This window comes from Variovorax stachyos, assembly GCF_051400855.1.
Taxonomy (GTDB): domain Bacteria; phylum Pseudomonadota; class Gammaproteobacteria; order Burkholderiales; family Burkholderiaceae_C; genus Variovorax.
Window position 1 is genome coordinate 164,450 of record NZ_JBLFFN010000001.1, and the last position, 440,973, is coordinate 605,422.

The following is a 440,973-nucleotide window of genomic DNA, read 5'->3' on the forward strand; positions in this document are numbered from 1 at the left end:
CTGTCGCTTGCGTGACGGTCTCCGCCCAAGCCCAGAAGGTCACGGGCAATGCCGAAAACGGCTCGAAGAAGGTGGCGATGTGCATCGGCTGCCACGGCATCATCGGCTACCAGGCCAGCTTTCCTGAAGTGCACAAGGTCCCGATGATCTCGGGCCAGAGCGAGACCTACCTCGCCGCGGCCCTCGCAGCCTACAAGAGCGGCGACCGCAAGCATCCCACCATGCGCGCCATTGCCGATTCGCTGAGCGAGCAGGACATCGCCGACATCGCGGCCTACTACAGCCGGCTCGGCCTGGAGGAAGGCGATGCACCGCCGGCCGCCGTTGCCAAGCAACCCAGCGAGCGCGTGCAGGGCCTCATCTCGCGCGACAAGGACAACGCCTGCACCAAGTGCCATGGTGCCAACTTCAACACCCCGAACGACGGCACCGTTGCCAAGCTGGCCGGCCAGCATGCCGACTACCTCTACGTCGCTCTCAAGTCGTACAAGACCGAGAAGAACCTGCAGATCGGCCGCTCCAACGGCGTGATGAGCCAGCAGGCCAAGAAGTTCAGCAACGCGGAACTGAAGGAGCTGGCGAACTACATCAGCTCGCTGCCCGGCGAACTCAAGACGGTGCCGGAGTCGCGCATCCACCACGCGAAATAGGAAGCGCACCCACACAAGGACAAAGCCCGCTTTCAGCGGGCTTTGTTTTGTCCCGTCGCCCGGCTTTGTTTTTTGCGGGTCTATACGTCAAAGAACACCGTCTCGTTCGGCCCCTGCATGTGGATGTCGAGGCGGTACGTGACCTGCCCGCCCATCTCGCTGCGCTGCGCCACCAGCGTCTGCCGCCGCTCTGCCGGCACGCTGGCCAGCACCTTGTCGTCGGCGTTGGCCTTCGCCTCGTCGCTGAAGTAGATGCGCGTGAAGGCGTGCAGCAGCATGCCGCGCATCAGCACGATCACGTTGACATGCGGCGCTTCGCCGGGCGATTCGGCGCCGGGCTTGACGGTATGGAACACGAAGCGCTTCTGCGCATCGGTGCCGGTGCCCACGCGGCCGAAGGCGCGGAAGCCGATGGCCTGCGCGTCCTCCACCGACTGCGGATAGGCACCGGTGCCGTCGGGCTGGCTGATCTCGACCAGCGCGTCGTCGATCGGCTTGCCGTCGCCGTCGATCACCCGGCCCTCGATGCGGATGCGCTCGCCGCGCGCGTTGTCGAGTGCGAGCACGGCGTCGAAAGGCTGGTCGAAGTCGTAGCCGTACTGTGTGGCAGTCAAGCCGTAGGCGAAGTAGGGGCCGACCGTCTGCGAAGGGGTCTGGCCGAAGTTGGTTTCGAGTGCGCTCATCATGGTGCGTGTCTCCTGGGCTTCAGCGGTTTTCGAAAGGCGTCTCGTCGGCGCCGCGCAGCACCATGTCGAACACGTAGCCGAGCGCGTAGCCCTCTTCGGTGACGTCGAGGCTGAAATCGGCGATCAGCCGGTTGCGCACCTTCTCCGGCGTGCCGGTGATCATCGGGTCGTACTGCAGCAGCGGGTCGCCCGGGAAGTACATCTGCGTCACCAGCCGGCTGGCGAAGTGCTCGCCGAACAGCGACAGGTGAATGTGCTGCGGCCGCCAGGCGTTGGGATGGTTGCCCCACGGATAGGCACCCGGCTTGATGGTGAGGAAGCGGTAGCGGCCCTCGTTGTCCGTCAGGCAACGCCCGGCGCCGAGGAAGTTGGGGTCGAGCGGCGCATCGTGCCGGTCCACCTTGTGCACGTAGCGGCCGGAGGCATTGGCCTGCCACAGCTCCACAAGCGTGTTGCGCACGGGGCGGCGGCGCTCGTCGAGCACCTGGCCGGTGAGGATCATGCGTTCGCCCAGCGGCTCGCCGTTCTGGCGCGCATTGCGGGTGAGGTCGTTGTCGAACTCGCCGATGCTGCTGTGCCCGTAGACCGGTTGGCGCAGCTCGCTCAGCGAAGCCTTGAGCGGGATCAGCGGCTGCTGCGGCCCCCGCTTGGCGGTCGACTTGTAGCCGGAATAGACGTAGGAGGGATGGCTGGCCCAGTCGCGCGGCGTGAGCGTGGGCAAGGCGCCGGTCGGGGGAGCGGAAGAGCTCATGAACTTGTCTCCGGGTTCGTGGGAATGGCATCCACTCTATTCATGCGTGTTGCTGATGTAAATTGACGTTCTTGCGATTTTTCATAAGCATTGGTAATTGAATGGCCGCCAAGCCGGACACCTTCCTGCGCAATGTGCAGCTGCGGCACCTGCGCTGCCTGGTGGCAGTGGCCCAGGAGCGCCATCTGGCGCGCGCGGCCGAGCGGCTGGCGTTGAGCCAGCCGGCGGTGTCCAAGACCCTGGCCGAGCTAGAGGCCTTGGCCGGGGCCCGGCTCGTGGAGCGCGGCAGCGCGGGGCGGCGTGGGATCCAGGGCTTCACCGCCGCCGGCGACCAGCTGCTGGCGCACGCGCTGCGTGTGCTGGAGGCGCTCGACGCCGGCGCGCAAGCCCTGATGCCGTCTTCGGGCGAGCGCCTGCAGCGCCTGCGCATCGGCGCGCTGCCCAGCGTGGCGCCCTCGCTGCTGCCGGCGGCCTTGGCCGCGCTGCGCGAACGCCTGCCCCTGGTGCAAGTGCAGGTGCAGACCGGCGCCAACGGACCCTTGCTCGATGCGCTGCGCGCCGGCGAGCTGGACCTCGTGGCCGGCCGCATGAGCGACCCGCAGCTGATGGCCGGCCTCACCTTCGAGCTGCTCTACACCGAGCCCCTTGCCCTGGTCGCGCGCGCGGGCCATCCCTTGTCCGGGGCTGCGCCTTCGGTGCAGGACGTGCTGCGCTACCCGCTGGTGATCTACGGCGAGGGCACGATCCCGCGCCACCATACCGAGAGCTTTCTGTCGGGCCTGGGCCTGCGCCTGCCTGCGCATGGGACGCAGACGCTGGATCTCTCGGTCGCTCGCGCGCTGCTGTTGCGTTCGGATGCCGTGTGGTTCACGCCCATCGGCGCTGCCCGCGACGATCTCGCCAGCGGCCAGCTGGTGCGGCTGGCGGTGGACACCGCGGGCACCGAGGAGCCGGTAGGCCTGCTGCTGCGCACCGATGCCGAGCCTTCCGCGGCGCGCCAGGCGCTGATCGCGCTGTTGCGCGAGAGCGGAAAGGATCAGACGCGCGTGGCGCGCCGCTGAACGCAGGCCACGTAGGCCTCGCCGTCCGGCGGCCGGCCGGCGCGCTGGCTCTCCCACATCATCTGCCCCAGGCACTCCATCGCCTCGTGGTGCGCCTCCAGCAGCGAGTCCCGGCGCGCGGCCAGCAGCTCGACCGCCTGGCGGATGCCGCGCGGCTGGTCGATGGAGCACTGCTCGCTGATCGTCAGGTGCATCGAGAGATGCAGGAAGGGGTTCTCGCGCCCGTCGGCGCCGTCGTAGACACGCGCCACCGCGGCCTCGGCGTCGGCCAGCTCGGCGTGGTACTCGGGGTGCTCGTCGATCCAGCGGCTGGCGATGATTTCCAGCGCCTCCATCGGCAAGCCCTGCCGGCTCTTCGCGTAGACATCGCAGAAGAAGCGCCGCACTTCCTCTTGGGTGGGATTGAACATGGGCCGAGGTTAGCACCGGCCCTAGGAGCCGCGCCGCATCAGGCCGCTACATTGCGGGCCATGGACCGACTTGAAAACATCGAGACATTCGTCCGGGTTGCGCAGACGCAGAGCTTCGCCGAGGCGGCCCGGCAGATGCGCGTGGCCAAGTCGGTGGTCACCGCGCGGGTCAAGCAGCTCGAGGAGCACGTTGGTGCGCCGCTGTTCCACCGCAGCACGCGCGTGGTGCGGCTCAGCGATGTCGGGCAGGCCTTCCTGCGGGACTGCACCGAGCTCGTGGGCCGGGCCCACGACGTCATGGACCAGATGCGCGGCGCGCGCGCCGGCCCGACCGGTGTCCTGCGCGTCCATGCGCTCACCGGCTTCGTGCTGGGCCACCTGGCCTCGGTGCTGCGTGCCTTCCAGGCCAGCTACCCCGACATCCACCTCGAGCTGATCGTGAGCGACGCGGTGGTCGATCCGGTCAAGGCCGGCGTGGACTGCGCATTGCAGATCTTTCCGGCTGCCTCCACCGAGCTGATCGCCCGCCCGCTGTTCCCCGTGCGCCGCGTGTTCTGCGCCACGCCCGAGTACCTGCGCGCCAACGGCGTGCCGCAGACGCCGCGCGAGCTGCACAAGCACCGCCTGGGCCTCTACTCGGGCTATCCGAGCCGCGACCGGTGGACCTTCCACCACGAGGGCGAGCAGGTGACGATCTACATGACCGCGGCCCTGCTGACGAACAGCGTGCACCTGCTGCGCGAATATGCGCTGGAGCATGCCGGCATCGTGTGCCTGCCCACGCTCGTGGCCGGCGATCCGATCCTGCGCGGGCAGCTGCAGGTGGTGCTGCCGGAGCACCAGCTGTCCTCGTTCTCCCTCAATGCGGTCTACGCGGAGACATCGCGCAACGCCTTCAAGCTCAAGCTCTTCATCGAGCACATCACGGCGGCGTTCACGCGGGTTGCGCCCTGGGATGCGGCCATGGTCGAGAAGGGGCTGCTGCCTGCCGACCTGATCGCCGACGCCTAGCTTGTTCGCCCCTTCTGCGATGCAGGCCGATCCAGGGAAAACCCTGCCGATTGACCGCATCCACCGAACAATGCGGCCCGCATCCGAGGCCTACCGCATGGGTAACCGGCTTCCTACAGTTCAGCCATCGCAGCACGGCGCTGCCCGATGACCGAAGGAGACAAGCCCATGACCGCCCCCGCCTACCAGACCCGCTTCGGCTCGCTCAAGAGCTACGACAAGGGCCACGTCGAGCCCATCGATGACGACGTCAAGCACTACGCGATGTCCAACTGCTTCGACATCGCGAGCAAGAGCAAGCCCTACGAGAAGGTCGTGTTCGGCCAGAACCAGATCTACGTGCTCGAGACGCTGCGCGCAGAAGGCAGCTCGCCCTGGTACACCTGCGCGCACGACGAGTTCGCGCTCGTCATGGACGGCGAGGTCGAGGTGCACCTGGTCAAGCTCGATGCTTCTCAGGCCATCGCGGACGAGAACAAGAACGGGGCGGTGCTCGTCCAGGGCGAACCGAAGGGCCCGAAGATGGGCTGGATGAAGCTCACGCGCGGCCACCAGGGCCTGCTGCCCAAGAACACGGCCTACCAGTTCCGCAGCGTCGGCGAGCCCGGCGTGATCGTGCTGCAGACCTGCAAGGGCGATCTCTCCGTCGAGAAATGGGCGGACATCTGCCAGACCCACTGAACCGAACCCGAGGAGTCCCGCCATGAACGCACCCGCAGAGCTCGCCAACGTCATCGCGTCCCAACCGGACGCCACGCTCGGCTACAAGGCATTCACGCTCGGCAGCTTCGGCTTCCGCCGCGACGAGTACTTTGCCCATATCACCTGGAAGACCAGGGACGGCCGGCCGATGAGCCACACGATGGACATCGGCAACTACCTGCGCGCCCTGATGCGCGACGTCGCATGGGGCTTCTTCTACGGCTGGGTCAACTTCGACGACGTGGTCGGCACCGTCAACCACTACCAGTCGGTCGACCTCTACGCGGGCAGCTACAACGGCACCATGAAGGAAGCCGGCATCGACCTGCTGGAGAACTTCCCCACGGCCCAGATCCGCGCCACCTTCGAGGCCATGCTCGACGACTGGACCAACGAGAGCTTCGACCCCTTCTCCGCGCCGCAGGAGACCGGATCGCCCTACGGCCGCAAGAAGGGCAACAACACCGCCAAGATCACCCGCGCCCGCGAGCTCGCCAAGCGCTGCGTGGGCCTGAAGGACGACCTCCGGCTGCGCAGCGACGACACCGGCGCGCCGGTGAACCGCGCCTTCGCTGACGTGCCGCAAGGCCAGCCCGAGCTGCATCCCGAGCCCGGCTTCGAGAACGAAGTCCACGCCTTCAACCTGTTCGGCTTCCTGAGCCGCTCGCAGGTCACCTGGAACCCGAGCTTCACCTCGGTCGTCAAGCACAGCTTCATGTGCCCGACCACCGAGGAGCACATCCTGCCGATCATCCACGGCAACGACCGCGTCGAGTGGTTCTTCCAGATGACGGACGAGATTCACTGGGACTGCGGCGACAAGAACACCGGCCGCCCGATGGCCCGCGTGATCATGAAGGCCGGCGACATGGCCGCCATGCCCGCCTACTGCCGCCATCAGGGCTTCAGCCCCAAGCGCTCGATGCTGCTGGTGTGGGAGAACGGCTCGCCGAGCCTGGTCTATGAGATCCAGAAGGGCGAGAGCCCGGAGATCCCCGTCAGCTTCTGACAGGCGATAACGCGCCGCACTTGCGGCGCGTCCTTCTGACTGAGCTTCGCTTCCTTACTGAGGAGACAACAAATGGCAGACCGTATCCGGTCCGATGCCGGGGCGAACTCGCGCCGGCGATTCATGCAGCAAGCCGGCGCGGGCTCGGCAGCCGTCGCGGCCGCAACCCTGGGGCTCTCGACGCAGGAAGCCGATGCAGCGACCGCACCCGCCTTCGACGCCACCTACGACATCGTCGTTGCCGGCAGCGGCGCCGGCGGCCTGGCCTCGGCGCTGTTCGCGCGCTGGCAGGGCAACAGCGCAGTGATCCTGGAGAAGGCCGGCAGCATCGGCGGCACCACGGCCAAGGCCGCCTTCTGGTACTGGGTGCCGAACAACGAGGCCATGAAGAAGGCCGGCATCGCCGACCCCAAGCCCGACTTCCTGAAGTATGTGGCACGCCTGTCCAACCCGCAGGGCTATGACCCGGACCATCCGCGCTACGGCTTCACGCCGTGGGAATACGACATGTGCGCCGCCTTCTACGACAGCGCCTCGCCCGCGGCCGAGCTGCTGGCCTCCAAGGGCGCGCTGCCCTATCGCCACGTGGCCGACGTTCCCGACTACTTCGCCGAGCTGCCCGAAAACAAGGCGCCCAAGGGACGCGTGCTGGTGCCCAAGGACGCGATCCCCAGCATGTCCGACGGCGGCCTGGTGGCGGTGCGCACCATGTCGACCAAGGCCAGGCAGGACGGCATCCCGATCCGCACCGGCATGCGCGTCACGAAGATCCTGCAGGACAAGAGTGGCCGCGTGATCGGCGTCGAGGCGAAGGACGAACTCGACGCGACCGTGCGCCTGCGTGCCCGCAAGGCCGTGATCTTCGCCACCGGCGGGTTCACCCACAACGCGGAGTTGCGCAGGAACTTCCTCAATGGCCCCATCTTCGGCGGCTGCGCGGCCCCAACCAACGAAGGCGATTTCGTGCCGATCGCCGGCGCATTGGGTGCGCAGCTGCGCAACATGAACTACGCCTGGACCTGCCCGATCCCGCTGGAGAAGGCGATCGCGAAGGACGGCTCTATCTCCGGCATGTTCTCCGTGGCCGGCGACTCCATGCTCTTCGTCAACAAGTACGGCCAGCGCAACGTCAACGAGAAGCTGCAGTACAACGAACTGGCGCAGACCTTCTTCGAGTGGGACGGCACCAAGGCCGAGTACCCCAACCTCGTGCGCATCGCGATCTGGGACCAGCGCGCGCAGCAGCATTCGGCCAGCGCGGAGTACGGCCGGCTGATCGTGCCGCCAGGCACCGACGACCGCCACGTAATAAAGGGCGCGACCCTGGCCGAGCTGGCGCGCGGCATCGACGAGCGCTTCGCCAGGTACGCGAGCGCCATCGGCGGCGCGCGGCTCGCGCCCGAGTTCCTGCCCAACCTGCAGGCCGCCATCGCGCGCTTCAACCAGTTCGCCAGGACCGGCAAGGACCTGGACTTCCACCGCGGCGATCGCATCGTGGAGCAGCTGTTCAACGGCGATGTGAAGTCGGAGCCTGGTCGCAGCAACCCCACGATGTGGCCCCTGGCCGATGCCGGCCCGTACTACGCGGCACTCGTCGTGGCCGGCACGCTGGACACCAAGGGCGGCCCCAAGACCGACACGAACGGCCGCGTGCTCGACGCCCGCGACCAGCCGATCCCCGGCCTCTACGGCGTGGGCAACTGCGTGGCCTCGGCCTCGGGCCGCGCCTACTGGGCCGGTGGCGCGACCTTGGGCCCGATCATCGCCTTCGCCTACCGCGCGGCGAACGCGGCCCATGCCGAGGGCAGGAGTGCCGCATGAAGCGTTTGCTCCTGTTCCCGCTCGCGGCCGTCCTCACGCTGGCCGCGAGCCTCGCGCAAGCGCAGTCTCCCGGCCAGCGCCTCGCGCAGTCGGCGTGCACGCAATGCCACAGCTTCGGCAAGGGCGAGCCGAACGGCGTCGGCCCGAACCTCTACGGCCTGCTCGGCAAGCCCGCCGCGGCGAGCCCCGGCTTCACCTACTCGAAGCAGTACCTCGACGCGATGAAGGGCAAGACCTGGGACCGCGCGCTGCTCGACAAGTGGCTTGCCGACACCCAGGCCGTCGCGCCCGGCAGCACGATGGCCTATTTCCAGGACGACCCGAAGAAGCGCGCCGCGCTCATCGAGTACATGCAGTCACTCAAGTGAAGAAAAGGAGATCCACCATGGCCCTCACCCGTCAAACCATGACCGACGAGCAACGCAAGTCGGTGGCGCTCGAATACCTCAAGGCCTACGACAACGGCGGCGTCACTTCCACCGGCGGCTCCATCCTCGACCTGTTCGCGAGCGATGCGCAGGTCTACTTTCCGAAGTGGGGCCTGGCCAACGGCAAGGACGAGATCGGCAAGCTCTTCGGCGAGGTCGGCAGCCGCGGCAAGTCGATCCGCCACGACTATGCCGGCTTCAACTGGATCTTCACCGGCACCGACCTGTTCGCCTGCGAAGGCACAAGCTACGGCGAGCATGCGGACGGCGCTTGGCGTGCCGGCGTGCCCGAGTGGGGTGCGGGCCGCTGGTGCGATGTGTTCGAGGTACGCGACTTCCTGATCCAGCGCTGCTTCATCTACCTCGACCCCGACTACGCCGGCAAGGACACCGCGCGTTACCCCTGGCTGGCCGGCAAGGCCGCCAACAGCTGAACCTTGCACAGGGAGCGCTTCTCATCATGAATCTTGCAGATATCCAGCAGGCCGCCGGCCTCAAGACGCCGATCCGCCACCAGCTCTTCATCGATGGCCGCTTCGTCGATGCCGAGTCCGGCGAGACACTCGCCACGCTCAACCCGCACGACAACTCGACGATTGCCGAGGTGGCGCTGGCCGGCAAGGCCGACGTCGACAAGGCGGTCGCCGCGGCGAAGCGCGCCTTCCCGGCCTGGAGCCGCATGGCCGCGGCCGATCGCGGCCGCATCCTGCTGAAGCTCGCCGACTTGATCGAGGCCAGCACCGAAGAGCTGGCGCGGCTCGAGTCGCTGGACACCGGCCATCCCGTGCGCGACTCGCGCCGCCTCGACGTGCCGCGCACCGCGGCCTGCTTCCGCTACTTCGGCGGCATGGCCGACAAGTTCCAGGGCGAGACCATTCCGGTGGAAGCGGGCTTCCTCAACTACACCTTGCGCGAGCCGGTCGGCATCGTCGGCCAGGTGGTGCCGTGGAACTTCCCGCTGATGTTCACCAGCTGGAAGATGGCGCCCGCGCTCGCGGCCGGCAATTGCATCGTGATGAAGCCGGCGGAGATCACGCCACTCTCCTCGCTCAAGATCGTCGAGCTGATGGCCGAAGCGGGCATGCCCGAAGGCGTGGTCAACATGCTGCCGGGGCTGGGCAGCGTCGCCGGCCAGTACATTGCCGAGCATCCGGAGATCGCCAAGATCGCCTTCACCGGCAGCACTGCGACCGGGAGGCGCATCGTCCAGGCCAGTGCCGGCAACCTCAAGAAGGTGCAGCTGGAGCTCGGCGGCAAGGGCCCCAACATCGTCTTCGAGGACGCCAACCTGCAAGCCGCCATCAACGGCAGCGCGTGGGCCATCTTCCACAACCAGGGGCAGGCCTGCATCGCGGGCTCGCGCCTGATGCTGCACGAGCGGATTGCGGACGCCTTTCTCGACAAGTTCATCCCGCTGGCGCAATCGATACGCCTGGGCAACCCGCTCGATGACGCCACCGAGATGGGCCCGCTCACAAGCGCCCAGCATCGCGAGCGCGTGCTGAGCTATGTCGAGGTCGCGAAAGGCGAGGGCGGCGAGGTGTTGGCCGGCGGCAGGTCGCCCGGCGGCGAGCTGGCCGGTGGCTGCTATGTCGAGCCGACGGTGGTGCGTGCCAGGTCCTTTCGCGACCGCGTGGCACAGGAAGAGGTCTTCGGCCCCTTCGTCACCGTGCTCACCTTCAAGGACGACGAGGAGGCGCTTCGGATCGCCAACGGCACCGACTACGGCCTCGGCAGTGGCTTGTGGACCACCGATCTCCAGCGCGCCCACAAGCTTGCACGCGACCTGCACGCGGGCATGGTCTGGATCAACAGCTACAAACGCGTGAACCCGGGCTCGCCCTTCGGCGGCGTGGGCCAGAGCGGCTACGGCCGCGAGATGGGCTTCGATGCGATGCGCGAGTACACCCAGGTCAAGAGCGTCTGGGTCAATGTCGATGCGCAGATTCCTCCGCACTTCGTGCGCTGAACAACCAACCTTGAGAAGAGAAGAAGAATGAACGTGACTTCACTTGCAGTTCGACTGCTTGCCGCGTGCAGCCTGGCCCTTGCAGCCGCCGGCGCGGCCCATGCCCAGCAGCCCTGGCCCAGCAAGCCGGTGCGCGTGGTCGTGGCCTTCCCGCCGGGCGGCATCGTAGACACGGTGGCACGGCAGCTGCAGCCGCGGCTGCAGGCCGCATTGGGGCAGCCGGTCATTATCGACAACCGCGGCGGCGCCGGCGGAACCGTGGGCTCGGCGGAGGTCGCCAAGGCCACGCCCGACGGCCACACGCTGCTGATGGTGTTCGACAGCTATGCGACCTATCCGCTGGTCTACCCGAAGCTCAGCTTCGACATCGCGAAGGACTTGCAGCCGGTGACGCAGATCGCGAGCAATCCGCTGGTGCTGGTGGTCAATCCCAAGGTGCCGGCCAGCGACTTCAAGAGCTTCGTCGGCCTGCTCAAGAACAAGCCGGGCCAGCTCAACTACGCAAGCGTCGGGCCCGGCTCGAGCAACCACCTCACTGCCGAGCTCTTCAAGGCGCAGACCGGCACCTTCGTCACCCACATTCCTTATCGCGGCGGCGGCCCCGCGCAGCAGGACCTGCTGGGCGGGCAGGTCGAGATGATGTTCCTCTCCGCGGTTCTGGCGCAGCCGCATGTCAAGGCCGGCAAGCTGCGGGCATTGGCGCAGACCGGCGCCCAGCGCGTGCCCGCGTATGCCGACACGCCGACCGTGGCCGAGAGCGGCTATCGCGACTTCCAGGTCAACTCGTGGGTCGGCCTGCTGGCTCCGGCGGGCACACCGCGCCCTGTGGTCGACAGGCTGCAGGCCGAAGTTCGCAAGATAGTGACCGATCCTGCCTTCGATCAGCGACTGCGCGAGCAGGGCCTCACCGGGATCGCCAGCACGCCCGAGCAGTTCGCCTCGGCGCTGCGGACGGAGCAGGACAAGTGGACACGGCTGGTGCGCGAGCGCAACCTGAGCCTGGAATAGCAGACAGCAAGCAAACAGAGGCAACGACGATGCGCGACTTCATCTACACCAGCCAGCCGCAACGCGTGGTCTTCGGCGCCGGCAGCCTCGCACACCTGGGCCGCGAGATCGAGGCGCTGGGCGCGCGTCGTGCGCTGGTGCTGTCCACGCCCGAGCAGCGCGGGCAGGCCGAGCGCGTGGCGGAGCTGCTCGGCCCGCAGGCTGCGGGCGTCTTCGATCGCGCCGTCATGCACGTGCCGATCGAGACCGCGCGCGAGGCCCGCGAGGTCGCGCGCAAGCTCGGCGCCGACTGCGCCGTGGCCATCGGCGGCGGCTCCACCACCGGCCTGGGCAAGGCGATCGCGCTCGACTCGGGCCTGCCGATCCTGGCCATTCCCACCACCTATGCCGGCAGCGAGATGACGCCCATCTACGGCCTGACCGAGGCCGGCCTGAAGAAGACCGGCAAGGACCCGCGGGTGCTGCCGCGCACCGTGATCTACGACCCCGAACTCTCGCGCAGCCTGCCCGTGGGGCTCTCCGTGACCAGCGGCATCAACGCCATCGCGCACGCCGCCGAGGGCTTGTATGCGCAGGACAGCAACCCGGTGATGGATCTGATGGCCGAAGAGGGCATCGCCGCGATCGCGCGCGCGCTGCCGGCGATCCGCCGCAGCCCCGAGGACCTCGAGGCGAGGTCCGATGCGCTGTACGGCGCCTGGCTGTGCGGCACCGTGCTGGGCAACGTGGGCATGGCGCTGCACCACAAGCTGTGCCACACGCTGGGTGGCAGCTTCAACCTGCCGCATGCAGAGGTGCACACGGTGGTGCTGCCGCATGCGATTGCCTTCAATGCCGAAGCGGCGCCGCGGGCGATGCAGCGCATTGCACGAGCGCTCGGCACCGCGAACGCAGCCGAAGGCCTGCAGGCCCTGGCACGCGACAACGGCGCGGCCATCGCGCTGAAGGACATCGGCATGAAGGAAGCCGACCTGGACCGCGCCGCCGAGCTCGCGGTGAGCAACCCTTACTGCAACCCGCGCCCCTTCGGCCCGGCCGAGCGCGATGCGATCCGTGCGCTGCTGCAGCGCGCCTACGTGGGCGCGCCGCCCGGCTGAGAACCGGTTCTGTGCAGGTAGACAACGAAGAAGGAGACAACCATGACCCTCAATCGCAGGCAGTTCACCCAGGCCGCCGCCGCCCTGGCCGCCGGCGGCGCGGCGCCGCTGGTGTTCGCCGCCGACACGCTCAAGATCGGCTATGTCTCGCCACAGACCGGCCCGCTCGCGCCCTTCGGCGAAGCCGACAGGTGGGTCATCGACCAGATGAAGACCGCCTTCAAGGACGGCATCAACGTCGGCGGCAAGAAGTACGCGGTGCAGATCGTGCTCAAGGACAGCCAGTCCAATCCCAACCGCGCCGGCGAGGTGGCCAACGACCTGATCCTCAAGGACAAGGTGGCGCTGGTGCTGACCGCCGGCACGCCCGAGACCGCCAACCCGGTGAGCGACGCCTGCGAACTCAACGAGGTGCCCTGCGTCTCCAGCGTGGTGCCGTGGCAGCCCTGGTTCTTCGGCCGCAAGGGCGACCCGGCCAAGGGCTTCGCCTGGACCTACCACCTGTTCTGGGGGCTGGAGGACGTCATCGCCAACTTCACCAACGGCTGGAAGACCGTCAGCACCAACAAGAAGGTGGGCGGGCTCTTTCCCAACGACGGCGACGGCAACGCCTGGGGCGACAAGGAGCTCGGCTTCCCCAAGCCCCTGGCGCAGATGGGCTTCACGCTCACCGACCCGGGCCGCTTCCAGAACGGCACGCAGGACTTCAGCGCGCAGATTGCGGCCTTCAAGCGCGACAACGTCGAGATCGTGACCGGCGTGGTGATCCCGCCCGATGCCAAGACCTTCCTCACGCAGGCGCGGCAACAGGGCTTCAGGCCGAAGGTCATCACGCTGGGCAAGGCGCTGCTGTTCCCCGGAGCGATCGAGGCACTGGGCGAGCTGGGCCACGGCCTCTCTACCGAGGTGTGGTGGAGCCCTTCGCATCCCTTCACGTCCAGCCTGACGAAGCAGAGCGCCAAGGCGCTGGCCGAGGCCTACGAGGCCGGCGCGAAGAAGCAGTGGACGCAGCCCATCGGCTTCGCGCATGCGCTGTTCGAGGTGGCGGCGAATGCGCTCTCGCGGGCCAAGTCGACGAAGGCCGGCGACGTGCGCGACGCGGTCGCGGCGACTTCGCTCGACACGGCGGTCGGCCCGGTGAAGTGGGGTGGCCAGGGCCCGTTCAAGAACGTCAGCAAGACGCCGCTGGTGCTGGGCCAGTGGAACAAGGGCCAGAAGTACAAGGTCGAGCTGACCATCGTCAACAACGAGGCCGCGAAGAACATCCCGGCCCCCGGCAAGCTGCAGCTGCTGTCATGAGCCTTCTCGCGCTGCATGGCGTGCGCAAGTCCTACGGCGCGCTCAAGGTCACCGACGACATCACGCTCGCGGTGGCCGAGGGCGAGACGCTGGGCATCCTCGGGCCGAACGGCGCGGGCAAGACCACGCTGTTCAACCTGATCTCGGGCGACGTGCGCGTCGATGCCGGGCGGGTGGAATACGAAGGGCGCGACGTCACCAGCCTCAAGCCGCACCAGCGCTGCCATGCCGGCATCGGCCGCAGCTACCAGGTGCCGCAGCCTTTCGGGAACATGAGCGTGTTCGAGAACCTGGTCACGGCCGCCTGCTTCGGCGGCGGCCAGCGCGAGCGCGAAGCGTGGCAGACCGCGCACGAGGTCCTGGCCGAGACGGGACTGATGGCGCATGCCAACAAGCCGGCCGGCGGGCTGACGCTGCTGGACCGCAAGCGCCTCGAGCTGGCGCGCGCGCTCGCGACGCGGCCCAAGCTGCTGCTGCTGGACGAGATCGCAGGCGGCCTGACCGAGCCCGAGGCAAGGCAGCTGGTGGATGAGCTGAAGCGCATCAAGGCGCGGGGCGTGACCATGATCTGGATCGAGCACGTGGTGCATGCGCTGCTGTCGCTGGCAGATCGGCTGTTCGTCATCAACTTCGGGCAGAAGCTGGCGGAGGGAGAGCCGCGGGCGGTGATGGGCGATGCGGAGGTGCGCCGTGTCTATATGGGGGTGGAAGCATGAGCGCGTTGCTCGAGGCCCACGCCCTCCAGGCCTTCTACGGCGACGCGCAGGCCTTGTTCGGCGTCGACGTCTCGCTGGCCCAGGGCGAGCTGGTCGCGATCATCGGTGCGAACGGCGCGGGCAAATCCACGCTGCTCAAGTGCCTGACGGGCCTGGTGCGCGCGCCGCGCGAGGCGGTGCGCTTTAAGGGAGAGTCCATCGGCAGCCTGCCGCCCGGCGAGATCGTCAAGCGCGGGCTCGCGATGGTGCCGGAGGGCCGCCGCCTCTTCCCCAGTCTCAGCGTCGAGGAGAACCTGCTGATCGGCGGCCTTGCCGGCCGCAAGGGCCCGTGGAACCTGCAGCGGCTCTACGGCTTGTTCCCCATCCTCGCCGAGAAGCGCCACGACCCCGGCACTGCGTTGTCGGGCGGCCAGCAGCAGATGGTCGCGCTCGGCCGCGCGCTGATGAGCAACCCCGAGCTGCTGCTGTGCGACGAGCTCTCGCTGGGCCTGGCGCCGATCGTGATCCGCGAGATCTACGCCGCCATGCCCGCGATCACCGGCGAGGGCATGACGGTGGCGATCGTCGAGCAGGACGTGACCATGGCCCAGCGCGTGTCGCAGCGCATCTATTGCCTGCAGGAGGGGCGCGTCTCGCTCACCGGCCGCTCCGACGCGCTCACCCGCGAGCAGATCTCGCAGGCGTACTTCGGCGTCTAGCGGCAAGGAGCGGCACCATGATCGAAACCGTCCTCCAGGGCATCCTCCTCGGCGGCCTCTACACGCTCTTCGCCCTGGGCCAGTCGCTGATGTTCGGCGTCATGCGCCTGACCAACACCGCGCAAGGCGACTTCATCATCCTCGGCGCCTTTGCCGTGGTCGCCGGCACCACGCTGGCGGGCGGGGCGCCCTTTGCGGTGGCGCTGGCGGTGCTGCCGCTGGCCTTCGGCTTCGGCTACGCGCTGCAGCGCTACGTGCTCAACGGCACGCTGGGCAAGGATCCGCTGCCCTCGCTGGTAGTGACCTTCGGGCTCTCGATCGTGATCCAGAACCTGCTGCTGGAACTGTTCTCGGCCGACCCGCGATCGATCGAGACCGGCGGGCTCAACACACGCGGGCTGGCGATCGGCGACGCGCTGTCTGTGGGCGTGCTGCCGCTGGTCATCCTCGCCATCGCGGTCGCGGCCACCGCGAGCCTGCAATGGCTGTTCGCGCGCACTGCGCTCGGGCGCTCGTTCCGCGCCGTGTCGGACGACCGCGAGATCGCCGAGCTGATGGGGCTGGACGCGAAAAAGGTCTATGCCTTGGCCACGGCCATCGCCTTCGTGCTGATCGCCGTGGCCGGCGCGCTGCAGGGCATGCGCACCACGGTCTCGCCTTCGGATGGGCCGCTGCTGCTGCTGTTCGCCTTCGAGGCCGTGATCATCGGCGGCATGGGCTCCTTCTGGGGCACGCTGGCCGGCGCGATGATTCTTGGCATCACGCAGCAGATCGGCTTCAGGCTCGACCCCGGTTGGGGCATCTGGGTCGGGCACATCGTGTTCCTGATCGTGCTGGTGCTCCGGCCGCAGGGGCTGTTTCCCAAGACACGAGGCTGATGTCATGACCCGGAACCCGCCCCTGGCTGCAACCTCCAGAACTACGCCTGCGGCTTTCGACGTGGAGCGCAGCACGGCCGCCAGCCGTGCCGCGCTCGGCTTCGCTGTCGCGCTCGCCTTGCTCGCCGCAAGCCTGCCCTTCTGGGGCGAATCGAGCTGGATGCGCGAGTTCGTCGAGATCGCCTGCTATCTCATCTTCGCGATCATGTGGAACCTGCTCGCCGGCTACGGCGGCATGGTCAGCATCGGGCAGCAGGCCTTCTTCGGCGTCGGCGGCTACGTGATGCTCATGCTGGGCAACTTCGCGGGCGTGAATCCCTTCATCGCCATTCCCCTGGGCGCGCTGGCCGCGGCGCTGGTCGCGGTGCCGGTGTCCTTCGTCGCCTTCCGGCTCTCGGGCGGCTACTTCGCCATCGGCACCTGGGTCATTGCGGAGGTGTTTCGGCTCAGCTTCGCCAACGTGTCGGCCGTGGGTGGCGGATCGGGGACCACGCTCACCGCGCTGCGCGGCATCGAGAAGGCGACGCGCGAGAGCGTCACCTACTGGATGGCGCTGGCCTGCGTGGTGGCGGCCGTCGCGCTGGTCTACCTGTTCCTGCGCAGCAAGCGCGGCCTGGCCCTGCTTGCCATCCGCGACAACGAGGTGGCCGCCGAGTCGCAGGGCATCCCGGTGATGCGCATGAAGCTCGCGGTGTACGTGGTCGCGGCGTTCGGCGCGGGCCTGGCGGGCGCGCTCTACTTCGTCGGCAACCTGCGCATCAGCCCCGATGCGGCCTTCAGCGTGAACTGGACCGCCTTCGCCATCTTCATGGTGGTGATCGGCGGCATCGGCCGCATCGAGGGGCCGCTCGTGGGGGCGCTGATTTTCTGGGCGCTCAACAAGTTCCTGAGCGACTACGGGACCTGGTACCTGCTGGGCCTGGGGCTGCTGGCGATCGTGGTGACGATCTTCTTCAAGCAAGGGCTGTGGGGTTATGCGCAGCAGCGCTGGGGGTGGTCGCTGTTTCCGACGCAGCGGGTGTTGGCGGGCGCGGTGGCGGAGAAGCGTCCAGAGCCCTGAGGCAGGCCTCGTTCACCTTCGCCTCTGGGCCCCGGCTGCTGGGGGCGCCTCTACGTACGACCGAGGCGCGTGGTGGACATGTCGCAGGCAGGCCACTGAATGCCGTGCTTTTTTGCACGCTTTGCCGGCTTCCATGCGTTCCGCGGGCGCGGCGTGACTTCCGGCACTTCCGCGCGCCGGCTCGCGGGCGTTCAATGTCCTGACTGCCCTCACCGAGGCCCGCCATGATCACCACCCTGTTGAGCTCCTGCTTCCGCATCTGGCGCCGGCCCGCAAGACGGCGCCAGCGCCTCGACGTCTTCGCGCAGGCGCACGGCCAGACCATGCTGCTGGATTGCGAACGGCACCAGCGGGGCTGGTCGGGCGTGGTGAAGATCCGCGAGGCCTCGCAGGAACGCGTCGTCCACGTCTGCGCCGAGCTGCGCAGCACCGCCGACGACGCGCTGGGCGATGCAGAGCATGCCGCGCAGCGGCTGGCCCTGATGTTCGTGCAATGAGGTGGCACCCCGAGTCCTGATCCTGATGTTCGTGCAATGAGGTGGCACCCCGAGTCCTGATTGGGCGCGCGTTGCGCATCAGCCCAGCAGGCCCAGCATTGCCGCCCGCACAGTGGCGGCGGTCTTGTTGGCCGACCGCAGCTTGGAAATGGCGTTCTTCACGTGATAGTTCACCGTGTCGATCGAGATCCGGAGGATGCGCGAGGTCTCCTGGGTGGTCTTTCCGTCGGCCGTCCACCTGAGGATCTCGATCTCGCGTTCCGTCAGCGGCGTCTCGGGCGACTGGTTCATTCGCGGGACGAGCACACGGGAGAACGCCAGGTGGGAGGCATGGGCCAGCCATCGCATGCGCACCTCTTTCGCGTGCAGTTCATTCGCGGTGAGCGGCGGCGTCGATCGCGACAGCGTGAGCATCCCGCCGACGCCGTGACTGTCCAGGCTCGATTGGGCCCATCCATGGCACAGACCGAATGAGCGCGCTTCTGCCCACATGGTGGGGACCTCGGCGAACAGCGCGTCGCTCCAGATGATTGGCGTGCGGCTGTGTCGCGCGTGCCGCACCACGGGGTCGAGGGCCAGGTAGCCGGCTTGCTCGTAGCGGCGGCGCCATGCTGGCGGATAGTTGTTCAGCATGACGACCTTGGGATTGGTGAGCGGCAGTGGCGCGCGCAAGCCGTATGCGCAATGCTCGAAGCCCAACTGGTTGGCCTCGGCGAGCACCAGCGCGAATATCTGTTCTTCGTCGCAGGAGCGATCGAATGCCGCCATGAGGTCATCGGCCCATGTCTGCACAACGAGCCTCATGCATTTGCTGATCGATGGAAGGAAGCGGGACAGTTCGACCGGCTGATGGTGCGCCCGTCGAGGGCGATGTGTCACGTCTTCGTGGCCTGTGCGTGCAAGCGATTCGCATGACAAGGAACGACCGCGGGCCAGAGCCAGCCGTCGTTCAGGTTCTCCCTGTTTTTTGGTGGCGCGAAGATACCGAGGCGGGGGCGTCCATGCAATTCAGACGGAAGTTGTATCGGGATCAAGTGCCGATCTGGTAGTTCGTCCCCGGGTGATTGCGCATGAAGATTGCGCGACAAAAAGCGAGTTTTGCTTGCTCTCTGCTCGACTACAGTCCGCGGCACCAAAAACAGAGAGCTTCCCAAATGAACAAGAAGACCGCTGCGTTGCCAGCGTGTGCATCCCGGATCCTGTGCCGCGCAGTTCTCGCCGCTTGCCTGTGCACCGTCGCTCTCGCGGCCTCTGCCGGTTCGGTGAGCTACAGCTATGACGCGCTGGGCCGCCTGGCCAGTGCGGTCTACAGCGACGGCAGCAGCACCACCACCATCACCTACAGCTACGACGCCGCTGGCAATCGCACCTCTGTCGCGGCCACCTCGTCGTAGCGCGCCGGTTCCCGCTGCACGCCCGATGCGTGCAGCCAGTTCTCCAATAAAAACCTCAGGGAGTTCTCATGTCCAAGCTCGCGCGCGCGTGCGCCGTTGCCGTGGCCGTTGCCACATCGCTTGCAGGCGGTAGCGCTGCTGCACAGATCCAGGGAGGCGTTGCGCGAGGCTGCACCGCCTGCCGTTGCCCTCGGCGTTCCTGTTGCCAAGGCCAACGTCAGTCAGCGCTCCTCCGAGTCCGGGGGCTCGGGCAGTCCATTGAGCTTCGCCAGCGGCCAGCGCAAGTACCCGAGCCGGCTCGACGATCTGCTGAAGGACCCGCGCCACCTGGTGGTGCACCGATACCTGCGGCGGCTCGATCCCGATCCGCTGACTTCGCAGCCGTTCACGCTGTTGATCGCGCCGCAGGGCGGCATCCGCGGCGTGGCGAGCCGATCGGTGAAGGCACCCCTGCGGCTGCGCAGCCCCGACGGCGTAATCGCGAACGGGGCTGCATCGCGAAGCTATCGCGACTGGCACTTCGTCTACGACGGGAGCGACTGACCGCAAGCGTGCGGGCAACATACCCTTGACGTGACGAACGTCGGTCGCGTGAGAGTGGGTCAGGCTGCGATCGTAGTCATCCCCGCTCAGATCGTCCTGCGTTGCTCGGCACAGGCGTGTTGAGCAGCTGCTGCTCCCACAGGTACGCGATGCCGCTGCCGCTGAAGTGCTGGATGAGAATCTCGGTCAGCTCCTCGACATGCTCGGTGCGCGCCCAATCGCGTTGCCATTCGCCAGCGAGCGCCATCACGGTCATCACGTTTGCGCCGGCCGCGATCATTCGCTGGATGGCAACTTCGTGAGACTCCTTCGAAATCCCGCCAGACGCGTCGGTGATCACGGTCACGTCCCAGCCTTCGCCGGCGGCCTGGATGACAGGCATCGCGACGCAGACCTCGGTCCACAAGCCGGCGATGATCAGCTGCTTGCGGCCGGTCGCCTTGACGACGTTCACCACATTCTCGTCCTGCCAGGTGTTCACCCAGGTGCGATCGATGACTTCCTGGTCCGGAAATACGTCGGTGATCTGCTTGAAGAGAAATCCACCGCGCGCCGCGATCACGCTGGTGAGAATGGTCGGAACGTTGAAGGCTTTTGCCAGCTTCGCCAGCGCGGTCGTGGAGTTGACCACAGCTTGCGGATCGTGGCTGTTCAAGTTCGCGAGCTGATAGGGCTGGTGATCAATCAGAACGAGGACCGAGTCTTCGGGGCGAAGAAGCGAAGCAAGGCCGTTACGAAAAGTCATTGGCACATCCTTGGTTGCGTTGGAGGGGGATTGGTTTTCGGGAACATGCGCCGGCGGCGACGTTGCCCGAAAGCAGGATTGTGTTGTTCCCTTATTTGATCCGGTAGTACCATCCTGCGGCGAGCTGTGTCGCCAAATGGGGAACACTGAGTTGGACATCGAAGAGCTGCAGACATTCGTGGAAGTTGCCGATGCCGGGGGGGTTTCGTCTGCTGCACTCCGGCTCGGCGTGTCCAAGTCGATCGTCAGTCGTCGTCTCTTTCGGCTTGAAGCGGAACTTGGTGTCCAGTTGCTTGCGCGATCCACCCGCGGGGCTGCTCTCACTGAAGCCGGGGCCACGTTTCGGGACTATGCCGCCAGGGTCTGCGCCGAGATCGACGTGGCCAGGGAAACGATCCTGCCCGCCGGTGACCTTCGCGGCCGCTTGCGGGTTGCTGCGCCGTTTTCTTTGGGCCCGACTCACTTCGCTCCCATACTTGCGGAAATGGCACGACGCCACCCTCGGCTTCACATCCAGACCTGCTACAGCGACCGCTTCGTTGATCTCATCGCGGAGGGTTACGACTGTGCGATACGGGTTGGTTATCTTCAGGACTCCAACTTGATTGCAAGACGCATCGGCCCGATCCATGGGAAGCTCGTCGCGAGTCCGGGCTATATCAAGGCGCATGGGTCGCCCGAGACACCGGAGGAGCTCGTCGCCCATCAGGCCCTCATGCAGGGAACCGAGACCTGGCAACTCATGGATGGCGACAAGATCATCACGGTTCGTCCGCAGGGGCGCTTCAAGGCCGACAACGGCACTGCTTTAGTCTCCGCTGCCACTGCAGGACTCGGGATTGCTTACCTGCCCGATTGGCTCACCCATGAATATGTGGCCTCCGGGGCACTCGTGCCGGTCATGACACGTCATCCACCACCCCCGGCAGGTGCCTATGTCATCCGACCGCCAGGTCAGCATCCCACACGGAAGATACGGGTCCTCACCGACCTCCTGATCGAATATTGCGATCGGTCTCCGCACCCTGCCGGAGCTGCACCTGTCTGAGTGGTGAATCGACTGCGAGAGTTGGCGAGCGCCAGGGTGAAGCGCAACCGCCGCCATCGCCACCACCGGCGGCGTCAGCGCAGCATCGCCGACATCGCCGAGCAGCAGTTGAGCATGCGCACCGCCGCTTCCACCGAAGGCGCGTCGAAGCGAAGCTCGGTCGGCGCGCTGCGCTCGAAGGCCGGCCACTGGCAGAACAGGTCGGCCAGGGCGGGCGTCTGGGTGCGCAGGGTGACGGCCAGCGGCTTGGCGAGCAGCAGCGGGCGCGCCTGCGCGCGCCCGGCCAGGGCCGCCGCCACGCCTTCGCGGATCGCGGCGCAAGACTTGGCCGGAGACAGCGAAACGCCACTGGTCTGCCCGGTGGCGCGCTTGGTCTGCACGAAGGTCGCGTGCGGGAAGAGCGCCCGGTTCTCCGCAATGAAGACGTCGTCGCCGCTGGCCATCAGCACCGGCACGCCGTACTCGCCCGCCAGCGCGCCGTAGAGTCCGGCTTCGCCCAGTGCCTGGCCGCCGATCTCGATGCCCGCGAAGGCGAAGCTGTTGATGGTGTGCGCCAGGATGCCCGCGCCGCCGGCGCGCGAGTGATAGCCGATCATGCAGACACCATCTACGCCGAGCTCGACGCCCGCCACCATGCTCAGATAGCGCGGCTTGCCCTGGATCACCTGCGCGCGCGCATCGAGCAGGTCCGGCGGCATGTTGTGGAAGTCGCCGTGCGAGTCGTTCACCCATACCTCGCCGGCGCCGCCGTCGAATGCACCCGCGATGGCGGCGTTCGCCTCATCGGTCATCAACCGCCGCGCACGCTCGTATTCGGGATTGCCGGCGCGAACCTGCTGGGAATGGAAGACGCCGGCCACGCCTTCGATGTCGACGGAGATCAGGATTTTCATGGGTGGGGATCGTCGGGTGGGGCGAAGGCGTCGGAAGGCTAGTCGCGCAGCAGTTCGGTGAGGGCCGGGCGCACATGGCCGTCGCGCCCGGTGATGGACTCCGCGTGCCACAGCGCATGCAGGATGGCTTGCTCCACGCTGTCGGCGGTGGCCTGGAACAGGCCGTCGAGCAGGGCGTCGTGCAGCATCGCGACGGCTGGCATCGGCTGCTCGGGCCGCTGCGGCAGCGTGTAGGCGGTGGAAAACGCCAGCGCGATGTCTCCGCTGCCGTGGCCGAAGACCGAGCCGGTGCGCGCCAGGCCCGCGCCGGCGCGCAGCGCCAGGCGGCGCAACTGGCGGGCATCGAGCGGCGCGTCGGTGGCGATCAGCATGATGATCGAGCCCTTCTCGGGCTCGGCTGCCGGCATCGCGGCGGCCAGTTGCTTCGCCAGACGCGTACCGACCGCACGCCCGGCGATCACCAGGTTGGGCAGCAGGCCGTAGTTGGCTAGCACCAGCGCGCCCACGGTGTACAGCCCGGCCCCGGGTGCCGGCACGCGGCGCGAAGCCGTCCCGATGCCGCCCTTGAGCGCGAAGCTGGACATGCCCCGGCCCGCGCCGACCGAACCCTGCACGACCTCCTCGCCGGCCGCGGCCCTGGCCTGCAGGTAATGGTGCCCGCGCACGGCCATGCGCTGCATGTCGTTGAGGAAGCCGTCGTTGCACTCGAAGACCAGCGGATTGACGCTGGGCAGACTGCGCCCGCATTCGGGGTTCGCAGCGATGCAGTCGCGGATCTGCGCTTCGGCCACGGCCGGCACCGAGAAGGTGTTGGTCAGCGCGATCGGCGTCTCGAGCACGCCCAGTTCCTCCACCTGCAGCAGCCCCACGCTCTTGCCGAAGCCGTTGAGCACCGCGACGCCAGCCGGCACGCGCTGCAGGTATGGGTCGCCCGCATGCGGGCACACCACCGTCACCCCGGTCTGCACCTCCCCCTCGTCGAGCGTGCAATGCCCGACCGTGACGCCGGCCACGTCGGTGATGGCATCCCGGCGCCCGGAGGGCAGGGCGCCGATGCGTGGAACGGCAGGCGCCATGGCTACAGCCGGTCGATCTTGGGATCGAGTGCGTCGCGCAGGCCGTCGCCCAGCAGGTTGAAGGCCAGCACCGTGAAGAAGATCGCCAGCGACGGAAACAGCGCCACGTGCGGCGCGTTGACCATGTCCGCGCGCGCCTCGTTCAGCATCGCGCCCCATTCCGGCATCGGCGGCTGCGCGCCCATGCCGAGGAAGCTGAGGCTGGCCGCCGTGATGATCGAAGTGCCCAGCCGCATCGTGAAGTACACGACGATGGAGGAGATGGTGCCCGGCAGGATGTGGCGCAGCAGGATGGTGCGGTCGCTCGCGCCGATGCTGCGCGTGGCCTCGATGTAGGTGAGGTTCTTCAGCGCCAGCGTGTTGCCGCGCACCAGCCGCGCGAAGGCCGGCACGCTGAACACCGAGACGGCCACCACCACGTTGGTCATGCTGCTTCCGAGAATGGCGACGACGCCCAGCGCCAGCAGGATGCCGGGGAAGGCGAAGAGCACGTCGGAGATGCGCATCACGATGCGATCCCACCAGCCACCGTAGTAGCCGGCCAGCAGGCCCAGCAGGGTGCCGGCGATGGCGCCCAGCACCACCGACAGGAAGCCCGTCGCCAGCGAGATGCGCGCGCCCATCAGGATGCGGCTGAAGATGTCGCGGCCGAGTGGGTCGACGCCGAACCAGTGGGCCGCCGAGGGGCCGGTGTTGAGCTTGTCGTAGTCGAAGAAGTTCTCGGCGTCGTAAGGCACGATCCAGGGCGCGAGGATGGCCACGGCCACCAGCAGCAGCACGAAGATGCCGGCGCCCATCGCGACATGCTGCATGCGGAACTTGCGCCAGAACTCCGTCCACGGCGTGCGCACGCGCGCGGATGCGGCGATCTCGGCCATGGGCTGCTCGGCCACGGCGGGAACGGGTTCAGCGGGAGGTGTGCTCATCGCCTGTCACTTGTAGCGGATGGTGGGGTTGATGAAGCCGTACAGCACATCCACCACCAGGTTGATCAGGATGAACTCGAGCGAGAACAGCAGCACCAACGTCTGGATGACCGGGTAGTCGCGCATGTCGACCGCGTCAACCAGCAGGCGCCCGAGGCCCGGCCAGTTGAATACCGCCTCGACCACGATCGAGCCGCCCAGCAGAAAGCCGAACTGCAGCCCCATCATCGTGACCACCGGGATCAGCGCGTTGCGCAGGCAGTGCTTGAGCACCACCCACTTCTCCGACACGCCCTTGGCCCGCGCGGTGCGCACGAAATCTTCCTGGATCACCTCCACGAAGGAGGCGCGGGTGAAGCGCGCCATCACCGCCGCTACCGCGGCGCCCAGCGTGATCGAGGGCAGGATGTAGTGGCGCCAGGAATCGGCGCCCACCGTCGGCAGCCAGCCGAGCTGCACCGAGAAGATCTGCATCAGCAGCATGCCGAGCGCGAAGGCCGGAAAGGAAATGCCCGAGACCGCCAGCGTCATGCCGAGCCGGTCGGGCCACTCGTTGCGGTAGACGGCGGAGGTGATGCCGATCGCCATGCCGAAGACCACCGCCCAGGCCATGCTGGTGACGGTGAGCAGCAGCGTGGGCATGAAGCGCTCGGCGATCTCGGTGGACACCGGCCGCTTCGAACGCAGCGAGCGGCCGAAGTCGCCCTGCAGCATGTTCGTGAAGAAGTTGAGGAACTGCTGCGGCATCGGCTTGTCGAGGCCGAGGTCCGCGCGCACCAGCGCCACCGTCTCGGGGCTGGCGTCCGGCCCGGCCGCCAGCCGCGCCGGGTCGCCGGGCAGCATGTGGACGAACAGGAACACCAGCACCGCCACGATCAGCAGCGTGGGCAGCAAACCCAGCAGGCGCTTCAGGACGTACTGGGTCATGGATTTGCCGCTTGCAGGATCACTTCAGCTCGACTTCGTCGAAGTTGAAGCTGCCGTCCGGGATCACGTAGAAGCCGCTCAGGTTGCGCGCCCGCACCGACAGCAGTTGCTCGGTGACGAGGAAGGCCCAGGGCGCGTCGTCCCAGATGCGCTTTTGCGCGTCGGCGTAGATCTTGGCCTTCGCGGCCGGGTCGGTGGTCACCAGCGCCTTCTTGATGTCGGCATCGACCTGCTCGTTCTTGTAGTACGCGGTGTTGAAGAGGCGCGGCGGGAACGACTCGGACGCCAGCAGCGGGCGCATTGCCCAGTCGGCCTCGCCGGTGGAGGAGGACCAGCCCACGTAGTACATGCGCACCGGCGCGGTGGCCGGGTCTTGCGCGCTCTCGACGCGCTCGACACGCTGGCCCGCCTCCAGCGCCTGCACCTGCACCTTGATGCCGACCTGCGCCAGCTGCTGCTGCACGAACTGGATCACCTTCTGCGCGGTCGTGTAGTTGTAGGCCGACCAGAGCGTGCTCTCGAAGCCGTTCGGGTAGCCGGCTTCCTTCAGCAGCTCGCGCGCCTTTGCCGGGTTGTAGGGCCAGGGGCCGAGCTTGGCGGCGCCTTCGATGCCCTTGGGCAGCACGCCTTCTGCCGGAATGGCATAGCCGGAGAAGGCCACCTTGGCCAGCGCCTCCTTGTTGATCGCGTAGTTGATGGCCTGTCGCACCTTCGGGTTGTCGAAGGGCTTGTGCTGCACGTTCATCGAGATGTAGCGCTGGATGATCGACGGCGCGCTGATCACTTCGAGGCTGGGCTTGGCCTTCAGGGTCTCGGCCGCTTCGTACGGCATCGGGAAGGCGAAGTGCGCCTCGTTGGTCTGCATCATCGCGGCGCGCGTGTTGTTGTCGACCACCGGGCGGAAGGTGATGGTGTCGACCTTCGGGTAGCCCTTCTTCCAGTAGCCGTCGAACTTGGCCACCTTCATGTAGTCGGTGGCCTTCCACTCGACGAACTTGAAGGGGCCGGTGCCCACCGGGTTCTGCGCGATGCCCTTGCTGCCGAACTTGGCGAGCGCCGCCGGCGAGATGATCACGGCCGAAGGGTGCGCCAGGTTGTTGATGAAGGGCGAGAAAGGCTCGCTGAGCGTGAAGCGCACCGTGCTCGCATCGACCACCTCGGTCTTGGCGATGTTCTTGTAGAGGTTGTAGCGCTTGAGCTTGTTCTCGGGGTTGGTCACGCGGTCGAAGGTCGCCTTCACGGCTTCGGCGTTGAAGGGCGTGCCGTCATGGAACTGGATGCCGGTGCGCAGCTTGACGGTGTAGACCAGCCCGTCGTTGCTCACGGTGTGGCCGGTGGCCAGCACCGGCACCATCTTCATGTCCTTGTCGAAGCCGTAGAGGCCCTGGTAGAAGGACTTGGCCACCGCCTGCGAGAGCGTGTCGTTGGCATCGTAGGGGTCGGTGGTCGTGAAGTTGGACTGCACGGCCACGACCACGTCCTTGGCCGCCTGCGCCGACATGGCGAGACCGGCCAGCGCGAGGGCGGCTGCGATTCGGGTAAGACGCTTGTTCATGCGAAGACTCCTTTGACGTCGCTGGGTAGGAAAAAAACTGGATCAGAAAGCGCCGGCGATCGCATGCCGCGCCACGAAGTGCCCCGGGCCGACTTCGACCAGCGGTGCCACCGTGGGCTCGTAGCCCACCGGGTGCACCGGGCTCGGCACCTCGCCCTGCAGCAGCGGGCGCTTCTGCGTGCGCCGGGCCGGGTCGGCCACCGGCACCGCGGCCATCAGCCGCTTCGTGTAGTCGTGCTGCGGGTTCTCGAAGATGGCGCGCCGGGGGCCGATCTCGACGATCTGGCCAAGGTACATCACGGCCACGCGGTGGCTGATGCGCTCCACCACCGCCATGTCGTGCGAGATGAAGAGGAAGGCCACGCCCAGCTCGCGCTGGAGGTCGAGCATGAGGTTGACGATCTGCGCCTGGATCGACACATCCAGCGCCGACACCGACTCGTCCGCCACCACCACCTTGGGGTCGAGCGCGAGGGCGCGGGCGATGGCGATGCGCTGGCGCTGGCCGCCGGAGAACTCGTGCGGGTAGCGCTGCGCGTAGTCAGCCGGCAGGCCCACCTTCTCCAGCAGCCAGCGCACGCGCGCGTGTGCCTCGGCGCCCTTGGCGACGCGGTGCACCAGCAGCGGCTCCATGATCGAGAAGCCCACCGTGAGGCGCGGGTCCAGCGAGGCGAAAGGGTCCTGGAAGATGAACTGGATGTCGCGCCGCAGCGCCTGCAGCTCGCCCTGCGGCAGCGCCAGCACGTTGCGGCCCTTGAACTCGATCTCGCCGCCCTGGCTGTCGACCAGGCGCAGCAGCGAGCGGCCGGTGGTCGACTTGCCGCAGCCCGACTCGCCCACCAGCGCGAGCGTCTCGCCGGCATGCAGGTCGAAGCTGATGCCTTCCACCGCATGCACCCGCCGCGTGACGCGGCCGAACAGCCCGCTCTTCAGGTCGAAGCGCGTCACCAGGTTCTTCACGTGCAGGATCGGCGGCAGGTCGCGGCGTACCGTGTCCTGCGGGCTGCGGTCGCTCACGCTCACGCCGGCCGCATCGACCTGCAGCAGCTCGAAGCGCGCCGGCAGCTCGGTGCCGCGCATCGCGCCCAGCTGCGGCACGGCGGAGAGCAGCGCGCGCGTGTACGGGTGCTTCGGGGCCGCGAAGATCTGCTCCGACGGGCCGGCCTCGGCCTTGTCGCCGCGGTACATCACGAGCACCCGGTCGGCCACCTCGGCCACCACGCCCATGTCGTGGGTGATGAAGACCACGCCCATTTGCATCTCGGCCTGCAGCTCGCGGATGAGCTGCAGGATCTGCGCCTGGATGGTGACGTCGAGCGCCGTGGTGGGCTCGTCGGCGATCAGCAGCGAGGGCCGGCACGACAGCGCCATCGCGATCATCACGCGCTGGCGCATGCCGCCGGAGAGCTGGTGCGGGTAGCGCTGCAGCACGCTGCGCGCCTCGGGGATGCGCACCAGCTCCAGCATGCGCAGCGCCTCCGCGCGCGATGCAGCGCGGTCCTTGCCCTGGTGGATGGCGATGGCTTCGGCGATCTGGTCGCCGGCGGTGAACACCGGGTTCAGCGAAGTCATCGGCTCCTGGAAGATCATCGCGATGTCGGCGCCGCGGATGCCGCGCATGGTGGCGTCGGTGGCCTTGGCCAGGTCGAGCACGCGGCCGTCGCGGCGCCGGAAGGCCATGCGGCCCTCGGGGATGCGGCCGCCGCCGTATTCGACGAGCCGCATCAGCGCGAGCGAGGTGACGGACTTGCCCGAGCCCGACTCGCCGACGATGGCGAGCGTCTCGCCGCGGTCGACGTGGAAGCTCAGCTTGCGCACCGCGTCGACCGTGCGCTCCGAGGTCGAGAAGCGCACGGTGAGGCCGTCCACCTCGAGCACGCGCTGCTCAGGTATTGGCAGCATGGCAGTGCCGGCCGCGGAAGAGGGCAGGGTGACCGAGCTCATCGATGAATGGCCGTCTGCGGCGCCTCGTTGCCGCGGGCGTGGCCGCGGTACATGCCATCGGTGTTGAAGGGCATGCAGACGTTGCCGTTGCGATCGACCGCGATCAGTCCGCCGCTGCCGCCGATCGACGGCAGCGACTGCATCACCACCGCCTGCGCGGCCTGCGCCAGCGACTGGCCCGCATAGCGCATGCGCGCGCAGACATCGTAGGCGGCCGCAGCGCGGATGAACATCTCGCCGCTGCCGGTGCAGGACACGGCGGCGCGCTTGTCGTCGGCATAGGTGCCGGCGCCGATCAGCGGCGAATCGCCGACGCGGCCGACCCGCTTGTTCGTCATGCCGCCGGTGGAGGTGGCGGCCGCGAGGTGGCCCTGCAGGTCGAGCGCGACCGCGCCGACCGTGCCGAACTTGCGGCCCTCGTCCAGCGGCGCGGTGGCGTTCGCGGTGCCATCGTGGTCGAGCGCGACCCGGCCGGCGGCCTGAGCCCGCTCCAGCTGCGCGCGACGCGCCTCGGTGGAGAACCAGGAGGGGTCCACCATCTCCAGTCCGCGTTCGCGCGCGAACGCCTCGGCACCGGCGCCGGCCAGCAGCACATGGGCGCCGTCTTCCATCACCGCGCGGGCGGCGCGTACCGGGCGCCGGATGCGGCTCACGCAGGCCACTGCACCGGCGCGCAGATCGGCGCCGTTCATCACTGCCGCGTCGAGCTCGTGCGTGCCGGCGTGCGTGAAGACCGCGCCATGGCCGGCATTGAAGAGGGGACAGTCCTCCAGCATCTCGACGGCGAGGCAGACCGCGTCGAGCGCGGAGGCGCCGCCCAGCAGCAGCGCCTGGCCGGCTTGCACGATGGAGCGCAACGCGTCGTGGTAGGCCTGCGCCGCGCCGGCGTCCAGCGCCGCGGCGCTGATCGTGCCGGCGCCGCCATGGATGGCAATGACGGGGGTCGTTTTCATCGGGTCTTCTTCTTTCCGGCGAGCGCACTCGGCGCGGGCCTTTGCTTGATCTTCGGCGGGCTCGCATGCAGGTCCTGCGCGCCGTGCAGCCAGGGCATTACGGCATGGACCACCTTGCTCGCGGCCTGGTATGCCTGCGGGGCGCGCAGGGCCACCGCACTGGTCAGGGCCTCGATCAGCGCCAGCACGCTGGTCTCGCAATTGGGACGATAGCGGGTTTCGGTCTGCGCGTAGAGGGCGACGTCGGCCAGCGGCGCGATGGGCGAGCTGGGCCGGTCGGTGAGGGCCAGCACGCCGACGCCCTGGCTGCGCGCGAGGCCGGTCAGGGCCACGGTGTCGGTCAGGTAGCGCGGGAAGGTCAGCGCCACCAGCAGGTCCTGCGGCCCGCCGCGCGTCAGGGCGCGCGCGCCGTGCGTGACACCGCTGACCGACGACAGCAGGCGTACGTCGGCGCAGTAGGCGTCCAGCCCATGGTGCAACAGCCCGGCGAGCCAGGCGCTCGCGCCGAAGCCGGCGATGAAGACCGTGCGGGCGCCGAGCACGCGCGCGACCGCCGCCTCGCAGGAGGCCGGGTCCAGGGCCTGGCGCGTCGCGCCGATATTGCCCTGGCTCTCTTCCAGCGCCATCGCGAACACTTCGGCGACCGTCGTGGGGCGGGCGAGGTTGCCGCGCAGGCGCTCGACAGGGGCGACCAGCGGCTCGAAGCCGCGAACCAGCTCAGCGCGGAAGCTGGCATAGCCGTCGAAGCCCAGCGCCCGGGCGAAGCGGTTGGCGGTGGCGACCGACACCCCGGCCGCGGTGGCCAGCTCGTCGATGGGCAAGGTGGCGACCTGCAGCGGGCGCTCGAGCACGTAGTCGGCCACCTGGCGGTGCGAGGGGGTCAGCTGCGGCAAGGCCTGGGCGATGCGCTGGGCGACGGTGGTGGCTGCGGGGGGAGCCGGCATGCGGTGGGGCTGTGGGGTACTTGCCCGATCAGGGTGCGGGCCATGTAAAGAAAATTACATTGTGGTGCAAGGGAAGAAAATTTTCGATCATTGGCTCGGGTTTAGCAAGGTGTGGGCCATGCCTGATCGGCGGCGCTGACTACGCGCGTTGCGAGTTGGCGCCCGAACTCGGCGCAACTGCATCTCGCTTTAGCGACCCGGTGTCAGTTCCGTTCAGCATGTCGCTGGCGACTAGGGCGGATTGCCTGCGCTATGGAGCTCGAACGACTCTGAAGGTAGGCACTCAGCTGCTCGGCGGCTTCGGACAGCAGTGCAGACGGACGAAGCAGCCCCAGCGGTGCCAGCGGCCGTGCTGGCCCAACCGCGATTTCGTGCAGCTCGCCGGCTTCGAGCATGGGCCGCGCGAAGTTGACTGGCATGAATGCCAGCAGCTCTTCGTGCCGAAGCAGCCAAGAAACCATCGTTGGCGAGCGCGTGATCACCGAGTGCGTGCGTGGCGGACTGGGGAACGAGCGCGTCAGCTCGTCGAAGCGTTCTCGCGCTGGCGTGCCTGAAGGGAACAGTAGCCACGTCTGTTCTGCGAGCACCTCAGCGCCAGCCCGCCGCCTACCTTCAAGCCGATGACCTGCACTACACAGCACTGCGAACCGGTCTTCGAGCAAAGGGACGAACAACCAGCCCTCGGGAATCACGGCCGGCCGTCGACAAGCAACCAAATCAGCCTCGCCGCGTGCAACCGCCAGCAGCTGATCGTCTCCCTCTGCCTCCGACAGATGCACGGCGATCTCGGGGTGGGCCTTCCCGAACTCCGATAGGGTACCAACGAGCAGGCCATGGCTCGCCGAAACAGACGCGACGAGTCGAACCAGGCGCAGACCCCGACGCTGTCGGGCCGCAATGACTTCAGCGGTCTCGGACAGCGCGAGCAGCACGTTGCGCGCCACGGGCAAGAGACCCTCGCAGGCCGGCGTCGGCCGCACGCCCCGCGCATGCCTGTCGAAAAGATGCGTGTCGATCAAGCGTTCCAGGTATGCAAGGGTTTGAGTGACCGACGACTGGGTCAGCCCTATCGCATCGGCAGCTCGCTGGACGCTTCCCAGCTCCGCCACCTTCAGCAGCACTTGAAGATGTCGGAACTTCCCGCGCGCCATCAGGTGGTTGAGCAGGAGAGAGGCTGAGTGGTCCAAGATATCGGGCAGTCTAATACATCAGTCTAATACATCACCCCAAAATTTAATTGGCGGCCGATAGCTCTTCGAAGCAAGATTCTTCCTACACGAGGTGCCACCGCGCCTTCGCGAACCGGAGACAACGTGCCATGAAGACCCTGTTGCGTCATATCGCAGCGGCTGCTTTTGCCAGCTTGGCTGGAGCAAGCGCCGTTCACGCGCAGTCGCATGACTGGCCAACGCGACCGGTGCGCATCATCGTTCCCGCACCTCCCGGCGCGGGTTACGACAACACCATCCGCCCGCTGGCCCAGGATCTGGCGCTGCAGCTCAAGCAGCCGGTCGTGATCGAGAACAAGCCGGGTGCGGGCAACATCATCGGCACCCAGGCCGGGGCCACCGCACTGCCCGACGGCTACACGCTGACGATGACCGGCATGCTCAACACGATCGCGCAAGGCATCTACGAGCGCGTCCCCTTCGACATCGTGAGCGACTTTGCTCACATCGCCTCCATAGGCGCCGGCGAGCAATGGCTCGTGGTCAACAGTCAAGCCGGGATTTCCTCGTTCACGGATCTGATCGCGCAAGCCAATCGCGAGCCCGGCAAGATCAGCTACGCGACCTCCGGGCAGGGCTCGACCGGGCACCTGCTCATGGAGTTGCTGCAGCGCTCCACCGAAACGACGCTGACCCACATCCCCTACAAGGGCGGTGCGCCTGCCTTGCAAGACGTGCTCGGGGGGATCGTCCCCGTAACGGTCATCCCGCAGAGCGGTGCCTTGCAGCACGTCCAGTCCGGCAAACTGAAGGTTCTAGCCGTGTCAAGTGCACACCGCAGCAAGGACCTTCCGCTGGTGCCGACGTTCGAGGAGCTGGGGCACAAGCAGCTCACCGTCACTTCGTGGGTCGGCCTGTCGGCACCGAAAGGCACGCCGCCGGAGATCGTCAGCAAACTCAGCGCCGCCGTCCGGGCCAGCCTGGCCAAGCCCGAGGTGGTGGCAAAGATAGAGGCGCAGGGCCTGACGCCCATGGTCTCGACGCCGGACCAATACAGCCAGCTCGTAAAAGGCGATACCGAACGCTGGGGCCAGCTCACGCGCAGCTTGAAACTCAAGGCCAACTAATTACCCAAGGTCGGCAGACACCGAACGACGACCATGCCTTTCCTGACGTCCGCAGGTCGGCGGATCTACTACGAGCGCCACGGCGCCGGCCCAGCGATCCTTTTCCTGCACGGTGGCGGATCCAACGCGGCCACGTGGTGGCAGCAGCTGCCGGTCTTCTCGAGCCGCTACAGCTGCCTGACGATGGACATCCGGTGCTTCGGGCGGTCGGTTGCACCGACTAGTGAGTTCGACCTGGGCTTGATGGCCGACGACGTCCTGGCCCTGTTCGACGCAGAACAAGTCCATCAAGCAGTCGTTATCGGCCAGTCTCTCGGCGGAATGATCGGCCTTCGGGTCGCCTTGCGACACCCGACGCGCGTCGCCGGCTTCGTCGCCTGCGACAGTTCGATGGCCATCGACCATCCGGCCCTGCTGGAGCTTGTCTCGAAGCGGCTGCATTCGGCGCGCGCCGTCAGCATCGAGCAGCGGTCGCTCGGCAAGTGGTTTGTCGAACAGCATCCGCCGCTCGCCGCGCTCTATGCCCAGATAAATCACTTCAATCCGAGCGCACAAGCGATTTCCGCCGAGCAGTGGCAGGATGCGCTGGCATCACTTCTCGCGCCAGCTGCTTTAACGCCGGTCGAGGCCTTGCGCGAGCTTGCTTGCCCGACCTTGTTCTTGGTGGGCAGCGAAGATCCCCTCGTGCCCGCAAGCGTCATGCACGAATGCTCGGGCCTTGTGCCTGACAGCGCTGTTGCTGTTATCGAACAGGCCGGGCACTCCGCGTATTTCGAGAAGCCGGAGGAGTTCAATCGCCTCGTCATCGAGTTCATCGCTGGACGCATCGCAATCCCCAGCGACCGCGCGTCGACCTCGTTTCAACCCGGATCGACGGCGGCGGCGTAGGTGGTCGTCCGTCACAGCCTTGCATTCCACAGCAGGAGACATCATGACCCGGAGCCACCGACAGCTGTCACTGCTGGCCCTTGCTGCAGCATGTGCGGCAATCAAGCCTGCGGAGTCTGGAGCTGCCGTACGTTTGCCTAGACTTCTGGATTCGGCCAGAGCGGTCGCTCGGCGCTGGGCGACCAACACGTCAGCGGTGACGAACTCGGACCCCGATCTGCGTGGCCCTATCCGGCGCATGACCCGTGATGCGCGCGCAGGGTGTCGCCGCTCGCTCTGCCAGCGATGCATTTCACTCCAAGTTTCTGCCGCTTCATCGCACGGCTCTCGCGGCGGGTCGCAGGCAGTCACAGAATCCGGGCACCCATACAAGAGTGACGAACATGCTGACACCCGTACTGATGATCTTGATCCTGGTCCTGCCGTACCTTGGCTATCGCTTCGTGTCGCGGCATCGACCATCGCAGGATCTGCGTCCCGCGGCCGCCGCAGGCTTGGGGCTGCTTTTCCTTTTCACCGCCAGCGGCCATTTCCTCCAGACCGAGCCCATGGTGCAAATGCTGCCGCCCTGGGTTCCGGCGAGAGAAGCGCTGGTCTATCTCACAGGCGTGGTCGAGATCGCGATCGCCGTGGCACTCTTCTTCCGCCGCTCGCGCCTGGCAGGCGCGTGGGCAGCCGCGATAGTCCTGGTGGCCTTCTTTCCGGCGAACGTCTACGCGGCGCTCCAGCACGTCCCCATGGGCGGTCACGCCTGGGGGCCCAGTTATCTCCTCGTGCGGGCACCCTTGCAGCTCTTCATCCTGTGGTGGATCTGGGCCATGGTCCTGCAGGCCGCTCGGTGGCCGGTCAGCCAGGCTGCGAGACGATGACCCCTTCGAGCGGCTCGAGGACCAGCTCGCCTGCCACGGTGCCGCTGCGATCGGCATGGGTCGACGCCAGCACCACCGCGCCGGCACGCACGAGGTCTGCGGAGACCGGCTTGTCGGACGTGCTGAAGTTCAGCAGCACGACCAAGCGCCGCGTGCCGGCGCTTCTCGCGTAGGCCATCACGTCGGCTCCCGCCTCGAGCGGCTCGTGGCTGCCCTGGTGCAGGGCGGGTTCACGCCGCCTGAGCGCGATCAGGCGGCGGTACAGCTCCAGCATCGACGCGGGGTCGCCCGCCTGCGATTCGACATTGCGATGCTCCCAGTCACCGCCCAGCCGCAGCCAGGGCGTGCCGGTCGTGAAGCCTGCGTTGGGGGCGCTGCCGCTCCACTGCATCGGCGTGCGCTGCGGATCGCGGCCCATGCCCTTGCCGGGGTCGTTCTTCTCGAAAGGGTCCTGCACCTCCTCCGGCGGAATGGGCACGTCCGTCATGCCGATCTCGTCGCCGTAGTAGAGCGTCGGCGTGCCGCGCAAGCTCAGCAGCAGCATCGCGGCCAGCCTGGCTCTCTCCTGTCCGACGCGGCTGGCGATGCGCGGCTTGTCATGATTGCCGAGCACCCAGTTGGGCGCTGCGCCCTGTGGCAGCGCCGCCTCGTAGTTGCGCACGATGTGGTCGATCTCGGCAGCCTGCCACCTGGCGGCCAGCAGCTGAAAGTTGAAGGGCAGCTGCACGCCTTGCAGCAGGCCGTCGTCCGTGCGCACGTAGTAGGCCATCAGCCGCGCGAGCGGCAGGTAGAGCTCGCCGATCAGCACGCGCGACGACTCGGCATCGCTGAACTCGTCCACCACGCGCCGCATGTCGACGACGATGTCCTGCATCTCGGGCCGGTCGGTCGTGTACACCCGAAGCAGCCGGTGCGCAGAATCGCCGCCGGGCACGTAGTCGGGGTTCGGCGGGTTGTCGCGGAACTGATCGTCCTTGATGAGGTGGTACAGCACGTCGATGCGAAAGCCGTCGACCCCCCGGCGCAGCCAGAAGCGAAGCACGTCGTACATCGCAGCGCGCACCTCCGGATTGCGCCAGTTGAGATCGGGCTGCTCCTTCAGGAACGAGTGGCAGTAGTACTGCCCGGTGTGCGCATCGAAGGTCCACGCCGGTCCGCCGAAATTGCTGAGCCAGTTGTTCGGCGGCCCGCCGCCGGGGGCCGGGTCCCGCCACAGGTACCAGTCGCGCTTCGGGCTGTTGCGCGAGGCGCGACTTTCCAGGAACCAGGGATGCTGGTCGGAGGTGTGGTTGGGCACGGAAATGTCGTACCCGAAGTCCGCCATCGGGGAGGGATAGATGGGCGATATCCAGACCGCATCGACGCCGAGCTCGATCAGGTAATCGAGCCGATTCCGAATACCGCGCAGGTCGCCAATGCCATCCCCGTCGCTGTCCTGGAAAGACCGGGGATAGATCTGATAGACGATTCCATTCTTCCACCAGGCGTCGGCTGACATGGCGCTCCTTTCCTGCTCGTCCCCTGGAACCTTCAGGCGCGGATCGCGTCGAGGGCTTGCCAGTCGAAGGTGATGCCGTGTCCGGGCCGGTCCGGCGCAATCGCCATGCCTTCGTCGATCTTCAAGGGCTCGGCAACGTACTTGTCCACGCCGAAGCCGTGCGCCTCCAGGAAGATGCGATTGGGGCAGGCGGCCAGCAGGTGAACGGTGACGTCGTGCGCCCCGTGCGAGGTCACCGGCATGTTGAAGGCTTCCGCCAGCCGCGCAATCTTCATGAAGGGCGTGACGCCGCCGCAGTTGGTGACGTCGGGCTCCGGGTGCGTCACGGCACCGGCCGCAATGTATTGCTTGAACTCCCACAGGCTGCGCAGGTTCTCGCCGGCCGCGACCGGCAGGCCGCCTTCGCGGATGATGCGCACGTGCCCCGCGGGGTCGTCCGGGATCGTCGGCTCCTCGAGCCAGACGAGATCGAAGGGCTGCAAGGCGCGCGCCGCGCGAATCGCCTCGTCGACGCCCCACTTCATGTTGGCATCCACCATCAAGGGAAAGCCGTCCCCCAGGTGCTCGCGCATTGCGCGGACGCGCTCGACATCCTCGGCCAGGCGCGCGCGGCCGACCTTCATCTTGATCGCCCGGAAGCCCTTGCCCAGGTTGGCATCGGTCTGGCGCAGCAGGTCGTCGAGCGACAGCTGCAGGTCGATGCCGCCCGCATAGCAGGGCACGCGCGGATCGTGTCCGCCGAGCAGGTTCCATAGCGGCAGGCCGACCCGTCTGGCCTTCAGGTCCCACAGCGCCATGTCGAAGGCCGACAGCGCCAGCACCGTGGGGCCGCCGCGGCCGCCGTAGTGCAGCGCCCACCAGGCCTTCTGCCAGAGCCGCTCGATGTGATCGGCTTCCTCGCCGGCCATGATGTCGGGAAACTCGTGCCGCAGGATCGCTTCGATCGCGCCGCCGTTGCGCCCGACGGTGAAGGTGTAGCCCACGCCTTCGGCGCCATCCGCGTCGCGCACGCGCACGGTGTTCAGCTCGAAGGCGCGGATTTCTCCGTGCGTGGAGTCCGTCAGCACCACGGGCTGCGGAACGCGGTAGAAGCCGCTTTCGATCGAGGCAATGCGGGCCATGGTTGCGTCGGATGTAAGTCGGGACGGCAAAGGATAGCGCGGCAGGCCGGTCACCGACACCGGTACACTCCGCCCGCCCGGGCATCGGCCGGGGTCGCCGCAGGCAACGCGGCGTGTCTCTAAATCCAAGGAATCTGAATGAATCGCATCGAACTGGTCGAGAAGATCGCCACCGGCCACAACCTGAGCAAGGCCGAAGCCGCGCGCGTCCTCGAAACAGTCACCAGCTCCATCGTCAATGCCGTGAAGAAGGACGACCCTGTCCAGCTCGTCGGCTTCGGCACTTTCAAGCAGGTGGCACGCGCGGCGCGCTCCGGCTTCAACCCCCAGGCAGGCACGAAGATCAAGATCGCGGCCACCAAGGTGCCGAAGTTCGTGGCCGGCGCCGCCTTCAAGGCAGCCATCGACCCGAAGGCCGCCAAGCGCAAGGCCGAGAAGGCCGCGGCGAAGCCGGCGGTGAAGAAGACTGCACCGAAGAAGGTCGCTGCCAAGAAGAAGTAAGCAAAGCCGCCCCCGGGCGGCTTTCTTTTGGGCTGCGAATTTGCGTTTACGCAAATTTGTTTCTACACTTTCAGCCGATGGCGACTACCACTCCGATCAAGCTCGCCCAACCGGACTCAAGGTCGGCGCGCAATGGCCATTGATGTCTTGGTTCTGGGTGCCGGCATGGTCGGCGCGAGCACGGCCCTGCAATTGGCCCTGCGCGGGCATTCCGTCGCGATGGTGGACCGGCGAGCGCCTGGCCACGAGACGTCCTACGGCAACGCGGGGATCATCCAGCGAGAGGCCGTCGAACCCTACGCATTTCCTCGCAATTGGTCGGCGGTGCTCAACGTCGCCTTCAAGCGCGGCATGGATGTCAACTACCACCTTGGTGCCCTGCCATCCGTCATGTCGCCATTGGCGCGGTACTGGCATGCCTCGGCGTCATCGCGCTACGCGGCGATCGCCCGCGACTACAGTCGCCTCATCGAACACTGCCTGACCGAGCACCAGGCGCTCATTGCCGAGTCCGGCGCGGGTGCCCTGGTGCGCAAGGAAGGCTATCGGATGGCCTTCCACAGCCAGGCCGCGATGGACGTCGCTGCGTCGCGTGCCGTCCAGCTTCAACAGCGCTACGGTGTGCGGCATGCACTACTGGGCGGTGAAGCGTTGGCGCGAGCCGAACCCGGTCTTCGCGCGCGGCTGGCTGGCGCGCTGCACTGGCTGGACCCGTGGTCGGTGAGCGATCCCGGCGCGCTGGTGGAACACTACGTACAGCGCTTCATCGCGCTCGGTGGCCACCTGGCCGAAGGCGACGCCGCGAGCCTGACGCGCGTTGCAGAAGGATGGCAAGTGCAGTCCGCGGCCGGCCCACTGATTGCGCGTCATGCCGTCATCGCGCTGGGCCCCTGGGCTGCCGAATTGACTTCCACGCTCGGGTACAAGCTGCCGCTTTTCGTCAAGCGCGGCTACCACCGCCACTACCGGGGCGGGCCGGGCTTGCGGCTCCCGCTGCTGGACGCCGAGCGCGGTTTCGTGATCGTGCCGATGGCGCGCGGCATGCGCGTCACGACGGGGGCGGAGTTTGCCCGCATCGGGGCGCCTGCGACACCGGTGCAGCTTGAAAAGGCCGAGCGGGCCGCGCGCGAGCTGATCGACTTGCCGGAGCCGGTAGAGGCCGAGCCATGGCTGGGCAACCGCCCCTGCACCGTGGACATGAAACCGGTGATCGGGCCGGCGCCGAGGCATCCGGGGCTGTGGTTCAACTTTGGCCATGGGCACCAAGGCTTCACCTTGGGTCCGGTCAGCGGTCGCTTGATTGCCGAAATGATCGAGGGGACGACTCCTCTCGTCGATCCGAGCCCGTTCCTGCCTTCGCGATTCTGATCCCGGGTCGAGTTGCGTGGGCTTCACGCACCCGAGCGCATGAGTGTTGCGGCTCTGGCCCTCTCCTCGTCGAGCAGGCGCCGCATGCGGTGGACGGCCGTTTGCACCGCAGCGTCGTGCCGTGATGCTGGAGGCGCGTCGGCTGCATACAGACGCAGCACGCGATCCAGCAAGGGCCTTGCGTTGCCGGGCACGGGGACCGGGTCGCCTCGATGCGCTTCGATATCCCCGCACACCGCGGCGAATGCTGCGAACTCCGCATCGAGTTCTGCTTCCTTGATCTTCTGCCGGGTCTGCGCCACGAATTCAGGAGGCATTCCGGCGAAGCCGGGCTTCAGGGTCGTGCGCAGCGCCCGCAGTGGTGCGGTGACCTCGCGCCGCCACGATCCGACGCGCGCTTCGGCGCTGGCAAGCGCTTGTTCATCGAGGGCGATGCCCTTGGTGGCAAAGAGGTAGATCGCGTGCAGCAGTACCACGACGTCGACCCCCGCACGATCCTGCAGCAGGAGGCAGGCTTCGGCCACTCCGGGCTTTGCATAGACCTCCAAGGCGTAGTTCCACTCGAGCGAGAAGGCGTCGGATGCGGTGTGGGTCATGGGCGAAGAGCAGGGGGCAGGAGAGCGGCGTTCGGGGTGGGGGTGGCCGGCGGCTCCCGCCGAATCCGCATGCCACGCGACTCCTGCTGGTCCAGGCTGAGCCTGTCTGCAAGAAAGTCGAGGAAAGCGCGAATCTTGCTCGGCATGCCCTTTCGGCTGAGCACCAGCGCCGTGGCATGCATCGACGGGCTCTCCCAATCCTTCAGCACGCGCTGCAGGCGCCCGCTGCGCAAATCATTGGCGCACATCACGTTGGGCAGCATGCTCATGCCGACGTGGCCGATGGCCATCTCGCGCGCGATGGAGATGTTGTTCACTACCACCTTTCCCTCGATGGTGGCGAAGCGATGCGTTGCCTGGTTGCGCAGGGTCCAGATGCCATCCAGGCGCTGCTGCGTGGTGATGATGCAGTCGTGCCGGTGCAGGTCGTCCACCGATAGCGGTACGCCGCGGCGCGCCAGGTACTCCGGGCTGGCGTAGACGCCGCGCGTGATGGTCGCGATGCGCCGGTAGGTGAGGTCCGTGTCCTTCAGCGGCCCGAGCTGGATGGTCAGATCGTAGGGGTCTTCCCTTGGATTGACCGGGCGGCTGTTCACGTCGACCTCCAGTTCGAGCTCGGGGTAGGCCAGCACGAACTCGGCGATCGCCTTGCCGATCCACGACACACCGAAGTCGATGGGGATGCTGACGCGCAGCGCGCCCCGCATGGCGGTCTGCAGTTGCAGGGTGTCCAGCCCAGCCTGTTCGACCTCGTCCACCACGCGCCGGCAGTGGTCGTAGAAGCGCGTGCCGATCTCGGTGGTCGTGAGCCGCCGCTGGCCCTTCTTCAGGAGGACGGTGCCGACTTGCTGCTCGAGCTGCGTGAGCTTGCGGCTGATGGTCGACTTGGGCATGTTCAGCTCGCTCGCCGCCCGCGTGATGCTCTGCGCATTGACGACGTCGTAGAACAGTCGAAGCGAATTCAGATCGAGTTTGTCGGCCATGCAGATCGGTGTGTTCGGAACAGGTGCCGAGGGTAGTCGACATGACAGGCGAAGCGGTATCCGTGAGTTCCATGAATGGAACGGCCGGTCCATCGCTGCAGCTATTCGGAACGCTGCCCTGTTCCTACGATGACCCCCGACACAGACACAGAGCGCAGGCCGCCGAGGGCACCGCCCCCGTGATTCACCAAAGACGGAGACAAGCCAATGAAGAGACACGCACTCACGCGCCGAACGCTGCTCAGGGCCGCTTCGGCCTTCGCACCTGCCTCGCTCGTCGGGCCCGGCACGCTGGCCTGGGGCACTGCGAGGGCCCAGCCTGCGCTCAAGTGGGCCAACCTGACGCCCGGCTTCACGACGCTGCTGACCGACTACATGGTCGCCAAGGAGCTCGACAAGGCCAACGGGCTCCAGCTGGGCAAGCCGACCGCGTACACCGCGGTGACCACCTACTACAACGACTTCGTCGCCGGCAACTACGACGTGTGCATCGGCAGCTGGGACACCTTCGCCTCGCGCCACCTCTCCGGGGTGCCGCTGCAGTACGTGTGCTCGGTCACCACCGGCAACATGATCAACATCATCACGCAGGCCAAGGGGCCGGAGACGATCCAGGCACTCAAGGGCAAGACGCTGGCGGCCCCGCAGTCCACGGGCACCTACCGGATGATGCGGGCCGTGGTCAAGGAACTCGCCGGGGTCGACCTGGAGACCCATGCGGTGGTTCAGAACGTGGACAACCCGGCCGCGTCGGTCACGCTGGTGATGGCCAATCGCGCGGACGCCGGCCTGACGTGGGAGCCCAACGTGTCGGTCGGGCTGGCTCGCGTGCCCGACATGCGGGTGCTCTACAACGCCGGCGAGGAATACCGACGCCGCGTCAACCTCGACCTGCCGTACTTCGGCGTGGCGGTGCGCAAGGAGGCCATTGCCCGCGATCCCGGCCTGGTGGCCCGCTTGAACAAGGCTTTCAGCGAGTGCATCGAGGGCATCAACGGCAAGACGGAAGAGGCGGTGAAGATCGCCGGCGCCAACTCCGGCATTCCGACGGATGTGCTGAAGACGGCCATCGCGTCGAAGCGCCTGGAGTTCAAGCACGTCTCGATGCAGTCCGCGGAGGGCCGCCGCAGCATCGTGACCGCCAGCGAGTTCCTGGTGCGCAATGCCGCGCTGACCAAGGTGGTCGACAACGGGTTCTTTGCAGCATGAAGCAGGCGGAACTCAGGGCCGGCGACGTGGCCAAGCCCTCCTCGGGCTCTTCTTCCTCCCCCGCGGCCGGCCGGAAGCCGCTGACCACCGCCGCCATGGCGGTGCCCAAGGTGCGCGACCGCAGCGAACTGAAGGCGCTGCTGGTCGTCGTCGTGCTGATCTTCGGCGCGATGGAGGTCGGAAGCTGGTACGTGCCCGAATACGTGATGCCGTCGCCGACGGTGATCGCGAAGGCGCTGGCACAGTTGCTCACCACCGACCTGATGCACGTGGCGATCACGCTCGGGCGCTTGTGCGTGGCCATCGTCTTCTCGGCGGTGGCCGGCGTGGCCATCGGACTGCTGATGGGCACCTCCAAGAAGGTGGGTCCCTATCTGAAGGCGCTGGTGGTGGTGGACACCGGCATCCCCGCGCTGTCGTGGATGCTGCTGGCCGTGTTCTGGTTCAAGGATCCGGAGGCACGCATCTTCTTCATCCTGACGGTGATCCTGCTGCCCTTCTATGCGCTCAACGTGTACGAAGGCGTGCGGGCACTGTCGACCGATTGGGTGGACATGCTGGAGAGCTTTCGCCCGAGCCGCTGGAAGATGCTGCGCTACCTGGTCGCGCCGCACATCGTGCCGTACATCTTTCTCACGACGAAATCGGTGATCGGCTACGCGATCCGCATGGTGATCTTCGCGGAGCTGGTGGCTTCGGCCTTCGGCATCGGCTCGCGCATGAGCTTCGCGCAGTCGACCTTCCGCATCGACCAGGTGCTGGCATGGACGGTCCTGCTGGTGGTGATCAACCTGCTGATCCAGTGGCTCGCGACGCTGGCCGAGGCACGCTTCCTCGGCTGGCGCAAGGAAGCAAAGGTGCGCTGACATGACGACGACCTCCACATCCCTGATCGAGTTGCGCGACGTCAGCAAGCGCTTCGGCGACCATACGGCGATCGACCACCTGTCGATGGAAGTCCGCGAGGGCGAAACCGTGGCGTTGCTGGGCCAGACGGGCGCAGGCAAGAGCACCGTGATGTCGCTGCTCATGGGCACCACGTGCGCCGACGAGGGCACGGTGCGCGTCGCCGGCGCCGATCCTGCGCGTGATTTCGTCGCGCTGCGCGGCAAGCTGGCCGTCAGCTTCCAGACCGATCGACTGCTGCCCTGGCGCACGGCGCAGGAGAACGTCGAGCTCGGCCTGCTGCTGCTCGACCGGCCGAAGGCCGAGGCGCGCGAGCGGGCGGCCGAATGGCTGCGCCGCGTGAAGCTGGGCGACGCTGCCCACAAGTACCCCTCGGAGCTCTCGGGCGGCATGCGCCAGCGCGTGTCGCTGGCACGCGCCCTGGCGGTCGACCCGGCGCTGGTCCTGCTCGACGAATCCTTCAGCCAGCTCGACCATGTGACCTCGCAGACCCTGCGCCGCGACTTTGCCGAGATCGTGCGCGAGCAGCGAAAGACCTGTGTCTTTGTCACTCACCGCATCGAGGACGCGCTCGAAATCGCAGACCGCATCCTGGTGCTCGCCGCGCCGGCACGCGTCTGCCTCGAGCTGCCGGTGAGCGCCGCGCAGCGGCGGGACGCCAGCTGCATGGCGCAAATGCACCAGCAGATCGAGCGCGCCATCGGCGGCGAGGAACCCGATGCGCCGGCCGCGCAAGCGAACGGCGCATCGGCCCACCCCTTCACCACAACGACAGAGCACTAAGAGAAAGCGGAACTTCCCATGAGCTATCAGGACATCATCGCCGAGCAGGTGGAGGGCTGGCTGGAGATCACCATCCACCGGCCCGAGAAGCTGAACTCGCTGCGCGAGACCACCGCCGAGGAGATCCTCGACGCGATGGGTGAAGCGGAGTCGAAGCGAGAGATTGCCGCCGTCATCCTGAAGGGCAGCGACAAGGCCTTCTGCACCGGCATCGACACCAGCGAATTCAGCGTCGGCGACAACGAGTACTTCGACTTCTATCGCAAGCGCAAGCGCTCGCGCAAGGTCAACGAGCTGTTCCGAACGCTGCCGGGCTACACCAAGCCTGTCATCAGCGCCATCGAGGGCTTCGCGCTCGGCGGCGGCCTGGAGCTGGCGCTGGTCGGCGACATGATCGTCGCGGGCGCCAATGCCAGGTTCGGCCTGCCCGAAATCCGGCTGGGGCTGATGCCCGGCGGCGGTGGCACGCAGACGCTGCCGCGGCTCATCGGCCCGGCCCTGGCCAAGGAGCTGATGTGGACCGGGCGCCGCATCACTGCCGCCGAGGCGCGCGAGTACCGGCTGGTCAACCACGTGACCGAGGCCGGCCAGGCGGTCGACAAGGCCCGCGAGCTGGCCCGCACCATCGCCGGCAATGCGCCGCTGTCGGTCATGTTCACCAAGGCGGTCATCGACCGCGGCATGGACCTTCCGCTGGCCGAGGGCATGGCGGCGGAGGGCGACGTGTCCTTCATGCTGTACTTCACGAAGGACCGCCAGGAGGGCCTGGGCGCCTTCCGCGAGAAGCGCACACCCGCATTCCGAGGAGAGTAGGACATGAAGAAGAGAGACATCGTGATCGCCGGCTACGCCGAGACACCCATCGATTTCAAGACCGGGCGCAGTGCCTACGACCTGGCGGGCGAAGCGCTCGACCAGCTGCTGGAGCGCACCGGGATCGACAAGGCCGAGATCGACGGCCTCTCGGTGACGACGGCGCTGTCGGAGGCGCAGAACCCCTTCTTCGCTGTCTACATGACCGAGGCGCTGGGCATCACCCCGACCTGGCTCAACTACGGCGGCATCGGCGGCTGCTCGGCCACCGGCGGCGTGGCGCGCGCCATGTCGGCCATCCGCGACGGCATGTGCAAGCTGGCGGTGGTGATGTCGTCCGATGCGCCCAGCTCCGACTGGCGCTCCAGCTACGGCGCCTACCGCGGCGAGTTCCAGGATCCGCCCGGCGTGCAGGGCCCGCCCGCCACCTTCGGCCTGCTGATGAGCCGCTACGCGCACCAGTACGGACTCGACCCCGAGGCGCTCGGCAAGATCGCCATCACCCAGCGCGCCCATGCGCTGCACAACCCGAACGGCTACAAGAAGTTCCAGAAGGAGCTCACGATGGAGGAGTACCTCAAGTCGCGCGTCATCTCCGACCCGCTGCGGGTGCTCGACAGCGTGATGTTCTGCGACGGCGCCAACGCCTTCATCGTGACGACCGAGGAGAACGCGAAGCGCCTGGGCTTGGCGAAGATGGTGTACCCGGTCGCATACGGCGAGGTCACCAACTTCAACGGTGCCGACCCACTGGCCGACATCACGCGCTCGGGTTTCACGAAGATCGGCCCCGAGGTGCTGCGCAAGGCGGGACTGGCGCCCAGGGATGTGCGCATGTTCCAGCCCTACGACGATTTCACGATCGCCGTGATGATGCAGTTCGAGGCCTTCGGCTTCTGCGAACCCGGCGAAGGGTCCGCCTACACGCTGCGCACCGACCTGTCCTTCGACGGCGAGCTGCCGCTCAACACCGGCGGCGGGCAGATCTCGGCCGGACAGCCGGGGCTGGCCAGCGGCGGGCTCAACCTCGCCGAGGCCGTGCGCCAGATGTTCGGCGAAGGCGGCAGCCGCCAGGTGAAGGACCCGCGCAACGCGCTGGTCACGGGCATCGGCGTGATTCCTTACGGCCGCAACTGGGGGACCAGCTCGGCCATGGTCCTGGAGGTATGAAGAGCATGAACGACATCACGAACATCACCGGCACCGCGCCGGTACGCCCGATCCCGAAGCAGGGCGTCTACGTCGACAGCAAGCCTTTCTGGGACGGCATCGCGCAGGGCAAGCTGGTGCTGCAGTACTGCACCGTCGCCAGGCGCTTCCAGCACTACCCGAAGCCGGTCAGCGGCTTCACCGGGCGCCGCACGCTCGAGTGGCGCGAGGTCGCGGGCACCGGCACGATCTACGCATGCACCGTGGTGCGCATCCCGGGGCCCGGCGTCGAGGGGCGCATCCCGCTGTGCGTGGCAACCGTCGAGCTCGATGAGGGCGTGCGCATCATCGCCAACGTGCTGCGCTGCGCACCGGGCGATCTGGCGATCGGCCGGCGCGTGAAGCTGGCGGTGGACCAGCTCGCGCCCGGGCATCCGTACCCGGCCTTCGAGCTCGTCTAGGGGTCGCCATGCGTCTCGAACATTTCATGGCGGCGCACGCCCTGCGCAGGCCCGCCAAGCCGGCAGTGGTCGTCGGTGCGCAGACGTTGAGCTACGGCGAGCTGCTGTCGAGCTCGCGCTCGCTGGCCGCCGGCCTGCGCCGCGCGGGCGTGGTGCAGGGCGACCGCATCGTGGTCTATCTCCCCAACTGCGTGGAGTTCGTCCAGCTCATGTACGCCGCCTTTTCGCTCGGCGCCGTCGTGATCCCGGTGAACACCCGCAACACGCCGCGCGAACTGGTCTATTTCGCGCAGGACAGCCAGGCCCGCGTGCTGGTGTTCCATGCCGAAAGCGCGGTGGCCATCGACGCGCTCTCCGGGGACCTGCGCGGCATCCGCCGCGTGGCGGTCGGCGGCGAGGTGGCGGGCGCCGAATCGTTCGAGGCGCTGCGCACGCGCTCCGACGAGCGCCTGCCCGAGCTGGCGCTGTCGCCGGACGACGCCATGATCCTCTACACCTCGGGCACCACCGGCAAGCCCAAGGGAGCAATCCTGACGCATGCCAACTTCGTGATCGGCAATGCCTTCGTGAACGCGGTGGAGTGGGGCGTGACGGCGCACGACGTATTCCTGGTCACCACCCCGCTCGCGCACCGCACCGGGCTGGCGAGGCTGATGAACGCCATGTGCCTGGGCGCCAAGCTGGTGGTGTTGGAGCGCTTCGACGCGCAGACTGCCGTCGACACGATCGAGCGCGAGCAGGTGAGCGCCGCCGGCATGGTGCCGACGGTCGCCCGCATGCTGATGCCGGTGCTCGAGCAGCAGGCCGCGCGCTGCGCGAGCCTGCGCCACATCATCGTGACGGGCGAGGCCTTCCCGGTCGAGCTCAAGCGCCGCATGATCGGCTACCTGCCGAACGCGCGGCTGCATTCCTTCTTCGCGATGACCGAGGTCGGCTCGGTCACGGTGCTCGATCACGAAGAGCAGTTCACCCATCCGTCATCGGTCGGCCGCGTGACGCCCGGCGTGCAGGTGAAGCTGGTCGACGACACGGGGCAGCAGGTCTCGGTCGACGACGTGGGCGAGATCCTGGTGCGCTCGGGCGAGGCCGGGCGCTTCACGACCATGAGGGGCTACTTCGGCCGCCCGGAAGAGACGGGCGCAACCATCGTCGACGGTTGGGTCCACACCGGCGACATGGGGCGCTTCGATGCCGACGGCTACCTCTACATCGTCGACCGGAAGAAGGACATGGTGCTCAGCGGCGGCTTCAACATCTACACCAAGGAAGTGGAGCAGGTGCTGGTCGAGCATGCCGACGTGGCCGACGCGGCGGTGGTCGGCGTGCCTGACGAGATCTTCGGCGAGGCGGTGGCGGCCTTCATCGAGCGCCGGCCGGGCCGTGCGGTGGACGTGGAGGCGATCCAGGAACACGCCAAGTCGCGCATCGCGAGCTACAAGAAGCCCAAGCACGTGTTCTTCGTCGATGCACTGCCGCGAAACGGCGTTGGCAAGGTACTGAAGGGCGAACTGCGCGAGATGGCGCTGGTGCGCCTGCTGCAGCCGGTGAGCTGAGCGGGACCGATGCCATGCTGAGACCCGAATCGGCCGCGGACGCGGCCTTCCGCGCCGAAGTGCGTGGCTGGCTGGAAGCGCACACGCCCCCCGCGCTGCGTCACAGCACCTTCCGCCCGCTGCCGGCCGATGGCATGCCGTGGTACCGAGCCCTGTCAGAGCGCGGCTGGATCGCGCCGCACTGGCCGCGCTCGCACGGCGGCATGGGCGCCAGCCCGATCCGGCAGGTCATCCTGATGGAAGAAATGGCGCGTGCCGGCACGCCCGACTTTCCCACGCAGGGGTTGAACCACATCGGTCCGCTGCTCATCGCGCGCGGCACGCCGGCGCAACAGCAGCGCCATCTGCCGCCCATCCTCGCGGGCGCTGCGATCTGGTGTCAGGGTTACTCGGAGCCCGGCGCCGGGTCCGACCTCGCGAGCCTGCGCACCCGTGCTGAAGTGCGCGGCGACACGCTGGTCATCAACGGCCACAAGATCTGGACCACCTGGGGTCACCATGCCGACTGGATGTTCGCGCTGGTGCGCACCTCCGGCGCCGGCAAGCCGCAGCACGGCATCACCTTCGTGCTGATCGAGATGACCACGCCGGGCATACGCCGGCGGCCGATTCGCACCATCGCCGGCGACGAGGAATTCGCCGAGATCTTCTTCGACGACGTGCACGTGCCGTTGGACAACGTCGTGGGGGAGATCGACAAAGGCTGGGAGGTCGCCACCGCCGTGCTCCACGAGGAGCGTCTGCGCATCGGCTCGCCCGCGCAAGCATTGCGTGCTGCCGAGCGGCTGCGCATGATGCTGCGTCATGCGCCGGCCGGGAGCGTTCGCGAGAGCGTACGGGAGGCAGCCGCGCTGGCCGAGGTCGAGGTGGAGACGCTCGTGGCCGCCTACCTCGAGGCGGCCGAGGCCGCCGAGAATCCGCAGGCCGGCGGCGCCGTCGACAGCTCCTACCTGAAGCTGCTGGCGACCGACACGGTGCAGCATCTGCTCGATCTGGTGCGCGAGGTGGCGGGTCCGGCCGCCGCGCTGCGCGAGCCGGTGCGTGCAGGCGACGACCTGCTGGACGCGAGCGAGATGTTCCTGCAGGCGCGCCGACTGGGCATCTACGGCGGCAGCAGCGAGGTGCAGCGCAACATCATCGCCACGCGGGTGCTCGGACTCCCGGCCGCGGGAAGCAAGCCATGAGCGCGGAGCACATCGCGCAGCTGCGCATGATCGGCGAGAGCGCCGCCGCCTTCGCGGCCGCCCACGGCGGCAGCGCCCGTGCGCGCCGCGTGCATGAGGGCGCTTCGGCGTGGGACGCGGCGACGTGGAAGGCCATCGCCGGACTGGGCTGGACCGGCATCGCCGTGCCCGAGCACAAGGACGGCCTGGGCCTCGGCGCGCCAGCGCTGGCGGTGGTGTCGGAGCAGGCGGGGCGCGCCTTGATGACGGCTCCGCTCACCATGGGCATCGCGGCCGCCTGTGTGCTCGCGCACGGCGCGTCCCCGGCCGGCGAGGCGCTGGGCGCGCTGCTGGCCGGCGACGCGCACGTCGTGCTGGCCGAGGGCATTGCCGCCGATGGCGATGGCACCGTCCATGCATCGCTGGTGCCCGAAGGCGAGGCCGCGTCGGCATGGCTGGTGGCGACCGGTGAGGGCGAGGCCTTTGGCGCACGGGTCGTCCATGTCGACGCCCCGGGCGCCGTGCGCAGCGATCGCGCGGCGGTCGACGGCAGCCGGCTCGCCGGTGCCGCCATCGAGCATTCGGTGTGGGTCGACGCGCCGCGCGTGCTGTAGGGCCTGGCGGGAGAGGCGGCCTGGAAGCAGGGGCGCAACCTTCAGCGCCTCGGCGACGCGGCCTACCTGTGCGGGCTGATGGACGCGGCGCTGCAGCTCGCGCTCGACTACATGCGGCTGCGCCGGCAGTTCGGCGTGCCCATCGGCAGCTTCCAGGCGCTGCAGCATCGCGCGAGCGCCGCTCATGTCGACGCGTCCGCCACCCGCGCGCTGGTGCACGAGGCGGCGCGCGCCTTCGGCAGCGTGCGTGAAACCTGGGCCGCGGCCGCCAGCGTACATCGTGCCGCCGCGGCGGCGCTGCGCGTCGCGAAGGAAGTCGTCCAGTTCCATGGCGCCGTCGGCTTTGCCGACGAGCATGATGCGGGGCTCTACCTGCGGCGGGCGATGACGGTCGGCGCGCGGCATGCCGGCGTGCTCACGAAGCCGGTCTAGTCCGAAGCATCGACACCGTCAGCGTCGGCGACAAGGCCTCCGGACTCACCTGCAGCTCGATCAAGGCCGGCTTGCCGGCCTCACGGGCGCGCTCCAGCGCGGCGGGGAAGTCGCGCGTGTGCCTGACCGTCTCGCCGTGCGCGCCGTAGGAGCGCGCCAGCATGGCGAAGTCGGGGTTGCCCAGCGCGGTGCCCCACACGTTGCCGGGATAGTGCCGCTCCTGGTGCATCCGGATGCTGCCGTACATGCCGTTGTTGACGACGATGACGATCACGTTCAGGCCGTACTGCACGGCGGTGGCAAGTTCCTGGCCGTTCATCAGGAAGCAGCCGTCGCCTGCGAAGCACAGCGCCGTGCGCTGCGGATGCACGAGCTTCGCCGCGAGGGCTGCGGGCAGGCCATAGCCCATGGTGCCGCTGGTGGGCGCGAGCTGCGTACGCATCCCGCGGTAGCGCCAGAAGCGCTGCACCCACAGCGTGTAGTTGCCCGCGCCGTTGCTGACGATGGTGTCGGGCGGCAGCGTCTCGCGCAGGTGGACCATGACCGCGCCCAGGTCGACATCGCCGGACATGGCGGCTGGCGGCCGGATGTGATCGAGCTGGTCGGCGCGCGCGGCGCGGGTCCAGGCGCTCCAGCGCGCAGGACCCACAGGCTTCAGCGCGCGTGCGGCGCGTGCGAAGGCCGGCATCGAGGCATTCACCGGCACCTCGGCGCGGTAGACATGCCCGAGCTCTTCCGGATCGGCGTGCACGTGCACCAGCCGCTGCGCCGGGTGCGGCACGCCGAGCAACGTGTAGCCCTGTGTCGTGGTCTCGCCGAGGCGTGCGCCGACCGCGATGACCAGGTCGGCGTCCCGCACGCGCTGCGCGATGCGCGGATCCATGCCCAGGCCGGCCTCGCCGATGTAGTGGTCGTCGTGGTTGTCGATCAGGTCCTGTCGGCGGAAGGCGCAGGCGACCGGCAGGTCGAAGTTCGCTGCGAAGGCGGTGATGTCGGCACTGGCCTCGCGCGTCCATCCGCCGCCGCCCAGCACGAGCAGCGGTCGTTCGGCGCGCTGCAGTTCGGCGGCCAGGCCGTCCATGGCCTCCTGTGTCGGCGCCGAGGCGCTGCGCCGGTAGCGCGGCGCGTCCGCCACGGAAACCAGGTCCGTCAGCATGTCCTCGGGCAGCGCGAGCACCACGGGCCCGGGCCGGCCCGAGGTCGCGACGTGGAACGCGCGGCTGATGAACTCGGGCAGGCGCCGCGCGTCATCGATCTGGTCGACCCACTTCGCGATGTGGCCGAACATGTGGCGGTAGTCGATCTCCTGCCACGCCTCCCGGCCCATCGCGTCGCGGCCGACCTGGCCGATGAAGACGATCAGCGGCGTGGAATCCTGCCGCGCCGTGTGGACGGCGATGCTCGCATTGGTCGAGCCCGGACCGCGCGTGACGAAGCAGATGCCGGGCTCGCCGGTCAGCTTGCCGTGCGCCTCCGCCATGTGGGCTGCGCCGCCTTCCTGCCGGCAGACGATCAAGCGGATCGCCTCGCGCGCGTGGTACAGCGCATCGAGCACCGCCAGGAAGCTCTCGCCGGGCACGCAATAGGCGGTGTCGGTGCCGTGGAGACGCAGCGCGTCGACCAGGATCTGGCCCCCGGTGCGTGCGGGAATGGGTGGGGATGTCATGGCGAGGTGGCGGGCAGGAAGGATGGAACAGGAGAGGGGCAGGGCACGCCGTGGCGCGGCAGGTGGCCGTCGCGCAGCAACCAGTCGGGGCCGAGCTGCCGCACGTCGGGGCAGCCGAGCAATGCCTGGTCGACGTCGATCTCGCGCCGCAGCAGCGCCAGCGCATGCGCCGCGCCGGCCTCGCCGCCGAACGCGAGGCCGTACATCGCGGGCCGGCCGATGAACACGGCATGCGCGCCCAGCGCCAGGGCCTTGAGCACGTCGGTGCCGCGGCGTACGCCGCCGTCGAGCAGCAGCGTCAGCGCCGGCGCAGCGGCGGCAATCGCCGGCAGCACGTCGAGCGGTGCGACGGCGCCGTCGAGCTGGCGTCCGCCGTGGTTCGACACGAAGATGCCGTCGGCGCCGATCTGCTGTGCGGAACGCGCGTCCTCGGGCCGCAGGATGCCCTTGATGACCAGCCGGCCCGGCCAGCGGTCGCGGATGCGGGCTACCTCGTCCCAGGTCATGGCGGCGCGGCCCGCGCGGTGATCGCCCTTGGCAGCCGTGATGATGCGGCCGCCGCGCGCCGCGGTGAAGTTCTCGAAGTGCGGAATGCCCTGCTTCAAGACCGTGCGCGCGAAGGTCTCGACCATCCAGCGCGGCCGCATCAGGCCGCCGGCCATGAGGCGTGGCGTGAAGCGCAGCGGAATGCTGAAGCCGTTGCGCAGCTCGTTCTCGCGCACCGACGCGATCTGCACGTCGACGGTGATCACCAGCACGCCGACCTCGGCTGCCTTCAGCCGCTCGAGCAGCGGGTCGATCACCGCATGCTGCGCCGGCAGGTAGGCCTGGTACCAGGTGCCCGGGGCCTCGCGCATCACGCGCTCCAGCGGGGTGGTCGACGCGGCGCTCAGCACCGAAGGCACCTGGGCCCGTGCCGCGGCGCGCGCCAGCGCCACGTCGCCATCGAAGCAGCACAGGCCCGACACGCCCATCGGCGCGATGCCGACCGGCGATGCGTAGGTCGTGCCGAACAGCGCGATGGCCTGCGAGCGCTTCGACACGTCGACCAGCGGCCGCGTGAGAAAGCGCCAGCGCCCGAAGGCCGCGCGATTGCCGTCGAGCGAAGCGTGGTCCTCGGAGCCGCCGCTGACGTAGCCGTGGATGCTCGGCGGCAGCCGGCGCCGCGCACCCTTCGCCAGGTCGTCGATGGAGAGTGCGCGTTCGGGCCGCATCCGCCGCTCAGCTTCCCGTGAAGCTGGGGTTGCGCTTGCCGTGGAAGGCTTCGACGCCCTCGCGGAAATCATCGGAGCTGCGCAGGCGGCTGTAGCAGTGGCCCTCCAGCTCGATGGCCACGGCGAGGGTCGAGTCCTCCGTGTCGTTGAGCAGCTTCTTGGCGGTGCGCTGCGCAAGCGGCGAGAAGCTGCGCAGCTCGTCGACCAGGCGGTCGGTTGCCGCCTCGAGCTCGGCGTCGGCCACGCACTCGGTGGCCACGCCCCATTCGCAGGCCTGCGGGCCGGGAATGCGGCGCGAGCGCATCACGATGTCCTTGGTGCGCGTGATGCCGACCATCTTCTGCAGTCGGGCGGAGCCGCCCGAGCCGGGAATCTGTCCCAGCTTCTGTTCGGGCAGCGCGTAGCGCGTGGTTTCGGTAGCGATGCGGAAGTCGCAGGCCAGCGAGAGCTCGAAGCCCACGCCGAAGCAGTAGCCGCGATTGGCCGCGATCACCGGCTTGCTGCAGCGCGCCGGCGCCGCGATGTTCCAGGCCAGCTTCGACACATGCTCGGGCGAGGCTTCGAGAAAGCCCTTGATGTCGCCGCCGCTCGAGAAGTGTTCGCCCTCGGCGCGCAGCACGATCACGCGCACGGCGGGGTTCTCGTCGAGGGACTCGAACACCAGGCGCAGCTGGTCGCGCTGGGCCATGGAGATGATGTTGTAGGGCGGGCGCTGCAGCACGATGTCGGCGCGCTCGCGCAACGGGTCGATCTCGACGCGGAATCCGTCGAGTTTTTCGAGCAGGGTATGGGCGGGGTGGGCGAGTACGGTCATGGGGATCCTCGGGGGATGAAGATGAAGAAAAAGAAGGGCTCAGGCGACAAAGGTCGGGCGCTGCAGCCCTTCCCAGCGGCGCACGAGGTCGTGGTGCTCGATGTCGAACAGGTCGAGCACGCGGCCCACGGTGTGGTCGACCATGTCCTCGATGGAGTTCGGCCGTGCATAGAAGGCGGGCACCGGCGGGAACACGATGCCGCCCATCTCGGTCACGGCCGTCATGTTGCGCAGGTGGGCCAGGTTGAAGGGTGTCTCGCGCGCCATCAGCACGAGGCGGCGGCGCTCCTTGAGCACCACGTCGGCGGCGCGGCTGATCAGGTTGTCGGCCAGGCCGTGGGCCACGCCGGCCAGGGTCTTCATCGAACAGGGCGCGATCACCATGCCGGCGGTGCGGAACGAGCCGCTGGAGACGGCTGCGCCGATGTCCTTGACGTTGTGCACGACGTCGGCCAGGGCCTCGATGTCCGCGCGCTTCAGGTCGATCTCCTGCGATGCAGTGAGCGCCCCGGAAGCCGACATGACCAGGTGGGTCTCCCAGTCGGGCATGGCCCGCAGCAGCTGCAGCAGGCGCACGCCGTAGATGGTGCCGCTCGCGCCGGTGATGGCGACGATGAGCCGTTGCCTGCTCACTGCGCGGCTCCCGCCAGGAAGTCGATGCGCGTGCGCGTGTCGATCTCCGTGGCCAGGTCGATGTCGCTCTCGCCCGGCACGCGCACCTTGGTGAACACGTGCTCGTGATAGACGACCGGCCGGGTCGCGTCCAGGCCCATCTTGGCGCTCAGGCCCTGCAGGTGCGGCGCAGGAGGCGTGCCGTCGGTGAAGTGCTGGCCGACGGTCGTCGACGGGTCGAGCACCGAGCCCTGGGCACCGGGGATCACGATCAGGTCGCGGTCGGCCTGGAAGCGCGTGGCCACCGCCCATTCGACCTGCTGCGGATCGTGCACCTGCACGTCGTCGTCGACCACGATGACCTGCTTGATGTCGTAGTGCGCGCCGAAGGCCGCGCAGATCACGTTCTTGGGCTGGCCCTCGTGCGTCTTGCTGATCTTGACGTAGAGGTGGTAGCGTCCGACGCCGCCGATGGCGAGGTGGACGTCCAGCACGTTGGGAAAGCTGCGCTGCAGGTGCGCCAGCAGCGTGGCCTCGCGCGGTATCGATCCGAGCAGCAGGTGCTCCATCTCGGCCGGCACGATGGTGTGATAGATCGGGTCGCGCCGGTGCGTGACGGCGTCGACCTGGATCACCTCGCGGTGCTCGCGCGCGCTGTAGTACTTGGGGAATTCGCCGAAGGGACCTTCGGGCTCCTTGACGCCGGGCAGGATGCGGCCCTCGATCACGATCTCGCTGTCGGCCGGCACGCGCACCTCGTTGGTCAGGCACTTCGCGACCTTCAGCGGCGCGCCGTGCAGCGCTCCGGCGATCTCGAGCTCGTCGCAATCGATCGGCGCGATGGCCTGCGAGGCCAGCAGCGTCAGCGGGTCGATGCCGATCACCACCGCCACCTCGAGCGCCTCGTCGCGCGCCTCGGCCGCCTTGTAGAAGGCCCACAGGTGGCGCGGCAGCATCAGGATCGCCATGCGATCCTTCGAATGCACCTGGATGCGGTTTATCGACACGTTCTGCACGCCGGTCTCCGGATTGCGCGCGATGACCAGACCGGCCGTGATGTACGGGCCGTTGTCGTGCTCGCTGTGCGTGGGCACCGGCAGCACCTCGCGCACGTCGCGCTCGCGGTGCACGACCTGCTGGCAGCGTGCTTCGCCTTTCGGCACCTCCCGCCAGGCGATCGGATGCTCCGCGGCATCGCGGAAACGCTGCAGCAGCTCGGACTCGGGCACGCCCATGGCCTCGGCGATCCAGGCGCGGCGCGACATGAAGCCCGACACCACCGCAACGGCGTGGCCGCCGGGTTTGGGGAAGTACGCGGCCTGCCGACCGTCGAGCCGCTTGGCGATGGCCGCCAGTGTGTGTTCGAGCGGCGTGCCTTCGCGGATGACGGCGACGCGATCGCTGTCGCTCAGGTGGGCGAGCCAGCGTCGCAGGTCGGTGAAGGGGCCGGTGGCCGAGGCCGTGGCGAGGGTCATTGCAGGACTCCGTTTGAACTGGTGTCAGGTCGGCCGCGAATCCGGCTTGCCCGGGCCGCTGGCCGTGGCCGTTGGAAGGGGACCGGCAGCCAGGGGGCGAGCCTGCGGGTCTGCTTCGTATTCGCCCGCGACGAGCTTGCGGCGCAGGATCTTGCCGACGGGCGATTTGGGGATCTCCGCGACGAACACGTACTCGCGTGGACGCTTGAAATTGGGCAGGTCGGAGCTGCGGCAGTGGGCGTCGAGAGCCTGCGCGTCGAGGCCGGCCTCGGCGCCGTTGCGCGTGACGAAGGCCACCACGCGCTGGCCCCAGCGCTCGTCCGAGAGGCCGGCCACCGCGACCTCGCCGACGCCGGGGCACAGCGAGATCACCGACTCGATGTCCACCGGCGAGATGTTCTCGCCGCCGCTAATGATCATGTCGTCGACCCGGCCGGTGACGTAGAGGTCGCCGTCCTCGTCGAAATACCCGATGTCGCCCGTGTAGTACCAGCCGTCGCGCAATGCCTTGGCGTCGGCGTCCGGCCGGTTCCAGTAGCCCTCGAAGGCTTCGTCGCCGCGCAGGTCCGCGATGATCTGGCCCTCCTCGCCAGGCGCCACGCGGTCTTCGGCGTGCGCCGCATCGAGCCGGACGATGCGCAGCCGTGTGTTGAGGCCCGCGCGGCCTGCGCTGCCCGGCTTCTTCGTCGCGTCCTGGTCGATCGAGACGGTGTAGACCTCCGACGAGCCATAGTGGTTGACGAACAGTTCGGGTGCGAAGGCGCGCCTCAGGCGCTGCAGCAGCGCGTCATGCATCGGCGCGCCGGCGAAGCCGAGCTTGGTCACCGATGCGATGTCGGCGCCCGGCCCATCGCCGCCGTCGCTGCGCTCGCGCTGCGCCAGCATGTCGTGATAGAGCGTCGGCACCAGGTACAGGCAGCTGATGCGTTCGCGCGCAATCAGCGCCAGCGCGCCCTGCGTGTCGAAGCGCGGCATGCAGACGAAGGTGCCGTCGACGAGCGCCATCGCAAGCAGCGAACGCACCCCCATCGTGTGATAGAGCGGCATGACGCCGAGCGTGCGCTCGCCGCGGCGATACAGGTTCTGCGCGACATGCGCCAGGGCGGCGGCGCGCTCCTGGCGGTGGCGGCGTGGCACCCCCTTGGGTTTGCCGGTGGTGCCCGAGGTGTAGAGCATCAGCGACACGTCTTGCGCCTCGGCGCTGCTCTCGAGGGCTGCGGGCTCGCCGGCCAGAAGGTCGTTCCAGGTCGTCGTCGCATCGCGGCCCTCGAGCGTGCCTACGCCGATGCGCGGCAGGCTGCGCGCGCCGATGCTGTACTGCGTGGCCGCTTCGCTGGCCGCCTCGAAGAACAGCGCCTTTGCGCCGGCGTCCGCCAGGCAGTAGTCGATCTCCTCCGGCTTGGCGCGCCAGTTGAGCGGCACGATCACCACGCCGACGAACTGGCAGGCCCAGTGCAGCGTGGCCGCCTCATGGCGGTTCTGCAGCACCGACAGCAGCCGGTCGCCGCGTGCGAGGCCCAGCCGGGTCAGGCCCGCAGCGGCGCGCGCCACCTGGCCGTGCCATTGCGCGTAGGTGAGGCGGACGCCGTCGTCCACCAGCGCCAGCGCGTGCGGACTGCGCTCCACGCTTTGAAGGAATGTGGTTCCAAGATCGAGCATGTCAGTTTTCCGTGGAGGAGAGGGCAGTGGCCGGTGCGCGGCGCAGCGCCGCCGTTTCCATCACCGCCTGGACGATCGGCGTGTAGCCGGTGCAGCGGCAGAGATGACCGGAGAGCATGTCGCGCACCTCGGCTTCGCTGGGATCGGGGCGGCGGCGCAGGTAGTCGTCGCAGGACATCAGGATGCCGGCGGTGCAGAAGCCGCACTGCAGTGCGTGGTGCCGACGGAACGCTTCCTGCAGGTCCGACATCGGGCCGTCGGCGTCGCACAGCCCCTCGACCGTCGCGACATGCCGCCCGTCGGCCTGCACTGCGAGCGTCATGCAGGAGCGCCCGGCCACGCCGTCGATCTGCACCGTGCAGGCGCCGCAGACGCCGTGTTCGCAGCCCACATGCGTGCCGGTGGCGCCGAGGCCTTCGCGCAGGAAGTCCGACAGCAGCATGCGAGGCGTGCAGGGCGCGCTGCGCGGCGTGCCGTTGAGTTGCAGCCGCACCGTGTGCAGGCTGTCGCGGCCGATCTGTTTCATGCAGTTTTCTCCATGACACGGGCGAGCACCTGCGCGCCGAGGCGGCGCACCAGGTGGCGGCGGAAGGTGGCGCTCGCGTGCGCGTCGTCCTGCGCTTCCAGCTCCCAGGCGAAATCGTTGAGAGCAAGCTCGAGCTCGGCGCCGCGCAGGTCCGCGGGCCATTGCGCGAGGCGTGGCCGATCGGCCACGCCGCCGACTGCGAGCCGCAGGCCGCGTGCATCGGCCACCGCGGCCGCCGAGACGATGGCGAAGTCGCCATGCCGCGCCGAGAACTCGGTGAACGCGCTGCGCTGGCCAGCGGCGGCGAGCGGAAAACGCACTTCCTCGAGCAGTTCGTCGGGTGCGCGTGCCGTCATCAGCATGCCCTGGAAGAAGTCGGCCGCCGGCAGCGTGCGGCGCTTCGATGCGCTGCGCAGCACCACCTCGCCGCCGAGCGCCAGCAGCACCAGCGGAATCTCCGCGCTCGGGTCGGCATGCGCGACCGAGCCGCAGACGGTGCCGCGGTTGCGAACCTGGAAGTGCGAGATGAACGGGAAGGCCTGCGCGAGCAGCGGCACTTCCTGCGCCAGCGTCTTGCGCCATTCGACGCTGCCCTGCGTGGCGGCAGCACCGACGGCCAGCATGCCGCCTCCGGTGCGCACGTAGCCGAGGTCGCCGGTGCGCGAGATGTCGATCAGCGCGCTGGGCTGCGCGAGCCGCATGTTGAGCACTGCCATCAGCGATTGCCCGCCGGCGAGGATGCGTGCATCGGCGCCCAGTGCGCGCAGCTGCTGCACGGCTTCTTCGGACGTCTCGGCGCGCACGTAATCGAAAGCGGCCGGCTTCACCTGGCACCCCCGAGGCGCCGCAGCAGGCGACGCCACCACGAGCTCGACGCCCCCGCGTCTGCCGTGCCGCCCGGGCTGCCGGCCTGCCGGCCGAGCTGCTCGAACAGCTGCTTGAGCACGATCTTGGCCGCGCCTTCGAGCATGCGTCCGCCGACCGCCGCGACCTTGCCCGAGACCTCGGCCTCGTAGTCGTAGCGCAGCAGCGTGCCGCCGCCCCTGGATTCCAGCGACACCAGGCCGCTGCCGCTGGCCGCGCCGACGCTCGACAGACCCGAGCCTGCGAGCCGCAGGCGGTGCGGTGCCTCGATCTCGCTGAGCGCGACCTCGGCCGCATAGCGCGCCTTGATCATGCCGATGCCTACCGTGACGTCGGCGCGGTAACGGTTCGGGTCGATCGACTCCAGCGCATTGCAGCCGGGAATGACGCGGGCCAGCGCGACCGGATCGAGCAGCACCGTGAAGACCGCCTCGGGCGTGGCGGGCAGCCATATTTCGCCCCGCGCCGACAGCGCCTTGCCCTTGCCGCCCTTCGCGGCAGCAGCGCGCGGGTCCGATGCCGGCAGCGCCGCGGCCTTGCTGCCGCGCGACGGTGCCGGGTCGTCCATGCCGATCAGCGCCATCACGCGCGAGGGCGTGAGCGGCAGTGCGATGTCGGCACGTCCCAGGGCGTCGGCCACCGCGTTGGCGATGCAAGGCGGTGTGCTCATGTTGTTGCCTTCGCCGAGGCCCTTGGCGCCCAGCGGTGTAAAGGGGCTGGGGGTTTCGAGATGGAGGATGACCGGGTCCGGCACCTCGCAGGTGGTCGGCACCAGGTAGTCGGCGAAGGTGCCCGACTGGAAGCTGCCATCGGCGCCGTAGCGGAACTCTTCCATCAGCGCCGCGCCGAGACCCTGCGCGAAGGCGCCGCGGATCTGGCCGTCGGCCAGCGCGGGATTGAGCAGGGTGCCGGCATCGTGGGTCGTGACATAGCGGTCGATGCGCACGCGGCCGGTGTCGCGGTCGATCTCCACCGCGCAGATGTCGAAGGCGAAGCCGTAGGCAGCCGAGGTGTTGACGCGGTCCTGGTCGTCCGGCGCGGTGAGTTGCGGCGGCGTCCAGAACACCGTCTCGCGCAGGCCGGGGTCGGTGCCGGCAGGCAGCAGGCCCGGTGCCCAGTGCGGACTGGCGGCGAAGCGGGCGAAAGGCAGGCTGCGCTCCGGTGCATGGGCGGCGTACACCAGGCCGTCGGTGAACACGACATCCGCCGTGGCGCAGCCGAGCGCAGGCGCCGCGATGCCGGCCAGCTTGTCGCGCAGCCGCATGCAGGCCAAATGCAGGGTGCCGGCCACGGCGCCGGCGAAGCGGCTCGAGTAGTTGCCCGCCGCCACCGACCAGGCATCCTTCTGCGTGTCGAACTCGACGTTGACCGAGACGTCCGACGGCTCGACGCCGAACACGTCGGCCACGATCTGCGCGCACACCGTTCGATGGCCCTGGCCGGCCGGCGACGAGGCGATGACCACGCCGAGCCCGCCGAGCGGGTCGATGCCCACGGTGGCGGCAGCGATGGCGCCGTTCTTCGGACCGGTCCTGACGCGCTGCTCGTGGGGCATCACCGTGGTGATGTAGCCCATGTTCGACACCGAGGGCTCGACGATCGCGGAGAAGCCGATGCCGTAGAGCCGGCCCTCGGCGCGCGCCGCTTTCTGGCGCCGGCGCAGCTCGGCCAGGCCGCCGTCGCGCACCGCCAGCGCCAGCGCCGCGTGGTAGTCGCCGGAGTCGATCAGCGCGCCGGCCGCGGCGCGGTACGGGAAGGCATCGCGCGCGATGAAGTTGCGGCGGTACACGTCGAGCGGATCGAGGCCCAGCTCGACCGCGATGCGCTGCACCAGCCGCTCGAGCGCGAAGTACACCTGCGGTCCGCCGAAGCCGCGCACCAGGCCGCTCGGCGTCTTGTTGGTCAGCACCACGCGGTTGCGCACGCGCAGGTTCTCGATGGCGTAGGCGCCGGTCAGGCAGCCGTGCATGCGATAGAAGGTGGCCGGCTCGGGTGCGCGCAGGTAGCCGCCGCAATCGTCGAACTGGTCGAGCGACAGCGCCGTGATGCGGCCGTCGGCTTCGACCGCGGCCTCGGCATGGCACAGCCGGCCGGTGGCGGAGGTGGCGGCGCTCAGGTGCTCGAGCCGGTCCTCCACCCACTTCACCGGCGCGCCGGCCTTGCGCGCGGCCAGGCACATCAGCACGGCCGGCGCCATCACCGCCTGCTTGACGCCGAAGCTGCCGCCCGAGTCCGCGAAGGTGCGATGCCGCAGCCGGTTGCCGGGCACCTTGAGCGCCATCGCCATGACCGTGTGCAGCGAGAACGGGCCCATGAAGTTGGACTGGATGTCGTAGCCGTCCTGCTCCGACAGGAATTCGGCGATGACCACGGCGGTCTCGATCGGGGTGCAGGAGTTGCGCGGATAGCGCACGGTGAGCGTCACGCGGCGCGGCGCGGCGGCGAATGCCGCGTCCGGATCGCCATAGCAGAAGCGGCGGTCGCTCACCACGTTGCTGCCGACGCGCTCGTGCAGCACGGGCGCGCCCTCGGCCGCGGCCGCTTCGATGTCGACCACCGCCGGCAGTTGCTCGTAGTCGGCTTCGAGCAGTTCGACCGCGTCCTCGGCGAGATAGCGGCTCTCGGCCACGACCACCGCGACCGGCTCGCCGGCATAGCGGACCTTGTCCACAGCCAGCGCCCACAGTTCCATCGGCTGCTTGACGCCGACGATGAAGGGCTTGGACCAGCGCCGAACGTCGGCACCCGTCAATACCGCGCGCACCCCTGGCAAGGCTTCGGCACGCGACGTGCGCACCGCCAGCAGCCGGGCATGTGCATGCGGCGAGCGCAGCACCGCGGCATGCAGCGTGTCGCTGCGCACGGGCGCATCGTCGCCATAGCGGCCGCGGCCGGTGAGCAGCGCGCGGTCTTCGACGCGCTGAGCCGGTCGGCCGAGATGGGGACGCGCGGGCGCGTCGACGAGGGGAGGCACAGGCATCAGCATCGGATCACTCGGCCTTGATGCCGGCTTTCTGGATCACGGGCGCCCATTTGGCGTCCTGCGCGGCGAAGAACCTGTCGAAGTCCGACATCGAACCGCCCAGCACCTCCACGCCCTGCGCCGCGAAGATCGCCTTCACATCGTCGGACCTGAGCGCCTTCTGCAGTTCGGCGTTGAGCTTCTCGAGGATCGGCCTGGGCGTGCCCTTGGGCGCGGCGAGGCCGTACCACACCGCCACGTCGAAGCCGGGGTAGCCCTGCTCCGCCACTGTCGGCACGTCGGGTACGGCAGCCAGGCGCTTCGGCGTGGTCACGGCCAGCGCGCGCATCTTGCCGGCCTTCACGTGGGGCAGGGCGTTGGGCAGGTTGTCGAACATCACGTCGACCTGCCCGCCGAGCAGGTCGGTCACCATCGGCGCGCTGCCCTTGTAGGGAATCTGGTTCATGTCCGTGCCGGTCACGCTCTTGAAATACTCCATCGCGAGATGCAGCGACGTGCCGTTGCCGGCGGAGGCGTAGTTGAGCTTCCCGGGGTTGGCCTTGGCCGTGGCGATGAGGTCTGCCATCGACTTGATGGGCGACTCGGCGCGCACCAGCAGCAGGTTGGGTGTCTGCCCGCCGAGGATGACCGGCGCGAAGTCCTTCTTCGTGTCGTAGGGCAGCTTGGGATAGATGTATTGGTTCACCACCAGCGGGAAGCCGACCACCACCAGGGTATGGCCGTCGGGCGCCGCCTTGGCGCCGGCGTCCGTGCCGAGCACGGTGCCGGCACCGGGTCGGTTGTCGACCACCGCCGGCTGGCCCCAGGCCTCCTGCAGCTTGCGCGCGAACACGCGCGCCATCGTGTCGTTGAAGCCCCCCGGCGTGTACGGAACGACGATGCGGATCGGCTTGTCGGGATAGCTGCCGGGCTGGGCCTGCACCGCAGGCAGCGCGAGCGCCAGCGCGGTGGCAGCGAGGCAGTGGAGGAAGGTCTTCCTGTGCATGGTGTCTCCGTTCGTTGTAGGGATGCGGCGTGCGGATCGCGCGACTCAGACCGTGCCGACCTGCTGGTAGATGTGCTTGATCTCCTGGAAGTCGATCAGCGCGTCGTAGCCGTGCAGGCGCCCCAGGCCGCTGCGGCGGTAGCCGCCGGTCTCCGCCTCGGCGAAGAGCTTGTTGTGGTCGTTGATCCAGACCGTGCCGTTGCGCAGTGCGCGCGCCACCCGCATGGCGCGCGCGCCGTCGCGTGTCCACACGCTGGCCGACAGGCCGAACTCCGAATGGTTGGCGCGCGCCACGGCCTCGGCTTCTTCCTCGAAGCGCTCGATGACCAGCAGCGGCCCGAAGATCTCTTCCTGCACGAAGAAGGCGCTGGTGTCGCGGTGCACGACCAGCGTGGGCGTGAGGAAGGCGCCGCCCGCGAGCGCGCCGCTGCCGCGGCCGCCGCGCAGCAGCACCTCGTCGGCGGCTGCCATGGCCTCGTCGATGCGCTGGCCGACGCTGCGCGCGGCATCGTCGTCGATCATCGGGCCGATGTGCGCGCCCTCGGCCATGCCAGGGGCGACCTTGAGCGACTGCAGCGCGGCTGTCAGCGCCAGCTTCATCGCGTCGTAGTGCTTCGCGTGCACCAGCACCCGGCGCGCGGCGGTGCACTGCTGGCCGCTGATGATGGTGGCCGCTGCCGCGAGTGCCGGCGCTACGGCCTGCACGTCGGCATCCTCGAAGACCAGGCAGGCCGACTTGCCGCCGAGCTCGAGCGACAGCTTCTTCATCGTCGGCGCGGCCGCGGCCATGATGCGCTGTCCGGTCGCGTTGGAGCCGGTGAAGCTGATGACATCGACCTCGTCCGACTCGACGAGCCGCGCGGCGACCTCGTGGCCGTCTTCGCTCACCAGGTTCACCACCCCGGGCGGCAAGCCGTCTACGGCATGCAGCTCGGCGACCAGTGCCGAGGTGATGAGCGCAGTCTGCGGCGCCGGCTTGACGACGACGGTGCAGCCGGCGGCGAGCGCGGGCGTGAGCGAGCGGATCAGCAGCACCGCAGGCGCGTTCCACGGCACGATGATGCCGGCGACGCCAGCCGGCTCCTTCAGCAGCGTGGAAAAGGCGCCGGGCTCGACCTCGAAGACGTGGCCAGGCATGTAGCGCGCGAGGCCTGCGTAGTAGCGGATCTCCGACACGGCGGCACCGATCTCTCCGCGCGCCTGTGCAATGACCTTGCCGTTCTCCAGCGTGAGCAGGCGTGCCAGTTCTTCCGCACGGGCTTCGAGGCGGTCGGCCCAGCGCAGCATCACCATCTGGCGCAGGCGCGGGTTCTGTGCCCAGCCGGGCTGCTCGAAGGCGCGGCGTGCGGCGGCGATGGCGGCGTCGGCATCGCCGCGGCCGGAGGCCGCATAGCGGCCCAGCGCGACGTTGTCGGCGGGGTTGCGGCGGGTGCCCCACGCGCCGGCCTGCGCGGGCTGCCACTCGCCGTCGATGAGGTTCTTGGCTTGGAGTTCGTTCATGGCTTTGTGGTGTGGGAAACCCGCGTCATTCGGCGGTGATGCGGCCGTCCTGCACGACCTTCTTCCACAGCGCCATCTGCGAATCGATGAAGGCCTGGAACTGCGCGGGCGTGCCGCCGTCGGGCACCACGCCTTGCTGCGCGAACACCTTCTTCACGTCGTCCATCGCAAGGATGGTGTTGAGTTCGAGGTTGAGCTTGTCGATGATCGGCCGCGGCGTGCCGGCCGGCACCACGAAGCCGTGCCATGAGGTCACTTCGTAGCCCGGAACGCCAGCCTCGGCCGCGGTGGGCAGTTCGGGCATCAGCGGCGAGCGCCTGGTGCTCGCGATGGCCAGCGGGCGCACCTTGCCGGACTGGATGAAAGGCAGCGCATGCGGCAGGAGGTCGACCGCGAGGTCGACCTGCCCCCCGGCGAGGTCCGTCAGCAGCGGCGTGCTGCCCTTGTACGGTACCTGCGTCATGCGCGTGCCCGAGACGCTCTCGAACAATGCCATCGCCAGATGGTTGGACGAGCCGGCACCCGACGAGCCGTAGTTGAGTGCGCCGGGCCTGGCCTTGGCCGCGCCGAGCACGTCGGCCAGCGTTCGCAGCGGGCCGGCCGCATGCGCCACGATGAGCATCGGCGAGCGGCCTGCCAGCACCACCGGCGCGAAGGCCTTGGCGCTGTCGTAGGGCAGCGACTTGTAGAGCCACGGGTTGGCCGCGAACGGGAACTGCACCACCAGCAGCGTGTAGCCGTCGGCCGCCGCAGCGGCGGCTGCCTGCGTGCCGATCACCGTGCCGCCACCGGGTTTGTTCTCGACGACCACCGGCTGCTTCCAGGCCGTCGACAGCTTGCTCGCGGCAAGCCGGCCCAGCGTGTCGTTGAAGCCGCCGGCCGGGTAGGGCACGACGATGCGAATCGGCCTGGACGGGTAGCTGTCCTGGGCCTGGGCGAAGCCGCCGCCGCAAACGAGGGCGCCGCCGAAGGCAGCCGCCAGGAGCGCACGGCGGCGCTGGAATGTCTGCATGTCTTGTCTCCTGAAGTTCTTGTGCGCGAACGGTGGCGTGGGGTCGGGCCTCATGCGTAGGCCGGGCCTTCGATGGCCGGATGGGCGCGCACGAAGTCTTCGTCGACTTCGACGCCGATGCCCGGCCGGTCCGACGGCCGCACGCAGCCGTTTGCATCGATCGCGAACGGCGCGGCGACCAGTTCGTCGCGAAACAGGTTGCCGCGCGACACGTCGGCCTCGAAGTAGCCGTTGCCTTCGATGGCGGCCAGCACGTGCAGCGTCGCGGCCATGTTGATGCCCGTCATCGAGGAGTGCGGATGGATCGGCAGCTTGTGGGCCGACGCGAGTGCCGCGATGCGCATCGTCTCGGTGATGCCGCCGGTCTTCGAAAGGTCCGGCTGCAGGATCGACACCACGCGGTCGTCGACCAGCCGGTTGAACTCGAATCGCGTGTAGTGGTTCTCGCCGGCCGCGAAGGGCACGCGGCCGTAGACGCGCGCCTGTTCGTAGCTGCGCCAGTCGTGGGCGGGAAACGGCTCCTCGAGCCAGCCGATGTTCAGCGCGTCGAGCTGCGGCATGGCGCGCCGCGCGTCGCCCAGCGTGTAGGCGGCATTGACGTCGGTCAGGATCTCGATGCCTTCGCCGAAGGCCCTGCGCACCGCGGCGACGCGCGCGACGTCGCGCTCGACCGTGTCGCCCAGACGCAGCTTCAGCGCCTTGTAGCCGGCTTCCACGTGGGCGGCAGCTTCGTCCACCAGCGCCGACGGGTCCTGCCAGCCGAGCGCCACGCCGCCCGCGTAGGCGGGAATCGGCTTGGACGCACCACCCAGCAGCTTGTAGAGCGGCCAGCCGGTGGCCTTGCCCCGGATGTCCCACAACGCCATGTCGATGCCGCTCATCGCGATGGCGCAACCCGCCCCGATTCCGTGGCTCGCCAGCTGGCGTGCGTAGATGCGCTGCCACACACCGCTGACATCGGTGGCGTCCAGGCCCAGCACCATCGGCCTCAGCGCATGGGTGATGAAGTGCGCGATGCTCGAATGCGCGCGGCCGTGGTGCGACTCGCCCCAGCCGACCAGGCCGTCCTCCGTCGTCACCTTGACGACCACGGCGTCGCGCTTGAGCGTGCGGCCGACGCCCAGCTGCACGCTGTGCGCAGAGGGGACCGGAAACGATGTGGCCCAGGCCTCGATCTCGGCAATGGCGAAGCCGGATGTGGCGGACGGCGCGTCCGACGCAAGCGATGGGAGCATGTGGACTTGTCTCCAGGAAGCGGCGCGAAGTGGCTGCCTTGCGAGAAAGTCTAGAAACCGCTCTTCATCAGGTCAATTAATATTAAATGATGCGGGCAATCATTCAAAATGATGCGAAGCACACTGAAGGAGGCTCATGGAATTTCGCCAGATCCAGTATTTCGTCTGCCTGTACGAGGAAGGCTCGGTGACACGCGCGGCCCGCCGCCTCAACATCGTGCAACCCGCGCTCAGCATGCAGATCGCCAAGCTCGAGGAGGAGGTCGGACAGAAGCTTTTCGTGCGCACGCCGCAGGGCATGCAGCCGACCAGCGAAGGCCGCCGCATGTACCGCCTGTTCCTGCCGGTGCTGGGTGATTTCGCTCGCGCGCGCGAGCAGGTCATGCAAACCAGCACCGAACTGACTGGCCAGGTCCGCGTAGGCATGATCGCCACCATCGCCCAGGGTGTGCTGGTCGACGCGCTGCTGGAGTTCTCGGCCCAGCATCCGAAGGTGGAGCTTTCGCTCACCGACGGCTTCAGCGGCACGTTGACGGATGCGGTGTCCGTCGGCCAGCTAGACGCAGCGATCATCAACAAGCCGCGGCGCACATTGGCGCTCAACTCCGAGCCGATCGCCGAAGAGGAACTGCTGCTGGTCACCGGTCCTCGACATGCGCCGTTGTCGGACACCGTGCCGTTTCGCCAACTTGCGCATCTCAAGCTCGTGCTGCCTACACGCCAGCATGGCTTGCGCGGCATCATCGAGAGCTTTGGCCAGGCCGAAGACGTGTTGCTCACCCCGGGTGTCGAGATCGACTCGATCAGCGCCATCCTGAAGCTGGTCCTCGAAAGCGAATTCTGTACCGTGCTGCCTCGCATCGCGGTGCGCAAGCAGCTCGAGCACGCTGCACTGCGCGGGCATGCGGTGGTATCGCCGCGCCTGACCCGCCAGCTCGTGTGCGTGACGCACCCGCGACGGCCTTTGACGCCCGCAGCGGCCGCGTTCATCGTGACCATGGTGCGGCATGTGCAGGGACTCGAGAATGATCCGGCGCCGTCTCCTTTGCCAGACCTGCCGCAGCACGGATGAACGCAGACGTTGCTGCCCGGCATGCTCGGCGCGCCGCACAGCGTTTTGGAGCGCGCGCGCCTTGGTCGGCTGGGCCGGCTGGCAGCCGGGTGGTGATGCTTCGCCTCGCCCAACGCCCTAGAGCAGCCGCGAGATCTCCTGCGCCGCGCTCATCAGTGCCGGCAGCATCGTCTCCTGCATCACCTTCGGGCTCGTGCGGTTGGCCTGCCCGCTGATGTTGAGTGCCGCCACCATGCGTCCGCCGCGGTCGACGATGGGCGCGGCGATCGAGACCAGGCCTTCCTCCAGCTCCTGGTTCACCAGGCACCAGCGCTGGCGCCGCGCCTGCTGCACCTTGGCGACGAGCGCGTCGATGTCGGTCACGGTGTGGCGCGTGAGCGGGGCAATGCTCGAGGCCTCGAGGCGCGCGCGCAGCGCCTCGTCGTCCAGGTCGGCCAGCAGCAGCCGGCCCATGGAGGTGCACCACGCCGGCAGGCGCGAGCCGATGCCCAGGCTGATGCGCATGATCTTGTGCGTGGGCACGCGCAGCACGTAGACGATGTCGGTGTCGTCGAGCACCGCCGCGGAGCACGACTCCTGCACCTGTTGCACGAGCGTCTCCATCACCGGCTCTGCGCGGTTCCAGATCGGCATGGACGACAGGTAGGCGAAGCCGAGGTCGAGGATGCGCGGCGTCAGCGCGAACAGCTTGCCGTCGGATTGCACATAGCCCAGGGTCTGCAGCGTGAGCAGGATGCGCCGCGCGCCCGCGCGGGTGAGGCCGGTGGCGGCCGCGACCTCGCTGAGCGTCTGGCGCGGCGCACGCTCGCTGAAGGAACGGATGACCTGCAGCCCGCGCGCGAAGGACTGCACGTAGCTGTCTCCGGGCGCGGGAGCAGCGGGCTTCTTCTGGGTTGCCGTGTGGGTTGCAGTGCGGGTTGCCATGTGGAGTGATCTTCTCTAGAATTCATTATACGAACACATGTTCGGTATGCGAACAACTGCAACATTGTGCTCCACGCCTGAAGCCGAGGCCTTCGGCTTTTCCCCTACCCCGGAGACAGATTCAATGATCAACAAGATCGCTCGCTCGATCGCCGATGCCATGGCGGGCATCCCCGATGGCGCCACGGTCCTCATCGGTGGCTTCGGCACCGCCGGCATCCCCAACGAGCTCATCGACGGCCTGATCGAGCAGGGCGCCAAGGAACTCACCGTCGTCAACAACAACGCCGGCAACGGCGACACCGGCCTGGCCGCGCTGCTCAAGGCCGGGCGGGTGCGCAAGATCATCTGCAGCTTCCCGCGCCAGGCCGACAGCTACGTGTTCGACGAGCTCTACCGCTGCGGCAAGCTGGAGCTGGAACTGGTGCCGCAAGGCAACCTGGCCGAGCGCATCCGCGCCGCCGGAGCCGGCGTCGGTGCCTTCTTCTGCCCCACGGGCTATGGCACCGAGCTGGCCGGCGAGCGCGAGACACGCATGATCGACGGCAAGCAGTACGTGCTGGAGTACCCGATCCGCGGCGACGTGGCGCTGATCAAGGCCGAACGAGGCGACCGCTGGGGCAACCTGGTCTACCGCAAGGCGGCGCGCAACTTCGGTCCGGTGATGGCGATGGCGTCGGAGCGCACCATTGCCACCGTGCACGAGATCGTGGAGCTCGGAGAGATGGATCCCGAGGCCATCGTCACCCCGGGCATCTTCGTCAGCAGCATCGTCAAGATCGACCGCGTCGCCACCCAGGCGGGCGGCTTCAAGAAGGCAGCATGAGCATGAGCACCAGCAACTACCAGCGCCGCACCAAGGACCAGCTCGCCGCGCGGGTCGCGCAGGACATCTTCGACGGCGCCGTCGTCAACCTCGGCATCGGCCAGCCCACGCTGGTGGCCAACCACCTGCCGGCCGGCCGCGAGGTCATCCTGCACAGCGAGAACGGCATCCTGGGTATGGGCCCCGCGCCGTTGCCGGGCGAGGAGGACTACGACCTCATCAACGCCGGCAAGCAGCCCGTCACGCTGCTTCCGGGCGGCGCGTACTTCCACCATGCCGACAGCTTCGCGATGATGCGCGGCGGCCACCTGGACATCTGCGTGCTGGGCGCCTTCCAGGTCTCCGCCACCGGCGACCTGGCCAACTGGAGCACCGGCGAGGCGGGCGCGATCCCTGCCGTCGGCGGGGCCATGGACCTGGCCATCGGCGCCAGGCAGACCTGGGTCATGATGGACTTGCTCACCAAGAAGGGCGAGAGCAAGATCGTCGCGCAGTGCACCTATCCGCTGACCGGCATCGGCTGCGTGAAGCGCGTGTATTCCGACCTCGCCACCCTCGAATGCACGCCCGCGGGCCTGAAGCTCATCGACAAGGTCGAGGGCCTCGAACATGCCGAGCTCGAGAAGCTGGTCGGCCTGCCGATCGCCGCCTGACAACCCGTTCAACCAGAGACACACCATGACGAACCAAGCCTTCATCTGCGACGCCGTTCGCACCCCCTTCGGCCGCTACGGCGGCTCCCTGTCCAGCGTGCGCACCGACGATTTGGGCGCCGTGCCGCTCAAGGCACTGATGGAACGCAACAAGGAAGTCGACTGGCAGGCCGTGACCGACGTGCTGTACGGCTGCGCCAACCAGGCCGGCGAGGACAACCGCAACGTGGCGCGCATGTCGGCGCTGCTGGCGGGCCTGCCGCTGGAGCTGGGCGGCGCCACCATCAACCGGCTGTGCGGCTCGGGCCTCGATGCCGTGGGCAGCGCGGCGCGCGCCATCAAGGCCGGCGAGGCCGGGCTGATGATCGCGGGCGGCGTCGAGAGCATGAGCCGCGCGCCCTTCGTGATGCCCAAGGCCGAGAGCGCCTTCAGCCGCAGCAATGCGGTGTACGACACCACCATCGGCTGGCGCTTCGTCAACAAGCTGATGAAGGCGCAGTACGGCGTCGACTCCATGCCCGAGACGGCGGAGAACGTGGCGACCGACCACAAGATCGAGCGCGAGGCCCAGGACCGCATGGCGCTGGCCTCGCAGCAGCGCGCGGTGGCGGCGCAGAAGTCGGGCTTCTTCGACGCCGAGATCGTGCCGGTGCTCGTGCCGCAGAAGAAGGGCGACCCGGTCGCCGTGGACAAGGACGAGCATCCGCGCGACACCAGCATGGAAGCGCTCGCCAAGCTCAAGGGCGTGGTGCGCCCCGACGGCACCGTGACGGCCGGCAATGCCAGCGGCGTGAACGACGGCGCCTGCGCGCTGCTGCTGGCCGACGAGGCGAGCGCGGCCAGGTACGGCCTGACGCCTCGCGCCCGCGTGGTGGGCATGGCCACTGCCGGCGTGCCGCCGCGCGTGATGGGCATCGGCCCGGCGCCCGCCACCGAGAAGGTGCTGAAGCTCACCGGCCTGAAGCTCGACCAGATCGACGTGATCGAACTCAACGAGGCCTTCGCCGCGCAGGGCCTGGCGGTGCTGCGCCTGCTCGGCCTCAAGGACGACGACGCGCGCGTCAACATCAACGGCGGCGCGATCGCGCTGGGCCATCCGCTGGGCGCCAGCGGCGCGCGGCTGGCGACCACCGCGGTCAACCAGCTGCACAAGGGCGGCGGCCGCTATGCGCTGTGCACCATGTGCATCGGCGTCGGCCAGGGCATCGCGGTCATCCTCGAGCGGGTCTGATGACGCTCGCTCGACGCGCACTGCTGCTGGGGGCGCTGGCGGCATCGGGGTTGCCTGCGCGCGCGCAGTCCTCCGACGCCCGGCCGATCCGGATCGTGGTGCCCTTCGCGGCGGGTGGAGGCAACGACGTGTTCGCGCGCCAGATGGCCAAGAGCCTCGGCGAGCTGCGCAAGCAGGCCGTGATCGTCGAGAACAAGCCCGGCGCGGGCGGCAATCTCGGCAGCGAACAGGTGGTGCGCAGTGCGCCGGACGGCAGCACGCTGCTGCTGGGCCATACGGGCACCGTGGCCATCAACCCGGCGCTCTACAAGGGGCTGCGCTTCGACGCCCGCAAGGACCTGGTGCCGGTGGCGATGTTCGCCTCCTCGGCGCTGGTGCTGGTGGTACCCGCCGGCTCGAAGATCCGGACCGTGGCCGAGCTGGTGGCGGAAGCCCGGTCGAACCCCGGCAAGCTGGACTACGCGTCGAGCGGCAGCGGCACCGGCGGCCACCTGACCGGGGAGCTCTTCGAGCAGCGCACCGGCACGAAGCTCAACCACATCCCCTACAAGGGAACCAACCCGGCGCTCACCGACCTGGCGGGTGGCCAGGTGCAGCTGATGTTCAGCGTGATCCCGCCGGCGCTGGCGCTGGTCAAGGGCGGCCGCTTGCGCGCGATCGCCGTGACCGGCGAGAAGCGCCTGCCTTCGCTCCCCGAGGTGCCCACGATCGCCGAATCGGGTGTTCGCGCCCTCGCGGACTTCGAGAGCACGCTGACCTACGGCGTCCTCGCGCCGCGAGGCACGCCCGACGCCTTCGTGAAGGAGCTCGCGGCACAGATGCTGCAGGTCGCGGCCAGCGCGGAGTTCCAGTCGCGGCTCGACGTCGAGGGCGCAGTGCCGCTCCTGGGCGGGCCGGCCGAGTACGCGGCGCTGATCGCTAAGGAAGGCGCCAAGTGGGCCGAAATCGTCAAGGTCTCGGGCGCCACGGTCGAATGAGCCCTGGCGTTCCCGATTCGCGAGACGCGAGACCCCCTCGACCGAGCGCTAGCGCAGCGGCTCCCACACCAGGGTGGCGGCCGCGAGGTCTTCCAGCGCGCTGCCGACGGCCTTGAAGACCGTCCGCTCGGCGTCGTTCGCACGCCCGGGGTGCCTGGCCTTGCACAGGTCGGCCAGCGTGGCCTGCACCGCGTCGCGCGACAGTGTGCCGGCCGCGATCGCATCGAGCAGGTCGCCGGCCTTGAGCATGGCCTCCTCGGTATCGATGAAAGTCCGCGCACCGGCAAAGCAGGCCGGGTCGGCCTCGCGCATCTGCGGTGTGAAGCTGCCGATCAGGTCCAGGTGCGAACCCGGTGCGAGCCATTCGCCCTTGACCAGGGGCGAGGTCGCCAGGGTCGCGCAGCTCACGATGTCCGCGCTGCGCACGGCGGCTTCCAGGTCGGTCGCGGCCTGCGCATTCCAGCCTTCGCTGCGCCATTGGGCTGCCAAGGCCTGTGCGCCCTCGGGGCGGTGATTCCACACGTGGATCTCGTCGATGGCGCGCACGGCCGAATGCGCGGCCGGCAGCAGGCGTGCGACGCGGCCGGTGCCCAGCACCAGCAGCCGCCGCGCATCCGTGCGCGCGAGAAAGGAGGCGCCCAGCGCAGAGGCCGCTGCCGTCCGGTGAGCGGTGATCTCGTTGCCGTCCATCATCGCCAGCGGCACGCCGGTGTGTGCGTCGTAGAGCACGTAGGTGGCGTGCAGCCCGGGCAGCCCGCGGGCGCCGTTGCCGGGAAAGATGTTGATGGTCTTGATGCCGAGGTAGCCCGCCTCGCTCCAGGCCGGCATGATCAGCACCGTGCCGCGGTCGGCGCCGGCCTCGACGGCATGCACGTGGCGCGGCGGGACCGTGGCCTCGCCCGCGAAGGCCGCGCGCAGTGCGGGAATCAGGCGAGCGAAATCCAGGGCGGACCGGGTGCTGTCGGCGTTGAAATGCTTCATGGCGGGCGTCAAGGGGGTGACAACTGGCTCCATTGGAGCCCGTACTTGGCCAGGTACTTGCGCAGGCGGTCGGCGTCGTTGACCACCGAGCGCTGCGCGCGCGAGGCCTGGAACAGCTGGCGGCCGGCGTCCGAGAGCGTGCGCGCGCCGCGGCAAACGCGCAGCACCGCCTCGAGCTGCAGGCGTTCGAAGAGGTCCAGCTCGGCCTCGCGTTCGGGGCCGAGCAGCGCGCCGAGGTCGGCCGTCTGCGGCCCGCCGGCGGGCGTGCCGCGCTTCCAGAGCCAGCGCAGCCGCGCGATCTCGGCATCGACCAGCGCGGTCGTGATGCGGCCGCCGTCGGCCAGCGTCGCCAACCGCGTCACGCTGGCCGAGAGGTCGCGGAAGTTGCCGCTCCAGTGCGCCTCGGGGCTGCGCGCGAAGCGCAGGTAGGCGGCGCGCGCCTCGGCGTTGAAGCGCGCCACGCGGTGGTTCTCGGCCGCGTGCAGGGCCAGCAGGTGGTCGATGTTGGGCTCGATGTCCTCGGGGCGCTGGGCGAGGCCGGGCAGGTCGTAGGTCCAGAGGTTGATGCGCGCGAAGAGGTCGTCGCGAAAGCGCCCCTCGGCCACGTCGCTGCGCAGGTCGCGGTTGGTGCCGGCGATGAGCTGGAAGTCGCTGGCCACCTCCTTGTCGGCGCCCACTGGGAAGAAGCGCTTCTCCTCGATGGCCTTGAGCAGCATGGCCTGTTCGTCGAGGCCGAGTTCGCCGATTTCGTCGAGGAACAGCACGCCCTGGTGGGCGGTGCGCAGCAGGCCCGCGCGGTCGCCGGCGGCGCCGGTGAACGCGCCCTTCTTGTGGCCGAAGAGCGTGGATGCCGCGCCGTCGCCGCGCAGCGTGGCGCAGTTGACCTCGACGAAGGGGCCCGTGGCCTGGTGGCGCGACTGCTTGAGCTCGAACATGCGACGCGCCAGGAAGGACTTGCCCGCGCCCGTGGGGCCGGCGAGCAGGATCGGCGCGCGCGAGCGCACGGCCACGCGCTCGATCTCGTCGATGAGCGCATTGAAGCGCGCATTGCGCGTGGCGATGCCGCTCTTCAGGAAGGCGACGGCGTCGCGCTGCTCGGCGTCGAAGCGGCGCGCCATCGCGTCATAGCGAGAGAGGTCGAGGTCGATCAGCACGTACTTGCCGGGGTCGCCCTCGCGCTGCCGCTTGGGCGGCGAAGTCTGGACCAGCACGCCGGGGATCACGCGCGACTCCGCCAGCAGGAACAAGCAGATCTGCGCGACGTGGGTACCGGTGGTGATGTGCGCCCAGTACTGCTCGCGCTCGGTGTCGAAGGGGTAGGCGCGGGCCCAGTCGTACAGGCCGGTGTAGACCTCGCCGAAATCCCACGGGTCCTCGATCTCGAGCGGCACGAGCCGGACCGTGGTCTCGGGCGAGACGGCGGTGATGTCGGCCTGGACCCGCTCGGCCAGCGCCTGGTGCCGCGGCGTGTAGAGCAGCTCCATGCGCGCGACCGCCATCTCCTCGTGCTGCGCGAGCGAGACGGTGGGGCGCCACTTCTCCCAGCGGCCAGCGCCCAGGCCGGCGTCGAGCTGCGTGCCGAGGAAGCCGATGACGACGATGGATTTCATCTGGATAAATAGCTAGCCAATATTCTAGTGAACGAGGACCGGTGCGCAGAGCGCCTCGGTCCGGCCAGCCAAAAAGACCTTTGCCATCAAGGACTTGATCGGGTCTGAACCCTGTCGTGCCGACTTGGCACACTCTTCGCAAACAGGACGGCAAGCGCCGTTGTGGCGTGAGTCGGGGAGGGTGCAATCGGCACCCTCCCGAACGCAGGAAAAGTCATGCAAGAAAAGAACTACGAAGTGCATCCCGTCGCGAACGGCGTGCCCGTGAAGATGTGGACCCGCGGCGTGCCGGTCGAGGACGAGGCACAGCGACAGCTCGAGAACGCCGCGCGCCTGCCCATCGTTTTCAAGCACATCGCAGCCATGCCGGACGTGCACTACGGCATCGGCGCAACCGTGGGTTCGGTGATCCCGACCTTCAAGGCCATCATCCCGGCCGCGGTGGGCGTGGACATCGGCTGCGGAATGATGGCGTGCAAGACCACGCTGCACGCCAACGACCTGCCCGACAACCTGGGCCCGCTGCGCTCGGCGATCGAGAAGGCCGTGCCGCACGGCAGCAACCCGAAGCGCAAGGGCCGCGACAAGGGTTCTTGGGAAACCCCACCCGACGAGACCGATGCCGCCTGGGCCCAGCTGGTCGATGAGTTCGAGGCGATCTGCGAGGACTACCCGCGCCTGAAGAACACCAACAACCACAAGCACCTGGGAACGCTGGGCACGGGCAACCATTTCATCGAGGTCTGCCTCGACGAAGCGGGTTCGGTGTGGTTCATGCTGCATTCGGGCTCGCGCGGCGTGGGCAATGCGATCGGCACCCACTTCATCGAGCTAGCGAAAAAGGATGCCGAGCAGCACCAGCGCAATCTGCCCGACCAGGACCTGGCCTACTTCGAGGAAGGGGCCCGGTACTTCGGCGACTACGTGCGCGCCGTGGGCTGGGCGCAGAAGTTCGCGCGTGCCAACCGCGAGGTGATGATGCAGCGCGTGGTCGCGGCCGCACGCAAGGTGATCGGCAAGGCCTTCGAGGCACACGTGGAAGCGGTGAACTGCCACCACAACTACGTGCAGCGCGAGACGCACTTCGGCCAGGAGGTGCTCGTGACCCGCAAGGGCGCGGTGAGCGCGAAAGCCGGCGAGCTGGGGATCATCCCCGGGAGCATGGGCGCCAAGAGCTACATCGTGCGCGGCAAGGGCAACCCCGAGAGCTTCATGAGCTGCAGCCACGGCGCTGGCCGCAAGATGAGCCGCACCAAGGCGAAGAAGCTCTACACCGTGGCCGACCAGATCGCCGCTACGCAGGGCGTCGAATGCCGCAAGGACGCGGAAGTGATCGACGAGATCCCGATGGCCTACAAGGACATCGACGCGGTGATGGAGGCGCAGAAGGACCTGGTGGAGGTGGTGTACACGCTCAAGCAGGTGGTGTGTGTGAAGGGATAGGACAGGGCCAGGAGCCCACGGCCATATCGACAGCACGGCGGTGCGCTGCCGGGCCTGCCGTCATGCGCTTCGCGAACAGCGGGAACGTGCCGCGGCCTATGCTGCCGCCAAGGCCCTGGGCAGGCAGGCGACCTGATCTGCATTCGAACGACAAGAAGATGAAGACAGAAGAATGAAGACAGAAGAAAAGATGATCGAACTCGACGGCTCGCAAGGCGAAGGCGGCGGCCAGATCCTGCGCACAGGTCTGGCGCTGGCCATGGCGACCGGCCAGGCCCTGGCCATCGACAACATCCGTGCGCGCCGGCCCAAGCCGGGCCTGATGCGCCAGCATCTGGCCTGCGTGCATGCGGCGGCCGAGGTCAGCGGCGCACGGGTGCAAGGCGCGGAGCTGGGCTCGCAGTCCCTGCGCTTCCTGCCCGGCCCGGTGCGCGCAGGCGACTACCGCTTCGCCGTGGCCAGCGCGGGCAGCTGCATGCTGGTGCTGCAGACAGTGCTGCCCGCGCTGTTGCTGGCCGATGGGCCGAGCCGCATCGCGCTCGCCGGCGGCACGCACAACCCCATGGCGCCGCCCTTTCACTTCCTGGAGCGCGCCTATGCGCCGCTGGTGCGCCGCATGGGAGCCGATCTGCGGCTGACGCTGCATCGCTGCGGCTTCTACCCGGCCGGTGGCGGCGCGGTAGACGCGATGCTGGTGCCGGCGGCCGGCGGGCCGAAGCCCTTCGACCTGCGGGCACGCGGCGCGCTGCAGCACGCGTATGCCGAGTGCCTCGCGCCCGGCCTGCCGCGGCATGTCGCAGCGCGCGAACTCGACGCGCTCGGCAGCGCGATGGGCTGGTCCGGCGAGCAACTGCGCAGCGGCGGCACGCGGCAGAACGAGGGACCGGGCAATGCGCTCATGGCGACGCTCGCCTACGAGCATGTGACGGAGGTCTTCACGAGTTTCGGCGAGAAGGCGCTGTCGGCCGAGCAGGTGGCGCACCGGCTCGTGAAGGAAGTGCGCGCCTTCCAGAAGAGCGAAGCGGCGCTCGGGCCGCACCTGGCGGACCAGCTGGCGCTGCTGCTGGCGCTGGCGACGTGGCAGAGTGGGCAGGCCGCCGTGTTCAGCTGCAGCGAGCTGACGGAACACACGCGCACCAACTGCGCGGTCATCGAGCGCTCCCTGCCGGTGCGCTTCGTGATCGAAGCGGGCGCCCGCGCGGCGACGGTTCAGGTGGCGCCGGCCTGAACGCTGCGCCGGCGGCTCCGCGTTTCGCACACCTCGCCGCGGCTCCGGAGCGGGCAACACGACGTCGCTTCCTGCTACGCTCGGTTGCCCGCTGCTGGCAGCGGGCGTGTCTTTTCCGCATCCCCATGGCTCTCCCCATCATCAGCGACTGGCATTTCTATGCAGTCGCGGTCCCCGCCGTGCTCATGCTCGGCGTCAGCAAGAGCGGCTTCGGCGCCGGCTTCGGTTCGCTGGCAGTGCCCGTGCTGGCCCTGGCGGTCACCGTGCCGCAGGCGGCGGCAATCCTGATGCCGGTGCTGCTCCTGATGGACTTGCTGGGCATCGCCGCTTTCCGGCGCGACTTCGATCGCTCGCTGCTGTATTTCCTGATCCCCTTCGGCCTGGTGGGTACGCTGGTCGGCACGGCGCTGTTCCGGGTGCTGCCCGCGCACACGGTGGCGGGCATCGTCGGCGTCTTCACCTTGCTGTTCCTGGCGCAGCGGCTGCTCTTTCCGCCTCGCCCGGATGCACCGCCGCCGTCGAAAGCCGCCGGCGCCGTCCTGACCGCCATCGGCGGCTTCACCAGCTTCATTGCGCATGCGGGCGGCCCGCCGGTGAATGCCTACGTGATTCCACTGCGCCTCACGCCGGTGGCCTACACCGCGACGCTGGCCTACTTCTTCTTCGTGGTGAACCTGAGCAAGTGGATTCCCTACGCATGGCTCGGCCTGCTCGACTGGCGCAACATGGCGACCTCGCTGGTGCTGCTGCCGATCGCGCCGTTGGGCGTGTGGCTCGGGATCAGGATTGCGCGCCGCATCGACGCGGTCTGGTTCTATCGCTTTGTGTACCTTGGTATGCTTTTGACCGGAATCAAGCTGAGCTGGGATGGATTTCTGGCAGCGTGACAGGCATCTGACATAAGCCTGATCGGCCATGTAATGCAAAGCTCTACGATTGCCGCGCCATCGTCGTGTGTGCAAAATTTCACGCATGTCCGATTCGATGACGACGCCCGCAAAGCTCGAGGATTCCGAGCTGCAGAGCCTGGCTGCCGAGTGGCGCATCCGCGCCATGCAGGGAGACCAGCTGGCGCACCGCATGGCGCAGGCCCTCGAGGCCGAGCAGCGCCGCCGAATTCGCGACTCCGGCCTGCAGCCGCTGCCTCCGGCGCGTTCCTCCGCGTCGGCGCCCTGGTGGAAGTTCTGGTGAGACAGCCGCACGATTTTTCCTGACCGCCGATGGACTTCGCGATTCCGCTCGCCCTCGTCAGCCTTTTCCTGGCAACCCTGCTTTCCAACATGCTCGACCGCCGGCGCGAGAAGGCGCTGGCGGTCGACCCGATCACCCGCGAGGCGCGCGAGCTGCTGCTGCGCGAACGCGCAGCGCCGGTGCCGCTGTGCCCGACGCTCGGCCCCGAGCACTGGGCCCGCCTGGAGGCGACGCAGCCCTCATGGCGGCGGGAGGGGTTCGAGGCCGCTCGCACGCGCTACTTCGAGGCGCGCAGGGCCTTTTCCCGCCACGAGATCGACGGCGAGCTCTACTACCCGAACCCAAGCCTGGTGGCCGGTGCGGCGCACCAGGTGCTGATGCTGACCGAGCGCTTCTGAGGCTCCCGTGGCTGGCTCGCGGCGGGGCCCGTTCATTGATAGATCTTCTGCAGCAGTCGTATCAGCGTCTCGCGCTCGCGCGTGGTGAGCTTGGCGCTGGCTTCTGCTTCCAGCTCGACCACCGTGCGTTCGGCCTCGCGCACCAGGGAATCGCCGGCCGGGGTCAGGTACAGGCCGATGGCGCGGCCGTCGTAGGGATGCGGCCGGCGTTCGATGAGGCCACGGCTGTCCATGGCGGAGATCAGGCTCACCAGGTTGGGCGGCAGGATGTCGAGCGTGGCGCAGAGCTGCCGCGAGGTGGCGCCGGGGTTGTGCGCAAGCAGCGAGAGCACGGAGAAGTCCACCTGCTTCAGCCCGAAGACGGCCATGCGTTCCGCGAACACCGTGCTCACTGCCAGCCAGGCGCGTCGCGCGTTGTAGCCCACCAGGGCTTCGAGCACGCGGGTGTCGAGCCGGTCCGGGCGCGACGGCTGGGTGGACACTGCGGGGATGGCGGCTTTCTTGCGCGTGACAGGCATGGGCCGAGGGTAACTGCCTTTGCGCAGCAGGCGTAGGGGCTCGCCCCCTAGGTGGCGCCCGGCGACATGACGGCTTCGCAGGCGCGCTTGACCATGCCGAGCCGCATCTCGAACTCCGGCAGCACGAAGCGGCGGAAGGCGAGCGCGGGCGCCGTCCAGCGCGGTGCCTCCGGCGCGGCATGCGCGATGCGCGCCCAGGCCCAGGCCAGCAGGGACAGCGCCACCACCCGCAGGTAGTCGTCGGCCACCTGATGAGGCAGGGCCGGGTCGCGCTGGGCTGCCAGGGCGATGGTGGTGCCGAGGTAGCGCAGCTGCGCGAAGCGGCGCTGCACCTCGGCGTCGACCTCGCGCGCGGCATCGAGCTCGTCGCGCAGCTCGATCAGCAGGCTCGCCATGCCGGCGCCGCCGTCGGGCAGGAGCTTGCGCACCACCAGGTCGATGGCCTGGATCTCGTTGGTGCCCTCGTAGATCATGGTGACGCGGGCGTCGCGCAGCACCTGTTCGATGCCCCATTCGCGCACATAGCCGTGGCCGCCGAAGACCTGCAGGCAGGCGCTCGCGCCTTCGAAGGCCTGTTGCGTGCAGGCCGCCTTCAGCACCGGCGTGATCAGCGCGCACCAGCGCTCGGCGCGCTCTCGGGGCGCGGGGTCGGCGTCGTGGCGCGCGATGTCCAGCTGCAGCGCGCTGCGGTAGGCCAGCAGGCGCGCGCCGTCGATCCAGGCACGCTGGGTGTCGAGGATGCGGCGGACGGCCGGATGCTCGACGATCAGGTCGGCGGCCTCGGCGCCGCGGCTGGCCGGCGCCGGGCCGGGCGCGCGCATCTGGCGCCGCTCCCGGGCATAGGCGTCGGCCTTCTGCCAGGCGGCATCGAGCAGGCCGATGCCCTGCAGCGCCACGTGCAGGCGTGCCGCATTCATCATCACGAACATCGCTGCGAGGCCGCGGTTCGGCTCGCCGACCAGCCAGCCGGTGGCCTCGTCGAAGCGCATCGCGCAGGTGGGGCTGCCGTGCAGGCCCATCTTCTCCTCGATGCGCTCGCAGTGCACCGGATTGCGCCCGCCATCCGGCAGCAGCTTGGGCACCAGGGCCAGCGACAGGCCCTTGGGCCCCGCCGGCGCATCGGGCAGCCGGCACAGCACCAGGTGCACGATGTTCGGCGTCAGGTCGTGGTCGCCGCCGGAGATGAAGATCTTGCTGCCGTTCAGCCGCAGGCTGCCGTCGGGCTGCGGCTGCGCCCGAGTGCGCACCTGGCCCAGGTCGCTGCCGGCATGGGCTTCGGTCAGGCACATGGTGGCCAGCCATTCGCCGCTGGCAATCTTCGGCAGGTAGGCGTGCTGCAGCTCGGCGCTGCCGTGATGCCGGATGCATTCGTAGGCGCCATGCAGCAGGCCGGGCGCCATCGTGAGGCCATGGTTGGCCGCGCTCAGCCATTCGAAGAGGATGGCCTCGAGCACGGCCGGCAGTCCTTGCCCGCCGTCCTCGGATGCCGCGGACAGCGCGAGCCAGCCGCCGTCGACCAGGCCCCGGTAGGCCTCGCGGAAGCCGGGGGGCGTGAGCACCTGGCCCTCGACCAGGCGGCAGCCCGTTTCGTCGCCGATCCGGTTCAGCGGCGCGACCACCTCGGCCACGAACTTGCCGGCCTCCTCGAGCACCTGCGCCTGGAGGGCGTCATCGAACTCGGCGAAAGGCTCGAGCGCGCGCAGGCGCGGCGTGGCGCCGAGCACGGCGTCGAGCAGGAAGCGCTGATCGTCGGGACGGGGCTGGTAGTTCATCGGCAGGCGAAGCTGGAAGCGCTTTCAGGATCGCCGCCGGTGTAGACCGCGACACGGGGATAGGGGCACAGCGGACGGGTACGGCGGGGCGACCAGTCGGCCGGCACCTCGGCGTTGGGCACACCGGCGCCCGGGCCGCGCGCGCTGGCGGTTACGGACTGTGGCGCCCGGCCCTGCTCGACCCAGTCCACCAGCGTGCTCAGCATGTCGAACTGGTCGGTGGCCGGTCCCCCTGCGCAATGGTTCATGCCGGGCACCGGGAAGTAGCGCGCAAAGGATGAAGCATCGCCGCCGTGGTTCGCCTGCAGCCCTTCATACCAGTTGGCCGTGTCGTCGGAGGAGAAGACCGGATCGCTGGTGCCGTGATAGACGATCATCCTGGCGCCGCGCGCACGCAGTGTGTCCAGCTTCGTGGCGAGCGGCGGGGCCATGAAGGCCATGGACGACTCGCGATAGATGCCCGACGTCGCTTCGATCAGCGGCGCATCGCGATCCATCTCGAAGCCCAGCGCGAAGGGTAGGCCGCCCGGCCGCTCGGTCAGCGGCGGCGTTGCGAAGATGAAGGCCACCGCGCCGGCGTCGCGTGTCGCCGGGCTGGCGAATTTCCAGTCGCGCCAGTTGGCCCCCGCGATGCCGGTGTCGAAGGGAAAGCTGCTGTAGATGGCCCGGCCTGCGCTGTTGCGCGCACCGGCGAAGACGTTGGCGAGCGCAGTCTTCTGCGCCGATGCAAGGCAACTGCCGTCGCGCGCGCCACTGCAGGTGGGCACGTCGGTGTCGAGCCGGAATCGCGCCTGGCAGGCCTTCACGTCGGAGACGATCCCGTCCGCCAGCCCATCGATCGCATCGCAGCGCGCAAGCACGCGGCGCGCCACCAGCTGCAGCTCCGCCGACGTGAAGGCGCTCTGGAGATCCGGCTGGCCCGTGGGCGTGGTGGCGCTCGCGACCCTGGCGTACTGCTGCGCGCCGTAGAGCTGTGCGACCGCTGCCTTCGGCAACTGGAAGCCGGGGTTGCCGGCCAGGATGCCGTCGTACTGCGCCGCCGAACGGGCAGCCGCCACCATCGCATGCCGGCCGCCGTTGGAGCAGCCGCCGATGTAGGAGCGGTCCGGGCCGCGGCCGTAGGCCTGCGCGATCAGGTGCTTGGCCATGGGCGTGAGCTGGGCGACCGCGTTGTAGCCGTAGTCCTGCCGCGCCTGCGGGTCGAGGCCGAAGCGCGGCCCCATCGAGCCCGCGTGGCCGGCATCCGAGCTGATGACGGCAAAGCCCATCTGCAGGGCGGTGCTCGCAGGGCCGCCACCACCGATGCCGCCCATCGCCGGTACCACCACGCCGTCCAGCCCGCCATTTGCCTGGTAGAAGAAGCGCCCGTTCCACGCCCGCGGCAGACGCATCTCGAAGCCGATGGCGTACCGCTGGCCATCGACGGTACTGACGCGCTCGTTCATGCGGCCCTGCACCAGGCAATGTGCCGGCGCGGGGACGCTGGCATTGCCGACGGGGACGGGACCGGCGGCGACTTCGACCGCGCTGGTGTAGACCGTGCCCGGCCGCGCGGCCTTGGATGCGAGGTCGGCGCAGGACAGCAGTGGACCGGGCTGTGCCGCCGAGAGCTGCGGCGTCGGCGCGCCGGGGCCTGCGGCAGTGCAGGCCGCCAGCGCCGAGGCCAGGCTCAGAATGCCCAGGCGCAGCCCGCCCTTGCGCGGCCCCGCGCTCATGATTCCGCCGTGAAGCCGATCTGCTTGACGAGTGGTCCCCAGCGCTCGTACTCCGCCTTCTGGTCGGCCGCCATCTCCTGCGGGGTGCTGCCGTTCGCCACCAGGCCGACCAGGGCGAGGGCATCGATCACCGACTTGTCCTTCAGCGCCGCGGTGATCGCGGCATTGGCAGCGGCGATGACGGCGGGCGGCGTCCTGGCGGGGGCGTAGAAGCCGAACCACTCTTCGGAGGTCACGTCCGGGTAGCCCAGTTCGGTGAAGGTGGGCACATCGGGCAGGTAGGGCGAGCGCTTGCGGCCGGAGGTGGCCAGCACGCGCACGCGGCCCGCCTTCATGTACTGCAGGTAGTCGCCGCTCGGGTTCATGGCGGCAGCGATCTGGCCGCCCACCAGGTCGGTGATGCTGGGCACGGTGCCGCGGTAGGGCACGTGCTTGAGTTCCACGCCCGCGCGCAGGCCGAGCAGCGCGCCCAGCAGGTGCGGCATCGAGCCTGCCCCCGGCGAGCCGTAGCTGGCCTGCGCGGGGTTGGCCTTGGCCCAGGCGAGGAAGTCCTTCAGCGTCTTCACCTCGGCCGGGACAGAAGGCCCCACCGCCAGGCCGTGGAACATGATGGCGCCGATCGACACCTGGGTGACATCCTCGGGCTTGTAGGCGAGCTTGGGATAGATGTAGGGATAGACCGCGAGCGCTGAGACGGGGGCCAGCGCGAGGACCGAGCCATCGGCCGGCGAGTTCTTCAGCGTCTCCACGGCGATGCGGCCGCCCGCGCCGGGCTTGTTCTCCACGAAGCCCGGGTTCTTGCTGTAGGCAGTGCCGCCCAGCTTCTCGGCCACTCGGCGGGCCACGCTGTCGCCGGCGCTGCCGGGCGGGAACCCGTACATGATCTTGACCTGGTCCAGCGCCTGGGCCAGTGCCGAGAGGGGCGACAGGCTGCCGAGCACGGCAGCGCTGCCCAGGGCGTGCAGGAAATGGCGACGGTGTTGCATGGCGATGTCTCCTTGATGAATTCGGATGTCCGGTCTTTCAGCGCGGCGCCATCCGCAACGCCCCGTCGAGCCGGATCACCTCGCCGTTGAGATGCCCGTTGGTGACGAAGTGGCAGGCCAGCTCGGCAAACTCCGACGGCTTGCCCAGGCGCGGCGGGAACGGGATCGAAGCAGCCAGCGATTGCTGCACGGGCTCCGGCAGTTCCTTCAGCAGCGGCGTCGCGAACAGGCCCGGCGCGATGGTGCAGACGCGGATGCCGTGCTGCGCGAGATCGCGCGCCATCGGCAGCGTCATGCCGACCAGCCCGCCCTTGGAGGCGCTGTAGGCCTGCTGGCCGACCTGGCCGTCGAAGGCCGCGACCGAGGCGGTGAACAGCATCACGCCGCGCTCGCCGCCTTCCAGCGGGTCGAGCTTGGCGCACTTCGCCGCATAGAGCCGGCTGATGTTGTAGGCACCGACCAGGTTGATGTTGACGACGCGCACGAAGTCTTCCAGCGGCGCGGGATTGCCGTCCTTGCCGACGATGCGCTTGGCGCTGCCGATGCCGGCCACGTTCATCAGGATGCGGGCCGGGCCGTGCGCGGCGGCGGCCTTGTCGAGCGCGGCGTTCACGCTGTCGGTGTCGGTGATGTCGCACGCGCAGGCGATGCCACCGATCTCGGCGGCGACCTTTTCGGCCAGGCCGGCGTTGAGATCCAGTACCGCCACCTTGGCACCCAGGCGCGCGAGCTCGCGCGCGGTCGCCTCGCCCAGACCCGATGCGCCGCCGGTGACCAGCGCGGCCTGTCCTTCGATCTTCATGCCTTGTCTCCTTGGGGTTTGAGCGTGAAGGGCAGGGTGTCGGCGTGCAGCGCCTCGACGGTCTCTGCCCGGTGCTTGAGCACGGCGCGTTGGTTGATGGAGCCCTTGTCGGTGACCTCGCCCCGGTCGATCGAGGGCGGCTCGTGCTCCAGGTGCAGCCGCGCGATGCGGTTGGCGCTGCCGGTGGCGCTCCGGGCGAGTTCGTCGAGCACGCGCTGGAAATGCGCCTGCACCGGCGCGCTCTCGACGACCTCGCGCATGCCGGCGTCGGCGGCCAGGCCCGCGAGCTCGCGGACCTTCTGCGTCGGGAAGACCAGCGCGCCGACTTCCTTGAGGTTGATGCCGGTCAGCACCGCGTCCTGCACGTAGGGCGCGCCGGCAGCGATGATCCTGGCGCGCATCGGGCCGACGCTCACGAAGGTGCCGGTGGCGAGCTTGAAGTCTTCCGCGATACGGCCGTCGAAGCGCAGGCCGCGGTGGATGTTGTTCTCGTCGATCCACTTCACCGCGTCGCCGGTGCAGAAGAAGCCTTCCTCGTCGAAGGCCTCGGCCGTGGCCTCGGGCGCGCGCCAGTAGCCCGGCGTGATGTTGGGCCCGCGGTAGCGCACCTCGGTCTTGCCGTCGGTGTCGACCAGCTTGATCTCGATGCCCGGCGCGGGCAGGCCCAGGTCGCCCGACTTGACCTCGGGTCCGGTGACGTAGAGCGCGAAGGGCCCCGATTCGGTCATGCCCAGGCCGGTGCCCATCACGATGCGCTCGCCGACCTCGGCCTCCTGCGTGCGATGCAGGCTGTCCCACACCGGCTGCGCCAGGGCGGCGCCGGAATAGAAGAACATCTTCACGCGCGACAGCAGGTTGCGGCGCAGCACCGGGTCGCTTTCCATGGCATGGGCAATGGCCTCGAAGCCGGTCGGCACGTTGAAGTAGATGGTGGGCGCGATCTCGCGCAGGTTGCGCAGGGTTTCGGCCATGCCGGCGGGCGTGGGCTTGCCGTCGTCGATGTAGAGCGTGCCGCCGTTGTCCAGCACGATGCCGACGTTGTGATTGCCGCCGAAGGTGTGGTTCCAGGGCAGCCAGTCGACCAGCACCGGCGGCTCCTCGCCCAGTGCCGGGATCGACTGGCGCAGCTGCTGCTGGTTGGCGCACCACATGCGGTGCGTGTTGATCACCGCCTTGGGCAGCTTCGTCGAGCCCGAGGTGAAGAGGAACTTGGCGATGGTGTCGGGGCCGGTGGCCCGCAGGGCCGCATCGATGGCGGGCGTGGGCGGGGTGGCGGCGAGCTCCTCGAAGGCGGTGGCGAGGCGGCCCGCGACCTGGCCTTCGGCGAGCACGAGCTCGACGTCGGCCGGCACGGCTGCGGTGATGGCGCGCTCGAAGCGCTGCGCGTCGGCGGCGAACACCAGGCCGGGCGTCAGCGTCCGCAGCACATGGCGCAGCTTGTCGAAGTCCTGGCTCACCAGCGAGTAGGGCGGGGAGACCGGGCAATACGGCACGCCGGCATAGAGGCAACCCAGGGCCATGAGGGCGTGCTCGATGCCGTTCTCGCTGAGGATGGCAACCGGGCGCTCGGGATTCAGGCCGCGCTCGAGCAGGGCCTGGCCGATGCTGCGGGCCTTCTGGTGCGCCTCGGCGTAGCTCACGCGAATCCAGTCGCCCGTGCCGCCGCCAGGCAGGCGCTCGCGGCGGGCGATGAAGGTGCGATCGGGCGCGGCCTCGGCCCAGTGGCGCAGGCGGTCGGTCATGCGCTCGGCATAGGGCGCGAGCTCGGCCTCGGCGCGCAGGTAGCGGATGCCGGGGGCGCCTTCGCGCAGCACGGCGCGCGTCACGCCGAAAGCGAGTGGCCGGTAACGGACCATGGTGCTCATTGGAATACCTCGCCTAGGAATGCGGTGCCATTCGCCTTCGGAGCGGCCGTGCGGCTCATTCCTTCGTCACCTTGCCGGCACGGCCTTCGAGGAAGTCGCGCACGCGCTGCTTGGCCTCGGGGGCGCTCTGGACAATGCCGGAGATCAGGGCCTCGGTGAAGAAACCATGATCGGCCGGCTGTTCGCTGATGCGCGGCAGGGCATGCATCAGGGCGTAGTTGGTGAGCGGCGCGTTGCCCGCGATCTTCTTCGCGAGCTCCAGCGCCTTCTCGAAGGATCGGCCTTCGGTGACCAGGTATTGGGCGAAGCCGGCGCGCTCGCCCGATTCTGCGTCGTAGACGCGGCCGGTCATCATCATGTCCATCATGCGCGCGGTGCCGATCAGCTTGGGAATGCGCACCGAGCCGCCGCCGCCGACGAAGATGCCGCGCGAGCCCTCGGGCAGGGCATAGAAGGTGGTGGTGTCGGCCACGCGGATGTGGCAGGCGCTTGCCAGTTCCAGGCCGCCGCCGACCACCGCGCCGTGCAGCGCCGCGACCACCGGCACCGGGCCGCCTTGCACGAGCTCGAGGGCCGCGTGCCACAGGCGCGAATGCTGCATGCCCTGGCCGGCGTCGCGCTCCTTCAGCTCCGACAGGTCGAGGCCGGCACAGAAATGCGGGCCGTCGCCATCGATCACAGCCGCGCGCACGGTGGAAGGCAGGTTCTGGAAGGTGTCGCGCAGGGCGAGGATGAGGGAATCGGACAGCGCATTGCGCTTGGCAGCCCGCGTCAGGCGGATGATGGCGATCTCGTCGCGCAGCTCGAGTTGAAGGTCGGTGGTGGTGGTCATGGTTGCGCTCCCTTTCATGATCGATTATGGTTATCGAAGATAACTAATTCAAGCCGAGTTACAAGGCTCGGCACCCGGATTTACCCTTGGTTTTCGCACAGCCTGGAGACAAGCCCATGGACCACCGCAACCTGATCGCGATCGACACCCACACGCACGCCGAGGTGAGCTGCTGGAACCCCTTCGACAACTACGGCAACGAGTACGACCGCGCGGCCGACAAGTATTTCCGGTCGAGCCGGCGCCCGACCATCCAGGAGAGCATCGACTACTACCGCGAGCGGAAGATCGGCCTGGTGATGTTCATGGTCGACGCCGAGTCGAACCTGGGCCGGCGCCGCATCCCGAACGAGGAGATCGCCGAGGCAGCGCAGAAGAACAGCGACATCATGATCGCCTTCGCCAGCATCGATCCCCACAAGGGAAAGATGGGCGCGCGCGAGGCAAGGCGCCTGATCGAGGAACACGGCGTCAAGGGCTTCAAGTTCCATCCGACGGTGCAGGGCTACCACCCTTACGACCGCATGGCCTGGCCGATCTACGAGGTGATCGCCGAGCACGGCCTGCCGGCCGTGTTCCACACCGGCCACAGCGGCATCGGCTCGGGCATGCGCTGCGGCGGCGGCCTCCGGCTGGAGTACAGCAATCCGATGCACCTGGACGACGTGGCCATCGATTTCCCGGACATGCAGATCATCATGGCGCACCCCAGCTTCCCCTGGCAGGACGAGGCGCTCAGCGTGGCGACGCACAAGCCCAACGTCTGGATCGATCTCTCGGGCTGGAGTCCGAAGTACTTCCCGAAGCAGCTGGTGCAGTACGCCAACACGCTGCTGAAGGACCGCATCCTGTTCGGCAGCGACTACCCGCTGATCACGCCCGACCGCTGGATGAAGGACTTCGAGGACGCCGGGTTCAAGCCGGAGGTGATGCCGGGCATCCTGAAGGGCAATGCGGTGCGGCTGCTGAAGCTGGACGCTTGAGTTGGCGCCGACCGCTTCGATCGAGGCTTTTCAAGGAACGGGTTCCTGCTCTTCGGTCGCCAGGTTCCAGTCCTGACCCGAGCGCTGCTTGCGCTCCTCGCGCTCGCGCGCGATCTGCTCCTGGAACTGCTGGCGCCCTTCCTTCGAGACCGCGATCAGCTTGGCGCGGTCCTTGTAGTGCGGGTAGAGCTCGTGCATGAGCTCGATGTTGCGCCGGCGGAAGCGCATCGCCGCCTCGCGCGCCTCGTAGGGCGGCCAGCCCAGCCCCTCCAGCACTGAGCGGGCGCTGCGCAGCGAGGACTCGAAAAGCTCGCGCTCGATGAATTCGACCTTGCGGTCCAGCAACTGGTAGAGATGGCCCACGTTGCGTGCGCGGGCGATGATGCGCGCGTTCGGGAAGTGCTCGCGCGCCATGTCGACGATGGCGAGCGACTGCTCCACGCCGTCCACCGCCACCACCAGCACCTTGGCGGTGCCGGCGCCGGCGGTGCGCAGCAGGTCCAGCCGGGTGGCATCGCCATAGAACACGCGGAAGCCGAACTCGCGCAGGCTTTCGATGGTGTCGGGGTCGTGGTCCAGCACGGTGAGCTTCAGGCCCTGGGCACTGAGCATGCGGCCCAGGATCTGGCCGTAGCGGCCGAAGCCGCAGATCAGCACCTTGGCGTCCTGCTGCTCGGAGATCTCTTCCATCATGACCGGCGCCCCGTCGCTGTAGCGTGGCAGCACCCACTTGTCGAGTGCCACCAGCAGCAGCGGCGACAGCAGCATCGACAAGGCCACGGCGCCGACCAGGAACGATGCGGTGCCGGCCGGCAGCACCTGCGGCCCGGCTGCCTGGAAGACGACGAAGGCGAACTCGCCGCCCTGCGCCAGCAGCAGCGTGAACACCGGCCGCTGCTGGTAGGGCAGTCCCATCAGCTTCGCCAGCGTGAAGATAACGATGCACTTCAGCAGCATGAAGCCGACCACGACCAGCGCCATCAGCCCCGGCCGGGCCAGCAGCACGCCGAAGTCGATGCTCATGCCGACTGCGATGAAGAAGAGGCCCAGCAGCAGGCCCTTGAAGGGCTCGATGTCGGTTTCCAGCTCGCGCCGGTACTCGCTCTCGGCGAGCAGGACGCCGGCGAGGAAGGCGCCCAGCGCCATCGACAGGCCGACGAACTGCATCAGCGCGGCGATCGCCACCACCAGCAGCAGCGAGGCGGCGGTGAAGATCTCGGGCGTGTCGCTGCGCGCGATCCAGCGCAGCAGCGGGCGCAGCACCAGCCGGCCGCCCAGCACGATGCCGCCGACCACCGCGACGATCTTCAGCGCCTCGAGCGCTCGGTCGGCGCCGGTGAGGGCCGGCCCAGTCTCGGAGCCCACCGCCAGCAGGGGCAGGAGCGCGAGGATCGGGATCGCCGCCACGTCCTGGAACAGCAGGATCGAGAAGCCGGCCTGCCCGCTCGGCGTCGGCAGCAGGTTGCGTTCGCCCAGCACCTGCAGCGCGATGGCGGTCGAGGACAGCGCCAGGCCGAGCGCCGCGACCAGGGCCACGCGCCAGCCCGCGCCGCCCGCCCAGCCGGCGAGGAAGAGCACGGCCGCGCAGGCGACGACCTGTGCCGTGCCCCAGCCGAAGATCGGCCGGCGCAGGCTCCACAGGCGCTTGGGCTCCAGTTCGAGGCCGACCAGGAACAGCATCAGCACCACGCCGAACTCGGCGAAATGCAGGATGTCCGTCACGTTGGTCACCAGGCCCAGGCCCCAGGGGCCGATGACGATGCCGGCCGCGAGGTAGCCGATGATCGAGCCGAGGCCGAGCGCCTTCGACAACGGCACCACCAGCACGGCGGCGCCCAGGTAGATCAGCGAGTTGACGAGCCAGCCCGGTGCGTGTTCCATCAGGCCTCCTCGTGTTCCAGCGGCCGGTCGGTGGCCGGGACTTCGCAGGCGGCGCATTCGGGGATGTCCTCCATCTCCGGCCAATCGGGGTAGCTCGAGAGGCGCTCGCTGAAGACCTCGATGTGCGCGGCCAGCATCTCGGGGCTGGCACTGCGCGCGCCGTGAAAGAGCAGCGGCGGCAGGAAGCGCATGCCGCAGAGGGCGGCGGTCTGCTCGTAGGGCGGCAGGAAGGCGTCGAAGAAATAGCGGTTGTAGCTCTGCGGGTGGTAGCTGCGCTCGGGCCCGCCGGTGGTGGCCACCAGCCAGCAGTCCTTGCCCTGCAGCGCCGTGCCGCCGCCGCCGTAGGCCCAGCCGTAGCTCAACACCTCGTCGAGCCAGAGCTTCTGCAGCGCCGGCATCGAATACCACTGGATCGGGTGCAGCAGCACCAGCAGCCGGGCGCGCGCCAGGCGGGCCTGCTCGGCCTGAACGTCGATCGCGTAGTCGGGATAGCTGGAATAGAGGTCGTTGACCTCGACACCGGGCACGCTGCGGGCCGCCTGTAGAAGCTGCCAGTTGACGCGCGAATCGCGCCAATGAGGATGGGCAGCGAGCAGGTAGATGCCGCCTGCGGAGCGGCCCGGGCTTGGTGTTGTCGTGGTCATGGCCCGCGAACATAGCGCAACTCGGGACGGCCGGCGGGCGCGGCTACCATGGCGCCTGTCTCTTCAGCCTGGAAGGAGCCTGTCATGCCGGTCGTCCTGGTCGCCAATCCCAAGGGTGGGGTCGGCAAGTCCACGCTCGCAACCAACATTGCGGGGTATTTCGCGAGCCGCGGCCATGCCGTGATGCTGGGCGACATCGACCGGCAGCAGTCCTCCCGGCTGTGGCTCGGCCTGCGCACGCCGGCCGCGCGCGAGATCAGGAGCTGGGAGGCTTCGGACGACGGCACCGTGGTGCGGCCGCCGCGCGGCACCACGCACGCGGTGATCGACACGCCGGCTGGCCTGCACGGCTCGCGCCTCAAGGAGGTGGTCCCGATGGCCGACAAGGTGCTGGTGCCGCTGCAGCCCAGCATCTTCGACATCTACGCCACGCGCGACTTCCTGGACAAGCTGCTGGCCAATCGCCATGCCGGGAAGACGAAGGTCGGTGTTGTCGGCATGCGTGTCGACGGGCGCACGCTGGCGGCCGAGCGACTGCGCGAGTTCGTCGCCGGGCTGGGCGTGCCGGTGCTCGGCGAGCTGCGCGACACGCAGAACTACGTGCAGCTGGCAGCGCGCGGGCTCACGCTCTTCGATATCGCGCCGGGCCGGGTGCAGCGCGACCTGGAGCAGTGGGAGCCGATCCGCCAATGGCTGGAGGCTTAGCTCTCCCCCAGGTTGGCTCACTTCGTGTAGCCGCCCACCCCCTCACCGGGGGCAACACCAGCGGCCCGGCAAAGCCGGTTCCGCGGTGTTCCCTGAACTGTCACGGCGGCTACAGCGGCTAAGGCCCTGGCCAGCTAGAGTGAAAGCATGAAGAAGACATTCCAGACCCTTCAGGATCTCGCCGCCTGCGTCGGCCAGGAAGTCGCGGTGAGCGACTGGATCACGGTCACGCAGGAGCAGGTCAACCAGTTCGCCGAGGCCACCGGCGACCACCAGTGGATCCACGTCGACGTGGAACGCGCCAAGGCCGGGCCCTTCGGCGGGCCGATCGCGCACGGGTTCCTGACGCTGTCGCTGCTGCCGCGCTTCTACGAGTCGGCCTTCGAAGTGGTCGAGTCGCGCATGGGTGTGAATTACGGGCTCAACCGTGTGCGCTTCATGACGCCGGTGCCGGTCGGCGGCCGGCTGCGCGGGCGCATGAAGCTGCTGAGCTGCGAACCGATCGCGGGCGAGGGCGTCCAGATGGTCTGGGAGACCACCATCGAGCTCGAGGGTGCGCCCAAGCCGGCCTGCGTCGCCGAATCGGTGGTGCGCCGCTTCCGCTGAGGGTCGCGCGCCAGCCGGCTCTCAGGCGAAGCCGTTCTGGCGCCATGCCTCGAACACCGTCACCGCCACTGCGTTCGACAGGTTCAGGCTGCGCTGGCCTTCGCGCATCGGCAGGCGCAGGCGCTGCGGCGGCGGGAAGCGCTCGCGCAGTTCCGGCGCGAGGCCGCGCGTCTCCGACCCGAAGACCAGCCAATCGCCGGGGCGGAAGCCGACCTCGTGGACCGTGCGCGTGCCCCGCGTCGTGAGCGCGAACAGGCGCTCGGGCGCGGGCCGCTCGGCCGCCAGCAGCGCCTCCCAGCCGGCATGGCGCCGGACCTCGGCGTACTCGTGGTAGTCGAGGCCAGCGCGCCGCAGCAGGCGGTCGTCCATCGAGAAACCCAATGGCTCGACCAGGTGCAGGGTGCAGCCGGTGTTGGCGGCCAGCCGGATCACATTGCCGGTGTTGGGCGGGATTTCGGGCTCGACCAGGACGATGTGGAACATGGGCCGATTCTCTTCAAGACGGCGGATCGGTCCTTGCCAGCACCATCGCAGTCACATGTGCGGCCCCGCCGGTGCGAAGCACCTGAGCCGCCGAGAACAGCGAGGCGCCGCTGGTCATCACATCGTCCACCAGCACGATGCACCGCCCGCGTACGGCTTCCGCGCGCAGCGGCTCGAGCGCGAAGGCGCCGCGCAGGTTGCGCAGCCGCTCGGCACGCGCGAGGCCGCTTTGCGGCGGCGTCTCTCGTGTGCGCAACAACAGCCCTGGATCGGTCTTCTGCGGCGCCAGCCGGCGCGCCAGCTCGTGCGCCTGGTTGAAGCCGCGCTCGCGCAGCCGGTTTTTCGCCAGCGGCATCGGCAGCACCAAGTCGGCCTGCTCCAGGGCCGGCTCGACCCAGGGGGCGCTTCGCAGCAGGGTCGCCAGCGGTGCGGCCCAGCCCGCGCGGCCCTGGAACTTGAACTGCGCGATGCAGTCGGGCCAGGGCCAGACGTAGGCGCAGGCCGCGAGGCAGGCGTCCAGCGGGGGCGGATGGGCCAGGCACTCGCCGCACCGGGCCACACCCGGCGGCACCGGCAGCGCGCAGCTGATGCAGCGCGAGGCGGGCGGGGCGAAGCGGGTGACGCAGGCGTCGCACACCGGGCGCGAGGGCCAGGCGCGGCACACCGCGCACTGGCTCGGCACGCGCTCGAGCAGGAAAGAGAGCAGAGAAGCGCGCTCGCGCCAAGGGTTGGACATGGCTCAATATACTGAGCGCCCGATGGAAATTACCTCCCCCCAGCGACCGCCGACCATCGATGCCGCGGCCGCCGCACGCTGGGGCCGCCTCGCGCCTGCCGCCGGTTCGCCCTGGCTGCACGAGGAGATCGGCCGGCGCATGGAGGACCGCCTCCAGTGGATCAAGACGCAGCCGCGCCACTGGGCCGACTGGTCTCCGCTGCGCGGCGGGCTGGAGTCGCATGCACTGCTCGCGCGCCGCTACCGGGATGCCGCCGCCTTCGTGATCGAGCCGGAGTCGGCGCTGCTCGCGCCTACCCGCGCGGCGCTCGCGACGCCCTGGTGGAGCACGCGGCGCTGGCAGGGCGCCCGGCCGAGCTTCGACGCGCCGCCCGAGGAGGGCGTGGACCTGCTCTGGGCGAACATGGCGCTGCACATGGCGGCCGATCCGCAGGCGCTGATCGCCCGGTGGCACCGCCTGGTGGCGACGGATGGCTTCCTGATGTTCTCCTGCTTCGGCCCCGACACCGTGCGCGAGCTGCGCGTGCTGCACGAACGCCACGGCTGGCCGCCTGCCAGCCACGAATTCACCGACATGCACGACTGGGGCGACATGCTGGTCCATGCCGGCTTCGCGGAGCCGGTGATGGACATGGAGCGCATCGTGCTCACCTGGCCGAGCGCCGAAGCGGCGCTGGCCGAGCTCCGCACGCTGGGGCGCAATCTCCATCGGGCGCGCTTTCCCGGGCTGCGAGGGCGGGGCTGGCATCGCGCCCTGCGCCGCGCGCTGCCCGAAGTCGCCCTGTCCGCGGAAGGGGCGGGGCGGATCGCCCTGACCTTCGAGATCATCTATGGGCATGCCTTCAAGCCGGCACCGCGGGTGGCCCTGGCGGCCGAAAGCGCGGTCTCGCTGCGCGAAATGCGTTCGATGCTCCAGCGCGGCCGTCCGGGTGCATGAGCCGCACGGCCGCTCCGAAGGCGAATAGCACCGCAGCCGCAGGCGAAGGTGTTCCGATGAGCCGCACGGCCGCTCCGAAGGCGAATAGCACCGCAGCCGTAGGCGAAGGTACTCCACTGAGCCGCACGGCCCATCGAGAATGAACCCCTTTGTTCACCCGCTACAATCCGCCGTTGCGTGAACTCCGGGTATTGTCCCGTGATCGAGGCCTGTCGGACATGGGTTTGACGGCGATCGACGCACCGATTTGCTGAACTCGCCCGTGTCGAATTCCGTGTTTCGTTTTGCCACCGTCTCAGGCCAGAACATCCACTGGTTCCTGAAGCGCAACTGCTCGGTTACGCCGAGCCAGCTCGGCTGGCTCTACGCATCGCTGTGCGTGATTTCGCTGGGCATCGGAACCATCTTCTGGGTGCATGGGGCGCCTCTGGTGCTGCCCTTCGCCTGGCTCGAGCTGGGCGCGGTCGGCTTCGCTTTTCTGGTCTATGCGCGCCACGCCGCGGACGGCGAGCGCATCGCGCTGCAGGGCGGCCGGCTGGTGGTCGAGCTCGAGAATGGCGGGCACTACGAGCGCACTGAATTCTTGCCGCACCAGGTGCGGGTCGAGCCTCAGATCAGCGACCGCTCGCTGATCGAGGTCTCGGGACAGGGTCGTTCGGTCAAGGTGGGGCGCTATGTGCGTCCGGAGTTGCGCGCGGCGCTGGCACGCGAGATTCGCATGGCATTGCGTGGCGCCTGAGAGGGGTGCGCGGTGCAGCACCGTGGAGACCGGTGGGTTACTTGAAAATTGAAGAAGTGAACACGATGAAGAGCAATTGGTGCAACAACAAGTGGCCGGCGAATCTGCTGCTGGCGGCCGGTGCAATGTGGGGCGGCGCGGCGCATGCAGTCAACGATCTTGCCGGCGGCCCGTCGGTGCGCCAGCTGAACCTGCCGGTGGGTGTCACCAAGATCGCGGAAGAGCAGCACTTCCTGCACACCGTGATGCTGGTGCTGTGCACGGTGATCTTCATCGCCGTCTTCGCGGTCATGTTCTATTCGATCTGGAAGCACCGCAAGTCGGTGGGGCACAAGGCTGCCAACTTCCATGAATCCGTGGTGGTCGAAGTCCTCTGGACCATCGTGCCGTTCATCATCGTGATCCTGATGGCGCTGCCGGCTACCAAGGTGCTGGTGGCACAGAAGGACACCACCAACGCCGACCTCACGATCAAGACCACCGGCTACCAGTGGAAGTGGGGCTACGACTACATCAAGGGCGAGGGCGAGGGCCTGGCCTTCATCTCGACGCTGGACAGCTCGCACCGGGCCATGTCGGACGCCGGCGCCAAGGGCGATGTGCCGGACGACTACCTGCTGAAGGTCGACAACCCGATGGTGGTGCCGGTCGACACCAAGGTGCGCATCATCACCACCGCCAACGACGTGATCCATGCCTTCGCCGTGCCGCAACTGGGCGTCAAGCAGGATGCCATTCCGGGCTTCGTGCGCGACACGTGGTTCCGCGCCGAGAAGGTGGGCGACTATTACGGCCAATGCCAGGAGCTCTGCGGCAAGGAGCACGCCTACATGCCGATCCACGTGAAGGTGGTCTCCAAGGGCGACTACACGGCGTGGGTCGATGGCAAGCGCAAGGAGGCGGCGGCCAAGCAGGACGACCCGACCAAGGTCTGGACCCTGCCTGATCTCCTGGCGCGCGGCGAGAAGGTCTATGCGGCCAACTGCGCGGCTTGCCACCAGGCCAACGGCAAGGGCGCCGGCCCGATCAAGCCGCTGGACGGCTCGGCGGTCGTGGTCGACCCCGACCACAACAAGCAGATCCACATCGTCCTCAACGGTGCGAACAACGGCGCCATGCCGGCCTGGAAGCAGCTGAGCGACACCGACATCGCGGCCGTGGCGACCTTCACCAAGAACAGCTGGTCGAACAAGACGGGCCAGCTGGTGCAGCCGGCCGAGGTGCTGGCGCAGCGCGGCAAGTAAGCCGGCGCTGCCTCACGACGCCACGACGAAGAGTTTGCAAGGAATATCACAATGAGCGCAGTCATCGATCCCCACGGCCACGCACACGGCCACGGCGACCATGCCCACGACGAACATCACGCCGCGCCGACCGGCTGGCGCCGCTGGGTGTTCGCCACCAACCACAAGGACATCGGCACGCTGTATCTGCTGTTCTCCTTCACCATGCTGATGGTGGGCGGCGTGCTCGCGCTGCTGATCCGCGCCGAGCTGTTCCAGCCCGGCCTGCAGGTCGTGAACCCCGAACTGTTCAACCAGTTCACCACCATGCACGGCCTGATCATGGTGTTCGGCGCGATCATGCCGGCCTTCGTGGGCTTCGCGAACTGGATGGTCCCGCTGCAGATCGGCGCCTCCGACATGGCCTTCGCGCGGATGAACAACTTCAGCTTCTGGCTGCTCATTCCTGCGGCCATCATGCTGGTGGGCTCTTTCTTCATGCCCGGCGGCGCACCTGCCGCGGGCTGGACGCTCTACGCGCCGCTCACGCTGCAGATGGGCCCCTCGATGGACGCCGGCATCTTCGCGATGCACATCATGGGCGCCTCGTCGATCATGGGCTCGATCAACATCATCGTGACCATCCTCAACATGCGCGCCCCCGGCATGACGCTGATGAAGATGCCAATGTTCTGCTGGACCTGGCTCATCACCGCCTACCTGCTGATCGCCGTGATGCCCGTGCTCGCCGGCGCCATCACCATGACGCTGACCGACCGCCACTTCGGCACCAGCTTCTTCAGCCCCGCCGGCGGCGGCGATCCGGTGATGTACCAGCACATCTTCTGGTTCTTCGGCCACCCCGAGGTCTACATCATGATCCTGCCGGCCTTCGGCATCATCAGCCAGATCGTGCCGGCCTTCTCGCGCAAGCGCCTGTTCGGCTATGCATCGATGGTGTATGCGACTTCCTCAATCGCGATCCTGTCCTTCATCGTGTGGGCGCACCACATGTTCACCACCGGCATGCCGGTGACCGGCCAGCTGTTCTTCATGTACGCGACCATGCTGATCGCGGTGCCGACGGCGGTGAAGATCTTCAACTGGATCGCCACCATGTGGCAGGGCTCGATGACCTTCGAGACGCCGATGCTTTTCGCCGTGGGCTTCATCTTCGTGTTCACCATGGGCGGCTTCACGGGCCTGATCCTGGCGATCGCCCCCATCGACACGCAGCTGCAGGACACTTATTACGTCGTCGCCCACTTCCACTACGTGCTGGTGGCCGGCTCGCTGTACGCCATGTTCGCGGGCTTCTACTACTGGGTGCCCAAGTGGACCGGCGTGATGTACGACGAGACGCGCGGCAAGATCCACTTCTGGTGGTCGCTCATCTCCTTCAACATCACCTTCTTCCCCATGCACTTCCTGGGGCTGGCCGGCATGCCGCGCCGCTATGCCGACTACCCGATGCAGTTCGCCGACTTCAACGCGGTCGCCTCGGTCGGCGCATTTGCCTTCGGACTGGCGCAGGTCTACTTCTTCCTGTTCATCGTGCTGCCCACGATGATGGGCAAGGGCGAGAAGGCCTCGCAGAAGCCCTGGGAGGGTGCCGAGGGCCTGGAATGGGAAGTTCCCTCGCCCGCCCCGTTCCACACCTTCGAGAATCCGCCCAAGCTGGACGCCACCGCCAGCAAGGTGATCGGCTGAGAGGATGCGCGCCATGACGACGCCTGAGCAGAAGAGGAACAACCGGCGCATGGGGCTCACGCTGGCCTCCATCGCGGTGCTGTTCTTCATCGGTTTCGTCGTCCGCATGGTCTGGATCGGCCACTGAGTCGCACATGAGCATCGGTCAACGCATCCGTCGCGAGAACGTCCGCATGGTCGGCAAGCTGGCCGTCGTCGCCGCCGGCATGTTCGCGTTCGGCTATGCGCTGGTGCCGCTGTACCGCGCCATCTGCGAGATGACCGGCATCAACATCCTCGCGCTCTCCGAGCTCGAGGTGCCGGGCGGCGCCAGCGGCGGCAAGAACGTGCGCCTGCCCGACAACACGCAGGTCGACACCAGCCGCACCATCACCGTCGAGTTCGACGCCAACGTGCGCGGCCTCTGGGACTTCAAGCCGGCGCAGCGCTCCATGCAAGTCCATCCGGGCCAGCTCAACACGGTGATGTACGAATTCCAGAACGTGCAGAACCGGCGCATGGCCGCGCAGGCCATCCCCAGCTACGCACCGCAGCAGGCCGCGCCTTATTTCAACAAGCTCGAGTGCTTCTGCTTCAATCAGTACACGCTCGAAGCGGGCGAGAAGAAGCAGTGGCCGGTCGCCTTCGTGATCGACCCGAAGATCTCCAAGGACGTCAAGACGATCACGCTGTCGTACACCTTCTTCGAGGTCGGCGGCAAGACACCGCCCGCGCCCGTGGCAGCCAATGCCGCCACGCCTGCGCCGGCCGCGGAGCCGCGTTCATGATCATGGCCGAGACACCGCCGCCCAAGAAGGGCTCCCTGTTGCGCACCGTCAAGGCGGTGGCCTGGGGCTTCTTCGGTGTGCGCAAGAACAGCGACTACGAGGAAGACATCGCCAAGCTCACGCCGCTGCACATCGTGGCCGTGGGGCTGGTGGCGGCGGTGCTCTTCGTGGTCGGCCTGATCCTGCTGGTGAAGTTCGTCGTCGCGCCCTGACAGGGACAAGTGCCCCACAGATTTGAATCGAGAGAGAAGAGACCAGGACCTGATATGAGTTCAAGCACCCACGGCACCACGCCCTACTACTTCGTGCCTTCGCCATCGCCTTATCCGGTCATGGCGTCGATCGGCCTGCTCTTCGTGATCTTCGGCGCCGCCCAATGGATAAACGGCCACCAGTGGGGCGCCTGGTCGCTGCTGGTGGGCATGGTGTGGTGGCTGGCCACGCTCTTCGTCTGGTTCCGCCGCGCCATCAGCGAGAGCGAGAGCGGCCAGTACGGCCACAAGGTGGATCTCTCGTTCCGCTGGAGCATGAGCTGGTTCATCTTCTCGGAGGTGATGTTCTTCGGCGCCTTCTTCACCGCGCTGTGGTGGGCACGCACCCATGCACTGCCTTCGCTCGGCAGCCTGGACAACGCCCTCCTGTGGCCCGATTTCAAGGCCGTATGGCCGACCCTTGCCGCAGGCGCCACGGGTTCACCGGCGGACATCGTCGAGCCCTTCCAGACGGTCGGGCCGTTCTGGCTGCCGACCATCAACACCGCGCTGCTGCTGAGCTCGGGCGTCACGCTGACCATCGCGCACCACGCGCTGCGCGCCGACCATCGCGCGCAGGCGATCCGCTTCATGTGGCTGACCGTGCTGCTGGGCGCCATCTTCCTCGGCGTGCAGGGCTACGAGTACTACCACCTCTACACCGACCTGAACCTCAAGCTCAGCTCCGGCGCCTACGGCTCCACCTTCTTCATGCTGACGGGCTTCCACGGCCTGCACGTGTTCATCGGCATGCTGATGCTGCTGTTCATCACCCTGCGTCTGCGCGCGGGGCATTTCACGGCGGAGCGCCACTTCGGCTTCGAGGGCGCCGCCTGGTACTGGCACTTCGTCGACGTGGTGTGGCTCGGCCTGTACTTCCTGGTTTACTGGCTTTGAGCTTGCAGGACGGCACAAAAAGAAAGCGCCGCAAGGCGCTTTTTTCATGGGGGTTGTGGAACGAGCACGACCTACTTGCTGACGGGCAGCCCGCCGGGCTGGATGTAGCCGAACTTCCAGGCCAGCAGCAGGCACAGGAACAAAACCACCGAAAGCCCGATCCGAACGGTGAGCGCGCGCACCATTCCGCCGCTCTTGGCGCGGCCCTCGCGCCCATCCCTCAGCATGAAGAACAGCGCGACACCGAGGCTCGCCAGGATGCCGATGAAGGCCAGCGCGACAAGGTATTTCATGATTCCGATTATCGGCCGCACCGGCCGGCCCGCGGTGTGGACGATGGAATGACGCCCCCTGCGGGGCGATCGCGCGCCGGGCGTTTTTGGCTGGTCACGCTGGCGGCCCTGATCATGCTCGCGGCCACGGTATCGCTGGGCCGCTGGCAGCTGTCACGCGCCGCGCAGAAGGAGGCGCTGCAGGCTGAAATCGAGGCGCGCAAGACCCTGCCGCCGCTCGAGCAGGAAGGTTTCCTCGCACTCGATCCGGCGACTTCCGCCATGCACCGGCCGGTGCGCCTGCGCGGCCTGTGGCTCGCGCCGCACACCGTCTACCTGGACAACCGCCAGATGCATGGCCTGCCCGGTTTCTACGTGCTGACACCATTTGCCATCGAAGACAGCAACCAGACCGTGCTGGTGCAGCGCGGCTGGGTGCAGCGCAACTTTACCGACCGCACGCAGCTCGCCCCTGTCGAGACGCCGAGCGGCCTGGTCGAGCTGGTGGCCCGTGTCGCGCCGCCGCCTGCCCACCTCTTCGAACTGGGCAAGGAAGCCCCGCCGCCCGCCGCAGCACCGGGGTCTTCGCCCATCCGGCAGAATCTCGATCTCGAAGCGTTCCGCGAGCAGACCGGGCTGCCCCTGCGGACCGATGTCTCGCTGTTGCAGACCGGCCCGACCTCCGAGGGCTTGCAGCGCGACTGGCCGGTCCCCGCGCTGGGCATCGAAAAGCACTACGGCTATGCGTTCCAGTGGTTCGGGCTCGCCGCCCTCGTCGTCATCCTCTATGTCTGGTTTCAATTCATCGCCCCCTACCGCAGCGCGCGCCGCCTCCGCCATGGCCGATGAGCCGCTCGGGCTGACGGTGCATTCGATGCCCTCGCCACGCCAGGCGCTCGATGGCGCCGAGGGTCGGCGCACGGTCCACGGCCGCTGGAAGATGATCCTGGTCATGCTGTGCTGCGCGGCGCCGGTGATCGCCTCCTACTTCACCTACTACGTGATCCGGCCCGAGGGGCGGCGTGTCTACGGCGAGCTGATCGACCCGCAGCGCACCATGCCCGAGCTGACCGCCACGAGCCGCGAGGGCGCGCCCGTGCGTCTCTCCACCTTGAAGGGCCAGTGGCTGCTGGTCACGGTGGCCGATGCGGGCTGCGACGCGCTATGCGAACAGCAGCTCTATCTTCAGCGCCAGTTGCGCGAGAGCCTGGGCCGTGAAAAGGACCGGCTCGATCGCATCTGGCTGGTGAGCGACGCAGCCCCGATACCCGCACGCCTGGAGAACGGCCTCCATGGGGCGACCGTGCTGCGGGTGCCGGCGGCGCAGCTGGCGCAATGGCTGGCGCCCGCGCCAGGGCATGCACTGCAGGAGCACTTCTTTGTCGTCGATCCCATGGGCAACTGGATGATGCGCTTCCCCGCCCGCATGGACACCGCCGGCGCGGGCCGCGCCAAGCGCGACCTCGAGCGGCTCCTGCGCGCCTCGGCCTCCTGGGACGAGCCGGGCCGTTAGGCGCGACGGCCCGCACAGCATGGACACGAACTCGCTCTACGACCTCAAGCCCATTGCCTGGCTCCTGGCGGTCGGCGTGTTGCTCGCGCTCGGGCCGCTGATCTGGGTCTGGCGCCGCGGCGCCGGCCATGGCGCTGCCCGGCGCCTGCACGTGCTGACGGTGCTCACGCTGTTCCTGACCTTCGACCTCACCCTGTTCGGCGCCTTCACGCGCTTGACCGATTCCGGCCTGGGCTGCCCCGACTGGCCCGGCTGCTACGGCAACGCCAGCCCCTTCGGCGCGCGCCACGACATCGCTATGGCAGAGGCGGCACAGCCCGCCGGCCCGGTGACGCACGGCAAGGCCTGGGTAGAGATGGTGCATCGCTACCTGGCCACCGGCGTCGGCTTCCTGATCCTCGTGCTGGCCGTGGCCACCTGGGTGGCGCGGCGGAACCAACGGAATCCGGAACATGCACGCGAACGCCCGCTCAGCGCCTGGTGGCCGGCGGCCACGCTGGTGTGGGTCTGCCTGCAGGGGGCGTTCGGCGCGCTGACCGTGACCTGGAAGCTGTATCCGGCCATCGTCACGCTGCACCTCCTCGGCGCCATCGTGCTGCTGGCGCTGCTGTGCATCCAGGCCGTGCGCTACCGGCAGGCAGCCGCCGAGCGACAGCCCACGCCCATTCCCTCCGCATTGCACACATTGCTGATGGTGGTGAGCGCCTTGCTGCTGCTGCAGATCGCGCTCGGCGGCTGGGTCAGCACCAACTACGCGGTCCTGGCGTGCACCCAGTTCCCGACCTGCCAGGGCAGCTGGTGGCCGCCGATGAACTTCGCGCAGGGCTTCCACATCTGGCGCTCGCTGGGGGAGGGCGCCGACGGCGCGCCCATTGACTTCGCGGCGCTGACGGCCATCCATTACGTGCACCGCCTCATGGCCTACGTTGTTTTCATCGCGATCGGCCTGCTCGTCTGGCGGTTGCGGGGCGTCGCGCCGCTGCGCCCGCAGGCACGATGGCTGGCCGGGCTGGCGCTGTTGCAGCTTGCCACCGGCCTCGGCAATGTGCTCCTGGGCTGGCCGTTGGTCGCCGCCGTGCTGCATACCGGCGGCGCCGCCGCGCTGGCGGTGGTGCTGACCTGGGCCCTGTGCGAAAGCCGACGCGCGCAAGGCGCCGTGACTGCCGCTACGACGGCTCGTGGCACCGCAGTCCGCAGGGCGGAGGTCATCCAATGAGTACGCCGGCCTCGATTCCCAGCCATAGCGCGGCCAGCGTGCTGCGCCAGTTCTACGCGCTGACCAAGCCGCGGGTGGTGCAGCTCATCGTGTTCTGCGCCCTCATCGGCATGGTGCTGGCAGTGCCGGGCCTGCCCGACATGGCAGAGCTGCAACGCATCGTGGTGGCCTGCATCGGCATCTGGCTGGTTGCCGGCGCTGCGGCGGCCTTCAATTGCCTGGTCGAGAAGGGCATCGACGCCAAGATGAAGCGCACCGCCTGGCGGCCGACGGCGCGTGGCGAGCTGAGCGACCGGCAGGCGCTGCTGTTCTCGGGCGCGCTGTGCGCGGCCGGCTCGGCGGTGCTGTGGTTCGCGGTGAATCCGCTCACCATGTGGCTCACCTTCGCGACCTTCGTCGGCTATGCGGTGATCTACACCGTGGTCCTCAAGCCCTTGACCCCGCAGAACATCGTGATTGGCGGTGCCTCCGGCGCGATGCCGCCGGTGCTGGGCTGGGCGGCGATGACGGGCGAGGTGAGCCCCGAGGCGCTGATCCTCTTCCTCATCATCTTCCTGTGGACGCCGCCGCATTTCTGGGCGCTGGCCCTGTACCGCGTGGAGGACTACCGCAAGGCCGGCCTGCCGATGCTTCCGGTGACGCACGGCAACGAGTTCACGCGGCTGCAGGTGCTGCTCTACACCTTCATCCTGTTTGCCGCCTGCCTCATGCCCTTCATCTACGGCATGAGCGGCTGGCTCTACCTGGCGGTCGCGGTGGCCGTGAGCGTCGGTTTCACGGGCTATGCCTTCGCGCTGTGGCGCCGCTACTCGGACACGCTGGCGCGCAAGACCTTCCGCTTCTCGCTGATCCACCTGAGCGTGCTCTTTGCCGCGCTGCTGATCGACCATTACCTGCGATGAATGAATCCATGAACAAGCGCCATGCACTTCGACTGATGGCCTGGACCGGGCTGGCGGCGCTCGCGGGCACGGGCCTGGCGGCCTGCTCGGAAAAGAAACCCAGCTTCAATGCCGTGGACGTCACCGGCGCCGACTACGCCAAGGGCTTCACGCTCAGCGACGCCGACGGCAAGCAACGCACGCTGGCCGACTTCAAGGGCAAGGTCGTCGTGATGTTCTTCGGCTACGCGCAGTGCCCGGATGTCTGCCCGACCACCATGAGCGAGATGGCGCAAGTCAAGCAGCAGCTGGGCAGCGACGGCGACAAGCTGCAGGTCCTGTTCGTCACGGTGGATCCCGAGCGCGATACGCCTCCCGTGATGAAGGCCTACATGGGCGCCTTCGATCCGAGCTTCGTCGCGCTGATTCCCACGCCGGAGCAACTGCCCGCGCTGGCGAAGGACTACAAGGTCTACTACAAGAAGGTCGAGGGCAAGACGCCGACCAGCTATTCGATGGACCACTCTGCCGCCAGCTTCGTCTACGACACCGAGGGGCGGCTGCGGCTCTACTCGCGCTACGGCGCGGGCGTACCGGCGATGGTGTCGGACCTCAAGGCCCTGCTGAAATCCGCCTGAGGCGCAGGCGCGCCACACATCGGCCAGGCGTAGGTCGACCAGCCACAAAAAAGCCCGGTCAGTGCCGGGCTTCGATGGATGCGATGGAGGCTCAGGCGAATTCCGCCAGCGCCTTCTTCATCTTCTTCATGGCCGCCGATTCGATCTGGCGGATGCGCTCGGCGCTCACCCCATACACCGCGGCCAGCTCATGCAGCGTCATTCCGCCCGAGCCATCGTCGTTGACCTTGAGCCAGCGCTCTTCCACGATGCGGCGGCTGCGATCGTCCAGCGTCGCCAGGGCCGTCGAGATGCCGTCGGTCGACAACCGGTCGCGCTGGCGCGATTCGATCTGCGCGGTGGGCTCCTGCGAGGCATCGGCCAGGTAGGCGATCGGACCGAAGGCGTCATCGCCGTCCTCCGAGGGGCTGGGATCGAGCAGCACGTCGCCGCCCGACATGCGCGTTTCCATCTCGAGCACTTCCTCGGGCTTGACGTTCAGGCGCGTCGCCATCCGGGAGACCTCGTCCGCACTCAGCGTGTCGCGGTGGGTGTCGCCGTCGGCCGAGCCGGCCTTGAAGCCCTGCTTCATCGAGCGCAGGTTGAAGAACAGCTTGCGCTGCGCCTTGGTGGTCGCGACCTTGACCATGCGCCAGTTCTTCAGGATGTACTCGTGGATCTCGGCCTTGATCCAGTGCATGGCATAGCTGACCAGGCGCACGCCCTGGTCGGGATCGAAGCGCTTGACCGCCTTCATCAGGCCGACATTGCCTTCCTGGATCAGGTCGCCGTGCGGCAGCCCATAGCCCAGGTACTGGCGGGAAATCGAGATCACGAGGCGCAGGTGCGAAAGCACCAGCGCGCCGGCGGCTTCCAGGTCATTGTGGTCCCGCAACCGGCGCGCATAGCGCTGCTCTTCCTCCTGCGTCAGCAGGGGGAGGCGGTTGGCGGCGGAAATGTAGGCGTCCAGGTTACCCAGCGAGGGCACCATCGTCCACGGATTGGCGACGGCGAGCTGGTTGGCGGGGGCTCCGGACATTGCTGTCATTGGGCAAACTCCTTCGTTCGAGGGCATATTAGCACTCGATTGGACAGAGTGCTAAGGCAAGGGTTCCCTCGGGGTTGCAATGGGACGAATAGGCTCAGCCTATCCTGGCGCCGGTCCCCAACAGTAGGACGGCGCCGAGTCCCGGGCCCGGAAGCCTGCTACCAGCGAATGTTCAGGCGCAGGAAGAGTCTGGACAGTACGAACAGCGGTCCGACCCACAGGTACTGGACATCTTCGAAGAAGGAGGGCTTCTTGCCCTCGATCTTGTGCCCGACGAACTGGAAGATCCAGGCCACGACGAAGATGGTGGCGGAAATCGGGAGCACAAGATCCCCCATCGCATGCACCGCGGCCAGCGCCAGGGCGATGCAGATGCCCATGGCGATCACGAAGGTCGCGGAGCGCAGCGTCAGGTAGTAGACCGCGCTGGCGGCCACGAAGGCATAGGCCACCCACGGATGCAGGGCGTAGAGCAGGCCGACGATGCTCAGCATGATCGCCGGAATGGCGATCAGGTGGATCGTCTCGTTCGTCGGGTTCTGGTGGCTCTCGCCGTAGTGGGCGAGCAGCCGGTCGACCTTGCGGTCGGTGCCCGGCAGGGGCGTGGCGGCGCTGTGCATGGCGGTCTCCTGGCGGGCTCTGCGGCCCCTCGGCATGATGCCAGAAGCGCCACCGCCGGGGCTACCCCATCAGGGCCTGGGCAAACTCCCGGGCCTTGAAGGTCTCCAGGTCTTCCAGCTTCTCGCCAACGCCGATGAAATACACCGGGATCGGCCGCTCGCGCGCGATCGCGCACAGCACGCCGCCCTTGGCAGTGCCGTCCAGCTTGGTGATGACCAGTCCCGTCAGGCCCAGTGCCTCGTCGAAGGCCCGGACCTGGGCCAGGGCGTTCTGACCGGTGTTGCCATCGATCACGAGCAGCACCTCGTGCGGCGCCGTGGCGTCGGCCCGGGCCACCACGCGCTTGATCTTCTTGAGCTCATCCATCAGGTGCAGCTGGGTCGGCAGGCGGCCGGCGGTATCGACCAGCACCACGTCCTTGCCGCGCGCCTTGCCGGCATTGACCGCGTCGAAGCTCACGGCGGCCGGATCCCCGCCCTCCTGGCTCACGATCTCGACCGTGTTGCGGTCGGCCCAGACCAGCAGTTGCTCGCGCGCGGCGGCGCGGAAAGTGTCAGCCGCCGCCAGCAGCACCGAGGCGCCCTCGCTCAACAGGTGCTTCGTGAGCTTGCCGATCGAGGTGGTCTTGCCGGCGCCGTTGACGCCCGCCACCATGATCACCGTGGGCGTGTGCTCGCCGATCACCAAATCCTTCTCGAGCGGGCGCAGCAGGTCCGCGATGGCCTCGGCCAGCAGCAGCTTGACCTGCGAGGCCTCGGTCGCCATGTTGCTGCGCACGCGCCGGCGCAGGTCGTCCAGCAGGTATTCCGTGGCCTTCACGCCCGTGTCGGCCATCAGCAGGGCCTCTTCGAGCTCCTCGTAGAGGTTCTCGTCGATCTGGGCGTTGACGAAGGCGGCGGTGATGCTGTTGCCGGTTTTGCGCAAGCCCGTCTTGAGCTTGCTGAGCCAGCCGCTGCGCTCGGGCGGCGCGACTTCCGGAGGCGCCACCGCGGGCACCCTCACCGGCGCGGGCGTCTCGGCGGCAGGGGCAGGGACCGGCGCCTCGGGGGCCGCTGCAGGCGAGACCTGGGAGGGGGCTTCCGCGGGTGGCGGCTCGACCGGCTTGGCGCCGAACCACCTGGACGGCGAGAACACCGACCTGGCGGGCGCCGGCGGCTCGGCGGGCGTCTCGGCAGGCGTCTCGGCAGGCGCAGGCGCCGGCGTGGAGCTGTCGGGGACCTGCTTTTTCTTGAAGAAACTGAACATCGGGGGGTTTTTACAATCCGACCCATTCTATGAAACACCCCTCGCCACGCCGTGCTGCGTCTGGTGCGGTGCTGGCCTCGGTGCTGATGGCGTCGTGGGCCGGAGCCGTCCTGGCGCAGACACCTCCACCGGACGCCCCCGCCCCTGCCGCGATCATCCAGCCCGTCCAGGCCCGCCAGTTCACCCTTGCCAACGGCATGACCCTGATCGTCAAGCCCGACCGGCGGGCGCCGACCGCGGTCCAGATGCTCTGGGTGCGCGTCGGCTCCTTCGACGAGGTCGACGGCACCTCGGGCGTGGCGCACGTGCTCGAGCACATGATGTTCAAGGGCACCCGGGCGCTCAAGCCCGGCGAGTTCTCGCGCCGGGTCGCCGCGCTGGGCGGGCGCGAGAACGCCTTCACCACGCGCGACTACACCGGCTACTACCAGCAGATCCCGGCCGACAAGCTGGAAGAGGTGATGGCACTGGAGTCCGACCGCTTCGCGAACAACCAGTGGGCGGACGAAGAATTCAAGCGCGAGATCGAAGTCGTCAAGGAAGAGCGCCGCCTGCGCACCGACGACCAGCCGCGCGCCCTGCTCGGCGAGCTGCAGAACGCCGCCATCTTCATCGCCTCGCCCTACCACCGTCCCATCGTCGGCTGGATGAGCGACCTCGACGCCATGACGCCGGCCGACGCGCGTGACTTCTTCCGGCGTTGGTACGTGCCTGCCAATGCGGCGGTCGTGGTGGCCGGCGACGTCGATGTCGAGCGGGTGCGCGCCCTGGCCGAGAAGTACTACGGCCGTATCCCCACCCGCGCCGTGCCTGAGCGCAAGCCACGCATCGAGCCGCCGCAGCGCGGCATCCGGCGCGTCGAGTTCAAGGCGCCTGCCGAGCAGGCCTACGTCTCGCTGGCTTTCCGTACGCCGCAGATTCCGGCTACCGACCAGTTCGACGGTGCGAGCGATGCGTACGCGCTCACGGTGCTGTCCGCCGTGCTCGACGGCTATCCCGGCGCGCGGCTCGACCGCGCGCTCACGCAGGGCCCGGGCCGCGTGGCCGACTCCGCCGGCGCGTACGCGGGCTTCGTCGGCCGCGGCCCTCAGATCTTCGTGCTCGACGGCGTGCCTGCCGCCGACAAGACGCCCGAAGCGGTCGAGGCCGCGCTGCGGGAGCAGGTGGCGAAGATCGCCCGCGAGGGCATCGGCGCGGCCGAGCTGGCGCGCGTCAAGACCCAATGGACGGCCAGCGAGATCTACAAGCTCGACTCGGTCATGGCGCAGGCGCGCGAACTCGGCAGCCACTGGGTCCAGGGCCTGCCGCTCGACGCCAGCGCGCGCATCATCGCGCGCCTGCAGAAGGTGACGGCCGAAGAGGTGCAGGCAGTGGCCGCGAAGTACTTCGGCGACGACCAGCTGACGGTTGCCACCCTGCGGCCGCTGCCGCCTGATCCCCAACGCCGCGCGCGCGGCTTCGCGGCGCCTGCGGGCGACCTGCGTTGAAGACCCGGAACGGCCCCACCATGTCGAGCCTCAAGAACACCCGAACCCTGCTGCGCCTGGCGTACCTGGCACTTGCGCTTGCCGGCACCGCGGCGCATGCGGCCGTGCCCATCGAGCACTGGACACTTCCCAGCGGCGCCAAGGTCTACCTCGCTACCACCGACGCCCTGCCCATCGTCGACGTGCAGATCGATTTCGATGCCGGCAGCCGCCGCGACCCGCCGGCGCAGTCCGGGCTGGCCGGCGTGACTGCCGGCATGGTCGAGAAAGGCATCCGTGCCAGCGGGCGCCCCGCCGCCGGGCCGCCCCAAGGCGGGACAGCCCCCTCGGGGGGCAGCCAGGGCACGCTGGTGCCGAGCGTGGGCGCCTATGAATCTGCGATGGACCAGAACGCCCTGGGCGAGGCCTGGGCCGATCTCGGCGCCAGCTTCGACGCCAGCGCCGGCTCCGACCGCATGAGCTTCTCGCTGCGCACGCTGTCCGAGCCGGCGCTGCTGGGCAAGGCGGTGCAGCTCGCGTCCCGCGAGATCGGCGAGCCGGCCTTCCCCGAGGACGTGTGGCAGCGGGAGCGCGAGCGCCTGAACGCCTCGATCCGCGAAGCCAACACCAAGCCCGCAACCCTGGCGGGGCGCACCTTCTCGCAGCTCGTGTACGGCGACCATCCCTACGGACTGGACACGACCGAGGCCACGCTGGCGCGCATCGACACCGTCGCGATGCGCCAGCGCTACGAGCAACTGATCCAGCCCTGCCGCGCCAAGCTCAGCATCGTCGGCGCAGTCACGCGCGCGCAGGCGGAGGCGATCGCGAACACGCTGTTGTCGCGCCTGCCCGTACCTGCTGGCGGCTGCGCCGCGCTGCCCCCCGTTCCCGAAGTCGCCCCGCTCGCTGCCGGCAAGGACGAGCGCCTGCCATTCGACTCGGCCCAGGCCCATGTCTGGATCGGCCAGCCCGGCTACGCGCGCCGCGACCCGGACCATTTCGCGCTCACCGTCGGCAACTACATCCTGGGCGGCGGCGGCTTCGTCTCGCGCCTGACCGAGGAGGTGCGCGAGAAGCGAGGCCTGGCCTACAGCGTCTACAGCACCTTTTCGCCGGGCCTGCACGCGGGCTCGTTCCGCATCGGCTTCCAGACCCGGCCCGACCAGGCAGCCGAGGCGGTGAAGGTCTCGCGCGAGGTGCTCGCCAGGTTCGTCGCGGAGGGGCCGACCGCGGCCGAGCTCAAGGCTGCCAAGGACAACCTGATCGGCGGCTTCCCGCTGCTGCTCGACAGCAACCGCAAGCTGCTCGGCAACGTGTCCAACATCGCGTGGAACGACCTGCCGCTCGACTACCTCGAAACCTGGACCGCGCGCATGAACGCGGTCACCGCGGCCGATGTCAAGGCCGCCTTCGCGCGCAAGCTGCAGCCCGATCGCATGGTCACGGTCGTGGTCGGCGGAAAGCCGTGAAGGCGCCCGCTGCTGCTTGGCTACCATCTTCGCCTCATAGCGCAACGAGGAGCGACAAAGATGGCGATGGATGCGGCGGACGACGAGATCCACGATGAATAAGCGCACACCTGCCCGAAGCGGCGTCGTGAAGCCGGCCCCCAGACCGGCCGATGCGCGCCGCAACGAGGTCCGCATCATCGGTGGCCAATGGAAACGCACGCGCCTGGCCGTGGCGGACAAGCCCGGCCTGCGCCCCACGCCCGACCGCGTGCGCGAGACTCTCTTCAACTGGCTTGCCAGTCTTGCCGGCGCCGGCGGCGGCGAGCTGCCGGACTGGCATTGCATAGACGCCTTCGCGGGCACCGGTGCGCTCGGCTTCGAGGCTGCCTCGCGCGGCGCGGCCTCCGTGCTGCTGTGCGAGCAGGACGCAGCGCTGGCCGCGCAGTTGCAGGCGTTGAAGGCAAAGCTGGAAGCCGGTGCCGTCCGCATCGAGCGGGGCAACGGCGTCACCGCGCTCGAGCGCGCCGCCTCGGGCAGCCTGCATGCGGTGTTCCTCGACCCACCCTTCGAGAGCACGGCGCTCTACGCGCCCGCCCTGCGCGCCGCCGCGCGCGCATTGCGGCCCGAGGGCGTGGTCTACCTCGAAGCGGCGCATCGCTGGCCGGACGAGGAACTCGCAACCTTCGGCCTCGGCGTGTTCCGATACCTCAAGGCCGGCGCGGTACATGCGCATCTCTTGATGCCTGCTTGATACTTGCGTCTGACACCGCTGCATAATCCGCCGACCCGGCCGCATCGGCTGCACCAGGAGGAAGCAACCATGTCCAGCAACGTGATCGCGGTGTACCCCGGCACTTTCGACCCCATCACGCTCGGCCACGAAGACGTGGTGCGCCGGGCGACCCAGCTGTTCTCCAAGGTGATCGTCGCGGTGGCCGCAGGCCATCACAAGAAGGCGCTGTTCACGTTGCAGGAGCGCATCGACATGGCCCGCACGGCAGTCGCGCCCTTCAGCGACCAGGTCTCGGTGGAGAGTTTTTCGGGCCTGTTGCGCGACTTCGTCGTGGCGCGCGGCGGCAAGGCCATGGTGCGCGGCCTGCGCGCCGTGACCGATTTCGACTACGAGTTCCAGCTCGCCGGCATGAACCGTTCGCTCATGCCCGAGGTCGAGACCGTGTTCCTCACGCCCAGCGACAAGTACCAGTTCATCTCCAGCACCTTCGTGCGCGAGATCGCGATGCTCGGTGGCGAGGTCGACAAGTTCGTCTCGCGCAACGTGCAGGAAAACCTGCTTGCCAAGGTGCGCAGCCAAGGGCCTGCCAGCGCATGAATCACCGGCCGCGCCTGCACGCACTGGGCGACGCGGCATTGCTGTGCGAGCTGCCTGCGCCCGCCACGCTGGCGCAGCAGCAACAGATCTGGGCGCTGGCGAACGAGGCCCTGCAATGGCGCGGCGTGCACGAGGTGCTGCCGGGCATGAACAACCTGAGCCTGCTTTTCGACCCCGAAGAGGTCGATGCCGCCGAGCTCGAGATGCAGGTGCTTTCGGCGTGGCCGCAACTCGCGGGCATGGCGATCGAGGGGCGCGAGATCCGCATTCCCGTGGCCTATGGCGGCGAGGCCGGCCCGGACCTGGCCGATGTGGCGGCGCACACCGGGCTGGCGCCGGCCGAGGTGGTGCGGCGCCACAGCGAGGCCGACTACGTGGTCTACCTGCTCGGCTTCCTGCCGGGCTTCGCCTTCCTGGGCGGCTTGCCGCCGGAGCTGGCAACGCCACGGCGTGCGGAGCCCCGCGTGGCGGTGCCGGCCCGCTCGGTCGGCATCGGCGGGGCGCAGACGGGCATCTATCCGCTAGTCTCGCCCGGCGGCTGGCAGCTGATCGGCCGCACCCCGCTCGAGCTCTTCGATCCGCGCGCGGCCGAGCCCACGCTGCTGCGTCCGGGTGACCGCGTGCGCTTCGTCGTCGAAAGTGCCGAGTTGTGAGGGCCGCGGGCGCCCTCACCGTGCTGCGCCCCGGCCTGCTGGCCTCTGTGCAGGACCTGGGCCGCTACGGCCATCGGCAGCAGGGCATCTGCCCAGGCGGCGCCCTCGACGCGCTCGGGCTCGCGCTGGCCAATCGGCTGGTGGGCAACGACGACGGCGCGGCCGGCCTCGAGCTCACCCTGGGCGGCTGCGAGATCCGCTTCGAAACGCCGACCCGCATCGCGCTGACGGGTGACGACTTCGGCGCCCGCCTGGACGGCGCGCCACTGTGGCCCTGCTGGAGCGTCCCGGTGCAGGCCGGCCAGGTGCTCCGGCTCGGCCCCGCGAACGAATGGAGCGCGAAGGCGGGCCTGCGCAGCTGGCTCGCAGTTGCCGGCGGCATCGACGTGCCGCCGGTCATCGGCTCGCGCAGCACCGACCTCAAGGCCGGTTTCGGCGGCCATCTGGGGCGTGCGCTGAAGAAGGGCGACCGGCTGCCCCTGGGCGCGTCCAGCCTCGACGCGGCCCGCCTGGCGCGGCGCGCCTTCGGCGTGCGCGCGCCGGCGTGGGAGCAGGACAGCGAGGGCGCGGTCGTCCTGCGCGTCATGCCCGGCCCCGAGCTCGAACAGTTCACCGTCGCCGCGCGCGAGCAGCTGTGGGCTGCGTCCTGGCGCATCACGGCGCAGAGCAACCGCATGGGCAACCGGCTCGATGGGCCCGAGCTCAAGCGCAAGCGCAACGCGGACATGCTGTCCTCCGCCGTGATTCCCGGCACGATCCAGGTGCCGCCTTCGGGGCAGCCCATCATCCTGATGGGCGATGCCCAGACCACCGGCGGCTATCCGCGCATCGGCGTCGTGATCCGCGCCGATCTCTGGAAGCTCGCCCGGGCGCCCCTCAACGGCCGCCTGCGCCTCGCGCAGGTGGATGCCGCGGCGGCCCTCCAGGCCTGGGCCGAGCAGCGGCGCTACCTCGCGCAGATCGGCCAGGCCCTGGCCGCTGCGGGGTGGCTGGTGCCGGCGCACAATCCGGCCGAAGGAGAAAGCCACCATGCGGATTGACCTCAACGCCGACCTCGGTGAAGGCTGCGACAACGACGAGGCGCTGCTCAAGCTCGTGAGCTCGGCCAACATCGCCTGCGGCTGGCATGCGGGCGACGCAAAGACCATGCGCCAATGCGTGCGCTGGGCGCTGGACAACGGCGTCGCGATCGGTGCCCACCCCAGCTTTCCCGACCGCGAGAACTTCGGCCGCAGCGAGATGCATCTGCCGCCCGAGGAGATCGTCGCGGGCGTGCTCTACCAGGTCGGCGCGCTGGCGGCCATCGTCAAGGCCGAGGGCGGCACGCTGGCGCACGTCAAGCCGCACGGCGCGCTCTACAACCAGGCCGTGAAGGACCCGGTGCTCGCCGAGGCCCTGTGCGAGGCCGTGCGGCGCTTCGACCCCGGTCTGCGCTTCTTCGGCCTCGCGGGCAGCGGCATGATCGGCGCCGCCGAACGTGCCGGCCTGAAGCCGGTCGAGGAGGTGTTCGCCGACCGCGGCTACATGCCCGACGGCAGCCTGGTGCCGCGCAGCCGGCCCGGCGCCCTGATCGAGGACGAAGAGCAGTCGCTGGCCCAGACGCTGTCGCTGGTGCGCGATCACCGCGTGACAGCGATCGACGGCACGGTGGTCAGCGTCAACGCGCAGACCGTCTGCCTGCATGGCGACGGTGCGCATGCGCTGGCCTTTGCGCGCCGTATCCGCGAGCGCCTCGAGCGCGAAGGCATCACGGTCGCTGCGACCGCCTGAGCGTCCGGGCCGCCTGTGACGAGCGTGCTGCTGACGGGCTTCGAGCCCTTCGACAAGGATGCGTTGAATCCCTCATGGGAAGCGGTGCGCGCGCTCGAGGGCTGGCGCTGCGAAGGCGCCTTCGTGCATGCACGCCGCATCTCCTGCGTCTTCGGCGCTGCACTGCGGGAGCTCGACGCGGCCATCGACGAGCTGCAGCCGCAGCTGGTGATCGGTGTCGGCCAGGCCGGCGGGCGCAGCGAGATCACGCCCGAGCGCGTGGCGATCAACGTCGACGACGGCCGCATCTGCGACAACGCCGGCTGCCAGCCCATCGATGTGCCGGTGGTGGCGGGCGCGCCGGCGGCCTACTTTTCGACGCTGCCGATCAAGGCGATGGTGCGCGACCTGCGCGCGGGCGGCATTCCGGCCGCGGTGTCGAACAGCGCCGGCACCTTCGTCTGCAATCACCTCTTCTTCGGCCTCATGCACCGCATCGCGACCCGGCCATTGGCGGCGGGCATGCGCGGGGGATTCATCCACATTCCCTACCTGCCCGAGCAGGCGGCGCGCAGTCCCGGCGCGCCGAGCATGGCACTCGACACCGTGATCGCCGCGCTGCGCATCGCGGTGGCCACGGCGCTCGTGGTGCGCGAGGACGTGCGCGAGACCGGCGGCCAGCTGAGCTAGGACTTGAATTCGTCCGCGGTGATGCCGAGCTTGCGCAGCTTGTCGTGCAGCGTCTGCCGCGCGATCGCCAAGGCACTGGCAGTGGCCGGCTGGTCGCCCTGGTGCTTGCGAAGCGCTTCGACGATCACCGCCCGCTCGAACGACTCGACCTGCTGCGGCAGGCCGCGCGGCAGCGCGGGCATCCCTTCGGCGGGGCCGCGCGTCAGCGTCAGCCGCTCGCCCAGCAGGCCCAGCACGAAGCGGTCGGCCACGTTGCGCAGCTCGCGCACGTTGCCGGGCCAGGCGTAGGCCATCAGGTCGGCGACCTGCGCCCCGCTTAGGATCGGCGCCACGCGTCCGTAGCGCGCGGCCGCCAGCAGCGTGAAATGCTCGAACAGCAGCGGGATGTCCTCCCGCCGTTCGCGCAGCGGCGGCAGCTCGATGAAGGCGACGCCGAGGCGGTAGTACAGGTCGGCCCTGAACTTCTGCCGGTCGCTGAGGTCCTTGAGGTCTTCCTTGCTCGCCGCCACGACGCGGCAGTCGAAGGGAATGGCCCGATTGGAGCCGATGCGCTCGATCGAGCGCTCCTGCAAGGCACGCAACAGCTTGATCTGCACCGCCATCGGCATGCTCTCGATCTCGTCGAGAAAAAGCGTGCCGCCATGGGCGTATTCGAACTTGCCCACGCGCACGCGGTTGGCGCTGGTGAAGGCGCCGGCCTCGTGGCCGAACAACTCGCTCTCGGCCAGCGCCTCGGGCAGGCCGCCGCAGTTGAGCGGCACGAAATGCTGGCGGCGGCGCTCGCTGTGCTCGTGCAGGCAGCGGGCGACGAGCTCCTTGCCGGTCCCGGTCTCGCCGTAGATCAGCACATCGGCCGAGGTCTCGGCCAGCGTCATCACGGTGCGGCGCACCTGCTGCATCTGCGCCGAGCGGCCGATCAGCACCGCCTGGATGCCGTGCCAGTTTTCCAGCGCATCGCGCAGCTCGCGCACCTGCAGCGTGAGCTGCCGGCGTTCGATGGCGTGGCGCACGATCGCCACCAGCCGCTCGGAGCTGAAAGGCTTCTCGATGAAGTCGTAGGCGCCCTCGCGCATGGCCTGCACCGCCATGGCGATGTGGCCGTGGCCGGTCACCAGGATGACGGGCAGCTCGGCATCGGCCTCGCGCAGCTCGAGCAGCCACTCGGTGCCGCTCAGGCCCGGCAGGCGCACGTCGCTGACCACGATGGCCGGCACGCCGAAGCTGATCTGCGCACGCGCACGCTCGACGCTCGCGAAGGCTTCGACCTCGAAGCCGGCCAGGGTCAGCATCTGGGTCGTGCTGAGCCGGACGTCCTCGTCGTCCTCGACCAGCAGCACGCGGATGACAGGCGCATCGCTCACTTGTTGATCACTCCTTCCAGCTGGTGACTGGGAATGTTGTGGATGGCAATCGGCAGGTCGACGACGAAGCAGGCGCCGCCCTCCGGCAGGTTGGCTGCACGCAGCGTGCCGTCCATGGCCCGCACCAATTGTGCCGAGATCACGAGGCCCAGGCCCAGCCCGGTGCCCGCCGGCTTGCTGGTGACGAAGGGCTCGAACAGGCGCGCCAGAATGTCCGGCGCAATGCCGGGTCCGGTGTCGCTCACGCGCAGCATCACGCGGCCTTCCTGCGGCCTTGCCTCGAGCCGCAGCGTGCGCCGGGGAGAGTCCTGCATGGCATCGATGGCGTTGCGCATCAGGTTGACGAGCACGCTGCCCAGTGCGGCCTCCTCGGCCAGCACGGCGAGGGTGGCGGGCTGCACGTCGATGTCGATCGCGATGCCGTTCTTCTTCGAGGCTTCGGCAACCATGAGCTGCGCATCGGCCATCGCCTGCGCCAGCGCCACCGGCGCGAGCTGCAGCTCGCTCTTGTGCGCGAAGGTCTTGAGCTGCGAGGTCAGGCGCGCCAGCCGGTCGACCATGCCGCGGATGCGCTGCAGGTTGCCGCGCACCTCGTCGAAGCGGCTCTTGTCGAGCAGGATGGCGGCGCTCTCCGAGAGCGTGCGCATGGCCGTGAGCGGCTGGTTCAGTTCGTGCACCACGCCCGCCGACATCTGGCCCAGCGCGGCCATCTTGCCGGCATGCACCAACTCGCCCTGCGCCGCGCGCAACTGCGCGGTGCGCGCGACCACGGTCGATTCGAGGCTGTCGTGCGCTGCCTGCAGTGCGGCCTGGTTGGCCAGCTTCTGGCGCACGGCGCGGCGCCGCTGCCACAGCGTGACGGCGATCAGCAGCAGCACGGCCATGGCCAGGCTCGCCGTGATGGCCGCGTACCGCGCGCCCACGCGCACCGGCGCCAGATCGTCGAGCACCACCAGCTGCCAGGGCGCCCCGCGCAGCGCGCGCGCCGATGCGAGCTGGTCCACGCCGTCGAGCGCGATGATCTGCACGTCGCGTGCCAGCGCCTCCTTCTGCGTCCAATGCAGCGGCTGCAGGCCGGCTTCGCCATAGGGGCGCGAGCGCTGCACCTCGGCGCGCTGCAATGACTCCAGCGCCCGCAGCGGCCGGAACTTCAGGTCGTCGCGGGTGGCGAGGATCACCACGCCGCGCTGATCGATCACCATCACGTTGCCCGGCAGCAGGCGCCAGGCGCGCTCGGACTCCTCGAGATTGACCTTGACCGCCACCACGCCGCGCGCCGGCTGGTCGCGGCGCAGGGCGTACGAAAGGTAGTAGCCCGGCTTGCGGCTGGTGATGCCGACGCCGTAGAAGCGGCCCCTGCCTTGCCGCAGCGCATCGATCACGTAGGGCCGGAACGACAGGTCCTGGCCGACGGTGGTGCCAGGCCGGTTCCAGTCGGAAGCGGCCAGCGAGGTGCCGGCGGCGTCCAGCACGTAGAGCATCTCGGCGCCCGCCGCGGCATTGACGCCGTCGAGATAGCGGTTGACCGCATCGCGCAGGCCCGCATCCGACGGCGCGCCGAGCAGCGCCGGGACGATGGGCGTCATCTCCAGCAGTGCGGGCAGGTACTCGAAACGGGCCAGGTCGGCATCGAGCCCGGTCGCGAGCATGTCGAGCCGATGCTCGGCCGCCTCGCGCAGCCGCGTCAGGCCGTTCTGCATGGCGAGCTGATGGCCGGCAAGGGCTGCCAGGGCCACCAGTGCCAGCGCGCCGCACCAGCGCGGCAGGCCCCGCCAGCGTCGTCTTGGGGTCTCAGAAGGCACATCGAGGCGCCGGGCCGGCTCCCATGAAATCATGAGGCGGTTATTGCACAAGGCTGCATGGGCCGCATCGGTGGCTGCCCGGTGGCGCGCATCGAGCAGTTCAGCCAGGCCCAGTGCCGCCTCAGGCATAGCGCAGTTCGCCGGTCTTGCCGCGGAAGACCCGGTAGGAGAACACGGTGTAGCCCACGATGGCCGGCACCGAGATGCAGGCGCCCACCAGGATCACCTTGAGTGCCGCTGCACTGCTCGCGGCCTGCCAGATCGTGAGCTGGCCGATCACCACGTAGGGAAAGATGCTGTAGGCCAGCCCCAGGAAGCCGAGCACGAACACCAGGATGAGCAGCACGAACGGCAGCCAGCACAGCGGCCCGCGCACCATGCGCGTATCCAGCAGGCGGCGCAGGGCGAGCAGCGCCACGCCGGTCATCATCGGAATGGCCGCCAGCGCCAGGATCCCGGGCAGCGCGAACCAGCGCTCGCGCACTTCCGCGCTGACCCAGGGCGTGGCCATCGAGATCAGCAGCATGCCGCCGACCATCGGTGCCCAGGCGGTGCGCGCCCATTGCACTGCGCGCTCCTGCAGCGGTCCTTCGGTCTTCATGACGAGCCAGGTCGCCCCCATCAGCACGTAGGCCATCGGCAGTGCCACCGCGATGGCCGCGGCGAACAGCGGGTAGTTCCAGCCGCTGCCGAAGCCGCTGACGTAGCGCCCGAGCATCCAGCCCTGCGCCATCGAGGCCAGCGTGGAGCCGGCGAAGAAGAGGCGGTCCCAGGTGCGCTTGTGGCTGTCGCGCGCCTTCACGCGGAAGTCGAAGGCCACGCCGCGCAGCGTCAGGCCGACGAGCATCAGCGCCACCGGCAGGTAGAGCTCGCCCAGCACCAGGCCGTGCGCCTTCGGGAAGGCGATCAGCAGGATGCCCACGCCCAGCACCAGCCAGGTCTCGTTGGCGTCCCAGAACGGGCCGATGGAGGCGACCATCACGTCCTTCTCGGCGTCCGTGGCGCGGTGCATCAGCATGCCGACGCCGAGGTCGTAGCCGTCGCTGACCACGTAGACCAGCATCGACACGCCCATCAGCACCATGAAGATCACCGGCAGCGCGGCGTCGAAGCTCATGGCGGTCATGCCCGGCCTCCTTCGGTCACAGGCGAGCCGATGGGCGTGATCGCGGTGATCGCGCCCGCAGGCGTCGCCGCCCGCTCTGCGGCTTCGCCCGCCAGCACCCCCTCCGGCTTCTCCGCCATGTACTTGAGCACCGCGACATAGGCCACGATGAGCGCAAGGTACAGCGCGACATAGAGCGCCAGCGTGAGCCCGATCATCGCGGAGGGCACCTTCGACACCACGTCCGCCGTGCGCACCAGGCCGTAGACGATGTAGGGCTGGCGGCCGATCTCGGTGACGTACCAGCCGGCCACCGTCGCCACCCAGCCCGAGAAGGTCATGCCCGCGAACAGCCACAGGAGGGCGCGCGGCAGCAGCGCCGGCTGCCAGTGCGCACGGCGATACAAGTACCAGCCGACCCAGCTGGTGGCCAGCATCAGCATGCCCACGCCGACCATGATGCGAAAGGCGAAGAACATCGGCAGCGGCGGCGGATGCGCGCCCGCGAAGTCGTTGAGCCCGCGGATCTCGCCATCGGCGTCGTGCGTGAGGATCAGGCTCGCGGCCTTCGGCACCGCGATCTCGAAGCGATTGCTGCGCGACTCGGCATCCGGAATCGCGAACAGCAGCAGCGGCACGCCGCGTGCGGTCTCCCACACGCCCTCCATCGCGGCGATCTTGGCGGGCTGGTGCTTCAGCGTGTTGAGGCCGTGCATGTCGCCCACCACGATCTGCACCGGCACCAGCACCGCCGCCAGCGTGAGTCCCACGCGCATCACGCGCGCCGCGCTGCGCTGCCCCACGCCGCGCAGCACCTGCCAGGCCGACAGGCCGATCAGCAGGAAGGCGCAGGTCAGCGCCGAGGCCAGCAGCATGTGCGCGAAGCGGTACGGGAACGAGGGGTTGAACACCACCGCCAGCCAGCTCGCAACATGGAACTCGCCGTCCACGATCTCGTGGCCCGCGGGCGTCTGCATCCACGAGTTGAGCGCCAGGATCCAGAACGCCGAGAGCGTGGTGCCGAAGGCCACCATGAAGGTAGACAGCAGGTGCACGCGCTCGCCCACCTTGCCGTGGCCGAAGAGCATCACGCCCAGGAAACCGGCCTCCAGGAAGAAGGCGGTGAGCACCTCGTAGCCCAGCAGCGGCCCCGCCACGTTGCCCACGCGCTCCATGAAGCCCGGCCAGTTGGTGCCGAACTGGAAGCTCATCGTGATGCCGCTGACCACCCCGAGCGCGAAGGTCAGCGCGAACACCTTGGTCCAGAAGCGGTAGGCGTCGAGCCAGCCCTGCGCCGGCACGGGGTCGCCGCCGCGCGTGCGCAGCCAGCGCCAGCGCAGGAACAGCAGCAGCCAGCCCAGGGCGATGCTGATCGTGGGAAACAGGATGTGGAAGGTGATGTTGGCCGCGAACTGCATGCGGGCGAGGATCAGGGCGTCCATCGGATTCCTTTGGTGCCGGCGGCGCGGCCGCCGCCGGCGTGGGTCATCGCTGCACCGCGCCGCCCTGCTTCAAGGCGTCCGACATGCCGATGAGCACGCCGCTCACCAGCGTCGAGTAGCTGTCGATCAGCGCCTGCGAGGCGCGCAGGCCCATCGCGCGGCCGTCGCGCAGGCTCTTCTGCGTGTCTTCCACCAGCTGCTCGAGCGCCGCGCTGGCGCGCGCGCCGGTGCCGGTGCTCTTGCCCTGCATCGCCTGGAAGACGCCGCTCCACGGGCCATCGGCGGGCGCCGCCTTGCGCACGCTGGCAAACAGCGTCTCCTCCATCTTCTCGATGTCGGCGAGCGCCTTCTTGAGCTGTGTCTCGCGCAGGCTCACGCCCTGGTCGACCAGCTGCTGCAGCGCGCGCTGGTTGGCCAGCACGGCCTGCTCCATCGCGCTGTCCATGCCGGCGAAAGCCTTCGTCAGCAACGCCTCCACGTCGGGCGCGGGCAGCTTGCTGCCGGCCGCGCCGGCCGAGGCGGCCTTGGTGACGGTGCCCAGCACCTGGCGGATGTTCGCCAGCGTGAGCTCCCGGCCCTGCAGCGCCTTGAGCGTGGCCTCGTGCACCGCCTTGCGCACGGTCTCGCCCTGCTTGGCGGAGGCTTCCGCGAACTTGTTGATCAGTGCGGCCTGATCGATGCCGTTCTTGAGGATCATGGTCGTTGGCTCATTGCATGTGCTGGCCACCGTTGATGGCGATGTTGGCACCCGTCACGAATGCCGCCTCCTCCGAGGCGAGGTAGATGATCAGGCCCGCCACTTCCTCGGGCTTGCCGAGGCGGCCGACGGGGATGTGCGGCAGGATCTTGCTGTCGAGCACCTCCTTCGGAATGGCCGTGACCATCTTCGTGCCGATGTAGCCCGGCGAGATGGTGTTCACGGTCACCCCCTTCTTCGCCACCTCCAGCGCCAGCGCCTTGGTGAAGCCATGCACGCCGGCCTTGGCCGCCGAGTAGTTGGTCTGGCCGAAGGCGCCCTTCGAGCCGTTCACCGACGACACGTTGATGATGCGGCCCCAGCCGCGGTCCACCATGCCGTCGGCCACCTGCTTGCTCATGTTGAACAGGCTGTCGAGGTTGGTGCGCAGCACCGCGTCCCAGTTGATGCGGTCCATCTTCTTGAAGGTCATGTCGCGCGTGATGCCCGCGTTGTTGACCAGCACGTCGACGGGGCCGAGCCGCTCCTGCACCTGCGACACGGCGCTTGCGCACGAATCGAAGTCCGCCACGTCGCACGGCACGGCCAGGATCTCGTAGCCGCGCTGCCCCATCTGCGCCACCCACTCGGCGTGCGACTTGTTGCCCGGCGAATAGGTCACTGCGAGCTTGTAGCCCGCGTCGACCATCTTGGTGGAGATCGTCTCGCCCAGGCCACCCATCCCGCCGGTGACCAGGACCACTCTTTGCTGCTTCTCGCTCATCTGCTTTCTCCTTGCCATGAATAAAAAGATCCCGTTGAACCACTGCGCTGTGCGCGCTCTCCGAAACTGTCGCGATCAGGTCGGGAGACACCGCGGAACCGGCTTCGCCGGGGCGCTGGTGTCGCCCCTTCGAGGGGGAGGCGCCGAAGGCGCTTCGGGGGTGGGCGTCAAGCCCGCTCTACCGCCAGGGCCACGCCCATGCCGCCGCCGATGCACAGCGACGCCAGCCCCTTGTTGGCGCCGCGGCGGCGCATCTCGTGCAGCAGCGTCACCAGCACGCGGCAGCCCGAGGCGCCGATCGGGTGGCCGATGGCGATGGCACCGCCGTTGACGTTGATGCGGCTGGTGTCCCAGTCCATTTCGCGGTTCACCGCACAGGCCTGCGCCGCGAAGGCCTCGTTGATCTCCATCAGGTCGAGGTCCTGCGCCCTCCAGCCGGCCTTCTTCAGCGCCAGCTGCGAGGCGGGCACCGGGCCCATGCCCATGAGCGACGGGTCCAACCCGGCGCTCGCATAGGCGCGGATGACGGCCAGCGGCTGCAGGCCGAGCGCGGCGGCGCGCGGGGCCGACATCACCAGCACCGCGGCGGCGCCGTCGTTCAGGCCCGAGGCATTGCCGGCCGTGACCGAGCCGGTTTTGTCGAAGGCGGGGCGCAGGCCCGCGAGCGCATCGGCGTTGGTCTTGCGGTTCACGAACTCGTCGGCCGCGAAGACGATCGGGTCGCCTTTCTTCTGCGCGATGCTGAAGGGCAGGATCTCGTCGTCGAAGCGCCCTGCGTCCTGCGCGGCGGCGGCCTTCTGCTGCGAGGCCAGCGCCAGGGCGTCCTGCATCTCGCGGGTGATGCCGTACTTCTTCGCCACGTTCTCGGCCGTGGTGCCCATGTGGTACTGGTTGTAGACGTCCCACAGCCCATCGACGATCATGGTGTCGACCAGCTTCCAGTCGCCCATGCGCTGGCCGGTGCGCGAGTTGGGCAGCACGTGCGGCGCCGCACTCATGTTCTCCTGGCCGCCGGCCACCACGATCTCGGCATCGCCGCACTTCACGGCCTGCGCCGCCAGCATGACGGCCTTCAGGCCCGAACCGCAGACCTTGTTGATGGTGAGGCCCGGCACGCCGACCGGCAGCCCCGCCTTGATGACCGTCTGCCGCGCCGGGTTCTGGCCCGAGCCAGCCGCGAGCACCTGGCCCATGATCACTTCGGACACCGCCTCGCCCGGCACGCCCGCCTTGGCGAGCAGTCCCTTCACCACGTGCGCGCCCAGCTCGGCGGCGGCCGTGCCGGCGAGCGTGCCGCCGAACTTGCCGACCGCCGTGCGTTGCGCGGCCACTATCACGATATCGTCTGACATGAGATTCTCCTTGGGGGTTGACGTGAAGGGAATGGCGGCGGCCAGGGCTCAGGCTGCCTTGGCTTTGACGTAGCGCCCGGGCGCGGGCTCGATGACGGGAAACTCGGCGCTGCCCAACGCGCTGCGCGCGGCGACCTTCGCGCCGGCATGGGTGGCGAGCCAGTCGCTCCAGGCAGGCCACCAGCTGCCGTCGATGCTCTGTGCGCCGTCGAGCCAGGCGCCGGCATCGGCCGCGAGCTCGCCGATCCAGTAATTGCGCTTCTTCTTCGCGGGCGGGTTGATCACGCCCGCGATGTGGCCGCTCGCGCCGAGCACGAAGCGGGTCTTTCCGCCGAGCAGCCGCGTGCCGGCGTAGGCGGTCTTCCACGGCACGATGTGGTCCTCACGCGAGGCGTAGACGAAGGCCGGTGCGTCGATGCGCGACAGGTCCACCGGCACGCCGCACTGCACCGTGCCGCCGGGCTCGCGCAGCTTGTTCTCCAGGTAGGTGTTGCGCAGGTACCAGCAGTACATCGGCCCCGGCAGGTTGGTGTCGTCGCCGTTCCAGTACAGCAGGTCGAAGGCCGCCGGCGCCTTGCCCTTGAGATAGCCGTTGACCACATAAGGCCAGATCAGGTCGTTGGCGCGCAGCGCGGCGAACACGGTCGCGAGCTCGCGGCCCTTGAGCAGCCCGCCGCCGCCGATGGTGGCTTCACGCGTGGCCACCATGGCTTCGTCCACCATCAGGCCCAGTTCGCCCGTGTCCGAGAAATCGAGCATCGCCGTCAGCAGCGTGACGCTGGCGGCCGGCTTCTCGCCGCGCCCGGCCGCCACGGCAAGCGCGCTGGCGAGCAGCGTGCCGCCGATGCAGAAGCCCAGCGTGCCGACCTTGTCGGCGCGGGCAATGCTGCGCGCGACATCCAGTGCACGCAGCACGCCTTGCTCGATGTAGTCGTCCCAGCCCAGATGGCCCTGCTCGGCGGAGACATTGCGCCACGACACGAGGAAGACCGTGTGGCCTTGCGCCACCGCATGCGCAACCAGCGAGTTCGCCGGCTGCAGGTCGAGGATGTAGAACTTGTTGATGCAAGGCGGCACGATGACCAGCGGACGCTTGTGCACCTTCGCCGTGGACGGCGCGTACTGCACCAGCTGCATCAACTCGTTCTCGAACACCACGCTGCCGGGACTGGTCGCGACGTTGCGGCCGACCTCGAAGGCCGCGTCGTCCGACATCGAGATGCGCCCCTTCGCCAGGTCCGCGAGGAAGAGGCGCGCGCCTTCGACCAGGCTTGTGCCCCCGCTGTCGAGCGCGGCCTGCATCGCCTCGGGGTTGGTCGCGAAGCAGTTGGTCGGGTTCGTCGCATCGATCACCTGCCGCAGCGCGAAATCCATCTGCGCCTTGCCGCGCGCATCGAAGGGCGTGGCCTCCAGCGCGCTGCGCATCCATGTGCCGAACTGCAGATGGCCTTGCGACAGGCCCTGCTGCCAGGCTTGCAGCCACGAGCTCGCATCGAAATCCGGTGAAGGTTGGGTGGTCATGGGCGTGACTGCTCAATGCAGCTTGACGTGGGGTTCGGTGCGCCGCGTGATGAGGCGGGCGAGCGTGTCGAGCGAGACCTTGAGGACGCCGTGCAGCGCCAGCTCGTGCATCTTGTAGAGCGACATGTACATGAGCCGCGCGAAGCGGCCTTCGATCATCAGGCTGCCGCCGGCCAACCCGCCCATCATGTTGCCGACGGTGCTGAACTCGCCGAGCGACACGAGCGATCCGAAGTCGCGGTAGCGGTAGGGCTTGAGCGCCTTGCCCGCCAGACGCCGGCGGATCTGCGCCGCGACGTGCGAGGCCTGCTGATGCGCGGCCTGTGCGCGCGGCGGCACCAGGCCACCCTTGCCGCCGTTGGCCTCGGGCCACTCGCAAGCCGCGCAGTCGCCGATGGCGAAGATGTCGGCATCGCGCGTGGTCTGCAGGGTCGGCAGCACCGCGAGCTGGTTGCTGCGGTTGGTCTCCAGCCCCGCGATGTCCTTCATCAGGTCGGCCGCCTTCACGCCCGCGGCCCACACCACCAGCTCGGCCGGCAGCGTGCGGCCGTCGGCCAGGCGCACGCCCTCGGGCAGCACTTCGGCCACCTTGGCGCAGGTGTGCACGTCCACGCCCAGCTTGCGCAGCAGCGCCTCGGTGGCGGCCGACATGCGCGGCGGCAGCGCGGGCAGCACGCGGTCGGCGGCCTCGATCACGCTGACCTGGATGTCCTTCTCGGCGTCCACGCGATCGAGCCCGTAGGCGACGACCTCGCGCGTGGTGCGATGCAGCTCGGCCGCCAGCTCCACGCCGGTCGCGCCCGCGCCGATGATCGCCACGTGCAGCTGCTCGGGCCGCAGCGGCGTGGTCTGCGCATGCGCCCGGATGCAGGCGTTGACCATGCGCAGGTGGAAGCGCTGCGCATCCGCTTTCGTCTCGAGCCGCAGCGCATGCTCGCGTACGCCGGGCGTGCCGAAGTCGTTGCTCAGGCTGCCGATGGCGACCACCAGCGTGTCGTAGGCGAAGGCGCGCGCGGGCGTGACCAGCCGGCCTTCGTCGTCCAGGTAGGGCGCCACCTGCACCTCGCGCCGCTCGCGGTCGATGCCGGTCAGCTCGCCGAGCCTGAAGCGGAACCGGTGCCAGTGCGCCTGCGCGAGGTAGTCGACCTCGTGCGCGCTCATGTCCATGCTGCCCGCGGCGATCTCGTGCAGCTTGGGCTTCCACACGTGGGTGCGGTGCTTGTCGACCAGCGTGATGTCGGCCATGCCGCGCTTGCCCAGCGTATCGCCGAGCCGCGTGGCCAGCTCCAGCCCGCCGGCGCCGCCGCCGACGATGACGACTCGGTGCTTGGACAAGGGGCTGTTCATGCTCGGCTGCTCGTACGGGCGCGCAGGCGCTTCAGCGCGCCGGGGCCACGGGCATGCGGGGCTCGACCTGGTCCAGCACGGGCGCGGGTGCTTCGGCCACGGGCATGCGGGTCTCGACCTGGTCCAGCACGGCCTCGGGCGCTTCGGCCTCGGCCGGGGTCTCGTTGTCCAGGATGCGCTTCATGCGCACGGTGTCCAGGTCATTGGTCCACTTGGCGACCACGACCGTGGCGACGCCGTTGCCGATCAGGTTGGTCAGCGCGCGCGCCTCCGACATGAAGCGGTCGATGCCCAGGATGAGCGCCAGCCCGGCCACCGGCACGTGCCCCACGGCCGACAGGGTGGCTGCTAGCACGATGAAGCCGCTGCCCGTCACGCCGGCCGCGCCCTTGGAGGTCAGCAGCAGCACCAGCAGCAGGGTGATCTGCTGCGTCACCGACATGTCGGTGTTGGTGGCCTGCGCGATGAACACGGCCGCCATCGTCAGGTAGATCGAAGTGCCGTCGAGGTTGAACGAGTAGCCCGTCGGGACGACCAGGCCCACCACCGACTTCCGCGCGCCCAGGTTCTCGAGCTTGGCCATCATGCGCGGCAGCACCGATTCGCTGGAAGACGTACCCAGCACGATCAGCAGCTCTTCCTTGATGTACTTGATGAACTTCCAGATGCTGAAGCCGTGCGCCCGCGCGATGCCGCCGAGGATGACGAAGATGAAGAGCAGGCAGGTGGCATAGAACGTCGCCATCAACTGGCCGAGCTGCAGCAGCGAGCCGACGCCGTACTTGCCGATGGTGAAGGCCATCGCGCCGAAGGCACCGATCGGGGCCACCTTCATGATGTAGCCGACGATGACGAACAGGACATGCGAGAACTTCTCGATGAAGTCGAACACCAGCGTGCCGCGCCCGCCGAACTTGTGCAGCGCGAAGCCGAACATCACGGCGAACAGCAGCACCTGCAGGATCTCGCCCTTGGCGAAGGCATCGACCACCGTGCTCGGGATCACATGCAGCAGGAAGTCGACCGTGCCCTGCATCTGCCCCGGCGCCGTATAGGCGGCGATCGACTTGGTGTCGAGCTGGCTCACGTCCACGTTCATGCCGGCGCCGGGCCGCACGATGTTGATGATGACCAGCCCGACGATCAGCGCGAGGGTGCTGACGATCTCGAAGTACAGGAGCGCCAGGCCGCCGGTCTTGCCGACCTTCTTCATGTCTTCCATGCCGGCGATGCCGACCACCACCGTGCAGAAGATGATCGGCGCGATGATCATCTTGATGAGCTTGATGAAGCCGTCGCCCAGCGGCTTCATGGCCGCACCGGTCTGCGGGTAGAAATGACCCAGCAGAACGCCGATGACGATCGCGGTGATGACCTGGAAGTACAGGGACTTGTAGAAGGGCTTGGATACGGGTTGGTGGTCCACGAAGGTCTCCTAGAAAATTTCAGACGCCGGCGGCATGCGCCTGCCGGTCGGCGTGGTAGCTCGACCGCACGAGCGGTCCGCAGGCAGCATGGGCGAAGCCCATGGCGCGCGCCTGCTGCGCGAGAGTTTCGAACTGCGCGGGGGCGACGTAGCGCTCCACCGGCAGGTTGCCGGGGCGCGGCTGCAGGTACTGGCCGACAGTGAGCATGTCCACGCCGTGGCGGCGCAGATCGCGCATCGTGTCGAGCACTTCTTCGTCGGTCTCGCCTAGGCCCAGCATCAGGCCGGACTTGGTGGGCACCTCGGGGCAGCGTGCGCGGAACGACTGCAGCAGCTGCAGCGAGTGCAGGTAGTCGGCGCCGGGGCGCGCCTGGCGGTACAGGCGCGGCACGGTCTCGAGGTTGTGGTTTATCACGTCCGGCGGGTCGGCCGCGAGGATGTCGAGCGCGACTTCGGCGCGGCCGCGGAAGTCGGGCGTGAGCACCTCGATCCGCGTGCCCGGCGACTGCGCGCGCACCGCGCGGATGCAGGCCGCGAAATGCGCCGCGCCGCCGTCGCGCAGGTCGTCGCGGTCGACGCTGGTGATCACCACGTACTTCAGGCGCAGCCGCGCGACCGTCTCGGCCAGGTGCTGCGCCTCCTGCGGATCGGGCGGCTGCGGGCGGCCGTGGGCCACGTCGCAGAAGGGGCAGCGGCGCGTGCAGAGGTCGCCCAGCACCATGAAGGTGGCGGTGCCCTTGCCGAAGCACTCGCCGATGTTCGGGCAGGAGGCTTCTTCGCACACCGTGTGCAGGCTCGCCTCGCGCAGCGTGCGCTTCACCTCGCGAAAGCTGTCGCCTTGCGAGACGCGTACGCGGATCCAGTCGGGTTTGGGCAGGGGCGGGCCTGCCTCGGCCACGCGGATCGGTATCCGGCGGGTCTTGGCGGCGCCGCGCTGCGGGCCGTGGAGCACGATGTCGCTCACTGGAGCACCTTCGCCTTCGGCTACGGTGCTATTCGCCTTGGGAGCGGCCCGGCGGCTCATTGCCGTGCCCTCAGGCTGCACCGCGTTGCGAGTCGGCATCGACCACCGCCAGCGCCGTCATGTTGACGATGCGGCGCACGGTGGACGACGGCGTGAGGATGTGCACCGAGCGCGCAGCGCCCAGCAGGATGCCGCCGACCGTGATGCCGCTGCCGGCCGCCATGCGCAGCAGGTTGTAGGAGATGTTGGCCGCGTCGACGTTGGGCATGACGAGCACGTTGGCCTCGCTCTCCAGCGCCGAGTCCGGGAACTCGTGGTCCAGGATCGACTTCGAGAGCGCCGCGTCGCCGCGCATCTCGCCTTCCACCGCGAGCTTCGGATCGCTCGCCTTGATGATCGCGAGCGCCTCGCGCATCTTCGCGGCCGAGGGCGCGTTCGAGCCGCCGAAGTTGGAATGCGACAGCAGCGCCACGCTGGGCGTCACGCCGAAGCGGCGCACCTCTTCGGCGGCGAGCAGCGCGATCTCCGCGACCTGCGCCGCATCGGGGTCGCGGTTGACGTGCGTGTCGCAGATGAAGAGCTGGCGCCCCGGCAGCATCAGCATCTGCATGGCAGCCAGGGTCTTGGTGCCGGGGCGCAGGCCGATCACGTCGCGCACATGGCGCAGGTGGTCGCCGTAGCCGCCGAGCGTGCCGCACAGCATGGCGTCGGCGCGTCCCTGGCGCACCAGCATGGCCGCGAGCAGGGTGCCGCGGCTGCGCATCTCGGTTTGCGCCACCAGGCGCGAGACACCCTCGCGGCGCTTGAGCTGGAAGTAGGACTCGGCGGCGTCATCGTGCACGGCGGGATCGAGCGGGTCGACGGCCTCGCAGTCGCTGCCCAGTGCCAGGCGCAGGCCGTACTGTGCGATGCGCTCGGCGATCACCTCGGGGCGGCCCAGCAGCAGCGGCCGCGCCAGGCCTTCGTCCACCACCACCTGCGCGGCGCGCAGCACGCGCTCGTCCTCGCCTTCGGCGTAGACCACGCGCTTGGGCGACTGCTTGGCGGCTGCGAACAGCGGCTGCATGCTGCTGCCCGACTGGTAGACGAACTGCGACAGGCGCTGGCGGTAGGCCTTCATGTCGGCAATGGGCCGCGTCGCCACGCCGCTGTCGACCGCGGCCTGCGCCACCGCAGGCGCGACGGCCTCGATCAGGCGCGGGTCGAAAGGCTTGGGGATCAGGTAGTCGCGGCCGAAGCGCAGGCCGAGCGCACCGTAGGCCTGCGCCACCACTTCGGGGATCTCGGCATGCGCGAGCTCCGCGATGGCGCGCACGGCGGCCAGCTTCATCTCCTCGTTGATGGTGGTGGCGCCCACGTCGAGCGCGCCACGGAAGATGAACGGAAAGCACAGGACGTTGTTGACCTGGTTCGGATAGTCCGAGCGCCCGGTGCCGAGGATGGCGTCGGGGCGCACGGCGAGCGCATCCTCCGGCAGGATCTCCGGCGTCGGGTTGGCCATCGCGAGAATGATCGGGTCCCGCGCCATCTCCTTCACCATCTCGGGCTTGAGCACCCCGCCGGCCGAGAGGCCGAGGAAGATGTCGGCACCGCCGATCACGTCGGCCAGCTTGCGCGCCGGGGTGTCCTGCGCGTAGCGGGCCTTGTTCGGGTCCATCTGCTCCTTGCGCCCGGTGTAGACCACGCCCGCACTGTCCGACACGTAGATGTTGTGCATCGGCAGGCCGAGGTTCACGATCAGGTCGAGGCAGGCCAGTGCCGCCGCGCCGGCGCCCGAGGCCACCAGCTTCACCTCGCGGATGTCCTTCTTCACGTGCCGCAGCGCGTTGAGGATGGCGGCTGCCGCGACGATCGCGGTGCCGTGCTGGTCGTCGTGGAAGACCGGGATCTTCATGCGCTCGCGCAGCTTCTTCTCGATGTAGAAGCACTCGGGCGCCTTGATGTCCTCCAGGTTGATGCCGCCGAAGGTGGGCTCCATACGCGCGATGGTGTCGATGAGCGCGTCGGGATCGGTCTCGTCGAGCTCGATATCGAATACGTCGATGCCGGCGAACTTCTTGAACAGGCAGCCCTTGCCTTCCATCACCGGCTTGCCGGCCAGCGCGCCGATGTTGCCGAGCCCGAGCACCGCCGTGCCGTTGGTGATGACCGCCACCAGGTTGGCGCGCGAGGTGAGGTTCATGGCCTGCGCCGGGTCGCGCGCGATCTCCATGCAGGCGTCCGCCACGCCGGGCGAGTAGGCGAGCGCGAGATCGCGCTGCGTGGCCATCGGCTTGGTCGGGTTCACCGAGATCTTGCCGGGCGTGGGATAGCGGTGATAGTCGAGGGCGGCTTCGCGCAGCGTGTCGGACATGAGGCGGTCTCCGTTTGTCTGTAGGGGCGTGGCTGAGGGTCAGTTCCGGGCGAGCGCGCAGGCATCGCGCAGCCAGTCGTTCAATCCGCACAGCAGGGCTTCGGGCTGGTCCGCGTGCACCCAGTGGCCGGCGCCGGCAATGCGCTCGAGCTCGGCGCCCGGAAACAGCGCCCGGATGCCCGGCAGGGATGCGGGTTGAAGGTAGTCGGACTCCGCGCCCGCGATGAAGAGCGCGGGTCCTTCGTAGCGCGCATCGCGCAGCGTCGAGGGAAAGTCGCAGAGATCGCGCATGCACAGGCCCGTCGCGAGCAGGTTGAGCCGCCAGTCGAAGCGGTCGCGCTCCCGGCGCAGGTTCTGCATCATGAAGTCGGCCGGCGCATCGGCGCTCAGGCTTTCGGCCAGTGCCCGGCGGATCTCGCGGCGGCCGGCCGCGCCGGCCGCGTCGAGGCTGCGCATGGCCGATACGTAGGAGGAGAACTGCCCTGCGTAGCTTTCGGGTGCAATGTCGATCACGGCCACGCCGCCGAGGGCGTGCGGGTGCGAAAGTGCCAGCGTCATCGCCGTCTTGCCGCCCATGCTGTGGCCGACGACGAAGGGCCGCTGCAGCCCCTCCTGTTCGATGAGCGCGAGCACGTCCTGCGCCATCTCGGCGTACGACATGGACTCGGCCCAGGGCGAGGCGCCGTGGTTGCGTGCGTCGGGCAGGTAGACGCGGTAGTCCGCGGCCAGCGACTGCGCGACATGGACCCAGTTGCGTCCGGCACCGAACAGACCATGCAGGATGACGACCGGGGGACCGGACCCCAGGGCCTCGAAAGCGAGTTCCAGTGGCATGCGTGCGGCCTACTTCTTCTTCGCCGGGGGCAGGTCGGTGCAGACGCCCTCGAAGAGCTCGGCCGCCATGCCGATGGATTCGCCGAGCGTGGGATGCGGATGGATGGTCTTGCCGATGTCGCCGGGCTCGCAGTTCATCTCGATGGCCAGGCACAGCTCGCTGATCAGGTCGCCCGCATGCGTGCCGACGATGCCGCCGCCGACGATGCGGTGCGTGGCCTCGTCGAAGATCAGCTTGGTGAAGCCCTCGTCGCGCCCATTGGCGATGGCACGGCCCGATGCGGCCCAGGGGAACACGGCCTTGCCGATCTTCAGGCCCTCGGCCTTGCACTGCTCCTCGGTCTTGCCGGCCCAGGCGACCTCCGGGTCGGTGTACGCCACCGATGGAATCTGCCGCGCATCGAAGTGCGCCGCCTCGCCGTACGCCGCCTCTGCCGCCACGTGCGCCTCGTGCACCGCCTTGTGGGCGAGCATGGGCTGCCCGACGATGTCGCCTATGGCGAAGATGTGCGGCACGTTGGTGCGCATCTGCCTGTCGACATCGATGAAGCCGCGCTCGGTGACGGCCACGCCGGCCTTGTCGGCGCCGATCTTCTTGCCGTTGGGGCTGCGGCCCACCGCCACGAGCACCAGGTCGTAGAGCTGCGGCTCCTTCGGTGCCTTCTCGCCTTCGAAGCTGACTTCGATGCCGGCTTTGGTCGCCTTGCCACCCACCGTCTTGGTCTTGAGCATGACGTTGTCGAAGCGCGGCGCGTTGAACTTCTCCCACACCTTGACGAGGTCGCGGTCGGCGCCCTGCATCAGGCCGTCGAGCATCTCGACCACGTCGATGCGCGTGCCGAGCGTCGAATAGACGGTCGCCATCTCGAGGCCGATGATCCCGCCGCCGATCACCAGCATGCGCTTCGGGATGCCCTTGAGCAGCAGCGCGCCGGTGGAATCGACCACGCGTTCGTCGTCGGGCATGAAGGGCAGCTTCACCGACTGCGAGCCTGCGGCGATGATGGCCTTGGCGAACTTCACCACCTTCTTCGCGCCGCCCGCGCCCGTCACTTCGACGTGGTGCGCATCGAGGAAGCTGCCGACGCCGGTGACGACCTCGACCTTGCGTGCCTTCGCCATGCCGGCCAGGCCGCCGGTGAGCTTCTTGACGACGCCGTCCTTGAACTCGCGCAACGCATCGACGTCGATCTCGGGCGCCGTGTACTTGATGCCGTGCTTGCCGAGCAGCTTGACCTCGTCCATCACGCCGGCGGTGTGCAGCAGCGCCTTCGAGGGGATGCAGCCGACGTTGAGGCACACGCCGCCGAGGCTGGCGTAGCGCTCCACCAGCACCGTCTTCATGCCGAGGTCGGCGCTGCGGAAGGCGGCCGAATAGCCGCCGGGGCCGGCGCCCAGCACGAGCATCTCGCATTCGATGTCGGCCTTGCCGGCGTAGCTGCCGGCCGTGGGTGCGGGAGCGGCGGCGGCCGGTGCTGCACCAGCTGCCGGCGGGGGCGCAGGGGTCGGCGCAGCAGCGGAAGCGGCGGCCGATGTTTCGAGCATCAGGATGACCGAGCCTTCGCTCACCTTGTCGCCGAGTGCGACCTTCAGCTCCTTCACGGTGCCGGCATGGCTCGACGGGATCTCCATCGAGGCCTTGTCCGACTCCACCATGATCAGGCCGGTATCGACCGCGATGACCTCGCCGGGCTTGACCAGCAGCTCGATGATCGCGACATCCTTGAAGTCGCCGATGTCGGGGACCTTGACTTCCACCGTGCGTGGGGTTTGTGCCATTGGGAAGCTTCCTTCAGAACAGCACGCGCCGCAGGTCGGCGAGCACGTTGGCGAAATAGACGTTGAAGCGCGCGGCGGCAGCGCCGTCGATCACGCGGTGGTCCCACGACAGGGACAGCGGCAGCGTGAGGCGCGAGCTGTAGGTCTTGCCGTCGCTGGAGTGCTGCTTCCAGTAGCTCTTGCACACGCCCATGATGGCGACCTCGGGCGCGTTGATGATCGGCGTGAAGTAGATGCCGCCGATGCCGCCGAGCGAGCTGATGGTGAAGGTGCCGCCCGACATCTGGTCGGGCTTGAGCTTGCCGTCGCGCGCGAGCTTGGCGAGCTCGCCCATCTCCTTGGCGATCTCGGGCACGGTCTTCTTGTCGACGTCGCGGATCACCGGCACCATGAGGCCGTTGGGCGTGTCGGCCGCGAAGCCGATGTGCCAGTAGTTCTTGAGCACCAAAGCGTCGCCGTCGAGGCTGGCGTTGAACTCGGGGAACTTCTTCAGCGTGGCAACGGCCGCCTTCATCATGAATGGCAGCATGCTGATCTTCACGCCCGACTTTTCCAGCTCCTTGTTCATCTGCACGCGAAAAAGCTCGAGCTCGCCGACGTCGGCCTCGTCGTGCGTCGTCACGTGCGGAATGACGACCCAGTTGCGGTGCAGGTTGGCGGCGCTGATCTTCTTGATGCGCGACAGTTCCTTGCGCTCGATCGGTCCGAACTTGGCGAAGTCGACCTTGGGCCAGGGCAGCAGGTCGATGCCACCCACGCCACCGCCTGCGGGCGCTGCGGCGGGCTTGCCTGCGGCCGGCGCAGCGACTGCACCGCCGCCCTTCGCGTAGGCCTCGACGTCGGCGCGCACGATGCGGCCGTGGTCGCCGGTGCCCTTGAGCTTGCCGAGATCGACGCCGAGCTCGCGTGCGAGCTTGCGCACGGCAGGGCCGGCGTAAGCGAGCGCGAAGGCTGCCTCATCGATGGCGCCGGGGGATGCGGCAGCCTTTGCCGGTGCGGGCGCGGCTGCAGCAGGCGCGGCCGGCGCAGCGGGCGGCGTCGCAAGCGAGGCATCGCCGGTCGCGAGCGACAGGATCACCGAGCCCTCGCTGACCTTGTCGCCGATCTTGACGCCGATGGCCGTCACCACGCCCGAGAGCGGCGCGGGCACGTCCATCGTGGCCTTGTCGGATTCGAGCGAGACGATCGGGTCCTCGGCCTTCACCGTGTCGCCGACCTTCACGAAGATCTCGATGACGGGCACGTCCCTGAAGTCGCCGATATCGGGCACGCGCACCTCGGCCACGCCGGCCGGCGCGCTGGTGGCGGAGGGCGCGGCACTCACGCTGGGCTTGGCGGCTTCTGCCGGCGCGGGCACCACGGCCACGCCGTCGGCCTTGAAGCTCATGATGACGCTGCCTTCGCTGACCTTGTCGCCCAGCTTCACGGCGATGGCCTCGACCACGCCGCCGCGCGGCGCAGGCACGTCCATCGTGGCCTTGTCGGATTCGAGCGAGACCAGCGCGTCTTCGGCCTTCACCGTGTCGCCCGGCTTCACGAAGATCTCGATGACGGGCACATCGCTGAAGTCGCCGATGTCGGGAACCTTGATGTCGATTGCGTTGCTCATTTTTTCTCGTGCCTCAGACGGTCCAGGGGGCGGCGCGCTCGGCATCGAGCCCGTACTTCGCGATCGCGTCGGCGACGACGGCGGGCTTGATCACGCCGTCATCTGCCAGCGCCTTGAGCGCCGCCACCACGACGTGCCAGCGGTCGACCTCGAAGAAGCGGCGCAGCTTGCGGCGGTAGTCGCTGCGGCCGAAGCCGTCGGTGCCCAGTACCGTGTAGCGCCGGCCCGCGGCCTGCACGTACTCGCGCACCTGGTCGGCGTAGTTGCGCATGTAGTCGGTGGCCGCGATCACGGGGCCGTCGTGGCCTTCGAGGCATTGCTCGACGTGGCTCTTGCGTGCGGGCTCGGTGGGATGCAGGCGGCTCCAGCGCTCGGCGGCCATGCCGTCGCGGCGCAGCTCGTTGTAGCTGGTGGCGCTCCACACATCGGCGGCGATGCCGAAGTCGTTCTTGAGCAACTCGGCCGCGAACATCACCTCGCGCAGGATGGTGCCGCTGCCCATGAGCTGCACGCGCTGACCCTTCTTGGGTGTCTTGCCGCCATCGCTGAGCTGGTAGAGGCCCTTGAGAATGCCCGCCTCGCTGCCCTCCGGCATGCCGGGGTGCGGGTAGTTCTCGTTCATCAGGGTGATGTAGTAGTAGACGTCCTCCTGCTTGGCGTACATGCGGCGCATGCCGTCGCGCACGATCGCGACCACCTCGTAGGCGAAGGTGGGGTCGTACGAGACGCAGTTGGGGATGGTGCCGGCCAGGATGTGGCTGTGGCCGTCCTCGTGCTGCAGGCCCTCGCCGTTGAGCGTGGTGCGGCCCGCGGTGCCGCCCAGCAGGAAGCCGCGCGCACGCATGTCGCCGGCCAGCCAGGCCAGGTCGCCCACCCGCTGCAGGCCGAACATCGAGTAGTAGATGTAGAAGGGGATCATCGGCACGTTGTTCGTGCTGTACGAGGTGGCCGCGACGATCCAGCTGGACATCGCGCCGCCCTCGTTGATGCCTTCCTGCAGCACCTGCCCGTCCTTCGACTCGCGGTAGTACATCAGCTGGTCGGCGTCCTGCGGCTTGTAGAGCTGGCCGAGCGAGGACCAGATGCCGAGCTGGCGGAACATGCCCTCCATGCCGAAGGTGCGCGACTCGTCGGGCACGATGGGCACCACGTGCTTGCCGATGGCCTTGTCGCGCACCAGCGTGCCGAGCATCTGCACGAAGGCCATGGTGGTGGAGATCTCGCGCTCGCCGGTGTCCTTGAGCAGCCGCTCGAAGGTGGCCAGCGGCGGGATCTCCAGCGCGACCGACTTGCGGCGCCGCTGCGGCAGGTAGCCGCCGAGCGCGGCGCGGCGCTCGCGCAGGTACTGCATCTCGGGGCTGTCCTCGGCGAGCCGGATGAAGGGCACGTTGGGCAGCTCTTCATCGGACACCGGGATCTGGAAGCGGTCGCGGAAGCCGCGCAGCGCGTCCTGCGTCATCTTCTTGGCCTGGTGCGCGATCATCTGGCCCTCGCCCGATTCGCCCATGCCGTAGCCCTTCACCGTCTTGGGCAGGATCAGGGTGGGCTGGCCCTTGTGCTTGACGGCGGCGGCATAGGCGGCGAACACCTTCTCGGGGTCGTGGCCGCCGCGGGTCAGTGCCCAGATCTGCTCGTCGCTCAAGTCCGCGACCAGGGCCCTGGTCTCTTCGTACTTGCCGAAGAAGTGCTCCCGCACGTAGGCGCCGCTCTTGCTCTTGAAGTCCTGGTATTCGCCGTCGACGCATTCCTCCATGCGCTGCAGCAGCTTGCCGCTCTTGTCCTTGGCGAGCAGCGCGTCCCAGCCGCTGCCCCAGAGCACCTTGATGACGTTCCACCCGGCGCCGCGGAACACGCTCTCGAGCTCCTGCACGATCTTGCCGTTGCCGCGCACCGGGCCGTCGAGGCGCTGGAGGTTGCAGTTGATGACGAACACGAGGTTGTCCAGGCTTTCGCGGCCCGCGAGCGAGATGGCGCCGAGCGATTCGGGCTCGTCCATCTCGCCGTCGCCCATGAAGGCCCAGACCTTGCGCGGCGCCGTCTCGGCAAGCCCGCGCCCCTGCAGGTACTTGAGGAAGCGCGCCTGGTAGATGGCCATCAGCGGGCCCAGGCCCATCGACACCGTGGGGAACTGCCAGAAGTCGGGCATGAGCCAGGGGTGCGGGTACGACGGGATGCCGTTGCCCTCGGCCTCCTGGCGGTAGTTGAGCAACTGCTGCTCGCTCAGGCGGCCTTCGAGGAAGGCGCGCGCATAGATGCCGGGCGAGCTGTGGCCCTGGATGAAGAGCAGGTCGCCGCCGTGCGTGTCGGTGGCCGCGTGCCAGAAGTGGCCGAAGCCGATGTCGTAGAGGGTGGCCGCCGACTGGAAGCTGGCGATGTGGCCGCCGAGCTCGGACGAGTCCTTGTTGGCGCGCAGGATGATCGCCATCGCGTTCCAGCGGATGATGGAGCGCAGGCGGTGCTCGATCTCGCGATTGCCCGGGGACTTTTCCTCCTTCTCGGGCGGGATGGTGTTCTTGTAGGCGGTGGTCAGCGAACGGGGCACGTACACACCGTCGCGGCGGCCCTCGTCGACGAGGCGGTTCAAGAGGAAATTCGCGCGCTCGCCGCCGCGGTGCTGTTGAACCGCACCGAGCGCGTCGATCCATTCGCTGGTTTCCGTGGGGTCAAGGTCACCCATGGTGCTCATCGATTTGTCTCCTGTGTCATGGCCGTGACCCGTGTCGGGCGACGCGGCCGGCCTTGGACAGAGCAATCGATGTGCCACGCGGTGCGCGGCGCGGAAGGCGCGTTAAGTTGTTGATTTCACGAGGGGTGGGCGCAGAAGGAGGCGAGTGCGCCGCCGACCATCCGGATGCGGAGCGAAAGCGCTGTCCGATTCACCGGACCGGTGATTGGGGCAAACCCTGAAAAGGCCCGCCGCGTTTCAGGCCGCCAGGCGCTGCAGCCAGGGCATCAGCGCGGCGTTGACCTCGGCGGGCTTCTCCATCGTCAGCATGTGGCCGCAGCGCTCTATCCACACGAGCTCGGCCTGCGGCACCAGCTGGGCGATCTCCTGCGAGCATTCCGGGGGCGTCAGGCGATCGGCATCGCCGCAGACGACGAGCACCGGGCAGCGCAGCGACGCGAGCGACGGACGCTGGTCCGGCCGCGTCATCAGCGCACGGTTCTGGCTGATGAGCTGCTGCGCGCCCGCATCGAGCACGAGTTCCACATAGCGCCGCACCAGCGCGGCATCGCCGGCCTGCTCGGGATGGAAGGCGAAGCCCGCATTGAACTGGATCACGTCGCGTGCCTCGCCCTGCTCGAAGAGCTCGATCGCCGAGGCGCGCAGCTCGAACATCTCGGGCGTCTCGGGCCGCGGGTTGGTGCCCAGCAGCGCCAGGCCTGCGATGCGCCCGGGCGCCTGGCGCGCGGCCTCCATCGCGACCATGCCGCCCATCGAGGCGCCGCAGAGGACCAGCGGGCCTTCATGCTCGCGCAGCACGGCTTCGGCCATGGTCTCGATGCTCGGGTGGCGCATGTGGGCGTCGCTCACGCGGACGTCGATGCCGGCGGGCAGGGCGGGTAGCTGGGCTTCCCAGAGGCGCTCGTCGCAGGCGAGGCCGGGCAACAGGACAAGACGGGGCATGGGCCGATTCTCGGCCATCCGGGTGCGGCCGCCCGATGCCTCGGGCCCGACATGTGTTGCGAGGACAATAGCTTCATCCCATGTCCACAGACCTCATCCTGATCCGCCACGGCGAGACCGACTGGAATCGCGAGCTGCGCTTCCAGGGCCACATCGACGTTCCCCTCAACGACACCGGCCACGAGCAGGCACGCCGGCTCGGCCTGCGCGTCGCGCGCGAATCGGTGCAGCACCTGGTCTGCAGCGATCTCCTGCGGGCCCAGCAGACGGCGGCGCCGGCGGCGCAGCAGCTGGGTCTCGAGGTCGTCACCTCGGTCGAGTTGCGCGAGCAGAACTTCGGCGTTGTCGAAGGCATGCGGGCCGACGAGATCCAGCGCCTGCATCCGCGTGCCTGGGAAGACTGGCTCAAGTTCAGCGAGGACCATCGCATGCCCGAAGGCGAGTCGCCGCGCGAATTCCATGCGCGGGTCATCGATGCGCTCGGCCGGATTGCGGCCGCGCACCAGCAGCAGACGGTGATGGTGGTGACGCACGGCGGCGTCCTCGACATGGTGTGGCGCACCGCCAGGGGACTGGGCCTCGACGGCCCGCGCCAGAGCGCGATCCCCAATGCCGGCTTCAACCGCATTCGCATCGCCGACGCCAGCAGGCCCGCACAGATCGAGATCGTCGACTGGGCCGATACCGCGCATCTCGATGGCATGCCGGCGCAGCCCAACTACGACCAGCGGCGGCACCTGGGCAAGTCGTGAGCCGCGCAGGCGCTCCGACGGCGACCAGCACCGCAGCCGAAGGCGAAGGTACTCCGGTCAGCCGCGATCGCCGGCGCAGCCCTCGCGCTCGAGCACCGGCAGCAGCTGCGGCGCCATCGACTTGAGCAACTGCACCGGTAGCGCACTGGTGAAGCTGTAGCGGGCCGCGTACGGCTCGCGCACGTAGGCCACGATCGTGCCGAAATAGCGGTCGCCGAGCGTGAAGACGAAAGTGGCCGTGCGTTCGACCTTGCGCTCCGCGATCACGCGCCCGCCGCGTCCGATGACCTGGTAGCGGTGGTCGCCGGTGCCGGTCTTGCCGGCGAGCTGGATGGGGCGCCCCGTCGCATCCGGCACGGCATCCTTGAGGCGGCGTGCGGTCCCGTTGCTCACCACGTCGGCCAATGCCCGGCGCGCGGCCTGCGCCACCTCGGGCGCCAGCAGCTGTTGCGCAGCTGCGCCGCGCTGCTCGAGCCGTGTCTCGTAAGGCATGTCGCGCGCGAAGTGCAGCGCGCTCACGCGCTGCTCCGGCAGCCGCCGGCCGTCGTTGGCCAGGATGCCCATCAATTCGGCCAGTGCCGCCGGCCGGTCGCCCGAGGCGCCGATCGCACTGGCGTACGAGGGCGTCAGCGAGGCGAAGGGGTAGCCCAGGCGCTGCCATGAGCGATGGATCTGGGCGAAGGCATCGCGCTCGAGGAGCTCGCGGATGCGCCGGTCCTGTGCGCTCTTGTGGCGCGTCCTGAAGAGCCATGCGTAGGCGTCCTGCCGTTCCTGCACGCTCGCGTCCAGCACCTCGGTGAGCGTCGCGCCGGGATGTTGCTGCAGATGGCCGACCAGCCACAGCTCCAGCGGATGCACGCGCGCCACGTAGCCGCGGTCGGCCAGCGACAGGCTCGAGTACGTGCTGTGCATTGCACGCAGCGCCCGCGGCTTGCGGTCGCCGCGTCCGATGCGGTGCGTGAGGAACTCGTCGAGCCGCGCCTCGTCGGCTTCCGGTTCGAGGGTGAAAAGCACGCTCGCGAGTCGCGGTGCCGATGGGTGCACGCCCTTGAGCAGCAGTGCTCGGGCCTCGGCGGGCGACTTGCCCTGGTACTTCCGGTGGAAGCGCGTCAGGTAGGCAGAGCCCTCGCGGTCGGCGAAGAGGACCAGCATCTCGCGCCGGCCCGGGTCGGATGGATCCTCCAGCATGCCGCGCCCGGCGGCTTCGTCGCCGTACATCCGGTGGCGCACGATGTCGCGCATCACGCGGATGAACACCAGGTTGACCGAGTGCCTGAAGGCTTCCTGCACCGTCATCGGCCCGCCGCGCGTGCGATCGAAGTTGCTGAAGCTGTGCAGGCCGCCGCCGGTGAAGAAGGCCTCGCCCGCCCCTGCCGAGTAGCGCCGCTGCATCGCCGCCTCGAGCATCGGGGCCAGGCTGCGGTCGCGGGCGCGCAGCAGGTATTCGCGCGCCCAGGTGCCGAGCGGATCGCGCTTGCTCGGTGTCCAGGCGGCGAGGGCGGATGCATCGCGCCCGGCCCAGCGTTCGTGCAGCTCGGCGACCAATTCGAGGTAGCTCACCAGCGTGCGCAGCTTGGCGGTGGAACCGAGGTCCAGGCGTGCGCCCTGGTTCACGTCGAAGGGCTGGTCGATGTTGTCGGCCTGGATGCGCGGCAGGTTGGCGTGTGCGCCGCGCTCGTAGAGGGTGAAGCTGTAGACAAGGTGGCGTGGGTCGTCGCCCGGGTCGAGCAGGTGATGGCCGTACAGCCCTGCAGCCTTGGCGCCCGCCGGGGTGCGCAGGGTGGCCAGCGCCCGTGCCGCGATCGCCTGCGCCTCGCTGTCCACGCTGCCGTCCACCTCGAGGTCGAGCCGCTCGAGATCGTAGGCGCGCGGCACGCCGAGCAGGGCGGACACATCGCCGCGCAGGGCATTCAGCCCCTTGCGCTCGACGAAGTCGGGCCGAGGCCTCGCCGGCCGAGCGGCCGTGCGCTGCAGGGAGACCTGCAACGCCGCATCGCGCAGAGAGGGCGCGATGACGCCCGCGTCCGCCATCAGCCGCAGATAGCTGTCGGTGAGCCGGTCCAGGCCCGCGCCCTTGTCCAGCAGGTGCTGCGAGGGCCGGCGCTGCGCGACCATCAGCGACAGCGCCTGCTTGAAGGCCTCGGCCTGGCGCCGCAGCGCTTCGTCGGACGGCGCGGCACCCTCGGCGTTGTCGGACAGCAGCCGGTTGACCTCGCGCACGTCGCGCCCATACCAGGCCCACAGGCCATCGCCGAGGCCATGCACCTCGCCGACGCCGGGCCGGGCGGCCAGCGGCACGGTGTCCAGGTAGTCGACCACGACCTGGCGCCGCCGCGCCTGCGTGTCTTCGCCGTCCTGGTAGGCGCGCAGCGAGGCCGATGCCATCTGGCGCAGCTTGTCGCTGATCGACTGGGTGCGGCCCTGGGGCGAATGGCGGTACTTCTCGATCTGGGTGGCCAGCGTGCTGCCGCCGGAGGCCGATTGCCGCGCACCCACGGCCCGGTGCAGCTGCTCGAACGTCGCCTTGGCGAAGCGCTCGGGGTCGACCGCCGGATTGCGCTGGGCCGGCTCCGCGTCCAGCAGGTGGCGGTCCTCGACGAAGAGCAGGGCGTCCACCAGCAGCGGGGGTACCTCCTCGAAGCGTTCGTACACGCGCCCGGGCGCCCGCGTTTGCGACAGGGTCCGGGCGCGGCAGTCGCGCACCGTCAGGCCGGCCTGGCTCTTGTCGCGGTAGGGGCCGTAGAGCCCGTGCTCGTGCAGGTCGATGAGCCGCGGCGACATGCGGGCCTGCTGCGTAACCTGGTAGCCGCGGGACTGCAGGCGCTCGATGAACGCCGGAAGCTGGCGGTAGCCGAGCCGCTCGTCGTAGGGACCCGATTGCGGGAAGCGGATGGCGTCGCTGGGCCCGGCGTCCAGGCTGAAACGCGCGTCGCGCCCCAGGTCGCGCCAGAAGGCCGACTGCAGCCTCGAAGTCCTGAGCTCGTCCACGGTGAAGGCGACGAGCGCGGCCACGGCGGCGAGCCCCGCGCCAAGCCAGAAGACCGTCTTGAGCCTCGCCACCAACTGCCTCGTTGTTGAGCCCGTACCGTAAGGTTCTTCAGCCCGAATGATGCTCCTTTCGGAGCATTTTTGGGAACGGGTGGCCTGGAACCTGCGACGGGCACAAGGCTCCAAGAGGGGCCGGCGTTTCCAGCCGGCAGGAGGTACGACCATGTTCCAACTGAAACATTGGCAAGACCCGGTGAATGGGGCGCTGGGTGCCTGGCTGCTTCTTTCGCCCTGGATCCTGGGCTATTCCGGCGAGCCGGCCGCGATGCCCAACGCGCTGATCGTCGGCGTCGCTCTGATCGCCGTCGCGCTCGGCGCCATGCTGCTTCCCCGGGCCTGGGAAGAATGGACCGAAGCGGCGCTCGGCCTGTGGCTGATGGTGTCGCCCTGGGTGCTGCGCTTCAACGGCAATGCCGACGCCATGCTCACTGCGGTCATCACCGGCCTTGTGGTGCTGGTGCTGGCGGCATGGACCCTGCTGACGGACAAGGAATACAGCCGCTGGTGGGACCGCGCCGCGCACTGAGCGCGGGCCCGGGGCCTAGGCCGGGCGCCTGGCGAGCGGGCGGTCGGGCACGAGTTGCGGGAGCCCCAGCGACGCGTAGACCTTGCCGGCCTGCCGCCGCAGGCGCCGCGATTCCGGCTGGGCATTGACCTGCTGCTGCAGAAGGCCCTGGGCGCTCGCCAGCGCCGCTGCGCTTCCGGTGGCGATCAGGGCGTCGAGGTACAGCTGCTCGAAGAGGTCGCGCTGGGCATGGCTGCCGCCGATTTCCACCAGGCGCGGCAGCGCCAGGCCCAGCCCTTCGACAGCGCCGGCAGCGTCGCCCCGTGCATGGGCCAGCAGGCCACGAGCGGCGGGCACCGCCACGCGCTGCCAGGCGGCGCGCGTGGAAGGCGCGGCCTGCGGTGCGAAGGCCTCGATGTTTTGCAGCAGGCGCTCGGCGTCGGGCCGGCCGGCACGCGCCAGGCCGTAGAGGTACTGCAGGTCTAGGAAGGGCAGCACATGGTCGTCGAGCCGCTGCCCGAGATAGCCGGCCAGCGCCTGCCAGCGCTCGCCGACCTCGATGCCCGCGAGCTCGAGGCGCGCGAGCAGCGACACGGCGCCGATCTGGTCCTGCGAGTAGTCCTTGGCCACGCCCCACACCTGCTCGTCGTAGACGGCGAGCGCCTCGGCATCGCGGCCCAGGTCGATCAGGAACAGCGCCACATGCCACCAGTTGTGGGTGACCATGAAGGAGTTGAGGCCGACCCAGCTGTCGCTCACGCCTCGCATGAAGTCCAGGCCCTCGGCCAGCCGGCCCTCGGTCAGCATCACGTGGCCGAGCGCATGGTGGGCCCAGGGCTCCTTGCGTTCCATCGCGATCGCGCGGCGCGCACTGGCTTCGGCTTCGCGCATGAGGTGGCATTGCTCATAGCCGAAGGCCGCCATGCCGTGGAGGTAGGGTACGTCGGCCGCTGCCGGCAGTGCCGCCAGCGCCAGCCGCAGCATGCCGGGGCAGTCGCCGATGTTGAAGCAGTGGTACTGCCCCAGCTTGAGCGAGGCGAGGTCGCGCGGATGCTCGCGCGCCTGCTCGTGGTGCAAGGCGATGGCGCGCGCGATGTCGCCTTCGGCCCAGGCCGAGACGGCTTCGATGTAGCGGCGCTCGCGCGGGTTGGCGCGAGAGGCGCCGGCACGCGCGCGTTCGAGGAAGGGGCGCGCGTTGGACACGGCATCGCGCGATTCGGCGAACAGGTGCAGCGTCGCGCAGTAGGCCTGCACGAGAGGGCTGTCGTCCTGCGCCGCCGCCAGCACGTCGGCCGCGCGCGCCTCGCAGGCGATGAAGCCTTCGACGAAGTCATTGACCGCGCGCAGGCCTGCGGGGTCGGTCACCGTGATCGGGTTGCCCAGGCTGTCTTGCATGGGCCCATTTTGCACAGTCCATCGACTACACCCCAGCCTGCTGGTGGCGGTACTCCTGGGTGAACCCGCCGTAGCCGTAGGCCGCGGCGCGCGCATCGATCAGGTGCACGTACGACACCTCGTGCAGGTTCTTCCGCAGCGCAGCCATCGCGCCGTAGACCTCACGCAGGTAGCGCGCCTTCTCCGCCTTGGTGTTGGTTTCGTCGGTGATGCTGATGTCCAGGTGGAAGGCCGACTTGCCGAGCTCGGCGAGCGACCGGCCGCCGATGAACCAGGCGTCGTCGGCGATGTACTGCACGGTGGTGGCGATCACCGGCAGCTTCTTGTCCAGGACGCTCTGGGTCAGCTCGGCGACGGTGTCGACCACGCGGCGGGTGAGCTGGGCGTCGGGTTGGCCGGAGAGGTGGATCACGGTATGGGGCATGGCACTTTCCTTTTCGAACTGTTGGAAGCTTCATTGTGGAAAGTTGCAGGCCATCGGAAAAGCGGGAAGATATGATGGATATCATCGATTTTTCGGATGGATGACGTCATGCAGACCTTCGACCTGGAGCAGCTCAGGACCTTCGTCGCCGTCGTCGAGGCGGGCAGCCTCACCGCGGCAGCGCCGCAGGTGTTCCTGTCGCAATCCGCCGTCAGCGAGCAGATGCGCAAGCTCGAGGAACGCGCCGGCCAGTCGCTGCTGACGCGCAGCAAGGCGGGCGTGGCACCCACCGTCGCGGGCACGCGGCTGCTGGGACATGCGCAGCGTCTGCTGGCACTCGCTGAGGAGGCCCTGCGCGACCTGCGCGGTGAAACGCTGCAAGGGGAGCTTCGCCTCGCGGTGACCGACTACTTCCGGCCTGGCGAACTGGCGCGGTTGCTGGGGCGCCTGGGCGAGCGGTATCCGCAGGTGCGTCTGCACGTGAGCGTCATGAAGAGCGGCGCAATCGAGGCCGGCTACGGGCAGGGCCAGTTCGACGTTGGCCTGTCGATGCGCATCGTGGGGCAAGACGGCACGCCCGCCTCGAAGACGGCCGCACTGCGCCGCGAGTCGTTGGCCTGGATGGGTGCGACCGGCTTGCGCCTTGCCCGTGGCGAGCCGCTGCGGCTGCTTGTGCTGCCCGACACCTGCTCGCTGCACCAGTTCACGGTCAAGCTGCTGAAGCGGCGGCGCGTGCCCTTCACCGTGGCGCATGTCGCCTCGGGCGTCGCGGGCCTTCAGTCGGCTTTGGCGGCCGGATTGGGCGTTGCCTGCCTCAACGAGTCATCGCTGTGCGAGGGCGTCACGCGCCTGGCACCGCCGCACGGGCTGCCTGCGTTGCCGAGAGTGGTCTTCCATCTCCTGCCGCCCCGGCGGGGCGAAACCGAGTTCGTGGCGCGCGCACGCGAGCTGCTGGCGTCGCACCTCGTCTGAGGTGCAAGGCGCAATCAGGCGCCGGGCGGCTGCGGCCAGGGGCGCTGGGGGCCGCGGATCAGCTCGAAGGCGCGCGACACCTTGAGCACGCCCAGGTCGTCGAAGCGCTGCCCCGCGATCTGCAGGCCGATCGGCAGGCCGCCGCGGCTGTAGCCGCAGCTGATCGAGGCCGCCGGCTGCTCCGACATGTTGAAGGGCACGGTGAAGCCGATGTGCTCCAGCGGCCGCAGCGGGTCGTTGGTGGGCGACGGCAGCTCGGCCTCCACGGGCAGGTTGGGCGCCGTGGGCGAGATCACGTAGTCGTACTTCGCGCAGGCGGACACCGCCGCCACGCGCGTGGCGTGGAACTGGCTGAACGCGCGGAATACATGCTCGCCGCTGAAGCCGGCCGCGCTCTCGGCCCATGCGCGAATGTAGGGCAGCACCTTGGCACGCCGCTCCGCGGGCAGGGCATTGATGTCCACCAGCGAGCGCATGCGCCAGAGGTGGTCCATGCCGTCGAGCATGGCCTGCGACATGAACGGTTGCATGACCTCGATGGCGGCGCCGGCACGCTCGAACAGGCGCGCCGCCTCCTCGACGGCCCCGCGGATCTCGGCATCGACCGCCAGGCCGCAGCCCGCATCGAGCAGAAGACCGATGCGCAGGCCGCGCAGATGTTCTGCACCCACCTCGAAGGAGGACCAGGCGATGTCCTGGGGTGGCAGGCTCATGCTGTCGCGCGCGTCGGGCTTTGCGAGCACCTCCATCATGAGCGCGGCATCGGCGACGCTGCGCGTCATGGGCCCGGCGGCGCGGCCCATGTAGGGCGGATCGATGGGGATGCGTCCCAGGCTGGGCTTGAGCGTGAAGATTCCGCACCAGGCGGCCGGCAGCCTGAGCGAGCCGCCGATGTCGGTGCCGATGTGCAGCGGGCCGTAACCGGCCGCCGCGGCGGCACCGGCGCCGGCGCTCGAACCGCCCGGCGTCTTCGTCAGGTCCCAGGGATTGCGCGCCAGCGCATGGAAGCTGGAGAGGCCGGAGGACAGCATGCCGTAGTCGGGCATGGTGGTCTTGGAGACGATCACCGCGCCCGCTTCCTTCAGCCGCGCTGCCGGCGGCGCGTCGGCCGCGGCAGGGCGCAATTCGGTGGCGGCCGTGCCCGCAGGCATGGGGTCGCCGCGGGTGGCGATGTTTTCCTTGATGGTGGTCGGCACCCCGTCGAGCGGGCCCAGCGGCTCACCGCGCCGCCAGCGCGCCTCGGAGGCGTGCGCCTGCTCGAGTGCGGCGTCGGGACGCAGCAGCCAGGTGGCCTGCAGCGTGGGCTCCCAGCGCGCGATGTGGTCGAGCACGGCCTGCGTGACCTCGACCGGGGAGAGACTGCCCTTGCGATAGGCGCCGACCAGTTCCTGTGCCGACAGGTCGTTCAGTGGCTTGCTCACGACCAGGACAGCGCGGCAAGGTCGTTGACGAAGATCGGGCTTTCCTTCCACATGCCCTTGACGCCCTTCCTGGCGACGGCGGGGAACTGGGGCTGGTAGAGGAATCCGTTCGCCGCGTCGGTGGCGAGCAGCTTCTGCGCCTCTGCGAGGAGCTTGTTGCGCTCGGCCTCGTTGCCGGTGGTCTTGATCTTGGCGTAGAGCGCCGTGAACTCCTTGTTGTCGTAGCCCCAGTAGTAGTCCGACTTGGCATAGTTGCCAAGATCGAAGGGTTCGACATGCGACACGATGCTGAGGTCGTAGTCGTGTGCACCCCCGTAGGTGTTGCTGAGCCACTGCGCCCATTCGACGTTCTGGATCTTCACGTTGATGCCGATCTTGGCGAGCTGGGCCGCGATCACTTCGCCGCCCTGGCGCGCGTAAGGCGGCGGCGGCAGCGTCATCGTGAGTTCGAGCGGCGTTTTCACGCCCGCTTCCGCCAGGAGCTTCTTGGCCTTCTCGACGTCGTAGGGGTTGATGGCGGTCGTGTCCACGTAGCCGGGTGCGCCGGGCACGTAGTGGCTGCCGATGGGCGTGCCGAAGCCGTCCGCGGCGCCTTCGACGACGGCCTTGCGGTCGATCGCGGCGAGGATGGCGCGGCGCACGCGCACGTCGTTGAGCGGCTTTCTCCTGCTGTTGATCGCCAGGATGGTCTTGGCACGCGAGCCGCCCTGGATGACCTGGAACTGCGGATTGTTCTTGAACTGGGCGACCGCGCGCGTGCCGATGGGCTTGAACACGTCCACATCGCCGGCCATCAGCGCTGCCGCCTGGGCGGCGGTGTCGGAAATGAATCGGAAGGTGACACGCCGCAGCTTGATCTCGCCCGCATTGCGATAGCCGTCCCACTTGCTCACGACGACCGAGGAGCCCTTGGCCCAGTTGTCGAGCTTGTACGGGCCGGTGCCGACGGGCTTCGTGGCATTGCTGTCGGCACTCTTGGGCTCGACGATGATGGCGGTCGCCTGGCCCAGCAGGAAGGGCAGATCGGGGTCGATCTCCTTGTTGATCAGCACCACGGTGCTGTCGTCGACCACCTGCGTGCTCAGGTTGGCAAAGGTGCGCTTGTCCTTGTTCGTGCTCTTCTCGGCGCCTGCGCGATCGAACGAGAACTTGACGGTCTGCGCGTTGAAGGGCTCGCCGTTCTGGAACTTCACGCCGCGGCGCAGCTTGAAGGTGTAGGTCTTGAGGTCGGGCGAGACCTCCCAGCTCTCGGCCAGGAGCGGCGTGACCTTGCCGTCGGAGTTGATCTTGGTCAGCGTCTCGTAGATGTTGTAGTGGGTGATTTCCGCGATGGCGGACGCGGCGCCGGTGGTCGGGTCCAGGCCCGGCGGCTCGAGCGTCATGCCGATCACCAGCGTGTCCTTGCGCCCCTGGGCCAGCGCCGCTTGCGGCAGGGCGAGCGGCACGGTGGCAAGGGCGGCGGTGGTCAGGAGGGTGCGGCGTTTCAACATGGTCGAGGCTCCAGGCAAAAGCTGAGAAGGGGGAATACGACGTTACATCATGCGCGAGCGGCGCGTGCTCGGGACAAGCACCTGCTCAAGGGAGTGCCACCGCGGGCTCGGCGCGCGGCACGGCCGCCAGCAGTGCCTGCGTGTACGGATGCTCGGCATGCGCGAACAGGTGCTGCGGCGCGCCGCGCTCGACGACTAGGCCGCGGTGCAGCACGCAGACCTCGTCGCACAGGTGGTTCACCACCGCGAGGTCGTGGCTGATCAGCAGGTAGCTGATGCCGAACTTCTGCTGCAGCTCCAGCATCAGGTTGAGCACCTGCGCCTGCACCGAGACGTCCAGCGCGCTCACCGGCTCGTCGGCCACGATGAGCTTGGGCCGGGTGATCAGCGCGCGGGCGATCGCGATGCGCTGGCGCTGGCCGCCGGAGAACTCGTGCGGGTACTTGTCGAGGTCGCCGCTGCGCAGGCCCACGGCCGCCAGCGATTCGCCGGCGCGCTCGCGCTGTTCGGCGCGGCTGGTCCTGGCCAAGGCCTCCAGCGGCTCGGCGACGATGCGTGCCACGGTCTGGCGCGGATCCAGCGAGCCGTACGGGTCCTGGAACACCATCTGCACGTCGCGGCGCGCGGCGCGCAGCGCATCGGCAGACAGGGCGTGGAGGTCGCGGCCGAGCAGCTTCACCGTGCCGGCGGTGGGCGTGTCGAGCGCCATCACCAAACGGGCGATGGTCGACTTGCCCGAGCCCGACTCGCCCACGATTCCCATGCTTCGCCCGGGCTGCAGGCTGAAGCTCACGCCGTTGAGCGCCTTGACCGTGGGCGGCGGCAGGAAGAGGCGTTCGCGCGGCAACTGGTAGTGGCGCACCAGGTTGTCGACCTCGAGCAATGCTGTCATGCCGGCGCTCCTTCGGCGATCACATCGGCGAGCCGGATGCAGCGCACCTCGTGGCCGTGCGGCATGGGCGTGGGCGGGGGCCGCGTCGCGTGGCAATCGTCGATGGTGAAGCGGCAGCGGCCGGCGAAGGGGCATCCGCCCGGCAGGTCGATCAGATCGGGAACGCTGCCGCGAATGGTGGCCAGCTTAAGCCCGCGCGGGGCGCCGAGCGCCGGACGGGCGGCGAACAGCCCCTGGGTGTACGGATGGGCGCGCTCGGCGAAGACGGCCGCCGTGGGCCCGCTCTCGACCACGCTGCCGCCATACATCACCAGCATCTTCGAGACGTTCTGCGCGATCACGCCGAGATCGTGCGAGATCAGGATCAGCGCCATGCCGCGCTCGTCCACCAGGCCCTGGATCAGCTCGAGGATCTGCTTCTGGATGGTGACGTCGAGTGCGGTGGTCGGCTCGTCGGCGATCAGCAGGTCGGGCCCGCAGGCCAGCGCCATCGCGATGCCGATGCGCTGCCGCTGCCCGCCCGAGAACTGGTGCGGGTAGGCGTCGAGGCGCGAGGCGGCGTCCGGAATGCCGACCCGTTCGAGCAGGGCCAGCGCCTCCTTGCGGGCGTCGGCGCGCGACAGGCCGCGATGCAGGCGCAGCGGCTCGCCGACCTGGCGCGCGATGGTGTGCACGGGGTTCAGTGCCGTCATCGGCTCCTGGAAGATCATGCCCATGCGGTTGCCGCGGATCTCGCACATCGCGCGCTCGGGCAGGCCGACGAGCTCGGTGCCGTCGAAGCGGATGCTGCCCGTGACCTTGGCGCTCGCGGGCAGCAGCCCCATCAGCGACTGCACGGTGATCGACTTGCCGCAGCCGGACTCGCCGACGATGCCCATCGTCTCGCCGCGTTCGAGCGTGAAGCCGATGCCGCGCACCGCCTCGGCCGGGCCGCGCTGCGTCTGCAGCTGGACATGGAGGTTGTCGACTTCGAGCAGGGGCATGTCGGTGTGAGGTCAGCGGGCGCGCGCGAGGCGCGGGTCGAGCAGGTCGCGCAGGCCGTCGCCCAGCAGGTTGAGGCCGAGTACAGCCAGCGCGATCGCCAGGCCCGGCCAGACGGCAAGCAGAGGCGCCTGGAACATCATGGTCTGCGCCTCGCTGAGCATGCGGCCCCACGAGGGCTGCGGCGGCTGCGTGCCGAGACCGAGATAGGAGAGGGCGGCCTCGGCCAGGATCGCGATCGCGAAGCGGATGGTCGACTGCACGATCAGCACCGCCGAGATGTTGGGCAGCACGTGCTGCATCGTGATCGCGAACGCGCCCTTGCCGCAGGCGCGCGCGGCGGCCACGTATTCGCGCGACCAGATCGCGTTGGCCGAGGCCCGCGTGATGCGCGCGAAGGTCGGGATGTTGTAGATGCCGATCGCGATGATCGCGTTGACGATGCCTGCGCCGAACACCGCCGTCATCATGATGGCCGAGAGGATGGCGGGGAAGGCCATCGAGAAGTCGGCGAAGCGCATGATGGCTTCTTCCACCCAGCCGCGCCGTGCGGCGGCCAGCAGGCCCAGTGCCGTGCCCACCACAAGCCCGATGCCGACCGCGATCAGGCCGACCAGGATGGAGGCACGCGCGCCCACCAGCAGCAGCGAGGCCACGTCGCGCCCGAAGGTGTCCGTGCCCAGCGAGTGCGCGGCCGTCGGCGGCTTGAGCTTGTTGGCGATGTCCATCTCGTAGGGCGACCAGGGCGTCCACACCAGGGAAACGGCGGCGGCCAGGACCAGCAGCAGCGTGAGCACGCCGCCGATGGCGAAGCTGCGGTGATGCACCGCCCGGCGCCAGAAGCCGGGCACCTTGAAGGCTGCGGCGCTCGGGACTTGTGCAGGGACTGCGCTCATATGTCGGAGGCCTTGATGCGCGGGTCGATAACGGCGTAGAGCACATCGACCACGAAGTTGACGATGACCACCATCGCGGCCAGCAGCATCACGCAGTTGCGCACCACGATCAGGTCGCGGTTGCTGATGGCCTGGAAGATCAGCCGGCCGAGGCCCGGGAGGTAGAACACGTTCTCCACCACGATGGTGCCGGCCAGCAGCTCGGAGAACTGCATGCCCATCACGGTGATCACCGGGATCATCGCGTTGCGCAGCACATGGGTCCACAGCACGGCGCGCTGCGAGACGCCCTTGGCGCGCGCGGTGCGGACGAAGTCCTCGCGCATCACCTCCAGCACGGCCGAGCGGGTGATGCGAGCCAGGATCGCCGCCTGCACCACGGCCAGCGAGAGGGCAGGCAGGAGCAGCGCCTTGAGCCCGGCCAGCACCCCGTCGTTCCAGCCTTCGAAGCCACCGGCCGAGAACCATTGCAGCTGCACCGAGAAGACCAGGATCAGCAGGATCGCGAACCAGAAGTTGGGGATGGCGATGCCCACCTGGGTCAGGCCCATCAGGCCGACGTCGCCGAGCTTGTTGTGGCGCGCCGCGGCAGTCACGCCCACCAGCAGGGCGAGCACGGTGGTGAGGGCCATCGCGAGCAGGGCCAGGGGCACGGTCAGGGCAAGCCGCTCGAGGATCAGCTCGATCACCGGCGTGCTGTAGGCATAGCTGTCGCCGAGCTCGCCGGTGAGCAGGCCGCCGATCCAGTGCCAGTAGCGGGCCCAGGCCGGCTGGTCGAGCCCCAGCTTGGCGGCGAGGGCGGCCACGGCCTCGGGCGAGGCGTCGGGGCCCATGAGCATCTGCGCGGCATTGCCGGGCAGGATCTCGAGCACGAGGAAGACGATGACCGAGGCACCGATCAGGGTGGCGATCAGCGTCAGGAAACGCTTGAACAGGAAGAGGCTCACTGGAAATACCTTCGCCTTCGGCTGCGGTGCTATTCGCCTTCGGAACGGCCGTGCGGCTCACTGGAGTACCTTCGCCTGCGGCTGCGGTGCTATGAGCCCTCGGAGCGGCCGTGCGGCTCATGGGGCGGGCCGCAGCATAACCCGAGCGAAGCAATGACCATGCCTCGGACGGATAATCCGCTTCATGGCCCTCATGATCACCGACGAATGCATCAACTGCGACGTCTGCGAGCCGGAGTGCCCCAACGATGCGATCTACATGGGCGAAGAGATCTACGAGATCGACCCGCACAAGTGCACCGAATGCGTGGGCCACTTCGACGAGCCGCAGTGCGTGCAGGTGTGCCCCGTGGCTTGCATTCCCAAGAACCCGGCCCATCTCGAGTCGCAGGAGACCCTGTGGCAGAAGTTCGAGCGGCTGGCGGCCGCCAAGGCGGCGGGCGCCGGAGGCAAGCCGCCCGAGGCCGCGCAGGCCTAGCTCTTCTCGGCGCTGCGGCGCCCGGCCTTCTCGGCTTTCTCCGCCTTCTTCTTTGCAGTGGCCACGGGGTCATGGGCGCTGAAATAGCCCGAGTCCTTCTTGCCCTTCTTCTTTTTCGTCGCGTCATCGGCATTGGCCTTCGGGGCTGACGGCCTGCTGTCGATGAGCGTCGCGTGCCGGCCGGCCCTGTGCCTTCTCCTGGCGCAGGCGCTCGCGTTCCAACCGGTCCGCGGCTGCCTGCGCGTCACGCGTCGAGTTGTCGGCCTCGCGCTTCTGCCCGGCATCGCGCATATCGCCGAGGGCGAGCGGCTTGCCGTTCGGGCAGGGCTGGTCGCTGTAGGCATTGCCGCAGCGCCAGGCGGCAGTGCCGGCCGTGGCTGCGGACGAGGCCCACAAGGCGCAGGCCGCGATCGCCAGGAGGGCGATCGCGGGTGTCGAGTTCTTCTTCATTCTTCCTTCTCTCCCTTTCGCTTCGATGGTTTCGCTCAGGCCGGAGCGGGCGGTCCTCCGCCTTCGTCCGGCTCTCGACGCGGCGGCTTGGGGCGCGGCGGCTTGCTCGTGTGAATGAGCAGCGTCGCCTTGTCCATCTCGCCGGCGACCAGGGCCGGGAAGGCGTGGAGGGTGCGGGCGATCGCGTCGTCGATCGCCTCGCGTTGTTCCTTGAGCGGCTTCTTCAGCACCCAGCTGACCACCTCGGACTTGACGCCCGGATGGCCGATGCCGAGGCGCAGCCGCCAGTAGTCCGCGGTGCCCAGCTGCGCGTGGATGTCGCGCAACCCATTGTGGCCGGCATGGCTGCCGCCGCGCTTGAGCTTGGCCTGGCCGGGCACCACGTCGAGTTCGTCGTGCACGACGAGGATCTCGTGCGGCTCGATCTTGAAGAAGCGGGCGAGCGCGGCCACCGACTTGCCCGAGAGGTTCATGAAGGTCTGCGGCTCAAGCAGCCAAACCGGCTGGCCACCCACCTGCATCCGCGCGGCAAGGCCGTGGTAGCTGCGTTCCGGCACCAGCGTGAGCTTTTTGTCGCGCGCAAGCGCATCGATCCACCAGAAGCCCGCGTTGTGCCGCGTGGCTTCGTACTCGGGACCGGGATTGCCGAGGCCGACGAACAACTTGATCATGGGGTCGAATTATCGGGGACCCTCCTTCGTGGCCCGCGTGCCTGCAGGGATGCTGGCTTTCCCGAGGGTCGGCGGGATACACAAAAAGTTACGATCGCGGCTCCTATAAAACTGGAGGAGCCATGCTCTCAAACAACAAGGTTTTCGAACGTCTTCGCCGTGCCGCCTATGTCGGGGCGGCTGCTCTCACAGTGACGCTGACTGGTTGCGCCACGCACTATGTCGACGGCGCTACCAAGGGAGTCAGCGCCAGCCAGTTCCGCAAGCCGACCGCGCCCCAGCCGGTGCAACTGGTCTTCGAATTCCAGACCAAGGGCGTGGCGAACGCCAATGCCACTCAGCAGTTGAAGGCGCAGGTGCTGCAGAGCGTGAACGACAGCGGCCTGTTCTCCAGCGTCGAGGAAAAGCCGGTGCCCTCGGGCAGCATGCTGAGCCTCAAGCTCAACAACGTCGTGCTGACCGACGATGCCTTCTCCAAGGGATTCGCCACAGGCCTGACCTTCGGCCTTGCGGGTTCCCAGGTGTCCGACGGCTACATCTGCACCATCAGCTACTTCGGCAACGGCCAGGGTGCGCCCGTCACCAAGACGGCGCGCCATGCCATTCATACGACGCTGGGCGCGGCGAAATCTCCTGGCAATGCCGAGAAGGCGGCCAGCATCCAGGAGGCGGTGACCAAGATGACCAGTCAGATCGTGAGCACGGCGCTCAACGACCTTTCGCAAGACCCCGCGTTCGTCGCGCGTTGAATGGCAGGCGCATCTCATGACATTCGTTTCCGCTATCCAGCGCGCTGCCGCGATGCTGGTCTGTGTCGCCGCAGTTGTTCTCACGGGCTGTGCCCAGGTCAAGCTCGGCGTGCCCACGCCGAGCGTCGAGAACATCCAGAAGGCCAAGGCGTCGCCGATGGAGCCGGTGGCGATCGGTGACTTCAAGCTCGCGCCCGGCAAGAGCCGGTCGCTGGACCTCGGCGTCAGCATCCGGAGCAACACCTTCTATTCGCCCTTTGACAGTTCGCTCGCCAGGTATCTGGGCGAGACCCTGAGCGCCGAGCTGAAGGCAGCCGGCCTGGTCGATCCCGTGGCGAAGACCACCATCAGCGGCGAATTGACGGACAGCTCCGTGGATGCGCCGGCGAGCCAGGGCAAGGGCTCCCTGGCTGCGCGCTTCGTCGTTCAGCGCGACGGCAGGACCTCGTTCGACAAGGAGCTCAAGGCCGCGTCGAGCTGGGAGTCCTCCTTCGTTGGGGCAATCGCGATCCCGGAGGCCATCAACCAGTATGTCGCGCTCTACCGGGTGCTCGTGGGTCAGTTGCTCGACGATCCCGACTTCAGGAAAGCTGTGGCGCGCTGAGGAAAGGACAAAAAAAAGCCCACCGACTGGTGGGCTTCCTGTTCGCGCCGGGAAACGCTTACTTCTTCTTGGCGGGCGCAGGCTTGGCGTCCGGCTTGGCGGCGGCCGGGGCGCCCTCGGCGGCGCCTTCGGCCGGCGCGGCTTCTTCAGCCACCAGCGGCGGCACGGCCGAGACCACCACCGGGTTGCCCTTGCCGTGGCTGATGTACTTCAGGCCCTTGGGCAGCTTGATGTCGCTGACGTGCAGCGTGGCATTCTTGGTCAGGCCGGAGAGGTCCACTTCGATGAACTCGGGCAGGTCAGCGGGCAGGCAGCTGACTTCGATTTCGGTCATCACGTGGTTCACGAGGTTGTGGTCCAGCTTGACGGCGGTGGATTCTTCTTCGCCCTTGAAGTGCAGCGGCACCTTCACGGTCATGCGCGTGCGGGCATCGACGCGCTGGAAATCCACGTGCTGCACCAGCGGGCGGAAGGGGTGGTACTGCACGTCGCGCAGCAGCACCTTGCTGGTGGCGCCGGCCAGTTCCATCTCGAGGATGGACGAGTGGAACGCTTCCTTCTTGAGGGCGTGCCACAGCGCGTTGTGATCGAGCTCGATCAGCTGGGGCTGGCCTTCACCCCCGTAGACGATACCGGGCGTCTTGCCCGAAATGCGGAGACGGCGGCTCGCACCCGTACCCTGCTTGGCGCGCTCATAGGCGACGAATTTCATGACTCACTCCTGTGGAAGTCGACCGCGACCAGTGCGACTCCGGTTTCAAAAAGGGCGCCACGGAGGGCGCCCGGCTTCTTGCTCAGGCCCGGCGATACCTCAGAAGAGGTTCTCCTGGTCCGAGAACAAACTCATGACCGACTCGCCCTTGGCGATGCGCTGGATCGTTTCGGCGATCAGCGGCGCCACGGAGAGCTGGCGGATCTTGGTGCACCCTGTCGCGCCGTCGTTCAGCGGGATCGTGTTGGTCACGACCACTTCGTCGAGCGCGCTGCCCTGGGCGATGCGCTCGATGGCCGGGCCAGAGAAGATCGGGTGCGTGCAGTAGGCGTAGACCTTCTTGGCGCCGCGTTCCTTGAGCACTTCGGCCGCCTTCACCAGCGTGCCGGCGGTGTCGATCATGTCGTCCATGATCACGCAGTTGCGGCCGTCGATTTCGCCGATCACGTGCATGACTTCGCTCACGTTGGCGCGGGGGCGGCGCTTGTCGATGATGGCGAGGTCGCAGTCGAGCTGCTTGGCCAGTGCGCGGGCACGCACCACGCCGCCGACGTCGGGCGACACCACGATCAGGTCTTCGTAGTTCTGCAGGCGCAGGTCGCCCAGCAGAACCGGCGAGGCATAGATGTTGTCGACCGGGATGTCGAAGAAGCCCTGGATCTGGTCGGCGTGCAGGTCCATCGTCAGTACGCGGGCCACGCCGACCGTCTCGAGCAGATTGGCCACCACCTTGGCCGAGATCGGCACCCGGCTCGAGCGCGGACGGCGGTCCTGGCGCGCATAGCCGAAGTAGGGGATCACGGCACTGATGCGCTCGGCCGAGGCGCGCTTGAGCGCGTCGACCATGATGAGCAGCTCCATCAGGTTTTCATTGGTCGGGGCGCAGGTGGACTGGACCACGAAGACGTCGCGAGCGCGCACGTTCTGGTTGATCTCGACAGTCACTTCGCCGTCGGAGAAGCGCCCGACGCGGGCGGCACCCAACGAAGTGCCGAGGTTGTGCGCGATCTCGGCGGCAAGGCCCGGGTTGGCATTGCCGGTGAAAACCATGAAATCAGGATGGTGAACCTGCATGAGCGTCCCGGCAAAAAAGGAAATGGCCCGTTTGAGGGGCCGCCATTACTCTCGTGAACGTGAAGATTTGGCAGGGGAGAAAGGATTCGAACCTTTGCATGCTGGAATCAAAATCCAGTGCCTTAACCAGCTTGGCGACTCCCCTACACGGGTTGGCGGCCAGAGCCACCCACCGATATATGTCGCATCAGACCACAAAAAGCGCTCTGACTTTCTAGACCGCCCACCCCGCCAGGGGATGGATGGCCAGATTGCTGCACTTGCGAAGCTGCCAGCCCGAGGGCGCATCGGCCAGTTCCACGTCATGCGGCATCACCGCAAATACCGAACTCCCCGAACCGGTCATGCGAGCCTCGAGTCCCTGGCTACCGAGCCACTCGATGGCGTCGGTGACCGCGGGACAGAGCCTTTCGGCGACCGGCTGCAGATCGTTGCGACCGAAGTCGAGACTCTTGATCTCGCCCCCGTTGCGCCCGGCATGTGCAGCAAAGCCAGAAATTATAGCAGCGGGTGTGGCGCGTTGAAGTTCCGGCGCTGCAAAAATAAGACGCGTGTCCAGGCCCTGAGGGGGCTTGACGACGATGAACCGGCCAGGCGGCAGCTCGATCGGCGTGATCTGCTCGCCGATGCCTTCGACCCAGGCGTTGCGCCCGCGCAGGAAGAAGGGCACGTCGGCCCCCAGCGCAAGGCCGATCTCCTCGAGTTTCGACAACGGCAGATCCAGGCCCCAAAGACGATTGAGCGCCAGCAGGCAGGTGGCTGCGTCCGACGAGCCGCCGCCCATGCCGGCCTGCGCCGGCACTCCCTTGGCGACGCCGATGTGGGCGCCTTCGGCCGTTCCGGCAAAAGCCTGGAGTGCCTTGGCGGCGCGCAGCACCAGGTCATCTTCCGGCAGCGGTGTCGTGAGGTCTTCGCGCGTCACGCGGCCGTCGCTGCGCTTCTCCACGTGCAGGGTGTCGCACCAGTCGATCAGCATGAACACCGACTGCAGCAGGTGGTAGCCGTCCGCACGCCGACCGGTGATGTGCAGAAAGAGGTTGAGCTTGGCCGGCGCGGGCAGGTCGTAGAGCGCCTTCATGCGCGTTCGAAAACGATTCGCAGATCTGCTCGCGGCTGCGGTGACTCGCGCGTGGCCTGCAGGCGGCCGTCGCCGATCCGGGACAGGTCCGGCCGCCAGCCGGGCACCCGGTCCTCACGCCCTGCCAGCCAGCCGAACAGCGCGGCCACGGGGATGACGGCGCCGGTCGCGGCCTCGATCAGCGCGTCTACCGAGTCGAAGCGCCGCGTCTCGCTGCCGTTCTTCAGCAGTGCCTCACCAGGGGCCCAATGCAGTTGCGCCAGCGTGTTGCCGATCGGACTCGTGAGGACGAGCTCGCCTGCCTGAGGGGCGCCGCGCAGCTCGAACAGTGCCGAGAAGGTTTGCACCGGCTCGCTGTCGACGCGCAGCGAAAGCCTGCCGCTCCAGGCCTGTCCTGCGTCTGCGCCCTTCAGCGGGCCTCCGGGGCTGGCACAACCCGCGGCCAGCAGGAGGCCGGCCCAGCCAGCGCACAGGGCGAGACGACGCTTCAAAGCTTCACGCGCAGACGCTTGAGCGTCTCCTGTAAGGTCTCGTTCTCCGAGTCGACCAACAAGGCTTCTTTCCAGATCGACATGGCGCGATCGCGCTGGCCCTTGACCCACAGGACCTCGCCCAGATGCGCCCCGATTTCCGGGTCGGGCCGGCGCTTGTAGGCGGCCTCGAGGATGCGCATGGCTTCGTCGGTGTTGCCCAGCCTGAACTCGACCCAGCCAAGACTGTCGGCGATGAAGGGGTCCTCGGGTGCGAGCTGCACGGCCTTCTTGATCAGCGTGCGCGCTTCCTCCAGGCGGATCTTGCGATCGGCAAGCGAGTAGCCGAGCGCGTTGTAGGCGTTCTGGTTGTCGGGCTTGAGCTCGATCAGGCGGCGCAGCAGGCGCTCCATTTCGTCGAGGCGGTTCAGCTTCTCGGCGACCATCGCCTTGTCGTAGATGAGGTCCGTGTCCTCGGGCTTGGCCGAGCTGGCCTGCGCCAGCATGTCGTATGCGGCCTGGTACTGCTTGGCATCGCGCAGCAGCTGGACCTCGGCCATGAACTTCTGCTTCTTGTCTTCCTCGGTGCGCTCCGGCAGGGCCCGGACCAGCTCACGGGCCTGCGGCAGCTTGCCCTGGCGCGCCAGCAGCGCAGCGCGTCGTGTCTGTGCGCCTGCCAGGTCTTCGGTGCTGTCGATACGCGACAGCCAGTGCTCGGCCCCGACGAAGTCCTTGCGGCGTTCTGCCAGCTGCGCCAGCAGCAGGAAGGCCTGGGTCTGGCCCCGGCCGCGCGTTTCGGCATCGGCCTGCGTGTCGGCCATGGCGACGTAGCGCTTGAGCGAGGCTTCGGCCGCTGCGTCCTGACGTGCCTGGGTCTGCAGGCTACCCAGGAGCAGCCAGGGTTCGGGGAGCTCAGGACGCGCCGCGGTCAGCGCGGCGAGTTCGGCGGTGGCATCGGTATAGCGGCGGCCTTCTACCAGCACGCGGGCGTAGGCAATGCGCATCTCCGGCTGGACCTTGGGTCCGGCCAGGTAACGCTTGACCAGCGCCTCGGCCTCTGGCTGGGCGGGATCCACCAGTTCCAGGGCCAGCATTGCCGGTCCGTCGGCCGAGGGATCGATCTCCTGGCCTTTGCGCGCCGCTTCCAGTGCGCCGGCTGCATCACCTGCCGCCAGTCGCAGGCGGCCAACCGTGGCCCATGCGGCGCCGCCGGTGGCCGGACTCGTGAGTTCCTCTGCCAGCGCCTGCTCGACAACCGATACGGCCAGCTTCTTGTCGGCGGCCCGGGCATAGTGGCGCGCGATGACAGCCATCAGGAAAGGCCGTTCCACTTGCGGCGTAGCCGCCAGCTCGGCCTTCAGTGGCTCGACGGTCTCGCTGATCCGGTTCAGCGCGATAAGGATCTGCAGCTCGAAGCGTCGCGCCTCGCGCGATTGGGGCAGGCTTTCCTTCCAGGCGCGCGTCGCAGCAAGTGCGGCATCGCCTGAGCGTGCCTGGAGGGCGATTTCCACGGCACGCTGAAACAGCTTGGCGTCGCGCGAACGGCGCGCCGCGTCCAGCACCAGCGCATAGCCCGAGCCCGGGTCGCCCGAGCGCGCCGTCAGCTCACCCATCAGCACTTCATAGAAGAGCTCGGCCGTCATCGCCGAGGCTTGCGCCTTCTCCGCGCGCTGTGCGGCGGCCGCAGCGGTCGTCATGGGCGGTGCCGCTGGTTCGATGAGGGGGGCTGGGCTGGTCGGTGCTGCCGGCGCGGGTGTTTGGGGCTGCGCCTGCGCGGCCAGAGAGAGGAAGGCCAAGAGCGCGGCCGCCGCAAGGCGGGATCGGCGGAGCGAAGGGGTCATCGAGCCATAATAATCCAAGGTTTTCAAGCCATGGCCGCAGGGGCTTCGATCTCGCCTTGTTTTCATGTCGGCCTTTCTCCATGCCAGAACTACCCGAAGTTGAAGTGACGCGACTCGGCTTCGCCGAACGGATCGCGGGCGCGCGCATCGAAGCCGTGCGCTTGGGCAAGCCGCTGCGCTGGGCCCTCGCGACGGAGCCTGCGATGCTGGTGGGGCGCACGGTGCGGGCCGTGCGCAGGCGCGGCAAGTACCTTCTGATCGACATGGACTCGGGCCTGCTGCTGATGCATCTGGGCATGTCTGGCAGCCTGCGCTTCGACACCCTGCTGCCCGCGCCTGGCGTGCACGATCATTTCGACATGGTGACCAGCCGCGGGATCCTGCGGCTCAACGATCCGCGGCGCTTCGGCGCGGTAGTCTATGTGGAGGACGAGGCAACGCCGCAGGCGATCAAGCTGCTGGGCGGGCTCGGGATGGAGCCCCTGGATACGTCTTTCGACCTCGATCGTTTCCATGCGGGCCTGCGACGGCGCAAGGCGTCGATCAAGCAGGTATTGCTGGCCGGCGACGTGGTGGTGGGCGTGGGCAACATCTACGCCTCCGAGGCGCTGTTTCTGGCCGGCATCCGTCCGAGCTTGTCCGCTGCCCGCATCAGCCGTCCGCGCGCGGCGCGGCTGCATGCGGCGGTGCGGGAGATCCTGGCGCGGGCGGTCGAGCGCGGCGGCAGCACCCTGCGCGATTTCTCCAACATCGACGGGCAGAGCGGCTATTTCCAGCTGGAGGCGACCGTCTACGGACGCGCCGGCGAGCCCTGCCGGGTCTGCGCCACCCCCGTGCGGCAAGTGCGCCAGGGCCAGCGTTCGACATATTTCTGCCCGAACTGCCAAAAGTACTGAAAGCCCGGCAGACTACTGGGACGCCAGCGCCACCCGGGTGCTAATATTTGTAAGCAACCCTTACACACCCTTGACTCGCTCATTCAATCAGCAATTCGACCAGCACGGCGCCTGGCGGCGCAACTTCGCGCACCGCCTCAAATGGCTGGCCCGCTGGCTCGACGAAAACGAGCTGCTCGACCAGAGCGTGGCGGAGCGGCTGCGCGAGCTCGAATCGCAAATGCGCACCAGCAAGGTCATGGTCGCTTTCGTGGCCGAGTTCTCGCGCGGCAAGTCCGAACTGATCAACGCGATCTTCTTTGCCGCTTACGGCCGCCGCATCATGCCGGCAAGTGCGGGGCGCACGACGATGTGCCCGACCGAGCTGGGCTACGACCCAGGCGTTGCTCCCTGCTTGAGGCTCTTGCCGATCAAAACCCGGCTGGAGCCGCATTCGCTCGCTCATTGGCGCGACAAGCCCGAGCACTGGACCGAGATCCCCATCGACGTCGAGGACGCCGAGCAGCTCTCGCAGACTATGAACAAGGTGGCCGAGGTCCGGCGCGTTCCGCTGGCCGAGGCGCGCGCGTTGGGCTTCTGGAGCGATGAATCGCCCGACGACAATCCCGTGCCCGATGGCGCGGGGCAGGTCGAGATTCCCCGCTGGCGCCACGCGCTGCTGAACATGCCGCACCCGCTGCTCGAGCAGGGCCTGGTGATCCTCGACACACCCGGCCTCAACGCCATCGGCGCCGAGCCCGAGCTGACGGTGAGCCTGATTCCGCAGGCCCACGCCGTGGTCTTCATCCTCGCCGCTGACACGGGCGTGACCCGCTCCGACCTCGCCATCTGGCGTGAGCACCTGATCACCGAGGGCGATCCGGGCGAGACCCGCATCGTGGTGCTCAACAAGATCGACACCATGTGGGACACGCTGAGCACGCCGGCCCAGATCGATGCCCAGATCCAGCGTCAGCGCAAGGGCGCCGCCGAGCTGCTGGGCGTGCCGCTCACGCAGGTGCTTCCGGTGTCGGCGCAAAAGGGTCTGCAGGCGAAGATCCGCCGCGACGTGCCGTTGCTGCAGGCGAGTCGCCTGCCTGCACTTGAATCCGTACTGGGCGAGGGCCTGCTCGGCAAGCGTGAGCGCATGCTGCGGCTGGCGGTGGACGCCGGCATCTCGGCCTTGCAGGCCGAGGCGGCGCGCATCCTCAAGGTGCGCCAGCGCGACCTGTCGGAGCAGGCGCTCGAGCTGCAGGGCCTGCGCGGCAAGAACGTGTCGGTCATCCGCCACATGCGTACCCGCATCGAGCAGGAGCAGGCCGAGTTCGAGGGCAGCAACACCCGCATCCTGGCGCTGCGCTCGGTGCAAGGCAAGCTGCTGCGCGAGGTGTACGCGGTGCTGGGCAGCACTGCGCTCAAGGCCGACATGGCTCGCCTGTCCTCCGCTCTGAAGCGGCCCGGCATCAAGTTCAACGTGCGCAAGGTGTACGGTGCGACCTTCGACGCGCTGCGCAACAACCTGCGCGAGGTGCAGGCGACCACCGCCGAGATCCAGTCGATGCTGCACGCCACCTTCCGCCAGCTCAATGCCGAGCATGGCTTTGCGCTGCAGGCGCCGGCCGAGCCCGACCTGACGGGCTTCCAGGAGCAACTGAGCCAGATCGAGCGCAGCCACATCCACTACCTCGGCATCGGCAACGTGCTGAAGCTGGCGCAACCCGACTTCTGCGACAAGCTCGTGCGCGCGTTGGCCAGCCGGTTGCGGGTGGTGAACGAAGCGGCCATGACCGAGGTGGAGCGCTGGAGCAAAGGCGCCGGCGCCCAGCTCGACACGCAGCTCAAGGAACGGCGCCGCAATTTCACCAAGCGCATCGAGGCGATCGAGCGTATCCAGAGTGCCGCGGGCAACCTTGACGAGCGCCTGGCCGAACTCGCCGTCCAGGAGGCGGGCCTGGCCGAGCTGCACGTGCGCCTGCGCGAGTTCACGGCGCTGCTGACGAGCAACGAGGCGCCCTCAGCGGCTGCCGCGCGCGGCGAACTCAGTGCCGCTTGAAGGTCGGAAATCGGCGGCCCAGGGGCTGCCGGCGGACTTCGCCGCTCGCGTCGTGGCGTGGCAGCACAGCCATGGACGCAGCGAGCTACCGTGGCAGAACACCCAGGATCCCTACCGCGTGTGGCTGTCCGAAGTCATGCTCCAGCAGACCCAGGTCTCCACCGTGCTGGGCTATTTCGCCCGCTTTCTCCAGCGCTTTCCGACAGTGCAGGCCTTGGCCGCCGGCAGCGAGGACGAGGTGCTGGGCCTGTGGAGCGGCCTGGGCTACTACAGCCGCGCGCGCAACATGCACCGGTGCGCCCAGGACGTGGTATCGCGCTTCGGCGGCGCCTTTCCACGCACCGCCGCCGAGCTGCAGACGCTGCCGGGCATCGGCCGTTCGACCGCCGCCGCCATTGCTGCTTTCTGCTTCGGCGAACGGGTCGCGATCCTCGACGGGAACGTGAAGCGCGTGCTGACGCGGGTACTGGGCTTCGAAGGCGATCTGGCATCCGCCGCGCAGGAGAAGGCACTGTGGGCCCTGGCGACGGAACTGCTGCCGCCGCCCCCCCAGCGGGGTGCCATCGCCCACTACACGCAGGGCCTGATGGACCTGGGCGCGACCGTCTGTCTGCCGCGCAAGCCCAGCTGCATGATCTGCCCGGCCAGCGAGCTGTGCGTGGGCCGGCGGGGGGGCGCGCCGGAGCGCTTTCCGGTCAAGACGCGCAAGCTGCGGCGCAGCGCGCAATCGCTGTGGATGCTGAAGGCGCTCGACTCGAAGGGGCGCGTGTGGCTGGAGAAGCGCCCGTCGCGTGGGATCTGGGCCGGCCTCTACTGCCTGCCGGTCTACGAGAGCCGCGCCTTGCTGATGGACGAGCTCGCGCCCGACGCGCGCTGGGTGGCGCAGGACGACCCGGCCTTCCTGCACGTGCTCACGCACAAGGACCTGCACCTGCACCCCGTGTCCGTGGCGTATGCGGCCGAGCGCCCGCCGACCGGGTCGGGGAGCTGGTTCGAGGCCGGCGAATGGCCGGTGCTCGGCCTGCCGGCGCCGGTGCGCAAGCTGCTCGCAGCCAGCGACTAGCTCAAGGCGTCCAGCTCGCGATGCCGCTTGAGGGCGGCCCAGCGTGTGCCGAAGCCGCGGGCCAGCTGTTCAACCAGGAAGACCGAGCGGTGCTGCCCGCCGGTGCACCCGATCGCCACTGTCACGTAGCTGCGATGGTCGCGTGCCAACGCATCGAGCCAGCGATCCAGGAACTGCTCGATGTCCCCTTGCATGCGGGCGACATCGTCGTGCTCGCGCAGCCACTCGATCACGGGCGCGTCCCGGCCGGTCAAGGGCCGCAGCGTCGGCACGTAGTGCGGGTTGGGGAGCATGCGCACATCGAACACGTAGTCGGCGTCGAGGGGCACGCCGCGCTTGAAGGCAAAGGATTCGAACACCAGCGTGAGCGCGCTTTCGGGCGCGGCAATCAGCGCCTTGACGTAGCTCTGCAGCTGCGCCGGCCGGATGAGGCTGGTGTCGATCACGTCCGCACCGTCGCGCAGCTCGGCCAGCAACTCGCGCTCGAGCTCGATGGCCTGCATCAGCACGCGCTGCTGTTCCGGCGCATCCGTGCGGCCATCGTGGCGCGACAGGGGATGGCGACGGCGGGTTTCCGAATAGCGGCGCACCAGCGCGTCGGTGGTCGAGTCGAGAAACAACGAGCGCAGCGACACGCCTTCGTTGCGCAGCCGCTCGAGCTGTTGCGGCACCAGCGGCAGCGAGACGCCGCTGCGTACATCCATCGCGATCGCCACCCGTCCCGCCTGCTGCTCGCGCTGCAAGGCCACGAAGGGCATGAGGAGCTCGGGCGGCAGGTTGTCGACGCAGTAGTAGCCTGCGTCTTCGAGCGCGTGCAGGGCGACGGACTTACCCGAGCCGGACATGCCGGTGATCAGCACCAGTTCCAGGCTCACCGGAGCACGTTCGCCTTCTGCTGCGGTGCTGTTCGCCTTCGGAGCGGCCGTGCTGCTCATGCCGAAACCTCCGGCGCCTTCTTGCCCAGCATTTCTCGCGCATGTGCGAGCGAGGTCTGCGAGACGCGCTCGCCGCCCAGCATGCGGGCGATCTCGCGGGTGCGGGTGTCGTCGTCGAGCACCGACACGCTGCTCTCGGTCCGGATGCCGCCCTGGCCCTTCGCGCTAGTTTGCTGCTTGGCCACCAGCAGGTGGTGATCGGCGCACGCGGCCACTTGCGGCAGATGGGTGACTGCCAGCACCTGGCGATCGCGGCCCAACTGCTTCATGAGGCGGCCGACGGTCTCGGCCACGGCGCCGCCGACGCCGGCATCGACCTCGTCGAAGATCAGGGTCTGGGCGGCCCCGAGCTGACTGGTGGTGACCGCGATCGCCAGCGCAATGCGCGAGAGCTCACCTCCGGAGGCCACCTTGCCGATCGCGCGTGGCGTGCTGCCCGGGTGGCCGGCGACCAGGAAGGCGACGTCCTCGAGCCCATGGCGGGCGGGTTCGGCGAGCGCGTCCAGCGAGACTTCGAAGCGCCCGCCCTGCATGCCGAGGCCCTGCATGGCCTGCGTCACCGCCTTCGCCAGCCGCGGGGCGGCCTGCTTGCGTGCCTTGCTCAGCGCCCCGGCCTCCTTCATGTAGGCCTGTTGCGCGGCCTGCTCGGCGCGCTCCAGTGCTTCCAGGTCGCCTTGGGCATCCAGCGCCTGCAGCTCGGACTGCCAGCTCGCGAGCAGCGAGGGCAGCTCGGCCGGCGTGCGCTTGTAGCGACGGGCGAGCGACATCCACAGGCCCATCCGCTCGTCCAGCTCGGCGAGCCGTTGCGGGTCGGTGTCGGCCTGGCGCAGATAGCCGTGCAGGGAATGCGCGGCATCGGAGGCCTGGGCCACACTGGAGGCCAGCACTTCCCCCAATTCCTTGAAGGCCGGCTCGATATGCTCGCAGTTTTGCAGCAGCGTGACGGCCCGGCTCAGTGCCGCCAGCGCGCCGCTCTCGTCGTCTTCCAGCGCGCCGCAGGCGGCTTCCGCGGCGTGGATGAGCGCCTGCGCGTTGGAGATGCGGGTGTGGCTGGCCGAGAGCTCTTCCCACTCGTCGGCGCCCGGCGCCAGCTTCATGACTTCCCCCACCTGCCACTGGAGGCGTTCGCGCTCGCGCTGCAGCGAATCCTGGGCCGAGCGTGCCTTGTCCAGCGCCGCGATGGCGTGGCGCCACCCTTGCCAGGCCTGGGCGAGCGCGGCAACCGCGTCTTCGGCGCCGGCATAGGCGTCGAGCAGTCCCCGCACGGCCTCGGGGCGCGTCAGGCTTTGCCAGGCATGCTGACCGTGAATGTCGAGCAGCCGGTCGCCGAGTTCACGCAATTGCGTCGCGGTGGCCGGGCTGCCGTTGATCCAGCCGCGGCTGCGGCCTTGGAGATCGACCGTCCGGCGCAGCAAGAGCGCATCGCCGGTATCGAAGCCGCCTTCGTCCAGCCAGGCGGCGAGGGTGGGCTCGGCGTCGAACTCGGCGCTGACGTCGAGGCGTTCCGCGCCTTCGCGCACCGCACCGGCGTCCGCGCGATTGCCGAGTGCCAATTGCAGGGCGTCGATCAGGATCGACTTGCCGGCGCCGGTTTCGCCGGTCAGCACGGTGAAGCCGGCTGCCAGATCGAGTTCGAGCGCGCGCACGATCACGAAATCGCGCAGGGCGATGCGTCGCAGTGCCATGTCAATGCTCGCCTGGAATGCCGAAGTGCGCAGAGTGCGCCTGCGAGGGGCGACGGACAGGTCGAGCGTTCGGGCTCACTGGAGTAGCTTCGCCTTCGGCTACGGTGCTATTCGCCTTCGGGGCGGCCGTGCGGCTCATGGATCAGGAACCTCCTTCGTTCCAGTGAAGTTTCTTGCGCAGCGTATCGAAATAGCTCCAGCCGCGGGGGTGCAGGAAGCGCACACGGTACTCGGAGCGCCGCACCACGATCTGGTCGCCGATGGCCATGGTTGCCAGCGACTGCATGTCGAAATTGGCGCTCGCGTCGCGGCCGCCGACCAGCTCGATCGAGACCTCGTCCGCGTCCGGCAGCAGGATCGGGCGGTTGGAAAGCGAGTGCGGTGCGATCGGCACCATCACCCAGCCCGGCACGGCCGGATGCAGCAGCGGGCCGCCGGCAGACAGTGCGTAGGCGGTGGAGCCGGTAGGCGACGCGATGATCATGCCGTCGGCGCGATGGTTGGCGACGAAGTGATGGCCCACCGAAACCCGCAGTTCCACCATGCCCGAGGTGGCGCCGCGGTTGACGACCACGTCGTTCATCGCAAGCGCATTGAACACCGAGGCGCCTTTGCGCACCACATTCGCCTTCATGAGGCTGCGGTGGTCTTCCTCGTAGTCGCCAGCCAGCATCGGAATCAGCGTGGTCTGGTAGTCGTTCAGCGCGATGTCGGTAATGAAACCCAGGCGCCCGCGGTTGATGCCGATCAGCGGCAGGCCGTAGCATGCGAGTTGGCGGCCGATGCCGAGCATCGTGCCGTCGCCGCCCACCACCAGGCCCAGGTCGCATTGCCGTCCGATCTCCTCGACCGACAGGGCGGCGTAGCGGGTCTGCGCCGGCTCGCCTTCGTCCGGCTGCTCGACGAAGACCTCGCAGCCCTGGGCTTCGAGAAAGGCACCGATGCCCTCCATGACCTCATCCAGCGCACCGGCCGGCGCCCGCGCGCCAGAGGCCTGGTACTTGCCGATCAATGCAACGCGCCGGAAGCTGGATGTCATCGGTAAATTACAACACTAAAATCTTTCAATGCTGGACGATCGCGCCAAGTTGCTGCTCAAGACACTGGTCGAGCGCTATATCGCCGAAGGGCAACCGGTGGGCTCCCGTACGCTCTCCCGGGCTTCGGGGCTCGACCTGTCGCCTGCGACTATTCGCAACGTCATGTCCGATCTGGAGGCGCTCGGGCTCATTGCCAGTCCCCACACCTCGGCGGGTCGCATTCCGACGGCGCGGGGTTACCGTCTGTTCGTCGACACCATGCTGACGGCGCAGCGCGAGCAGTTCGCGGCGCCCAGCCTGCCGCCCGACCAGCCGCAGAAGGTGATAGCCAATGCGGCCCATTTGCTCTCGAACCTGTCGCAGTTCGTCGGCGTGGTAATGGCGCCGCGCCGCGCCTCGGTTTTCCGGCAGATCGAATTCCTGCGGCTGTCGGATCGCCGGCTGCTGGTGATCATCGTCTCGCCCGACGGCGACGTGCAGAACCGCGTGATCTTTCCCGAGGTCGATTACTCGCAGTCGCAACTGGTGGAAGCCTCGAATTACATCAATGCGCATTTCGCCGGCCTGTCGATCGAACAGGTGCGCGACCGGCTGCAGTCCGAAATGGAGCAGCTGCGCGGAGAGATTGCGGCGCTGATGCAGGCGGCGGTGCAGGTCAGTTCAGAGGTGCTGACGGAGGCGCAGGACGAAGTGGTGATCGCGGGCGAGCGCAACCTGCTGTCGGTCACCGATTTCTCCAGCGACATGAGCCACCTGCGCCGAGCCTTCGAGCTCTTCGAGCAGAAGGCGCAGCTGCTTCGGCTGCTCGACGTCTCGAGCAAGGCCGAGGGCGTGCGCATCTTCATCGGCGGGGAAAGTCAGGTCGTGCCCTTCGACGATCTCTCGATCGTCAGCGCGAACTATGAGGTCGACGGCGAGGTAGTCGGAACGCTGGGCGTCATCGGGCCGACGCGCATGCCTTACGAGCGCATGATCCAGATCGTCGACATCACGTCGAAGCTGGTTACCAACGCGCTGAGCCACCGCAAATAGGGAAGGGCGAGCTGCCCACTAGAATCCCGACTGCGCGGGCCGTTAGCTCAGCTGGTTAGAGCAGCGGACTCATAATCCGTTGGTCGATGGTTCAAGCCCATCACGGCCTACCACCGCATGCATTGCGTCCGGGAAACAGCCGCTGGGTGCATGCTATACTCGCAAGCTGTGCGGCTGTAGCTCAGTTGGATAGAGTACTTGGCTACGAACCAAGGGGTCGTGGGTTCGAATCCTGCCAGCCGCACCACCATCAAGAATGCCTGCAACGAAAGTTGCAGGCATTTTTCCTTTGGAGCTTCAGGCCATGAGCAAGGCATTCACCAAAGAGAACGACGCGGACGACGACGATGACGGCACGGCCGGCATACCGGCGCTTCCCGTCGGGGGCAAGAACTACATCACCCCCCAAGGCTATGCGCGTCTGCGCGACGAGTTGCTCGAATTGATGGACGTCGAGCGGCCCAAGGTGGTCGAGGCGGTTCACTGGGCGGCCAAGAATGGCGATCGATCCGAGAACGGCGACTACCTCTATGGGAAGAAGCGCTTGCGCGAGATCGACCGCCGCATTCGCTTCCTGACCAAGCGGCTCGAGGTGGCCGAGGTGACGGACCCCTCGGTCCACCATGGCCGCGACCAGATCTTTTTCGGTGCCACTGTGCGCTATGCGGACGAGACTGGCGACGAGCGGGAGCTGACCATCATGGGAATCGACGAAGCCGACAGCGCGCACGGGCAGGTGAGCTGGATTTCCCCGATCGCCAGGGTGCTGCTGAAGGCGCGTGAAGGCGATGTGGTCAAGCTCGCGACCCCTGGGGGCGTGCACGAGATCGAGGTGCTGTCGGTCAGCTATCCGCCGCCATCGTCCGCGGCGGGCTGAGGCTCAGGGCGCCGAAACGGTCCGCGCAGCAGCGAGCACGGACGGCGTGCGCCGCGCCGCTCGCAGCACGGCCTCGAGGTGGGTGCGGTCGCGCACCGCGATCACGAAGCGCAGGTCGGTGGAGTCCTGCGGCGTCTCGTCCGCCATCTCCACGTGCGTGATGTCGGCCTCGGCATCCGCCAGCGTCGCGGCGACGCGCGCCAGTACGCCTTTGTCGTTGCGCACGGTGATGACCACGCCGGTCTCGAAAGTTCGCACCGGTTCGTCCGCCCATTCGACGGCGAAGAAGCGCTCGCTGTCCTTGTGCCGCAGGCGCTGCCCGACGCCGCAAGCTTCGGTATGCACCACCAGGCCTTCGCCGTGGCCGAGATAGCCCACGATCGGATCGTCGGGAATAGGCCGGCAGCACAGCGCGAAGCGGACCGAGGAGTTCTCGCTGCCGTCCAGCGTGACAGCCCCTTGGGAGACGGCCTCGTGTGCGGTGAAGCGTTCGCGGCTCAGCATCAGTGCGTCGGGCTTTTCGCCGCGCTCCGCCAGCAGCGCCATCAGCCGCTTGGCGACGATGGTGGCGATGCGCTTGCCCAGGCCGATGTCGGTCAGCAGCTCCGAGCGGGTGCGGTTGCCGGTGAAGCGCAGGAGCTTTTCCCAGACCTGCTGGTGCTCGTCGTCATCCTCCGGCAGGTTCCCGAGGCCCTCGGCGCGCAAAGCTTGCGCCAGCAGCTTTTCACCCAATCCTTCTGACTCGGCGTGCGCGAGGGTCTTGAGGTAGTGGCGGATTTTCGAGCGCGCCCGGCCGGTGCGCACGAACCCCAGCCACGCCGGGTTGGGCGTCGATACGGGTGCGGTGATGACCTCCACCACGTCGCCGTTCTTGAGCTCGGTGCGCAGCGGTACCTGGTCGCCGTTGATGCGCGCGGCCGAAGTGTGGTCGCCGATGTTGCTGTGGATGGCATAGGCGAAGTCGACCACCGTTGCGCCGCGCGGCAGCGCCAGGATCTGGCTCTTGGGCGTGAAGACGTAGACAGCGTCGGGGAAGAGATCGACCTTGACGTGGTCCCAGAATTCGGCGGCGTCGCGCGTCTCGTCCTGGATGTCGAGCAGGGACTGCAGCCACTTGGTGCCCAGCCGGTCGCCTGTCGCTGCGCTCGGCTCGGCCGCCTTGTAGAGCCAGTGGGCGGCCACCCCGGACTCGGCCACAACGTGCATGGCCTCGGTGCGCAGCTGGAATTCGACGCTCACGCCGGCCGGCCCCACCAGCGTGGTGTGCAGCGACTGGTAGCCGTTGAGCTTCGCGATGGCGATGTGGTCCTTGAACTTGCCCGGCAGCGGCTTGTACATCTGGTGCAGGATGCCCAGGCCGGTGTAGCAGGCGATTACCGACGGCACGATGAGCCGAAAGCCGTAGATGTCGGTCACCTGGGCGAAGCTCAGGTGTTTTTCTTCCATCTTGCGGTAGATGGAATAGAGCGTTTTCTCGCGGCCCGCGATGCGCACGCTCATGCTGGCTGCGGCGAACGCGGTTTCCAGTTCCTGCTGCACCTTCTGGATCAGGTCGCGGCGGCGGCCGCGGGCCTTGGCAACGGCCTTCGCGAGGATCGCGTAGCGCCAGGGGCGCAGGTGGCGGAAGGACAGGTCCTGCAGCTCGCGGTAGGTCTGGTTGAGGCCGAGCCGATGCGCAATCGGCGCGTAGATGTCGAGGGTCTCGCGTGAGATCCGGGCCCATTTCTCGCGGGGCGCATCTTCGAGCGTCCGCATGTTGTGCGTGCGGTCTGCCAACTTGACCAGGATGACGCGCACATCCCGCGCCATGGCCAGCAGCATCTTGCGAAAGGACTCGGCCTGGTTCTCCTCGCGCGTGTTGAAGCGCAGCTTGTCCAGCTTCGTGAGACCGTCGACCAGTTCGGCGACGGGAGCGCCGAAGCGCTCGATCAGCTCCGACTTGGTCACTCCGCAATCCTCGATTGCGTCGTGCAGCAAGGCAGCCATCAGCGCCTGGGCGTCGAGTTTCCATTCCGCACACTGGGCAGCCACTGCGATCGGGTGGGTGATGTAGGGTTCGCCGCTGTTGCGCAACTGGCCCAGGTGGGCCTCGTCGGCGAAACGGTAGGCGCGGCGGACCTGCTCGACGTCCTCGGCGTTCAGGTAGTCGAGGCGATCGGTAAGCGCGGCGAAGCTGGCGGCAGCTGCATTCAGCGCCGCCGGACTCGGCCGGGGCGTGCCTTTGGGGGCACCTGACTGGGGCTTGACAACCGCGCTCATGCTTGTCACTTTAGCTTGGCGACTGGTTAGATGTCTTTGTGCAATAAAAAAGCACCGCGTTGCGGTGCTTATTTGTTGCAGGTGTGCGTCAGCTCAGCCGGGGACTTTCTTGAGCATTTCGAGCCCGATCTTGCCTTCGGCAATCTCCCGCAGAGCCGTGACGCCGGGCTTGTTCTTGCTCTCGATCTTCGGCGCGTGCCCCTGGCTCAGCATGCGCGCACGGTAGGTGGCGGCCAGCACGAGCTGGAAGCGGTTCGGGATGTGTTGCAGGCAGTCTTCGACGGTGATGCGGGCCATGAGGTCTTTCGGCTTACAGGCGAGGCCTGATCGGGGATCAAGGAATATTCAGGGCGGCGAAGGTGTCGGCACGCGCGCGTCGCTGTGCGGAATACCGGAGCCGCTGAGCGTGGACGATCGCCTTTAGGTCGAAAAGTGCGCGCTCAAATAACTCGTTGATTATAACGAAGTCGAATTCGTTTGCGCGCGCCATCTCCTCGGCGGCATTCCGCAAACGCAGCTCGATCACCTCGGCGCTGTCTTCGCCGCGCCGCTCGAGCCGGGACCGCAGTTCTTCCCAGCTTGGGGGCAGTATGAAGATCATCACGGCGTTGGCAAATGTCTTGCGGATCTGGATCGCCCCCTGGAAGTCGATCTCCAGGATCACGTCGGCACCTTGGGCGATGCGGTCCTCGATCGCCTTCTTCGAGGTGCCGTAGCGCTGTCCGTGCACATGGGCCCACTCGACGAAGGCATCGGCTGCCACCATCGCATCGAATTCCGAATCGGGGACAAAGAAGTATTCGCGGCCATGCTTCTCCTGGCCGCGCGGTGCCCGTGTGGTGTGCGACACCGACGGCTGTACCGCGGAGTCGAGCTCCATCAAGGCCTTGACCAGGCTCGACTTGCCGGCGCCGCTGGGCGCCGCGACTACGAAGATATTGCCGGGATAGTCCATTCGCGCGTTTCCTGTTCCCTGTTATTCGATGTTCTGCACTTGCTCGCGCATCTGCTCGATCAGCACCTTCATGTCCACCCCAATGCGGGTGAGCTCCAGCGTCGCCGATTTTGAGCCGAGGGTGTTGGCTTCGCGATGCAGCTCCTGGATCAGGAAGTCGAGGCGCTTGCCGATCTCGCCACCCTTCTTCACCAGCCGCTCGATTTCGTCCAGATGCGAGCCCAGGCGCATGAGTTCTTCCGCGACGTCGATCCGGATCGCGAAGGCCGTGGCCTCGGCCAGGGCGCGATCCTGCGCGGCTTCCGGCGGTGTGCCGCCGCTGGCGCCCAGGGCTTCCTGCCAACGCTCCAGGAAGCGGTTGCGCTGCTGCTCGACCAGTTGGGGAACCAGCGGCAGCGCCTGCGCCACGAGCGCGCGCAGCTGAGCCAGGTGATCCTGCAGCATCTTGGCCAGCCGAGCACCCTCGCGCTCCCGTGCGGTCATCAGGCCCTTGAGCGTCTTCGTTGCCAGTTCGGAAAGCTCCGGCCCCCAGTCGCTGCGGGCGGTGGTGTCGCCGGCCGCCAGCCGCATCACGTCGGCCACGCTGAGCTCGCGCGCGGCGGGCAGCCAGGCACGGATGCTGTCCTGCAGGCCGTTGAGCCGTTGCAGCAGCTTGGTCGAGGGCTCGCCGATGCCCGCTCCGGCGCCGCTCTCGATCGCCGCGCGCAATTCGACCTTGCCGCGCTTGAGCTGACCGGTCAGCAGCTCGCGCAGCATGGGCTCGTGCTGGCGCAGCTCTTCGGGCAGCTTGAATGTGAGGTCGAGAAAGCGGCTGTTGACCGAGCGGATCTCGACTCCGAGCCGGCCCGCGCCGGCGGTCCGCGACTCGGGGTCCGGGTGACCGCTTCCCGCGGCGGTCTGGCCGCTGGCATAGCCGGTCATGCTGTAAACTGGCATCGCGCCTCGCTCTTGAATTGGTGTGCACGCCCCGAGACAACGGCACCGCCTTCGCTTGCCGCCCTCCCGCCTTCGGGCGAAACTCCCGGATTATGTCAAAGGTCAAACCTTCGCCCTTGTTGCCTGACACGGTCATCGGCGGCTATCGCGTCGTGCGCCGCATCTCGGCGGGCGGGTTCGGGGTGGTCTACCTCGCTGTCGACCACAGCGGCCAGCAGGTTGCGATCAAGGAATACCTCCCATCCTCGCTGGCCACCCGCGGCACCGGCGAACTCGCGCCGCAGGTGCCACCCGAGAAGCTATCGCTTTACCGCCTGGGGCTCAAGAGCTTCTTCGAGGAAGGGCGTTCGCTCGCGCAGATCTCGCATGCCTCGGTGGTCAGCGTGCTCAACTTCTTCCGCGAGAACGAGACCGTCTACATGGTCATGAACTACCTGGAGGGGGCCACCCTGCAGGACTTCATCGTGACGGCACGCGACCTCAAGAAGCAGAAGGTCTTCCGCGAATCCACCATCCGCTCGCTGTTCGACGAGATCCTGCGCGGCTTGCGGATCGTGCACCAGCACAAGATGCTCCACCTGGACATCAAGCCGGCCAACATCTTCGTGACCGATGACGACCGCGCCGTGATGATCGACTTCGGCGCGGCGCGCGAGGTGCTCTCCAAGGAGGGCAACTTCATCCGTCCGATGTACACGCCCGGCTTCGCGGCGCCCGAGATGTACCGCCGCGATTCCTCGATGGGCCCCTGGACCGACATCTACGCCATCGGCGCCTGCATCTATGCCTGCATGCAGGGCTATCCGCCCAACGACGCGCCGCAGCGCATCGAAAAAGACAGGCTCGGTCTGTCGCTCTCACGCCTGCGCGGCATCTATTCGGACAACCTGATCGAGGTGGTCGAGTGGTGCATGTCGCTCGACCCGCTGTCGCGCCCGCAGTCGGTCTTTGCGCTGCAGAAGGAGCTCAGCCGCGAGGGCGAGCGCCGCTACACCAAGCTCACGGTGAGCGAGAAGGTGCGGCTGTCGATCGACAACATGCGCTCCTTCGAGAAGAAGGGCTTGCCCAAAGCGGCGGCGCCGACCACGCGCCCGGCATGATGACCCCCCACGTTGTTTACTTCGCCAGGCGCGCGCTGTGAAATTCTCTGTCTTCCAGGTCAGCCGCAAGGGCGGCCGTCTCAAGAACGAAGACCGCATGGGCTACTGCTACACGCGGGAATCGGGCCTGTTCGTGCTGGCCGACGGCATGGGTGGACATCCCGAAGGCGAAGTGGCTGCCCAGTTGGCGCTGCAAACCATCGCTGCGCTGTACCAGCGCGAGGCGCGGCCGATGGTGAAGGACGTGAAGGCCTTCCTCACGGCTTCGGTGATGGCCGCGCACCAGCAGATCATGCGCTACGCGGGCAACAAGGGCATGCTCGACACGCCCCGCACGACGGTGGTGGCGGCGGTCCTGCAAGGCACTACCGCGACCTGGATCCATTGCGGAGATTCCCGGCTCTACGTGATTCGCGACGGCGAGCTGCTGACGCGCACGCGCGATCACTCCCACGCCGAGCGGCCGCGCACCGGCGGGGCGACCGGCGCCGAAATCGTCAACCGCAACCTGCTGCTGACCTGCCTCGGGTCGCCGACCACGCCCCTGTTCGACATCTCCGCCCCGCTGCAGCTGCAACGGGGCGATCGCATCATGCTGTGCTCCGACGGCCTGTGGAGCGTGCTGGACGAGGGCCTGATCGTGCGCATGCTGTCTTCCGGCAAGCCCGTGTCCGACGCCGCGCCCGATCTCGCCGAAATGGCCTTGCGCAACGGTGGTGCCCACAGCGACAACGTCACGTTGATCGCGCTCGAATGGGAAACGCCCGATGCGACGGGCCAGACCCGCGGCGTATCCACCGACAGCATCAGCGATGGCGTCTTCGCCTCCACCATTCAGGCGGGCATGCCCTCCGACAGCGAGCTCGACGATCTCGACGAGGATGCCATCGAGCGTTCGATCGCCGAGATCAACGAAGCCATCAAGCGGTCCTCTGCCGCGCGCAAGCCCTGATCCGTTCTCTTTTTCCTGGATTGAAATGACAGTTTTCGTACGAAGCGGCGACCGCGCCGCTGACCAGCTGCGTCCGGTGCGCATCACGCGCGGTTTCACCATCCATGCCGAAGGTTCGGTGCTGATCGAGTTCGGCCAGACGCGCGTGCTCTGCACCGCTTCGGTGGAAGAAAAAGTGCCGCCGCACAAGCGCGGCAGCGGCGAGGGCTGGGTCACGGCCGAGTACGGCATGCTCCCCCGCGCCACCCACACCCGCAGCGACCGCGAGGCCGCGCGCGGCAAGCAGAGTGGCCGCACGCAGGAGATCCAGCGCCTCATCGGCCGCTCGATGCGCGCCGTCTTCGACCTCGCCGCCCTCGGCGAGCGCACCATTCATCTCGACTGCGACGTGCTCCAGGCCGACGGCGGCACGCGCACTGCGGCCATCACGGGCGCCTTCGTGGCGGCGCAGGATGCGGTCAACAAGCTGGTGGCGGCCGGCGCCCTCGCGGCCTCGCCGATCCGGAGCCACGTCGCCGCGGTGTCCGTCGGCATCGTGCAAGGCACGCCCCTGCTCGATCTAGAGTACATCGAAGATGCTGCCTGCGACACCGACATGAACGTGGTGATGACCGGCGCCGGGCATTTCGTGGAAGTGCAGGGCACGGCCGAAGGAGCCGCCTTCTCGCGCAACGAGATGAATGCGCTGCTGCTGCTCGCCGAGAAGGGCATCGCCGAGCTGACCGCGCTGCAGGCGCAGGCGCTGGCCGGCTGACTGGCAACGGCGCGATCCGCGGATTGCCGATGAAACTGGTCCTGGCCTCCAACAACGCCGGCAAGCTCGCCGAGCTGCAGCAGCTGTTCGCGCCGCTCGGCGTGGAGCTCGTGCGCCAGGCGGAGCTGGGCGTCGGCGAGGCCGAGGAGCCCTTCCTCACCTTCGTCGAGAACGCGCTGGCCAAGGCTCGGCATGCCGCGGCGGCCACCGGCCTGCCGGCGATTGCCGACGATGCCGGCCTTTGCGTCGAGGCGTTCGGCGGGCTGCCCGGCGTGGCCACCGCCTACTACGCCACGCGCTTCGGCTACGAGAAGGGCGACGCCAACAACGTTCGCGCGCTGCTCGAGCAGATGGCCGGGATCGACGATCGCCGCGCCGCGCTCGTCAGCACGCTCGTGGCACTGCGCAGCCCCGAGGACCCCGAGCCGCTGATCGCGGTCGGCCGCGCAGCGGGCCAGATCACGCGCGAGCCGATCGGCGCGAACGGTTTCGGCTTCGACCCCGTGATGTGGCTGCCGCAAGTCGGCAAGACCTTCGCCCAGCTGCCGTCCGAGCTGAAGAACGCCCACAGCCATCGCGGCCAGGCGGCGCGCGCCATGCTGGCCCTGATGCGGGAGCGCTGGCTGTGAGCCTTGCCATCCCGATCGCCGACGACCGCGCGCAGCCGCGCAGCGGTGACGCGGAGCGTGCAAACGACGTGCTGCACTGGATGCGCCCCGGCGCCCTCCAGCTGTCGGCGCTGCCGCCGCTCTCGCTCTACGTGCACCTGCCCTGGTGCCTGCGCAAGTGCCCCTACTGCGACTTCAACTCGCACGAGTGGCGCGGCGATGGCGTCGAGGCGCCGCTGCCCGAGCAGCGCTACCTGGACGCGCTGATCGCAGATCTCGACGCGGCCTTGCCGCTGGTCTGGGGCCGCAGCGTGCACAGCATCTTCATCGGCGGCGGCACCCCCAGCCTGTTCTCGCCGGCGGCCATCGACCGCCTGCTCGGCGACCTGCGGGCGCGGCTCAAGCTGACGCCCGAGTGCGAGATCACGCTGGAGGCCAATCCCGGCACCTTCGAGCGCAACCGCTTCCGCGGCTACCGCGCCGCCGGCGTCACCCGCCTGTCGGTGGGCGTGCAGAGCTTCAACGATGCGCATCTGACAGCGCTCGGCCGGGTGCATGACCGCGCCCAGGCCATCGCGGCGGTCGAGGAGGCGGCGCAGGCCTTCGACACCTTCAACCTCGACCTCATGTACGCCCTGCCGGGCCAGACGCCCGACGAGCTCGACGCCGACCTGGCCCAGGCGCTCGCGCTCGCGCCGCCGCATCTTTCGGTCTACCACCTCACGATCGAGCCCAACACCTACTTCGCCAAATTCCCGCCGACGGTGCCGGAGGACGACCTGGCCTACGCCATGCTCGACCGCATCAGCGAGCGCACCGCGCAGCGCGGGCTGGAACGCTACGAGATCTCCGCCTACGCGCGCCCCGGCCACCGCTGCGCGCACAACCTCAACTACTGGCAGTTCGGCGACTATCTCGGCATTGGCGCCGGCGCCCACAGCAAGCTGAGCTTTGCGCACCGCATCGTGCGGCAGGTCCGATTTCGCGAGCCGCGCCTCTACATGGAGAACGCGCTCGCCGCCCGCGCAGTCGCGCAGAGCGACGAAGTCGGCATCGCCGAGCTGCCCTTCGAGTTCATGCTCAATGCCCTGCGCCTGAAGGACGGCTTCACGCTGGCGCAGTTCGGCGAGCGCACCGGCCTGGCCATCACCGCCATCCAGCGCGGGCTCGAAGAAGCCGAGCGCAAGGGCCTGATCGAACGCGACCTCGCCCGCGTCTGGCCCACCGCCCGCGGCCTGGACTTCCTGAGTGACCTGCAGGCCATCTTCCTTCCCGAGAGCTGAGACAACCAGCGCTGCCATGCCGACCCGAACCTTGCCGGAAGAAGAAGTCATCAAGCGTCGTTCCCGTGGACGACCCAGCCCGGAGCAGGCCGCCGCGCTGCGCGAAGCCTTCCTAGGCGCTGCGCTCAAATCCTTCCTCGAGCACGGCTACGCCGCCACCAGCATCGAGGCCATCGCGCGCGATGCCGGCGTCGCCAAGATCACCATCTACCGCCAGTTCGAGAACAAGGAGGCTTTGTTCCGCGAGGTCGTTCACCGCGCGGTGAGCAGCGCCCGCGAGACGATGCAATCCACGCTCGTGCGCTCCGATGCCGATGAAAGACAGGTGCTGCTCGACCTCGTCGAGCGCATGTACCTGGGCGCCACCGAACCCCAGACGCTGGCCCTGCTGCGCCTGGTGATCGCCGAGGCCGTGCGCTTCCCGGAGCTCGCGAAGTCGCTCTACGCCGAGAACAGCTATGTGCTCGCCCCGGTGGTCGAATACCTGGCCGAGGCGAACCGGAGCGGCAAGCTGCACGTGCCCGATCCCGAGCTGGCCGCGGTGCAGCTCTCGACGCTGGCCTTCGGCGGGGTGCGCTTCTTCATCTCCAAGCCGCTGGCCGGCCCCGAGGAGCGCCGCGCCTGGGCCGAAGGCGTGGTGGATCTGGTGCTGCGCGGCTGGCTGCCCGCGCCCGCCGCTGTCGAGCGCGGTGGCCCGGACGAAGCCAGCGGCTAAAATTGCCGGCTTCCCGGAGAGTTGGGTGAGTGGTTTAAACCAGCAGTCTTGAAAACTGCCGACGGGCAACCGTCCGTGAGTTCGAATCTCACACTCTCCGCCAGAACGATCCACCTGCGGTCGACCAGCCGAACGGTCTGGAGCAGCACCATCTGGTTCTGATGCTTTGCCGGGCTGTCAACGCGCCAGTGTGATTACCGTGATGCCCCCGCCGCTTCGACCAGGAAACTGACCAGCGCCTGTACTCGCGCACTGCGTCCCTTGCGCGTGGGCACTAGCACCACCACGGGGGCGGCGCCAAACCCCCAGTCCGCCATCACCCGCTCGAGGCGGCCCGCGGCCAGCGCCTCTGCCGCGTCCCATTGAGAGCGCAGCACGATACCCAACCCATCCTCGGCCCACTGGCGTGCCACGCTGCCGTCGTTGGTGACGAACGCCGGATTGATGCGCAGCGTCTCGCTCTTGCGGGCGCTGCTCCCCGCAGGCCGCATGTGCCACAGCGTCACGTCCTCGTCGTTCTCGCGGATGCAGATGCAGGCGTGGTAGGCCAGGTCCGCCGGGTTGTGGGGAGTGCCGTGCTCACGCAGGTAGCCGGGGCTTGCGCACAGCCACCGCTCGTTGGAAGCGAGCGTATGGCCCACCCACGACGAGTCGCGCACCGAGCCCACGTGCACCACGGCGTCGGAGTCATGCTTGTCGGGCCACGGAGTCTCGCGCAAGTCGAGCTGCAGCCGCAGGGCCGGATGCAGGCGAGAGAAACGAGACAGCAAGGGCGCGACGTGCGTGCGGCCATAACCGAAGGACGCTGCCACCCGCAATGTTCCGGTCAAGCGTTGGTCGTCGCGCTGCAAAGATTCGCGCAGGCCGTCGAACTTCAGCAGCAGCTCATAGGCCTCCCGTCCGAATCGTTCACCTTCCGAAGTCAGGTGCAGCTTGCGCGAAGTGCGGTTGGCCAGCACCAGACCCAGTGAGGCCTCGAGTTTGCGCAAGCGCATCGACAGGGCGGGCGGTGTGACACCGAGCGAGCGCGCAGCAGCGCTGAGCGAGCTCTCGCGCAGCAGCGCAGCAGCCAGGCGAAGGTCTTCTATCTGCATCATTCAGTGCAGCTTAACTATTGATGACCCAAGAGTGAAGCACGAACAAGCTCTGGCACGCCTAAAGTGATCGCCATGCACAACACTTCGACTCCCATCGCCACAGCCGGGCGCTATCCCCGGGCCGTGCTGTTCGACCTGCTCACTGCGCTGCTCGATTCGTGGACGGTCTGGAACGCGGCCGCGGGCTGCGAGCAGATGGGCCGTACCTGGCGTGCCGAATACCTGCGGCTCACTTATGGCTGCGGCGCTTACGTGCCATACGAAAACCTGGTGCGGCAGGCCGCCGCGACCGTGGGGCTGCCCGCTGGCGCACCGCAGGCGTTGGACGACCATTGGGACGAGCTGCCCGCCTGGAGCGGCGCCATCGAGCTGCTGCAGGCGCTCAAACCCCACTGCAAGCTGGCCGTGGTGACCAACTGCTCGCGGCGCCTTGGCCAACGCGCCGCTGAACGCCTCGGAATCGACTGGGATGTGGTCGTGACCTCCGAGGATGCGGGCTTCTACAAGCCCCATCCCAGGCCTTACCGGCTTGCCTTGGAGCGACTGGACGTGCAGCCGGGCGAGACAGTATTCGTTGCCGGTTCCGGCTACGACATGTTCGGCACCGCCAGCGTCGGCCTGCGCACCTACTGGCACAACCGCGTCGGCCTGGCTCGGCCCGAGGGGGCGCCGTTGGCGGAGGTCGAGTCGCCCACGCTCGATGGCGTGCTGCCATGGCTGCGCGACTTCCAGCCGGCCGCGTCCTGATTCAACCCCAGCACTCCAGGACCTTCCCATGATCCGCTTGCTTCGCCTGGCCGCCGGCCTTGCCGCCCTCTGTGCCAGCTTGTTTGCCGCGCCCGGCGCCATCGCCCAGGCGTTTCCGAGCCGCCCCGTCACCCTGATCGTTCCTTTTCCGGCGGGCGGTCCAAGCGACGCGTTGGCTCGCGCCGTCGCACAAAAGATGGCCGCGGCCCTGGGCCAGCCCATCGTGATCGAGAACCTTGGCGGCGCCAATGGCGTCATCGGCTTGAGCAAGGCCACCAAGGCCGCCGCCGATGGCTACACCATCTCGTTCGGGGGCATCGGTACGCATGTCGCCAATGTCGCCCTCTACAAGAAGCTGGCCTATGACCCGGTCTCCGATTTCGCGCCCATCGGCCCGGCAGGCGCAGCACCGATGCTGCTGCTGGCCCGCACCGACCTGCCGGCCGGCAACCTGCGTGAGTTCGGCGCCTGGCTGGCGAAGAACAAGGACAAGGCGTCCTACGGCAGCGCCGGGGTAGGGTCCATATCGCACTACGGCTGTGTGCTGTTGCTGTCTTCCATGGCCCAGAACCCCACGCACGTGCCCTACAAGGGCGTCGCACCTGCCGTCAACGACCTGATGGGCGGCCAGACCGATTTCATGTGCGACCAGACCACCACCGCGCTGCCGCAGATCGCAGGTGGGCGCATCAAGGCCATCGCGGTACTGTCGGGCGCGCGCCTGCCGCAGCTGCCTGGTGCAGGCACCGCAATGGAGGCAGGTCATCCCCTGGATGTGCGTTCCTGGAACGCCTTTTTCGCCCCACGTGGCACGCCGCAGCCCGTGCTCGCAAAATTGACGAGCGCGCTGCAGCAGGCGGTCGCCGATCCGGCTCTGCGCAAGCAGATGGAGGGCTTGGGTGTCGAGCTGCCTGCGCCTGCCGATGCAACGCCCGCGGCGGTCGCCGCGCTCATCGCGCGCGGTATTCGCGACGACGTGCCGGCCCTCAAGGCCAAGGGCGAATACCTGGACTGACTCGAATGAGCAACATGCAGAACAAGCCCAAGAACCTCGCCAGCATCGACACTCCCGCAGCCATCGTGTCGCTGCAGCGCATGCAACAGAACATCGCACGCATGCAGCAGCGGGCCGACGCGCTGGGCGTGCGCTTTCGCCCGCATGTGAAGACCACGAAATGTGCCAATGTTGTCGCCGCCCAGCTCGCGGCGGGCGCGGCGGGCATCACGGTGTCGACGCTGAAAGAGGCCGATCAGTTCTTTGGCCACGGCGTGACCGACATCCTTTATGCCGTGGGCATGGCGCCGCACCGGCTCGCCCATGCACTGGACCTGCGCCAGCGCGGCTGTGCGCTGCAGATCCTGACCGACAGCGTCGAGGGCGCACGGGCCATCGCCGAATACGGCCGTGAGCACGGCCACGCTTTCGAGGTGCTGATCGAGGTCGACACCGACGGCCACCGCTCCGGCCTCAAGCCGGCCGAGGACGTCCTGCTCGAAGTCGGCCGCGTGTTGCACGAGGGCGGCATGCGTCTGGCGGGCGTGCTGACGCATGCAGGCTCCAGCTACGAACTGCACACGCCCGAGGCGCTTGCCGCCCTCGCCGAGCAGGAACGCGCCGGCTGCGTGCTGGCCGCGCAACGTCTGCGCGCAGCGGGCCTGCCGTGCCCCATCGTGTCGGTTGGCTCCACCCCCACTGCGCTGGAAGCCGCGTCGCTGGAAGGCGTCACCGAACTGCGTGCCGGGGTCTATGTGTTCTTCGACCTGGTGATGCGCAACGTGGGCGTCTGCAGCACCGAAGACATTGCGCTGAGCGTGCTCACCACCGTCATCGGACACCAGGCCGAAAAGGGCTGGGCCATCGTCGACGCCGGCTGGATGGCCATGAGCCGCGACCGGGGCACCGCCAAGCAGCAGCGCGACTACGGCTATGGCCAGGTGTGCACCGTTGACGGGGTGCCGCTAGAGGGCTACCTGCTGTCGGCAGCCAACCAGGAGCACGGCATCCTGTCGCGAGAGGGCTCTGCGGACGCGGACATCGTGGCGCGCTTCCCGACGGGAACCCGGCTGCGGATACTGCCCAACCATGCCTGCGCCACCGGCGCACAGTTTCCTGCCTATGAGGCGCTGGCCGCGGACGGAACGGTGCAAACCTGGGAGCGTTTCCATGGCTGGTGAGAACGCGGGTCCACCGATGCGCATGTCCGGTCCCGTCCATGTCGCGGTGCCCGCGCTGGCCAAGCCGGGCGGCCACTACAGCCATGCTGCCGTGGGCAGTGGTTTGGTGTTCATCGCCGGGCAGTTGCCCATCACGCCGGGTGGCGAGCGCCTGATCGATGCGGGTTTCGAAGAGCAGGCGGTCCAGACGCTGGCGAACGTGCAGGCTGCCTTGCTGGCGGCAGGTTCGGGCATCGACAAGCTGCTGCAGGTCCGGGTCTATCTCGACGACATCGCCAACTGGTTGGTGTTCGACGGGATCTACGAGCGGTGGGCCGGACCCTCCCGTCCTGCGAGGGCCGTCGTCCCGACCGGGCCGCTGCACTTCGGATTCAAGGTCGAGATGGAGGCCACGGCCCTGGCGTGATCGGCCCTACCGCGCGTACCCCACCCGAGCACGTGAAGCCACCCTCTCTGTGAGGCGGGATCAGCGTCGCTCCAGGATGAAACAAGTGTCAGAAAACGTACGGTATCAACCCGTCCCGATCTGTCGAGAATCGGGAACCTTGGGGCAGCTCCGAGAACCCAACGCACCATCGATTCTCCAAGGTCGACCACCGACCTTTTTTGCCCTGGTTGGCGACAGCCAGGGCTTTTTGTTGCAGGGCTCGTTCATGCCGTGGCGCGGTCCCCAAAGAGACTGCCGGCAGCAGGCCTATTGGCTGGCGCACCGGCGATCGGCGTGCGCATAATGCGCCGCGGTCGTGCCGGGACCGCCCTCCTTTCCGCGATGAAAAGCCTGCGGCGCCACGACGCAGAGCCAGGGTTTCCGTTTTTCCGGCGCAAGGACGACCACGATGAGTTCATTGCAGAAGTTGCTGCCGGCCTGCGAGCCGGCGCGCAGCGAAGCCTTGGCCCTGCTCGCCAAGGCACATCACCTTCCGCGGCACCTGGTCAAGGGCATTGCAAGGCGCGGCCTGGCCGCAGTCGGCGCGCCGCAGCACCCGCAGCAACAGCAACAGCAGGGGCCCGCGAAAGGCCCGCAGGCCCCGGAAGCGCCGCTCCAGCCCAGTTGATTCAGCCGCCTGTCCTGGCGCGAACCGCATTCCCGGATGCGGTTCGGCGCCAGCATGTGCCGGTGCTCAAATCAGGGGCGCGCTCGCTTCCTTGAGCACGCGCAGCACGAAGTGCGACTGGCTGTGTCGTATGCCAGGAATCTTGTAGAGCTTCTCGCGCAGCAACCGCTCGTAGTCGCGCGTGTCGCGCACGGCGATGCGGATGTAGTAGTCGTAGTCGCCCGACACCAGGTAAGCCTCCTGGACCTCCGGGATGCTGGCCAGCACGCGGCCGAACTCATACAGCGTCTCGTCGCTGTGGCTCTCCAGCGTGAGCTGCACGATCACCGAGTCCTGGTAGCCCAGCTTGGCCGCGTCGACATCCACCGTATAGCGCTTGATCACGCCGCTGGCTTCCAACTTCTTGATGCGGCTCCAGCAACTGGTGGCCGCCAGGCCGACCTCGGCCCCGATCTCCTGCAGCGTCTTGCGCGAGTCATGCAGCAGCACGCGCAGAATCGCCATGTCGATCCTGTCAAAAAGTTCTTCGTTGTTGCCCGTCTTTTTACGATTGGTATTCAATAAAACCGCCGAATGCTTCAAACAAACGAAGCACATTCTGAACCAAAGGCGGAAGAATCGACGCATGCAAACCCTTGTTCCCACGCCGGCGCTTCTCTCCCTGCGCAACGGCGCTCAGGCCGTGCTCCAGACGCTCGTCGAATGCGGTGTCGACACGATCTTCGGCTACCCCGGCGGCGCGGCGCTGCCCCTCTACGACGCGCTCTTCGGCGAGCCGCGGCTGCGCCATGTGCTGGTGCGGCACGAGCAGGCCGCCGTGCATGCAGCGGAGGGCTACGCTCGCAGCACCGGCCGGGTCGGCGTGGTGCTCGTCACCTCGGGGCCCGGCGTCGGCAACACGATGACGGGACTGCTCGATGCGATCAGCGATTCGGTGCCGATCCTGTGCATCAGCGGGCAGGTCGCGACCGCGGTGATCGGCACCGATGCCTTTCAGGAAAGCGATGCGCTGGGCATGTCGCGGCCGGTCACCAAATGGAACCACCAACTGCGCACGGCGGAGGAGATCCCCTCCCGCGTTCGCCTCGCGCTGGAAATCGCCGCCAGCGGCCGGCCTGGGCCGGTGCTGCTCGATGTGCCCAAGGACGTGCAGCAGGCGCTGCTCGGCCACGAGGCCGTCGACGTCGCGACTGCGCGTCGATACCGCAGCGGCGCCGATGCCCGGCTGCCGCGAACCAGCCTGGCGCGCGCTGCCGACCTGCTGTCCACCGCGCGCCGGCCGGTGCTCTACGGCGGCGGCGGGCTGGTCAATGCCGGGCCGGCGGCCTGCGACGCTTTCACGACGCTGGCGCGCCGCCTCGACGCGCCTTGCACGCTGACGCTGATGGGCCTGGGCGCCTTCCCGGCCTCCGACCCGCGCTTCCTCGGCATGCTGGGGATGCACGGCACGCTGCAGGCCAACCTGGCCATGCACGAAGCCGACCTGGTGCTCTGCGTCGGCGCCCGCTTCGACGACCGCGTGACCGGCAAGCTGGCCGAGTTCTGCCCGCAGGCGCGCAAGATCCACATCGACATCGATCCCGCGAGCATCGACAAGGTTGTCAAGGTCGACGTGCCGATGGTCGGGGACTGCGGCGCAGTGCTGGACGCGCTGCTCGCCATGCCCGCGCTCGACGGATTGGCGCCCGAGCGCCTCGCGCCCTGGTGGCGGCGCATCGAGGGCTGGCGTGCGCGGCGCTGCCTGGACTTCGCGCCGCGTGCCGACACGATCCTGCCGCAGCAGTTGATGGTTTCGCTGCAACAGGCGCTCTCGGGCCGCGATGCCATCGTCTCCACCGATGTGGGCCAGCACCAGATGTGGGCCGCGCAATACCTGCGTTTCGAGCGCCCGCGCCGCTGGCTGACCTCGGGCGGCGCCGGCACCATGGGCTACGGCCTGCCTGCCGCGATTGGCGCGCAGATCGCGCACCCCGAGGCGCTCACGGTCTGCGTGAGCGGCGATGCCTCGGTGCTGATGAACATCCAGGAGCTGTCGACCGCCGTGCAGCATCGTGCGCCGGTCAAGCTGGTGCTCTGCAACAACGGCTACATGGGGATGGTGCGCCAGTGGCAGGAGCTCAGCCACGGCAACCGGTTGAGCCACAGCTGGAACGAGGCGCTGCCCGACTTCGTCGCGCTCGCCCGGGCCTTCGGCTGGGGCGCGCGGCGCGTGGGCGATCCGGCCGAACTGCACGATGCACTGGCCGAATGCCTGGCCTGCCCCGGCCCCTTCTTCCTCGACGTACAGGTGGCCGCGCAGGAGAACTGCTTCCCCATGATTCCCGCGGGGCAGGGCCACCACCGCGTGATGCTGGACAGGGACACCTGGTACGAAGAGGCGTGAGGAAGCCGGCCATTGCGCACCAGCTGCAGCGCGGCCACCATGCTGTCGCTCCCGGAAGGCCGAGGGGCCTGCGATGCGGACGCGCTCACTCCACCGCGCGCCGCAGCGCGGCCCGCGCCAGCAGGCGCGTGGAGTCGAAGGTGGGCAGCGGCGAATTCGCATCGCCGATGATCAAGGGGATCTCGGTGCAGCCTAGGATGACGGCTTCGCAGCCTTCGTCCTTCATCCGGCCGATGACCTGCTGAAAGCGTGCCACGCTGCGCTTCTCGAAACGGCCGTAGACCAGCTCGTCCATGATGATGCGGTGCGTGTCGTCGCGCTCCGCTTCGGTCGGGCGCACGCAGGCCAGGCCGCGTGCCTCGAGCGCCGTGGGGTAGACCTCGCTGTCCACCAGCCAACGCGTGCCCGTCAGGCCCAGGCGGCGGAAGCCGCGCGCGACGGCTTCACCTGCCACGACCTCGGCGATGTGCAGCCATGGCAGCGGCGAACGTGCCCCGATCAAGGGCAGGGCCTGGTGGATCGTGTTGTCGGGACAGACCAGGAAATCGGCGCCGATCCGCGCCAGCTTGATTGCCGAGTCCAACATCAACTCGCCGACGCCTTCGAGGTCGCCGCGGTCGAGGCAGTCCACGTACCCGGCCAGCGAGGGCGTGTGCATCGAGACCTCCGGATGGGCATGCGGTCCCAGAAGCTGTGCGCCTTCGGCGCAGATCGTGCGGTAGCACAGGGCCGCGCCTTCGGCGGAGCAGCCGACGATTCCGATGTGCTGGGGCATGGTGAAGGGATGCGTCCTTTTTTGAAGAACGCAATTGAAGCGCGATTCACCACGCCGCGTCCAGACGCAGGCTCAGGCGCGTTCGGCCGTGGCCCCGCCTAGTACCCGCTCGTCTGGAAATCCGTGCTCCGCAGGCAGATCTCCGCCCGAGGGTTCTCGCGGTAGCGGGCGGTGGCCAGGGCGTCGATGGAATCGGCGTTCCGGTCGTAGGTGCGCACCAGTTCCGATTCGCTGTAGGGCGCGTGGAAGCGGGCGTGCAGTGCCTCTTCGTCGATGCGGGCGATGATCCGGGCCCCGTCGTACCCGTCGGGGTAGATGGCGAACTGGACGCTGCCAGCCGCAGGAAGGAAGATTGCTTCAGAGGCCATAGGAACTTTGGTATTCGTTATGGCAGTATCGGTTTTTCCGCTCCCGCAAAAAATACGCCAGATGGTCTATGGGACCAACAAGCTGTGACGTATCTCACATTCGCAGTGCTTGATGTGCCCCGAGCAACTGTGGGCGGGCACCGTCCGCGAGGACCGTTGAAGTGGTCGCCCGTTTCAATGCTCGGCCAGCATCCCGCGGTCCTCGATGAAGGAGACGACCTCGGCCAGGCCGTCCTTCGTCTTCAGGTTGGTCATGACGAAGGGCCGCTGCTTGCGCATGCGCCTGGTGTCGGCTTCCATCACGCCGAGGTCTGCACCCACATGGGGCGCGAGGTCGGTCTTGTTGATCACGAACAGGTCGCTCTTGGTGATGCCGGGGCCGCCCTTGCGCGGGATCTTCTCGCCGGCCGCGACGTCGATCACGTAGATCGTGAGGTCGCTGAGCTCGGGGCTGAAGGTGGCGGCCAGGTTGTCGCCGCCGCTTTCGACGAAGACCACGTCCGCATCGGGAAACTCGGCCAGCATGCGGTCGATGGCCTCGAGGTTGATCGAGGCGTCCTCGCGGATCGCCGTGTGCGGACAGCCGCCGGTCTCCACGCCCATGATGCGCTCGGCCGGCAGCGCACCGGCCACCGTCAGCAGGCGCTGGTCTTCCTTGGTGTAGATGTCGTTGGTGATGGCGATCAGGTCGTACTTGTCGCGCATTGCCTTGCAGAGCATCTCGAGCAGGGTGGTCTTGCCGGAGCCGACCGGGCCGCCGATGCCCACGCGCAGCGGCGGCAGTCTCTTGGTGCGATGGGGGATGTGGTGCAGGGCGGAGCTCATGGGGGCGGTTCGGATCAGCTTCTGAAAAGACGTGAGTATTGCGTTTCGTGGCGCGCGGAGAGCACGGCGAGCATGGGAGAGAAGGCTTGGCGCTCATCATCCGCCAGCGCGAGGGCCCGGTCCACTGCCGCGGGAATCTCGGCGGCCAGGCGCCCGAGGATGCGCTGGCCCGCGCTCTGGCCCAGCGGCACGGCCTTGACTGCGGCAGCCGCCATGTTCTCGGCCCAGCCGAAGGCAAAGGCCAGGCAGGCGTCCCGCACCGGCGCTTCGGTCCGGCTGGCCGCGAAGGCGAACGCGATCGGGTAGCTTGCGGGCAAGGTGTCGAAGACGGCCGCGGCATCGGCGTGCCTCAGCTTGAGCCATTCGACGAAGGAGCGGCCCATCTGCTCGGTCTGCAGCCGGAACTCGGCCGATTCGCGGGTCTGGAACACCCAGTCGTTGAGGTCGCGGATGCGCGCGAGATCGCCGTTGCGCCAGGCGCCGACGGCCTGCGCGACCACGGCCAAATCGCTGCGCGCCAGGCTCAGGTGGAGCTGGTCGGCCAGCCAGGCGGCCGCTGCCTCCTCGTTGCCGACGCCGGCCCATTCGATCGCCGCCTCCAGGCCTTCGGAGTAGGAGAAGCCGCCCACCGGCAGGGCCGGCGAGGCCAGCCAGATCAGCTGCAGCAGGCTGGCCGCGGGCAGGGAGCCCGGCGGGTCAGCCATCAGTGCGAGTGGCCGTGGCCATGCGCGTGATCGTGCGAGTGGTCGTGATGATCGTGGCCGTGATCGTTCGCGGGCGCCGCGGCATAGGCATCCGGATGCAGCACCGGGCCCACGGGCGCGGCGCCGTGCGAGTGGCCCTGCGTCCCATAGGCGCCGCCTTCGGGCTCGAAAGCCTCTTCGGCCTCGCGCACGATCAGGTGCATCGAGCGCAGCATGCCGGCCAGCACGTGGTCGGGCTCGATCTTCAGGTGGTCGGGCTTGAGCTCGATGGGCACGTGCCGGTTGCCCAGGTGGTAGGCCGCGCGCATCAGGTCGAAGGGCGTGCCGTGCTCGCGGCAATGCGTGATGACCAGCACCGGCTGCTTCGCCGCGGTCACCTTGATCAACGAACCGTCTTCCGCGACGAGCACATCCCCGCCGCGCACCAGCGTGCCGCGGGGCAGGAACACGCCGAGCTGGCGGCCTTGCGAGTCGGTGGCGTCGAAGCGGCTTTTCTGGCGCACGTCCCAATCGAGTTCGACGGTGGCGGCGCGCCTGAGCAGCACCGGCGCGAGGCCGCCGCCCTGGGGCATGAGTTTGTTGGCTGTGAGCATGTGGGATTGCGGGTCGAATGCTGGGTAGATAATATAACGGTCGTTATAACTCCGTCCGAGTGAGAGTCTCATGTCCGCCCTCAAGCTAACCCAGATCGGCAACTCTGTCGGTGTCATCTTGCCCAAGGAAGTCCTCGCGAAGATGAACGTGGGCAAGGGGGACACGGTGTACTTGACGGAGGCTGCCAACGGAGGGTTCAACCTCACTCCGTACGACGACGAGTTTGAACGGCAGATGGAAGCCGCGCGTCGGATCATGAAGAAGCGGCGCAACGTTCTGCGTGAGCTGGCCAAGTGACGGCGGCCAAGGAGCCGTGGACGTGGCTGAGCATCAAGCTGGTTCGTGCGGCTCACGAAGAGCAATTGGTTGAGCACGGCGGACCGCCCGGCGTCCGTGATGAGAGCTTGCTGGTCTCCGCATTGGCGCGTCCTCAGAACCGTGCGATGTACGAATCTCCCGATGTGGCCGAACTCGCTGCGAGCTATGCATTCGGTATCGCCCGCAATCATCCGTTCATCGACGGCAACAAGAGAACTGCCTTCGTGGCGATGGAGGTATTTCTCGACCTGAACGGGTGGGAGCTCAGTGCCTCGGACGAGGCATGCGTCTTGACGATGCTTGCGCTGGCGGCTGGTCAATTGGAAGAAGAGGCGCTTGCGCAATGGATTCGCGATCACCTCCGCTCGTACGAGATCTGACATTCAGAACAGAAAATACCGCTGCGCCATCGGCAGCACCACCGCCGGATCGCAGGTGAGCAACTGTCCGTCGGCCCGTACCGCGTAGGTCTGCGCATCGATCTCCATCTTCGGCGTGTAGCCGTTGTGCACCATGTCCTGCTTGCGCACGCCGCGGACCTTCTTCACCGCGCTCAGGGTCTTGGCCAGCCCGTAGCGCTGGCCGATGCCCGCCGCCAGCCCGGCCTGCGAGACGAAGGTCAGCGAGCTCCTGGCCAGCGCGCCGCCGAAGGCGCCGAACATCGGCCGGTAGTGCACCGGCTGCGGCGTCGGGATCGAAGCATTCGGGTCGCCCATCGCGGCCATCGCGATGCTGCCGCCCTTCAGGATGGTGAATGGCTTGATGCCGAAGAAGGCCGGCTTCCACACCACCAGGTCGGCCCACTTGCCGACCTCGATGCTGCCCACCTCGTGCGAGATGCCGTGCGCGATGGCGGGGTTGATCGTGTACTTGGCCACGTAGCGCCTGGCGCGCGCGTTGTCGTTGCGGCTGCCGTCCTCGGGCAGCTTGCCGCGCTGGGCCTTCATCTTGTGCGCGGTCTGCCAGCAGCGGATGATCACCTCGCCCACCCGCCCCATGGCCTGGCTGTCGGAGCTGAACATGCTGATCGCGCCCAGGTCGTGCAGGATGTCCTCGGCCGCGATGGTCTCCTTGCGGATGCGGCTCTCGGCGAAGGCCAGGTCCTCGGGGATGCCGGGGTCGAGGTGGTGGCACACCATCAGCATGTCGACGTGCTCGTCGAGCGTGTTCACGGTGTAGGGCATCGTCGGGTTGGTGGAGGAGGGCAGGAAGTTCGCCTCGCCCACCACGCGCAGGATGTCGGGCGCATGGCCGCCGCCCGCGCCCTCGGTGTGGAAGGCGCAGATGCCCCGGCCCTTCACCGCCGCGATCGTGTTCTCGACGAAGCCCGACTCGTTCAGCGTGTCGCTGTGGATCGCCACCTGCGTGTCGGTGGCATCGGCCACGTCCAGGCAGTTGCTGATCGCCGACGGCGTGGTGCCCCAGTCCTCGTGCAGCTTGAGGCCGATCACGCCGGCGTCGATCTGCTCGTGCAGCGCCGCCGGCAGGCTCGCATTGCCCTTGCCGAGGAAGCCGAGGTTCATCGGAAAGGCGTCCGCCGCCTGCAGCATGCGCTCGATATGCCAGGGACCCGGCGTCGCGGTGGTCGCGAAGGTTCCGGTGGCCGGCCCGGTGCCGCCGCCCAGCATGGTGGTGACGCCCGAGGCCAGGGCCTCTTCGATCTGCTGCGGGCAGATGAAGTGGATGTGGCTGTCGATGCCGCCGGCGGTGACGATGTTGCCTTCGCAGCTGATGACTTCCGTGCCCGGGCCGATGATGATGTCCACGCCCGGCTGCACGTCGGGGTTGCCGGCCTTGCCGATGGCGACGATGCGCCCGCCCTTCAGGCCGATGTCGGCCTTGACGATGCCCCAGTGGTCGAGGATCAGCGCATTGGTCATGACGGTGTCGACCACGCCCTCGGCGCGCGAGCGCTGCGATTGGGCCATGCCGTCGCGGATGGTCTTGCCGCCGCCGAACTTGACTTCCTCGCCGTAGCCGCCGGCGCGCAGTGTGTAGTCCTCTTCCACCTCGATCACCAGGTCGGTGTCGGCCAGCCGCACGCGGTCGCCCACCGTGGGCCCGAAGATTTCGGCGTAGGCACGCCGCCCGATCGTTGCCATGCTCAGAGCTTTCCTTGAACCAGTCCGCGAAAGCCGTAGACCACCCGGTCGCCGGCGAAGTCCACCAGCTCGACCGTGCGCTGCTGGCCCGGCTCGAAGCGCACCGCAGTGCCCGAGGCGATGTTCAGCCGCATGCCGCGCGCGGCCTCGCGGTCGAAGTCCAGCGCGCCGTTGGTCTCGGCGAAGTGGTAGTGGGAGCCGACCTGGATCGGCCGGTCGGCCGCGTTGCGCACCACCAGCGTCAGCGCGCGGCGGCCGGGGTTGAGGGCATGGTCGCCCTCGTCGGTGATGAGTTCGCCGGGGATCATTGGCGGACCTCCCCCAGGCTTGTCACTTCGTGTACTGCGCGCACCCCCTCCTGAAGGAGGGGGCGAGCCCCTTCGGGCGGCCGGGCGGGGCTCATGCGATGCCGCCGAGCAATGCGATGCCGAACACCGCGACCGCCGCGCCGGCGACCTGCGGCATCCAGCGATGACCGCGCCGCAGTGCCCAGCCGGCCGCAATGCCCGCGGCATGCAGCAGCACCGTCGCGGCCAGCATGCCGGCGAGCGTCAGCGCGGCGCCCGATTCGCCGGCCAGTTCCTGCCCGTGCGCGACGCCATGGAACACCGCGAACACGCCGACCAGCGCCGCGGCGGCAAATGCCGGCAGGCGGCGCTGCCTAAAGACGAGCAGCCCCAGCACCAGCAGCGACGCGGCGATCATGGGCTCCACCGCCGGCAGCGCGACGCCCGCCAGGCCCAGCACCGCGCCGGCCAGCAGCATCAGCGCAAAGCCCAGCGGCGCCCACAGCAGGTCGGGCCAGGCACGGCGCGCGGTGAGCGCGCTCCACAGCCCCACCGCCACCATCGCGGCCAGGTGGTCCAGCCCGGTCAGCGGATGCAGGAAGCCGCTGGCCAAGCCGTGGTGCAGGCCGGCATCGGCGCCGGTGTGGGCGGCCGCGGCCAGCGGCAGCGCGGCGATCAGGAGCAGGGGGGCTTGGCGAAGAAGGCGCGTGTTCATGGTGTGCTCTTGCTGTGCTGTTGTTCAGACGATGGGTTGGTGGACCGTGACCAGCTTGGTGCCATCGGGGAAGGTGGCCTCGACCTGGATGTCCGGGATCATCTCGGCCACGCCCTCCATCACGTCGGCGCGCGACAGGATGCTGCGGCCCTCGCTCATCAGCGCGGCCACGGTCTTGCCGTCGCGCGCGCCTTCCATCACGGCGGCCGAGATCAGTGCCACGGCCTCGGGGTAGTTGAGCTTGAGCCCGCGTGCGCGGCGCCGCTCTGCCAGCAGGGCGGCGGTGAAGATCAGGAGCTTGTCTTTTTCGCGCGGTGTCAGTTCCATGGGCGGGGTGGGATCGCTTCGTCGAGGCGGGTCATTATGGGCAGGCGAGGGGCATTGCAACAGTCGTGCCGATGGCACGGAATCTGCACCTCGGCGACGTGGACTCGACCGCCGTTCCCCCGCTCGCCAGCGACGAAGCGCCGCAGCGCATCGTCAAGGTCCGGCGCGACTACAACAGCTGGGTGGCGCGCGAAACGCTGGAGGACTACGCGCTGCGCTTCACGCCGCAGCGCTTTCGCCGCATGTCGGAATGGCGCGTGGCGAACACGGCTTTCGGCGGCGCGGCGTCCTTCCTGATCCTTGAGGCGGTGGGCGCCACGCTGCTGGTGCAGTACGGCTTCGTCAACGCGGCCTGGGCCATCCTGGTCACGGGGCTGATCATCTTCCTCGCCGGCCTGCCGATCAGCGTCTATGCCGCGCGCTACGGCGTCGACATGGACCTGCTCACCCGCGGCGCGGGCTTCGGCTACATCGGTTCCACGCTGACCTCGCTGATCTACGCCTCCTTCACCTTCATCTTCTTCGCGCTCGAGGCGGCGGTGATGGCGTACGCGCTGGAACTCGCGCTGGGCATCCCGGCGGCCTGGGGCTACCTGGTCTGCGCGCTGGTGGTGATCCCGCTGGTGACGCACGGCATCTCGGCTATCAGCCGGCTGCAGGTGTGGACCCAGCCCATCTGGCTGGTGATGCTGGTGGTGCCCTTTGTCTATGTGGTGGTGCGCGATCCTGGTGCGTTCTCCGGCATCACGCACTACAACGGCGTCAAGACGGGCGAGATTGGGTTTGATCTGCACCTCTTCGGTGCCGCGCTCACCGTCGGCATTGCGCTCATCACCCAGATGGGCGAGCAGGCCGATTACCTTCGCTTCATGCCTGTGCGCACCGCCGCCAACCGCGGCCGCTGGTGGGCCGGCGTGCTGGCGGGCGGCCCGGGCTGGGTGGTGCTGGGCGTGCTCAAGATGCTGGGCGGGGCGCTGCTGGCCTATCTCGCGATCGGCCACATGGTGCCGCCCGAGCGCGCGGTGGACCCCAACCAGATGTACCTCGCGGCCTACGAGTACGTGTTCCCGCAGTACGGCTGGGCGGTGGCGGCGACGGCGCTGTTCGTGGTGATCTCGCAGCTCAAGATCAACGTCACCAACGCCTATGCCGGCTCGCTGGCCTGGAGCAACTTCTTCTCGCGCGTCACCCACAGCCATCCGGGCCGCGTGGTGTGGGTGGTGTTCAACGCGCTGATCGCCTTCATGCTGATGGAGATGAACGTGTTCGAGGCCCTGGGCGACGTGCTGGGTCTCTACGCCAACATCGCCATCGCCTGGATGATGGCCGTGGTGGCCGACCTCGTGGTCAACAAGCCGCTGGGCCTGTCGCCGCCGGGCATCGAGTTCAAGCGCGCACACCTCTGGGACATCAACCCGGTGGGCGTGGGCGCGATGGCGCTGGCCTCGGTGCTGTCCATCAGCGCGCACCTGGGCGCCTTCGGGCGGACGGCGCAGGCCTTCTCGGCGCTGATCGCGCTGGGCACCGCCTTCGCCGCCGCGCCGCTGATCGCCTGGGCGACCCGGGGCAAGTACTACATCGCGCGGGTGTCGGGCGAATGCGGCGCCGCGCCCTTTGCGCCTGGTACGGGGCAGCGCGCGGTGCGCTGGGCGTGGGTCGAATCCGAGGCCGGCAGCTACCGGCGCCTGAGCACGCAGCGCTGCGTGATCTGCGAGCGCGACTACGAAGGCCCCGACATGGCGCACTGCCCGGCCTACCAGGGCGCGATCTGCTCGCTGTGCTGCACGCTCGATGCGCGCTGCGGCGACCTGTGCAAGCCCGAGGCGAGCCTGTCGGCGCAATGGTCGGGCGCGCTGCGCTGGCTGCTGCCGCGCCGCGTCTGGCCATATCTCGACACCGGGCTCGGGCACTTCCTGCTGCTGATGCTGATCGTGGTGCCCTTGCTCGCCGCAGTATTCGGCGTGCTCTACCAGCAGGAACTGCGGGGCATCGGCGAGATCGCGCTGGCCGACATGGCGCAGGCCACCGCCTCACTGCGCTCCGGCTTCTTCAAGGCCTACATGGCGCTGATGCTGATCGCGGGCATCGTCGCCTGGTGGCTCGTGCTGGCGCACCAGAGCCGCAAGGTGGCGCAGGAGGAATCGAACCGCCAGACGCGTCTGCTGATGCGCGAGATCGAACTGCACCGCGAGACCGACCGCGCGCTGCAGGCTGCCAAGCAGACGGCCGAGCAGGCACGCGAGCAGGCGGACCAGGCCAACCAGGCCAAGAGCCGCTACATCAGCGCCATCAGCCACGAGCTGCGCACGCCGCTCAACAGCATCCTCGGCTATGCGCAGCTCATGGGCGAGGACGCGGCCGTGCCGCCGCACCGCCGGCAGGCGGTGGCGGTGATCAAGCGCGGCGGCGAGCATCTGCTGTCGCTGATCGAAGGCACGCTGGACATCGCCCACATTGAGGCCGGCAAGCTCACGCTGCATGCCCGGCCCATGCAGTTCGCCGACCTGATGGTCGAGCTGGCCGACATGTTCGAGCTGCAGGCGGCCGAGAAGGGCCTCGCCTTCCGCTTCGAGCCAGAAGGCGATCTGCCCGAGCTGGTGCGCGCCGACGAGAAGCGCGTGCGGCAGATCCTCATCAACCTGCTGGGCAACGCGATCAAGTTCACTGCCAGCGGGCGCGTCACGTTGCGCCTGCGCTATGCGCGCGAGTTCGCGGCCATCGAGGTCGAGGACACCGGCCCCGGAATGTCGTCCGAGGAACTGGGCCGCATCTTCGAGCCCTTCGCGCGCGGGGCCAGCGCCGGACCGTCGGCGCCGGGCGCGGGGCTGGGCCTGACGATCGCGAAGATGCTGATCGACCTGATGGGCGGCGAGATGAAGGTGCAGAGCGCGCCGGGTGCAGGCTCGCTGTTCCGGGTGCGGCTGTTCCTGCCGCGCGTGCATCACACCAGCGGCGCTGGCATCCGGCGCGTTGCGGCGGCGCCGGCGCCGCGTCCGCGCCGCGGCTACGAAGGCGCGCGCCGGCGGCTGCTGGTGGTCGACAACGAAGAGGCCGACCGCGAGCTGCTCGTACAGCTCCTCGCGCCGCTGGGCTTCGAGCTGCGCACCGCCGCCAGCGGCCACGATGCGCTCGACCTGTTGGCGGCCGGCTGGCATCCGCATGCCATGTTCGTGGACCTGGCGATGCCCGGCATCGACGGCTGGGAGACCATCCGCCGCGCCCGCGCGCTCGGCCTGGCCGAGTCGCAGGTCGCCATCGTCTCGGCCAACGCGTTCGACAAGCGGCTGGACAACGACGTCGGCATCGCGCCCGAGGACTTCTTCGTCAAGCCCGTGCGCCACAGCGAGCTGCTCGACTGGCTGGAGCGGCGGCTGGCGCTGCAGTGGACCGACAGCGCCGCGGCGGCGCAGCCGGCGCCGGCCGAGGCCACGGGCGCGCTTCCCGCCGCAGCACGCCTGCGCGCACTCGGCGATGCGGTGAGCCTGGGCTATTTCCGCGGCATCATGAACGAGCTCGACGCCATCGACGCCGCCCAGCCCGAGTGCGCAGCCTGGACCACCGCCCAGCGCGTGCTGGCGCGCCAGTTCCAGTTCGAGGCCATGAGCCGGGCGCTGATCGCGGCGGGGAGCACCCCGTGAGCGCAGAAGCAAGCCCGCCGCCTCTGGTCCGGAGCCTGCGCGAGCACGCCGGCACCGGCGACCTGGTGCTGATCGTCGACGACGTGCCCGACAACCTGGCCGTGCTGCACGACGCGCTGGACGAATCGGGCTACGCGGTGCTGGTCGCCACCAACGGCGAGCAGGCGCTGCAGCGTGCAGCCCAGGCGCGGCCCGACATCGTGCTGCTCGACGCGATGATGCCGGGCATCGACGGCTTCGAGGTCGCGCGCCGGCTCAAGGCCGATGCCGCGACGGCCCACATCCCGATCGTCTTCATGACCGGCCTCACCGAGACCGAGCACCTGGTCGCGGCGCTGGAGGCGGGTGGCGTCGACTACGTCACCAAGCCGATCAAGCCCAAGGAAGTTCTGGCGCGGATGAACGTGCATCTGCAGGGCGCGCGCCGCGCGCGGCAGGCGGCGCAGCAGGCCGGCCAAGCCCGCAATGCGCTCGATGCCTTCGGCTATGCCAGCTTCACCGTGCGCATGCCCGAAGGCAAGCTGGTCTGGCAGACCGCGCTGGCGCGCGAGCTGCTGCAGCGCTACTGCGGCAGCAGCGCGCCCGCGACGCCGCCGGTGGTGCTGGACTGGCTGCGCTGCCATCTGCCCGATGCGCGGCAGCACCAGGTCGAGCCACCCGTTCTCTCCATTGCGCACGGCGCTGCCGCGCTCAACCTGCGCCTGCACCAGCAGACCGGCCAGGACGAAGCGGGCGACGATTGGTTGATCATCATGCGGGAGGTCTCCGACTCGGCCGTCATCGAAGCCATGAGCCTGAGCCTGAAGCTCACGGCGCGCGAGGCCGAGGTGCTCTACTGGGTGGTCAAGGGCAAGACCAACCGCGACATCGGCGAGATCCTCGGCAGCAGTCCGGCCACCGCCAAGAAGCACCTGGAGCGCGTGTACGTGAAGCTGGGTGTCGAGACCCGCACCGCGGCCGCGGGCGTGGCGATCAAGCGCATCCGCGAGCTGCAGCCGCAGTTCGAGCTGTGAGCGCCATGAACTGACACTGGCCGCTCCTAGAATGCGCGGCCATGATCCGACGCACGTGGACCGTCTCCCTTTGGCTGGCCGCGGCAACCGCGCAGGCCGGCGGCCACTTCGACGTCGACGATGCCGGCACGCTCGATCCGGGCCAGTGCCAGTACGAGTTCTGGGGGACGCGCGTGCGCAGCGAGCACAGCACGGCGTGGCACCTGGGGCCGGCCTGTCGCGTCGGGCCGGTCGAGCTCGGGCTCAACATCGACCGGATCTCGGTGCCGGGCGATACGGTCCATGCACTCGGGCCGCAGCTCAAATGGACTTTCTTCGGACAGGCACCCGAGGCCCGCTGGAGCGCTGCCGTCTCGATGGGCTTCATCTCCCAGCTGCCGCGGCGGGGCGGGCGCGGCGGCGGGCAGTTCGTCGTGCCTGTGACATGGCGCGCCACCGACGGCCTGATGGTCCATGCCAACCTGGGCGCCGACTGGGCCACCGGCAGCGGCGCGCGCACCGGCCGCGGCGGCCTGGCGGGCGAATGGGCGCTGAACGACACGGTCTCGCTGATCGCGGAACGCAACCGCGCCTTCGGCCTCTGGACCTCGCGCGTGGGGGCGCGCGTCAGCATCACGCCGTTGATCAGCATCGACCTCAGCGCGGCGCGCACCGGGCCGGGCGGCCTGCGCAGCTTCTCGGTCGGGCTGAATCACGAGTTCGGGCGCTGAGCTGCCGCGAGCTTGCAGCACTCGTGGTTATACTGCAACTTTTTGGATGCGCAGTATAATCATGGCCACTGCTTCCGAAGCCCCGCTCTTCGAGGATCTGTCGCTTTCGGCCCAGACCAACTTCGCCGAGCTGGTCGAGCAGGCCCAGGCGCGCATGCTCGACCGGTCCATCGCCGACCTGACCGGCTCCTTCAACAAGAAGGAAGTCAAGGGCGTTATCTACTGGTACTGGCAGTTCCGCGACCTGTCCGGCAAGAACCATCAGGTCTATCTTGGGCCGGACGACGAGCGGATGCGCAAGCTCATTCAACAGCGGGCCCATGGCAAGACGGCAGCGCCCGATCATCTGGCCAGGCTGGCAAGCGCATGCATCTCGTTGGGTTGTCTCGCCGTCACGGCACAGCATTTCAAGGTGATCAACAGGCTGGCGGAGCACGGCTTCTTCAACGCAGGCGGCGTGCTGATCGGCACCCATGCCTTCATTGCCATGGGGAACATGCTGGGCGTGCGGTGGACCGGCGGCTGGAAGACCAACGACATCGATTTTGCGCACGCTGGCAAGAACGTGTCGCTTGCCTTGCCGACCAACACGGAATCGAATGTGCACGATGCGATCACCTCGCTGGAGATGGGTCTTTTGCCGGTGAAGTCGATCACATCGGGTGCAGGCGCCACGTATCTGAACGCGCGCGGCGGCGATATGCGCATCGATCTCCTGACGACGGCCGGCAGAAGCGATGCGGTCTACCGCCATGAACCGCTGAACGTGAACCTGCAGCCGCTCAAGTTCATGGAGTCGTTGGAGAAGATCACGCAGACGGCGGTGATATCAGGCGAGCATGCCCTCATGGTGAACATCCCCTCACCGCTGCGCTACGCGCTGCACAAGCTGATCGTGATGGCAGAGCGTGAGGAAGCTTTTCGGACCAAGATCCGCAAGGATGCGGGCCAGGTGGCCGCCATCGTCTCCTATGCGCTCGAGCGCTCGCCGCGTGCGCTCGAAGATGCGGCCGAGGACATCATGCGCCGCGGCAAGGGCTGGCGCAGCCGCATCGCCGAGGGCACGCGGCTGCTGTCACAGCACCATCCGTCCGTGGCCGCGTCCTTGGCCACGGTGCTCGAACGTTGCGCCCGGGCGAGTTGACGGGTGGGACTCGGTTTCAGGGCCTTGAAGTCGAAGAACGCCGTCGCAACGCCGCCTTTCGGAGTGCCTCAGCCGCCGACGAGCGCGCGGTAGTCCCGCCGCGTCGCCGGTGCCACCGAATCGACCAGCTGCGCATGGGGCGTCTTGTGGCGCGCCAGCATGCGCGCCGATGCGACTGCCCTGGAGCGGCAATACCAGTGGCAGGTGTGCTGCATCAGGAAGAGCTCGGCCGACATGGTGTAGGCCTTGTCGCGGGGCGCTCGCTGCTGGCTGTTGGCGGCCGCATCTGCGATGCCGCGGGCGTGGATCGCCAGGGCGCGACGCATGTCGAAGCTGTACGCCGGAAACAGGCGGTGGGCGAAGGGCAGAGCCAGCGGCAGCGTGCTCACGCGCGCATCGGCGTCCGCGACGCGCGCGAAATCGGCTGCAAAACGCTGGAACTGGCCGGCGAGCGTCTGCTCGGTGGTGTCGAGCAGCTTCCAGATCTGCTCGCGCCGCGCCGGGTCGTTCTCGCCGAGGCAGCGCAGGTAGCCCTCGGTCAGGTTCTCCATCAGCTTCTCGATCTGGTAGCGGCCGAGGTGGCCGGCGAGCAGCATGATGCGCTTCTTCTGCTCGCGGGTCTTCAGCAGGTAGACGGCGAGCAGGAGCGCTGCCGCCAAGGTGAGGAATTCCATGGAAATGTGTCCGGGGCGCCGATGAACGCAGCAGGCGAGTGTAGGTAGTAAGCGCGGGCCGCGGCTATTGCCACAGGTCGTCGAAGCCGCCGGGCGGCTCCAGCCGCTTGCCGCGCAGCACCAGGCGCAGCGGGCCCGGCATCACGCGCGCGCGTTCCGGGTGCAGCGGGTCGCCGGGATAGGCGGTGGCGCGGTGGCCATCAATCTCGAAAGTGAACGGGCGCACGAGACAGGGCGCGCGGCCTTCCGCCTCGGCCATCATCGAATCGACGCTGGCGTGGCGGCCCAGGTGGGCGAGGCTCATGATCTGCGGCGCGGCCAGCGCGATCTCGCCGCGCCAGTAGCGCTCGAGCGCTTCGCGCGGACGCAGCCAGGCGCACAGCACGGCTTCGTGCGCGTCATGCAGCGGCTCCTGGCCGGTCGGCGCTCGGGCGATGAAGAAGCGCGTGTCGAAGCGCTTGCCGGGCGAGTGCAGAGCCTGCAGCGGCGTGATCCAGCGCGACCAGGGCCGCATGGCGCGGGTCGCCAGGCGCAGGCCGAGGCGGCCGAGCATCTCGTTGAAGTCCATTCCCTCCGCACTCAGCGCGGCCGCCTGCAGTGCGCCTGGGCGGTCCAGGCCTTCGGCGAGCAGCAGCCCGCATTCTTCGAAGACCTCGCGCACAGCAGCGACGTGAATCGCCGCTGCCGTGGCGGCATCGATGTCCGGGTCGGCGAGCAGCGCGTGCAGGCGCTCGGGCGGCTCGTCGAGATGGGCCGCCGCGTCGAGCCGTGCGTCCGAAGCATCCACCTTGCCGCCGGGGAACACATACGAGCCGCCATGCACGTCCGACAGCGCATGGCGCTGGATCATCAGCACCTCGGGCCCCGCCGCCCCGTCGCGGCAGATAAGCACGGTGGCGGCGGGACGGATGGGGATGGGAACGGGCGGAGTGTCCGCCGGGACTTGCTGCATGGGGGGATTCTCTCCCCTGCGGCGGGCATGAAGGGCAACGCGCCGCATGGGCGGCGCGTTGCGGGGGGCTTCGGCGCGTCTCAGGCCCGCTTGAGATCCGGGTAGCGCACGTGCTCCACGAGCTCCTGGGTCTCCTTCTTCGGCTGGCCGGTGAGCAGGCTCACGATGATGATCACCGCGAAGCCGACCGGCACGCCGAACAGTCCGGCCGAGATCGGCTGGATGGCCCACCACAGCTCGATCGGGCTGGTCACGCCGAACACGCTGCGCATCCACGGCTGGGTGGTGGCCATGTAGTAGAAGGTCACGCCCAGGCCGGCCAGCATGCCCAGCGAGGCGCCCCATCGGTTGGCGCGTTTCCAGAAGATGCCGAGCACCAGCGCCGGGAAGAAGGCCGCCGCCGCAAAGGAGAAGGCGGCCGACACGAGGAACAGGATGTCCGCCGGCTTCTGCGCCGCCACCGCCGCCGCGCACAGCGCCACCACCAGCAGCAGCGCCTTGGACAGCGCGACGCGGCGCGAGGTGGGCGCGTTCGGGTCGATCATCTTGTAGTACAGGTCGTGCGACAGCGCGTTGGCGATGGTCAGCAGCAGGCCGTCGGCCGTCGACAGCGCCGCCGCCAGGCCGCCGGCCGCCACCATGCCGGAGATCACGTAGGGCAGGCCGCCGATCTCGGGCGTGGCGAGCACGATGATGTCGCCGCCGATCTTCATCTCGCTGAGCTGGAAGATGCCGTCCTTGTTGACGTCCGACACGGACAGCAGCGACGGGTCGACCCTTGCCCAGTTCGCGATCCAGGCCGGCAGCTCGTTGAAGGGCGTTCCCACCAGCACGTTGAAGACCTCGAACTTCACCAGCACCGCGAGCGCCGGCGCCGTGAAGTACAGCAGGAAGATGAAGAACAGCGACCAGGTCACCGATTGGCGCGCCTCCCGCACGGAGGGCGTGGTGTAGTAGCGCATCAGGATGTGCGGCAGCGCGGCCGTCCCCACCATCAGGCAGAAGACCAGCGCGAGGAAATTGCGCCTCGATTCGTCGAAGGCCTTCTGCGCGGCGGCGTCGCCGTTCGGATCGCCCGCATAGATCTGCGCATGGTTCGGCATGCCGGCCAGCGGCCTGGCCTGCGCCTCGTTGGACGCCTTCGCGGCGGTCCAGGCCTTCCGGGCCGCGGCTTCGTCCTTGGGTACGGCCGCCAGCTCCTTCGCGGCTGCATCGATCTCGGCTGCCGGCGCATTGGCGGCCCGGAGATCGGCCAGCTTCTTCTCGGCCGCCGCCCGCTCCGTGGCGAGCGAGCCGGGCAGCGCCTTCAGCTTGGCATCGAACTCGGCGGCCCGGGCCTTGAAGATGGCAGCGACCTCCAGCTCCTTCGGATCGGCGCGCAGTTCGTCGCCGCGCTTGGAGACCTTCTCCAGCTGGTAGCCGTACACCGCCTGCGGGATCGGCACGCCGGTCTGCTTCACCGACAGCCAGATCACCGGGATCAGGTAGGCAATGATCAGGATGATGTACTGGGCGACCTGCGTCCAGGTGACCGCGCGCATCCCGCCCAGGAAGGAGCACACCAGGATGCCGGCCAGCCCGACGAAGATCCCGACCTCGAAGGCCAGCCCCGACAGCCGCGCGGTGATCAAGCCTACGCCGTAGATCTGCGCCACCACATAGGTGAAGGAGCACAGGATCGCCGCCACGATGCCGATGAAGCGCGGCAGGTTGCCTTCGTAGCGTGCGCCCAGGAAGTCGGGAATCGTGAACTGTCCGAACTTGCGCAGGTAGGGCGCCAGCAGCAGCGCCACCAGGCAGTAGCCCCCGGTCCAGCCCACGATGAAGGCCAGCCCGCTGTAGCCCGTGAGGTAGAGCGTGCCGGCCATGCCGATGAAGGAGGCGGCGCTCATCCAGTCGGCCCCCGTGGCCATGCCGTTGTAGATCGCCGGCACCCGCCTCCCGGCCACGTAGTACTCCGACGCGTCGGTGGTGCGGCTCATGATGCCGATGCCGGCATACAGCGCCACCGTCGCGAACAGGAAGATGAAGCCGATCCAGTTTCTCGGCAGGCCTGCCTGCTCGAGGACCCCCAGCACGATGATGAAGGCGATGAAGCCGCCGGTGTACCAGCCGTACACCTTGTTGAGCTGCTTCTTGAACGCGCGGCGTTCCGCGCCGCTGGGGCCTTCGCCGTGTTCGAAGCTGATGTCGGCCATGTCAGACCTCCTCGGCGACGCCGTGTTCCTGATCCAGGCGCTCCATGTAGCGCGCATAGAACCAGATGATGAGGATATAGACGATCAGCGCACCCTGGGCCGCGACCCAGAAGCTGAACGGCCAGCCGAAGAAGGTGAAGCTCAGGTCGCGCGCGAAGTAACCGATGACGAAGGTCACGAAAAACCAGACCCCCAGCAGGATGGCTGTGATCCGCAGGTTCTTCCGCCAGTAGTCGCGCTGTGTTTCCGTCAATTCCATCGCATGTCTCCTTGTTGGCTCTCGTTCGTTCGCAGGGCCATGCGACCCGGCGGTCCCTGCGGTGCTGCCTCGTGGGCAGCCCCACATTTCACGACGCGAGACCGGTCTCGCGTTCCAGTTGAGCGGCGATCCTGGGCTCGAAGCCCTGGAGATGTCGGATGATCTTGCGAGCCTCTTCGGGCTGGCGGCGGTCCATGTGCACGCGAGCCAGCTGATACCAGCCGTAGGGGCTCATGGGCTGCAGTTCGGTGTTGCGGCGCAGCGCCTCGACGGCCTCGTCGTGGCGGCCCTGGCGGATCAGCGCCAGGCCCAGGCCGTACCAGGCACGGTCCAGTTTGGCGTCGAGCGCCAGGGCCCTGCGGAATGCGGCCTCTGCCTGCTGCGCCTGGTCGTTCTCCGCGAGCATGAAAGCCAGGTTGAACCAGGCACCGGCGCTGTGTTCGGGATGGGTGTCCACCAGGCGCCTCGCGTCCTCGATGGCCGCGTCCCGGCGGCCGAGCTGCGCGCGCAGGTAGCTTCGGCTCGACAGCGCGTAGGCGTCGCCGGGCCAGCGCGCCAGCATCGCACCGAAGACCGCCTCGGCCGATGCCGATCGGCCCAGCAGCAGCAAGGCCATGGCACGCAGCTTGTGGCGCCAGTAGCTCATCGGCATGCCTGCACTCCTATTTGCAGACACAGGTTGATCTTCACGATGGTGGACACCAGCCACACCGACAGCAGCGCCAGGAACGCGGCCAAGGGGATGTGCCGGTCGAGCACGAAGCGGGGCGTGATCAGGCGCACGGCCTTGACGACGGGGTTCGTCAGGATCTGGAGCAGGCGGTAGAAGAAATTGCTCTCGCGCCTGGGTCCGGCCAGCAGTCCGAGCACCCATTGGCCGGCCATCGCGAGCAGGGCAATCTCGGCGATCAGCTTGACGGAAGTCGCGACCAGCAGCACGTCACCTCCAGGTTCAGCGCAGTGCACCCGATTCTTGCAGGGTAGCTTACTAATTTCTTACGAATTCACCTGTTCGCCAGCGATCGCGCTCGGTGCTTACCCTCTGTTGCGCCGCAGCAGCGTCAGAAGGGGAGGATGATTCCGGACGCAGCCTCACCCGAAGGAAGGTCGATGAACGCCGCACGGACCATTCGCCGCCTTGGCTTTCGCAAGTGGTACGAACGCGAGCTGCTCGAGAGCCATGCGCATCTCGTCCTGTTGCTCTTGAGCACCCTCGGCCTCCTGGGGAGCATGGAGGTCTACAGCCTGCAGCTGCCGATCGGAGCGCAGCTGGACGTGCTGGCCTGTGCCGTGGCGAGCGCGGTCATCGGCGTGTGGTCGCTGCGGCGCTACCTGTACCTGCTCGCCCATGCCGAATTCGTGGCCGACCAGGCAGTGTGCCGTGGCTGCGAGACCTATGCGAAATGGGAGATCCAGGAGGGCGCGGAAGAACCTGCCGGAGAGCGCCTGCACGTGCGTTGCCGGCGCTGCGGGCATACCTGGCTGATCGAGCCCTGAACGCGGCCGCGGCTCAGAGCTCGGCGCCCTCCACCAGAAAACGCACGCGCCGCACGCCCTGCCATTCGTCCGCATCCAGCCGGAAGGCGAGGACGACGCGCGGCGGCAGCGGCTCGGTGTGGCCGAACCAGATGCCGTCCACCGGCTGACCCTTGTGCCTGAGCTTGAGCGCCAGGTGCTTTTCGCCCACCAGCCGCTGCGAAATGACCTCCACCTCCTCGCTGAAGGTCGGCGGCGCGAAGCCCTGGCCCCAGACCTCGCGGTGCAGCGTGTCCACCAGGTCGACGCGCAGGTACTCGGGCGCGAGCGGGCCGTCGGTGTCCAGGCGGCGCATCAGCGCGGCCGCATCGAGCCACTCGGCGGCGACCTGCGCGAGCGCGCGCTCGAAGGTCTCGAAGTGCTCCCGGGCCACGGTGCAGCCCGCCGCCATCGCATGGCCGCCGAAGCGCAGCAGCACGCCCGGATGGCGCTTGGCCACGAGGTCCAGCGCGTCGCGCAGGTGGAAGCCGGGGATCGAGCGGCCCGAGCCCTTGAGCTCGCGTTCCTTGCCCGGCGCGCCGCTGGCGGCGAAGACGAAGGTGGGGCGGTGGTAACGGTCCTTGATGCGCGAGGCCACGATGCCGACCACGCCTTCGTGGAACTCGGCATCGAAGACGCTGATCGCTGCGCGCTGCGCCTCGCTGCCGTCTACGGCGAACAGCGACTCGGCCAGCAGCAGCGCCTGTTCGCGCATGCCGCCCTCGATGTCGCGCCGCTCGCGGTTGATGCCGTCCAGCAGGCGCGCCAGCTCCTCGGCGCGAGCGCTGTCGTCGGTCGTCAGGCACTCGATGCCCAGCGTCATGTCGGCCAGGCGCCCGGCCGCGTTGATGCGCGGCCCCAGCGCAAAGCCGAAGTCGAAGGTGGTCGCCGCCGCCGCATTGCGGCCCGCGGCCTTGAAGAGCGCGGCCAGGCCGACGGGCATGGCGCCCGCGCGAATGCGGCGCAGGCCCTGCGCGACGAGGCGGCGGTTGTTGGCATCGAGCCTCACCACGTCGGCCACGGTGCCGAGCGCGACCAGCGGCAGCAGGGCATCGAGCTTCGGCTGCGTGGCCAAATCGAACACGCCGCGCGCGCGCAGCTCCGAACGCAGCGCCAGCAGCACATAGAACATCACGCCGACGCCGGCGATGCTCTTGCTGTCGAAGCCGCAGTCGGGTTGGTTCGGATTCACCAGCACATCGGCGGCCGGCAGCGCCGGGCCGGGCAGGTGGTGGTCGGTCACCAGCACCGTGAGCCCGCGTGCCTTGGCGGCGGCCACGCCCTCGACGCTGGCGATGCCGTTGTCCACCGTGATCAGCACGTCGGCGCCGGTCGCGGCCACGCGCTCGGCAATCGGCGGCGTCAGGCCGTAGCCGTCGATCACGCGGTCGGGCACCAGGTAGCTCACATGCCGGGCGCCCAGCAGGCGCAACCCGCGCAAGGCCACGGCGCAGGCGGTGGCGCCGTCGCAGTCGTAGTCGGCGACGATGCACAGGCGCTTGTCGTCGCGGATCGCATCGGCCAGCAATACCGCGGCCTCGCGCGCGCCGTGCAGGCCATCGGGCGCGAGCAGGCGCGCCAGGCCGTCGTCCAGCTCTTCGCGGGTCTGCACGCCGCGCGCGGCGTAGAGGCGGGCCAGCAGTGGATGAACGCCGGCCTGCTCCAGCGCCCAGGCGCTGCGCGGCGGGATGGCGCGCGTCACGATCTTCATCACAGCGCCTCCAGCACGCCCGGCGCGCTGGCGCGCTGGAACAGGGACCGGGCCCAGTGCGCGAGGCCGCGTTGCTGCACGCCGAAGCTTTGTGCGCCGCGGTCGCCACACAACGTGAGCGTGACCTCGGCGCCCGCGTTGCAGGCCGCCAGCAGTTCGGCGACCGGTCCCTCGTCGAGCGCGGCCCAGGCTTGCGCCCAGGCCGCGCCGTCGTCGCGCAAGGCCGCTTCGCGCAGGCCATCGGCCACCCGCGGCCCGGTTTCCGTCAACGCGGCATCGGCGGGCAGCCGCCCCGTGCCGCTGAGCCAGAAGGAATTGATCGGCGGCTCGCCGCGCGCGGTGCGCTCGTCGTTGACGCGCTCGGTGTAGAGCAGCATCTGCATCTCGTTCTGCAGCCGCCGCAGCAGCCGAGCGCCGTCGGACAGCGGCGACCATTGGGCGATGGGGTGCCCGACCGCGCGGTCGATGGAGGCTGTGGCCAGGCCGTCGAACATGCGTCCCCGCGCCAGCCAGCGGTTCGGCGTGCCCGAGGCATGCAGCGCGATGCCATCCTCCTCGAAGTAGGGCCTGACGATCGCCAGCAGGGCTGCCGCCTCGGCCGCGTCGATGCGGATCGCGCCCGGGTCGCCGAGCACCACGTCGTCGATGCCCACCTGCCAGTGGCACAGGGTGGCCATGCCCCAGCTGCCGTCCTCGCCGGCGACATCGAGCCCGGCGCGGCGGGCTTCCAGCGCGGCCCAGGGGATCTGCCCGTCGGGTGCCGAGATGCCGAGCGCCGCGGCCAGGGCGCGTTCGTGCGGAGGGGAGAGGGTGCTTTCGTCCTGCAGGTCTTCGTGCACGAGGGCGAGGCGGGAGAGCAGGCTTTCCAGCTGGGGCAGCCGCAGGCTGCGCATCGCCTCGCGGCAGGCCGGCGTGCCGCGGCCGGCGAAGGGGATCAGGAGATGGGAGGCAGAGGGCGGCACGGGCATGGGCCTATTGTCCGGGATGCCACAATTCCAGTCCTATGCCTCTCCCCTACGAACTGCAACTCGGCTGGCGCTACACGCGCGCGGGCCGGGCGACGCGGCGCAACGGCTTCATCTCCTTCATCTCCGGCGTCTCCATGCTCGGCATTGCGCTGGGCGTGGCGGCGCTGATCATCGTGCTTTCGGTGATGAACGGCTTCCAGAAGGAGGTGACCGACCGCATGCTCGGCGTGATCTCGCACATCGAGATCTTCTCGCGCGACGGCCAGGCGCTCGCCGACATCGACGCCATCGCAGAGGCGGCGCGCAAGAACCCCAACGTGGTGGGCGTCGCACCCTTCATCGCCGCGCAGGCGCTGATCGCGCGCGGCGAGGACATGAAGGGCACGCTGGTGCGCGGTATCGAACCGTCCCTGGAGCCGCAGGTGACCGACATCTCCACCACGGCGCAGAAGGGCGCACTGGCCAAGCTGGTGCCGGGCGAGTTCGGCATCGTGCTGGGCATCGAGCTGGCCCGCTCGCTCTTCGTGCAGGTGGGCGACCAGGTCACGCTGATCGCGCCGGGCGGGCAGGTCACGCCGGCCGGCGTGGTGCCGCGCCTGAAGCAGTTCACCGTGGTCGGCACCTTCGACTCGGGCCACTACGAGTACGACTCGGCATTGGCGATGATCCACGAGCAGGATGCGGCGCGCGTGTTCCGGCTCGAGGGGCCGAGCGGCCTGCGGCTCAAGCTCAAGGACCTGCACCGCGCACGCGAGGTGGCGGACGAGCTGGCCGTCACGCTGCCCGGCGAGTTCCTGATCCGCGACTGGACGCGCCAGAACAGGACCTGGTTCGCCGCGGTGCAGGTCGAGAAACGCATGATGTTCATCATCCTCACGCTGATCGTCGCGGTCGCGGCCTTCAACCTGGTGTCGACGCTGGTGATGACGGTGACCGACAAGCGCGCCGACATCGCGATCCTGCGCACGCTGGGCTCGAGCCCGAAAAGCATCATGAGCATCTTCGTGGTGCAGGGCGCGATGGTGGGCGTGATCGGCACGTTGGGCGGTCTGCTGCTGGGCCTGGGCATCGCCTACAACATCGACGTGATCGTGCCGGCGCTGGAGCGGCTCTTCAATGCTCGCTTCCTCCCGCAGGACATCTACCTCATCAGCAAGATGCCCAGCGACCCGCAGCGCGGCGACATCCTGCCGATCGCGCTGATTTCGCTGGCGCTGTCCTTCGTGGCCACGCTGTACCCGAGCTGGCGCGCGAGCCGCGTCAATCCGGCGGAGGCGCTGCGCTATGAATAAGGCCCCCATGCTCGGCACTGGCGTGTCCTCGCTGCCCCCCGAGGGGGCGGCCATCGGCTTGGGGCGGCCCGGCGCCGACCGGCAAACCGCCGCACTGGACACCGACGTCGCCCCGCTGCGTGCCGAAGAGGCCGTTGCCGGCTCCGAGCGGCCGGTCGTGCTGCAGGTAAGGGGCTTGACCAAGCGATTCCACGAGGGTCGCATCGACCTCACCGTGCTGCACGGAGTCGACCTCGACGTGCGCGCCGGCGAAACGCTGGCGATCGTCGGCGCCTCGGGCTCCGGCAAGAGCACGCTGCTGCACCTGATGGGCGGGCTCGATGCGCCCACCGCCGGCAGCGTGGAACTGCACGGCAAGAACATCGCGCACGCGGACGCGGCCGAGCAGGGCCGGCTGCGCAACGCGCACCTGGGCTTCGTCTACCAGTTCCACCATCTGCTGCCCGAGTTCAGCGCGCTCGACAACGTGGCGATGCCGCTGAAGATCCGCCGCACGCCGCCGCGGCAGGCCGCCGAGGCTGCGGCCGCAATGCTGGCCGCCGTGGGGCTGGCCGAGCGGGTTCATCACCGTCCGGCCGAGCTCTCCGGCGGCGAGCGCCAGCGCGTGGCGATCGCCCGCGCGCTGGTGACGCAGCCCGATTGCGTGCTGGCCGACGAGCCCACCGGCAACCTCGACCGCAACACCGCCGACGGCGTGTTCGCGCTGATGCTGAAGCTCGCGCACGAGCGCCGCACCGCATTCGTCGTGGTCACGCACGACGAAGGGCTGGCCAAGCGCTGCGACCGCGTATTGCGGCTGGCGACCGGGCGGCTGGGCAACGGTCAGTAGCGCGTAGCAAGCTGGCGAGCGAGGGATTCACGCGCCCTGCCGGCCGCTGCGGCATCCACGCGATCCGCCAGCACCTGGGTGAGCTGGTCGAGTTGTGCGGCGGTGAGGCCCACGTTCATGCTGATGCGCATGTGGGCTTGGAGCTGGGATTCGGCGCCCGGAAGCGCCGACAGCATGCCGACGGTCGCCAGCTCGCGGCTGGGCCAGTCGAGGTTGTCCCGCTCGAACACGTCGCCGAAGAGGTGCGTCTTCAGGTACTCGTCGATGGCCGGCGCGAAATCGAACAATGCGCCCTTGACCGGCCCACCGGCGAGCTTGGTCTGGTTGGCCGTGCCGGCTGCAAGCAGTGCGTCGCCCTTCGGGATGGGGCGCGAGGGCATCTTGCCCTGCTCGTCCTGGACACCGCGCTGCTTGCGGGCATCCACGACCTTCATCAGTTCGCCCAGGGCATTGAGGCTGCGCGGGAATCCGGCATAGGCATACACCTGCACCAGGATCTCCTTCGCTTCGTTGACGGTGAGACCCGCATCGAGCCCCTGTTCGAGCGCCGTGTTCAGACGGGCGATGTCGCCGGCCGCTGCGAACGACGCGATGGGGATGATCGATTGTTGGCGCGACGAAAGCGTCTGGGATGCTGTGCGCGTGGTGCTCATGTTCGTGGACTCCCGGGACTCGGCGCCGGCATGACACGGCGCCGCGGCGAGGCACAGGGCCAAGCCCAGGGCGAGCGCGGCGGTCTTGCAATGCCTAGCGTTGGTTGTATTGCTCATCGGTGACTTTCTCCATCCATTCGACGTTCCTGCCGTTCACGGTGCCGGTGACGGCCAGGTGAACCAGTGCCGTGAAGGGTGCGGCGCCGTGCCAATGCTTGACGCCGGGAGGGCACCAGACGTCATCGCCGGGGCGGATTTCCTGCACGGGCTTGCCCCACTCCTGGGTCAAGCCGACGCCGGACTGGACCACCAGCCGTTGTCCCGCCGGGTGCGTGTGCCACGCGGAGCGGGCGCCGGGCTCGAAGGTCACCAGGCCGCCGGAGGCGTTGAGGGTTTCGGTGGCGGGCCAGACCGGGTCCACCCGAACGCGACCGGTGAAGTATTCGGCAGGGCCGGCTGCTGAGGGTTGAGTGCCGGCCCTCGCGATCTGTTGAGTGGCTGCCGGGGCCGGCGCGGATTCGGCGCCTGCACCGATGGAATTCAGCGCCGCAAGGTAGAGCGCGGCCTTCAAAGGTCGGATGCACATGGTGGTCGACTCCTGGTCGTTGATGTGGAAGAAGTGCGGGGTCGCTGCATCGAGCGACAGGGGATGCATGAACTTTATGGACCCTGCGGCTGATTGAGAAGAGCGCAGAATCGGGATGCTTATGTGAACCGGGCTCACCAATTCACCAATGCCAAAAGAGAATCTGAATGACCTCCAGGCGTTCGTCGTCGTGGCGCGCGAACGCAGCTTCACCCGCGCCGCCGCCCAGATGGGCGTGTCGCGCTCGGCGCTCAGTCACTCGATGCTGGCGCTGGAGGCCCGCCTGGGCGTGCGCCTGCTGACCCGGACCACGCGCAGCGTTTCAGTGACGGACGCGGGCGCCCGGCTCCTCAATACGCTGGCACCCCGGTTGCAGGACATCGAGCGCGAGCTCGAATCCCTTACCGCGATGCGTGACAAACCGGCCGGCACGGTTCGCATCACCGCGCATGACCATGCCATCGCGACCGTGTTGTGGCCCAGGCTGTTGCCCCTTCTCAATCAGTATGCGGACATCGAGGTGGAGTTCAGCGTCGACTACGCCTTCACCGACATCGCGGCCGAAAGGTTCGATGCCGGCGTGCGAGTGGGAAACCGCGTCGACAAGGACATGGTGGCGGTTCCGATCGCGCCAGCGCTGAGGATGGCGGTCGCGGCCTCTCCGGAATACCTCGCCGGCAAGTCGATCCCGGTGAAGCCCGGGGACCTGACGGCTCACCGCTGCGTGAACTTGCGGCTTCCGACGCATGGCGGCCTGTACGCATGGGATTTCGAGAAAGGAAACAAGGAGGTCAGCGTGCGGGTGCGAGGCCAGACGGTGTTCAACAACACGTTCCTGATGCTGCGCGCCGCACTGGACGGCATGGGCTTCGCCTACGTGCCTTTCGACATCATGGACGAGCACATCAGGGAGGGGCGGCTGGTTCCGGTTCTGCAGGACTGGTGGCCGACCTTCCCGGGTTACCACCTCTACTACGCCAACCGCCGCCAGCTTGCCCCGGCGCTCGCCTTGGTCATCGAAGCCTTGAGGTACCGGGCGCCGCCGCCGAAGCGAACCGTGACCGGGAAGCGATAAATGGCGATTACCAATCACACGAGTATTTTCAATATACCCGTTTAGTGGGTAAAATCGCAGATATCCGTTCGATGGGTAAAAGCACCATGCGCCAGGTCCTCTCCACGCCCTCCCAGCTCGGCCCGCTCCTGAAGTCGGGTCGCCGCGCGGCCGGCCTGTCGCAAGCCGAGCTGGCACGGCGGATGGGCATCAGCCAGAGCCGCATCTCGCACATGGAACTCCACCCCGAGTCGCTGAGCTTGGAGCAACTGCTTGCGCTTTTCGGCCTGCTCGGCATGGAGCTGATCGTCCAATCCAGATCCGACGCGCTCCCGGCGCAGGAGTGGTAGGCATGGGCCGGAGATCGCATTCGCAGGTCCTGTCGATCTGGGCCAACGGCGAGCGGGTAGGTGCCTGGCGGCTCCCTGCGCGCGGCGAGCCAGAGCTCGTCTATGACCCTGCATGGATGGCTTCGCCGGCGGGACGCCCCCTGTCCCTGTCGCTTCCGCTCGCGGCGAGAGGGCTCAAGGGCCAGGTGGTCAACAGCTATTTCGACAACCTGCTGCCTGACAGCCGCGCCATTCGCGAGCGCCTCGCCACGCGTTTCGGGACGGCATCCACCGACGCCTTCGCGCTGCTGCGTGCCGTCGGACGCGATTGCGTGGGCGCCATCCAGCTGCTCGATGAAGACGAAGCGCCCTCGGAGCTCCGGAAGATCTCAGGCACGCCGATGTCCGTTGACGAGGTCGAGGCCTTGCTCCGCCAGACCGTGACGCCGGGTCGCCTCGGCGGCTTGCCGGGGGAAGAAGACGTGCTGCGCATCTCGCTCGCAGGCGCGCAGGAGAAGACCGCGCTCCTGTGGCATGACGGGCAGTGGATGCGACCGCACGGCGCAACACCGACGACGCACATCCTCAAGCTGCCGCTGGGGCTCGTGGGGCATCGGCAGGCGGACTTCAGCACCTCCGTGGAGAACGAATGGCTCTGCCTGAACATCCTGCAGGCGTATGGGCTGCCGGTTCCGCGCTGCGCCATCCTTGTCTTCGGGGCGCAGAAAGTCCTGGCCGTCGAGCGCTTCGACCGGCAACTGCATTCCTCGAGAAGCTGGCTCATGCGCTTGCCGCAGGAAGACTTCTGCCAGGCGCTCGGCGTGCCTTCGCATCTGAAGTACGAAGCCGACGGCGGGCCCGGCGTGCTGGACCTTGCCAGGATCCTGCGCCAGTCGGTCAGCGCGCGCGAGGACCTGCGCACCTTGCTCGCCGCGCAGCTGATCTTCTGGATGCTGGCCGCACCCGACGGCCACGCCAAGAACTTCAGCATCCACCTGTTGCCTGAAGGGCGCTTCAGGCTCACGCCGCTTTACGACGTCATGTCCATCTGGCCGGTGGAGGGTGCGGGGCCCAACCAGTTCTCGCGCCATGACACCACGCTGGCGATGGCCATGATCGGGAAGAACAAGCACTACCGAAGGTCGACCGTCCGCAGGCGGCATTTCAATGCCACTGCGCGCCTGTGCGGCTATGGCACCGACGCCGAGGACATCGTCGGCTTCCTGCTCGACAGCACGCCCGGCGTCATCGCGCGCATGGAGGCGCAGCTGCCGACCGGCTTTCCGGCGAAGGTGGCGCAGCCCATCCTGCGGGGGCTCGCGGCGTCTGCGGCGGCGCTGGAGGCGATGCCCAGGGAGTAGCGGCCACGCAGGCTTGATCGCAAGGCTTCGCCGCCGGCCGCTCGGCCGAGCCTGGGCCGATTCCTGCAGACGGATCCGATCGGCTACAAGGACGACGTGAACCTGTATGCCTACGTGGGCAACAACCCGGCGAACAGGATTGACCCTTCCGGGTTGAAAGCCAGCGACGCAGCAGCGCTAGCTGCTGGCGTTGGAGGAGCGTTATTTGGCGTCTAGGAGAGAGTTAATCTTTATGGTGCCACCGGGGGTCCGCCTAATGAGTGGACTGTGAAGATTCGAAAGGTGCCATCATGATAGAAGCAGCAAAGCACTGCGGAGAGGCTCATTGGCTTTGTGCGGCAGATCTGAGTCCGCCCGGCGGTTAAAGAACCCCGTAGATTGACCACGGCTGAACGGTAGCAAGCAATCCAGCTACAGAAACAGCCCCGGATCCACCATCGCCCGATTCAACATCACCGACCAATGCAAATGCGGCCCCGTCACGCGACCAGTGGCCCCGACCGCGCAGAAGCGCTCACCAGCCTTCACCAAATCCCCCACCTTCACATCGATCGCGCTCAGGTGGCAGTACATCGTGAGCAGCCCCCCGCCGTGATCGAGCCAGACAGTGCCGCCATTGAAGAAATAGTCGCCGGTGTCGATCACCCGTCCCCCCATCGGCGCCTTCACCGGCGTGCCCGTGGCAGCCGCGATGTCCATCCCGCTGTGCGGATTGCGCTTCTCGCCGTTGAACACGCGCCGCAGGCCGAAGGAGCTGGAGCGCCGCCCCGGCACCGGGACCTGCATGCGCAGCTCGCCTTGCGGCAGGGGCTCGCTGAAGGTCGCCATCACGCCCTGCAGGTGGGTGCGCTCGCGCTCGTAGCGCGCCATGTCCTCGGCCGAGAGATCGACCTGGCCCGGCGCGACCTTGAGCTGCTGCTCGCGGTAGCGCTTGGGCGCGATGACGTAGGGCAGCTCGCGGGTGCCGCCGTCCTCGCGCAGGACGCGGATGCGAGCCTCGCCCGGCTGCGCGGACAGGGGGATGCCCACCAGCGCGCTCCATTCGATGACATCGCCCACCACCAGCAGCGGCACGTCATCCCCGGTGCGTGCCTGCGGCCGGCGGGCGGCGGGCCCCAGCGAAAGCCGGGCCACGCCCCCGGGGACATGCAGGTCGCGGGGCCACACCGCCGCTTCCTGGGCCGAGCGGGCGGCGGGCAGAACCACCAGCCCGAGTGCACCCAGCAGGGCATCGCGGCGCTTCAGGTGCATGGGCTCAGGCCTTGGGTTTGTAGGCCACCACGTCGATCTCGACCTTGGCGTCGACCATCAACCGCGCCTCGGTGGTCGAGCGTGCCGGGAAGTTGCCGTTGAAGTAGCCCATGTAGACGCGGTTGAAGGCACCGAAGTCGCGCGCATCGTGCAGCCATACGGTGGTCTTGCACACGTCGTCGAGCGTGGCGCCGGCCAGCGCCAGTGCCGACTTGATGTTGTCCATGACCTGGCGGGTCTGCGCCTCGATGCCGCCGGCCACGATCTCGCCCTTGGCGTCGGCGGGCACCTGGCCCGATACATAGACGAAGTCGCCCGCGCGCACGGCCGGCGACAGAGGGCGGACCTGGCGGTCCGACGCGTTGGGCGAGACGCCGAGGTATTCGAGGGGCATGGGAACTCCTGGGTAAAAAAGTTGGCGGATGCATCGGCTACGACCGAGGCGGTTGAAATTATATTTCAGCAAAAAGAGGTAAACATCGGGTTTGTACGCATGTATTGGCCTGTTTGTTGCTTCAAAGTCTGGCTTAAGAGAAAGTTTTTTTCATTTCATCGACCTCGAAGGAGTTCCACATGCAAACCCCCGGATGCCGAAGCGACCAGCCAGCCGTCTCGAAGCGCAGTCTCCTCGGCGCGTGCCTGCTGGCCCTCGCCGGCGTGGCCGCGATGCCGCAGGCGCAAGCGCAGGGCACGCGCAACTTCGCGACGCTGGCGATGGTGGCCGAGCCCCAGACGCTGGACCCGATGGCCTCCACCGCGGACCTGGTCGGCACCATCATGCAGCATGTGTACGAGCCGCTCTACACCTTCGATGCCAAATGGAACGTGGTGCCGATGCTGGCCGAGGGCATGCCGAAGATCTCGGCCGACGGCAAGACCTACGCCATCGCGATCCGCAAGGGCGTGATGCTGCACAACGGCCGCGAGCTGGACGCCGACGATGTGGTCGCCAGCCTGCAGCGCTGGATGGAGCAGTCGCCCCGCGGCAAGGCGGTGGGCAAGGAGATCGAGAGCCTCAAGGCCAAGGGGCCGCTCGCGGTCGAGGTGGTGCTGAAGCAGCCCTATGCGCCGCTGCTGGCCCAGTTCGCGCTGCCGAGCGGCATGGCCGCGATCATGGCCAAGGACTCGATCGCGCAGCCGCTGAAGGATTTCGTCGGGACCGGCCCCTACAAGTTCAAGGAGCGTCGTCCCGACCAGTACGTGCTGCTCACGAAGTTCGACAAGTACAGCGCGCGCAAGGAGGCCCCGAGCGGCTACGGCGGCAAGCGCGAGGCGGCCATCGAGGAACTGCGCTTCGTGCCGGTGCCCAACGCCAACACCCGCGTCGAAGGAGCGCTCGCCGGCCAGTACGACTTTGCCGACCTGCTGCCCACCGAGGCGCTGGCGCGGCTGGAGAAAGCCGCGGGCAAGACGGTGCCGATCATGACGCCGGCCTTCGGCTTCCCCTACCTCGTCTTCAACACCAAGGAAGGCGTGATGGCGAGCCAGCCGGTGCGCCAGGCGGTGCAGGTGGCGCTGGGCGAGGGCGAGATGCTGGCCGCCGGCTTCGGCGACACGCGCTTCTTCGTGGCCGAGGGCAACCACTTCCCCAAGGGCTCGCCCTTCTACGCGACCGGCGGCACCGAGCTCTACAACCAGCGCAACGCGCCGAAGGCGAAAGAGGCGGCGGCCAAGGCCGGCTACAAGGGCGACCCGATCCGCGTGCTGACCAGCCGCCAGTACGACTTCCACTACAACATGGCGCTCCTGATGGCCGAGCAGCTCAAGCGCGCCGGCTTCAAGGTCGACCTCAACGTGGTCGATTGGGCGACCCTGGTGCAGCGGCGCAACGACCCGAAGCTGTGGGACATCTACGTCACCCATTCCGGCCAGTTTCCCGAGCCCATGCTCTCGCCGCCGCAGTTGGGCGACGGCGCGCCGGGTTGGTGGGACTCGCCGGCCAAGAAGGCTGCGCTCGGCGCCTTCAACGTCGAGAGCGACCCCGTCAAGCGCGGCGCGCTGTGGGGCAAGGTGCAGCAGGTGGTGTACGACGAGGTGCCCTACGTCAACGTCGGCAAGTTCAACGGCCTTTCGGCCAAGAGCCCGGCGCTGGACAACTACCAGCCGATGACCTGGCCCTTCTTCTGGAATGCAAGGATCAAATAGGCCAGCGCGGCATCGCCATATGGTTCGCTATCTCTCCTCTCGCCTGGCCGGCATGCTGGTCGTGCTGGCCATCGTCGCGGTGCTGGTCTTCATCCTGACGCGCGCCGCCTCGGGCGATCCGGTCTCGGTGCTGCTGGGCGACCAGGCAACGGCCGCCGACATCGCCCGTGTGCAGAAGGAATACGGGCTCGACAAGCCGTTGCCGGTGCAGTTCGGCTACTGGCTGCGCGAGGTGCTGACGGGCAACCTGGGCCAGTCGATCTTCCTGCAGCGCCCGGTCACTCAAGCGCTGATGGAGCGCGCCGAGCCGACCACGCTGCTGGCATTGATGGCGGTGGCCATCGCGGCGCTGATCGGGCTGCCCTGCGGCATCGTCTCGGCAGTGTTTCGCGGGCGCATGGTCGACCAGTTCTTCACCGGCATCGCGATGCTGGGCGCCAGCATCCCGAGCTTCTGGCTGGGCATCGTGCTGATCCAGTTCTTCGCAGTGTCGCTCGGCTGGTTCCCGGTCTCGGGCTATGGCGCACCCGGCGCGCCGCTGGCCGAGCGCCTGCATGCGCTGGTGCTGCCGGCCACGGTGCTGGGCCTGCTCAATTCGGCGCTGATCATCCGCTTCACGCGTGCTTCGATGCTCGACGTGCTGGGCGAGGACTACGTGCGCACCGCGCGCTCCAAGGGCCTGTCGGAGAGCACGGTGGTGCTGAAGCACGCGCTTCGCAATGCGCTGGTGCCGATCGTCACCGTGCTGGGCCTGACCATCGCGCTGATGATCGGCGGCGCCGTCGTCACCGAAACCGTGTTCGGCCTGCCGGGCGTGGGCAACCTGGTGGTGAACGCGGTGCTGCGGCGCGACTACCCGGTGATCCAGGGAGCCCTGCTCGTGATCGCCGCCATCTACGTGCTCATCAACTTCTCGATCGACCTGCTGTATGCGGTGGTCGATCCGCGCGTGAAGATCTGAGGCTGCCATTCATGCAACTCCCACGAACGCTCCGCCAGCTGATGCATCGCCGCATCGTGATGGCCTCTGCCCTGGTGCTGCTGGTGATCGCGGTGCTCGCACTCGGCGCGCCCTGGTTCGCCTCGGCCGATCCCAACGACACGGCCGTGCTCGACCGGCTCAAGCCGCCCAGCGCCATGCACCTGCTGGGCACCGACGAGCTGGGGCGCGACATGTATGCGCGCATCGTGCACGGCGCGCGCTACTCGCTCGCCATCGCGGCGCTCACCGCGTTGGGCTCGGTCATCGCGGGCACCGCACTGGGCCTGGTGGCCGGCTTCTTCCGACGGCTCGACGCGCCGCTGATGCGCGTGGTGGACGCGATGATGTCCTTCCCCGACATCCTGCTGGCGATCGCGCTGGTCGCGATCCTCGGGCCCTCGCTGGTCAACGTGGTGCTGGCGCTGGTGCTGGTCTACACCCCGCGCGTGGCGCGGGTGGTGCGTGCCTCCACGCTGGTGGTGCGCGAGCTGCTCTTCGTCGAGGCGGTGCGCGCCTTGGGCGTGCGCACCTCCCGCATCCTGTGGCGCCACATCCTGCCCAACCTGATGTCGCCGATCCTGGTGCAGGTGTCCTTCATCTTCGCCTACGCGATCCTGGCGGAGGCGGGGCTCTCCTTCCTCGGCGTCGGCGTGCCGCCCGAGATCCCGACCTGGGGCACCATGGTCGCGGGCAGCCAGCAGTATGCGGACCGGGCCTTCTGGGTCGTGCTGTTCCCGGGGCTGGCGATCATCTTCACAGCGCTGTCGCTGCAACTTCTGGGCGACGGCGTGCGTGACCTGCTCGACCCCAAGCTCAAGAAGGCGGCCTAGATGAAAGCGTTCACGTCGGGGCGGGATCACGCCGGCGGGGTGCTCTGCTCCGCGAATGTCCCCCGGCGCGGCCTAGGGCCGCAAGCCTCCTCCTTTATTTCGCTGCGCAGAGCACCCCACCGGCGTGATCCGTCACGGCCGTGGTCCATCGGCCCGCACGACGCGGCGTGTCCCGTGCCGAGGGCAGGGGGTGTCCCCCGCAGCGAAATAAAGGAGGAGGCGAAGCCGGGGGACATTCGCGGAGGGGGACACCCCCTGTCCTCGGCACGCGCCCCGACCGCAAAACCTCCATCGCGACCGCGCAGCGGAGCCATTGAATGACGACCCCCACCCCCCGCCTGACGGTCGACAGCCTGAGCACCAGCTTCCCCACGGAAGACGGCCTGGTCCGCTCGGTGGCCGACGTGAGCTTTTCGATCCAGCCCGGCAAGACCACCGCGCTGGTCGGCGAATCCGGCTCCGGCAAGTCGGTCACCAGCCTGACGCTGATGCGCCTGTTGCCCAAGACGGCCGATGCGCAGGTGTCGGGCCAGACCGCCTTCGTCACCCGCGACGGCCGCACGGTCGACCTGCTCGCCTTGCCCGAGCGCGAGATGCGCCAGTTGCGCGGCAACGAGCTGTCGATGATCTTCCAGGAGCCGATGACCAGCCTCAACCCGGTCTTCACCATCGGCGAGCAGATCGCCGAGAGCGTGCGCCTGCACAAGGGCCTGGACCGCAAGGCCGCGCTGGCGCATGCGCTGCGCATGCTGGAGCTGGTCGAGATTCCGGCGGCGCCTCGGCGCCTTCACGAGTACCCGCACCAGCTCTCGGGCGGGATGCGCCAGCGCGTGATGATCGCGCTGGCCATGGCCTGCGATCCGACGCTGCTGATCGCCGACGAGCCGACCACCGCGCTCGACGTCACCATCCAGGCCCAGATCCTCGAGCTGATGCGCAAGCTGCAGGCCGAGACCGGCATGAGCATCCTGTTCATCACCCACAACCTCGGCGTCGTGGCTCACCACGCGGACGACGTCGTCGTGATGTATGCCGGCCGCGTGGTCGAGCGCGCGCCGGTGCGGCCGTTGTTCGCAGCGCCGGAGCATCCCTATACGCAGGGCCTGCTCGCCTGCCTGCCCGGCAAGGCGCAGGCGCGCGGGGAGGGGCGGCCCAGGCGGCTGTTCGCGATCCGCGGCCAGGTCTCCAGCCCGCTGGCACCACCGCCGGGCTGCGCCTTCGAGCCGCGCTGCGACCTCGCGATCGAGGCCTGCAGGAGCGCGATGCCGCCGCTGGTCGAGACGCAGGAAAGCCGGCAGGCGCGCTGCATCCGCGTGCCCACGGCCCAGCCCCTGGCGGAGGCCGCATGATGAACGCTGCCGCCGTCCCCCTGATCGAGGTCCGAGGCCTCAAGAAATACTTCGGCTCCGGCGAGCGCCCGGTGCGCGCCGTCGACGACGTGTCCTTCGCCATCCACGCGGGCGAGACCCTGGGCCTGGTCGGCGAATCCGGCTCCGGCAAGAGCACCATCGGCCGCACCCTGCTGCGCCTGGTCGAGCGCACCGAAGGCGAGGTGCTCTACCGCGGCGACGACATCGGCCGGCTTGCCGCCGGCGCGCTGCGGCGGCTGCGCAGCAAGCTGCAGATCATCTTCCAGGACCCGTATGCCAGCCTCAACCCGAAGATGCGCATCAGCGCCATCCTGGGCGAGGCGCTGTCCACCCACGGCCTGGCCAAGGGGCGCGGCGAGCGCGAGCGACGCATCGCCGAGCTGCTGGAAACCGTCGGCCTGCGGGCCGAGCACGCCAGCCGCTTCCCGCACGAGTTCTCGGGCGGCCAGCGCCAGCGCATCGGCGTGGCGCGCGCGCTGGCGGTCGAGCCCGAGTTCATCGTGGCCGACGAGCCGCTGTCGGCGCTGGACGTCTCGATCCAGGCGCAGGTGATCAACCTGCTGGCCGACCTGCGAGAGCGCCTGTCGCTGACCATGCTTTTCATCTCGCACGACCTGGACGTGGTGGAATACCTGTGCGACCGCGTGGTCGTGCTGTACCTGGGCAAGGTGATGGAAGTGGCCGAGACCCGCGAGCTTTTCGAGCGACCGCAGCACCCCTACACCCGGGCGCTGCTGGCCGCGAGCCCCAAGCCCGATCCGCTGTTGCCCAACGAGCGCGTGGCGCTCAAGGGCGACATCCCGAGCCCGATGTCGCCGCCTTCGGGCTGCGTGTTCCGCACGCGCTGCCCGCATGCCATCGAGGCCTGCGCGCGGACCGTGCCGCCGCTCGATGAACTGTCGCCGGGCCATTTCTCCGCCTGCATCCGCAAGGACCTGATCTCATGACCACCACCACTGACGACGCGCTTTTCGACCCGCTCTTCGACACCCGCTTCAAGGGCTACCCGCGCACCCAGCCGCCGATGCGCCGCAGCGAGGTCGGCCGGGCCGGTTGGCATGTGCTGGCCGGCGACCTGCCGCTGCCGCTGGCCGTGCTCAAGCGCGAGGCGCTGGAGCACAACCTGGCCTGGATGCAGGCACGCGTGCGGCAATGGGGCATCGACCTCGCGCCGCACGGCAAGACCACCATGTCGCCGCAGCTGTTCCGCCGCCAGCTCGATGCCGGCGCCTGGGGGTTGACCTTCGCGACCGTCACGCAACTCGCGGTGGGTGTCGCGGCCGGCGCACGCCGCACGCTGATCGCCAACCAGGTGGTGAACGACGAGGACCTGGCCGGCATCCAGCTGCTGCTGCACGAGCACACGGATCTGCGGGTCGTGTTCCTGGTCGATTCGCTGGCACAGCTCGCGCTCATCGAAGCGTGGCGCGAGCGCCATCACGAGAGCCTGCCCTTCGAAGTGATGCTGGAGATCGGCGTCGAGGGCGGACGCACCGGCTGCCGCAAGCAGGAAGAGGCCATCGCGCTGGCCAACGCCCTGCACCGGAGCCCTGCCGTGCGCCTGGTGGGCATCGAGTGCTACGAGGGCCTGGCCGCCACCGGCGAGACCGGCGCCGACACCGGGTACGCCGATGCGCTGATGGACCGTGTCGAGTCCGTGGCGCGCCACTGCGATGTGCGGGGCCTGTTCGAAGGCGACGAGGTGATCGTCTCGGCCGGCGGCTCGGCCATCTTCGATCTTGTGGCCGGCCGCCTGAAGCCGGCGCTCAAGGGCAGCGTGCGCGGTATCCTGCGCTCGGGCTGCTACGTCACGCACGACCACGGCTTCTACAAGCGGATGCTCCGCGCCGTGGACCAGCGGCTGGGATGCGACTGTGGCGAAAGCCTGCGCCCCGCGATGGAAGTCTGGGCGATGGTGCAGTCGCGCCCCGAGCCCGGGCTTGCGATCCTCGCGGTGGGCAAGCGCGACATCTCCTTCGACCTCTCGCTGCCCGTGCCCATCGCTCGCGCCGCGCGCGGCAGCCTGGTGCCCGAGGGCGTGCCCGCCGACTGGAAGATCACCGGCCTGAACGACCAGCACGCCTACCTGCGCTGGGACGATGCCGCCTCGCCGCAGGCGCCCGTGGTCGGCGACCGCATTGGCCTCGGCATCTCGCACCCCTGCACCACCTTCGACAAGTGGCACTGGATGCCGGTGGTGGAGGAGGACTATCGCGTGAGCGACGCGGTGTCGATGCATTTCTGATGGCCATGACCCACTCCCTGCTGCAGAAGGTCGCCGCTGCGCGCGAGGGCGCGCCGGCCACGCGTCGCGCCATCCTGGACCTGATCCTGGAGGACCCGGACCGCGTGCTCCAGGAAAGCTTCGAAACCTTGGCCGAGCGCTCGCGCAGTTCGGTGCCCACCATCATGCGCACCTGCCGCGACCTCGGCTTCGCCGGCCTGCGTGAGTTCAAGCTCGCGCTGGCGCAGGAACTGGCACTGGGCGGCTCGCCGCTGCACCGGCGCGTCAACATCGCCGACACGGCCGACGAGGTGGTGGGCAAGATCGCGCGCAGTGCCGCGGCTTCGGTCTCGGGCGTGCGCAATCAACTCGACATGGCCGTGCTCGACGGCGCGGTCGGCGCCATTGCCGCAGCGCCGCACGTGGACCTGTTCGGGGCAGGCGCCACCTCCTGGTTCATGGCCAACGACCTGCAGGCGCGCCTGTTCCGCCTCGGCCTCTCGGCCAATGCCTGGGCCGACTACCACCTGCAGCAGGTGGCGGGCGCGGCCCAGCGTCCGGGCGGCGTGGTGATTGCGATCTCGCACGTGGGCGGCATGCCCTCGCTGCTGGACGCGGTGGACATCGCGCGCGGGCAGGGCGCGAAGGTGGTGGCGCTCACGCGGCCCGGCACTGCGCTGGCGGCGCGGGCCGACTTCCTGCTCGGCCTCTCGGTGCCCGACGACGCGGTGATGCACGTGGGCATCGATGCCTACCTCACGCACCTCACGGTGATCGAGATCCTGACCGTGCTCGTCGCGCAGCGCCGCGGCGAACCGGCTGTTCAACGCCTTCAACGCGCGCGCGAAGCCTTCCAGCGCCACGGCATCGATGCCACCACGCATCCGCTGCAGAGCTGGGATGGCGGAGGGATCAAGCATGGCTGAGAGCGGCCACGGCAGCGCCACCCTGCTCGAAGCCGGCCTGATCGTCGACGGCTCCGGCGGCCCGAGCTGGCCGGGCGACGTGCTGCTGCTCGGCGACCGGATCGCGGCAATGGGCGAGGGCCTGCGCAAGCGCCTGCCTGAAGGGATCGCCGCCGATGCGCTCGACGTGCTCGACTGCCGCACCAAGGTGATCGCCCCCGGCTTCATCGACGCCCACACGCACGACGACGCGATCGTGCTGCGCGACCCGCTCAACCTGCCGAAGATCTCGCAGGGCATCACCACCGTGGTCACGGGCAACTGCGGCATCTCGCTCGCGCCGTACCGCACGGCGCAGGCACAGCCGCCGCTCACGCTGCTGGGCCTCGATTCCTTCCGGCACGCCACCATGGCCGACTACCGCGCGGCGGTCGAAGCGGCGCAGCCGGCGCTCAACGTCGCGGCGCTGGTCGGCCATACGACGCTGCGCTTCGCCACGATGGACGCGCTCGACCGCGCGGCCACCGAGGACGAGCGCGCGCGCATGGGCGCGCTGCTCGAGGCCTGCATGCTGGAGGGCGCGCACGGCCTGTCCTCGGGCCTCTTCTACGAGCAGGCCTTCGCCGCGCCGGCCGAGGAGGTGACGGGCCTGGCGCGCATCGTCGCGCGCCACGGCGGCGTCTACGCCACGCACCTGCGCAGCGAGATGGAGCGCATCATCGAGGCGATCCACGAGGCCGGCGACACCGCCTTCGGCGCGGGCGCGCCGCTGGTGATCTCGCATCACAAATGCGCCGGCCCCGCCAACTGGGGCCGCACGCAGGAGACGCTGCCGCTGGTCGATGCGCTGGCCGAACGCCAGGACATCGCGCTCGACGTCTATCCCTACGTGGCCGGCTCCACCGTGCTGCGCGAGGATCTGGTCGACGGCATCATCGACATCCTCATCACCTGGTCCGATCCGCATCCCGGCGTGACCGGCCGCATGCTGGCCGACATCGCGCGCGAATGGGGCGTGGACCAGAAGGAGGCCTGCAGGCGCCTCCAGCCCGGCGGCGCCTGCTACTTCCAGATGAAGGAGGAGGACGTGGAGCGCGTGATCGCCCACCCGCGCGCGATGATCGGCAGCGACGGCCTGCCGCACGACCGCCATCCGCATCCGCGCCTGTGGGGCGCCTTCCCGCGCGTGTTCGCGCGCTACTGGCGCGAGCGCCAGCTGTTCACGCTGGAGCAGGCGGTGCACAAGATGACCGGCATGACCGCGCGCAACCTGCGCATCGCGGACCGCGGGCTGCTGCGCGTGGGCGCGATGGCCGACGTGGTGGTGTTCGACCCGCGCACCATCGCCGACACCGCTACCTACGACCGGCCGAAGAGCGCCAGCGTGGGCATCGAGCGGGTGTTCGTGAACGGTGCGTGTGCGTTCGTCGGCGGCGAGCAGGAGCCTGCCGTGCGGACGAGGGCGGGGCGGATGCTGACGCGCGGGTGAGTGCAGGACCGCCCTGGAGGGGCGTCTTCGGACGGCTATGCTCGCGTCGCATGCGGCTCCTCGACGCTCCATCCGGCTTGCCATGGCGCCTTCCGGCCGCGGCAGCGCTTGCTGCCGCGCTGCTTTCTCTTGCAGCTCCGGCCGGAGCTGCCTGCCAGGCCACGGGCCTGCACATCGCACCCAGCCCGCGCGCCTTGGCCATGGCGGCCGTGGCCCGCCGCGAGCACGAGGCTTTCGGCGGCCAGACCTTCGATGCCGAAGGCCGGCTCACCCAGGCCGGCTATTCCGAAGCCGAGGACACACGCGGCTCGCCGGGTGCGATGGCATCGTGGGAGCGGGTGATGGGCTATTGGCGTGCTGTGGATCCGCAGGACGCCGCGCTGCCCTCTCAAGTGCGCTTCGGCGCGCTGCGCCCCGCCTCCCGTGAGTTGCTGATGCAGGCCCTGAACCGGGCCACGGCAGCGTACCTGCAGGGCCTCGGCATTGACCCGGCGCTGGGCCTCGAACCCCATGACCTGCAGGCGGTGCAGACCGCCGTCGACCGCGTGGCCGTGATCGACACGCCCTGGTCCGCCGCTTTCGTCAGCTGGCTTGCGCGCCAGGCCGGGCTCAGGCCCGACGAGTTCGTGTTCTCGGAAGCGCATGCCGACTATGCGGGCGCCGCGTGGCAAGCGCGCGCCGACGAGGCGCAGGGCCGCGCTAGCCCTTTCGCACTTCGCGCCTGCGATCTCGCGCGCACGCCGCCGCGCATCGGCGACCTGGTCTGCCACGCGCGCAGCGGCGATGAAGGGCTCGCGGACTTCGAGGGCCTCGGCCGCATCCTGGCCACGCGCCGCACCGGCGGCACTGCATTGCCCATGCATTGCGACGTGGTGGTGAGCGTGGATGCCAAAGGCTTCGACGCGATCGGCGGCAACGTGCTGCAGTCCGTCACACTGCGCCGCCTTGCCTTCGCACCCGGCACCCGATCGCTCGACCCGAGCTACCGTGGCTGCGAGGCCGGCACGCCGGCCTGCGTCGATCGTCACATGAGTCGACAGCCCTGGTCCTTGCTGCTCCAATGGCGTTGACGCGAGCGGCGTGCGGCGATCAGCCGCGCGTCATCGTGCGCGACAGTGTGGCCTGCGGCAGATAGGCGCCAGCCTCCCTCAATCGCTCGACCAGCACCTGTGTATCGAGATCGCAAGCCGGCTGCCCCGTCGCGATCGACTGGGCCGCTGCCGTCCCGGCCGCCTGTCCCATCATGTAGGCCGCCGATTGCGCGCGGATCGAGCCGTGCACCTTGGTGTCGCTCGAATGGCAGCGCCCCGCGACCCACAGGTTGTCGGAGCCGCGCGGCACCAGGATGCTGTAGGGGATGCCCACGCTGCCACCGCGGCCCAGGTTGTCCTTGCCATGAAAGTCCTTCAGGAAGCGCTCGTATTCCGCCTTCGAGGTGTCGGTCGGATGCACGTCGGTCGGGCGGTTGTACACCGCGATCTGGTCCGCGAACTGGCGGCGGTTGCGGAAGTCCTCGATGCCGAGCTCGAACTCGCCGACGATGCGGCGCGAGTCGCGCACGCCCATCACGGGCGCAGTGGCCAGGAGCTCCAGGTCCTCGCAGCCAGGCACGTACTTGCGATAGAACTCCAGGTATTCCACCGCGAGCTTGCGGCCGAAAACCATGCCGTCGGAGAGGCTGCGGTTGGAAAGCGGGTTCAGGTTGAACACATGGCCGGCATTCAGCGTCGCGGTGCGCTCGCCGATCTTGTTCATGCCGGGCATGAAGCGGTCCTCCTGCGTGAAGTGGCCGTCGGCGATGGCCTGGGCGAGCAGCTCGGTCTTGGTGTGGTTCTTGACCTCGTCGATCCCGCGCCAGTCGCTGCCATAGGCCGGATGGTCCCAGTGCATGCCGCCGAGCAGCGAGCACAGCGTGCTCGGCGCCACTGTTTCGGTGTCGCGCAGCACCACCTTGCATTCGGCGCCCGCGAGCGCGGCGAGCGCGGCGTCGCCGGTCGCGTCGACGAAGGTTCTTGCGCGCACATAGCGCAGGCCCTCCACGTTGCTCAGGACCACGCCGTTGACGCGCCGCCCGCCGGTGTCGGCCTCGATCACGCGCGTGAAGAAGCGCAGCTCCACGCCGGCAGACACGGCGAAGTCGTCGAGGATGCGCTTCAGGTGCTCGGGCTTGAACGGGACCCAGCGGTTGAGCTGCGCGTGCAGGAACTCGGGCACCACGTGCGGGCCGAAGGCCTTCTGTGCCCACATGGTTTCGAGCAGCTCCTTCATGAAGCCGCCGACCAGCATGCGCTCGCCGTCGGACACCGGCCCGAAGGACGCGACCAGGCCCGAGGTGCCCATGCCGCCCAGGCAGCCGGTCGCTTCGACCAGCAGGGTCTTGAGGCCCAGCCGCGCGCCGCACACGGCTGCCGCGGTGCCCGCCGGGCCACCGCCTGCCACCACGAGGTCGTAACTGTCGCCGGCCGGGATCCGGCGCGTGAAGTCATAGGTGTCGTCGTTCATGGGTGATGTCAGTTGGTGGGTGCGCCGAGCGGCTTGGTGACTGCGGCGAAGCGCCGGATCTCGCTCTGGATGAAGGCCTTGAATTCGTCCGGCCCCTGCGGCGAGACCTCCACGCCCATCTCGGCCATGGCCTTGGCAACCTCGGGCATCGCAAGCACCGCGACGATGTCGTCGGCGAGCCGCTGCGCGATCTCGCGCGGCACGCCGGCCGGTGCCGCGAAGCCGGCCCAGTTGACGGCCTCGTACCCCGGCAGGGTCTCGGCGATGGCGGGCCAGTCGGGATAGAGCGGGCTGCGCTTCGTGCTGGTCACGCCGAGCACCTTGAGCTGGCCATTCTTGACGAAGGTCTCGGCCGAGCTCGCGACCGAGAAGCCCATCGGGATCTGCCCGCCCACGATCTCGGTGTACATCTTGGCCGCGCCGTTGTAGGGCACGTGCTGCAGCTGGATGCCGGCCATGTGGTTGAGCATCTCGCCGGCAAGATGCGCGGAGGTGCCGATGCCGTTGGAGCCGAACGAGAGCCTTCCGGGCTGCTTCTTCGCCAACGCGATCAGCTCGCGGATGTCGTTGGCCGGGAAGTCGGCCGCCGCGACCAGCGCCACCGTGTAGTAGCCCACGCGCGCGATCGGCTGCAGGTCTTTCACGCTGTCGTAGGGCAGGTCCTTGCGCTGCACGGCGTTGATGCTCAGCGAGCTGCCGAGCAGGCCCAGCGTGTGGCCGTCGGGCGCCGCGCGTGCGGTTGCTTGAGTGCCGATCACCACGCCGCCGCCGGGCTTGTTCTCGATGATGACCGACTGCTTCCAGCGTGCTTCCAGCCGTTCGCCGAGCACGCGGGCGAGCCGATCGGCCGCGCCGCCGGGGGGCTGGGGCAGGTAGATGCGCACGGGCTTGCTCGGGAACCCCTGTGCGCGCAGCGAAGGGACCACGGCCATCAGGGCCGCGGCCTGCAGCAGGCGGCGGCGCGCGGGGCCGATGTTCGTCTCGGTCATGGCTTGTCTCCATCTCGTGTCTCTCCCCGCTGCGGGGGGGAGTCATGCGTATTGTTCGGCGCACTCCGACGGCGGGCAAATGAAAAGACATGCCCATGCCTTAACCTTCGGTTATGAACCTGCGTCACATGGAGGTCTTCCGCGCCGTCATGCTCACGGGCAGCGTGGCCGGGGCGGCCGAGCTGCTGCACGTTTCGCAGCCGGCGGTGAGCAAGCTGCTCGCGCATGCGGCGCGCCAGAGCGGGTTGACCCTGTTCGAGCGCGTCAAGGGCCGCCTCGTGCCCACGCCCGAAGCGCAGCAGCTACACGCCGAGATCGAGAACCTGTGGCGCGGCGTCGAGCGTGTGCGCGACGTCTCGCGAACACTGGCCCGACCCGAGACCGGCACGCTGCGCCTGGCGGTCTCGGCCAGCCTGGCCTCACACCTCGCGCCGCGCGCGGTGGCCCTGCTGTACGAGCGCTTTCCGCTGCTCAAGAGCCGCATCGAAGTGCTGGTGTCGCCCATCATGGTCGATGCGCTGCTCGATCATTCAGCCGATCTCGCGATCGGCCTCTTGCCCAACGAGCATCCGAATCTGGTGACCGTCAAGAGCTACGCCTGTGGCCTGGCGTGCGTGATGCGCGAGGACCATCCGCTGGCCTCGAAGGCCATGGTCACGCCTTCCGACCTGCGCGGCCAGCGCGTGATCACCTCGCCCGCCGGCACGCCGTACGGCCAGAGCCTGCACCGCGCCTACGGCAAGGCGGCCCCGCAATTGCGCCTCGACATCGAGGTGCGCTCTTCCACCACCGCCTGCTGGTTCGCCCAGGCCGGCGCCGGCATCGCCGTCATCGATCGCGCCGCCGTGGCAGGCCAGTCATTCACCGGTCTTGCGGTGCGGCCCTTCAAGAGCAGCGAACGGCTGGAGGTCCGCATCATCCGCAACCGCTACCGGCCGATGTCGGTGGTGCAGGGAGCCTTCTGCGAGGCGTTCAACCGCGTGTGGGACGAGGCGCTCAAGGCGCCTCCACCGCCGCGAATTCAGCGCTGAATCTGAAAACGCCCCCACGACTGCGATGCCGTCGCAGTCACCGCGTCAGGCCGCGATCGAATAGCCGCCGTCGACGGGTATCGCCGTGCCCGTCACGAAATCGGAGGCCGGGCTCGCGAGGAAGACCGCGATGCCCGCCAGGTCCTCCGGCGCGCCCCAGCGCCCGGCGGGCGTGCGCGCGTTCACGCGCTCCTCGAGGCCCTGCACCTGGGCGCGCGCGCCGTCGGTCAGCTCGGTGCGGATCCAGCCCGGCAGCACGGCGTTGACCTGGATGTTGTCGGGTGCCCAGGAGGCGGCCATGGCGCGCGTCAGCTGCACGATGCCGCCCTTGCTCGCCCCGTAGGCCGGCGCATAGGGCGCGCCGAAGATCGACATCATCGAGCCGATGTTGATGATCTTGCCGCCCCCGGCCTTCTTGAGATGCGGGTAGGCCGCGCGGCAGCACAGGAAGGCGCTGGTGAGATTCGTGTCCATCACCTGGCGCCATTCGGACAGCGCGAGCTGGTCCACCGGCTTGCGCACGGTGGTGCCTGCGTTGTTGACCAGGATGTCGAGCCGGCCGCAGCGCTCGGCCGCTTCGTCGACGAGGCGCTGTACCGATGCCTCGTCGCTCACGTCGGCAGCCAGCGCGAAGCTGTCGCTGCCCAGGGCGCGCAAGGCTTCGACGGCGGCGGCGGATTTTTCCGCGTTGCGCGCAGCGATCACGACGCGGGCGCCAGCCTGTGCCAAACCCCGGGCCATGCCCAGGCCGATACCGCCGTTGCCGCCGGTGACGAGCGCTGTCTTGTCTTTGAGATCGAACATGCGGCGAGTGTCGCCCAGTTAGGGCATTCGCGCAGAGCGTGCAAAACACCGACACGGCAGTCCTGAAGGGAAGCCGTTGCTCCTGCATTCCCTTGACGAGTTGCACTGATATTCATCGTGAGAGATCTGCCGCGTGAGCGGTGCGTCGAAATACTTTCGATACCAACGATGCGCGCCCGGGCGAACGGCAGCGTTGACGCATTCATTCTGGTTTTTTGTCGTAGGAACTCGGCGCCAGCTCGAATGATTTCTAGCATTTGCCGCGCGCCGAATTCCCTCATGAGCTGAGGCGTGAAGCTTCCAACGTCAACCCGAGACCCTCGCCCATGAACAGAATGCACCGCAGCCTTTGGAACCCCGCGCTCAACGCCTGGGTGGCTGCTCCCGAAAACACCCATGCGCGCGGCAAGCGCAGCCGCTCACGCACCGTGGCCGGAGCAGCCCTCCTCGTGCTCAGTGCTGTGGCAGCTTCTGCCGCACAGGCACAGGAGTTCGGCTCGAGTGGTGGTGATGGCGGCTGTAGGCAAAACGATGGGCGTTGCGTCATCGGCGGCGGATCAGGCGGCAGGGCGACCGACCCGGACGTGGTCTCGGCCCCAACCTTCGCCCCGACTCCGCCCACGGGGAGCGATGGCGTATTCGACATCGGCAACATCACCACCACGGGCACCACCATTCGCAGCTTGGCCGGCAGTGGCTCCGTGGTCCTCGGCAGCCGGACGTTGACGCTGTCCGACGCCGCCGGCACCTTCAGCGGCATCATCAGCGGGACGGGGAGCGTCGCGCTGACCGACGGCACTCAGGTGCTGCAGGGTGCCAACAGCCCGCACAGCGAGGGGCGCCTGAGCGGCCTGCAAGCCGGCACCGACCTGTGGACCAATGCCAATTGGCGTGCCGGCCTCTACGTCGGCCAGCTCGACGGCGACATGCAGGTCAAGGGCTTCGCCCGCGGCATCGCCAACCTGGCCGTCGGCAGCAACGACCTGCGCAGCCAGTACCTGGGTGGCTATGCCACCTACACCGATACCAGCGGCTTCTACGTCGACGGTGTCCTGCAGGCCGGGCGCCATCGCTACGAGGTCAAGCCCCAGACCAGCCTGCGCACCAAGGGCAAGGCCAGCAGCCTGAGCGCCTCGCTGGAGCTGGGCCAGTCCTTCGCGCTGGGGGAGGGCTGGCAGATCCAGCCGCAGGCGCAGCTGGTGCACCAGCGCCTGGACCTCGACGACGTGGACATCGCTGGCGCGCGTGCGCCAGGACCGCGACAGCACCTGGCTCGCCCGCGTGGGCGTGCGCGTCAAGGGCGACATCGCAACGAGCGCAGGCCGGCTGCAGCCCTATGCGCGGGCGAACCTGTACCGTGCCTCGGGCGGCAACGATGTCGCCCGCTTCGTCAACCCCGCGGCCAGCACCGCCATCGCGAACAGCAGGGGCGGCACCTCGACGGAGGTGGCCGCGGGCGCCACGCTGTCACTGAGCGAATCGACCAGCCTCTACGGCGAAGTCGGCAAGCTGTGGGCATCAGGCGGAGCCACCCGCGTGAATTCTTGGCTCGATGCTTCGGCCGGGCTGCGGGTGCGGTGGTAAGCGCGAAAAGCACAGAGCACTGAGCCCGCAGGACAGGGGCCTGGCGGCGATGAAAACGGCGCGAGCAGCATTGCACTCGCGTCGCGCCGCAAACAAAGCAAAGCGCACGATGGCAAGCAACCGTGCAGCGCTTGCCTACAAGATGCGGTTGAACCAGAGCAGCGAGAGCCCCGCCGACAGCAGCGCCAGCACGGCGGCACCGAGCGCGAACAGGGCCGAGATCTCTGTTTCCTTCTTCTCGACCGTGAGCCGCGAGCTCAGCGTGTTATAGACCTTGGTGAGGTCGGCCGCGGTGCCCGCATAGTAGTACTCGGCCTGGGTCTTGTTGGCGATGGCCTTGAGCGTTTCCTCGTCGAGGCGCACGCGCATCGACCAGCCTTCGAAGCCGATGGTCTCGCCGTCCACGGTGCCGATGCCGACCGTGTAGACACGCACGCCGCGCTCGGCCGCGACCTTGGCCGCGTCGAGCGGGTCGACGCCGGTGGTGCGCTGGCCGTCGGTCAGCATGATGATGGCCGCCGAGGTGTACGAGCCCGGCGGAACGGGCGTGAACTCCTTGGGCGGCGGCTTGCCGGCCTGGTCGAGCGGGACGCCACGCGCGCGGTTGTTGTTGCTGGCCTGCGGACCGAAGTTCGCGATGTCGATGCCGGCATCGGGGAACAGCGTGGCCAGCGAGACGACGATCGCGTTGCCGGTGGCGGTGGCGCGCTGCAGCTGGAAAGAATCGATCGCCTGGACCAGGTCCTCGCGGTTGGTCGTGGGCAGCTGCGCGACATTGGCGCTGCCCGCGAAGGCGACGATGCCGACCTTCACGTGGCGCGGCAGGTCCTTCAGGAAGGCCTTGGCCGCTTCCTGCGCAGCCACCAGCCGGTTGGGCTGGACGTCGGCTGCGCGCATGCTGCCCGACACGTCCATCGCGAGGATGATGGTCTGCTGGTTGGAGGGCAGCACCACCACCGCCATCGGCCGCGCGGCGGCGATCAGCATCGCGACCATCGCGAGCAGGAACAGGAAGGGCGGGATGTGACGCCGCACGCTCTGGCGCACGCCCATCGCCTCGCGCACGATCGACAGGCTGGCGTAACGCAGCGCCAGCTTCTTCTTGCGCCGCAACAGCCAGACATAAAGCAGCACCAGCAGGGGCACCGCGGCCAGTAGCCAGAGGAATTGAGGCCAGAGGAAGTTCATGCTGCCACCGCCTTGGGCTGGGACGAGCCGGTGCGCACCCGGCGCTTGCGCATGTCGGCAAAGCGCACGATCGCTTCCACCAGATCGTCGTTGGTTGAGAGTTCGAGCGTGTCGACGCCGACCTTGGCCAGCGTCTCGCGCAAGGTATTTTCGCGCTCGGCGGCAAGGCGGGCAAAGCGCTTGCGGAAACCGGCGTCGTGCGTGTCGACCCAGATCTGCTCGCCGGTCTCGGCGTCGGTGAGCGGAACCAGGCCAAGATCGGGCAGGTCGAGCTCGAGCGGATCGAAGAGGCGAACGGCCACCACCTCGTGGCGCCGCACCAGTTGGGCGAGCGCGCGGTCCCAGCCGGGCTCGCTGAGGAAGTCGGACACCACGAACACCGTCGAGCGGCGCGGCATCAGCACGGCCGCGGACTTGAGCAGCTCGGCCAGGCGGGTCATCCCCTTCTGCCTGGGCTGGTCCTTCTGGGCGGCGCGGCGCTCCATGGCGTGCAGCAGGTGAAGCACGTGGCGCCTGCCGGTGCGTGGCGGAATCACCGCCTCGACGTCGTTGCCGTAGACCAGCGCGCCGACGCGGTTGCCGTGCCGCGTGAGCAGACGCGCGATCACGCCGACGAAGCCGGCCGAGATCTCGCGCTTGGCCTTGCGGCCGGAGCCGAAGTCCACCGAGCGGCTCAGGTCGAGGATGAACCAGGCCGCCATCTCGCGGTCTTCGGTGAACACGCGCACATGCGGCGTCTGCAGGCGGGCGGTGACGTTCCAGTCGATATGGCGCACGTCGTCGTGGTGCTGGTACTCGCGCAGGTCGGCCAGGTCCAGGCCGGTGCCGCGCATCAGCGTGCGGTAGTCGCCCTGCAGCAGGCCGTCGAGCCGGCGGACGACGGTCCACTCGAGCCGGCGCAGCGCGCGCTCGGCGCCGCCGGCCGCGGCCTCGGCAGCCGCGAGCTGTTCGTCGTTGGCCGCTGGGCGTCGGCTAGGCCACCAGCTTTTCATGTTCGAGCGGCTTGGCCGGCGGCGGCACGGCCCGCATGATGCGGTCGATCAGGCCGTCGGGCGTGAGCCCTTCCGAGAGGCCCTCGTAGGACAGTGTCACGCGGTGCCGCAGCACATCGGGGACCAGGGCCGTCATGTCCTCGGGCAGCGCGTAGCTGCGGCCGCGCAACAGCGCCAGTGCGCGCGCGCCCTCGGTCAGGTTGATGCTGGCACGCGGGCTGGCCCCGTAGGTGATGAAGCGGCGCATGTCCTTCAGCCCATGTCGCTCGGGCGTGCGCGTGGCCGACACGAGCTTGACCGCGTACTGGATGAGCGAGGGATCGACATACACCTGCCGCGCCTCGGCCTGCAGCGTTGCGAGCTGCTCGGTGGTTGCTACCGCCATCGCCTCGACCGCCGGGCCGATCACGCGCTCGACGATCACGAACTCTTCCTCGTCGGTCGGGTAGTCGACCAGCACCTTCATCATGAAGCGGTCGACCTGCGCCTCCGGCAACGGGTAGGTGCCCTCGGTCTCGATGGGGTTCTGCGTGGCCATGACCAGGAACGGGCGCGGCACGCGGTGGGTTTCGCCGGCGATCGTGACCTGTCGCTCCTGCATCACTTCGAGCAGCGCACTCTGTACCTTGGCTGGAGCACGGTTGATTTCGTCGGCCAGCAGCAGGTTGGCGAACACCGGGCCGAGCGAGGTGCTGAATTCGCCGGTCTTCTGGTTGTAGATGCGCGTGCCCACCAGGTCGGCCGGCACCAGGTCGGGCGTGAACTGGATGCGCTTGAAGCGGCCGCGCACCGCATCGGCCAGGGTCTTGACGGTGAGGGTCTTGGCCAGGCCCGGCACGCCTTCGACCAGGAGGTGGCCGCCCGCCAGCACCGCGACCATCACGCGTTCCAGGAAGCGGTCCTGGCCGACGACGACGCGCTTGACCTGGTAGAGGATCTGCTCCATCAGCTCGGCCGTGTTGGCGGAAGACGCGGGGGTCGGTTCGGTCTCTGTGCTCATGCGGTGCTTTCTATGTGCGGGGCCAGGAGGAAGAGCGTTTCAAAAGCGCTTCAGAAGCGTTTCAGAAGCGTTTCAGAAAGGCGGCGAACCGGCAGCCGAGGCGGCGTTCTCGATCGGCACAGCAAATCCGATGCCAATGAACGTGCGCTGCTGCGTCGGGTTGAGGATGGCGGTGACGATGCCGAGCACCTCGCCGTTCATGTTGACGAGCGGTCCGCCCGAGTTGCCGGGGTTGGCGGCGGCGTCGAACTGGATCAGGTTGCCCAGCTCCTGCTTGCCTTCGGGCGAGCGGAAGGAGCGCTTGAGGCCCGAGACCACGCCGGCGGAGACCGAGGGACCGATGCCGAAGGGAAAGCCGACGGCGGCCACCTGGTCGCCCGGCTGCAGGTCGGCAGTCGAGCGCATCACGGCCGGGATCAGGTCGTCGGGCAGCTTCTGCGCCTGCAGCACCGCGAGGTCGTTCTCGGGCTGCACGCCGGTGATGACGGCGGGCGCCTCGAGGCCATCGGCAAAGGTGACCTTGATCTTCTCGGCGCCCGCGACCACGTGCAGGTTGGTGAGGATGATGCCCTTGTCGACGATCACCACGCCGGTGCCGACGCCACGCTCCACCTCGCCGGGCGGCTCGTCCGGCTGTGCCTCCGGCGGCTTGCCCTTGGCCAGGTTGCGGCCCTGCTTCTGGGTCTGGGCCTCTGGCGTCTTCTTCTCGGGACCGTAGCCCACCACGCGCACCACGGAGGGGCGGATGATGTCCGCGGCCTTGGCGGCCGGCGAGGGCAGGGTGGCGGTCTGCAGGGTGCGCAGGACGGCGGCGTCGATGTCCTTCTGCGTGTACTGCCGGATGTTCTGGCGCGGCCACAGCGCGACGCTGGTGGCGGCCGATCCGAGGCTGACGGCGAGCAGCAGCGCGAAGCTGCGGCGGCCGGGCTGCCAGCGCCGCTTGGCGGCAGGCGCCGCGGCCGGAGCCGTTGCGTCGCCGGGGGACCCGTCGGGCTGCTGCGGCGTCCCGGCATCTGCCGCGTCATCGAGCGGCGTGCGGGGCGAGCGACTGTAGAAAGCTGGCCTGCGCATCGGGACACCTCCGGCTAAAAAAGTCCACGCGTGAGCAGGCACGGTAGCACGCTTTCCGCGCCTGTGCATGCCTTCGGGCATCATCGGCCGATGGCCGTCTTCGTCGATACCCATTGCCACCTGGATGCGCCGGAGTTCGGCGGCGAGATGCCGGTGGTCCGGGCGCGCGCGGCGCAGCGCAACGTGGCCCTGTGCGTGATTCCGGCCGTGGCGGTCGCCAATTTCGCAAGGGTGCGCGAGCTGGCGCACACGCAGGACGACGCCTACGCGCTGGGCATCCACCCCCTGTGTACCGGCGAGGCGCAGGATGAGCATCTTGCGCAGCTCGATGCGGAACTCACGGCGCGCCGTGAGGACCCGCGCCTCGTCGCGGTGGGCGAGATCGGGCTCGACTTCTTCGTGCCCGGCCTCGATCCAGACAGGCAGGCACACTTCTTTCACACTCAGTTGCAGCTTGCGCGCAAGCACGGGCTGCCGGTGATCATCCATGTGCGCCGCTCGGTGGACCAGGTGCTCAAGCATCTGCGCCAGGTCGCGCCCGATGGGCACTGGCACGGCATCGCCCACGCCTTCAACGGCAGCATTCAGCAGGCGCAGGCCTGCCTCGCGCTCGGCCTCAAGCTGGGCTTCGGCGGCGCGCTGACCTTCGAGCGCGCGCTGCAGCTGCGCCGCCTCGCGACGGAGCTGCCGCTCGAGGCGATCGTGCTCGAGACCGACTCGCCCGACATCCAGCCCCAGTGGCTCTACCGTACGAAGGCGCAGCGCGCAGAGGGCGAGCCCCAGGGCCGCAACGAGCCGGGCGAGCTGCCGCGCATCGCCGCAGTGCTGGCGGGCCTGCGCGGCATCGAACTCGAGACGCTGGCTGAAGCCACCACGCGCAACGCGGTTTCGGCGCTGCCGCGTCTGTCGGCGCTGATCGGCGCGTCAGCGGATCGCCGGCGCAGCGCGTAGGCCGATGGCGCATATGGCGCCAACGGGGTTTCGGGCGCGCTTTTGATGTCATCCTTGGTGTTCGAGTGGCCGTTGCAAGACGGTGGCAAGTTCGTCACTCCAACATCCAAAAGGAGCTTACCCAATGAAGACATCATCGATCCGCATGGTGCCCGCCGCGCTGGCGCTGACACTGGCCTCCGTAGGCCTGTCGGCCGCCGCGCAGACCCAGACTCAGCCGAGCGCACAGCCGAGCACGGTCGAGAAGGTGGAAAACGCCGGCGAGAAGGCTTGGGATGCCACCAAGAGCGGCACCAGGAAGGCGGTGAACGCGACCGAGAGCGGCGCCGAGAAGGCCTGGACAGGCACCAAGAAGACCACCGAGAAGGCTTGGAACGCCACCAAGAGCGGGACCAAGAAGGCCGCGCATGCCACAGAGGAGGTCGCCGGCAAGACCGGCACGGCAGTGAGCAACACGGCGGGTGCCGCTGCCGACAAGACCCGCCAGGTGGGCGACAGGATCGGCGAGAAGATTCCGGGCACGGCCCAGAACGAAGCTGCGAAGAAGCCCTGAACGCCCTGAAGGCCTGACGCGCGATTGCGCAGGCCCAACGAAGAACCCGCCGCCGGCGGGTTTCTTCGTTGTTGCGCTTCTCGTTGTTGCCTACGCCTCGGCCGGCACGGCGGGCGGCGTGATGGTGCGATGCGCGATCGGTGTCTCCGGCGCCGGATAGCCGGCCGCGCCGAAGGTCCTGACGATCGCGCGATGCGTGTCGAAGTACACCTGCCAGTAGTGGTCGGTGTGGGTGTAGGGCCGCACCGCGAGCAGCGGGCCCTCGGGCGTGAACTGCAGGATCTCGACGTCGGGCGGCTGCTCGGTCGAGACATTGGGGATCTTGCGCACCGCGGCCTTCAGCAGCTCGATGGCCTCGTTCACGTCCACGCCGTTGGCCACCTTCGCGGTGGCATCCACGCGGCGCCATTGCAGCTGGCTGAAGTTGGTGATGGTCTCCGAGAGCACCTTGTTGTTGCCCACCGTCGAGACCACATTGTCGGGCGTGACCAGCGTGGTGCCGAACAGGCCGAGCTCCTTCACCGTGCCGTTGGCGCCGCCCACCGTGACGTAGTCGCCGACCTTGTAAGGGCGCAGCACCTGCAGCACGACGCCGGCGGCGAAATGGGTCAGCATGCCGCCCCATGCGGCGCCGATCGCCAGCCCGGCGCCGGCCAGCAGCGCGGCGAACGAGGTGGTGCGCACGCCGAACATGTCCAGGATCGAGAGGATCAGGACGATGTTGAGGAGCACGCCGAGGATCGACACCAGGTAGCGGCTCAGCGTCGCGTCCATGCGCTTGCCGCGCTCCAGTGCCGCTGCCACCAGCCGCTGCGCAAGGCCGATCAGCCAGCGGCCGATCGCCCACACCAGGAGGGCGCCGATGACTTTCAGGCCAAAATCCGCGCCTTGCGTGCTCAGAAAAGTCCAGATCGCTTCCGTGTTCATTTTCTTGTCCTCTGGGATGTCGGTTGACCCGCGAACCGGCCAGTGTCATGGATCGATGTGACAGGCGCGCGGATGACGCAAGCGCCATGCTCGCGGGGCTGGCGCCGATCGTTTCGGAAACTTGCGTGTTGTTGATTCTTGGCAGCTTTCCGAGCGTCCGGTCGATCGCGCAGCGGCAGTATTATGCGCACCCGCAAAATCAGTTCTGGAGAATCTTGCAAGCCATCTGGCCCGACAGCCCGCTGCCCATGGGCCCCGAGAGCTATCAAAAGCGTAGCGAATGGCTGCTCGCGCGCGGCCTCGGCGTGTGGGACGTGTACGCGCGCTGCAGGCGCGAGGGCAGCCTCGATGCGGCGATCCGCGATGCGGTGCCGAACGACATCGCCGGGCTGCGCCTGCCGGCCCTGGCCGCCATCGCGCACAACGGCGGCGAGAGCTTCAGGCATGCGCGGCACACGCGCACGCTCGGCGTGCCGGTCCATCGCCTGCCCTCGTCCAGCCCGGCGCATGCATCCTGGAGCTTCGAACGCAAGGCGGCGGCATGGCGCGAGGTGATCGCGCAGTACCTGCCCGTTCCATGAAGCGCGCCTTGCCCGAGGTCAACTTCTCCGACTTCGGGGACGTGCGCTACCTGCACCTGGGCACCGAATGGGTCCAGGGCTCGATGAAGCTGGACGCGCCCTTCGAGATCGAGCTCGAGTACGTGCAGCGCATGATGGCCTGGCTGCTCTTCGTCGACCCGGCCGAGGTGCCGAAGCGCCACGCCATGCAGCTGGGCCTGGGCGCCGCCAGCCTCACCAAGTTCTGCCGCAAGGCGCTGCGCATGCGCACCACGGCGATCGAACTCAACCCGCAGGTGGTGGCGGCCTGCCGCGGCTGGTTCAAGCTGCCGGCCGACGACGCCAAGCTGCGCGTGGTGGTGGCCGACGCACAGACCGAGATCCGCAAGCCCGCGTGGCAGGGCACGGTCGATGCGCTGCAGGTCGACCTCTACGACCACGAGGCGGCGGCGCCCGTCCTCGACAGCCAGGACTTCTATGCCGACTGCCGCCGGCTGCTGACCGAGGATGGCTGCATGACGGTCAATCTCTTCGGCCGCTCCTCGAGCTACGAGCGCAGCGTCGAGAAGATCGCCGCCGCATTTGGCGAGAAAGCGCTGTGGGCTTTCCGGTCGACGCGCGAAGGCAACACCATCGTGCTGGCTCAGCGCAGCCCGAGCCGTCCCAAGCGGCCCGAGCTTGCCGAGCGCGCCCAAAGCATCCAGACTCGCTGGGGCCTGCCTGCGCCCAAATGGCTGCGGGTGTTCAAACCGATTGCAGACCGATGAGCGTCCTGACCTCTCCCGCCTCCGCTACCTCTGCTCGTCCCGAAGGGCCGCTCAACCTGCGGCAGCTGATCGAGTGGCTCGCGAAGGACCGCGTGATCTCGCCCGAGGAGGCCAAGCGCACGATGACGCGCTGCGGCCAGGCCGAGAGCCGCCAGCCGCCGCTGGTGCGGCTGGCGAATGTCGCGATGACGCGCCAGGGCGATGGCAAGCCGCTCGACCTGGAGATGCTGACCGAATGGCTGGCCGGCCGCGCCGGGCTGGCGTACCTGCGCATCGACCCGTTGCGTGTCGATGTCGGCAAGGTGGCCGACACCATGAGCGCCGCCTACGCCGAGCGCCACAAGGTGCTGCCGGTGCAGGTCACGCCCGCCGAGGTGGTGGTCGCGACCGCCGAGCCCTTTCTCACCGACTGGATCGCCGAGGTGGAGCGGCAGGCCCGCCGTCCGGTGCGGCGCGTGGTCGCGAACCCGACCGATATCCAGCGCTACACGGCCGAGTTCTTTTCGCTGGCTAAGTCGGTGCGCGCGGCGCAGAAGGCCGGCGGCAATGCGGGCGGGGCGAGCTTCGAGCAGCTGGTCGAGCTGGGCAAGAGCAACAAGCAGCTCGACGCCAACGACCAGAGCGTGGTGCAGGTGGTCGACTGGCTGTGGCAGTACGCCTTCGACCAGCGCGCCAGCGACATCCACCTGGAGCCGCGGCGCGACCAGGGCGTGATCCGCTTCCGCATCGACGGCGTGCTGCACCCGGCCTACCAGATGCCGATGGGCGTGATGAACGCGATGGTGTCGCGCATCAAGCTGCTGGGCCGCATGGACGTGGTGGAAAAGAGGCGCCCCCTGGACGGCCGCATCAAGACGCGGAACATGCGCGGCGACGAAGTCGAGATGCGCTTGTCCACGCTGCCCACGGCCTTCGGCGAGAAGATGGTGATGCGCATCTTCGACCCCGACACCGCGGTCAAGGACCTCGATGCGCTGGGCTTCGCGCAGCACGACGCGCAACGCTGGGAGCAGCTAGTGACGCGGCCGCACGGCATCATCCTGGTGACGGGGCCGACCGGTTCCGGCAAGACCACCACGCTCTACTCGACACTCAAGCGGGTGGCGACGGAGGAGGTCAACGTCAGCACCATCGAGGACCCGATCGAGATGATCGAGCCCTCCTTCAACCAGACGCAGGTGCAGCCGCAGCTGGACTTCGGCTTCACCGAGGGCCTGCGCGCGCTGATGCGGCAGGACCCGGACATCATCATGGTGGGCGAGGTCCGCGACCTGGCCACCGCCGAGATGGCGGTGCAGGCCGCGCTCACCGGCCACCTGGTCTTCAGCACCCTGCACACCAACGACGCGCCGAGCGCCATCACGCGGCTGATGGAGCTGGGCGTGCCCAATTACCTGATCAACGCCACGATGCTCGGCGTGCTGGCGCAGCGCCTGGTGCGCACGCTGTGCCCGCACTGCAAGGCGCCCGACGAGAGCGTCACGCGCGAGCAGCTCGGCGCCTTCGTCAAGCCCTGGCAGATCACCGGCTCGGTGCGTGCCTACAAGCCCGTGGGCTGCGTCGATTGCCGCATGACGGGCTACCGCGGCCGCATGGGCCTGTACGAGCTGCTCACCGTGAGCGAGCCTTTCAAGACGCTGGTCGACAAGGAGCCGAACGTGATGGCGCTGCGGCACCAGGCCGTGGCCGACGGCATGCGGCCGCTGCGGCTGGCCGGTGCCCTGCGCGTGGCCGAAGGGCTGACCACGGTCGATGAAGTGCTGAGCGCCACTCCGCCCCTCGAGTAGCGCGACCTGCGCGGCTGTCCCTCCGGAGTAACCCTAGCCTTTCGCTAGGTGGTATCCACATCGATCCTGACCGGGAGCTGACCCCACAATCCGCTGTTCGAAATTTTTCGAGGGGACAGTTCGTGAAAATCAAAAGTCAGAAAGACTTTTTCGCGGGTCTGATGTTCACCATCGTCGGCATTGCCTTCGCATGGGGAGCGACGACCTACAGCGTGGGCACCGGCGCCCGCATGGGACCCGGCTACTTTCCGTTGATGCTCGGCGTCCTGCTCGGCGTCCTGGGGATCATCGTGATCTTCACCTCGCTGACCATCGAGACGGTGGACGGCGAGCCGGTCGGCAAGATCGCCTGGCGTCCGCTGGCCTTCATCATCGGCTCCAACCTGATCTTCGGCATTCTGCTCGGCGGCCTGCCCGGCATCGGCCTGCCGGCCATGGGACTGATCGCCGCCATCTACGCGCTGGTGCTGGTCGCGGGCCTCGCGGGCGAGCGCTACAGCCTCAAAGCAAGCCTGATCCTCGCCACCATCCTGGCGGTGGGCAGCTATGTCGCCTTCGTGGTCCTGCTCAAGCTGCAGTTCCAGGTCTGGCCCACCTTCATCACCGGCTGAGAGCGACTGCCATGGAACTCATCGACAACCTGACCATCGGCTTCACGGCGGCCTTTACGCTGCAGAACCTGATCTACGCTTTCGTCGGCTGCCTGCTGGGCACGCTGATCGGCGTGCTGCCCGGGATCGGCCCGGTCGCCACCATCGCGATGCTGCTGCCGGCCACCTACGCACTGCCGCCGGTGGCTGCGCTGATCATGCTGGCGGGCATTTACTACGGCTCGCAGTACGGCGGCTCCACCACCGCCATCCTGGTCAACCTGCCGGGCGAATCGTCCTCGGTGGTGACCGTGATCGACGGCCACCAGATGGCCAAGCAGGGGAGGGCCGGTCCAGCGCTCGCGGCGGCAGGCCTGGGCTCCTTCTTCGCGGGCTGCGTGGGCACGCTGATCCTGGCCGCCTTCGCGCCCCCGCTGACCGAGCTGGCCTTCAAGTTCGGCCCGGCCGAGTACTTCTCGCTGATGGTGCTGGGCCTGATCGGCGCCGTGGTGCTGGCTTCGGGCTCGCTGCTCAAGGCGATCTGCATGATCGTGCTGGGCCTGCTGATCGGCCTGATCGGCACCGACGTGAACTCCGGCGTCGCGCGCTACAGCTTCGACATTCCGGAGCTGACCGACGGCATCGGCTTCATCGTGATCGCAATGGGCGTGTTCGGCTACGGCGAAATCATCTCCAACCTGTCGCGCCCCGAGGAAGAGCGGAAGATCTACACCGCCGAGGTGCATGGACTCTGGCCGACCAAGGCCGACTTCAAGAACGGCTTTCCCGCCGTGCTGCGCGGCACCACGCTGGGCTCGTGCCTGGGCATCCTGCCCGGTGGCGGTGCGCTGCTGTCCGCCTTCGCGGCGTACACCATGGAGAAAAAGCTGCAGCTGAAGCCGGGCGAAGTGCCCTTCGGCAAGGGCAACATCCGCGGCGTGGCCGGCCCCGAGGCGGCCAACAACGCGGGTGCGCAGACCTCCTTCATCCCGCTGCTGACGCTGGGCATCCCGCCCAACCCGGTCATGGCGTTGATGGTGGGTGCGATGACCATCCACAACATCCAGCCCGGCCCGCAGGTGATGACCAGCAACCCCGAGCTCTTCTGGGGCCTGATCGCCTCGATGTGGATCGGCAACCTGATGCTGATCATCCTGAACCTGCCGCTGATCGGCATCTGGATCAAGCTGCTGTCCATTCCCTACCGCTGGCTCTTCCCGGCCATCGTGCTGTTCTGCGCGATCGGCGTCTACTCGACCAACAACAACACCTTCGATGTCTGGATGGTCGCGATCTTCGGTGTGGTGGGCTACACCTTCATCAAGCTGGGCTGCGAGCCGGCGCCGCTGCTGCTGGGACTGATCCTCGGGCCGATGATGGAAGAGAACCTGCGGCGGGCGCTGCTGTTGTCCCGTGGCGCGTGGAGCGTGTTCGTCACGCGGCCGATCTCGCTCGGGCTGCTGATCGTGGCGGCGATGATGGTGGTGATCGTGCTGCTGCCTGCAGTCAAGTCGAAGCGCGAGGAAGCCTTCGTCGAGCCGGACTGAGCCTCCCGGCTTCTCCAAGCGGCGCCCTCGGGCGCCGTTTTTGTTTTGAACGGCCCCGACCCCAAAGCGTCAGAATCTGAACCATGAAACTGAAGAGATCCACCTTTCTACGTGCCGGCGCTGCGGCGCTGTGCGCGACGGCATGGCCCGCCGCCTTTGCACAGCAGGCCTATCCCAACAAGCCGATCCGCCTCGTCGTGCCTTTCCCGGCCGCCGGCGCGACCGATCTCTTCGCGCGCACCCTGTCGCAGAAGATGGGCGAGAAGCTGGGCACCACGCTGGTCATCGACAACAAGCCGGGCGCCGGCGGCGCGATCGGCTCCGACCTCGTGGCCAAGGCGCCGGCCGACGGCTACACGCTGCTGCTGGCCACCACCAGCACGCATTCGATCGGACCCTCGATCAACCCCAAGCTGCCCTACGACACGGTGCGCGATTTCGCGCCCATCGCGCATGTGGGCGATGCGCCGAGCATCATGCTGGTGCCCAACAGCTCGCCGGCGAAGACGGTGCGCGAATGGATCGAATACGCGAAGAAGAACCCCGGCAAGCTCAACTACGCCTCCAGCGGCAACGGCACCATCGTGCAGCTCACGGCGGAGCTCTTCAAGTCGCAGGCCGGCGTGTTCGTCACCCACATTCCGTACAAGGGCACGGCGCTCGCCATTCCCGACCTGATCAGCGGCAAGGTGGACGTGCTCTTCGATTCGCTGCCTACCGGCATGCCGCACGTGCGCGACGGCCGCCTGCGCGCACTGGGCGTGACCTCGCTGAAGCGCAGCCCGCTTGCGCCCGACTTGCCGGCCATCGCGGACGTGCTGCCGGGCTTCGAGTCGAACACCTGGTTCGGCCTCTACGGGCCGAAGGGACTGCCGGCCGATCTCGTGGCGCGTGTCAATGCCGCGGCCAACGAGGCGGTGAGCGATCCGGAAGTGCGCGACAAGCTTTCCAGGCTGGGCATCACACCGGCCACGGGAACGCCCGCGCAGTTCGCGGCGATGGTGGCGCAGGACGCCGCCAAGTGGAAGAAGATCATCATCGAACGCAAGATCATCAGCGACTGAAGCCATGAAGTTCGACTACACCAACCCCTACACCTCCACCCGCATTCCGGTCTTCGCGCGCAACGTCGTCTCGACCTCGCATCCACTCGCCGCCCAGGCGGGCCTGCGCATCCTGCAGCAGGGCGGCAATGCGGTCGATGCGGCCGTCGCGACCGCGGCCGTGATGACCCTCGTCGAGCCCGTGAGCAACGGCCTGGGCAGCGATGCCTTCTGCATCCTGTGGGACGGCGAGAAGCTGCACGGGCTCAATGCCTCGGGCTGCTCGCCGGCCGCGTGGACGCCGGAGTACTTCCAGCGCAAGTACGGCAAGGACGCCCGGACGCCGCCGCAGCGCGGCATCGATTCGGTCACGGTGCCCGGGGCCGTGGGCGGCTGGGTCGCACTGTCCGAGCACTTCGGCAAGCTGCCCTTCGAGGACCTGATGGCGCCGGCCATCGAGATCGCCGAGCGCGGCTACCTGGTGCCGCCGGTGGTGCAGCAGAAGTGGGCCGCCGCCACGCCGCTCCTGCAGTCGCAGCCCGGCTTCAGCGAGGCCTTCCTGCCCTGGGGCCGCGCGCCCGAGGTCGGCGAGCTGTTCCGCTTCCCGGCCGCGGCGCGCGCGCTGAAGGCCATCGCCGCCACCAAGGGCGATGCCTTCTACAGCGGCGAGATCGCCGAGGCGCTGGAAAAGTTCTCGAGCGCCAACGGCGGCAGCCTCAAGGTGCGCGACCTCGCGAACTGGAAGCCCGAGTGGGTGGCGCCGATCGCGCAGGACTACCGCGGCTACACCGTGCACGAGATGCCGCCCAATGGCCAGGGCATTGCGGCGCTGATCGCGCTGGGAATCCTGCAGAACTTCGACATGGCCTCGATGCCCGTCGACTCCGTGGCCTCGCAGCACCTGCAGATCGAGGCGATGAAGCTGGCCTTCGCCGACACCTACCGCTACGTGTCGGACCCATCGTCGATGGAGGTGTCGCCGCTGCAAATGCTCGATGGCGCCTACCTTGCCTCCCGTGCCAGACTCATCGACGTGAACAAGGCGCAGGACTTCAAGGCCGGCAACCCGATCAAGGGCGGCACGATCTACCTCACCGCGGCCGACGAGAGCGGCATGATGGTGAGCTTCATCCAGAGCAACTTCATGGGCTTCGGTTCCGGCTGCGTGGAGCCGTCCTTCGGCATCAGCCTGCAGAACCGCGGCCACGGCTTCAGCCTGGATGCCCAGAGCCCCAACGTGGTGGAGCCGCGCAAGCGCCCGTTCCACACCATCATTCCGGCCTTCCTGACGAAGGACGGCCAGCCGGTAATGAGTTTCGGCGTGATGGGCGGCAACATGCAGCCGCAAGGCCACATGCAGACCCTCGTGCGCATGCTGGACCACGGCCAGAACCCGCAGGCCGCTTGCGATGCGCCGCGCTGGCGCTTCAACCAAGGGCTGGAGATCAACGCCGAAGCGGCGATGAAGCCGGAACTCGTGCAAGGCCTCGGCGCGCTCGGCCACAAGGTCGAGGTGATCAACGACTCCTACCAGGATTTCGGCGCCGGCCAGTTCATCTGGCGCGCGGGCGAGCCGGCAGTGGAAGGCTATGTGGCGGCGAGCGACGCCCGTCGCGACGGCTTGGCCGCCGGGTTCTGATCGCCGATGTCCTCCGCCCAGGCCGCTACAAGACCGCACGCGCACAAGCACCTCGGCCCGGGCCTCGCGCTCGCCTCGCTGGGCGCCATTGCCTTCAGCGGCAAGGCCATCATCGTCAAGCTGGCCTACCGCTACGGGGTGGACGCGGTCACGCTGATCATGCTGCGCATGCTGTTCGCCCTGCCGCTGTTCGCGCTCATGGCCTGGTGGGCCGGGCGCGGCAAGCCGGCGCTCACCCGGCGCGACTGGATGGGCGTGATCGGGCTCGGCTTCTCGGGCTACTACCTCTCCAGCTTCCTGGACTTCGCCGGGCTGGCCTACATCACGGCCAGCCTGGAGCGGCTCATCCTCTATCTCAACCCGACGCTGGTGCTGCTGTTCGGCTGGATCGCCTACCGCCGCCGCATCACGCGGTGGCAGATGGCCGGCATGGCGATCAGCTACGCGGGCGTGCTGCTGGTCTTCGGCCACGAGTTGAGCCTGGGTCAGTCCAGCGCGGCTGCGTGGGGCACGCTGCTGGTGTTCCTGAGCGCGGTGAGCTATGCGATTTACCTGGTCGCCAGCGGCGAGTTCGTCAAGCGGCTCGGCTCGCTCCGGCTGGTCGGGCTGGCGACCGGCGTGGCCTGCGTGTTGTGCATCCTGCAGTTCGTGCTGCTGCGGCCGCTGGACACCGCGCTGCACGTGGCACCCGAGGTGATCTGGCTCTCGGTGCTCAACGCGACCGTGTGTACCGCGCTGCCGGTGCTGGCAGTCATGATGGCCATTGAGCGCATCGGTCCCGCAATGGCCGCGCAAACGGGCATGATCGGCCCGATGTCGACCATCCTGATGGGCGTGCTGATCCTCGGCGAGCCCTTCACAGCGTGGATCGCGGCCGGCACTGCGCTGGTCATCACTGGCATTTTTGTCTTCACGAGAACAGGGCGTTGAAACTCTTCCCCAGGTTGGCCCACTTCGTGTGGCCGCCCACCCCCTCATCGGGGGCAACACCAGCGGCCCGGCAAAGCCGGTTCCGCGGTGTTCCCCGAATCGACCGCGACAGTCTCTTCTGTCGCGACCCACACAACGCGTCAAGGAGCAATTGATATGGATCTCGGAATCACAGGCCGCACGGCCCTGGTGTGCGGCGCCAGCAAGGGGCTGGGCTATGGCTGCGCCGAGGCGCTGGTGCGCGAGGGCGTGAACGTGGTGATCGTGGCGCGCGGTGCCGAGGCACTGGGCGAGGCCGCGAAGAAGCTCGAGGCGGCGGCCCGTGCGGGTGGCCCCTGGGTCAGGCCCGTGGCCGCCGACATCACCACGCCCGAAGGCCGCGCGGCCGCCTTCGCCGCGCACAAGGACTACGACATCGTCGTCACCAATGCCGGTGGCCCGCCGCCCGGCGATTTCCGCGACTGGGACCGCGAGGCCTGGATCAAGGCGTTGGATGCCAACATGCTCACGCCCATCGAGCTGATCAAGGCCACGATCGACGACATGGCGGCGCGGGGCTTCGGGCGCATCGTGAACATCACCTCCAGCTCGGTGAAGGCGCCGATCGACATCCTCGGCCTGTCCAACGGCGCGCGCAGCGGGCTCACCGGCTTCGTGGCCGGCGTGGCACGCAGCCCTGTGGCGGCGCGGGGAGTGACGATCAACAACCTGCTGCCGGGTGCCTTCGAGACCGACCGCCTCAGGGGCACGATGGCCGGCACCGCCCAGAAGTCGGGACAGGATTTCGATGCGGTGTGGGAGAGCCGCAAGAAGATCATCCCGGCGAAGCGCTTCGGCACGCCGGAGGAGTTCGGCGCGATCTGCGCCTTTCTGTGCAGCGTGCAGGCGGGCTATTTGAACGGGCAGAACATCCTGGCGGATGGCGGGGCGTACCCGGGTACCTACTGAACTCTTGGCGATCCACGGGATCGCTCCGTTGCAGCGGGCGTCAAGTGCTGCGCGCTGCAAAGGCGCCTGCGGGTGTGCGGGAGACGGTGTGCCGGTATCCCGAAGACCCCAACCGCTGCGGCGTGGCCGCGGTATTCGGATCACCCCCGACGTGTCCTCCGCGGAAGGTGGTCTGCGGCCCGGGCGACTTCTGGGGCGGCGAGGAGCGCAGCCTGGGGGCGGGCGCGCCTGCCGAAGGACAGGCGCGCTTCGTGAACTGACTCGCCGCAGCTGTCTGAGCGGAGTGCACCGAAGGGGCACGCAGCGAGTTCTGCGGCGCCGCCCCCAGGCGAGCACCGCAGTGGAGTCGGCGCGAAGCGCCGACCGCCCCAGCAGGAGCCCGGGCCGCAGACCGCCTTCCGCGGCGCGCAGCCCTGCATCGCCCGGCTCAAGCCGCCATTGCTTCGGCCACGCCAGGCTGCTTCGGCATCGCATAGCCGAGCGGCGCGGTGGCGTTGCGGATGCGGGTGGCCTGCGCCGCATCCAGGCAGGAGAACAGGACCTTGTTGAAGCGCGGCTCCAGCAGGCCCGAAACGATGTACTGCCACCGGTAGGCCTTCAGCACCAGCGCATGGATGGCCGCCGCGCGCTCGGCGTGCCGGGACAGGCCGGTGATCGCGCAGAAGTAGCCGGCATCGGCCGCGGCCTGCACCTGCACGGTGCCGTCGACCGCCCCGACCAGCGCGATCAGCTCGCCGACCGCAGCGTCGCGCCCGGCGGCGTCGAGGCGGGCGTCCTCCTTCAGGAACTCCATCTCGTCGAGGATGGCGTGCTGCGACTCCTCGCGCCAGTGGTACAGGAAGACGTCCTTCCACAGCGGGCAGATGTGCTCGTCCGATGCGATGCTGGCGCGGTAGTGGGCCAGCGAGAAGAGCTCGACGTAAAGCGTCAGCGCCAGCACGGCCCAGTTGCCGCTGCCGAGCACCTCCCGAGCGATGGCATCGGGATCGGCGCTCATGACATAGCCGGATGGCATGTCCTGCCCCATCATCGACTCCAGCCGGCGGAACAGCTTTTGATGCTTGAGCTCCTCCTCGGTCATGCGCACCAGCGCCTCCAGGGCGACCTGGTCGCCCAGCGCCTGCGCCCGGCCGAGCTCCATGACCTTCGCGGTGATGAAGCGTTCGACCAGGGCGAACATGTTGGCGTAGGTGCGCCCCTGCACCTGGCTGAGCAGGCGCTGCTCCTCGCTGCTCAGGAAAGGCAACTCGTCCACGAGCGACAGCCCGTCGGGCAGGAAATGGCGGCCGTAGTCGAATCCGCGGCGGCGGATGATGTCGCGATCGATCTCCCAGCGCACGCGCTTGGAGACCTCGATGACCTTGGCGTAACGCTCGGTGCTGGTGCTGTTCATGGCTCGTTCCTCAGGTTGGATAAAAACACAGGGCCGGCGCCGCCTCGGCGGGTATGCCCGACCCTGTCCCGCAGTCTCGAAGCCACAGGTAACGAGCGCGCATCAGCCGTCATCGCCTGTGTTGTGGTTGTGTAGCGCCCGGGTGTCGCGCAGAATCCCGCGGATGGAAGAGCCCACCCGCGTCCTCATCGTCGACGACGACGCCTCGGTGCGCGCCATGCTGCGCGAATACCTCGGCGGGCACGGCTTCGCGATGAGCGAGGCGTCCAGCGGCCCGCAGATGCGCGAATGCCTCGAGCGCGAGGCGCCGCACCTGGTGCTGCTCGATATCCGGCTGCCCGGCGAGGACGGCCTGAGCCTGGCCAAGTACCTGCGCGAGCACCATGACGTGGCGATCATCATGGTGACGGCCTCGGGCGACGTGATCGACCGGGTGGTCGGCCTGGAGATCGGCGCCGACGACTACATCGCCAAGCCCTTCGACCCGCGGGAGCTGCTGGCGCGCCTGAAGAGCGTGCTGCGCCGCACCCGCGCGCGGACGGGGGCGCCGGAGCCGCCGGCCTCCGCGCCTGCGCCCCTCGGCGGCGGCCGCCAGCGCTTCGGCCGCTGCGAGGTGGACATGGAGGCGCGCCGCCTGTTCGAGCAGGGCGGCGCCGAAGTCCCCCTGACGGCGATGGAATTCGAGCTGCTGCGCGTGTTCCTGGCCAACCCCAACCGCGTGCTCTCGCGCGACCAGCTGCTGGTGCACACCCGCAACCGCGAGTGGGAGCCCTTCGACCGCTCGATCGACATCCGCATCGGCCGCCTGCGGCGCAAGGTGGAGCCCGACCCGGCGGGGGAGCCGCGCTGCATCAGGACGGTGCGCAACGCGGGCTACATGTACGTGCCCGACGCCTGATCGCGACCGCCCTCGCGCGATGCGGTCCGGGGGCGCGCCTAAGATGCTTCATGACGTCCAACTCTAAACCTCAAGCCCCCGTTGCTGCCGAGCAACTGCCGCATGGCCGCCTGCCTGCCTACTACCGCGACGAAGCGGAGCACCAGCACTTCCTGCGTCGCATCTTCGACGAGACGGCGGGCGACTATGACCGCATCGAACGTGTCCTTGCAATGGGCACCGGCCGCCGGTACCGCAAGATGGCACTGCAGCGAGGAGGCCTGAAGCCGGGCGACAAGGTCGTGGACGTCGGCATCGGCACGGGGCTCCTGGCGCGCGAGGCTTGCGCCCTCATCGGCATGGAGGGAAGCCTCATCGGCGTCGATCCGAGCCCGGGCATGCTCGAGCATGTCGATGTTCCCGGCGTGGAGCTGCGGGTCGGCCGCGCGGAGCAGTTGCCATGCAACGACGCCGAAGCCGATTTCCTGAGCCTGGGCTATGCATTCCGGCACGTCTCGGACGTCAGCAAGGCCCTGTCCGAGTTTCGCCGTGTGCTGCGCCCCGGCGGCCGGCTGCTGATTTTGGAGATCAGCAGGCCCCGAAGCCGTGTCGGCAATGCGCTGCTCAAAGGGTACATGCGCACGATCGTGCCCGTCATCGCGGGCCTGGTCGCGCGTGATCGCGCCACACCCGAGCTATGGCGCTATTACTGGGACACCATCGAATCCTGCATCGCACCGGCACAGATCCTCGCGTCGATGGAGGCGGCCGGGTTCGAAGCGGTTCGACGGCACACCGAACTCGGGATCTTTTCCGAGTACAGCGCCGTCAATCCCCGCGCCTGAGGGTCCACGGCTTTGCGGGCTCAGTCGGACTTCATGATCGTCTCGCCCCGAAGCAGGCCCATGTCGCGGATGTTGAAGCGGTGGCGCTTCCATCCGTCATAGGTGCGGCGCCAGTTGAGGGCGGACACGAAGTAGTACACCACCTTGAACATGAACAGCGACCGGCGGTAGGCGGCGCCGTGGTGGATGTCGGCCGCCAGCAGCGACATCAAACCCTGCTTGACCTTGAACACGTTCTGGGGGTGCATGAACATGTCGCGGATCGTCGGGTTGGTGACGCGGTAGATGAACCACGAATAGTCCCGCGGGCCCACGCGCATGCGCTTCTCCAGCGCCTGGCGCGCTGCCGGCAACTCCGGCGGCCGGTCCAGCGCGGTCGCGACCAGTTTCGCCCCATCGAAGGCGCTCTGCATCGCCAGGAAGACGCCGGAGGAGAACATTGGGTCGATGAAGGTGAACGCATCGCCGATGATCAGGTAGCGATCACCTGTCGCATGCGTACTGGCGTACGCGAAGTTGCCGGTGGCGTGCACCTTGTCGTCCACCAGCGTCGCGTCCTTCAGCCGGTCGGCCAGTTCGGGGCACAGGGCGATGGTGTCGTAGAAGTACTCCTTGAGCGGCTTGTCCCGCGCCTTGAGGTAGTAGGCCCAGCACACTGCGCCCACGCTGGTCGTGCCGTCGGCCAGCGGGATGAACCAGAACCAGCCGTGCTCGAACCAGCAGATGCTGATGTTGCCCTCCCGCTTGCCCTGTAGCCGCCGGGCGTTGCGGAAGTGACCGAACAAGGCAGTGCTGTTGTGGTTCGGGTTTTTCTTCTTGCACTTGAACTTGTTGGCCAGGACAGTGTCACGCCCACTGGCATCCACGAGGAAGCGAGCACGCCAGCTGCGCTTCTCGCCATCGCCGAGCACGGCCCGCACAGTGGCGCCGGCCGAGTCGATGTCGACCTCATGAACCCTTGCGCCCTCAATGGCCTGGGCGCCAACCTTCCCGGCATTCCGAAACAGCAGCTCGTCGAGCTCCGACCGCCGCACTTGCCAGGCCGAGGCCATGGACGGGTCCCAGCCTTCCGAAAAGTCGACGTAGCTGCAATAGTCGAGGTCGGGCGGCACGAACTCGATCCCGAACTTCGGCATGCCGATCTTCTCGACCGCCTCGCGCACGCCGAGCTTGTCGAACAGCTCGACGTTGCCCGGCAGCAGCGATTCGCCGATGTGAAAACGCGGATGGTGTTCCTTCTCGAGCAGGACCACGCGCCGCCCTTCACGCGCGAGAAGCGTCGCGATGGTCGAGCCGGCGGGGCCTCCACCGATCACCAGGACGTCACATTGCTCAGGTGCCTGCATGGGCAGACCGCTCAAGCGCGATTCGGGTTGAGGAGGTACTTCTCGCCCGTCGCCTGCTTCGCGTACACCGCGATCTCCTCGGGCCGCAGGGCCTCGCGCAAGGACACCTCCTTGGTGTAGCGGCTCGCGAAGGTGGTCTTGAGCTCCGCCGCCACGCGCGCCTTGAGCCGCGCTGCGCCCTCGGGGCCGACCTTCTGCAGGAAGTTGAAGAGCAGCCAGCCGCCCATGCCCCAGGTCATGCCGAAGCCGCGCGTGAACTCGGTCGGGCCGCGGTCCAGGCCGCCGTAGATGTAGACCTGCTTGTGGATGGGCGTCCCGTAGCGGCTGTACTCGGTCGCCTTGCGCAGCAGCGCGGCCTCCATGGCGTTGAGGATCTGCCCGGCCAGCTTGCCGCCGCCGATCGCATCGAAGGCCAGCGTGGCGCCGGTGGCGTCCAGGGCGTCGGTCAGGTCCTCCATGAAGGCCGGGGCGCTGGCGTCGCACACATGCCTCGCGCCGATGGCGCGCAGGATCTCCGCCTGCTCCTTCCTGCGCACGATGTTCACGAGTTCGACGCCGTCCGCGAGGCAGATCCGGTTGAGCATCTGCCCGAGGCTGGAAGCCGCGGCCGTGTGCACCAGAGCCTTGTGCCCTTCGCGCTTCATGGTCTCGACCATGCCCAGCGCGGTGAGCGGGTTGACGAAGGCCGAAGCGCCCTCGGCAGGCGTCGTGCCCTCGGGCAGCGCCATGCACTGGGCCGCTGGGAGGCAGCGGTACTGCGTGTACATCGCGCCGCCGAGCATCGCGACCGTCTTGCCCAGCAGCGCCTGCGCCTCGGGCGAGCTGCCGGCCGTCACCACCACGCCGGCGCCTTCGTTGCCGATCGGCATGGACTGGTCGAGCCTGCCCGTCATGGCTTTCATGGCGGCTTCGGGGACGGTGGCGGTGATCACAGGGCGCTCGGGAGTTCCGCTCGGCTTGGCGGTCTTCATGTCGGCGGCGCCGAACAAGAGGCCGAGGTCGGAGGGGTTCATGGGAGAGGCCTCGACGCGCACGATCACTTCGTGAGGCTTCGGCTCGGGGACCGGCTCCTCGGCGAGTGAGAGTTCGAGTTCGCCGTTGCGGCGGATCAGCGAGCGGAGCTGGAGGGTGGTGCGGGGTTGGGTCATGCGTGTGTCTCCCGGATTTGAGGGCTGCCAGTATAGGAGTCGGTTCCGGTCATGGATGCTTCGGCGTCGGGGGTATGGCAGGCCCGGCGGGCATCGTGAACACGGGCTTGGGAGCGGCGGGCGGCGGGTGCTTCATTCGCACCTCGATCGTCTCTGCGAGAAAGCGCATGTAGCTATTGCCAGGGTTCTGATCGGAGTGACGCCGAGCGATGGCCGCCAGTTTCTGCACCTGCGAATCCGGCGCGGCCTCCGCAAGCAGCGACATCGCCTCCCATGACGAAAGATATGTCAAGACTTTGCGCGGATCGGTGCCAGGCTCGCTCAGCTTCGCAACGATGATCTCGTCCATGCTGCGCCCCGTCTTCGCGCTCTCGATGGTGGCGCTCGCGCGCAGCCAAGTTTCATAGCGCAGCCCGTCCGTCCCGCCGTACTGGCCAACCTCCGGACCGAAGTCGGGCTCTGTGTTGCGCAACAACTGGGCCATGTCCTCGGAGGACTTCAGGAAAGGCGCCGCGCTGAAGTCTTGGCCACTGTTGAGTGCGTCCGCCAGGATGTCGGAGGCGAGTCGATTGGAGGATGCCCGGATTTCCGCCATGAATTCCTTTTGCTTTTCCAGTGGCGCGCTGGGGATCAAGTGCGCCATCTCGCGAAAGTAAGCATCGGTGGACAGGGCGCCGCTCTGAAGGGCCTGATCAAGTACGTGCTTAGTGTCCGGGAGATACCCCAGCCTTGCGTAGTCTGTCGCGGCATAAGCTGCGACCTGCTTGTTCGAGTCGGCAGCGAGACTTTTCAATTCGAGGGCAATGTCCTGGTTCGCACCGGACGTGTTCTCACGGTTATAGAGCGAGAAAAGGATGGAAGGCATAGCGATTTTTTCCTCGTCGCTCAACCGGCCACTACGTGAAAGCCCGAGCGCCAACGTTGCCGACAGAGGGGTAGCGGGAATGCCTTTTACACGCATTTCTTCCAAGGCAATGCGCCCTGATACCCCGGGTGTCGGTTTATAGGAGCGCAGTGGATTCTGTTCGTCGAGCTTGGAGGCAGCAATCGCCAGGTTGGCTCGATACTCGGCCGCCCCATCTCCCAGGGGCATGCCGGGAGTTCCTATTGAGGAGGCCGATGGAATCTCAGATTGCTCCGCTCGCAAACCAGTCGGAGACGCTCCCGCGGCGAGACTGTCGTAGAGAGCAAAGCTGGCCGCGAGACCCGCCACTCCGAGCAAGGTCCAGTGAAGCCTTTTCATTCACTTATCCTCTGAAGTTCTTCAATGCTTGAAATACGACCGTAGGAATGATCGAAGCTGTCAAGATGTTGTTCTTGAAGAAATCCCAGCGTGCATATGGCGAGTCCGAAGATACGCTTTGAATTGGGTTGCCCTTCGCATCTACTTGGCCGCCGGCAGTAAAAATTTTATAGATATCTATTACAAAAGTGTCGCAGCGATACGTGCCTTTCCTTGCCTCAGACGTCGCAGTTCTCGGCAAGGCAGGCGTTGCTGTCGGCAAGATCGTATAGTCGGCACCCAGTCTGTAAATCTGTTGTGCACGTGCATTCATCGCCCTCCGACTGTCCAATACTCGCGGGGGATTGTCCTTGCAGTTCGCGTCGAAACACCCTTTGACGTAGAAATCCGGAATGTTCGGGTAACCTGCGCCCCAGTACGCATTCGGTCCCTGCGCTCGAACCATCGATTTGAAGTTGTCGATCGTTACGTATTGAGCGACGAGCGGCTCGTTCATGACTTGATAAATGTTCGTGCCATCGAAGTAGCCCACATGTCCAGGCGCGGCAAGCCAGCCCACGAGCTCGCGGCCGACCACGTCGCCGGCCTGCTTTGGTTCTGGCTTGATTAGGTCGGGATCGGACCCGATCCCCCAGAGCGCTTGCCCATTCGCCGCCACTACAACGAGGTTGCCATCGTCTTGCGGCTTCAGATAAGCGCCCGCATTGCCTGAGGTCGCGGAGTACCAGGTGGCATAACGTGCGGGCGGCTCCTTGTAGTGAACGGGCTCACCCTTTTGTGCAGGAAGAGCCGGCGGGTCGTAGTAGGTGACGGCATTTCCATCACCCTGCATGACGAGAAATCCACCGGGGAGATTCCACGTTCCGGTGTTCCAACGCACCGCGCCGTCAGCGACACGGTAGTACACGAGATTTCCGTCGCCCTGCATGACCAGCATGTACTGCTGATTGTCTGAATAGATGCTTTGCCCCGCATGCAACGCCGAGCCGGGCGCCAGAATGGCGGCGCTGGCAAGCTCGGCCAGGAAAAACAGGGTTGCGGCGATGACCCTTGGAATCAACTCCCTCATTTTTCTTCCTTTGGCTGGTTACCGTCCCGGAAGTGGGACGGGGCCGATGCTAGGCGTTGCCTGCTCGGCCCAACAACTACCAGATCTAGTAGTTGTGCCAGCACTGGAAATTTGCTAGCTCAATAGTCGTTCACGACCCGGCGATGCGACCCGGTGACGTCGGTGGAAGGCAAAACTCCGGCACGCAACTCCCGGGCTTTTTTCCGCGACCCGCTCAGGAAACAACCTGGTAATACAGGTTCTGCGGATGCCGCGCCTGCGCAAAGAAGAACCACCGCTCCGCGACCAGCCCCGGCACCTGCACCAGCAGCGCCAGCACGAACGCGAGCGTCGACTGCGCGGCGATACCCCACAGCAGCACCAGCACCGGCAGCGCGAAGCCCAGCACGAGGAAGCCCAGCTTGACCTGCTTCAACGCAGCGCGGCTCGCGCCATGAAAGAACTCGCGCGTATTGAAGGAGCCCGCCGACATGCCCATCGACTTCTGCACCAGCTTCGGCGCGCGAATACCGGTGGCCGTCTGCAGCGTGGAGCGCGGCACCAGCGCGGCATTGCGGCGCAGCGACATCGCCCGCGTGCCCCATGCGGCAAGCGTGACAGCGAGCGCGCAGGGTCCGCTCACGCGCAGCAGGGCCGGCTCGCCCAGCAGCGCCGCCAGCGCGCTGGCCAGGACGAGGCCCGAGGACAACCCGATCAGCGTGAAGTTGACCACCGTCAGCGGCTGTGCCCATTCCTGGATGAAGCGCAGGCAGGCGTAGATCATCGCGGTGCAGTACCAGAGCAAGGCCGCGACGGCGATCGCAGCCAGCGGCAGCCACGGCGCATGGATGCCGTTGCGCAGCGCCAGCCACCAGAGCGCGACCACCGCGATGAAGGCGGGCAGCACGATCACCTCGCGCGACAGCCAGGAGGTGCGCCACATCAGCACCGCGCGCCAGGCACGCTCGGGCCGGCCAAGATGGCCGAAGGAGGCGCCGAGGCCGACCAGCAGCATCGCCTCGGCCACGATCAGTGACAGGCCGAGGAAGCCGGGCGCGAGCGGCATGCCGGCGAGCACGGCCAGCGCCAGCGTGACGACCAGGCCCTGCGCGGCGCCGGCAACAGTGGTGAAGACGACGACCGAGAACGCGGGGTTCACGACATGCCTCCCAGCCTGGGTTGGATCTTGGTCGGACCGCCGGCCTCGTCGGTCACGCGCCGCGGCAGGTACTGGTTGGCGGGGTTGGTTTCCCACTCGGGCATGAGCGAATAGCCGCCGCGCTCGCGGATGGCCTTCGAGACTTCGGACTCCGGGTCCTTCACGTCGCCGAACAGCCGCGCGCCGGTGGGGCAGGCCTTCACGCAGGCGGGCTTGCGGTCTTCCTTGGGCAGCTTCTCGTCGTAGATGCGGTCGACGCAGAGCGTGCACTTGGTCATGACCTGGCGCTCCTCGTCGAGCTCGCGTGCGCCGTAGGGGCAGGCCCAGGCGCAGTACTTGCAGCCGATGCACTTGTCGTAGTCGACCAGCACGATGCCGTCTTCCTTGCGCTTGTAGCTGGCGCCGGTGGGGCACACCGGCACGCAGGGCGGGTCCTGGCAGTGCAGGCAGCTCTTGGGGAAGTGGATGGTCTCGGTGCCGGGGAAGGTGTTGGCCTCGTAGGTCTGCACGCGGTTGAAGAAGGTGCCGGTGGGGCCGGCGCCATAGGGCTTCTCGTCGGCCAGCGGGCCGGCGCTGCCGGAGGTGTTCCACTGCTTGCAGGACGTGACGCAGGCGTGGCAGCCGACGCAGACGTTGAGGTCGATGACGAGCGCAAGCTGCCTGGCGAGCGTCTCGCCGGGCTCGGCACGCACACTGTCGTGCCCGCTGCGACGCTCAGCGCTGCGCTGCCCGACGGGCGGCTCCAGTTCCGCTTCGCGCGCAGCCGCTGCGGCTGCCGTCGAGCCGCAACCGCAGCCCTCGCCGCAAGCGCCGCCCGCCACTGCCAACGCGGGCTCGCGCACCGGCTGCCCGGCGGAGGCCACGAGGTCCTTCAGCCACTGCATCATTTCCTGTTCCTCCCCGCGAAATAGGTGAGCACGTTGGCCGCCTTCCCCAGCACACCCGGCGCGGCCGGCACGGTGGCGATCTGCGGAAAGCTTTCGTGCGGCTCCTCCGGCTCGGCGGGCCGGATGCGCACGCGCACGTCGTACCAGCCGGCCTGGCCGGTGATGGGATCGGAGTTGCTGATGGTCTTGCCGTCGAAGGGCAGCTCCTCGGAGATCAGGTGATTCAGCAGGAAGCCCTTGCGTGCCTCGTCGGCGCCGGGCGCGAGCTGCCACGCGCCGTCGGCCTTGCCGATGGCGTTCCAGGTCCACACGGTGCCGGGCTCGACGGCCTCGCTGTAGCGCAGCATGCAACGCACCTTGCCCCACTGGCTCTCGACCCAGCACCAGCCGCCGTCGGCAATGCCTGCCGCCTTTGCGGTGGCGGGGTTCACATGCAGGTAGTTGTGGCTGTGAATCTGCCGCAGCCACGCGTTCTGCGAATCCCAGGAGTGGTACATCGCCATCGGCCGCTGCGTGATGGCATTGAGCGGATAGGCCGCGAGCTCGGTCGCTGCCTCCTCGAGCGGCGGATACCAGAAGGGCAGCGGATCGAAGTAGGTGTCGATGCGCTCGCGCAGCGCGTCCGGCGGCTGGCGGCCCGCGCTCTTGCCCTGGGCCGCGAGGCGGAAGCTCTGCAAGGTGTCGGAGTAGAGCGCGAGCTGCACCACGTCGTTCTTCTGGCGCCAGCCCTTGTCCTTGGCGAAGTCGAGGTACTCGCGGTTCCAGTTGCGCATGTAGTGCATCGTCTCCGGCATGTGGTACTGGAACACGCAGTTGTTCTGCGCGTAGGCCTCCCACTGCTTCGGATTCGGCTCGCCGCGCAGGTGCTGGTCACCATCCTTGCCGCGCCAGCCCATCAGGAAGCCGATGCCGGGCTGCGGCTGGAAGTTGACGACGAAGTCCGGGTAGCCGCTGAACTTGCGCTCGCCTTCCGGCGTGGTGAAGGCCGGGAACTTCATGCGCGAGGCCAGTTCGATCAGCACCTCCTGGAAAGGCTTGCACTGTCCCATCGGCGGCACCACCGGCACGCGCACCGAATCCACCGGCCCGTCGAACTCGGAAATCGGCCGGTCCAGCATGCTCATCACGTCGTGCCGCTCGAGGTAGGTGGTGTCGGGCAGCACCAGGTCGGCGAAGGCCACGGTCTCGCTCTGGAAGGCATCGCAGACGACGAGGAAGGGGATCATGTATTCGCCCTGGTCGTCCTTGCGGTTGAGCATCTCGCGCACTGCCATCGTGTTCATGCTGGAGTTCCAGGCCATGTTGGCCATGAAGATCAGCAGCGTGTCGATGCGGTAGGGGTCGCCCTTCACCGCGTTGGTGATCACGTTGTGCATCAGCCCGTGGGCCGAGAGCGGGTGCTCCCACGAGAAGGCGTGGTCGATGCGGATCGGCGAGCCGTCGGGGTTGATCGCCAGCTCCTCCGGATTCGCCGGAAAGCCCAGCGGCGCCGCATTGAGCGGCGTGTTCGGCTGAATCATCTCCGGCGCGTTGAAGGCGCGGTAGTTGGGCACGATGTGGCGCGGATACGGCGCCTTGTGCCTGAAGCCGCCGGGCGCGTCGATGGTGCCCAGCACGCTCATCAGCACCGCCAATGCGCGCACGGTCTGGAAGCCGTTCGAATGCGCGGCCAGGCCGCGCATGGCGTGAAAGGCCACCGGGCGCGCCTGGGTGGTCGGATGCTTCTTGCCCCAGGCATCGGTCCAGGGAATGGGCAGCTCGAAGGCCTGCTGCAGCGCCGTCTCGCCCATCTCGCGCGCCAGCCTGCGAATGCGCTCGGCGTCGATGCCGGTGATCGCCGAGGCCCATTCGGGTGTGCAGCTGGCGACGCGCTCGCGCAGCAGCTGGAACGAAGGTGCCACGCGCGTGCCATCGGCCAGCGTGTAGTGGCCCTCGAGCGCGGGGTCGCAGCCGTCCGCGATGCCTTCCGGATAGGCCGGCTTCACGCTGCCCGAAGCCTTGTCCCACACCAGCTTGTTGTGCGGATGGCGGCCGTCGCCCGGCGGGCCGCGCTCGGGGTCGAAGGCGAAGAGGCCCTGCCGTTCGCAGTCGTCCAGCACCACCAGCTGCGGCGCGTTGGTGAAGCGCTTGAGCGAGGCGTGGTCGACGAGGTCGTTCGCGATCAGCTCGTGCAGCAGCGCCATGAAGAGCGCACCATCGGTGCCCGGCTTGATCGGGATCCATTCGTCGGCGATCGCCGAGTAGCCGGTGCGCACCGGGTTGATCGAGATGAAGCGCCCGCCATTGCGCTTGAACTTGCCGATGGCGATCTTCATCGGGTTGCTGTGATGGTCCTCGGCGGTGCCGATCATCACGAAGAGCTTGGCGCGGTCGAGGTCGGGCCCGCCGAACTCCCAGAAGCTGCCGCCCACGGTGTAGATCATTCCCGCGGCCATGTTGACCGAGCAGAAGCCGCCGTGCGCGGCGTAGTTGGGCGTGCCGAACTGGCGCGCGAACAAGCCGGTGAGCGCCTGCATCTGATCGCGGCCGGTGAAGAGCGCGAACTTCTTCGGGTCGGTCGAGCGGATCTTCTGCAGCCGCTCGGTGAGCAACTCGAAGGCGCGCTCCCAGCTGATCGGCTCGAACTCCCCTGCCCCGCGCTCGCTGCCCGGCTTGCGCAGGAGCGGCTGCGTGAGCCGCGCCGGCGACACCTGCTTCATGATCCCCGCGGAGCCCTTGGCGCAGATCACGCCCTGGTTCAGCGGGTGGTCCGGGTTGCCGTCGATGTAGCGCACCTCGCCGTCCCGCAGATGCACGCGGATGCCGCAGCGGCAGGCGCACATGTAGCAGGTGGTGGTCTTGACCTCGGTGTCGGCCGTCGGGGTTGGTGACGCCAGCGGGTCGTGGATGGGCTCACGCGAAAGGAAGTTGAACACGAGCCTGACTCCTAGCTTTTGGCCACCGTGGGAAGGTTTTTCGTTCATGATAGGCTTCGATCGCTGACCGGCAAAGCAGGTAATTCAGGTAATCATGAACGACAAAAGCGATCAAAGGCTGCGGCTCACGCTGCGCCAGCTCGAAGTCTTCGCCGCCACCGCGCGAGAGGGGTCGACGCGTGCCGCCGCCGGCCGCATCGCCCGCTCGCAATCGGCGGCGAGCGCCGCGCTGGCCGACCTCGAGGCTGCGCTCGGCACCCAGTTGTTCGACCGCATCGGGCGGCGCCTGGTGCTCAACGAGGATGGCCGCGCACTGCTGGCGAAATCGGTGTCGCTGGTGGAGCAGGCGGCGGAACTGCAGTCCATGTTCTTCTCGGAGCACCGGGCGCCGCTGCGTGTCGCAGCCAGCTTCACGACCGGCGAGTACCTCCTGCCGGAGCTGCTCCTGAAATGGAAACAGGACAGCCCGGAAGCACGCGCCCGACTCATCATCGGAAACACCACCGACGTGATCGCCGCGGTGGTCGGCTTCGACGCCGACGTCGGCTTCATCGAGGGGCGCCAGACGCACCCGGACTTGACGGTGCGCCAATGGCTCACCGACGAGATGGTGCTGGTGGCCGCGCCGACACATGAGCTGGCCGGGCGCCAGGTCAACATTCGCGAGCTCGGCGCCGCAGCCTGGGTGCTGCGGGAGGAAGGCTCAGGCACCCGCGAAGCGACCGAGCACTGGCTCGGAAAGCGGGTCGGGCCGCTCAACATCGAGCTCGAGCTCGGCAGCAGCCACGCCATCAAGCGCGTGGTCGCGTCGGGCGTGGGCATCGGCTGCATGTCGCGCTACGCCGTGGCGGATGCACTGGCCGACGGCTCGCTGGTCGAGCTGAAGACGCGGCTGCCCAGGGAGTTCCGTGCACTGTCGATCGTGTCCCACCGCGAGCGCCGGCCAGGACTCGCGATGCAGGACTTCATCGAATACTGCCTGAAGGTTGCCCGCCGGCGCTAGGCCGCCGTACACGCGCAGCCCGCCCGCGCCTCACGCCGGCCGCGACAGCAGGTGCACGTACTCGTGCTGCGCAGTATCGATCGTCGAGATCCGGTACTCGACGGGCTTGTCGCCGAAGGTGAGCGCGGTGCGGCGCACCACCATCACCGGAGCACCGGCCGCAATCCCGAGCAGGCGCACGACGCTCCGATCGGCGATTGCCGCGCGCGCATGTTCGCGCGCCCGCGTCACGGTGATGCCGAACTCGGTCTGGTAGAGGTGGTAGATCGTGCTCTTGCGTTCGCGAAAGCGCTTCTCGGTCAGGCCCTTGAAGAGCAGCGCCGGCAAGGTGAGCCGGTCGTGGATCACGGCCTTGCCCTGCAGCAGCAGCCGGTTGTCGATCTGGATCGCCGGCTCGCCGGTCTTCACGCCCAGCGCCTGCGCCGGCTCTTCCTCCATGCGGATGCGCTCGAAGGAAAGCAGCTCGACCTGCGGCGGGTGGCGCAAGCCGTCGCTGCGCTCGACATGGAAGAACTGGAACATGAAGCGGTCGGCGTTGTGCACCGCCACGAAAGTGCCGCGCCCCTGGCGCCGCACCAGGATGTGCTCGGCCACGAGGTCGTCCGTCGCGTGGCGCAGCGTGCCGACCGAGACACCGAGCGCCGCGGCGAGCTCGGTCTCGCTCGGGAGTGCCGCGCCTGCGGGGTACTGCCCGGATTCGATCGCCCGCAGCAGTGCGCTCTTGACCAGCCGGTACAGCGGCGCATCGGTCGCATCGGCGGCAATGGGCTGGAAGGCGATGGCGGTGGCTCGTTTCATCGCGCCATTGTGGATGCAGGCGCAGTACTCATCCAAGTCATCTAGATGACCTGTTTGACACTCGGAAACCTGCGCGCCGACACTGGCCGCACCGCAACTCTGACAAGCAGGAGACAGACAGATGATTCACTTCGTTTTGCACGACGCCAAGGACACGGTGGCCGTCGTGGTGGTCGAGGGCGTCAAGGCCGGCACGTCGCTCAGCGGCTGGATCATGGACGAAGACAAGATGACCAGCGTCGATGCAAGGCAGGACATCCCGATCGGCCACAAGGTCGCGTTGAAGGACATGAACCCCGGCGACACCGTGTGGAAGTACGGCATCGACATGGGCCGCGTGGTCGCGCCGATCAAGGCCGGCGAGCACGCACACGTCCACAACATCAAGACCAAGCGCTGGTAAGCGCCCCGCTCCCCAGTCACCCACGAACCGCAGAGAACCCCACATGCCCGTCATTTCCAAAGACACCACCTTCCTCGGCTATCGGCGCGAAAACGGCCGCGTCGGTGTGCGCAATCACGTCATCATCCTGCCGCTGGACGATCTGTCCAACGCCGCCGCCGAAGCGGTCGCGCACAACATCAAGGGCGCGCTCGCGATTCCCCACCCCTACGGTCGGCTGCAGTTCGGCGCCGACCTCGAGCTCCACTTCCGCACGCTGATCGGCGCGGGCTGCAATCCGAACGTGGCCGCGGTGGTGGTCATCGGCATCGAGGACAGCTGGACCCAGAAGGTGGTCGACGGCATCGCGACCACCGGCAAGCCGGTCGTCGGCTTCGGCATCGAGGGCCATGGCGACCACGACACCATCCTGCGCGCGAGCCGCGCCGCGCGCGAGTTCGTGCAGATGGCGAGCGAGAAGCAGCGCGAGCCCTGCGGCATTCACGAGCTGTGGGTGTCGACCAAGTGCGGCGAGAGCGACACCACCTCGGGGTGCGGCTCCAACCCGACCGTGGGCAATGCCTTCGACAAGCTCTACGAGACGGGCAACACGCTGGTGTTCGGCGAGACCTCCGAGATCACCGGCGGCGAGCGCATCGTGGCCGAGCGCTGCCGCACGCCCGAGGTGAAGGAGCGCTTCATGTTCATGTTCAACCGCTACCAGGACATGATCAACCGCCACAAGACCAGCGACCTCTCGGACTCGCAGCCCACCAAGGGCAACATCGCGGGCGGCCTGACGACCATCGAGGAGAAGGCGCTGGGCAACATCCAGAAGATCGGCAAGAAGTGCCTGGTCGACGGCGTGCTCGACAAGGCCGAGACACCGACCGGCCCCGGCCTGTGGTTCATGGATTCGTCCAGCGCGGCGGCCGAGATGGTGACGCTGTGCGCGGCATCGGGCTACGCGGTGCACTTCTTTCCCACGGGCCAGGGCAATGTGATCGGCAATCCGATCCTGCCCGTCATCAAGATCTGCGCCAACCCGCGCACCGTGCGGCTGATGAGCGAGCACGTCGACGTCGACACCTCGGGCCTGCTGCAGCGCGAGATGACGCTCGACCAGGCGGGCGACCAGCTTCTCGAATGCATGCTGCGCACCGCCAACGGCCGGCTCACAGCGGCCGAAGCGCTGGGCCACCGCGAGTTCGTCCTGACGCGCCTCTACGAGTCGGCCTGAACGGACCCGGGCTCATCATGGGACGCATCGTCATCGCGGAGTTCATGGACGAGGCCGCAGTCGCGGAACTTCGCGCGAAGCACGAGGTGCTGTACGACCCGAAGCTGGTGGACGATGGCGCGCGCCTGCACCGCGAGGCCGCGGCGGCCGATGCGCTCATCGTGCGCAATCGCACGCAGGTGCGCGGCGAGCTGCTCGCGGCGCTGGCGCGCTGCACGGTGGTCGGCCGCCTCGGAGTCGGGCTCGACAACATCGACGTGGCAGGCTGCGAGGCACGCGGCATGCGCGTGATCCCGGCCACCGGCGCCAACGCGCTGAGCGTGGCCGAGTACGTGATCGCCAGCGCAATGATGCTGCTGCGCGGCGCCTACGCCTCGACGGCGGCGGTGGCTTCGGGCCGTTGGCCGCGCGCGGCGCTGTCGAACGGCCGCGAGTTCGCAGGCAAGACGCTGGGGCTGATCGGATTCGGCTCCATCGGCCAGCTGACGGCCTGCCTCGCGGGCACGCTGGGCGTGCGCACCATCGCCTTCGACGCGATGCTGGCCGCCGACCATCCCGCCTTTGTGCAGGCCGGCACGCAGCATGTCGCGCTCGACGCGCTGGTCGCCCGGGCCGACGTGGTCAGCCTGCACCTCCCGCTGGTGGACTCGACGCGCAACCTCTTCGACGCGGCACGCATCGCCGCCATGAAGCCGGGCGCAGTGCTGATCAACACCTCGCGCGGCGGCATCGTCGACGAGGCCGCCGTGGCGGCGGCGCTGCGAGAAGGCCGCCTGGGGGGCGCTGCACTCGACGTGTTCGATGCCGAGCCGCTGGCGGCCGCGCCGCACTTCGAGGCGTGCCCGAACCTGCTGCTCACGCCGCACATCGCGGGCGTCACGGCCGAGTCGAACGAGCGCGTGAGCAGCCTAGTCGCGCGCAAGGTGCTGGAGGCCTTGCACTGATGGCCGCGCTCAGTCTGCAACAGGCGCGCGAGGCCGTCGCGCGGACGCTGCGCGCTGCCGGCGCCAATGAGGCGATGGCTGCCGCGACGGCGCGGGCGCTGGTGCTGGCCGAGGCCCAGGGGCTCGGCTCCCATGGGCTCAGCCGGGTCGCACAGTACGCCACGCACCTGCGCAACGGCCGCGTGAACGGCGATGCGATGCCGACGCAGCGGCGCGCCAAAGGCGGCGCGGTCTTGATCGATGCGCACGAGGGCCTGGCCTTCGCGGCTTGCGAGATGGCCATCGAGGAGGCGATCCGGCGTGCGCGCGAGTTCGGCATCAGCATCGCCGGCGTGACAGACAGCCACCACTGCGGCGTGCTCGTCGACCACCTGCGCGCGGTCGCCGATGCCGGCATGGTCGGCCTCGGCTTTGCCAACTCGCCGGCCGCGATGCCGGCCGCCGGCGGGCGCCATCCGATCTTCGGGACCAATCCGGTGGCCGCGGTCTTTCCGCGCCGCGGCGCAGCGCCGCTGATGATCGATTTGAGCCTCTCGGAAGCGGCGCGCGGCAAGCTCATGGTCGCGGCCAGGCAGGGGCAGCCCATTCCTGCGGGTTGGGCGCTCGACCGCGCCGGGCAGCCCACGACCGACCCGAAGGCGGGCCTCGAGGGCTCGATGCTTCCGATCGGAGCCGCCAGCAGTCCCAAGGGCGCCATGCTGGCGCTCGTGGTGGAGCTGCTGGTCACGGCGCTGATCGGCGCGCAGTTCGGCTTCGAGGCATCGAGCTTTTTCGAGGACGATGGCAACCGGCCGCGCATCGGCCAGGCTTTCATCATCATCGATCCAGGCGCGCTGGCGGGTTCGGCCAGCTACCTCGACCGCGTCGAGGTGCTGGTCGCCGAGATGCTGGGCGACGAGGGCGTGCGCCTGCCGGGCGTGCGACGCGAGGCGCTGCGCCGGCGCGCGGAACTCGACGGCATCGACGTGCCCGACGCCCTGCTCGACCAGTGGCAGGCCCGGTCCTGAAGACACACGACACAAAGGAGACAAGACGCGATGATCAACAGACGTGAAGTGATGCGTGGTACCGCGGCGCTGGCCGCGGGCGCCCTGGCGCCGATCGCATGGGCCCAGGGCAGCGACTACCCCAAGCCCGACGCGACGATCCGCTATGTGGTGCCCTTCCCTCCCGGCGGATTGACCGATGCGATGGCGCGGCAGATCGGGCAGCAGCTCGGCGAGCGCTGGAAGGTCAGCGTGGTGGTCGACAACCGGCCGGGCGGCAATGGCCAGATCGGCGCCGATGTGGTCGCGAAGGCCGCGCCCGACGGCAACACGCTGCTGGCGATCACGTTGACCCATGCGGCCAACGTGACGCTGTTCCCGAAATCGCCCTTCAACTTCCAGAAGGACCTGCGGCCCGTCGCACTGATTGCCGGCAGCCCGATGCTGATCGTGGTGCCGGCCACGAGCCCGATCAAGGACCTCAAGGACCTGATGGCGCAATCGAAAGCGCGCAAGCTCAACGCGGGCTCCAGCGGCAACGGCACGCCGCCTCACCTGACGCTCGCACTCTTCAACGACCTGAACAAGTCGAGCATCCAGCACGTGCCCTACAAGGGCGGTGCCCCGTCGATGACGGACCTGATCGGCGGGCAACTCGACGTCGTCTTTTCCAACTTCCCCGAGTCGGTCGCGCACGTCAAGGGCGGCAGACTGCGCGCGCTGGCCATCGCCAGCAAGGCCCGCTATCCGTCCCTGCCGGAGGTGCCGACAACCGCAGAAGCCGGCATGCCCACGCTGCTGGTGGAAAACTGGACCGGCATGATGGCGCCTGCCGGCATGCCCGACGCTGCGGTGCAGAAGCTGGGCGCGGAAGTGGTGAAGATCGTCACTCAGCCCGAGATGGAGGAGCGCATGCGGCAGCAGGGCTTCAATGCCGATGCGCGCACGCCGGATCGCTTCGCCGCTTTTCTCGACGAGGAGATCGCGCGCTGGGCGCACGTCATCAAGTCGGCTGACATCCAGCCGAGCTGAGCGCAGCCCCGTTCAGCTGCCTTCGCGCGAAGCGCCCAGCACCGCCAGCGCGACCGACGCGATGCGCGAAGGCAGCGAGTCGGCGCGCGAGGTCAGCACGATCGGCACGCGCGCGCCCAGCACGAGCCCGGCGCATTCGCCGCCGCCGATGTAGGTGAAGCTCTTGTAGAGCATGTTGCCGGCGTTGAGGTCGGGCACCAGCAGCAGGTCGGCATCGCCGGCCACGCGCGACTCCATCTTCTTGATGTGGGCGGCCTCGGCCGAGATCACGTTGTCGAAGCCGAAGGGGCCTTCGACCACGGCTCCGGGCCAGGCGCCGGCATGCGCCATGGCGACCAGCGCCTGCGCATCGACCGTGGCCGGGATGGCGGGATTCACCGTCTCCACCGCCGCCACGATGCCGACCTTGGGCTGTGCGATGTCCAGTTTGCGCAACAGCGCGATCGCGTTGCCCAGGATGTCGCGCTTGGCATCCAGCGAAGGCGCGATGTTGACCACGCAGTCGGCCAGGCCCAGCAGCTTGGGATAGCGCGGCAGATCGAACAGGAAGAGGTGGCTGATGCGCGTCTCGCCGCGCAGGCCGATGACCTTGTCGACCACGGCCGACATCAGCTCGTCGGTGTGCAGCGAGCCTTTCATGAGCGCACCCACAACGCCCTGGCGTGCCATGGCGACGGCGCGGCGCGCGCTCTCGGCGGCGGTGTCGCTGCAGTCGATGATCTCGAACTCGCCCGCATCGATACCGGCTGCGCCCGCCGCGCGCAGGATCTCCTCGCGCGGGCCGATCAGCACGGGTTGCGCGAGTTCCGCGTCGCGGATGCGCACGGCCGCATCGAGCGCCGCCGCATCGCAGGGGTGGACCAGCCCGACGCGCACCCGCTGGCCTTTCGCCCGCTCGCGCGCCTGGGCCACCAGGGCGTCGAGCCGAGGATGCATCGCCGTCTCGCTCACTGCCCGCAGAAGCGCTTGGTTCATGAGGTTCCAGAAAAGGTCGCGGTTTCCATTCCAGAAACACCGCGGAACCGGCTCTGCCGGGCCGCTGGTGTTGCCCCCGGTAGGGGGTGGGCGGCTACACGAAGTGAGCCAACCTGGGGGCGAGTCAGGTGAAGTCTTTGTACTTCTCGAGCAGGCGCACGGGCTTGGCGAGCGCGTCGCGGCGGAAGGGGTCGCCCAGCTCGCGCGTGCACATGACCTCGATCACCGTGGTCTTGCCCTGGTTCATCTGCATGTCGACTGCCTTCTTGAGTGCAGGGCCGACGTCTTCCAGCTTGTCGACCACGATGCCTTCGGCGCCCATGGCCTTCGCGATGCCCGCGAAGCTCTGGTTGTCGAGTTCGCCGGCGACGAAGCGGCGGTTGTAGAAGTCGACCTGGTTCTTCTTCTCCGCGCCCCACTGCCGGTTGTGGAAGACCACCGCCGTCACCGGGATGTCGTGGCGCACGCAGGTCATGATCTCGACCATGCTCATGCCCCAGGCGCCGTCGCCTGCGTAGGCGATGGCCGGGCGATCCGGGGCGGCCAGCTTGGCGCCGATCATGGTGGGCAGCGAATAGCCGCAGTTGCCGAAGCTCATCGGCGCGAAGAAGCTCCTCGGCTCTTCGAAGCGCAGGTAGCTGTTGGCCACGGCGTTGATGTTGCCGATGTCCGTGGAGACCATGGCGCGCGGCGGCATGGCCTTCTCCAGTTCGCGCAGGACCTGCCGCGGGTGCAGCCAATTGCCGCCTTCCTTCTCGGCCTCCTGGATCATGTCGAGGCTGAAGGGGTCGCGCTCGTGGGTCCAGCCGTCGAGCTCCTTCTCCCATGCGGCCTTCTCTTCCTTGATCTTCGTGGCGCGCTCGGCCTTGGTGGCATCGCAGGCGAGCGTGCGGCCGCCCAGTCGCGCGAGCAGCGCCTTGGCAACGGCCTTGGCATCGCCGTGGATGCCGACGGTGATCTTCTTGACCAGCCCCAGGTTGGTGTGGTCGGCCTCGACCTGGATGATCTTGGCGTTCTTGGGCCAGTAGTCCATGCCGTGCTGCGGCAGCGTGCCGAAGGGGCCCATGCGCGAGCCGAGCGCCAGCACCACGTCGGCCTGCGCGATCAGCTTCATCGCGGCCTTGCTGCCCTGGTAGCCCAGCGGGCCGGCCCACAGCGGATGGCTGGCCGGGAAGGAGTCGTTGCGCAGGTAGCCGTTGGCCACCGGCGCGCCCAGGCGCTCGGCCAGGGCCTTGCATTCCTCGACCGCGTCGCCCATCACCACGCCGCCGCCCGAGAGGATGACCGGGAACTTGGCGCTGGCCAGCAGCTCGACCGCGGCCGCCAGGCTGTTCTCGCCGCCCGAGCCGCGCTCAACGCGCATGGGCTTGGGGATCTCGCACTCGATCTCGCCATAGAAGTAGTCGCGCGGGATGTTGAGCTGGGTCGGGCCCATCTCGGAGATCGCACGGTCGAAGCAGCGCGCCGTGTACTCGGCCATGCGCTTCGGGTTGTTCACATGGCCCTGGTACTTGGTGAACTCCTGGAACATCGGCAGCTGGTTGGCCTCCTGGAACCCGCCCAGGCCCATGCCCATGGTGCCGGTCTCGGGCGTGACGATCACCACCGGGCTGTGCGCCCAGTAGGCCGCCGCAATGGCGGTCACGCAGTTGCTGATGCCGGGGCCGTTCTGGCCGATCACCACGCCGTGGCGGCCCGAGACCCGCGCATAGCCGTCGGCCATGTGGCCGGCGCCCTGCTCGTGCACCACCGGGATCAGCCGGATGCCGGCGGGCGCGAAGATGTCCATCGCGTCCATGAAGGCCGAGCCCATGATGCCGAACATGTCGGTCACGCCGTTGGCGACCAGGGTTTCGACGAAGGCCTCGGAAGGCGTCATCTTCTGCACGCCGGTGACGGCGGCGCGGGCGGGCGTGGCGGGGGGTTGCTGGGTCATGGAAGGTCTCCTAGGGTCGGCGAAGATCGCAGGGTTTTCTCGAAAGTTGGAACCGATGGTTCCGGAATTCGTCTTTGCGGAATATAGGGCCCTCCCCGGCTTGCGTCAAACGAAATTCCAGAAATCGGTACTGGTTGTCCCGTTTTTTGTTGAAACGACTATGATCCGGACCATGAAAGTCGTCAATGGCCTGAAACCCGAGCCCACCGAGCTGAACGGCGACACGCCCACCATGCGCCTGTTCGCGCTGCTGGAAGTGATCGCCGCCAAGGACCAGCGCTACGCCCTGCAGGACCTGGTGGAAGCCACCGGCCTGCCCAAGCCCACGCTGCACCGCATGCTCCAGCAACTGGAGACCGCGGGCCTGCTGCAGCGCGAGGGCGACAGCCGCCTCTACGGCATCGGCACACGGCTGCGGCGGCTGGCCGAGAACCTGCTGCTGAACGACAGCCACCATGGCGCGCGCCACACGGTGCTGCGGCAGCTGGTCGAAGAGATCGGCGAGAGCTGCAACCTCACCGCCCTTTCCGGCAGCGAGGTGGTCTACCTGGACCGCGTGGAGACCGCCGCGCCGCTGCGCTTCTACCTGCACCCGGGCTCGCGCGTGCCGGTGCATTGCTCGGCCAGCGGCAAGGTCTTCCTCGCGCAGATGAGCCCGGCGCAGCGCCGGCGCCTGCTGGCCCACGCGCCCCTGGAGGCCTACACGCCCAGGACGCTGACCGACCTGGACGCGCTGGAGCGCGAGATCCAGCGCGTGCGCAAGGACGGTTGCGCTTTCGACAACGAGGAGTTCCTGCCCGGCCTGCTGTGCATCGCGGCGCTGGTGCCGAGCGAGAGCGGCCCGTCCAACCTGTGCATCGCGGTGCAGGCACCCGTCATGCGCATGGACATGGAGAAGGCGAAGAAGCTGCTGCCCGCGCTGCAGCGCGCCGCGCTCGCCCTGTCGCGCATCGACGCAGACACCGAGTCCGACGCGCGCGCGCAGGCCTGAAGGACCATCGACATGACCGACATCGTTTCCCTCAAGCCCGAGCGCCTGCTGAGCGTGCGCGAGGTCTTCGGCATCGACAGCGACCTGATGGCCCCGGCCTTCGCGGAGCGCGACGACCATGTGCCCGAAGTCGACGCGGTCTACCGCTTCAACCCGGACGTGACGCTGGCCATCCTGGCCGGCTTCATGCGCGACCGGCGCGTGATGGTGCAGGGCCTGCACGGCACCGGCAAGTCCACCCACATCGAGCAGGTGGCGGCGCGGCTGAACTGGCCGTGCGTGCGGCTCAACCTCGACGGCCACATCAGCCGGCTCGACCTGGTCGGCAAGGACGCGGTCGTGCTGCGCGACGGCCAGCAGGTCACCGAGTTCCAGGAAGGCATCGTGCCCTGGGCGCTGCAGCGGCCGGTGGCGCTGATCTTCGACGAATACGACGCGGGCCGGCCCGACGTGATGTTCGTGATCCAGCGCATCCTGGAGCACGGCGGCAAGTTCACGTTGATGGACCAGAACCGGGTGCTGCACCCGCATGCCTCGTTCCGCCTTTTCGCTACCGCCAACACGGTGGGGCTGGGCAACCTCAACGGGCTGTACCACGGTGCGCAGCGGCTCAACCATGCGCAGATCGACCGTTGGAACATCGTGGCCTCGCTGGACTACCTGCCCGCCGAGGAAGAAGTCGCAATCGTGCAGGCGCGCGTGCCCTCGATGAAGAACGAGGCCGGGCACGCGATGGTACGCGCCATGGTGGCGGTGGCCGATCTCACGCGCAAGGGCTTCGCGGCCGGCGACCTCTCGACACTGATGTCGCCGCGCACCGTGATCACCTGGGCCGAGAACGTGGAGATCTTCCGCGACCCGGCGCTGGCTTTCCGGCTCTCGTTCGTGAACAAGTGCGACGAGGCGGAGCGGGCGCTGGTGGCGGAGTACTTTCAGCGATGCTTCGACGTGGAGCTGAAGGAGTCGCAGCAGTTGTCGGGTTTGTGAGGCGGCTGGGATGCGACTTCGGGTGTCCGCCTTTCTCCCTGGTCCTTCGGGGGAGGGTCGGGGTGGGGCGCTCGTTTCGTTTGATTTCGAACGGTGCTGTTGTGTTGAGGCAGGAGCCGGGAATTCGCCCCGGCGAATTGCCGGCTCCGCACTCAACACAACAGCAACGTACAAACAGAAAGCCCGGTGCCCCCACCCCAACCCTCCCCCGGAGGGAGAGGGAGCAAGTCGGTGTCTCCGCAACACAGGGCTTGTCTTATGAGTGAAGCGCAACAGCAGGTTCGCCACGCCCAGCAAGTCGACGAACTATGCGCCGCCTTCATCCGCGCCTTCAGCGGCGACCCCACCCTGCACTTCCGCGGCCAGCGCCTGCACCGGGGCCGCCAGCCCCTGCCCTGGTACGCCCCGCACCTGCACCCCTCGCCGGAGCGCGACGACTTCACGTCCTTCCGCGGCACGGCGGACGGCCTCGCGCTGCGGCTCCGCGCATCCGACGCCGCCCTGCACGAACGCCTGCGCCCCGAGGAGCCGGTCGAGCGCATGCTGTTCGAGATGCTGGAGCAGTTCCGCGTGGAGTCGCTCGCGCCCGAGGCCATGCCCGGCATGCGGCGCAACCTGCGGCACCGCCACGAGCAGTGGTCTTTGTCCTTCCACCACTCCGGCCTGACGGATACCGCGCGCGGCCTGCTGCTCTATGCGGTCGCGCAGATCTGCCGCGCGCGCGTCAGCGGCCAGCAGGTGGTGGAGGAGACCGAGGACATGCTCGAAGCCACCCGCTTCGCGCTCTCGCCGCTGATCGGCCACGCGCTCGCTGGCCTGCGCCGCGAGCGCGCCCAGCAAGCGGCCTATGCAGTGCATGCCCGCGCCATCGCACGCACGGTGGCAGCAATGCTGCACGACGCCGGCGAAGGTCAGGACGGCGAGGAAGACCGCGAAGCCGAGCCTGACGACAAGCGCAATGTCTTCAGCCTGGTCGCCGACATGGACCGCGAGATCGTCGAAGCCTTCACCACCGCCGACGCCGGCCGCAGCCCGCTGCTGGAAGGCGAAGGCGTTGCGTACCGCGTCTTCACCACCGAGTACGACCGCGAGCACGAGGCCGCCTCGCTGGTGCGCCGGGAACTGCTCGTCGAATTGCGCGAGACGCTGGACCGCCGCATCGCCGCGCAAGGCATCAACATCGCCCGCCTCGCGCGCGAACTGCGCGCGCTGCTGGCCGAGCCCCAGCGCGAGGGCTGGGACGGCGCGCAGGAGGAAGGCCGAATCGACGGCCGCCGCCTGGCGCAGCTCGTCGCGTCGCCTACCGAGCGGCGGCTGTTCCGCACCGAGCGCCTGGAGCCCGTGGCCGATTGCGTCGTTGGCTTCCTGATCGACTGCTCGGGCTCGATGAAGGCGCATGCCGAATCGGTGGCAATGCTGGTCGACGTGATGGCGCGCGCACTGGAGCAGGCCGGCGTGGCCAGCGAGGTCCTCGGCTTCACCACCGGCGCCTGGAACGGCGGGCGAGCCCGGCGCGACTGGCTGCGTGCCGGCCGGCCGGCGCACCCGGGCCGCCTCAACGAGCGCTGCCACCTGGTCTTCAAGGATGCCGCGACGCCCTGGCGCCGCGCGCGCCCGGCGATCGCCGCCCTCCTCAAGCCCGACCTGTTCCGCGAAGGCTGCGATGGCGAGGCAGTGGACTGGGCCTGCACGCGCCTCGACGCGCGCACGGAGGAACGCAAGCTGCTGCTCGTGCTGTCCGACGGCTCGCCGATGGACAGCGCCACGAACCTCGCCAATGACGCCCACTACCTCGACCACCACCTGCAGGACGTGGTGGCGCGGCACGAGCAGGCCGGCCGCATCGGCATCGCGGGTGTCGGCGTGGGGCTGGACCTGAGTCCGTACTACAGCCGCAGCCATGTGCTGGACCTCGCGGCCCCCGGCAGTGGCTCGGCGATGTTCCGCGAGCTGGTCGGACTGATGGCCGGGTTCCACCGACGCTGAGCGCGCCCGGCTGGATGCGTGATCTTTCGCACGAAAGAGCTCACCGCCGCACCAAACCGCATACATCTGCTTACCAAAGTAGTAACCTGTGAACAATTCACATGGATCACACGGGACGGGCGGGCCCGAGGAGAACAACGGATGCGGGCGCAGGGGCTGGAGCGAAAACTGGAGATCGACACGAGCCTTGCGGCGGACGCCGGCGACGCCCGCATGGTGGCGCGGATGCGCCTGGTGCTCTCCGTCTCTGCCCTGCTCGCGGTGTTCGTCGACCCGGCCAGCCTGCGCGGCGTCGGGGGCTCCACCTGGCTGCTCTTCTGCGGCTACATCCTGCACAGCCTGGTGGTGTGCGTCTACTCGGAACTGGAGGCGCCGCTCTCGCGAAGCCGGGTGATCCACTGGCTGGACATCGGCTGGTACGCGCTGATCGTGCAGCTGACGGACGGCGTCCACAGCGCCTTCTTCCTGTTCTTCTTCTTCGCGATCCTCACCTCTTCCTTCCGCTGGGGTTTCGAGGAAGGTGCGCGGGTGACGCTGGCATCGGTTGCCCTTTTCGCGGTCTGCGGCATCGATTCCGCAACCACGCACGACCTGCCCCGCCTGCTGCTGCGCTCCACCTTCATCCTGGCGCTCGGCTACATGATCATCTACTGGGGCCGCTCCAAGGTGGAGCTCAAGCGGCGGCTGGCGCTGCTGCGCGCCGTCAGCCAGCTGTCGAACCCCCGCTTCGGCGTCGACCACACCGTCACCGGCATCCTCGAGAAGATCCAGCGCTTCTTCCTGGAGAGCAGCAGCTGCCTGCTGGTCGTGCGCGACAAGGAGTCCGGCGCCTGCTCGTTGCGCACCATCCGCCAGGGCGATGTCCATCGTTCGCCCCAGGCCGAGCGGATCGTGCCGGAACTGGCCGCGCTGCTGCTGGCGCTCGCACCCCATCGCGCGGCGATCTACCGCCGCGCGCGCTGGCTCCGCCTGCCCGGCTTCGCCGGCGCAGCCACCTACGACGGCGAGAAGGGGCGATGGATGAAGGAAACCCATCCCGCCTACGACGGCCTGGCCGAGCTGCTGGAGGCGAATGCCTTCATCAGCGTGCCGGTCACCCTGCGCAAGAGCGAGGGCCGCCTGTACGTCCTGTCCGGCGGCGGCGTGTTCCACCGGCCCGATGCGCTGTTCCTGGGGCACGTGGTCGCGCAGGCCTTCCCGGTGGTCGAGAACATCGAGCTGCTCGACCGCATGGCGTCCGACGCGGCATCGCAGGAACGGCAGAAGATCGCGCTGGACCTGCACGACACTGCCGTGCAGCCCTACATCGGCCTGAAGATGGGCCTGAGTGCGCTGCGCAACAAGGCCGCCCCGGACAACCCGCTGGTCGAGGACCTCGACAAGCTGCAGGACATGGCCGCCCGTGTCATCGCCGACCTGCGCCGGTACGCGGGCGCGGTGCGCAACGGGCCGGACCGGTCGGAACTCTCGGTGCCGACGCTGCTGCGGCAGCAGGTGGCGCAGGTGCACGACTTCTACGGCATCGACATTGCTGTCTGCGTCGACGGGGATCTCAACGTGAACGACCGCATGGCGGCGGAGATCCTGCAGATCGTCCGCGAGGGCTTGAACAACATCTGCAAGCACACCCTTGCGCACTGCGGCGCCGTCAAGCTGGCCTGCGCGGGCGGCCTGATCCGGGTGGAGATCGAGAACGAGGCGGACGGCACGCAATCGATCGAATTCATTCCGCGCTCGATCTCCGAGCGCGCCAGCGCCCTTGGCGGCATGGCCAGTGTCCGGCGCGGCGCCGGCGGGGCCACATCCGTGCACGTCGAAATACCCATGTAGGAGGCAGAAGAAGATGCAACCAGCGACAAAACCGATCGGGGTCATGGTGGTGGACGACCACCAGACGATGCTGTGGGGACTGTCCAAGCTGATCGACGGCGAGAAGCCGCGCATGCAGGTGGTCGGCACGGCCAGGAACTGCGAGGAGGCGCTGGAGCAGGTCGGCCAGCTCACGCCCGACGTCATCCTGCTGGACCTCGACCTCGACGGCAAGAGCGCCCTCGACATCCTGCCCGGCCTGCTGTCCAACCCTGCCTCGCGCGCCCTGATCCTGACCGGCGAACGCGAACAGAAGACGCTCGACATGGCCGTCCTGCAAGGCGCCCGCGGCGTCCTGCGCAAGGACGCCTCTGCCGAGCAGGTGCTGCGGGCGATCGAGCGGGTCTATCGCGGCGAGCTCTGCATGGACGCCGAAACGATGAGCCGGGTGTTCTCCGAATTCATGGCCTCGCGGCAGAACCCCCATGCCGACCCCGAAGCCGAGAAGCAGGCCACCCTGACCGCCAAGGAGCACAAGATCATCAGCGCCGTCGTCCAGGGCGGCGGCGCCTGCAACAAGGCGCTGGCGAAGCAGCTCTTCATCACCGAGCACACGCTGCGCAATCACCTGACGTCGATCTACCAGAAGCTGGATGTGGCGAATCGGCTGGAGCTGTACGTGTACGCACTCAAGCACGGGCTGGACAGGCTGCCGTCCTGACCACGGCGGCTGCGCCTGCAGCCGTGATCTAGCCTCGCCCGCCCAGCATCGGCAGGATGGTCCGGATGATCTGGATCGCGGCCGGCGCCAGGATGACGGCGATGATCGCCGGAAAGATGCATAGCACCAGCGGCACCAGGAGCTTCGTGGGCACCTTGGCGGCCTGTTCCTCGGCCCGCACCTGGCGCTTGTGCCGCAGGTCGTCGGAGAACACCCGCAGCGAATCGCCGATGCTGGTGCCGAAGCGGTCCGCCTGCGTCAGCATGGTGGCGAAGGTGCCGATTTCCTCGACGCCGGTGCGCAGTGCCAGGTTGCGCAGCGCTTGTTCGCGCGTTCCGCCTGCTCGCATCTCGAGGTTGGTCCATTGCAGCTCCTGCGCCAGGGCGACGCTCTTCATCCGGATCTCTTCCGTCACCTTGACGAGCCCGGAGTCCAGCCCTAGCCCGGCCTCGACGCAAACCAGCATCAGATCGGCCGCATCGGGAAAGTTGTCGAAGATCTCGCGCTTGCGGTCGCGGATTCTCAAGAAGAGAAAGGCGTTGGGCAGATAGCAGCCGACCAGGGCCGCCGTTGCGAGGTACAGCAGGAACTTCATGTCGGCCGGTGAACCCGTCGCGCGCAGTGCCAGCGCCGCGGCGCCCGCGAACAGCAGCGGCAGCAGCGTCTTCAGGCCGAAATAGACCAGGTGCGCATCGTCGTGCCGGATGCCGGCGTTGAGGAACCTGAGACGCAACGGCGAAGCCTCGGCGTCGGCCGTGGGCGAGGACAGCTGGGCGAAAGGCCCCACGACCTTGACCACCGTCTCCGCCCACTGCGAATGCTTCGGCGTATCGGACATGGCCTGCAGACGCTGCCCGGTCCTGTTGGGCGCGAGCCAGATGAACACTCCCGCGACCCCCAGGGACACGGCCAGGAAAACGAGTGTCGAAAACAGCAGCATGTCGTACTCCCTCAAACACGGATGCGGACGATCTTCCGCATGATCAGCACGCCGAAGGCCATGAGGCCGAGCAGGTACTTGACGATGGCGATGCCGATCGGGTCGGTCCACAGCACCGACATGAACTTGGGGTTCAGCAGGTTCATCACCGCGGCCAGCGCGAAGGGCATCACGACCAGGATCCAGCCCGAGAGGCGTCCTTCCGATGACAGTACGCGGACCTTGCCCAGCAGCTTCAGGCGTTCGCGGATCAGCCGGCTCAGGTTGCTCAGCACCTCCGTCAGGTTGCCGCCGGAGTCGCGCTGGATCATCACTGCGACGACGAAGTAGCGCAGGTCGGTCAGCGGAATGCGCTCGCTCAGGTTCGTCAGCGCCTGCTGCAGCGAGACGCCGAAGTTGACTTCGTCGGCCACCATGCGGAACTCGCTGGCGATGGGCTCGGCCATTTCCTCGCCGATCATCTGCAGCCCAGACGCGAAGGAGTGCCCGGCGCGCAATGCGCGGGTCACCAAATCGATGGCCTCCGGCAACTGCTGCTGTACGCGGGCCAGGCGCCGGCTGCGCTTGTACTGCACGTAGAACAGCGGAGCGATGCCCATCGGCACACCCGCAGCCAGGCCCAGCAGCGGCGCCTGGTGCAGGACCTGCGTCACCACGAAGAAGGTGATGACCGCGATGGCGGCGCAAGACAGCAGGAGCCGGGACACGGTCCATTGCAGCCCGGCCTGCAGCACGAACCGGTCGAGCGCATGCGCCCGCGGGATGCTCAGCAGCAGCCGCTCGAGCGCAGGCACTTCACTCAGCATGCGCTCCTTCAGGAACTGCGCCTGCGCGGTCTTGTCGACCGAGGCCGACAGCGTTCGCAGCCTCTCCTCGATCTTCCTGGCCTCGGGCCCCTTGTAGTTGCGCCAGAGCAGGTAGAGGCCTTCGAGCAGCAGCAGCACCGCCACGAACACGAGCGCCGAGATGACCAGGAAGGCGTTGCCGCCGATGTCTTGCAGCATGGCGAAGCCCCTCTATTCGTAGCGCTTGGTCGGGTCGAACATCGCATCCGGCAGCACGAAGCCGAACGCGCGCAGCCGCTCGGCGAACTTGGGCCGCACGCCGCTCGCCTGGAAGTAGCCCTGCACCTGGCCATCGCCGCCGACGCCCGTCTGCTTGAAGGAGAAGATTTCCTGCATGGTGACCACCTCTCCTTCCATGCCGGTGATCTCCTGGATGCTGGTGATCTTGCGCCGGCCGTCGATGAGGCGCAGGGCCTGGACGACCACCGTGATGGCCGAGGCGATCTGCGACCGGGCCGCCTTGTGCGGGAGGTTCAGGTTGGCCATGCCGATCATGTTCTCGAGTCGGGACAGCGCATCGCGCGGCGTGTTGGCATGGATGGTGGTGAGCGAGCCTTCGTGGCCGGTGTTCATCGCCTGCAGCATGTCGAAAGCCTCGGCGCCGCGCACTTCGCCGATCACGATGCGGTCCGGCCTCATGCGAAGGGCGTTGCGCACCAGCGCGCGCTGGGTGATCTCGCCCTTGCCCTCGATGTTCGAGGGGCGCGTCTCCATGCGGATCACGTGGGGCTGCTGCATCTGGAGCTCGGCAGCGTCCTCGATGGTGACCACGCGCTCGGTCTCGGGGATGTAGCCGGACAGGATGTTCAGCAGCGTGGTCTTGCCTGCGCCCGTGCCGCCGGAGATCAGCATGTTGATCTTGGACTTGCACAGCCCCTCGAGCATGAAGGCCATCTGCGGCGTCAGGCTCTTGAGGTCCTCCACGAGGTTGTCCATCTTGAGCGGGATGTGCGCAAAGCGCCGGATCGACATCATGGGCCCGTCGAGCGCGACGGGCGGGATCACGGCATTGACGCGCGAGCCGTCGGGCAGCCGCGCGTCCACCATCGGGCTCGACTCGTCGATGCGTCGGCCGACCAGGGACACGATCTTGTCGATGATGCGCAGCAGGTGCTTCTCGTCGGTGAAGGTCACGTTGGTGAGCTCCAGCTTGCCCTTGCGCTCGACGTAGATCTGCTCGTAGGAGTTGACCAGGATGTCGGAGACCGTGGGGTCCGCCATCAGCAGTTCGATCGGGCCGAAGCCCAGCATCTCGTGCTGGATGTCACGGATCAGCGTGCGGCGCTCGATGTCGTTCACGGCGGCCTGCTCGTCCTGCAGCAGGCGCGCGACCATGGTCGAGATCTCCTGCCGCAGCACCTCGGGCGCGAGCGTCTCCAGCGCCGCCAGGTCGAACTTGTCGAGCAGCTTCAGGTGCATGCGGCCCTTCAACGCCTTGTAGGTGTCGGAGGCAGCCTGGTTCTTGTAGGCATCGGCAGCGGGCTGGCCGGTCGGGCGCGCGATGGGTTCGATCGCGACGGCATCCAGAATTTCCCGGAATGACATGGTGTGGGGCCTTTGCGGGTTGAGGAAGGGCGTGCGCCGGAATGACGACTAGGCCCTGCGGAACAGGCGGCCGAAGAGACTGGGACTCTCTTCCTGCCGCGGGCTCAGCGAGAGTGCGAGATCGGCCAGCGTGCGGCTCACGGGATTCGAGCGCGACAGCTCGACGAGCGGAATGCCGCGGTTGATCGAGGTGTTGACCTCCTTGTAGCTTTCGGGAATCGTGAGCAGGCTCACGGCGCCCAGCGTGCGCCGGATGTCGGCGAGGCCGATCTCGCCGGCCTTCTCGAAGCGGTTGACGATCAGCTCGATCTTGTTCGCGGGATAGCCGAGCGACTTGAACACCGCCATCAGCCGGTTCGCGTTGCGGATGTGCGGCAGGCCGGGCTGCAGCACCGGGTAGATGCGGTGCGCGCGATCGAGCGCCCGGATCACGAGCGTATTGAGCACCCGCCCGACATCGAGCAGCACGAAGTCGTAGTGCGACATCGCCAGGGCCAGGATGGCATCGACATGCTCGGGTTTCACCTCCATGGCCTTCGAAGGATCTTCAGGCGCGGCCAGGATGCTGAAGCCGGGCGTGACCTTCACGGCACTGGCGGCCAGGAAGGAGGCGTCGAGCCGGGTAATGTCGTGCGCCACGTCTGCGATCGTCGAGCTGGGCCGGCCGTCGCTCACATACGAGAGCGCACCGCCGAATTGAAGATCCAGATCGATCAGCAGCACCGACTTGGACTCGGCCAGCTGCCAGCCGAGATTGGTCGCGAGGAAGGTGGCGCCGCTGCCGCCCTTGCACGACATGAAAGCCAGCGTCTGGCCGGTGGTCTGGCCACGCAGCCCGGCGAGCTTGGCCGCCATCCGGTTCACCGCGGCTTCGAGCGCGGGAGCGCTCACCGGCGAAGGCAGCACCTCGCGCACGCCGGCGCGCATGGAGTTGATCAGGAACTCCGGCGTTTGCATCGCGCACAGCAGGATGACCGAGATGCTGGGGTGATGCGTGGTGACGTATTCGACGAGTGCCAGCTCGTTGGGGTCGCAGCACATGCCGTCCACGACCATGAGGTCGGGCTGCTCCTGCTCCGCGACCTGGCGCATCCGGCTCCTGCCGCCCTCGACCAGCACGACGCCGTGCGACAGAGCCTCGAGGGTCTTGCTCATCTCCTGGAGATGATGGCTGTTGGGCGAAATGATGGCGATCTTCATCATGCAGTCCGTGGTTAAGAACAAACAGATGCGCTGTTGGGGTCTTGCCCCATGATTTCGCGCGGCAGATAGGTGGAAAAGCCCGGCATCGGGATCGGTGAATGCGTGCCGAATCCGATGGGCGAAATCCACTGGTAGTCGAGATCGACGATGCGGACATTCACGCCGCTGCAATTGGCAGCCGTACAGGTCGTGCTGACACTGCCTGCCGCGTCATACCAATCGATCGTGACGTTGTCTGCGGTCAGCTGAGGCAGGAACTTCTGCATGTTCGAAAGCACGACGGTGGCACCCTTGTCGCACACGACGGCCGCGCGAGCGCCCCAGCGCGTCGCTTCGGCGGCTGCGTTCCAGGTCCACAACATGCGCGCGAAATCCGTGATGCCCAGCAGGAAGGTCAGGAAGAGCATCAGGACCAGCGCGAACTCCACTGCGGTCGCGCCGGCTTGCCTTGTTCGATTCATGATTGACCCCGCATGGTGGCGCTGATGTCACCGAAGGGAATGTCCCCGTTCGCATCGCCGAAGCCGACCCCAAACACCCCGGTGATGAGCGGGCGGAACTTGTATCCGGTCACCATGATGGTCACTGCATTGATGGCTGGAGCGCTGCCCTGGAATTTCCAGGTCGGTGCGGGGACATGCGAGGTGCTCAGGCCGATGACCAATGGCGCGCCCTCGCCGGCCGGGTTGCCGTAGACCACGAGGTTCTTGGCGATCGTGACCTTGGCCGGGTCCGTCGTAGCAATCGACGGATCCTGAGTGGAAAGATAGCGAGAAGCGTCGCGCAGCGATTTCGCGATGGTGTTGTACTGGTACAGCGCCCGGCCGAACTCGGTGGTGATGAACGTCAGGATGAGCAGCAGTGGCAGGATGAGTGCGAACTCGATCAGCGCCACTCCGTTCTGCTTCTTCTTCATGCCGTTCTCCTACTGAACGAGCGTGGGGACCATGGGCCCGGTGGCGCCGCCGGCCAAGCCTGCGGTGGCACAGGGACTGCCGGCTGACTCCGCATCGCCGATGAACTCCAGCCACATCTTCGATTGCTTTCCGCTCGCGTTCTTCTCGAGCGGATGCAGCATCAGCATGCAGGCAAAGCCTTTCAGCGTGATGGACGGGCACTCGACCACCGCGGTCGTTATGACGCGTCGATTGGCGCCCTTGGTGTAGTCGGTGGAACTGAAGTTTCCCTGCGTCTTGAGGTTCTTGGTGTCGGGATTCTGGTTGTCCCCTTCATAGGGCGCGAATGCACCGCGCTTGGCAGCAAAGCCGTTCGGACCGGGGTCGTCATACCGGCCCGGCTTCGTCGCGGCAGCGCTGTCCGCATACCAGGCATAGCCGGTTTGATCGGGAGCGGCATCGGCCGGGCTCAAGCTCCCCTGGTAGATGCCGAAACGGGTGTTCCACGCTGCGACTGCTCCATTGGTCTTGCCTGCCTTGCCGACTTCTGTCGCCATGCCGGGAAGGCCGCATTGCCCACTGCTCGTCAGGAGATCCTTGATCTCGCGTGCCCCGCCGCCACTGCCGGAAAAGTCCACCCAGTGAAACTGGCCGGATTCCACGTCGTCGTTGGAGTTGGTCACGCCCTCGATCCATTCGCCCCGCGTGAACCCCCAGCCGGGCGCGGCCGACTTTTGGCAGATGCCGACCGGAACGAGGCAATTGGACTGGGACGGTGCCCGGGTCGCAACAGCAAGTGCGGCGACGCTCTGCGATGCGCCATAAGTGCCGTTTCCACTGAAGGCACTCAGGGCATGAAGGATCCATGGTGCGATGCCCGACTTCGTGTGCAGGCACTTGGCGTACTTGGCATTGGCTACCGGCGTGAAGGTATGGCTGTAGCTGCCGATCAGCGAGTCGCTGAACACGACGTCGGTCTCGGCGATGCCGGTCGCTGCGCCTTGAAAATTGATCTTGTTGAGATCGGCTGCGGTCTTGCCTGCACTGGTGGCCCGCGCCAATGCGTCACTGGCGCCGTCGAGCTCCTGCGCGGCAGACAGGGCGCAGCTGTCCAGTGCCGTCTGCAGCTCCGTCTTCACGACGAAGAGGCGGCCGAAATCCAAAGCGAGCCCCATGAAGCCAAGGAGAAAGAGGAGAACGAGTGCCACGGTAACGATCACGGCCCCGTCTTGCTTTTGTCGACTGCTCGCCCTGTGCATGGAAGACCTCTTTTGGAGATGAATCGATGAAGCGATGTGCTCGCATCCGAGGCAAGTGGACTTGAGCCTTGAAGGCCCAAGAGCCACCGCCATGGTTGCGATCTGATGCCGATCAGGGATTGCAGACGGCCATGTTGCCCGAGAGACAGGCAGCCACGCGCGTCACGAAGGTCGTGAAGTAGTTGCCGGTCGTCAGGCCGCTCAGCGCGACGACCAGGGCGATCGACACCACGGCGACGATCAGTGCGTATTCGATGACTTGCGCACCATCCTCTTCCTTGGCGAAAGTGGACATGAAGTTGCGTGCACGGATGATGAGTTGGTTCATTTTTTCACCTTTGAGATTGCGTTAAGAAAATAAAAAATCTTGCGTTGCTTCTTGGGTTGATTGAGTTCTATCTTTGCAAGGCGGCTCCTTTCTTTTCGAATTCAAGAATCGTTCGTGGCGGCCTAACGACCTCCACCGCCTCCACCACCACCGATCCCGCCACCAATGTTGATGACGTTCACCGCGGGCGGCGGCGCCTTGAAAGAGTCCTTGTAGCGAACCATCGTCTCCCGCGAGGCCCTGCCATCCATCCCGGTGACCGGGTCCGCGTTCTTGCCGGCTTCGGGATTGATGGTCATTTTTCTTTTGGCATCACGGACCGCATCGCCGAAGCGCGCGTCGTAGTTGGGAGTCGTCGTCGTCGAGCAGCCGGCCAAGAGGCCCGCGAGTGCTGCAATTGCAAGAAGCCTTTGGTTCATGACATCCTCCTAATTGGTTTCAGAAGCTGGAAGAAGCTGGAGCGGCCGGAGCCGGCGTGGCGCTCTCCAGCGCACCGTTCAGGTAGACCTCCGCACGGCTGGGCACCACGTGGTTGTCGGTGGGCAGCCGGGGCGAATCAACCAGCGGCTTGACCAGCCGCGGCGTGATCACGAACAGCAGTTCGGTCTGGTCGGTCTGGAACTCGGTGCTGCGCGCCAGCGCCCCCACCACCGGCACCTCACCTAGGCCGGGGAAGCGCTTGACCGTCTCGTTGACGTTGTTCTTGATCAGCCCCGCGATGACCAGGCTCTGCCCGTCATTGAGCTGCACCGTGGTGTCGGCCCGGCGCACCGTGAACGAAGGCAGCACCGCGGTCACGCCGTTGACGGAGGTGAAGGGCGAGCCGGTCTGCGACAGGTCCGACACCTCCGACACCATCTTGAGGTGCACCCGGCTGCCGCCCAGCACCGTCGGCGTGAACTTCACGCCGATGCCGAATTCCTTCTCCTCCAGCGTGATGGTGCCGAAGCCACCGGCGAGGTTGTTGCTTTGCGCCACCGGGATGAAGATCTTCCCGCCCGAAAGGAAGCTCGCCTGCTGGCCGCTGATGGCCATGATGTTGGGCTCGGCCAGGATCCGCACCAGGCCGTCGTCCTTCTGGCCGTCGATCGAGATCGCCGTCTTGCCGACCCGCAGCGCTTCCGCGAATGCACCGCCCCCGCTCAGGAAGTCCGAGATCAAGGTATAGGTGTTGGAGCCGGCGCTGGTGAACCTGCGCGCGGCGATGCTCGAGCCCAGCTTGTCCAGCAAGGTCTTGCTGACCTCCGCAATCTTCACCTCCAGCATCACCTGCTGCGGCGTCATCACGCGCAGCAGGTTCACCACCTTCTTGCCGTCGCTGCCGTACGCGGCGGCCAGGCTCATCACATCATCCAGCTTCATCGGATCGCTGATCTCGCCGGTGAGCACGATGGTCTTTTCCGCGCCCCTCACGCGGATGCCGCGCTCCTCGGGCATCACCTCGGCCAGCTTGGCCTGCAGCGCGCCGGAGTCGATCGTGACGATCACGTCCTTGATGAAGCAGGCACCGTCGGCGCTCTGCAGGACCACATTCATCGAGCCGGCGGTCTTGCCCCTGAAGAACAGGTCGGTGGGGCTGAGCAGCATTACCTCCATGTCGGCAACGCCGTCGCTTCCGCTGCCCTGGAGTGCGCCCGCCGCAGCTTGTGCGGCGCCGGCCGGCGGTGCGGCCGAAGCCCCTCGGCTGCCTCCCGGCTGGCCGCTCACCAGGATGCGCACCACCCGGGTCTTGAGCGGGATGACCGCGGACTTCCCGAGCGTCACATAGGTCGGCTGCTCGTCGGGCACGATGGAGCTGCAGCGGCGAGGAGCCGGTGCGGCACTGGCTGCCGGCGCGGCGGCCGCGGCAGGCGCCTGCACCGCGGGCGGGTTGTCCGCCGCGAAGGAGGAGCCGGCCCAGGCGAGCGTGGCGAGCGCCAGGGCGATTGTGGTCTTGCTGTGCACTTGGATTTCTCCTCGATGGCTTGCTAGAAGCAGGTGAGCGCGCGGCCCGAGTTCTGGATGACCTCGACGCACTCCACGGCAGGCAGGCTCGTGGGCTTGCCGGCAAAGACCCGCGGCTTCGGCGCAGCCGGGGCCGGGACCGTCAGCGACACGGGCAGGATCTGCTTCTCGCCGAACAGCTGGCTCTTGGTGATGCCGGCCGTCTGGACCTTGTCCTTGTCCACCTGGTTGCGCAGGACGAGGGACAGCGTGCCGACGCTGCGAGCCAGGTCGAGCTTCTCGGAGTCTTCGAGCGACAGCTCGAGCGTCACGGCGCTCACCACCTTGGGCTTGGTGTCGTCGCGGCCCGCTTCCTGCGCGACCGCCAGCACCAGCACGTGCTCGAGGACCGTCTTGCTGATCTGCCGGTTCTCCTCGCCCTTGCCCTTGTCCTGCTGAGCATTCACGACGACGTCGACGAAGTTGCCCGGCAGCGCGAATCCGGCGACGCCCACCACGTCGTTGACGCGCACCGTCATCGCCCGCTTGCCGGGAGAGATGACGGCGGACAGTCCGCCCTGCGTCCCGATCGGCGCGAGCTTGCCTTCGAGGATCGCCTCGCCGCGCAGCAGGCTGACCTTCGCGACCCGCTCCTGGACGTCCTTCATTTCCTTGAAGGCACCCACCGGCACCGAGCCGCTGGGCCAATCGATGGTCGACAGCATCTGCGGATTGATTCGGCTGCCCAGCTCGATGTCGACGACCGCGACGACCACCTTGTTGGAAGCGATGCTTCCTTGCCGCGTGACCCAGCCGCTCGCGTAGACCGCTGCGGCCAGGCCGGTCAGCAGTGCCAGGAACAAAAGACCCAATGCCTTGATATTTCTCATGAGATGCCTCGCTGAAAAGTGAGTGAGTGCCAGTGATGCGGCGGCCTAGGCGAGGCCCAGCTGCCGGCTCAGCACGTAGCCGATCGTTCCGACACAGATGCACACGCCGTAGGGAAGCCTTCCGACGGACTGGGGCGCATGCGTCCTGGCGTCCGGGCGCACGCCCGCCACGCTCAGGCTCACCAGGCTGAAAAGCACCTCCCAGGTGTTGCGCAGCATCTGGCCCAGGCGTCCCTTGGCCAGCGCAAGGCCGAGGGCACCGACGCCGCCGGCGATGAAGGCGTACAGCACCGCCGGCAAGGTCTCGTCCGCGCCCAGGAAGGCACCGACCATCGCCATCAGCTTCACGTCGCCCGCCCCCATCGCGTGCAGCATGTAAAGGGGCAGCAGCAGCACGAATCCGAGAAGCAGGCCGCCCGAGGCCATCAGGAGGGCCGCGCCGGGCGACACGGCGATGACGGTCTTGTAGATCAGCGCGAAGGCGGCCCCGCCGAAGGTCAGCCAGTTGGGAATGCGGTAGGTGCGGTAGTCGGTGACACCCGCAATGACCAGCAATGCAATGAGGACCGCGGTGCGCGGGTCGAAGACCAGCATCGCAAGGAGCTCGAGCAGCGCGTGAATTTCCTGCATTTGGCGACTTCTCTCTCGTCCGATCGACGGCGTATCAGGAGACCCGGCGACCGGGCCTCATGTGTTCTTGTTCCAGGCCAGGACCAGCAACATGCAGATGACGAGCACCAGCGAGCCGACCAGTGCGCATTCCATGAAGGAAGCGCCTGCCTCGCTTGTCAGCAGCTCGATCCCCATGGACGACAGTGATTCGCCGATTCGCATGCATCTCTCCAAGCCATTCCTCGGCAGCTCATCCGCCGGTCTCGCCGCCTGATGTCTTGCCTTGGGAATGACTGTAGATATGCAAACAAAGGTCTGCATGAGCGTGACGTCCTGACTTGCGCAGGACAGATCGCCCGCAGCAGCAGAGCTGCCGGGTATGACAAAACGCCTACTTAAGTACTCAGACGCGAGCGATCACGGCGAGGCGCGCAGCGGCGGCGCAGCGTGCCTGGGCCAAGGCGCGCCGGTGGGCAACGGAGAGAGCGGGAAGGCAGGGGAAGGGCGCGCCCGGGGCATCGGGCGCAGGCCCGTCAGGGCGGAGCCGCAGCGGCGGCGAGTTCAGCGAATGCTGACGCCGTACTTTCGCGACGGATGCGATCCGGCGTGGCCGTCGGATTCCTCCAGCGTGGCCAGCAGCGTGGTGGATTCCCTCACCCGCTCGCTCATGCGCTCGTTCAAGGGCTTCCAGCCGCGGTACATCGGCACCACGACCAGCCAGCCGATACCGATCACGCCTCCCAGGGCGCCCAGGTAGTGCCAATGCATGGGTTCCATCTGCGCGATCCCTCCAGTTCGTTGTTCGGCCCGGATGTCGCCGGACGAGCGCGCGAGTGTGCCGCTTCTGCGTCAATTCCGACTGCGACTTTGGTCGTATATGGGGGTCTTTCAGCTTACAAAGCCGCCGATTCCGAGAAGCTTTGCACAGGGATCGACCCTCGCGGCCACTCACGCTCGGGGCCAGCCCGGTTGACATGCTCCATTCCGGCACCTAGAGTTGTTCCAAATGTGCGAACGATGTTCCATTATTTAGAACATCAAACTCGGAACCCCATTTGGACTCCACGCTCGCCAAGGGCCTTGCCGCCCTCGAATGGATGGTGCGCCAGCAGCGCGACTGCCGCGTGACCGACTTGGCCCAGGCCTTCGGCAAGGCGCGCAGCAATGCGCACCGCACGCTGCAGACGCTGGTGGAATGCGGCTGGGCGGTGCAGGACCCGGCGACCAGCGCCTACCGTCCGAGCCTGCGCCTGTTCGAGCTCGGCTCGCTGGTGGCCGAGGTGGCAGACATCGGCGCACTGCTGCGCCCGCACCTCGCCGCGCTGGCGCAGGCCACGGGCGAGACCATCCACCTCGCGGCGCTCGACGGCGCGGAGATCGTCTACCTCGACAAGTTCGACAGCCCCCTGCCGGTGGCGGCCTACTCGCGCGTCGGCGGCCGGGCGGCGGCGTATTGCGTGGCTTCGGGCAAGGCGCTGCTGGCCGCGGCGCAGCTCGATGCGGCCGCGCTGCGCGCGCGCCTCGGCCCGCTGGCAGCGCACACGCCCAACAGCATCACCGACTACGACGCGCTCCGCGCCGAGCTCGAGCGCACCCGCATCCGCGGCTACGCCGAGAACCGCGAGGAATGGCGGCTCGGCGTCTGCGGGCTGGGCGCGCCGGTCTTCAATGCGCGCGGCGAAGCAGTCGCCGCACTGGGCATGAGCGTGCCCTCGATCCGCTTCGCGCGCACCCAGGCACGCGGGCTCGCCGAGCAGGTCATGGCCTGCGCGCGCGATGCCAGCACCACGCTGGGCTACCGGGTAGGCCCGGAGCCGATGAATACCACCCCGAAGAAAAGGAGACTGGAATGAATCGCTTCGCCCCCTGGCTGCGCACTGCCGTCCTCACGGCGGCCGCACTTGCCGCACCCTTCGCCACGCAGGCACAAGGGAGCAGCGGCAGCAACGGCCCCGACTACCCGAGCAAGCCCATCAAGCTGATCGTGCCCTACCCGCCCGGCGGCGGCACCGACGTGATTGCGCGCATCGTGCAGGAGCGGTTCCAGGCGCAGCTCGGCCAGCCCGTGGTCATCGACAACCGCGGCGGCGCGGCCGGCTCGATCGGCACCGAGATCGCGGCCAAGTCCGCGCCCGACGGCTACACGGTGCTGTTCACGCTCTCCTCGCACACCATCAATCCCGCGATCTACACCAAGCTGCCCTTCGACACGCAGAAGGACTTCGAGCCGGTCGCGATGGTGGCCTCGCTGCCGCAGATCCTGGTGGCCAACACCAGCTTCCCGGCCAACAACGTGGCCGAGCTGGTGAAGGTGGCCAAGGCCAAGCCGGGCTCGCTCTCCTTCGCGACGGTGGGCAACGGCTCGCCCGGGCACCTGGCCGGCGAGCTGTTCAAGCTGCGCACCGGCACCGAGATGACGCACGTGCCCTACCGCGGCGGCGGCCCGGCCGTGACCGACGTGATGGGCGGCCAGGTCCCGCTGCTGTGGGTGTCCATTCCCGCGGCGGCGCAGTTCGTCAAGGCAGGCAAGCTCAAGGCGCTGGCCGTCTCCACCACCAAGCGCAGCGCCGCCTTCCCCGACGTGCCGACCATGCAGGAAGCGGGCATCGCCGACTTCGAGGTCGACTCCTGGTACGCGATGTTCGTGCCCGCGAAGACGCCCAAAGCCGCGATCGAGAAGCTCAACCGCGTGGTCAACACGGTCGTGCGCGAGCCCGAGATCCGCGACAAGCTGCTGGCCCAGGGCAGCGAAGGCGTGGGCGGCACGCCGGAGCAGCTCGGCAAGGTGGTGGCGACCGAGATGGTTCGCTGGAACAAGCTCGCCAAGGAAGCCAGTATCAAAGTTGATTAAGCAGACTCCGCATCCTCATTTCTCACGCATATGGCAAACAACGCATCCCCCGAACCCACCGGCCCCACCGCGGAGCTCGTGGCCCGCGCGCGCGCGGCCCAGCGCATCTACGAGACCTGGTCGCAGGAACAGGTGGACATGGCGGTGGCCGCCGCAGGCTGGGCCATCATCGAGCCGAAGCGCAACCGCGAGCTGGCCGAGCTGGCGGTGGCCGACACGGGCATCGGCAACGTGGAAGACAAGGTCAGCAAGAACCATCGCAAGACCTTCGGCCTCTTGCGCGACCTGCGCGGCGCGCGCTCGGTGGGCGTGATCTCGGAAGACCCGGCGCGCGGCATCGTCGAGATCGCGCGGCCGGTGGGCGTGGTGTGCGCCGTCACCCCTTCGACCAATCCTGGCGCGACGCCGGCCAACAAGATCATCAACGCGCTCAAGGGGCGCAACGCGGTGATCGTCGCGCCCTCCCCCAAGGGTTGGTCGACGGCCGCGCGGCTCATCGAATTCATCCACGCGCAGTTCGACCGGATCGGCGCGCCGCGCGACCTGGTGCAGCTGCTGCCCTCCCCCGTCACCAAGCAGGCCACGAGCGAGCTGATGCGCCTGTGCGACCTGGTGGTGGCCACCGGCTCGCAGGCCAACGTGCGCGCGGCCTACGCCAGCGGAACGCCGGCTTTCGGCGTGGGCGCGGGCAACGTGGCCAGCATCGTCGACGAGACGGCGGACACGGCGCTGGCGGCCGATCGCATCGTGCTGTCGAAGACTTTCGACAACGCGACCAGTTGCTCGTCCGAGAACAGCCTGATCGTCGTCGACGCGGTGCGTGCGCCCATGATCGCGGCCCTCGAGGCGCGCGGCGCGGTGATGCTCGACGCGGCGCAGAAGAAGACGCTGCAATCATTGATGTGGCCCGAGGGCAAGCTCTCGGCTGCGGTGATCGGCAAGTCGGCGCGCGAGATCGCCGAGTGCGCGGCGGCGCAGGACGCCACGGGCCGCGCCGGCTGGACTGCGATCGCCGAGCGCCAGCCGCGCATCCTCATGGTGGCGGAGGACGGCGTGGGCCACGAGCATCCGTATTCGGGCGAGAAGCTGAGCCCCGTGCTCGCGGTCTATGCCGCCAAGGACTTCGAGGAAGCCGCTGCCATCGTCGATCGCATCTACGCCTACGAGGGCGCGGGCCACTCGGTGGGGCTGCACAGCGCCGAGCCGGAGCGCGCGATGCGCCTGGGCCTGACGCTGCCCGTGTCGCGCGTCATCGTCGACCAGGCGCACTGCATCGCCACCGGCGGCAGCTTCAACAACGGGCTGCCCTTCTCGCTGTCGATGGGCTGCGGCACCTGGGGCAAGAACAACTTCTCCGACAACATGAACTACCGGCACTACCTCAACATCACGCGCGTGTCGCGGCCGATCCCCGAGCGCGTGCCGAGCCAGGAGGAGATCTTCGGCGAGTTCTTCGCCAGGCACGGTGCCGAGTGACAGCCTCGACCGTTCGTGCCCTGATCGAGGCGCAGGCTGCGTGCCGGCCCGCGGCCGTCTATGCGTTGTCCACCGGGGGCGGCTCGCCACTGCACTACGCCGAGCTCGCGCAAGGATGCCGCAGCGTCGCGGCGGTATTGCGCCAGCATGGCGCGAAGCCGGGCGACACCGTCTCGCTCGTCATGCCCAACGGCCTGCAGACGCTGCGCGTGCTGCTGGGTGCGATGCATGCCGGCCTGTGCGTGAACCCGGTCAACCTGCTGTCGCAGCCTGAGCAGATGCGCTACGTGCTCGCGCATTCCGACTGCCGGCTGGTGTGCGTCGCGCCCGACTGGGAAGAACGCGTGCGCGCCATGCTGCACGACATCGAGCGGCCGGTGTCGCTGATGGTGGTCGAGCCCGAGGCCGCCGCCCTGCCGGGCGAGGCCGAAGCGCCCGCCATCAGCGAAGACCCCGCCCCGGCCGCCGATGACACGGCGCTGCTGATGTACACCTCGGGCACCACCGGCATGCCCAAGGGCGTGATGCTGAGCCAGCGCAACCTCGTGGCCAATGCGCAGGCCATCAGCGCCGAACATGGCCTGGGCCCTGCGGATCGCGTGCTCGCCGTGCTGCCGCTCTATCACATCAACGCCTTCGCCGTGACCATGCTGGCGCCGCTTGCGCATGGCGGCAGCTTGGCAATGCCACCGAAGTTCTCGGCCGGCCGCTTCTGGGAGCAGGCCGCGCAGGCCCGGTGCAGCTGGATCAACGTGGTCCCCACCATGATCTCGTACCTGCTCGAAGGCCAGCAGCCGCCGGCAATGCAGACCGCGGGCATCCGCTTCTGCCGCTCGGCCTCGGCCGCGCTGCCGCCCGAGCACCACCGCGCCTTCGAGCAGATGTTCGGCATCGGCATCGTCGAGACCATGGGCCTGACCGAAACCGCGGCGCCCTCCTTCTCCAACCCCATGGACCCTGCGAAGCGCAAGCTGGGCTCGGTGGGCCGCGCCTCCGGGTGCGAGGCGCGGGTGATCGATCAGCAGCTTGCCGAAGTGCCCGACGGCACGACTGGCGAGCTCGCGATCCGCGGGCCCAACGTGATGCTCGGCTACTACAAGAACGACGAGGCCACGCGCGCCAGCTTTACCCCTGACGGATGGCTGCGCACCGGCGACCTCGGGCACCGCGACGCGGACGGTTTCTTCTTCGTCACCGGGCGCATCAAGGAACTGATCATCAAGGGCGGCGAGAACATCGCGCCGCGCGAGATCGACGAGGCGCTGCTTGCCCACCCCGCGGTGCGCGACGCAGCCGCGGTGGGGGTGCCCGATCGCCACTATGGGCAGGAGGTCGGCGCCTGCGTGATCCTGCGCGAGGGCTGTACCTGCACCGAGGAAGAGCTGCGCGCGTACTGCGCGACCGCGCTCGGGCGCTACAAGTCGCCGGGGCACTACCGCTTCGTGGAGGAGCTGCCGCGCGGACCTTCCGGCAAGGTTCAGCGGCTCAAGCTGCTGCCGCTTTTCGAGTAGAGCGCACCGGGAGTTTGCTCGCAGTTGTATCCCAGTGTGTTCGTCGCCTTGGCGATTACACGTCAGTTCAAAAGTCGGGCTCGGTCGAAACATCGTCGATACATGCGCGCGCTTCAATAGCGGCACCCGCTCGAAAGGCGGGAATGACGATCCCCCACCGATTCGACATCCACCCTAGCCATTTGAAGGAACTGACATGAACACCACCTCGAAGATCATTGCCACAGCCGCTTTCTCGCTCTTCGCCGCTGCCGGCGCACAGGCCGAGACCTACCAGGGCGTGCATGCGCCGGTCTCGGCCAACAGCCGTGCCGACGTGCGCGCGCAGGCCGTCATCGCCGCACACAGCGAGAACCCGTACGCAGAAGGCGTCTCCTCGCGCGTCGCGCGTGTCCTGACGGCCTCCACCGACCGCGGCAGCGTGCGCAGCGAGGCCATCGCCGCCGCACACAGCGCCAACCCCTATGCCGAAGGCTACGGCCAAGGCGTGGTGCGGACGTCGCGCGGCAGCGTCGAGCGCGCCACGGTTCGCGCCCAGGCACGCAGCGCTGCCCACGGCGAGCAGTTGCCGCTGTAAGGCGCTGCTCAGCCTGCCGGATGTGCGGCCAGGAAGTCCACCAGGGCCCGCACAGCCGGCAGCATGCCGCGCCTCGACGGAAAGACGGCCTGGATCTCGCTCTCAGCGCAGCCCCACTCGGGCAGCACGCGGACCAGCCTGCCGTCGCCCAGCTCCTCGCGGCACAGGATCTCGGGGAGCAGCACCACTCCCAAGCCCTCGAGCGCCGCACGCTTGAGCGCGAACATGTCGCCGCAGACCAGCCGCGGCGCGTGCACCAGCTCGGCCGCTTCGGCACCGCGTCGAAGCAGCCATGCATGGCGCTCGCCCTCGGCAGGAAGCGAGAGCGTCGGCCATGCCTGGAGTCCGGGCACGTCCACCGGCATGCCCAGCTCACGCAGCAGCACGGGGCTGGCCAGCAGCACGTCGTGCGTGCGGCCCAGCGGACGCACCACGAGGCTCGAATCATCGAAGGGCGGGCGGCGCACGCGCAGCACCACGTCCATCGGCTCCTCGAGCGGGTCCACGCGTCGGTTGCTCACCGTGAGCAGCAGCCGCACGCGGGGATGCGCCTTCATGAAGGCCGGCAGCAAGGGAGTCAGCCAGAACTGCCCGAGCGTGAGGGGGCAGCTCACGCGCAGCACGCCCTGCGGCTGCGCCACCGCCTCCTGGATCAGCTCATGCGCCGACTCGCCCAGTGTCACGATCGCCTGGCAACGTTCATAGAAGCGCTCGCCGACCGAGGTCAGCACCAGCCGGCGTGAACTGCGCTGGAGCAGCCGCACGCCCAGACGCTCCTCCAGCAGCGTGATGCGCCGGCTCAGGCGCGACTTGGCCACGCCCAGCTGCCGGCTCGCCGCCGAGAAGCCCTGGTGCTCGACCACCTTGGCGAAGAACACCAGGTCATTGAAGTCTTCCATGTCTTCGGTGTCTCCTTGTGCCGCGATGATCGCCGGCCTGGCGTTCTCCCTGTGGAACGTTGCGTTCTTCGCGGCCCGATTGTCTGCGCACCGTTCCATCCACATCATCGAAAGCATTGGATTCGATGGAGACAAAGGATGAAGCTGGCCACCTTTCGCCACCAGGGCACGCCGAAGTACGGCGTGGTCGAGGGGGACGATGTCGTCGACGTGTCGACCCTGCCCGGCGCGCCGGCGGGCCTGCGCGAACTGCTGGAGCGGGGTGCCGAAGGCCTCGCCTGGGTCCGGCAGGCAGCGCGCCTGGGCCCGCGGCTGCCGCTGGCGCAGGTGCAGCTGTGCGCGCCCGTGCCGGCGCCGCGCAAGTTCCTGGGCCTGGGCGGCAACTACGCCTCGCATCTCGAGGAAGCGGCCAGGCTGGGGCTTGTGCGTCCTGCGGGCCAGGTGTGGTTCAACAAGCAGGTCTCGTGCGTCGCCGGTCCGTACGACCCGGTGCACAAGCCCCGGATCTCCGACCAACTCGACTACGAAGGCGAGCTGGGCGTGGTGATCGGGCAGCGCTGCCGCCACGTACGCGCCGACGAGGCCGACGCGGCAATCGCCGGCTACGTGGTGGTCAACGACCTGAGCGTGCGCGACTGGCAGCTGCGTGCACCCACCCACACGCTGGGCAAGTCCTTCGACACCCACGGCCCCTTCGGCCCCTGGCTGGTGACGCGCGACGAGATCGCCGACCCCCATGCGCTGCGCCTGCGCACCTGGGTCAACGGCGAGCTGCGGCAGGACGGCAGCACCGGCGAGATGCTGCACCGCGTCGGCGAAATGATCGCCGAGCTCACGACCGCCTTCACGCTGGAACCCGGCGATGTCCTGTCCACCGGCAGTCCGGCCGGCTGCGGCGGGCTGATGTCGCCGCCGCGCTACCTGCGCGCCGGCGACGTGGTGCGCGTGGAGATCGAATCGATCGGCGCGATCGAGAACCGCGTCGTTCACGAACCCGATGGAGACAAGACATGAACGCCCCGAGACGACTCCCCGATGCGCAGGCCACGCGCGTCCGCCCCGCGAAGCTGGCCCATGTGGTGCTGCGCGTGTCCGAGCTCGAACGCTCGCGCGCCTGGTATCTGAAGGTGCTGGAAGCGAGGCCGGCCTTCGAGAACGAGATGGTGTGCTTTCTCACCTACGACGAGGAGCATCACCGCATCGGCCTGATCGCGCGGCCCGAGCTCGGGCATGCGGGCGATGCGCACACCGGGCTGGAGCACATTGCCTTCACCTATGCCTCGCTCGCCGACCTGCTCGCCACCTACCGGCGGCTCGGCGAGCACGACATCCGGCCCTACTGGACGATCAACCACGGCCCCACCATCTCGCTTTACTACAAGGACCCGGACGGGCACCGGCTCGAGCTGCAGCACGACGTCTTCGAGCGGCCCGAGGAACTCGATGCCTTCTTCGCGGGCGGGGCCTATCGCGAGAACTTCATGGGCATCGTGTTCGATCCGGAAGAGATGGTCGCGCGCTTCGAGGCGGGCGAGCCCTTGGCGGCGCTCACGGCGCGGCGGGAATTGCGCGATGGCGAAACGCCCTGGACGATGTTCGTGCCATGAGCCGATCGGCCACGTTCGCCACTCCCCCATCCCTCAGAGCAAGCCCGCCATCCTCCCCGCCGCCTCTCTCAGTGCCCCGATTGCCTTGATCGCATCCTCCATCGTCATCCGCGCGGTCGGCGCGTGCACGGCGATGGCGGCGCGCTGCTTGCCCGTCGCATCGAAGACCGGCACCGCCACCGCCACCAGGCCCGCGATGAACTCCTCCCGGTCCGTCGAATAGCCGCGCCTGGCGATCGCCTCGCACTCGGCACGCAGCTGGTCTGCATCGGTGATCGTGTTGGCGGTCATCCGCGTCAACGTGATCTGGCCGATCACCGCGTCGCGTTCCTTCTTCTCCATCTGCGCCAGGAACAGCTTGCCGCTCGCCGTGCAATGCAGCGGCACATGCGAGCCGACATCCAGCGTCAGGCGCAGCGGCCATTGCGCCTCGACGCGATCGAGGTACAGCACCTGCGCCCCATCCAGCGTCGTGAAGTTGCAGGTCTCGCCGACCTGGCGCACCAGCTCCGACAGCACCTCGTGCCGCAGCCCGCGCACCACGCCGTGGTTCAGCGTGTCGAAGGCCAGCTGCCGCAGCGCGGGCCCGACGCTGAACATGCGCTCGTCCACATCGCGCGCCAGGAAGCCCGTCGCCAGCAGCTGCGTGCAGATGCGATGCGCCGTGCCCTTGGGCAGCGACAGCTGCGCCGCCAGGTCGGCGAGCGACAACGCACGGCCTTCGTTGGCCAGCAGGGCCAGCAGGCGCAGGCTGCGCTCGGCCGATGAGCCCGTCGCCGGCTCCTCGGCCTGCGGCGCGGGCGCCGGGACGCGCGCCGCGGGGCGCTTCTTGGAGACAACAGCAGGTGCAGCAACAGCGCTGCGCGCAGGACGCGTCATACGGGTAAACCTCTAAAGTGGAACGTTGCGTTCCGAAAATCAATCGCCTAGCATCGGCAACCGAAGCGATTGTTCCACTGCCCGGAAGCCTGCATGCCCGTTGAAGAAGAGTTCGATTACATCGTCGTGGGTGCCGGCTCGGCCGGCTGCGTGCTGGCCGGGCGGCTCAGCGAAGACCCGGCCACGCGCGTGCTGCTGCTGGAGGCGGGGCCCGCCGACAACTCGCTGTGGATCCACCTGCCCATCGGCTACGGCAAGACGATGTGGAGCCCCACCTACAACTGGCGCTTCGAGACCGACCCCGACCCGAACATGAACGGCCGGCGCATCTACTGGCCGCGCGGCAAGACGCTGGGCGGCTCCAGCTCGATCAACGGCCTGATCTACATCCGCGGCCAGCGCGAGGACTACGACCACTGGGCCGCTCTCGGCAACACGGGCTGGGGCTACGACGACGTGCTGCCCTACTTCATCAAGTCCGAAGGCAACCAGCGTGGGGCCAATGCCTTCCACGGCGCGGACGGCCCGCTCAAGGTCTCGGACATCGGCGCGAAGCACGAGCTGATCGAGGCCTTCATCGAAGGTGCACAGCAGATCGGCCCGCTGAGCGTGAAGCGCACCGACGACTTCAACGGCGCCGACCAGGCAGGCGCGGGCTACTACCAGCTCACCACCCACCAGGGGTGGCGCTGCAGCACCGCCAAGGCCTACCTCGGCCCGGCGAAGGGCCGCAGCAACCTGCGCATCGCGACCGAGGCGCTGGCCACCGGGCTGGTGTTCGAGGGCCGCCGCGCGGTCGGCGTGCGCTATACGCAGGGCGGCGCGGCGAAGGTCGCGCGCTGTCGCGCCGAGGTGCTGCTGTCCGCCGGCGCGATCCAGTCGCCGCAGCTGCTGCAGCTCTCGGGCATCGGCCCGCGCGCGCTGCTCGAGCAGCGCGGCGTTTCGGTGGTGCACGAGCTGCCGGGAGTCGGCGAGAACCTGCAGGACCACCTGCAGATCCGCCTCGGCTACGAGTGCACCAAGCCCATCACCACCAACGACCAGCTCAACTCCTGGATGGGCCAGGCCAGGATGGGCCTGGAATGGCTGATGCACCGCACCGGCCCGCTGGCGGTCGGCATCAACCAGGGCGGCTGCTTCATGCGCGCGCTGGCCGATGCGAACGGGCAGCCGGTGGCCGCTACGCCCGACATCCAGTTCCACGTCGCCACGCTGTCGGCCGACATGGCGGGCGGCAAGGTGCATCCGTGGTCGGGTTTCACGCTGTCTGTCTGCCAGCTGCGGCCCGAGTCGCGCGGCCACATCCGCATCCGCTCGCGCGATCCGGCCGAGCCGCCGGAGATGCAGCCCAACTACCTTGCGACCGAACGGGACCGCGCGACCGCCGTGGCCGGCGTGAAGGCAGCGCGGGCCATCGCCGCCTCGCCGGCGATGCGACCCTACGTCAAGCGCGAGGTCAAGCCGGGGCCGGGTGCCACGAGCGACGCCGACCTGCTCGAGTTCTGCCGCGACAACGGCGCCACCATCTTTCACCCGAGCGGCACTTGCCGCATGGGCAGCGACTGGATGGCCGTGGTCGATGCTCGCCTGCGCGTGCACGGCGTGGGCGGCCTGCGCGTGGTCGACTGCTCGGCCATGCCCACGCTGGTCTCGGGCAACACCAACGCGCCGGCCGTGATGATGGCCGAGAAGGCCGTCGACCTGATCCGCGAGGACGCCACCGCCCTCGCCCGCTGAGTTTCCTCAAGCCCTCGAAGAAGGGCTCCACAACGACACTTCACTGGAGACAACACATGAGTGCAACCGACGAGAAGGCGATTCGACGCGTAGTGGTATCGGCGCTGGTGGGCGCCAGCATCGAGTGGTACGACTTCTTCCTCTACGGGGTGGTGGCCGGCATCGTGTTCAACAAGCTCTACTTCCCGGGCAGCGACCCGGTGGTGTCGACGCTGCTGGCCTACACCACCTTTGCCGTGGGCTTCGTGACGCGCCCGCTGGGCGGCGTGATCTTCGGGCACTTCGGCGACAAGATCGGCCGCAAGAGCATGCTGATCCTCACGCTGATGATCATGGGCGTGGCCACCTTCCTCATCGGCCTGGTGCCCACCTATGCGCAGATCGGCATCGCCGCGCCCATCCTGCTGCTCCTGCTGCGCGTGGCGCAGGGCATCGGCCTGGGCGGCGAATGGGGCGGCGCGGTGCTGATGGCCTACGAGTACGCGCCGAAGGAAAAGCGCGGCTTCTACGCCTCGCTGCCGCAGATCGGCCTGGCCATCGGGCTGTGCATGGCCTCGGGCGTGGTGGCGCTGCTGTCCTTCCTGCTGACCGACGAGCAGTTCCTGGCCTGGGGCTGGCGCATCGCCTTCCTGATCTCGGGCGTGATGGTCGCGGTGGGCATGTACATCCGCCTGCACGTGCAGGAGACGCCGGAGTTCGCCGAGGTGAAGGCGCGCAACGCCGAGCTGCGCATTCCCTTCATGGACATGATCAGGCGCTACCCGGGCAACGTGCTCAAGGGCATGGGCGCGCGCTACATCGACGGTGTGTTCTTCAACGTCTTCGGCGTGTTCTCCATCAACTACCTGACCAGCGCGCTCAAGATCAGCCGTACCGAGGCGCTGCTGGGCGTGATGGCGGCGGCGGTGGTGATGATCTTCACCATTCCCTTCTTCGGGCGCATGTCCGACCGGCTGGGAAGGCCCAAGGTCTACATGTGGGGATCGCTGATCACGGCCGTCTCCGCGTTTCCCGGCTTCTGGCTGATGACGCACAGCGGGGGCAACGTGCTGCTGATCTGGCTCGCGATCATCGTGCCGTTCGGCATCCTCTACGCGTCGGTGTACGGGCCCGAGGCCGCGCTCTTCTGCGATCTTTTCGATGCGAAGGTGCGGTACACGGGGATCTCCTTCGTCTACCAGTTCTCGGGGATCTTTGCGTCGGGCATCACGCCGATCATTGCGACGGCGTTGCTGAAGTCGGGTGGGGGGCAGCCTTGGCAGATCTGCATGTATGTGCTGTTCGCGGGGGTGGTGTCCGCACTGTGCGCCTGGCTGATCGGGCGCTCGGCGCCGGTGGGTGAGGCGCATGCCCGGCCGCTGCCCGCGGGCGGGGCCGGGCGCTAGGCGGAGACGGAAGAGGGTCTCAGCTTTGCGAACTGCACGATCGAAGGACTAAGAACGCCAGGTCGCCTGCTCCAGAACCTTGAGCAGTCGACAGGCGGAAGATCGAGTGCTTCGCGCAATGTCGAGCGCAAGCTGCACGGGGTACTCCACGAGATCGACGTCGCCGGCCTCTACGCTTTCGATGAAGCCAATGTCATGGCCGATTGCTTGATCGAGTTCGGTGGGCGTGAGCTGGGCCCCGGTTCGAAGCATGCGCACGTACTCGCCCGGGGCGAGTGTCACGACGAAGTCCTTGTTGTCGGCATCGTCGAGACCCAGCAGTGCGTAGATTGAGAAACCAAGCATGGAGCAGAACAGGAATGCCCTGCGGACCGGCATGGCCGAGGCTGATTCCTGAGCGAGTGCCTCGAGATCTTCGGGCTCTTCGCCGGCGTGCGCGGAGGCATCATCGTGCTCGTTTGAGTCCAGACGAATCCAGGTGCCTTGAATGCGTCTGTGCACGCTCATGTTGTTCTCCGCTGTCGGGTGGGTTGGTGAGTGCTGGGCTGAGCGTGACCCTACCACACTACTTTTGTCACGCGCCATTCTTACAAGTACGGTGCTATCAGGGGAGGCAAAAAGACCAAGGCAAGGACTGTTGATGCCGCAGCGTAGATGCCTAGTTTCAGGCGAGGTGACAAGGACGTACTTTCCGTCGAGCACGTTCTGAACGGCAGTTTCGATCTCCCTCGCGCTAGACAGGTTCTCCCCATCCGAAGTAGCTGAGATCCACTGGAGATGGGCTCGAACTTCTTCTTGCGTCGCTCGTCGGGCCGTGTCAAAAACGATCAATTCGAGCACGACGTTCTGTAACCCGAAGTCGCTGCAGCGAAACCTCTCTATGCCGGTGAGCGACAAGGTCAGATCGTACCCATCCACTCTGCGGAAAGTGCATTCGACGGTACTGGACGCCGCGTCATGAAGAACTGCATAGAGCTCTGCGTCATGCAGCTCGGAGATGCGTTTTGAGTTGATTTCCTTCTTTGAGTCAAGGTGGTCCGAGGGCGGAAGCTCATGAGGCACAGAGGCGCTCATTTGGACGCAACAAGGCCGAAACGAGATTCCTCGAAATCAACGAACCCCAGATCCTTGAATATGTCCATCGGCATTGCTGCCGCGTCGACCCCTTGCACTACAAGCGTGTCATAGCCAGGCTGCTGCGAGTGCTCGTTGTAGTGGTCATCCAAGGACACGGCGATTCGCGCTGCTGCCTGCTCAAGCGATTCGCCTGCTCTTAGTGGAAACCAAGTCATTTGCTCGGGGTCACCTGTCGAACTAGCCTTGATCTGTGCGTTCGCCTGCGTGTCGGCTATCCATACGGGGACTTCTCGGGCGATGCGCCGGACGAAAAGCTGACTATCCGATTGCAATACAAGCATGACGAATCGACTCATGTTGGCTCCTCTAGTTGCATGATTTTCTGCCGCGGGGCCAAGGTGACAAGGGCCAACCCTTGTCGCGTCCGCTAGGGCCCCAATTGTGACCATGCGGCGCACCTTGTCCGTGATCATGATCCCAGTCGATGTCCATTTCCGGCTTGCCATCGGTGCCGTACTTGCGCTCCTGCCCGCTACCAGGGTTGACGTGCCATGAGCCGGGCTCACCATGTTGGGCGTCTTGTCCTGAAGCATCGGCCCAAACACATTCCAGCCGAGCATTGCACCGGTTGCGGTACCTACTCCGCCTGCGATCCAGCCACCAATCGTGGGTGCTGCCGGCAGCAAGAATGCCAAGCGGCCATCAGGATCGGCGTACCTCAGCGGATTCAGGTTGGCATAGGGATATCGATTCGGTCCGCCATCAAGTCCGATGCGATCGGGCTGCGTGTAGCGGCCCAGGCGCTTGTCGAAGTATCGATTCCAGTTCTGCGCAAGCCCGCTTTCCTGGTCTCGATACATCCCCATGAATCCGATGTTGTACGTTACATCCGAGACGCCGGTCGTTCCCGGGTTCGGCGTGCTGCTGAGATTGGCGATCAACGGCCAGATGTATGCGGTTCACAGCGACCACCTCAACACGCCCAGGCGGCTGAAGGACGGCCCAGGCTCGCCAGATGGCGGTGGAAGCTCCGGGTCTCTTGCGAGTCGCGATGCTGGACTGGCTTCGAGCGGACGAGGTTGAAAGTGCAGCGCGCACGCGTGCGCGCCGTTGACGGCTTGCCATGGGACTCCCTGGGTGATTGATCTTCTCGCTGCGCGTCATGGCGCGCAGCGGCGCAATTCAATGAGAGGAACTGCGGTGGCAACGGCATCCTGCCGCCGCATCCGTTCATTGGTGGCGGATCGTAGCCACGGAAGTCACAACAGCAAAGACAGGAGAAAGTTCAAGCGGTGTCAATCCGCGCACACGGCATTAACACTTACCGTCTCTTCGAGAGACTTCGGCCTGAAATATCTGTCACTAAATCCGCAATCTCCACTGGCGACCGGCTACGCCGCATTCGCCCCTCATCCGAAGCAGAGGCAGAATCCGGCCTTGTGCCTTCTTCAAGACAACAAGGAGAACCCATGGCCGATCTGTCCGCCTATCCCATCGCCAGGAAGTGGCCCGCAGCCCACCCCGACCGCCTGCAGCTCTACTCTCTGCCCACCCCCAATGGCGTCAAGGTCTCGATCATGCTGGAGGAGACCGCCCTCCCCTACGAGCCCCACCTGGTCAACTTCGAAACCCACGACCAGATGTCGCCGGAGTTCCTCTCGCTCAGCCCCAACAACAAGATCCCCGCCATCCTCGACCCTGACGGCCCCGGTGGCAAACCGCTGCCGCTCTTCGAGTCGGGCGCGATCCTGATCTACCTGGCAGACAAGACGGGCCAGTTGCTGCCGGCCGACCCCGCCGCGCGCTACGAAACCATTCAGTGGCTGATGTTCCAGATGGGCGGCATCGGGCCGATGTTCGGCCAGCTCGGCTTCTTCCATAAGTTCGCGGGCAAGCACTACGACGACAAGCGCCCGCGCGACCGCTATGTGGCGGAATCCAGGCGACTGCTCGGGGTGCTCGAGAAGCGGCTGGCCGGGCGCGACTGGATCATGGGTGACGACTACACCATCGCCGACATCGCGACCTTCCCGTGGGTTCGCAACCTGATCGGCTTCTACGAAGCGGGCGAACTGGTGGAATTCAACGCCTTCCCACACGTGAAGCGCGCACTCGAAGCCTTCGTGGCGCGGCCCGCGGTCGTGCGCGGCCTGGGCATTCCCAGCCGCGCCGCGACACCCTGAGCGCCTGCTACATGCGTCCCTTCCACGGGACCAGCCGGCGCTCCAGCCAGCGCATCAGCAGGTCGAACAGGTAGGCCACCACGCCGATCACGATGATCCCCATGATCACGATGTCGGTGCGCAGGAAGTTCGATGCATTGAGCACCATCTGGCCCAGGCCCATGTTGGCCGCCACCATTTCCGCCGCCACCAGCGTGGTCCAGCCGAAGCCGATCGCGATGCGCATGCCCACCAGGATGTCGGGCAGGGCCGAGGGCAGGATCACGTGGCGGATCACCTGCATGTAGCTGGCACCCATCGAGTAGGCCGCGTTGATCTGCTCCTGCGACGCGCTGCGCATGCCCGAGCGTGCGGCCAGGGCCAGCGGCGCGAAGCACGACAGGAAGATCAGCAGCACCTTGGGCAGCTCGTCGATGCCGAACCAGATGATGATCAGCGGCAGGTAGGCCAGCGGCGGCAGCGGCCGGTAGAACTCCAGCGGCGGGTCGAAGATGCCGCGCGCCACCCGGCTCATGCCCATGGCAATGCCGATGGGAATGGCCGTCACGCACGCCAGCAGGAAGGCCGAGAACACGCGGAACATGCTCGCCAGGAAGTGCTGCCACAGCGGCTTGTCGTTGGCCTGGCCGGTCACGTATTCGTAGAACTGCTGCGCCACTGCCTGCGGCGAGGGCAGGAAGAGCGGCTTGACCCAGCCCATGTTGGTCACGATGAACCACAGCGCCACGAGCGCGGCCACGGTGACGACGCTGATGGCGGCGCTCGAGCCCGCGCCCGGCACCTTGAAGGCGCTGGTCTTGAGCTTGGCACCGCCCTTCGTCGCAGCCCCCGGCGCCGCGACGACGGCCGGCTGCCCGGGACTGTTGGCAGGTGGCGTCATGGCCACGGGCGAAGCGATGATGGCGTCAGGCATGGACGGCCTCCCGATGATGGATGATCGCCAGGACCTCTTCGCGCATGCGGATGAACTCGGGCTCCGACTTCACCTTGCGCGAATCGCCGTGCGAGAGGTATTGGCGAGAGAACGGCACCTGGTCGTACACGTGCGAGATGCGCCCCGGGCTCGGGCTCATCACGATGAGCCGGGTGGCGAGGAACAGCGCCTCCTCCACCGAGTGAGTGATGAAGAACACCATCTTGTTCGACTTCGACCAGGCCTTCAGCAGGATCTCCTGCACCTGCTCGCGCGTGAAGGCGTCGAGCGCGCCCATGGGCTCGTCCATCAGCAGCACGGCCGGGTCGCTGGCCAGCGCGCGGGCAATGCCCACGCGCTGCTGCATGCCGCCGGAGAGTTCGTAGACGGCGCGGCCGGCGTACTGCTGCAGGCCGACCAGCGCCAGCTTGTCCTCGGCGATCCGGTCGCGCTCGGCCTTGCCGACGCCGGCCAGGCGCAGGCCCAGCGCGACGTTGTCGCGCACGTTGAGCCAGGGCATCAGCGCATGCTTCTGGAACACGACGCCGCGGTCGGCGCCGGGGCCGGCGACCGGCTTGCCATCCAGCAGGATCTCGCCGGTGGAAGGCGGCAGGAAGCCGGCGATGCAGTTGAGCAGCGTGGTCTTGCCGCAGCCGGAGGCGCCGAGCGCGACCACGAAGTCGCCGTCGTGCATCTGCAGGTTGACGGGGGCCAGCGCCTGCAGCGTGCCGCCGGTGACGGCGTAGTTGACCGTGAGGTCTCGGATGTCGAGCGTGGGCATGGGGCGCCTTCTTTTTCTTCCTTGCTACTTGGCCGCCGCCATCGCCTTCTCGACGTAGGCCGTGGTCACGAAGCCGCTGTAGTCGGCCTTGACCTCCTGCACCCGGCCCTGCTCCTTGAGGAACACGGCCGTGTTGGCCATTGCCTTGGCCGCGCCGCCGCCCAGCCAGGTGGGCGAGACCTGCTCGGCCAGGGTCGGGAAGCTGTAGAGCGCCATCGCCGCGCCGACGTCCTTGGGGTCGGCCTTGGTCCACTTGGCCATGGCCTTGATCTGGGGCGAGTCGGGTGTCCAGCTCTTGCCGGAGGCCTTGTACTCCTCGTTGGCGCGGTTGAGCGCCTTCACGAAGGCGACCATGAAGGGCTCGTTGGCGGCGGCCCACTTGGCGTTCACCACGATGCCCTCGAAGGTGGGAGCGCCGCGCTTGCCGATGCTGCCGGAGGTGGCGATGACCTTGCCACTGGAGCGGATCTTCGACAGCACCGGGTCCCAGATGAAGGTGGCGTCGATGTCGCCACGCTCCCAGGCCGCCGCGATCTCGGGCGGGCGCATGTTCATCACGTTGACCGTCTTCGGGTCCACGCCTTCCATCTTCATGCCGGCCATCAGCTGGTAGTGCGCGGTGGAGACGAAGGGCGTGGCGACCTTCTTGCCCTTCAGGTCCTTCATGCTCGTGATGCCGGAGGAGTTGCGCGCGACCAGCGCCTCGGCGTCGGCGATGTCGGCGGAGATCCAGAACAGCTTGATGTCCTGGCCCTGGCTCGCGGCGGCGGTCAGCGGGCTCGAGCCCGTCTCGCCCATCTGCACGTCGCCCGAGGCCATGGCGCGGATCACGTCGCCGCCGCCCGAGAACATGCGCCAGTTGATCTTGTAGCCGGTGGCCTTCTCGACCTCGCCCGACTCCATGACGAGGCGCAGCGGCACCAGCATGTCCTGGTGTGCGAAGGTCAGCTCCTTGGTCTGGGCCTGGGCGGCGGCCCCGCCGAGGGCCAATGCGGCGGCCAAGGCCGCGCCTGAGAGGGTGAAGCGCCGGGGCATGTTCATTCGTTTCTCCTGGTGATGAGGCGAATGGAACTTTGCACCCACGGGCGCCCGGCCGGAAGTGCCAGGGCGCAAGCCTGCATGGAGCCAGGGGATGGGGACTTACCCTTGTCTGGTGCGCAGCGCACGAGGGCGGTGCCAGCGGCTTGTCCTCGCACGGAGGTCTTGCATGACCTATGGCATTCGTCCGACAGGCCGATGGCTGTTGTTTTATACAGTTCACTCATCGCAATCAAAGGCGTTTGAAGGAGTTCACATGACCGACAAGGCAACCCAGGCGCATGCCGCGGAAAGCAACATGGAGAAGGACCCGAACGATTGGGTCACGGGAGATGAGCCCATGACCGGCGCGCAGCGCTCCTACCTCAAGACACTGTGCGAAGAGGCGAAGGAAGAGTTCGACGATTCGCTCACCAAGGCCGAGGCCTCCCGGCGCATCGATGCGCTGCAGGCCGAGACCGGACGCGGCACCGCCCGGCACTGAGGGGCGCAACGCTCCCGCCTACCCTTTGCGGCTGCTGGGCAGGCGCGCTGCCACTTCCACGCAGGCCGCCACGAAGCGCTGCGCCGCCACGGCATCCGGGTCGTCATGCGCCCACAGCACGGGCGCCGTGTCTTCGGGCATACCGCAGTGCGACAGGGCGATGCACAGCGAACGCCGCAGCGTCGGCGGAACGGTTTCGTCGTCGACAAGAAGAAGAGCGGCAATCCGTGCGGCACGGGGCGTCAGCTGCACGGCCTGCTCGTGAAGTGGGCCGATGATCATGTCGGCGATGCGGGCAAACGACGTACCTGCCACATAGGCCGTCAGTGTGTCAGTGGGTGCGAGGCGCCGCGCTCAGGCTCTCCCCGCGCGCCTGCGCCAGTTCCTGTACCGCCATCCCCAGCGCCCTGATCCCCGCCGGAATCTGCGACGCCGCGATCGACGACAGCCGCAGCCGGAAGAAGGGACACGGATAGGGCGGCTTCGCAAAGAACACATCCCCCGCCTCGATCAGCACCCCGTGGCTGCGTGCCATCAGCGCCAGCTCGGCCGCATCCACCCACGAGGGTGCCTGCACCCAGATCGACGCCCCGCCCGAGGGCAGCCTGAACTCGAAGTCCGGCAGATGCTCGCGCAGCGCCTGTGCCGCCAGCGCAAGCCGCTCCTGCATGGCATGGTTGACCCGCCGCGCATGCGACTCGTGGTGCCCAAGCGAAAGGAAGAGCGCATACGCATGCTGCAGGAAGGCGCTGGGATGCCGCACCATCGAATGCCGGATCACCCGCAGCTCCTTGATCAGCGCGCGCGGCGCCACGATGAAGCCCAGCCGCAGCGCCGGCGAGAGGCTCTTGGACACCGAGCCCACGTAGATCACGCGCCCCGTCTTGTCCAGGCTCTTGAGCGCGGGCATCGGCGTGCCCTCGTAGAGGTTCTCGGCTTCGTAGTCGTCCTCGATGATCACGAAGTCCTGCAGCTCGGCCTTGCGCAGCAGCCACTGGCGCCGCTCCAGGCTGAGCGTGGCGGTGGTCGGGCTCTGGTGCGAAGGCGTGCAGAACAGGTAGTCGGCGGCCGGCAGCGCATCGACGACCAGGCCCTCGTCGTCGACATCGATCTCCACCCACTTCGGATTGCGCATCGCGAAGCTGTTGCGCGCATGCGGATGGCCGGGCTCCTCCAGCCCGACTCGGGTGTGCTCGTCGAACAGCGCCTCGGCCAGCAGGTAGCAGGCGTGCTGGGCGCCGAGGGTGACGAGGATCTCCTCCTTCAGCGCGAACACGCCGCGCCGGGGCAGGAGGCGCGTGCGGATCTGCTCGATCAGGTCGGGCACGTCGTCGGTCTCGAAGTCCGGCGTCCAGTGCGGCAGCTGCGAGCGCGCCAGGCTGCGCGCGCAGCATTCGCGGAAGTCCTCGGTGGGAAACAGCTGCGGGTCGTAGGTGCCGTAGACGAAGGGGTATGGATAGTCGCGCCAGCGGTCGGGCTTGGAGAGCGTGGGCCGGTCCACCTGCGAGCGCAGCACCCGCGCCGACCACTCGGGCGGCTGGCCCGACTGGCCGCTGCGGCCTACCAGCGGTTCGGCAGGCGCTGCCGTGAGCGGCCGCGCGTTGTGCGCGACGAAGACGCCGCTGCGCGGGCGCGCCTCGAGAAAGCCCTCGTCCATCAGTTGCAGGTAGGCCGAGGTCACGGTGTTGCGGCTCAGCCCCAGCAGTGCCGCCAGTTCGCGCGACGAGGGCAGCGGCGCGCCGGGGCTCAGCCGGTCCTCGAGGATGGCCTGCACCACGGCCGCGCGCAGGCGGCCCTGCAGCGGCAGGCCGGGTTGCTCGGGCAGCACGAACAGCTGCGCCCACTGGATGGATCGGGGGTTGGGCATGGTGCGCAAAGTTTAGGGCCGCGTCGACTGGCTTGGTCGAATCCCTGCATCTGGCCCTATCGCGCCGTGCGCCGGCTCCCTACCCTTGCACTCATCGACAAGACAGGAGTTCCGCGTGACCGCAGCAGCATCGCCCGCCCCCGTGACCATCGCCACCCTGGAGGCTTTCAGCGAGGCCTGGAACCGCCACGACATCGAGGCCCTGATGAGCTTCATGCACGAGGACTGCGTATTCCAGACCGCCGCCGGCCCCGAGGCCTTCGGCACCCGCCACAGCGGCACGGCGGCGGTGCGCAAGGCCTTCGCCGCGGCCTGGGAGACGGTGCCGGACGCGCAGTGGCGCAACGGCCGGCATTTCGTGGCCGGCGACTTCGGCACCTCCCAGTGGACCTTCACCGGCACCGCGGCCGACGGCAGCCGCATCGAGACCGACGGCATCGATGTCTTCAGCTTCAAGGACGGCAAGATCGCGCTCAAGAACGTGTTCCGCAAGACGCGGCCGAACCTGCCCGCGGCGAAGTAGTCCCGGTTCGAGGAAACGCCATGACGATGACCGCAGGCACCGCGCAGTTCACGACCGGCGGCCGGGCCGCGCCGGCGCCCAAGCCGTACGACCCGCGCTACGACCCCCTGGTCGCGCCCGACCCCGGTGCCGGCCGCGCCTACGCGCCCACCTGGTGGGTGGCCAGCGCGGGCACGCCGCCCGAGGACGACGGGCCGGTGCTGCGCGACATCGACGTGGACGTGGCCATCATCGGCTCCGGCGCCACCGGCATGTCCACCGCGCTCTACCTGGCGCAGGAGCACGGCATACGGGCGACGGTGCTGGAAGCCAACCAGGCCTCCTGGGGCTGCTCCAGCCGCAGCGGCGGCCAGGGCCAGAACGCCAGCGGGCGGCTCAAGCGCTCGCAGTGGATCCAGCGCTGGGGCCTGGACACGGCCCGGCGCCTCGATGCCGAGATCCGCGCCGGCTTCGAGAACTTCAGGCACCTGACGACGCAGATCGACTGCGACGCCTACGACGGCGGCCATCTCTACCTGGCCCACCGGCCGGAGAAGCTCGCCGGGCTGGAGGCCGAGGCGCGCCTGATGCGCGAGCAGTTCGGCTACGACACGCGCATGCTCAGCGCCGAGGAAGTGCGCCGCGACTTCTGCGACGAGCGCGAGGCCGTGGGCGCGCTCTTCGAATCGGAGGGCGTCGGCATCCATCCGCTCAAGTTCACCTTCGGGCTGATGCGCAAGGCGCGCGCGCTGGGGGTGAAGGTCCACACATCGAGCCCGGTGCAGGGCTGGCAGACCATCGACGGCGTGCACCACCTGCGCACCCCCGGCGGCATCGTGCGGGCACGGCGCGTGGCGGTGTGCACCGGCGGCTACACCGGGCAGGCGCTCTCGCCGCTGCTCAAGAACAAGATCATGCCGATCCTGTCGAACTCGGTCGTCACCCGCCCGCTCACCGAGGCCGAGCTCCAGGCCACCAACTTCAAGTCGCTCACCTTCCTGACCGACACGCGCACGCTGCGCTTCTACTACCGGCTGCTCAAGGGCAACCGGCTGCAGCTGGGCAGCCGCAGCTCGGTGAGCGGGGCCGACGCCGAGGACCCGGTGCACCTGAAGCTGCTCACCGACGCGATCGCGCGCAAGTTCCCGCCGCTGGCCGGCATCCAGATCGACTATTCATGGTGGGGCTGGGTGGACGTGAGCCACGACATGATGCCGCGCATCACGCAGCCCGAGCCGGACAAGAAGGTCTGGTACGCCGTCGGCTACGGCGGCAACGGCGTCTCCTTCTCGACCTGGGCCGGCAAACGCCTGGCCGAGCGCGTGGCCGGGCAGGATGCGGGGCGCGACGTGTTCGAACTGCCCATCTACCGCTCGCCGCTGCCCTTCCCCAACGTGCTGGGGCTGGTGGAGTCGCCGGTGTTCGCGCCCTTCAGGCGGATGGGGCAGCGGGTGCTCTACAAGTGGTACTGGCTGCAGGACGAGAAGTAGCCTGCCCTGTTCGTTCAGCTCAGTAGTCGCGCCGCCTGCTTCGACGCCTGAGCGCCAGCCAGCACAGCCCGATCGTGCCGGCAAGGATCAGGACCTTGCGCGCCGCGCCCACGGGGTTGTGCCGCAGCTCAGCACGCCCCCCCATCTCGGCATAGAGCCGCGGCACGTGGCCGCGGGACAGGTCGTCGACCAGGCCCTCGCCGACATTGATCCTGTCGGCCAGCAGCAGCATCAGCCAATGGCGCAGGTCGTTCTCGCTGTGCCGGAAAGCCAGCCTGCGCAAGTGGCCGCTGAGCCCACGCGGCGGCACCGTGGTGCCGAAGACGGAGGTGATGCCGGGCCGCTCCGTCGAGTGCAGCACCTCGACATGGCGCGGCTGCTGCTCGGGGTGGTCCCAGTGCACGCCTTCCAGCCGAGGAGGGGTGCGCTCGCGCGGGTAGGCGGGTCGGTTGGCGTGGTCCAGGTCGGCGCCCCAGCCCTGGATATGCGCGTACTTCTCCGGTGTCGTCTTGGGTGTTGTCTCAGGTGTTGTTACAGGGGTCGGCACGGGTGTTGTCATGGGGGCTCCTTTCTTCGCCGGCTCAGTGCGGCGCGCCTGGCGGGATCAGCACCGTCTTGATGCAGCCATCGAGCTTGCTGGAGAAGAGGTGGTAGGCGTCGGCCACCTCCTCCAGCGGCATGCGGTGGGTGATGATCTTGTGCGGCTGGATGCGGCCCGCCTGGATGTGCTCGATCAGCCGCGGCAGATGGCGCTTGACGCTGGCCTGGTTCATGCGCAGCGTCAGCCCCTTGTTGATCGCGTTGCCGATCGGCACGAAGTTGAAGGTCGGGCCGTACACGCCGACGATCGACACCACGCCGCCCTTGCGCACCGAGTTGATGGCCCAGTGCAGCACGGTGGCGGAGCCGGCCTGCAGCTTCAGCTTTACGCCGGTGAGCTGCTGCAGGAAGCTGCCGCTGGCCTCGCAGCCCACGCAATCGATGCACACATCCGCGCCGAGCCCGTCGGTCATGTTCTTGATGTGGATCGCCATGTCGCCCACGCTCAGGAAGTTCAAGGTCTCGCATTGGGCGAAGTTCCTGACGAAGTCCAGCCGGTAGTCGAGGTGGTCGACCACGATGACGCGGCCGGCCCCCAGCAGCCAAGCGGACTTGGCCGCAAAGATGCCGACCGGCCCCGCGCCGAACACGACCACCGTGTCGCCTTCCTCGATGTCGCCCATCTCGGCCGCCTGGTAGCCGGTCGGGAAGGCGTCGGTGAGCATGAGGGCGTCCTCCAGCAGCAGGTCGTCCGGAATGCGGGTGGGGCCCACGTCGGCCATGGGCACGCGCACGTACTCGGCCTGACCTCCGTCGTATCCGCCGGCCGTGTGCGAATAGCCGTAGATGCCGCCGACGGCGGTGGCCTCGGGGTTCGTGTCATGGCAATTGCCGTAGAGCTCGCGCTGGCAGAAGTAGCAACTGCCGCAGAAGATGTTGAAGGGCACGAGCACCCGATCGCCCACCTTCAGGTTGCGCACCGAGCTGCCGACGTCCGCGACGATGCCGACGAATTCATGGCCGAAGGTGCTGCCCACGCGCGTGTCGGGCACGAGCCCGTGGTAGAGGTGCAGGTCCGAACCGCAGATGCAGGAGCGCGTCACCTGCACGATGGCGTCGTTCGGATGCTCGATCACCGGGTCGGGCTTGTGGACGGCCCGGACGCGATAGGGGCCTCGGTAGTCCATGGCTAGCATCGTGTTTGTCCTTTCCATGATCGGCTGCAAGGTGGATGACCGGGCCACCGCGCTCGCGTTCGAGGCCCTGGAAGATCGGACAGGTTCGCCGCGTTCGGCGGATGGCGCGTAGGTGATCTGCTGCCTTCGCTGGCGCCGGGCGCCTACAGAGCGCCGCCCGCCTGTGCCGGCCGCATGACCGCCCGCGCTGCCACGCTGTCGCCGCGACCCCTCGTCAGTTGAGGCGCAGGATTTTCTTGCACGCCGCTTCCAGCGCAGCGGAGAGCTCGCGGGATGCCGGAGCCAGGCGAACGTCACTGCGCGTGTAGAGGCCGGCCGTCAGGAGCGGCAAGGGTTTCGACAGCGGGATCTCCTCGAGCAGGGCCGCGACTGCAGGCTCGTTCAGCATGGGCTTCGCGACAAGCGCAAGCGCATCGCTCTGGGCGAGTGTCGAGATCTTGATGGCGTGCGAGTCGCACTCTGCCGTCGACCGAGGAAGTGACATTCCCTCGGCCCGAAACGCATGCTCCAGCACGCCGCCTCTGCCACGCGGCCGCGTCATGATCCACTGCGCCGATCCGAGCTCCTGCAAGCTCCGCGCGGTTCGGAGGGGATGGCCCTTGCGCCCTACAACCGTCAAGCGGAAGCGGGCCAATGCCCGGACCGTGAACCCGCTGCTGGACTCATCGTCGAGGCGCAGGCACACGGCAAAGTCGAGCGATCCATCGCGCAACATCGGCAGCAGTGTTTCCTGGGTGCCTTCGATCACCCGCACGATCGTGCCGGGGTGCTCGTGGGCATGGCGCGCGAGTACCGGGGGGACGAGCCAGGCGCCGATCACGGAGGCAACGCCCACGGTGACCGAGTCCCTCGCCCGTCCGGCGATGCGCTCCATCTCCTCGCGGGCCTTCTGCACCTCGGCCTGGATGCTGCGAGCGCGTGGAAGCATGGCCCGCCCGGCTTCGGTGAGGACGATGCCCTGGCTGCTCCGGTGCACCAGGAGCACGTCGAGGTCTTGTTCCAGTACGCGCAGGCTCTTGGTCACGGAGGGCTGAGACAAGCCCAGTGCCCTGGCCGCGGCGCGAATGCTGCCGGTCTCCGCAATGGCGCACAGGACCTTCAGTTGCCCGAGTTGCATGGGTGATAGCCGGCGGTTATCCCGAAGAAGCTTCGGCATCTTACGGGCAGCAGGTCCTCATGCTCTACTTCCTTCCAGTCCGAAGAGGAACGCGCCATGAAAAGACTCCTGTACCTTCTGGCCGGCCTGCTTGCTGCCGCTGCAGCAGCCGCGCAGACCGGCGGCGCACCCCACATGACTCTCATCGTCGGCGGGCCTCCGGGCACGCCGGGCGACTTGGTCGCCCGGGTTCTCGGTGAGCCGCTGGGGAAGGAGCTCGGCCAGGCCGTCGTGGTGGAAAACCGGCCTGGAGCCGCCGGAAGCATTGCGCTCGGCGCGGTCAGCCGCGCCGCGGCCGATGGCAACACGCTCGGCATCTACGCGCTGCAGTCGACGGTGGCCGCACACGCCGTCAAGTCCCTGCCGTACGACCCGGTCCGCGACCTGGCGGCGGTTCGGCAGATCTCGACCGTGGTCAATGTCCTCGTCGTGAGGTCGGACGGGGCTGCCGTCGCGTTTGCCGACCTGCTGCGCCGCGGGCAGGCGTCGAAGCTGCCCTACGCCTCCGCCGGCGCAGGCACACCCTCGCACCTCGCCGCCGAATTGTTCGCTCAGCAGGTTAAGGTGCAGATCCAGCACATTCCCTTCAATGGACCCGTCGCAGCGCTCACCGCGCTCGCCGGCGGGCACGTGGAGGCCATGTTTGCGACGACGCCGGCCGCGCTGCCGCTCATCAAGGCCGGAAAGTTGACCGCCTTGGCAGTGACCTCTCCGCAACGACTCCCGACCCTGCCCGACGTGCCGACCCTGGCCGAGCTCGGCTACGCCGACGCCGGCCTGAGCGACTGGCATGGCGTGGTCGCGCCCGCGGGAACGCCGCCCGAGCGCATCGAACAGATCTCGGCCGCGATCGGCAAGGTCCTGGCCGACGAAAGCATTCGCCAGCGCCTGCAGTCGGCAGGGTTGCAACCCCTGAGCGCGTCCGGCCCGTCGGCCTTTCGCAGCTTCGTCGACGACGAGACCCGCCGTTGGACCGAAGTCCTGCGACGCGGAGGAATCTCGCTTCAGTAGCAAGCATCACGGCCCGGGCGGCCCGACGAAGCAGCACGGCGTGGCCGCCGGTCGGGGGCCACGTTGGGGCGCATGCGTTTTTGTGGTGCACCCCCGGGCAAACCCGAGCTTTCTGGCTCTGCGTGTCGCGCCCTGTTGGATCTTCGCCGCGGCACCGCGTACGCCTATCGTCGACCTCGCGACCGGCAACGGCCGCCTCATCTGTCGTATTTCACGAGGTCTCGCATGCCCCAACTCCCGACCACACGCCGCGCCGCCCTGCTGTCCGCCACCCTGCTCGCCGCGAGCGCGCTCGTCTCCATGCCTGGTGCCGCCGTCGCCGACGAGGCCCCCAAGCGCGGCGGCACGCTGGTGCTGGGCAGCACCCAGATCCCACGGCACCTGAACGGCGCGGTGCAGTCGGGCATCGCAACCGCCGTGCCTTCGACCCAGATCTTCGCGAGCCCGCTGCGCTTCGACGACAAGTGGAACCCGCAGCCCTACCTGGCCGAGTCGTGGAAGCTGGCCGAGGACGGCAAGTCGCTCACCCTCAACCTGCGCAAGAACGCCGTGTTCCACGACGGCAAGCCGGTGACTTCGGCCGACGTGGCCTTCTCGATCATGGCCATCAAGGCCAACCACCCCTTCACCACCATGATGGGCCCGGTGGAAAAGGTGGACACACCCGACCCGCACACCGCCATCATCCGCATGAGCGCGCCGCACCCGGCGATCGTGCTGGCGATGTCGCCTGCCCTGTGCCCCATCCTGCCCAAGCACATCTACGGCGACGGGCAGGACCTCAAGGGCCACCCGCGCAACAGCACCGACGTGGTCGGCTCGGGCCCCTTCAAGCTCGCCGAGTTCAAGTCGGGCCAGCGCATCGTGATGGAGCGCTTCGACAAGTTCTTCCTGCCGGGCAAGCCTTACCTCGACAAGGTGATCGTCAACATCACGCCCGACATGTCCAGCCTGATGCTGGGCCTGGAGCGCGGCGACATGCAGATGCTGCCCTTCGTGAGCGTGCCGACCGACCTCAAGCGCCTGGCGAACAACCCGCAGGTCACGCTCACGCCCAAGGGCTACGAGGGCATCGGCGCGCTCAACTGGCTGGCCTTCAACCTGACGAAGAAGCCGCTTTCCGACGTGCAGGTGCGCAAGGCCATCGCCACCGCCATCGACAAGAACTTCATCACCAAGGCGCTGATGGGCGGCTTCGCGACGCCGGCCGATGGTCCCATCGTCGCCAGCAGCCCCTTCGCCGTGCCGGACCTGGTGCGCTACCCGCTGGACCTGAAGAAGGCCGCCGAGATGCTGGACGCCGCGGGCTACAAGGCCGGCGCCAACGGCGAGCGCTTCAAGCTCACCATCGACTACCTGCCCGGTGCCGACGACCAGCAGAAGACCGTGGCCGAGTACATCCGCGGCCAGCTCAAGAAGATCGGCATCGCGGTCGAGGTGCGCGCCTCGGCCGACTTCCCGGCCTGGGCCAAGCGCATGGCCTCGCACGACTTCGACATGTCGATGGACCTGGTGTTCAACTGGGGCGACCCGATCATCGGCGTGCACCGCACCTACCTGTCGACCAACATCAAGCCGGTGGTCTGGACCAACACGCAGTCCTACAGCAACCCGAAGGTGGACGAGTTGCTCAACACCGCCGGCGGCATCATCGACCCGACCAAGCGCAAGGCCTACTACGCCACCTTCGAGAAGATCGTGACGGACGAGTTGCCCATCGTCTTCATCAACCAGGTGCCCTACCACACGGTGGCGAGCAAGAAGCTGGGGAACGTGCCGGCCACCATCTGGGGCCCGATGTCGCCCTACGACGAGGTGTACTTCAAGTAGCGCGGAGCGACGAGCATGCCGCGCTACATCGCGTCGCGCCTGCTGCAGGGCCTGGCCCTGGTGCTGGCGGTGGTAGTCCTCAACTTCGTGCTGGTGCATGCCGCGCCCGGCGATCCGGTGGAGACCATCGCCGGCGCCAGCGGCGGCATGTCGCCCGAGATGATGGCGCAGCTGCGCACGCAGTACGGGCTCGACCGCCCGCTGCCGGTGCAGCTGGGCGTGTACCTCGGCAAGGTGCTGCAGGCCGACCTCGGGTATTCCTACTTCTTCAACCTGCCCGTCACCGCGCTGATTTCCGAGCGCGTGCCCGCCACGCTGCTGCTGGTGCTGAGCGCGGTGCTGCTGGCCTTCGTGGTCGGCACGGCCCTGGGCGTGCTGTCCTCGCGCAAGCCCAACGGCGCGCTGTCGCAGTTCATCACCGTGCTGTCGATGGTGGGCTTCGCGGCGCCGGTGTTCTGGGTCGGGATCATGCTGGTGATCCTGTTCGCTTCGGTGCTGCCCATCCTGCCGGTCTCGGGCATGCGCTCGGCCGACAGCGCAGGCGGCGGCATCGCCGACGTGCTCGACGTGCTGCACCACCTGGTGCTGCCGACGATCACGCTCGGGCTGGTCTACCTCGCGCAGTACAGCCGGCTGGCGCGCTCCTCGATGCTGGACGTGCTGGGCGCCGACTTCATTCGCACCGCCCGCGCCAAGGGCCTGGCCGAGCGCGTGGTGCTCTACAAGCACGCGCTGCGCAACGCGCTGCTGCCGGTGGTGACGGTGCTGGGCCTGCAGTTCGGCAACGTGCTGGCCGGCGCGATCCTCGTCGAGACGGTGTTCAACTGGCCCGGCCTCGGCCGGCTCGCCTTCGACTCGGTGCTGCGCCGCGACTACCCGACCATCCTCGGCGTGCTGCTGTTCTCCTCCATCGTGGTCGTCGTGATGAACCAGATCACCGACCTGTGCTACCGGCTCATCGATCCGCGGATCAAGTCCTCATGAACAAGAGTGCCACCCTGCAAGCTGCACCTGCCGCGGCCATGCCCGCGGCGCGCCCGGCGCCCAAGGTCGAGCATCCGGGTGCCGAGGCGCTGCGCATGTTCCTGCGCAACCCCTCGGCCATCGCCGGCATGGCGATGCTGCTGCTGGTCCTGCTGGTCGCGATCGCCGGGCCCTGGGTTTACCCGGCCGATCCTTTCGAGATCCGCTCCGCCCCGCTCACCCCACCCTTCAGCGAAGAGGCCTGGCTGGGAAGCGACTATCTCGGCCGCGACGTCCTGACCACGCTCATCTACGGCGGCCGGGCCACGCTGCTGGTGGGTGCGGTGGCGGCGCTGCTGTCGGTCGCGATCGGCATCACGCTGGGCGCCTTCGCCGGCTTCTACGGCGGCAGGGTCGATGCCGCGCTGATGCGGGTGACCGAGTTCTTCCAGGTGCTGCCCGCCCTGCTCTTCGCGATGGTGGTGGTGACGCTGTTCTCGCCCTCTCTCGTCACGGTGACGCTGGCCATCGGCATCGTGAGCTGGACCGGCACCGCGCGGCTCACGCGCGCCGAGTTCCTCAAGTTCCGCAACCTGGAGTTCGTGCGTGCCGAGCGCGCCATCGGTGCCGGCAACGCGCGCATCATCTGGAAAGTGATCCTGCCCAACGCGCTGCCGCCGCTGGTGGTGTCGGCCACGCTGGCGGTGGGCGCGGCCATCCTGTTCGAGGCCGGGCTGTCCTTCCTGGGGCTGGGCGATCCCAACCAGATGAGCTGGGGGTTGATGATCGGATCGAGCCGGCAGTACGTGCTGTCCTGCTGGTGGGCCGTGGCCTTTCCCGGCGCGGCCATCTTCGTCACCGTGCTCGCCGTCAGCCTGATCGGCGACGGCCTCAACGATGCGCTGAACCCCAAGCTGAGAGAGCGTTGACATGACCGCGCCTTCTTCCAACCAAGCGCTGTTGCGCGTGCAGGACCTGCACGTCGAGTTCCGGACCCGCCGCGGCCAGGCCCAGGTGCTCAACGGCGTGGACTTCGAGATCCGCGGCGGCGAGACGCTCTGCGTGGTCGGCGAGTCCGGCTGCGGCAAGAGCATGACGGCGCTGGCCCTGCTGCGACTCATCCCCTCCCCGCCCGGCCGCATCAGCGGCGGCCGCGTGCTGTTCCAGGACGAGGACCTGCTCAAGGCCGGCGAGGCCCGCATGCGCGAGGTGCGCGGCAACCGCATCTCGATGATCTTCCAGGAGCCGATGACATCGCTCAACCCGGTCTTCACCGTGGGCGACCAGATCGCCGAGTCGCTGCAGCTGCATGCCGGGATGAACCCGCACGCGGCGCGGCTGCGCGCCATCGAGATGCTGCAGCAGGTGGGCATCCCGGCTCCCGAGCGGCGCGTCGACGAGTACCCGCACCAGCTCTCCGGCGGCATGCGCCAGCGCGTGATGATCGCGATGGCCCTGGCCTGCCGTCCCGACATCCTGATCGCCGACGAGCCCACCACTGCGCTCGACGTCACGGTGCAGGCGCAGATCTTCGACCTGCTGCGCGAGCTGCAGCGCGAGAAGGGCACGGCCATCCTGCTCATCACCCACGACATGGGCGCGGTGGCCGAGATGGCCGACCGCGTGATGGTGATGTATGCCGGCCGCGTCATCGAGCAAGGCACTGCCGCGCAGGTGCTCGGCGAGCCGGGGCATCCCTACACCCGCGGCCTGATCGAATGCCTGCCCGAGCTCGGCAGCAGCGCCATCGGCGAGGACCGCGAGGCCCTGCCCGAGATCGCCGGCATGGTGCCCTCGATCTGGGAGCTGGGCAGCGGCTGCGCCTTTCGGGAGCGCTGCCCGCATGCGATGGAACGCTGCGCCACCGAGGTGCCGCCGATGTTCGAGCTGCCGAGCGCGTTCGTTCCGCTGCACGCGGCGATGCCGCATGGCGCGGCTTGCTGGCTGCATGCGGCGCCGCAGCCGCATAAGCTGAGGGAGGCGGCGTGAGGCATCCGATGTCGAAGGCTTTGCTCCCTCCCCCTCCGGGGGAGGGTTGGGGTGGGGGCACTCTGTGGGTTGATTTCGTACGTTGCTGTTGTTGTGAGTCCGGAGCCGGGAATTCGCCCCGGCGGGCGAGTTACTTTCTTTGTCTCGCCAAAGAAAGTAACCAAAGAAAGGCGACCCCACTGCGCGCGACCCTCCGCTTCGCTACGGGCAACCTGCGGTGCTCGCTTCAGGCGGGGTCCGCGCAAACTCGCTTCGCTCAGACACGCGCGGCCCTTAATCCGCCTGAAGCTGCGCTCCTCGGCGCGCGCAGAGGGGATGGGGGAGGGGCCGGGCCATTGCTTCGCTCGGCCACCAACGGCCTCGCTGCGCGAGACCTGGAACAGGGGCATGCGCGCGCGTACGAACGTGAGCCTGAGCCTGGCCCAGAGCAAGAGCAAGAGCACGAGCACCAGCACGAGCACGAGCACGAGCACGAGCACGAGCATGTGCATGTGCGTGTGCATGTGCGCGAGAGCCAACGCGAGCAAGGACCCAGAGCTCACGCCAACCTGCACACCACACAAGGACGCGCCACGGCGCGTTGGACTCCAAGTCCCCTCTGCGCGTGCCGAGGAGCGCAGCTTTTCGCGGATAAAGGGCCGCGCGTGTTTGAGCCGAAGGCGAGTTTGCGCGGACCCCGCGAAAAGCGAGCACCGCAGGTTGCCCGTAGCGAAGCGAAGGGTCACGCGCAGTGGGGTCGCCTTTCTTTGGTTACTTTCTTTGGCGAGACAAAGAAAGTGACTCGCCCGCCGGGGCGAAATCCCGGCTCCGGACTCAACACAACGGCAACGTACGAATCGACCGCCCAGTGCCCCCACCCCAACCCTCCCCCGGAGGGGGAGGGAGCAAGAGCCCAGCAACAAAAGAGGGAGATGACCCAATGAGCCTGATGGACACCGACACGCTCCTGTCAGTCAACGACCTCAAGGTCCACTTCCCACGCGGCAAGCCCGCCTGGGGCCGCCCCGCCGAAGTCGTGAAGGCGGTAGACGGCGTGTCCTTCCAGGTCCGCCGCGGCAGCACGCTCGCGGTGGTGGGCGAATCCGGCTCCGGCAAGACCACGACCGCCCTCGCGGTCATGCGGCTCGCGCCGATCACCGCCGGCCATGTGCAGTTGGGCGACACCCAGCTCGGCACGCTCGAGGGCGAAGCATTGCGCAAAGCACGCTCGCGCATGCAGATCATCTTCCAGGACCCCTTCTCCTCCCTGAACCCGCGCGAGCGCGCCGGCGCCACGGTGCGCGCGCCCCTGGACCTGATGAAGATCGGCACGCCCGTCGAGCGCACGCAGCGCGTATCCGAGCTCTTCGAGGCCGTGGGCCTGCGGCCGGAGCAGCAGCAGCTCTTCCCGCACCAGTTCTCGGGCGGCCAGCGCCAGCGCATCAACATCGCGCGCGCCCTGGCCACCAACCCCGAGCTGGTGGTGTGCGACGAGCCGGTGTCCGCGCTGGACATCGCGATCCGCGCGCAGATCCTCAACCTGCTGGCGCGGCTGCAGCGCGAGCTGGGGCTGACCTACCTCTTCATCTCGCACGACATGGCCGTGGTGGAGCACATCTGCGACGACATCGCCGTGATGTACCTGGGCCAGATCGTGGAGCGCGCATCGCGCCGCAGCTTCTTCGCACGGCCGCTGCATCCCTACAGCGTGGCGCTGATGTCCGCGGTGCCGACCGTGAGCGGCGGGCGGCGGCGCGCGGCGCAGCGCATCAAGCTCACCGGCGATCCGCCCAGCCCCATCGATCCGCCCGCGGGCTGCCGCTTCGCCGGCCGCTGCCCGGTGGCCGAACCGGCCTGCAAGGCCGAGCTGCCGCCGTTGCGCGAAGTCGCGCCGGAGCATTGGGTGCGCTGCCGGCGCGTCGAGGTCCTGCACGGCCAGCCGCAGCCGCCGCTTCGAATGCAGCCTGCCTGAACCCGACGCATCACGTTATTTTTCCTTTCCTCGCCAGGTACTTCTTCATGAGCGCGACCACCGTCTACCCCGCCCGCAAGATCATCACCATGAACCCGATGCAGCCCGAGGCCACGCACGTGGCGGTGCGCGACGGCCGGGTGCTCGCGGTCGGCACGCTGGAAGCCATGCACGCCTGGGGCGCGTTCGCGCTCGACGAGCGCTTCGCCGACAAGGTGCTGATGCCCGGCCTGGTCGAGGGCCACTGCCACCTGAAGGAAGGCAGCATGTGGGACTGGACGTACCTGGGCTGGTTCGACCGACGCGACCCGGAAGGCAAGACGTGGAGCGGCCTGCGCTCGATGGACGCCGTGGTCCAGCGCCTCGCCGAGGTCGACGCGCAGATGAGCGCGGCCGGCCGGCCCGCCACCGAGCCGCTGATCGCCTGGGGCTTCGACCCGATCTACTTCGGCGGCGAGCGCATGACGGTCGAACACGTGGACCGCGCGAGCAGCACCCGCCCGATCGTCATCGGCCATGCCAACGGCCACCTGATGAACGTCAACACGGCCATGCTGCGGCTGGCCGAGATCACGCGCGACAACGAGGTCGAGGGCGTGGTCAAGTTCGCGGGCGGCGAAATGGCCGGCGAGCCCACCGGCGAGCTGCAGGAGCCGGCCGCGATGTTCCTGGTGCTGCGCAAGATCGGCAACGCCGGCCTGCTGGCCCCGATGACCGCAGAGGGCGTGCGCTCCTTCGGCCGCCTGGCCTGCATGCAGGGCGTGACCACCGCCACCGACCTGGTCAACAAGCTGACCGAGGAAGACTGCCGCGTGCTCGAGACCGTGACAGGAGACGAGGGCTTCGGCGTGCGCATCCTGCCCGCCTTCCAGGCCTTTCACGGCACGCACGGCGCGGCCCTCGGCGCCGAGCACGTGAAGAGCCTGATGCCGCGCAACACCGACCGCCTGCGCTACGGCCTGGTGAAGATGATGCTGGACGGCTCGATCCAGGGCTTCTCGGCGCGGCTGCGCTGGCCCGGTCACTTCAACGGCGCGCCCAACGGCATCTGGGTGACGGCGCCGGCGCAGTACGAGGCCGACTTCGAGGCCTATCACCGCGCCGGCCTCACCATCCACACGCACACCAACGGCGACGAGGCCAGCGAGGCGGCCGTCGACGCCATCGAGCGCGTGCTTGCCCGCGCGCCGCGGCCCGACCACCGCCACACGCTGCAGCACGGCCAGATGATCGATGCGCCGCTCTTCCGCCGCATGGCCGCGCTGGGCCTGTGCGCCAACCTCTTCGCCAACCACATCTGGTACTGGGGCGACCAGCACTACGAGATGACCATGGGCCCCGACCGCGCCAACCGGCTCGATGCCTGCGGCAGCGCGCTGGCGGCCGGCGTGCCGCTGGCCATCCATTCCGATGCGCCGGTCACGCCGCTCGGGCCGCTCTTCACCGCCTGGTGCGCGGTCAACCGCGTCACGCCCAAGGGCCGCGTGCTGGGCGAGGCCGAGCGCATCGGTGTGCCGCAGGCGCTGCGCGCCATCACCCTCGGCGCCGCCTGGACGCTCAAGCTCGACCACGAGATCGGCAGCATCGAATGCGGCAAGCGTGCGGACTTCTGCGTGCTGGAGGAAGACCCGCTGGCGGTCGATCCGATGAAGCTCAAGGACGTTCGCGTGTGGGGCACGGTGCTGTCGGGCCGCGTGTTCGAGGCCGAGGCACGCGGGAGCTAACGTGAAGCCGCGTCTGCCGCTCACCGTCATCGGCGGCTTCCTGGGCGCCGGCAAGACCACCCTCGTCAACCGCTGGCTGCGCGAGGCCGACGGGCGGCGCATCGCGGTGCTGGTCAACGACTTCGGCGCGCTCAACATCGACGCGGCGCTGATCGCCGGCACGCGCGGCGACACCATCGCGCTCACCAACGGCTGCGTATGCTGCCAGATCGGGGACGATCTCTCGCGTGCACTGATCCAGGTGCTCGAATCGGGCACGCGCTTCGACGCGGTGGTGATCGAGGCCAGCGGCGTGTCCGACCCGTGGCGCATCGCGCAGCTGGGCATGGCGGCGCCGGAGCTGGCGCTGGAGGGCGTGATCGTGCTGGTCGACGCCGCCGCCGCGATGGCGCAGGCGCGCGATCCGCTGCTGGCCGACACGATGGAGCGCCAGCTCAGGGCGGCCGACCTGCTGGTGATCAACAAGGTCGACAGCGTGAGCGCCGACGAGCTGGCGCGCGTGCGCGAATGGGTGTCGTCCGTCGCGGGCCGCACGCCGCAGTACGAGACCTCGCATTCGGAGCTGCCGCGGGTGTTGCGCGAAGGCTTGTCCTTGTCCGCGGCGCGCGAGGCCGGCGGCTGCGCGGATGCAAGCTGTACCCACGCGGACCATGCGCACCACGATCACGCGGCGCACGCCCACGGCGAGAACCACGGTGAGCTGTTCGACACCTGGTCCTGCAGGCCGCGGCAGCTCTTCGACGCGGATGCGCTGCGCGCCTGGCTGCGCGACACGCCGCCCGGCTTGCTGCGCCTCAAGGGCGTGCTGCGCACCGGCGATACCGCCTGGTCGGAGATCCAGTTCGCAGGGCGGCACGGCGCGCTGCGCAAGGCCGAGGCGCCATCGGACGGAGCGGCCGTGGTGGCGATCGGCTTGCGGGGGCGCTTGCCCATTGCGGCGTTGGAGGCAGTCTTCGCCGCACCGGCATCACGGTGAAGCCCTGCGGCACGCCCGGCAACCAGCGAACCGGAGTCATACGAGCAGCAGATCGTGCTGACCGTTGCCCGATCCCAGCCGGGCCGCGAGGCCGTCGAGCACCTCGACCGAGAACGGACGAAACGTATTGGCCGGCTCGTTCAGATCACAGAACGAGGTGTAGCCGGCGGTCTGGAGCGCGTGCCTGAATCGTTGCATGCCGCCGCTGCGCAACAGCCCACCGGGCCAGAACTTCACGACGAGGGGAGGCTTGCGCTGCAATGTCCGGCTTCCCCCTGCCAGCACATGGCCGTCGTAACCCTGGGTGTCCATCCACACCAGCGTCGAACCTGGATCCACACCCTCTGCAATCCGGTCGAGGCTTTGCGATGGCACCTCGATGCTCTCTTGGCCGGCGTCACTGCCGTCGCTGCAGTAGCGCACCCTGTGATTTCCGAAATTGATGTTCGCGAGTTCGAAGGAGAGGGTTTCGTCGTTCTTCTCCCCCAGTGCAATGTTGTGCGTTGCGATTTCGGCCGAGACCCGGTTGACCTCGACATTGGTCCTCAGCAGCGAATAGTTCAGCGGCTCCGGCTCGACAGCGATGGCCTTTTCGAACAGCCCTCGCTTCACCGCAGGGATGCAGATCGTTCCGATGTTCGCGCCGATATCGACCAGCAAACTCAGGCGGCGTCCGCTCAGCAGCGAGGCGACCCGGTGCAGCATGGGGAAGTTGTAAGGCTCGCGATGCTTGAACAGCCACTGCCCTATGACCTGGTCGCCCGCCGAGACAACGAAGATTTCGGATCGGCAGGCGGCCAGCAGCAAGGCTTCGGGTGGTGCCGTGTCCCAGAGGAGGCGCGCCACCAGCGGGCTGTGAAAAAAGCGATGCCGGCCGAAGCTGCGAACCGATTTGAGAACGCTGCGATAGACCTGATTCTTCAACATAGGCGTCAGCTCCGTTCCATCTGGTTGCTGCGGTGCGGCATGCACTATCGCAACAGATGCGGAAATTAGCATGAAATCTGCAAACTAACGTCTACATTTCGGCACCAAACCTGAGCGATATGGCGCTTCGCATGCTTCCGATGCGTGCCTAAACTCGCTCGACCATCACATTCGTCACAAGTTGGAAAGGGCAAATGAATGTTCAATCACGTCATGGTTGGCAGCAACGACATCGAACGCTCCAAACGTTTCTACGATGCGGTTCTTCGCGTGATCGGCGCGCAAGGCGAGCCTGTCCGCAACGTTGCAGCGACAGGTCATGTTCGCCTGTTCTACCGGCACGGTGGCAACACGCTGGGCATCAGCCAGCCCATCGACAATCAACCTGCCACGTGTGCAAACGGAGGAACGATCGCATTCAAATGCGAGACCCCGGAGCTGGTGAAAGAGTTTCATGACACGGCGGTGGCACATGGCGGCGTCTCCATCGAAGACCCGCCAGGGCTGCGCGACGAGGCGTTGGGCAAGTACTACCTTGCCTACGTGCGCGACCCCGATGGAAACAAGCTTTGCGCCATTCACCGCGTGCGTTCCTAGACTTCGTCACCACGGGTCGTGAACAAATCTCTTGCTCGCATCCATCTCGGCATGGTCGTTTTCTATGCACTCCTCGTGCTGCTGGCCTGCGTCGTACATCTCGAGGGCGACAAGCCGAGCGGCATGGGCGTCCTGATACTTGCTGCGGTCTTTGGCATCCCGCTCCTGCTGCACTACCTGGCGATGCGCGGCGTTCGAGCAGGCAAACGGTGGGGACGAAATCTCTCTCGAGTGCTGGGCGTGTTGATGCTCTTCGCAGTGCCCATCGGGACGATACTCGGCGCATTCATGCTGATGCGAACCGGAAAGACCGATTGGCAACAGTCCGCTGTCGACCAAAGTCGTTCTCGAACTCCTTCGATGACGTAGCGGAGCACTGCTCGAGCCAGGCTTGAAACTCGCGGAGGTGCTTCGGCTTGTCCGAATCCAGTGGAACGATCGAGAAATAGGTGCTGCCTGGCACGAGCGCGCCGGAAAAAGGGGTGCAGATCCTGCCGGCGTCGCGGTCCGCCGAGAGTGTGGGAAATGTGCCGACGCCGAACCCCATTCCGTCGACGATTGCCTGCAGGGTGACAAAGAAGTGGTCAAAACGCAGTTGCTGTGCCGAGCGCAGCTCGCGGTAACCCACGGCACTGAGCCATTCTTCCCAGTCGCCCGGCCTGGATTCCGTGAATAGCAGCGTTCTCGATTGCAGATCGGCCGGGCTGCGCAGCGCTCGCTTCTTGACCAATGCCGGGCTCGCGATCGGCGTGCTCCATTCCTGGAAAAGTGGCGTCACCTCGAACTGGCTCAGGTCGCCCGGCGAGCGCCGTATCGCGAGGTCGAAGCTGCCCTTGAACATCGGGTCGCTGCTGAAGGCGGTGGAGACGCGCACCTCCGTCTTGGGATGGCGCGCCCGGAATTCGCCGAGCCTGGGGATGAGCCACCGCATCGCGAAGGTTGCCGGTGCATTGACGCGCACGACCTTGCTGGTGAGCAATTTGCCGTAGCGCGTCGACGCGTCGGTGATGTGGTCGAAGGCGGCGCTGATCTCGCGTGCAAAGGCCTTCGCATGCTCGGTGGCCACCATGCGCTGGCCTTCCTTTCGAAATAGTGGCTGGCCCAACGCTGCTTCCAGGAGCTGGATCTGGCGGCTGACCGCGCCATGCGTGAGATGAAGCTCGCGTGCAGCGTCGGTGAAACTGCCGGCGCGTGCGGCGACTTCGAAGACGCGCAACGCGTTGAGTGGCGGCATGGAATGCGGCATGGCGAAGCGCTCCGTCAGTTTTTCTCACATGAATCGCAATATTAGTCGATAGCGTCAGGAATGCTCACGACCTAGAGTCGCGGGCATGAACCCCACATCCATCACCGTCAACAACCGCTCCTATCGCCTGCCTCTCACGCCCACCGTCGTGGTCTGCGTGGATGGTTGCGAGCAGGACTACATCAACCAGGCCGTTCAGGCGAAGGCCGTGCCATTTCTCGAATCACTCGCGCGGCGGGGGACGGTGCTGTCTGGTGACTGCGTCATGCCCTCGTTCACGAACCCGAACAACCTGTCGATCGTGACTGGGGCGCCACCCAGCGTGCACGGCATCTGCGGCAACTACTTCTTCGACCAGGAACAGCAGAAGGAAGTGCTGATGAACGACGCCAAGTACCTTCGCGCGCCCTCAGTCCTGGCCGAGATGGCGGCGGCCGGCAAGAAGGTCGCGGTCGTCACGGCCAAGGACAAGCTGCGGTCGCTGCTCGGACACGGGCTGAAGGGCATCTGCTTCTCTGCCGAGAAGGCAGACCAGGCAACCATGGAGCAGAACGGCATCGACTCACTCATCGCGAAGACCGGGAGGCCGCTGCCCTCGGTCTACAGCGCGGACCTCTCCGAGTTTGTTCTTGCAGCGGGCGTGATGCTCATGCGTACCGAACGGCCGGACTTGATGTACTTGTCGACGACCGACTACGTGCAGCACAAGGCCGCCCCCGGCACGCCCGACGCCAACGCCTTCTACGCCATGATGGACGGCTACCTCGCCCAGCTGGACGCGATGGGTGCGGTGATCGCCATCACGGCCGACCACGGCATGAACGCCAAGACCGATGCGCTCGGGCGCCCCAACATCGTCTTCCTGCAGGACGTGCTGGACGCAGCCGGCGAAGACGGCAAGGGAGGCCGCGTACTCCTGCCCATCACCGATCCCTACGTCGTCCACCACGGCGCGCTCGGCTCCTACGCCACCGTGTATGTCTCCGACGCCGCGCGTATTCCCGTCATGGCCGAATTGATCGCCTCCATCGACGGGGTCGAGGAAGTGCTGAGGCGGGAGCAGGCCGCAGCGCGGTTCGAGCTTCCACCCGATCGCATCGGCGATCTCGTCGTGCTGTCGCATCGCCTCACCGTGCTGGGTACCTCGTCGGACAAGCACGACCTTTCCGGTCTCTCAGTGCCGCTGCGCTCGCACGGTGGGCTGTCGGAGCAGCGCGTGCCGCTGCTCTTCAACCGAAGGTTGCGCCCAGTACCGACGCGGGGGCTGCGCAACTTCGACGTGCTCTCGCTGGCATTGAACGACCTCGGCTAGAAACGGAGACACACGATGAGATACCCACGTCTGAGAATGCTCGCGGCGTTGGCCTTGGCGAGCGCAGCCATTCAGCCCGCAACGGCGCAGTCCTTTCCGTCGAAACCGGTGCGCATGGTCGTCGGCTTCGCACCCGGAGGCTCGACCGACAAGCTGGCCCGCGTGCTCGCACAGGCCATGACCGAGACGCTCGGACAATCGGTCATCGTCGACAACCGGCCCGGTGCAGCAGGCAACCTTGCGGCTGAGCTGGCGGCGACTGCGGCACCCGACGGCCACGTGATCTTCATGGCGACGCTCAGCAGCCAGTCGATCAACCCGCACCTCTACTCGAATCTCAAGTTCGACCCGGTGAAGAGCTTCGAGCCCATCATGCTGGTGGCCAAGTACCCTCTGCTGCTCATGGCAGCGCCCGAACTGCCTGCGAACAATCTGCAGGACTTCATCGCCTACACCAAGGCAAACCCGGACAAGTTGCATTTCTCCTCCGCCGGCACCGGCTCGCCGGGCCATCTCGCGGGCGAGATCTACAAGTCGATGACCGGCGTGGAAGCCACCCATGTGCCCTACAAAGGCGGCGGGCCGGCGATGCTGGCCGTGATGTCGAACGAGGTGCAGTTCGCCTTCGAAACCATCCCGAGCGCCATCGGACAGGTGAAGGGCGGCAAGCTGAAGGGCTTGGCCGTGACTTCCGACGAGCGCTCCGCCGCGGCACCCAACCTTCCCACGATGAAGGAAGCAGGTCTCAAATCATTTTCCGTGACCTCCTGGGCGGGGCTTCTCGCGCCGGCGAAGACGCCGCAGGCCGTGATCGACAGGTTGACCGAGGCGACCCGGGCCGCCCTGCAGCGGCCTGCAGTGCGCAAGGCACTCGCCGACGACGGCGCGGAACCCGGCGGCGGCAATCCGACAGACTTCGCGCGCTTCATGGCAAGCGAGACGCGCGCCTGGGGCGAGGTGGTGCGTGCTGCTGGCGTCAAGATGGAATGATCGGCGACGATGGCGCAGCTTTTGAACCTGCTCGCTGCGATCGCTCTGCTGATCTGGGCCAGCGGCCTGATGCGCTCGTCGCTGCTGAAGGCTTTTGGTACGCGTCTGCGGTATATGCTCGCGCGCGCTGCGGGAAACCGGGTCACTGCCGCGGGTTCGGGGTTTGCCATCACCGCCGTGCTTCAGTCCAGCACGGCGACTGCGCTGATCGTGTCGGGCTTCGTGGGCCAGCGAATCATGAGTCTCCCACTGGCCTTGGCTCTCATGCTGGGGGCCGATGTGGGAACGAGCGTGATGGCACTGATCTTCTCGTTCGACTTGTCGTGGATGTCGCCCCTCTTCCTCCTGGTTGGTGTTCCCCTTTGCAGAGCTCGAGAAGGGAGCACGGCGGGCCACGTCGGCAAATGCCTGATCGGCGTCGGGCTCATGCTGTGGGCGCTGCACCTCATCGGCGCCTCAACATCGGCACTGACCGGTTCGGCCGTGACGCGTTCCCTGCTCGCATCGGTCAGTGGCGATCTACTGCTGCTGATCACCGTGGGTGCGGCACTCACCGTATCCGCCTATTCGAGCCTTGCCATCGTGATCCTCACAGGCACGCTCGCGGCGACCGGCGCCATATCGACGCTGGCCGGCCTCGGCCTCGTGCTCGGCGCCAATCTCGGCAGTGGACTATTGGCCGTCATGAGCTCTTCGCGCTGCAGCGTCGAGGAACGAAGGCTGCCCTTGGGCAACCTGCTCTTCAAGGTTTTCGGTGTCGTGTTGTTCGCGCCGTTCACCGCGCTCTGGCTGAACGCCGCCGAAGCGTCGAGCCTCTCGCGCGGCACTGTCGTCGTCGGCTTTCATCTGGCGTTCAACTTCGCCGTCGCCTTGCTCTGCTTGTGCTTCACGGAGAGGTTTTCCGCGGTCATCCAGATCTTGCTGCGCGAACGGTCCGACGCTGCACAAGGGGGTCGACAGTTGCGCCTTCATGCTGATTCGCTGGCCTTGCCGAGCTTGGCCATTTCGTGCGCAGCTCGCGAAGCCATCCACGAAGCGGATCTCGTCGAAACAATGATTCGCGGCAGCCTTCGCGCAATTCAGGAGAACGATTCAGCGCTCGCCCGCCAGATGAGGGCGATGGACGACGAGGTCGACGCGCTGTGTTCGGGCATCAAGCACTACCTGACCCGCCTCTCGCGAAAGACCTTGAGCGCCGAGGATGATCAGCGTTGGACGGAAATTACTGCTTTCGCAATCAACCTCGAGCAAGTGGCCGACATCATCGAGCGTTTGCTGGAACGCATCGAGAAACGCAACATCGCCGCGGGCAAGCAGTTTTCCGCTGCAGGGCTTCGCGAGATCGGGGAGTTGTACGCTCTGACGCTGGCGAACTTGAATCTTGCGATGGCAGTGTTCATCCATCGCAGTCCCCAAGACGCGCGCAACCTCGCCTGCGCTCGAAGGCGGTACGGAGAGCGGGTGAAGGAATGCAGCCATGCCCATCTGGCGCGCTTGACGGATGGAACGCCTGAGAGCATCGAGACCAGCTCGCAGCACCTCGATCTGATCAGCGACCTGGAACGGGTCAACTTCCATGTCTGCGCGATCTCCTCGACTTTCCTGGACGGCGAGGCCCCGGCCCTTTTCAGCCTGCCGCCCCGGTCGGCAGCCTGTAGTCCCTGAGCTGCTCCCGAGGCCGCGTCTCGAGGATCTTGCCCGTCGCCCCGAGCGACATCAGTCCAGCGTGATCCCGGTGCGTCTGGCCAGTGCCGCGTACTTGTCGATCTGCTGGCGCAGGAACTCGGCGAAAGCCGCTGGCGGCTCGACCGAGACGACGAGCCCGCCGATGGCCAGCCGGTCTCGGATGCTCGGGGTCTGCAACGTCCTCGCGATCTCGGCGCCCAGCGCGTCGACGAAGGGCGCCGGCGTGTGAGCCGGTGCGACGAAGCCGTAGAAGCCGTCCAGCTCGAAGCCGGGCAGGAACTCGGCAATGGCAGGCAGTTGCTGAAATGGCGCAGCCCGCCGTGCGCTCGTGATGCCGAACGCCCGAAGGCGCCGAGCCCGCAGGTGCGGCAGCGCCGACTCCAGCGTCACGAAGGCCAGCGGCAAGTCGCCGTTGATGAGCGCGCGGTAAATCTGCGCGCTGCCGTTGTACGGCACGTGTTCGAGCGCGACGTCGGCCTCGATGGCGAGCAACTCGCCGGCCAGGTGCGACACCGACCCCATGCCAAGCGACGCATACTGCAGCGGCGGATCAGCGCGCCGCGCCAGTTTGATCAACTGGCCCACGCTGCGCGCAGCGAAGCCCGGCTGCGTGACCAGCACCACGATCGAACGGCCACCGAGGCAGATGGGCTCGAAATCGGTCAGCGCGTCGTACGGCATCTGTCGACGCATCGCCTGATTGATGGCGTGCGGCGACAGCACCATTCCGAACGTGTTGCCGTCGGGCGCGGCCATTGCCACCGCCCGCGTGCCGATGATCGTTCCGCCGCCCGGCCGGTTATCGACCACCACCGGCCGGTCGAGCGCGCGCGAGATGTCCTTGGCGAGCAGGCGCGCCATGAAGTCGGCAGCGCCGCCGGGAGCCTGCGGCACGATCATGCGCAGCACCTGGGTTGCACTGTTTCCGGCCAGTGCGTCGCGGCCGCACCAGCCGGCGTACGCCATGGCGGCGAGCACCGCGCGCCGCGTTGCAAGCCTGCCGCTGCTCACCTTCGCAGCCTGCGCGATGCACGCCGGAATTCAGCCGCCAGCGCCGCGGCCGGTGCCGTGAGCGGTCGCATCGTCGGAGTCATCAGGTACTGCACGGCCGGCGGCAGATCGAGACGGATGGGCAGGACCTTCAGCAGCCCCCGTTGCCGCAGTGGCTCCATCGCCCCAACGGTGTTCAGCGCGACATAGTCGCTCTGAAGCAGCATGCCGACCAGCGCGCTCGACGAATCGCAATGCGCCACCAGCGTCGGATCAGGCAGGCCGTGCTTGCGCATCAGCGAGACGATCGCCGGCTCGCCGGACGGCCGCACGCTGTACAACCAGCCGTAAGGCGCGAGGCTGGCAAGGTCGCGGGCATTGGCAGCCGGATGGTCCGCGCGCGCGAAGATCCCCAGGTCGGAGCTGCACAGTTGCTCGGTGTGCAGATCGGTCACGCTCTGATCGGTCGGCAAAGGGCCAATCGCGAAATCGATCTTGGCCTCGCGCAATGCCGCGATCGTCGACGACGAGCGGCCGCCGATCACGCTGATCAGCGCGTCCGGCGTGTACTTGCGGAAGCGGGCCACGGCCTCCGACAGCAGCATTGCCTCGGCGGTGGCCGACAGGCCGACGGTGATCAGGTTCTGGCGCTCGCCGCTGAAACGCTCGATCTCTTCCTGGAGGTGGCGCAGCTCCGAATCGACGACGCGCGCGCGGCGCAGCACGATACGGCCGAATTCGGTGGGCTCGACGCCCCGCACGGAGCGCACCAGCAGTGGCACGCCCACCGATTTCTCGAGTGCAGTGAGATTCTTGCTGACGGCAGATTGTGCGAGGCCCAGCTTGCGTGCAGCGGATCGGACACTGCCGGTTTCGACCACTGCAATCAGGTCTCGCAGATGAGCATGGCGCACGTTGTCTCGTTGTTGTCTTCTGAACCTTTCAATTGTCCCACGGTGAGAGGCGCAACGAAGATCTGGATGTCCCTATGTCAGGCAGCAGCCCCCCTGGCTCGTTCAAAGCCGGGGGGGCAGTGACTGAAGTGCGTCAGCTCTTCTGGCTCACCACCAGCCTGCCGCCGCCCGTCATGTAGCCGCTGGACTTGAACGAGCATCCCGACGTGCAGGCGAAGGAGAAGACGCCGTTGTTGCCGGTGTTGTCTTGCACCATGACGCGGAACGTCGCCGGCTGGCCGTCGAAGGTGCCTTCGCCATCGATCTGCACCGAGTTCCTGGTCGCCGTGATCAGGCCATCCGCATCGATGGCCGAGCCGAGTCGCGTCACCGAGCTCAGTTCCGCGGTATGGCCCTGGCCCTTCAAGCTCATGCTCGCCACTGCGGGGGCGCCGTTGCCGTTGCGGCTGGCTTCCACGGTGACATCCAGGGTTCCCTTGTCGGAAGCCACTTGCCCCTTGACGCTCGTGGCGCGGCTCATGCAGGGGTTGTATTCGGGGTTGGTCAGCTCCAGGGACACCAGGCCGCCCTGGTTCCAGCCCGTGTAGTACAGGCAGTTCTCGGCGTCATAGCGCGGGTCGGGGCGGGTGAAGTCCATCTGGTCGTTCGAGTTGGTCTCCTTGACGTAGTAGGCGATCTCGACCGGGCGGGTCGGGTCCTTCCAGTCGACGAAGCGCATGCCGGCATAGGCGCTCGCGTAGATCGCCAGGCGCATGTTGCTGCGGTCATCGAAGTTGAGGTAGTGGGTCATTCCGGCCCAGTCGCCTGAGGCCAGGTTCTTCTCGCAGCCGGCTTGCGTGTTGGCGTCCGACACATAGGTGCCGACGACCTGCGGGTTCTTCTCGTCCGAAAGGTCGATCATGCGGGCGTACGAGCGATGACTGCAGACGCCCGAGGGTGTGCCGCCCAGGCCGCCGCCCGTTTCTTCGGTCGAGAGGATGTACTCCTTGCCGTTGATGTGCTTCACCCACTCGGTGGCGTGGGTCGAGGCCGTCTCGCCGTTGCCGAACTCCGGGTTGATCATCTGCTTCTCGTCGCACCACGAGGTGAAGCTGACGTACTTCAACTTCGGGTTGGCCACCCGGTTGACGATGTCGCTCGAGTCCATGATCAGCAGGCCGTTGCCGCACCTTTGGGTCCGCTCCTCGGGTGCCGTCTTGTTGCCGCCACCCAGCGAGTTGGTGCCGCCATACAGCGCCATGTAGACGCGCGTTCCGGCATTGTTGGTGCTGACGTCGTGGAAGTGGGTGGTGTTCAGGATCTTCCACTTGGGGTTGTCCTGCACTTCCTGCGGCAGCTCCAGCCGGTTCCAGGTCAACAGCGGCTTCGGATTCTTCGGGTCCGACAGGTCGGTCACGTGCATGTCGATGCGATTCTGGGCACCGGCGACGACCTGGTTCTTGTTGCCGTTGACGGCGTTGCCGCTGCCGATGATGGCCGTGCCGCTGAACGGGATGCCATAGTAGGTCTTGGCATCGGGCGAGAGCCAGCCGTCGTGGTTGCCCTGGGGCGTGTTGTAGGTGGTGCTCAGCGGGACCGGGTGCAGGCAGTCGCTGACGTCATACACGTCCAGCGGGTTGGTGCCGGCGGGACCGTTGTCCTTGTACGCGCCCACCATGATGTTGCCCTGGAGTTCGAGCGCCGAGTAGGCGCGGATCATCGCGGGCGTGCGCAGGACCTTCCCGTACGGGTTCGGACTGGGCGGGTCGAAGGAAGCGTGGCCGACCTGATCGTCATCGGGCGCGACTGCCATCTTCGTCGGCGTCTTCATGTCGAAAACGATGGTGCCCACGTACTGCACCGAGTCGTTGATCGGCCTTCTGAAAGCATCGGTGGTGCCGTCGCGGCGGGAGGCGTAGGCACAACGGTCCTTGAGCTGCAAGTCGCCGAAGGCGCCGCGGTCGAACAGCTTGTGCTGGGCGACCTTGCGCGCGCCGCACCAGAACCCCTTGAAGGTGACGTTAGCGCTGGCCCCGGAGACGTCCCCGGTCGGGCTCATTTCCATCAACGGAAGCCCGCCGCGCAGTCCGGTCTCGGGCTGGTCGCCGGGCCCGGCCTCGCAGTAGTCGATCTTGCGCGCCGGGATGGGCTCGGCGGCGACGGGTGAATCCGTGCCGGGCGTCCCGGTGCCCGCGATGGGCAGCACGCCGGCGGAGTTATTGCTGCCGCCGCCGCAAGCGGCGAGCAGCACAGCCGTGGCCAGGGCGGCCATCGACAGCTGGAGTTTCATGTTCACGCGTTGTCTCCTCTTTGGAATAGTGGTGGATGAGCAGGGTGCGCGGGCATCTCGCGTCAATGCCCCAGGACTTCGTCCTCGGGCGCGGGCCCTCTGTACGCTGCGGGAAGTTGCTCGACGGGAATGAGGTGAGGCGCCGGCACGGCGGCAACCGCCTGCGCCGGTGGCGCGACGACCGCGGGCGCGACAGCCGCTGCCTGGGCCTGGGCCTCGATCACGACGGATCGCCCCGCGCCGGTCAGCGTGACGCGGTCGGATTCGATCGCGGTGACGACGAGGCCCTCGACGCGGTCGCCCGCGCGAAGCTGCAGAAGTTGCGAGTCCGTCGTGCGGCGCACCATCGCGAAGCTGCCGGCGCCGGCGATAACCGTGCCTTCGAGCTTGAGCGCCGGTGCGAGCGTCGCGGTCTCGATCGATCCGGAGGTGGATGCGCTGCACACGTCGGGTGCGGCCGCGTGGTCCGCGACCTGCGGGACCGGAGGCGGCGCGGCCACTGCGACCGGGACGACGGCATCGTCGTGCTGCCACCACGTCACTGCCGATACGACGATGAGCACCGTCATCAGCCACCACGGCCAGCGAGCGCGATCTCCCTGGGAAAGTTGCATGTCGGTCTTATCGGGTTCGCCAGCGCAGCATTTGGAAGCGGCGTAGGTTAGTCGCGCCCCTGCGTGCCTGGAAGACGATCAACGGTCAATGCGTTCATCGCAGGTGAGCGCTTGCGCGAGGCTGCAACGCTGGAGATACTGCCGGGCTTCTCGAAAAGGATGACGACGATGTTGTTGAAATGGATCTCGGCCGGTGCCCGGGCCTCGGTGATGGCCGGGGCCTTGCTGCTCACGCTTCATGCTTCGGCCGATCCGCTGTTGCGCGATGGCATGCGGCTCGCCGGCCACGACCCGCTCGTCGACCCCGTGCTGCGGCGCTTTACCGGCAAGGTGACCGGTCTCGGCGCGGCCAACAAGGCGGGCCACATCTACACGCTGCGCGTCGAGCCGATCGGTCCGAAGATGGTGGCGCCGGCGCGCAATGAACTGCGCGGCTGGCGGCTCACCGTGCTGAAGGGAGCGCGCTTCGGCAGCGTCTACTGGGTGCACGGCAACACCGCGAACGAAATCACCGTGCGCAGCAAGGAGGGCTGGCTCGACGGGATGACCGCGGGCGACCTGTTCGTCGTCGAGCAGCTCGACCCCGTTGCGCCGCCAGCCACCTCGCGCCGGGACGATGACAGGCTGCCGCATGTGGTCTGAGCGCGTGCGCCCGCTGCTCGTCGCCGGGAGCCTGATGATTTCAGGCGCCGTGTGGGCGCAAAGCGGAAAACTGCCGGCCGATGCGGTCGACGGCTTCCATGCGGCGCTCAAGCGCAAGGACACGGCCGGCGCGCTCTCCCACCTGGACCGTTCGCTGGTCGTGTTCGAGTTCGGCACCACGGACGCGACGATCGAGGCCTATGCGCTGAGCCATTTGCCGGCCGACATGGACATGGCCGCCATCGCCGACTGGACCCTGCAGGCCCGGCGCCTCGGCGGCAGCGGCAATGAGCGCTGGGTGCTGAGCACCTACCGCATCAGCGGCAAGCGGCCCGACGGCAAGGCGATCGACCAGGTGATGCTCGAGACGGCGATCGTGCGGCGCGTCGGCGAGAGCTTCCGCATCGCCCACCTGCACTGGTCGAGCGACAAGAACGACTTCCAGTCCTGGGCCCAGACGCAGAAGCGTCCCCCGCCCTGACGGCCATCAGCCCACGATCGGCTGGGCCATGATCCACAGGCTCAGGCTCGTATAGGCCACCATCAGCGCGAGCATCGGCAGCTGGCTCAACAGTGCTGCACGGTGGCTTGCGAAGCGCCGCGCCGCTTCGATGTGCGCGACGATGACCGCCAGCACATGGCCCACGACGACCAGTGCAACCGCGACGTACCAGTACACGGCCGGGCTGACGATGCCGAGATCGACGGCACGGCCGCGCGTGCCGAACAGGTTCCAGCCCCAGCCGAACGGGTCCGACGCGAGCGGGATGATGAACTGCCCGGTGGTCAGCAGCAGCGATGCGTAGTGCGCGAGGTGGTAGGCCACGGCGATCGGCACGAGGCTCCAGACCATGGCGTTCAGGTCCGCATGGGTTCGGCCTTTGCTGTGCGCGCCGCCTGCCAGGTGCAGCATCCATGCGCCGACGCCGCGAAAGATCAGCACGAAGGCGAGCGGGAACAGCAGCAGCACGACGGTGTTCAGCCACTGCGTCTCGTCCAGGCCTGTCGCGGAGGAGAGCGCGAACAGCGTCTCGGCCACCGGGCGCGAGGTCTGCGCGGCGGTCCCGATGCGATCCATCAGCGGCGTCTCGTGAAAGCCGTCGAAGGTGACGGTCGCGAGCATCAGCAGCACGAACGCGGCCATCGAATTCGACACCGGCTCGTTCGTCAGCAAGCCGGCGGCATAGGGCCGCAGGCGCAGACGCGCCCGCTCGCCCGGCGCCGAGCTGCGCAGTTCGAAGGGTGCGAAGCGACCCAGTACCCGGAACACCATCGCGAAGGCGTCGGCCTGGCGGCGCCAGACCTCCACGCCGAAGAGCAGCATGCCGCTCCAGCTCGACGCCGAGTAGGCCAGCAGCGCGGTGGCGATGGCGCGCGGCACGTCCTTGTCCTGCCAGACCAGCTCGGCCCACGCGAAGACGAAGAACAGCGCGACCGCCGGCCACGCCCCCAGCCACGCCGGGTAGGCCCGACCCAGGGACTCCCGGCAGCCGATCACGCGAACGGCTGCGCGATACATCGCAGGCAGCGGGTTGACGACTTCCCACAGGTCGCCGACGAGCGCGCACAAGAAGGCCATGCCGACCCACCACAGCACCCAGACCATCGTGACGATCAGGTTCGCATACGCGTCGGGATTGCCGAAGAAGCCGGCCGCCAGTGTCAACACGAACAGTGCGCAGGAGACGGTGCGCAGCACCATCGCGAGCGGATGCGCCACGCGGCGCAGCGGCAAAAAGCGCAGCAGGTCGACGCTGCGAAGGAATCCCGTGCCGAAGTCGTGCTGCCGCGCGAACAGCGCCAGCGCCGCGAAGGTCAGCACGAGGGTCGCGCCGGCCCCCGTGAGCCACAGCCACAACGGCAGCGGCAGGTCGAAGCGCTGCCCGAAGCCATGTGCATGCGCCGTGGCCACCGCGCACGCCATGGCAAGAACCGGGACGGCCCTGGCCAGCGCGCGGCGCAAGCGCTCGAATCGGGATCTGCTCAGAGCGCGCCTACGGATGGACTTCGATGAACAGCACGGCGCGGTGATTGCCAGGGCCCTCGCGATGCTCGTGAACGGGAAAACGGCCGGCCAGATCGGCCTTGAACGTCAGCAGCGCTGGCGCGGGCGGTGCGACCTTGGTATCGATGTCGTAGCCATGCAGATGCAGCACCATCGGCTTGTCGCTGCTGAGGCGCACCTGGACCTGGTCGCCCTGGCGCACCTTCAGCGTCTCGTTGCCCTTGACCCGGCCGCCCGCGAGCTCGACCGAGAAGGACTGCGAAGTGGCGGCCGCGGCGGTGCCTGCGATCGTCACCAGCGCTGCCAGTGCGATCAGCCGCAGGCGCGCTCGATTCATCAAGACGGCATTCATGCTCAGTCCGCGTACTGGCCGGCAGTCTTGATGACCGAGCCCCACTTCTCCAGCTCGGCCTCGACGAACTTCTTGTGCTCAGGCCCATTGACCCGCGCGTCGTTGATGACGACCGCGCCGAGCCCCTCCTGGCTCTTGACGAAGACCGGATCTTTCAATGCCACTTTCAGCGCCGCGTTGATCTTGTCGGTCACCGCCTTGGGCGTGCCCTTGGGGGCGAAGAGGCCGTGCCAGATGCTGACGTCGAAGCCCTTGAGGCCGCTCTCGTCGAGCGTCGGCAACGCGGCCAGCGCGGGGGTCGTCAGGCGCTTTTGCGTGGTCACCGCATAGGCCTTGACCATCTTGCCTTCGATCTGCGCGGTCGTGTTGGTGGTCTGGTCGCACATGATGTCGACCTGGCCGCTGATGAGTTCGGTCATGGCGGGCGCCGTGCCCCTGTACGAGATGGTTTGCATCTCGACCTTCAGCGCGTTCTGCAACATCAACCCGCACAGGTGCGAGGCGGAGCCGACACCGGCGTTGGCGATGTTGATCTTGCCGCGGTTGTCTGCCAGCCATTTACGCAGCTCGTCGAAGTTGGTGGCGGGCAGTGTCTTCTTGCTGATCACCGTCATCGGGACCTCGTTGATCAAACCGAGGTACTCGAAGTCGTCGAGGGTCTTGTAGGGCAGCTTGCGGTACAGCGCGGGCGAAGTGGCCATGCTGACGTGGTGCAGCAGCAGCGTGTAGCCATCGTTGGGCGCGCGCGCCGCCTTGGCAGCACCGATCGTGCCGCCGGCGCCGCCTGCGTTGTCGACAACGACCGCGACATTGCCCAGGGGCTTGCGCAGCGCTTCCGCGAAATCGCGCGCCACCTTGTCGGTCGGCCCACCGGCGGCGAACGGCACGACGATCGTGATCGACTTGTCGGGATACTCGGCGAAAGCGGGGAGCGCGGCAAGGGCCGCGATCGCGATCGTGAACAGGCGCTTCATTGAAGATCTCGCAGGATGTGAAGCCGAAGATGCTAGTCGGCGGCCTGCCCCCGCAGAAGACGTCCAGCCGTCAAGTCGTTCACTTCAGGTGAACGCGGGATAGCTCTGGCTCGTTCTCGCTGCGGCTCAATTCGCTAGCGGATTCAGTGGCGCACCTGGGTCGGCAGCCTGTAGTCCTCGAGCTGCTCCCGAAGCCGCGTCTTGAGGATCTTGCCGGTCGCCCCCAGCGGCATCGTCTCGACGAACACCACGTCGTCCGGGATCTGCCACTTGGCGATCTTGCCTTCGTAGAACGCGAGCAGCTCCTCGCGCGTCACGTCGGCGCCGGGTTTCGTGGCGACGATCACGATCGGGCGCTCGTCCCACTTCGGGTGCGCAACGCCGATGCAGGCGGCCAGCGCGACCGCAGGGTGCGCGACGGCGATGTTCTCGATGCCGATCGAGCTGATCCACTCGCCGCCGGACTTGATCACGTCCTTGCTGCGGTCGGTGATCTGCAGGTAGCCATCGGCATCGATGGTCGCCACGTCGCCGGTGGGAAACCAGCCGTCGACCAGCGGATCGCCATCCTCGCTGTTGAAGTACTTCTTGACGATCCACGGCCCCTTCACCAGCAGGTCCCCGGTGGCCTTGCCGTCCCACGGCAGCTCGACGCCCTGGCCGTCGACGATCTTCATGTCGACGCCGAACACCGCCCTCCCCTGCTTCTCGAGAACGGCCAGTTGCGCCTCGGCGTCCATCGACAGGTGCTTCTTCTTGAGCGCGCACAGCGTGCCCAGCGGACTCATCTCGGTCATGCCCCAGCCGTGCAGCACATCGACGCCGTAGGCCTTGAAGCTGCGCAGCATGGCCGGCGGGCAGGCCGCGCCGCCGATCACCGTGCGTTCGAGCGTGGAGAACGTCAGGTCGTTGGCCTGCAGGTGGCCCAGCAGCATCTGCCACACGGTGGGAACGCCGGCCGCGAAGCTGACGGCTTCGCTCTCGATGAGTTCGTAGATGGACTTGCCATCCAACGCCGGGCCGGGGAACACCAGCTTGCAGCCCGTGAGCGCTGCCGAGTACGGGATGCCCCAGGCGTTGACGTGGAACATCGGCACCACCGGCAGCACGGCGTCGCGCGCCGAGAGGCCCATCACGTCGGGCAGTGCCGAGCCGTAGGCGTGCAGCAGCGTCGAGCGATGGCTGTAGAGCGTCGCCTTCGGGTTGCCCGTGGTGCCGCTCGTGTAGCACATGCTCGACGCCGAGTTCTCGTCGAAGCTCGGCCAGGCGTAGCGCTCGGACTGGCCGCCGATCCAGGCTTCGTAGCTCACCAGGTTGGCGATGCCGCTGTCTGCGGGCAACTTGTCTGCATCGCACAGTGCGATCCATTGCCTGACCGTGGGGCAGCGGGCGTGCACGGCCTGCACCAGCGGGAGGAAGCTGGTGTCGAAGGCAAGGACCTGGTCTTCGGCGTGGTTGACGATCCAGGCGACCTGGTCGGGATGCAGCCGCGGATTGATGGTGTGCAGCACCCGCCCGGCGCCCGAGACGCCGTAGTACAGCTCCAGGTGTCGATAGCCGTTCCAGGCAATGGTGGCGACGCGGTCGGACATCGCCAGGCCTTGCGCGTCCAGCGCGTTGGCCACCTGCCGAGCCCGGCGCGCGACCTCGGTCCAGGTGCTGCGGTGGATGTCGCCCTCGACGCGGCGCGAAACGATCTCGGCGTCGCCGTGGTGGAGTTCGGCGAAGTCGATCAGGTTGGAGATCAGCAGGGGCTGGTCCTGCATCAGGCCTTGGAGCATGGGTTTCCGTTCGTGAAGGTTCGAGAGCGGGGAGCAGGAAGGACGGCCGTCATCCGTCGATGACGATCTTTCTCTGGGCGACGAGCTGCTTCCACATCGCCAGTTCGTTGGCGATGGTCCGGCCCACGTCGGCCTGGCCGGTGACCACCGTTTGCCCGAGCTCCTGCATGCGCGTGACCACCGCGGGGGTCGCCAGCACCTCGGCCAGCGCCTTGCGGATCGTCGCGGTCACTGCTGGCGGCAGGCCGGGCGGGCCCATGAGCGCGAACCAGCCCGGCGCGTCGAAGTTGGGCACGCCGCTCTCCGCGATGGTCGGCACATCCGGTATCGCGGGCAGCCGCTGCAGCGAGCTGACACCGATGGCCCGCAGCCTGCCGCTCGCGATGAAGGACGAGGTGCCCGTGTAGGTCAGGAAGGCGAACTGCACGTCGCCCGCGATCAACGCGGTGATCGCGGGCACGGCGCCACGGTACGGCACATGCACCGCAAAGGTCCCCGTGCGCAGCTTGAGCAGCTCGCCGGCGAGGTGGCTGACGCTGCCGGCGCCGCCCGACCCATAGCTCAGCTTGCCGGGCTCCCTGCGCATCGCCTCGATCAGCTCGCGCGTGCTGCGAATGCCGCTGGCCGCCGGCACGACGAGCACCTGCGGCAACTGGGACGCCATCGCGATCGGCGTGAAGCCGGCCACCGGGTCGTAGCCCGGGTTGCGCAGCGACGGCACGATGGTCAGGGGCGCGTTGTCGAGCAGGCCGAGCGTGTGGCCATCAGGGGCGGACCGCGCGACCTCGGACGCGGCGATGGTGCCGCTCGCGCCGGGCTTGTAGTCGACCACCACGGGCTGGCCCAGCAGCTTTGTGAGCGGCACCGAGAGCTCGCGCGCCAGGATGTCGGAGGAACCGCCCGGCGTGTAGCCGAGCAGCAGGCGCACCGGCTTGCTCGGCCAGGCTTGCGCCTGCGCGCGGCCGCCCAGCATCGCGAGCGCGATGGCGGCTGCGCCGCCGGCAAGCGCCGAGCGGCGCCGCGGATCGAAGAGCGCTGCGTGCATGGCCTCCTCCTATTCGACGTTCTTCAATGCGAACTCGTTGAGGTGCCCGGACGGCAGCGCCTCGACGCCCGGATCCGCCGGCAGCTCGACGTCGAACCAGCGCTTGAGGACGCCGGAAATCAATTCGTAGCAGGCGCCCATGCGGATCACCTCCATGGTCTCGAAGTTGATCAGCGTCCCGGCCCGGCGATAGATGTGATAGCGGCGCAGGCCGTAGTCGATGGTGATGTCGGCGATCTGCTTCAGTTCATCGGGAATCTCCTCGACGCCGAACCGCGTGCCGGTCCCCGAGATGTTGGCCGACGAGCCGAACAGCGGCACCACCTCCTCGCGGCTCAGGCGGCACAGCTCCGCGTGGAAGACGCCGGCGTTGACCAGCGTGCTGATCGTGCCGGCGGCCGTGCTCGCCTTGATGGCGTCGTCGTCCAGCTTGCGGATCAAGGGATGGTCGTGCCGGAACGTGCCGACCACGCCCAGGGGCAGGTCGTGATCGACGACGAGCGCCTCCACCATCTGCTGCGCCCGGGGCGGCAGCGTATGCAGCTCGCGCTGCGTCTCCAGGTCCGCCGCCATCGCATTGCGCTTGTGGCTGCCGCGGCGCTTGGTGTCGTAGATCTTCTTCAGCGGATCCATGGAGGAGCCGCAACAGGCGTAGCCCGTGTCGTTGGGCACGATGGCGATGCCGCCGTTCTTGATCACGTCGATGGTGCGGCGGGCGTCGCCGGCGATGTCGAGTCTGCTCATGATTTCTCCTGGGTCCGTGGTTCGGTGGTTCGGTGGGTCAGTTCGAGAATCCGGGTCCGAGCCGCATGCCCATCGCCTCCGCCTGCTCGGCATCGAAGCGCCGGCACGCATCGTCGTAGTGCTGCCCGTAGGCGCCGCCCCGCACCACGCCGGGCTCGGTGGATTCGTAGAAGCCATTCCAGCCTGCCGGCAGGCGTGGCGAATCGGGCGTGGCCAGCCACAGGCGGAACAGCAGCCGCTTCTTCTCAGGATCGGGGTCGTCCTGGAACTGGGTGCGCGAATGCAGCGCGGTGAAGTTGCTGAGGATCTGCAGGTCGCCCGGCTCGAGCCGCATCGAGTACATGAAGGCGGGCCGGCGCACGATCTCATCCAGCAGGTCCATCGCCTCCCGCTGCTTCGCGGTGATGCGCGGCGCGCCCGGCAGCTTCTCGCCCTGCTCCACGCGGTTGCGCACCCACATGCAGAACACCTCGCCGTCCATCTCGCCGTACACCGGCATCAGGCGGAAGGCGGCCAGGCCCTCGGCCTGCTCCCCTTGGCGGCTGAAGGGCAGCGGCTCGCGCAGGGCCTCGGCCAGGTCGGGGCGCTCGGCCATCAACTGGCGCCAGGCCGCGGTCGAGCTCGCGCACATGCTGTCGCCGCCCACGGGCGCCTGGTTGAAGCAGCTCAGCAGCACGATGTCGGCGCCGTCGACGTGGAAGTCCAGCTCCGCATTCGACGAATAGCCGCGGCCCGTGGGGCTGCGATAGACGGTGCCCGCGTCCTGCACCCGGTTGATGTAGCGTGTCATCTTGTCCTGCGGGCGCGCCACGCCCACATGGAGGCCGACGGCCCAGGTCAGCAGCTCGAACTCGTCCGGCGTGACGCCCTCGCGCGGAAAGCCCTTGAGCAGCGCGACGCCCAGGCCGTGCTGCGCCTCGTCGACTGCACGGCGGATCTTCGCGAGCGCCGCGGGACCGAAAGGAAAGTCGCTGCGCCGGTAGCCCAGCAGCGGCTGCCCGGGCCGGTGCCCGGCGCGCAGCACCCGCAACAGGTCGGCGCGCTCGGCATCGTCGAAGTGCGTCATCCAGCGCGCATCTCGGGCCAGGTCGGCGCTGTGCCAGGCGGCGGCATCGCGACCAGCGGCGGGAGTGGTGGTCGTCACGGTGCTCATCGTGCAGTGGCTCCTGTCGATGCGGATCTCATTCGAGCGGGAAGCGCTTGGCCAAGGCGTCGGCGCGGTCGCGCTCGCGCTGGACCATCGCCGCGAATTCGGCGGGCGTGTTGCCCAGCGGCTCCGCGCCGATGGCGGCAAAGGCCTTGCGCACCGCCTCGCTCTTCGCTGCCTCGCGCAACGCGCTTGCGATGCCCTGCTGGATGTCGGCCGGCGTTCCCTTCGGCACGAAGATGCCGTACCAGGTGGTCGTGTCGAAACTGGTAAAGCCCTGCTCGATGGCCGTCGGCACGTCCGGCAAGATCGACGAGCGCTTGTCGCCCATGGTCATGATGACCTTCAGCGCGCCGGAGCGCACATGCGGCAGCACCGCCGTGCTGCCGGCGATGGCGAACGAGATGTTGTTGGCCACCAGGTCGGTGATCAGCTGGCCGCCGCCCTTGTAGTTGGCGACGATGAGGTTGGGCAGCGCGCTCTCGGCGCTCAGCATGCGCGCCTGCAGCCGCGCCATGTTCTCGGTGGTGCCGAGCGAGCATGGGGTCGCGGCCGTCTTGCAGTGCCGCACCATCTCGGCCATGGTCGTGACCGGCACCGCGGCATTGGCCGCCACGACGCCGGGCAGCGTCGAGAACGCCGACACCGGCACCAGTTGCGACACGGGATCGGTCCCCTTGAAGGCAGGCAGGTGCCGGATCAGCGTGATCGAGGGCAGTTGCACCAGCAGCGTGAGGCCGTTGGGCTTGGCGTCGATCACGCGGCGGGTGCCGATCAGCCCGTCGGCGCCGCCGAGGTTCTCGACCACCACGGGCTGGCCCCAGAGCTGCGACAGCTCCTTGGCCACGACGCGCGCCTGCGCATCGGTGCCGCCGCCGGCGGCGTAGGGCACCACCATCGTCACCGGGTGTTCCGGCTTCCAACCGGCGGCACCGGCGGCGAGCGGAAGACCGGATGCCGCCACTGCGGCCACTGTGGCCAGCGCTGCAGTGCATGGGCGCAGCCTCCGGCCGGCGCGCCGGAAAAGGCCCCACGCCGGTTGAAATACGCACTTCATCATCTTCATGTCTCCTTGGTTCGTGATTGGCAAGGCATGGGCAGCGGGTGGGCCGCAGACGGCCAGGCCCATGGCCGCTGCGCTCGGTCGGCCTGCTGCCAGGCGCGTATGCGGGCCTCGTCTCGCAGCGTGAGGCCGATGTCGTCCAGGCCGTGGAGCAGGGCTTCGCGGCGCAGCGGGTCGATGGTGAACGTGGTCCGCGCGCCCGAAGGCGCAATCAGCACGCGCCGTTCGAGGTCGACCGTGAGCGGGGCTCCGTCGGCGCAGGCCGCGGCCAGTGCCTCGACCACGGGGGCCGGCAGGCGGATTGGCAACACGCCGTTCTGGAAGCAGTTGCCGTAGAAGATGTCACCGAAGCTGGGCGCGACGACGCAGCGCACGCCGATGCCCTGCAGGGCCCACACCGCGCCCTCGCGCGAGGAGCCGCAGCCGAAGTTGTCGCCGGCCAGCAGGATCGGGGCGCCTCGGAACATGGGCCGGTTCAGGATGAAGTCCGGGTCGTCGCTGCCGTCGGCGCGGTAGCGCAGCGCCTCCATCGCGTAGGGGCCGAGCTGCTCCTTGGGCAGCGAGGTCAGGCGCTCGATGCGGATGATCACGTCGGTGTCGATGTTGGCGCGCGGCAGGTACGGCGCGGCGCCGCTGACGACGGTAAATGGCGAAATGGTCATTGGAGAACCTCCGCCCTGCGGGCTGCGGTGCCATGAGCCTTCGCAGCGGCCGTGCGGCTCATGCGATGCTCCCGACATCCGCGATGCAGCCGGCAATCGCTGCCGCAGCCGCCATCGCGGGGCTCGCCAGGTGCGTGCGCGCACCCGGCCCCTGGCGGCCGACGAAGTTGCGGTTGGAGGTCGACACCGATCGCTTCTGCGGCGGCACCTGCTCCCCGTTGGCCGCCACGCACATGCTGCAGCCGGGCTCGCGCCAGGCGAAGCCGGCAGCTTCGAACACCTCGCGCAGGCCTTCCGCCTCCGCGGCGCGCTTGACGTTCTCGGAACCCGGCACGACCCACGCCGTGACGCCCGGCGCCACGTGCCTGCCGCGCGCCACTTCGGCAGCGGCGCGCAGGTCGGTGATGCGCGAATTGGCGCACGAGCCGATGAACACCCAATCGACCGGAGTGCCGGCGATGGGCTGCCCCGCCCGCAGGCCCATGTAGTCGAGCGCGGCGGCCAGCGTGTCGCGCTGCGCCGTGTCGGCGACGGTTTGCGGATCAGGCACGCGGCCGTCGATGGCGATGGCGTGCTCGGGACTCGTGCCCCAGGTGATGGTGGGTCGGATGAGCGAGACGTCGATGGACTCTTCCCGATCGAAAACGGCATCGGCATCGCCGGCCAGCAGCCGCCATTGCGCCACCGCCGCATCGAAGGCCTCGCCCTGCGGTGCGAAGGGCCGGCCGCGCAGATAGTCGAAGGTGCGCTGGTCGGGCGCCACCATGCCGCAGCGCGCACCAAGCTCCACCGACAGGTTGCACAGCGTGAGCCGGGCCTCGACCTCCATCGCCTCGATGGCACTGCCCGCGTACTCGATCGCATGGCCGACGCCGGCGGCAGCGCCGAGCTTGCCGATGATGTGCAGCGCGAGGTCCTTGGCGGTGACGCCTGCTCGCAAGCTGCCGTCGCAGCGGATGCGCATGCGCCGGGGCTTCTGCTGGCGCAGCGTCTGCGTGGCCAGGGCATGCGTGCTCTCCGACGAGCCGATGCCGAAGGCCATCGCACCCAGCGCGCCATTGGTGCAGGTGTGGCTGTCGCCGCAAACCACCGTGAGCCCCGGCAGCACGATGCCCAGCTCCGGGCCCATGACATGCACGATGCCCTGCCCGGGCTCTCCCAGGTCGAACAGGCGCACGCCGGCGGCGCGGGTGCGGTCGCGCAGCGCGGTCCACAGCTTGCCGCCGGGCGCGTAGGTCAGCCCGCTGCGCCCGGGCTGGCTCGACATCGCGTGGTCGGGCGTGGCGAACACCAGTTCAGGGTCATGCACCGGCAGGCCGCGCGCCGTGACCTCGGCGAGCGCGGGCGGCCCGGAGAGGTCGTGCAGCAGGTGCCGATCGATGTGCAGCAGCGCCCAGCCATCGCCCAGGTCGCGGATGACGTGGGCGTCCCAGATCTTGTCAAAGAGCGTCCGGCCGGGCATCACTTTTGTTCCATGGCGGTGCCGGCATTGAAGCGCTGGCGCAGTGTGTCCCACTCGTCGGCGCCGAAGCGGCGGAAGGTCTGGGCCACGCTCTGCGTGACCTCGGGCGCCTTGTGCGTGGCCTTGAGCTGGGCGAGCGCCGCGTCGCCGGCCTGGATCGCCGCGGCCAGCATCAGGCCGGGCAGGATCGCCAGCCTGTAGCCCATGGCCTCTGCTTCGCGAAGGTCGAAGATCGGCGTGCGGCCGCCGGGCACCACGTTGAGCAGGCACGGCCCTTTTACGGCCTTGGGCACCGCCGCCACTTCTTCCAGCGACTGCGTGGCCTCGACGAAGACCAGGTCGGCACCGGCGTCGAGCGCCGCGTTGCCGCGCCAGATGGCCTCGTCCAGGCTCAGCATGGCGCGCGCATCGGTGCGGGCGATGATCACGAACTCCTTCGTGCGGCGCGCATCGACCGCGGCGCGGATCTTCGACACGAACTCGGCGCGCGAGACCACTTCCTTGCCGTCCAGATGGCCGCAGCGCTTGGGCGAGACCTGGTCCTCGATGTGGATGGCGGCGACGCCGCGCGACTCGTACTCGCGCACCGTGCGCGTCACGTTCAGTTCATTGCCATAGCCGGTGTCGGCATCCGCGATCAGCGGCACGCTGATGGCGCGCGCCATGGTGGCGGCGTTGGCCACCATTTCGCCCATGTCCAGCAGGCCGAAGTCCGGGTAGCCGCGCGCCGCCGCCGTGCCGGCGCCGGTCATGTACACGGCGTTGAAGCCCGCCTGCTCGATCAGTCGCGCGCCGATGCCGTCATAGGCACCGGGGGCGATGAGCATGCCGGGCGCGGCGAGCAGCTCGCGGAGGGAGGGGTGGGTGGTCATGAGCGGCGGTCTTTCAGCGCAGGTTGGTCTTGCTTGCTTGTCTCAGTTGTTCTAAGACTATCACAACATAACAACAAGTCAACAAGTTATGCTCCCGCCATGAACCTGTCGACTGGAACCACGCCGATGAACGGGGCGCGCGGCACCGCCCTGCACCGGCAGATCTACCTGGTGCTGCGCGACGAGATTTCGCGTGGCCTCTTCCCGAGCGGCGCGTTGCCGAAAGAGGAAGCGCTGTGCGATCGATTCGGTGTCTCGCGCATCACCGTGCGGCGCGCTTTAGGCGACCTGGCGGCGCAGGGCCTGGTCGAGCGCCGGCACGGCCGCGGCACCTTCGTGCGGGGAGAGCCGGGGCAGCTGCGGCCCGTGCCCAGCCTCAGCGTGATAGACAGCCTGCGCATGACGGCCATCGAGACCATCGTCCGCGTCCTCGAGGTCGAGCAGGCCGTGCCGCCGGCCGATGTGGCGAGGCTGCTGCAGATTGCGCCCGGCGAGAAGGCCGTGCACGCGCTGCGCATTCGATCCAACCGCAACGGCCAGCCGGCAATGCTCACGGACGCGTGGGTGCCCGCCGCCGTCGGCCGGCGCGTGACGGCGGCTGCACTCAAGAAGAAGGCGCTTTACGAGATCCTCATGATGCAGGGCGTGAAGTTCGGCCGCGTCGTGCAGGAGTTCAGCGCAACCGTGAGCGACCCGCAGCGCGCCGGCCTGATCCAGACCGAGGTGGGTGCGCCGCTATTGAAGCTGGTGCGGCTGATGCATGACATGGACGAGCGTCCGGTTCTGCACCTGACCGCCTACATGGCCGCCGACCGTGCGAGCGTCATGATGGAGATTGCCGGCGCGACCGTGAATACGCTGACCGCAGGGCAGATCGTGCTGGATGCGCCGTCGATGGAGTAGTGGAGCTCAGTCCGCCTTGAAGCCCGTTGCCGCCACCGCCTTGCCCCAGCTTGCCGTGTCCGCCGCGATGATGCGCGCGAACTCCGCGCCGGTGGTGCCCGTGACGCGGAAGCCTGCGTCCTCGATCTTCTGCCGGCCGTCCGGCGAGCTCACCGCCTTCTGGATGTCGGCGCCGAGCTTCGCCACGATCTCGGGCGGCGTGCGCGCGGGCGCCACGATCCCGAACCACGAGTTGAACTCCAGCGTCGGATAGCCCTGCTCCTTGATCGTGGGCACCTCCGGCAGCGAGGGGCTGCGCGATGCGCCGGTGGTGCCCAGCGCGGCCAGCTTGCCCGACTTCACGTTCGGCGCGGCCAGCCCCACGCTGGCGAACACCCCCTGCACGTCGCCGCTGAACAGCCCGCCCAGCGCGTCGGCCGTGGTCTTGTAGTGCACCGGCTCGGGCTTCTGCTTCACCGCCTCGCCGAACATGTACGCGCCGAAATGCCCGGGCGTGCCGGCGCCGAAGGTCGCCAGGAACAGCCCCTTCTGCTGCTGCGTCCAGGCGACGAACTCCTTCACGTTCCTCGCCGGCACCTTCTGCGGATTGACGAGCAGCACGAAGTCCGAACTCACCACCTGGCTCACCGGGATGAAGTCCTTCTGCGGGTCGTAGGGCAACTTGTTGTAGCTGCTCGGGGCGATGCTGAGCTGGCCGGTCTCGCCGAGCATCAGCGTGTACCCGTCGGGCTGGGCGCGCGCCGCTTCGCCGGCGGCGATCAGGCCGCCGGCGCCGGGCTTGTTGTCCACGATCACGCCCTGACCGCCCCAGTTCTCCGACAGCTTCTGCGCCAGCAGCCGCGCGACGATGTCCGGGCCGGTGCCCGCCGGAAAACCCACGATCAGGCGCACCGGGCGGGCGGGGTACCCCGTCACCTGCGCATGCGCGACGGGCGCCAGGGCGGCACCGATCAAAAGGGCGAGAAGGCTGCGGCGTGCAGGTCGAATCATGGTGTCTCCAGAACAAGAATTGGACCGCGCTCAGGCCAGCGCGAAGAAGCGCATCACCACCTGCGCGGGGTGCCGCACGCCGACGCCGACGAACACGCGCTCGTTGATCCAGCGAAGCGACGGCGCCGCGGTTTCGAAGCGCGGCACGCATCGGAAGTAGATGCGCGCCGGGTCGACTGCCTCGCCGCGCAGCAGGGCCGACATCACGTCGGCGGGCGCCGTGCGCACCGCGTGGTTCTGCACGTAGACGAGCTCCCCGGCCTCCGTTTCCAGGCCGTAGCGCGCATCGAGGATCGACAGGGTTTCGCTGGCGATCAACTGGAAATCGCTGCCTCCCGGCAGCACGCGTGCGCGCCAGCCAACGCCCTGCGCGCTGCCGCCGCTTATCGCGACCACGCGGCGCAGCCCGGCCGGCCCCTGCCCCAGCACCTGGGGGGTGCCGACGTCCACCTGCAAGTCGGCAAAATATTCGAGCGCGGGCGGTGCGAGCGGGTCGGTCATCCGGCTAGCGTAAGTCCGGTGGCCGCGCGGCCCTGTCATCCCCGAAGATGACGGGATAACCCTCGATCCCCATGCGCACCTGGACCGCCGACCCTGCCCCCACTGCCCCCCACGGACTCGCCGCGGCCGTGTCGACCCTCGGCGAGCCCGGGTTCGGCGCGACCCTGCTCGACGGCCTGCGCGAGCTGCTGCCGCTCGATTCCGTGTCGGTCTACCGCATCGGCGCGCAGCCGACCATCTTCTTCAGCGCCAGTCTGGGCGTGCCCGACACCACCCGCGATTGCTGGCGTGCGTATCTCTCCGGTCCCATCTCGGGCGATCGCACCTTGCGCCCGCCCTCAGCAGAGCGCGATGCCGGCGAGGCACTGCGCCTGTGCCACATCACGGCTTGCGAAGTCCCGCCCGAACATCGCGCCAAGGTGTACGAGGCCCACGGCGTGGCCGAGCGCGTGTCGGTGGTCCAGGACGAGGCCGACCATTCGCTCTTCGCGCTGAACTTCTATCGCCACCGGCACCAGCGCGCGCTCAGCGACACCCAGCTCGCCGAGTTCGGCCGGCTCGGCGGTCTGCTGATGGCGCTGGCGCGCAAGCACATTGCGCTGGCCGGCCCGGTGCCGAAGCAGGGCATGGGCGAGCGGCTGCTGGCCTTGCAGCCGGAGCTGAGTGCGCGCGAGATCGATGTCTGCATCCGCATCCTCCAGGGCATGTCGCAGGAGGGCATCGCGGCCGACCTCGGCATCAGCCTGCCCACCGTCAAGACCTACCGCAACCGCGCCTTCGCGCGGATCGGCATCCATTTCCGCAGCGAGTTGTTCGCGCTCATGCTGGCACAGCCCGGCGAGCCCCTGCCGCGGCGATGACTGCAATGGAGACCATGAGCACCACAAGCAGCTACACCATCCAACGCCTCACCGAAGATTCGGGGGAGCTCATGAACGCCCTCCTCTCCGTCTTCGGCGAGGCTTTCGACGATGTGGAGACCTACGGGGCCAAGCGCCCTCGGCCAGAGTACCTTCGGCAGCTGCTCGCCGGCGACACCTTCATTGCACTGGCGGCGGTGGAAGCGTCGCAGGTCATCGGAGGCCTCGCCGCTTACGAACTGAAAAAGTTCGAGCAGGAGCGCAGCGAGATCTACATCTACGACCTTGCCGTTGCCGCTGCGCACCGGCGACGGGGGGTTGCCACCGGGCTGATCCGGGAGCTTCAGCGCGTCGGCGCCGAGCGCGGGGCCTATGTCATCTTCGTGCAGGCAGATCCGCCTGACGCGCCGGCGATCGCGCTGTATTCGAAGCTCGGGGTGCGCGAAGACGTGCTGCATTTCGACGTCCCGGTCCCCTCCCCCACGAATCGAGCTTGATCCATGCAGGACTACTACGCGGCCCGGGCGAACGAGTACGACAGGATCTACCTGAAGCCTGAACGGCAATCCGACCTGCGGCAGATCGAAAGCTGGCTTCCGACCGTGTTCGCGGGCCGCTCGGTCTTGGAGGTCGCCTGCGGCACCGGCTACTGGACCCAGTTCTACGCGCCGGCCGCGGAGCGCGTGGTGGCGGTCGATGCAGCACCCGAGACGCTGCGCATCGCCGAGACCCGCGTGCCGGCAGCGAAGGTGCAGCTCGTCGAGGGCGATGCCTACCGCCTCCCCTCCTCCACGGTCAGGTGCGACGCGGGTTTTGCCGGCTTCTGGTGGTCGCATATCCTGCGCTCGCGCATCGATGAGTTCTTGCGCGGCTTCCATGCCGCGATCGAGCCGGGCGCGAAGGTGGTCTTTCTGGACAACCGCTTCGTCCCGGGCAGCAGCACGCCTATTGCGGAGAGCGATGCCGAAGGCAACACCTACCAGGTGCGGACCTTGGCCGATGGCTCGACGCATCGCGTGCTGAAGAATTTTCCGGACCGGGATGCGCTGAGGGCCATCGTCGCTCCGCATGCGGCGGCCATCGAGTACCGGGAATGGCAGTACTTCTGGGCGCTGGAGTACACAACCCGTTCGTAGGCTGGCGCTGTGGGGTGGCTCGCGGCTCGTCCTCGAAGGCGCCTGCCGCGCCAAGGGCGGAGGGAACTTTCGCGGTTTTGAGGTTACGCACTGGCGCTTCCCTCTTCCACCAGATCCCCATGTACTGCCGCACCCTCAAATACCGCGATGGCATTGGCCGCTTCTCCATCCTGGTGGAGGAAAGGCCGGACGGCTCCCTGGAGCTTTGGGAGCTGGACGTGCCGGGCGGCAGCCTGCGGCGGCGGGTCGTGATCGAGAAGGTGGCGGACAGCCTGGCGCGGGAGGGCAGAAAGCTGCACGTGGTGTGGGGTGCCGCGCGGGTGGAGCGGAAGCGGGCTGATGATTGGCCGCGGTGGTGAGCGGCTCAGTTCGCGGCGAGGCGGAGAGCTCGACCGGCGTCTTCAGCACCTGCCACGACTACGCTCCGGGCGGCCGGTAGGCAACTGACTGCGCGCGGCGGAGGGCGTCCAGAGTTTCCTCGACGGTGAGCAGGGGCGTCGTCTCGATCTTCGACAACGCGCCACCCCCGCCGATCGCAATCGCGACCGCGGCCATCGAGACGTTGTCCGGCGCCTCCCAGAGGTTGAAGCCGTCGTACGTGCCGAATCCGTACCAGAAGCCGTGCAGCTTCCCTCCGACCGACTCGATGTATTTGCGTGCAGCTTCGCGGCGGTCTTCGGGGTTCTTCATCAATCGAGCCCAGGTTTCCGGGGTATAGCTGAAGCGCGTCAAGTAGAAGGCCATGCCACAACCCTCCTTCCAGCGTTCGGTGCCGCTCGCGATGCGCGAGCATCGAAAGTTTAGTCCCGGGTGCCTCCCGCAGCAACGGGGGGCAAGGTGCGCGATCAAGAGCTGGGTGGTGATTCGGGCAGGTACTCGGCCGCGCGCTCTTGCAGACCCACGAGCCAGAAGCGTGCGTCCGTGGCATCACCGTGATATGAGGCGGGCAGCCACGCGCCAGGCCTGCCGTACTCCGCTTGCAGTTCATCGAGCGGCGGGCACGATAGGTCACCGGCTCGCTCGTTGAGCGCTCGCGTCAGCACCGACCGCCAGGTGGCGGGCAACTCGATGGTGGGCAGATAGGTCGCCGCCATCCTCGCGGCTGTGCGCGACAGGTGTTCAGCATCGGCACGAAGCACGCGCAGCACGGCGAACTCGTGCGGGGTTGGGAGTCTGGGCGAACTCATGGCATTGTTCGGCAGCATCGATAGGTTCGATGTTAGGTGCATGCACCGGCCGAGGCGAGCGCCATCGGCGGCAAGTTGGCCACCTACACCGAAGCGCTTGCCCAGGCGAGCCCCTGGCAACGGGGAGCCCACGATGTCCACCGCCGCGCAACGCCTGTTCCATGAAGTGCCTGCCCGTGAGGCCACGAGCCAGCTCAGTTCGCGCTGACCGCCAGCACCTTGCGGTCGTTCAGCGGCTGCACCGGCCGCGCATTCATCTTGTAGAGCTTCCTGAACGCGGCAAGCTGCGAGGCGGAGAGCTCGACCGGCGTCTTCAGCACCTGCCAATGCACCTCTTCGCTGCACGGCGGCGTCGTGAGCGAGCCCATGAAAGCGTAGTAGGCGCGATTTGCGGGCAGCAGGTCGGCCGGATTGATGGCGACGTCCAGCTTCAGGGTCTCGCCTTCCTTGGCCGGCAGGTGGTCGAACACGAGCTTCAGCGCCGCGTTCTCCTTGCCCGCCTTGAACAGCACCGCAACCACGGCGAGCTGCCCCTCTGCGTTCTTGTGCACCAGATGCGCAACCAAGGGGTACGACTTGCCGTCGATCTTCTCTTCGCTGGGCGTGTGGAAGTGGAACTGCAGCAGCTTGTACTCGACCCCATCGAGGGTGATCGAGCCGGCGGCGGGCAGGTTGACCTGGATCGTGTGGCCGTTGTTGACCACTTCGCCGGTCTCGGCCGCGTAGGCAAAGCCGAGGGGCTTCGCGCCAGAGGCCTTCTCGACCGCCCGGGTGTCGACGTTGATCGGCGACTGGTGCTTGCCCAGCTTGCAGAGCTTGAAGCCTTCATCCAGCTCGGCCCAGTGCGCCGCGCTGCCGTGGCCGTGGTAGCTCCAATGGGGTTGGTCGTGGGCAAAGGCCAGGGGTGCGACGCTGAGTGCGCATGCCGCAGCAAGCAACAGTTTGGTTTTCATGGGTCCTCGTTGATGAACGCTGGGGATGGTAGGTAGGGGCCCTGAACGAAGACTTAACGGAAGGGGGCATCGCGCACGCGGCGATGCCCGGCGCATTTACCGCGCCGAACGGCCGGTGCCGAGCGGGTCGCCAAAAAAGAAGCCCTGCCGGACGTTCGTGTCTTGGCAGGGCTTCCGCGCCTCGGACTGTCGGCGTCACGGCATTTCCAAGGTCAGGCGGTTCCAAGGGCTGTTGCGCCCCTCCCCGACAGATCTCAAGCCAGGACCGGTCAGGTGGTCTGCGCGAGTATCCCGATTTGGGATATCTGCAACGCGCATGTACCTTCGCCCGCGTGTCGCGCCGCCTCCCCACTCCACTCAGCATCGCGCTGCTGCATCGCATCGCTCGCGAAGGGCTTCCCCTCATCCTGACGGACGATCCGGAGGCGGAGGCGGCCAGTCAGCTGGTGATCGCCGGTCATTTAAAGGCAACCGTGCAGGTTGTGCTGGACCCGAGGGGCGGAGGTCCCCAAGCGGGCGTTGTAGTTCGGGAGATCACCCGATCGGGGTGGATAGCGCTTCAAGGGGAGGGTTGGAGCAGTGGCTAGGGCCCGAGACCGAAATGAAGGCGCATTGCCGGCAACGGTCGACTGCGCCAGCAATTGAATCAAGCTTCTGCTTCAGACTACTGGTTGCGGTCCTAAGGTCGCGACGCCTGAATGTCGCAGTGGGGCCCAACTCAGTCCTTCCACCCAGGGCACCGAACGTCTGCTCGTCTGCTCTACAAGCGCGAGCGATCGTCGAGCGCTGCATAGACGAGCACTCCGGCGTGACCGCTGGATTCAAAGCAGCTGCGCTAGCTTCTTACCTTCCGGAGAAGCGCAGGTACAACTCAAATGGTGGCTTGTGACGGAATGGTTCACCGTTGCTCGACGAACCTAAGAACTTCGTGCGCGAACTCCTCCGGATACTGGAAGAGGAATCCGTGTCCGGAATCCGGATAGACGACCAGCCTCGCGTTCGGCAACCGCTGCGCCATGGCAAAGGAGGCGTAGGTCGGGACCATGACGTCGTGGCGTCCGTTGGCAACCAGCACCGGGTGCGGCACCTCGCCCAACCGGGGCAGCAGCGACGTGTTCTCCGACCCCACTGCGATGGCGGCCTTCAGCTGGGCCTGCCAGGCCGCCGGCTCCACGTGCTTCACGAACGCGTCCTTGCGTGCGTTCAGGCGGGAGAGATAGGCCTGCCCCGCGGAACGGCTCGTCGCCGTCGGCTCGAAGAGCAGGAAGAGGAAGTCCTGATCGTCGTTCACAGGCTTGGTCGCAACCTGCCATAGCGAGGCGTCGAAGCCGGGCTGGTCGAACATGATCACCGTCCGCTTCGTCGCGATGCGATCAATCAGCATCGGGTCCCAGTGGTCCATGGTGCCGCGGAATCGATTGAGCAGCAGCAGGGGCGCGCCGGGTCCGGCGCCGATCACGCGATAGGCAATCTCTTGTCCGCGACGTTCATGCGCCGCGTGGGCGCCGTGGTGGTGTCGGCCGAGCCGCCCCCCGCCGCGCCGGCCGGCGGCACCATCAGCGAGAGGCCGAGCACCGTGGCCGCGGAGAGCTTGAAGGTGTTCATGATGGCTCCGGGCGCACGCAGATCAGCCCTTGATGAACGCGAGCAGGTCGGCGTTGACAACGTCGGGGTGCGTCGCGCACATGCCGTGTGGCAGGCCGGCATAGACCTTGAGCTGCGCGTGCTTCACCAGCTCGGCCGACATGAGGCCCGAGGCGCCGATGGGCACGATCTGGTCGTCGTCACCGTGCATCACCAGGGTGGGCACATCGATCTTCTTCAGGTCTTCGGTGAAGTCGGTTTCCGAGAAGGCCTTGATGCAGTCGTAATGCGCCTTGATGCCGCCCATCATGCCCTGCAGCCACCAGTGCTGCCGGATGCCCTCGGAGATCTTCGCGCCCGCTCGGTTGTAGCCGTAGAAGGGTAGCGTGATGTCGCGGTAGAACTCTGCGCGGTTGCTTGCGACGCCGGCGCGGATGCCGTCGAACACATCGATCGGCAGCCCACCAGGGTTGGCGGCTGTCTTGAGCATCAGCGGCGGCACCGCACCGATCAGCACGGCCTTGGCGACTCGCTTCGTGCCGTGGCGCCCGAGGTAGCGGGCCACTTCGCCGCCGCCCGTGGAGTGGCCGACGTGAATCGCGTCCTTCAGGTCCAGCGCGGCGGTGAGCGCGGCCAGGTCGTCGGCGTAGGTGTCCATCTCGTTGCCGGTCCAGGTCTGGCTGGAGCGTCCGTGGCCACGGCGGTCGTGCGCGATCACGCGGTACCCCTGCGCCAGGAAGAAGAGCATCTGGTTGTCCCAATCGTCGGCCGACAGCGGCCAGCCGTGGGAGAAAACGATCGGCTGGCCCTTGCCCCAGTCCTTGTAGTAGATCTCCGTGCCGTCCTTGGTCGTGATCGTGCCCATGATGTTCCTTTCGAGTGGTGAGTCGCCGCGCGGAAGCCTTTTGGACGCCGGCGCGGATTCGGCGGCCCAGGCAGGAAAAAATCGGTCTTACTGTTCAGCGCACGGCGCCGGGGATCCTGAAGCGGACCAGGTTCCAGCGGGTCACCTGCTCCTCCCACTCGTCACCCTCGGCAGCCGTCAGCGCCAGGGCCAGGTTCGTGACCACCATCAGTCGCCCTGTACGGCCGTGGTGGCAGGAAACAGCAGGCCTCTCGGCGCGCCGTCACTTCCGATGCCCTCGAATTCGCCCGCACGAACTAGCGTCCGGCCCTTTTCGTCCAGTCCGAGCACAACGTCCGCCTGGTTGGATGCGATCCAGAGGAGCCCTTTGTGGAACAGCAGGCCGTCGGCGCCGAACACGCTCTCCGCGACGATCTCGACCGCGCCGCTGGACAGCGCCATGCGCAGCAGCCGGCCGTCTCCAGCGTTGTTGACGTAGAGCGCGCTCTCGTCGGCATTGAACGCGAGGCCGTTTGCGCCGAAGGGCAAGGCGCCGGCAGTGGTCAGCAGCGGATCGCGCGACAGCACTTGCAGCGCGCACGGTGCGCAACGCGTCGCCCGCTCGATGCGGTAGATCGCGCCCTGGAACGAATCGGAGATGTAGAGGTTGCGCGCCTTGTCGAAGACCATGCCGTTGGGCGCTGGGAAGCCGCTCGATCCGAAGGTGATGACGTCCTTGCTGCCGTCGGGGTTCGAGATCGATCTCGGCGACGGCACAGGCGGCATCAATGCCTTGAACTCGACCAGGTCCTCGACCGGCGACGATGCAGTGAAGTCGGCGTCGATGCGCTGCAGCTTCGAGGCACCGAAGTTCAGGATGTAGAGCTTGCCGTCGGCGTGCTCGATGCCGGTCAGGGGCATAGCCCCGAAGCTCTTCTGCGCCAGCAGCCGACCGTCCTGCGAGTAGCGCAGCAGCTGGTTGTTGCGCGCCGCCTCGGGCATGCGCGCATCGAAGGTCGCGACGTAGATCTCGCGGTTCACCGGGTTGGAGGCCAGTCCTTCCGGATGGCGCACGTTGTCGGGAAGGCTGATGAAGGGCTCCACCCGGACGCGGACCAGTCCCTGATCGGCCGCCTGCGCCGGACCGGCGAAGCCGAGCAGCACCAGCGCGAAGGCGAGGAAGCAGCTGAACGGGTTCATGGCTTTGCACCTTGCCCGGCCGGCATCGAGGTTTGCGACCGCAGTCCGAAGAGACGGCGAACCTGCAAGGCCGCCCCGGCGACGAACAGGACGAAGCAAGCTCCGACGGCCTTCTGCAGCGCCGGATCCTCGGGGCCCGAGAACAGGGGGGCACCGAGCGGCAGACGGGTGAAGGTCTCGGTCAGTCCCGGAATCATGTGGAAGAACAAGGTCGCGCTATAGCCGACGGTCGCGACGTAGGGCGATGCCTTGCCGAAGACGCGCCGCCTCGTCGCCAGCCCGGCGAGGCCCAGCACCACCAGCGTGACCACGCCCAGTGCATGCGCCTGGCCGAAGCCGCCGTGCTGGAAGATGCCGAAGCCCGTGATGCAGGTCAGCACCGTGGTCCAGACGTAGACACGCCCGAGCCTCGTGATGGGCGAGATCTCCAGGTGGTGCAGGAGCGCGAGTACGCCCGACGCCAGCGCCACGAGGCTGATGGCCGTATGGATCGCGCCCAGGGGTGTCAGTCCAAGCATGGTGTTCTCCTTTGAGTTCAGTCGTCCAGAAAGGCCAGCAGGTCGGCATTGATCCGGTCTGCCTGCGTCGAGCAAATGCCGTGCGAACCGCCCGCGTACACCTTGAGCGTCGAGTTCCGGACGCGTTTCGATGCTGCCGAGGCAGAGGCAACGAAGGGCACGATCTGATCGTCGTCGCCGTGGATGAAGAGCGTCGGCACGTTGAACTTCTCGAGGTCCTCGTTGAAGTCCGTTTCAGAGAAGGCCTCGACGCAGTCGTACTCGGGCCGGATGCCGCCGCGCATGCCGAGGAGGCAGAACCCGTCGACCACCCCTTGCGAACGCGTCGAACCGGGCCGGTTGTAGCCATGGAACGCGATAGCGAGATCCAGGAAGAACTGCGGCCGGTTGGCCGCGACGCCGGCCCGGATGCGGTCGAACACATCGGTCGGCAGCCCTTGTGGATTCGTGGCCGTCTTCAGCATGAGCGGCGGCACCGCGCCGATGAGCACGATCCGCTCGATGCGCCGGGTGCCGTGACGGCCGACGTAGCGGGCCACCTCGCCGCCCCCGGTCGAGTGGCCGACCAGGGCGGCGGACTCGAGGTCGAGCGCCTCGATCAGGGTCGCGAGGTCATCCGCGAAGGTGTCCATGTCGTTGCTGGCCGCCGGCTGGTCCGAGCGCCCGTGCCCGCGGCGGTCGTGCGCAATCACTCGGTAGCCGTTGTGCAGCAGGAACAGCATCTGCGCGTCCCAAGCGTCCGCGTCAAGCGGCCAGCCATGGGAGAAGACGACGGGGCGGCCCGTGCCCCAGTCCTTGTAGAAGATCCTCGTTCCGTCCCGTGACGTGACGTAGCTCATGGGGTGCTCCTGATCCAGCGGAGAAGATGGCCGGGTGATGGCGCAAAGGTACCGGGCCGCCTCCTGGGCGTCCCGGATGCGCGCTGGCGAAAACTGAAAACAGCTGAAAGCTGCTCCTTCAGGCGTATTCACCCCGCGCATGACGCGCCTTAAACTCCGCGCACCCGGCTGTGCAGGCCCGCCTTTGTTCAGGATGAAACTCGCCGCTTCCCCGAGCCAGTCGTTCGCATTCGGCCGCTGCCAGGTGTCTGTACAGCGGCGCGAGCTGCTGCGCGAAGGCCGCCCGGTCAGCCTCGGCAGCCGGGCTTTCGACATCCTGGTCGCCCTCATCGACGGGCGGGGCGCCGTGGTCGCCAAGGACGACCTCATCCTGCGGGCCTGGCCCGGCCGGATCGTCGAAGAGAACACGCTCGAGGCGCAGATCTCGGCGCTGCGCCGCGCACTCGGTGAGGACCGGACGGTGATCCGAACCGTCGCCGGCCGCGGCTACCAGTTCGTCGCCGAGATCGCGGATCGGCTCGACGCTCCGGGTTCCGAGGGCCTGCAAGCCGCGTCGCACGTCGCTTCGGCAGGGCGTGCGCTGCCGGTAAGCGTGACGCCCCTGATCGGGCGCGACGCGGCACTGCGGGAGATCGTTGAGCTCGCCGCGAGCAGCCGGCTGATTACCCTGGTGGGAGCCGGTGGCGTCGGCAAGACGCGGCTGGCCATCGAGGCCGCCCGCCGCCTGGCCGCCGGCTTTCCCGATGGCGTGTCGATCGCCGAGCTGGGGCCCGTGGGGGCGGCGGAGTTTCTTCCCGCCACCGTGGCGGAGGCCCTCGGCTTTCCGCAGGGCGCAGGCACCCCCTCGCTGGATCGGATCGCCGCGGCGATCAGCCATCGACGCATCCTGCTCGTGCTGGACAACTGCGAGCACCTGGTCGACGCGGCGGCGCAAATCACCGAGAAGCTGTTGCGCGCCGGGCCGTTCGCCAGCGTCATCGCCACGAGCCGTGAGGCGCTCAAGGTCGACGGCGAATATGTCTACCGGGTCGCATCGCTCGACGTGCCTGGCGAGGAGGTCCGCGACGTGGACGAGCTGCTGAGCTTCGGCGCCCTGCAACTCTTCGATGCCCGCGCCGCTTCAGCTGGGGGCGAGGCGCCGTCCGGCAAGGCGCAGGCTGCCGCGCTCAAGGCGCGCATCTGCCGGCACCTCGACGGCATTCCGCTGGCCATCGAGCTTGCCGCCGCGCGCGTGCGGGTCTTCGGACTGGAGGGCGTTGCCGACCGAATCGACGACCGGTTCAACCTGCTCACGGGCGGCGCCCGTACCGCCCTGCCGCGGCAGAAGACGCTGCGCGCCACCTTGGACTGGAGCTACGAGCTCCTGCCCACGCAGGAGCGCGAGGTGCTCGGCAGGCTGGGGATCTTTTCCGGTTCGTTCTCGATGGAGTCCGCATCGGCCGTCGCATCCTCGCCGGACATACCGCCAGCCGCAGTGGTCGAGTGCCTCGCGCAGCTGGCGGAGAAGTCCCTCATTTCGGTAGATGGTGCGGCCCGCGCGAAGTACCGCCTGCTGGAGACCACCCAGATCTATGCGCGCGAGAAGATGCAGGCTCGCGGAGTCCTGCGGGAGTATTCCCTGCGCCACGCGCAACACCACCGCGACATCTTCGTGCGGGCCGAGATCGAGTGGGAGACCCTGCCCACGGCCGAGTGGGTCGCGCGGTACGCCGGCCACCTCGAGGGCCTGCGGGCGGCGGTCAACTGGAGCTTTTCGCCGGAAGGCGACCCATCGCTCGGCATCGCGCTGACCACGAGCGCCGTGCCGCTGTGGATGCAGTTCGGGCTTCTTGAGGAATGCCTGGCGCGCGTAAACCAGGCCCTGGCCCATCTGGACGAAGAGGAAGTGGTGGACGGCCGCTCCCGAATGAAGCTGTATGCCGCAAAGGGCGCCTCCCTGCTGTACCAAGGCGTCGGCTCGGAGACCGGCGCCGCCTTCAGGCGCGCCTTGGAGTACGCGGAGAGGCTGAGCGACGATGAGTACCGGCTGCGTGCGATCTGGGGGACGTGGAGTGTCACTTACCTCAACGGCAACTACGACGCCGCTCTGGCCCTGGCGCGGCGCTTCTCGGCATTGTCCGAAACGCGGCCTCACAAGGCCGACAGCTTCATCGGCACCCGGATGACGGGCATGTCGCTGCTCTGCCTCGGACGCTTGGGCGAGGCCCGCGGCGGGCTGCAACGCGTGGCCGAGCACTATGAGGCGCCGTTGTACCGCTCGCACCCGACCCGCTTCATTTACGAGCAGAAGATGATTTCCCTGAGCTCGCTGGCGCACACGCTGTGGCTTCAAGGCTTTGCGGACCAGGCCATGCGTGCGGCGCGGCAGGCGGTAGAAGGCGCACGCGCCCTCGACCACGCGCCGTCGATCTGCTACGCGCTCACGGAAGGGCTGTGCGCGATCACCGTCCTGACCGGCGGCGTGTCAGCGCTGGCGGACGCTGCCGCAGCGGCCGTCGCGGCCACGCGCCGCCACGGCATCTCGACCTGGAAGGCCCGGGGACGCATGTGGAGCGGCCTGCACGCGCTGGGTGTCGGCGACGGCCTGGCCTATGAGCGCGACCTGCGTCCGGCCTTCGACGAGATCGGCGAAGCACTCTACGTGCTGCATTACACGGGCTTCGTTTCGGCGGTGTGTGAGGCGCTAGGCCGGCTCGGCCGCGAAGACGAGGGGATCGAGTTGGCCACGGCGGGCATCGAGCGCGCCCGACGCTTCGAGGATCGATGCTCGTTGTCGGAGCTGCTGCGCGCAAAAGCGAACCTCATGGGCCGGAGGCCTGAGGCAAGCCACTTGGCCGAGGCCCTGCTGGTCGAAGCGGTGGAGACGTCCCGGCAGCACGAAGCCCTGGCCTGGCGACTTCGATGCGCGACGAGCCTGGCGGGGGCGTGGATGAACGAGGGCCGCCTGGATGATGCGCGCGGCTTGTTGCGGCCGGTGTACGAAGAATTCTCGGAGGGATTCGACACGCATGACCTGCGGGAGGCCAGGCGTGTTCTCGAGGCAATGCGCTAGCGGCGAACTCTATTCAAGTTTGCCCAATAGCTGGCAGATGCCGGTTTTTGAAGTGACGGACTGACAAGCGGACGTCGACACTTTGCACACGTACGCGATCAGTCCTGAAGCGGACGTACAGGCTGCTTGAGCGAATGACGGCTCATGGCCGACTGTAGCCGGTTGGCGCCTTCGCGCGCTCCCTACGGTGCTGCCGTCGAGAGTTGATACCTCGCAAACGAGGTGGCTCCTATCTCGACGACGCTGTGCAAGTCGAAGCCGAAGTCTTCGTAGAGACTTCGTAGCCCTTGGCGGTCCGCGACGCAGTCCAGGCGAAGGTGAGCACGCCCAAGCTCTTGGGCTCGAGTCCGGGCATAGGATAGAAGCTCGGTCGAGACTCCCTTCTTCGCCCACGCTCGGCGGACGGCGAGCTTGTGAACGAAGGCCGAGGTGCCAGGCAGGACCTCGGGCCAAAAATAGACGTCCTCCAACTCGAACTTCATGACTCCGGCCACTTCCTCGCCCTGCCGGGCAACGTGGAAGAGCCGGCTGCTCACGTCCCGCAGGACGCGTTCGTGACCAATTTCGGCTGCTGACCAAAGAGATCGACCGTCGCCGGCGAGCCACTCAGCTGCCTCTTGTAGGACGGAGGCAATCATCGGCGCATCGGAGGAGCGCGCTTCCTGGATGTTCATAGACGAGAGTTCATTGGACCGGTTTTGCCGACTGTAGCCTCACACCGGGCCGGAGCAAGGGGGGCCCATCCACGCTGCCGACGAGCAAAGTGAGGAAAGTGAAGTACATCGACGACGACAAGGTGTTTGTCGGAGAAATCGTGCGGGATCGGGCTGGAAAGCTGCAGCCGATCTAGCACCCACATCCCACGTCGCGACCCTTGTGTTGGGCGCTGTTGCGCAGCACACATCTTGTAGCACCCTGCTACCATCTGCGGCTTCATCGTTTTTTGAGCAATGCACATGCTGATTCAACGGCGGTTCTTTCAAGGTCTCTCGTGCGCTGCTTTTGCGGCAGTTCTTGCTGGCTGTGCAGCCTATCCAACCGTCGAGAAGATCGACGCTGATTTCAGTGGGTACCTGACGAAGGAATACACCACTGCTTATCCGTCTGCTGCTCTGAAAGCCAAATTGACTGACGTCGGCCTAAAGCCGAAGGCGGGCGTCGGTGATATTGCGATCAAGATGACCTTGCGCCAGTCTGGTGTAGGGGACCAGGCCCCAAAGGTCACTCCCTACGATGTCAAGTTTACGAACCTGGGTGACGGCTTCTATCGGGAAGTCCGCGAACTCAGGAACAATGATTTCTTGACTGCCCGATTCGTGTATTTGCATTGGGCTGGCTTCTTTCAGCTGAGAAGCGATGCCATCATCAAAGGTGACACCTTCCCCGTCCCGTACAACGAAGTGAAGGACGTTGTTCCATTCAAGTTCGCGCCCGCGAGCATGAAGATCGGCGACAAGCTTTTGACCGAGGCGAAGTACGGCAATAGACCGCAAGCATTTAACTTCTTGACTGAAAATTCCGAATGCGTCGTCGAAAAAATCGGGAGCGCAGCCGCACTGAACACGAATATTTCTGGTAACGCGGTCTGGTTTGCGTGCTCGACGAAAACAGACAAAGGATTTGAAACGAAGAAGAAGTCAGTCTTCTTGACTGACTATGCCTTGGCACTTCCCCTTGAATTCCGGTCGCCGCAGAGAACTCAAGACTTCGAAATCAATGATTTCAAGGCACTCTAGCCAGGAAAGCTGAGCGCCGCTGGGCGGGAGGCCCCGTGGTGCCCATTACGGTCGCCTGCCTAACACTTCGCGCGTGCTGGTTGATCTGCAATTGCACGAGCGAGCTCGCCGAAGAAGAGTGGTCGCAGAGTCATCTTGTTCGGTGTGCCTTGGGGTGAATAGGACGCTTCCGGCAAATTCCGGTTCTTCCCGAGGCGGTTGATCGCGAGTTGCATGTTAGGGCCGTATACCCCATAAGTTCGCCGGGAAGGAGCCCAGCAGCCCAGCGCCTTTAACGCCACCCACGGAAGGCAGATGTTGGAGGGTGCCCGCCAGTGGCGGCAGCTTTGAAGGCTCAATGGCCCAAATGAACGAACGTCCGCTATCGCGCCAATTCTGAGCCGAGGTCGACAGACCGCTTCTCTGATCGGGCCCGTTTGTCAACAGGGGGCTGTCTTTGTGTTGTGGGCATTGTGCTGGAATCGTCTCGGTGCAGGTCACGCTTCTCTACGCAGTCGGGCCCGGGGCCTTTTTCTGGCTCGGCGCTGCACGCATTGGTCAGACGGAGCGGAGAGCCACGCTTATGGACGCGCTTTGATGCGCAGCAGTCATTTGCGGCTTCATCCGGACCATCGTCTACACCTCAACGAATCTTCACAACAACCATTCAGCAGGGTTCGTCTCGCTCAGCTGTTCATGCGACGACCTCCTGAGCACCCCAGCGGAACACCGTGCCATCGACCCACATGCGATGCAGGATCACCGCCAGCTTGCGCGCCACCGCAATCACCGCGCGCCGATGGCCTCGGGTCTTGGCCAGCCGTATGCCCCAGGCCTTCAGCGATGACCACTGCTCGTTGCGCGTGAGCAGCGAGTGCGCCGCCACGTAGAGCGCCGAGCGCACATCGGCGTCGCCGGCGCGCGAGATGTGCCCTGGGCTGTCGCTCTCCCCAGACTGGAAGCGCCTCGGCGTGAGCCCGAAGTGCGCGGCCACGGTGCGAGAGGACGTGAACCGACCCGGATCGTCCACGCCCGCCTTGAACGACAAGGCGGTAACTGGGCCCACCCCGGGCACCGACATCAGCAGCTTGCAGACCGGATCGGTCTTCACCAGTCCCTTGATGGCGTTGTCGAGCTTCAGGTAGGTCTTGTAGAGCACCGTCCTGGCGTCGAGCAACGGGTTGAGCGCGCACGCCAGCATTTCGTCGGCGGCGAAGGTCTGCCGCACCTGGGCGTCGAAGCTGCCATGGCCCACGCGAGGTGGCAGGCAGATTCCGAACACCCGGAGCAGCCCGCGCAGCTCGTTCTCCAGATCGACGCACTTCTTCAGGATCGCCTTGCGGCTGGCGAGCAGTGCTCGCACGCGGTGGCTATGCATGCTCTTGACGTGCACACGGCTGTACCAGCCGGTGCGCAGGATCTGCGCGATACCACGCGCGTCGTTGCGGTCGGTCTTGTTGCGCATGGCAGCCAGGGTGTTCTTGACCTGCCTGGCTTCCATGCAGATCACCTCAAAGCCGGCCGCCTGCATGCCGTAGGCAAGGAACTGGGTCAAGGTGCCCGCTTCCAGGCCGACGGACTTCACATCTGCGCTGAAGCTGCTCAAGCATTGAGCAATTGCCGCGGGCTGCGCTGCCGTCTTGGCTTCGTGGCACACCTCGCCATGCTCGTCGACGATGCAGATCGAAACGGAACGCAGCGACACATCGATTCCGGTGAAGTACGTCATTCGAGCTCTCCTTCGTAAAGGGACTACGAGTCTAGAGAGACAACTCTGCGAGCTACTCGGCCCGCCCGATCACCGATGCTTGTGGCCGACAGGCGTCTTGCGGCGTGTAGTGAGCATGTACTTTGACGACACGAACGCGCCGTTGTTCACCGCGGAACGAAACACTTGCGAAGGTCCTCCTTAGAGGTGAAGGTGTACTCACTCAAGCATGGTTCGCTTCGTCTTCGAGACCGGTGGATGCTTCAGTGGCCCGCCGGTTCGGCGAAGTGCACCACCATCCTGAGGTGCCGGTGTTCATCCACGACCAAGGTCTCGTGCTGGAACTCCTTGCGCTCTCCCGCTGCAGTCATGACGGATTCGATTCCTCGGCAGGCTTGCGCACTGTCCGGCGTCTCCCACCAGCGCCGAAAGTCCGCCGACAGCTCCATCAGATCCTCGACCAGCGCCACCATGGAGGGGTCCTCCGGCGCCAGGGCTAGGTCGTAGCGGAACTGCGCCAGCAGCTTGGGCGCATCGTCGCGCCACCCCGGCAGGCGCCGTCGCGTGTCGGGATCGGTAAACACCATGCGCAAGATGTTGCGCAGCCCAGGTGACCGAGCGCTGAAGCCGAACAGATCGTCGGCGGCCGTGTTCCAGGCAATGACATCCCAGCGCAGGTTGGCGACATACGCCGGCCTTGTCGCCAGCTCGTCCATCAGTGTCTGGATGAGCGGTGTGACGCAGGCACCTTGGTGCGCCTCGGGCGGCGGCGGGCGGTTGTGAGCCAGAAGAAAGAGGTGCATGCATTCGGCGTCATCGAGCTTGAGCGCGTGGGCCACGCTCAGCAGGAATTTCTCCGACACGCGTATGTCTCGCCCCTGCTCGAACCAGGTGTACCAGGTCAGTCCCACGGCAAGCTCACCGAGCGAAATGGACGCTTGTTCCAGCGCTTTTCTGGCTGACTCCGACGAGCGTCTAAACACCTCGTATCGGGAAACCCGAGCGAAGCTGCTTCTCACTAGTAAACCGCGAGAGCGCCAACTGGTGGTCGCTCAAAGGCAGTGGCTCCGATTTCGTGCAGCCCACTGCGATGAGCAGAGCTATTCACGTGGCAAAACGAAGTCCGTTCAACGTGACACGTTCCACTATCGCGGCTGCTTGGACTTGGAAAACATACGTGACCGGCGACGAGAAGAAGGAGCTCCAGGAGCACGGCCTGATCTCCTGACGCCGGCGCAGTGCCGCGCCGGATCAGATCAGTTCGGCATCGGCAGGGGGCGACTCGATCGGCGCCGTGTTCCATTGCAGGCGCAGGCTGTCGTCCAGGTGGCCATCGCCGAGGATGGAGAGATCGCTGCTGAGCGCGATCTTTTTTGCCGGCAGGGGGATCGTCGCCGCCGCGCCCATGACCTCGAAATCCTGCGGGCCGTCCAGCAGGCCCAGCGCCGAGGCGAACGGCTCGGTGGACCTGCAGCCGTGCTCCACGAACGGTCCGGCGTTCGCACCCATTGCCAGGCCCATGGCGCCGAGCTTCGTGTCGGTATCGATCCGCAGGTACGTGAAGATCACGCGGTCGCCGGCGCCGGGCTCCTGCATCAGCTTCACCTGCGAGGCGAAGCTGGCCTGGCCGCTCCAGGTGATGGTGCAGTCCGGCGCCACGGGGAAGGAGCCTCCCGCCGCGAGCTCCATGAAGGATTCGTAGGTGCCGATGGCGTAGCGCACCGGCCGCTTCACTTCCTCGCCGCAGGTGTCGCGCACTGGTCCCACGTCGGCGCGCCATCGGGTGCGTATCGGGCCGTCGACCGCCAGGCTCGGGTAGTTCTGCCTGAACCAGTGCGTGTCGATGCGCATGTTCCATTGGCTGATGGTGCGCCGGTTGCTCTGGTCGGCGCCCAGCTCCACCCAGACCGGCCCGTGCGAGCCCGTGCCCACGCGCGGCAGGTCGCACACGATGAGCTCGTGTTCCCAGCGCGTCACCTGGCGCTCCGACCCGTTGACGAAGACCTTGCCCTGCGTGCGGCCGAAAGCGCCGATGAGGTTGATCTGGTCGTTCAGTTCGTCGACCTCGACATGGTGAATGGACGGCGAGAGGATGTGGCTGACCGCGCTGCGCGGATTGGGCTTGGCGATGAAGTACGCGCCGACCTTCGTGCCGGTGTCGTGATTGAGGTTCTTGCTCTGCATATGGGCGATCACTTCTTCGCCCGTGAAGGCGCGCTGCTTCGGCGTCTGCGGCTTGAAGAGGTTGGCGCCCAGCATCCGGTCGACGCAGTACTTGGGTATGTCGAAGGCGGCCGGCGGCGAGCAGATCTCCGTCCAGCCCAGGTACAGGCCCGCGCCCTTGCGGTGGCAGGCGATCAGGAAGTCGATCACCCAATTGTTGTTCGCGCTGTTGGCGCTGTTGCAGGCATTGATGATGACGACGCTGTCCTGCGCGAATTCCCAGTAGGTATCGACGAAGTTGGCGGTGATGCCGTAGCGCGTATCTTTCAAGGCGACTTCTTCGCCCTTGCTGTCCACCGTGGCGAGCCCGTTGTATGCCGTGAAGTAGGTCAGGCGGAAGGCGGCGAGATCGGCCTTGAAATCGGGCTGGGCCTCCAGTGCCGTGTCGATCAGCGTGGACGACTGGATGGAGTACATCTGCGGTGTGCTGTCGTCCTGGTAGCGCGTGCGCTTCACGCCGCCATGGGTGTTGATGTAGAAGAAGCCGTCCCCTTTGATCTGGCGCAGCGTGGTGATGTGCGCATCGCCTTCGACGCCCGGCTGCAGTGTGTAGTCGTGGGACCTGAGCCAGCCGGACATCTCCGCGATGGCAGGCTGGCCGTCGAAAGGCGTTAAGAAGGAGTGCATCAGCCGCGCCTTGCGCGAGCTGGGCAGCTCCGGCGGCTTGGCGGCCAGCACTCCGGCCGTCTTCTGGTTCTGGCTCTCCCTGGTTTCGGCGGTCGGCGCCGAAGTGCCGGTGGGCTTGAAGTTGTGCGTGACCATGTGCACGCGGCCATCGACGAAGGTGCCCCAGGCCGTCAGCGAGCTTTCGTCGATGCCGGTCTCCGCGTAGTTTCGGTCCTTCGCCATGATCGCCGTCAGCTCGGTGAGGTAGGCGATCGGTTCGAGCTTGCGCGATTCGAGATCGGCGCACGCTGCCTCCACGGCGCGGATACTGGCAAAGCGGCTTGAGGACGCGAGTTCGCTGTCTGATCCAGTGTCTTGTCCGTAGGCCGGTCCGTACGCGTCGCCGCCTCCACCGCCACCACCGCAACCGACGAGAAGCGAGGGCGCGCCGAGCCATAGCGCGGCGGTGGATGCGCGGCCGAGGAAGCTGCGGCGACCGGGGGAAAGGGCCAGGGAACGGGAGGAGGAAGGCGCGGGTAGACGGCGTTTCTTGGATGTCATCGTTGAGGTGCAAGAGGCGGCCGGCTCGCATTTGCAGGTGGCCGGCGGGCGCAACGGCTTGTTGCGCCCGCGACTGTAGGGAGCGCTGGCCGGCCTTGGAATTGCGTTTTTTGTGATACCTTTTTTGGATGACCAGACCCGTCACCGTCCGCCAGATCCGCTACTTCCTGGCCGTCGCCGAAGAGTGCAACTTCAGGCGCGCCGCCGAGCGCCTGGCCATCACGCAGCCGCCGCTGTCGCGGCAGGTCGCGGAGCTGGAAGCCGAGCTGGGCGTGCAGCTGCTCGAGCGCGACACGCACGGCGTGCGCCTGACCAGCGCCGGCGAACTGGCGATGCGCAGCTTCGCGGAACTGATGCACAGCTTCGACGCCGCGCTCGAGCACGTGGCCCAGGCCGCGAACAAGCTGCCCCGCCTTCGCCTGGGGGTGCTGAACTGGGTCCATTTGCGCCGGCTGCCTGCGATGGAGCGCAGCCTGGTGGAGGCGGGGCATGCGAGCGGGATCGACGTGCAGACGACGACCACGATCGCCGCCGCCTCGGCGCTACGGCGCAACGAGCTGGACGCCGCCATCGTGCTCTGGCCGGCTTCGATGTATCGCCTGCGCGGCGACCTGGTCGACCAGGTGCCGCTCGTGGCCTTCGTTCCGGCGACCTCGGAGCTCGCGCGCCAGCGGCGCATCGCGGTGCGTGACCTGCAGTCCCTGGCGCCGTTCTTCCGCTTCAGCCGCAGCGTCAACACGCGCATGTACGACGAATTCACGCGCCAGTACGCAGCGCATGGCTTTCGTCCCAAGGTGGAGGCGCCGGCACCCGATCCGCTGCACGTCTTCGCGCAGATCGGCACCGGCCGCGGCTGCACCTGCCTGCCCGCGCCTTTTGCGCTGCATCGCTATGCGGGCGTGCAGCCCAGACCGCTGCGAGAACGGATCATGGTGCCGCTGGTGGTGCTGACTTCGTCACGCGTCACGCAGGAGTTGCACGACGCATTGGTCAAGGGCGCAACCCGAATGCTCAGCGAATGATCTTTCACTGCCGCGGGGTGGCTGCGGCCGTCGCCAACGCGATCTACAACGCGACCGGCGTGCGTGTGCGCGACTATCCGGTCGACATCCAGCAGGACGACACCTTCTTCCTCTGCAACACGGGCCGGTTCAAGCTGCGTACCTTTGCTGCGGGAAACGGCGAGCTGATCTACTACCGGCGCGCCACAACGGATCCGTGCCCATTTAGGGCCGAGCCGAGCAGATACATGGCATGACTGGAGTCTCCCCCAGACGATGGAGTCGCCGATTACTGCGGCGTTGATGAAGGTCCGCAGTTGACCGCAACCCGAAACAGATGCGTTCAGGCAGGGGACTCGACTTCCTGCGTCTGGGCATGGGGCTCCTCGTTCTTGTTGGTGCCACTGCGCAACATGTGGCTCGAGGGACTCTAGCCGCCGGCTGAACGACGACGGTGCTGTGTTCGACGAGGAGGCGCTGGATTTAGTGACTTCTGCCGCAGAACCAAGGCGAGCGCAACCGGCGGGCCCGCGGCAAAAGAAGTAGTCCCCAGCCTTAGCCTTTCGCCGCCAACGCCGAGTCAGGTGCACGCCGAAAGCTGATCGCGAGCCGGTTGTAGGCATTCATCAACCCGATGGCCATGGTCAGGTCAGCGAGTTCCTTCTCGCTGAATACCTTGGCCGCTGCGTTGAAGTCGTGCTCCGGCACGTGCGTGTCCGCCACGCGCGTAACGGACTCGGCCCAGGCAAGCGCAGCCTTTTCTCGTTCACTGAAAACCGGCCCCGCCTCATGCCAGGCTTGCACGAGCGCAAGCTTCGTCGGCGTGACGCCCTTCTTGATCAGGCTGGCGGTATGCATGTCGAGGCAGTAGGCGCATCCATTGATCTGGCTCACGCGCAGATAGACCAGCTCGACAAGGGTGTCGTCCAGGCCCGACTGCACGACGTAGCCGTACACGCCGCCAAACGCCTTGACACCGCCAGGGGATGCCTTCGTGTAATCCAGTCTCATGTTGATCCTTTACTTGTCGTTGATGGTCAGTTCCTTGTCGTCGCTGTCGACGACAAACACGGCGAGCAGCTTCGCGGGGTGCGCCTTGCTCGCGTTGCGGCTCACCGGATGGCGCGATCCGGGCAGTTCGTGGAAGCTCTCGCCCGCCTTGTAGACGCGCTCGGGTTCGTCGTTGACCTTGCTGACCACGCTGCCGGAGACGACGTAGGCGTAGATGAAGGACGACTTGGCATGGGTATGCGGATGCGAGCCGCCTCCAGGCGGATAGAGGACCTCCAGGGCAATGAGTGACTTGCCCGGGATGTTCGGGATGGCGGTTGCGAACTTCGGCACCACCGTGTCGCCGCGGCCGTGGGCTGCGGCGGCCCCGGCGACGGCCAGGCTCGTAGCCACCACGGCAACTGAGAGAATGCGATTCAGGTTCATGTTTAGCTCCTTGGTGCCTGGAATCATGAGGGCGTCGAAGGCCAAGAAAAAGAACCAAAAACGTCGATTTCCAATGCACCAGATGCGATGACCCTCCTGGATCTGAAGCTAGACCGCGCCTCGAGAATTTCGTTGGCAGAGCAGATTCGGCTGGGCGTCGCCGTCGCGATCCAGAACGGGGTCCTCGTTCCCGGTGCCAGGTTGCCGTCGTGGGTAGACCTGGCTGCGCAACTCGGCGTGGCGCGCGGTACCGTCAAGGCTGCCTATGAGCGGCTTGCCGATACCCAATTGATCGTTTCCTCTCGAGCCGAAGGGACGAGAGTCGCCAATCACGTCCCCGCCGCCCGACCGGCCGCGGAACGCGCACGCTCGATCGAGACGGACCTGGCATCCGCCATCTATCAGCACTTCATGCCAGGACCTGCGGTCTTTCAGATGGGCGTGCCGGCATCGGACTGCTTTCCGGATACCTTGTTCGCACGGCTGCGATCGCGTGCGGCACGCGATGAAGTCGAAGCACCGGCGAGCTATCGAGACCCTCGCGGCGAGCATGAGCTCCGACGAGAGATTGCGGCCCACCTGGCCTTGTCACGCGGCATCGAATGCAAGCCATCCCAGATCTTCATCTCGGCCGGCTTTTCAGGAGCGCTCGGCGTCGCACTGCGAGTGCTTCAGGCCGAAGGCCGCAAAGCCTGGGTAGAGAACCCCGGCTTTCTCCTCAGCCGCAGGGCGCTGGAGATCGCGCGGCTCAAGACAGTCCCGGTCCCCATTGACGAAGAAGGTCTTGATGTCCGCTACGGGGAGCTGCATGCTCCCGATGCGGCGTTGGCCTTGGTGACCGCAGGACAGCAGGCCCCCTTGGGGCCGACACTGTCGCTCGCTCGCCGCGTGCAACTCCTCGACTGGGCAAGACGCGCCGACGCATGGATCATCGAGGACGACTACCTGGGGGAGCTCCAGCTGAGACGCCGAGCGGCGCCAGCCTTGGCCTCGCTGGACAGATTGAGCCGGGTCATTCATATCGGCTCGTTCAGCAAGACGATCAGCCCGACGCTACGGCTCGGGTTTGCCGTCGTTCCCCCGTCCCTCGTCACTCGTTTCGACGAAGCGGTGGCCTGTCTGGGCAGCGCGCCTGGCCCGGCTGTGCAAATGGCGATCGCCGAGTTCATGCGTGGCGGTCACTACATGCGGCACCTGCGTCGCATGAAGCGCATCTATGGCGACCGAAGCAACGCTCTCCTTGCCGCCCTCGAGGCGCGAGGGATCGAGGCGTATCCGTCCGGGTTGGCGGTGGTGGTCAGGCTCCCCGATGGCGCCGACGACAAGGCGGTCGCCCGGGAGGCCTACGCGTACGGGCTTGCGCCAGCACCGTTGTCCATTTGGTATTGCTCGCCCTCCACGCAGCGGTCGGGACTGCTGCTGGGTGTGGCGACATCCATCGAGCGGCAGCTTCCGAATGCCTGCGACCGCCTGCAAAGCCTGATGGCGAAGTTCGCCTTAGCAGGTGTCAGGGTCGGCGGGGCTTGCGGAGCATGGGCGTGATGAGCGGTGCCGAGCCCACCTGGATCTCGCCTATCACCTCGAAACCATGGCGCTGGTAGAACGGGATGTTCTCCGGCTTCGATGCCTCGAGATATGCCAGTGATCGTTCCTCGTCGCAGCGGGCGAGAGCGTGGCGCATCAACGCCGCCCCGATGCCTTTTCCCTGTGTGTTCGGGTCGACGCCGATCTGGGGCAAGTACCAATGAGCTTCTCGAGGATGCGACTGCTCCATCTTCTCGAAGGTGGCCAGCAGATCGTCCATGTGTTCAGGCTTGGCTGTGTCATGGAACACCTTTGCGAGCGCCTCGCCGTTCGGCTCCACGCCGGGAGGCAGCCAGAGTGCGGCGCCGCAGAAGTCCACGGACACATAGGCCGTTCCATGCTGGAAACAGCTGCCTGCGAACTCGCCAGAGGCCACGGGCATGGCCGAGAGATAGTCGTGCGGCGAAGGCCACGCGAATCGCGCAGGCGGGTCTGTGAGGAATGCAGCCACGATGGCTGCGACGGCGCGCGGAATCTCATCGGACGTGGCACTGCGGATCTCGATCGACGGCTGGATCATGTCGTTCTCCTCATGTCTGAGAACCGGAAGAGTCAAGAGGCGGAGGATAGCCTCGACAGGACTGCGGCGCGGCAGACATCCAAAATTTCATCGGCGAGTGATGAGTCGTCAGGACACGCCCGCGACAGCACTATGGCGCCGATGACCTGCGCAAGGACTTCGATCTGCTTGGCGCGCACGTCGCCGCCCTGATCGCCTTCTTCTGGCGCGTCGAACTGGTTTCCCAAGGTCGCCAGCATGTTTTCAAGGCCGGTCGCGAAAGCCGTCCTGACCGGCTCCGGCTGACGCGCAGCATCTCCGCACAGTGCGGCCATCGTGCAACCGTCACCAGCAGCATCGCGGTGCTCACGGGACAGGTAGTGCTTGACGAACTTCACCGCATCGACGCCTGCGGCCTTGGCGGCCGTCTGCTCAAAACCACAGGTCGCCGCTTCCGCCATCAGTTCGGTTTTGGACGAGAAGTGCTTGTAGAACCCGCCGTGTGTGAAGCCTGCGCCCGCCATCAAGTCTGCGATACCCACTCCGTCGTAGCCTCGCTCGCGAAACAGCGTGGAGGCGGTCTCGATGATGCGCGCCCGGTTCGCCTGTGCCTGCGCTTTGGTGACCTTCATGTCCAGGATCTCTCTAGATGTCCCATCAGGGAAGGCATCAATATACATTGATGTTACTCATCATCAAAACCCTTGACTTTAAAGATGATGGGCAACATCATTAGATCTCCCCGACGGCACAGCAGACGGTTCCAGCGTCGGTAGTCGTCCTTTCCATGCTGCCTGTCGCAGCATGGGCTCATCCTTTCGATCGAGAGCAAACCACATGACTTCCCCTTCCACTGTTCTCATTACCGGCGCCTCGACCGGCATTGGCGCGATCTATGCCGAGCGCTTCGCACGCCGCGGCCACGACCTTGTGCTGGTGGCACGCGACAAGGCGCGGCTGGAGACGCTCGCTGCGCGCCTGCGCGAGGAGACCGGCGCTGCCGTCGATATCCTTGCGGCCGATCTGACCAAAGCCGGCGACCTTGCCGCAGTCGAGGCGCGCCTGCGCGAGGACGCCAGGATCGAAACCCTGATCAACAACGCCGGGGCCGCGCTGTCCGGGCAGTTCATCGACCAAACGACAGACGAAGTCGCTCGCCTGATCACCCTCAACACCACCGCGCTGGTCAGGCTGGCCAGTGCCGTCGCCCCGCGCCTCGTGCGGGCCGGCAAGGGCGCGATCGTCAACATCGGCTCGGTGGTTGGCCTGGCGCCCGAGTTCGGCATGTCGGTCTACGGCGCGACCAAGGCCTTCGTGCTGTTCCTGTCCCAGGGGCTGAGCCTGGAGCTCACGCCCAAGGGTATCTATGTGCAGGCGGTGTTGCCCGCCGGAACCCGTACCGAGATTTGGGAACGCGCGGGCATGGATATCAGTGCGATGCCTGATCTGATGGCCGTGGAAGAGCTGGTGGATGCCGCGCTTGTCGGATTCGACCGCTGTGAACTCGTGACCATCCCGCCGCTGCATGATGCCGCGCGTTGGGAGGTGCTGAACGCGACACGTCAGACCCTGATCGCAGACATCCGGCAGGCGCATGTGGCAGAGCGCTACCGAACCGCCGCCTGAACCGGCAAAAAAGCTCAGAACCGAAGGAACAGCACATGACCATCAAAGGCACTGCTCGCGAGCAAGAACAGCCCCACATGAAAGCCTTCATCATCGATCGCTATGAAAAGCAGAAGGCTGGCCGCATTGCCGAAATGCCTGAACCCGAGGTGCGGGACGATGACGTCCTGATCCGGGTCCACGCGGCGAGCATCAATGCCCTTGACTCGAAGATCAAGAGCGGCGAATTCAAGTTGGTTCTTCCCTACCGCCTCCCGCTGATCCTGGGCAACGACGTGGCCGGTACGGTCGTGCGGGTCGGCGCTCTCGTTCGCGGCTTCAAACCGGGCGACGAGGTCTATTCGCGCCCCGACGATGATCGCATCGGCACCTTCGCCGAGTTCATTGCCGTCAAGGCGTCGTCGCTGGCGCTCAAGCCCACCAATCTCAGCATGGTCGAGGCCGCCTCCGTTCCTCTGGTGGCCCTGACCGCTTGGCAGGTGCTGGTCGAAACCGCCAAGCTGAAAAAGGGACAGAAGGTTCTGATCCATGCCGGCTCCGGCGGCGTCGGCACCATCGCCATCCAGCTTGCGAAGCATCTGGGGGCGTTCGTTGCCACGACGACCAGCACGGCCAACATCGCCTGGGTGAAGGCCCTGGGCGCGGACCTCGTCATCGACTACAAGCAGCAGGACTTCGCCACGGTGCTTCGTGACTACGACGTCGTGCTGAACAGCCTCGGCAAGGACGAGCTGAACAGATCCCTCCAGATTCTCAAGCCGGGCGGGCATCTCATCTCCATCTCGGGGCCGCCCACCCCGGCGTTCGCCGTCGCGCGAGGGCTGGCCTGGCCGCTCAGGCAAGTGCTGCGCCTGTTGAGTTTCGGCATCAGGAACAAGGCACGGAAGAACGGCGTCCAATACACCTTCGTCTTCATGCAGGCCGATGGGGCGCAGTTGCGCGAGATCAGTGCCCTCATCGAGTCAGGCACCATCCGCCCGGTCGTCGACAAGGTATTCCCGTTTCAGGACACCCACAAAGCTTTGGCTTACGTAGAGAGTGGGCGCGCCAAGGGCAAGGTCGTGGTGCAAGTGGGGTAGCTGCCGCTTGCCTGCGCTTGCGTCTTCGCTCGGTGGCGTTGGCGTCGTTTACCCGACCGCTGCGCCGGTAGCGTCTGCGAATGGGGTGGCACTTGCCTTCGATGCTGCAATGACTAAAGTTCCTTCTTGTCCGCGATTCGCAAGCGCCAAGGAGGACGGTATGAGCCAGGATTCCATTGCAGAGTTGAAGCAGCGGCAGCGCGAGATGTGGGCGTCCTTTGCGCCCACGGCCACGTTCACCACGCCGGTGGCAGGCCACCTCGTGAAATTCGCCCACATAGCCCCCGGCGATGACGTGCTCGACGTGGGCACCGGAACAGGCGTCGTGGCGATCACGGCTGCGCGCATCGGCGCGCAGGTCCGGGCGCTCGACCTGACGCCCGAGCTGCTCGAGCAGGCGCGCGAGAACGCGCGCGTCGCCGGCCAGGAGGACATCGTGTGGACCGAGGGCGACGCCGAGCAGTTGCCCTACGCCGACGAGTCCTTCGACGTCGTGCTGAGCCAGTTCGGACACATGTTCGCGCCCCGGGCGGAGGTGGCCATAGGGGAGATGCGCCGCGTGCTGAGGCATACGGGACGCATTGCATTCGCCACCTGGCCGCCGGAGCACCTGATCGGCAGCATGTTCGCCCTGGTGGGCCGCCACTACCCACCCCCGCCGCCCGAGGCCTCGCCGCCTCAGCTGTGGGGCCATCCCGAGACGGTGGCGGTGCGTTTGGGCATGCAGTTCGAAACGCCCTTCTTCGAGCGCGGCACCATGGCCTTTCCGGCGCTCAGCATCGAACACTACCGCGTGTTCATGGAGCGCTCGGTCGGCCCGATACAGAAACTGTTCGAGCGCCTTTCGAGTGAGCCCGCGAAGCTCGCCAGCTTCAAGGCCGAGTTCGACGCTTTGGTCGCGCCGTACTACGCCGAGAACGTGGTGCGCCAAGACTATCTCTTGACGCGCGCGCAGGCACGCTAGTCGAGGCCTCCGGCGGGAGAGCCAGGCTGGGCGCTCACACCTCCGCCCACATCCTCAGCAGGTTGTGATAGTGCCCCGTCAGCGACACCGTCTCTTCGCAGTCGCCCACCCGGGCGCGCAGCTTCTGGATCGACTGGTCCAATTCGAACAGCATCGCGCGCTGCCGGTCGTCGCGCACCATGCTCTGCACCCAGAAGAAGGAACAGACGCGCGCGCCGCGGGTCACCGGGTGCACGCGGTGCAGGCTGCTCGAGGGATAGAGGATGAGGTCGCCGGCCGGCAGCTTGACCTCGTGCGTGCCGTAGGTGTCGACCACCTCGAGGTCGCCGCCGTCGTACTCCTCGGGCTCGCACAGGAAGAGCGTGCATGAAAGATCGGTGCGCAGCTGGATGTTGCTGACCGGCACCGAGCGAACGGCGCCGTCGATGTGCAGCCCGTAGTTCTCGCCGCCCTCGTAGCGATTGAAGAGCGGCGGCACGAAGCGCAGGGGCAAGGCGGCGGAGAAGAAGAGCGGGTTCTTCGACAGCGCGGCAAGGATGGCCTGGCCGAGCTCGCGGCCGACGGGCGACAGCTCCGGCAGCTGGCGGTTCTGCTTGACGCGTGCGCCCTGGGGGCCCACGGTCTCCCGGCCGTCGACCCAGTCCGCGGCATCCAGCGCGGCGCGCATGCCGCGCACCTGCTCGGGCGTGAGGACGCCAGGCACATGCAACATCATCTGAGGGCCTCCAAAAGAAGGAAAGAACCCCGGCCTTGCAGCCGGGGCTCCGAGTGTCGCACCGCGAATGCGTGCAACGCGGCGCGGCGATCAGAACTTGAAGTTGGCAGACAGCAGCGCCGAGCGCGGCGTTCCCAGCACCAGGCGGTTGCCGGCATTGTTGACGCGCGCCAGGTAGAACTTGTCAGTCAGGTTGTACAGGTTGAGCTGCACCGAAACGTTCTTGTTGATCTCGTAGCCGATCATGGCGTCGAACACCGCGTAGCTCGGGATCTCGGGGAAGAACGATGTCGGCGTTGCGGCCGCGTTGCTGGTCGCGCGCTGCTGCGTCGCCACGTAGCGCGCGCCGCCGCCGATGGTGAGGCCGTTCTGGAACTTGTAGCTGGTCCACAGCGTCGCGGTGAGCTTGGGCGAGTAGCGGACCTGCGCGCCCTGCTGGGTAGTGCTGGTGCGCGAGCCTTCGAGGATCTCGGTCTCGATGTGGGCGAGGCCGGCGATCAACTGCCAGGCCGGCGTGATCTGGCCGACCGCGCTCAGCTCCACGCCCTGGACGCGGGTCTTGCCGTACTGCTCGAAGTTGCCGAAGGTGTCGACCTGGACCTGCTCGTTCTCGTTGGTGGTGCGGAAGAGCGCGCCCGCCAGCGCGAGACGGCCATCCAGCACATCCCACTTGGTGCCGATTTCCGCGGTCTTGGACTTCTGCGGATCGAGGTTCAGGTTGTTGATGTTGGCGGTGGCCGTGGTCTGGAAGGCGAAGTTGCCGCCGGGCGGCTGTGCGCCGGTGGCGTAGGCGGCATAGATGCTGCCGTTGGGCGCGGGCTTGTAGACGAGGCCGATCTTGCCGGTAATGAGGTTGTCCGATTTTTCCTGCGTCATGGCCGTCTGCGCACCGCCCACGGTGGTCGGCGCATTGAGGCTGAAGTAGTCGGTGCGGTAGTGCTCGAAGCGCAGGCCGCCGGTGAGCAGCCATTGCTCGTTGAACTTCATGGTGTCGAAGACGTAGGCGGCGGCGGTGGAGGTCTTGCCCTCCACCGATGCGCCGGTCGGCAGCACGGGCACGAACGGCCGGTAGATGTTCGGCAGGTACATGCTGTTGTAGGCCTGGAAGGTGCCGCTCACCAGCTGGCCGTTGGTCCGGTTGATGAGGGCGGCCATCGTGCCGTTGTCCTGCTCTTCGCGCGTGAGCTCGATGCCGGCGTTGATCGTGTGCTTGACGGACCCGGTCGCCAGCTCGGCAGTCAGGTTGGTCTGGTTGGTCAGGATCTCGTTGCGCTGCAGCTTGCCCTGCGGCGCCACGCGGGTCGACCAGGTCAGCGGGTTGAAGACGTTCGGCGTCAGCGGGCTGTTGCTGAGCACGCCGGTGAGCACGAGGTCCTGGTCGGTCTTGCCCCAGCGCGTGAGGTTGCGCAGCCTGAGGCCGTTGCCGAAGTCATGGTCGACGCGCGCGGTGAACATGTCGGCCTTGACGTTGTCGTGGTCCGACAGGTAGCCGTAGTAGTTGCGGGTGTCGACGCGCGGCCCGTTGCCGCCCCGCGCTGCGAGCTGCGAGAGATAGAAGCCGTCGAGGCCGATGGTCGGCAGGCCGCCGTCGGGGCGGTTCTTCTGGTCGATGTGCTGGTACTGCAGGATCACGCGGGTCGGCGTGTTCAGGCCGAAGGCGATCGAAGGCGCAACGCCCCAGCCGGTGTTCTCGACGTAGTCGCGGCCGACGACGCCGCTGTCCTGCTTCATCACGTTCAGGCGGAAGGCCATGGAGCCGGACTCGTTGAGCACGCGGTTGAAGTCACCGGTGACGCGCTTGTAGTCGCCGCTGCCGATGCCGACGCTGCCGGTGAAGAAGTTCTCGGCCAGCGGCACCTTGCTGACGAGGTTGATGTAGCCGGTGGGCGCAGTGCGTCCGATGTCGGCGCTGGCCGGGCCCTTGACGACTTCGACCGACTCGACATTGAACATGTCGCGGGTCACGGTGCCGATGTCGCGCGCGCCGTCGATGAAGACGCTGCCTGAAGTGTCGAAGCCACGCAAAAAGACCGCGTCGCCCGTGCTCGTGTTGCCGTTCTCGCCCATCTGGAAGGTGACGCCGGGCGTGTTGCGCAGCGCTTCCGTCAAGGTGGCGGCGCCCTGCTCCTGCAGCACTTCCTTCTTGATGACGGTGATGGTCTGCGGCGTGTCGACCAAAGGCTCGCTGAACTTGGGCGATGAAACGCGGTCGGCCTTGAAGCTGTCGGCGGTCGCTTCGACCTGCACCTCGCGCAGGGTGGAAGCCGAGGCGCCGCCCGCTGTCTGCGCCGAGGCGGGCACGGCAAAGGCCATCAAGGTGGCCGCTGCCGCTGCCGTGCCGAAGGGGGGAAGGCCGCGCGCGACTGCGTGCTTGCGGCTCTTGATATACGCCATGAAAGGATCCTCCAGATTGAAATTGACGAGAACTTCACTGGCGGGTCCGGCGCCGCGCACGTCAGGCCTGTGCGGGCGGATTGGCTGGCTCGTTCCTTCGCGCGATGTGCCGCGCGAATTCAAGGTAAATGATAACGACTATCAATAACAAAGTTCACTTATGTACACATTCGCAACACGATTGCTTCGCATTGCGTTGTCCCATCGCAACGTGGCGGGCTCCAGGCAGGGATCAGTAGACATCGCGCCGGTATCTCCCGGCAGCGGCAATTTCATGCAGGCGATCGCGGCCAAGGATCTGGCCTAGCGCCGTGTCCACTCCCGAGGCCATGCCCTGCAGGCTGCCGCACACGTAGAGCGCGGCGCCGCGCTCGACCCAGGCGCGCAACTCCTCCGCGGCCCGGAAGAGGCGGTGCTGCACGTAGCGCCGCTCGCCGTGCAGCGATTCCTCGTCGCGCGAGAACACCATGTCCAGCCGGGCGAGCGCTCCGGAGGCGAGCCAGGCTTCGAGTTCGTCGCGGTACAGGAAGTCATGTCGCGCGCTGCGCTCACCGAACACCAGCCAGTTGTCGTGCAGGCCGCGGGCGATGCGCTCGCGCAGATGGCTGCGCAAGCCTGCCAGGCCTGTGCCGTTGCCGATCAGGATGAGCGGTCGCTCGGCGTTGCCGTTCAGGCGGAAGTTGCCGTGCGGGCGCAGGCGCAGCATCACTGCATCGCCCGGCGCCAGGGCCGCAGTGAGCAGGCCGGATGCGGCGCCGAGCGTGCCGTCGGGGTGCTGCTCCTGGCGAACCAGCAGCTGCAGTTCGCCATCGGCCGGGATCGAGGCAATCGAGTAGTCGCGCGGGCGTTGCGGGTCGGAGGCCAGCCGGATCTGCGCCAGGTCGCCGGACGCCCAGTGCGGCAGCGCGCCGCCCGACGGGGCGAAGGCCAGATGGAAGACCGGTGCGCCGGCGCTTCCCGCATTGAGCTGCGTGCGCGCCTCCAGCCGCCATGGCCGGAAGTCATCGTCGGGAGGCGCTTCGCTTGCGGTGATGGCGCCCTGCCCCTGGCCCTCGTTTTTCCCCTGCCACTGTTCGCGCCAGCGGGCCATCGCGGTGTCGTCGCCGTTGTCGACGTCGATCCGCTCGAAGGCCGGCACGGCGCCGCTGTCGCGCAGCCACGCATCGAGGCGGCGGCCGAAGCCGCAGAAATGCGCGTACTGGCGGTCGCCCAGCGCGAGCAGCGCGTAGCGCAGGCCCGACAACTGCGCGCGCGCTTCCATGATCCGCTCGACGAAGGCGCTGGCGCCATCGGGCGCATCGCCTTCGCCGTAGGTGCTGGCCACGAACAGCGCGCGCGGGGTGGCCTGGAGGGTGGGCAGGTCCAGCTCGTTGAGCGACATCACGCGCACTGCCGCGCCCCGGGCATGCAGCCAGCGCGCGGTCTGCCAGGCGATGGCCTCGGCCTGGCCCGTCTGCGTGGCGTGCAGCACCAGCATCGGTTCACCGGCGGCGGCGAGCGAGGCCGCGTCGGCCACCAGCGCCTGCGCGCGCCGGCGCTCGCGCTGCCAGATCGCGGCGCACAGGGCACCGTAGGCGAGGACCGACGCGGTCGCCGCGAGCTGACGCCAACCGTCGTCCATCAGTCCATCAGTCCCGGTGTGCCTTCTTCCAGGCGGTGCTGGCGCGCCACTCGAGCCCTTCGGCCCCGCGCACGCTGAACAGCGCGGCGATGTCGTGGGCATCGGCAAAGCGCAGGCCCTCGTCGGGCCCGAGGACCGTGAGTACGGTGGCCAGCGCGTCGGCCTGCATGCACTGCGCGTGCAGCACGGTGACGCCGGCCAGTGCCGGCCCCACAGGCTGGCCGTTGCGCGGATCGATGCTGTGCGACCAGCGCCGGCCCGCATCCTCGCGCACGTGCCAGCGGTCGCCGGAGGTCGCGACCGCCATGTCGGCCAGCGGCACGCGCAGCGCCGCACCCGTGCCCGCATCGACCTGCACCTGCCATGGCAGGCCACCGGGACGGCGGCCCGCGCCGCGCAGCTCGCCGCCGACCTCGAACAACAGGTCGCGCAAGCCGAGCGCGCGCAGGGCCTCGACGCCTTGGTCGACCGCGAAGCCCTTGGCGATGCCCGACAGGTCGAGCACCACTCCGCCGGGCTGCAGCACGCTGGCATCGCGGGGTTCGAAGCACAGGCGCTGCCACCCCACGCGCGCGGCGGCATCGGCCAGCGTGTGCGCATCAGGCGCGGCGGAAGCGGCCTCGGGGCCGAAGCCCCAGCAGGCCACGAGGGGCGCGACGGTCGGGTCGAGCGCGCCGCCGCTGGCGCGCGCCCATTCGAGCGCGCAGGCCAGCACGGTGGCGAACCCGGCAGGCAGGCGGTGGCGCGATCCGGCCGGTGCGCGGTTGAAGCGGCTGATGTCCGAGTCGGGCTCCCAATGGCTCATCTGTGCCACCACGCGGTCGAGCGACTCGTCGACGGCCGCGCGCACCTCGTCGAGCGCGAGCATGCGTGGGTTGTCGAAGCGCAGCGACCAGGTGGTGCCCATGGTGCGCCCTTCCAGGCGCTGCAGGCTGGACGGATCGGCGCGGCGCGGCATCGCCGCGGCGGCATAGCCATCGGCCAGCCGGCATGCGAACGAAGGCGCCGGTGCGGGCGCGGTGCCGGCAGCGGTCGCGGGGCTCAAGGCGCCACTTCGAGCGTGGCCGCGTAGCTCAGCCGGCGCTCCTTGGCCTGGGGCACGGTGGTCTTGTCGTCGCGCGTGGAGGCGTCGAGCCAGTACATGCCGGCGCTGGGCCAGGTCACGCTGAACTGGCCCTTGTCGTCGGTCTTGAGCTTGACCTCGCTCAGCTTGTCGCGGTACTGCGTGTTGCCGGCGGTCACGGTCACTTCGAGGTCCTTGGCGGGCTGACCGTCGAGGCGCAGCACGAAGGTCGACTTCTCGCCCTTGACCAGATCGGTCGGGCTGCCCGTGCTCACGAGTTCGAGGCCCTGGCCGATCGGCTTGAGCGCACTGGGCTTGCCGACGGTGACGAAGGTTTCGATCCGGCCTGCCGATTGGGTGATGTTCACGTCCGTCGCATCGGGCGGGATCTCCTTGCCGATGGTTTCGGGCGTGCCGCGCGCGCGCTTGTTCTGGCCGGTGGCCTTGTCTTTCCAGCTCGCAAAGACGCCGTTGTTCAGCACGGCGATGCGGTAGGTGCCCGCTTGCGCCACGGGCACGTCGAACACGCTGCGGTGCTTGAGCCTGGCTTCGTTCTCGGGCTTGATCTGGCTGCCGTCGGGCGCGACGATCTGCAGGCCGTCCAGCCGCAGCGGCGCATGGTTGGCAACGAACAGGTCGTTGGACACCGCCGCATCGACGGTGATGGTGTCGCCCTTCGACAGCACGGTGGTGGATGGCAGCAGCCAGGCGTTGTGGGCCTGCACGGCAGGGACGGCGCACGACAGTGCGAAAGCGATGGCGGCGAGGCGCAGGGCAGGCTGGATCATGAAGACTCCTCTCGTTTGAAGAAATTTTTGGTGGGCTGCTGCGGCCAACTACGGCTTGAGCTCGAGCCGGATCTCTCCGAGCTCTTCCTTGCCGGCGGCGACCGGCTGCGCCGCACTCGCCGGCGGCCACTGGAACGGGATGCTCACGACTTCGCGGCCACCGACCTCGCGCGCTGCCTCGACGACGAGCTTGTATGCGCCCGGCGCAAGCTTGGGGAGCGCGCCGCTGCCTTCCGTGAAGCTCAGTTGGTGCTTGCCCGCCGGCTTGGTGGCGCTGGTCACGCCGTCGACCGGCACCGCCAGCTCGCGGCCGCCCCGCCGCCACCACTGGCGCAGGTCCTTGAGCCATTTCGTGCCCTCGCCCTCGGGGTTGTTGGTCTTGGTGCGCACGTCGTACCAGACCGCCAGCGTCGCGGCCAGCGTGTTGTCGGGCCGCTCGATCCACGCCGCCACGTAGGGCCGGTGGTATTCCGCGGCATTGAGGCGCGGCACCTCGATGTTGAGCCCCAGGCTCGCCGCCAGTGCGGGCGCCCCGAACAACGCCGACATGGCAACGGGCGCGAGTGAATAGCGGATGTGCACGAAAAGACCTTTCTTCTTCGGGTTTCGATCAATGAATAAAGAGGAGCGCGAGGAGGAAAGGCGCCAGCAGCCCCATCGCGACCATCGGCCAGGTGAAGGGCCGGTTGCCCGCGTGCATCTTGAGGATGAGCAGGCCGGTGATGGAGAACAGCAGCGCGGCCGCCGCGAAGATGTCGATGAACCAGCTCCAGGCCGCGCCGGTGTGGCGCCCCTTGTGCAGGTCGTTCAGGTAGGAGATCCAGCCGCGGTCGGTCAGCTCGTACTCGGCCTCGCCGTCCTCGAGCCCGACGCGCAGCCACGCGTCGCCGCCCGGGCGCGGCAGCGAGAGATAGATCTCTTCCTGCGACCACTCCGCTTCCTTGCCCGCGGTGTCGACGCCCCACTGCGCCTGCAGCCAGCGCTGCAGCTCGACCGGCAGCTCGGCCTTGCCCTTGGCGGTCTTCGCGATGTTCGGCTGCAGGCCGGCCAGCTGTCCGCGCAGCGCGGCATCGATGGTGGCCGCCTTGTGCGTCACCGCCGGGCGCGACTCGATCTGCGAGGCATGGTTGAGGGTGATGCCGGTAATGCTGAACAGCAGCATGCCGATGAGGCACAGCGCCGAGCTGACCCAGTGCCATTCGTGCAGGGTCTTGAGCCAGTAGGAACGGCGTCGAGAGGGGGTGGCGGCAGTGGTGGCGGAAGCGCTCATTGGAGGGCGCATTGTAGCCACACAAATGAGAATCACTGTCATTTGGGCGCGCCAGCGGGCGTCGCGCCGGTCGACTCGCTCGTGCGTTCACCAGCCTGATTGGAAATCAGGGGCTCTCTAACTCTTTCAACTTAATTTGGATCCGGGCGTTTTCGGTGGGCCAAAAAAACGAGCCTAACGTACCCGAAATAGTTATTAAGCCGAATTGTTTCATTGAGGAAAATTTCGATTTGACGCTGGGGAAGACGTGAAGTTGTGCCTGTCTTCGGGCATTTGTCTTACGCAAATTCGAGGCGTTGGCTGACAATAGATCCGTCCGAAAACTATTGACACGAACAAAGGCAACACGATGAAGAATTCTCTCGCAGCCACTCGCAGCGACTAGGCGCAGTCAATGCAGTCGACTTAAGTATTCAACTAAGCCGACGGCAAGTCCGGTTACAGCGGCCCCAGGCCCGCACCCCCGCACAGGGTCGAGCACAGACAACGTGCCACATCCCTTTAGCCCAAGCGGCAATTAGCCGCCCCCTTTCCATCATTTATTCAGCAATTTCTTTTGCGCCCTTTTAGAGGCGCAGGGGATTTCTTTTTTCTCGATTTAGAGATTGACCAGGAGATTCGGCGTGAAAAGGATCGACAAATGCACGCTTCTGCTCGCTGTTGCAGCAGGTGCACTCGCAGGCTGTGGAGGGGGCGGAAGCGGCTCCGGCGGCGGTTTCGCTGTTACTCAGGGCACGGATGGCTTGACAGTTGCGCCGGCCGCAACGTCGGCACCGACCACCGAGTCGACGCCTGCCCCGGCGGCGGCGCCCGCGGCAGCCAAGGAGGCTGTGCTCAGCAAGCTCGACTCCAGTTGGGTCAAGGTCGCCGAGGAAGGCCAGACCTTCCAGTTGTCCTCATCGAAGCTCGTGCAGTACGGCGCGAATTCGGGCTGGACCAGCAAGGATCTCTCCGGCACCGTGACCTGCGACAACGCCACCTTCGGCCGCGATCCGCTCGAATACGTGGTGAAGGCGTGCTATGTGCAGCCCGCGCCTGCCGCCGGAACCGTGCTCGCCCAGGAAGGTGCCTCGTTCACCGTGCCGGCGCCCACATTGGTGAAGTACGGCGCCGACTCGCGGTGGATCACCAGAGTGGTCACCGGCACGGCCGCATGCACCAACACCTTCTTCGGCGGCGATCCCGCGTTCATGACGGTGAAATCATGCGTATCGGCTGGCCCTGCGCCTGAGCTCGACTCGCCCACCAAACCCGCACCCGCTCCGCTTCCGACAGCCCCCGCTCCGGCTCCCGCCCCGGCTCCCGCACCGGCTCCGGCGCCCACGCCCATCGCCGGCGACGTGGTGGACAGCTCCGGCGCCATCGTGGCGAGCGCCTACGCCAGTCTCGCCTACAAGTACGGCCAGGCCGAGGGCGTGGCGTACCGATTCGGACCGGCGGCGACCCGCACCGGCGTCAACACGCTTCCTCTGCGGGGCGACGTCGGCGCAATCACCCACAGCGTAGGCAATAACCTCTTCTACCAGCTGGGTGCCGAGAACAACTCCGCGTACAACTTTTATGTGAGCATCCACGCCGCGGCGATCGGCACGCCCGCCAGCGGAAGCTCGCTGTCGAGCTCGGTGGCGTGGTTCCAGTCGCAGGCGACCGACCGCGTCACCTTCATGCAGCGCCCGCAGCTGCTGTGGCAAGACAAGCGCCTGCTGCCCACCGCGATCGACAGCTACTACGCCGCGGGCGTGCTGTCGCCGAACGACCCTGCAGACCTGCCCATCGTCGAAGACCGCGGCGAAAACGCGGCGGACAGCCCGTCGACGCGCCTCTCGCTGATCGCGACGCAGGGCAGCCCGACGAAGCCGGCAACGATCTTCACCGTCGGCACGTTCACCGCGCAGAACCGCGCCAGCGTCAAGCTGGCCCTCGGCAAGGTACCGACCGCCATCTCCGTCACCGGCGGCGGCGAGTTCGCGTTCGTGACGGTGTGGGACACCATCAACCACAAGGGCCAGGTCGCGGTCATCTCGCTCGGCGGCAGCTGCGAGCGCTGCACGCTCGACGGCCCGAAGTACGACTGGTGGCACGACTGGATGGACATGGTCCACCCCGGCTTCTTCAACCAGGGCAACTACATCTTCATGAAGGTGCTCGGCTACGTCGACCTGCCTGCCAGCATGAAGGCCCCGACCTCCATCAAGGTGACGACCGGCATGCACCCGTATGCGGCGGTCGTGTACACCAGCGGCGGTGGCCTGTCGGGCATGGCGAAGGAAGCCTCGCCGATGGCCAACAACCGGGCGAAGCTGCTGCCCGGCGGCGAGTACTACGAGCGATACGCCAAGGGCGGCATCGCGGTGGTTGCGTCGAAGTCGGAAAAGACCGTCGCCTTCGTGGACCTCGGGCCCTTGTTCAAGTACACGAACGAGATGTACCTCGGCAGCGCAGCGAGCAACCTGGAAACGCAGAACGTCGGCCTTGCCGCCAACCAGTGGCCCTACCTGCTGGCCGATCGGCCGCAGGCGACGCCGACCGTCATCAAGACGATCACGCTGGCCGACAAGCCCACGAGCGTGCTGACGACCTCGACTTACAACTACTGGAGCAAGGACGACCGCCGCCGCATGGCGCCGCCGAACGACATGTACTGGGAGGCGAACCCGCACCATGCACGCGCCTGGGTTGCCACCGAGAACGGCAAGGTGCACATGTACTCGCTGGGCGCGTATGTGCAGGGCCCGAAGCCGGCCGCCGGCACGCCCGCCGAGATCGCGCAAGTCGGCGTCATGACAGGCCTTGGCAGCAACATCACGCACCTCGCTGCGGCCAAGGACTACCCGGGCCAGGCCGATCCGATCAACACGATGCTGATCTTCACCGATCGTGCCAATCGCAAATGGGGCTGGGTGAAGTTCGCCGCCGACGGCAACAGCGGCACCATCCTGCGCACGATGGAGGACTCGCGCGTCGACCCGGTCATGGTGACGATGTCCGACAACTACTCCACGCAGGGCAACATCGTCAGCGTGGCGAACTACAGCGGCCAGAGCATCGACAACTACCGCTTCGGCGACCTGATCTATCCCGACAACAACTTCTGTTCGGTGGCCGGTGTCTGCCCCACGCTGGCACCCAACGGCGAATACGCCGGCAAGCTGGCGCTGCCCTTCAAGCCCTTCGCGGTGCACTCTTCGAACGTGCCGTGATGAACTGAGCGAACGTGCCGTGCCGCGCTGAGTTCAGCGTCACACCAGGCCCCTGCTTCGGCTGGGGCTTTTTTCATCGCCGGGGCGCCCCAAGATGAAAAGCACCCCCTCGGGGGCAGCGACCACACGACGTGGGGGCCCTTGTCTTTGGGTCGGCACGACCATCATCCGGCAGCCCTTGCGTTCGTGCTTTCACTGCACGAGCAGCCCGGGCTTTTGGAGTAGCCTCTGCTCATCAGAACGAAGGAGACTCTCATGGCCGCCTCCCTGTCCCCCGCAGAAGAAGCACTGCGCGATGCAGCCCGCGAATACCACCGCTCCCCCGTCAAGGGCAAGATCTCGATTTCCCCGACCAAGCCGCTGCTGAACCAGCGCGACCTGTCGCTGGCCTACTCCCCCGGCGTCGCCTACCCTTGCCTCGACATCGAGGCCGACCCGGCGAAGGCAGCCGAGTACACATCGCGCGGCAACCTGGTCGGCGTGGTCACCAACGGCACGGCGGTGCTCGGCCTGGGCAACATCGGCCCGCTCGCCGCCAAGCCGGTGATGGAAGGCAAGGGCTGCCTCTTCAAGAAGTTCGCCGGCATCGACGTGTTCGACATCGAGCTGGCCGAATCCGACCCCGACAAGCTGGTCGAGATCATTGCCTCGCTGGAGCCCACGCTGGGCGGCATCAACCTCGAGGACATCAAGGCGCCCGAGTGCTTCTACATCGAGCGCAAGCTGCGCGAACGCATGAACATCCCCGTGTTCCATGACGACCAGCACGGCACCGCCATCATCTCGGCTGCGGCGCTGATCAACGGACTGGAGCTGGTCGGCAAGAAGATCGAGGAAGTGAAGATAGCCGTCTCGGGCGCCGGCGCCGCCGCCATCGCCTGCCTTGACGTGATGGTGGGCATGGGCGCCAAGCCGGCCAACATCTTCGCGGTCGATTCGAAGGGGCTGATCTACATCGGCCGCCCGGGCGGATTCGACGACTCGAAGTCGCGCTACGCCCAGGCGGACACCGGCGCACGCACGCTGGCCGACGTGATGAAGAAGGCCGACGTCTTCCTCGGCTGCTCGGCGCCCGGCGTGGTCTCGCAGGACATGGTCAAGAGCATGGCCGACCAGCCCATCATCCTGGCGCTGGCCAATCCCGAACCCGAGATCCGGCCCGAGCTGGCCAAGGAGGTGCGGCCCGACTGCATCATCGCGACCGGCCGCTCGGACTACCCGAACCAGGTCAACAACGTGCTGTGCTTCCCCTACATCTTCCGCGGCGCGCTGGACTGCGGCGCGAGCAAGATCACCGAGGAGATGAAGCTGGCCTGCGTGCGCGAGATCGCAGAGCTGACCAAGGCCGACATCAGCGAAGAGGTGGCCACCGCCTACCAGGGCCAGGAGCTGGCCTTCGGCCCCGACTACATCATCCCCAAGCCCTTCGACTCGCGGCTGATCCTGCGCATCGCGCCCGCGGTTGCCAAGGCGGCCCAGGACTCGGGCGTGGCCACGCGGCCTATCGAGGACCTGGAGGCCTACCGCCAGAACCTGGCGCGCTTCGTCTACCAGACCGGCATGTTCATGCGGCCGGTGTTCAGCGCCGCCAAGATGGCCAGCGCCAAGCGCGTGGCCTACTGCGAAGGCGAGGACGACCGCGTGCTGCGTGCCGCCCAGCTGGCGGTCGACGAAGGCCTGGCCAAGCCGATCCTGATCGGCCGCCCGGCCGTGATGGAGACCCGCCTCAAGAAGGCCGGCCTGCGCATCCGGCTCGGCACGGATGTCGACGTGGTCGACCCCGAGGACGACCCGCGCTTCCGCACCTACTGGGAGGCCTACCACAAGGTCATGGGCCGCCGCGGCATCACGCCCGAGGCATCGAAGGCGATGGTGCGGCGCTCCAACACCACCATCGGCTCGCTGATGGTCCACCTGGGCGACGCCGACGCGATGCTGTGCGGCCTGGTCGGCCGCTTCGACAGCCACCTGAAGATCCTCAACCAGGTGCTCGGCCTGAAGCGCAACGCCCCGGGCTTCGCGACGCTCAACGCGATCATGCTGGAGAAGTACACCCTCTTCATTGCCGACACCAACGTGCACGAGGACCCGGACGCGCAGGCACTGGCCGAGATCGCGGCGATGGCGGCCGAAGAGGTTCGGCGCTTCGGCCTGCCGCCCAAGGTGGCGTTTCTTTCGCACTCCAACTTCGGCTCGTCGGAGCGCAGCTCGGCGCGCAAGATGCGGATGGCACGCGACCTGTTCGCGAAGATGGCGCCCGACGTCGAGTGCGACGGCGAGATGCACGGCGACGCCGCGCTGTCCGAGACCATCCGGCGCAACGCGCTGCCCGAGACCACGCTCAGCGGTTCGGCCAACCTGCTGATCTGTCCCAACCTCGATGCCGCGAACATCCTCTTCAACGTGCTGAAGATGACCGGCGGCAACGGCGTGACGGTGGGCCCGATCCTCATGGGCACGAACGGCTCGGCGCACATCCTCACGCCTTCGGCGACGGTGCGCCGGGTGCTCAACATGACGGCCCTGGCCGTGGCCAACGCGAGCTCGGCCAAGTAGCCGCGCACCATAATGAGCGCCCTGCCGCGGTGCACGCGCCAGGGCGTTCTTCATTGGGAGCGAAGGCCGCGCATGCACTTCCTTGGCTCAGGCGGAAGGGTTCGCACCAAGTGCGTGCCGGCACCGAATTTGCTTGAATGCCGGGCACTCACCTTTCACGGATTTCGCATGAACAAGCGCCAACTGCTCCACTCCTTTCTTGCCGCCTCGGCGCTCAGCTTCGGCCTCGTCACCGCCCACGCCCAGGCTCCCACGCCCATCAAGTTCCAGCTCGACTGGCGCTTCGAGGGCCCGGCCGCACTGTTCCTGCACCCGGCCGCCAAGGGCTACTTCAAGGACGCCGGGCTCGACGTCGCCATCGACGCGGGCAACGGCTCCGGCGGCACCGTCACGCGGGTGGCATCGGGTGCCTACGACATGGGCTTCGCCGACCTCGCGGCGCTGATGGAGTTCCACGCCAACAACCCCGACAGCCCCAACAAGCCTGTCGCGGTGATGATGGTCTACAACAACACGCCGGCCTCGGTGATGACGCTGAAGAAGAGCGGCATCACCAAGCCCGCGGACCTGGCGGGCAAGAAGCTGGGCGCGCCGGTCTTCGACGCCGGGCGCCGCGCCTTCCCGATCTTCGCCAAGGCCAACAACATCGGCGCGGTGAACTGGACTGCGATGGACCCGACGCTGCGCGAGACCATGCTGATCCGCGGCGACGTCGACGCCATCACCGGCTTCACCTTCACCTCGCTGCTCAACCTCGAGGCGCGCGGCGCGAAGGCGGCCGACATCGTGGTGCTGCCCTACCCCGACTACGGCGTGAAGCTCTACGGCAACGTGATCATTGCCTCGCCCAAGCTGATCAAGGAGAACCCGGCCGCGGTCAAGGCCTTCCTCTCGGCCTTTGCCAAGGGCGCGAAGGAGGTGCTCGCCAATCCGGCCATGGGCATCGAGTCGGTCAAGAAGCGCGACGGCATCATCGACAGCGCGCTGGAAACGCGCCGCCTCAAGCTGGCCATCGACACCGTCATCAACAGCCCCGACGCGCGGGCCGAAGGCTTCGGCACGGTCAACGCGGGCCGGCTTTCGCTGATGGCTTCGCAGGTCTCGGACGCCTTCAACACCAAGACGCGCGTGAGCCCTGACGCGGTGTGGACGGCCGCACTGCTGCCGCCCGCGGCCGAGCTCAACATCCTCAAGAAGTGATGGCGGTCGCCGAGACCTCGCCCTTCGTCGATTTCCAGGACGTCTGGCTCGCCTACAACGAGGAGCTGCTGCGCGCCAACCACTTCGCGGTCGAGGCCATCGACCTGCAGGTGAAGCGCGGCGAATTCATCGCCATCGTCGGGCCCTCGGGCTGCGGCAAGTCGACCTTCATGAAGCTCACGACGGGGCTGAAGATGCCTTCGATGGGCAAGATCCGCATCGACGGCGAGCCGGTGACCGGCCCCGTCAAGATCTCGGGCATGGCCTTCCAGGCGCCTTCGCTGCTGCCCTGGCGCACGACGGTCGGCAACGTGCTGCTGCCGCTGGAGATCGTGGAGCCCTACCGCTCCAGCTTCAAGGCCAAGCGCAAGGAATACGAGCAGCGCGCCCGGCGGCTGCTGCAGAAGGTGGGCCTGGGCGGCTACGAGGACAAGTTCCCCTGGCAGCTCTCGGGCGGCATGCAGCAGCGCGCCAGCATCTGCCGCGCGCTGATCCACGAGCCCAAGATGCTGCTGCTGGACGAGCCCTTCGGCGCGCTCGACGCCTTCACGCGCGAGGAGCTCTGGTGCATCCTGCGCGACCTCTGGACCGAGCAGCGCTTCAACGTGATCTTGGTCACGCACGACCTGCGCGAGTCGGTGTTCCTGGCCGACACGGTGTACGTGATGAGCAAGAGCCCGGGCCGCTTCGTCGTCAAGCGCGAGATCGAGCTGCCGCGACCGCGCGAGCTGGAGCTCACCTACACCAAGGAATTCACCGACATCGTGCTGGAGCTGCGCGGGCACATCGGCGCGATCCGCGGGACGGCGGGGGTGGCGACATGAACCGAACGGCCGCTCCGAAGGCGAATACCGAAGCCGAAGGCGAAGGCACTCCATGAACACAAGGCAACTCGAACGCTGGTCGCCCTGGCTGCTGCTGGTGGCCGTGATCGTTCTGTGGCAGATCATCTGCGCGGGCTTCGGGGTTTCGGAGTTCATCTTTCCGAGCCCGTGGCGCATCTGGACGCAGTTCTGGGAGTTCAAGACCATCATCGCGGGCCATGCGTGGCGCACCTTCTGGGTCACGATGGCGGGCTTCGGGCTGGCGATCGTGGTGGGCGTGCTGCTGGGCTTCGTGATCGGCAGCTCGCGGCTGGCCTACGCGGCGATGTACCCGCTGATGACGGCCTTCAATGCGCTGCCCAAGGCGGCCTTCGTCCCGATCCTGGTGGTGTGGTTCGGGATCGGCGTCGGGCCGGCGATCCTCACCGCCTTCCTCATCAGCTTCTTCCCCATCATGGTCAACATCGCCACCGGGCTGGCGACGCTCGAGCCCGAGCTCGAAGACGTGCTGCGCGTGCTGGGCGCCAAGCGCTGGGACGTGCTGGTGAAGATCGGCCTGCCGCGCTCCATGCCCTACTTCTATGGCTCGCTCAAGGTGGCGATCACGCTCGCCTTCGTCGGCACCACGGTGAGCGAGATGACGGCCGCCAACGAGGGCATCGGCTACCTGCTGATCTCGGCCGGCTCGGCCATGCAGATGGGCCTGGCTTTCGCCGGGCTGATGGTGGTGGGCGCGATGGCGATGCTGATGTACGAGCTCTTCAGCGCGATCGAGAAGCACACCACGGGCTGGGCGCACCGCGGTTCCCAGAATGAATAGGCGGCAAGCCATCCGCGCCCTGCGCCGCGCCGACCAGGTCGCGCGGCGCGCGATGACGATGGGCCGTCACCCCTTCGGTGCGCTGCTGGTCGCGCCGGACGGCGAAACCGTGCTGGCCGAGCAGGGCAACATCGACACCGTGCAGCACGCCGAGGCCACGCTGGCACGCACGGCCGCGCTCAACTACCCGCCCGAGTACCTGGCGCAGTGCACCCTGGTCACCACCTTCGAACCCTGCGCCATGTGCGCGGGCACCGTGTACTGGGCCAACATCGGCCGCGTGGTGTACGGCGCCGAAGAGTCCGCGCTGCTGGCACTGACCGGCAGCCATCCCGAGAACCCCACGCTCTCCCTCCCCTGCCGCGAGGTCTTCGCGCGCGGACAGAAGACGATCGAGGTGATCGGCCCGGTGCCCGAGGTGGAGGACGAGATGATCGCCACCCATCGCGGCTTCTGGGAACTGCGCGGCCGCTGAGGCGCTGGCACGGAACCTGCACCGCATACCGCGGAGTAGAAGCGTTCACCGTTTCGCCTTCGAAGACGCCCGGACCTGGCGCGTCTTGCGGGCGTATCGGCCGGAAATTGCTCCTGAAGGCAGCGCACGCGCGCGCCTTCGGCGCCCTGTTTCCAACCGTCCACGGAGATTCATCCATGCAACGCCGTTCCCTGCTGCGCGCCGCTGGCGCCAGCGCCCTCGTCGCCGCCTCGCCCTTCGTGCGCGCCCAGGGCGCGCTGCAGAAGTTCAAGTTCAACCTCGGCTGGAAGGTCGAAGCCTCCGGCGCCGGCTTCCTGCTCGCGCAGCAGCGCGGCTACTACAAGGATGCAGGCCTCGACGTGGCGATCGACACCGGCAACGGCTCGGCTTCGGCCATCAGCCTGGTGGGCAGCGGCGCCTACGACTGCGCCTCGGCCGACCTGGCCACGATGATCGAGTTCAACGTCAACAACCCGAGCGCCGGGCTGAAGGCGGTCGCGATCCAATACGACCTCAACCCGAACGCGATCCTCGTGCGCAAGGGCGGCCCGATCGCCAAACCCACCGACCTGGCCGGCAAGAGCATCCTCGGCCAGCCCTTCAATGCGTCGCGCAAGCTCTTTCCGGCGTTCGCCAAGGCGCAGGGCTTCGATGCCTCGGGCGTCAAGTGGGAAAACGTCGCGCCCGACATCGGCGACACCCGCTTCGTCAAGGGCGACTTCGACGCATCGGCCTACTTCTTCTTCACCGGCCTGCTCAACCTCAAGGCGCGCGGCATGGGACCGGAGCAGATCACGGTGTTCCGCTTCTCGGACCACGGCATGAAGTCCTATGGCAACGGCCTGGTGGCCAACGCGCGCAGCATGCAGGACCAGGGCGAGGCGATGAAGGCCTTCATCAAGACCTCCACGCGGGGCTGGATCGAGGCCATTGCCGATCCCAAGGCCGGCGCCGCCGCCATCAAGACGCGCGAGCCGCTGGCCAGCGAGGAGATCGAGTACGAGCGCCTGAAGCTGATCGTCGACGGCACCATGAAGACGCCCGATACCCGCAGCCAGGGCTGGGGCGCTGCCACCGCGGCGCGCCTGCAGGCCACCGTCGACGAGACCGTGGCCGCCTTCGGCCTGAAGAGCAGCCCGGCGGTGGCCGACATCTGGACCGAGCGCTTCCTGCCGGGCGCTGCCGACCGCAAGCTCAAGGCCTGACGCAGCGCCATGGCGATCCCCGTCATCGACCTGCAGGACGCTCTCGCGCCCGGCGGCGCGTGCAGCACGGCGGTGGCCGCACAGCTGCGCGAGGCTGCCATGGGCTCGGGCTTCTTCTACGTGCGCAACCATGGCGTCGGCACCGAGCAGGTGCGAAGCCAGTTCGAGCTGGCGCGCCGGTTGCTGGAACTGCCCGAAGCCACGCGCCAGGCGCTCGCGATGCAGAACTCGCCCACGATGCGCGGCTTCGAGAACCTCGGTGCGCAGACGCTGGACGCCGAGGCCCGTCCCGATCTCAAGGAGAGCTTCTACTGCGGCATGGCCTACCCCGAAGACCATCCCTACGTCGTCGCCGGCTACCAGACCTATGGCCACAACCAGTGGCCCGCCGAGTTGCCGGAGGCACCGGTGCAATGCGAGGCCTACATCCGCACGATGCTGGCGCTCTCGCGGCGCCTGATGCAGCTGATGGCGCTGTCGCTGGCCCTGCCCGAAGCCTACTTCGACGCGAGCAGCGAGAGCCCGATGGTCACGCTGCGCATGGTCCGCTACCCGGCCCATCCGCTTGGCGCGGACGAGCGCACCTTTGGCGCCGGCGCGCACACCGACTGGGGCGCCATCACCATCCTCGCGCAGGACGCGCACGGCGGGCTCGAGGTCTGCATGCCGGACGGCCAATGGGTGCCGGCCACGCCGATCGAGGGCTGCTTCGTCGTCAATCTCGGCGACATGATCCCGCGCTGGACCAACGGCCGCTACCACTCCAACCCGCATCGCGTGCGCAACATCCACTCGGGCGGCGCGCCGCGCTATTCGATCCCCTTCTTCTACGAGCCCGACTACTTCGCGCGCATCGAGGCCGTGCCCGGCACCGTGCCGGCCGGCGAGGCGCCGCGCTACGCGCCCTGCACCGCCGGCGAGCACCTGCGCGAGATGTACCGCAAGACCTACGGACTGAACGCCACAGCGCACGAGACCGCATAAAGCTCTGGTTCAACCTGCTGTGCCGCGACATCGACGCGCAGCTGCGCTTCTACGCCGCGCTGCTGGGCTGGGGCGAAGCCGTGAAAAGCCGCTCGCCCATCTATCGCGCGCTCGAGCATGAGGGCGTGCAATTCGGCTTCAATGCACCGGATGCGTATGTCCTGCTGCGATTGGAGGACCGCACGCCCGCCGCCGAGGCGCCGCCCATCACCGCCTACGCCACCTTCATGCTCGACACGCCCGCCGCAGTCGATGCCGCCGTCGCGCAGGCCATCGCGCTCGGCGGCCGCGTGCTGAAGCCGGCCTATGCCACCTACTATGGCCAATGGCAGGCGGTGCTGGCCGATCCCGAGCAGCATGTATTTCGGGTGAGCTGCAGCACGCTGCCGCCCGGGTCCGCCACGTAAAGCGGAAAAGTCCACCTTGCGGCACCGGCCGCAACGCAGTAGAACGGCCTCGTGGGTACAGCTGAACCTCCCGGGGCATTCTCCGAGAGGCCACTGCCTGAAAGGGGCGAACATGTTGGCCGCCGAATGCGCGTGGACCGTCTTGCGTGCCGAGCACGCCCGAATGCGTGAGTTGCTGAGCCTAATCGAACGCGAATTGAAGTCTGGCGACTTGAAACACTCGGGCTCTGCGGCTGTGCGCATCGCGCGCCTGATCGAACGCCTCCAGGATTTCGACGAAGCGACGCATCGCCCCAAAGGGGTGGCCCTCGTCGGGGTGCTGCGCGGCAGGTCTGCCGAGGCCGACGATCTACTCGCCCGTCTCGAGCGGCAACGCGAGCGCTGCGACGAACTGCTTTCGCGGGCAAAAGCCAAGCTGGAGCGGGCGCAAAGCGGCGACGCGCTTGCTGCCGCCGCCGTCGAGAACCTGCTGGCGGAGCACCGCCGCCTCTTGCTCGACCATCTCGACAAGGAGGACACCTTGCTCCACTCCCACACCGCCCTGCTGCTGACGCGCGAGGAATGGGCCGCCGTGGTGTCGTCGATCTCCAAGGCCATGCGTGCAAGAAAGGGCTGAGGCTTCGCCAAGCCCCGGCGCCGCCGCGCTTGTTCAGCGCCGCGCCATCTCCTATGCTCACGGGCCCTGCCACACGGAGATAAGCAAATGATCAAGGTCAGCGTCATGTACCCCAACACCGCCGGCGCCCGTTTCGACCACGACTACTACCGCGACAAGCACATGCCCATGCTCAAGGAGAAGATGGGCGATGCCTGCAAGTCCTACACCATCGACAAGGGCCTGGCGGGCGGTGCACCCGGCGCGCCGGCCCCCTACATCGGCATGTGCCACATCTACTGCGACTCGGTGGAGAGCTTCCAGACCGCATTCGGCCCGCACGCGAAGGCGATCATGGCCGACGTCGCGAACTACACGGACCTGAAGCCCGTGATGCAGATCAGCGAGGTGGTGGTGGGCTGAGCACCGTGGTGCCTTCGGCCTCCGGCGGCGGATGCGCGGAGGCGTAGCGCTCCAGCAGCGCATAGAGCACCAGCCCGCCGCCCAGCGGCACCAGGTAGTACAGCGCGCGATAAGCCAGCAGCGCGCCCATCAGCGCGCCCTGGCGCACCGAGCCCGAGAGCAGCGCCAGGTACACCGCCTCCAGCACTCCGAGGCCGGCCGGGATCGGCGTCACCACGCCGGCGATAGAGGCCGCCAGCATCACCCCCAACGTGACGACATACGGCACCTTGCCGCCCAGCAGCAGGTACATGGCCAATGCCATCAAGGCCCAGTTCACGGCCGACAGGCCGAGCTGCACCAGGGCCAGCCGCGCCGAAGGCAGTTGGATGCGGCGCCGGCGCACGTGCCACTGCCGGCCGTGCAACCTTGCGCAGGCCAGCACATAGGCCGCCCCCAGCAGCAGCATCGACACGCCGAGCGCGCGGAAGGCACCCTCCCCCAGCGGGGACTCCACCGGCGGCTTCACCACGCCGGAGGCGAACACGCAGCCCGCCACCAGTCCGTAGCCCAACCAGTTGGTCGCGAGGCTGAGGCCCACGATCTGCGCCACCGTGGTCTCGTCGATGCCGGCCCGTGCATAGAGCCGTGCGCGCATCGCCACGCCGCCCACGAGCGAGCCCAGGTTGAGGTTGAAGGCGTAGCTGGTGACCGCGATCGCCCAACTGCGCCAACGCGGCAGGCCGTGCCGCGTGTGGTGCCGGCCGATCAGGTCATAGCAGCCGTACAGCGCATGGCTCGCCGTGCACAGCGCGAGCGCAGCCAGCAGCACCCCGGGCGAGTAGCGCCTGAGCGCCTGCCAGGCGCCGGCCCAGTCGACCTTGTGCGCGTGGGACAGCAGCAGTCCGAGCACCACCAGGCCCAGCACCGGCAGCGCCCAGCGGCGAACGCGCTGCCAGAGGGTGCTCCCGCCCGCGGGGTGGGCTCGCGCGTCGGGCAAGGGCAATGCATCGCTGTCGGGCATGCGCGCATCGTCCCGAGGCGGCACCCGCGCAGCCAGTTGCGCCCGGCGCTTGTTGGCGTAGGTTCAGATGCCGAGGCCGTCGCGAGAGCCTCGGCGATTGCGGATCAGTGCCGGCCGCGGCGCGCCGCGGCCCGCAGGATCATGGCCAGCGCCGCACCGCCGGCCGCAGCCATCATCGCGGCCTTGACCGGCTCCTCGGCCACGTACTGCGCGCCTTGCACCTTGGCTTGCCGGGCACGGTCGGGCAGCGATGTCACCGTTGTGCGTACCTTGTCCCAGGTGCTGTGCAGCGTCGATGGCGTCTCTGTGCGCATCGCACCATCATCCAGCGCGGGCGCAGGACCGATATCGTTTCCCGCGACGGGCATGGGCAAGGTCTCCGCGCCGGATTCGGCCTGTTGTGGGGCGGGATGGGTGTGCGGGGTTTCGATTTTCATGCTGGCCTCTGGAAGATGTACGTCGGGGATGGAGGTGCGACTTCAGCGAGCCGGCGATGGCGGGGGGGCCGGGACCGGCGTGACGCTCTCGCGGATCACGCCACCACCCATCACGCTGCCGCTGGTGCTGGTGGCCGCGCCCCTGACGCGCGCCTCGCAGTCGGCGCGATCCGCCGCCGGCTGCAGCAACTGGCAGCGCGCCAGCGCGTTCTGCTCGGCCTGGCCGGCCGGCGCCAGCCCGCCGCGCTGCGCTTCCTGCTTCGCCGCGCCCGCCTCGCGTCGGCACGCTTCGCGGTCCTGTTGCACGCCGTCGCAAGTGGCGCGGTCGCGTTGTACTTGCGAGTCGGTGCCTTGCGCGGATGCGGTGAGGCTGAAGAAGCATGCTGCGCAGACCAGGGCGGCGAGCGAGGAACGAAGGAAGAGCGCTTGATGGGGCATCTGGGGCTCCTTGGAATGAAGAATCCCTTCTACCTCGCGATGCAGGCTCGACTTGTCGGACATGGCGAGGTTTTCCGGGCGCATCGCCAATGCTCGGCGGGCGGATCCCTTGAGCACGTTTTAGCTTGCGGCAGAATTGACCCGGCCTTCCACTTCCAGCTGATTTCCGACCATGGATGCACTTGCGCAAGACGACGACGCTCGCACCGATGCGGGAATTTTCATCCTTCATATGCTCCTTCAGCGCCTTGAGCAGCAGCAGCCTGGCTTGATGCAAGAAATGATCGACGGAATTCTGGGAGACCGCGCTGCCATGCCGGCGACGACCGAGTCCGACGGCTACGCACGGCGTGTCGCAGACGAGGCGTTACGCGTTCTCACGCTGGCGAACGACCAGATGAAGATCCCGTGGGAACCCCTGCGGAAAGGATGACTCCGGCCAGAAGCGGCCGGTCTTTGGCAGGATTCAAGGATGCCGCCTAGCGTCATCAAGGAATTGAACCAGGAGCTTCACGATGTCGTTTCTTCTTGACGGTGGCTGCCTCTGCGGAGCGGTCAGGTTCCACGTCAACCAGGCGCCGCTTCGAACCCTTGTTTGTCACTGCACTTTCTGTCAGCGGATGACAGGCTCCTCGTTCTACGCCAACTCCGTGTTCCCCATCGACGCAGTCGAGTTCAACGATGGCGAGGTACGCAAGTACGAGCACACATCGGATGTAAGCGGGAGGAAAGTCTGCGTTGAATTCTGCCCAAGCTGCGGAACGACCCTCGGCCTTACCTTTGAGCGCTGGCCTAATCTCCGCGCAGTCTCGCGGGGTTGTTACGACAACCCCAATGCGGTGGAAGTAACAGCGCACATTTGGACCCGCTCGGCGCAGTCGGGAGTCGCCCTGCCTGCCGAGATTGACTGCTTTGCGAAGGCAAGGCTGACCCCCGACGGGCAGCCGCAGCATCCTGCCAGGTACCCGGTACCAGTCATGGCCCGGTAGGCAAGCGTGGCGCCTCACTGCGACTTCAGGTACTGGGCGAGATCTGCAATCTCCTGGGGCGTGAGCCCGAGCGATCGCCTGATGTTGTAGGTGGCTGCAACTTCTTCGAGCGTGGCGACCGATCCATCATGGAAATAGGGCGGGTGCTGCCAGGCACCCTTCAGCGGCGAGGTGCGGTACATCTTGGTCGCAGAGCGGGACGCGTAGCTCGGCGTCTCCGGTTCCACCATCGAGTCCCCGGGCGGGTGCAGGGTGGTATTGGCATCCGTGAAAAGCGCGCCGCTATGGCAGGTCGCACACTTGCCTGCGCCTTCGAAGATCACCTTGCCCCGGGAGGCTGCAGCGGCGTCGAAACTGCCCGCCGGCGCCGCGGGGGCCTTCAACGACAACTGGTACGCCTGCAGCGCGGGCAACTTGCTCGTGACCAGGTCTTCGGTTCCGTTGGTGACGTTCAGGTTCAGGCGCGGCTCGGAGAAGCTCCCTCGCCCGCCCATCTGGGTCACGGCCACATATCGGTTCCAGTAGGCAACGTCGGAGCCGTCGCCGGTGAAGGTCACGCTGTGAATTCCCTCGAGTCCGTAGGCCGGCGGGATGACCACCGGCTTGCTGAGGCCGTCGATGTTGAAGCGCGGGTCGTACTTGCCCCTGCCCCAGGAGAGATAGGCGGCTTTCCTGGAAGCATCCACTGCGGGGGACAGCGCGATGATGGCGCCCACATTCAGGTCTCTATTGGCCCAGCCGTCGAGCCGCTTGCCGATGCCTGGCGCAAAGGAGTTGTCGACGGTCGAGTGGCACAGGGCGCAGGTAACGCCGACGCGGGTCAGCGCATCCTTGCCATTGACCGTCTGGACCGTGCCCTTGAGACCGACGACAGCGTCCAGCTTCAGAAGGGCGACCGTCGTGTCCGGGCTCGCCAGGTCAACGCTCCCATCCTGAATGCCCTTCGCGACTGCAGCCGGCAGCGCCTCGGCGTCGACCTTCAGCCCGACGGCCAGCGCGGTCGCGGGTGCGACCGCAGTGCTGATGACCTTGTGCATCCGCAAGGTATCGGTCCAATGGGCCTCGTCCCCGAAGGTGTCGAAGCGGAAGATCTGCTTGCCCTGGGCGGCGAGGGCAGCCGGGTCTGCTGGCGGGCCAGGAGCGACGCCAACGCCGCCACCTCCTCCCCCACCGCCGCCGCACGCGGCAGTCAGTACAGCCGCGGCGGCGGCGAACCAGTGACGACGCGGCGTGGTCATGTCGAGCTCCTTTTTCGCAGCCCAGGGCTGCTGTGGTGCTGGCCTCGGTTCGCAAGTTGGCAGCTGTGCCCATTGGATGGCCGATCGAACGATCCTGTTCCCGCGCCCCCGAAGAAACGGCCCAGCGGGCTGGGCCGTCCTCATCGATGGATTGCGCAACAGAATTGGTATCGGCCTAACCTCGTGGGAACTACGCGGGCGCCCCCTGCCCGGCCAGGACCGCCAACAGGTTCTTCGCGGCAGCCACACCCATGTTCACGTAGGCATCGCTCGTGACGCCTCCGATGTGCGGGCTGAGCACCAGGTTCCTTTCGCCCTGGAACGGATGACCGGGCGTCATGGGCTCCACCGCGAAGCTGTCGAGCCCGGCCATGGCCACGTGGCCTGACCTGATGGCCATCAAGAGCGCAGCCTCGTCGATCAGGCCGCCGCGCGCGGTGTTCACCACGATGACGCCCGCCTTGCATCGAGCCAGCGTGTCGGCATTGAGCAGGCCACGGTTGTCCTCGGACAGCGGGCAGTGCAGCGAGATGACGTCGGACTCGCTCCAGATCTGTGACAGCTCGACGCTCTTGACGTAGTCCGGCAGGTTCCTGGCAAAAGGATCGAAGCCAATCACCTTCATGTCCATCGCATCCGCCATGCGTGCAAATCGCAAGCCGATCGCGCCGAGCCCGATCAGCCCGATCGTTCGACCACCCAGTTCAAGGCTCTTGTGCGTTGCCTTGTCCCAGTGGCCATCGTGCATGCGCGCATTCAACTGCACCACCGACTTGGCACAGGCCAGGAGCAACGCCAGCGCCTGTTCGGCAACCGCCGCTGCATTCGCGCCGGCCGCCGCGACCACTTCGATGCCCCGCTTCTTCGCCGCAGCCTTGTCGATCGTGTCGGTGCCGCTGCCGTGCTTGGAGATGACCTTGAGCGAGGGCGCGGCGTCCATCACCGCGCTGCCGACCTTGCCGTAGCGAACGATGATGGCCACTGGATCGTGCGTGCGGCACAGGGCCACGAGATCCGCTTCGGTCGGCGCCTTGCCCGCGTACACCACGTCGTGGCCTTCGAGCAGGCCCAATGCCTCGGGCGCGAGATCGGCGCCGGTGACGAGGATCGCGCTCACAGCGTCTCTCCTTCTTTCAGCACGCCGGCCGTGCGCAGGGCAGCATTGAGCCACTTGGCAGCGGTGTCGCCTTCCTTGATCGCAGCAATGCGGCCCGCCTCGTCCTTGACCTTCTTGGCCGCCAGAGGAAGCAGCGCCTCGATCTTCTCGCGCTCGACGACGACCACGCCATCGCCATCACCGATGATGAAGTCGCCCGGACGGACGGTCACGTCCCCGACGGACACAGGGTGTCCGATTCGGCCGCCAATGTTCTTGGTGGGGCCGTTCGGATTCGTGCCGACCGAGAACACCGGATAGTCCATCTCGTCGATCTCGAGGCTGTCGCGGCAGGCGCCATCCATGACCACGCCTGCAATGCCGAGCTTCTGGCACGCGGTCATCATGATCGTGCCCATGAGTGCGGAGCTCTGGTCGGCCTTTCCGTCGATGACCAGCACGTCACCGGGCTTGGCCATGGCGATCGCCGCATGGATCATCAGGTTGTCGCCGGGACGCACCTCGACGGTGAAGGCAGTGCCGGCCAGCTTCATGCGTGGGCGCAGCGCCTTGATGCGGCCGTTCATGGCACCGCGGCGGCCAGCCACGTCGGCCAGGATGGCGGGCTGAAGTTCTGCGGCCTGCGCAACGACGGCGGCGGGCACGCGCGGGAAGTCGCGAATGATTTCGGGAAGCTGGTCGCTCATGACGGTCTTTCGGTACGTAGGTGGGAGAAGGTGAGGCAGGGCTTGGCTGCGCCCTGCCGAGTCGTGTCTGTGTTGTCGACAGCGCTTCCGGCGAGGGCCGGTGATGTCGCCAGAGGGATGGGAGGCCCTGTGAGCTTCCTGGACGGCGGGTCAGTCCACCTTGGCGCCGGACTCCTTGACGACCTTGCCCCAGCGGCCGATGTCGTCCTGGATCAGCTTGCCGAACTGCTCAGGAGTACCGCCGAGCACATCGACGCCTTGGCCTTCGAGCTTCTTCTTGACTTCCGGGTCCTGCAGTGCCTTGTTGAAGGCCCCGTTGAGCTTGACGACGGCGTCCTTGGGCATCGCCGCGGGGCCCGCCAGGCCGAACCATGTGACGGCTTCGAATCCCTTGTAGCCGGACTCACTCACCGTCGGCACGTTGGGCAAGTCGTTGACGCGCTTCTCCGAGGTGACTGCAATCGCTCGCATCTTGCCGCTGCGGATGTGGCCGATCAGCGTCGGGATCGAAGACATGTACAGCTGGATCTGGCCGCCGATCAGATCGGTGGAGCCCTGCGCCGCTCCTTTGTACGGTACGTGGGTGAGCTTGATGCCAGCCATCTTCTGGAGCTGCTCGACCGCAAGGTGGGCGACGGTTCCGCTGCCCGAGCTGGCGTAGTTGATGGCGTCCGGCCTGGACTTGGCCGCCGCGATCACGTCCGCCAGCGTCTTGTGGGGCGAGTCACTCGCGACCACGAGCACGAGCGGCGAGCTTGCGATGAGGCCGATCGGTGCGAGGTCCTTGACGGGGTTGTACGGCAGCTTCGCGTACAGCGTCGGATTGATGGCCAGGTTGCTCGTCTGGCCGAGGACGATGGTGTAGCCGTCGGGCGCTGCCTTCGCGGCTGCATCGACGCCGAGGTTGCCGCCCGAGCCTGGCTTGTTGTCGATGACCACCGACCAGCCTTGCTGCGCGGCCACCTTGTTGGCCACCTCGCGCGCAACGGCGTCGGTACCACCGCCTGCGGGGAACGGCACGATCAGCTTGATCGGACGGGAGGGGTAGTTCTGCGCGAAAGCGGCGCAGGAGGCGAATGCCACGACCGCCACCAAGGCGGCGCGGCGAGAGGATGCGAGCTTCGAAATCGTCACGGTTGTCTCCGGTTCGTAGTTGACAGTTCATCGCCAGTTCAGGCTCGGTCGAACTGTAGATTTGCGTTCCGATACGTACAATTGGGGTCCACTGTGTGAACCACGAACCATGGCACGAACCAAAACAGGCAACAAGCCGGCGGCCCTTCCCACAGCCGGAACGGGAGCTTCCGATCCTGATCAATCCGGCGGCGTCACCGCCGTCACGAGGGCACTCCAACTGCTTGAATCGTTCGGCATGCAGGACCAGCGGCTGTCCCTGGCAGAGTTGACGCGCCGCAGCGGCATGCACAAGACCACCGCCTTGCGCCTGCTGCGGACCCTGGCGCACAGCGGTTATGTGGTTCAGCGGGAGGACGGCGAATGGCGTCTGGGGCCGGCAGCGGGCTGGCTGGGTGCGCGCTACCAGGCTGCGTTCGACGTCAACAATGTCGTCGAGCCGATGCTGCTCGAATTGACGCAGGCCACCGGCGAGAGCGCGGCGTTCTATGTGCGCGAAGGAAACTTCCGGACGTGCATCGCGCGTGTCGAAGGACCGCAGCCGATTCGCCACCACGCGCGGATGGGCTCAGCGCTCCCTTTGGACAAGGGTTCCCCAGGCCGCGTGATCCTGGCCTTCTCGGGCGAGCCAGGCGCCATCTACGAGGAGATTCGACAGCACGGTTACCACTTCTCGATTGGCGAACGCGAGAAGGGTGTGGCCACGGTTTCCGCGCCTGTGTTCGGCTTGAACTGGCGACTGCTCGGATCGGTCTGCATCTCGGGGCCTGCGGATCGCTTGCCGAAGAACAAGCTGATCCGATATGCCAAGACGATCATGAAGGCCGCGAACGAGTTGTCGTACGCACTTGCCGGCAGTTCAACCCCGCAGACTCCGAGGGTGGTCTCTTCGTGGCACCCGCATTGAGTTCACGCAGGCGAATGCCTGATGGCCTTGCGGAAGACCGCATTGCGCCGGACGACCCGGAAACCGCAGGTTTCATAGAGGCGCGCTGCATGGTGTTCGTTCTCTGCATCCACCCCGAGCACTGATTCGGTCATGCCTGCGGCGCGCTGCGCATGGAGCGCTCGCGAAATGAGCGCACGCGCGAGGCCGAGGCGTCGCCATGGTGCGCCGACGCTGATGAACTCCGTCTCACCTCGTCGACGGTTCTGAGTCGCGTTCTGCTCCGCGTTGATCCATGGCTTGACTTGGCCGGCCACTTGATCGGTGCCGGTGTGCCAAGCCACTTGCCACAGATGCGGCTGGAAGCTGGGCAGTTGGGTCCAGCGCTCGAAGTCGCCCGGCTTGGGAGGAGCCACGCCCCAGTGTCCGCGTAGTGCCTCTGCATGGGCATCGAAGATGGCGCGCAGGTGTTCCGGCTGCACTGGCCGCACGTCGAAGCCGGCGGGGAGCGGAAACTCGGGGATGTCATCGAGACTTGGTCGTTCCATGACAAGGAAGTGGCGCACCGCTTCATAGCCTGCCCGGCGCAGCATCTCGATGCGACCGATCTCGCCCTGGGTCACGAAGACATGATGGACAGATGCAACGGCGCCTTTCATGCGCGCGATTTCGCGCTGGCGACGCTCGACCCAGCCCAGCAACAAGCTACCGATACCGAGGCGCCTGAACTTCGGATGCACGAAGCCAACCTGCGCCTGAGCCAGAACGTCTTCTTCGGTCGTCCAGTGCGCAGTGCGCACGTAGCCCGCGAGTTCGCCCTTCATCTCCGCCATGACGATGTCATTCGCCGGGTCGAAGTCGATGAAGCTTGCGTAGTCTCGGCGGATGTGTTCGGGCTCGCGAACCCATCCCATCCCGTCGGCAGCGAACACGGCATTGGCCACATCGGCCATCGCGTAGAAATCGGCGTCCCCGCCAAATGGACGCAGTTCGATGCCGGCCGGCTTGTTCTTGTTCATGGCGCGGCATTTTGCCCGTCTCTGCGCCCGGCAGGGCCGCGGTTGTGTTCGAACTGCGATGGCTCCCGCGTTCTTCGAACAGCCCTTGGTACCGCCTTCAGGACCAGGCGCGCGTGAACATCGGGCTGTCCTCAGAAGTCGACGCTGGCCGACAAGGTGAACGTCCGCGGCGAGCCCACGAACAGATAGCCCGCTGTTGCGATGCCCCAGTAGTCCTTGTCGAGCATGTTCTCCACGTTGAGGCGGAAGGTGACGGGCTTGCCGCTGATCTTCGTCGCGTAGCGGGCGCCGACGTCGAGGCGGTTCCAGCTGGGAATGGAGAGCGTGTTGGCCGCATCGACGAACGTGCGTGCGGTGTGGATCACGCGCCCGGTCAGTGTGAAGCCGGGGAGGAACGGCGTGTCCCACTCCGCCCCAAGATTCAACTGCCAGTCCGGCACACCGATGGCCTTCCTGCCTTCGAGTGCCGGCGTTGCCGCCTTGGTGATGACGCCGTCGAGGTAGCTGATGCCACCCAGCAGGCGCACTCCGCGCGTGACTTCGCCCGCCAGCGTGGCTTCGACGCCGCGGTTGCGCTGTTCGCCGAACACACCGAAGGTCGTGCCAGAGATTCCCGCGCTCGGTTTGGTCAATTCGAACAGGCTGACCGTGGCCATCATGTTGCCGCTCAGGTCGAACTTGGCGCCGATCTCTTTCTGCTTGGACTCGTACGGCGGCAGCGACTGGCCCGGATTGGAGATCGCCGCGCTCACCGGAGCGGTTTCACCGCGCGACAAACCCTCGACATAGCTCGCGTACAGCGAAATGTCGGGCCTCACCTTGAACACTATGCCGGCGAACGGCGTGGTTGCGCGCTCGTCGTACTGAGGACCGCTGGCCGCACCGGTGACGAAGTTGTAGTCCTGCCCTTTCACTTGCTGCCGGCGCACGCCCAAGGACACCTGAAGGCGGTCCTGCATGAAGGACATGGTGTCCGCCAATGCAACGCTGGTCAGCTTGGTATCGAGATACGGCTGAAGGGGGTTGTAGATGCCGGAGGTGGAAGGCGTTGGAAACAACCGGCCGGAGTAGATGTTGGAGCTGCCCCCCTGAAAGCCGGTGTAGAAGGCAAGCAGCTGATCCTGATCCAGCTCGGTATAGCTCAACGCTACGTTGTGACCCACCGGCCCGGTGGAGAACCTGCCGCGAAGGCCGGCCTCCGTCGACTTGCTGTCGACCGTCATCCGTTGCCAGCCACCGAAGAACGAATAGTCGCCGAGTGGATTCAGGAGGACGGGATTGGCGGCGATCGCATCCCAGTTCAACTTGCGCTCGCCATAGCCGGCGTAGGCGGTGATGTTGTCCGTCAGGTCGTATTCGACCTTGAGGAGGCCCGAGCCATTGCGCCCATCGCTCCAGCCCAGACCCGGATAGGGATAGGTGTTGTTCGGTGCGGCAGGTACGGCGACCAGCGTCGGACTCGGCTGGAACTGGCGCACGACGTTGTCGATGCGTTCCTGCTGCCATAGCAGGTCCAGTGAAGCGCGCAGCGAGCGTCCGCGATAGTCCAGCGCCAGCGAGCCGAGGCTCTCGCGGGTCGATTGGGCCTTGATCGGCGTATCGCCCTCACGGCCCACCACATTCACCCGCACACCGAAGGCGTTGTCCGGGCCGAAGCGCCGGCCGATGTCCGCGTGCGCTCCGAAGACCGAATCCGACGACACGCTGCCCGTGATGCGCGTGATGGGTTCATTCGTTGCGCGCTTTGGCACGAGGTTGACCACACCGCCGACGCTGCCGGCCGGCGTCATGCCGAACAGTGCGGCGGACGGGCCCTTGATGATTTCCACCCGTTCCAATGCTTCGACCGGAGCTCGCCAGTAAGGCGACAGGCCGAACACCCCGTTCAACGCGAAGTCTCCCGTGGGCACCGTGAAGCCGCGGATCGTGAGGTCTTCGTTGATGTTGGATCGCGCACTGCCCATGCGCACCGACGGGTCCATGGCGGCCACGTCAGCCACCGAACGAGCTTGATCGTTCTCGATCGCCTGCGCGGTGAAGCTGGTCACGCTGAAGGGCGTGTCCATGACGGGTGCATTGCCGAGAATACCCATCCGCGCGCCACTGCCGACCTGACCGCCGGCGATCGCAGGAGGCGCCTCGTCCATCGCCTCCCGGCTGCCCGACACCGTGACGGCAGGCAGCGTATTCGGTGTTGCTGCATCGGGACCTGAGGTCGTCTGTGCCGTTGCTGCTCCCAGATAGAGCACTGCGCCGCTCGCGAGCGCCAGTTCGATGGCTTTGACCAGGCGCTTCTTCGAAACAGCGCGACCTCCAGATGCTTCATGCGACATCAAATTCCCTCACTTGTTGACTCAAATGATAATGATTATCATTGATAACAACAAGTTTGATATGCAGTTCCAGCGACCTTGGCTTCGTGTTGAAGTGCCTACCCTGCCCATCGAAATCAAGCCCCAGCTCTCGAGTGCCCGCGCGGTGATCGAACGCCACCTCGGCGGGACGCTGAAGGCGATCCATCTCTTCAGCTCGGCCGTGAATGGAGGTCTGAAGCCACGCAGCGACATCGATCTGATGGTCACCGTCGAGGCGCCCATGGATGCTTCCACGCGTCGTGTCCTGATGGAGGAATTGCTCACGGTGTCCGCGCCTCCCGGTACCGACAAGTCGCTGCGAGCCCTCGAAGTGACTGTCGTCGTCCTGAACGAACTCGTGCCTTGGCGGTATCCGGCCAGGCGCGAGATGCAGTTCGGAGAGTGGCTCCGCGATGACATCGTGGCCGGCACCCTCGAGCCCGCGCTGGTGGACCCTGACCTCGCCATCCTGGTGACGCAGGTCCTGCAAAGCAGCGTCAGCCTTTTCGGGCCGGACGCGGACCAACTGTTCGAGAACGTCCCGGCAGCGGACCTCCAGGCGTCGTTCAGAGACACCATCGCTCAGTGGAAAGAAAGCTCCGACTGGGAGGGCGACGAGCAGACGGTTGTGCTGGCTTTGGCCCGCATCTGGTACAGCGCCGTTACGGGCGAAATTGGCCCGAAGGACATTGCCGGTGCGTGGGCTCTCGAGCGTTTGCCCGTCGAGCATCGGCCCCTGCTGAAGCGCGCTCTCGACGCGTATCTGGGCCACGAAGCGTACGAGCTCGGGCAACCGGCGCAGGTGGCCGCGTTCGTTCGGTTCGTCAAGCGGGCGATTGAAGTCTCGCTTGCAGCGATCTGAACCGCCTTGTGCGCGGCCACACAGCCAAGGACGCTGAACTGCATACAAATCTTGGACTGACTGCACTGACCATTTCGCCAGCTGCGGGCAATCGTTGATTGGGGCGAGCCCTTTATAAGCGTGTTTTACGATCAGCCTAAGCTCAACGCCATTCCCTGCGGTGGACTGCGCAACGAAGATTGTTCAAGCCGCTGAGCACGTCAGGCAAGCGATGCCCCGGACCTACCTTCCTATTGCCCGATGACCCGATCAATTCCAGAACTGCAGACCCGGCGGTTGCGCCTCAGAGCCTGGAGAGATGAGGACCTGCCTCGCTTCGCGGAGCTGAACGCCGACAGCGGAGTAACAGAGCACCTGCTTGGTCCGCTCACTCGGTCGCAGAGCGACGCACTCGTTGGGCGCATCACCGAGCACTTCCTTCGTGAAGGCTTTGGCTTCTGGGCGGTCGAGGCGCCAGGCGTCGCCGGCTTCATCGGGATGGTCGGCATTGGCATCCCGAGCTACACGGCACCCTTTACGCCGTGCGTCGAAGCGGGCTGGCGCTTGGGCCGCCAGTACTGGGGACAGGGCTTCGCCACCGAGGCAGCTCGAGCGGCGCTGGCGTTCGGCTTCGAAACCGTAGACCTACCCGAAATCGTGGCGCTGACCGTGCCAGGCAACGCGCGTTCTCGTGCTGTGATGGCCAGGCTGGGGATGGTTCGAACCCCCTCCGACGACTTCGACCATCCGCTCGTTCCGGCTGGTCACCCGCTGAAAAGGCATGTCCTCTATCGCTTGTCCAAACAAGCATGGCTGAGAACGCGCGAGCTTGCCGTCGCGCGAAGCAGCACTCGCGGATACGTCTGAGGAAAAGTACGCGCTCGTCAGGGCCAGGCTTTCGCTTGCCATGTAGCGCCTTGCCGTATTCGTGATCAAAGCCCTGGGTGGCGACCCTGAGATGGGACCCTACTTCTCGACGACTGACCAGCCCGCTTGCTGGTTCGTCTTGTCGTTCTCGTACTCCCACCGCGTGCCGCAGGCGTCGCAACGGTAGCTGGTGATGGTGACCGTGCGAGCACCGCTGTCCCCATCGCTGCGCTCCACCTTGCGACTGGACATCTGAACGAGCTCGGCATGGCCCCGCGCACGGCGCCAGTTGCGCTGGATTGCAGCGCACGAAGCGCAAAGTGCCAGGTTGTTCAGCTCGCCTCGTTGGCTGGATGCATTCGTCATACGGCTTCAGGTCTCTCTGGGGGTCGTCGGACGGCCAATGCTAGCAACACGACAGAGGCGCCGCCGAGGACCGTGCCGGCGATTGCAACAACGCTTTGCACGACGAACTGTTAACCTCCTGGCTCGACTGCATCGCGCGTTGCCGGCTAACCGCCAGCCATCGATTGGAGCCCCGCCATGCGAATCACCGTCCTCGACGACTACTTCGACACGCTGCGCACCCTGGAGTGCTTCCGCAAGCTCGAGGGCCATCAGGTCACCGTCTGGAATGACCACGTGCAGGACGACGACGAGCTCTCGCAGCGCCTGCGCGACACCGAGGCGCTGGTGCTGATTCGCGAGCGCACCCAGATCCGCGCACCGCTGCTCGCGCGCTTGCCGATGCTGCGCCTGATCAGCCAGCGCAGCGTGTACCCCCATATCGACGTCGATGCCTGCACCCGGCTTGGAATCGTGGTGTCGTCCAGCCAGCATCCCGGCACGCCCTCCTACGCCGCAGCAGAGCTGACCTGGGCCCTCGTGCTTGCCGCGGCACGCCAGATCCCCCAGCAGGTGGCCGCGATGAAGGCCGGACGCTGGCAGATCGGCGTGGGCACTACGCTGCGAGGCAAGACCCTCGGCGTCTTCGGATACGGCCGCATCGGCAGCGAGGTCGCCCGCTACGGCCGGGCCTTCGGCATGGAAGTGCTGATCTGGTCGAGCGAAGCGTCGTTGGCCCGCGCACGGGCGGACGGCTACCAGGTCGCCGAGAGCAAGGCCGACTTCTTCAGCCGATGCGATGTACTGAGCCTGCATCTGCGCCTGGTCGACCGCACACGCGCCATTGTTGGGCCCGAGGATCTGGCGCGCATGAAGCCGTCGGCGCTGCTGGTGAACACCAGCCGCGCCGCCCTGATTGCACCGGGGGCGCTGGTCGCAGCCCTGAAGGCCGGCCGTCCCGGCGGGGCTGCGGTCGACGTCTACGAAGACGAACCCGTGCGGGATCCCTCCCATCCGCTGCTGGAGCTGCACAACGTGATCTGCACGCCACACATCGGCTACGTGTCCCGCGACGAGTACGAAGTCCAGTTCACGGACGTTTTCGACCAGATCGTTGCGTACGCCGCCGGCAATCCGATCAACGTGGTGAATCCCGAGGTTTTGAGTCGGCGTCGATGAGAAGCAAAGGCATGGCGGGCCCCAGGCGGGCTGTGACAGCATCGGCGATGTCCCAGGCCGCGGCGCTGCTCCGTTACCCTTCTCCCGAATGGAAAACATCACCATCACCGCCGCCACGCCCGAAGAACTCCGCTCCGGCGAGCTCGGCCGCAAACTGCGCCACTACAACTACGGCTTCGTCGGCGAGTATCCCGAGCAGCGGTACATCCGGCTCAACGCCAGAGACGGAAGCGGCCGATTGCTCGGTGGGCTGCGAGGCTTTGTTTTTCTCTACTGGCTCAACATCGACGTGCTGTTTGTCGAAGCCGACGTGCGCGGCTCCGGCCTGGGCAGCCGCCTGCTCGCCGAAGCCGAGCGGCAGGCCGTCGAGTTGGGTGCCAAGAACGCGAAGCTCGACACCTTCGAGTGGCAGGCGCCCGCGTTCTACCGGAAGCACGGCTACGAGGAATACGCGCGGATCGACGACTACGCGCCCGGCTTCTACCTGGCCTCCATGAAGAAATCGCTGGCGTACTGAGCAGCGTTACAAGCTTCGCCGCAGCGAATGCGGCTGACCGGAGTGTCAGGCATACTCTGGCCGACTCCGCGGCAATGACGACCACCTTGAATGTCATCGCGAGCTGATGCCTGTTCTCCAGCGCTTGCTCGCCCTGTGGCGTACAGAGCGCAGCTCGCGAGAGGCGGATGCGGTTGGATGCGGCCGCGGGCGGGGGTGCACGGTTCAACTGAATCTTTGGAGTTTTCGTGTACGTATCAAAGCACCACGCACAGCCCGATCTCGTCGAAGCCCAGGCATTGGTAGAAGCCTACCCACTGGGCGCGTGGGTCGCGCCAAGCGGCGAAGGGCTGGTCGCAAACCATGTTCCCTTTCTGCTGGACAGGTCGCGCGGCAAGCTCGGAACGCTTCTTGGCCACGTCTCGCGCGCCAATCCCGTGTGGACGCAACTCCTCGCATCGAATCACTCAGTGGTCATGTTCCAGGGCCCTCAGTCGTACATCACGCCTGGCTGGTACCCGAGCAAGCAAGAGCACGGGAAGGTTGTCCCGACCTGGAACTACGCGGTCGCGCACGCACACGGCGTGGCTCGAGCCGTCGACGACGAAGGCTGGCTGCGTGACATGCTGGTTCGCCTGACCGCCGCTCATGAGTCCTCACGGCAACAGCCTTGGAAGGTGACGGACGCGCCAGCGGGCTTCATCGACAAACTCTTGCGTGCGGTGGTGGGCATAGAGATACCGATCGAGCGCCTGGTCGGAGAGCTCAAGGCCAGTCAAGATGAAGCATTGCAAGACAGGCGAGGCACGGTCGCCGGGCTTGTCGCCGAAGGGAATGAGAACGCAGCGGCAATGGCGTCCGTTGTCGAGCGCGCCATGTCTGAGCATGAAAACGTCTGACCGCAACCATGACCACTGCACTACTTGTCATTGATGTCCAGCAGGGCCTTTGCGAAGGTGAGCACGGCGCCTTCGAGTCGCAGCAGGTTATCGAGCGGATCAACCAGGTGTCGGCAAAGACCCGTGCCGCCGGCGGCGTCGTGGTGTTCATCCAGCACGAATCGAATTCTGGTTACCTCGAGTTCGGAACGGATGCGTGGCGGCTTGCCCGCGGCCTTCATGTTGAAGCGACGGACATACGCATGCGCAAGACGACACCTGACTCCTTCCATCGCACGGAGCTGGAACAGGTGCTCAGGAGGCATGCGGTCACGGATCTCGTGGTTTGCGGAATGCATACGGAGTTCTGCGTCGACACCACCACGCGCAGAGCGCTTGCGCTGGGATTTCCTGTCATCCTGGTTGGTGACGCGCATACCAGCGGAGGCAATCAGCACCTGTCCGCACCCCAGGTGATTCGCCATCACAACGAAACACTCGCCAACATCAGCAGCTTCGGGCCGAGGGTGAGGGTCGTTTCAACCGAAGGCTTGCGCTTTGGGACTTAGCAATGAACTTGATGCCATCAAAGTCCACACGTGCCTTGCCGGCGTCCGCCACGGGCGCGCACGCCATCGGGACGGCCGCGTTAGGCTCGATGCTGATTGGCGCAGCGGCCCTCGGTGCCGTGGCCGTCGGGGCCATGTCCATCGGTCGACTCCTCGTGGGTCGGGCCCGAATTCGCCGGCTGGAGATCGACGAGCTGGTTGTCCGCCGCATTCGAGTGATTGAACAGTTGACGCCGCCGCCAACGTCCAAGCCCGGTGTGGTCAGCCAGACGGTCGGTGTTTCAGCGGAGGCCGCCTACGCCTTCGCCAGTCGAATGGACAATCTGCCGCTATGGGCTTCCGGCTTGGCCAAGGGTATCCAGCAACGTGAGGGCAAATGGTTTGCCGACTCCCCGATGGGCGAGGTTGAAGTGGCGATGGTTCCTGCCAATCCATTCGGCGTTCTCGACCACGATGTCACGCTACCGAATGGCGTCAGCGTCCACAACGCATTCCGGGTCACGCCCTGTGGGGAGGGCTGCTTGCTGACCTTCGTGGTGCCTCGACTGGCCGGCGTCAGCCAGGAGAGCTTTGATGCAGACATCGCGCATGTACAACGAGACCTCGCGGCGTTGAAGGAACTGCTTGAAGCCGTCGCCGTCTCAGCGCAAAGGTGCGGATGATGGTCGACTTTCTGGTCGACGCTCTTCAAGGTTCGCCGCCGAACGGTCTCTTCCTGGCACCGCCTGCAGCTTCCTTGACGCTTCGTCGGGAATGAACTCAGCCACACCTGAATGTTGGCTCGTCGATCGACCCGTCCCGATCCTGGCCTTCTCCAAGGGCTCGCCGGCCCTTCGATCGAAGCGACAGTGCCACGCATCTTGTAGCAGAGGCGCTAAGGTTTCGGCGCGCCGGACACGTCGACCTTGAACGGCACCTCGATGACGGCATAGCTCTCGATCGATCTCCCCATGTGCCGTGCTGCCCGGCAGCGTGCCTGCACAACGGCAGCCTTCGCCGCTTTGTCGAACATGTTCGCATTGGCAGGTTCGCGGCCGACTACGGCGATGGAGGCGTTGTCGATCCATCCCGTCTGGTCGATCTTGACCAGAACGCCGACCAGCCCTTCAGCACCCAAAGCGCGGGCTTCAGAGGGATAGTGTGGGGCGGCATCGACGATGCAAGTGGCGGAGTGATCTTCGTCGAAGCCATGAAGCTTGAACGAGATTGGTTGTCTCACCACAGCCGCCACTGGCTTGCCGTCGGAGTCGAGTGCCGGATCGAAGCTTGCGCGCATCACGGCAGCTCGCGCCGGAGCGTCGAAAAGGTCGATGAAGCGTGGTGTGCGTGATCTGATGATGGTCTTCTGCGGTTTACCCTGCGCATCGACGAGCACTTCGACGATCAGGGCCCCCTCGAGCCGTGCTCGACTTGCGATCAGGGGATACTCCAACTCGAGTGGCTTTTGAAGGCGCGGCAAGCTCGGCCAGGCGCGAACTTCGGACGCCGCATATTCTTGAGCGCTCCCTAACATTGCCGCATCGGGTTCGGCAGCAAGGGCAGCCGTTGGTAGCACCAGCGCTGCCGCCGCGCATCGCAGTTTTTTCAGCACTATTGAATCCAGTCCTCAGCTTGTCTGACACGGATTTTGCGTGATCTATCGGGTTCGGCTAAGTGCCTCCGCCCGCAGGTGCGACACAGGGGAAGCGCCGAACGGATCGCGCCACCCCGGCAGCGCATTCAGGCGCTCATGCCATCTCGCGATCGCCGGGAAATCAGACAGGGGAATGCGCGCTCCCTCCGCGTATGGCAAGGCGGCGCCGACGGCAAAGTCGGCAACGGTCAGTGCGTCGCCGAGCAGAAAACTGCGCGTTGCCAAATGCGCATTCAGCACCGCAGCCGAGGAGGCGAACATGCGTGTGGCAGCCTCGGTCGCGGCGGCATCGGGTGGACCCAGGCCGATGGCGGGCTTGATCAGATTCTCGAAATACAGCGTGCCCGCGTGAGACGTGAAGTGGCTCGCATCCCAGCTCAGCCAGCGCTGGACCTCGATCTGGGCACGAGGCTCGCGCGGCCAGAAATCCGCCCCCGCGACGTCTGACAAGTAGCACATGATGGCGTTGGCTTCCCACAGCACCAGATCGCCGTCGTGCAGCACGGGGACCCTGCCGTTCGGGTTGAGCGCCAGGAAAGCCGGCGCGCGGTGATCGCCCCGCGCCAGATGCACTCGCACCAATTCCACCGGCACGCCGAGATGCCGAGCTGCCGCACATGCCTTGCGCGGGTTGATGGTCTCGTCGTAGTAGAGCTTCATGCCGCTGCACCTTCGAGATGTACCGCCAGCTTGTCGAAGCTGCTGGACCAGCCTTCTTCGTGGCCGTCGCGCGAAGACCTGGACGCGAACCCGGTCTGCCGGAAATGCATTCGCGTCTGGTCCGGCCCTTCCTCGGCAAAAGTGACGATGACCAGGGTCTCTGGCCCCGGCTGGCCGCCTTCGTTCTCCCACGCATGCGTCATCACCAGCCGATGCGGCGGCTGCACCTCACGGTAGACGCCCTGCACCCAATGATCGACGCCTTCCGGCGAGCGCAAACACGCGCGATAGCGCCCGCCAGGCCGCAGGTCCATCTCGTGGTGCGGTGTCGTGAAGCCCGCAGGGCCTGACCAGCGGGCCAGTTGGGCCGGCTCGGTCCACGCAGCAAACACCAGGGCGGGCGGCGCCTTGAATACGCGGGTGATGACCAGGTCGTCCTGGGTGGCAACGGAAATGTCATTTGCGCTTGGCACGGGTGGCCTCCTTTTGCTGAAGTTGTTCCAGATGGGCATCCAGGCGGTCAAAGCTGGTCTCCCAGTGCTGTCGATAGGCATCGGCCCAGTCGACCACTCCCTTGAGAGGGGCGGCCCGGATGCTGCACGGACGGCTTTGTGCCTCGCGGGAGCGGGCGATCAATCCGGCGCGCTCGAGAATCTTGAGGTGCTTGGAGACCGCGGGCTGACTGATCTCGAACGGCAGCGCCAGCTCGGTCACATTGGCGGGCCCGATGGCCAGGCGAGACAGGATGGCGCGGCGAGTGGGGTCGGCCAGTGCGGCGAATGTAAGGCTCAGCGGGTCCATTGGCATGTCGTCAACCGATTGGTTATATAACCAAGAGGTTATTTCAGGCAATGGCGGTTGTCAAGGTGAAAACATTGCCCCTCGGGCTCATCCTTAGTCGGCATCAAGGCAACGCGCGGAGAATCGTTACCAGCCCTCGCTTCTTCAGGAGCCGCATGATCGCCGTCCTTCACTTGCTCGTAGCCGCAGCCCTTGCCAGGTGGGCGATCACGCGAGACAAGGCCACCGCCGGCATGATGCTGCCAATGGGCCGAACGAGCCCGATCGCGCGTGCTGTCTCAGTCCCGCTTCTTCTTGCTGCCTGGCTTCTCGGCACACAGGCCGCCGCAGCGTCCGACAGCACGCCGGGCGGCCCATCGAACAACGACCTCGAAATACAGCAGCGAGCATTCACCGGCCTTCCCAAGACGATCGTCGACACGTTCACCGATGTCGAAAGCGTCGTCGTTGTTCGCAGCGGTCGGGTCCTCTTCGAACATTACAAATCGGGAACAAGCCAGGACACCCTACGCAACACGGAGTCAGTGACCAAGAGCGTCCTTTCGCTGCTGGTGGGCATCGCTGTGGATCAAGGCGCGATGAGCTCGCTCGACCAATCGGTCGCAGCCTTGCTACCCGCCGGCACCGCGACCGCTCACGACCCGGATCGACAACCGAGCATCAAGCACTTGCTCACAATGACCGGCGGCTATGCGGCATCGGGTCGGGTGGGCAGAGCGAATTCCGACAATGCCCAGTACCTTGCAAATCGGCCTATGAAGGGCCGGCCGGGCGCGGAGTTTCTCTACGACAACCTCGCCGCGAACCTGCTTGCAATCGCCGTGGAAAACGCCACGGGGCGTGGCGCGGCAGAGTTCGCCCAGCAAAATCTCTTCGCACCGCTCGGTATCGACGCGTTCACCTGGCAAAAGGGGGCGAACGGCCACAACTATGGTTCGAGCGGCTTGAGCCTGCGCACCCGCGACATGGCCAAGCTCGGCCAACTGATGCTTCAGGAAGGCAGGTGGAACGATCGGCAGGTCGTTTCGAAGACGTATGCCAGCGAAGCTGTGCGACGGCAAACCTCCGACGCCCAACCGCCATACGGCTATATGTGGTGGCTCACACCCTCAGGCGGTGTACATCGAACATTTTTCGCAAGCGGATTCGGCGGACAGCTTGTCTGGGTTCACCCACCGCTGGATCTGGTGATTGCCACCACCGCGACCGCCACCGAGGCCAGCCAGGCACGGGGACACGCGATGAAACTCGTTCGGGAGACCATCTTCCCGCTCATTGCCAACTCGAGCCCCGCCAAGTGACTGTCAGCGGGCACGCCGTCATCGGCCTTGGCGGGCGCCGAACGAGACGGATTCGAGCAGCGTCGGACTCAGTGCCTGGATCACGCTGCCTTCGACCTGAGTGCGGAGTCGGTCGGGATGGACGACCAAACCGCGATCATGGCCGGCGTCCTGGAGCCACAGCATATGGAAACTGAATCACGACCGACCCTCGCGGGCAGGAAGCCCGACGCTTTTGAGATGAAGGTGCGTTTGGCATGCGGGGCGCTGCTGGGCCTCGTCGTCGGCTTGGGCATGTGTGTCAGCCTGTGGCCGCTGAGCACCCTGGGCGCATGCATGCTCATCGGGTTCGCCATTGCCGCTTGCGCCGTGGGCGCGGCTCGGTTCGGTGACAGTTTCTGGTCCGGTCTTCGGTGGCTGCGTTAGGGCCTGCACCGCAGCGCGGGCCAACACCGGACAGGCGGTGTCAACCAAGTGCATGAAACCGCATCTGGTGACGCCGGCCGATCTCCGGGATCTTGCTGCGGTCTGACGGAGATTTGACCTCTCGATCGACCTCCCTGAAGAATCCCTCGGCCGTGGCCGGCGCATCCAGTACGAGAACACGGGCTGGCTCGGGCAGCGCACCCTTGAAGGCGTGCAGCGTGCCGCCGGGTGCATAGATGAAATCGCCCTTGCGAAAGACTTCTTCCTGCTCGCCGAGCAGAAATCGCACCTCGCCCTCCAGGACGTAATAGGCTTCGTCCCATGGATGGTCGTGCGGCGGAGGTCCCTGGTCCAGCGGCAGGACGACTTCCATCAGCGAGAAGGCACGACCGGTGCGCTCTGCCTCGCACAGGAATCGCACTTGCGTGCCGAGTACGGAAAGCGATTCCGCTGAGCCACAACGCACGGCGATGGCTTGCTTGTCCATGTTCACTCTCCTTCGAGATGTGTGCTAGGATGTCATACAGTATGACATCGAGGCATGATGTATGTCAACCCCGCCATCGCTTCTTGACCGCCACGCCGACACGACGCAGAAGCTGATTCTCAGCTCGTCAATCGAACTGCTCGAGCGCTATGGCGTTTCCGAGCTCACGATGCGCGCTGTCGCGCGACATGGGGGGATGTCCGAGCGCACGCTGTTCCGCTACTTCGCATCCCGAGAGCAGTTCCTGGATGCCGTCGCCGCGGAAGTCACGCGCCAGATCGACGCTCCCGCACCGCCACGGAGCATCGATGATTTGCGCACCTATCCGGGTGCACTGTTCTCGAGATTCGAGGAGAAGTCGGAGTTGGTGAAAGCGGCATTGCACACCGAGCTGTACGACCGTCTACGCCTGGGCGTGGCGAACGAGCGCTGGGCGGCCGTGCGTCGCATCGTCGACGAGCACGCCCCTCACCGATCGGCACGAGACCGCAAGCTCGCGGCAGCCAACATCCGCTTTTTTCTTTCGGGCAGCACCTGGCACTACTATCGGTTTCACTTCGGCTTCACGCTGAAGGAGACGGTCGACAGTGCTCAACTGTCCATACGGCTCGCGCTTGAAGATATCGGCGCCTGACCTGAAAGCGCCAGACCTCCGCCATCGCCCTCAGCCAGCGCGTCGCGCACCCAGTACCCAGGGTGTGGCGAGCAGGGCCAGCAGCCGCACCAGCGCAATTTCCGCCGGCAGCCAGTGCGCCCGCGTGCCAAGCACGTTGAAGGTCGCCACGCACCGACGGTCTTCCAGCAACGGAACGTTGACGACCGCTCGCAGCCCAAGGTCGGCAATGAGCGCGTGATCATCGAAGACCTCGGCCAGCGCGGCGTCGCCCTCCCCGATGAAGATTTCCGCGCGCATCAGCAGTTGCCGCGTCCACGGCGTCAGCGTCTTGCGCTTGCGGCCGGCCACCGGATAGGCCTGCGGATCTGAAGACCAGAGGCGCTGCAGCTGCACCTCGTTCGCAGGATCGCCAGGGGCTGTCGCATTCAGATTGACAGTGAGCAGCCCGGGCCCGAGCAGCGCCTCGCGTGCCTCCTCGATGCGCCCGAGGGCGGCATCGAGCGTGCCTGCCCGTGGCAGCTCGTCGCAGAGCCGCTCGCAAACGGCGAGGGACAGCACTTCAGTCAAGCTTGATGCCCAGTTCCTTGATGACCTTGTCATAGCGCTCGGTGTCCCTGCGCAGCGAGGCGGCCAGTTGTTCGGGCGTGCTCTTCACGAGCTCGACGCCCATGGCGTCCATGCGCGCGCGCACCTCCGGCACCGCCAGGGCCTTGTTGATTTCGGCGTTGAGCCGTGTGACGAGTTCCGCTGGCATCCCGGCCGGCCCGAAGGCGGCGTACCACACGCTCATGTCGAAGCCCGGCAGCGTTTCGGCGACGGTGGGCGTGTCGGGCAGGAGGGGAGATCGCTTCGGCTCGGTCACGGCGAGCAGGCGCAGCTTGCCGGCCTTCACGTGCGGCAAAGTCTGCGTGCCGGCCGAGAACAGGACCTGGGTCTGGTTGCTCACCGTATCGACAACGGCCGGCGCACCGCCTTTGTAGGGCACGTGCAGCATGTCGATGCCCGCCGCCTTCTTGAACATTTCGGCGCTGAGATGGTTGGTGGAACCGCCACCCGCCGAGGCATAGGCCAGCTTGCCCGGATTGGCCTTGGCATAGGCGATGAACTCGCGCAGGTCCTTGGCCGGCACCGAGGGGTTGATCACCATCGTGTTGATGACGTTGGCCACGAGCGCAATGGGCGTGAAATCGTCGGCGCCCTTGAAAGGCATGCTGCTCATCAACGCCGGGTTCATCGCATGCGTGCTCATGGAGCCGATCAGCAGCGTGTAGCCATCGGGCTTGGCCTTGGCGACCAGGTTGGAGCCGATGTTGCCGGAGGCGCCAGCACGGTTTTCGACGACCACGGGCTGGCCCAGCGACTTGCCCATGTGTTCGGCAATGGCGCGCGCCAGGATGTCCGTCGAGCCACCGGCGGCCCAGGGGACGATCAGCGTGATCGGCTTGTCGGGGTATGCGGCCAGGGCGACCTGCGCTGCACACGAGAGGGCCAGCACGAACAGGCCGCGGAAGACACGTTGAAGCATGGGCGTTGTCCTTGGAATGAAGATGAAGTTGAAGGAAGGCGGAGTTCAGCGGCCCACTGCATAGCCTTGCATGCCGCGCGGGTTGGCACCGGCACGCAGCACCAGGCGGCCCAGCGCATCGTGTTCGCGGCTGCAAGCGGACATCCGGCCTTCGGACCAGGGGTCGCCAACCTCCACGCCATGGCCCATTGCGCGCAGCTGGTCGAGCACCTCGGGTTCGAAGCGCGACTCCAGCCTGAGCGTGTTGAGCGTGGTCTGGCGCGGCCAGAAGGAGCTGGGGGCGTGCTTGACGTGCCAAGCCGGCGCGTCGATGGCTTCCTGCAGGTTGAGCCCGTGCACGACATGGCGCAGGAAGAAGCCGACCGACCACTGGTCCTGCTGATCGCCGCCAGGGGTTCCGAAGACCATGCAGGGCTCGCCGTCCCGCAGCGCGATCGAGGGTGACAGCGTCGTGCAGGGCGCAACCCGCGGCTCGACCGAGTTCGGCAGGTTCTCGTCCAGCCACGTCATCTGCAGCCGGGTGTTGAGCGCGAAGCCCAGCGCCGGAATCGCGGGACTCGACGACAGCCAGCCGCCCGAAGGCGTGGCCGCGACCATGTTGCCGAACCTGTCGATCACGTCGATGTGGCAGGTGTCGCCCACGAAGATCTCGCGGTCTGCCCATTCGGCGATTGGCGGGAGTGCGGCGAAGGTGGGCTCGCCGATGCCGAAGCGTGTGTCGGCCGCGCCCAGGGTTCGCGCGCTCGCCTCCAGGTCGGGCAGGCGCGGTGCGAGCCCGAGCGGTTGACCGGGACGCAGCAGGTCGGAAGCACGCTGTGGATCGACCAGGGCCCAGCGCTCGCGCAGGTAGGCTTCGGACAGGAGCGCCTGCTGCGCGTCGGCACGCGCGCCGGCTGCGGTGCCGTACCACGCCAGGCGGTCGGCCAACGCGAGCTTCGCTGCCTCGGTAACCCGGTGCACGAAGCCCGCGCTACCTGGCAGGTGTTGCTCGAGTCCCGCATGGCGCAGCATGCCGATTTGCTGGAGGAATGCCGGACCCTGGCTCCAGAAGCCGCACTTGCCGACCGTGTAGCGGCCGAACTGCGCCGTGAGCGGCGCTTCGGTGGCGACATTCCATTCGGCCATGTCCTCGTAGCGCAGCAGCCCGGTATGCGCCTCGCCGCTGCTGTCGCGCACGGCCGTGCCACGGCAATAGCGATCGATCTCGCGTGCCACGAATCCCTGCTGCCACGTGCGTATCGCAGCATCGATCACACCGGTGCGGCCGCTGCCTTCCCGCTCGGCGGTCTCGACGATGCGGCTGTAGGTCGCAGCGAGCACCGGCAGGCGGAACAGCGAACCCGGCTGTGGCACCTTGCCTGCGGGCAGCCAGACCTCGGCCGAGGAGTTCCAGTGCTCGAGGAACAGCCCGCGCACGGCAAGGATCGCCTGCGCAACGCGCGGGACCAGCGGAAAGCCGTCACGCGCATAACCGATCGCCGGTGCGAGTACTTCGCCGAGGGTCCAGGTGCCGTGTTCGCGCAGCAGGGTGAGCCAGGCGGAGAAGGCGCCGGGCACGGTCGCGGCGAGCAAGCCGATGCCAGGCACCTGCTCGAAGCCGAGGGCGCGGAAGGCCGACGCGGTGGCGGCAGCGGGCGCGCAGCCTTGGCCCCGGATCGCGTGCATGCGCCGCTCGCGTTCGCTCCAAAGCAGGATGGGTGCCTCGCCGCCCGGCCCGTTGAGATGGGGCTCCACCACCTGCAGCACGAAGCCTGCGGCAACGGCGGCATCGAAAGCGTTGCCGCCGCGCTCGAGAACGCCCATGGCGGTTTGCGAGGCCAGCCAGTGGGTCGAGGACGCGACGCCAAAGGTGCCGATGATCTCAGGACGGGTGGTGAACATCCATCGAGTGTAGGAACATCGAATAGCCATCGACGCATATTTGCTGATGAATGCATGCATTAAGCGCTATGCACCCGCTTAGGATGGCGGCATGCCTGCGCCGACCCTGCAACATCTCGCTGCGCGCCTCAAGCTGCGCCATTTCGCGCTTCTGGCCGAGCTCGATCGCCACCGCTCTGTCAGCCGCGCGGCGCAGCACCTGGGCTTGAGCCAGCCCACGGTCACGCGGGCGCTCGGAGAGATCGAGGACATCTTCATGACCGCGTTGTTCACGCGCAGCCGGCGCGGGCTGGAGCCTACGGCCGCGGGCGCGCTGGTGCTCGCGCGCGCCCGGATCGCACTGGCGGATGCCGAGTCGCTGGGCCGGGATCTGGCGGCACTTGCGACAGGTCTTCAGGGACGCCTGCGCATCGGCGTCATCCCCTTTCTTTCGCGCGTGACGCAGGATGCCGTCTGGCAGCACCTGCTGGCCTTGCGGCCGCGCCTCGGGTTTGTGGTCGAGGAAGCCACGACGCATGCGCTCGTGCAGGCCGTACGGGCGCGAACCCTCGACTGCGCCATCTGCCGCTTCACGCCGGCGAGCGCCGAAGCAGGGCTGGAGCAGGAGTTTCTCTACAAGCAGGAGCCGCGGCTGGTGGTGTCGCGCGCGGCTGCCCAGCGCCTGTTGCGGCGCGGCTTGGACTGGGAGGCCTTCGTGTCCCTGCACTGGATCTTTCCGCCGGTGGACACGCCGATCCGTCAGATGATCCATGCCATCTTTGCCTCGGCGGGACAGCCGGTGCCCGCCCCCATGCTCGAGGGCTACGCGCAGAAGACGTTGGTCTCCGTGCTGCGACACATGCCCGACGCGATCACCATCCTGCCGGACGACATTGCGCAGGAGGTGGCCGATGCGAGTGGCGCGCGCGTGATGCCACAGCGCCTGCAGTGGAACCTGCCGCCCGTCGGCGTGGTGCGCCTGCGCGATGCCGCCAATGCGCCACTCGTGGATGGGATGACGCAGGCGCTGCGTGGCATCCGGCAGGTGGGAACACGAACAAAGGCACTTTGCTCCCTCTGATGAGGGAAATCGGCAAGAGCTGCATGTGTCATCCTTCCCGGACGTCATTCAACTGAATGGCACTGAATCAATCCGATGAACCTTGATCTTTGAGAAACTGCACCTGACCGGCCCGGGCGGGTCGCCCTACGAGCTGGGCGAGCCCATGCATGTGCATGACGGGACCCGCTTCCTTGGCACGGTTGAACCGATCGAAGTCAGCCCGGACAGGTCGGAAGTTCGCATCAGTCGTTTTTCTTCCTCGCCGTCCGTCGGAAGCAGGCAACGCAACTTCGGCCCGCTCCTTCTGGTCGAGGTCACCCTGTTCCTGGTCGAGCGCTTTCGGCATATCCAGAGCGTGCACTTCAACTTGAGGCGGGAGATCGAGGTGTACGGCGACGGCATGATGGTCGCTGCAGCACGCGCTGAACTGCTCAGGAGCATCGGGGCGACGGACGTGCATGCGCGGCCGCAGGTAGACCCGAGCAATCCCGGCAACTTCGTGGTCCGCGGTGTTTGGGTCTACACAGAAGACAGCCTGCTCGCGCTGCAGCTGGCGGTGGCCTTGCAGCGCGACCTCTATGGCGAAAACCTGAATCGCGTTTCGAAGAAGAAAAGAGGGCTACCGGTGCTGCGCAGGTTCAAGCGGTGGTGGCCTCGCGACGACGCCTAGGTGAATCGCGCAGGAGAGCTATTTGGCGGTGCGTTCGGGAACCGCCGCGACCATGAACGAGTCGTACAATGCCTCACCCGCTCACGACCGAGCGGGTCACCGTTTCTCACGGCGAAAAGTCGATCAATGTTGCCACCGACAAGAAAACAACTGGGCGACACTGCATCTCAAAGCACGTAGCGTGGACCGCGTAAGAGTTCACGACCACACACCGAAGCCCGCCAAGTGCGGGCTTTTTCCATGTTGAACTTGATCCGGTGCGAGGTCCCCCCGTCGTCCGCCCTCCTGGGAATCGGCTCCCCCCTGCTTCAACAGCCTGGGCCGCAGGATCTCAGGTCGGGTGTCCGGGCTCTCGTGCTGAGATTTCTTCCAATGTCACCGCCCGGAGGGCACGCAGACGTTCATTGGCGGGTTCCGCAGTAAGCCCGAAGCGACCATTAGGCGCAGAGCTCGCGTTCTCTTCCCGTTCTTTCCACTTCGTCAGCCACGTCAGCACAGTCGTGACGATCGCGCCAGCGAACGACGCCAGAGCAACGACCACCGCGATGAGCAGGAGCAATCGTTGAAATTCCCCGCTAGGCGACGATGCGAAAGGTGCCCCTGGCATTGTTGGAAACATGATCTCCGTGCTGAGCAAGCCGAGCACCAAGATCGTCGACATTGCGGCGACCCTGCCCAACAGCCGTCGATACCTGGCCTGCGTTCTTGAGTTCATTCGTGCCTCGTCGTTCTTGCCGGGTTGCTGGTCCACGATCCGGCTGTGTTCGTCCTGCTTGCAAGGATTCTTCCCGGTGCGCTACTTAGGTATTCATTAGACGCGCTTTTTCGTGTGAAATTTTCCCAGATTGAGCGCTTTTGCCCTATAGTGGGTGTCTGACACAACCGTAGGACGTGGAGCAATAAGCGTGCAGGTCATGACCCCGAACCCAGTCACAATTTCCGGCAGCCTTCCGCCGCCCCTTGGTACACAAGTTCGCGTCGTCTCATTCCGGGAACGCCTGGTTGAAGCCGTATCTATCGGCTCGATCGCCCTGACGGTAGCGCTGGTTATCTCCTTTGTCGGCCCCTGAGTCGCGGATGGTCGACCACATCACTGGCACAGGTGCTCGGCGCAACGCGTTGACGCGCGCGCAATGGATTGATCTTCTGCAGCGCCTCGCCCTGGCGGAACAACGGGCCTGCCCAGCGCCTGAGCTGCAGGACAAGCCAGCAATTCCGGACTATTTGATGGAAGTCCGCCGAGTCGTCAGGCAGCTGTCGAGCTAGATAGCTGGTGTGGGCGCCACATTCTGGGCGTGCGTTCTAGCTGAGCAGATGCTTAGTTGAATTTAGTTAAAAAGTTCACATCTAGCATCGCCTGCCCGGCTTCGAAGTAGTACAAATGGCTACACTTTCGCCTTCCGCAACTTTCTCAGACCCGACGGCATGGCAAACAAGATCAGCAATCACAACCGCTTCGAGGCAGAGCTCGACACCAACCCGTCCCAGCTCCAGGAAGCACTCTGGGACCTCCGTCAAGAGGAGCGCGAGAAGGTTGCCGCGGGATGGCGCCGGAACTTGTCTTTCGTCGCCTTGGCGGTCGTTGCAGCCGTGGTGGCGATGCTGCTTATGAAATGAGCATCGCCAGGAGGGCCGCAGATTCGCAACCAGATCTGCACCGACGGCATGGGCGTCTTGTCGTGTTCCGGCGTTGGCGAGGTGGCCCTCGGATCAAAGTGCGGCCAGGTCTTCGAGCGTGATCGGCTTGATGGGAGGGCGGATCCGGTAGTGGCCGACCTCGGCCGGAGAAACACCGCGCTCATGCGCGATGACCTCGGTGACCGTGAGGCCGCATAGGCGGCCCTGGCAGGGGCCCATGCCGCAACGCGTGAAGGCTTTTGCCTGGCTCGGCCCCTGGCAACCGAGAGCAACCATACGCCGCAGTTCGCCGGCAGAGACTTCCTCGCAGCGGCAGGCGATCACGTCGTCGGCCGGCACGCGATGCTCGATCTTGGGACGGTAGAGCGCATCGAGGAAAGGCCGGATGTGCAGCTGGCGACGAAGCGACGACCGCAGCGGCTCGGCCTGGCGGTCGCGTTCGCGTTCGGACATGCGCCCTGCGTCGTGCGCCGCGGCCACGCCGGCGATCTGCCCTTGCAACACCGCTGCCAACCCGCCGGCGATGCCACGCCCGTCGCCGGCGACCAGGAAGCCGCCCAGTTCGAGGCGGCCCCAGGCGTCGGCCTTCGGCACCCAGCACAGCTGCTGGTCGTCCCAACGATGCGCCAGGCGCAGCGACGCCGTGATCTGGTTGTTCGGCACCACGCCCTGGTGCAGCAGTACGAGGTCGGTCTGCACGCGATGCGAGTTAGCTCCGATACGAAAGCGCAGGGCCTTCGCTCGTGCGCTGCCTTCCACGGCGAGATCGGTGGCTCCGCGGTAGTAGGGGATGCCTGCGTAGCGAATGCTGCCGACCAGGCCGAGGCCTTTCTTCAGGTCGCGCCATCCAGCGAGCGCGCCGCCGAGATGGCGCAGCGCCCGCAGGTAGTCGCCGCGCTGCGTGGTGTCGACGATGGCTCCAATGCGCACACCGGCCCGCAAGTACTGCGAGGCCAGCAGGTACAGCAACGGTCCGCAGCCGGCCAGCACGACCGGCTGCGATGGCGCCACGCCGGCGCTCTTGAGAAGGATTTGCGCCGCCCCCGCCGTCATCACGCCCGGCAGCGTCCAGCCCGGGATCGGAAATGGCCGCTCCATCGCACCCGTGCACAGGATGACCTGACGGGCAGTCATGGACTGCGACCGCCCATCCTTCAAGTAGTGAATGACGCGATCGCGCGAGATGTTCCAGACGGACGCGCCACCCACGTGCCGCGCCGTCGATTGCGCGAAGCGCTCCACCAGCGCTCGGCCTGCCGCGTAGTCGTCCCCGAGCACCTGCAGCCGATCGACACCCGCCCGCGTGACGTCGCGGTAGATCTGGCCGCCCGGATGCGCCTGCTCATCGAGCAGCGCGACCGACAGCCCCAGTTCCGCCGCGGTGGCGGCCGCTGCGAGACCCGCCGGACCTGCCCCCACGACAGCGACATCCACATTGCCGTCCACCGCGTCAGGCATGGCTTCCACCTCGGTGGTGCTCTCGTTGCTGCCGCCGCCGGCAGTGTGGATGGGCTCCCAGCTGCGGGCGCCTTCCTGCGGGCGGATCTTCATGCCCGGCTGAACCTGCACGAGGCAGGCCTGGCGATTGGCCATCCCGTTGATTTCCAGCAGGCATTCGAAGCAGACGCCCATCATGCAATAGGGAGCACGTGGCGCACCCGACACGGGGGTGGACCGAAAGCGCGACACACCGGCCGCCAGCAAGGCGGCGGCCACCGAGCACTGGCCCGCCACCGCAAGGCGGCGACCGTCGAACTCGACATCGATGAAGGGCTCGGTTGCGGCCAAGATCGGGTGAAAGAGCGGTTCAGTGGGCATGGTGGTGGTCCAGCGGCTGTGCCGGAGGGTCCGCCGCGGAAAAGCGATCGCCCTGAAAAGCGTTCAGCTCCTCTGGCGCGGCTGCGCCATTGATCCACGGGGCGATGCGAAAGGCGTGGGCCGCGGCCAGGGTCACGCCGCTGTGGCACGTGACGACGTAGGCGCCGGGGCAGGATTTCGATTCCTGGTAGATCGGATAACCGTCGGGCGTCATCACCCGCAACGCGCTCCATACCCGAACCACATTGAGCTGGCCGAGCACGGGAAAACTGGTGACGGCGCGGCGCGCGAGCTCGGCCAAGGTGCCGGTCGTCGTGCTGTCGTCGAAGCCCGCATCTTCCATGGACTCCCCGATCTGGATGCCGCCCTCGTCGGTCTGTCGGATATGCCCTGTGGGATGCTCGAAGAGCTTTTGGGTGCGCTCGGTCACGATCAATTGCCCGCGATTCGGCCGCACCGGCGCGTGGAGGCCGACTTGACCGGCCAGGCGTGCGTTGCCGAGCCCCGCGGCCAGTACGAGCTTGGGTGCGCGAAACTGCTGCCCTCGGACGTGAGCCGTGAACAGGCCGTCTGCGTGCGTGATGCGCTCCACGCCGTGGCCTGTCTTCAACATCACGCCCTGCCGGGTGCACGCCGTGTGCAGGGCACGCAGCAGCTTGAGCGGATTGACATGGCCGTCCATCGGCGAGTAGCTGGCGCCGGCCACCTTCGGTCCGACGTGCGGCAATCGCCGCAGCAGGGCCGCGCGGTCCAGGATCTCGTAGGGATATTCGCCGCCCACTTCATCGCGCACGGCGGCAAGCCGCTCCCGGCGCGCCTCGAGCTCGGCGTCGGAAAAGCACAGGTTGAAGGCACCGGTCTGCCGAGCCTGGACATCGATGCCTGTTTCGCCTTGAAGCCGCGCCGCCAGCGTGGGCCACTGCCGGGCGGATTCGCGGGTCCAGCGGGCATAGTGGGGAACGCCGCGCCCCTTGCCGTGAACCCAGATCAAGCCGAAGTTCCCGCGCGAAGCGCGAAACACATCGTCGCCTTCATCCAGGACCGTGATGTTCTTGCCGAGCTGCGCCAGCCCGTAGGCCACCGCAGTGCCGACCAGGCCGCCGCCAACAACGATGACATCGCTCGAAAACACGTATGCCTTTGGTGCCCGGCTATCGCGTCGCAGGCGCGGCCTAGAAATCGGCGACCTTGCCCCATGCTGAGCTGCTGAACCGTCCCGGCTGGTACGGCACGGGATCCACGATCGGTTCGGCACCGGTCGCAAGGTCCGCGATCAGATGGCCGGCGCCAGGGCCGATTCCAAAGCCATGTCCCGAAAAGCCCGCGGCCAGGATGAACCCCGGTATGGACGGCACCTCGCCGATGCCGGGAACACCGTCCGGCGTGCTGTCGACGAAGCCGGCCCAGGCGTGCGTGATCTTTGCTTCGCGCAGCTGCGGCAGCAGTTCGACGGCACGGCGGTGGGTCTCCCTGACCGCCGCCGCATCGGGCTTCGGATCCAGGATGCGCACCCGCTCCATCGGCGTCGGCGCATCGAGCTTCCACCGCTTCAGCGTTTCGTGGCCACCACGAAGGCCTTCCAGTCCTCCTGGCAGAAGGTTGCGCCAGCGCTTGGCGAACATCGGCACGAATTGCGGAGCGAAGCGCAAGAACTGCCCTGTCGGATCCACGCGTGCGCGTCCGCTGATGGCCAGTGCGTAGCGTCCGTCGTTGCGGCGCGTGGCGGACACGCCCCCGCTGACCACGGCATCGGGCAAGCGATGCTCCACAGGGGACACGCTCAGGATGGACTGGCGGATCGAGGCCTGGGGAAAGCGGATGCCGAGCTGGCGGCAGAACGATGAAGCCCAGGCGCCACCGGCAAGCACGACCGTCCTGGTCTTGACGACCCCGGCTTCCGTGATCACGCCGCTGACCCGTCCGCCTTCCGTCTCGATGCCGCGGGCAGCGCAATTCTGATGGACGCTGCCCCCGAGCTTGATGAGTGCAGCGGCCACGGCCGGCGCAGCCTTGGCAGGATCGGCGGTGCCATCGCTGGGCGAGAAGACGCCGCCTTTCCAGGCGCGGCCGGTCGCCTGTCCGCGCTCGGCGGCCTCACGGCTGCTCAGCATGTAGGTCGTCACGCCTGCGGTTCTCGCAAAATCGTGCCAGCGGGCCCAGCGGGAAATCTCGGCCTCGTCATTGCTGAGATACAAGAGCCCGCAGCGATGGAAGCCCGTGTCTTCACCGCTCTCGGCGGCAAACTGTTCCCACAGGTCGAGGCTCTTGCTCGCTATCGGCAGTTCGCGAGCGTCGCGGTTCTGCTGCCGGCACCAGCCCCAGTTGCGGCTCGATTGTTCGGCGCCGATCCTGCCCTTCTCGACCAGGACGACTGAAACACCGCGCTCGGCCAGGTAGTAGGCAGTAAAGACGCCGATGATGCCGCCGCCGATCACGACGACGTCAGCGGAGGCGGGCAGCCTGGGCGAAGTATTGATGTGGCGCAGCGGAGGGGACATGATCAATCTCGCTCGTCGATTCAGGCCTGGACGCTTTGAACCACGTAGAACTTCGCCACGCGATCGCTGCTTTCCCATCCGATCGGCGCTCCCTGAGGCACGAAGAGCGCATCGCCGGTGCCCACCGACAGCACGCTGCCATCCGGCGCTGCGAATCGCACGCTGCCGGCCAGCAGGTGCATGAACTCGTTCATGCGATGCGGGCGAACGACCCGGTGGTAGGGCGTCGAGTCCCAGGTGCCTGCACGGTAGTCCGCACCGTCGTCGGTGAAGACATTGTCGCTGCGGCATTGCGGCGTCGGGCCCAGCAGCGTCTCCGCCGGCGGCGGCGTGGACGACTTGAAGTCGGCCTCGGCACGCAAGGGGATCAGGCCGCGCTTTGTCGGTTTCTCGCAAGCGGCCGCGCAAAAGGAAAAGCGCACGCGGGATGCGGCGTGGATGTGAAGCGCGGTACCGCATCCGATGACAGCGCCCGCTCCCGGACCGAGCACCAGCGGGGCCTCTCCGAACGCCGTCAGGGTCAGCTCTCCTTCCACCACGACGATGGTTTCGATGTGAGGAAAGCTCGCAACTTCGAGCTCACCGATGAAGCTGGTCCGGCCCGCGATCATGGCGCCTGGCCCTTCCCACGCGATCTCGCGATGCCGCGAAAAAGGATCGTTCTTGCCGAACGCCGCCCTGCGGAAAGAGGTTGAGACGGGTGCGCCGTCGGCGCGATGCAGCACGATGGCCACGGTCATGATTGCTCCTGCGAGTTGCGCGTTGATTTCACTGAAGACCTCGGGGCTGAGGGTGAGCCTTTGGATGTCCAGAAGCTTAGGCTGCGTGCCCCTCGCGCCGATGCTGCAATGAGGGTCTTGCGCAAAGCAGGCTGCGGTTGTGCGAGTCGCTACGGCAGATCCTGCCGTCGTGGAAATCCGCGATGCGCTCCTGACAATGGGCGAGAGCCGTCCTCACTGTGGCGCCCATCGCGCTCGACGCGGCCGCCACCACGCCTACACCAGATCGGCCCCGCAGACGCTCGCGTCTCCAGAGAACATGCACTATATTGCGCCAGCACCACCAACGTGAGCTGAGTTTTCAGACCGGGTTGCCCGGCCCAAAGCGCTCTTCTCAGTGCACGGTGTATTCCCTAGATCCGGGTTTACCCTTTGGATTGCGGCTTCGGGCCATAGGCATAGTGCTTCATGCGCTGTGCGGCCTCGAGCTGCTGTTAGGCACTAAAGTGCAAGTTCAAGGAGGCGGCAGGTGCCGCCATCCCTGTGATCTGCAACGCCCCAAGGAGCCGAGACCGGAGACACGTATGACTGGAGAAGAGCATTCAAGCCGCTGGGCCGGCGTCGGTAGCCTCGTCGCCTGCTCGGCACTGCTTGCCGCATGCGGCGGTGGCGGCAATGCGGTCCTCCTGCCCGTTCCGGACAAGACGTCGCTCGCACAAGCTTGCGTCGGCATGGCCGGCAAGACGGTCGCGCCGCGGCAGATCGGCCTGGCCAGCGGCAGTGCAACCGTGTCGTCGGCCGTACTCGTGCCGGCTGTCACCACCGCGCCTGCTTTCGCCGAATATTGCAAGGTTCAGGGATCGATCGCTCCCCTCACTGCGGGTGCCGATCCGATACGCTTCCAACTCAACCTGCCGACCGCGTGGAACGGAAAGGCGGTCATGGTGGGCGGCGGCGGCTTCAACGGCACGCTCATCGATGCGGTCGCGCCGCTGCGCGACGCAGCCCCAGGCCAGGCCCAGCCGATCACCCAAGGTTTCGCGACCTTCGGCACCGACTCCGGCCACGACGGCACGAGCTACGGAGCAGCCGACCCTGCCAAGTTCGCGCTGAACGACGAGATGTTCCTGAATTTCGCGCATCAGTCATACAAGAAGGTCAAGGATGTCGCGCACGTGTTGCTGCAGCAGTACTACCTGCGCACACCATCCAGGCAATACTTCTACGGAGGGTCCGAAGGCGGGCGCGAAGGCCTCGCCATGGCGCAGCGCTACCCGCAAGACTTCGATGGCATCGTGTCGGTCGTGCCGGTGATCCACTGGACGGGGCTCTTCAACGGCTTCATCAACTACCAGCTGCCGCAGTTCTCCGGCGGCGCAATCAACGCCAACAAGGTGCGCGTGCTCGCCAACTACGTGAACACCGCGTGCGACGCACTCGACAACAGCGCGGACGGTGTGGTGAGCAACTACCTCGCTTGCCCGTCGCGTGTCGACCTGCAGACGCTACGCTGCCCTGGCGGTGCGGACACGGGCGACACCTGTCTTTCCGACGCGCAACTTGCCGTACTCGAAGCTTCGTACGGGCCGACGGTGATGCCTTTCCCGCTTGCCAACGGTCTCACCACCTACCCGGGCCGCCTGTACGGCGGCGAGATCCAACCCGGCGGCGAAGGCGTGGGACGCTGGGTGACGACCGGCAAAGCGCCCAACCTGCCACCCACCGCGACAGATGCTCGCGGTGTGATCTACGGCAGCAACTACGCCCGCTACGTGATCGCGAAGAACGCCGCCTTCGACATCCGCACCTGGAACGCCTCGAACTTCCAGGCGCGCATCCAGGAGGTGTCGGCGCTGATGGACTCGACCAATCCCGATCTCGCAGCCTTTCACGCACGAGGTGGCAAGCTCATCATTCGCGAGAACTCGGGTGACTGGGCGCAGAGCGCGGTGGCCGGCATCCAGTACTACCAGAGCGTCGTCGACAAGCTGACGCAGCCGGTGGTCGACGAGTTCGTGCGCCTCTACGTGTCACCCGCGTCGAATCACGGCGGTACGGCGGCAAGCCTCACGACAGGCACCGAAGTTCCCACCAACCACGATTTGCTCACGACGCTCGACAACTGGGTGACGAGTGGCAGCGCGCCAGCCGATGCACTCGTGCAGGTACGCAACTCGCCCACTGCTCCATTCACCACCCTGGCGACGCGCCCCATGTGCCGCTACCCGAACCACCCGGCGTATGTGGCGGGCGATGCGACCAAGGCGGAGAGCTATCGTTGCGTTGCGTCGTTGCCCTGAATGGCTCTTGGGTATCTACGTTCCCAGCAGCATCGTCTTGGGCAGCCCCGCACGCCACACGGCGCCGTGAAGAGTCTCCCCTTCCAACCACTGCGCAACCCTGCCGCGCAGTGCGATGAGCGCGTCGAAATCCAAGCCTGTCGGCACGCCCATGCTTGCAAATAGGAAGGCCACGTCTTCGGTAGACACATTGCCGCTCGCGCCCGGTGCATGCGGGCATCCGCCAATGCCGGCAGTGCAGGCATCGAATCGACGGACCCCGACCTCCCAAGCCGCGAACGAGTTGGCAAGCCCCAGTCCCCGCGTGTCGTGGAAATGTCCACACGCCAGGCGATCGCCAGCAACGGCGAACCCCTTCTCGAACAAGCGTTTCACCTGCATCGGCTGCGCATAGCCCACAGTGTCGGCAAGTCCAACGCGGTCAGCCCCGGCATCCAGCACCGCTTGCAACAGCCTCAGCACTTCGGTTTCAGCGACGACACCCTGGATCGTGCAACCAAACGCCGTGCTGAGGCCGACCTCGAGCAAACAGTTCGATCCGCTGCCGTCGCGCAGGCTGCGGATGCGGGCGATTTCCGCCACTACTTCATCGGGCGTCTTGCGCAAGTTGGCCAAACTGTGGGCATGGCTCGCGGACAGGGGCAGCAACATGGCGTCCGCGCCGCTGTCCAACGCGGCTTGCGCGCCCTTGAGGTTGGGAACCAGTACGGACGTCACCAGCCCCGGAAGGCTCCTTGCGCTGGCCACCAGGTCCGCCGTGTCCGCCAACTGGGGAAGCAGCCGCGCCGGCACGAAAGAGCCGACTTCGATCTCGCGCAAGCCTGCTGCGTACGCGCCATGCAGCCATTCGAGTTTCTGCTCCGTCGGGATCGTCCTGGCGATGCTTTGGAGACCGTCGCGCAAGCCGACTTCGCGAACGATCACAGGCGTGGGTGTCGTCATGGGAGGCCATCCTTCGTATCGATGCGTTGAGCCCACACCCACGGACGTGCCTGGCGGTCCCTGCGCTGGTAGGCGGCGATGTCTTCCTCGTGGCTTGCAGCGAGAGTGATGGGATCCAGCCCCTGGAGCAAGGTGTCACGGCGCGCATCGTCGATCTCGAAGGCGTGGATCGATCGATCGGGAAACACCACCTGGCACGAGCGCAGATCCACGGTCACTGTCGCGCCCAGGTCCTGCTCCAGGACGGTCAATAGCTCTTCCACCGCCTCCTCTGCCAGGGTCACCGGCAGGATGCCGTTCTTGATGCAGTTCTCATAGAAGATGGATGCAAACGACGGGGCAATGATGCTGCGGAACCCGAAGTCGGCGATTGCCCAGACCGCGTGCTCTCGAGAGCTGCCGCAGCCGAAGTTTGCGCGCGCAACGAGGATCGAGGCGCGCCGGAAAGGCTCTCGGTTCAGCACGAACTCCGGCGTCTCGCTGCCGTCCCCGCCATATCGCCATCGATGAAAGAGATACTTTCCCAGCCCGGCTTTCGACAGCGTGTAGACATGCTGGGCTGCGATGATGGCGTCGGTGTCGACGTTGACTCTGGGCAGCGGCGCCGCAGTGCCTTGCAATCGAATGAACGGTTCCATCAGCTTGCTCCGAGGTTTCGGGTATCGGTCAGCTCGCCGGCGATGGCTGCTGCGGCCGCCACCGCCGGGCTGGCGAGATGCGTTCGCGCACCGGGCCCCTGACGCCCCTCGAAGTTGCGGTTCGAAGTCGACACGCAACGGCTTCCCGCTGGGACACGATCGCCATTCACGGCGGCGCACATCGAGCACCCGGGCTCGCGCCACTCGAATCCTGCATCCAGGAAGATGCGATCCAGGCCGAGTGCTTCCGCCTCTCGCTTCACGGTCATCGACCCCGGAACCACGATGGCGCGCACATGCCCGGCGACCTTCCGGCCTCGTGCGACGGCGGCCGCGGCCTGAAGGTCGGAAATGCGGCTGTTGGTGCAGGACCCGATGAAGACGTTGTCGATCTTCAGGCCAAGCAGTGGCTTTCCCGGTCGAATGCCCATGTATTCGATGGCACGTTGCGCAGCCTCGCGCTCTTCCTTGTCCAGGATGCCCGCCGGATCAGGCACCGCTGCATCGAGTGCAATCGCCTGGTCCGGACTGGTGCCCCACGTGACTTGCGCAGCGACGACGCTTGCGTCGAAGCAGAGCTCGGCGTCGTAGACGGCACCGGCATCGCTCGCAAGTTGGCGCCAGTGCGAGACAGCCTTCTCGAACGCATCGCCAGCGGGCGCGAATTCGCGTCCCCTGACGTAGTCGAAGGTGGTTTCGTCCGGCGCGATCAACGTCGTCCTGGCTCCCGCTTCCACACCCATGTTGCACAGGGTGAACCTGCCCTCCATCGGCATTGCCGAGATGGCTTGGCCTGACAGCTCGACTGCATAACCCGTCGCACCCGCAGTGCCGATCCGACCGATCAGGTACAGGATGAGGTCCTTGGCGGTGACGCCATTGCCCAGGAAGCCATCCACGCGGATGTGCATCGTTCTCGGTTTGCGAACCGCCAGCGTCTGTGTTGCAAGCACCTGCTCGACCGAAGATGTACCGATTCCCCAGGCCCATGCACCCAGGGCGCCGACCGTTCCGGTGTGGCTGTCTCCACAGACCAGGGTGACGCCGGGCAGCGCGATGCCGAGTTCAGGCGCGATGACGTGAACAATGCCTTGCTGCGGATCGTGCACATCGAAGTGCCGTATCGCGTGCTCACGCGTGCTCTTGCGGAAGGCTTGGATGAGTCTTTTCCCTCCTTCGACCGTGTCGTCTCCGCGGCCGGGTTCCGTAGCGATGAGGTGGTCGGTTGTTCCGTAGGTCAGCTCCGGATTGCGCACGGTGCGCCCGGTGGATCGCAAGCTCTCGAATGCCTGGGGACTCGTGATCTCGTAGAGCAGGTGCCGATCGATGTGGATCAGCGACTCGCCGCCCGGAAGGTCGGCGACGTGATGTTGGTCCCAGAGCTTCTGGAACAGGGTGCGTGGCGCCATGGCAAGACGGTGCCGGTTACTGGATGACGACTCCGGAGCGCGCGACCAATTCGCCGTGCTTGACGTACTCGGACGCCATGAACGCCTTGAACTGGTCCGGCGCCATGGGCGAGATCACCGCCCCTTCGGCCGCGATCTGGTGCTGAAAAGCCGGACTTTGCAGGGTCGTGTTGATGGTCTCGTTGAGCTTGCGAACGATGTCAGGCGGCATTCCCTTGGGACCGATCAAGGCGTACCAGGCTTCCAGGACGCAGCCGGGAATGGTTTCAGACAGGGTCGGCACATCGGGCAGCGCCGGGGCACGCTTGGCACTCGATACCGCCAGCACCTTGAGTCGACCCTGTTGGACCAATCCTTCCACGGCGGCGTATGACATGAAGGCCACATCGACCACGCCGCTGACGAGATCGGGAAGAACCGGCGCCACGCCTTTGTATGGAACATGCATCAGCGAGAACTGCCCCTTGTCCTGCATGAACATCCCTGCAAGGTGAAGAATCGTTCCGTTGCCGGAGGAACCGAGCGTGAGCTTGTTCGGCTGTTTCAACGCGAGCGCCTTGAGTTCACCGACATTGCTCACGGGCAGTTCCGAACGCGCGACCAGAACCATCGGGGCCGTCGCAATGGCTGCAATCGGCGTGATGTCCTTCATCGCATCGAACGACAGCTTCTTGTAGACGTGAGGAAACACGACGTAGTTCGAACTGATGACCGCAATGGCGTATCCGTCTGCAGGGGCGCGCAGCAGGGCTTCGGTGCCCACGACGCCGCCGGCACCCGGTATGTTCTCCACGACGAAAGGCTGCTTCAATGCCCTGGACATCTGGTCGGCCAGGCGTCGTGTCATGTTGTCGGCGCCCGAGCCGGCCGAGTTCGGCGTGATCATCCGGATGGGCTTGCTGGGGTACGCGTCGGCTGCGTAGGCGGGCCCGCATGTGGCGACGAGGCCTGCAAGCGCGGTGACGATCATTCTTCGGTTCAGGTGGGGCATGTTGTCTCCGTGTGGTTGATGTGTGCGCGAAACTCATCCTGTTGTGCGGCTGCGCTGCGTCGCGGCCCGATGCGTTCTTGCGCCGTCAATGCGGGCCGGCGACGGCGCCTGATGCAAAGAGTTCGCGTGAATCCGCTGCTGACAGCCCCCACGCCTCGAGGTACTTGGCCGTCTGCGCGCCCACCCCTTGTGGCTGCAGGCGAACTGCAGGCTTCTGGTCGTCGATGCGGAACGGCATTGCCGGGAGTGCCGCATGCTTGTCTTCCACCCAGACATCCAGCAAGGAGCCGTTTGCGCCGAGGTGCTCGTCGTCGAGCAGGTCGAGGGGTGTGCGCACAGGTCCGAACGGGACCTGCGCCCGAATGCAATGCGCCTGCACCTGCGCCATCGAGAACGCCGACAGGGCCTCGTTCAAGCGCGGCAGCATCCAGCTGCGTGCAGCCGTTCGAGCCGTGTTGTTTGCGAGGCGTGGGTCGTCGCGCAGTTGGTCGAAGCCGAACTCGTTGCAAAAGCGCAGCCACTGCGCATCGCTCGTGAGGCCGATGAACATCTGGCCATCGGAACATTGGCACAGGTCGTACACGCCCCACGCCTGCGTTCTGTCGGGCATGGGTACCAGTTCAGTGCCGCCCAGCTGCACCATGGCCATGTGCTGGCCGACCAGGAATGCCGTGGTTTCGTACAGCGCGCTGGTGACCAAGGCGCCGCGTCCGGATTGCTCGCGTGCGCGAAGG

Annotated in this window: 437 protein-coding genes, 4 tRNA genes and 3 pseudogenes (2 of these 444 only partly in view); 214 read left to right on the forward strand and 230 right to left on the reverse strand. The window is 67.5% G+C overall.

The annotated features are described in order from the left end of the window. Positions 1-650: the 3' portion of a c-type cytochrome gene (locus ACMGEZ_RS00805; protein ID WP_436820341.1), read on the forward strand. Its footprint begins 34 nt before the window's first position; the window shows 650 of its 684 coding nt (coding positions 35-684); the start codon falls outside the window, past its left edge; its stop codon occupies positions 648-650. 80 nt (positions 651-730) lie between these two features. Here the strand turns inward: ACMGEZ_RS00805 and pcaG are convergent, their stop codons facing one another. After that, entirely contained in the window at positions 731-1,336 is a 606-nt protein-coding gene (gene pcaG / locus ACMGEZ_RS00810) for a protocatechuate 3,4-dioxygenase subunit alpha (RefSeq protein ID WP_436820342.1), read from the reverse strand. Positions 1,337-1,355: 19 nt separating this feature from the next. Next, positions 1,356-2,087 carry a protocatechuate 3,4-dioxygenase subunit beta gene (gene pcaH, locus ACMGEZ_RS00815; RefSeq protein WP_436820343.1) on the reverse strand — a complete coding sequence of 244 codons (732 nt, stop codon included), beginning with the start codon at positions 2,085-2,087 and terminating at the stop codon, positions 1,356-1,358. 101 nt (positions 2,088-2,188) lie between these two features. Between pcaH and ACMGEZ_RS00820 the strand changes: the two genes are divergently transcribed. Continuing rightward, positions 2,189-3,148, forward strand: a complete 960-nt coding sequence (locus tag ACMGEZ_RS00820; protein ID WP_436820344.1) for a LysR substrate-binding domain-containing protein — start codon at positions 2,189-2,191, stop codon at positions 3,146-3,148. Here the strand turns inward: ACMGEZ_RS00820 and ACMGEZ_RS00825 are convergent. Continuing rightward, on the reverse strand, positions 3,124-3,558 hold the full coding sequence (locus ACMGEZ_RS00825; RefSeq protein WP_436820345.1) for a DUF1841 family protein: 435 nt from the start codon (positions 3,556-3,558) through the stop codon (positions 3,124-3,126). The genes ACMGEZ_RS00820 and ACMGEZ_RS00825 overlap by 25 nt on opposite strands. A 60-nt stretch (positions 3,559-3,618) precedes the next feature. Here ACMGEZ_RS00825 and ACMGEZ_RS00830 point away from each other — a divergent pair, with 60 nt between their 5' ends. The 15 genes from ACMGEZ_RS00830 (at position 3,619) to ACMGEZ_RS00900 (ending at position 17,751) form a co-directional block, all read left to right on the forward strand. After that, complete coding sequence (locus ACMGEZ_RS00830; protein WP_436820346.1) at positions 3,619-4,569, forward strand: LysR family transcriptional regulator; 951 nt, start codon at positions 3,619-3,621, stop codon at positions 4,567-4,569. Positions 4,570-4,737: 168 nt separating this feature from the next. After that, entirely contained in the window at positions 4,738-5,250 is a 513-nt protein-coding gene (locus ACMGEZ_RS00835) for a cupin domain-containing protein (protein WP_436820347.1), read from the forward strand. A gap of 22 nt (positions 5,251-5,272) precedes the next feature. After that, a complete protein-coding gene (locus ACMGEZ_RS00840; RefSeq protein ID WP_436820348.1) occupies positions 5,273-6,280 on the forward strand; it encodes a hydroxyquinol 1,2-dioxygenase in 1,008 nt (335 codons plus the stop codon). Between the two features lie 72 nt (positions 6,281-6,352). Beyond that, positions 6,353-8,101: an FAD-dependent oxidoreductase gene (locus ACMGEZ_RS00845; protein ID WP_436820349.1), complete on the forward strand. Its 1,749-nt coding sequence runs from the start codon at positions 6,353-6,355 to the stop codon at positions 8,099-8,101. Further along, positions 8,098-8,469 (forward strand): c-type cytochrome, encoded by a 372-nt coding sequence (locus tag ACMGEZ_RS00850; RefSeq protein WP_436820350.1) that lies wholly within the window; start codon positions 8,098-8,100, stop codon positions 8,467-8,469. Before ACMGEZ_RS00845 ends, ACMGEZ_RS00850 begins: the two co-directional genes overlap by 4 nt. A gap of 17 nt (positions 8,470-8,486) precedes the next feature. Then, positions 8,487-8,963: a nuclear transport factor 2 family protein gene (locus ACMGEZ_RS00855; protein ID WP_436820351.1), complete on the forward strand. Its 477-nt coding sequence runs from the start codon at positions 8,487-8,489 to the stop codon at positions 8,961-8,963. 71 nt (positions 8,964-9,034) lie between these two features. After that, positions 9,035-10,498: an aldehyde dehydrogenase family protein gene (locus ACMGEZ_RS00860; RefSeq protein WP_436820799.1), complete on the forward strand. Its 1,464-nt coding sequence runs from the start codon at positions 9,035-9,037 to the stop codon at positions 10,496-10,498. Between the two features lie 27 nt (positions 10,499-10,525). Next, positions 10,526-11,506, forward strand: a complete 981-nt coding sequence (locus tag ACMGEZ_RS00865) for a Bug family tripartite tricarboxylate transporter substrate binding protein (protein WP_436820352.1) — start codon at positions 10,526-10,528, stop codon at positions 11,504-11,506. A gap of 29 nt (positions 11,507-11,535) precedes the next feature. Further along, positions 11,536-12,603 carry a maleylacetate reductase gene (locus tag ACMGEZ_RS00870; RefSeq protein WP_436820353.1) on the forward strand — a complete coding sequence of 356 codons (1,068 nt, stop codon included), beginning with the start codon at positions 11,536-11,538 and terminating at the stop codon, positions 12,601-12,603. Between the two features lie 42 nt (positions 12,604-12,645). Further along, entirely contained in the window at positions 12,646-13,902 is a 1,257-nt protein-coding gene (locus ACMGEZ_RS00875) for an ABC transporter substrate-binding protein (RefSeq protein WP_436820354.1), read from the forward strand. Continuing rightward, the gene (locus ACMGEZ_RS00880; RefSeq protein WP_436820355.1) at positions 13,899-14,618 is read left to right on the forward strand and encodes an ABC transporter ATP-binding protein; all 720 of its coding nucleotides are present in this window, start codon (positions 13,899-13,901) and stop codon (positions 14,616-14,618) included. The genes ACMGEZ_RS00875 and ACMGEZ_RS00880 overlap by 4 nt, the downstream gene beginning before the upstream one ends. Further along, positions 14,615-15,316 carry an ABC transporter ATP-binding protein gene (locus tag ACMGEZ_RS00885; RefSeq protein ID WP_436820356.1) on the forward strand — a complete coding sequence of 234 codons (702 nt, stop codon included), beginning with the start codon at positions 14,615-14,617 and terminating at the stop codon, positions 15,314-15,316. Before ACMGEZ_RS00880 ends, ACMGEZ_RS00885 begins: the two co-directional genes overlap by 4 nt. Positions 15,317-15,333: 17 nt before the next feature. Beyond that, a complete protein-coding gene (locus tag ACMGEZ_RS00890; protein ID WP_436820357.1) occupies positions 15,334-16,194 on the forward strand; it encodes a branched-chain amino acid ABC transporter permease in 861 nt (286 codons plus the stop codon). A gap of 4 nt (positions 16,195-16,198) precedes the next feature. Continuing rightward, entirely contained in the window at positions 16,199-17,254 is a 1,056-nt protein-coding gene (locus ACMGEZ_RS00895) for a branched-chain amino acid ABC transporter permease (protein WP_436820358.1), read from the forward strand. 224 nt (positions 17,255-17,478) lie between these two features. Further along, entirely contained in the window at positions 17,479-17,751 is a 273-nt protein-coding gene (locus ACMGEZ_RS00900) for a hypothetical protein (protein ID WP_436820359.1), read from the forward strand. Between the two features lie 78 nt (positions 17,752-17,829). Here ACMGEZ_RS00900 and ACMGEZ_RS00905 read toward each other — a convergent pair whose 3' ends face one another. Next, positions 17,830-18,543, reverse strand: coding sequence for an autoinducer binding domain-containing protein (locus ACMGEZ_RS00905; RefSeq protein ID WP_436820360.1), 714 nt, complete (start codon positions 18,541-18,543; stop codon positions 17,830-17,832). A gap of 362 nt (positions 18,544-18,905) precedes the next feature. On the opposite strand from ACMGEZ_RS00905, the gene ACMGEZ_RS00910 reads away from it, so the two are divergent. Both ACMGEZ_RS00910 and ACMGEZ_RS00915 read left to right on the forward strand, forming a co-directional pair. Beyond that, positions 18,906-19,145, forward strand: a complete 240-nt coding sequence (locus ACMGEZ_RS00910) for an RHS repeat domain-containing protein (protein WP_436820361.1) — start codon at positions 18,906-18,908, stop codon at positions 19,143-19,145. A gap of 258 nt (positions 19,146-19,403) precedes the next feature. Beyond that, positions 19,404-19,688 carry a hypothetical protein gene (locus tag ACMGEZ_RS00915; protein WP_436820362.1) on the forward strand — a complete coding sequence of 95 codons (285 nt, stop codon included), beginning with the start codon at positions 19,404-19,406 and terminating at the stop codon, positions 19,686-19,688. Positions 19,689-19,764: 76 nt separating this feature from the next. Here ACMGEZ_RS00915 and ACMGEZ_RS00920 read toward each other — a convergent pair whose 3' ends face one another. Further along, positions 19,765-20,433, reverse strand: coding sequence for a hydrolase (locus tag ACMGEZ_RS00920; RefSeq protein WP_436820363.1), 669 nt, complete (start codon positions 20,431-20,433; stop codon positions 19,765-19,767). A gap of 151 nt (positions 20,434-20,584) precedes the next feature. Here ACMGEZ_RS00920 and ACMGEZ_RS00925 point away from each other — a divergent pair, with 151 nt between their 5' ends. Then, positions 20,585-21,481: a LysR family transcriptional regulator gene (locus tag ACMGEZ_RS00925; RefSeq protein WP_436820364.1), complete on the forward strand. Its 897-nt coding sequence runs from the start codon at positions 20,585-20,587 to the stop codon at positions 21,479-21,481. A gap of 74 nt (positions 21,482-21,555) precedes the next feature. Here the strand turns inward: ACMGEZ_RS00925 and ACMGEZ_RS00930 are convergent, their stop codons facing one another. From ACMGEZ_RS00930 to ACMGEZ_RS00970, 9 genes are all read right to left on the reverse strand, one after another. After that, positions 21,556-22,374 (reverse strand): M55 family metallopeptidase, encoded by an 819-nt coding sequence (locus tag ACMGEZ_RS00930; protein WP_436820365.1) that lies wholly within the window; start codon positions 22,372-22,374, stop codon positions 21,556-21,558. Positions 22,375-22,412: 38 nt separating this feature from the next. Next, complete coding sequence (locus tag ACMGEZ_RS00935) at positions 22,413-23,450, reverse strand: DmpA family aminopeptidase (RefSeq protein WP_436820366.1); 1,038 nt, start codon at positions 23,448-23,450, stop codon at positions 22,413-22,415. Between the two features lie 2 nt (positions 23,451-23,452). After that, positions 23,453-24,328: a glutathione ABC transporter permease GsiD gene (gene gsiD / locus ACMGEZ_RS00940; protein ID WP_436820800.1), complete on the reverse strand. Its 876-nt coding sequence runs from the start codon at positions 24,326-24,328 to the stop codon at positions 23,453-23,455. 54 nt (positions 24,329-24,382) lie between these two features. After that, on the reverse strand, positions 24,383-25,303 hold the full coding sequence (gene gsiC, locus ACMGEZ_RS00945) for a glutathione ABC transporter permease GsiC (protein WP_436820367.1): 921 nt from the start codon (positions 25,301-25,303) through the stop codon (positions 24,383-24,385). Between the two features lie 19 nt (positions 25,304-25,322). Then, the gene (gsiB, locus tag ACMGEZ_RS00950; RefSeq protein ID WP_436820368.1) at positions 25,323-26,858 is read right to left on the reverse strand and encodes a glutathione ABC transporter substrate-binding protein GsiB; all 1,536 of its coding nucleotides are present in this window, start codon (positions 26,856-26,858) and stop codon (positions 25,323-25,325) included. Between the two features lie 42 nt (positions 26,859-26,900). Then, entirely contained in the window at positions 26,901-28,802 is a 1,902-nt protein-coding gene (locus tag ACMGEZ_RS00955; protein WP_436820369.1) for a dipeptide ABC transporter ATP-binding protein, read from the reverse strand. After that, a complete protein-coding gene (locus tag ACMGEZ_RS00960) occupies positions 28,799-29,755 on the reverse strand; it encodes an isoaspartyl peptidase/L-asparaginase family protein (RefSeq protein ID WP_436820370.1) in 957 nt (318 codons plus the stop codon). Before ACMGEZ_RS00960 ends, ACMGEZ_RS00955 begins: the two co-directional genes overlap by 4 nt. After that, on the reverse strand, positions 29,752-30,699 hold the full coding sequence (locus ACMGEZ_RS00965; protein ID WP_436820371.1) for a MurR/RpiR family transcriptional regulator: 948 nt from the start codon (positions 30,697-30,699) through the stop codon (positions 29,752-29,754). Before ACMGEZ_RS00965 ends, ACMGEZ_RS00960 begins: the two co-directional genes overlap by 4 nt. A gap of 203 nt (positions 30,700-30,902) precedes the next feature. Next, positions 30,903-31,886 (reverse strand): LysR family transcriptional regulator, encoded by a 984-nt coding sequence (locus ACMGEZ_RS00970; RefSeq protein ID WP_436820372.1) that lies wholly within the window; start codon positions 31,884-31,886, stop codon positions 30,903-30,905. Between the two features lie 131 nt (positions 31,887-32,017). On the opposite strand from ACMGEZ_RS00970, the gene ACMGEZ_RS00975 reads away from it, so the two are divergent. From ACMGEZ_RS00975 to ACMGEZ_RS00985, 3 genes are all read left to right on the forward strand, one after another. Next, entirely contained in the window at positions 32,018-32,995 is a 978-nt protein-coding gene (locus ACMGEZ_RS00975) for a Bug family tripartite tricarboxylate transporter substrate binding protein (RefSeq protein WP_436820373.1), read from the forward strand. Between the two features lie 33 nt (positions 32,996-33,028). Beyond that, the gene (locus tag ACMGEZ_RS00980) at positions 33,029-33,883 is read left to right on the forward strand and encodes an alpha/beta fold hydrolase (RefSeq protein ID WP_436820374.1); all 855 of its coding nucleotides are present in this window, start codon (positions 33,029-33,031) and stop codon (positions 33,881-33,883) included. 383 nt (positions 33,884-34,266) lie between these two features. Beyond that, complete coding sequence (locus ACMGEZ_RS00985) at positions 34,267-34,752, forward strand: DoxX family protein (RefSeq protein ID WP_436820801.1); 486 nt, start codon at positions 34,267-34,269, stop codon at positions 34,750-34,752. Here the strand turns inward: ACMGEZ_RS00985 and ACMGEZ_RS00990 are convergent. Both ACMGEZ_RS00990 and ACMGEZ_RS00995 read right to left on the reverse strand, forming a co-directional pair. Next, positions 34,730-36,250, reverse strand: coding sequence for an alpha-amylase family glycosyl hydrolase (locus tag ACMGEZ_RS00990; RefSeq protein WP_436820375.1), 1,521 nt, complete (start codon positions 36,248-36,250; stop codon positions 34,730-34,732). The genes ACMGEZ_RS00985 and ACMGEZ_RS00990 overlap by 23 nt on opposite strands. Positions 36,251-36,282: 32 nt before the next feature. Beyond that, entirely contained in the window at positions 36,283-37,371 is a 1,089-nt protein-coding gene (locus ACMGEZ_RS00995) for a mandelate racemase/muconate lactonizing enzyme family protein (RefSeq protein ID WP_436820376.1), read from the reverse strand. A gap of 138 nt (positions 37,372-37,509) precedes the next feature. Between ACMGEZ_RS00995 and ACMGEZ_RS01000 the strand changes: the two genes are divergently transcribed. Further along, entirely contained in the window at positions 37,510-37,872 is a 363-nt protein-coding gene (locus ACMGEZ_RS01000; protein WP_436820377.1) for an HU family DNA-binding protein, read from the forward strand. A gap of 132 nt (positions 37,873-38,004) precedes the next feature. Then, positions 38,005-39,240, forward strand: a complete 1,236-nt coding sequence (locus ACMGEZ_RS01005) for an NAD(P)/FAD-dependent oxidoreductase (RefSeq protein WP_436820378.1) — start codon at positions 38,005-38,007, stop codon at positions 39,238-39,240. Between the two features lie 23 nt (positions 39,241-39,263). Here ACMGEZ_RS01005 and ACMGEZ_RS01010 read toward each other — a convergent pair whose 3' ends face one another. Next, complete coding sequence (locus ACMGEZ_RS01010) at positions 39,264-39,836, reverse strand: TIGR02444 family protein (protein WP_436820379.1); 573 nt, start codon at positions 39,834-39,836, stop codon at positions 39,264-39,266. Next, on the reverse strand, positions 39,833-40,819 hold the full coding sequence (locus tag ACMGEZ_RS01015; protein WP_436820380.1) for a LysR family transcriptional regulator: 987 nt from the start codon (positions 40,817-40,819) through the stop codon (positions 39,833-39,835). The genes ACMGEZ_RS01010 and ACMGEZ_RS01015 overlap by 4 nt, the downstream gene beginning before the upstream one ends. 207 nt (positions 40,820-41,026) lie before the next feature. Here ACMGEZ_RS01015 and ACMGEZ_RS01020 point away from each other — a divergent pair, with 207 nt between their 5' ends. Genes ACMGEZ_RS01020 through ACMGEZ_RS01065 form a run of 10 tightly spaced genes read left to right on the forward strand, consistent with a single transcriptional unit; the run spans position 41,027 to position 49,902 of the window. Then, positions 41,027-42,028 carry an ABC transporter substrate-binding protein gene (locus ACMGEZ_RS01020; RefSeq protein ID WP_436820381.1) on the forward strand — a complete coding sequence of 334 codons (1,002 nt, stop codon included), beginning with the start codon at positions 41,027-41,029 and terminating at the stop codon, positions 42,026-42,028. Then, positions 42,025-42,894, forward strand: a complete 870-nt coding sequence (locus tag ACMGEZ_RS01025) for an ABC transporter permease (protein WP_436820382.1) — start codon at positions 42,025-42,027, stop codon at positions 42,892-42,894. The genes ACMGEZ_RS01020 and ACMGEZ_RS01025 overlap by 4 nt, the downstream gene beginning before the upstream one ends. A 1-nt stretch (position 42,895) precedes the next feature. Further along, positions 42,896-43,717, forward strand: coding sequence for an ABC transporter ATP-binding protein (locus tag ACMGEZ_RS01030; protein ID WP_436820383.1), 822 nt, complete (start codon positions 42,896-42,898; stop codon positions 43,715-43,717). 18 nt (positions 43,718-43,735) lie between these two features. Continuing rightward, a complete protein-coding gene (locus tag ACMGEZ_RS01035; protein WP_436820384.1) occupies positions 43,736-44,530 on the forward strand; it encodes an enoyl-CoA hydratase/isomerase family protein in 795 nt (264 codons plus the stop codon). Positions 44,531-44,533: 3 nt separating this feature from the next. Further along, the gene (locus tag ACMGEZ_RS01040; protein ID WP_436820385.1) at positions 44,534-45,700 is read left to right on the forward strand and encodes a thiolase family protein; all 1,167 of its coding nucleotides are present in this window, start codon (positions 44,534-44,536) and stop codon (positions 45,698-45,700) included. 5 nt (positions 45,701-45,705) lie between these two features. After that, positions 45,706-46,140, forward strand: a complete 435-nt coding sequence (locus ACMGEZ_RS01045; RefSeq protein ID WP_436820386.1) for a Zn-ribbon domain-containing OB-fold protein — start codon at positions 45,706-45,708, stop codon at positions 46,138-46,140. An 8-nt stretch (positions 46,141-46,148) separates the two neighbouring features. After that, complete coding sequence (locus tag ACMGEZ_RS01050) at positions 46,149-47,693, forward strand: class I adenylate-forming enzyme family protein (RefSeq protein ID WP_436820387.1); 1,545 nt, start codon at positions 46,149-46,151, stop codon at positions 47,691-47,693. Positions 47,694-47,707: 14 nt separating this feature from the next. Further along, on the forward strand, positions 47,708-48,877 hold the full coding sequence (locus ACMGEZ_RS01055) for an acyl-CoA dehydrogenase family protein (RefSeq protein WP_436820388.1): 1,170 nt from the start codon (positions 47,708-47,710) through the stop codon (positions 48,875-48,877). Then, the gene (locus tag ACMGEZ_RS01060; RefSeq protein ID WP_436820389.1) at positions 48,874-49,470 is read left to right on the forward strand and encodes an acyl-CoA dehydrogenase family protein; all 597 of its coding nucleotides are present in this window, start codon (positions 48,874-48,876) and stop codon (positions 49,468-49,470) included. The genes ACMGEZ_RS01055 and ACMGEZ_RS01060 overlap by 4 nt, the downstream gene beginning before the upstream one ends. A gap of 3 nt (positions 49,471-49,473) precedes the next feature. Then, the gene (locus ACMGEZ_RS01065; RefSeq protein WP_436820802.1) at positions 49,474-49,902 is read left to right on the forward strand and encodes an acyl-CoA dehydrogenase family protein; all 429 of its coding nucleotides are present in this window, start codon (positions 49,474-49,476) and stop codon (positions 49,900-49,902) included. Here ACMGEZ_RS01065 and ACMGEZ_RS01070 read toward each other — a convergent pair. Genes ACMGEZ_RS01070 through ACMGEZ_RS01130 form a run of 13 tightly spaced genes read right to left on the reverse strand, consistent with a single transcriptional unit; the run spans position 49,886 to position 66,447 of the window. Beyond that, entirely contained in the window at positions 49,886-51,568 is a 1,683-nt protein-coding gene (locus tag ACMGEZ_RS01070) for a thiamine pyrophosphate-binding protein (protein ID WP_436820390.1), read from the reverse strand. The genes ACMGEZ_RS01065 and ACMGEZ_RS01070 overlap by 17 nt on opposite strands. Next, positions 51,565-52,782 carry an alpha-hydroxy acid oxidase gene (locus ACMGEZ_RS01075; RefSeq protein ID WP_436820391.1) on the reverse strand — a complete coding sequence of 406 codons (1,218 nt, stop codon included), beginning with the start codon at positions 52,780-52,782 and terminating at the stop codon, positions 51,565-51,567. The genes ACMGEZ_RS01070 and ACMGEZ_RS01075 overlap by 4 nt, the downstream gene beginning before the upstream one ends. A gap of 7 nt (positions 52,783-52,789) precedes the next feature. Further along, the gene (locus ACMGEZ_RS01080) at positions 52,790-53,596 is read right to left on the reverse strand and encodes an enoyl-CoA hydratase/isomerase family protein (protein ID WP_436820392.1); all 807 of its coding nucleotides are present in this window, start codon (positions 53,594-53,596) and stop codon (positions 52,790-52,792) included. A gap of 39 nt (positions 53,597-53,635) precedes the next feature. Next, positions 53,636-54,229, reverse strand: coding sequence for a UbiX family flavin prenyltransferase (locus tag ACMGEZ_RS01085; protein ID WP_436820393.1), 594 nt, complete (start codon positions 54,227-54,229; stop codon positions 53,636-53,638). Then, on the reverse strand, positions 54,226-55,683 hold the full coding sequence (locus tag ACMGEZ_RS01090) for a UbiD family decarboxylase (RefSeq protein WP_436820394.1): 1,458 nt from the start codon (positions 55,681-55,683) through the stop codon (positions 54,226-54,228). Before ACMGEZ_RS01090 ends, ACMGEZ_RS01085 begins: the two co-directional genes overlap by 4 nt. A gap of 24 nt (positions 55,684-55,707) precedes the next feature. Further along, a complete protein-coding gene (locus tag ACMGEZ_RS01095) occupies positions 55,708-57,342 on the reverse strand; it encodes an AMP-binding protein (protein WP_436820395.1) in 1,635 nt (544 codons plus the stop codon). A gap of 1 nt (position 57,343) precedes the next feature. After that, on the reverse strand, positions 57,344-57,868 hold the full coding sequence (locus tag ACMGEZ_RS01100) for a (2Fe-2S)-binding protein (protein WP_436820396.1): 525 nt from the start codon (positions 57,866-57,868) through the stop codon (positions 57,344-57,346). Then, complete coding sequence (locus tag ACMGEZ_RS01105; protein WP_436820397.1) at positions 57,865-58,695, reverse strand: FAD binding domain-containing protein; 831 nt, start codon at positions 58,693-58,695, stop codon at positions 57,865-57,867. The genes ACMGEZ_RS01100 and ACMGEZ_RS01105 overlap by 4 nt, the downstream gene beginning before the upstream one ends. After that, complete coding sequence (locus tag ACMGEZ_RS01110) at positions 58,692-61,718, reverse strand: xanthine dehydrogenase family protein molybdopterin-binding subunit (RefSeq protein ID WP_436820398.1); 3,027 nt, start codon at positions 61,716-61,718, stop codon at positions 58,692-58,694. The genes ACMGEZ_RS01105 and ACMGEZ_RS01110 overlap by 4 nt, the downstream gene beginning before the upstream one ends. Positions 61,719-61,722: 4 nt before the next feature. After that, a complete protein-coding gene (locus ACMGEZ_RS01115) occupies positions 61,723-62,700 on the reverse strand; it encodes a tripartite tricarboxylate transporter substrate binding protein (RefSeq protein WP_436820399.1) in 978 nt (325 codons plus the stop codon). 45 nt (positions 62,701-62,745) lie between these two features. After that, the gene (locus ACMGEZ_RS01120) at positions 62,746-64,200 is read right to left on the reverse strand and encodes an aldehyde dehydrogenase family protein (RefSeq protein ID WP_436820400.1); all 1,455 of its coding nucleotides are present in this window, start codon (positions 64,198-64,200) and stop codon (positions 62,746-62,748) included. A 25-nt stretch (positions 64,201-64,225) separates the two neighbouring features. Beyond that, positions 64,226-65,212, reverse strand: coding sequence for a tripartite tricarboxylate transporter substrate binding protein (locus tag ACMGEZ_RS01125; RefSeq protein WP_436820401.1), 987 nt, complete (start codon positions 65,210-65,212; stop codon positions 64,226-64,228). Positions 65,213-65,262: 50 nt separating this feature from the next. After that, entirely contained in the window at positions 65,263-66,447 is a 1,185-nt protein-coding gene (locus ACMGEZ_RS01130) for a mandelate racemase/muconate lactonizing enzyme family protein (RefSeq protein WP_436820402.1), read from the reverse strand. Positions 66,448-66,583: 136 nt separating this feature from the next. Here ACMGEZ_RS01130 and ACMGEZ_RS01135 point away from each other — a divergent pair, with 136 nt between their 5' ends. Next, positions 66,584-67,519, forward strand: a complete 936-nt coding sequence (locus ACMGEZ_RS01135; protein WP_436820403.1) for a LysR family transcriptional regulator — start codon at positions 66,584-66,586, stop codon at positions 67,517-67,519. A 117-nt stretch (positions 67,520-67,636) separates the two neighbouring features. Here ACMGEZ_RS01135 and ACMGEZ_RS01140 read toward each other — a convergent pair whose 3' ends face one another. Beyond that, positions 67,637-68,443, reverse strand: a complete 807-nt coding sequence (locus ACMGEZ_RS01140; RefSeq protein ID WP_436820404.1) for an IclR family transcriptional regulator — start codon at positions 68,441-68,443, stop codon at positions 67,637-67,639. A 124-nt stretch (positions 68,444-68,567) separates the two neighbouring features. On the opposite strand from ACMGEZ_RS01140, the gene ACMGEZ_RS01145 reads away from it, so the two are divergent. The 4 genes from ACMGEZ_RS01145 to ACMGEZ_RS01160 are packed head-to-tail and all read left to right on the forward strand — an operon-like array spanning position 68,568 to position 72,130. Beyond that, positions 68,568-69,269, forward strand: coding sequence for a 3-oxoacid CoA-transferase subunit A (locus tag ACMGEZ_RS01145; protein WP_436820405.1), 702 nt, complete (start codon positions 68,568-68,570; stop codon positions 69,267-69,269). Continuing rightward, the gene (locus ACMGEZ_RS01150; RefSeq protein WP_436820406.1) at positions 69,266-69,922 is read left to right on the forward strand and encodes a 3-oxoacid CoA-transferase subunit B; all 657 of its coding nucleotides are present in this window, start codon (positions 69,266-69,268) and stop codon (positions 69,920-69,922) included. The genes ACMGEZ_RS01145 and ACMGEZ_RS01150 overlap by 4 nt, the downstream gene beginning before the upstream one ends. Before the next feature lie 25 nt (positions 69,923-69,947). After that, positions 69,948-71,153, forward strand: coding sequence for a 3-oxoadipyl-CoA thiolase (gene pcaF / locus ACMGEZ_RS01155; RefSeq protein ID WP_436820407.1), 1,206 nt, complete (start codon positions 69,948-69,950; stop codon positions 71,151-71,153). Then, positions 71,153-72,130, forward strand: coding sequence for a Bug family tripartite tricarboxylate transporter substrate binding protein (locus ACMGEZ_RS01160; RefSeq protein ID WP_436820408.1), 978 nt, complete (start codon positions 71,153-71,155; stop codon positions 72,128-72,130). Before pcaF ends, ACMGEZ_RS01160 begins: the two co-directional genes overlap by 1 nt. 48 nt (positions 72,131-72,178) lie before the next feature. Here ACMGEZ_RS01160 and lhpI read toward each other — a convergent pair whose 3' ends face one another. After that, the gene (gene lhpI, locus ACMGEZ_RS01165; protein ID WP_436820409.1) at positions 72,179-73,111 is read right to left on the reverse strand and encodes a bifunctional Delta(1)-pyrroline-2-carboxylate/Delta(1)-piperideine-2-carboxylate reductase; all 933 of its coding nucleotides are present in this window, start codon (positions 73,109-73,111) and stop codon (positions 72,179-72,181) included. Positions 73,112-73,119: 8 nt separating this feature from the next. Then, positions 73,120-74,721, reverse strand: a complete 1,602-nt coding sequence (rtcR, locus tag ACMGEZ_RS01170; protein ID WP_436820410.1) for an RNA repair transcriptional activator RtcR — start codon at positions 74,719-74,721, stop codon at positions 73,120-73,122. A 216-nt stretch (positions 74,722-74,937) separates the two neighbouring features. Between rtcR and ACMGEZ_RS01175 the strand changes: the two genes are divergently transcribed. The 5 genes from ACMGEZ_RS01175 (at position 74,938) to ACMGEZ_RS01195 (ending at position 78,981) form a co-directional block, all read left to right on the forward strand. Next, a complete protein-coding gene (locus ACMGEZ_RS01175) occupies positions 74,938-76,164 on the forward strand; it encodes an RtcB family protein (RefSeq protein WP_436820411.1) in 1,227 nt (408 codons plus the stop codon). Between the two features lie 190 nt (positions 76,165-76,354). Beyond that, positions 76,355-77,392, forward strand: a complete 1,038-nt coding sequence (gene rtcA, locus ACMGEZ_RS01180; protein WP_436820803.1) for an RNA 3'-terminal phosphate cyclase — start codon at positions 76,355-76,357, stop codon at positions 77,390-77,392. A 125-nt stretch (positions 77,393-77,517) separates the two neighbouring features. Next, positions 77,518-78,279, forward strand: coding sequence for a sulfite exporter TauE/SafE family protein (locus ACMGEZ_RS01185; protein ID WP_436820412.1), 762 nt, complete (start codon positions 77,518-77,520; stop codon positions 78,277-78,279). A gap of 97 nt (positions 78,280-78,376) precedes the next feature. Continuing rightward, positions 78,377-78,583, forward strand: coding sequence for a hypothetical protein (locus ACMGEZ_RS01190; RefSeq protein WP_436820413.1), 207 nt, complete (start codon positions 78,377-78,379; stop codon positions 78,581-78,583). Between the two features lie 29 nt (positions 78,584-78,612). Beyond that, positions 78,613-78,981: a hypothetical protein gene (locus ACMGEZ_RS01195; RefSeq protein ID WP_436820414.1), complete on the forward strand. Its 369-nt coding sequence runs from the start codon at positions 78,613-78,615 to the stop codon at positions 78,979-78,981. Between the two features lie 32 nt (positions 78,982-79,013). Here ACMGEZ_RS01195 and ACMGEZ_RS01200 read toward each other — a convergent pair whose 3' ends face one another. From ACMGEZ_RS01200 to ACMGEZ_RS01230, 7 genes are read right to left on the reverse strand one after another with little or no spacing between them, the layout of a single operon-like run. Then, complete coding sequence (locus ACMGEZ_RS01200; RefSeq protein WP_436820415.1) at positions 79,014-79,499, reverse strand: MarR family winged helix-turn-helix transcriptional regulator; 486 nt, start codon at positions 79,497-79,499, stop codon at positions 79,014-79,016. Positions 79,500-79,546: 47 nt separating this feature from the next. Beyond that, entirely contained in the window at positions 79,547-81,271 is a 1,725-nt protein-coding gene (locus tag ACMGEZ_RS01205; RefSeq protein ID WP_436820416.1) for an acyl-CoA dehydrogenase family protein, read from the reverse strand. Beyond that, complete coding sequence (locus ACMGEZ_RS01210; RefSeq protein ID WP_436820417.1) at positions 81,268-82,986, reverse strand: tannase/feruloyl esterase family alpha/beta hydrolase; 1,719 nt, start codon at positions 82,984-82,986, stop codon at positions 81,268-81,270. The genes ACMGEZ_RS01205 and ACMGEZ_RS01210 overlap by 4 nt, the downstream gene beginning before the upstream one ends. After that, positions 82,983-83,972: a tripartite tricarboxylate transporter substrate-binding protein gene (locus ACMGEZ_RS01215; protein WP_436820418.1), complete on the reverse strand. Its 990-nt coding sequence runs from the start codon at positions 83,970-83,972 to the stop codon at positions 82,983-82,985. Before ACMGEZ_RS01215 ends, ACMGEZ_RS01210 begins: the two co-directional genes overlap by 4 nt. Positions 83,973-84,009: 37 nt before the next feature. Continuing rightward, complete coding sequence (locus ACMGEZ_RS01220; RefSeq protein ID WP_436820419.1) at positions 84,010-84,774, reverse strand: SDR family NAD(P)-dependent oxidoreductase; 765 nt, start codon at positions 84,772-84,774, stop codon at positions 84,010-84,012. Beyond that, positions 84,771-86,639, reverse strand: a complete 1,869-nt coding sequence (locus tag ACMGEZ_RS01225) for a feruloyl-CoA synthase (protein ID WP_436820420.1) — start codon at positions 86,637-86,639, stop codon at positions 84,771-84,773. Before ACMGEZ_RS01225 ends, ACMGEZ_RS01220 begins: the two co-directional genes overlap by 4 nt. A 55-nt stretch (positions 86,640-86,694) precedes the next feature. Next, on the reverse strand, positions 86,695-87,471 hold the full coding sequence (locus tag ACMGEZ_RS01230; RefSeq protein WP_436820421.1) for a crotonase/enoyl-CoA hydratase family protein: 777 nt from the start codon (positions 87,469-87,471) through the stop codon (positions 86,695-86,697). Positions 87,472-87,587: 116 nt separating this feature from the next. Between ACMGEZ_RS01230 and ACMGEZ_RS01235 the strand changes: the two genes are divergently transcribed. After that, the gene (locus ACMGEZ_RS01235) at positions 87,588-88,454 is read left to right on the forward strand and encodes an amidohydrolase family protein (protein WP_436820422.1); all 867 of its coding nucleotides are present in this window, start codon (positions 87,588-87,590) and stop codon (positions 88,452-88,454) included. A gap of 30 nt (positions 88,455-88,484) precedes the next feature. Here ACMGEZ_RS01235 and kefC read toward each other — a convergent pair whose 3' ends face one another. Together kefC and kefF are read right to left on the reverse strand one after the other, a co-directional pair. Next, the gene (gene kefC / locus ACMGEZ_RS01240; RefSeq protein ID WP_436820423.1) at positions 88,485-90,335 is read right to left on the reverse strand and encodes a glutathione-regulated potassium-efflux system protein KefC; all 1,851 of its coding nucleotides are present in this window, start codon (positions 90,333-90,335) and stop codon (positions 88,485-88,487) included. Continuing rightward, on the reverse strand, positions 90,335-90,979 hold the full coding sequence (gene kefF, locus ACMGEZ_RS01245) for a glutathione-regulated potassium-efflux system oxidoreductase KefF (protein ID WP_436820424.1): 645 nt from the start codon (positions 90,977-90,979) through the stop codon (positions 90,335-90,337). Before kefF ends, kefC begins: the two co-directional genes overlap by 1 nt. 84 nt (positions 90,980-91,063) lie before the next feature. Between kefF and ACMGEZ_RS01250 the strand changes: the two genes are divergently transcribed. Next, entirely contained in the window at positions 91,064-91,684 is a 621-nt protein-coding gene (locus ACMGEZ_RS01250; RefSeq protein ID WP_436820425.1) for a ParA family protein, read from the forward strand. Positions 91,685-91,831: 147 nt separating this feature from the next. Beyond that, positions 91,832-92,290, forward strand: coding sequence for a MaoC family dehydratase (locus ACMGEZ_RS01255; RefSeq protein ID WP_436820426.1), 459 nt, complete (start codon positions 91,832-91,834; stop codon positions 92,288-92,290). Positions 92,291-92,311: 21 nt separating this feature from the next. Here the strand turns inward: ACMGEZ_RS01255 and ACMGEZ_RS01260 are convergent, their stop codons facing one another. Next, positions 92,312-92,773, reverse strand: coding sequence for a tRNA (cytidine(34)-2'-O)-methyltransferase (locus ACMGEZ_RS01260; RefSeq protein WP_436820427.1), 462 nt, complete (start codon positions 92,771-92,773; stop codon positions 92,312-92,314). A gap of 13 nt (positions 92,774-92,786) precedes the next feature. Next, a complete protein-coding gene (locus tag ACMGEZ_RS01265; RefSeq protein WP_436820428.1) occupies positions 92,787-93,509 on the reverse strand; it encodes a phosphoribosyltransferase family protein in 723 nt (240 codons plus the stop codon). Between the two features lie 22 nt (positions 93,510-93,531). Between ACMGEZ_RS01265 and ACMGEZ_RS01270 the strand changes: the two genes are divergently transcribed. From ACMGEZ_RS01270 to ACMGEZ_RS01305, 8 genes are all read left to right on the forward strand, one after another. Continuing rightward, positions 93,532-94,446 carry a biotin synthase gene (locus ACMGEZ_RS01270; RefSeq protein WP_436820429.1) on the forward strand — a complete coding sequence of 305 codons (915 nt, stop codon included), beginning with the start codon at positions 93,532-93,534 and terminating at the stop codon, positions 94,444-94,446. Positions 94,447-94,708: 262 nt separating this feature from the next. Further along, a complete protein-coding gene (locus ACMGEZ_RS01275) occupies positions 94,709-95,185 on the forward strand; it encodes a DUF2244 domain-containing protein (RefSeq protein WP_436820430.1) in 477 nt (158 codons plus the stop codon). Positions 95,186-95,250: 65 nt separating this feature from the next. Then, the gene (gene coxB / locus ACMGEZ_RS01280; RefSeq protein WP_436820431.1) at positions 95,251-96,429 is read left to right on the forward strand and encodes a cytochrome c oxidase subunit II; all 1,179 of its coding nucleotides are present in this window, start codon (positions 95,251-95,253) and stop codon (positions 96,427-96,429) included. Positions 96,430-96,480: 51 nt separating this feature from the next. Further along, positions 96,481-98,118: a cytochrome c oxidase subunit I gene (gene ctaD, locus ACMGEZ_RS01285; RefSeq protein WP_436820432.1), complete on the forward strand. Its 1,638-nt coding sequence runs from the start codon at positions 96,481-96,483 to the stop codon at positions 98,116-98,118. A gap of 13 nt (positions 98,119-98,131) precedes the next feature. Continuing rightward, the gene (locus tag ACMGEZ_RS01290) at positions 98,132-98,245 is read left to right on the forward strand and encodes a cytochrome oxidase small assembly protein (RefSeq protein WP_436820433.1); all 114 of its coding nucleotides are present in this window, start codon (positions 98,132-98,134) and stop codon (positions 98,243-98,245) included. A 7-nt stretch (positions 98,246-98,252) separates the two neighbouring features. Beyond that, the gene (locus ACMGEZ_RS01295) at positions 98,253-98,885 is read left to right on the forward strand and encodes a cytochrome c oxidase assembly protein (protein ID WP_436820434.1); all 633 of its coding nucleotides are present in this window, start codon (positions 98,253-98,255) and stop codon (positions 98,883-98,885) included. Then, entirely contained in the window at positions 98,882-99,097 is a 216-nt protein-coding gene (locus ACMGEZ_RS01300; RefSeq protein WP_436820435.1) for a DUF2970 domain-containing protein, read from the forward strand. The genes ACMGEZ_RS01295 and ACMGEZ_RS01300 overlap by 4 nt, the downstream gene beginning before the upstream one ends. A 54-nt stretch (positions 99,098-99,151) precedes the next feature. Beyond that, the gene (locus ACMGEZ_RS01305; protein WP_436820436.1) at positions 99,152-100,033 is read left to right on the forward strand and encodes a cytochrome c oxidase subunit 3; all 882 of its coding nucleotides are present in this window, start codon (positions 99,152-99,154) and stop codon (positions 100,031-100,033) included. Between the two features lie 71 nt (positions 100,034-100,104). Here ACMGEZ_RS01305 and ACMGEZ_RS01310 read toward each other — a convergent pair whose 3' ends face one another. Continuing rightward, positions 100,105-100,326 (reverse strand): twin transmembrane helix small protein, encoded by a 222-nt coding sequence (locus ACMGEZ_RS01310; protein ID WP_436820437.1) that lies wholly within the window; start codon positions 100,324-100,326, stop codon positions 100,105-100,107. A 48-nt stretch (positions 100,327-100,374) separates the two neighbouring features. Here ACMGEZ_RS01310 and ACMGEZ_RS01315 point away from each other — a divergent pair, with 48 nt between their 5' ends. From ACMGEZ_RS01315 to ACMGEZ_RS01335, 5 genes are read left to right on the forward strand one after another with little or no spacing between them, the layout of a single operon-like run. Next, positions 100,375-101,154 (forward strand): SURF1 family protein, encoded by a 780-nt coding sequence (locus ACMGEZ_RS01315; RefSeq protein ID WP_436820438.1) that lies wholly within the window; start codon positions 100,375-100,377, stop codon positions 101,152-101,154. Beyond that, positions 101,093-101,818, forward strand: coding sequence for a redox-active disulfide-containing membrane protein (locus tag ACMGEZ_RS01320; RefSeq protein ID WP_436820439.1), 726 nt, complete (start codon positions 101,093-101,095; stop codon positions 101,816-101,818). The genes ACMGEZ_RS01315 and ACMGEZ_RS01320 overlap by 62 nt, the downstream gene beginning before the upstream one ends. Before the next feature lie 19 nt (positions 101,819-101,837). After that, complete coding sequence (locus ACMGEZ_RS01325) at positions 101,838-103,034, forward strand: COX15/CtaA family protein (RefSeq protein ID WP_436820440.1); 1,197 nt, start codon at positions 101,838-101,840, stop codon at positions 103,032-103,034. Further along, complete coding sequence (gene cyoE, locus ACMGEZ_RS01330; protein WP_436820441.1) at positions 103,031-103,936, forward strand: heme o synthase; 906 nt, start codon at positions 103,031-103,033, stop codon at positions 103,934-103,936. The genes ACMGEZ_RS01325 and cyoE overlap by 4 nt, the downstream gene beginning before the upstream one ends. 8 nt (positions 103,937-103,944) lie before the next feature. Further along, the gene (locus ACMGEZ_RS01335) at positions 103,945-104,553 is read left to right on the forward strand and encodes an SCO family protein (protein ID WP_436820442.1); all 609 of its coding nucleotides are present in this window, start codon (positions 103,945-103,947) and stop codon (positions 104,551-104,553) included. 91 nt (positions 104,554-104,644) lie between these two features. Here the strand turns inward: ACMGEZ_RS01335 and rpoH are convergent, their stop codons facing one another. The 3 genes from rpoH to ftsY form a co-directional block, all read right to left on the reverse strand. After that, complete coding sequence (gene rpoH, locus ACMGEZ_RS01340; RefSeq protein WP_436820443.1) at positions 104,645-105,580, reverse strand: RNA polymerase sigma factor RpoH; 936 nt, start codon at positions 105,578-105,580, stop codon at positions 104,645-104,647. A 158-nt stretch (positions 105,581-105,738) separates the two neighbouring features. Continuing rightward, a complete protein-coding gene (locus ACMGEZ_RS01345) occupies positions 105,739-106,200 on the reverse strand; it encodes an Mpo1 family 2-hydroxy fatty acid dioxygenase (RefSeq protein ID WP_436820444.1) in 462 nt (153 codons plus the stop codon). Positions 106,201-106,261: 61 nt separating this feature from the next. Further along, positions 106,262-107,446 (reverse strand): signal recognition particle-docking protein FtsY, encoded by a 1,185-nt coding sequence (ftsY, locus tag ACMGEZ_RS01350; RefSeq protein ID WP_436820445.1) that lies wholly within the window; start codon positions 107,444-107,446, stop codon positions 106,262-106,264. 29 nt (positions 107,447-107,475) lie between these two features. Between ftsY and ACMGEZ_RS01355 the strand changes: the two genes are divergently transcribed. From ACMGEZ_RS01355 to pcp, 8 genes are all read left to right on the forward strand, one after another. Continuing rightward, positions 107,476-108,933, forward strand: a complete 1,458-nt coding sequence (locus tag ACMGEZ_RS01355) for a M16 family metallopeptidase (RefSeq protein WP_436820446.1) — start codon at positions 107,476-107,478, stop codon at positions 108,931-108,933. 20 nt (positions 108,934-108,953) lie between these two features. Next, entirely contained in the window at positions 108,954-110,384 is a 1,431-nt protein-coding gene (locus ACMGEZ_RS01360; protein ID WP_436820447.1) for a M16 family metallopeptidase, read from the forward strand. Positions 110,385-110,478: 94 nt separating this feature from the next. Then, positions 110,479-111,117, forward strand: coding sequence for an RsmD family RNA methyltransferase (locus ACMGEZ_RS01365; RefSeq protein WP_436820448.1), 639 nt, complete (start codon positions 110,479-110,481; stop codon positions 111,115-111,117). 69 nt (positions 111,118-111,186) lie between these two features. Further along, complete coding sequence (coaD, locus tag ACMGEZ_RS01370; protein ID WP_436820449.1) at positions 111,187-111,696, forward strand: pantetheine-phosphate adenylyltransferase; 510 nt, start codon at positions 111,187-111,189, stop codon at positions 111,694-111,696. Beyond that, positions 111,693-112,349 (forward strand): 5-oxoprolinase subunit PxpB, encoded by a 657-nt coding sequence (gene pxpB / locus ACMGEZ_RS01375; protein ID WP_436820450.1) that lies wholly within the window; start codon positions 111,693-111,695, stop codon positions 112,347-112,349. Before coaD ends, pxpB begins: the two co-directional genes overlap by 4 nt. Next, a complete protein-coding gene (locus ACMGEZ_RS01380) occupies positions 112,346-113,389 on the forward strand; it encodes a 5-oxoprolinase subunit C family protein (protein ID WP_436820451.1) in 1,044 nt (347 codons plus the stop codon). Before pxpB ends, ACMGEZ_RS01380 begins: the two co-directional genes overlap by 4 nt. Then, positions 113,379-114,119, forward strand: a complete 741-nt coding sequence (gene pxpA, locus ACMGEZ_RS01385) for a 5-oxoprolinase subunit PxpA (RefSeq protein WP_436820452.1) — start codon at positions 113,379-113,381, stop codon at positions 114,117-114,119. Before ACMGEZ_RS01380 ends, pxpA begins: the two co-directional genes overlap by 11 nt. 15 nt (positions 114,120-114,134) lie before the next feature. Continuing rightward, positions 114,135-114,788, forward strand: coding sequence for a pyroglutamyl-peptidase I (gene pcp / locus ACMGEZ_RS01390; RefSeq protein ID WP_436820453.1), 654 nt, complete (start codon positions 114,135-114,137; stop codon positions 114,786-114,788). Here the strand turns inward: pcp and ACMGEZ_RS01395 are convergent. The 17 genes from ACMGEZ_RS01395 to ACMGEZ_RS01475 all read right to left on the reverse strand — a co-directional run bounded on the left by ACMGEZ_RS01395 (position 114,785) and on the right by ACMGEZ_RS01475 (position 138,771). Further along, on the reverse strand, positions 114,785-116,149 hold the full coding sequence (locus ACMGEZ_RS01395; protein WP_436820454.1) for a sigma-54-dependent transcriptional regulator: 1,365 nt from the start codon (positions 116,147-116,149) through the stop codon (positions 114,785-114,787). The two genes, pcp and ACMGEZ_RS01395, sit on opposite strands and share 4 nt — an antisense overlap. Then, positions 116,146-117,984, reverse strand: a complete 1,839-nt coding sequence (locus ACMGEZ_RS01400; RefSeq protein WP_436820804.1) for a sensor histidine kinase — start codon at positions 117,982-117,984, stop codon at positions 116,146-116,148. Before ACMGEZ_RS01400 ends, ACMGEZ_RS01395 begins: the two co-directional genes overlap by 4 nt. Before the next feature lie 88 nt (positions 117,985-118,072). Further along, the gene (locus tag ACMGEZ_RS01405) at positions 118,073-119,068 is read right to left on the reverse strand and encodes a cytochrome d ubiquinol oxidase subunit II (RefSeq protein ID WP_436820805.1); all 996 of its coding nucleotides are present in this window, start codon (positions 119,066-119,068) and stop codon (positions 118,073-118,075) included. A 5-nt stretch (positions 119,069-119,073) separates the two neighbouring features. After that, the gene (locus ACMGEZ_RS01410) at positions 119,074-120,498 is read right to left on the reverse strand and encodes a cytochrome ubiquinol oxidase subunit I (RefSeq protein WP_436820455.1); all 1,425 of its coding nucleotides are present in this window, start codon (positions 120,496-120,498) and stop codon (positions 119,074-119,076) included. Positions 120,499-120,541: 43 nt separating this feature from the next. Then, entirely contained in the window at positions 120,542-121,195 is a 654-nt protein-coding gene (locus tag ACMGEZ_RS01415) for a DUF6781 family protein (protein ID WP_436820456.1), read from the reverse strand. A gap of 10 nt (positions 121,196-121,205) precedes the next feature. Next, on the reverse strand, positions 121,206-121,958 hold the full coding sequence (gene phbB / locus ACMGEZ_RS01420; protein ID WP_436820457.1) for an acetoacetyl-CoA reductase: 753 nt from the start codon (positions 121,956-121,958) through the stop codon (positions 121,206-121,208). A 167-nt stretch (positions 121,959-122,125) separates the two neighbouring features. Beyond that, positions 122,126-123,310, reverse strand: coding sequence for an acetyl-CoA C-acetyltransferase (locus tag ACMGEZ_RS01425; RefSeq protein WP_436820458.1), 1,185 nt, complete (start codon positions 123,308-123,310; stop codon positions 122,126-122,128). A gap of 48 nt (positions 123,311-123,358) precedes the next feature. After that, positions 123,359-124,831 (reverse strand): PHA/PHB synthase family protein, encoded by a 1,473-nt coding sequence (locus ACMGEZ_RS01430; protein ID WP_436820459.1) that lies wholly within the window; start codon positions 124,829-124,831, stop codon positions 123,359-123,361. A gap of 12 nt (positions 124,832-124,843) precedes the next feature. Continuing rightward, complete coding sequence (locus tag ACMGEZ_RS01435) at positions 124,844-126,178, reverse strand: NAD(P)/FAD-dependent oxidoreductase (RefSeq protein WP_436820460.1); 1,335 nt, start codon at positions 126,176-126,178, stop codon at positions 124,844-124,846. Positions 126,179-126,209: 31 nt separating this feature from the next. Continuing rightward, positions 126,210-127,604: a dicarboxylate/amino acid:cation symporter gene (locus tag ACMGEZ_RS01440; protein ID WP_436820461.1), complete on the reverse strand. Its 1,395-nt coding sequence runs from the start codon at positions 127,602-127,604 to the stop codon at positions 126,210-126,212. A 19-nt stretch (positions 127,605-127,623) separates the two neighbouring features. Further along, positions 127,624-128,628 (reverse strand): lipoyl synthase, encoded by a 1,005-nt coding sequence (lipA, locus tag ACMGEZ_RS01445; protein ID WP_436820462.1) that lies wholly within the window; start codon positions 128,626-128,628, stop codon positions 127,624-127,626. Between the two features lie 10 nt (positions 128,629-128,638). Beyond that, the gene (locus tag ACMGEZ_RS01450) at positions 128,639-130,921 is read right to left on the reverse strand and encodes an NADP-dependent malic enzyme (protein ID WP_436820463.1); all 2,283 of its coding nucleotides are present in this window, start codon (positions 130,919-130,921) and stop codon (positions 128,639-128,641) included. A 39-nt stretch (positions 130,922-130,960) separates the two neighbouring features. Beyond that, a complete protein-coding gene (locus ACMGEZ_RS01455; protein ID WP_436820464.1) occupies positions 130,961-131,755 on the reverse strand; it encodes an alpha/beta fold hydrolase in 795 nt (264 codons plus the stop codon). A 9-nt stretch (positions 131,756-131,764) separates the two neighbouring features. Further along, a complete protein-coding gene (gene lpdA / locus ACMGEZ_RS01460; RefSeq protein ID WP_436820465.1) occupies positions 131,765-133,534 on the reverse strand; it encodes a dihydrolipoyl dehydrogenase in 1,770 nt (589 codons plus the stop codon). 13 nt (positions 133,535-133,547) lie between these two features. After that, positions 133,548-135,143 carry a dihydrolipoyllysine-residue acetyltransferase gene (locus tag ACMGEZ_RS01465; protein WP_436820466.1) on the reverse strand — a complete coding sequence of 532 codons (1,596 nt, stop codon included), beginning with the start codon at positions 135,141-135,143 and terminating at the stop codon, positions 133,548-133,550. A gap of 13 nt (positions 135,144-135,156) precedes the next feature. Further along, positions 135,157-137,829 carry a pyruvate dehydrogenase (acetyl-transferring), homodimeric type gene (gene aceE / locus ACMGEZ_RS01470; protein WP_436820467.1) on the reverse strand — a complete coding sequence of 891 codons (2,673 nt, stop codon included), beginning with the start codon at positions 137,827-137,829 and terminating at the stop codon, positions 135,157-135,159. A 237-nt stretch (positions 137,830-138,066) separates the two neighbouring features. Beyond that, positions 138,067-138,771: an alpha/beta fold hydrolase gene (locus ACMGEZ_RS01475; RefSeq protein WP_436820468.1), complete on the reverse strand. Its 705-nt coding sequence runs from the start codon at positions 138,769-138,771 to the stop codon at positions 138,067-138,069. Between the two features lie 80 nt (positions 138,772-138,851). Here ACMGEZ_RS01475 and ACMGEZ_RS01480 point away from each other — a divergent pair, with 80 nt between their 5' ends. After that, positions 138,852-139,523: a histidine phosphatase family protein gene (locus tag ACMGEZ_RS01480; RefSeq protein ID WP_436820469.1), complete on the forward strand. Its 672-nt coding sequence runs from the start codon at positions 138,852-138,854 to the stop codon at positions 139,521-139,523. 57 nt (positions 139,524-139,580) lie between these two features. Here the strand turns inward: ACMGEZ_RS01480 and ACMGEZ_RS01485 are convergent, their stop codons facing one another. Then, complete coding sequence (locus tag ACMGEZ_RS01485) at positions 139,581-142,583, reverse strand: transglycosylase domain-containing protein (protein ID WP_436820470.1); 3,003 nt, start codon at positions 142,581-142,583, stop codon at positions 139,581-139,583. Between the two features lie 151 nt (positions 142,584-142,734). On the opposite strand from ACMGEZ_RS01485, the gene ACMGEZ_RS01490 reads away from it, so the two are divergent. Further along, the gene (locus ACMGEZ_RS01490) at positions 142,735-143,097 is read left to right on the forward strand and encodes an SPW repeat protein (protein WP_436820471.1); all 363 of its coding nucleotides are present in this window, start codon (positions 142,735-142,737) and stop codon (positions 143,095-143,097) included. A 15-nt stretch (positions 143,098-143,112) separates the two neighbouring features. Here ACMGEZ_RS01490 and ACMGEZ_RS01495 read toward each other — a convergent pair whose 3' ends face one another. Further along, the gene (locus ACMGEZ_RS01495) at positions 143,113-144,471 is read right to left on the reverse strand and encodes a tetratricopeptide repeat protein (protein WP_436820472.1); all 1,359 of its coding nucleotides are present in this window, start codon (positions 144,469-144,471) and stop codon (positions 143,113-143,115) included. Positions 144,472-144,496: 25 nt separating this feature from the next. Next, the gene (locus tag ACMGEZ_RS01500) at positions 144,497-144,895 is read right to left on the reverse strand and encodes a tautomerase family protein (RefSeq protein WP_436820473.1); all 399 of its coding nucleotides are present in this window, start codon (positions 144,893-144,895) and stop codon (positions 144,497-144,499) included. A 108-nt stretch (positions 144,896-145,003) separates the two neighbouring features. Between ACMGEZ_RS01500 and ACMGEZ_RS01505 the strand changes: the two genes are divergently transcribed. Beyond that, entirely contained in the window at positions 145,004-145,867 is an 864-nt protein-coding gene (locus ACMGEZ_RS01505) for a LysR family transcriptional regulator (protein WP_436820474.1), read from the forward strand. A 14-nt stretch (positions 145,868-145,881) separates the two neighbouring features. On the opposite strand, the gene ACMGEZ_RS01510 is transcribed toward ACMGEZ_RS01505, so the two are convergent. The 6 genes from ACMGEZ_RS01510 to ACMGEZ_RS01535 all read right to left on the reverse strand — a co-directional run bounded on the left by ACMGEZ_RS01510 (position 145,882) and on the right by ACMGEZ_RS01535 (position 152,494). Next, the gene (locus ACMGEZ_RS01510) at positions 145,882-147,288 is read right to left on the reverse strand and encodes an amidase (protein WP_436820475.1); all 1,407 of its coding nucleotides are present in this window, start codon (positions 147,286-147,288) and stop codon (positions 145,882-145,884) included. Continuing rightward, the gene (locus tag ACMGEZ_RS01515) at positions 147,285-148,778 is read right to left on the reverse strand and encodes an ABC transporter substrate-binding protein (protein WP_436820476.1); all 1,494 of its coding nucleotides are present in this window, start codon (positions 148,776-148,778) and stop codon (positions 147,285-147,287) included. The genes ACMGEZ_RS01510 and ACMGEZ_RS01515 overlap by 4 nt, the downstream gene beginning before the upstream one ends. 85 nt (positions 148,779-148,863) lie before the next feature. Continuing rightward, positions 148,864-149,670, reverse strand: a complete 807-nt coding sequence (locus tag ACMGEZ_RS01520; RefSeq protein WP_436820477.1) for an ATP-binding cassette domain-containing protein — start codon at positions 149,668-149,670, stop codon at positions 148,864-148,866. After that, positions 149,667-150,653 carry an ABC transporter ATP-binding protein gene (locus tag ACMGEZ_RS01525; RefSeq protein WP_436820478.1) on the reverse strand — a complete coding sequence of 329 codons (987 nt, stop codon included), beginning with the start codon at positions 150,651-150,653 and terminating at the stop codon, positions 149,667-149,669. Before ACMGEZ_RS01525 ends, ACMGEZ_RS01520 begins: the two co-directional genes overlap by 4 nt. 12 nt (positions 150,654-150,665) lie before the next feature. After that, the gene (locus ACMGEZ_RS01530; protein ID WP_436820479.1) at positions 150,666-151,547 is read right to left on the reverse strand and encodes an ABC transporter permease; all 882 of its coding nucleotides are present in this window, start codon (positions 151,545-151,547) and stop codon (positions 150,666-150,668) included. Beyond that, entirely contained in the window at positions 151,544-152,494 is a 951-nt protein-coding gene (locus tag ACMGEZ_RS01535) for an ABC transporter permease (RefSeq protein WP_436820480.1), read from the reverse strand. Before ACMGEZ_RS01535 ends, ACMGEZ_RS01530 begins: the two co-directional genes overlap by 4 nt. A 184-nt stretch (positions 152,495-152,678) precedes the next feature. On the opposite strand from ACMGEZ_RS01535, the gene ACMGEZ_RS01540 reads away from it, so the two are divergent. Then, positions 152,679-152,972: a YfhL family 4Fe-4S dicluster ferredoxin gene (locus ACMGEZ_RS01540; protein WP_436820481.1), complete on the forward strand. Its 294-nt coding sequence runs from the start codon at positions 152,679-152,681 to the stop codon at positions 152,970-152,972. Positions 152,973-153,095: 123 nt separating this feature from the next. Here ACMGEZ_RS01540 and ACMGEZ_RS01545 read toward each other — a convergent pair whose 3' ends face one another. Together ACMGEZ_RS01545 and pth are read right to left on the reverse strand one after the other, a co-directional pair. Beyond that, entirely contained in the window at positions 153,096-153,422 is a 327-nt protein-coding gene (locus ACMGEZ_RS01545) for a hypothetical protein (protein ID WP_436820482.1), read from the reverse strand. 35 nt (positions 153,423-153,457) lie between these two features. After that, the gene (gene pth / locus ACMGEZ_RS01550; protein WP_436820483.1) at positions 153,458-154,093 is read right to left on the reverse strand and encodes an aminoacyl-tRNA hydrolase; all 636 of its coding nucleotides are present in this window, start codon (positions 154,091-154,093) and stop codon (positions 153,458-153,460) included. A gap of 122 nt (positions 154,094-154,215) precedes the next feature. Here pth and ACMGEZ_RS01555 point away from each other — a divergent pair, with 122 nt between their 5' ends. Together ACMGEZ_RS01555 and ACMGEZ_RS01560 are read left to right on the forward strand one after the other, a co-directional pair. Then, entirely contained in the window at positions 154,216-154,842 is a 627-nt protein-coding gene (locus tag ACMGEZ_RS01555) for a hypothetical protein (protein WP_436820484.1), read from the forward strand. Between the two features lie 16 nt (positions 154,843-154,858). Then, positions 154,859-155,446 carry a hypothetical protein gene (locus tag ACMGEZ_RS01560; RefSeq protein WP_436820485.1) on the forward strand — a complete coding sequence of 196 codons (588 nt, stop codon included), beginning with the start codon at positions 154,859-154,861 and terminating at the stop codon, positions 155,444-155,446. Positions 155,447-155,504: 58 nt separating this feature from the next. Here the strand turns inward: ACMGEZ_RS01560 and ACMGEZ_RS01565 are convergent, their stop codons facing one another. From ACMGEZ_RS01565 to ACMGEZ_RS01590, 6 genes are all read right to left on the reverse strand, one after another. Beyond that, positions 155,505-156,158: a 50S ribosomal protein L25/general stress protein Ctc gene (locus ACMGEZ_RS01565; protein WP_436820486.1), complete on the reverse strand. Its 654-nt coding sequence runs from the start codon at positions 156,156-156,158 to the stop codon at positions 155,505-155,507. 99 nt (positions 156,159-156,257) lie between these two features. Then, positions 156,258-157,232, reverse strand: a complete 975-nt coding sequence (locus tag ACMGEZ_RS01570) for a ribose-phosphate pyrophosphokinase (protein ID WP_436820487.1) — start codon at positions 157,230-157,232, stop codon at positions 156,258-156,260. 68 nt (positions 157,233-157,300) lie between these two features. Continuing rightward, positions 157,301-157,377 (reverse strand) — tRNA-Gln (locus ACMGEZ_RS01575). Positions 157,378-157,446: 69 nt separating this feature from the next. After that, positions 157,447-158,310, reverse strand: coding sequence for a 4-(cytidine 5'-diphospho)-2-C-methyl-D-erythritol kinase (gene ispE / locus ACMGEZ_RS01580; RefSeq protein WP_436820488.1), 864 nt, complete (start codon positions 158,308-158,310; stop codon positions 157,447-157,449). Further along, positions 158,307-158,801, reverse strand: coding sequence for a lipoprotein insertase outer membrane protein LolB (locus ACMGEZ_RS01585; protein ID WP_436820489.1), 495 nt, complete (start codon positions 158,799-158,801; stop codon positions 158,307-158,309). Before ACMGEZ_RS01585 ends, ispE begins: the two co-directional genes overlap by 4 nt. After that, a complete protein-coding gene (locus tag ACMGEZ_RS01590; protein WP_436820490.1) occupies positions 158,798-160,621 on the reverse strand; it encodes a tetratricopeptide repeat protein in 1,824 nt (607 codons plus the stop codon). Before ACMGEZ_RS01590 ends, ACMGEZ_RS01585 begins: the two co-directional genes overlap by 4 nt. Positions 160,622-160,701: 80 nt before the next feature. On the opposite strand from ACMGEZ_RS01590, the gene mutM reads away from it, so the two are divergent. From mutM to mutY, 3 genes are all read left to right on the forward strand, one after another. Continuing rightward, on the forward strand, positions 160,702-161,517 hold the full coding sequence (gene mutM / locus ACMGEZ_RS01595; protein WP_436820491.1) for a bifunctional DNA-formamidopyrimidine glycosylase/DNA-(apurinic or apyrimidinic site) lyase: 816 nt from the start codon (positions 160,702-160,704) through the stop codon (positions 161,515-161,517). Positions 161,518-161,587: 70 nt separating this feature from the next. After that, a complete protein-coding gene (locus ACMGEZ_RS01600) occupies positions 161,588-163,549 on the forward strand; it encodes a dynamin family protein (RefSeq protein WP_436820492.1) in 1,962 nt (653 codons plus the stop codon). After that, on the forward strand, positions 163,539-164,612 hold the full coding sequence (gene mutY, locus ACMGEZ_RS01605) for an A/G-specific adenine glycosylase (protein WP_436820493.1): 1,074 nt from the start codon (positions 163,539-163,541) through the stop codon (positions 164,610-164,612). Before ACMGEZ_RS01600 ends, mutY begins: the two co-directional genes overlap by 11 nt. Here the strand turns inward: mutY and rapZ are convergent. From rapZ to ACMGEZ_RS01620, 3 genes are all read right to left on the reverse strand, one after another. Further along, positions 164,609-165,487: an RNase adapter RapZ gene (gene rapZ, locus ACMGEZ_RS01610; protein ID WP_436820806.1), complete on the reverse strand. Its 879-nt coding sequence runs from the start codon at positions 165,485-165,487 to the stop codon at positions 164,609-164,611. The two genes, mutY and rapZ, sit on opposite strands and share 4 nt — an antisense overlap. A 56-nt stretch (positions 165,488-165,543) precedes the next feature. Beyond that, complete coding sequence (gene recN, locus ACMGEZ_RS01615; protein WP_436820494.1) at positions 165,544-167,232, reverse strand: DNA repair protein RecN; 1,689 nt, start codon at positions 167,230-167,232, stop codon at positions 165,544-165,546. A gap of 142 nt (positions 167,233-167,374) precedes the next feature. Then, positions 167,375-168,271, reverse strand: a complete 897-nt coding sequence (locus ACMGEZ_RS01620; protein WP_436820495.1) for an NAD kinase — start codon at positions 168,269-168,271, stop codon at positions 167,375-167,377. A 28-nt stretch (positions 168,272-168,299) separates the two neighbouring features. Between ACMGEZ_RS01620 and hrcA the strand changes: the two genes are divergently transcribed. From hrcA to greB, 4 genes are all read left to right on the forward strand, one after another. Beyond that, a complete protein-coding gene (gene hrcA, locus ACMGEZ_RS01625) occupies positions 168,300-169,304 on the forward strand; it encodes a heat-inducible transcriptional repressor HrcA (RefSeq protein ID WP_436820496.1) in 1,005 nt (334 codons plus the stop codon). A 36-nt stretch (positions 169,305-169,340) separates the two neighbouring features. Beyond that, positions 169,341-169,417: transfer RNA gene (locus ACMGEZ_RS01630), tRNA-Ile, on the forward strand. A gap of 57 nt (positions 169,418-169,474) precedes the next feature. After that, positions 169,475-169,551: transfer RNA gene (locus tag ACMGEZ_RS01635), tRNA-Arg, on the forward strand. 57 nt (positions 169,552-169,608) lie between these two features. Continuing rightward, positions 169,609-170,181 carry a transcription elongation factor GreB gene (gene greB / locus ACMGEZ_RS01640; RefSeq protein ID WP_436820497.1) on the forward strand — a complete coding sequence of 191 codons (573 nt, stop codon included), beginning with the start codon at positions 169,609-169,611 and terminating at the stop codon, positions 170,179-170,181. Between the two features lie 3 nt (positions 170,182-170,184). On the opposite strand, the gene ACMGEZ_RS01645 is transcribed toward greB, so the two are convergent. The 4 genes from ACMGEZ_RS01645 to ACMGEZ_RS01660 all read right to left on the reverse strand — a co-directional run bounded on the left by ACMGEZ_RS01645 (position 170,185) and on the right by ACMGEZ_RS01660 (position 174,331). Then, the gene (locus ACMGEZ_RS01645) at positions 170,185-172,440 is read right to left on the reverse strand and encodes a RelA/SpoT family protein (RefSeq protein ID WP_436820498.1); all 2,256 of its coding nucleotides are present in this window, start codon (positions 172,438-172,440) and stop codon (positions 170,185-170,187) included. Positions 172,441-172,533: 93 nt separating this feature from the next. Further along, positions 172,534-172,737 carry a DNA-directed RNA polymerase subunit omega gene (gene rpoZ / locus ACMGEZ_RS01650; protein WP_028249368.1) on the reverse strand — a complete coding sequence of 68 codons (204 nt, stop codon included), beginning with the start codon at positions 172,735-172,737 and terminating at the stop codon, positions 172,534-172,536. A 37-nt stretch (positions 172,738-172,774) separates the two neighbouring features. Next, positions 172,775-173,395: a guanylate kinase gene (gmk, locus tag ACMGEZ_RS01655; RefSeq protein WP_436820499.1), complete on the reverse strand. Its 621-nt coding sequence runs from the start codon at positions 173,393-173,395 to the stop codon at positions 172,775-172,777. 21 nt (positions 173,396-173,416) lie between these two features. After that, positions 173,417-174,331 (reverse strand): YicC/YloC family endoribonuclease, encoded by a 915-nt coding sequence (locus tag ACMGEZ_RS01660; protein ID WP_436820500.1) that lies wholly within the window; start codon positions 174,329-174,331, stop codon positions 173,417-173,419. Positions 174,332-174,423: 92 nt separating this feature from the next. Between ACMGEZ_RS01660 and ACMGEZ_RS01665 the strand changes: the two genes are divergently transcribed. The 7 genes from ACMGEZ_RS01665 to ACMGEZ_RS01695 all read left to right on the forward strand — a co-directional run bounded on the left by ACMGEZ_RS01665 (position 174,424) and on the right by ACMGEZ_RS01695 (position 179,846). Then, entirely contained in the window at positions 174,424-175,431 is a 1,008-nt protein-coding gene (locus tag ACMGEZ_RS01665; protein ID WP_068681569.1) for a serine/threonine protein kinase, read from the forward strand. 37 nt (positions 175,432-175,468) lie between these two features. Further along, positions 175,469-176,383 carry a PP2C family protein-serine/threonine phosphatase gene (locus ACMGEZ_RS01670; protein WP_436820501.1) on the forward strand — a complete coding sequence of 305 codons (915 nt, stop codon included), beginning with the start codon at positions 175,469-175,471 and terminating at the stop codon, positions 176,381-176,383. Positions 176,384-176,408: 25 nt separating this feature from the next. Next, a complete protein-coding gene (rph, locus tag ACMGEZ_RS01675; RefSeq protein ID WP_436820502.1) occupies positions 176,409-177,137 on the forward strand; it encodes a ribonuclease PH in 729 nt (242 codons plus the stop codon). A 29-nt stretch (positions 177,138-177,166) separates the two neighbouring features. After that, the gene (rdgB, locus tag ACMGEZ_RS01680) at positions 177,167-177,766 is read left to right on the forward strand and encodes an RdgB/HAM1 family non-canonical purine NTP pyrophosphatase (protein WP_436820503.1); all 600 of its coding nucleotides are present in this window, start codon (positions 177,167-177,169) and stop codon (positions 177,764-177,766) included. A gap of 80 nt (positions 177,767-177,846) precedes the next feature. Continuing rightward, complete coding sequence (gene hemW, locus ACMGEZ_RS01685; protein ID WP_436820807.1) at positions 177,847-179,028, forward strand: radical SAM family heme chaperone HemW; 1,182 nt, start codon at positions 177,847-177,849, stop codon at positions 179,026-179,028. 16 nt (positions 179,029-179,044) lie between these two features. Continuing rightward, positions 179,045-179,743 carry a TetR/AcrR family transcriptional regulator gene (locus ACMGEZ_RS01690; RefSeq protein WP_436820504.1) on the forward strand — a complete coding sequence of 233 codons (699 nt, stop codon included), beginning with the start codon at positions 179,045-179,047 and terminating at the stop codon, positions 179,741-179,743. A 15-nt stretch (positions 179,744-179,758) separates the two neighbouring features. Continuing rightward, a tRNA-Ser gene (locus ACMGEZ_RS01695) sits at positions 179,759-179,846 on the forward strand. Positions 179,847-179,937: 91 nt separating this feature from the next. On the opposite strand, the gene ACMGEZ_RS01700 is transcribed toward ACMGEZ_RS01695, so the two are convergent. Continuing rightward, positions 179,938-180,840 carry a LysR family transcriptional regulator gene (locus ACMGEZ_RS01700; RefSeq protein WP_436820505.1) on the reverse strand — a complete coding sequence of 301 codons (903 nt, stop codon included), beginning with the start codon at positions 180,838-180,840 and terminating at the stop codon, positions 179,938-179,940. Positions 180,841-180,912: 72 nt separating this feature from the next. On the opposite strand from ACMGEZ_RS01700, the gene ACMGEZ_RS01705 reads away from it, so the two are divergent. The 5 genes from ACMGEZ_RS01705 (at position 180,913) to ACMGEZ_RS01725 (ending at position 184,817) form a co-directional block, all read left to right on the forward strand. Continuing rightward, positions 180,913-181,587 (forward strand): HAD family hydrolase, encoded by a 675-nt coding sequence (locus ACMGEZ_RS01705; protein WP_436820506.1) that lies wholly within the window; start codon positions 180,913-180,915, stop codon positions 181,585-181,587. A gap of 28 nt (positions 181,588-181,615) precedes the next feature. Then, on the forward strand, positions 181,616-182,602 hold the full coding sequence (locus ACMGEZ_RS01710) for a tripartite tricarboxylate transporter substrate-binding protein (RefSeq protein WP_436820507.1): 987 nt from the start codon (positions 181,616-181,618) through the stop codon (positions 182,600-182,602). A 5-nt stretch (positions 182,603-182,607) separates the two neighbouring features. Continuing rightward, complete coding sequence (locus ACMGEZ_RS01715) at positions 182,608-183,762, forward strand: DSD1 family PLP-dependent enzyme (protein WP_436820508.1); 1,155 nt, start codon at positions 182,608-182,610, stop codon at positions 183,760-183,762. Further along, entirely contained in the window at positions 183,752-184,168 is a 417-nt protein-coding gene (locus ACMGEZ_RS01720) for a RidA family protein (RefSeq protein WP_436820509.1), read from the forward strand. Before ACMGEZ_RS01715 ends, ACMGEZ_RS01720 begins: the two co-directional genes overlap by 11 nt. A gap of 430 nt (positions 184,169-184,598) precedes the next feature. Continuing rightward, positions 184,599-184,817: a hypothetical protein gene (locus tag ACMGEZ_RS01725; protein WP_436820510.1), complete on the forward strand. Its 219-nt coding sequence runs from the start codon at positions 184,599-184,601 to the stop codon at positions 184,815-184,817. A 66-nt stretch (positions 184,818-184,883) separates the two neighbouring features. Here the strand turns inward: ACMGEZ_RS01725 and ACMGEZ_RS01730 are convergent, their stop codons facing one another. Beyond that, positions 184,884-185,321, reverse strand: coding sequence for an Lrp/AsnC family transcriptional regulator (locus ACMGEZ_RS01730; protein ID WP_436820511.1), 438 nt, complete (start codon positions 185,319-185,321; stop codon positions 184,884-184,886). Positions 185,322-185,442: 121 nt separating this feature from the next. On the opposite strand from ACMGEZ_RS01730, the gene ilvB reads away from it, so the two are divergent. Continuing rightward, entirely contained in the window at positions 185,443-187,200 is a 1,758-nt protein-coding gene (gene ilvB, locus ACMGEZ_RS01735) for a biosynthetic-type acetolactate synthase large subunit (RefSeq protein WP_436820512.1), read from the forward strand. 85 nt (positions 187,201-187,285) lie between these two features. On the opposite strand, the gene ACMGEZ_RS01740 is transcribed toward ilvB, so the two are convergent. From ACMGEZ_RS01740 to ureE, 5 genes are all read right to left on the reverse strand, one after another. Beyond that, positions 187,286-187,975, reverse strand: coding sequence for an aspartate/glutamate racemase family protein (locus tag ACMGEZ_RS01740; RefSeq protein ID WP_436820513.1), 690 nt, complete (start codon positions 187,973-187,975; stop codon positions 187,286-187,288). A gap of 98 nt (positions 187,976-188,073) precedes the next feature. Then, positions 188,074-188,343: a hypothetical protein gene (locus ACMGEZ_RS01745; protein ID WP_436820514.1), complete on the reverse strand. Its 270-nt coding sequence runs from the start codon at positions 188,341-188,343 to the stop codon at positions 188,074-188,076. A 174-nt stretch (positions 188,344-188,517) separates the two neighbouring features. Then, entirely contained in the window at positions 188,518-189,168 is a 651-nt protein-coding gene (gene ureG, locus ACMGEZ_RS01750; RefSeq protein ID WP_436820515.1) for an urease accessory protein UreG, read from the reverse strand. A 14-nt stretch (positions 189,169-189,182) separates the two neighbouring features. Continuing rightward, positions 189,183-189,872, reverse strand: coding sequence for an urease accessory protein UreF (locus ACMGEZ_RS01755; protein WP_436820516.1), 690 nt, complete (start codon positions 189,870-189,872; stop codon positions 189,183-189,185). After that, positions 189,872-190,465 carry an urease accessory protein UreE gene (ureE, locus tag ACMGEZ_RS01760; protein WP_436820517.1) on the reverse strand — a complete coding sequence of 198 codons (594 nt, stop codon included), beginning with the start codon at positions 190,463-190,465 and terminating at the stop codon, positions 189,872-189,874. Before ureE ends, ACMGEZ_RS01755 begins: the two co-directional genes overlap by 1 nt. A 70-nt stretch (positions 190,466-190,535) precedes the next feature. On the opposite strand from ureE, the gene ACMGEZ_RS01765 reads away from it, so the two are divergent. After that, positions 190,536-190,763 (forward strand): AbrB/MazE/SpoVT family DNA-binding domain-containing protein, encoded by a 228-nt coding sequence (locus ACMGEZ_RS01765; RefSeq protein ID WP_436820518.1) that lies wholly within the window; start codon positions 190,536-190,538, stop codon positions 190,761-190,763. Next, complete coding sequence (locus tag ACMGEZ_RS01770; RefSeq protein ID WP_436820519.1) at positions 190,760-191,164, forward strand: type II toxin-antitoxin system death-on-curing family toxin; 405 nt, start codon at positions 190,760-190,762, stop codon at positions 191,162-191,164. The genes ACMGEZ_RS01765 and ACMGEZ_RS01770 overlap by 4 nt, the downstream gene beginning before the upstream one ends. Before the next feature lie 3 nt (positions 191,165-191,167). Here ACMGEZ_RS01770 and ureC read toward each other — a convergent pair whose 3' ends face one another. The 4 genes from ureC to ACMGEZ_RS01790 all read right to left on the reverse strand — a co-directional run bounded on the left by ureC (position 191,168) and on the right by ACMGEZ_RS01790 (position 194,215). After that, complete coding sequence (gene ureC / locus ACMGEZ_RS01775) at positions 191,168-192,886, reverse strand: urease subunit alpha (protein WP_436820520.1); 1,719 nt, start codon at positions 192,884-192,886, stop codon at positions 191,168-191,170. 2 nt (positions 192,887-192,888) lie between these two features. Further along, positions 192,889-193,194: an urease subunit beta gene (locus ACMGEZ_RS01780; RefSeq protein ID WP_162588277.1), complete on the reverse strand. Its 306-nt coding sequence runs from the start codon at positions 193,192-193,194 to the stop codon at positions 192,889-192,891. 91 nt (positions 193,195-193,285) lie between these two features. Then, the gene (locus tag ACMGEZ_RS01785) at positions 193,286-193,888 is read right to left on the reverse strand and encodes a HupE/UreJ family protein (protein WP_436820521.1); all 603 of its coding nucleotides are present in this window, start codon (positions 193,886-193,888) and stop codon (positions 193,286-193,288) included. 24 nt (positions 193,889-193,912) lie between these two features. Next, positions 193,913-194,215 (reverse strand): urease subunit gamma, encoded by a 303-nt coding sequence (locus ACMGEZ_RS01790; RefSeq protein WP_068681614.1) that lies wholly within the window; start codon positions 194,213-194,215, stop codon positions 193,913-193,915. A 71-nt stretch (positions 194,216-194,286) separates the two neighbouring features. On the opposite strand from ACMGEZ_RS01790, the gene ACMGEZ_RS01795 reads away from it, so the two are divergent. The 4 genes from ACMGEZ_RS01795 to ACMGEZ_RS01810 all read left to right on the forward strand — a co-directional run bounded on the left by ACMGEZ_RS01795 (position 194,287) and on the right by ACMGEZ_RS01810 (position 200,720). After that, entirely contained in the window at positions 194,287-197,853 is a 3,567-nt protein-coding gene (locus tag ACMGEZ_RS01795) for a hybrid sensor histidine kinase/response regulator (protein ID WP_436820522.1), read from the forward strand. After that, complete coding sequence (locus ACMGEZ_RS01800) at positions 197,850-198,866, forward strand: response regulator (RefSeq protein WP_436820523.1); 1,017 nt, start codon at positions 197,850-197,852, stop codon at positions 198,864-198,866. The genes ACMGEZ_RS01795 and ACMGEZ_RS01800 overlap by 4 nt, the downstream gene beginning before the upstream one ends. Positions 198,867-198,907: 41 nt before the next feature. After that, the gene (locus tag ACMGEZ_RS01805) at positions 198,908-199,576 is read left to right on the forward strand and encodes a PA4824 family protein (protein WP_436820524.1); all 669 of its coding nucleotides are present in this window, start codon (positions 198,908-198,910) and stop codon (positions 199,574-199,576) included. Between the two features lie 61 nt (positions 199,577-199,637). Further along, complete coding sequence (locus ACMGEZ_RS01810) at positions 199,638-200,720, forward strand: GSU2403 family nucleotidyltransferase fold protein (RefSeq protein ID WP_436820525.1); 1,083 nt, start codon at positions 199,638-199,640, stop codon at positions 200,718-200,720. A gap of 68 nt (positions 200,721-200,788) precedes the next feature. On the opposite strand, the gene ACMGEZ_RS01815 is transcribed toward ACMGEZ_RS01810, so the two are convergent. From ACMGEZ_RS01815 to ACMGEZ_RS01840, 6 genes are all read right to left on the reverse strand, one after another. Beyond that, positions 200,789-201,394, reverse strand: coding sequence for a hypothetical protein (locus tag ACMGEZ_RS01815; RefSeq protein WP_436820526.1), 606 nt, complete (start codon positions 201,392-201,394; stop codon positions 200,789-200,791). Between the two features lie 64 nt (positions 201,395-201,458). Continuing rightward, positions 201,459-202,346, reverse strand: coding sequence for an NUDIX hydrolase (locus tag ACMGEZ_RS01820; RefSeq protein WP_436820527.1), 888 nt, complete (start codon positions 202,344-202,346; stop codon positions 201,459-201,461). Between the two features lie 80 nt (positions 202,347-202,426). After that, on the reverse strand, positions 202,427-204,544 hold the full coding sequence (locus ACMGEZ_RS01825; protein ID WP_436820528.1) for a sodium:solute symporter family protein: 2,118 nt from the start codon (positions 204,542-204,544) through the stop codon (positions 202,427-202,429). Between the two features lies 1 nt (position 204,545). Then, positions 204,546-204,803 (reverse strand): DUF4212 domain-containing protein, encoded by a 258-nt coding sequence (locus tag ACMGEZ_RS01830; RefSeq protein WP_436820529.1) that lies wholly within the window; start codon positions 204,801-204,803, stop codon positions 204,546-204,548. A gap of 88 nt (positions 204,804-204,891) precedes the next feature. Then, positions 204,892-205,455, reverse strand: coding sequence for a tetratricopeptide repeat protein (locus tag ACMGEZ_RS01835; protein ID WP_436820530.1), 564 nt, complete (start codon positions 205,453-205,455; stop codon positions 204,892-204,894). Then, positions 205,446-205,742 carry a hypothetical protein gene (locus ACMGEZ_RS01840; protein ID WP_436820531.1) on the reverse strand — a complete coding sequence of 99 codons (297 nt, stop codon included), beginning with the start codon at positions 205,740-205,742 and terminating at the stop codon, positions 205,446-205,448. Before ACMGEZ_RS01840 ends, ACMGEZ_RS01835 begins: the two co-directional genes overlap by 10 nt. Positions 205,743-205,913: 171 nt before the next feature. Here ACMGEZ_RS01840 and ACMGEZ_RS01845 point away from each other — a divergent pair, with 171 nt between their 5' ends. Continuing rightward, positions 205,914-206,300 (forward strand): hypothetical protein, encoded by a 387-nt coding sequence (locus ACMGEZ_RS01845; RefSeq protein WP_436820532.1) that lies wholly within the window; start codon positions 205,914-205,916, stop codon positions 206,298-206,300. 13 nt (positions 206,301-206,313) lie between these two features. On the opposite strand, the gene recJ is transcribed toward ACMGEZ_RS01845, so the two are convergent. Both recJ and ACMGEZ_RS01855 read right to left on the reverse strand, forming a co-directional pair. Then, positions 206,314-208,029: a single-stranded-DNA-specific exonuclease RecJ gene (gene recJ / locus ACMGEZ_RS01850; RefSeq protein WP_436820533.1), complete on the reverse strand. Its 1,716-nt coding sequence runs from the start codon at positions 208,027-208,029 to the stop codon at positions 206,314-206,316. Then, positions 208,029-208,997, reverse strand: a complete 969-nt coding sequence (locus ACMGEZ_RS01855) for a hypothetical protein (RefSeq protein WP_436820534.1) — start codon at positions 208,995-208,997, stop codon at positions 208,029-208,031. Before ACMGEZ_RS01855 ends, recJ begins: the two co-directional genes overlap by 1 nt. A 35-nt stretch (positions 208,998-209,032) precedes the next feature. Between ACMGEZ_RS01855 and ACMGEZ_RS01860 the strand changes: the two genes are divergently transcribed. Further along, positions 209,033-210,289 (forward strand): lipoprotein-releasing ABC transporter permease subunit, encoded by a 1,257-nt coding sequence (locus ACMGEZ_RS01860; RefSeq protein WP_436820535.1) that lies wholly within the window; start codon positions 209,033-209,035, stop codon positions 210,287-210,289. Beyond that, entirely contained in the window at positions 210,282-211,118 is an 837-nt protein-coding gene (lolD, locus tag ACMGEZ_RS01865; protein ID WP_436820536.1) for a lipoprotein-releasing ABC transporter ATP-binding protein LolD, read from the forward strand. The genes ACMGEZ_RS01860 and lolD overlap by 8 nt, the downstream gene beginning before the upstream one ends. On the opposite strand, the gene ACMGEZ_RS01870 is transcribed toward lolD, so the two are convergent. Both ACMGEZ_RS01870 and ACMGEZ_RS01875 read right to left on the reverse strand, forming a co-directional pair. Then, a complete protein-coding gene (locus tag ACMGEZ_RS01870; RefSeq protein WP_436820537.1) occupies positions 211,112-211,771 on the reverse strand; it encodes a carboxymuconolactone decarboxylase family protein in 660 nt (219 codons plus the stop codon). The two genes, lolD and ACMGEZ_RS01870, sit on opposite strands and share 7 nt — an antisense overlap. A gap of 94 nt (positions 211,772-211,865) precedes the next feature. Further along, entirely contained in the window at positions 211,866-212,357 is a 492-nt protein-coding gene (locus ACMGEZ_RS01875; protein ID WP_436820808.1) for a (R)-mandelonitrile lyase, read from the reverse strand. 148 nt (positions 212,358-212,505) lie between these two features. On the opposite strand from ACMGEZ_RS01875, the gene ACMGEZ_RS01880 reads away from it, so the two are divergent. The 4 genes from ACMGEZ_RS01880 to ACMGEZ_RS01895 all read left to right on the forward strand — a co-directional run bounded on the left by ACMGEZ_RS01880 (position 212,506) and on the right by ACMGEZ_RS01895 (position 215,317). Then, positions 212,506-213,432, forward strand: a complete 927-nt coding sequence (locus ACMGEZ_RS01880) for a LysR family transcriptional regulator (RefSeq protein WP_436820538.1) — start codon at positions 212,506-212,508, stop codon at positions 213,430-213,432. Between the two features lie 86 nt (positions 213,433-213,518). Beyond that, positions 213,519-213,761, forward strand: a complete 243-nt coding sequence (locus ACMGEZ_RS01885; RefSeq protein WP_436820539.1) for a helix-turn-helix domain-containing protein — start codon at positions 213,519-213,521, stop codon at positions 213,759-213,761. 2 nt (positions 213,762-213,763) lie between these two features. Continuing rightward, a complete protein-coding gene (locus ACMGEZ_RS01890) occupies positions 213,764-215,101 on the forward strand; it encodes a type II toxin-antitoxin system HipA family toxin (protein ID WP_436820540.1) in 1,338 nt (445 codons plus the stop codon). 51 nt (positions 215,102-215,152) lie between these two features. Next, a complete protein-coding gene (locus ACMGEZ_RS01895) occupies positions 215,153-215,317 on the forward strand; it encodes an RHS repeat-associated core domain-containing protein (protein ID WP_436820809.1) in 165 nt (54 codons plus the stop codon). 195 nt (positions 215,318-215,512) lie between these two features. On the opposite strand, the gene ACMGEZ_RS01900 is transcribed toward ACMGEZ_RS01895, so the two are convergent. Further along, complete coding sequence (locus ACMGEZ_RS01900; RefSeq protein ID WP_436820541.1) at positions 215,513-216,352, reverse strand: peptidoglycan DD-metalloendopeptidase family protein; 840 nt, start codon at positions 216,350-216,352, stop codon at positions 215,513-215,515. Between the two features lie 4 nt (positions 216,353-216,356). Further along, positions 216,357-216,746, reverse strand: a complete 390-nt coding sequence (locus ACMGEZ_RS01905) for a RidA family protein (RefSeq protein WP_436820542.1) — start codon at positions 216,744-216,746, stop codon at positions 216,357-216,359. Between the two features lie 179 nt (positions 216,747-216,925). Here ACMGEZ_RS01905 and ACMGEZ_RS01910 point away from each other — a divergent pair, with 179 nt between their 5' ends. The 9 genes from ACMGEZ_RS01910 (at position 216,926) to ACMGEZ_RS01950 (ending at position 227,367) form a co-directional block, all read left to right on the forward strand. Then, positions 216,926-218,497 (forward strand): ABC transporter substrate-binding protein, encoded by a 1,572-nt coding sequence (locus ACMGEZ_RS01910; RefSeq protein WP_436820543.1) that lies wholly within the window; start codon positions 216,926-216,928, stop codon positions 218,495-218,497. 19 nt (positions 218,498-218,516) lie between these two features. Continuing rightward, positions 218,517-219,458: an ABC transporter permease gene (locus ACMGEZ_RS01915; protein ID WP_436820544.1), complete on the forward strand. Its 942-nt coding sequence runs from the start codon at positions 218,517-218,519 to the stop codon at positions 219,456-219,458. Positions 219,459-219,469: 11 nt separating this feature from the next. After that, positions 219,470-220,309, forward strand: a complete 840-nt coding sequence (locus ACMGEZ_RS01920; RefSeq protein ID WP_436820545.1) for an ABC transporter permease — start codon at positions 219,470-219,472, stop codon at positions 220,307-220,309. Positions 220,310-220,626: 317 nt separating this feature from the next. Beyond that, positions 220,627-221,658 (forward strand): ABC transporter ATP-binding protein, encoded by a 1,032-nt coding sequence (locus ACMGEZ_RS01925; RefSeq protein WP_436820546.1) that lies wholly within the window; start codon positions 220,627-220,629, stop codon positions 221,656-221,658. After that, positions 221,658-222,626 (forward strand): ABC transporter ATP-binding protein, encoded by a 969-nt coding sequence (locus ACMGEZ_RS01930; protein ID WP_436820547.1) that lies wholly within the window; start codon positions 221,658-221,660, stop codon positions 222,624-222,626. Before ACMGEZ_RS01925 ends, ACMGEZ_RS01930 begins: the two co-directional genes overlap by 1 nt. Further along, complete coding sequence (locus ACMGEZ_RS01935; RefSeq protein ID WP_436820548.1) at positions 222,623-223,924, forward strand: amino acid deaminase; 1,302 nt, start codon at positions 222,623-222,625, stop codon at positions 223,922-223,924. Before ACMGEZ_RS01930 ends, ACMGEZ_RS01935 begins: the two co-directional genes overlap by 4 nt. A gap of 5 nt (positions 223,925-223,929) precedes the next feature. After that, entirely contained in the window at positions 223,930-224,829 is a 900-nt protein-coding gene (locus ACMGEZ_RS01940) for a MurR/RpiR family transcriptional regulator (protein WP_436820549.1), read from the forward strand. Further along, the gene (locus tag ACMGEZ_RS01945; protein ID WP_436820550.1) at positions 224,822-226,297 is read left to right on the forward strand and encodes an N-acyl-D-amino-acid deacylase family protein; all 1,476 of its coding nucleotides are present in this window, start codon (positions 224,822-224,824) and stop codon (positions 226,295-226,297) included. The genes ACMGEZ_RS01940 and ACMGEZ_RS01945 overlap by 8 nt, the downstream gene beginning before the upstream one ends. Before the next feature lie 50 nt (positions 226,298-226,347). Further along, positions 226,348-227,367 carry a DUF2272 domain-containing protein gene (locus tag ACMGEZ_RS01950; protein WP_436820551.1) on the forward strand — a complete coding sequence of 340 codons (1,020 nt, stop codon included), beginning with the start codon at positions 226,348-226,350 and terminating at the stop codon, positions 227,365-227,367. Positions 227,368-227,386: 19 nt separating this feature from the next. On the opposite strand, the gene ACMGEZ_RS01955 is transcribed toward ACMGEZ_RS01950, so the two are convergent. Together ACMGEZ_RS01955 and ACMGEZ_RS01960 are read right to left on the reverse strand one after the other, a co-directional pair. Beyond that, complete coding sequence (locus ACMGEZ_RS01955) at positions 227,387-228,799, reverse strand: FAD-dependent oxidoreductase (RefSeq protein ID WP_436820552.1); 1,413 nt, start codon at positions 228,797-228,799, stop codon at positions 227,387-227,389. Positions 228,800-228,807: 8 nt separating this feature from the next. Further along, a complete protein-coding gene (locus tag ACMGEZ_RS01960) occupies positions 228,808-229,788 on the reverse strand; it encodes a Bug family tripartite tricarboxylate transporter substrate binding protein (RefSeq protein ID WP_436820553.1) in 981 nt (326 codons plus the stop codon). A 113-nt stretch (positions 229,789-229,901) separates the two neighbouring features. Here ACMGEZ_RS01960 and ACMGEZ_RS01965 point away from each other — a divergent pair, with 113 nt between their 5' ends. Next, a complete protein-coding gene (locus tag ACMGEZ_RS01965) occupies positions 229,902-230,819 on the forward strand; it encodes a LysR substrate-binding domain-containing protein (RefSeq protein WP_436820554.1) in 918 nt (305 codons plus the stop codon). A gap of 45 nt (positions 230,820-230,864) precedes the next feature. Here the strand turns inward: ACMGEZ_RS01965 and ACMGEZ_RS01970 are convergent, their stop codons facing one another. Next, the gene (locus tag ACMGEZ_RS01970; RefSeq protein ID WP_436820555.1) at positions 230,865-231,623 is read right to left on the reverse strand and encodes an SDR family NAD(P)-dependent oxidoreductase; all 759 of its coding nucleotides are present in this window, start codon (positions 231,621-231,623) and stop codon (positions 230,865-230,867) included. Positions 231,624-231,958: 335 nt separating this feature from the next. Between ACMGEZ_RS01970 and ACMGEZ_RS01975 the strand changes: the two are divergent. Next, a pseudogene (locus ACMGEZ_RS01975) lies at positions 231,959-233,207 on the forward strand (ESPR domain-containing protein). 135 nt (positions 233,208-233,342) lie between these two features. On the opposite strand, the gene ACMGEZ_RS01980 reads toward ACMGEZ_RS01975, so the two are convergent. The 4 genes from ACMGEZ_RS01980 to ACMGEZ_RS01995 form a co-directional block, all read right to left on the reverse strand. Further along, positions 233,343-234,395: a VWA domain-containing protein gene (locus tag ACMGEZ_RS01980; protein WP_436820556.1), complete on the reverse strand. Its 1,053-nt coding sequence runs from the start codon at positions 234,393-234,395 to the stop codon at positions 233,343-233,345. Next, the gene (locus ACMGEZ_RS01985) at positions 234,392-235,387 is read right to left on the reverse strand and encodes a DUF58 domain-containing protein (RefSeq protein WP_436820557.1); all 996 of its coding nucleotides are present in this window, start codon (positions 235,385-235,387) and stop codon (positions 234,392-234,394) included. The genes ACMGEZ_RS01980 and ACMGEZ_RS01985 overlap by 4 nt, the downstream gene beginning before the upstream one ends. Continuing rightward, positions 235,368-236,387, reverse strand: coding sequence for an AAA family ATPase (locus tag ACMGEZ_RS01990; RefSeq protein ID WP_436820558.1), 1,020 nt, complete (start codon positions 236,385-236,387; stop codon positions 235,368-235,370). Before ACMGEZ_RS01990 ends, ACMGEZ_RS01985 begins: the two co-directional genes overlap by 20 nt. Positions 236,388-236,459: 72 nt before the next feature. Next, positions 236,460-237,458 carry a S1C family serine protease gene (locus tag ACMGEZ_RS01995; RefSeq protein ID WP_436820559.1) on the reverse strand — a complete coding sequence of 333 codons (999 nt, stop codon included), beginning with the start codon at positions 237,456-237,458 and terminating at the stop codon, positions 236,460-236,462. Positions 237,459-237,548: 90 nt separating this feature from the next. Here ACMGEZ_RS01995 and ACMGEZ_RS02000 point away from each other — a divergent pair, with 90 nt between their 5' ends. Next, positions 237,549-238,409 carry a TatD family hydrolase gene (locus ACMGEZ_RS02000; RefSeq protein ID WP_436820560.1) on the forward strand — a complete coding sequence of 287 codons (861 nt, stop codon included), beginning with the start codon at positions 237,549-237,551 and terminating at the stop codon, positions 238,407-238,409. Positions 238,410-238,533: 124 nt separating this feature from the next. Further along, positions 238,534-238,962 carry a hypothetical protein gene (locus tag ACMGEZ_RS02005; protein WP_436820561.1) on the forward strand — a complete coding sequence of 143 codons (429 nt, stop codon included), beginning with the start codon at positions 238,534-238,536 and terminating at the stop codon, positions 238,960-238,962. 90 nt (positions 238,963-239,052) lie between these two features. On the opposite strand, the gene ACMGEZ_RS02010 is transcribed toward ACMGEZ_RS02005, so the two are convergent. Continuing rightward, positions 239,053-239,889 carry a mechanosensitive ion channel family protein gene (locus tag ACMGEZ_RS02010; RefSeq protein ID WP_436820562.1) on the reverse strand — a complete coding sequence of 279 codons (837 nt, stop codon included), beginning with the start codon at positions 239,887-239,889 and terminating at the stop codon, positions 239,053-239,055. 86 nt (positions 239,890-239,975) lie between these two features. On the opposite strand from ACMGEZ_RS02010, the gene ACMGEZ_RS02015 reads away from it, so the two are divergent. From ACMGEZ_RS02015 to ACMGEZ_RS02055, 9 genes are all read left to right on the forward strand, one after another. Then, a complete protein-coding gene (locus ACMGEZ_RS02015) occupies positions 239,976-240,470 on the forward strand; it encodes a DNA-deoxyinosine glycosylase (RefSeq protein ID WP_436820563.1) in 495 nt (164 codons plus the stop codon). Then, positions 240,467-241,216 (forward strand): class I SAM-dependent methyltransferase, encoded by a 750-nt coding sequence (locus ACMGEZ_RS02020; RefSeq protein WP_436820564.1) that lies wholly within the window; start codon positions 240,467-240,469, stop codon positions 241,214-241,216. The genes ACMGEZ_RS02015 and ACMGEZ_RS02020 overlap by 4 nt, the downstream gene beginning before the upstream one ends. Next, a complete protein-coding gene (gene tfpB / locus ACMGEZ_RS02025; RefSeq protein WP_436820565.1) occupies positions 241,213-243,003 on the forward strand; it encodes a type IV pilus assembly ATPase TfpB in 1,791 nt (596 codons plus the stop codon). Before ACMGEZ_RS02020 ends, tfpB begins: the two co-directional genes overlap by 4 nt. 122 nt (positions 243,004-243,125) lie before the next feature. Then, the gene (locus ACMGEZ_RS02030; RefSeq protein ID WP_436820566.1) at positions 243,126-243,614 is read left to right on the forward strand and encodes a tripartite tricarboxylate transporter TctB family protein; all 489 of its coding nucleotides are present in this window, start codon (positions 243,126-243,128) and stop codon (positions 243,612-243,614) included. Between the two features lie 11 nt (positions 243,615-243,625). After that, on the forward strand, positions 243,626-245,140 hold the full coding sequence (locus tag ACMGEZ_RS02035) for a tripartite tricarboxylate transporter permease (RefSeq protein ID WP_436820567.1): 1,515 nt from the start codon (positions 243,626-243,628) through the stop codon (positions 245,138-245,140). 89 nt (positions 245,141-245,229) lie between these two features. Beyond that, a complete protein-coding gene (locus tag ACMGEZ_RS02040; protein WP_436820810.1) occupies positions 245,230-246,204 on the forward strand; it encodes a Bug family tripartite tricarboxylate transporter substrate binding protein in 975 nt (324 codons plus the stop codon). Positions 246,205-246,208: 4 nt separating this feature from the next. Beyond that, positions 246,209-247,822 carry a gamma-glutamyltransferase family protein gene (locus ACMGEZ_RS02045; protein WP_436820568.1) on the forward strand — a complete coding sequence of 538 codons (1,614 nt, stop codon included), beginning with the start codon at positions 246,209-246,211 and terminating at the stop codon, positions 247,820-247,822. 6 nt (positions 247,823-247,828) lie between these two features. Continuing rightward, a complete protein-coding gene (locus ACMGEZ_RS02050; protein WP_436820569.1) occupies positions 247,829-248,752 on the forward strand; it encodes a DMT family transporter in 924 nt (307 codons plus the stop codon). Positions 248,753-248,908: 156 nt separating this feature from the next. Next, a complete protein-coding gene (locus tag ACMGEZ_RS02055) occupies positions 248,909-249,700 on the forward strand; it encodes an SDR family oxidoreductase (RefSeq protein ID WP_436820570.1) in 792 nt (263 codons plus the stop codon). 427 nt (positions 249,701-250,127) lie between these two features. Here the strand turns inward: ACMGEZ_RS02055 and ACMGEZ_RS02060 are convergent, their stop codons facing one another. Further along, positions 250,128-251,093: a diiron oxygenase gene (locus ACMGEZ_RS02060; protein WP_436820571.1), complete on the reverse strand. Its 966-nt coding sequence runs from the start codon at positions 251,091-251,093 to the stop codon at positions 250,128-250,130. A 163-nt stretch (positions 251,094-251,256) separates the two neighbouring features. Here ACMGEZ_RS02060 and ACMGEZ_RS02065 point away from each other — a divergent pair, with 163 nt between their 5' ends. Both ACMGEZ_RS02065 and ACMGEZ_RS02070 read left to right on the forward strand, forming a co-directional pair. Next, complete coding sequence (locus ACMGEZ_RS02065; protein WP_436820572.1) at positions 251,257-251,991, forward strand: response regulator; 735 nt, start codon at positions 251,257-251,259, stop codon at positions 251,989-251,991. Positions 251,992-252,041: 50 nt separating this feature from the next. Beyond that, entirely contained in the window at positions 252,042-252,815 is a 774-nt protein-coding gene (locus ACMGEZ_RS02070) for a class I SAM-dependent methyltransferase (protein ID WP_436820573.1), read from the forward strand. 20 nt (positions 252,816-252,835) lie between these two features. Here ACMGEZ_RS02070 and ACMGEZ_RS02075 read toward each other — a convergent pair whose 3' ends face one another. From ACMGEZ_RS02075 to ACMGEZ_RS02105, 7 genes are all read right to left on the reverse strand, one after another. Further along, on the reverse strand, positions 252,836-254,161 hold the full coding sequence (locus tag ACMGEZ_RS02075) for an NAD(P)/FAD-dependent oxidoreductase (protein ID WP_436820811.1): 1,326 nt from the start codon (positions 254,159-254,161) through the stop codon (positions 252,836-252,838). An 11-nt stretch (positions 254,162-254,172) separates the two neighbouring features. Continuing rightward, on the reverse strand, positions 254,173-255,309 hold the full coding sequence (locus tag ACMGEZ_RS02080; RefSeq protein WP_436820574.1) for a zinc-binding dehydrogenase: 1,137 nt from the start codon (positions 255,307-255,309) through the stop codon (positions 254,173-254,175). Between the two features lie 49 nt (positions 255,310-255,358). After that, a complete protein-coding gene (locus tag ACMGEZ_RS02085; RefSeq protein ID WP_436820575.1) occupies positions 255,359-256,402 on the reverse strand; it encodes a hypothetical protein in 1,044 nt (347 codons plus the stop codon). Between the two features lie 154 nt (positions 256,403-256,556). Continuing rightward, positions 256,557-257,621: a hypothetical protein gene (locus tag ACMGEZ_RS02090; protein ID WP_436820576.1), complete on the reverse strand. Its 1,065-nt coding sequence runs from the start codon at positions 257,619-257,621 to the stop codon at positions 256,557-256,559. A gap of 214 nt (positions 257,622-257,835) precedes the next feature. Next, positions 257,836-258,759, reverse strand: coding sequence for a dimethyl sulfoxide reductase anchor subunit family protein (locus ACMGEZ_RS02095; RefSeq protein ID WP_436820577.1), 924 nt, complete (start codon positions 258,757-258,759; stop codon positions 257,836-257,838). Beyond that, positions 258,756-259,646: a 4Fe-4S dicluster domain-containing protein gene (locus ACMGEZ_RS02100; RefSeq protein ID WP_436820578.1), complete on the reverse strand. Its 891-nt coding sequence runs from the start codon at positions 259,644-259,646 to the stop codon at positions 258,756-258,758. Before ACMGEZ_RS02100 ends, ACMGEZ_RS02095 begins: the two co-directional genes overlap by 4 nt. Further along, positions 259,643-262,561 carry a molybdopterin oxidoreductase family protein gene (locus ACMGEZ_RS02105; RefSeq protein ID WP_436820579.1) on the reverse strand — a complete coding sequence of 973 codons (2,919 nt, stop codon included), beginning with the start codon at positions 262,559-262,561 and terminating at the stop codon, positions 259,643-259,645. The genes ACMGEZ_RS02100 and ACMGEZ_RS02105 overlap by 4 nt, the downstream gene beginning before the upstream one ends. Before the next feature lie 94 nt (positions 262,562-262,655). Between ACMGEZ_RS02105 and ACMGEZ_RS02110 the strand changes: the two genes are divergently transcribed. Beyond that, positions 262,656-263,564 (forward strand): LysR family transcriptional regulator, encoded by a 909-nt coding sequence (locus ACMGEZ_RS02110; RefSeq protein WP_436820580.1) that lies wholly within the window; start codon positions 262,656-262,658, stop codon positions 263,562-263,564. A 30-nt stretch (positions 263,565-263,594) separates the two neighbouring features. Here the strand turns inward: ACMGEZ_RS02110 and ACMGEZ_RS02115 are convergent, their stop codons facing one another. Then, positions 263,595-264,362: a GntR family transcriptional regulator gene (locus tag ACMGEZ_RS02115; RefSeq protein WP_436820581.1), complete on the reverse strand. Its 768-nt coding sequence runs from the start codon at positions 264,360-264,362 to the stop codon at positions 263,595-263,597. Positions 264,363-264,483: 121 nt separating this feature from the next. On the opposite strand from ACMGEZ_RS02115, the gene ACMGEZ_RS02120 reads away from it, so the two are divergent. Genes ACMGEZ_RS02120 through ACMGEZ_RS02140 form a run of 5 tightly spaced genes read left to right on the forward strand, consistent with a single transcriptional unit; the run spans position 264,484 to position 268,946 of the window. Beyond that, on the forward strand, positions 264,484-264,765 hold the full coding sequence (locus ACMGEZ_RS02120) for a UxaA family hydrolase (RefSeq protein WP_436820582.1): 282 nt from the start codon (positions 264,484-264,486) through the stop codon (positions 264,763-264,765). 43 nt (positions 264,766-264,808) lie between these two features. Next, positions 264,809-265,984, forward strand: coding sequence for a UxaA family hydrolase (locus ACMGEZ_RS02125; RefSeq protein WP_436820583.1), 1,176 nt, complete (start codon positions 264,809-264,811; stop codon positions 265,982-265,984). A 17-nt stretch (positions 265,985-266,001) separates the two neighbouring features. Continuing rightward, positions 266,002-266,928, forward strand: a complete 927-nt coding sequence (locus tag ACMGEZ_RS02130) for a hydroxyacid dehydrogenase (RefSeq protein ID WP_436820584.1) — start codon at positions 266,002-266,004, stop codon at positions 266,926-266,928. After that, positions 266,928-267,935 carry an Ldh family oxidoreductase gene (locus tag ACMGEZ_RS02135; RefSeq protein WP_436820585.1) on the forward strand — a complete coding sequence of 336 codons (1,008 nt, stop codon included), beginning with the start codon at positions 266,928-266,930 and terminating at the stop codon, positions 267,933-267,935. The genes ACMGEZ_RS02130 and ACMGEZ_RS02135 overlap by 1 nt, the downstream gene beginning before the upstream one ends. A 30-nt stretch (positions 267,936-267,965) precedes the next feature. Further along, positions 267,966-268,946 (forward strand): Bug family tripartite tricarboxylate transporter substrate binding protein, encoded by a 981-nt coding sequence (locus tag ACMGEZ_RS02140; RefSeq protein WP_436820586.1) that lies wholly within the window; start codon positions 267,966-267,968, stop codon positions 268,944-268,946. Between the two features lie 12 nt (positions 268,947-268,958). On the opposite strand, the gene ACMGEZ_RS02145 is transcribed toward ACMGEZ_RS02140, so the two are convergent. After that, positions 268,959-269,921, reverse strand: a complete 963-nt coding sequence (locus ACMGEZ_RS02145) for a bifunctional enoyl-CoA hydratase/phosphate acetyltransferase (protein WP_436820587.1) — start codon at positions 269,919-269,921, stop codon at positions 268,959-268,961. A gap of 124 nt (positions 269,922-270,045) precedes the next feature. Continuing rightward, positions 270,046-271,857: a sulfoacetaldehyde acetyltransferase gene (gene xsc / locus ACMGEZ_RS02150; RefSeq protein ID WP_436820588.1), complete on the reverse strand. Its 1,812-nt coding sequence runs from the start codon at positions 271,855-271,857 to the stop codon at positions 270,046-270,048. Positions 271,858-272,017: 160 nt separating this feature from the next. On the opposite strand from xsc, the gene ACMGEZ_RS02155 reads away from it, so the two are divergent. From ACMGEZ_RS02155 to ACMGEZ_RS02175, 5 genes are all read left to right on the forward strand, one after another. After that, a complete protein-coding gene (locus ACMGEZ_RS02155; RefSeq protein ID WP_436820589.1) occupies positions 272,018-272,848 on the forward strand; it encodes an IclR family transcriptional regulator in 831 nt (276 codons plus the stop codon). A gap of 12 nt (positions 272,849-272,860) precedes the next feature. Then, positions 272,861-273,835 carry an AAA family ATPase gene (locus ACMGEZ_RS02160; RefSeq protein WP_436820590.1) on the forward strand — a complete coding sequence of 325 codons (975 nt, stop codon included), beginning with the start codon at positions 272,861-272,863 and terminating at the stop codon, positions 273,833-273,835. Positions 273,836-274,093: 258 nt separating this feature from the next. Continuing rightward, entirely contained in the window at positions 274,094-275,821 is a 1,728-nt protein-coding gene (locus tag ACMGEZ_RS02165; protein WP_436820591.1) for a cobaltochelatase CobT-related protein, read from the forward strand. Positions 275,822-275,962: 141 nt separating this feature from the next. Then, entirely contained in the window at positions 275,963-277,651 is a 1,689-nt protein-coding gene (locus tag ACMGEZ_RS02170) for a sensor histidine kinase (protein ID WP_436820592.1), read from the forward strand. Positions 277,652-277,664: 13 nt separating this feature from the next. Continuing rightward, complete coding sequence (locus tag ACMGEZ_RS02175) at positions 277,665-278,351, forward strand: response regulator (protein ID WP_436820593.1); 687 nt, start codon at positions 277,665-277,667, stop codon at positions 278,349-278,351. Positions 278,352-278,379: 28 nt separating this feature from the next. Here the strand turns inward: ACMGEZ_RS02175 and ACMGEZ_RS02180 are convergent, their stop codons facing one another. The 14 genes from ACMGEZ_RS02180 to ACMGEZ_RS02245 all read right to left on the reverse strand — a co-directional run bounded on the left by ACMGEZ_RS02180 (position 278,380) and on the right by ACMGEZ_RS02245 (position 289,569). Next, positions 278,380-279,291, reverse strand: a complete 912-nt coding sequence (locus ACMGEZ_RS02180; protein WP_436820594.1) for a type II secretion system F family protein — start codon at positions 279,289-279,291, stop codon at positions 278,380-278,382. An 11-nt stretch (positions 279,292-279,302) separates the two neighbouring features. Further along, positions 279,303-280,295 (reverse strand): type II secretion system F family protein, encoded by a 993-nt coding sequence (locus ACMGEZ_RS02185; RefSeq protein ID WP_436820595.1) that lies wholly within the window; start codon positions 280,293-280,295, stop codon positions 279,303-279,305. 12 nt (positions 280,296-280,307) lie between these two features. Further along, on the reverse strand, positions 280,308-281,681 hold the full coding sequence (locus ACMGEZ_RS02190) for a TadA family conjugal transfer-associated ATPase (RefSeq protein ID WP_436820596.1): 1,374 nt from the start codon (positions 281,679-281,681) through the stop codon (positions 280,308-280,310). Between the two features lie 48 nt (positions 281,682-281,729). Beyond that, a complete protein-coding gene (locus ACMGEZ_RS02195) occupies positions 281,730-282,881 on the reverse strand; it encodes a CpaE/TadZ family protein (RefSeq protein ID WP_436820597.1) in 1,152 nt (383 codons plus the stop codon). A gap of 14 nt (positions 282,882-282,895) precedes the next feature. Beyond that, positions 282,896-283,345 carry a TadE/TadG family type IV pilus assembly protein gene (locus ACMGEZ_RS02200; RefSeq protein ID WP_436820598.1) on the reverse strand — a complete coding sequence of 150 codons (450 nt, stop codon included), beginning with the start codon at positions 283,343-283,345 and terminating at the stop codon, positions 282,896-282,898. Next, entirely contained in the window at positions 283,342-283,800 is a 459-nt protein-coding gene (locus ACMGEZ_RS02205; RefSeq protein WP_436820599.1) for a TadE/TadG family type IV pilus assembly protein, read from the reverse strand. Before ACMGEZ_RS02205 ends, ACMGEZ_RS02200 begins: the two co-directional genes overlap by 4 nt. Before the next feature lie 9 nt (positions 283,801-283,809). Next, entirely contained in the window at positions 283,810-285,000 is a 1,191-nt protein-coding gene (locus ACMGEZ_RS02210) for a pilus assembly protein TadG-related protein (protein WP_436820600.1), read from the reverse strand. Positions 285,001-285,151: 151 nt separating this feature from the next. Then, a complete protein-coding gene (locus ACMGEZ_RS02215; RefSeq protein WP_436820601.1) occupies positions 285,152-285,367 on the reverse strand; it encodes a Flp family type IVb pilin in 216 nt (71 codons plus the stop codon). Positions 285,368-285,489: 122 nt separating this feature from the next. After that, positions 285,490-285,786 (reverse strand): hypothetical protein, encoded by a 297-nt coding sequence (locus tag ACMGEZ_RS02220; protein WP_436820602.1) that lies wholly within the window; start codon positions 285,784-285,786, stop codon positions 285,490-285,492. Positions 285,787-285,805: 19 nt separating this feature from the next. After that, on the reverse strand, positions 285,806-287,311 hold the full coding sequence (locus tag ACMGEZ_RS02225; RefSeq protein WP_436820603.1) for a type II and III secretion system protein family protein: 1,506 nt from the start codon (positions 287,309-287,311) through the stop codon (positions 285,806-285,808). A gap of 23 nt (positions 287,312-287,334) precedes the next feature. Continuing rightward, the gene (gene cpaB, locus ACMGEZ_RS02230; RefSeq protein WP_436820604.1) at positions 287,335-288,180 is read right to left on the reverse strand and encodes a Flp pilus assembly protein CpaB; all 846 of its coding nucleotides are present in this window, start codon (positions 288,178-288,180) and stop codon (positions 287,335-287,337) included. 45 nt (positions 288,181-288,225) lie between these two features. Continuing rightward, the gene (locus tag ACMGEZ_RS02235; RefSeq protein WP_436820605.1) at positions 288,226-288,810 is read right to left on the reverse strand and encodes an A24 family peptidase; all 585 of its coding nucleotides are present in this window, start codon (positions 288,808-288,810) and stop codon (positions 288,226-288,228) included. 57 nt (positions 288,811-288,867) lie between these two features. Continuing rightward, positions 288,868-289,014 (reverse strand): hypothetical protein, encoded by a 147-nt coding sequence (locus ACMGEZ_RS02240; protein WP_436820606.1) that lies wholly within the window; start codon positions 289,012-289,014, stop codon positions 288,868-288,870. Between the two features lie 339 nt (positions 289,015-289,353). Beyond that, positions 289,354-289,569: a hypothetical protein gene (locus ACMGEZ_RS02245; RefSeq protein ID WP_436820607.1), complete on the reverse strand. Its 216-nt coding sequence runs from the start codon at positions 289,567-289,569 to the stop codon at positions 289,354-289,356. Between the two features lie 278 nt (positions 289,570-289,847). Between ACMGEZ_RS02245 and ACMGEZ_RS02250 the strand changes: the two genes are divergently transcribed. The 5 genes from ACMGEZ_RS02250 to ACMGEZ_RS02270 all read left to right on the forward strand — a co-directional run bounded on the left by ACMGEZ_RS02250 (position 289,848) and on the right by ACMGEZ_RS02270 (position 295,207). Further along, a complete protein-coding gene (locus ACMGEZ_RS02250; protein ID WP_436820608.1) occupies positions 289,848-290,645 on the forward strand; it encodes an IclR family transcriptional regulator in 798 nt (265 codons plus the stop codon). Continuing rightward, positions 290,642-291,643, forward strand: coding sequence for a tripartite tricarboxylate transporter substrate binding protein (locus tag ACMGEZ_RS02255; protein ID WP_436820609.1), 1,002 nt, complete (start codon positions 290,642-290,644; stop codon positions 291,641-291,643). Before ACMGEZ_RS02250 ends, ACMGEZ_RS02255 begins: the two co-directional genes overlap by 4 nt. Before the next feature lie 30 nt (positions 291,644-291,673). Next, positions 291,674-293,119 (forward strand): acylating sulfoacetaldehyde dehydrogenase, encoded by a 1,446-nt coding sequence (gene sauS / locus ACMGEZ_RS02260; protein WP_436820610.1) that lies wholly within the window; start codon positions 291,674-291,676, stop codon positions 293,117-293,119. Further along, the gene (locus ACMGEZ_RS02265) at positions 293,116-294,630 is read left to right on the forward strand and encodes an AMP-binding protein (protein WP_436820611.1); all 1,515 of its coding nucleotides are present in this window, start codon (positions 293,116-293,118) and stop codon (positions 294,628-294,630) included. The genes sauS and ACMGEZ_RS02265 overlap by 4 nt, the downstream gene beginning before the upstream one ends. Positions 294,631-294,826: 196 nt before the next feature. Then, positions 294,827-295,207, forward strand: coding sequence for a helicase SNF2 (locus tag ACMGEZ_RS02270; RefSeq protein ID WP_436820612.1), 381 nt, complete (start codon positions 294,827-294,829; stop codon positions 295,205-295,207). A gap of 8 nt (positions 295,208-295,215) precedes the next feature. Here ACMGEZ_RS02270 and ACMGEZ_RS02275 read toward each other — a convergent pair whose 3' ends face one another. Continuing rightward, entirely contained in the window at positions 295,216-296,106 is an 891-nt protein-coding gene (locus ACMGEZ_RS02275) for a LysR substrate-binding domain-containing protein (protein WP_436820613.1), read from the reverse strand. A gap of 138 nt (positions 296,107-296,244) precedes the next feature. On the opposite strand from ACMGEZ_RS02275, the gene ACMGEZ_RS02280 reads away from it, so the two are divergent. Then, entirely contained in the window at positions 296,245-297,120 is an 876-nt protein-coding gene (locus ACMGEZ_RS02280; protein ID WP_436820614.1) for a fumarylacetoacetate hydrolase family protein, read from the forward strand. Continuing rightward, the gene (locus ACMGEZ_RS02285) at positions 297,117-297,713 is read left to right on the forward strand and encodes a VOC family protein (protein WP_436820615.1); all 597 of its coding nucleotides are present in this window, start codon (positions 297,117-297,119) and stop codon (positions 297,711-297,713) included. The genes ACMGEZ_RS02280 and ACMGEZ_RS02285 overlap by 4 nt, the downstream gene beginning before the upstream one ends. Before the next feature lie 33 nt (positions 297,714-297,746). On the opposite strand, the gene ACMGEZ_RS02290 is transcribed toward ACMGEZ_RS02285, so the two are convergent. Continuing rightward, positions 297,747-298,592 carry an IclR family transcriptional regulator gene (locus ACMGEZ_RS02290; protein WP_436820616.1) on the reverse strand — a complete coding sequence of 282 codons (846 nt, stop codon included), beginning with the start codon at positions 298,590-298,592 and terminating at the stop codon, positions 297,747-297,749. Positions 298,593-298,685: 93 nt separating this feature from the next. Here ACMGEZ_RS02290 and ACMGEZ_RS02295 point away from each other — a divergent pair, with 93 nt between their 5' ends. After that, entirely contained in the window at positions 298,686-300,329 is a 1,644-nt protein-coding gene (locus tag ACMGEZ_RS02295) for a GMC family oxidoreductase (protein ID WP_436820617.1), read from the forward strand. Between the two features lie 56 nt (positions 300,330-300,385). After that, positions 300,386-301,714 (forward strand): MFS transporter, encoded by a 1,329-nt coding sequence (locus ACMGEZ_RS02300; RefSeq protein ID WP_436820618.1) that lies wholly within the window; start codon positions 300,386-300,388, stop codon positions 301,712-301,714. Positions 301,715-301,762: 48 nt separating this feature from the next. Here ACMGEZ_RS02300 and ACMGEZ_RS02305 read toward each other — a convergent pair whose 3' ends face one another. Next, on the reverse strand, positions 301,763-302,221 hold the full coding sequence (locus ACMGEZ_RS02305; RefSeq protein ID WP_436820619.1) for a hypothetical protein: 459 nt from the start codon (positions 302,219-302,221) through the stop codon (positions 301,763-301,765). 563 nt (positions 302,222-302,784) lie between these two features. Beyond that, positions 302,785-303,732 (reverse strand): RHS repeat-associated core domain-containing protein, encoded by a 948-nt coding sequence (locus ACMGEZ_RS02310; protein WP_436820620.1) that lies wholly within the window; start codon positions 303,730-303,732, stop codon positions 302,785-302,787. 528 nt (positions 303,733-304,260) lie between these two features. Between ACMGEZ_RS02310 and ACMGEZ_RS02315 the strand changes: the two genes are divergently transcribed. After that, positions 304,261-304,974 carry a glutathione binding-like protein gene (locus tag ACMGEZ_RS02315; protein ID WP_436820621.1) on the forward strand — a complete coding sequence of 238 codons (714 nt, stop codon included), beginning with the start codon at positions 304,261-304,263 and terminating at the stop codon, positions 304,972-304,974. A 7-nt stretch (positions 304,975-304,981) separates the two neighbouring features. Here the strand turns inward: ACMGEZ_RS02315 and ACMGEZ_RS02320 are convergent, their stop codons facing one another. From ACMGEZ_RS02320 to tauA, 3 genes are read right to left on the reverse strand one after another with little or no spacing between them, the layout of a single operon-like run. Then, on the reverse strand, positions 304,982-305,887 hold the full coding sequence (locus tag ACMGEZ_RS02320; protein WP_436820622.1) for an ABC transporter permease subunit: 906 nt from the start codon (positions 305,885-305,887) through the stop codon (positions 304,982-304,984). Beyond that, positions 305,880-306,668 carry a taurine ABC transporter ATP-binding protein gene (locus tag ACMGEZ_RS02325; protein ID WP_068675595.1) on the reverse strand — a complete coding sequence of 263 codons (789 nt, stop codon included), beginning with the start codon at positions 306,666-306,668 and terminating at the stop codon, positions 305,880-305,882. Before ACMGEZ_RS02325 ends, ACMGEZ_RS02320 begins: the two co-directional genes overlap by 8 nt. Before the next feature lie 24 nt (positions 306,669-306,692). Then, on the reverse strand, positions 306,693-307,709 hold the full coding sequence (tauA, locus tag ACMGEZ_RS02330) for a taurine ABC transporter substrate-binding protein (RefSeq protein ID WP_436820623.1): 1,017 nt from the start codon (positions 307,707-307,709) through the stop codon (positions 306,693-306,695). A gap of 253 nt (positions 307,710-307,962) precedes the next feature. Here tauA and ACMGEZ_RS02335 point away from each other — a divergent pair, with 253 nt between their 5' ends. Beyond that, complete coding sequence (locus ACMGEZ_RS02335) at positions 307,963-308,190, forward strand: DUF3072 domain-containing protein (protein WP_436820624.1); 228 nt, start codon at positions 307,963-307,965, stop codon at positions 308,188-308,190. Positions 308,191-308,208: 18 nt separating this feature from the next. On the opposite strand, the gene ACMGEZ_RS02340 is transcribed toward ACMGEZ_RS02335, so the two are convergent. Both ACMGEZ_RS02340 and pdxR (ACMGEZ_RS02345) read right to left on the reverse strand, forming a co-directional pair. Further along, the gene (locus ACMGEZ_RS02340) at positions 308,209-308,472 is read right to left on the reverse strand and encodes a hypothetical protein (RefSeq protein WP_436820625.1); all 264 of its coding nucleotides are present in this window, start codon (positions 308,470-308,472) and stop codon (positions 308,209-308,211) included. 49 nt (positions 308,473-308,521) lie between these two features. Further along, positions 308,522-310,057 (reverse strand): MocR-like pyridoxine biosynthesis transcription factor PdxR, encoded by a 1,536-nt coding sequence (pdxR, locus tag ACMGEZ_RS02345; protein WP_436820626.1) that lies wholly within the window; start codon positions 310,055-310,057, stop codon positions 308,522-308,524. A 115-nt stretch (positions 310,058-310,172) separates the two neighbouring features. On the opposite strand from pdxR (ACMGEZ_RS02345), the gene ACMGEZ_RS02350 reads away from it, so the two are divergent. Next, positions 310,173-310,580 (forward strand): nuclear transport factor 2 family protein, encoded by a 408-nt coding sequence (locus ACMGEZ_RS02350; RefSeq protein WP_436820627.1) that lies wholly within the window; start codon positions 310,173-310,175, stop codon positions 310,578-310,580. A gap of 20 nt (positions 310,581-310,600) precedes the next feature. Next, a complete protein-coding gene (locus ACMGEZ_RS02355) occupies positions 310,601-312,049 on the forward strand; it encodes an NAD(P)/FAD-dependent oxidoreductase (RefSeq protein WP_436820628.1) in 1,449 nt (482 codons plus the stop codon). 19 nt (positions 312,050-312,068) lie between these two features. On the opposite strand, the gene ACMGEZ_RS02360 is transcribed toward ACMGEZ_RS02355, so the two are convergent. The 3 genes from ACMGEZ_RS02360 to ACMGEZ_RS02370 form a co-directional block, all read right to left on the reverse strand. Next, a complete protein-coding gene (locus ACMGEZ_RS02360) occupies positions 312,069-312,608 on the reverse strand; it encodes a hypothetical protein (protein WP_436820629.1) in 540 nt (179 codons plus the stop codon). Between the two features lie 22 nt (positions 312,609-312,630). After that, positions 312,631-313,785 carry a zinc-dependent alcohol dehydrogenase gene (locus ACMGEZ_RS02365; protein WP_436820630.1) on the reverse strand — a complete coding sequence of 385 codons (1,155 nt, stop codon included), beginning with the start codon at positions 313,783-313,785 and terminating at the stop codon, positions 312,631-312,633. A gap of 214 nt (positions 313,786-313,999) precedes the next feature. Continuing rightward, a complete protein-coding gene (locus ACMGEZ_RS02370) occupies positions 314,000-314,902 on the reverse strand; it encodes a LysR substrate-binding domain-containing protein (protein WP_436820631.1) in 903 nt (300 codons plus the stop codon). A 174-nt stretch (positions 314,903-315,076) separates the two neighbouring features. Here ACMGEZ_RS02370 and ACMGEZ_RS02375 point away from each other — a divergent pair, with 174 nt between their 5' ends. The 8 genes from ACMGEZ_RS02375 to ACMGEZ_RS02410 all read left to right on the forward strand — a co-directional run bounded on the left by ACMGEZ_RS02375 (position 315,077) and on the right by ACMGEZ_RS02410 (position 325,385). Beyond that, a complete protein-coding gene (locus tag ACMGEZ_RS02375; protein ID WP_436820632.1) occupies positions 315,077-315,952 on the forward strand; it encodes a Bug family tripartite tricarboxylate transporter substrate binding protein in 876 nt (291 codons plus the stop codon). A 225-nt stretch (positions 315,953-316,177) separates the two neighbouring features. Further along, positions 316,178-317,782, forward strand: coding sequence for an ABC transporter substrate-binding protein (locus ACMGEZ_RS02380; RefSeq protein WP_436820633.1), 1,605 nt, complete (start codon positions 316,178-316,180; stop codon positions 317,780-317,782). 15 nt (positions 317,783-317,797) lie between these two features. Further along, positions 317,798-318,766 carry an ABC transporter permease gene (locus ACMGEZ_RS02385; RefSeq protein ID WP_436820634.1) on the forward strand — a complete coding sequence of 323 codons (969 nt, stop codon included), beginning with the start codon at positions 317,798-317,800 and terminating at the stop codon, positions 318,764-318,766. Beyond that, positions 318,763-319,674 carry an ABC transporter permease gene (locus ACMGEZ_RS02390; protein ID WP_436820635.1) on the forward strand — a complete coding sequence of 304 codons (912 nt, stop codon included), beginning with the start codon at positions 318,763-318,765 and terminating at the stop codon, positions 319,672-319,674. The genes ACMGEZ_RS02385 and ACMGEZ_RS02390 overlap by 4 nt, the downstream gene beginning before the upstream one ends. 1 nt (position 319,675) lies before the next feature. Further along, positions 319,676-320,734: an ABC transporter ATP-binding protein gene (locus ACMGEZ_RS02395; protein WP_436820636.1), complete on the forward strand. Its 1,059-nt coding sequence runs from the start codon at positions 319,676-319,678 to the stop codon at positions 320,732-320,734. A gap of 919 nt (positions 320,735-321,653) precedes the next feature. Beyond that, entirely contained in the window at positions 321,654-322,685 is a 1,032-nt protein-coding gene (locus ACMGEZ_RS02400) for an ABC transporter ATP-binding protein (RefSeq protein WP_436820637.1), read from the forward strand. A 47-nt stretch (positions 322,686-322,732) separates the two neighbouring features. Further along, complete coding sequence (locus tag ACMGEZ_RS02405; RefSeq protein WP_436820638.1) at positions 322,733-324,409, forward strand: amidohydrolase; 1,677 nt, start codon at positions 322,733-322,735, stop codon at positions 324,407-324,409. A 1-nt stretch (position 324,410) separates the two neighbouring features. Then, the gene (locus ACMGEZ_RS02410) at positions 324,411-325,385 is read left to right on the forward strand and encodes a CobW family GTP-binding protein (RefSeq protein ID WP_436820639.1); all 975 of its coding nucleotides are present in this window, start codon (positions 324,411-324,413) and stop codon (positions 325,383-325,385) included. A 36-nt stretch (positions 325,386-325,421) separates the two neighbouring features. On the opposite strand, the gene ACMGEZ_RS02415 is transcribed toward ACMGEZ_RS02410, so the two are convergent. Then, a complete protein-coding gene (locus tag ACMGEZ_RS02415) occupies positions 325,422-326,312 on the reverse strand; it encodes an FkbM family methyltransferase (protein WP_436820640.1) in 891 nt (296 codons plus the stop codon). 198 nt (positions 326,313-326,510) lie between these two features. Here ACMGEZ_RS02415 and ACMGEZ_RS02420 point away from each other — a divergent pair, with 198 nt between their 5' ends. Then, positions 326,511-326,909, forward strand: coding sequence for a VOC family protein (locus ACMGEZ_RS02420; RefSeq protein ID WP_436820641.1), 399 nt, complete (start codon positions 326,511-326,513; stop codon positions 326,907-326,909). Between the two features lie 286 nt (positions 326,910-327,195). Here the strand turns inward: ACMGEZ_RS02420 and ACMGEZ_RS02425 are convergent, their stop codons facing one another. Then, positions 327,196-328,125, reverse strand: a complete 930-nt coding sequence (locus ACMGEZ_RS02425; protein WP_436820642.1) for a LysR substrate-binding domain-containing protein — start codon at positions 328,123-328,125, stop codon at positions 327,196-327,198. A gap of 115 nt (positions 328,126-328,240) precedes the next feature. Between ACMGEZ_RS02425 and phnA the strand changes: the two genes are divergently transcribed. The 3 genes from phnA to ACMGEZ_RS02440 are packed head-to-tail and all read left to right on the forward strand — an operon-like array spanning position 328,241 to position 332,122. Continuing rightward, complete coding sequence (gene phnA, locus ACMGEZ_RS02430; RefSeq protein WP_436820643.1) at positions 328,241-329,467, forward strand: phosphonoacetate hydrolase; 1,227 nt, start codon at positions 328,241-328,243, stop codon at positions 329,465-329,467. Positions 329,468-329,482: 15 nt separating this feature from the next. After that, on the forward strand, positions 329,483-330,457 hold the full coding sequence (locus ACMGEZ_RS02435; RefSeq protein ID WP_436820644.1) for a Bug family tripartite tricarboxylate transporter substrate binding protein: 975 nt from the start codon (positions 329,483-329,485) through the stop codon (positions 330,455-330,457). A 9-nt stretch (positions 330,458-330,466) separates the two neighbouring features. Then, complete coding sequence (locus tag ACMGEZ_RS02440; protein WP_436820645.1) at positions 330,467-332,122, forward strand: Na/Pi cotransporter family protein; 1,656 nt, start codon at positions 330,467-330,469, stop codon at positions 332,120-332,122. Positions 332,123-332,173: 51 nt separating this feature from the next. On the opposite strand, the gene ACMGEZ_RS02445 is transcribed toward ACMGEZ_RS02440, so the two are convergent. The 4 genes from ACMGEZ_RS02445 to ACMGEZ_RS02460 form a co-directional block, all read right to left on the reverse strand. Beyond that, a complete protein-coding gene (locus ACMGEZ_RS02445; protein ID WP_436820646.1) occupies positions 332,174-333,121 on the reverse strand; it encodes a tripartite tricarboxylate transporter substrate-binding protein in 948 nt (315 codons plus the stop codon). Positions 333,122-333,150: 29 nt separating this feature from the next. Further along, on the reverse strand, positions 333,151-334,047 hold the full coding sequence (locus ACMGEZ_RS02450) for a LysR family transcriptional regulator (protein ID WP_436820647.1): 897 nt from the start codon (positions 334,045-334,047) through the stop codon (positions 333,151-333,153). A 133-nt stretch (positions 334,048-334,180) separates the two neighbouring features. Then, entirely contained in the window at positions 334,181-336,322 is a 2,142-nt protein-coding gene (locus tag ACMGEZ_RS02455; RefSeq protein ID WP_436820648.1) for an LVIVD repeat-containing protein, read from the reverse strand. Between the two features lie 56 nt (positions 336,323-336,378). After that, complete coding sequence (locus ACMGEZ_RS02460; RefSeq protein ID WP_436820649.1) at positions 336,379-336,930, reverse strand: hypothetical protein; 552 nt, start codon at positions 336,928-336,930, stop codon at positions 336,379-336,381. A gap of 168 nt (positions 336,931-337,098) precedes the next feature. Here ACMGEZ_RS02460 and ACMGEZ_RS02465 point away from each other — a divergent pair, with 168 nt between their 5' ends. After that, positions 337,099-337,572, forward strand: a complete 474-nt coding sequence (locus tag ACMGEZ_RS02465; RefSeq protein ID WP_436820650.1) for a hypothetical protein — start codon at positions 337,099-337,101, stop codon at positions 337,570-337,572. Beyond that, complete coding sequence (locus tag ACMGEZ_RS02470) at positions 337,562-338,053, forward strand: YybH family protein (RefSeq protein ID WP_436820651.1); 492 nt, start codon at positions 337,562-337,564, stop codon at positions 338,051-338,053. Before ACMGEZ_RS02465 ends, ACMGEZ_RS02470 begins: the two co-directional genes overlap by 11 nt. A 6-nt stretch (positions 338,054-338,059) precedes the next feature. On the opposite strand, the gene ACMGEZ_RS02475 is transcribed toward ACMGEZ_RS02470, so the two are convergent. The 11 genes from ACMGEZ_RS02475 to ACMGEZ_RS02525 form a co-directional block, all read right to left on the reverse strand. Further along, on the reverse strand, positions 338,060-339,484 hold the full coding sequence (locus ACMGEZ_RS02475; RefSeq protein WP_436820652.1) for a hypothetical protein: 1,425 nt from the start codon (positions 339,482-339,484) through the stop codon (positions 338,060-338,062). 82 nt (positions 339,485-339,566) lie between these two features. Beyond that, complete coding sequence (locus ACMGEZ_RS02480; RefSeq protein ID WP_436820653.1) at positions 339,567-339,929, reverse strand: cupredoxin domain-containing protein; 363 nt, start codon at positions 339,927-339,929, stop codon at positions 339,567-339,569. 2 nt (positions 339,930-339,931) lie between these two features. Then, positions 339,932-340,903, reverse strand: a complete 972-nt coding sequence (locus tag ACMGEZ_RS02485) for a tripartite tricarboxylate transporter substrate-binding protein (protein WP_436820654.1) — start codon at positions 340,901-340,903, stop codon at positions 339,932-339,934. 143 nt (positions 340,904-341,046) lie between these two features. Then, a complete protein-coding gene (locus tag ACMGEZ_RS02490; protein WP_436820655.1) occupies positions 341,047-342,684 on the reverse strand; it encodes a 3-(methylthio)propionyl-CoA ligase in 1,638 nt (545 codons plus the stop codon). A 49-nt stretch (positions 342,685-342,733) separates the two neighbouring features. Further along, positions 342,734-343,729, reverse strand: coding sequence for a Bug family tripartite tricarboxylate transporter substrate binding protein (locus ACMGEZ_RS02495; protein ID WP_436820656.1), 996 nt, complete (start codon positions 343,727-343,729; stop codon positions 342,734-342,736). Between the two features lie 9 nt (positions 343,730-343,738). Then, positions 343,739-344,473 carry a Sua5/YciO/YrdC/YwlC family protein gene (locus tag ACMGEZ_RS02500; RefSeq protein ID WP_436820657.1) on the reverse strand — a complete coding sequence of 245 codons (735 nt, stop codon included), beginning with the start codon at positions 344,471-344,473 and terminating at the stop codon, positions 343,739-343,741. A gap of 37 nt (positions 344,474-344,510) precedes the next feature. Beyond that, complete coding sequence (locus ACMGEZ_RS02505) at positions 344,511-345,626, reverse strand: TauD/TfdA family dioxygenase (RefSeq protein WP_436820658.1); 1,116 nt, start codon at positions 345,624-345,626, stop codon at positions 344,511-344,513. Between the two features lie 28 nt (positions 345,627-345,654). Beyond that, positions 345,655-346,584, reverse strand: a complete 930-nt coding sequence (locus ACMGEZ_RS02510) for a Bug family tripartite tricarboxylate transporter substrate binding protein (RefSeq protein ID WP_436820659.1) — start codon at positions 346,582-346,584, stop codon at positions 345,655-345,657. A gap of 98 nt (positions 346,585-346,682) precedes the next feature. Then, entirely contained in the window at positions 346,683-347,339 is a 657-nt protein-coding gene (leuD, locus tag ACMGEZ_RS02515) for a 3-isopropylmalate dehydratase small subunit (RefSeq protein WP_436820812.1), read from the reverse strand. Between the two features lie 64 nt (positions 347,340-347,403). Next, positions 347,404-348,807 (reverse strand): 3-isopropylmalate dehydratase large subunit, encoded by a 1,404-nt coding sequence (leuC, locus tag ACMGEZ_RS02520; RefSeq protein ID WP_436820660.1) that lies wholly within the window; start codon positions 348,805-348,807, stop codon positions 347,404-347,406. Then, positions 348,807-349,679, reverse strand: a complete 873-nt coding sequence (locus ACMGEZ_RS02525; RefSeq protein ID WP_436820661.1) for an isocitrate lyase/PEP mutase family protein — start codon at positions 349,677-349,679, stop codon at positions 348,807-348,809. Before ACMGEZ_RS02525 ends, leuC (ACMGEZ_RS02520) begins: the two co-directional genes overlap by 1 nt. A gap of 99 nt (positions 349,680-349,778) precedes the next feature. Between ACMGEZ_RS02525 and ACMGEZ_RS02530 the strand changes: the two genes are divergently transcribed. Next, positions 349,779-350,582, forward strand: a complete 804-nt coding sequence (locus tag ACMGEZ_RS02530; protein WP_436820662.1) for a GntR family transcriptional regulator — start codon at positions 349,779-349,781, stop codon at positions 350,580-350,582. A 6-nt stretch (positions 350,583-350,588) separates the two neighbouring features. Here the strand turns inward: ACMGEZ_RS02530 and ACMGEZ_RS02535 are convergent, their stop codons facing one another. Together ACMGEZ_RS02535 and ACMGEZ_RS02540 are read right to left on the reverse strand one after the other, a co-directional pair. After that, entirely contained in the window at positions 350,589-351,572 is a 984-nt protein-coding gene (locus ACMGEZ_RS02535) for a Bug family tripartite tricarboxylate transporter substrate binding protein (RefSeq protein ID WP_436820663.1), read from the reverse strand. 30 nt (positions 351,573-351,602) lie between these two features. Further along, on the reverse strand, positions 351,603-352,073 hold the full coding sequence (locus ACMGEZ_RS02540; protein WP_436820664.1) for a DUF3237 domain-containing protein: 471 nt from the start codon (positions 352,071-352,073) through the stop codon (positions 351,603-351,605). Positions 352,074-352,144: 71 nt separating this feature from the next. On the opposite strand from ACMGEZ_RS02540, the gene ACMGEZ_RS02545 reads away from it, so the two are divergent. The 4 genes from ACMGEZ_RS02545 (at position 352,145) to ACMGEZ_RS02560 (ending at position 354,428) form a co-directional block, all read left to right on the forward strand. After that, on the forward strand, positions 352,145-352,933 hold the full coding sequence (locus tag ACMGEZ_RS02545) for a helix-turn-helix transcriptional regulator (RefSeq protein WP_436820665.1): 789 nt from the start codon (positions 352,145-352,147) through the stop codon (positions 352,931-352,933). Positions 352,934-352,947: 14 nt separating this feature from the next. After that, complete coding sequence (locus tag ACMGEZ_RS02550; RefSeq protein ID WP_436820666.1) at positions 352,948-353,430, forward strand: AAC(3)-I family aminoglycoside N-acetyltransferase; 483 nt, start codon at positions 352,948-352,950, stop codon at positions 353,428-353,430. Between the two features lie 3 nt (positions 353,431-353,433). Then, a complete protein-coding gene (locus ACMGEZ_RS02555; protein WP_436820667.1) occupies positions 353,434-354,069 on the forward strand; it encodes a class I SAM-dependent methyltransferase in 636 nt (211 codons plus the stop codon). Positions 354,070-354,188: 119 nt separating this feature from the next. Further along, a complete protein-coding gene (locus ACMGEZ_RS02560) occupies positions 354,189-354,428 on the forward strand; it encodes a hypothetical protein (RefSeq protein WP_436820668.1) in 240 nt (79 codons plus the stop codon). Between the two features lie 58 nt (positions 354,429-354,486). On the opposite strand, the gene ACMGEZ_RS02565 is transcribed toward ACMGEZ_RS02560, so the two are convergent. The 9 genes from ACMGEZ_RS02565 to ACMGEZ_RS02605 form a co-directional block, all read right to left on the reverse strand. Further along, a complete protein-coding gene (locus tag ACMGEZ_RS02565) occupies positions 354,487-354,813 on the reverse strand; it encodes a GYD domain-containing protein (RefSeq protein ID WP_436820669.1) in 327 nt (108 codons plus the stop codon). A gap of 101 nt (positions 354,814-354,914) precedes the next feature. Further along, positions 354,915-355,274 (reverse strand): hypothetical protein, encoded by a 360-nt coding sequence (locus tag ACMGEZ_RS02570; RefSeq protein WP_436820670.1) that lies wholly within the window; start codon positions 355,272-355,274, stop codon positions 354,915-354,917. 176 nt (positions 355,275-355,450) lie between these two features. Continuing rightward, positions 355,451-356,209 (reverse strand): carbonic anhydrase, encoded by a 759-nt coding sequence (locus tag ACMGEZ_RS02575; RefSeq protein ID WP_436820671.1) that lies wholly within the window; start codon positions 356,207-356,209, stop codon positions 355,451-355,453. A gap of 898 nt (positions 356,210-357,107) precedes the next feature. After that, complete coding sequence (locus ACMGEZ_RS02580; protein WP_436820672.1) at positions 357,108-357,668, reverse strand: alpha/beta fold hydrolase; 561 nt, start codon at positions 357,666-357,668, stop codon at positions 357,108-357,110. Then, entirely contained in the window at positions 357,665-357,814 is a 150-nt protein-coding gene (locus ACMGEZ_RS02585) for a hypothetical protein (RefSeq protein WP_436820673.1), read from the reverse strand. The genes ACMGEZ_RS02580 and ACMGEZ_RS02585 overlap by 4 nt, the downstream gene beginning before the upstream one ends. Positions 357,815-357,836: 22 nt before the next feature. Beyond that, on the reverse strand, positions 357,837-358,658 hold the full coding sequence (locus ACMGEZ_RS02590) for an alpha/beta fold hydrolase (RefSeq protein WP_436820674.1): 822 nt from the start codon (positions 358,656-358,658) through the stop codon (positions 357,837-357,839). 207 nt (positions 358,659-358,865) lie between these two features. Further along, positions 358,866-359,837, reverse strand: a complete 972-nt coding sequence (locus ACMGEZ_RS02595) for an SMP-30/gluconolactonase/LRE family protein (RefSeq protein WP_436820675.1) — start codon at positions 359,835-359,837, stop codon at positions 358,866-358,868. Then, the gene (locus ACMGEZ_RS02600; RefSeq protein ID WP_436820676.1) at positions 359,834-360,355 is read right to left on the reverse strand and encodes a DUF2306 domain-containing protein; all 522 of its coding nucleotides are present in this window, start codon (positions 360,353-360,355) and stop codon (positions 359,834-359,836) included. The genes ACMGEZ_RS02595 and ACMGEZ_RS02600 overlap by 4 nt, the downstream gene beginning before the upstream one ends. Positions 360,356-360,372: 17 nt before the next feature. Next, a complete protein-coding gene (locus tag ACMGEZ_RS02605; protein ID WP_436820677.1) occupies positions 360,373-361,194 on the reverse strand; it encodes an alpha/beta fold hydrolase in 822 nt (273 codons plus the stop codon). A 193-nt stretch (positions 361,195-361,387) separates the two neighbouring features. On the opposite strand from ACMGEZ_RS02605, the gene ACMGEZ_RS02610 reads away from it, so the two are divergent. Further along, entirely contained in the window at positions 361,388-364,246 is a 2,859-nt protein-coding gene (locus ACMGEZ_RS02610; protein WP_436820678.1) for an ATP-binding protein, read from the forward strand. Between the two features lie 182 nt (positions 364,247-364,428). Here the strand turns inward: ACMGEZ_RS02610 and ACMGEZ_RS02615 are convergent, their stop codons facing one another. Next, positions 364,429-364,920: a GNAT family N-acetyltransferase gene (locus ACMGEZ_RS02615; protein WP_436820679.1), complete on the reverse strand. Its 492-nt coding sequence runs from the start codon at positions 364,918-364,920 to the stop codon at positions 364,429-364,431. 282 nt (positions 364,921-365,202) lie between these two features. Here ACMGEZ_RS02615 and ACMGEZ_RS02620 point away from each other — a divergent pair, with 282 nt between their 5' ends. Further along, positions 365,203-365,982, forward strand: a complete 780-nt coding sequence (locus ACMGEZ_RS02620; RefSeq protein ID WP_436820680.1) for a hypothetical protein — start codon at positions 365,203-365,205, stop codon at positions 365,980-365,982. Between the two features lie 673 nt (positions 365,983-366,655). Here the strand turns inward: ACMGEZ_RS02620 and ACMGEZ_RS02625 are convergent. After that, positions 366,656-367,690, reverse strand: coding sequence for an IS110 family RNA-guided transposase (locus tag ACMGEZ_RS02625; protein ID WP_436820681.1), 1,035 nt, complete (start codon positions 367,688-367,690; stop codon positions 366,656-366,658). A 242-nt stretch (positions 367,691-367,932) separates the two neighbouring features. Next, a complete protein-coding gene (locus ACMGEZ_RS02630; protein ID WP_436820682.1) occupies positions 367,933-368,652 on the reverse strand; it encodes an MmyB family transcriptional regulator in 720 nt (239 codons plus the stop codon). Here ACMGEZ_RS02630 and ACMGEZ_RS02635 point away from each other — a divergent pair. Further along, positions 368,600-368,731 (forward strand): annotated as a pseudogene (locus ACMGEZ_RS02635) (hypothetical protein); the annotation flags it as partial. The gene ACMGEZ_RS02630 and the pseudogene ACMGEZ_RS02635 sit on opposite strands and share 53 nt — an antisense overlap. Before the next feature lie 189 nt (positions 368,732-368,920). Here the strand turns inward: ACMGEZ_RS02635 and ACMGEZ_RS02640 are convergent. Further along, positions 368,921-370,816, reverse strand: coding sequence for a hypothetical protein (locus ACMGEZ_RS02640; RefSeq protein WP_436820683.1), 1,896 nt, complete (start codon positions 370,814-370,816; stop codon positions 368,921-368,923). A gap of 371 nt (positions 370,817-371,187) precedes the next feature. Here ACMGEZ_RS02640 and ACMGEZ_RS02645 point away from each other — a divergent pair, with 371 nt between their 5' ends. Next, complete coding sequence (locus tag ACMGEZ_RS02645; RefSeq protein WP_436820684.1) at positions 371,188-372,081, forward strand: LysR family transcriptional regulator; 894 nt, start codon at positions 371,188-371,190, stop codon at positions 372,079-372,081. Continuing rightward, positions 372,078-372,317 (forward strand): hypothetical protein, encoded by a 240-nt coding sequence (locus ACMGEZ_RS02650; RefSeq protein ID WP_436820822.1) that lies wholly within the window; start codon positions 372,078-372,080, stop codon positions 372,315-372,317. Before ACMGEZ_RS02645 ends, ACMGEZ_RS02650 begins: the two co-directional genes overlap by 4 nt. A 298-nt stretch (positions 372,318-372,615) precedes the next feature. Here ACMGEZ_RS02650 and ACMGEZ_RS02655 read toward each other — a convergent pair whose 3' ends face one another. Both ACMGEZ_RS02655 and ACMGEZ_RS02660 read right to left on the reverse strand, forming a co-directional pair. Further along, positions 372,616-373,077 (reverse strand): carboxymuconolactone decarboxylase family protein, encoded by a 462-nt coding sequence (locus ACMGEZ_RS02655; RefSeq protein WP_436820813.1) that lies wholly within the window; start codon positions 373,075-373,077, stop codon positions 372,616-372,618. 3 nt (positions 373,078-373,080) lie between these two features. Next, positions 373,081-373,497, reverse strand: coding sequence for a cupin domain-containing protein (locus ACMGEZ_RS02660; protein WP_436820685.1), 417 nt, complete (start codon positions 373,495-373,497; stop codon positions 373,081-373,083). 87 nt (positions 373,498-373,584) lie between these two features. Here ACMGEZ_RS02660 and pdxR (ACMGEZ_RS02665) point away from each other — a divergent pair, with 87 nt between their 5' ends. After that, a complete protein-coding gene (pdxR, locus tag ACMGEZ_RS02665; RefSeq protein ID WP_436820686.1) occupies positions 373,585-375,039 on the forward strand; it encodes a MocR-like pyridoxine biosynthesis transcription factor PdxR in 1,455 nt (484 codons plus the stop codon). Here the strand turns inward: pdxR (ACMGEZ_RS02665) and ACMGEZ_RS02670 are convergent. Then, entirely contained in the window at positions 375,005-375,601 is a 597-nt protein-coding gene (locus ACMGEZ_RS02670) for a GNAT family N-acetyltransferase (protein ID WP_436820687.1), read from the reverse strand. The two genes, pdxR (ACMGEZ_RS02665) and ACMGEZ_RS02670, sit on opposite strands and share 35 nt — an antisense overlap. Before the next feature lie 32 nt (positions 375,602-375,633). Further along, on the reverse strand, positions 375,634-376,212 hold the full coding sequence (locus ACMGEZ_RS02675; protein WP_436820688.1) for a TetR/AcrR family transcriptional regulator: 579 nt from the start codon (positions 376,210-376,212) through the stop codon (positions 375,634-375,636). A 205-nt stretch (positions 376,213-376,417) separates the two neighbouring features. Between ACMGEZ_RS02675 and ACMGEZ_RS02680 the strand changes: the two genes are divergently transcribed. From ACMGEZ_RS02680 to ACMGEZ_RS02690, 3 genes are all read left to right on the forward strand, one after another. Continuing rightward, on the forward strand, positions 376,418-377,206 hold the full coding sequence (locus ACMGEZ_RS02680) for an SDR family NAD(P)-dependent oxidoreductase (protein WP_436820689.1): 789 nt from the start codon (positions 376,418-376,420) through the stop codon (positions 377,204-377,206). Positions 377,207-377,283: 77 nt separating this feature from the next. Beyond that, the gene (locus ACMGEZ_RS02685) at positions 377,284-378,285 is read left to right on the forward strand and encodes an NADP-dependent oxidoreductase (protein WP_436820814.1); all 1,002 of its coding nucleotides are present in this window, start codon (positions 377,284-377,286) and stop codon (positions 378,283-378,285) included. A 160-nt stretch (positions 378,286-378,445) separates the two neighbouring features. Continuing rightward, positions 378,446-379,249 carry a class I SAM-dependent methyltransferase gene (locus tag ACMGEZ_RS02690; protein ID WP_436820690.1) on the forward strand — a complete coding sequence of 268 codons (804 nt, stop codon included), beginning with the start codon at positions 378,446-378,448 and terminating at the stop codon, positions 379,247-379,249. A 34-nt stretch (positions 379,250-379,283) separates the two neighbouring features. Here ACMGEZ_RS02690 and ACMGEZ_RS02695 read toward each other — a convergent pair whose 3' ends face one another. From ACMGEZ_RS02695 to ACMGEZ_RS02725, 7 genes are all read right to left on the reverse strand, one after another. Further along, positions 379,284-379,964 carry a Fe2+-dependent dioxygenase gene (locus tag ACMGEZ_RS02695; RefSeq protein WP_436820691.1) on the reverse strand — a complete coding sequence of 227 codons (681 nt, stop codon included), beginning with the start codon at positions 379,962-379,964 and terminating at the stop codon, positions 379,284-379,286. Positions 379,965-380,054: 90 nt separating this feature from the next. Then, complete coding sequence (locus ACMGEZ_RS02700; protein WP_436820692.1) at positions 380,055-382,358, reverse strand: catecholate siderophore receptor Fiu; 2,304 nt, start codon at positions 382,356-382,358, stop codon at positions 380,055-380,057. Positions 382,359-382,590: 232 nt separating this feature from the next. Further along, positions 382,591-383,979, reverse strand: a complete 1,389-nt coding sequence (locus tag ACMGEZ_RS02705; protein ID WP_436820693.1) for a sulfite reductase subunit alpha — start codon at positions 383,977-383,979, stop codon at positions 382,591-382,593. A gap of 7 nt (positions 383,980-383,986) precedes the next feature. Beyond that, positions 383,987-385,024: an FAD:protein FMN transferase gene (locus ACMGEZ_RS02710; RefSeq protein ID WP_436820694.1), complete on the reverse strand. Its 1,038-nt coding sequence runs from the start codon at positions 385,022-385,024 to the stop codon at positions 383,987-383,989. After that, positions 385,021-385,830 (reverse strand): DUF4198 domain-containing protein, encoded by an 810-nt coding sequence (locus ACMGEZ_RS02715; protein ID WP_436820695.1) that lies wholly within the window; start codon positions 385,828-385,830, stop codon positions 385,021-385,023. The genes ACMGEZ_RS02710 and ACMGEZ_RS02715 overlap by 4 nt, the downstream gene beginning before the upstream one ends. A gap of 48 nt (positions 385,831-385,878) precedes the next feature. After that, on the reverse strand, positions 385,879-386,406 hold the full coding sequence (locus tag ACMGEZ_RS02720; protein ID WP_436820815.1) for a DUF2271 domain-containing protein: 528 nt from the start codon (positions 386,404-386,406) through the stop codon (positions 385,879-385,881). Between the two features lie 34 nt (positions 386,407-386,440). Then, a complete protein-coding gene (locus ACMGEZ_RS02725) occupies positions 386,441-387,100 on the reverse strand; it encodes a PepSY-associated TM helix domain-containing protein (protein ID WP_436820696.1) in 660 nt (219 codons plus the stop codon). Between the two features lie 743 nt (positions 387,101-387,843). Here ACMGEZ_RS02725 and ACMGEZ_RS02730 point away from each other — a divergent pair. From ACMGEZ_RS02730 to ACMGEZ_RS02780, 11 genes are all read left to right on the forward strand, one after another. Then, positions 387,844-390,300, forward strand: a complete 2,457-nt coding sequence (locus ACMGEZ_RS02730) for a hypothetical protein (RefSeq protein WP_436820697.1) — start codon at positions 387,844-387,846, stop codon at positions 390,298-390,300. 255 nt (positions 390,301-390,555) lie between these two features. Further along, complete coding sequence (locus tag ACMGEZ_RS02735) at positions 390,556-392,856, forward strand: NADP-dependent malic enzyme (RefSeq protein WP_436820698.1); 2,301 nt, start codon at positions 390,556-390,558, stop codon at positions 392,854-392,856. A 168-nt stretch (positions 392,857-393,024) separates the two neighbouring features. Continuing rightward, a complete protein-coding gene (locus ACMGEZ_RS02740; RefSeq protein ID WP_436820699.1) occupies positions 393,025-394,056 on the forward strand; it encodes an ABC transporter substrate-binding protein in 1,032 nt (343 codons plus the stop codon). Further along, the gene (locus ACMGEZ_RS02745; protein ID WP_436820700.1) at positions 394,056-394,880 is read left to right on the forward strand and encodes an ABC transporter ATP-binding protein; all 825 of its coding nucleotides are present in this window, start codon (positions 394,056-394,058) and stop codon (positions 394,878-394,880) included. The genes ACMGEZ_RS02740 and ACMGEZ_RS02745 overlap by 1 nt, the downstream gene beginning before the upstream one ends. Positions 394,881-394,932: 52 nt before the next feature. Next, on the forward strand, positions 394,933-395,700 hold the full coding sequence (locus ACMGEZ_RS02750; protein ID WP_436820701.1) for an ABC transporter permease: 768 nt from the start codon (positions 394,933-394,935) through the stop codon (positions 395,698-395,700). Continuing rightward, the gene (locus ACMGEZ_RS02755; protein ID WP_436820702.1) at positions 395,693-396,175 is read left to right on the forward strand and encodes a nucleoside deaminase; all 483 of its coding nucleotides are present in this window, start codon (positions 395,693-395,695) and stop codon (positions 396,173-396,175) included. Before ACMGEZ_RS02750 ends, ACMGEZ_RS02755 begins: the two co-directional genes overlap by 8 nt. Positions 396,176-396,351: 176 nt before the next feature. Further along, positions 396,352-397,380 carry an ABC transporter substrate-binding protein gene (locus ACMGEZ_RS02760; protein WP_436820703.1) on the forward strand — a complete coding sequence of 343 codons (1,029 nt, stop codon included), beginning with the start codon at positions 396,352-396,354 and terminating at the stop codon, positions 397,378-397,380. A gap of 9 nt (positions 397,381-397,389) precedes the next feature. Further along, entirely contained in the window at positions 397,390-398,364 is a 975-nt protein-coding gene (locus ACMGEZ_RS02765) for an isopenicillin N synthase family dioxygenase (protein WP_436820704.1), read from the forward strand. A 17-nt stretch (positions 398,365-398,381) separates the two neighbouring features. Beyond that, positions 398,382-398,771 (forward strand): VOC family protein, encoded by a 390-nt coding sequence (locus ACMGEZ_RS02770; protein WP_436820816.1) that lies wholly within the window; start codon positions 398,382-398,384, stop codon positions 398,769-398,771. A 112-nt stretch (positions 398,772-398,883) separates the two neighbouring features. Further along, positions 398,884-399,387: a hemerythrin domain-containing protein gene (locus ACMGEZ_RS02775; protein ID WP_436820705.1), complete on the forward strand. Its 504-nt coding sequence runs from the start codon at positions 398,884-398,886 to the stop codon at positions 399,385-399,387. Positions 399,388-399,474: 87 nt separating this feature from the next. Continuing rightward, positions 399,475-399,789 carry an EthD family reductase gene (locus ACMGEZ_RS02780; RefSeq protein ID WP_436820706.1) on the forward strand — a complete coding sequence of 105 codons (315 nt, stop codon included), beginning with the start codon at positions 399,475-399,477 and terminating at the stop codon, positions 399,787-399,789. On the opposite strand, the gene ACMGEZ_RS02785 is transcribed toward ACMGEZ_RS02780, so the two are convergent. The 3 genes from ACMGEZ_RS02785 to ACMGEZ_RS02795 form a co-directional block, all read right to left on the reverse strand. After that, on the reverse strand, positions 399,767-400,792 hold the full coding sequence (locus ACMGEZ_RS02785) for a lysylphosphatidylglycerol synthase transmembrane domain-containing protein (protein WP_436820707.1): 1,026 nt from the start codon (positions 400,790-400,792) through the stop codon (positions 399,767-399,769). The genes ACMGEZ_RS02780 and ACMGEZ_RS02785 overlap by 23 nt on opposite strands. Before the next feature lie 104 nt (positions 400,793-400,896). Further along, entirely contained in the window at positions 400,897-401,229 is a 333-nt protein-coding gene (locus ACMGEZ_RS02790; protein WP_436820708.1) for a hypothetical protein, read from the reverse strand. A gap of 42 nt (positions 401,230-401,271) precedes the next feature. Then, the gene (locus tag ACMGEZ_RS02795) at positions 401,272-401,667 is read right to left on the reverse strand and encodes a hypothetical protein (protein ID WP_436820709.1); all 396 of its coding nucleotides are present in this window, start codon (positions 401,665-401,667) and stop codon (positions 401,272-401,274) included. A gap of 172 nt (positions 401,668-401,839) precedes the next feature. Here ACMGEZ_RS02795 and ACMGEZ_RS02800 point away from each other — a divergent pair, with 172 nt between their 5' ends. Together ACMGEZ_RS02800 and ACMGEZ_RS02805 are read left to right on the forward strand one after the other, a co-directional pair. Continuing rightward, positions 401,840-402,100: a hypothetical protein gene (locus tag ACMGEZ_RS02800; protein WP_436820710.1), complete on the forward strand. Its 261-nt coding sequence runs from the start codon at positions 401,840-401,842 to the stop codon at positions 402,098-402,100. An 82-nt stretch (positions 402,101-402,182) separates the two neighbouring features. Further along, positions 402,183-402,656: a GFA family protein gene (locus ACMGEZ_RS02805; RefSeq protein WP_436820711.1), complete on the forward strand. Its 474-nt coding sequence runs from the start codon at positions 402,183-402,185 to the stop codon at positions 402,654-402,656. Positions 402,657-402,670: 14 nt separating this feature from the next. Here the strand turns inward: ACMGEZ_RS02805 and ACMGEZ_RS02810 are convergent, their stop codons facing one another. The 4 genes from ACMGEZ_RS02810 to ACMGEZ_RS02825 form a co-directional block, all read right to left on the reverse strand. Then, complete coding sequence (locus ACMGEZ_RS02810; RefSeq protein ID WP_436820712.1) at positions 402,671-403,894, reverse strand: c-type cytochrome; 1,224 nt, start codon at positions 403,892-403,894, stop codon at positions 402,671-402,673. 190 nt (positions 403,895-404,084) lie between these two features. Continuing rightward, on the reverse strand, positions 404,085-405,011 hold the full coding sequence (locus ACMGEZ_RS02815; protein WP_436820713.1) for an NAD(P)-dependent oxidoreductase: 927 nt from the start codon (positions 405,009-405,011) through the stop codon (positions 404,085-404,087). Further along, positions 405,008-405,697 carry an RraA family protein gene (locus ACMGEZ_RS02820; protein WP_436820714.1) on the reverse strand — a complete coding sequence of 230 codons (690 nt, stop codon included), beginning with the start codon at positions 405,695-405,697 and terminating at the stop codon, positions 405,008-405,010. Before ACMGEZ_RS02820 ends, ACMGEZ_RS02815 begins: the two co-directional genes overlap by 4 nt. A 150-nt stretch (positions 405,698-405,847) precedes the next feature. Beyond that, entirely contained in the window at positions 405,848-406,792 is a 945-nt protein-coding gene (locus ACMGEZ_RS02825) for a Bug family tripartite tricarboxylate transporter substrate binding protein (RefSeq protein WP_436820817.1), read from the reverse strand. A gap of 148 nt (positions 406,793-406,940) precedes the next feature. On the opposite strand from ACMGEZ_RS02825, the gene ACMGEZ_RS02830 reads away from it, so the two are divergent. Next, positions 406,941-407,738 (forward strand): IclR family transcriptional regulator, encoded by a 798-nt coding sequence (locus ACMGEZ_RS02830; protein ID WP_436820715.1) that lies wholly within the window; start codon positions 406,941-406,943, stop codon positions 407,736-407,738. Positions 407,739-407,740: 2 nt separating this feature from the next. Here the strand turns inward: ACMGEZ_RS02830 and ACMGEZ_RS02835 are convergent, their stop codons facing one another. Next, positions 407,741-408,736, reverse strand: coding sequence for a GNAT family N-acetyltransferase (locus ACMGEZ_RS02835; protein ID WP_436820716.1), 996 nt, complete (start codon positions 408,734-408,736; stop codon positions 407,741-407,743). A 131-nt stretch (positions 408,737-408,867) separates the two neighbouring features. Next, complete coding sequence (locus ACMGEZ_RS02840; protein ID WP_436820717.1) at positions 408,868-411,069, reverse strand: TonB-dependent receptor; 2,202 nt, start codon at positions 411,067-411,069, stop codon at positions 408,868-408,870. A 61-nt stretch (positions 411,070-411,130) separates the two neighbouring features. Here ACMGEZ_RS02840 and ACMGEZ_RS02845 point away from each other — a divergent pair, with 61 nt between their 5' ends. Continuing rightward, on the forward strand, positions 411,131-411,952 hold the full coding sequence (locus ACMGEZ_RS02845) for an aminoglycoside adenylyltransferase family protein (RefSeq protein ID WP_436820818.1): 822 nt from the start codon (positions 411,131-411,133) through the stop codon (positions 411,950-411,952). Positions 411,953-412,192: 240 nt separating this feature from the next. Next, positions 412,193-412,798, forward strand: a complete 606-nt coding sequence (locus ACMGEZ_RS02850; protein ID WP_436820718.1) for a GNAT family N-acetyltransferase — start codon at positions 412,193-412,195, stop codon at positions 412,796-412,798. A 99-nt stretch (positions 412,799-412,897) separates the two neighbouring features. Here the strand turns inward: ACMGEZ_RS02850 and ACMGEZ_RS02855 are convergent, their stop codons facing one another. Then, complete coding sequence (locus ACMGEZ_RS02855) at positions 412,898-413,164, reverse strand: hypothetical protein (protein WP_436820719.1); 267 nt, start codon at positions 413,162-413,164, stop codon at positions 412,898-412,900. A gap of 177 nt (positions 413,165-413,341) precedes the next feature. Between ACMGEZ_RS02855 and ACMGEZ_RS02860 the strand changes: the two genes are divergently transcribed. From ACMGEZ_RS02860 to ACMGEZ_RS02880, 5 genes are all read left to right on the forward strand, one after another. Then, the gene (locus ACMGEZ_RS02860; RefSeq protein ID WP_436820720.1) at positions 413,342-414,322 is read left to right on the forward strand and encodes a D-2-hydroxyacid dehydrogenase family protein; all 981 of its coding nucleotides are present in this window, start codon (positions 413,342-413,344) and stop codon (positions 414,320-414,322) included. Positions 414,323-414,410: 88 nt separating this feature from the next. Then, positions 414,411-414,839, forward strand: a complete 429-nt coding sequence (locus tag ACMGEZ_RS02865) for a GNAT family N-acetyltransferase (RefSeq protein WP_436820721.1) — start codon at positions 414,411-414,413, stop codon at positions 414,837-414,839. Positions 414,840-415,066: 227 nt separating this feature from the next. Beyond that, entirely contained in the window at positions 415,067-415,717 is a 651-nt protein-coding gene (locus tag ACMGEZ_RS02870; protein ID WP_436820722.1) for an FMN-binding negative transcriptional regulator, read from the forward strand. 8 nt (positions 415,718-415,725) lie between these two features. Then, positions 415,726-416,265, forward strand: coding sequence for a cysteine hydrolase family protein (locus tag ACMGEZ_RS02875; protein WP_436820723.1), 540 nt, complete (start codon positions 415,726-415,728; stop codon positions 416,263-416,265). A 2-nt stretch (positions 416,266-416,267) separates the two neighbouring features. Next, on the forward strand, positions 416,268-416,927 hold the full coding sequence (locus ACMGEZ_RS02880) for a hypothetical protein (protein ID WP_436820724.1): 660 nt from the start codon (positions 416,268-416,270) through the stop codon (positions 416,925-416,927). Between the two features lie 212 nt (positions 416,928-417,139). On the opposite strand, the gene ACMGEZ_RS02885 is transcribed toward ACMGEZ_RS02880, so the two are convergent. The 4 genes from ACMGEZ_RS02885 to ACMGEZ_RS02900 are packed head-to-tail and all read right to left on the reverse strand — an operon-like array spanning position 417,140 to position 419,359. Continuing rightward, positions 417,140-417,856, reverse strand: a complete 717-nt coding sequence (locus tag ACMGEZ_RS02885) for a TonB family protein (RefSeq protein WP_436820725.1) — start codon at positions 417,854-417,856, stop codon at positions 417,140-417,142. A 45-nt stretch (positions 417,857-417,901) separates the two neighbouring features. Then, positions 417,902-418,558: a glutathione S-transferase family protein gene (locus ACMGEZ_RS02890; RefSeq protein ID WP_436820726.1), complete on the reverse strand. Its 657-nt coding sequence runs from the start codon at positions 418,556-418,558 to the stop codon at positions 417,902-417,904. Next, a complete protein-coding gene (locus ACMGEZ_RS02895) occupies positions 418,555-419,031 on the reverse strand; it encodes an SRPBCC family protein (protein WP_436820727.1) in 477 nt (158 codons plus the stop codon). Before ACMGEZ_RS02895 ends, ACMGEZ_RS02890 begins: the two co-directional genes overlap by 4 nt. Further along, positions 419,015-419,359 (reverse strand): ArsR/SmtB family transcription factor, encoded by a 345-nt coding sequence (locus tag ACMGEZ_RS02900; protein WP_436820728.1) that lies wholly within the window; start codon positions 419,357-419,359, stop codon positions 419,015-419,017. The genes ACMGEZ_RS02895 and ACMGEZ_RS02900 overlap by 17 nt, the downstream gene beginning before the upstream one ends. A 155-nt stretch (positions 419,360-419,514) precedes the next feature. Between ACMGEZ_RS02900 and ACMGEZ_RS02905 the strand changes: the two genes are divergently transcribed. Then, positions 419,515-420,660, forward strand: coding sequence for a serine hydrolase domain-containing protein (locus ACMGEZ_RS02905; protein ID WP_436820729.1), 1,146 nt, complete (start codon positions 419,515-419,517; stop codon positions 420,658-420,660). A gap of 117 nt (positions 420,661-420,777) precedes the next feature. Beyond that, positions 420,778-421,065: a hypothetical protein gene (locus ACMGEZ_RS02910; RefSeq protein ID WP_436820730.1), complete on the forward strand. Its 288-nt coding sequence runs from the start codon at positions 420,778-420,780 to the stop codon at positions 421,063-421,065. A 40-nt stretch (positions 421,066-421,105) separates the two neighbouring features. Here ACMGEZ_RS02910 and ACMGEZ_RS02915 read toward each other — a convergent pair whose 3' ends face one another. Beyond that, a complete protein-coding gene (locus tag ACMGEZ_RS02915) occupies positions 421,106-421,552 on the reverse strand; it encodes a cupin domain-containing protein (protein WP_436820731.1) in 447 nt (148 codons plus the stop codon). Positions 421,553-421,613: 61 nt separating this feature from the next. Between ACMGEZ_RS02915 and ACMGEZ_RS02920 the strand changes: the two genes are divergently transcribed. After that, on the forward strand, positions 421,614-422,186 hold the full coding sequence (locus tag ACMGEZ_RS02920; protein ID WP_436820732.1) for a TetR/AcrR family transcriptional regulator: 573 nt from the start codon (positions 421,614-421,616) through the stop codon (positions 422,184-422,186). A 30-nt stretch (positions 422,187-422,216) separates the two neighbouring features. Here the strand turns inward: ACMGEZ_RS02920 and ACMGEZ_RS02925 are convergent, their stop codons facing one another. From ACMGEZ_RS02925 to ACMGEZ_RS02935, 3 genes are read right to left on the reverse strand one after another with little or no spacing between them, the layout of a single operon-like run. Then, positions 422,217-422,726: a GAF domain-containing protein gene (locus ACMGEZ_RS02925; protein ID WP_436820733.1), complete on the reverse strand. Its 510-nt coding sequence runs from the start codon at positions 422,724-422,726 to the stop codon at positions 422,217-422,219. A 1-nt stretch (position 422,727) separates the two neighbouring features. Then, positions 422,728-423,693: a Bug family tripartite tricarboxylate transporter substrate binding protein gene (locus ACMGEZ_RS02930; protein ID WP_436820734.1), complete on the reverse strand. Its 966-nt coding sequence runs from the start codon at positions 423,691-423,693 to the stop codon at positions 422,728-422,730. A gap of 45 nt (positions 423,694-423,738) precedes the next feature. Beyond that, positions 423,739-425,574 (reverse strand): gamma-glutamyltransferase family protein, encoded by a 1,836-nt coding sequence (locus ACMGEZ_RS02935; protein ID WP_436820735.1) that lies wholly within the window; start codon positions 425,572-425,574, stop codon positions 423,739-423,741. 91 nt (positions 425,575-425,665) lie between these two features. On the opposite strand from ACMGEZ_RS02935, the gene ACMGEZ_RS02940 reads away from it, so the two are divergent. Together ACMGEZ_RS02940 and ACMGEZ_RS02945 are read left to right on the forward strand one after the other, a co-directional pair. Continuing rightward, entirely contained in the window at positions 425,666-426,634 is a 969-nt protein-coding gene (locus ACMGEZ_RS02940) for a LysR family transcriptional regulator (protein WP_436820736.1), read from the forward strand. An 82-nt stretch (positions 426,635-426,716) separates the two neighbouring features. Next, positions 426,717-427,286 carry a hypothetical protein gene (locus tag ACMGEZ_RS02945; RefSeq protein ID WP_436820737.1) on the forward strand — a complete coding sequence of 190 codons (570 nt, stop codon included), beginning with the start codon at positions 426,717-426,719 and terminating at the stop codon, positions 427,284-427,286. Positions 427,287-427,617: 331 nt separating this feature from the next. Here ACMGEZ_RS02945 and ACMGEZ_RS02950 read toward each other — a convergent pair whose 3' ends face one another. Further along, complete coding sequence (locus tag ACMGEZ_RS02950) at positions 427,618-427,845, reverse strand: hypothetical protein (protein ID WP_436820738.1); 228 nt, start codon at positions 427,843-427,845, stop codon at positions 427,618-427,620. 58 nt (positions 427,846-427,903) lie between these two features. Between ACMGEZ_RS02950 and ACMGEZ_RS02955 the strand changes: the two genes are divergently transcribed. The 3 genes from ACMGEZ_RS02955 (at position 427,904) to ACMGEZ_RS02965 (ending at position 428,903) form a co-directional block, all read left to right on the forward strand. Further along, positions 427,904-428,101 carry a hypothetical protein gene (locus ACMGEZ_RS02955; RefSeq protein WP_436820739.1) on the forward strand — a complete coding sequence of 66 codons (198 nt, stop codon included), beginning with the start codon at positions 427,904-427,906 and terminating at the stop codon, positions 428,099-428,101. Positions 428,102-428,363: 262 nt separating this feature from the next. Continuing rightward, positions 428,364-428,552 (forward strand): hypothetical protein, encoded by a 189-nt coding sequence (locus tag ACMGEZ_RS02960; RefSeq protein WP_436820740.1) that lies wholly within the window; start codon positions 428,364-428,366, stop codon positions 428,550-428,552. Positions 428,553-428,711: 159 nt separating this feature from the next. Then, positions 428,712-428,903: a hypothetical protein gene (locus ACMGEZ_RS02965; protein WP_436820741.1), complete on the forward strand. Its 192-nt coding sequence runs from the start codon at positions 428,712-428,714 to the stop codon at positions 428,901-428,903. Positions 428,904-428,996: 93 nt separating this feature from the next. On the opposite strand, the gene ACMGEZ_RS02970 is transcribed toward ACMGEZ_RS02965, so the two are convergent. The 5 genes and pseudogenes from ACMGEZ_RS02970 to ACMGEZ_RS02990 form a co-directional block, all read right to left on the reverse strand. Beyond that, positions 428,997-430,382 (reverse strand): FAD/NAD(P)-dependent oxidoreductase, encoded by a 1,386-nt coding sequence (locus ACMGEZ_RS02970; RefSeq protein ID WP_436820819.1) that lies wholly within the window; start codon positions 430,380-430,382, stop codon positions 428,997-428,999. Positions 430,383-430,466: 84 nt separating this feature from the next. Further along, positions 430,467-430,742 (reverse strand): annotated as a pseudogene (locus ACMGEZ_RS02975) ((2Fe-2S)-binding protein); the annotation flags it as partial. Beyond that, positions 430,732-431,823 (reverse strand): NAD(P)/FAD-dependent oxidoreductase, encoded by a 1,092-nt coding sequence (locus ACMGEZ_RS02980; RefSeq protein WP_436820742.1) that lies wholly within the window; start codon positions 431,821-431,823, stop codon positions 430,732-430,734. The pseudogene ACMGEZ_RS02975 and the gene ACMGEZ_RS02980, both read right to left, overlap by 11 nt. A 91-nt stretch (positions 431,824-431,914) precedes the next feature. Beyond that, positions 431,915-433,240: an NAD(P)/FAD-dependent oxidoreductase gene (locus ACMGEZ_RS02985; protein ID WP_436820743.1), complete on the reverse strand. Its 1,326-nt coding sequence runs from the start codon at positions 433,238-433,240 to the stop codon at positions 431,915-431,917. 20 nt (positions 433,241-433,260) lie between these two features. Further along, on the reverse strand, positions 433,261-433,980 hold the full coding sequence (locus ACMGEZ_RS02990; RefSeq protein WP_436820744.1) for a cupin domain-containing protein: 720 nt from the start codon (positions 433,978-433,980) through the stop codon (positions 433,261-433,263). 440 nt (positions 433,981-434,420) lie between these two features. Here ACMGEZ_RS02990 and ACMGEZ_RS02995 point away from each other — a divergent pair, with 440 nt between their 5' ends. Next, entirely contained in the window at positions 434,421-436,259 is a 1,839-nt protein-coding gene (locus ACMGEZ_RS02995) for a tannase/feruloyl esterase family alpha/beta hydrolase (RefSeq protein ID WP_436820745.1), read from the forward strand. Between the two features lie 15 nt (positions 436,260-436,274). Here ACMGEZ_RS02995 and ACMGEZ_RS03000 read toward each other — a convergent pair whose 3' ends face one another. From ACMGEZ_RS03000 to ACMGEZ_RS03020, 5 genes are all read right to left on the reverse strand, one after another. Continuing rightward, positions 436,275-437,201 carry a hydroxymethylglutaryl-CoA lyase gene (locus ACMGEZ_RS03000; RefSeq protein ID WP_436820746.1) on the reverse strand — a complete coding sequence of 309 codons (927 nt, stop codon included), beginning with the start codon at positions 437,199-437,201 and terminating at the stop codon, positions 436,275-436,277. After that, on the reverse strand, positions 437,198-437,839 hold the full coding sequence (leuD, locus tag ACMGEZ_RS03005) for a 3-isopropylmalate dehydratase small subunit (RefSeq protein WP_436820747.1): 642 nt from the start codon (positions 437,837-437,839) through the stop codon (positions 437,198-437,200). Before leuD (ACMGEZ_RS03005) ends, ACMGEZ_RS03000 begins: the two co-directional genes overlap by 4 nt. Beyond that, the gene (gene leuC, locus ACMGEZ_RS03010) at positions 437,839-439,248 is read right to left on the reverse strand and encodes a 3-isopropylmalate dehydratase large subunit (protein WP_436820748.1); all 1,410 of its coding nucleotides are present in this window, start codon (positions 439,246-439,248) and stop codon (positions 437,839-437,841) included. Before leuC (ACMGEZ_RS03010) ends, leuD (ACMGEZ_RS03005) begins: the two co-directional genes overlap by 1 nt. 16 nt (positions 439,249-439,264) lie before the next feature. Continuing rightward, complete coding sequence (locus ACMGEZ_RS03015; protein WP_436820749.1) at positions 439,265-440,239, reverse strand: Bug family tripartite tricarboxylate transporter substrate binding protein; 975 nt, start codon at positions 440,237-440,239, stop codon at positions 439,265-439,267. An 85-nt stretch (positions 440,240-440,324) separates the two neighbouring features. Further along, positions 440,325-440,973, reverse strand: partial view of a CaiB/BaiF CoA transferase family protein gene (locus tag ACMGEZ_RS03020; RefSeq protein ID WP_436820750.1) — the 3' portion only. Its footprint extends 554 nt past the window's final position; 649 of the gene's 1,203 nt are visible here — the last part of the coding sequence; its start codon lies beyond the right edge, outside the window; its stop codon occupies positions 440,325-440,327.

Coding starts and splice junctions, on each gene's coding strand:
- pcaG (WP_436820342.1), bottom strand. CDS start 1,336: ATGATGAGCGCACTCGAAACCAACTTCGGCCAGACCCCTTCGCAGACG.
- pcaH (WP_436820343.1), bottom strand. CDS start 2,087: ATGAGCTCTTCCGCTCCCCCGACCGGCGCCTTGCCCACGCTCACGCCG.
- ACMGEZ_RS00820 (WP_436820344.1), top strand. CDS start 2,189: ATGGCCGCCAAGCCGGACACCTTCCTGCGCAATGTGCAGCTGCGGCAC.
- ACMGEZ_RS00825 (WP_436820345.1), bottom strand. CDS start 3,558: ATGTTCAATCCCACCCAAGAGGAAGTGCGGCGCTTCTTCTGCGATGTC.
- ACMGEZ_RS00830 (WP_436820346.1), top strand. CDS start 3,619: ATGGACCGACTTGAAAACATCGAGACATTCGTCCGGGTTGCGCAGACG.
- ACMGEZ_RS00835 (WP_436820347.1), top strand. CDS start 4,738: ATGACCGCCCCCGCCTACCAGACCCGCTTCGGCTCGCTCAAGAGCTAC.
- ACMGEZ_RS00840 (WP_436820348.1), top strand. CDS start 5,273: ATGAACGCACCCGCAGAGCTCGCCAACGTCATCGCGTCCCAACCGGAC.
- ACMGEZ_RS00845 (WP_436820349.1), top strand. CDS start 6,353: ATGGCAGACCGTATCCGGTCCGATGCCGGGGCGAACTCGCGCCGGCGA.
- ACMGEZ_RS00850 (WP_436820350.1), top strand. CDS start 8,098: ATGAAGCGTTTGCTCCTGTTCCCGCTCGCGGCCGTCCTCACGCTGGCC.
- ACMGEZ_RS00855 (WP_436820351.1), top strand. CDS start 8,487: ATGGCCCTCACCCGTCAAACCATGACCGACGAGCAACGCAAGTCGGTG.
- ACMGEZ_RS00865 (WP_436820352.1), top strand. CDS start 10,526: ATGAACGTGACTTCACTTGCAGTTCGACTGCTTGCCGCGTGCAGCCTG.
- ACMGEZ_RS00870 (WP_436820353.1), top strand. CDS start 11,536: ATGCGCGACTTCATCTACACCAGCCAGCCGCAACGCGTGGTCTTCGGC.
- ACMGEZ_RS00875 (WP_436820354.1), top strand. CDS start 12,646: ATGACCCTCAATCGCAGGCAGTTCACCCAGGCCGCCGCCGCCCTGGCC.
- ACMGEZ_RS00880 (WP_436820355.1), top strand. CDS start 13,899: ATGAGCCTTCTCGCGCTGCATGGCGTGCGCAAGTCCTACGGCGCGCTC.
- ACMGEZ_RS00885 (WP_436820356.1), top strand. CDS start 14,615: ATGAGCGCGTTGCTCGAGGCCCACGCCCTCCAGGCCTTCTACGGCGAC.
- ACMGEZ_RS00890 (WP_436820357.1), top strand. CDS start 15,334: ATGATCGAAACCGTCCTCCAGGGCATCCTCCTCGGCGGCCTCTACACG.
- ACMGEZ_RS00895 (WP_436820358.1), top strand. CDS start 16,199: ATGACCCGGAACCCGCCCCTGGCTGCAACCTCCAGAACTACGCCTGCG.
- ACMGEZ_RS00900 (WP_436820359.1), top strand. CDS start 17,479: ATGATCACCACCCTGTTGAGCTCCTGCTTCCGCATCTGGCGCCGGCCC.
- ACMGEZ_RS00910 (WP_436820361.1), top strand. CDS start 18,906: ATGAACAAGAAGACCGCTGCGTTGCCAGCGTGTGCATCCCGGATCCTG.
- ACMGEZ_RS00920 (WP_436820363.1), bottom strand. CDS start 20,433: ATGACTTTTCGTAACGGCCTTGCTTCGCTTCTTCGCCCCGAAGACTCG.
- ACMGEZ_RS00930 (WP_436820365.1), bottom strand. CDS start 22,374: ATGAAAATCCTGATCTCCGTCGACATCGAAGGCGTGGCCGGCGTCTTC.
- ACMGEZ_RS00935 (WP_436820366.1), bottom strand. CDS start 23,450: ATGGCGCCTGCCGTTCCACGCATCGGCGCCCTGCCCTCCGGGCGCCGG.
- gsiD (WP_436820800.1), bottom strand. CDS start 24,328: ATGGCCGAGATCGCCGCATCCGCGCGCGTGCGCACGCCGTGGACGGAG.
- gsiC (WP_436820367.1), bottom strand. CDS start 25,303: ATGACCCAGTACGTCCTGAAGCGCCTGCTGGGTTTGCTGCCCACGCTG.
- gsiB (WP_436820368.1), bottom strand. CDS start 26,858: ATGAACAAGCGTCTTACCCGAATCGCAGCCGCCCTCGCGCTGGCCGGT.
- ACMGEZ_RS00955 (WP_436820369.1), bottom strand. CDS start 28,802: ATGAGCTCGGTCACCCTGCCCTCTTCCGCGGCCGGCACTGCCATGCTG.
- ACMGEZ_RS00960 (WP_436820370.1), bottom strand. CDS start 29,755: ATGAAAACGACCCCCGTCATTGCCATCCATGGCGGCGCCGGCACGATC.
- ACMGEZ_RS00965 (WP_436820371.1), bottom strand. CDS start 30,699: ATGCCGGCTCCCCCCGCAGCCACCACCGTCGCCCAGCGCATCGCCCAG.
- ACMGEZ_RS00975 (WP_436820373.1), top strand. CDS start 32,018: ATGAAGACCCTGTTGCGTCATATCGCAGCGGCTGCTTTTGCCAGCTTG.
- ACMGEZ_RS00980 (WP_436820374.1), top strand. CDS start 33,029: ATGCCTTTCCTGACGTCCGCAGGTCGGCGGATCTACTACGAGCGCCAC.
- ACMGEZ_RS00985 (WP_436820801.1), top strand. CDS start 34,267: ATGCTGACACCCGTACTGATGATCTTGATCCTGGTCCTGCCGTACCTT.
- ACMGEZ_RS00990 (WP_436820375.1), bottom strand. CDS start 36,250: ATGTCAGCCGACGCCTGGTGGAAGAATGGAATCGTCTATCAGATCTAT.
- ACMGEZ_RS00995 (WP_436820376.1), bottom strand. CDS start 37,371: ATGGCCCGCATTGCCTCGATCGAAAGCGGCTTCTACCGCGTTCCGCAG.
- ACMGEZ_RS01000 (WP_436820377.1), top strand. CDS start 37,510: ATGAATCGCATCGAACTGGTCGAGAAGATCGCCACCGGCCACAACCTG.
- ACMGEZ_RS01005 (WP_436820378.1), top strand. CDS start 38,005: ATGGCCATTGATGTCTTGGTTCTGGGTGCCGGCATGGTCGGCGCGAGC.
- ACMGEZ_RS01010 (WP_436820379.1), bottom strand. CDS start 39,836: ATGACCCACACCGCATCCGACGCCTTCTCGCTCGAGTGGAACTACGCC.
- ACMGEZ_RS01015 (WP_436820380.1), bottom strand. CDS start 40,819: ATGGCCGACAAACTCGATCTGAATTCGCTTCGACTGTTCTACGACGTC.
- ACMGEZ_RS01020 (WP_436820381.1), top strand. CDS start 41,027: ATGAAGAGACACGCACTCACGCGCCGAACGCTGCTCAGGGCCGCTTCG.
- ACMGEZ_RS01025 (WP_436820382.1), top strand. CDS start 42,025: ATGAAGCAGGCGGAACTCAGGGCCGGCGACGTGGCCAAGCCCTCCTCG.
- ACMGEZ_RS01030 (WP_436820383.1), top strand. CDS start 42,896: ATGACGACGACCTCCACATCCCTGATCGAGTTGCGCGACGTCAGCAAG.
- ACMGEZ_RS01035 (WP_436820384.1), top strand. CDS start 43,736: ATGAGCTATCAGGACATCATCGCCGAGCAGGTGGAGGGCTGGCTGGAG.
- ACMGEZ_RS01040 (WP_436820385.1), top strand. CDS start 44,534: ATGAAGAAGAGAGACATCGTGATCGCCGGCTACGCCGAGACACCCATC.
- ACMGEZ_RS01045 (WP_436820386.1), top strand. CDS start 45,706: ATGAACGACATCACGAACATCACCGGCACCGCGCCGGTACGCCCGATC.
- ACMGEZ_RS01050 (WP_436820387.1), top strand. CDS start 46,149: ATGCGTCTCGAACATTTCATGGCGGCGCACGCCCTGCGCAGGCCCGCC.
- ACMGEZ_RS01055 (WP_436820388.1), top strand. CDS start 47,708: ATGCTGAGACCCGAATCGGCCGCGGACGCGGCCTTCCGCGCCGAAGTG.
- ACMGEZ_RS01060 (WP_436820389.1), top strand. CDS start 48,874: ATGAGCGCGGAGCACATCGCGCAGCTGCGCATGATCGGCGAGAGCGCC.
- ACMGEZ_RS01070 (WP_436820390.1), bottom strand. CDS start 51,568: ATGACATCCCCACCCATTCCCGCACGCACCGGGGGCCAGATCCTGGTC.
- ACMGEZ_RS01075 (WP_436820391.1), bottom strand. CDS start 52,782: ATGCGGCCCGAACGCGCACTCTCCATCGACGACCTGGCGAAGGGTGCG.
- ACMGEZ_RS01080 (WP_436820392.1), bottom strand. CDS start 53,596: ATGACCGTACTCGCCCACCCCGCCCATACCCTGCTCGAAAAACTCGAC.
- ACMGEZ_RS01090 (WP_436820394.1), bottom strand. CDS start 55,683: ATGACCCTCGCCACGGCCTCGGCCACCGGCCCCTTCACCGACCTGCGA.
- ACMGEZ_RS01095 (WP_436820395.1), bottom strand. CDS start 57,342: ATGCTCGATCTTGGAACCACATTCCTTCAAAGCGTGGAGCGCAGTCCG.
- ACMGEZ_RS01100 (WP_436820396.1), bottom strand. CDS start 57,868: ATGAAACAGATCGGCCGCGACAGCCTGCACACGGTGCGGCTGCAACTC.
- ACMGEZ_RS01110 (WP_436820398.1), bottom strand. CDS start 61,718: ATGCTGATGCCTGTGCCTCCCCTCGTCGACGCGCCCGCGCGTCCCCAT.
- ACMGEZ_RS01115 (WP_436820399.1), bottom strand. CDS start 62,700: ATGCACAGGAAGACCTTCCTCCACTGCCTCGCTGCCACCGCGCTGGCG.
- ACMGEZ_RS01120 (WP_436820400.1), bottom strand. CDS start 64,200: ATGAACGAACTCCAAGCCAAGAACCTCATCGACGGCGAGTGGCAGCCC.
- ACMGEZ_RS01125 (WP_436820401.1), bottom strand. CDS start 65,212: ATGCAGACATTCCAGCGCCGCCGTGCGCTCCTGGCGGCTGCCTTCGGC.
- ACMGEZ_RS01130 (WP_436820402.1), bottom strand. CDS start 66,447: ATGCTCCCATCGCTTGCGTCGGACGCGCCGTCCGCCACATCCGGCTTC.
- ACMGEZ_RS01135 (WP_436820403.1), top strand. CDS start 66,584: ATGGAATTTCGCCAGATCCAGTATTTCGTCTGCCTGTACGAGGAAGGC.
- ACMGEZ_RS01140 (WP_436820404.1), bottom strand. CDS start 68,443: ATGGCAACCCGCACTGCAACCCACACGGCAACCCAGAAGAAGCCCGCT.
- ACMGEZ_RS01145 (WP_436820405.1), top strand. CDS start 68,568: ATGATCAACAAGATCGCTCGCTCGATCGCCGATGCCATGGCGGGCATC.
- ACMGEZ_RS01150 (WP_436820406.1), top strand. CDS start 69,266: ATGAGCATGAGCACCAGCAACTACCAGCGCCGCACCAAGGACCAGCTC.
- pcaF (WP_436820407.1), top strand. CDS start 69,948: ATGACGAACCAAGCCTTCATCTGCGACGCCGTTCGCACCCCCTTCGGC.
- ACMGEZ_RS01160 (WP_436820408.1), top strand. CDS start 71,153: ATGACGCTCGCTCGACGCGCACTGCTGCTGGGGGCGCTGGCGGCATCG.
- lhpI (WP_436820409.1), bottom strand. CDS start 73,111: ATGAAGCATTTCAACGCCGACAGCACCCGGTCCGCCCTGGATTTCGCT.
- rtcR (WP_436820410.1), bottom strand. CDS start 74,721: ATGAAATCCATCGTCGTCATCGGCTTCCTCGGCACGCAGCTCGACGCC.
- ACMGEZ_RS01175 (WP_436820411.1), top strand. CDS start 74,938: ATGCAAGAAAAGAACTACGAAGTGCATCCCGTCGCGAACGGCGTGCCC.
- rtcA (WP_436820803.1), top strand. CDS start 76,355: ATGATCGAACTCGACGGCTCGCAAGGCGAAGGCGGCGGCCAGATCCTG.
- ACMGEZ_RS01185 (WP_436820412.1), top strand. CDS start 77,518: ATGGCTCTCCCCATCATCAGCGACTGGCATTTCTATGCAGTCGCGGTC.
- ACMGEZ_RS01190 (WP_436820413.1), top strand. CDS start 78,377: ATGACGACGCCCGCAAAGCTCGAGGATTCCGAGCTGCAGAGCCTGGCT.
- ACMGEZ_RS01195 (WP_436820414.1), top strand. CDS start 78,613: ATGGACTTCGCGATTCCGCTCGCCCTCGTCAGCCTTTTCCTGGCAACC.
- ACMGEZ_RS01200 (WP_436820415.1), bottom strand. CDS start 79,499: ATGCCTGTCACGCGCAAGAAAGCCGCCATCCCCGCAGTGTCCACCCAG.
- ACMGEZ_RS01205 (WP_436820416.1), bottom strand. CDS start 81,271: ATGAACTACCAGCCCCGTCCCGACGATCAGCGCTTCCTGCTCGACGCC.
- ACMGEZ_RS01210 (WP_436820417.1), bottom strand. CDS start 82,986: ATGAGCGCGGGGCCGCGCAAGGGCGGGCTGCGCCTGGGCATTCTGAGC.
- ACMGEZ_RS01215 (WP_436820418.1), bottom strand. CDS start 83,972: ATGCAACACCGTCGCCATTTCCTGCACGCCCTGGGCAGCGCTGCCGTG.
- ACMGEZ_RS01220 (WP_436820419.1), bottom strand. CDS start 84,774: ATGAAGATCGAAGGACAGGCCGCGCTGGTCACCGGCGGCGCATCGGGT.
- ACMGEZ_RS01225 (WP_436820420.1), bottom strand. CDS start 86,639: ATGAGCACCATGGTCCGTTACCGGCCACTCGCTTTCGGCGTGACGCGC.
- ACMGEZ_RS01230 (WP_436820421.1), bottom strand. CDS start 87,471: ATGACCACCACCACCGACCTTCAACTCGAGCTGCGCGACGAGATCGCC.
- ACMGEZ_RS01235 (WP_436820422.1), top strand. CDS start 87,588: ATGGACCACCGCAACCTGATCGCGATCGACACCCACACGCACGCCGAG.
- kefC (WP_436820423.1), bottom strand. CDS start 90,335: ATGGAACACGCACCGGGCTGGCTCGTCAACTCGCTGATCTACCTGGGC.
- kefF (WP_436820424.1), bottom strand. CDS start 90,979: ATGACCACGACAACACCAAGCCCGGGCCGCTCCGCAGGCGGCATCTAC.
- ACMGEZ_RS01250 (WP_436820425.1), top strand. CDS start 91,064: ATGCCGGTCGTCCTGGTCGCCAATCCCAAGGGTGGGGTCGGCAAGTCC.
- ACMGEZ_RS01255 (WP_436820426.1), top strand. CDS start 91,832: ATGAAGAAGACATTCCAGACCCTTCAGGATCTCGCCGCCTGCGTCGGC.
- ACMGEZ_RS01260 (WP_436820427.1), bottom strand. CDS start 92,773: ATGTTCCACATCGTCCTGGTCGAGCCCGAAATCCCGCCCAACACCGGC.
- ACMGEZ_RS01265 (WP_436820428.1), bottom strand. CDS start 93,509: ATGTCCAACCCTTGGCGCGAGCGCGCTTCTCTGCTCTCTTTCCTGCTC.
- ACMGEZ_RS01270 (WP_436820429.1), top strand. CDS start 93,532: ATGGAAATTACCTCCCCCCAGCGACCGCCGACCATCGATGCCGCGGCC.
- coxB (WP_436820431.1), top strand. CDS start 95,251: ATGAAGAGCAATTGGTGCAACAACAAGTGGCCGGCGAATCTGCTGCTG.
- ctaD (WP_436820432.1), top strand. CDS start 96,481: ATGAGCGCAGTCATCGATCCCCACGGCCACGCACACGGCCACGGCGAC.
- ACMGEZ_RS01290 (WP_436820433.1), top strand. CDS start 98,132: ATGACGACGCCTGAGCAGAAGAGGAACAACCGGCGCATGGGGCTCACG.
- ACMGEZ_RS01295 (WP_436820434.1), top strand. CDS start 98,253: ATGAGCATCGGTCAACGCATCCGTCGCGAGAACGTCCGCATGGTCGGC.
- ACMGEZ_RS01300 (WP_436820435.1), top strand. CDS start 98,882: ATGATCATGGCCGAGACACCGCCGCCCAAGAAGGGCTCCCTGTTGCGC.
- ACMGEZ_RS01305 (WP_436820436.1), top strand. CDS start 99,152: ATGAGTTCAAGCACCCACGGCACCACGCCCTACTACTTCGTGCCTTCG.
- ACMGEZ_RS01310 (WP_436820437.1), bottom strand. CDS start 100,326: ATGAAATACCTTGTCGCGCTGGCCTTCATCGGCATCCTGGCGAGCCTC.
- ACMGEZ_RS01315 (WP_436820438.1), top strand. CDS start 100,375: ATGACGCCCCCTGCGGGGCGATCGCGCGCCGGGCGTTTTTGGCTGGTC.
- ACMGEZ_RS01320 (WP_436820439.1), top strand. CDS start 101,093: ATGTCTGGTTTCAATTCATCGCCCCCTACCGCAGCGCGCGCCGCCTCC.
- ACMGEZ_RS01325 (WP_436820440.1), top strand. CDS start 101,838: ATGGACACGAACTCGCTCTACGACCTCAAGCCCATTGCCTGGCTCCTG.
- cyoE (WP_436820441.1), top strand. CDS start 103,031: ATGAGTACGCCGGCCTCGATTCCCAGCCATAGCGCGGCCAGCGTGCTG.
- ACMGEZ_RS01335 (WP_436820442.1), top strand. CDS start 103,945: ATGAACAAGCGCCATGCACTTCGACTGATGGCCTGGACCGGGCTGGCG.
- rpoH (WP_436820443.1), bottom strand. CDS start 105,580: ATGACAGCAATGTCCGGAGCCCCCGCCAACCAGCTCGCCGTCGCCAAT.
- ACMGEZ_RS01345 (WP_436820444.1), bottom strand. CDS start 106,200: ATGCACAGCGCCGCCACGCCCCTGCCGGGCACCGACCGCAAGGTCGAC.
- ftsY (WP_436820445.1), bottom strand. CDS start 107,446: ATGTTCAGTTTCTTCAAGAAAAAGCAGGTCCCCGACAGCTCCACGCCG.
- ACMGEZ_RS01355 (WP_436820446.1), top strand. CDS start 107,476: ATGAAACACCCCTCGCCACGCCGTGCTGCGTCTGGTGCGGTGCTGGCC.
- ACMGEZ_RS01360 (WP_436820447.1), top strand. CDS start 108,954: ATGTCGAGCCTCAAGAACACCCGAACCCTGCTGCGCCTGGCGTACCTG.
- ACMGEZ_RS01365 (WP_436820448.1), top strand. CDS start 110,479: ATGAATAAGCGCACACCTGCCCGAAGCGGCGTCGTGAAGCCGGCCCCC.
- coaD (WP_436820449.1), top strand. CDS start 111,187: ATGTCCAGCAACGTGATCGCGGTGTACCCCGGCACTTTCGACCCCATC.
- pxpB (WP_436820450.1), top strand. CDS start 111,693: ATGAATCACCGGCCGCGCCTGCACGCACTGGGCGACGCGGCATTGCTG.
- pxpA (WP_436820452.1), top strand. CDS start 113,379: ATGCGGATTGACCTCAACGCCGACCTCGGTGAAGGCTGCGACAACGAC.
- ACMGEZ_RS01400 (WP_436820804.1), bottom strand. CDS start 117,984: ATGATTTCATGGGAGCCGGCCCGGCGCCTCGATGTGCCTTCTGAGACC.
- ACMGEZ_RS01405 (WP_436820805.1), bottom strand. CDS start 119,068: ATGAGCTTCGACGCCGCGCTGCCGGTGATCTTCATGGTGCTGATGGGC.
- ACMGEZ_RS01410 (WP_436820455.1), bottom strand. CDS start 120,498: ATGGACGCCCTGATCCTCGCCCGCATGCAGTTCGCGGCCAACATCACC.
- ACMGEZ_RS01415 (WP_436820456.1), bottom strand. CDS start 121,195: ATGATCCTCAAGAACGGCATCGATCAGGCCGCACTGATCAACAAGTTC.
- phbB (WP_436820457.1), bottom strand. CDS start 121,958: ATGAGCGAGAAGCAGCAAAGAGTGGTCCTGGTCACCGGCGGGATGGGT.
- ACMGEZ_RS01425 (WP_436820458.1), bottom strand. CDS start 123,310: ATGTCAGACGATATCGTGATAGTGGCCGCGCAACGCACGGCGGTCGGC.
- ACMGEZ_RS01430 (WP_436820459.1), bottom strand. CDS start 124,831: ATGACCACCCAACCTTCACCGGATTTCGATGCGAGCTCGTGGCTGCAA.
- ACMGEZ_RS01435 (WP_436820460.1), bottom strand. CDS start 126,178: ATGAACAGCCCCTTGTCCAAGCACCGAGTCGTCATCGTCGGCGGCGGC.
- lipA (WP_436820462.1), bottom strand. CDS start 128,628: ATGAGCCGCCGGGCCGCTCCCAAGGCGAATAGCACCGTAGCCGAAGGC.
- ACMGEZ_RS01450 (WP_436820463.1), bottom strand. CDS start 130,921: ATGTCCGACACGCTGCGCGAAGCCGCCCTCGACTATCACCGCTATCCC.
- ACMGEZ_RS01455 (WP_436820464.1), bottom strand. CDS start 131,755: ATGCCACTGGAACTCGCTTTCGAGGCCCTGGGGTCCGGTCCCCCGGTC.
- lpdA (WP_436820465.1), bottom strand. CDS start 133,534: ATGGCACAAACCCCACGCACGGTGGAAGTCAAGGTCCCCGACATCGGC.
- ACMGEZ_RS01465 (WP_436820466.1), bottom strand. CDS start 135,143: ATGAGCAACGCAATCGACATCAAGGTTCCCGACATCGGCGACTTCAGC.
- aceE (WP_436820467.1), bottom strand. CDS start 137,829: ATGAGCACCATGGGTGACCTTGACCCCACGGAAACCAGCGAATGGATC.
- ACMGEZ_RS01475 (WP_436820468.1), bottom strand. CDS start 138,771: ATGCCCCGTCTTGTCCTGTTGCCCGGCCTCGCCTGCGACGAGCGCCTC.
- ACMGEZ_RS01480 (WP_436820469.1), top strand. CDS start 138,852: ATGTCCACAGACCTCATCCTGATCCGCCACGGCGAGACCGACTGGAAT.
- ACMGEZ_RS01490 (WP_436820471.1), top strand. CDS start 142,735: ATGTTCCAACTGAAACATTGGCAAGACCCGGTGAATGGGGCGCTGGGT.
- ACMGEZ_RS01495 (WP_436820472.1), bottom strand. CDS start 144,471: ATGCAAGACAGCCTGGGCAACCCGATCACGGTGACCGACCCCGCAGGC.
- ACMGEZ_RS01500 (WP_436820473.1), bottom strand. CDS start 144,895: ATGCCCCATACCGTGATCCACCTCTCCGGCCAACCCGACGCCCAGCTC.
- ACMGEZ_RS01505 (WP_436820474.1), top strand. CDS start 145,004: ATGCAGACCTTCGACCTGGAGCAGCTCAGGACCTTCGTCGCCGTCGTC.
- ACMGEZ_RS01515 (WP_436820476.1), bottom strand. CDS start 148,778: ATGTTGAAACGCCGCACCCTCCTGACCACCGCCGCCCTTGCCACCGTG.
- ACMGEZ_RS01520 (WP_436820477.1), bottom strand. CDS start 149,670: ATGACAGCATTGCTCGAGGTCGACAACCTGGTGCGCCACTACCAGTTG.
- ACMGEZ_RS01525 (WP_436820478.1), bottom strand. CDS start 150,653: ATGCCCCTGCTCGAAGTCGACAACCTCCATGTCCAGCTGCAGACGCAG.
- ACMGEZ_RS01530 (WP_436820479.1), bottom strand. CDS start 151,547: ATGAGCGCAGTCCCTGCACAAGTCCCGAGCGCCGCAGCCTTCAAGGTG.
- ACMGEZ_RS01540 (WP_436820481.1), top strand. CDS start 152,679: ATGGCCCTCATGATCACCGACGAATGCATCAACTGCGACGTCTGCGAG.
- ACMGEZ_RS01545 (WP_436820482.1), bottom strand. CDS start 153,422: ATGAAGAAGAACTCGACACCCGCGATCGCCCTCCTGGCGATCGCGGCC.
- pth (WP_436820483.1), bottom strand. CDS start 154,093: ATGATCAAGTTGTTCGTCGGCCTCGGCAATCCCGGTCCCGAGTACGAA.
- ACMGEZ_RS01555 (WP_436820484.1), top strand. CDS start 154,216: ATGCTCTCAAACAACAAGGTTTTCGAACGTCTTCGCCGTGCCGCCTAT.
- ACMGEZ_RS01560 (WP_436820485.1), top strand. CDS start 154,859: ATGACATTCGTTTCCGCTATCCAGCGCGCTGCCGCGATGCTGGTCTGT.
- ACMGEZ_RS01565 (WP_436820486.1), bottom strand. CDS start 156,158: ATGAAATTCGTCGCCTATGAGCGCGCCAAGCAGGGTACGGGTGCGAGC.
- ACMGEZ_RS01570 (WP_436820487.1), bottom strand. CDS start 157,232: ATGCAGGTTCACCATCCTGATTTCATGGTTTTCACCGGCAATGCCAAC.
- ispE (WP_436820488.1), bottom strand. CDS start 158,310: ATGAAGGCGCTCTACGACCTGCCCGCGCCGGCCAAGCTCAACCTCTTT.
- ACMGEZ_RS01590 (WP_436820490.1), bottom strand. CDS start 160,621: ATGACCCCTTCGCTCCGCCGATCCCGCCTTGCGGCGGCCGCGCTCTTG.
- mutM (WP_436820491.1), top strand. CDS start 160,702: ATGCCAGAACTACCCGAAGTTGAAGTGACGCGACTCGGCTTCGCCGAA.
- recN (WP_436820494.1), bottom strand. CDS start 167,232: ATGGCACTGCGACGCATCGCCCTGCGCGATTTCGTGATCGTGCGCGCG.
- ACMGEZ_RS01620 (WP_436820495.1), bottom strand. CDS start 168,271: ATGACATCCAGCTTCCGGCGCGTTGCATTGATCGGCAAGTACCAGGCC.
- hrcA (WP_436820496.1), top strand. CDS start 168,300: ATGCTGGACGATCGCGCCAAGTTGCTGCTCAAGACACTGGTCGAGCGC.
- greB (WP_436820497.1), top strand. CDS start 169,609: ATGAGCAAGGCATTCACCAAAGAGAACGACGCGGACGACGACGATGAC.
- ACMGEZ_RS01645 (WP_436820498.1), bottom strand. CDS start 172,440: ATGAGCGCGGTTGTCAAGCCCCAGTCAGGTGCCCCCAAAGGCACGCCC.
- rpoZ (WP_028249368.1), bottom strand. CDS start 172,737: ATGGCCCGCATCACCGTCGAAGACTGCCTGCAACACATCCCGAACCGC.
- gmk (WP_436820499.1), bottom strand. CDS start 173,395: ATGGACTATCCCGGCAATATCTTCGTAGTCGCGGCGCCCAGCGGCGCC.
- ACMGEZ_RS01660 (WP_436820500.1), bottom strand. CDS start 174,331: ATGCCAGTTTACAGCATGACCGGCTATGCCAGCGGCCAGACCGCCGCG.
- ACMGEZ_RS01665 (WP_068681569.1), top strand. CDS start 174,424: ATGTCAAAGGTCAAACCTTCGCCCTTGTTGCCTGACACGGTCATCGGC.
- rph (WP_436820502.1), top strand. CDS start 176,409: ATGACAGTTTTCGTACGAAGCGGCGACCGCGCCGCTGACCAGCTGCGT.
- rdgB (WP_436820503.1), top strand. CDS start 177,167: ATGAAACTGGTCCTGGCCTCCAACAACGCCGGCAAGCTCGCCGAGCTG.
- hemW (WP_436820807.1), top strand. CDS start 177,847: ATGCGCCCCGGCGCCCTCCAGCTGTCGGCGCTGCCGCCGCTCTCGCTC.
- ACMGEZ_RS01690 (WP_436820504.1), top strand. CDS start 179,045: ATGCCGACCCGAACCTTGCCGGAAGAAGAAGTCATCAAGCGTCGTTCC.
- ACMGEZ_RS01700 (WP_436820505.1), bottom strand. CDS start 180,840: ATGATGCAGATAGAAGACCTTCGCCTGGCTGCTGCGCTGCTGCGCGAG.
- ACMGEZ_RS01705 (WP_436820506.1), top strand. CDS start 180,913: ATGCACAACACTTCGACTCCCATCGCCACAGCCGGGCGCTATCCCCGG.
- ACMGEZ_RS01710 (WP_436820507.1), top strand. CDS start 181,616: ATGATCCGCTTGCTTCGCCTGGCCGCCGGCCTTGCCGCCCTCTGTGCC.
- ACMGEZ_RS01715 (WP_436820508.1), top strand. CDS start 182,608: ATGAGCAACATGCAGAACAAGCCCAAGAACCTCGCCAGCATCGACACT.
- ACMGEZ_RS01720 (WP_436820509.1), top strand. CDS start 183,752: ATGGCTGGTGAGAACGCGGGTCCACCGATGCGCATGTCCGGTCCCGTC.
- ACMGEZ_RS01725 (WP_436820510.1), top strand. CDS start 184,599: ATGAGTTCATTGCAGAAGTTGCTGCCGGCCTGCGAGCCGGCGCGCAGC.
- ACMGEZ_RS01730 (WP_436820511.1), bottom strand. CDS start 185,321: ATGGCGATTCTGCGCGTGCTGCTGCATGACTCGCGCAAGACGCTGCAG.
- ilvB (WP_436820512.1), top strand. CDS start 185,443: ATGCAAACCCTTGTTCCCACGCCGGCGCTTCTCTCCCTGCGCAACGGC.
- ACMGEZ_RS01740 (WP_436820513.1), bottom strand. CDS start 187,975: ATGCCCCAGCACATCGGAATCGTCGGCTGCTCCGCCGAAGGCGCGGCC.
- ACMGEZ_RS01745 (WP_436820514.1), bottom strand. CDS start 188,343: ATGGCCTCTGAAGCAATCTTCCTTCCTGCGGCTGGCAGCGTCCAGTTC.
- ureG (WP_436820515.1), bottom strand. CDS start 189,168: ATGAGCTCCGCCCTGCACCACATCCCCCATCGCACCAAGAGACTGCCG.
- ACMGEZ_RS01755 (WP_436820516.1), bottom strand. CDS start 189,872: ATGGCTGACCCGCCGGGCTCCCTGCCCGCGGCCAGCCTGCTGCAGCTG.
- ureE (WP_436820517.1), bottom strand. CDS start 190,465: ATGCTCACAGCCAACAAACTCATGCCCCAGGGCGGCGGCCTCGCGCCG.
- ACMGEZ_RS01765 (WP_436820518.1), top strand. CDS start 190,536: ATGTCCGCCCTCAAGCTAACCCAGATCGGCAACTCTGTCGGTGTCATC.
- ureC (WP_436820520.1), bottom strand. CDS start 192,886: ATGGCAACGATCGGGCGGCGTGCCTACGCCGAAATCTTCGGGCCCACG.
- ACMGEZ_RS01780 (WP_162588277.1), bottom strand. CDS start 193,194: ATGATCCCCGGCGAACTCATCACCGACGAGGGCGACCATGCCCTCAAC.
- ACMGEZ_RS01785 (WP_436820521.1), bottom strand. CDS start 193,888: ATGAACACGCGCCTTCTTCGCCAAGCCCCCCTGCTCCTGATCGCCGCG.
- ACMGEZ_RS01790 (WP_068681614.1), bottom strand. CDS start 194,215: ATGGAACTGACACCGCGCGAAAAAGACAAGCTCCTGATCTTCACCGCC.
- ACMGEZ_RS01795 (WP_436820522.1), top strand. CDS start 194,287: ATGGCACGGAATCTGCACCTCGGCGACGTGGACTCGACCGCCGTTCCC.
- ACMGEZ_RS01805 (WP_436820524.1), top strand. CDS start 198,908: ATGATCCGACGCACGTGGACCGTCTCCCTTTGGCTGGCCGCGGCAACC.
- ACMGEZ_RS01810 (WP_436820525.1), top strand. CDS start 199,638: ATGGCCACTGCTTCCGAAGCCCCGCTCTTCGAGGATCTGTCGCTTTCG.
- ACMGEZ_RS01815 (WP_436820526.1), bottom strand. CDS start 201,394: ATGGAATTCCTCACCTTGGCGGCAGCGCTCCTGCTCGCCGTCTACCTG.
- ACMGEZ_RS01820 (WP_436820527.1), bottom strand. CDS start 202,346: ATGCAGCAAGTCCCGGCGGACACTCCGCCCGTTCCCATCCCCATCCGT.
- ACMGEZ_RS01825 (WP_436820528.1), bottom strand. CDS start 204,544: ATGGCCGACATCAGCTTCGAACACGGCGAAGGCCCCAGCGGCGCGGAA.
- ACMGEZ_RS01830 (WP_436820529.1), bottom strand. CDS start 204,803: ATGGAATTGACGGAAACACAGCGCGACTACTGGCGGAAGAACCTGCGG.
- ACMGEZ_RS01835 (WP_436820530.1), bottom strand. CDS start 205,455: ATGCCGATGAGCTACTGGCGCCACAAGCTGCGTGCCATGGCCTTGCTG.
- ACMGEZ_RS01845 (WP_436820532.1), top strand. CDS start 205,914: ATGAACGCCGCACGGACCATTCGCCGCCTTGGCTTTCGCAAGTGGTAC.
- recJ (WP_436820533.1), bottom strand. CDS start 208,029: ATGAAGATCGTGACGCGCGCCATCCCGCCGCGCAGCGCCTGGGCGCTG.
- ACMGEZ_RS01855 (WP_436820534.1), bottom strand. CDS start 208,997: ATGCCCGTGCCGCCCTCTGCCTCCCATCTCCTGATCCCCTTCGCCGGC.
- ACMGEZ_RS01860 (WP_436820535.1), top strand. CDS start 209,033: ATGCCTCTCCCCTACGAACTGCAACTCGGCTGGCGCTACACGCGCGCG.
- lolD (WP_436820536.1), top strand. CDS start 210,282: ATGAATAAGGCCCCCATGCTCGGCACTGGCGTGTCCTCGCTGCCCCCC.
- ACMGEZ_RS01870 (WP_436820537.1), bottom strand. CDS start 211,771: ATGAGCACCACGCGCACAGCATCCCAGACGCTTTCGTCGCGCCAACAA.
- ACMGEZ_RS01875 (WP_436820808.1), bottom strand. CDS start 212,357: ATGTGCATCCGACCTTTGAAGGCCGCGCTCTACCTTGCGGCGCTGAAT.
- ACMGEZ_RS01880 (WP_436820538.1), top strand. CDS start 212,506: ATGCCAAAAGAGAATCTGAATGACCTCCAGGCGTTCGTCGTCGTGGCG.
- ACMGEZ_RS01885 (WP_436820539.1), top strand. CDS start 213,519: ATGCGCCAGGTCCTCTCCACGCCCTCCCAGCTCGGCCCGCTCCTGAAG.
- ACMGEZ_RS01890 (WP_436820540.1), top strand. CDS start 213,764: ATGGGCCGGAGATCGCATTCGCAGGTCCTGTCGATCTGGGCCAACGGC.
- ACMGEZ_RS01900 (WP_436820541.1), bottom strand. CDS start 216,352: ATGCACCTGAAGCGCCGCGATGCCCTGCTGGGTGCACTCGGGCTGGTG.
- ACMGEZ_RS01905 (WP_436820542.1), bottom strand. CDS start 216,746: ATGCCCCTCGAATACCTCGGCGTCTCGCCCAACGCGTCGGACCGCCAG.
- ACMGEZ_RS01910 (WP_436820543.1), top strand. CDS start 216,926: ATGCAAACCCCCGGATGCCGAAGCGACCAGCCAGCCGTCTCGAAGCGC.
- ACMGEZ_RS01915 (WP_436820544.1), top strand. CDS start 218,517: ATGGTTCGCTATCTCTCCTCTCGCCTGGCCGGCATGCTGGTCGTGCTG.
- ACMGEZ_RS01920 (WP_436820545.1), top strand. CDS start 219,470: ATGCAACTCCCACGAACGCTCCGCCAGCTGATGCATCGCCGCATCGTG.
- ACMGEZ_RS01925 (WP_436820546.1), top strand. CDS start 220,627: ATGACGACCCCCACCCCCCGCCTGACGGTCGACAGCCTGAGCACCAGC.
- ACMGEZ_RS01930 (WP_436820547.1), top strand. CDS start 221,658: ATGAACGCTGCCGCCGTCCCCCTGATCGAGGTCCGAGGCCTCAAGAAA.
- ACMGEZ_RS01935 (WP_436820548.1), top strand. CDS start 222,623: ATGACCACCACCACTGACGACGCGCTTTTCGACCCGCTCTTCGACACC.
- ACMGEZ_RS01940 (WP_436820549.1), top strand. CDS start 223,930: ATGACCCACTCCCTGCTGCAGAAGGTCGCCGCTGCGCGCGAGGGCGCG.
- ACMGEZ_RS01945 (WP_436820550.1), top strand. CDS start 224,822: ATGGCTGAGAGCGGCCACGGCAGCGCCACCCTGCTCGAAGCCGGCCTG.
- ACMGEZ_RS01950 (WP_436820551.1), top strand. CDS start 226,348: ATGCGGCTCCTCGACGCTCCATCCGGCTTGCCATGGCGCCTTCCGGCC.
- ACMGEZ_RS01955 (WP_436820552.1), bottom strand. CDS start 228,799: ATGAACGACGACACCTATGACTTCACGCGCCGGATCCCGGCCGGCGAC.
- ACMGEZ_RS01960 (WP_436820553.1), bottom strand. CDS start 229,788: ATGACCGAGACGAACATCGGCCCCGCGCGCCGCCGCCTGCTGCAGGCC.
- ACMGEZ_RS01965 (WP_436820554.1), top strand. CDS start 229,902: ATGAACCTGCGTCACATGGAGGTCTTCCGCGCCGTCATGCTCACGGGC.
- ACMGEZ_RS01970 (WP_436820555.1), bottom strand. CDS start 231,623: ATGTTCGATCTCAAAGACAAGACAGCGCTCGTCACCGGCGGCAACGGC.
- ACMGEZ_RS01980 (WP_436820556.1), bottom strand. CDS start 234,395: ATGAACTTCCTCTGGCCTCAATTCCTCTGGCTACTGGCCGCGGTGCCC.
- ACMGEZ_RS01985 (WP_436820557.1), bottom strand. CDS start 235,387: ATGAAAAGCTGGTGGCCTAGCCGACGCCCAGCGGCCAACGACGAACAG.
- ACMGEZ_RS01990 (WP_436820558.1), bottom strand. CDS start 236,387: ATGAGCACAGAGACCGAACCGACCCCCGCGTCTTCCGCCAACACGGCC.
- ACMGEZ_RS01995 (WP_436820559.1), bottom strand. CDS start 237,458: ATGCGCAGGCCAGCTTTCTACAGTCGCTCGCCCCGCACGCCGCTCGAT.
- ACMGEZ_RS02000 (WP_436820560.1), top strand. CDS start 237,549: ATGGCCGTCTTCGTCGATACCCATTGCCACCTGGATGCGCCGGAGTTC.
- ACMGEZ_RS02005 (WP_436820561.1), top strand. CDS start 238,534: ATGAAGACATCATCGATCCGCATGGTGCCCGCCGCGCTGGCGCTGACA.
- ACMGEZ_RS02010 (WP_436820562.1), bottom strand. CDS start 239,889: ATGAACACGGAAGCGATCTGGACTTTTCTGAGCACGCAAGGCGCGGAT.
- ACMGEZ_RS02015 (WP_436820563.1), top strand. CDS start 239,976: ATGCTCGCGGGGCTGGCGCCGATCGTTTCGGAAACTTGCGTGTTGTTG.
- ACMGEZ_RS02020 (WP_436820564.1), top strand. CDS start 240,467: ATGAAGCGCGCCTTGCCCGAGGTCAACTTCTCCGACTTCGGGGACGTG.
- tfpB (WP_436820565.1), top strand. CDS start 241,213: ATGAGCGTCCTGACCTCTCCCGCCTCCGCTACCTCTGCTCGTCCCGAA.
- ACMGEZ_RS02035 (WP_436820567.1), top strand. CDS start 243,626: ATGGAACTCATCGACAACCTGACCATCGGCTTCACGGCGGCCTTTACG.
- ACMGEZ_RS02045 (WP_436820568.1), top strand. CDS start 246,209: ATGAAGTTCGACTACACCAACCCCTACACCTCCACCCGCATTCCGGTC.
- ACMGEZ_RS02050 (WP_436820569.1), top strand. CDS start 247,829: ATGTCCTCCGCCCAGGCCGCTACAAGACCGCACGCGCACAAGCACCTC.
- ACMGEZ_RS02055 (WP_436820570.1), top strand. CDS start 248,909: ATGGATCTCGGAATCACAGGCCGCACGGCCCTGGTGTGCGGCGCCAGC.
- ACMGEZ_RS02060 (WP_436820571.1), bottom strand. CDS start 251,093: ATGAACAGCACCAGCACCGAGCGTTACGCCAAGGTCATCGAGGTCTCC.
- ACMGEZ_RS02065 (WP_436820572.1), top strand. CDS start 251,257: ATGGAAGAGCCCACCCGCGTCCTCATCGTCGACGACGACGCCTCGGTG.
- ACMGEZ_RS02070 (WP_436820573.1), top strand. CDS start 252,042: ATGACGTCCAACTCTAAACCTCAAGCCCCCGTTGCTGCCGAGCAACTG.
- ACMGEZ_RS02075 (WP_436820811.1), bottom strand. CDS start 254,161: ATGCAGGCACCTGAGCAATGTGACGTCCTGGTGATCGGTGGAGGCCCC.
- ACMGEZ_RS02080 (WP_436820574.1), bottom strand. CDS start 255,309: ATGACCCAACCCCGCACCACCCTCCAGCTCCGCTCGCTGATCCGCCGC.
- ACMGEZ_RS02085 (WP_436820575.1), bottom strand. CDS start 256,402: ATGCCCCTGGGAGATGGGGCGGCCGAGTATCGAGCCAACCTGGCGATT.
- ACMGEZ_RS02090 (WP_436820576.1), bottom strand. CDS start 257,621: ATGAGGGAGTTGATTCCAAGGGTCATCGCCGCAACCCTGTTTTTCCTG.
- ACMGEZ_RS02100 (WP_436820578.1), bottom strand. CDS start 259,646: ATGATGCAGTGGCTGAAGGACCTCGTGGCCTCCGCCGGGCAGCCGGTG.
- ACMGEZ_RS02110 (WP_436820580.1), top strand. CDS start 262,656: ATGAACGACAAAAGCGATCAAAGGCTGCGGCTCACGCTGCGCCAGCTC.
- ACMGEZ_RS02115 (WP_436820581.1), bottom strand. CDS start 264,362: ATGAAACGAGCCACCGCCATCGCCTTCCAGCCCATTGCCGCCGATGCG.
- ACMGEZ_RS02120 (WP_436820582.1), top strand. CDS start 264,484: ATGATTCACTTCGTTTTGCACGACGCCAAGGACACGGTGGCCGTCGTG.
- ACMGEZ_RS02125 (WP_436820583.1), top strand. CDS start 264,809: ATGCCCGTCATTTCCAAAGACACCACCTTCCTCGGCTATCGGCGCGAA.
- ACMGEZ_RS02130 (WP_436820584.1), top strand. CDS start 266,002: ATGGGACGCATCGTCATCGCGGAGTTCATGGACGAGGCCGCAGTCGCG.
- ACMGEZ_RS02135 (WP_436820585.1), top strand. CDS start 266,928: ATGGCCGCGCTCAGTCTGCAACAGGCGCGCGAGGCCGTCGCGCGGACG.
- ACMGEZ_RS02140 (WP_436820586.1), top strand. CDS start 267,966: ATGATCAACAGACGTGAAGTGATGCGTGGTACCGCGGCGCTGGCCGCG.
- ACMGEZ_RS02145 (WP_436820587.1), bottom strand. CDS start 269,921: ATGAACCAAGCGCTTCTGCGGGCAGTGAGCGAGACGGCGATGCATCCT.
- xsc (WP_436820588.1), bottom strand. CDS start 271,857: ATGACCCAGCAACCCCCCGCCACGCCCGCCCGCGCCGCCGTCACCGGC.
- ACMGEZ_RS02155 (WP_436820589.1), top strand. CDS start 272,018: ATGATCCGGACCATGAAAGTCGTCAATGGCCTGAAACCCGAGCCCACC.
- ACMGEZ_RS02160 (WP_436820590.1), top strand. CDS start 272,861: ATGACCGACATCGTTTCCCTCAAGCCCGAGCGCCTGCTGAGCGTGCGC.
- ACMGEZ_RS02165 (WP_436820591.1), top strand. CDS start 274,094: ATGAGTGAAGCGCAACAGCAGGTTCGCCACGCCCAGCAAGTCGACGAA.
- ACMGEZ_RS02170 (WP_436820592.1), top strand. CDS start 275,963: ATGCGGGCGCAGGGGCTGGAGCGAAAACTGGAGATCGACACGAGCCTT.
- ACMGEZ_RS02175 (WP_436820593.1), top strand. CDS start 277,665: ATGCAACCAGCGACAAAACCGATCGGGGTCATGGTGGTGGACGACCAC.
- ACMGEZ_RS02180 (WP_436820594.1), bottom strand. CDS start 279,291: ATGCTGCTGTTTTCGACACTCGTTTTCCTGGCCGTGTCCCTGGGGGTC.
- ACMGEZ_RS02185 (WP_436820595.1), bottom strand. CDS start 280,295: ATGCTGCAAGACATCGGCGGCAACGCCTTCCTGGTCATCTCGGCGCTC.
- ACMGEZ_RS02190 (WP_436820596.1), bottom strand. CDS start 281,681: ATGTCATTCCGGGAAATTCTGGATGCCGTCGCGATCGAACCCATCGCG.
- ACMGEZ_RS02195 (WP_436820597.1), bottom strand. CDS start 282,881: ATGAAGATCGCCATCATTTCGCCCAACAGCCATCATCTCCAGGAGATG.
- ACMGEZ_RS02200 (WP_436820598.1), bottom strand. CDS start 283,345: ATGAATCGAACAAGGCAAGCCGGCGCGACCGCAGTGGAGTTCGCGCTG.
- ACMGEZ_RS02205 (WP_436820599.1), bottom strand. CDS start 283,800: ATGAAGAAGAAGCAGAACGGAGTGGCGCTGATCGAGTTCGCACTCATC.
- ACMGEZ_RS02215 (WP_436820601.1), bottom strand. CDS start 285,367: ATGAACCAACTCATCATCCGTGCACGCAACTTCATGTCCACTTTCGCC.
- ACMGEZ_RS02220 (WP_436820602.1), bottom strand. CDS start 285,786: ATGAACCAAAGGCTTCTTGCAATTGCAGCACTCGCGGGCCTCTTGGCC.
- cpaB (WP_436820604.1), bottom strand. CDS start 288,180: ATGAGAAATATCAAGGCATTGGGTCTTTTGTTCCTGGCACTGCTGACC.
- ACMGEZ_RS02235 (WP_436820605.1), bottom strand. CDS start 288,810: ATGCAGGAAATTCACGCGCTGCTCGAGCTCCTTGCGATGCTGGTCTTC.
- ACMGEZ_RS02240 (WP_436820606.1), bottom strand. CDS start 289,014: ATGCGAATCGGCGAATCACTGTCGTCCATGGGGATCGAGCTGCTGACA.
- ACMGEZ_RS02245 (WP_436820607.1), bottom strand. CDS start 289,569: ATGGAACCCATGCATTGGCACTACCTGGGCGCCCTGGGAGGCGTGATC.
- ACMGEZ_RS02255 (WP_436820609.1), top strand. CDS start 290,642: ATGAATCGCTTCGCCCCCTGGCTGCGCACTGCCGTCCTCACGGCGGCC.
- sauS (WP_436820610.1), top strand. CDS start 291,674: ATGGCAAACAACGCATCCCCCGAACCCACCGGCCCCACCGCGGAGCTC.
- ACMGEZ_RS02270 (WP_436820612.1), top strand. CDS start 294,827: ATGAACACCACCTCGAAGATCATTGCCACAGCCGCTTTCTCGCTCTTC.
- ACMGEZ_RS02275 (WP_436820613.1), bottom strand. CDS start 296,106: ATGGAAGACTTCAATGACCTGGTGTTCTTCGCCAAGGTGGTCGAGCAC.
- ACMGEZ_RS02280 (WP_436820614.1), top strand. CDS start 296,245: ATGAAGCTGGCCACCTTTCGCCACCAGGGCACGCCGAAGTACGGCGTG.
- ACMGEZ_RS02285 (WP_436820615.1), top strand. CDS start 297,117: ATGAACGCCCCGAGACGACTCCCCGATGCGCAGGCCACGCGCGTCCGC.
- ACMGEZ_RS02290 (WP_436820616.1), bottom strand. CDS start 298,592: ATGACGCGTCCTGCGCGCAGCGCTGTTGCTGCACCTGCTGTTGTCTCC.
- ACMGEZ_RS02295 (WP_436820617.1), top strand. CDS start 298,686: ATGCCCGTTGAAGAAGAGTTCGATTACATCGTCGTGGGTGCCGGCTCG.
- ACMGEZ_RS02300 (WP_436820618.1), top strand. CDS start 300,386: ATGAGTGCAACCGACGAGAAGGCGATTCGACGCGTAGTGGTATCGGCG.
- ACMGEZ_RS02305 (WP_436820619.1), bottom strand. CDS start 302,221: ATGAGCGTGCACAGACGCATTCAAGGCACCTGGATTCGTCTGGACTCA.
- ACMGEZ_RS02315 (WP_436820621.1), top strand. CDS start 304,261: ATGGCCGATCTGTCCGCCTATCCCATCGCCAGGAAGTGGCCCGCAGCC.
- ACMGEZ_RS02320 (WP_436820622.1), bottom strand. CDS start 305,887: ATGCCTGACGCCATCATCGCTTCGCCCGTGGCCATGACGCCACCTGCC.
- ACMGEZ_RS02325 (WP_068675595.1), bottom strand. CDS start 306,668: ATGCCCACGCTCGACATCCGAGACCTCACGGTCAACTACGCCGTCACC.
- tauA (WP_436820623.1), bottom strand. CDS start 307,709: ATGAACATGCCCCGGCGCTTCACCCTCTCAGGCGCGGCCTTGGCCGCC.
- ACMGEZ_RS02335 (WP_436820624.1), top strand. CDS start 307,963: ATGACCGACAAGGCAACCCAGGCGCATGCCGCGGAAAGCAACATGGAG.
- ACMGEZ_RS02340 (WP_436820625.1), bottom strand. CDS start 308,472: ATGATCATCGGCCCACTTCACGAGCAGGCCGTGCAGCTGACGCCCCGT.
- pdxR (WP_436820626.1), bottom strand. CDS start 310,057: ATGCCCAACCCCCGATCCATCCAGTGGGCGCAGCTGTTCGTGCTGCCC.
- ACMGEZ_RS02355 (WP_436820628.1), top strand. CDS start 310,601: ATGACGATGACCGCAGGCACCGCGCAGTTCACGACCGGCGGCCGGGCC.
- ACMGEZ_RS02360 (WP_436820629.1), bottom strand. CDS start 312,608: ATGACAACACCCGTGCCGACCCCTGTAACAACACCTGAGACAACACCC.
- ACMGEZ_RS02365 (WP_436820630.1), bottom strand. CDS start 313,785: ATGCTAGCCATGGACTACCGAGGCCCCTATCGCGTCCGGGCCGTCCAC.
- ACMGEZ_RS02370 (WP_436820631.1), bottom strand. CDS start 314,902: ATGCAACTCGGGCAACTGAAGGTCCTGTGCGCCATTGCGGAGACCGGC.
- ACMGEZ_RS02375 (WP_436820632.1), top strand. CDS start 315,077: ATGACTCTCATCGTCGGCGGGCCTCCGGGCACGCCGGGCGACTTGGTC.
- ACMGEZ_RS02380 (WP_436820633.1), top strand. CDS start 316,178: ATGCCCCAACTCCCGACCACACGCCGCGCCGCCCTGCTGTCCGCCACC.
- ACMGEZ_RS02385 (WP_436820634.1), top strand. CDS start 317,798: ATGCCGCGCTACATCGCGTCGCGCCTGCTGCAGGGCCTGGCCCTGGTG.
- ACMGEZ_RS02390 (WP_436820635.1), top strand. CDS start 318,763: ATGAACAAGAGTGCCACCCTGCAAGCTGCACCTGCCGCGGCCATGCCC.
- ACMGEZ_RS02395 (WP_436820636.1), top strand. CDS start 319,676: ATGACCGCGCCTTCTTCCAACCAAGCGCTGTTGCGCGTGCAGGACCTG.
- ACMGEZ_RS02400 (WP_436820637.1), top strand. CDS start 321,654: ATGAGCCTGATGGACACCGACACGCTCCTGTCAGTCAACGACCTCAAG.
- ACMGEZ_RS02405 (WP_436820638.1), top strand. CDS start 322,733: ATGAGCGCGACCACCGTCTACCCCGCCCGCAAGATCATCACCATGAAC.
- ACMGEZ_RS02415 (WP_436820640.1), bottom strand. CDS start 326,312: ATGTTGAAGAATCAGGTCTATCGCAGCGTTCTCAAATCGGTTCGCAGC.
- ACMGEZ_RS02420 (WP_436820641.1), top strand. CDS start 326,511: ATGTTCAATCACGTCATGGTTGGCAGCAACGACATCGAACGCTCCAAA.
- phnA (WP_436820643.1), top strand. CDS start 328,241: ATGAACCCCACATCCATCACCGTCAACAACCGCTCCTATCGCCTGCCT.
- ACMGEZ_RS02435 (WP_436820644.1), top strand. CDS start 329,483: ATGAGATACCCACGTCTGAGAATGCTCGCGGCGTTGGCCTTGGCGAGC.
- ACMGEZ_RS02440 (WP_436820645.1), top strand. CDS start 330,467: ATGGCGCAGCTTTTGAACCTGCTCGCTGCGATCGCTCTGCTGATCTGG.
- ACMGEZ_RS02460 (WP_436820649.1), bottom strand. CDS start 336,930: ATGCAACTTTCCCAGGGAGATCGCGCTCGCTGGCCGTGGTGGCTGATG.
- ACMGEZ_RS02465 (WP_436820650.1), top strand. CDS start 337,099: ATGTTGTTGAAATGGATCTCGGCCGGTGCCCGGGCCTCGGTGATGGCC.
- ACMGEZ_RS02470 (WP_436820651.1), top strand. CDS start 337,562: ATGTGGTCTGAGCGCGTGCGCCCGCTGCTCGTCGCCGGGAGCCTGATG.
- ACMGEZ_RS02480 (WP_436820653.1), bottom strand. CDS start 339,929: ATGAATGCCGTCTTGATGAATCGAGCGCGCCTGCGGCTGATCGCACTG.
- ACMGEZ_RS02485 (WP_436820654.1), bottom strand. CDS start 340,903: ATGAAGCGCCTGTTCACGATCGCGATCGCGGCCCTTGCCGCGCTCCCC.
- ACMGEZ_RS02490 (WP_436820655.1), bottom strand. CDS start 342,684: ATGCTCCAAGGCCTGATGCAGGACCAGCCCCTGCTGATCTCCAACCTG.
- ACMGEZ_RS02495 (WP_436820656.1), bottom strand. CDS start 343,729: ATGCACGCAGCGCTCTTCGATCCGCGGCGCCGCTCGGCGCTTGCCGGC.
- ACMGEZ_RS02500 (WP_436820657.1), bottom strand. CDS start 344,473: ATGAGCAGACTCGACATCGCCGGCGACGCCCGCCGCACCATCGACGTG.
- ACMGEZ_RS02505 (WP_436820658.1), bottom strand. CDS start 345,626: ATGAGCACCGTGACGACCACCACTCCCGCCGCTGGTCGCGATGCCGCC.
- leuC (WP_436820660.1), bottom strand. CDS start 348,807: ATGCCCGGCCGGACGCTCTTTGACAAGATCTGGGACGCCCACGTCATC.
- ACMGEZ_RS02525 (WP_436820661.1), bottom strand. CDS start 349,679: ATGACCACCCACCCCTCCCTCCGCGAGCTGCTCGCCGCGCCCGGCATG.
- ACMGEZ_RS02530 (WP_436820662.1), top strand. CDS start 349,779: ATGAACCTGTCGACTGGAACCACGCCGATGAACGGGGCGCGCGGCACC.
- ACMGEZ_RS02535 (WP_436820663.1), bottom strand. CDS start 351,572: ATGATTCGACCTGCACGCCGCAGCCTTCTCGCCCTTTTGATCGGTGCC.
- ACMGEZ_RS02540 (WP_436820664.1), bottom strand. CDS start 352,073: ATGACCGACCCGCTCGCACCGCCCGCGCTCGAATATTTTGCCGACTTG.
- ACMGEZ_RS02545 (WP_436820665.1), top strand. CDS start 352,145: ATGCGCACCTGGACCGCCGACCCTGCCCCCACTGCCCCCCACGGACTC.
- ACMGEZ_RS02550 (WP_436820666.1), top strand. CDS start 352,948: ATGAGCACCACAAGCAGCTACACCATCCAACGCCTCACCGAAGATTCG.
- ACMGEZ_RS02555 (WP_436820667.1), top strand. CDS start 353,434: ATGCAGGACTACTACGCGGCCCGGGCGAACGAGTACGACAGGATCTAC.
- ACMGEZ_RS02560 (WP_436820668.1), top strand. CDS start 354,189: ATGTACTGCCGCACCCTCAAATACCGCGATGGCATTGGCCGCTTCTCC.
- ACMGEZ_RS02565 (WP_436820669.1), bottom strand. CDS start 354,813: ATGGCCTTCTACTTGACGCGCTTCAGCTATACCCCGGAAACCTGGGCT.
- ACMGEZ_RS02570 (WP_436820670.1), bottom strand. CDS start 355,274: ATGCTGCCGAACAATGCCATGAGTTCGCCCAGACTCCCAACCCCGCAC.
- ACMGEZ_RS02575 (WP_436820671.1), bottom strand. CDS start 356,209: ATGAAAACCAAACTGTTGCTTGCTGCGGCATGCGCACTCAGCGTCGCA.
- ACMGEZ_RS02585 (WP_436820673.1), bottom strand. CDS start 357,814: ATGAACACCTTCAAGCTCTCCGCGGCCACGGTGCTCGGCCTCTCGCTG.
- ACMGEZ_RS02590 (WP_436820674.1), bottom strand. CDS start 358,658: ATGGGCACGATCACGACCAAGGACGGCACGGAGATCTACTACAAGGAC.
- ACMGEZ_RS02595 (WP_436820675.1), bottom strand. CDS start 359,837: ATGAACCCGTTCAGCTGCTTCCTCGCCTTCGCGCTGGTGCTGCTCGGC.
- ACMGEZ_RS02600 (WP_436820676.1), bottom strand. CDS start 360,355: ATGCTTGGACTGACACCCCTGGGCGCGATCCATACGGCCATCAGCCTC.
- ACMGEZ_RS02605 (WP_436820677.1), bottom strand. CDS start 361,194: ATGAGCTACGTCACGTCACGGGACGGAACGAGGATCTTCTACAAGGAC.
- ACMGEZ_RS02610 (WP_436820678.1), top strand. CDS start 361,388: ATGAAACTCGCCGCTTCCCCGAGCCAGTCGTTCGCATTCGGCCGCTGC.
- ACMGEZ_RS02615 (WP_436820679.1), bottom strand. CDS start 364,920: ATGAACATCCAGGAAGCGCGCTCCTCCGATGCGCCGATGATTGCCTCC.
- ACMGEZ_RS02620 (WP_436820680.1), top strand. CDS start 365,203: ATGCTGATTCAACGGCGGTTCTTTCAAGGTCTCTCGTGCGCTGCTTTT.
- ACMGEZ_RS02625 (WP_436820681.1), bottom strand. CDS start 367,690: ATGACGTACTTCACCGGAATCGATGTGTCGCTGCGTTCCGTTTCGATC.
- ACMGEZ_RS02645 (WP_436820684.1), top strand. CDS start 371,188: ATGACCAGACCCGTCACCGTCCGCCAGATCCGCTACTTCCTGGCCGTC.
- ACMGEZ_RS02650 (WP_436820822.1), top strand. CDS start 372,078: ATGATCTTTCACTGCCGCGGGGTGGCTGCGGCCGTCGCCAACGCGATC.
- ACMGEZ_RS02660 (WP_436820685.1), bottom strand. CDS start 373,497: ATGAACCTGAATCGCATTCTCTCAGTTGCCGTGGTGGCTACGAGCCTG.
- pdxR (WP_436820686.1), top strand. CDS start 373,585: ATGACCCTCCTGGATCTGAAGCTAGACCGCGCCTCGAGAATTTCGTTG.
- ACMGEZ_RS02670 (WP_436820687.1), bottom strand. CDS start 375,601: ATGATCCAGCCGTCGATCGAGATCCGCAGTGCCACGTCCGATGAGATT.
- ACMGEZ_RS02675 (WP_436820688.1), bottom strand. CDS start 376,212: ATGAAGGTCACCAAAGCGCAGGCACAGGCGAACCGGGCGCGCATCATC.
- ACMGEZ_RS02680 (WP_436820689.1), top strand. CDS start 376,418: ATGACTTCCCCTTCCACTGTTCTCATTACCGGCGCCTCGACCGGCATT.
- ACMGEZ_RS02685 (WP_436820814.1), top strand. CDS start 377,284: ATGAAAGCCTTCATCATCGATCGCTATGAAAAGCAGAAGGCTGGCCGC.
- ACMGEZ_RS02690 (WP_436820690.1), top strand. CDS start 378,446: ATGAGCCAGGATTCCATTGCAGAGTTGAAGCAGCGGCAGCGCGAGATG.
- ACMGEZ_RS02695 (WP_436820691.1), bottom strand. CDS start 379,964: ATGATGTTGCATGTGCCTGGCGTCCTCACGCCCGAGCAGGTGCGCGGC.
- ACMGEZ_RS02700 (WP_436820692.1), bottom strand. CDS start 382,358: ATGGCGTATATCAAGAGCCGCAAGCACGCAGTCGCGCGCGGCCTTCCC.
- ACMGEZ_RS02705 (WP_436820693.1), bottom strand. CDS start 383,979: ATGGACGACGGTTGGCGTCAGCTCGCGGCGACCGCGTCGGTCCTCGCC.
- ACMGEZ_RS02715 (WP_436820695.1), bottom strand. CDS start 385,830: ATGATCCAGCCTGCCCTGCGCCTCGCCGCCATCGCTTTCGCACTGTCG.
- ACMGEZ_RS02725 (WP_436820696.1), bottom strand. CDS start 387,100: ATGAGCGCTTCCGCCACCACTGCCGCCACCCCCTCTCGACGCCGTTCC.
- ACMGEZ_RS02735 (WP_436820698.1), top strand. CDS start 390,556: ATGGCCGCCTCCCTGTCCCCCGCAGAAGAAGCACTGCGCGATGCAGCC.
- ACMGEZ_RS02740 (WP_436820699.1), top strand. CDS start 393,025: ATGAACAAGCGCCAACTGCTCCACTCCTTTCTTGCCGCCTCGGCGCTC.
- ACMGEZ_RS02745 (WP_436820700.1), top strand. CDS start 394,056: ATGGCGGTCGCCGAGACCTCGCCCTTCGTCGATTTCCAGGACGTCTGG.
- ACMGEZ_RS02750 (WP_436820701.1), top strand. CDS start 394,933: ATGAACACAAGGCAACTCGAACGCTGGTCGCCCTGGCTGCTGCTGGTG.
- ACMGEZ_RS02755 (WP_436820702.1), top strand. CDS start 395,693: ATGAATAGGCGGCAAGCCATCCGCGCCCTGCGCCGCGCCGACCAGGTC.
- ACMGEZ_RS02760 (WP_436820703.1), top strand. CDS start 396,352: ATGCAACGCCGTTCCCTGCTGCGCGCCGCTGGCGCCAGCGCCCTCGTC.
- ACMGEZ_RS02765 (WP_436820704.1), top strand. CDS start 397,390: ATGGCGATCCCCGTCATCGACCTGCAGGACGCTCTCGCGCCCGGCGGC.
- ACMGEZ_RS02775 (WP_436820705.1), top strand. CDS start 398,884: ATGTTGGCCGCCGAATGCGCGTGGACCGTCTTGCGTGCCGAGCACGCC.
- ACMGEZ_RS02780 (WP_436820706.1), top strand. CDS start 399,475: ATGATCAAGGTCAGCGTCATGTACCCCAACACCGCCGGCGCCCGTTTC.
- ACMGEZ_RS02785 (WP_436820707.1), bottom strand. CDS start 400,792: ATGCCCGACAGCGATGCATTGCCCTTGCCCGACGCGCGAGCCCACCCC.
- ACMGEZ_RS02790 (WP_436820708.1), bottom strand. CDS start 401,229: ATGAAAATCGAAACCCCGCACACCCATCCCGCCCCACAACAGGCCGAA.
- ACMGEZ_RS02795 (WP_436820709.1), bottom strand. CDS start 401,667: ATGCCCCATCAAGCGCTCTTCCTTCGTTCCTCGCTCGCCGCCCTGGTC.
- ACMGEZ_RS02800 (WP_436820710.1), top strand. CDS start 401,840: ATGGATGCACTTGCGCAAGACGACGACGCTCGCACCGATGCGGGAATT.
- ACMGEZ_RS02805 (WP_436820711.1), top strand. CDS start 402,183: ATGTCGTTTCTTCTTGACGGTGGCTGCCTCTGCGGAGCGGTCAGGTTC.
- ACMGEZ_RS02810 (WP_436820712.1), bottom strand. CDS start 403,894: ATGACCACGCCGCGTCGTCACTGGTTCGCCGCCGCCGCGGCTGTACTG.
- ACMGEZ_RS02820 (WP_436820714.1), bottom strand. CDS start 405,697: ATGAGCGACCAGCTTCCCGAAATCATTCGCGACTTCCCGCGCGTGCCC.
- ACMGEZ_RS02830 (WP_436820715.1), top strand. CDS start 406,941: ATGGCACGAACCAAAACAGGCAACAAGCCGGCGGCCCTTCCCACAGCC.
- ACMGEZ_RS02835 (WP_436820716.1), bottom strand. CDS start 408,736: ATGAACAAGAACAAGCCGGCCGGCATCGAACTGCGTCCATTTGGCGGG.
- ACMGEZ_RS02840 (WP_436820717.1), bottom strand. CDS start 411,069: ATGTCGCATGAAGCATCTGGAGGTCGCGCTGTTTCGAAGAAGCGCCTG.
- ACMGEZ_RS02845 (WP_436820818.1), top strand. CDS start 411,131: ATGCAGTTCCAGCGACCTTGGCTTCGTGTTGAAGTGCCTACCCTGCCC.
- ACMGEZ_RS02850 (WP_436820718.1), top strand. CDS start 412,193: ATGACCCGATCAATTCCAGAACTGCAGACCCGGCGGTTGCGCCTCAGA.
- ACMGEZ_RS02855 (WP_436820719.1), bottom strand. CDS start 413,164: ATGACGAATGCATCCAGCCAACGAGGCGAGCTGAACAACCTGGCACTT.
- ACMGEZ_RS02860 (WP_436820720.1), top strand. CDS start 413,342: ATGCGAATCACCGTCCTCGACGACTACTTCGACACGCTGCGCACCCTG.
- ACMGEZ_RS02865 (WP_436820721.1), top strand. CDS start 414,411: ATGGAAAACATCACCATCACCGCCGCCACGCCCGAAGAACTCCGCTCC.
- ACMGEZ_RS02875 (WP_436820723.1), top strand. CDS start 415,726: ATGACCACTGCACTACTTGTCATTGATGTCCAGCAGGGCCTTTGCGAA.
- ACMGEZ_RS02880 (WP_436820724.1), top strand. CDS start 416,268: ATGAACTTGATGCCATCAAAGTCCACACGTGCCTTGCCGGCGTCCGCC.
- ACMGEZ_RS02890 (WP_436820726.1), bottom strand. CDS start 418,558: ATGAAGCTCTACTACGACGAGACCATCAACCCGCGCAAGGCATGTGCG.
- ACMGEZ_RS02900 (WP_436820728.1), bottom strand. CDS start 419,359: ATGGACCCGCTGAGCCTTACATTCGCCGCACTGGCCGACCCCACTCGC.
- ACMGEZ_RS02905 (WP_436820729.1), top strand. CDS start 419,515: ATGATCGCCGTCCTTCACTTGCTCGTAGCCGCAGCCCTTGCCAGGTGG.
- ACMGEZ_RS02910 (WP_436820730.1), top strand. CDS start 420,778: ATGGACGACCAAACCGCGATCATGGCCGGCGTCCTGGAGCCACAGCAT.
- ACMGEZ_RS02915 (WP_436820731.1), bottom strand. CDS start 421,552: ATGGACAAGCAAGCCATCGCCGTGCGTTGTGGCTCAGCGGAATCGCTT.
- ACMGEZ_RS02920 (WP_436820732.1), top strand. CDS start 421,614: ATGTCAACCCCGCCATCGCTTCTTGACCGCCACGCCGACACGACGCAG.
- ACMGEZ_RS02930 (WP_436820734.1), bottom strand. CDS start 423,693: ATGCTTCAACGTGTCTTCCGCGGCCTGTTCGTGCTGGCCCTCTCGTGT.
- ACMGEZ_RS02935 (WP_436820735.1), bottom strand. CDS start 425,574: ATGTTCACCACCCGTCCTGAGATCATCGGCACCTTTGGCGTCGCGTCC.
- ACMGEZ_RS02940 (WP_436820736.1), top strand. CDS start 425,666: ATGCCTGCGCCGACCCTGCAACATCTCGCTGCGCGCCTCAAGCTGCGC.
- ACMGEZ_RS02955 (WP_436820739.1), top strand. CDS start 427,904: ATGATCTCCGTGCTGAGCAAGCCGAGCACCAAGATCGTCGACATTGCG.
- ACMGEZ_RS02960 (WP_436820740.1), top strand. CDS start 428,364: ATGGTCGACCACATCACTGGCACAGGTGCTCGGCGCAACGCGTTGACG.
- ACMGEZ_RS02965 (WP_436820741.1), top strand. CDS start 428,712: ATGGCAAACAAGATCAGCAATCACAACCGCTTCGAGGCAGAGCTCGAC.
- ACMGEZ_RS02970 (WP_436820819.1), bottom strand. CDS start 430,382: ATGCCTGACGCGGTGGACGGCAATGTGGATGTCGCTGTCGTGGGGGCA.
- ACMGEZ_RS02985 (WP_436820743.1), bottom strand. CDS start 433,240: ATGTCCCCTCCGCTGCGCCACATCAATACTTCGCCCAGGCTGCCCGCC.
- ACMGEZ_RS02990 (WP_436820744.1), bottom strand. CDS start 433,980: ATGACCGTGGCCATCGTGCTGCATCGCGCCGACGGCGCACCCGTCTCA.
- ACMGEZ_RS03000 (WP_436820746.1), bottom strand. CDS start 437,201: ATGACGACACCCACGCCTGTGATCGTTCGCGAAGTCGGCTTGCGCGAC.
- leuD (WP_436820747.1), bottom strand. CDS start 437,839: ATGGAACCGTTCATTCGATTGCAAGGCACTGCGGCGCCGCTGCCCAGA.
- leuC (WP_436820748.1), bottom strand. CDS start 439,248: ATGGCGCCACGCACCCTGTTCCAGAAGCTCTGGGACCAACATCACGTC.
- ACMGEZ_RS03015 (WP_436820749.1), bottom strand. CDS start 440,239: ATGCCCCACCTGAACCGAAGAATGATCGTCACCGCGCTTGCAGGCCTC.